Genomic DNA, 461,373 nt, shown 5'->3' with positions numbered 1-461,373 from the left:
TTTCTTCGTTTTCAAGTTGTTCGATCAGATTCATTTGTAACTCCTTGCTTTTCTATTCCTTGGTTTCAGTTGGGTTCAATTGGTTCAATGGTTCAATGGTTCAACTGGTCTCGTAGGCGTGCTGGAATTCTTCCAGCAACTTCTTCTCTTCTCCCGTCAAGCCATGTTCGATTTTCAACGCCAGTAAATCCGGCCGCCTCAGCCATGTCCGACCCAGCGACTGCTGTAAACGCCAGCGTTTGATTCTGGCATGATTGCCCGACATCAAAACTTCAGGCACAACATTCCCGTGGTAGACCTCCGGCCGCGTGTACTGGGGAAAATCCAGCAAACCCGCTACGAATGAATCTTGGGTGGCTGACTCGGGATCGCCCAGCACACCCGGCATCTGCCTCACCAGGCAGTCTATCAGTACCATCGCCGCCAATTCGCCGCCAGAGAGTACATAATCGCCTATGGAAATTTCGTAATCCACCTGGCGCTCTATCAAGCGCTCATCCACACCTTCATAGCGTCCGGCGAGAAGCACCATTGCAGGCAACCCGCATAGTTCCATAACCAGGCCATGATCCAGAGGCCGTCCCTGGGGAGAAAGATAGATTACCTTTGTCCCTTCAACGCCGTTGGCTATCTGCCTGTTCCTGGCGGCAATAATGGCTTTTTCCAGCGGCGCCGCCAGCATCACCATTCCCGGCCCACCGCCGTATGGACGGTCATCTACCGTACGGTAATTGTCCTCGGTAAAGTCGCGTGGATTCCAGGTGTGTAAACGGTAAATCGCGTTTTCGTTCGCCCTGCCGGTTACGCCATGCCTGGTGATGGCGTCAAACATTTCAGGGAAGAGCGTGACGACATCAAATTCACAAGTCATGCTTAATAGTCCACGCCCCAATCCACCGTAATCCGCCGCGCCTTCAAATCTACTTTAGCAATTACCTGGCTGATGAAAGGAATCAATCTTTCCGTTTCATCCCCTTTCAGACTTTTCACCTGAAGCACATCGTTTGCGCCGGTTTCAAGTAACCCAGTCACCTTCCCCAGTTCTTCACCGTGCAAATTAACGACCTCGAGATCGATCAGATCTGACCAGTAATAGCCGTCTTTACCGCTTTTTGGCAAAACCGGCAACTGGGCACGAGGAATCGCAACCTGCAAGCCCTTCAAACGCATAGCGGCCGTACGATCGGAATTTTGCTCAAGTAAAGCGGTCAATATATTTCCATGCACCTCGCTCGCATTGACCTTGAACTTGCGCCATTCCCCGTCGCCTCTACCCAACCACCAGGTCGGATAGTCAAGCAGCCCATCTATATATTCGGTATAAGGAAAAACCTTGATCCAGCCTGACACACCGTAGGGACCAACTACGCGCCCCATTACCGCCATTGGTCCGACTGCTTCGCCTGGTTCAGCTTCCTGCAGCTTCTTGCTTGGCGCCAAACTGCTTGACCAGTCTTGTCACGGTACTTGATAACTGCGCACCATTTGATTTCCAATAAGTGATGCGATCCAGTTGAACACGTAATGCTTCTTCCCCTTCCGCCGCCCTGGGATTATAAAAGCCAATGCGCTCAATGAACTTGCCGTCACGGGCATTGCGGGAATCCGCAACCACCATATTAAAAAAAGGGCGTTTCTTGGCGCCGCCTCGCGCCAGTCGAATAATGACCATGTGTTGTTTGTGCCTATGGAGAAGGTCTAAAACCGAAAAGGGGGTGATTTTACGGTAGTTTTCGCCGCATTAGCAAGCGATACTTACTGTTCGCCAAGTATGGCCAAGCGATGAAGCGGTACCGCCACTATCCGGATGTTCCGGTTACCGGCGTTCCGTCAAGATTCCTCAATAAAAGTCAGTGGGAAGTCAGTGCGCCACCTCCCAATTTGGCCCCACACCCACCTCCACCAGTAGCGGCACATCCAGTCTGGTCACGTTACCCATGAGTCTTGGCAATTCGTGTTTTATCGTTTCGATTTCATCGTCCGGCACTTCCAATACCAGTTCGTCATGAACCTGCATGATAAGTTTGCTGCGGAGGTTCTCCGATGCCAGCCAGCCATGCACGGCGATCATGGCAAGCTTGATGATGTCCGCTGCGGTGCCCTGCATGGGGGCGTTGATTGCGGCACGTTCCGCCCCTTGTCTCCGGTTGCCATTGGCACTGTTGATCTCCGGCAGCCATAGCCTGCGCCCGAGTACGGTTTCGACGTAACCCGTTTCTCTGGCAGTTTCCCTGGTGCGCTGCATATAATTTGCCACCCCTGGATAGCGGGCAAAGTAACGGTCCATGTAGGCCCGCGCGGCGGCACGATCGATGTCGAGCTGCGAGGCAAGTCCAAATTCGGACATCCCATAGATCAGGCCGAAGTTGATGATTTTCGCATAACGGCGCTGCTCGCTGTCAACCGCTTCCAGCGGGACGCCGAATACTTCCGAGGCCGTGGCGCGATGCACATCTTCATTCGCGGCGAAGGCCTTGAGCAGCCCCGCGTCCTGCGAAATGTGCGCCATGATGCGTAGCTCGATCTGCGAATAGTCAGCGGAGACGATGCTGTGCCCTGGTGATGCTATAAATGCCTCGCGAATGCGGCGACCTTCCACCGTGCGTACAGGGATATTTTGCAGATTCGGTTCGTTGCTGGCAAGCCGCCCCGTCACGGCTACTGCCTGTGCATAATTGGTATGCACCCGACCGGTGGCGACGTCCACCATACGAGGAAGCTTGTCCGTGTAAGTGGATTTAAGCTTGGCGAGACCACGGTAATCGAGCAAAACCTTTGCCAGCGGATAATCCAGCGCAAGCCGTTGCAGTACGTCTTCATCGGTGGAGGGCACGCCACCCGGTGTTTTTTTAATGACTGGCAGCTTGAGCCTGTTGAACAGGACTTCCTGAACTTGCTTCGTTGAATTCAAATTGAATGGCTGCCCTGCGATGATGCATGCCCGATCCTCCAGCGCCAGCATTTTCTCGCCGAGTTCACGGCTTTGACTTTCCAGCAACTTCAAGTCCAGTAGTACGCCATTGCGCTCCATTTCGAACAGTATGTCCATTACCGGCATTTCGAGCGATCGGTAAATATGATCGAGCTTTCCATCCCTCGCAATTTCAGGGTACAGCCGGTGATGCAGCTGAAGCGTAATATCCGCATCTTCGGCCGCATAGTGCGCTGCCCGTTCGAGTTCCACCTGATCAAAACCTATCCGGCCGGCCCCCTTGCCGGTGATCTCATCGTAGCTGATGGTTTTGACGCCAAGATGCCGCAACGCAAGATTATCCATATCGTGCGAGCGGTGTGATTCGAGCACATACGATTGCAACAGCGTGTCATGGACAATACCGTTCAGCGCAATGCCATGATTGGCGAAGATATGCTTGTCATACTTGAGATTCTGCCCCAGTTTGGGTTTGGTTGGGTCCGCCAGCCAGAGCTTGAGTTTATCGAGCACGAGGTCTATGGGCAGCTGCTGGGGTGCCCCGGCATACCGGTGCGCCAGCGGTAGATAAGCCGCCTGATGAGGCTCGATGGAAAACGAAATGCCGACGAGTTCAGCCTGCATCGGGTCCAGCCCGGTTGTTTCCGTATCCAGGGAAACGAGTGGCCCGGCATTGATGTGCATGATCCATTCATCGAGTTGGGATAGGGTGAGGATGGTTTGATAGTCCGCCTGCACCAGATCCGAACGCGGCTGCATCGCACCTGACTGTTCATATGCGGTGGCGGAAGGTGCAATGCCGTCTGCGCCTAAGTCCGATTCCTGCTGCAATTCCCGCAACCAGCTTTTGAAGTCCAGTCTTTCGTACAATTCCGCCAGCTTCGCAGTATTCGGCGGCTGCGGCCCAAGGTCGTGCAAGCTTACCGGTAACGGAACATCGCACTTGATGGTGAGAAGTTCGCGGGACCTGCTCAACCAATCGAACGCGTTACGTAAATTGTCTCCGACGACGCCCCCGATTTCATGTGCATGAGTAATGAGGTTATCCAGCGTGCCATATTGAGCGAGCCATTTTACTGCCGTTTTAGGACCAACTTTCGCCACACCGGGAATGTTGTCGGATGTATCGCCAACCAGCGCCAGATAGTCGAGCATGCGTGCGGGGGTTACCCCAAACCGGCCGAGCACGCCAGCTTCATCGAGCGTTATGTTGGTCATGGTATTGACCAGCGTCACGTGTGGATTCACCAGTTGTGCAATGTCCTTGTCACCGGTGGAAATGATGCAGCGCATGTTCTCGCATTCGGCCTGTTTAGCCAGGGTACCGATCACATCATCCGCTTCCACCCCTTCCACGATCAGCATCGGCCACCCCATGGCAATGATGCATTCATGAAGCGGTGATATCTGGGCCGCAAGATCGGCCGGCATCGGCGGACGATGCGACTTGTACTGTGCGTAAAGATCGTCGCGGAAAGTCTTGCCTTTTGCATCAAATACGCACGCGCTATAATCGGCCTGGTAATCCTTGTGCAAACGGCGCAGCATGTTGATCACGCCATAAATCGCGCCCGTCGGCTCGTTGCTGCGGTTTCTAAAATCGGGCAGCGCATGAAAAGCGCGATACAGATAGGATGAGCCGTCAACCAGCAATAGTGTTTTCATTTAACTCCAAAGGTTTTCCAATGAACCCGAAAGATAAATTAGCTCGTACCATGACAAACGATTTTCGGGAAAAAACCTGGTCGGCCAGGGAATCGTGGCGCGTGTTCGGGATTATGGCAGAATTTGTCGAGGCAACGGAGCGCCTCAATTCGATTAAACCCGCAGTAAGTATTTTCGGTAGTGCGCGCACCCTTCCGGATCATCCCTACTACAAGCTCACCGAGCAGATAGCCCGGCAATTGTCCGATGCAGGTTTCTCCGTAATTTCCGGCGGCGGCCCGGGTATTATGGAAGCGGCCAACAAGGGCGCCTACTATGGTGAATCGCCCAGCATCGGCCTGAATATCCAGCTCCCCCACGAACAACATCGGAACGTCTACCAGGACGTCAGCCAGACTTTTCGCCATTTTTTTGCGCGCAAGTACATGTTTGTCAAACTCGCCACTGCATACGTGGTGGTGCCGGGCGGTTTCGGCACGCTCGACGAATTGATGGAGGCGCTCACGCTGGTTCAAACCGGCAAAACCCGACGCATGCCCATTATCCTCGTTTGCTCCGATTTCTGGAGCGGCATGCTCGACTGGCTTCAGAACGTGCTCGTGGCCGAAGGCATGATTGCGCCTGAAGATATGGACTTGATACAGATAATTGACGAACCTACAGAGGTTGTAGATGCAATATTCAAGTATTATGAAACTCGGGGCTTCGAACCTTCCGCAGCGGAACGGGAGGTTCAGCTCAATCTGTAACAGCGGTGTCATTTCGGATAGAATGGCATATTGACCTGCCGGGAGGCGTCATGCGTCGCATAGTTCTTGCATTGTTATTGAGCTCTGCACTACCAGCAGCAGCGCAGTCAAACCAGCCCAAGGATCTGCGGCCTTTGCCGGAAGTCCCTGAACCGCCGGAGCTGGCATTGCCATCGCCAGGCGCCGATGAGGAAGACGAGTCGCTCGAGCCACAAGTTACCATCACCAGGCGCGGAGAGGACAAGATCGAGGAATATCGTCTCAATGGGCGCCTCTACATGATCAAGGTTACGCCCCGCATCGGACTGCCGTATTATCTGATCGACAACCGCGGGGACGGTACGTTTTCCACCCATGACGTCGGTGGTCTTGATCAAGGTGTTCGTCCTCCGATGTGGGTGATCCGCGAGTTCTGACTTCTCCTGAAAGACGGCAATTGGGTTTGTTCCTACGCTTCCGCCTTACCTTTTTTCTCGCTCATGTCTGTCTTCACTACCGTTACCCACGATCAGCTTTCTGTCTGGCTGAGAAGCTACTCCCTCGGCACGCTGATCAATCTGCAGGGCATCTCCTCCGGTATCGAAAATACGAATTATTTCGTTACCACGAGTCATGGGAAATATGTTCTCACGCTGTTCGAAAAACTGACGCCTTCCGATCTGCCCTATTACCTGAACCTTATGGCGTACCTGTCTCGCCATGGTATTCCCTGCCCCAGTCCCATCGCGGATCTTGACAACAAGTTTCTCGGCGAACTCAACGGTAAACCGGCGAGCATCGTTACCTGCCTGCCCGGAAAATCTCAGGAGCGACCAACCGCCGCCCATTGCGCGGAAGTCGGCGAACTCCTGGCAAGTATGCATTTATCGGGCCTTTCTTATCCTGAAAAGATGGAGAACGCCCGGGGACCAAAGTGGTGGAAAGCCGCAGCACTTGATGTCATGCCGTTTCTTACGGCCGATGAAACTGAAGTCCTCAAGGAGGAACTGCGTTTTCAGTCACTATACCGGCTCGAAAACCTTCCGCGTGGCGTAATCCATGCCGACCTGTTTCGTGACAACGTGTTATTCAACAACGGTGCCATGGGCGGTGTGATCGACTTCTATTTCGCCTGCAACGATGTCTTGCTGTACGATCTTGCCATTACCGCCAATGATTGGTGTCTGAATGAGAATGGTGAACTGGACGCGGCACGGACATTGTCTTTACTCCAAGCCTATCATCGGACCCGCCCCCTGAGTGCGAACGAACGCGACGCGTGGCCGGTGATGTTGCGTGCGGCGGCGTTGCGCTTCTGGTTGTCGCGGCTGCAGGATTATCATTTGCCGCGCATAGGAGAACTCACCCATGTCAAAGATCCCACGCATTTCATGCGTATACTCAGGAATCATGCGACATCAAATTCCAAACTGGCGCAAGTTTGGGTTTGAGCAATAAACTGCGAGTCAACAATTGGGTGCGGGCACAGCCCCATCGGAGATAGAGAAAATGGAAGTCAGGCAAGTCGATGCAAAGCAAGGCTGGCAGTGGATAGTAACCGGGTTCCGTCTGTTCCGCAGGATTCCGCTGGTATGGATTATCCTGTGCTTCACTTTGCTGCTTATTGCCGCCACGCTGGCGCTGATTCCAATGGCGGGGCAATTTATTTTTACGCTGCTTTCCCCGGTGTTTTTAGCCGGACTGATGATGGGATGCAAAACGCTGGAACAGGGAGGTGACCTGGAAATTTCTCATTTGTTCGCCGGGTTCCGGAGCAATCCGGCGCCGCTGATCACGATAGGGGGAATTTATCTGGTAGGTCAGGTTTTGATTCTTGGCGTCTTCATGCTGGTGGGTGGTGATGTCCTGATGGATCTATTGGTAGACGGAAAACGGGTCGACGAAAATGAGTTGAAAGATGTATCGGGCCATATGTTGTCCGCTTCTCTCGTTGGGTTGACATTATCCATCCCGCTATTGATGGCTGCCTGGTTCGCACCTCTACTTGTTATCTTCAAAGGCCTGCCTCCGGTGGAAGCGATGCGGCAAAGCTTCTTTGCGTGCCTGAAGAACATTATAGCGTTCCAGATTTATGCGGTGATACTGGTGGTGCTGACGATACTTGCCGCCATACCCTACGGGTTGGGATTGTTTGTATTGATACCGACCGTATTCGCCTCTATTTACACGAGTTACAAGGACATCTTTGAGGAAGGCGCGGAAACTGCATAGGTGGCCGCATCACATCCGGTTTCATGCCGGAGTCAGCTTTGCGTATTCCAGCAACAGCCATTTTGTGCCGGCGCGGCCAAATTTTACTTCGACACGGGCATCCGCTCCGCGACCTTCACAATTGACTATCACACCCGCTCCAAATTTGGCATGCAGGACATTTTGCCCTACCCTCCACTGCCCCGCGGCCGAGTCGCGAATGCCAGACTCCTGAAATTGCCTGGGGCGCAAGGGGGGTTGGGCGGGGTATGCGGATCCTGATTCCTGATTCCTGACCATGGTCTTCTGTACCGGCTGCAACCACTTGAGCAGACTATCCGGAATTTCCTGCAGGAAACGCGAGGGGATGTTGTAGCGAGTCTGACCGTGAAGCATGCGGCTCTGCGTAAAGCTCAGATACAGCCTGCGCCGGGCCCGGGTCAGAGCAACATACATTAACCGCCTCTCCTCTTCCAGACCCCCTGCTTCGTTACGACTGTTATCGTGTGGAAACAGGCCTTCTTCCAGTCCGCTGAGAAACACGCTGTGAAATTCCAGCCCTTTGGAGGAATGCACCGTCATCAACTGCAGCGCATCCTCACCGCCGCCAGCCTGATGCTCGCCCGCTTCCAGCGAGGCATGGTTAAGAAATACCATGAGGCTGTCGTCCTCGGCTTCATGCACGAAACTGGCGGCGGCATTGATCAATTCGTTCAAATTCTCCAGCCGGTCGGCTCCCTCGCGTTCAGCACGATAGTGCGCCGCCAGCCCGCTATGCTCCAGCATGTGTTCCACAACTTCCGGTAGCGGCAGTTTCTCGCAGACCTGACGCATCGATTCGATCAGCACGACAAAGCCTTCGACTCCTTTCTTTAACTTATTCGATCCCCTGTTTTCCTCAATCAAGGCAGGCCATTTGCTCTCTGCCTCCGGCATTGAAGTGCTGCCGCCCCTGCATTTCTTTACCATTGCGTCCCAAAGGCTTCCACCTTGCCGCCTGGCTTCATCCTGCAATTGCTCCAGACTCCTCGCACCGATGCCGCGAGCGGGAAAATTGACAACCCGGAGTAGCGCATTGTCGTCATGGGGGCTGGCTATCAGCCGCAGGTATGCCAATGCATGCTTGATTTCCTGGCGTTCGAAAAAACGCATGCCGCCATAGACGCGATAAGGCAATGACGCGTTGAACAAAGCATGCTCGAGCACGCGCGATTGCGCATTGGAGCGGTAGAGCAAAGACACCTGCGACAGCTTTACGCCTTCCGCACGTAGTGACTTCACTTCGTCCACGATGAACGCAGCCTCATCGAAATCAGTCGGCGCGTTATACACGCGTATGGGTTCGCCATGACCTTCCGAAGTCCAGAGATTCTTGCCGAGCCGCCCACTATTGTTGCGTATCAGCGTATTGGCAGCGTCCAGTATGTTGCCATGCGAGCGGTAGTTCTGTTCCAGCTTGATGATTTTGGAGATACGGAAGTCGCGCTCAAACTCTTTCATATTGCCAGTATTGGCGCCACGAAACGCATAAATGCTCTGGTCGTCATCGCCAACCGCAAATACAGCAGTCTGCTCGCCGGCAAGCAGCCTTAGCCATCTGTATTGCAGGCGGCTGGTGTCCTGAAATTCATCCACCAGAATATGGCGAAAGCGGCCACGATAATGCTCGCGTATGATTTCGTTGCGGGTCAGCAACTCATAACTGCGCAGCAGCAGCTCAGCAAAGTCCACCACGCCTTCCTTATTGCATTGCTGCTCATAAGAAACGTAAAACTCAACCATCTTACGCGCGAAATCATCATATGTTTCGACCTGCGATGCTCTAAGTCCCTCTTCTTTTGCATTGTTGATGAACCATTGCACTTGCCGCGGGGGAAATTTCTCGTCGTCCGCGCCCAGATTTTTCAAAATGCGTTTGATGACCGCCAGTTGATCGGCCGAATCCAGAATCTGAAAAGCCTGCGGCAATCCAGCGTCCTGATGGTGGGCACGAAGCATGCGATTGCACAGGCCGTGGAAAGTACCTACCCACATACCGCGCGTGTTGATTGGGAGCATTGAAGAAATACGGGTGAGCATTTCCTTCGCCGCCTTGTTGGTGAAAGTGACAGCTAATATACCGTGGGGGCTGACCTCGCCGGATTGGATCAGATAAGCAATACGCGTGGTGAGCACGCGGGTTTTCCCGCTGCCCGCACCCGCCAGCACCAATGCCGACTGGTGCGGCAAGGTGACTGCTTCGTGTTGCTCGGGATTTAGTGCGGAAAGTAGAGAAGGCATTGAGAAAACGATTGGAACAGAGACCGAATTATTATCAGCCTTCGTTCAGTTTGAGGGTGATGGGCTGAAAGAAACGCAGGTATGGGCGCCCTATAAATTCAAACTTCCCAAGCAAGCTTTATTTGGCACAACCTGCCAAGCTTACAAACACCGGTAAAAGCGTGGAAATGGAAAGTTCGGATTTATTGGGCACTTCATCGGAAGTTGCGTGATTACCTGCTTCGGCTTTCCCTCACCAGATCCAGAATGAGCGGTGTCAATACCAGTTCTATGGCCAACCCCATTTTTCCACCCGGCACGACAATTGTATTTGGGCGGGACATGAACGAGTTATGAATCATGGCCAACAAGTACGGAAAATCCACGTTCTTGGGGTCGCGGAAGCGGATCACGACAAAGCTTTCATCCAGCGTGGGTATGTCGCGCGCAATGAAAGGATTGGACGTATCCACGGTGGGTACGCGCTGAAAATTGATATGCGTAAGCGAAAACTGCGGGGTAATGTAATGCACGTAATCGTGCATGCGACGAAGGATGGTATGGGTAACCGCCTCCGCCGAATAACCGCGCGCATTCATGTCGCGATGGATTTTCTGGATCCATTCCAGATTGACAATGGGAACGACGCCCACCAGTAAATCAACATATTTTGCTACATCGGCGGTATCGCTCTTTACCCCGCCATGCAAGCCTTCGTAAAACAGCAGATCGGAACCGGGCTTTATCGATGACCACGGGGTAAAGGTGCCAGCCTTCTGCTGGTATGGAGCGGCTTCCTCATCATTGTGCAGATACAGGCGAACCTGGCCGCTTCCGCTCTCGCCATATTCCTTGAATAACGCTTCCAGTTTTTCGAACTCGTTGGCCTCGGGGCCGAAATGACTGATGGCATGACCATCACTTTTCTCGGATTCAGCTACGGCTTTCTTCATTGCCTCACGATCATAACGATGGAAGCTGTCCCCCTCTACCACCGCAGCAGTCAGTTTCTCGCGCCGAAATATATGCTCGAAACTATTCTTGACCGTCGACGTTCCGGCGCCGGACGACCCGGTAACGGCGATGACGGGGTGTTTTTGTGACATACAGACTTTCTCCTCAGGACAATAAGATAATAAGGTGTTGGTTTTCGCGTCAATATTTTCGCTGGTTCAGCAAGTCTTGAGCAGCGCTATGATACCTTTTTTCTCAAGAATTTTGGTGGGAACAGACAAAGATAAAACAACATTCAGGCTTGCAAGAGCAGTGTTCCGGTGCTGGAAGACGCTTTGCCCCGAACACTCGCGGAACGGATTGAAGTTTGACATTCGCAGGGCTCTGGCATAGAATGCGCGGCTTTACTGAAATAAGCAGGGGTGGGTTTTGTGAAAACGTTTTCGGCTAAACCACATGAAGTAGTCCACGAGTGGTTCGTAATTGATGCGGCCGACAAGGTGCTGGGGCGCCTCGCTGCAGAGATTGCTCATCGTCTGCGCGGCAAACACAAGCCCATTTACACTCCTCATGTGGATACCGGCGATTTTATCGTTGTAATCAATGTCGACAAACTGCGTGTCACCGGCAATAAGGCGGAAGACAAGATTTATCACCGGCATACAGGTTATCCGGGCGGCATTTACGAAACCAGTTTTGCCAAAATGCATGCGCGCTTCCCGGGACGCCCGCTGGAAAAAGCAGTGAAGGGTATGCTGCCAAAGGGTCCGTTAGGATATGCAATGCTGAAGAAACTTAAAATCTATGCCGGTGCTGCGCACCCGCACGCGGCACAACAGCCGCGACAACTTGAAGTCAGGGCCTGATTACCATGAGCGCAACCTATAATTACGGCACCGGTCGTCGCAAAAGTGCGGTGGCCCGGGTATTCCTCAAACCCGGTAAGGGTTTGATCACTGTCAACGACAAACCGGTTGACGAGTTTTTCTCCCGCGAAACCGGTCGCATGGTGGTTCGTCAGCCACTTGAGCTGACGGGGAATCTTACAAGTTTTGACATCATGGTTAACATCCACGGTGGCGGAGAATCTGGGCAGGCGGGAGCGGTGCGGCATGGCATCACCCGGGCATTGATTGACTTTGACGCCACGCTGAAACCCGTATTGAGCAATGCCGGGCTTGTGACCCGTGACGCGCGGGAAGTGGAACGAAAAAAGGTGGGCTTCCGCAAAGCACGCCGGCGCAAACAATTTTCGAAGAGATAGGCTTTGTACCTGTCATACCAAAAGCCGCCTCTTTCTGGCGGCTTTTTTATTTGTTGCTTTATAATCGGCGAGGCAGCTCGCGTTTCTCAAGATAAATAACCCGGGCAGGAGACGGCAACGCGCATCTCGGAATATAAGGCTTCGTCGAACTTATCTGATAAATAGTTGCCAACAGAGGGGCTACCAACTGAGCCCCAGGCACTAAAAATATCAAACGGAAGAATGGCGACCGTAGCAAGTAATTTCTGGAGGCAGGAAAAGTTTTGATGAAGCGGCCAAACCCACGATCCGTAAAGCAGAGGGTGGCAGGTATAAATTTCATTTTGCAGGCCTCTTATGAGGAATCTCACTCTTCCTGCAAAACCTGGAGGAGTCATGCTTAAAATTGGTATTGTAGGTGGAACCGGTTATACCGGTGTAGAACTGCTGCGCATTCTGTCTCAACATCCTGAGGCAAGCATACAGACAATTACTTCACGTAAAGAAGCTGGAATAGGTGTAGCCGAATTATTCCCCAGTTTGCGAGGTCGGGTATCACTTAATTTCTCTGATCCCGCAGAAGCTGGCCTGGACAAATGCGATGTCGTGTTCTTTGCCACGCCCAACGGTATTGCCATGCAACAGGCCCGGTCATTGCTGGACGCGGGAGTGCGTGTGATAGACCTGGCTGCCGATTTTCGTATCAAGGATATCGCGGTGTGGGAAAAATGGTATAGCAAGCCCCATGCCTGCCCCGATCTGGTTGAGGAGGCCGTCTATGGCCTACCGGAAATCAATCGCGAAAAAATCAGGAATGCGCGGCTCATAGCGAACCCCGGCTGTTATCCTACCGCGGTGCAACTGGGATTCCTGCCCGTGGTCGAGGCTGGGATTGTTGATCTCGACCATCTGGTTGCAGATGCAAAATCCGGCGTATCGGGCGCTGGACGCAATGCGGAAATACATACGCTGTTTGCGGAAGCCGCCGATAATTTCAAAGCTTATGGTGTGCCGGGACACCGTCATCTACCAGAGATCATGCAAGGTCTCTCTGGCATGGCAACGAGGCCTGTCGGACTGACGTTCGTGCCGCACCTTACACCCATGATCCGCGGCATACATGCCACACTCTATGCCAGACTTGACACCGATGTCGATTTACAGGCTTTATATGAAAAACGATATGCCGAAGAGCCGTTTGTTGACGTGCTTCCCGCCGGCGCCCATCCGGAAACGCGCTCGGTACGAGGCTCGAACCTCTGTCGTATTGCAGTGCATCGGCCGCAGGGCGGCGACACAGCGGTGATACTCTCGGTAACAGACAACCTTGTGAAAGGTGCGGCGGGTCAGGCCGTGCAGAACATGAACATCATGTTCGGCTTGCCGGAAACGCTGGCGATTGATTATGCACCATTGCTTCCCTGAGGAAACACTACGGCTGTGCCTTGGCAGTTGTTTGATGTCATGAGGCATTGCTCAGGTTATGATTAAATCGCTTAAGAGGAAGTTCGGGATATCAGCGCCGCGAGTGGCGATACGTCCGCAAACACCCGCTTACGTGCGATGGCTGGTTGTCGGTACCCTCGCTGTGTTGGCGGTGGTTCTGTCCTGGGGGATGTACGATGCCGGCCGCAAGTTTGCAGGTTTTGACAAGAATGAAACAAGCCATGAATTGGATCGGTTATCACAGGTGAATGCACGGCTTCAGCAGGATAACGACGAACTGCGAATGAAAGTGGCAGGCCTTGATCGCCAGGTACAGATGGACCTCGTCGCGCGGGAAGATATCACCAGGCAGATCAAGGGCCTGGAAGATGAAAATATTCGCCTGAAAGAGAATCTGGCGTTTTTCCAGAGTCTCGGGTCGGCTACCGGAAAAACCGAGCAGCGGCTTTCGATCGGGCGTTTAAAGCTGGAACGGGGCAACTTGCCCGGAGAATATCGTTATAGCATGTTGCTGGTGCAGGGCGGGCAGCGCCCGAAGGATTTTCAGGGCAGCCTGGAATTTTCGGTCAATTTCCAGCAAAATGGGGAAAAAATGATGTTACCTCTTGCCGACAGCACATCAAAGGCGCGTGACGTGACCTTCAAGTTTTACCAGCGAATAGAAAATACCTTCCATCTGCCGCCGGACGCCGTTGTGGACAGCATGCAAGTGAAGGTGTTTGAAAAAGGTGTAGCGCAGGCAAGGCTAACACAGACCGTGAATCTGTCTTTGTGAAGGAGAGAGAATGTTCGGAAAAAAAACAGGCAAACCTCAAAACCAGATTGACTCGCTTATCGGCGCAGGCACCCATATCGAGGGCAATATCAGCTTCAGCGGCGGATTGCGCATAGACGGCCATGTTACCGGAAACATTATCGCACTGGGAGACAGGCCCAGCGCCTTGGTGTTAAGCGATCAGGCCGTCATCGAGGGAAAGATCCAGGTTTCTCACGCGGTTGTTAATGGCTCCATAACAGGCGCCATCTATGCTAGCGAATATGTAGAGTTGCAACCGCAAGCCAGAATCTTCGGCGATGTCCATTACAAAACCATGGAGATACAACTTGGCGCATCGGTTGATGGCAGGCTTCATCATCTGGAGGCGCAACCCGACAACAAGGTGGTGACGCTGATACCCTCTCCTGTCGCCAAGGGTGATTGACCTTTGCGCAATAGCAGGGGATAATTTTTTCTAGTTAATTTATTCGGAAAATTCAATATGAACGCACCAACCGAGGCTAACCTGGTTGCCGAAATGCAGGTTCCGTTGATCTTTACCGATAGCGCGGCAAACAAAGTCGGACAATTGATCGAAGAAGAAGGAAACACCGATCTCAAGTTGCGAGTATTTGTGGCGGGTGGAGGATGCTCCGGCTTCAAATACGGCTTTACATTTGATGAGCTGACGAGTGAAGATGATATCGTGCTGGAAAAGAATGGCGTGAAACTCCTGATAGATGCGATGAGCTTTCAGTACCTCGCGGGGTCGGAAATCGATTATCAGGAAAGCGCCGAAGGCGCGCAATTTGTTATCAAGAATCCAGGGGCTGCCAGTACCTGCGGTTGCGGATCCTCATTTTCCATGTAACCAGGGGTGCGCCAGACGATACAGCGGCGTGTTTTTTACGGCAGCGGGTAGGATTAAAACAAAAACGGAAGCTCAGGCCTCCGTTTTTGTTTGCAGAGAAAAATGGGGACGTGATACGTCTTCATTGTCGGAATCAAACGGGATATATCGCACCGAGCAGCCGGGGACCTTTTGCGCCAGTTACCGCGGGAAGATTGGCAGAAATCCCCCTGATCAGCTGTTTTGCCAACCAGGCAAAAGCAAACGCTTCCAGCCAGTCTGCATCGACGCCGAGACTGTCGGTTAATAACACCTTCTTGTCAGGCAACGCCACACGCAATCGCGTTACCAACGCCGCGTTATGCGCTCCCCCTCCGCATAAATAAACTTCTGCCGCATCCGGGAAATAGGCAAACAGCGGCTCGGCAATTCCCCGAATGGTCAGCTGCAGAAGCGTCGACTGCACATCGGCCGGCTTTTCCTCTCCGGTTAAATAACTATCGAGCCAGGCAAGATTGAACAGCTCTCTGCCAGCACTTTTTGGGGGCGCCATGGAAAAAAATGGAGTTGCCCAGAGGCTTTCAAGCAGCGCGGGGATTATTTTTCCGGATTCGGCCCACGCCCCGTTTTCATCATATACCTCACCCGTATGCCGCCAACTCCATGCGTCCATCACCATATTGCCGGGTCCGCAGTCGAAACCGCTGACTTCTCCACCAGGCGCGAGGTTGGTGAGATTGCAGATCCCACCAATATTGACAATGACACGATGAATTCGAGAATCTCGGAACAAGACCTGATGAAACGCCGGAACCAGAGGAGCGCCTTGACCCCCCGCGGCTATATCGCGGCTTCTGAAATCCGACGCCACGGCAATGCCGGTGAGTTCGACCAACAATGCTGAATTGCACAACTGAATAGTATAACCTGTCGCTGATTGCGGGCAGTGGCGTACGGTCTGGCCGTGACAACCGATGGCTGCCACGTCGCCCGGTTTAAGGCCACTTTTGGCAAGCAGGCCCGCCACCGCCTCGGCATAATGACGGGCAAGCTCATTGCCAAGCACGGCTGCGCGGTGCAGCTCATCCTGACCTGGGTAATGCAGATCCAGCAAGCGGTTGCGTAAATCTGCTTCGTAGGGCAGATAAAAGGTGTGCAGCAGGGATGGAGGCGAGGAACTGAAATCACCCAGCACCGCATCTATCCCATCCAGACTGGTGCCCGACATGATTCCGATATAGTAAGCGGTCTTCAAATTCTTCCGCCTATGGCCCATGTAACTCGCTATTTCGGATTAACGCCGGATTCAAGGCTAATCAAGAAATGCGAGGCTGGTGCCGCGCAGCATGTCCAGCCTGGCCATCGATGATTTCGTATATTCGTAAAATCCAGCCATATGTTTGGATGGGACGGGATTCGCAGTGGGCATCGCCACCTTCAAGGGATCGCGCTGGACATCCTTGAAACGGAATTCATAATGCAGATGTGGACCCGTAGCCATTCCCGTTGCGCCGACACGACCGATAATGTCGCCCTGGCGGACATGCTGCCCCTTGCGCAAGCCTTTGGCGAAAGCTGATAAGTGACCGTAAACCGTGGAGTACGATCCCTGATGCTGCAGGAAAATGACGTTACCATAGCCGCCCTGCCAGCCGGCAAATGCCACAGTCCCATCGGCTGCGGCCTTCACCCCCGTACCTGTGGGCGCAGCATAGTCAATTCCCTTATGCGCGCGCCATGTTTTCAGAACGGGATGGAAGCGACCGGCGGAAAAACCGGAGCTGATGCGCGAAAACTCCAGCGGTGAGCGCAAAAACGCTTTTTTCAGGCTTTTCCCGTCAGGTGTGTAGTAACCGCTTTCTCCGTTGTCCACCTCGAAATATAATCCCCGATAGGGCGTTCCCTGATTGACGAATTCCACCGCGAGTACTCGTCCAGCTCTGGCAGGCTCGCCATTGCCATAAAGGGAATCGTATACCACCGTAAAACGATCGCCCTTGCGCAAATCCCGATGAAAATCGATTTCAGACGCCAGAATATCGACAATTTGAGTAGCAACACTTTCAGGCACACCCGCGTTGTCGATAGCAGCGAACAATGAGGTGTTTATTACACCCGATTTCATCTGGATGTGGGTTTCCAGCTGGGCCGGTTTCTCGCTTACCTTAAATGAGCCATTGGTCTTTTCCACCACCATCTGCTCGCTGCCGCCAGGAAAGTAACGGAGCAGAAGCAACTCACCCGCAGCCGTAGTTTGCACATGGATGGTCTTGCCGGCCACCAGTTGATGTATGGCCTTCATATCCCTGGCATCGCGCATGAAAGTCAGCGCTTCCTGATTATCCACATCGAGGCGGGAAAGCAGAGTTGCCAAAGTGTCGCCGCGCTGAATGCGTTCCTGCCGCCAAAACATCATGTCGGCACTGGAATCAAGTTGGATTTCAGGAAGCTCGAGGCCGAGGACGACCTGCTGGACGGGCACCTCTTCCAATGAAGTATTCGGTGCAATACCAAAAGCCGCCATCATGCCGAATAACGGAAAACTGGATAACAGAATGAGCCAGCGCAATCTTTTTTTTGTCAGCGCCTGCGGCTTTTGCACTGAAACTTTGTCTTTGTTGCCCGGCATGATATCCCTCATTCCCTTCATGGCTTTTGAGGTGCAGAGTCTAACATAAAATCTGCAGAATAAAGGGTGCTAGTTCCCATACACCAATCTCAGGTAAGGTATACTTTCTCGCTTTGTCTGCAGTTCGTCCAAGCCGCTGCTTGGGCAGTAAACCGCGGTGACAACGCCGAAGCGCGAGCAGCTGCAAGCTATCTCAAAATCAGCAGTAACATCCGTCGAAATTATCCAGCATTGAAAACGCGCACAAGGTGCATTTATGTCGACTGACGACTTGACGCTTGACCTCTTGGCGTACCACTCCTTCCCTCTTCTCGCATCGGCTCTGACGTTGCGGAAGGATTCCATTCTTCTGGAATGGGAATCTGCTGTTGCTCTTACACTGCCGGCTGCCGACGCGCTCACACTCAAGAGTCTCCGGGATTCCGTACCCTTGATCCTGCAGGAGATTATCGATGCGTTTGCTTCGGATCAACCCGTCGCCACCCGCGATCTCGTGGAAGGCAGCAAGCTGCATGGAGAATCCCGCTTTCAGGAAAATTATAATATGCGCGAACTGGTCGTCGAGTACCGGCTGCTTCGCCGGGTCATTATCCAGCAAATTTCCGAGGAACTGGATGAGAGACTGGATGTGCGAAATAATATCGCCTTGAACATGGCCGTGGACACGGCCCTTCAAAGTGGAATCGTCATGTTTACCGAGCACCTGCAACAGCAAATCAGTGCTTCTACCGAAGTTCAATCCAAATATCTTTCATTTCTTTCGCATGATCTTCGGAACCACCTCCATCATGCCCTGCTTCACATACAGCTTCTCGCCATGAAACTTGCTAAAATTCCCGAGTATGCGAGCAATGCAATCGACCTGGAGTCCGTCAAGCAAGCAATACTTCAGACCACTATGGGAATGGACCGATTGCTCCAGTGCGAGCAACTCCGCAGAACCGATGTTCAGCATGTGGCGGAGCCTGTCGATTTGAATTCTTTGCTACCTCAAGTTGTCAGTCAGCTAGCCCACGAAGCCAAATCCAAGGGACTGGCGTTGGAGTTGGAAGTGCCGGCCGGCGCGCAGGCGATCAGTGACGAAAGTCTGCTGATACTTGTGTTGCAAAACCTGCTGGGTAACGCAATAAAATACAGTTCAAGGGGCAGAATAAAAGTAACGGCCCGGAATAACTCGAATGGGGAGGGCATCGGTTGGGAGCTGAGCATCAGCGATCAGGGCCCTGGCATTGCGCCAGAAGATCTGACTCATTTATTTGATGCCTTCCGGCGAGGCGATACGTATGGGAAGCCCGGCGTCGGGCTTGGGCTATCCATTGCTACGGAGGCTACCCGACTCCTGGGTGGCAAACTTGAAATCGATTCCGAAGTAGGAGTTGGTTCGACGTTCAGATTAATGCTGCCGAATCAAGCGCCGAAAAACAAAATATGACTGTTTGATTCTTATATCAACTGGTTCGTGCGTTTTTTACGTATTCGTTTCCGAGGAAAAGGTGTTGTCTTGACTTCCATATACGAATTCTTGGAATTGCCTCCTCAATAGGCCGAGAAGCAACTTCAGGATCGTTTCAATATTGCTCTGGCCCGCACGAGCCGTTCGTATCGGGTCCCGGGAATCAACCGCTACTGGAGCTTGATCCTCCGATCCGGCCGGGCAGGGAATATCTGTCCCGCAGCATCAAATCTAGCAAACAAATTTATTGAAGTGTCAAAAAATACAATCCGCACGCAATTAAGCATCTCATTTCTAATCGGCGCACTTACCGTTCTCGGTTTTGCGCCGTTTTATCTTTTTCCGATTCCGCTTTTCACGCTTGCGCTGCTGTGCCATTTCTGGCGCAGGAGTGCAACGCCCTTTAACGCGGCGCTGCTCGGCTTCACTTTTGGCATGGGCATGTTCAGTGCGGGCGTGACGTGGATTTACGTCAGCTTGCACGATTTCGGCGGGATGCCGATGGCGGCTGCGGTGATCGCGCTAATTGTTCTGTGCGCTTATCTCGCGCTATTCCCTGCGGCGGCAGGCTGGATATTGAAGAAACTTCGGATCGCTTCGCCCTCGGTCTGGTTATTGGCTGCGGGCGCACTGTGGGGGCTGTCCGACTGGCTGCGCAGCGTTTTGTTTACCGGGTTTCCATGGCTGACATTAGGGTATTCTCAGGCTCCACAGAGTCCCCTGGCGGGTTTTGCTCCAGTGACAGGCGTCTATGGCGTCTCAATGATACTGGTGAGTAGTTCGGCACTTATATGTCTGTTGTTTGAACGAGAATTTCGCCAAAAAAAATACCTGTTCACTTTGCTTGCAATCTGGGTTACCGGTTTCGGCTTGCAGCATATCCAATGGACCAAACCACAGGGCGAACCGGTAACAGTGAGCCTGTTGCAGGGGAATATCTCGCAGGACCTGAAGTGGCGTGCAGATCAACTCGTCAGCTCCCTGGAAAGGTATGCCGCCCTTACGCTGGAGAGTAAGAGCCGCCTGATTGTCACGCCGGAAATCTCGATACCGCTGGCCCGCGACGAGGTATCGTCAAGTTACCTGGCGCAACTTGCTACCCATGCAAGGCAAAATGACGGAGACATCCTGGTCGGCATGGTCGAGGTGCCGCGTGGGAGCAGTGGCGGCAGTGGCGGCAACGGATACTATAATTCCATGTTCAGCTTCGGCGCCTCGCCCGATCAGAGTTACCGGAAACACCATTTAGTGCCATTCGGCGAATTCATTCCATTGAAATTCCTGTTCGGCTGGGTCACTGAGGTATTCCCATTATCAGATTTTTCGCGCGGCGGGCTTGATCAGAAGCCCTTGAATATCGCCGGGCAGCGGGTGGCAGTGAATATCTGCTATGAAGATGTGTTCGGGGAGGAAATAATTCAGCAACTGCCGCAAGCTACGCTACTCGCCAACGTCAGCAATGATGCCTGGTTTGGCCGGTCCATCGGGCCTCGGCAGCATTTGCAGATTTCACAAATGCGCGCGCTCGAGACCGGCCGTTATATGCTGCGCGCCACCAATACCGGGGTTACCGCCATCATTAACGAGCGCGGCAAGGTGCTGCAGGAAGCGGAAGTGTTTACCACGACCGCATTGCACGGTATCGCACAAGGATTTACCGGGGCGACACCGTATGTCCGGTTCGGCAATAGCCTGATGCTGGGACTTGCAGGAATAATACTTTTGATCGCCGTGCTGCCCGTTTCTCGCGGGAGACGAAAAAACCTGTAAAATCGCGTTGTTAAGCACCCTCATTTTGTCCAGACATTCCCATGCGCACATTCCAGGAAATTATCCTCGCCTTGCAGCAATATTGGGATAAACAGGGTTGTGCGCTACTCCAGCCGTATGACATGGAAGTGGGAGCGGGCACCTCTCATACCGCCACATTTCTTCGCGCGCTTGGCCCCGAACCCTGGAAAGCGGCATATGTGCAGCCTACTCGCCGGCCGAAAGACGGACGCTACGGCCAAAATCCCAACCGCTTGCAGCATTACTATCAGTTCCAGGCAGTGCTGAAACCCGCACCTTCCAATATCCTGGAACTGTATCTCGGCTCACTGGAAGAGCTTGGCTTCGACCTTAAGCAAAACGATATCCGTTTCGTCGAGGATGACTGGGAAAACCCGACCCTCGGCGCGTGGGGCCTTGGCTGGGAAGTGTGGCTGAATGGCATGGAAGTGACGCAGTTTACCTATTTTCAGCAGGTCGGCGGCATGAACTGCAAGCCGATCACGGGCGAAATCACATATGGTCTGGAGCGGCTTGCGATGTACCTGCAAGGCGTGGACAACGTGTTCGATCTAATCTGGACAAAAGGGCTCACTTATCGGGATGTCTATCATCAGAACGAGGTCGAGCAATCCGCCTATAACTTTGAGCACAGCGATGTGAGCTTCCTGCTGAATGCCTTTTCCAGTCACGAGGCGCAAGCCCGGCATCTGGTGGCAGAGGGACTGGCCCTACCCGCATACGAGCAGGTGTTGAAAACAGCGCATACTTTCAACCTTCTTGATGCACGCGGTGCGATTTCCGTTACCGAGCGAGCCACCTACATGGGACGAATCCGCGACCTCGCTCGCAGCGTAGCGCAAGCTTATTATGAGAGCCGCAAACGTTTGGGCTTCCCCATGGCGCCGCCCGAGTGGGCCAGGCAGTTGATGGAGAAAGCCGCTTGACTAATGCAACTCAAAGTCTGACAACCCGGAATCTTCTAGTTGAATTGCTTGTCCAGGAGCTGCCGCCAAAATCGCTGAAGAAGCTCGGCGACAGTTTTGCGGAAACAGTGGCAATAAGCCTCAAGAGACAAGGCCTGGCAGCGAACGATGCTACCGCCACACCTTTTGCTTCCCCGCGTCGCCTCGCAGTACATATCCAACACGTGGCGGCGCAAGCCGCTGATAAGTCCATTTCGCAAAAACTCATGCCGGTAACGGTCGGTCTGGATGCGAACGGGCAAGCCACACCTGCACTGCTCAAGAAATTACGGAGCCTTTGCGGCGATGCCGCCTGTCCGCCGGTGTCCCAGCTAAAGCGAGCACTTGACGGCAAGGTAGAGGCTTTATTCCTGGATAGCATGGTGAAAGGCGTAACGCTGACACAAGGTTTACAGAAAGCAATCGATGAAACGCTTGAGAAGCTGCCGATTGCCACCATGATGACCTACCAGCTTGGCGACGGCTGGAGCACGGTGAATTTCGTGCGGCCAGCGCAGGGTCTGATCGCCCTGCATGACAGGGAGATCGTGCCCATCAGTGTGTTGGGCTTGAACGCGGGACGCGAGACACAAGGCCACCGCTTCGAAGCGAATATGAGCCCGCTGATATTGGAAGACGCTGACAGCTATGCGCAACAGCTTAAAGCGGAGGGCGCGGTAATCCCTGGTTTCTCCGCGCGCCGGGCCGAAATCGAACGCCAGTTGACGGCGATTGGGAGCCGGGAAAACCTCAAATTGATCCAGGATGATGCATTGGTAGACGAAGTTACCGCGTTAGTCGAGCGGCCAAATGTACTGGTTGGTGAATTCGAATCCGAGTTCCTGGATGTACCGCAGGAATGCTTGATCCTGACCATGAAAGTACATCAAAAATACTTCCCGCTACTGGACGCGGACGACAAGCTTTCTCATAAATTTCTAATCGTCTCCAACATCCGCCCGGCTGATGCCAGCCAGATAATTGCCGGCAATGAGCGCGTGCTGCGCTCGCGGCTGGCGGATGCGAAATTCTTTTTCGATCAGGATCGCAAGAAGACATTGGCTTCACGCGTCGCCGGTTTGGATAAGGTGGTCTATCACCATAAGCTGGGTACTCAGGCGGAGCGCGTCGAGCGGATTTGGGCGGTTGCGCAGGCGGTTGGCCTTCGGTTGGGCGGCAACGAACTTGCGGCGCAGGCTGGCGAAGCCGCAATGCTGTCCAAAGCAGACCTTCTCACCGATATGGTGGGCGAATTCCCGGAGTTGCAAGGGGTCATGGGGCGTTATTATGCAAGACACGATGGATTGGCTGACGACGTGGCGGATGCAATTGAAGACCACTACAAGCCACGATTCGCGGGAGATGCGTTGCCGCGTAATATGGTCGGTATTTGCGTGGCACTGGCGGACAAGCTCGAAACGCTGGTGGGTATGTTTGGCATCGGACAAATTCCAACAGGAGACAAAGATCCGTTCGCCTTGCGCCGTCATGCACTGGGCGTAATACGAATATTGATCGAAAAGGAAGTTCCGCTTCCGTTGGATGCTTTACTTGAGCAAACTACAGGTATTTTTGGCCCGAAGATTAACGGAACGTCAGAAGCGCTGAGTGATTTCATTTATGAGCGGCTTCGTTACTATTTCAGTATCGAGTCCTCTGATGAGCAGGCGATTGAGCCAGGTAAACGCATTAATACGGAACCTGCCGAGGATCGCCCACGCTTCTCTCCACAACAAATTGACGCAGTGCTTGCGCTGCGGCCTCAACAGTTGAACGATGTAAAAAAACGGCTGGAAGCGGTACGCGCCTTCGCTGCGTTACCGGAAGCGGAAAGTCTCGCCGCAACCAACAAGCGTGTCGGCAACATTCTCAAGAAGGCTGATGTCGCTATGCGAGAAGAGGTCAGTACCTCGCTACTGCAAGTACCTGCTGAGCAGGCTTTGCACCAGACGCTGAGCCACATTGTACCCAAAGCCGACGTAGCCTTCGCGGCTGGCGACTACAACGCTTCACTGCAAATTCTGGCCGCGTTAAAACAGCCGGTAGACGACTTTTTCGATAATGTAATGGTTAACACTGAAGATGAGGCGTTGCGCCGCAACCGGCTTGCCTTGCTCGCACGGTTACACCATGCCATGAATTGCGTAGCCGATATCTCCAGGTTGGCAACTTAAATCCAGGCTACCTAACATGAAACTGGTCATTCTCGATCGCGACGGCGTCATCAATTACGACAGTGCCGCCTTTATTAAAACGCCCGACGAGTGGAAACCCATTCCCGGCAGTCTGGAAGCCATCGCACATCTTACGCAGGCGGGGTATCGCGTAGTCGTTGCCACCAATCAGTCCGGCATCGGCCGAGGTCTGCTCGATATGGTGGCGCTCAATGCCATTAACGACAAAATGTGCAAGGCAGTGATTCAGGCAGGCGGCCGCATCGATGCGATGTTTTTCTGCCCTCATGCCAATGCGGACAATTGCGATTGCCGCAAGCCGGCAACTGGAATGTTCAAGGAAATCGCCGACCGCTTTGGCGTGGAGTTGAAAGGCGTGCCTGCGATCGGCGACTCGATGCGCGACTTGCAGGCTGCGGCCGCAGTCGCTGCGATCCCGGTCCTGGTACTGACGGGCAAAGGAAAAAAAACCAAAGCAGAGGGTGGGTTGCCGGAAAATACTAAAGTATTTTCCAATCTCTCCGCGGCTGTCGATGCCCTGACCCAATGAATTGGGTTTTGTCGGCGCTGCGTTCGGCGTTATACACGCTCTTGCAGGTCGTTATCACTCCCTTTTATTTCCTGATTGTGTTCGCCGCATTCCCGCTACACCCGCTCAAGCGCTATCGCATCACTTCCGGCTGGGCGCATCTGATGTTGTTTCTGCTCCGTATCATCTGTGGCATCCGTTATCGGGTGATAGGGATGGAAAATATTCCTCAGGCGCCGAGCATCATCCTATCCAAACATCAGTCCGCGTGGGAAACACTCGCGTTTCAGCAGATATTCCCACCCCAGGTGTGGGTGCTGAAAAAAGAGTTGCTGCTTGTTCCATTTTTCGGTTGGGGACTGGCAATGACCAGTCCGATAGCGATCGACCGCAGTTCGAAAAAAGCAGCGCTGAAACAGGTCGTCGAGCAGGGGAAAGACCGGCTTAAGAAAGGGTTCTGCATAGTGGTTTTCCCGGAAGGAACACGCATAGCCCCCGGCAAAAAAGGCAGATATGGCATAGGCGGCGCATGGCTTGCCACGCATACCGGTGCGCCGGTGATACCTGTGGCGCATAACGCGGGACGGTTCTGGGGCAGGAACGCCCTCATCAAACTGCCCGGCACGATAACCGTCAGCATCGGCGTGCCGATAGATCCCGCCGGTATGGAGCCTGCCGATCTCAATGCCAGAGTTGAGTCGTGGATCGAAGCGGAGATGGCGCACATCGACAACCCGAATCCGGATAATGAACATGAAGAGAAACTCACCCCAATCTCCCAGGACGAGTAACCTGGCAGCAAGCGAGCTTCGCCGTATCAGCCTGAACGGCACTGATGTGGCTTACACCCTCATGCGCTGCAGGCGAAAAACCATCGGCATGAGAATAAACAGTGAGGGCTTAACCGTCCGTATTCCATTGAGAGAGTCGTTACGCTGGGTGGAATCGGTATTGCAAAAAAAAGCCGACTGGATCGTACAAAAACTCGATGAATGGAAAAACCGAGAATCCGCCAAGCTCATGTGGCACGAAGGGGCAGTTTTCTCATTGCTGGGAGAGCCCTGGCAGGTGACAGTTACCGCTGCTGGCGCTGTGCAAATGGTTCCGGCCAATTTGAATAGCGAATTTGAGGATAAGCAACTGACATTACCTCTGCCGTCCGCCCTCACAGCCCAGCAAATAGAAAGCGCGGTAATGGAATGGTACCGTCATCAGGCAATGACTTGCTTCAGCGAGCGCATTGCGCTGTATGCGCATAAGCTTGGCGTTGAGCTGCCAAAACTGCGGTTATCGCGTGCCAGGACCCTATGGGGCAGTTGCAACTCCCGCGGCGTCGTCCATCTCAACTGGCGACTAATCCAGAAACCGCTCGATCTGGTGGATTACGTCGTAGCGCACGAGTTGTCGCACCTCATCGAAATGAATCATTCAAAAGCGTTCTGGCGGATAGTGGGGAGCGTATATCCGGGTTATGCGGCGGCTAGGAAGAAATTGAGGGGCGTTGGGTGATGGCAAGGGTTCGATATGTTGGATACTTGATCTGACAGCCTGTATCAGATGACAATTACTTGAAAGTGCCAGAAGCGGGCGTTTACCTGTCAGCACTATTGGCGATGATGTGGGGATGGCAGGCAACTAGAACCATTTCGCATCAGGGCTACTGAAGGAAATCAGCTCAATAATTTCTAAAAATGAGGATGCATTCTGTGTCAGTAGCAAGAATTTTGCCGCCATGGTTGAAGAAGCAATTTTGCACAGCGGCGTAATCCCTGAATTTGTAAAGAGCATGTATGCCTGCAATCCTTCATTGCTCTCGAATGCCTTTAAGGCCATGGGAAAATGCGACAGCGGAACATTACTTGAAAAAATCGACGCCATGATCAATAGACAAAATACCCACAACACATAACCTTACGCTCCGGCGGACCGCGACAGCTGCGCTTTTACCGTCAGTAACATGACTCCGCTGTCTATGCAAACTGGAGCTGTGGATACAAAGAAGCTATATCGGCTCGAAAGCCTACTCGCATCATATGCTTTTGGCAGTTATGCATGAACGACTGCTTTGTATCGGAAGCCAGTCATCGCGATGGCACAATTGCGCCATTTCCAAAAATCGACTCTGACACTACCAGTCGGATCAAACCGAAAATACTATATTTACTGTTCAGAAGAGCCTCTGAATAGATCCTCCATGGAGCGCGTTGCTGGCAAACCTAGGGACGTATTCAGAGGTTCTTAGCCTTTGTGTTAGTATTTCCACCTCATCACTCTTTTACTAATCCATGCGCACGCTCACCACTTCCCTCCTCATAGTCTTGCTGCTTAGTGCCTGCGGTCTCAAGGGGCCTCTCTACCTTCCGCAGAAAGAGACGCCTTCACCGCAGCCACAGCCGCGGCAATCTCAGGATGAAGAGAAAGATAAGTGAGCGGATTTCCTTCATTCAATTATCGCAATGCCAGGCTGTACGGCGAATCAGTATCGCTGGAACATATTGTTCAGGAGTTTGGCACGCCTTGTTATGTTTATTCGCGGGCGGCATTGGTTGCCGCTTACGAGGAATTTGACGCCGCGTTTGCCGGGCGCGATCATCTGGTCTGCTACGCGGTCAAGGCCAATTCCAATCTGGCCATTCTCAACTTATTTGCCCGCCTTGGCAGCGGCTTCGACATTGTCTCCGGCGGAGAACTCCAGCGTGTACTGAAAGCGGGAGGCGATCCGCAAAAAACAGTTTTTTCCGGGGTCGGCAAGCAGCCTGATGAAATGCGGGCGGCACTTGCCGCCGACATATTCTGCTTCAATGTGGAATCGGAAGCGGAGCTGAAAGTATTGAATCAGGTTGCCGGAGAGATGAATAAAATTGCGCCCGTGAGCCTGCGGGTCAACCCCGATGTGGATGCCAAAACCCACCCTTATATTTCTACCGGCCTCAAGGAGAATAAATTCGGCATTCCCTTCGATGAGGCGGAATCGCTGTATTCAGCTTCCAAAGGGCTACATAACATACGCATTACTGGGTTGGATTGCCACATAGGCTCGCAGTTGACCGAACTCGGCCCCTTTGCCGAAGCCAGCGAGAAAATGCTCGGATTACTTGATCGCCTCGAGAATCAGGGGTTGCAAATCGATCATCTGGATTTGGGCGGTGGGTTGGGAATACGTTATGCCAGGGAGAACCCGCCACGGGCCCGGGAATATGTCGAAGCCTTATGCGCTGGTATTGGCCCGCGTAAGCAGCGTATCCTGATCGAACCCGGCCGGGCGCTGGTGGGAAATGCCGGCGTGTTGCTTACGCGTGTTGAGTATCTCAAGCATACGGCGCATCGGAATTTCGCCATCGCGGACGCTGCCATGAACGATCTCATGCGCCCGGCACTGTACGATGCATATCATGAAATCCTTCCGGTCCATGCCAGGGATGACGGTAGCGTTAAAACTTACCAGGTTGTCGGGCCGGTTTGCGAAACGGGCGACTTTCTGGGGCATGACCGGAACCTGGCACTCTCCCAGGGAGACTTCCTTGCGATCATGTCCGCTGGCGCGTATGGCATGAGCATGAGCTCCAATTACAATACCCGCCCCCGCGCTGCCGAAGTGATGGTGGATGGCGATCGTGTTCATCTTATTCGTGAGCGCGAATCGATAGCGCAACTGACTGCTGGCGAGAAAATTCTGCCTTAGCCCGGCGTCCAACGTGTGCAGCCGCCCTTATCGTAGCGCCCTCCGGAGTTTGACTGGACCAGAATGCTACACAAGAAAAATTGTAGCCAACCCCAGGAAAATAAAAAATCCCCCACTATCGGTGACTGCGGTAATCATGACGCTGGAGCCCGCTGCCGGATCGCGGCCCAGCCGGTGAAGCGTGAGCGGAATCAGCACCCCCACTAACGCCGCCAGCAGCAGATTCAACATCATAGCGAGCGTCATCACCAGGCTCAGGGAAATGCTGCGGTAAATCAGGAACGCGAATAACCCTACCACGCTGCCCCACACCAGCCCGTTCACGGCGCTCACACCTATTTCCTTGGCAAACAGCATCCGGGCATTGCCTGCATTAAGCTGTCCCAAAGCAAGTGCCCGTACAATCATCGTGATGGTCTGGTTGCCGGAATTGCCGCCAATCCCGGCTATGATCGGCATCAGCGCTGCCAGCGCAACCAGTTTTTCAATTGAATCTTCAAATACGCCTATTACGCGCGATGCAATAAAAGCGGTTACCAGGTTAATCGCAAGCCAGGTCCAGCGGTTCTTCAGGCTTTTCCAGACTGGCGCGAACAAATCCTCTTCCTGCCGCAGACCCGCCAGACTCAGTGCTTCGCTCGCGGATTCCTCGCGGATAAAATCCATCACCGCATTGACAGTAACGCGTCCCACCAGTTTGTCTTCCACATTTACCACTGCGGCAGAAACAAGATCATAGCGCTCGAATGCCTGTGCCGCTTCGTGTGCCTTCTCATCGGGATGAAAGACCACCATCTCCGTGGTCATCACTGAACCCACCTTGGCATCGGGGTCGCTCACCAGCAGCCGGTTTACCGGTAGTATGCCCTTGACATGCTCCTCCCGATCCACAACGAATAATTGATCAGTATGGTCGGGCAGTTCCTCCAGCCGCCGCAGATAGCGCAGCACCACTTCCAGCGTCACATCCTCCCGAATAGTCACAACCTCGAAATCCATCAGCGCACCGACCGAATCGTCCGAATAGGACATGGCCGCCCGCAACTTCTCGCGTTCCTCCATCGGAAGCGACTGAAACACATCATCAAGAACATAACGCGGAAGGTCAGGAGCGATATCGGCGATTTCGTCGGCGTCGAGTTGCTCTGCGGCGGCGCGCATCTCTCCGCTGTTCATCGTGGCGATCAGCGTTTCGCGCACCGCGTCCGAGACTTCCAGAAGAATTTCGCCGTCGCGCTCCGCCTTGACCAGGTCCCAGATCAAAAGACGGTCTTCCAGCGGCATCGCCTCCAGGATATGGGCGACGTCGGCAGGGTGAAGTTTGTCAAGAAGCGTTCGCAGCTCGGTGAGGCTCTGCCTGTGCATCAGGGCTTCCTCAAACTCCTGATGCGGCATTGTCTGCGTTTGCACGAGCCCTTCCACCAGCTTGTGCTGGTACAACAAATGGATTACCCGCTGCAAATGCTCTTGCAGATTTTCGGTCTCCCTGCGGTTACTTGCTTTTGTCATTTCGGATCGCCCTTGGTGGAATAGGGTGTCTGATTGTAGGGAAATTTTGGCCCGATATTATGACAGGCAGGGTGACGAACGCAAAGTGAGCGCGCCTCCTGCGCATCGTTCGAACTTCAGGGAATCCGCGCCGATTTCATCCGGCTGACTATGATGCCGGTTTTCTTCGACAACCAGGATGTATTACGATGCTTGTCGTAGAAGCGCGGATTGGGAATCATGGCGGCGAGGCGAGCGGCTTGTTCTACAGTAAGAGCAGAGGCCGAGACGCCATAGTAGTGACGGGCCGCCGCTTCAGCACCGAACACTCCATGACCCCATTCGATCACGTTCAGATAAATTTCCAGAATGCGGCGTTTGGACATCACGTTCTCCAGCATCAACGTGATGAGGGCTTCCTGGATTTTCCGCCAAGGGGTTTTTTCGCCGGAAAGAAACAGATTTTTTGCCAGCTGCTGACTGATAGTGGATCCGCCCGCAACCAGCCTGCCCCTTTTCAGGTTTTTCTCATATGCGTTCTGAATGGCCTCGAAATCAAACCCCTCATGCCCCAGAAATTTGCTGTCCTCTGCAGCGATAATTGCCCGCTTGAGACTCGGAGAAATCTTATCGTAGGGTGCCCATTGCGCACGCAATACCGCAGCAGCATCTCTTTTGCGTAATGCGTCCAGGCGATCTTGCATGAAAGCGCTGGAAGATGGATTGTAAAAATTCCAGTAAACCACATGGCTGAAAATCCAGGACTGATAAACAAGTATCGCACCGATGAAAAGCAAAAGAATCCGCCAGAACCAGCGCTTGATGAACATTCCCATGTGTTTGTGGCGCCATTATGCTTTTAACTTATCGAAGATCGGAGTATTTCAATTACCGGCGCCGTTTTTGGCCGTATTCCACGCCACAAAAAGAACGATTCTGCTGCCTGCTCTACCAGCATGCCGATGCCGTCAGCCAGGCGCGTCACGCCCTGTTGCCTGGCATATTTTAGAAAAGGCGTGTATCCACTGCCGTACATCATGTCATAAGCCAGAGACCCGGCGGCAAAAATATCGGGGGGAAGTGCAGGTAACTCGCCCTGCAAGCTGGCTGAGGTGGCATTGATGACGAGGTCAAATTTTTCGCCAGCAAGATCAGCGTAATCTGCGGGAACGATGTTTCCGTAGCCGTGGCGTAAAAATTGCTGCTGCAATTCATAAGCTTTTTGTTTGGTACGGTTGGCGATGACAAGTATGCAAGGCTCATGTTCCAGCAGCGGTAATACAACACCCCGGGCCGCGCCTCCGGCGCCCATCAGCAAAACCCGCTTGGCTTTAAGTGAAAATTCCAGATTGACTACGATATCGCGCACCAACCCGGCCCCATCCGTATTATCACCCGCAATCCCGCAAGCCTCGAACACGAGCGTATTAACCGCCTGGGCTGCTGCTGCCCGCTCAGTCAGGCTGTTCGAAATCTCCCAGGCTTCAAGCTTGAATGGAACCGTCACATTCGCACCCCTGCCACCGCGCTGCCTGAAACCGGTTACCGTCGCGGCGAATGCATCCATCGGCGCCAGTATGGCCTCGTAACGCATATCCTGACCGGTTTGCCGGGAGAACTCGACATGAATCAACGGCGACTTGCTGTGCGCAATGGGGTTGCCAATGACCGCATAGAAATCAGTCATCGGCAGTGCCGACCAGACGACCTGGTCTCAAGAACGGCGACCGTCAGACCGGCGCCGATTATTCACTCGCCAGCTCATCCGAGCGGGTAAAAACCCAGGTACGGGTAATGTGGAGAACGTCGGTATCTCGGCCGATATCGGGTGGGAAAGGAGCAAACCCGTTTTGGCCGGCGAGGTTAACGATTCGTATCGCTGCTTCATCCAGCACTTTTTTTCCCGAGGGCCGATTTATTTCGATCGATTCCAGGCTTCCATCGGATTTGATGCCGACGGTGAGTTGCAAGCTTCCATAAAGCTGCTCGCGTCTCGCTGCTTCCGGGTAATTGAGGTTGCCGACCCGCTCCACCTTAAGGCGCCAGTCTTCGACATAACGCGCAAACCGGTACTCCTGTGTACGGGCGCCGACGAATTTGCGCTTGGGCCGCTTTTGATAAGCTTCGTAATTCCGTGCAGTCTGTGCCTCCAGCCGAGCGATTTCAAAGCCCCGCTGAACCAGATCACCGGCATTAATAGCTCGATTCTCTTCGGATTGCGCAAAAGGGAGATCGGCCTGATAAACGCTTTGATCGGCGTCGTTATTGACCGCTGTCATCAATCGCTCTGCTTCCTGTTCAAGCTGCTCCGTTTTTTGCGTGACCGTGGGCGTGGCAGTGGGGGTGGGGGCGGAGACGGGCGTATCCCCCGCCTGTTTAGGCTTTGGTGTAATCGGAAAAGGAGTTTTGGCCCGACGATCGCTGTCGGTATTGCCTCCGCCATCCAGGTTGGCCTGTGCGAGGGTATCCGCCTTGTTCGGTTTGGATGCGGACTTGCTATTCACCAGCACCACTTCCAACGGCATGCCCGCTTTGCCGTTTTCAGGGAGCGGGAATTTGAAATTGATACCGAACAACACAATTGCGTGGAAAATTACCGAAATCAATATAGCGAGGTTCAGGCGAGAAGATGCGCCTGGCGGCCAACCCGGAGCCGCAGCGGTATTGAAATCAAATATGTTCGGGGAGGCGCTCAATCTGCCAAAAAGTATGAGAATTATGCTGGAGGAGAAATTTCACGACATTTTAAACAATAACGACGCCATTCGTCACTTGAATGGCGATAAAATTTCATGCCTGCACTTTACACAGGAATTTCACGTTGAAAGTCAGTTCCAGCAAGTCGATATTCGAAATCTCAACTTCGATATTCGTTTCCGGCGGCATTTCCGGTAACGAGGCTACTCGTGCCACCAGCGGAAGACAATCCAGCTTCACCAGATTTTCCTTCAATACCTGCGCACCGGTTGTGGTAACGTTTTCCTGCAACAGCCAGCGCAGACACCAGTAACGCTCCATGTTGCGCTGGAAATCCCCGTAGACCTCATAAGCCGCCTCGAAATTTCGCATGAACATGTGCAGGTTCTCGCTCTCTCTGGTATAAGGCGGCGTTTCCCCGCGCAGCAGCGCAACCAGTTGCCGCTGGTTAATAAAATCGACATAGCGGCGCATAGGCGAACTGATCCAGGCATACTGCGAAACGCCCAAGCCCTGATGCGGTGCGGGAGAGGTACTTATCCTGACCTTGCCGCCTCCCTGGCTGCGATAAATACCGGCAACGCCGTTGTCGGCGAGCTGCTTGCCCCATTCGGCATTGACATAAATCATCAGTTCGGACACCACCTTATCGATTGGCGAACCGCGCCGGCGCTGACTAATGGAAATGTGATCATCGACAACGCTGAAACAGTAATCAATTCTGTCATTGTTGCTGTCGTTGGTCTTTCCCCTGAGTGCCTCTGCCTTGCAGGCGAAATTCCACAGCGTCAGCAACTCTTGACCGAAGGGATGATCGATGTTTCCCCTCGCCAGCGTAGATTCGTTAAAGTGCTCCTCCAAGGTGTCATGTCTGAGGTTGGCGGCAATCCTCACCTGTTCGACGCAACTGTGCGTGGCGAAAACCGTGAAATCATCCGCTACGTCGAGATACATCGAGAGGGCTGGCCGCAATCGTTTTTCGCACAAGGTGTAGTGCTGTATCACACGCTCTGGCAGCATGGTGATCTTGCTGCCCGGAAGGTATACAGTCGATAGCCTCTGTGCCGCTACCGTATCCAATAGCGAGTCCGGGGGGATTCCCAAAGTCGGGATCGCAATGTGAATGCCAATGCGGAAGCTGCCCAAGGTCAAGGGAGTAACCGAAAAAGCATCATCGATTTCGGTAGTGGTGACATCATCAATGCTGAAGGCGGTCACATCCGCTATCGGCAAGTCTGCCGGATCGCTCAACTCTCCCTCACTGAATGCATCAAAGCCAGTACCTTCCGGAAAGTGCTCCAGCAAAAAGCGGTTGAGATGATAATCATGGGTAGACGGTATTGCCCCGCATTTTTCCAGCAATCGCGAGACGCTCAGCTTGCTTGCGCTACAAGCCGCCTCCAGTGCTTTCCACTCGATGGTATTCTTGTCCGGCCGGTAGAGCAGACTGGATAGCGACGATTCGAATTCTTCCGGTAGAATGAACTCGCCCAGCAACTGCATATAACGCGCCTGCTGTTCCGCCTGGCGACGCTTTTTTTCCTGGCTCGCAAGCGCTGCCTCGAGCGCTTTCGGTGGGGCAGCCTTGTAGCGCCCGCGACCTTTCTTGTAGAAATACATCGGCGCACTATGCAACCGGATCAGCACTGCCGCCGCTTCCTCAGGGGTGGCTGCGTGGCCGAAATAATCCGCAGCCAACGCATCACTGGCAAACTCTGCTTCACTCTCGCAACATTCCCAAAGAAAGTTCGGGTCCAGATCCTCCGCTGTTTTTTGGGCAAGATCCATGAATTCCGATAAGGAAGGCGCGTTGAACCGCAGCAACACGGAAGCTGCCTTTATTTTCGCGCGCTTGCCGTGAGGAGCCTCCACCTGAAGCGAGGTCGTGTTGTCCGCAAGGACCGCGCCAACTTTGAAAGTGCCTTCCTCTTCGTAAAAAACGTTCATGAAATAGTTGCGGCGTTAAAATTATGAGAAGCGTAAATTAAAAGGTTTAACTCGTGTTTCAGTCGCTAAATCTCGGCTGCTAAATTATAGCGCCCAACATACCCTCTCCAGGGATCGGACTGGGCCGCTCTGGCTGGGTAGACTACTTCGCTATGCGGTGGATACCGGTGGCCCGGCACAAGACTTCCCGACGGCCCCGAATTCAAGAGGGCCGCCGGGGGAGATCAAGATAATCAATACGTGGTGTTTCGATTATATTTCGGGCAGAAAGTTTCTGCCTGCTTCATTTTTTGCGAGAACGGCCATTAATGGCCAACCGAGTTGGAAGATCGGGTTGTCAAGGTACATAACGGCGGCGTAAACGTATCATGCAGGAAGCACCGCGATAAACGCCAGCTTTCACGTCCTGGTGCGGGTTGAAGCGAATGGAGCGGCGCCCTTGGGGCAGTCTGCCTTGCCGCACCTTCGTCAGGCTCTTAGAGGATGCTCACGGGGGAAAGGGAGGAAAGCCCCCTGAAGCGGGGATCGGGCAATAGGGAAGAGCGGAAGATACCGCACCGCGCTTCTCCGGCACATATGCGCTCGCTTGAGGGATGCAACTTCATTCGGAAGCCTTTTCCTCGCTCGGTGCAGCCGCTCCAACCTCGTCTGGCGGGCGACTTTGAAGGCTCTCTTCATAAAGCGTCCACACCTGCGCATATAACCTGTTCGAACGTTCTTGACTCATGTTTCAAGCGGCGAGCGCCTTGCGCAACAAGTAGGTTATTTCCTTCCCTTTTACGTCGTTGTGGTCCTTAATGAAATCGCTGGCTTCGAGATTGAAGAACTTACCCGATTGGAATGCATAACTGGAGCCCACCGGCAGCAACTCCCCAATAACGGTTTCACCGGCTTCCATTTTCTGCGCTCCATTACGACCCATCGCGCCAAACATGTCGTCTTTATCTCCAAACGCCATGGTTTTATCTCCAACGATACGGGACGCAAGCGGATACGCGAAGCCTACCGCTCTGTCGTTAGGGGTATGCGTTACGAGGACAGGGCCCTTGATCCGCTGATTATCGACCACTCCCCGGAAAAATCCCTGCTCGCCCTTGGAAAAGCCGTTCTGCGAGAAAGCCGCCTGTACGAGTGTCATACTTTTTATCTTATCGTTTTTGGAATGGACGGCGGCCGCGGCGACCACGCGGCCGCCGAAGCTATGACCGATCAGATGAATACCCTGCACCTGCGTCGCAAGTTTGTCTATGAGGGGAGCCACACCATTTCGGCCAACCGCCCCGGCGCGAGTCTTCATCTCGTAGTAAGTTGTATAGTTCAGGAGGTTCACGACTGCGGCTTTGAACCCGGAGAAAAACTCCACGAGTCCTGCCGCCCCACCCTCCGGCGGGGCAACGGTCCCCACCCCCAGGGCAAGCGATGCCCCGCCCCCGGTACCTGCGCTCGCGATCTCCTCATCCAGGTCATCTTCATCAGCCTTCAAATTTTTCATTAGCTCATTGCCGTCATCCTTGAAGAAACTGTCTGACGCATCGTCCTTGGTTGCCGCCCCGGGATCGAGCAATGAGCGCATTCTGTTGGCGAATTCAAGCCGTGCGGAGGTTTTTTCCTCGATATCCGGAAGTAATGCTTTCGCTTCCTCCAGAAGTTGTTGTTGCCCGGGCTCGGTGAAAACTTCTTTCATCTGATCGAGCTTCTCCTCGATCGCGTCGATAGAATCCCCATTTGCGCCGCCCAGGCCGGCAGCTCCTTGTCCTGTGCCGGGTGTGCCGGAAACAGCAACGGAAGCATCGTATTCCTTTGAAGGCCAGATTACCCCAACGATGGCGAAGCTGCGTCCAGGCAGATCGTTGGGTTGAGCAACGGCGGCAAAGTTCTCGAAGAATTTACGATAAAGCTCCTCGGCTCTGGTCTTGTTGTTATTCCATCCGTGCGATATGATCAGGACGTCCGTGACCCCCGCTGGCAGTACGACTTGATCGCTGGCCGGACGGCCATTCTTGTCGAATTGCGCTTCAACATAAGGAATTCCCGCGATATCATTCATAATGTGCTCCTCCTTTTATTATGGTATTGACCTGTTTGCGAGATCATACTGACTGAATGGCGCGCATCAGATCAACCAGACCCGCGCCCTGAAAGTAGCGGTCGCGCCGCAGATCCGTGGCGGAGTGGAGAAAGATATCCTTAACGCGTTCCGCCTTGCCGATGAATTCGGTTCGCACGGACAGGAATGCCGCAATCACTCCGCTGACATGGGGAGCCGCCATACTCGTGCCGCTGGTTTCTACGTAGTCGCACTCCATGCCACGCGCACCCTCGCTTTTCAGGTGACCCGCCGCGCAAGAAAGAATCTTCTCGCCCGGAGCGACAAGATCCGGTTTGAGGCGGCCGTCGCCCGTCGGCCCTTTGGAGGAGAAGTACGATACCCCATAAACATGGGGCATGTCGCGGTGCGTCGAGCCAACGGTAATGGCGAGGTCGGCATTGCCGGGGTCATTGATTGTCAGGGCCATGCCCGCGGTCGAGGCGCCGATGGTGGACTTGAGTGTCCCATATCCGGTATTGCCAGCTGCAACAACAACGACAACACCGGTTTTTACCAAGCGGTCCACCTCTACGCAAAGCGGACTCTGCCCGCACGCAAACCACTCGGGCTCGAAAGAATATCCCAGGCTTATGTTTACACCATGAATTAAAAGTCTTCGACCATAACCGTTGATTTCCTGCACGTGACCGATGGCGGCGATAAGGTTGCTAACGCTGCCTTTCCCGTTTTCATCCAGTACGCGCAAGCTCACGAGCTTGCATCGGGGCGCCATGCCGCTCATGCCCTCCACGAGTTTTATCGGCTGGTACTCGACATCCTCGGAATCTTTTTTCAGATAGCGCGAGACCGCAACAGGAATGCGCACTGCCGGCATGGGTGCATCCGGAGGAGCGTTTGGAGCCATGAGCGCATCGATTGGAACGGGCCATTCGCCAGCAATAATCCCGGCGACATGTGTACCATGTCCATTTTCATCTTCGAAAGGACCACCGCCATCCACGGTAAAATCCCTATGCCATTTGGAATCCGGGTCGATATTATTGTATTTGCGAAAGTGCTCATGATCGTGCTTGATTCCCGAATCCATAACCGCCCATGTGATTCCAGTGCCGTGGGCGGAAAAAGAATTTTGCGCAGCATCGGCTTTCACTGTGGCAATGGATTTGTTGATATACGCGGATATCTCGAAATCGGGCCAGATACGAAAGATCGCGCGGAATGTGCTTGGATCGATTTTCGGCACGCGGCTTGAGCCGCCGGTTCGTGCATCATTTCTGGCTGACACCTTGCTGGCTTCCGTTTTAGCTTCCTCTATATCCAGATCGATAAGCGCTTTGATGACCCGCGCTTCCAGTCGTGCGAATACGTAGTTGCTTTCACGCTGATCTTTTTTGAGATGAACATCCTGACCTGCATCCCTTACATTCGCCAGTTCTTTAGCCTTCTCAATGTTCTTGAAAACCCAGCGCCGCGCCGCCATGCGACCGCCAGGGTATTCAAGGTTCAAATCGACGATAAGCTCATATCGGGTCGGATGAATTTGAATGATGGGTTTGGTCTGCATTTCCCCCGGCATCCCCAGTCTGTCATTTGCGGCCAATAAACGCCGGATAATGGTAGCGTGCAGGTTGGCAAAACTGAAACGGTATGCTCCCTCCTCTAGAACCGGTCCAATTTTTTGCGTCCGGATTGCATCTTCGAGCGCGGCATGCCGTTTCTGCTCCATCAAAGGCATGTTTCCGTAAATGGCAGCGCGGTCCTTGGCCGCATCATCCGAAACCTGTGCCCCGGCGGGCGCCATCTCTTCGAGGTCTTCAAGACGTTTTTTCGATGCTGCCAAAGCGCTGTTTGCTGCATGCTGGGCCATCTCGACGATTACCTCTCGTATTTCCTCCACCGTACCCGGATACGCCCCCTCGTACTCGATAACACTGTTGAACTCGAGTGGATCAAAGGGATGCTCATCCTGGAAAACTTTAATCCGCCGAAGCTCCTTCTCCATCTCACGGAGAAGCGGGATAGCAATTACCGAGCGGTCAAGCTGCAGCGGGTCAAAGGATTGCACCCGGGTTTGTTCTTCCGGTGGGCGGTTGGACGGGGGCATCGAATTCCCTTACTTGCTAATTGAAGATAAAAGGTAATGACATTTTATGATAGTTCATTTTCAGGTTTTTCCAACCGGCCGGCCAACACGAATTGCGCGGAATTAAAGGTAACCAAAAGCGCTTTAAGAAATAACGTTGCGCGAACGGAGATTCCGAGAAGGAGACCTTGATATGGCAAAGAGTGCGCGCGCTTTGCAGAATTCACGTCCGTCAGCAGCGAACGATGAGCATGATGTGCGCTAGCGTACTGAAGTTTATTCGCGTGTTCCTATTATTCATGTTTCTTCTTGATCGCACTCTTCTTCCATAATTCAGGAGCCAGAGCCATGACTCGCGCTTCCCATTCGTTCATCTTCTTTTAGTTATAAATTGGCCGCACATACACTAACGTTCTAAACCACAGAAGAATATGCAAGTCATCAATGTTGCCGCATTGAACGAAAAAGGAGTACGAAATTATGGATGAATTCTTTTTTCGGATCGTTTTTTGGATTGCAAACAGGTTCCCGGGGATCGTCAGGATTGCCTCGCGGATAACGTTGTTGCGGCGGTTTATCAGTAACGCTTTTATCAATTGGCAGGCCTATTCCACAAACCCTCGGCCCAGGCCTTTTTCAATGGCTTCGTCGTACACAACATGGCAATCCTTGACTGACAGGTCATTTACCGGACGACATCTGCCAGAGGTGGAAGGAGATCAGAATCTTCCGGGCATAGAGAAAATCGTTGATTTATGGCGAAGAAAAGAGAATAAGGAAATACCTTCGGTCGATACAAGCATACTATTTTCTTTCTTTGCCCAATGGTTTACCGATAGCTTCCTCAGGACAGATTTTCGCGATCGACGAAAAAATACATCGAATCATGAAATTGATCTTTGCCAGATCTATGGTTTACGCGAAGAAATTACCCATTATTTACGATTACAAAAAGATGGAAAGCTGAAGTATCAAATTATCGATGGAGATATTTATCCTCCCTACATTTTTAACGTTGACGAGACGACTACGGGCAATTGGGTGTTCGCTAATAAAGAATTCGAGAAGTTGCACCCCCGATACGCTTTGGATTTCGTTTTTAACAATGTTCCCGAGAAACGGTTAAAACGCATGTTTGCCGTTGGATTGGAGCACGGCAACTCGTCGATTGGCTACACCATAATGAATACGCTCATGTTGCGTGAACACAACCGGATCTGTGACTTGTTAAAAGAAGCCTATTCAAAATGGGATGATGAGCGCCTGTTTCAGACGGCCAGAAACATCATGGTTGTGCTTCTGATTAAAGTGGTTTTGCGGGATTACGTCTCGCGCTTTACACAGTTTGGTTTTACCCTTGACCCATCTCCCGGTTTGGCGGAAAGGCAACGCTGGTACCGTAGCAACTGGATCTCGCTGGAATTTAATCTCCTATACCGCTGGCATTCGATGGTCCCGGAAAACTACGTGGTTGATAACAAGTTATACAAGCTGGATGACTTTCGTAACAATACCCCTTTGGTAACTCAATATGGTATTGGGGCGCTGATAACGGCTGCATCAATACAGAGAGCCGGTCGTATTGGTCTTCACAATACTCATAGTTTCTTTTTCGATCCGCTTCCTATCGGGGACGATAATAGAAGTGTCATGGAGCGCACCGTCGCAATGGGACGCCAGGCTAGGCTGCGCTCATTCAACGACTATCGGGCAGCATTCAGCATGCCTCGCTTGATGAGTTTCGAGGAATTGACAGATGATCATGAACTACAGCGAGAACTGAAGGAACTCTACAGGGACCGGATCGAGGATCTGGAGTGGCAGGTCGGTATATCTGCCGAAGATCATGATGAAGGCTTTAATCTTGGACGCCTTATGGTACGGATGGTTGGTTACGATGCGTTTACCCACGCGCTGACAAACCCGCTTGTATCGATCTACGTACACAACGAGACGACATTTTCAAAGGTTGGACAATCTGTTATTGAAGAAACAAACTCACTTGCAGATATTGTCAACCGTAACGTAAGGGATAGCGATATGGTCGTTGCAAGCTTCAAAACATCTACTCTGTCATCAGGCAGCTAAGGTTGGACTTAAATGTGGAAGCGATCTCGAATATCAAGATGCTTTTTTGTTTGACTGGTCACGTTCAGCCGGAAATTAGCGATCACGTTTTCCGGAATACCCATCGCAGTAAAATTCTTAACATAGTGCATATAGAAAAGCTATAGAAATCAAGCGAAGTTTATTTTCTATAAAGGAGTGCCCCGTGTCGAATAAGCTGCCACAGAATGAAGAAAATATACGGAAAGCAGAAGATCGGAAAAATTATCTTCTTCAAAGGCAAGCCCAGTATCAATACGCATATGAGTATGCCAGTACTATTGCTGTCGTGCGCAAACTGCCGCGGGAGGAGAGACCCGGGCTTGGATATTGGCTCCGTGGGGGGATGAATCTTTTACAGTTGATTCCAAGTTTACCCAGTCTATCGGTTACCTTTTTACGCTACCTGCTCGGCAAGCCGATGGAAAGCTATCGAGACTACGTTTTTTATCCGTCTAGTCCTCCAAACCCCGATCTGGTGGATAATTTTCAGCAAGATCTGATATTCGGCCTGCAACGTGTCATTGGAGTAAATCCCGTCGTATTGCGCGCTGTAACCCGTCAGAATCCTCTATCGGAAAAGCTGCCGGAATCTGAAATCCGAAAGATTTTTGAAGAGCAGATTGATGAGATTGACTATACGGCTGCCACCGAGCAAAAGCGCGTATACATCCTGGACTATGCGGATTTATATATATTGCAGTCAAACCCCGGGTATATCGACGGCGGCCAGAAACAATATGTCACGACTCCGCTCGTCGTGTTGTTTCTGCAGTCGGATGGCATGTTGCGGCCGATTGCCATACAGTTATACCAGGATGCCAGGCCCGATAATGCGATCTATACCTCAAAAGACGGCAATCTTTGGCTGACAGCAAAGATGTTCGCCCAAGTCGCAGATGGCAACCATCACATACTGTATACCCATGCGACCCGTATTCATTACGTCATGGAAGCCATCATCATGGCTTCACGCAGACAGCTTTATAAATCTCACCCGCTCTATATTCTATTAAATCCACATCTTCAATATACACTCAACGTTAATCACCAGCACACTTTCCTGAAAGACCGGAAAGGACGTCCAGGCCGGTACGGCGAGTTATTTGCCGGAGACTATGACGCTATGACTCAGTGCATGGCCAATGGCATGACGAGCTTTAATTTTAAGGAATCGGCCTTTCCCAATGATATTGCGAAGCGGGAAGTCGATAATCCTGATCTTTTTTATCCCTATCGCGATGATGGCATCTTGTTATGGAATGCAATTCAAAGTTTTATCAAAGAATATGTCGATTTATATTACAAATCTGAAGCTGATGTTACTGAAGACCATGAAATTCAGGCATGGGCAAATGATATCAATGCACGAGATCGCGGCAGAATTCCTGGGTTTCCTGCCAGATTCGGTTCCAGGCAAGAGCTGAGCGAGACTCTCGGTCACATCATTTTTCTATGTACTGCTTTTCATTCCTGCATTCACTTCAACCAATACAAATATCCCGGGTTCGTTCCCAATATGCCGCATTCAGCTTATACGCCACCTCCGGCGGGAAAAAACACCAAAATTGATGCAGATGAATTACTGAAGTTTCAGCCTGCTTTTCGAGCTGCTTATTCGCAAACCTGGACCTATTTCGTGACGAATTTTCGTGTCAACTCCATTGGTCAGTACAAACCACAGCAATTCGATCCTGAAGCGCGCGAGGTGATAAAGCGGTTCGGAGACAGGTTGGAAGAAATAGAAGAGGAAATTGATCAGAGAAATAGCAGACGTTCTTTCGCCTATGACCGCATGAATCCAAGATTCATTCCAAACGGTGTAACCATTTAATGAGAGGTGGGTGAAATTACAGGCTTGGTGAAATTACAGCGGTAGATTCTCGACATTCAAGCCAATTTTTATTAGCCCTGTTATGTTGTCCTGAAATAAATAGTGACGCTGTAAAAAATACTAATCGAATTTTTCATCCCCGGTTGGTTCAAGATGGGTGGTTTGATTCATCTCCTGCCGAAAGTTGGATAACTCATAATACATTCTAAAGCGCGCTCGATTCAGATTGCCTAATGGCCTATGTTCAGGAAGGCAATGCCAGGGATTCATTTTCAGTCGCTTGGCAAACTCAAGGTACGCCTCGGTATCAAATTTCTGTTTCGGGATATGAACTGTAGCAGCAGGAATAAACGGGGAAAGCTTTTCCGGCCAACGTACTGAGCCATCTTCAATAGGCATTAAATGAGGATCCGTCTGTATTTGAATCATAAGATCAAACTCAACATCTTTCTCATCCAAAGTCTTGATCATGTTCTCCCGCAGATAATTGAAAGGCGGTGTGCCAAATGGCAGACCAGGAATATGAGTTTCAACTTCTGACGTTTTTGGCACGAATGAGTACATCATGGCCTGTCCTTCACCCAACAGATAGGGAGTGCAACTCCAGTAACGTTGTCCCAACGGGTTATACTGGGTTTCATTCCACAGACTCTGCATGAAGAAGTCAAGCAAGTGTGTATCCTTCGGATTGAGAAAATAATAAAGCGTCATATCTACCAGGCTCCAGTATTGCAGTTTGACATTTTCCCGGGTGTTGGGTGTGACAAACGTCGCGCCGCCACTGGTGGTGATAAAATCCTGGGTAAATTTTTCCTCACTCATAAGTTTTTCGCCCGGAACACCCATGAGTTTCACCGCCATGCTCATAAAACCAACATCGTTAATATCGGCAGGTACATTGGGTCCTGGTCCGGAGTAGCGTATATAAGCCGGGTAACTGCGCGGATTAGCGAAAATACCTTTGCGACAGTGTTCCGGCAAATCATCTCGTATGGTTACCGTACCATGCACGATGCCGTGCGTTTTTGTATTACCGCCCCGCTCATATCCTCCCGGTTTGAACCGCCCGCGCATCTGATCCATCATCAGGTCGACAATTTGATTCAAGCTGTCTTCTTCATCCGGGTCGAATTTTTCTTCAGCCAGTTGCAGACCTTCGTTCTTGCGTCGCCGATTAATCAAAAACTGGATAACCTTTGCGCTGGGTTCGCGAAAGAGATAGTTCCACTGTGGGCGAAACCAGGGTTCTAATCGGCGCTCAATGCGTAGCAGCTGAATCAGAAAATTGTGAATAGCTTTTAGTATCCGGTTCTTGATCTTCGTCATGATGGCTATCACTCCCGTTAGCAGGTAAGGCCGAAATGTACTTTAGCGCTCGCAGCCCAGGCATAAAGAAATATCCGCCACCATGGGTGGTAACAAACTGCGGCAAATGACTGGTTTTCTGCATCGGCCCGGACTGACCGGGACAATTAAAATGATCAGTACCTTCACCGCTCATTAACGGTTCGCGATTCCCCAGCAATGGGTCTCTTTCCTCTTGCACCCCATTAAATTTACTATTCATGGTCCAGGCATTCTGAACAAATTCAAACTGCCGTGATATGTTGGCTACGAGACAAATAAACTGCAGACCACGTTCGCTGGCAGGCGCATCCGGTTTGATGGCATCTTCCGGCGCAAGTGCTGGTCCATAACTGCGACCACGTCGCAGCAAGCGATGAAAACGGGAAGAGGCAACCAGATCCTCGTCCGACCTTTGACCAAAACCTAATATCTTGATCAACCGACTGATAAAGCCATTTACCCCCGGTGGCAGGTCGCCCGTGCGTGGGTTGGATCGACGGATATGAGCACCGAGCGGGCAATGGTTCCCATTTGGGTCCTGGTCGAAGGTAAAATCGTTCCAATGATCTTCGCGCGGGATACCTGGAATGCGTTCCGCAATCAAAGGCGTGCCATTACGTTCTCTACCTAGCATCGCTGCGGCAAGTTGTTCTCGTTTTTGCGGCATGTGATCCGACACCTTGTCAAGAAACTGCCAAAAACCGGCAACATCCTGGCCCAGGTGCCGAAGTACCAGATACGTTCCATTACGACCAAAATCCTTCCATGCGGGGTCATTTTTGGCGTTAGGCAGCAAGGTTGCGAGCTTGTCTTTCCTGGGATCGATGAGCGGTCGCGCAGTGTATTGCCCATATTCATTGGGATAGCCAAGCACCATCTCTCCAACAGCAAGCAAGTTGGAGAAACTATCGCGTTCATGTATATCCGTGCTTTGTCGCTGCATCCAGTCAATTGTTGGTTGGCTGATACCATCGTGGAATCCGAAAGATTCAATGTCGCCTATATAAAGTGTAGGTAATTCTTCCAGCAACAGAAATGCCCTTGAGAAATGTTCACCTTCTACAGTTTTTCGCCAGGCTTCAATATTCCCTTTTCTGGCATAAAGCAGTAATAAAACATGCGGCACTTGTGCCGCATTGCCACCCCACTTCCACCGTTGCGGTGCATTGCGGCCCACATCGCCCAGGCGGCGAGAGCGGCTTTCATCTCCTGCCATACCCACGATGAACTCATCGGAGAAGCCATCGACAACTGATTCCTTTAGTCCCAGTGCACGCAGACCTTCTACAGAAAAGGCAATCTGCACCGCCGTATCCGGCGGAGGATCCTTCGTAATGGCACTGTTGATCGGCACCGTATTCAGCCATTGTTTAGCCAAATCAACATTCGCAATATTCAGCAACATAAAACAGGTATCTGTTAATTTCCCATAGCCAAAGCGCAGCAACCCCTGCAGATCATCAAATTCAAAGTCGCTTGATTTTTTCATGTCCATACTCCCTGCTCAGATCAGGCTGAGCCATTCACGGATTTCCGCATCGTTGGATTGGCGAATTTCCATGCTTTGCCGAATACGACTATTACGCGCCAAATCAACTGCTGTCAGTCCCGGATAAGCCTTATACCAAACCTCTGTGGGTATTTGATGCCGCCTTTGCGTATATTTGAATGCATGCTCCCGATGTGCGCCTTCTTTAATAATCCACCTCGTGGTAGGGTAGCCGACAGCATTGCTAAAGATGAGATTCAAGCCCCAGCCGACCTTATTAATAAAGTCGTCCATATAGCTTTCATGACTACCATCGTAATTACTGGCGAAAAAAACTCTATGGTTATTATCCATGAGCACCCAACGGGCAAAATGGATCGTTTTTATTCGAGCGAGAAATCCACGGTTGTATATGTGCCTGGCAAAATAGTCGGTCAGCAGGAGTATGAATTTGAAAGTCAGTAAGCGGAACAGGCCAGGTTTCACATCACCAAACACACTGTACTGATTAGTGACATCCCAATCTTCCTGCACTGTAAGTTCTGTTAAATGGTTACGGCCAGGCCGGATAAAGAGCTCAGGTTCCGAACGTTCCAGCATTCTCAAACGTAGTGCAAAGAAAGGTGCGATAACCAACAATAGCGGGGATAGGAGAAGTATGACTAACGGCATCCCGATCTTATGCAGAAGATTGCGGACTTTCCATTCAGTGGGTGTGGGTTCTGGTGGGGATAACATAAGCCTGCCTTTATATTTTTCCATTTCGACATGAGACAATAGCTTTTGCCGTAAGGCATGGACATTCTCCCGGCCAACATCATCAACAATTTTCTGTAAATAGGTAGACAAACTTCGATGCAGTTCTGCTTCTTCGTGGATTTGCCTGACCGTTCGGCCAATCCAGTTAACATAATTAGCGTTAGCATTTATATTGTGCGCTTTCATCCATTCCAGCAGATTTTGATCTTCCTCAGTAATACCTTCGCAATGAGAAAAGATTTTTTTTAGACCTGATTCCGCAAGTTCCATGAGTTCCACTAAAAAAGTATGTATATCTCCATCGATGTCGCAAAGAAAGGCAAGTGCAGGCCGCCACGGTCTTGGTGTTACACCAAACTCTTTGATTTCATGTGCGGTTTTTGCTTCTATGATTACAAAACGCGCAAAATGCAAGCGATCAAACTTGTTGAAAGAAATCAGGACATTATCCGGGTCAGCATGACCAGGTATTTTATTCATCGAGGTCAATAAAGCGCGCAGGTTTGTTAACTGCCCAGCGCGTACAGTCGCAGCAATCATGAAGCTGGATTGAGGTGTCATGGTTTCCTGTCTCAGGTAGACATTTATGCGACTTCTTCTTTTATTGGTTCAGCGGTTCTCCTGTGAGTCTGGGTCGCGGGGTATAAGTTGAGGCGGCCGCAGTGGAAATGACAGCGATCCTCGAATGGCTGGGATTCCGATAACCGCAAGCCTGTTTTTGAAGTCTCGACCGTTCAACCTGTATGCCTGAACGAGGTACGGCGGAATCGCTCAGAACTGCAGGAAGAAATGTATTAACTGTTTCTTGCCCCAGTAAACCTTGCCCAAATATTGCTTGTCCGCGACCTTGCGAATTTCGTCGCGTATCCTTTGCGCAACCACCGATGTCTCTGAATAATCGAGGACGATGCACGGCTTCTGGTCGAACCAGCTGTCGCCCTTGTAAACCCTCGCAAGGATGGCGCGAAGGCCAAAGGGGGTAATCTCGTTCTTCAACGTACCGCTCTTGGCATCGAAGATCTTGCCCTGCCAGGCGAAATAGTTGACTATCTGCGCAATGGCGTGGTTGTAACCGGCCCCCGGCGCGATAATGGCCGTACCCTTTGCTTCACCGTCTGGAATCTCCCCGGACTCACTGTCGGAAAACAACCGGTCGAGCTCGTCTTCAGACATTTTGATCACCTGTTCAATATCGTAGGCCATTGCCACCTCCCTATCTGTATTACATATCTACAACACACAGGCCCGGCCACGCCCGCGGCAAGGACCATCCTCCGGTACATCACTAGGCGACTGAAACGCTCGTGAAAAGTCGAATAAACCGCACTTTTTCAGGTCGCCCAACCTATCAGCCCTGTCCACCGTGCCTTGCGTCCCCCTCAAGGACGGTCAGTTCTTCTCCTTCAGCAGATTGATGCCGCGCGAGCATTTTTTTATATCCTGATTTCATCATATATCTGTTCCTCATTTAGTCAATCCGATTTCCGTCGCATTAGCGAAGCGGAAGGAGCCGTCCTTCTGGCCTTTATTATGTTTTATGGCAGGCGCCTCCGGATTTTGCATTCCAATCAAGACAGCTGCTTACCTCCGCAAATAATACGTTGCGTTGCGCGGCCGGAATTTCTTGTATTTTCAGGAATCGCGCCTAGACTGAAATCAGCAGAGCGGAAGACGTTCCCACGATCTGAAGAGGATGCGAGAGCCGAGTGCATACGCCAATATGCAATATGTATTGCTTGACACGGTTTCCCGCAATGTAGCTTAGCGTTTGATTGAGGTACTTCCAACACGTCCAATATAGGCTCCAGCTAAACCAACATCTGATTTATCGCAGGAGGCTGCTATGAAATCCGGAATAGCTGCTATCACTCTCATTGCAACGGGACTGGTTATATCCATTGCCGGTTGCGCTTACAAGCGCCCTCCCTGGATCGCGACCGAGTGTATCGAGGGTGCGTACGCGACGGCAGGCGCCGTCAAAGACGAGGCGCAATGTGTGAAAAGATCGGCGGAAAGCTTTCCTGCGGCGGACGAGGATTACTTCAAAGATATGGACTATGGCATCAGCCAGCAGCCGGATAAGGTTGTCTCCGCGCTGGAACCATTTGTGCCGGGTATCTCCCGCACGCCCGAGGAGGCCGTAAAAGCGGTGGTCAGAGGTCGAAACAACTGGATCGTCTGGACGGGGGGCAACGATAAATTCTGGGATCATCTCAATATCAACAGCGAGGGAAGTTTCGATCTGCTGAAGGTCCTTTCAAACCATCCCAGTCTTATAAAAAATCCGGGATACAGCCGAGATAATCGCTGGTATTGGTTTGGTCTCGTCAATGAACCATGCTTCAAGAAGAACACCGATGCGCAGGGTAAACCGATAGGCCGCAGCGATCGCTTTGGCCTTTACCTGGATGCGCGCGATCCTGACTGTGCGTCGGATCCTTTTGAGAATGAGCAAAAATACCCGGGCGTCAAGATCGGCGCACGTGGCAAGACAGTACCGATCGGTTCCTACTACGGTTACGCAAGTGGCATCGTAGGACTACGATTGTTCCCCAATCCCGATTTTGATGAAACCGCGAAAAAGCGGTGGGACCCCGAACGATTTTATACCGATCCTGCATATTATAACGATGCCAACCTGGTCAAGCCTTATCGGGTAGGCATGTCCTGCGGATTCTGTCATGTGGGTCCGAACCCTTCCAATCCGCCGAGGGATCCCGAGAACCCGGAATGGAGTAATCTCAATTCGAACCCGGGGGCACAATATTTCTGGTTCGATCGGGTGTTCGCCTACGAGGCCGATAAGAACAGCTTTGCCTATCAGTTTCTCAGCACTAATCGACCTGGTGCATTGGATACTTCTCTGATCTCAACCGATTATATGAACAATCCCCGTACCATGAACGCGATTTACAACCTCGGACCCCGCATGAAGAATGCTCTCCGCTGGGGGTATGAAAAACTGACGGGGGGTGAACTGAACAATAAACAGTTTAATGACTACGAGATTCCTCCCGATAGCGTGCTGAGAGAGTTTTTTAAAAGTCCGGATAGAGTGGCTACACCGCTGGTTCTCAAGGATGGTGCAGATTCGGTGGGAGCGTTGGGTGCTTTAAACCGGGTTTTCGTGAACATCGGTCTTTTCAGCGAGGAATGGCTCCAGCACTTCAATCCGCTGATTGGAGGAAAGCCGTTTACTCCTTTCCCGATTGCGACCGCGGGAAAGAATTCCAGCTATTGGAGGGCAACGGAGAATCAGACGCTGGACACATCCTTGTTTTTCCTCGCCGCCAGCAGGCCGGATTATTTGAAGGAAGCGCCGGGAGGCGAGCGCTATTTGACCACTGACGCAAGCACCCTGAAACGCGGCAAGGAAGTGTTTGCAGAGAACTGCGCCGGCTGCCACTCGAGCAAGCTTCCCGAGAAAGCAGTGAAATTCTTCGGCAACGATGGCTGTGTCGGTCCGGGTTATATGAATTGCTGGAACCAGTACTGGAACTGGACCAAAACTGACGAGTTCAGAGAACAAATGAAGGAGATAGTATTAAAAGAAGATTTCCTCGACGACAATTTCCTCTCTACCGACCTGCGGATACCAGTCACGCTACTCGAAACCAACGTCTGTGCTTCCCTCGCCACAAATGCTCTCGAGGGCGATACCTGGGATAATTTCTCATCCACCTCCTATAAGAAGTTGCCTTCGGTTGGCAGCACTACGATTCATCATCCGGTAACGCGGGAGCCTCAGGCATACCCCATGCCCGGTGGCGGCCGCGGCTACATTAGACCGGCTTCCCTGGCAAGCCTCTGGTCAACGGCGCCGTTCCTGCTGAACAACACCCTGGGGAAGTTCTATCCCTCAGGTTCGGTAGAGGACAGGATGAAATCCTTCGACAGCGGTATAGAGCAACTACTCTGGCCAGAGAAGCGCTATTGCGATCAAAAAGATTTGTATGCTGTGACTGATCATTACACTGAGGAATACGGGGATGAGGGGAGAAATAGTTGCCAGGACCGCACTTACCTTACCCGATCCGGCAAGGAGGTACCTGGCATTATCGACCGAACCTGGGCAAGGAGCTGGGTGCTGATACCGGAGGGTTATCTCCCCTGGTATGTCAGGGTACCCATCCGGGACGGCGTACTGAACCTTGGACCGATACCCGCCGGCACTCCTGTCAGTCTGTTATCCAATCTGGACCTGGAAAAGAGGGGCGACGAGGTCAAGCCTCTCCTTAAGAAACTCAAAGGGCATCTTGGGGACCTTATCCTGACCAAAATAAATCCCGACCGGATTACGGACGAGGAACTGCGGAAGGTTTACGCCGATCTTGTCGATCCTCTACTTGGTGTGAGCAAGTGCCCGGACTTTGTTGTGAACCGGGGACATTACTTTGGAACGGATTACCTTCCCGCAGATGAAGGTCGGCCGGCCCTCGGTGAGAGCGACAAACGGGCATTGATCGAGTTCCTCAAGACTATGTAATCATGAGGCTGGTGCGCCCCCGTGCGCGTTGTCGAAGGGAGAAAATGCAAATATATGCATCCGCCGGCGCCACAAGAAGGTTTTCTTTATAATGATTTCAGAACCGTCCTTTGAAGGCCGTTGCTGAAAATACTTCTGGGTTTCATCCTTGATCTCCCGGCGTAGTTTTATCAAGTTCGGCGCCGTACTGCTGTCGGGCGCAAGCACCCTTCTGACGGGATGCACCTCCCTTCTCTGGAAGGGATCATCGCGGCCGTTCGGTCCCCTGGATTGCCCGCCATCTTCCGGCAAGAAATACGATTATATTGTGATTGGCTCCGGTGCGGGGGGGGGACCGCTTGCCTGTAATCTCGCCCTGAAAGGTTTCCGCGTGTTGCTGCTGGAAGCAGGAGGAGAGGAGAACCCTTGCGAATATTATGTTCCCGCCTTTCATGCGCATGCGTCGGAACATGAGGCCCTCCGCTGGGATTTTTTCGTACGCCACTATGCTGACAACGACCGGCAGAAATTGGACGACAAGTTCAGCGCTGAGCAGAACGGCGTCCTCTATCCCCGTTCCGGGACGCTAGGCGGGTGTACCGCGCACAACGCCATGATACTGATTTATCCCCACAATAGTGATTGGGACAACATTGCCGAGTTGACAGGAGACGCATCCTGGCGCAGTGAGAATATGCATAAGTATTTCAAGCGCCTGGAACACTGCGAATACGCGAGCAGGTTCGAAGGACCGGAGAGCCGGCACGGATTCGAGGGCTGGTTGCCGACCAACCTGGCCGAACGCGAAATGCTGCTGAACGACAAAGTCTTGAGGAAGCTTGCGAAAGCCGCGCTGGCAGAATCTCTACGCAGCATTATCAACCCTGTCAAACGGACTCTGCTTAAATTGAGGACTCACGGCGACCCCAACGATTGGCGTTTTATCCGCAGGAAACCCGAGGGCCTGTGCAAGATACCGATCACTACGCAGAACGCGCGGAGGATGGGAACACGGGAGTATATATCGCGAGTTCGTGAGCAATGTCCGGGTTATCTTGAGGTAAGAACCCACGCATTGGCTCAGCGCATCCTGCTTGATGGCCAAAACAGGGCTTACGGAGTGGAGTATCTGGCTGGCGCTCATCAGTATCGCGCCGATCCCAGGCATGAATTGGCGACTCCCGGAATGACGGAAACCGTGCTTGCGGAACGGGAAGTGATTGTCTCGGCAGGCGCATTCAATACGCCGCAGTTGCTCAAGCTCTCGGGGATCGGCCCCCGGGAAGAGTTGGCGGTGCATGAAATTGAAGTCAAAGTGGACCTGCCTGGAGTGGGAGAAAACCTTCAAGACCGGTATGAAGTAGGAGTGGTAACGCGGCTGAAGCAAAACATTCCCTTGATAGAGGGGATGGAACTTCGCTGTCCCGCGCCAGGCGAAACCCCCGATCCGCAGTTCACCCAGTGGCTCCGCCAGGAAGGACCGTACAGTACCAATGGCGCTACGCTAGCGCTCATGAAACGCTCGTTTCCCGAACGCCCGGACCCGGATTTATTTATTTTTGGCCTGATCGGCGATTTTCGGGGCTATTATCCCGGCTACTCCAAGGATATCAGCAAGGCGGAAAACGCCTTTACCTGGGCCATTCTAAAGGGACATACCGCCAACACCGCCGGGCGCGTCACGCTTCGTTCCGGGGATCCCCGGGACGTGCCTGACATCAATTTCCATTATTTCTCCGAAGGCACCAATGCCGGGGAGGATATGGAATCACTTGTTGCCGGGGTGGAAACGGTTCGAAATATCATCAAACGATGCGAGGACGTCGTCGACGAGGAGGTGCTGCCCGGACCAGAAGTCAGAAGCCGCGAAGACATACGCGACTTCATCAGGAATCAGGCCTGGGGGCACCATGCTTCCTGCAGTTGCAAGATGGGACCTGCCAGCGACAAGATGGCGGTTGTGGATAGTCGATTTCGGGTGCACGGAACCCGAAATCTGAGAATCGTGGATGCCTCGGTTTTCCCTAAAATACCGGGGTTCTTCATTGCTTCATCTATCTATATGATTAGCGAAAAAGCAAGCGATGTAATTTTGGAGGACGCGGGCTGGGAACGCTTCATAAGCGGCCCCAAGTTATAATCCCGTAAAGTTATGATTCTGCGTTACCAAACACCAAACCAAACGAACGGCGGCCACTTCTGAGGGACGCGGCACGCGCGTCTGCCATATCTGGCACCCTGAGCACGTACTCAGCGGAGTTTCGGCGAGCGGCAAATCATAAGGTTAAAAAGATCATTGGTTACTCTGTTCTGTCCGTTCCGGTACTCCCGATGGGGCAGTGGCGTCGGCGGGCGGCAGGCAGCGGCGCAGATTCTCGTAACCATACGCGACCATTGCCGCGGCATCGGGCACCTGCCCCGTTTCGGCGCGCAACCACTCCGCAACGGTATTTCGCAGCACGGCGATAGACGGATGAGGCACGGTCTGGACCCAAGGGCTGCCTTTGCGAGACGCGAGCGGCGGCGGCATTGGCACCTTGTCGCGGGAAGCGACTGCAGTTTGCCACATTGAGAGGCGCACGAAGATCCTGGGCGCGCACTGCGCGAGGTTTGTGTTAACCCTGCGCTCATCACCTGCAAGGAAGTTGGGCGGAAAACGCTCGACCGTCAGATGACATGCACCGCATGCCTTCTTGAACGCGGTGCCAGGCTCGAGAACGGGACCCGCCGGTTCAAGGTCGGCCTGTGCCGGCTCAAGTAAAACCGCTGTCTGGCAACATATATCCTGGGTATCGAGACCAAGCGCCAGGCGCAGCGGCATACGGTTGATCGGTACATCAGACCAGTTAAATTTTGCAATTATCGCGCGTATATTGGCAAAGTCTTCGACAACAGCAACGGTGGCTTCTGCCTTGCCGCGTTCTTGAGTCACGGTAATCCGCTCGATCAGGTTGCCGTCCGCCGTGCGGGCTCGTAAGCCACGGCTTGTTGCAATCCCGTTCTTGAGCGAAAAATGAAGCGATGGCTCATCACCGATTGCCAGCGCATCGACAAAGTTCCTGCCCCCGCGCAGCGTGAACTCGCCTGCGCAGTCGTATCGTTCTCCAGAGAGCCTGCAAGGAGCAGTATGTATCCGTCGCGCTGCCTGAGTGGCATGGCGTGCAAGCCATGCATCAAGATCGTGTATATCTCTCTCGGCTATGAGGTCGGCTAATCCCACAACGAAGCGGCGTGCAAGCAGTCGATCGCTCGCTATCCATGTCTCAAGCGGTGCACGGGGCGCTAACGGATCGAACACCGCGATGACATGGGACTGCGCCACGCCTCGGGTGCTGGGCGGAAATGCGAGCGGATCACGGTTAGGAAGATCCGGATTTGGTATCGCGAGGCCGGCCGGCCATCGCGCGGCAAATCCAGGCGAGAGGGTCTGCGCGAGAGCGCTTACATCGAAGATGCGTCCTCCCGACAGACGATACTGCACCGCAGCTGTGATCGCCAAAGCGCGGCAGGCCACATCGCATGCTTCCCGCCAGATGCGCTGAGTCACGCCAATAAGGTTTGCCCGGTCGGTCGCCTTGTCAATAATATCCGGCAGATCAATGCCGCGATGCACAGGGATTCCATAGAACCGCTCTCTCACCTGCGAAAGCTTTTCCGCTACCTTGGGATTCGCGTTGGTCTCATCCCATACTTGCCGCGAGAAAATCGGGGAATGATTCTGATGGCATGCGATGCATATATTCCGGTTCGCGTAAACCAGTCGCGGCGTGTTGTCCTTCCGGTAGTTGCGCACCAGTTGAAATTCAAAGCGCGCGGCTGTCTCGTTGTAGCTGATCACCTCGATCAGGTTCATCTTCTCCTGATAAGCCAGATATAACCGATCCCGGGCAAACATCGGGCCCGCGCCCTCGCCTGTTACCGCGACAACAGCGCGCGGGTATTCGAAGAAGTCAGGCGCTGCAGCGGTCTGCTGCAGCGAACGGCCGAGCGGGATCAGCACGGGAGTCGTGCATGCTCCGTCCGTGCATCCGATGCGCGCTTCGACCTTCCGCACCAGGGCTTCAAATGGAAACGGAATGCCGTCGGCTGCGATAAAATCAAAAAGTGAGCGGCCCGTTGGCGGGAGCAGCGGGCCAGGCTTTGCGGGATCGACAGCCCAGATCGCCTTCTCGCATGCCGGGAAGCAACCATCGCTGGCGGCTGCACCCGAAATGTAGACCAGGGCGATCATTAGAGCCACGCCAATGCAGCGCATGCCTTTACCTTTCCCTTTCTTTACCGGTGAACTGCTGATCTGGCCTGCTCCCCTGGCCAGCAATCCTGCCGGGTTTTACCCGTCTTCGGATACTCCGGTGCGTGGCGTTCGGCCAGTTCCTTATTGTAGAGCGTGAAGTTGAGTAGAAAAATCTTGCCGAGATAAGCGCGGCCGAGATAGAAGCCCGGCCGTATCATACGGATCTCGTCGCGCACCTGCATGCCGCGCCGTCCTGCCAGAGAGTCAGGACGCTCCCGGTAGCCGGGAATCTCCTCGTTATAGGAATAATCGATGATTATCGACTCGCGACGTGAATCGAGCAGGCTTTGCCCGCAATAGAGACGCGCCGGAAACATCAACCATTGTTTCTGCCCGTTCACGGTGATCGTGGGAACTGTCTTCAGGTCTCCGCTGACAAGATGCTCAAGCGACGCCATGTTCTCGACGCGGTTTCGGGCCAGGCGGCTATCACGATAGAAGACCTTCTTACTCCAGAGGTATTTGCGGAGAAGCTCGAATTTTGTCGTTTTAATCCTGGCGGCAATATCCGGTAAGCCATCCGCGAATCCGGCGGCGAGCCTGTTGCCAGAGGTGTCTTTTGGGGAAAACGCGCTGCCATCGAACAATCCATCGGGGATAGCGCCGGCAGCGAGGCGAGCATAGATCTGGTCGATCTGCTCCTGGTCATAGGCGCTGAGAGTTTCGGGGGTGAGCTTCGCAAAATCGGCGAGAGCGAGCGGGAACTCATGCTCCACTCGGGCAAAATCGGGCTTGCTTGCGTGAAGCTCGCCATAACGGCCGAACTTGATCTCGGAAGGCGGCAGACCTTTGCAGGCCGCAAGCATAACGCCCGCACAAACAATGATCATTCCTTTCATCAGGATCTCACCCCTAGAGTGTCGCGAGGAAGGCGATGAGCGCGTTCTTGTCACTATCGGACAAGTCCTCTCCAAAGCGATGGCCATCATTCTCTATACTGGCGGTGCATGAACTGTAGATTGCCACGAGGTCTGGAAAGCCCCGGATGGCCTCGACCATGCGATCCGGCTCCTTTGCGATCTTGCCGGCCAATGAACGCAACTCCGCGGCAATTTTTTTACCCTCCACTTCGCCGAACTGCCTGGCGAGCTTCTCATCAATGACGTCCGGTTTGAGCCTTGAGAGAATCATGTCATTCACGAAAATCTTGTGCTGGAAGCTCGCAACACCCCCGACGCTGACACCGGCCGGCAGTTCCAGGGTAAGGCCGAGCAACCGCCCTTCTTTTCCATCCCAAATCCGCGGCCCTAGCGCCATGCGTACATCATTACTCAGACGGGTGAGCTTCGGCACGCGCTCCCGCGGATTGAGCAGAGCCTGCATTGAAGCAACGTAGAGTTTGAAACGACCCTCGATGCTCGGGTCGTACCCCCAGCAGCCCGGCGCTTTGTCCGCGGGTAGCGCCTGCCTGTTCGCGTCCACATAGGGGGACCGGTAGAAATCGTTTGTCTTGTTGGCCGGATTTCCGCAAAGCTCCGGACCGACGGAATTATTGTGCAGAAACGGAGCATGTGCCCAAAGAGACAGCAGCGAGATGTTGCGGTAGTAGCCCCGGCCACCGTCGTGCGGCTCACGAATGTTCGGATCCGGCGGCCGCGCACGAAGCGTCTCAGAGCCATATTCCTCCCAGATGTTGCCGGTCATATGATTCGAGTGGAGCGAACGACAGCGATGGGTACCAACTTCGGAGGCGAATAGGGCCTGGTCAGAGCCCAACCAGTCGGCGCGCATGCCGTTGAGGTTCAGCGCCCTGAAATCGCGACTCCGGAATGCGCCGCCGGTCAGCTCTGAAATAGACGAATGGCACCGCGCGCACTTGTCGGCAAATACCCTGCGGCCGCGCATCACTGCGTTATTCCCGAACTGCTTGTTCAGGTCACGTTCAAGATCCGCCACCGTGTAGGTGGCCGTGGCATCAGACTCGTGCAACGCGAGTTCGCGGGCTCGCGCAAGATCGGTGGCATCGCCCTCCCTCGATAGGAGAAAGTCATGGATGTTCTCCAGCCGGTCCTCAATGGCGCGGAAATTTGCGCAATCGCGCCGGCACTGTCCAATATCGAACGGTGTCTGGCCAAAGTTGCGGCGTCGTGGGTCGAGCTGGCGCAGGTCCGTCAAGTGATTAGCCCAGCACTGTTCCGAACATCCTCCAATGTTGAAGTAAACCCTTTGAATTGCCTCGAGTGCACCGATCGAGTCCTCGCCGCCTTTCAAGAGGTGGTGTACCGTAGCGGCCTCGGCGCCCCGCTGCCAGCACTTGCTGTCGCGGCCTGGCTCGCACCAACAGTCCGGATCGCCAGCCGAACAGGTTGTAACCTTGCGCCACCGGGTGACCTGCTTGTTTTCGAATTTGGGGCGGGTCTGAGTATGGATAATTGCGTTCGTCGTACCGGGATTGTGTACCTGATCAGTAGCGATCGCCGAGGTGTCCGACGTTCCGGGCCGCGCATGCGAAAATATCTGCACCTCGAGCGTAGTGCCCGGCATGCCGGAGGTAAGCACCTCGGAGATCCGCGAATACTGGTTGCCGACAATGGCCCTGATGTTTTCCTGTTTTGGATTGGCGGTATCTTTGGGAGGTTTTAACGGGTTGAATGAGGCATGACAGGACGCGCAGGTGATGCCAATCAGAAACGGTGGCTCGATTGAACCATCCGCAAGACGACCCAGCTCGCTGTCACTTGAATGGGGTTCTTTCTCGGAGGAATGGCGGTATCCGTCCCAACTCGCGAGACCTCCGTTTACCCTGATCCATTGCGCCTTGTCAAAACGGGGGTTGGGAAACTTGCGGAAACCGATGGCGCCGGTTGAGGTGCCAAAGGCGAGATCGCAGGCAGACTGGCGCTGATCCTTGACCATATGATGCGGGTGGGTCATGCTGGGTGGCGCGTCCTTGTAGTCGCATGCCGGATCCCGGTAGCCCGAATGCCCGACGTACTTGAGTAATTCCTCATCGCCGGGGCACCATTCGAACCCATAGGTGTCTTCAAGATTTTTCGCCGGACAGCCCATGGCGCCGGGTGTACAGCACTCAGGATCATTGATGATGCCCCATGCTGCGAACCGATCATGGTGCTCATTCGCGTTAAGCACGCGATACCAGTCAATCAGCACATTGAGTCGTTGCGGAAATACGTAGGTGTAGAACCGGCTATTCCCGGCGGTGGCCTTATACCAGATCTCGCGGCCCGCTCGCTCCGAGGCATTGAAACCGGATTCGCCTGAATAGAACCCGGCATTATCGAGCACCGGCGATGCTGTCGGAGCAGAAGCAATGGGCGTCTGCGCAAGAGCGGTGGGCAACGAGATAGAGATTGCCACCGCAGCAGCTGCTATTGCCGCGCCGATCCACACGCGTCGGATGACAAATGTCGCTTGTTTCATGTCCTCCTTCCTGGCGGCCTGCCGGACCTAAAGCAAATCGACGGCAAAAACGTCTGGCTGGTCACTTTTTCGCTTCGATTCTTCAAATCCCGCAGGCTGCTAGCTGAAGGAAATAAATTTCAAATGCGCCCTCACATTTTCTCAGCCTCCGCTTGGCAGTGGAAAGAGTAGCTGACCATCAGTTTCATCCAGATTTTGAAGGACAGCGTGCGCTTCCATGAGAAGCCGCCGCTCCACCAGCAAGCTGTATAAACGCTCCAGCTCATCCTTCCGCTTGTCGGCGCTTGCTGGATCGAGCACGGCCTTGACCCTTTTTGTATAGGCCGTTATCCGCTTCTGCAGTTCAGCAATGGCGTCCGCCGAGGTCAGCAGTTTGCGGAACTCGTCAGCGGTTGTGCCCTGTGCCGGATTAGTTTGATTGATGCGAGAGATCACCTCTTTTGTGAGAAAGTCCTTCGCAGCATCTCGCGGTATAGTTGTTGGATCTACCCCGGGAGCTATGGGGATAAACTCGAACTGATCCGGCACGAACTTCAGCAACTCGGCGCGCTTGACCGAAAAAACGGGCGCCTCCAGATCTACGGCCAGTACGGCGGCAAGGAAGTGTGGCGTAATAACGCCGAGTTGAAGCGCCTGATCGATAAGATCGTTCTCTACAAAACTGGCTTCCGGCACAAACCAGCCGAAATGGGTGTCACCTCGCACTCCATCCAAAAGGAGCTTGAACTTCTCAACAAGCTCTTTATTCTCCTGTTGACTCAGTTTGGCGAATGTGGAAAACGCGTTTGCATCGGTCAGTTTGAGCCCGCCCAGTCCTCCCGTGCCGCCCCCCGCAATCAGTTGAGTGTTGAGGAAGAATGACGTTGGGATTTGCATGTCGAGTTCCGGGACAAAGTCGGCTGCACTCCCGAAGGGATGTATTCCTGATGTGCTGCGGGATGAAATCAGGTTGATTTCAGTCGTTTGAAACAAGGGCCTCAGCAGGCGGCTGCCTTCCAGCACCGTCATTCGTCCCGTAGAGGAAACCGAAGGGGCCGCATTTCCATCATCGCGCTTCAGTGCTGCGTTCAGACGCGAGCTGTTAAACCGCTTGAACGTGGGAATGAGAAAGTCGGCCTCAAGCTTGTCTGCCGTGGAAAGTCGCTGGAAGGGACGCGTGTTGGCCGCGGGCCATTTGTTTGGATTGGGCGAGTTCCGGTCGAGATAGTCCGCTACAAAACTTCCCCCTACTCCCGCATGCCAATTATTCCAGGGAAAAAACAGCTCCTTCATGATCGGCGCACCCACCACATGACATCGCAGGCAGGTTCCCGCTCGTTCCGAGGGGGTTTGCAAGTCTGCTTTTTCCGATGACCCCCGAAACTTCCATATCATCGCATCTGTCGACGAGCCGGCGGAATCCAGCTTGTAATAGTTGTATCGCCCTCGTTGATCATCCCAGCCCCACGCTTCAATCTCGCTGTCTTCCGGGAAACCGTTCGGTCCAAACGAGAGTGACAACATCACGTTACCCTTGAGCGACTCGCCGCCATTCGTACCGTCGAACGCTAACACGGCGCGCCGGGATCCCGCCTTTACGGTCTGGACGATGCGTTCGCTAACCACGAATAAATGCCGGTTAGCAGCGTTGGGCTGTATCGCGTTCTGCACGTCCGTGAGCGTCACCTTGTCGGCCTTATCCTTCAGCAGCAGGTTGAAGAATGGATCACCAAGGTCGGCAATTTCCGCAGCCGTCAATAACTTGGGTTGAGATTCATTCCTTGTCTGCTTGAATTGCAGCGTGGATGACTGCGCATACGCGAAACCGGGCGCGACCAATACGAATAATCCGGCAACGACAATGGCGCGTCCTCGTATTATTCCGGTAACCCGTACCCGAAATTGGTCAAGTATCCCAACAAATTTTCGCCAGACACCCATTCCAATCACTCTGGCCCGCGCGAACTGGACTCGACACCGACGCGCGCCCATTCGGGAAGCGCCGCGTTTGGCGCTGCCAGAACGTCGGCTGCAACCTGGAGCTTACGCGCAATTTGCGCTCCGGTTCTAACTGGATTTCCGTCCACGGTCAATCCGGCCGCGATAGTCAGGACCGCTCGCCGTGCGTTCCGGCTCACTACCCAGCTCCCCTGATTTTGGGCAGGATCGTTGATGTCTATCGGACTATTATTGATCCTCCAGACCCCATCCAATTTTACAATCCGCACGCCCGTCGGGTCGCGCAAACTCAATCCCAGATTACCCCGGACGCTTCGCTGTGCTGTAGCACACAATGCGGGATCAGAACTTCGTGCGGGTCCGCACGCCGCTCCCACGAGTGAACAGGTATTTTCGGGAGTACCTTGCGTTCTGCGAACACTGCATGCTGCGAGTAAATTGAACAATGCATTAAGCGTATTAAAGCGCTGGGTCAGGCAGAGTATCCCTTTTTCTCCGTTATTCCATGGGTTTTCCTGCAGATGAGCTCGAAACATCCGTGCCCGCCCGAGAGGCGGACTGGAAGCAGGGTCGAATCCCTGGCCAAACAGTTCTTCCGTCGTCGGGTTTGCGCCGGGCATCACATCCTGAACGGCGTTCACCAAATCGTTGAAACCGAGCCCGGCAAAGGCTTCAAAGTATTCTGGAAATTCCGTGGTAAACGTTACCTGCGCCAACCCGTCCCCATTTGTTCCCGTGCGCCATTCCACGTACTCGTCCTGGTGCTCGAAACGGTCACGATCTATCAACGCATCGGTCGCCTGTGCCGTTATGGGAAATGACGACCAATCTACACTCACCTCCTGGCGCGCCTGACTGCCGGACAGCTGATCGAACGCTTCGAGCCAGGTGAAACCGGAATTGACACGACGCGCAAATGTGTCATAGAACCCCTGCATCTGCTGCTGAAAAACATCGGCTACGGCACTGTTACCAAGGAAATTTCGTCCTGCCGGGTCTGAGTATGGGAACATGTCACCCCCTTGGGAGCTAGGTAAGGAATGTAAGGTTGCGGCTTGATTTAAAAAGTAAACGACAATTTATTATAGACAGGGCATTTCCCTAATGCGTATTTTATTTAGCCAAGTTTTTATTTCTACCTCAAATTTCTACCGGACACTCGGGAATGGCGGGCGTAGGGGGACAGATATGCACAGGGCAGGTAGAGCAGGTAGGTCATGATTCCCGGAATGGTGCGCCGGGTTTGCTGAACTATTATCTGCGCCTTATCATTTGGCACCTGCCTTCTTAAGGAGCTTTACCACCTCCTGGTGGCGATATTTCGATGCCAGCATCAGCGCTGTGACGCCGTTACCTGCTTTTGCATTCACACGGGCCTTGCCGGCGAGCAATGCCTGTACCACGCCGGGATGCCCGACCTGCGACGCCAGCATTAATGCAGTGCCGCCATTGTCCAACCGGGCATTCACATCGGCCCCGGCTTCCAGCAGCATCTTCACTATTTGCTGGTGTCCCTCCTGCGACGCCTGCATCAATACAGTGATGCCATCGCTCCTCCTCGCATTCACATCGGCTTTAGCGGCAAGCAACTCTTGCACTACCTGTTCGTGGCCTTTTTGCGACGCCCGCATCAATGCGGTAGTACAGTTGTCTGTCTTGGCGTTTACGTCTGCCTTGGCTTCGAGCAGCGTTTGTACCACCTCTTCGTAGCCATTTTGCGATGCCGCTATCAACGCGGTTGTGCCGCCATCCACCGTGGCATTCACATTGGCCTTGGCAGCGACCAGTGCGTTGACCCGGACAAGATCCCCCTTGCCGGCTGCAGTGATAAGTTCGCTCTCCCCTACAGCCCACGCGCTCGCTGAAACGCAGAATAAAGTTATCAGCGCGCTCCAAACGTACGTATAGTTCGACAACTTTATTATTTCAGTTCCGCTTTTCATGACATATTCCTGATTTCAGTTCGCAATAAAAACGAGGACCGCTTACCTCCTCCTCCATCCACCCGCCACCCATGCCACCCATACTATCGCACCTTTTCTGCCTTGTTCTCCCGGACCCCTACAGAAGGTGAACCGATCCGGATTATCCCGATCAACTAACGATTCAAACAACAATACTCTAAACTACCTCATTAAATAAACATGAAAGCCATGTGCTACTGTTCTGGAGATCCGATGCGAAAAACCCTTATATCCCTATCGTTGCTATCGATTGTTTCAGCAGCTGGCGCAACGGAGAATACGGAGAGTATGGAGAACAATGTACGTCCCGGATTATGGGAGGTGACAACCACGTCGATGTTGTTGGCTCTGGTGCCGCAGATTCCGGCGGATCAAATGCAGAAATTGACGAGCCTGGCAAAGCAATACGGATTGGACATGCCCCGGATCAAGGATGGGGCGGCAACATCCAAAATCTGCATTACCCGGCAAATGGCGGATCAGAAAATTCCATCCTATTTTCATGCGTATCAATCCGGCTGCAGTATCCAGAATGCAATCAGGACAGAAAACACCTACAAAATGGATCTCGTTTGTACGAATTCTCAATTGAAAGGAAATGGAAGAGCTGAGGGAACATTCACGAGTCCCGAGAGCTTCTCAGGATGGACCATATTCAATGGCACGGTACAGGACAGGCCGATCAATGAGCATGCCGATACGACCGGTCGATGGATTAGTGCGAATTGTGCAACGTCGAAGACGCTGTACTGATTTTTCCCATTCGGCTCACCGCTTTGCACCGGCTTGGCCCATCGTTCCGGCAGCGCCCAATGTATCCATTGCGTCCGTTGCCTCCATTAACCCGAGCAGCTTTTCATGAATGCAGCCGAAGCCGCCATTGCTCATGATGAGTACGTGGTCGCCGGACTGAACAGTGGTTGCGACAGCTTCGATTAACGACTCCAGGTTGTCATAAGTCGCTGCTCTTGTGCCAAGGGAAACCACTGCCTCTTTCACATCCCAGCCCAGGTTGGCGGTATAGCAGAACACCAAGTCCGCTTCTGCCAGACTACTTGCCAAACTGTCTTTCCATATACCCATCTTCATGGTGTTGGAACGAGGTTCCAACACAGCGATGATGCGCGCGTTCTTCACTTTATCGCGCAAGCCGTCCAGAGTTGTCCGGATCGCAGTTGGGTGATGAGCAAAATCGTCATACACTGTAACGTCGCTGACCACACCGCGCACTTCCATGCGACGCTTGACGTTCTTGAATTGTCTCAGCGCGGCAACGGCCGTCATCACCGGCACGCCGGCATGACGGGCGGCAGCCAGGGCAGCGAGGGCGTTCATTCGATTGTGTTTTCCCAGCAATTCCCAGTCAAGGGCGGCCTGAGAATCACCCCTGAAAGAAATTTCGGTTTGTCCGTCCGCCAGCACGCTGGCCTGCCAACCGTTCGCCACTCCTAGCCTTTCCACAGGTGTCCAGCACCCCTTGGTCAACACTCGTTCCAGACTCTCTTCCTGTCCGTTGGAGATGATAAGACCATTACCGGGAATTATGCGTACGAAATAGTGGAACTGCTGCTCAATTGCGGCAAGATCAGCGAAGATATCGGCGTGATCAAATTCCAGGTTGTTCAGTATCGCCGTTCTCGGATGAAAATGGACAAACTTGGAACGCTTGTCAAAAAAAGCCGTGTCATATTCGTCCGCTTCGATGACAAAAAAACCTGAACCGCCCAGTCGGGCTGAGACCCCGAAGTTGCCGGGTATGCCACCAATGAGGAATCCCGGTTCCATTCCTGCGTATTCGAGTATCCATGCCAGCATCGAACTCGTGCTTGTCTTGCCGTGAGTACCTGCGACAGCCAGAACCCATTTGTCGTGCAAGACGTTCTCCGAGAGCCACTGCGGGCCGGATACATAGGAAAGGTTACGGTTGAGAATCTCCTCCATGAGCGGGTTGCCACGCGCCACCACATTACCGATTACAAACAGATCGGGGTTCAGTCTGACTTGTTCCGGGGAAAATCCTTCAATCAACTCAATCCCCTGGGAATTCAGCTGAGTGCTCATGGGTGGATACACGGCGGCGTCGCAGCCGGTAACCTTATGACCGGCTTCTCGCGCGATTGCGGCGATACCGCCCATGAAGGTGCCACAAATACCGAGAATATGGATATGCAAAGCCTGGTACCTGAATTTGAAGTGATATTGCGCGCCGCGATGCATTCTGGCCGTGTACAGTATACGCTCTCGTAGCTGCACGCAGCCCATGCATAGTTTGTCTTCCGTTTTTTGTTACACTTACGGCTTTTGTTCTCAGTTAATTCACCATCAAGGCCAACCGAGCAGCTGGCTCAATGCAAGGTCCTCCTGATTTCCACCAGCCTAGCTCAAATACGCTATGTGCCTCCACGCTTCAACACCTGTGATTCGAGACTGATAAATCTGAAGAAGACAGCTCATCCGTATGCTGATGATGTCCTTTTCGGGCTGAATACCCTTACATGAAATCGCGCTTTTCCCGACCTATCTGCTGGTCTGTTTTTATATTTTGCCTTGCATATAATGCGCGCGCCGACACACCATCACCTGCCTCGAAAAATAAATACGAACGTGTAGCGCCGCCGTCACAGCCGGAAATTGATAGCAATAAACCTGTGCTTATCGACACCGAGCGCATAAAGGGCCACCATGAGTATGAAACGGGAGCCAATGGCGAAACTGAACTGCGGCGTGATCATACTATTTCAGCAGATCAAAAGAAATCTCGCCAGAAAACCGATGACCCGGGAGTCGCAGGCAAGGCTTCCATTGAACGACCGGACCATGCGCCGGAAGCGGCGGAAGCACCGGAGGATCTGCGATCCGGGCAAAACTATACCCGATCGCCAGCGAAAGATGAGCCCGCCTTGGCTACTTCCCCTGTCGAGCCGGAAAACCGGGAAAACCAGCCCAAACTTACCGGAGTTGAGCGCATAACGGGGCATGCCGCGCAAGAAGATGAAGCCAGTCTGCGCCGCGAGCGGACCGTCCCCACCGGCGTAGCAACCTCGCCCGCCACAGCGACAAGCAGAATGGCAGCGCCCAGCGCCGGCGCCGAGGCAGATAGGAGCAGACCCGGATTCGCTGAGGCTGAGCACATTCGTGGACATCTGGCGCAGGAGAGCGAAGAAAGGCTCCGTCTCGGTGGCGAGGCAGAGCCCGAAACTGGAATCAAGGCGGCAATGCCCGACGTAGAGACAGAAACAAAAAAAACCAAACCTGTATTCATTGCAGCCGAGCGCTTGCAAGGGCACCCTGAAAAGGAAATCGAGGCAATAGGCAACGCCGAGTTGTCCACCGGCGAGCAATTTATTTCCGCCGACCGGTTGAAATATTATCAGGATACCGACGAAGCGGAGGCCGAAGGAGGCGTCCGTGTTGAACAACGCGGAGACATACTGGAGGGTTCCAAGCTCAAATTCAATCTGTTAAGCAAAACCGGAGAGCTGACCAGCCCCAACTATCGTTTGAAGGATGCAAGCAGCCGAGGCTATGCCGATACGCTGCTATTCGAAGGTGAGAACCAGTATCGGCTTAAGCAGGCAACTTATACCACATGCCCCGCCGGAGATAACGACTGGTACCTGCAGGTGTCCGACTTGAAACTCGACAACGAGGATAAAGCGGGCACTGCCCGAAAGGTTAAGCTCACATTCAAGGATGTGCCGATCCTGTATACCCCGTGGATGAATTTCTCATACAGTGGAAAACGCAAGTCCGGCTTGCTGGCCCCCACGTATGGCACCAACGCCCGGACCGGGCTCGAATTGACTGTGCCCTTTTACTGGAATATCGCGCCCAATTATGACGCTACATTCTCGGCGCGCATGATGTCGAGGCGAGGCGTCCAGTTTAACAACGAATTTCGCTATATGGGCGAACGCTCGAGCGGGACGTTGCTGGCCGATATATTGCCGAAAGACCTGGATACCGAGCGAAGCCGTTGGCGCACGACGTTTTGGCACAATTATAATTTTGGCAACGGCTTGTCTACCCGTCTTGACTATAACAGGGTTTCCGATGATGCTTATTTCCGCGATCTCGGCAACAGTCTGAATCTTACCTCCAGAACCAACCTGTTGCAGCAGGGTCTGGTGTCCTACAATCGCGCCCTTGGGGACGACGGCACGTTGCATGTAAGTTCGCTCGTGCAGAGCTTCCAGACCATTCAGGATCCGCTTGCCTCCGTTGTCGCCCCTTATAAGCGTCTCCCGCAGGTTTCTTTCAACGCAACCAAACCGGACATTTTGGGTGCAGAACTGAATCTTATCGGGAGTTGGTCGAATTTCTCTCATCCCACTCTTGTGAACGGCCATCGCGCAGTGATCTTTCCCAGCTTGAGCTATCCTCTTCGTAACGCGTTTGGCTATATCACGCCAAAAGTGGGTGTACATCATACCCGTTACAATCTGGACGCCACCACGACCACACCGGATGAAAGCCCTCACCGTACCGTGCCGATGTTCAGCGTGGACAGCGGCGTCGCTTTTGACCGCGATATCTCATTTCGCGGAGAACGATTCACGCAGACCCTTGAGCCACGACTCTTCTATGTTTACGTGCCATTCCGTGAACAGGGGCACCTGCCAAATTTTGACTCTTCCAGGACTGACTTCAGTTTTGCCCAGATGTTGACTGAAAACCGTTTCAGCGGCAGTGACCGCATCAATGACGCGAATCAGGTTACCTTCGCCCTTACTTCGCGCCTCATAGAACCCGGTACCGGAAAAGAACGCTTGCGTGTGGCCGTTGGCCAGCAGTTAAGCCTCATCGATCGGCGTATAACATTGAATGCACCGGGAACCATTGACCGCAGGCCGGACCTTGTCGCCGCAGTGACGGGATTTCTCACGCCGACGATCAGCACTGATTCCAGCGTTCAGTTCGATCAGAGTCGATTCGTCGCCGATGTGGTGCGTTCCGGCTTGAGCTATCGCCCCGAGCCTGGCAGGGTAATAAATTTTGGCTACCGCTTTACCCGTGATGTGCTGCACCAGGTCGATGCCTCAACCCAATGGCGATGGTCGGAAAGGTGGCAAACCGTTGCCCGCCTGAACTACTCGCTACAGGATCAGAGAATTCTGGAAGGGCTGGCAGGACTTGAGTATAATGCCTGCTGCTGGTCGTTGCGGTTCGTACTCCAGCATCTAACCCTTGCCACTCAGAGAACAACGACGGCCGCTTTTTTGCAACTTGAATTGAACGGCTTGATGCAAATCGGCTCAAATCCCCTAACCGCGCTGCAACGCAGCATTCCCGGGTATGTGAGAACCGGCAGCCAGGGAAGCGGCATAATAGAAGGGCCGTAAACGGGAATCGCAAACTGTCACTCTTCGCTTGAATCACATCATTTCGCTCCTCTGCAACTTCTGATAATGCTTATTTACATGGGTACGAAATTTTCGTTACGTTCCCTTGTTTCCCTTATTCTGCCGGCATTGCTGACCGCCGGCATTGCGGTTGCACAGGAACCCGATCATTACGACCGTATTCAGACAATAGATCATATTGTCGCGGTTGTGAATGAGAATGTGGTGACGCGTCACGAGTTGAATGAAGTGCTTAGAGCCACCCTTAAACAATTGGAGAAACAGGGAGTGCAGCCCCCGCCGCCGCCGGTACTGGAAAAACAGTTATTGGAGCGTATTATCGTTAATCGGGTCCAGCTGCAACTCGCGAAAGAAACGGGCTTGACAGTAAGCGATTCAGAGCTCGATCAAACTTTGCGCCGCATCGCTCAGGAAAACAAAATGTCGATGCAGGAGTTTTATAATGCGCTTGAGCAGGATGGGATCAGCTTCAATAAATTCCGGGACGAGATTCGCGATGAAATCATTCTGGTACGGCTGAAAGAACGCGAGGTAAGCAACCGGGTAAGTGTGACGGAGGGAGAGGTCGATAATTATCTCGAGGCACAGGGTTCCTCAGGCGGTAATAACGATGACGAATATCGTATTGCCCACATTCTGGTACAGGTGCCAGAGGGAGCCGATGCTTCGCAAAGCGAAGCCAGACGGCAGCGAGCTGAAACCGCTCTGGCGCAGCTAAAAGAGGGCGCTGAGTTTGCCCAGGTAGCGGCGGAATTTTCCGATTCGCCGGACGCGACAGAAGGCGGCTTGCTTGATTGGCGACCCGCTGCTCAACTAACAAAGAAGTTCGCCGAAGTATTGGTTCCGATGAAAAAGGGCGAGTTGACGCCGGTAATTTCGGGCCCGAACGGTTTTCATATTCTCAAGCTGATCGATCGCCGCAATCAAAACGGTGCTGTAACAATGGTGGATCAAACCCATGCTCGTCATATCCTTATAAAAATCAGTGAGCTTACGTCCGAAGTCGATGCAAAGCGGCGCATAACGGACCTGAAAGAGCGCTTGGAGAACGGCGGCAAGTTTGAAGAGCTGGCGAAAACCCATTCTGAAGATGCCACCGCGCCACAAGGTGGCGACCTCGGCTGGGTCTCGCCTGGCGACACCGTACCTGAGTTCGAGCAGGCAATGAATGCGCTTGAACCCGGCCAAATCAGCCAGCCCGTTCAGTCTCCTTTTGGCTGGCACCTGATTCAGGTTGTCGAGCGCCGTTCCCAGGATGTAAGCCAGGAGCGGCAGCGCCAATCCGCCCGTCAGGCGATACGTGCGCGCAAAGCGGATGCGGCTTTTCAGGAATGGCTCCAACGGCTGCGTGACCGCGCTTACGTCGAATACAGGCTGGAGGAAGGTTAGGATCGGTAAATTGCCGAATGCAATTTCGGACACCGGCCCCGGGCCATTCGAGTTCATAATGTCTGAAAGTTGCAAAAACCCATGCAGCCGCTGATTGCCCTCACCGCGGGAGAGCCTGCGGGAATTGGACCCGACTTATGTGTGCAGATCGCCCAACTGGAGCTGCCATGCAGGCTGATTGTCATCGCCGACCGCGAATTGCTGCGAGAACGGGCGAGTCTATTGCGGCTTCCGCTGAAAATAGCCGACTATTCCCCTCTTGCTACTGTAGTTGAGCACGAAAAGGGCGGCCTGCAAGTGTTGCACCTACCCCTCGCTCAATCTGCCATCCCTGGAAAACTGGATACAGCCAATGCCCCTTATGTCCTGAAGACGTTGGAACGCGCCGTTGAGGGTTGCAGCGATGGCGAATTCGACGCCATGGTTACCGCACCGGTGCATAAAGGCATCATCAACGACGGCGGCATCGCCTTCACCGGCCACACGGAATACCTGGCGCAACTTACAAACAGCGAAGCGGTAATGATGCTCGTGGGCGGCGGCATGCGAGTGACACTTGCCACCACCCACCTGCCACTCAAGGATGTGGCGTCGGCTATTACGCGTGAAACGCTGGAAAGGAAGCTGCGCATCATTCAGCATGACCTGATCACGTACTTTGCCATTCCTGGGCCCCGTATCGTCGTGGCCGGGTTAAACCCCCACGCGGGCGAGTCAGGCCACCTTGGCAGAGAAGAGATCGATACCATCATTCCTTCGCTCGATAAACTGCGCGCCGAAGGCATGGATCTGATTGGCCCACTGCCGGCCGATACCCTGTTTAATCCATCGAAGCTGAAGGACTATGATTGTATATTCGCCATGTACCATGACCAGGGACTGCCGGTATTGAAACATGCCAGCTTTGGCGCGGCTGTCAACGTAACGTTGGGGCTGCCTGTTATTCGTACTTCAGTAGATCACGGCACTGCCCTCGAGTTGGCCGGGACCGGTCGGGCCGATCACGGCAGCTTGATGGCCGCAATTGAGATGGCGGTGATACTGGCCGGAAATCAGCGGTAGATTTTCTATTTCCCGATTTATCCAGCGAGAAATACTATGGATTTCTTCATTCGACCCGGAATCCAGTCCAGACAATGAATATGCTTAGCCATTGGCTACCAGCTTTCGCCGGCATGACATGGTACCGTTTGTTCGCTGAACAAGGTAACAGAGAATCGGTGTAAGCCGCGGAGTACAATCCGGCATTCCGTAGCGGCAATTATCGGCTTTATCGGCTCGCCCATGCCCCACATTCCCCGCAAACGTTTCGGTCAGAATTTTCTGGTTGATCCCCATGTCGTGATGGACATCATCCGCGCTATCCATCCCTGCAAAGGCGACCTTCTGGTGGAAATAGGACCGGGGCTGGGCGCGTTGACGCGGCCCTTGCTGCAGGCGCTTGATCACCTGCACGTGGTGGAAATTGACCGCGACATCGTCGAACGCTTGCGCAGGGAATTTGCTGAAAAAAATCTGACAATACATCAGGGCGACGCGCTGGAATTTGACTTCGCGGCACTAGGACACAATCTTCGGGTGGTTGGCAACCTGCCCTACAATATTTCCACGCCTATCCTGTTTTATTTAAGCCGGTTCGTGGACAGCATCCGCGACATGCATTTCATGCTGCAAAAGGAAGTGGTAGCGCGGATGGTTGCCCCGTCCTCCACACCTGATTACGGGCGGCTTTCAGTCATGCTGCAATATCGGTTCGAAATGGAACAACTCTTCATTGTCCCGCCCGAATGCTTTCAGCCCGCGCCAAAGGTAGAGTCGGCCATTGTCCGTATGAACCCGCGCAGGGAGCGGCTCATGGAAGCCAGCAAGGAAAAGGTATTTGCGAATATCGTTTCCGCAGCGTTCTCGCAGCGGCGTAAAACCCTGCGCAACACGCTACGCAGTTATCTCAAGCCGGAGGATTACACCGCGTTGAAGATTGACCCAAACCAGCGTGCGGAAAATTTATCGGTGGCTCAGTTTGTGGCGGCGGCAAACCGTTTGAGCGGATGATAGCTTTGTATGGTGCAACAAAACCTGGCCGTAGTAGTTCAGCAGGAATAATTTCCACCTCCCATTGAGATATCAGGCACCCAAATAGCCGTTTATTGACTTAATACGCCGCCATAAGCATTAGTATAATGCGACCAAAGCGACTGAAAAACGGAAGAAAGCTTCGTCGGACATGTCATGAAATTCTTAGCGCCGCATGCATTCACATTTATGGCTTTGCTGACATGGGGTCTGGCACAGCCGGCCCGCGCGGAGGTCATCTACTGGTTTACCGACGAAAATGGCGTTGTACATTTTTCCAACGTTCCCACCGATAGCCGTTACGTCCCTTTTACAGCAGCCGGTGGCACCGTTGTAAAGAAAGTGATGACCACTCCACTCGGCGCGCCGCCCCGGCAGCCGGTTAAAGTTCAGTATGGGGCCGTAGTCGAAGAGATTGCCCGGACCTATGGCCTGGAAAGCGCGCTGATACATGCCGTAGTCCTTGTGGAGTCGGCTTATAACCCCAAAGCGGTTTCAAAAAAGGGCGCGGCGGGGCTGATGCAGTTAATGCCTGAAACTGCACAGCGATACGGTGTGACCGACCGGTTCGATCCCGTACAAAATCTTCATGGTGGCGCGAGATATCTGAGTCACCTGTTGAAGATGTTTAATGGCGACATGAGCCTCATGCTGGCTGCTTACAATGCCGGCGAAAATAGCGTCGTCAAATATGGAAACCAGATTCCGCCATTTCAGGAGACCAGAGCTTATGTGCCGCGCGTGCTGGATTTCTATCATAAATACCGATAAAACATGAAGCCTGCGCAACCGGAACGGGAATCTGAGCATACGAGAGGTAGTGGATCAAGTTCTTTACTGACCATTACAAAAACAAAAATGAACAAAAATGGGGTCAGACACGACTATCGTTGACGCGGCTTCCCACTAGAGAGTGGACTATGGTAATCGTGTCTGACCCTATTTTTGCCAAACAGAAGCGCCAAACTCAACCCCTGGTCTTAATTCCGCTCCTCCTTGCCCTTTTCCAAAGCCCCGCTGACGGATGACCCATCCTTTGTCTCGCGCATGTTGATAGGATAACTATCGGCAGGGCCAATGAAAGGCTGAATCAGCATCCGATCAAGCCGCTCCCAAGCCGGGTCACGGAAGAGGTTTATGCCAATTGTCATGCCCTCGTGGCCATCACGCGGCTGATCTTGATAAGTTCCCAGCAGCCGGTCCCACCACGGCAGATTGAATCCGAAATTTGAATTCGTCTCGTTGGGGTACCAGGAATGATGGACGCGGTGCATATCGGGAGTCACCACCAGCCAGCGCAGGAATCTGTCAAGGGGCGGGGGGATGCGAACGTTACCGTGATTGAATAATGAAGTGGCATTTAGCAATATCTCGAATATCAGCACTGCCAGCGCGGGCGCTCCGAGCGCAGCCACAACCATCAGCTTGATGATCATGGATAGCACGATCTCAATCGGATGGAAACGTACACCGGTGGTCACGTCGAAATCGAGGTCTGCATGATGCATCCTGTGCAATCGCCACAGCCAAGGCACCGCATGGAACAATACATGCTGAAGGTAAATGGCCAAGTCAAGAACCAGGACAGCAATCAGGATAGCGATCCATTCCGGAACAGCAAAAGCGTTCAACAGGCCCCAGCCTCGCTCCTCAGCCGATAACGCAACCCCGATGGCGGCTGTCGGGAAAAGTATGCGAACCACCAGCGTATTCAGCGCCACCATGCCGAGATTGGCTGGCCAACGCTTGAGCCGCGACAAGCCCCGCCGCCGCCGGGGCGCCAAGGCTTCCCAAACGCTCATCGCTGCAAGAACCGCCATAAAAAACCCCAAGCGGACAAACGGCTCGGCCTGAAGAACGGTTAGGGCCATCGTCGTTTTCCCGGTAGAGTTATTGGGTAGTTATTGGGGAGAGGCCACGGTTTCGTTTGCGAACGATCCAGAAGACGTAAAAAATTGCTGACTTCTATCGTTTTTAGGGATTTTTTTCCACGGTCTAATAGGTGGAATCAACACGCCTACTTCTTCGGCGCATAAAGATCTGTAATAGATCCTTCCGCGATTTCGGCAGCGAAAAAGATAGTTTCGGATAACGTCGGGTGAGGATGGATGGTAAGACCAATATCTTCCATATCCGCGCCCATTTCAAGCCCCAACACGGTTTCGGAAATCAGTTCGCCCGCATTGACCCCAACAATGCCGGCTCCGAGAATACGACGGGTTTTTTTGTCCAGAAGTAATTTGGTCATGCCTTCGTCGCGCGCCATTGCCAGCGCGCGGCCGCTTGCTGCCCAGGGGAATACCGCTTTCTCGTACTCGACGCCCTGCTTGCCGGCTTCGGTTTCCGTCAGGCCCATCCAGGCAATTTCCGGGTCGGTATAGGCTACGGAGGGAATGGCGCGCGCGTCGAACGCCGCTTTTTTTGCATGTTCTCCGCCCGCTATAATTTCGGCGGCGAGCTTGCCTTCGTGCGTAGCCTTGTGCGCCAACATGGGCTCGCCGGCGATGTCGCCGATAGCGAAAATATGCGCCACATTGGTCCGCAGTTGTTTGTTTACGGGAATGAAGCCGCGTTCGTCCACATTGATACCGGCACTTTCGGCGCCGATATCGCGTCCATTGGGTCGCCGTCCCACTGCCATCAGAATGCGATCGTAGATTTGCGGCTCGGGCACGGCGGTACCGCCGTCGGATCTTCCCTCAAACGTAACTTTCAGACCATTTTCATGGGCCTCAACTGCGGTGACCCTGGTTTTCAGATAGATTGCCTCGTAGCGTTTCTGGATGCGCTTGTGCAATGGCCTGATGAGGTCGCTGTCTGCGCCGGGAATCAATTGATCCATTAATTCCACGACGCTGATCTTGCTACCCAGTGCATAATAAACTGTCGCCATTTCCAGACCGATGATGCCGCCGCCGATGATGAGCATGCGCTGGGGAATATCCTCCAGTTTCAGCGCACCGGTTGAGTCGATGATGCGCGGATCATCATAGGGAAAACCGGGAATACGCGCCGCGCTTGAGCCTGCTGCGATGATGCAGTGGTCGAACGAGACGGTTTTCAGACCGTCAGCTGTTTCCACTTCTATCATATTAGGCGAGGTGAACTTGCCTTTTCCTTGTACCGTCTGCACTTTGCGCTGCTTCGCCAGCCCGGCCAATCCTTTGGTAAGTTTGCCGATAATGGTTTCTTTCCATCCTCGCAGCTTATCCAGCTCTATGCCGGGTTTACCGAAAGTAATGCCCTGATGGGCCGTTTCCTCTGCTTCAGCGACAACCTTTGCCACATGCAGCAGCGCCTTGGATGGAATGCAGCCAACGTTGAGACAAACCCCGCCTAGCGTGGGGTAGCGTTCGATCAATACCACTTTCTTGCCCAGATCGGCGGCGCGAAACGCGGCAGTATAGCCCCCAGGGCCTGCCCCGAGCACAACTACATCGGCATGAATTTCGCCGCGTGGAACAGAAGGGGTGGAAGGCGGAGCGGATTCTTTATGAGCGGGGGTGGCCGAGCCCGGTGTCTTCTCTTCTTTTTCAGGAGCAGGCGCAACGTCACGCGCAGAGACGTCCTTCGGCTCAGCCGGTTCAGCCGCTTTACCAGTTGAAGCCGCTTCACCGGATGGCGCCTCCGCTTCCAGCATGAGTATGAGCGATCCTTCGGAAACCTTGTCGCCGACCTTGACCTTCAGTTCCTTGACTACCCCAGCTTGAGGTGCAGGAATTTCCATCGTCGCCTTATCGGTTTCCAGCGTGATTAGCGACGTTTCCTTTTCCACCGTATCACCCGGTTTCACCAGCACTTCAATAACGGGAACGTCCTTGAAATCACCGATGTCCGGAATTTTTATTTCGGTAAGTTGAGTCATGGCAACCTTTTTGAGCGAAGAAGCAGGTTTTCTATTGGGAAATGCTATTGATCTATTGCCGGATGTGCCCATCACCCAGCACAATGAATTTCTGGCTGGTCAGGCCTTCCAGGGCTACCGGGCCGCGGGCGTGAATTTTATCAGTGGAAATACCGATTTCCGCGCCGAGGCCGTACTCGAACCCGTCTGCGAAGCGGGTGGAGGCGTTCACCATTACCGAGCTGGAGTCCACCTCGCGCAGGAAACGGCGGGCACGGCCATAGTCCTCGGTAATGATCGAATCGGTATGTTGCGAACCGTAAACCGCAATGTGCTCGATAGCCTGATCCAGCCCGCTGACAATCCGCACACTCAGGATCGGGGCCAGATACTCCGTGTGCCAATCCTCTTCTGTCGCTTCGCCCATCTGCTCGATGATGGCTCGGGCAGTCGCGTCGCCGCGCAGCTCCACGCCCTTATCCAGATAAATTTTGCACAGCGGGGGCAACACTTCCCCGGCAATGCCTTCATGCACCAGCAGGGTTTCCATGGTATTGCACGTGCCGTAACGCTGAGTCTTGGCGTTGTCGGCGACGCGAATGGCCTTATCGGGATCGGCTCCATCATCGATATAAACGTGACATACGCCATGCAGATGCTTGATAACCGGGATGCGCGCTTCACTGGAAATACGTTCAATCAGTCCCTTGCCGCCGCGTGGCACGATGACGTCGACAAATTCTTTCATGGTGACGAGTTCACCCACGGCGGCCCGGTCGGTGGTTTCAATAACCTGTATCGCCGTTTCCGGCAGGCCCGCACCTTTCAACCCTTCCTTCACACAAGCCGCGATGGCCTGATTACTGTGAATGGCTTCCGACCCGCCGCGCAATATTGCCGCATTGCCCGCCTTGAGGCACAGCCCGGCGGCATCTGCTGTAACGTTGGGACGCGCCTCGTAAATAATACCGACCACACCCAACGGCACGCGCATTTTTCCAACCTGTATGCCGGCAGGACGGTATTTCAAATCGCTGATTTCACCCACCGGATCAGCCAGCCCAGCGATTTGCAGCAGGCCTTCCGCCATGCTCCCAATACTTCTGGAGGTGAGCGTCAAGCGGTCGATCAAAGCCGGATCCAGTCCGCGTGCTTTCGCGCCTTCCACATCCCTGGCATTCGCGGCCAGCAACTGCTGCTCTTCACGCTTGATGGCCGTGGCCATCAGAGTGAGCGCCAGATTCTTGGCGGCAGTCTCGGCCTTCGCTACGTGCCGTGATGCGGCGCGCGCTTCACGCCCGACTGACTGCATGTAAGTCTTGATGTCGATGATGTCCATGTCACAATTCCAGTTAGACAATAAATTTGATCATGATCAATGCGAGATACCGGTACCGGGATAATCTGCGGATTATGGCTGATGTTTACTGATACGCCGGTAAACAGTACTCATGTTGTATCAGCAAAATATCGGCGAAAGGTTGCATCCGGCGGCAGGCAAAGCTCGTGTTGGAATGGATTCCAATCAAGCCCGGATTCAAGAATTCAATATTCTTGCGAGATAATAATACGGATCCCGCTAACCTTGAGAACCGTCTTATTGTTATCGTTTCGTGATCGCGAAACGCAGCCCCAATTGCAGCAATTCATCCCAGGCGTCCCCCTTCCCGATACCCTTGCTTATCCTGTCTATTTTCGCAGCACGCGATAATGCCGACACCAACTGTTCAAGGCTAAGACGCCTGGCCGCATTTTCCATTGCTTTCTGTTGATCTCCCCATGCTCTGACCTGGTTCATCAGTTGTGCAACAGGCCTGCCGGAATTCAGTCCTTTACGAATAGTTGCCAGCGAGCGGATTTGCCCCGCGAGCGTGTTGACGATCAGTGGCAACGCTGTCCCTTCGCCCCGCAAGCCTTCCAGGATGCGACTGTAACGCACTGTCTCGCCTGCCATCATCGCCCCGGACAATTTGAAAACATCGTAACGGGCGACATCCAGTACCGCATCTTTCACCTGAGTGAAGGACAACATCCCCGGCGGATAAAGCAACCCCAGTTTCTTGAGCTCCTGATAGGCTGCGATCAGGTTGCCCTCCACCTTGTCGGCGAGAAACTGCAAGGTATCTGGGTCGGTATTTTGGCCCTGCATGCCGAGGCGCTGGCCGATCCAGGGGGGTAAACGAGCGCGTTCCACAGGATAGACCTGAACCATTACCCCTGCCTCTTCAAGCGCTTTGAACCATTTTGCCCCCGACCCCTGTCTGTCGATTTTCGGCAGAGTAACAAGCGTAACGGTATCGGGCGGCAACGAACGGCAATATGTCTCCAAAACTGCGCTACCCTGGTTTCCTGGCTTGCCGGATGGAATACGGATATCCATTATACGACGTTCCCCAAACAGCGACAGGCTCGTGCCGCGCTGTTGCAGCTCTGCCCAATTGAAGTGATGGTCGACCGTAAAAATCTCCCGCTCGATATAGCCTGCCTCGCGCGCGCTGGCACGAATCAGGTCGGCCGCCTCCATACTCAGCAGTAACTCGTCGCCGAACACAGTGTAGAGCGGCGCAGGCTGCTTCTGGAGATGCCGGGAAAGGTGATCGGGGGTAATACGCATAATTTTCGGATTACGGTACGGAGAAGGCCTGCCTCAGGAATTCAAAGGGGGGATTCCTTAACTTCCGCTATTTTTACCGCTGCCATCCGCCTTACAATTTGATCTGCGGAGTCGCGATGCATTTCTCTCACGAGCAGCGCCTCCTCTCCCTCTTTCCCCACTACCTGAGCATCGGTGAAAGGAAGAACGCGGTGCAGGACAATTTCATTGACAGGAATGATGTCCATCCCCTTGGCATCCTTGAGCCGAAAGGAAACACGGTAGCGCAACTCAAACTCCCGCACCCTTCCGCCCCCGGATACCGACATGATTTGTCTGTCATTCGTGACACTGATAATTTCCAGTATGGCTTGGGCATCCTTGGCTTTATCAACAATGCGGGTATTGGTTCCAGCCCGGATAAGCCGCTTGAGATCGGTACCCATGGGGTGTCCCGGCGGGCCGGAAATATAAAGGGTTTCAAACGGAAGTATGGCCGTGCCGCGCAACTGAAAGCCGCAGGCAGTGAGCAAGAAGCAGAATACAACCAAAATAATTTTATTCATTAACGAATCCTCACATGAGGTTTATGTCCTTACACAACGATATTCACCAGTCTACCCGGCACCATGACCACTTTCTTCACCACATCCCCGGCGACAAACTTTTGCACCTGATCATTCTCCAGGGCCAGGCGCTCGATAACCGCTGGTTTCGTGTCTCTGGCAACGCGTATCTTGCCGCGCAGCTTGCCATTGACTTGCACTATCAGTTCAATTTCATCCTGCACCAGTGCCGCGCTATCCGCTAGGGGCCAAGACTGATCGAGCAATTCTGTTCCAGGTTTGAGTTCACGCCACAGGGCATGACATATATGCGGAACAATGGGCGACAGCAGCAATATAATTTTTTCCATTGCTTCCTGCATCAGTCTGCGCGAAGCCAGGCTGGAATCCTCTCGTTTTGCCAGAGCATTCATCAACTCCATCACCGCTGCGATCGCGGTATTGAAGGTGTGCCGTCTTCCCAGATCGTCGCCAACCTTGGCAATGGTTTGATGCAATTGAAAACGCAAGGCTTTCAGTTCGGGATCGAGATCATCACCCGGTATTGGACTATCCACCTCCGGCTTTGGTTGCACATGTTCGTAAACCTGTTTCCACAACCGTTTCAGGAAACGGAATGCGCCCTCCACCCCCGCATCCGCCCATTCGAGAGTCTGCTCCGGTGGACTGGCGAACATCATGAATAGTCGTGCGGTATCGGCGCCATATTGCTCCACCAGTTTTTGCGGATCGACCCCATTGTTCCGGGATTTCGACATGGTGCCGATACCACCTGATTCAACCGGCCTGCCATCCGCGCGCAGCAGTGCGCCAACGGGCCTGCCTTGCTCATCGGTTTGCATATCCACGTCAGCGGGATTGAAATAGACAATGCGGCCGGTTTCGGTTTTCCGAAACATGATCTCATTCAGCACCATGCCTTGGGTCAGCAGGTTGGCGAACGGCTCGTCGAAGACTACCAGCCCAAGATCGCGCATGACCTTGCTCCAGAAGCGTGAATAGAGCAGATGCAAAATCGCGTGTTCGATGCCGCCGATATACTGATCGACCGGGAGCCAGTAATCCACACGCGTATCCACCATGGCCCCATCCTGCCCCGCACAAGCGTAGCGGATGTAATACCATGAAGAATCGACGAATGTATCCATCGTATCCGTTTCCCGCCGTGCCGGCTGGCCACAGCGGGGGCAGCGACACTCGTAAAATGACGGAGTCTTTGCCAGCGGGTTGCCCGAACCGTCCGGCACAAGGTCCTCTGGTAGTACTACGGGAAGCTGGTCATCGGGTACCGGCACTACACCGCATGCATCACAATAAATGAGAGGGATGGGGCAGCCCCAGTAACGCTGGCGGGAAATGCCCCAGTCGCGAAGGCGATAGTGAACACGCTTTTCTCCCAATCCCTTCTGCTCCAGCGCTGCGGCGATTGCGTCCACCGCCGCCTGGAATTCAAGGCCGGAAAATTCGCCTGAGTCGAAAGTGATGCCCTGCTCCGCATAAGCCTGAGCAAGTGGCATTATCAGATCCGAATCACGAGGTTTGATCACTGGCTTTATTGGCAGTGAATACTTTGCTGCAAACTCGAAATCGCGCTCATCGTGGGCGGGAACCGCCATCACCGCGCCTTCGCCGTAGCCCATCAGTACATAATTTGCTATCCATACCGGCAGCTTCGCCTTGGTCAGTGGGTGGACTGCAAAGAGCCCGGTGTCCATACCTTTCTTTTCCTGAGTGGCCAGCTCCGCTTCCATCGTGGCGCCCTGCTTGCACGCTTCAATGAATTCGGCCAGATCCCGATTACTGCTTGCGGCGTGCAGCGCGACCGGATGTTCGGCTGCCACCGCGACATAAGTTACGCCCAGTAGTGTATCTGCGCGCGTAGTAAAAACTTTTAACGCCTGGGGCATGCCGGATGCCGTGTCGGCGGGAAACGTCACATCGACGCCAAAACTCTTCCCGATCCAGTTGGCCTGCATGGTTTTTACCCGCTCCGGCCAACCGGGCAGCGTGTTCAGCGTTTCCAGTAATTCATCGGCATACGCGGTGATTTTCATGTAGTACATGGGGATTTCGCGCTTTTCCACCAATGCGCCGGTGCGCCAGCCACGTCCGTCTATTACCTGCTCATTGGCAAGCACCGTCTGATCGATCGGATCCCAATTGACGGTGCCGGTGGTTCGGTAAGCCAATCCTTTTTCCAGCATCCTCAGAAAAAGCCACTGATTCCAGCGGTAGTAATCCGGCTTGCAGGTCGCGAGCTCCCGGCTCCAGTCAATGGCCAGCCCCAGGCTCTGCAGCTGCTTGCGCATATACGCGATGTTATCGTGAGTCCATTTCGCAGGCGGCACGTTGTTTTCCATGGCCGCGTTCTCCGCGGGCAGACCGAAAGCGTCCCAACCCATAGGCTGCAAAACGTTATACCCCTGCATGCGGCGGTAGCGCGACAGCACGTCGCCAATCGTGTAATTGCGCACGTGCCCCATATGCAGCTTGCCTGATGGATATGGAAACATGGACAGGCAATAATATTTCTGCTTTCCAGGCGTTTCCACGGCCTGGAAAGCAGCCGTTCGCTGCCAATGCTGCTGCGCTTCCGCTTCTATTTCCTGGGGATGATATTTTTCCTGCATAAAGACCCGGCTTTCTGGCATAAATCCTTGGATTATACCGCGAACAAAAATCCTCGATGTCGTACATGGCGGACCATAACGAAGATATGCTCCAAATAGCACTAATTAAAATGCTATGACCTGGAAAACTCGTCAATACAGCGCGGGAAAATGGATAAGAATGGACTGAAGATATTGAAAGAATGGGGTGCTGTCCCATAGCCAATTGGCCTGCGGGATGGCGTCACAGCAGGCAGAAAGACAGCCAAGGGCAGACCCGTCCATCCTTATCCCCCGATCTTTTATCTTTTTTGGGAAAAACCGTTTTACCGGATTATGAGAGTCAACCTGAAATCCCCTCGCAACAGATTGAGAACGATGGAATCTTCACTGGTTCGGAGGACCGCAAGAAACTCGCGTACAGAGCGGACCTTTTTGCGATTGGCGCCGATTATGATATCGCCTGGCCGGATGCCATGCCGCCAGGCGGGACTGTTTGCGTCCACCCTGGTCACCAGTACCCCTTCAATTCTGCTACGGGATGTCCCGCCTTTGAGATTGGCAACCGTCGCGCCCGCGAGCTGAGGCACTGTTTCCGCCTCGGTGCCCGGTACATCGAGCGGCGTGGCAATAGTTACTCTTGCAATGACTGGCTTTCCGTCTCTTATCAGCCCAAGATTTATCGTCTCCCCGATCGGCATCAATCCTATCTTGTTGCGTAAATCCATGGAATCTCTTATCGATTTGCCGTTGACGGCCATCACCACATCGCGTGGCTTCATGCCTGCCTTTTCCGCTGGCGAATTAGGCTCGACAGTACTGATGATTGCGCCTTCGGTGGAAGTCAGCCCCAGCGATGCCGCCAGATCGTGAGTAATATCTTCGCTGGTGGCGCCCAGCCTGCCACGGCGCACTTCGCCAAAGCGCACGAGTTGATCCAGAACCGCCTTGACCATGACGCTTGGAACTGCGAAGCCAATACCGACATTGGCGCCGGTGGGCGCAACAATGGCTGAATTAATACCGACCAGTTCTCCCTTGAGATTGACCAAGGCGCCTCCGGAATTGCCCGGATTGATCGATGCGTCCGTCTGTATGAAATCCTCATAGCCCTCAATATCGATTCCGCTTCTTCCCAGCGCGCTGACGATGCCGGAAGTGACGGTCTGCCCCAGGCCAAACGGATTTCCAATGGCAACGACAAAGTCACCCACGTTAAGCAAATCAGAATCTCCAAAATGCAGCGCCTGCAAATTCTTTGCGTCAATCTTCAGCAACGCGATATCGGTGCCGGGATCCGTTCCCACCAGCGTCGCCTGAAACTGGCGCCTATCCTTGAGCGTGACAACCACCTGCTGGGCATCCTTGATCACATGATAGTTGGTAACGACATAGCCGTTGGCCGCATCCATAATCACGCCCGAACCAACACTCCGCTCGGGTCGGGCCGCCTGTTCGGGGAGGTTAAAAAAGTGACGGAAGAAAGGATCGCGAAAGAGCGGATTCTCTTCAATGGCCGCGCGAGTCAGTACGGAAATATTTACTACTGCGGGGGTAACATCTTTAAGCATGGGTGCCAGTGTCGGCAAGCCATTCTTGCCATTGACAAGAGGCACAGCCGAGTGGGCAGATAACGCCACTGCCAGCAAACCAACGAAAAGAGCTGGTAATGAAAACCCAAATGATTTTCTCATTAACGTATTCAAGAGTAATTTCGCCAAAATCAATCTGAATGGTGCTAGGAATCCACCTCGTTATTCAATCCCTCACTCAAACCCGACATCTCATTCACCCCGAGCTCGAAGGTTTCGGGGTCAAACGCCCTGTCGCCATCGGGAACAGGTTCATTTCCCGCTTTGAGCCCTTGAAAATCATAGAGTGCGGGATCGGCCAAATGAGAGGGCTGGACGTTCTGCAATGCCGTAAACATTGTTTCCAGCCTGCCGGGAAATTTTTTATCCCATTGTTGCAGCATTTCCTTCACCGCCTGCCGCTGGAGATTCTTCTGAGACCCGCACAAATTGCAGGGGATGATGGGAAAATCCGCTATCTCGGCATAACCGGCGAGATCTTTCTCCTTGCAATAGGCCAGCGGGCGAATCACGATATGGCGGCCGTTATCACTCACCAGCTTGGGTGGCATGGTTTTTAGCTTGCCGCCGTAAAACAGGTTGAGAAAAAGGGTTTCAAGCATGTCGTCACGATGATGTCCCAGCGCGATTTTAGTCGCGCCCAACTCACCCGCAACACGATAGAGGACGCCGCGGCGCAGGCGCGAACAGAGACTGCAGGTCGTTTTGCCTTCGGGTATGAGGCGCTTTACCACGCTATAAGTATCTTGTTCAACAATACGGAAGGGCATATCGATGGCAGAGAGATACTGCGGTAATACGTGTTCGGGGAAACCCGGCTGTTTCTGATCCAGGTTCACGGCCACCAACTCAAACTGCAGGGGCGCGTGCGCTTGTAAATTACGCAGGATATCGAGCAACGCGTAGCTATCCTTGCCTCCCGAAAGACACACCATCACGCGGTCCCCCGGCTCGATCATATTGAAATCGGCAATAGCGGAGCCCACAAGCCGCCTCAATCGCTTGTGCAGCTTATTGACATTATGCTGTTCTTTTCTCGACACCGCTCCTCCCACTCCTACTCCCACCTCCACTCCCATCGCCAGCCTCGTTCTCGAATATTAATAATGGGAACAGTCAAGCTTCAAAGACCAATAGTACTGATTACGGCAGATTCCCAAGCCATTTTCCCATGTTGGGCGTTGTTTGGACAGTACTACGGATGACCGGGGGCCCCCGCCTGCCATTGAAGTGCGCAGCACAACTCGGGGAGGCCGCAACGGGTGATATATACGTAAAACAGATAAGTAAATGAAATGATATTAGTTTCAATTATAAAGAACGGCTGGTACCTTTCGCCATGTCAGTATTGCTCATTTCAGGGGAAATAGATGGCTGCGAGTCATAAGAAAAAGCTATATCGGCATCGGACGGGAATACCGGAAGGGGCGATACGCACGAGAGAAATGAAACTCTATTGGCGAATCACGCTTGCATCTGCAATTGCGATATTGCCGGTCGATTTGATTCACGCGGATATAAATATCAGGAAATTTGAAGAGTCGCAAATGAGCAAACAGGAAACTCGAATTGTTCAGAGAGATGCAAGCAGCAAAAACGCAGAGTCGAAAGTCGCTGCCCAGAACAATAAAAAGACTGAGGCCAAAACGCCGGCCAAAGAAGCGGAAAAGAAATCGACAGGTTACTTCCAGCCTTCCAGCAGCTATGGCACCCAACCGGAATCCGATCCGCCACGGTACGTGCGAAATCTGAGCAAAACAGGTATCGAAGCATTCAAGGATATAACCTGGCTGGATATAGGTTTCCAGCACCGGACCCGTTACGAGTTTCGTAGTAACGATATACGGCGTACCGACCTGACGCTCGATCAACCCTTTCTGCTGCGCTCGCGTGCATACGCAGGAATAAGGGAAATTCTGGATCCGTTTCGCGGGGCGGTCGAGTTTCAGGATTCCCGGCGCTACAACGGCAATTTTCCACATGATGATCGCGACTTCAACGACTACGAACTGATCCAGGCATATGGCGAGCTCTACTTCAAAGGGGCGCTGGGTGAAGACGATCGGAAACAACAGCGCCCGCTCAGGTTCCGGGTGGGTCGCATGGCCTATGAAGCGCTGGATCGGCGTTTGATCGGCCGCAACGAATGGCGCAACACCACGAACACCTTCGAAGGCTTTCGCATCAATCTGGGCCAGGAGGTCAACGACTGGGAGGTTGATTTATGGGCATATCAGCCCGTTAGACGACTGCTATCGGACTTCGACGAGCGCATCGAGAATCAGTGGTTCTACGGCGCCATCGGCCATTGGCGCAAATGGTCGGACTTCATCACGCTCCAGCCGCATTACATGGCGCTCACGCAGGACGGCAGCAAGACGGGGCAGATCGACCGGCATATTCATTCACCTGCCCTTCGCGGCTACGGCAAGATCGGAGATACCGGGCTGGACTATGACTTCAACCTGATCTATCAGTTCGGTCGAAATGGAACTCAGGACCATGACGCTCATGCTTATACCACTGAGGTGGGATATACCGCCAGGCACAGCTGGAAACCGCGTATCAGCGCCTTTTATGGCTACGCCACTGGAGACCGTGATCCCGATGACAACGTAAACAATCGCTTTGAGCGTTTTTTCGGTTTCTCGCGGCCCTGGTCGGCGGATGACTACATTATTTTTGAAAATATCAAGGCGCCCAAAGTCAAGCTCGAATTTCAGCCGGCCAAGGATTTGCGTATAGACGCTGGATATAACCTTTTCTGGCTGGCTAGTGATAGGGATCGCTTCAATAACCTCTTCGGGGGCAACGGCGCTAATGGAGGCAACGCCAATCGTGACCCTACCGGAAACAGCGGCGACTTCATCGGCCACGCTTTTGATATTCGTGCCCGTTACAAGCTTGGAAAACACATCGATACAACCGTTGGCTACTCGCATTTTACGACCGGTGAGTTCACGCGCAACAGACAAGTAGCGACACTGGGCAGGAGCCCTGGCAGTTCCGACTTTTTTTACGTTGAAGTAATGATCAGTGCCTTTTAATTGAATCCTGAACTCTCCTGACTAACTCTTTGAAGGAAGAATGATGAAAATCAAAACATGGCTAACGGGTCTTGTGGCCGCAACTCTCCTGACCGGCGGCAGCGCGTGGGCCGATAAGACGATACTGAATGTTTCCTATGATCCCACACGTGAGCTTTATCAGGAGTTCAATGCGGCATTCACGAAGCATTGGGAGGAGAAGACCAGGGAAAAGGTAGCCATCAAGCAGTCCCACGGCGGTTCTGGCAAGCAGGCACGGTCCGTCATCGATGGTCTCGAGGCTGATGTCGTGACTCTTGCCTTGGCAAACGATATTGATGCGATTGCAGAGAAGGCCAAACTTCTGCCAGGCAACTGGCAGAAGCGCTTGCCCCACAACAGTACGCCCTACACTTCCACCATCGTGCTACTGGTGCGCAAAGGCAATCCCAAGAACATCAAGGACTGGAACGATCTGGCGAGACCCGGTGTATCGGTGATTACGCCCAACCCGAAAACCTCCGGTGGCGCGCGATGGAATTATCTGGCAGCGTGGGAATACGGAAAACGGACTTATGGCGACGACGCCAGGGCAAAGGAATTTGTAACCAAACTATATAAAAACGTCCCTGTCCTGGATTCCGGCGCACGTGGCTCGACCACGACATTCGTGGAGCGCGGCATCGGTGACGTCTTCATCTCCTGGGAAAATGAAGCTTTCCTGGCAATCAGGGAACTCGGACCGGAAAAATTCGAGATCGTCGCGCCATCAATCAGCGTTCTTGCTGAACCGTCGGTCGCGGTGATAGACAAAGTCGTCGATAAGAAAGGCACCCGCCAAGTCGCCGAAGCCTATCTCCAGCATCTTTATTCGGAGCAGGGTCAGGAGATTGCAGCCAGAAACTTCTACCGTCCAGCCGACGCCAGGGTTGCGGCAAAGTATGCGAGTCAGTTCCCCTCTATCAAATTGTTCCGGATTGATGAGGTGTTCGGCGGCTGGAAGAACGCGCACAAGCTGCACTTTGCCGATGGCGGCACCTTTGATCAAATTTACCAGAAATGACGATGGACGCGGCCACGCCTTCGCGGCCGCGCTCGAATAAAGACCCGGAATGCTGAAGTTTAGTTGATTTTGACAGGAGTACGAATATGAGCGTTTCTGCTGAAAAACAAAAGGATGGATTGGCGCGCTTCCAGAGCGCCACCGACTATAAGGTACAGCGTGCCGAAGACGGCTCCATAGTCGGACATTTTTTCAACTGCTGGCTGTCAAGCATATTCCAACCTGTCTTCGATGCGAACACGCGCAAAGCAGTTGGGCATGCGGCCTACGTTCGCTCCATGCCGGACGAAGGAAATCAACTGTCGCCGTGGAGGGCCTTTGCCCTCACTGAAAGCGATGCGCCGCTGGTGCGCTTCGATCGACTGTGCCGCGCCGTTCACGCTCTCAATTACTTCAGCGGTGTTCCGCAACGCGGCAGCCTTTTTGTCTCCGTGCAGCCGCGCCTGCTGGAGAGTGTCAAGGATGATCATGGCCGCACGTTCAAAAGGACACTCGATATCATCGGAGTGAAGACCTCTCAGGTAACCATTGAAATTCCCATTGAGGTGAACCGCAATTGGAAATTGCTCAAACATGTGATCAGCAATTATCGCTCGCATGGTTACCGGATTGTGATTAATCACAGCGGCATGAGCGAAAACTGGCTGGCCGAACTTGCCAGCCTGTACCCGCTATACCCCGATCTGGTCCGTTTGGAGGCTTCCAATCTGCTGCGGCATAGCGGAACGGAGTCGCTGGTGGACACTATTCATCACTTCGGGGCTGAAGTTCTGGTGCATGAAATCGAAACGAGGCAGCAGTTGACCGCCGCTCTTCATACCGGCGCCGATTTTCTGCAGGGCCGCCTTTTCGGCATGCCGGCACGGGCAATTGAAGCTGAAGCGTTCGCGTTGCTACCTGCTGCGGCGACAGAACAACCGCTGGGAGCGCCGGCGGCCGCGGTTCGGCACAACCGTGATGCCGTAGGTGTGCAAGATGTATACGTTTAAGCAACATAGTGTTCTGCCTGGATTTAATCTGGCGCTTGGATTTACGCTGCTTTATCTGAGCCTGATCGTGTTGATTCCGCTCTCCGCGGCATTCGTTCGGACGGCAGCGCTAACCTGGCCTGAATTCTGGAATGCGGTAACGACGCCAAGAGTCATCGCTTCGTACAGGCTGACATTCGGCGCATCATTCGCCGCCGCCCTGGTCAATGCCGTATTCGGGCTTCTGGTGGCCTGGGTACTGGTCCGTTATCGCTTTCCGGGCAAAAAACTCGTAGACGCACTGGTGGATCTGCCGTTTGCGCTGCCGACCGCAGTCGCCGGCATTGCGCTGACTGCACTTTATGCCGGCAATGGCTGGGTTGGCCAGTATTTCGAACCGCTCGGCATAAAAATCGCTTTCACTCCAATCGGTGTTTTTGTGGCATTGACTTTTATCGGGTTGCCCTTTGTGGTGCGAACAGTGCAACCGGTGCTGGAAGATATCGAGTCTGAGCTGGAAGAGGCGGCGGCGACGCTAGGCGCAAACCGACTGCAAACATTTTTGCGAGTCATCTTCCCCACGCTTCTGCCGGCATTGATGACGGGTTTTGCGCTTGCCTTTGCGCGCGCGATCGGAGAATACGGTTCTGTTATTTTCATCGCGGGCAATATGCCAATGGTTTCCGAGATCACGCCGCTTCTAATCATCACGAAGCTTGAGCAGTATGACTACGCAGGCGCCACAGCGCTGGCTGTCGTAATGCTCGTGATTTCTTTTGTGATGCTCCTCATCATCAACTTGCTGCAATGGTGGAGCCGCCGTCGAAGCGCCTTGGCATGAGGAGATCGCGATGACTGCTATTGCGCTTCCGGTATCTCCCCTCGCACACCGGGCGCGGCCGACAGAGGAGCCGGTCTGGGTGCGCTGGACCTTGATCGGTCTGGCGTTTACCTTTCTGACGCTCTTTCTCTTTGTGCCGCTGATCTCGGTTTTCTATGAGGCGCTCAAGAAGGGCTGGGAAGTTTATATCGCCGCCATCACCGAACCGGACGCGGTGTCCGCAATCCAGCTTACCCTGACTGCTGCGGCGATTGCGGTTCCGCTTAATCTGATATTCGGCATAGCGGCGGCATGGGCTATCGCCAAGTTTGAATTTCTCGGCAAGAATCTGTTGACGACGCTCATCGATTTGCCTTTTTCGGTTTCGCCGGTAGTTTCGGGACTGATCTACGTGCTGATTTTTGGATTGCAGGGCTGGCTGGGCCCATGGCTTGCGGAACACGACATCAAGGTTATTTTTGCCGTACCTGGCATAGTGCTCGCCACTATATTCGTTACGGTTCCCTTTATCGCACGTGAACTGATCCCCCTGATGCAGTCTCAAGGTACGGAAGAGGAAGAGGCAGCCGTGGTACTGGGCGCAAACGGATGGCAGATATTCTTTCGGGTAACGCTTCCCAACGTCAAGTGGGGCCTGTTATACGGCACAATTCTGTGCAATGCGCGAGCAATGGGGGAATTCGGTGCGGTATCCGTGGTATCTGGTCATATTCGCGGTAGTACCAATACGTTACCGCTTCATGTCGAGATTCTTTATAACGAATACAATTTTGCGGCGGCCTTTGCGGTGGCGTCGCTACTGGCGATGCTTGCCCTGGTCACCCTGGCACTGAAAACGATAATTGAATCGAAAAACATACAAAATGATAAGGGAAAAAACCGATGAGCATCGAGGTGCGTAATCTTTCCAAACAGTTTGGCGACTTTGCCGCACTACGCGATATCACCCTGGAAGTTAAATCGGGGGAATTGCTCGCGTTGCTCGGGCCTTCCGGTTCCGGAAAAACAACACTACTGCGTGTAATCGCGGGGCTCGAGGCTGCGGATGCCGGTCAAGTGTTGTTTCAAGGTGAGGACGCGACGGACCAGCACGTGCGCGATCGTCACGTAGGATTCGTATTTCAGCACTATGCGCTGTTCCGGAATATGACCATCTTTGAAAACGTCGCCTTCGGCTTACGTGTACGCCCGAAGAAATTCCGCCCTGCTGATGTGGAGATTCGCCGGCGTGTACAGGAATTGCTGAAGCTGGTGCAGTTGGACTGGCTGGCCGACCGTTACCCGCATCAACTCTCGGGAGGACAGCGTCAGCGCATCGCCCTGGCGCGGGCGCTGGCGGTGGAGCCGAAAGTTTTGCTGTTGGATGAGCCTTTCGGCGCGCTCGACGCCAGGGTGCGGAAGGAACTGCGGTCGTGGTTGCGAAGACTCCATGACGACATGCACATCACCAGCGTGTTCGTTACCCACGATCAGGAAGAGGCGCTGGAAGTGGCGGATCGGATAGTAGTGATGAACGAAGGCCGAATCGAACAAATCGGCACGCCGGACGAAGTGTACGAACGCCCGGCAAGCCCCTTCGTATATGAATTCCTTGGCAAGGTGAACCTATTCCATGGCCGATTGCACCGCGGTCGGGCCTGGATAGGAGGAATTGAAGTCGATGCGCCTGAGCATACCGAAGCCGAAGAGCTCGCAGCCGTAGCCTATGTACGCCCTCATGATATCCATGTGGACAAGGTCGCCAATGCCTTGAATGGGGAGGGAGCAATTGCGGCACATGTGTCCCACATTCTCTCGGTTGGCCCGGTAGTGCGCCTTGGGTTGACGCGTGATGACAGCGAAGACAAGGAATTAATCGAGGTCGAAATCAGCAAGGCGCGCTTTCGCGAACTGCAATTGACGCGGGGCAATCAGGTTTTCATTAAACCTTCCCGCCTGGATCTCTTCCCGGCTCAGATACACTAAGATCTCCTGCCAGCTACTCAACAACTTCCAGAATGCCCTCCATCCCATGCTCTCTGTGACTCTTTAAAAAGAACAGCTTCTTTGGGCAATAGAAAGCATACTTGCCGGGTGCGCTTGGGGTGAAAGTGAATGTTTGGGACTCCCCGCTCAGTTCCTCATCGATCGAGATATTCGCTTCGGGCGCCCTGAGCAACAGGCCGTGAGGAATGATCCCCCGCTCCACGCGAACCACAAACTTTACGGGTACGTTGACTTTGACAATGATGTGGCTGGGTTTGAAAAAATAGTCACCAGCCAGGATGTTCACGTGTTGCATCCCATCAATATTCACTGCTGCCCGAAAGGGTTTATTGCCCGGCTGCGCACCCACCCGCCCCGCTATGCAGCAGACGATCAACGCCAGCACAAAGAGGGATAAAAATCGTACTGATTTCATGATGATTTTCTCGCCATTTGGCGCCTCTGAAATCCGACTAGGCCGCGGTATCGTTTCGGTCGTTTTGGGCGCGGGAATTCGCAGTGGACATAAAGAATGGCTTAGTATAACTCTGGGTCGCCCTCCGTCACACTGCCCCGCGTACAGGTACGCACCACACGCGCATAGCAAAAAAAAAGCCCCGCTTGTTTAGAGCGGGGCTTTTTTCTATAAGGTGCCTGGCAGTGACCTACTTTCGCATGTGAAAACACACTATCATCGGCGCAACTTCGTTTCACGATCCTGTTCGGGATGGGAAGGGGTGGGGCCAAAGCGCTATGACCGCCAAGCGTAACTTTAATGGCAAACGACAGAAGCCACGACTATTAGTCCCGGGCTCCATCGCAAGCCAACAATCTGGAAGAAGTAAAATGGGATGATTGTATCTGGGCAAACAACCTTATGTTTTACTTAAGGTTATAGGATCAAGCCTCACGGTCAATTAGTATCGGTTAGCTTAACACATTACTGCGCTTCCACACCCGACCTATCAACGTCGTGGTCTTCGACGAACCTTTAGGGAGGTTTAACCCCCGGGAAGTCTCATCTTGAGGCGAGTTTCCCGCTTAGATGCTTTCAGCGGTTATCTCTTCCGCACTTAGCTACCCGGCGATACGACTGGCGTCATAACCGGTACACCAGAGGTGCGTCCACTCCGGTCCTCTCGTACTAGGAGCAGGTCCTCTCAAACTTCCAACGCCCACGGCAGATAGGGACCAAACTGTCTCACGACGTTTTAAACCCAGCTCACGTACCACTTTAAATGGCGAACAGCCATACCCTTGGGACCGGCTACAGCCCCAGGATGTGATGAGCCGACATCGAGGTGCCAAACTCCCCCGTCGATATGAACTCTTGGGAGGAATCAGCCTGTTATCCCCGGCGTACCTTTTATCCGTTGAGCGATGGCCCTTCCATACAGAACCACCGGATCACTATGACCTGCTTTCGCATCTGCTCGACTTGTCAGTCTCGCAGTCAAGCACGCTTTTGCCATTGCACTATCAGCACGATTTCCGACCGTACCTAGCGTACCTTCGTACTCCTCCGTTACACTTTGGGAGGAGACCGCCCCAGTCAAACTGCCTACCATACACGGTCCCCGATCCAGATAATGGACCTAGGTTAGAACCTCAACAATACCAGGGTGGTATTTCAACGTCGGCTCCATGAGCTCTAGCGAGCCCACTTCAACGCCTCCCACCTATCCTACACAGGTATTGTCAAAGTCCAATGTAAAGCTACAGTAAAGGTGCACGGGGTCTTTCCGTCTAGCCGCGGGGAGATTGCATCTTCACAAACATTTCAACTTCGCTGAGTCTCAGGAGGAGACAGTGTGGCCATCGTTACGCCATTCGTGCAGGTCGGAACTTACCCGACAAGGAATTTCGCTACCTTAGGACCGTTATAGTTACGGCCGCCGTTTACCGGGGCTTCGATCAAGAGCTTGCACCCCATCACTTAACCTTCCGGCACCGGGCAGGCGTCACACTCTATACGTCCACTTTCGTGTTTGCAGAGTGCTGTGTTTTTATTAAACAGTCGCAGCCACCATTTCTTTGCAACCCCCTTCCGCTTCACGCGCGAGGCGCTACACGTACCGAGGGCACACCTTATCCCGAAGTTACGGTGTCAATTTGCCGAGTTCCTTCTCCTGAGTTCTCTCAAGCGCCTTGGAATTTTCATCCCGCCCACCTGTGTCGGTTTGCGGTACGGTCTTCGTTCAACTGAAGCTTAGTGGCTTTTCCTGGAAGCAGGGTATCACTCACTTGGCGTCCCGAAGGACGTTTCGTTATCACGCCTCAACTAAGCCGCCCGGATTTGCCTAGGCAGCACGTCTACACGCTTCAACCGGGACATCCAACACCCGGCCGAGCTAACCTTCTCCGTCCCCACATCGCATTGAACAAAGGTACTGGAATTTTAACCAGTTTCCCATCAGCTACGCATTTCTGCCTCACCTTAGGGGCCGACTCACCCTGCGCCGATGAACGTTGCGCAGGAAACCTTGGGCTTACGGCGAGGGAGCCTTTCACTCCCTTTATCGCTACTCATGTCAGCATTCGCACTTCCGATACCTCCAGCAGCCTTCTCAAGCCACCTTCGCAGGCCTACGGAACGCTCTCCTACCATCTACACTTGCGTGTAAATCCCTAGCTTCGGTGCACAGTTTGAGCCCCGTTACATCTTCCGCGCAGGACGACTCGATCAGTGAGCTATTACGCTTTCTTTAAAGGGTGGCTGCTTCTAAGCCAACCTCCTGACTGTTTTAGCCTTCCCACTTCGTTTACCACTTAACTGTGTCTTTGGGACCTTAGCTGAGGGTCTGGGTTGTTTCCCTTTCGACACCGGACGTTAGCACCCGATGTCTGTCTCCCACGCTCGCACTCTTCGGTATTCGGAGTTTGCCATGGTTTGGTAGGCCTAAACGGCCCCCTAGCCATAACAGTGCTCTACCCCCGAAGGTGATACGTGAGGCACTACCTAAATAGTTTTCGGAGAGAACCAGCTATTTCCAGATTTGTTTAGCCTTTCACCCCTACCCACAGCTCATCCCCTAATTTTTCAACATTAGTGGGTTCGGACCTCCACGAGGTGTTACCCCCGCTTCATCCTGGCCATGAGTAGATCATCTGGTTTCGGGTCTACACCCAGCAACTAATCGCCCTATTAAGACTCGCTTTCGCTGCGCTTCCCCTATTCGGTTAAGCTCGCTACTGAATGTAAGTCGCTGACCCATTATACAAAAGGTACGCAGTCACGGAACAAGTCCGCTCCCACTGTTTGTATGCATGCGGTTTCAGGATCTATTTCACTCCCCTCCCGGGGTTCTTTTCGCCTTTCCCTCACGGTACTGGTTCACTATCGGTCGATTACGAGTATTTAGCCTTGGAGGATGGTCCCCCCATATTCAGACAGGATTTCTCGTGTCCCGCCCTACTTGTTCCAATCCTAGTTCCACACTCAAACTTTCGCCTACGGGGCTATCACCCACTATGGCCCGACTTTCCAGACGGCTCGGCTAGTTCGAGTGCTAAAAATTGGAGGCTGTTCCCATTTCGCTCGCCACTACTCTGGGAATCTCGGTTGATTTCTGTTCCTCTGGCTACTTAGATGTTTCAGTTCGCCAGGTTCGCCACGCTTGACCTATGTATTCAGCCAAGGTTGACCCTTGCGGGCCGGGTTTCCCCATTCGGACATCTCCGGATCAATGCTCGTTTGCCAGCTCCCCGGAGCTTTTCGCAGGCTACCACGCCCTTCATCGCCTGTAATCGCCAAGGCATCCACCACATGCACTTATTCGCTTGATCCTATAACCTTAAGGGCTTCAGAATCAGGAATAGAAGCCGATGAATAACCGGATTTTCTTCCTTTCTCCAAACCATTTGGTTACAGGTGTTTGCTCACATCGCATCCGACTAAAAATGCGATGTGTCGATACAATCTAACCCATTATTCCGCGCTCTATGAATACGCGACCCAATAAAGGGCAACGTACCCGCTGAATGCGGAATACTTTACTTCTTCCAAATTGTTAAAGAACATCGAGAACAGACCTGGATACTTCCTGTCAGTTCCCGAAATACAGCCGCTGGTTAAAAACCAGAAGTAAACGATTCCGTTTACTTCTATTTTCTAATACGTAATCCGGATTGAGAAATTGGTGGAGGTGAACGGGATCGAACCGATGACCCCCTGCTTGCAAAGCAGGTGCTCTCCCATCTGAGCTACACCCCCGATAGTTGGTGGGTCTGGGTGGATTTGAACCACCGACCCCACGCTTATCAAGCGTGTGCTCTAACCAACTGAGCTACAGACCCTGAACAGAGCCTGGAAACAAAGAAATGGGTTTTTTCCATTCTCTACCCTATTACTCCTTGGTCCCCATAGCTTTGCTTTTAAACAACCGATAGGTTGTGGACACTTGAACAGGAATTTCTCTAGAAAGGAGGTGATCCAGCCGCAGGTTCCCCTACGGCTACCTTGTTACGACTTCACCCCAGTCATGAATCTCACCGTGGCAGGCGCCCTCCTTGCGGTTAGACTACCTGCTTCTGGTGAAACCCACTCCCATGGTGTGACGGGCGGTGTGTACAAGACCCGGGAACGTATTCACCGCGACATGCTGATCCGCGATTACTAGCGATTCCGACTTCACGGAGTCGAGTTGCAGACTCCGATCCGGACTACGACGCGCTTTCTGAGATTGGCTCCCCCTCGCGGGTTGGCAACCCTCTGTACGCGCCATTGTATTACGTGTGAAGCCCTACCCATAAGGGCCATGAGGACTTGACGTCATCCCCACCTTCCTCCGGTTTGTCACCGGCAGTTTCATTAAAGTGCCCAACTGAATGATGGCAATTAATGACAAGGGTTGCGCTCGTTGCGGGACTTAACCCAACATCTCACGACACGAGCTGACGACAGCCATGCAGCACCTGTGTTACCGTTCCCTTTCGGGCACACCCACCTCTCGGCGGGCTTCGGTACATGTCAAGGGTAGGTAAGGTTTTTCGCGTTGCATCGAATTAATCCACATAATCCACCGCTTGTGCGGGTCCCCGTCAATTCCTTTGAGTTTTAATCTTGCGACCGTACTCCCCAGGCGGTCAACTTCACGCGTTAGCTGCGTTACCAAGCCCGTTAAGGCCCGACAACTAGTTGACATAGTTTAGGGCGTGGACTACCAGGGTATCTAATCCTGTTTGCTCCCCACGCTTTCGTGCCTGAGCGTCAGTGTTAACCCAGGGGGCTGCCTTCGCCATCGGTGTTCCTCCACATCTCTACGCATTTCACTGCTACACGTGGAATTCCACCCCCCTCTGCTACACTCTAGCCTTGTAGTTTCAAACGCAGTTCCCAGGTTAAGCCCGGGGATTTCACATCTGACTTACAAAACCGCCTGCGCACGCTTTACGCCCAGTAATTCCGATTAACGCTCGCACCCTACGTATTACCGCGGCTGCTGGCACGTAGTTAGCCGGTGCTTCTTCTTCCGGTACCGTCAGTGATCACAGGTATTAGCCGTGACCGTTTCGTTCCGGCTGAAAGAGCTTTACAACCCGAAGGCCTTCTTCACTCACGCGGCATGGCTGGATCAGGGTTTCCCCCATTGTCCAAAATTCCCCACTGCTGCCTCCCGTAGGAGTCTGGGCCGTGTCTCAGTCCCAGTGTGGCTGGTCGTCCTCTCAGACCAGCTACTGATCGACGCCTTGGTAAGCCTTTACCTCACCAACTAGCTAATCAGACATCGGCCGCTCCAAAAGCGCAAGGTCTTGCGATCCCCTGCTTTTCTCCGTAGAGATTATGCGGTATTAGCACACCTTTCGGTGCGTTATCCCCCACTTGAAGATACGTTCCGATGCATTACTCACCCGTTCGCCACTCGCCACCAGGGTTGCCCCCGTGCTGCCGTTCGACTTGCATGTGTAAAGCATGCCGCCAGCGTTCAATCTGAGCCAGGATCAAACTCTTCAGTTCAATACTGGTAAAACTCTCGCTTGACGTATTATTCAATTCCAGCTTCTATCCTGAGTTATCAGAATAACAACTCGAATTCTTCTTACATTGTGCGAGCACTTCAACACTTAAGTCCCGGCTATTCCCGCTCGAAAGCGAGAATAGCCTGGTGTCCCGGTCAAGTGCCCACACCTATCGGCTGTAAATTTTTAAAGAGCGGTGCTGTCTGATAAACTCAAAGTCAGACAGCGAAGGCGGCATTATACAGATGCCAAACACCCGGTCAAGGGCTTTTTGAAACTTTTATTCTATTTTATTCTTGCTCAGAGGAGACCGTTACCCTGGCGAATTTTCGCTTGCCTACTTGTACTACGGCAGTTTCGCCACGACCTAGCTTGATGGTTTTGTCGCTGACCTTCTCGCCATTCAATTTCACACCACCCTGCTCAATCATGCGTAGTGCTTCTGTCGTGCTGGCGGTTAATCCGGCTTGCTTAAGCAACTGTGTAATAGATAACCCTTCTGACGCAGTATACAAGATTTTTTCAAGCATGTCATCCGGAAGCCCGCCACGCCTGAACCGCGCTTCGAAATCAGCTAGCGCTGTTTCCGCGTCCTGCTTGCTATGAAACCGGGCCACAATCTCCTGTGCGAACATCACCTTGATGTCGCGCGGGTTGCGCCCGTGCCCGACGTCCTGTTGCCACTGGCGAACAACACTGATGGGCTCGAATGACAACAATTCAATGTATCGCCACATCAGGTCGTCGGAAACCGACATCAACTTACCGAATATATCAGCCGGGTTCTCGGTTATCCCGATATAGTTGCCGGAGGATTTGGACATTTTGTTGATACCGTCCAGGCCCTCAAGAAGCGGCATGGTAATAACACACTGCGGCAACTGTCCAAAATGCTTCTGCAATTCGCGTCCCATCAGCAAATTGAACTTCTGATCGGTCCCTCCCAGCTCGACATCCGCCTTGAGGGCAACTGAATCGTAGCCCTGGATTAAAGGATATAAAAATTCATGAATCGCGATAGCCTTGTTGCTTCGATAGCGTTTGCCAAAATCGTCCCGTTCCAGCATGCGTGCGACAGTATGAGTCGCCGCCAGTTTAATCAGGTCTACGGCACCGAGAGTATCCATCCATGTTGAATTGAACACCACCTCGGTCTGTTCGGGCTTCAGTATCCGGAAAACCTGATTCTGGTAGGATTTCGCATTCTCAAGCACCTGCTCACGGGAAAGGGCGGGGCGAGTCGTATTCTTGCCGCTGGGATCACCGATCATCCCCGTGAAATCGCCGATCAGGAACAGGGCGTGATGCCCTAGATCCTGTAAATGGCGCATCTTATTGAGCAGAACAGTGTGACCCAGATGCAAGTCGGGCGCTGTAGGGTCAAATCCAGCCTTGATTCTGAGCGGACGATTCAAGGCAAGCTTTTGCTTCAGCTCGTCTTCCAGCAGAATCTCGCTGCAACCCCGCCTGATTATTTCCAGCTGGTCTGAAATGTGTATCGTCACAGCAGCGCGACGAGCATGCTATCTGTCATTGTCAGCCGCAAAGCCCCAGTTGATCAGCTTGTCGAGTACAGCATTAACATAATCCGGGCGGCGATTCTGGTAATCGAGGTAGTATGCATGTTCCCATACATCAATTGTAAGGAGCGGCTTCATTCCCTTGGTCAACGGCAGATCCGCATTGCCGGTCTTGATCACCTGGAGCTTGTCACCATCCTTCACAAGCCACGCCCATCCGCTGCCGAACTGAGTTGTTGCCGCGGTCACAAGCTCTTTTTTGCACGCTTCGACACTACCAAAAGAGGTCTCGATTTTTTGTTTTAGCGCCGCAGGCGGCTCGCCGCCACCTTTTGGCGACAGGCTATTCCAGTAGAAAGTATGATTCCAGACCTGTGCCGCATTATTGAAGATGCCGCTTTTGTCTGCCTTACCCGCTGTTGAAGTAATGATCTCTTCCAAAGATGAATCCGCGAGTTCCGTACCGGCTATGAGTTTGTTGAGGTTATCGACGTAAGTCTTGTGATGCTTGCCATAATGAAAACCCAGCGTATTTGCCGAAATGACGGGGTCCAGCGCATTTTCCAGGTAGGGCAAAGGTGGCAGAACATGTGGCGCACTTCCAGTCGTTTGATTGCTCATTATTTTCACTCCTGTGTGGTGACAAAAATCTGATTCGTTTCGATTTTTGGAATACAGCGATACAGCCATTACAACCCAGTAAGCAACTTCCGGGGAAATATCAAAAAAACATTGGATGAATTATCAAAGGCAGCAAGACGCCCTGACAAACAACATTCTCCGGTTATTCAACTCCTGTGGGGGAGATACCATGAACCCGTGGCAGATAGCCAGAAAGGCTTGAAAATCGATTTCCATTGCCTACAGGATCAGGTATTTACAACTGTTAAGGCAAGTATATCCGAAAACGGCGGAAAATAAGCGCCTTGCCGCCTCCTGTTCAGAAGGCGCGGAATTGGGTTCAATGCCAGGGATCGTTCCCTGCGCCGTATGCCCTATAATCCCGAATACCCTCCATCTCACGAGGAGCAAGATACGGCCTTTTGATAATTTTCAGGATTGAAACATGACGGAACCTACGATTACGTGTCCACAGTGCAAGACCGAAATCCGCCTCACAGAATCCCTTGCCGCACCGCTCCTGGCCGCCACGCGCAAGCAGTTCGAGCAGCAGCTCTTGCAAAAAGACGAAGATGTCGTTAGGCGCGAACAAGGGATCCGCGAAAAAGAAAAAGAGATTGCAGAGGCTAAACGTACGTTGGATGATCGGGTAGCCGATCAGGTCGCGGCACAGATGAGTATCGAGCGAAGCCGCGTTATTGCCGACGAATCCAGAAAAGCGAGACTTGCCAGCGCCGCCGAGCTGGACAGCAAGATGCGGGAGCTTGCAGAGCTCCAGGAAGTACTCAAAAGCCGCGACGAAAAACTGGCAGCGGCCCAAAAAGTTCAGGCAGAACTTATCAAGAAACAGCGGGAGCTCGACGATGCCAGACGCGAACTCGAACTCACCATAGAAAAGCGTGTGCAGGATGGATTAACTGTGGTACGCATGAGGGCCAGGCAGGAAGCGGAAGAAGGACTCAAACTCAAGGTAATGGAAAAGGACCAGACCATCGCATCCATGCAGCATAAAATCGAAGAGCTGATGCGCAGGGCGGAGCAGGGTTCTCAACAACTGCAAGGGGAAGTGCAGGAACTGGCGCTCGAAAATCTGTTGCGCGCAAAATTCCCTTTCGATGCGATCGAGCCGGTACCTAAAGGCGACTACGGCGGAGATGTGCTGCACCGTGTTATCGGGAGTGGTGGACAATCCGGGGGCACAATTTTATGGGAGACGAAGCGCACAAAAAACTGGAGCGATATGTGGCTCGCCAAATTGCGGGAAGACCAGCGCGCTGCAAAAGCGGAAATTGCAGTGATCGTGAGTCACACGTTGCCGAAGGGCGTTGAAACCTTTGAAATGGTCGATGGCGTCTGGGTAACGCACCCCAGAGCAGCATTGCCGGTAGCGCTTATTCTGCGCCACTCGCTACTCGAACTTGCCCTCGCACGGCAGTCTTCCGATGGTGTGCAAACCAAGACCGAAATGATCTATCAGTATCTCACCGGTCCGCGTTTCCGTCAGCGCGTAGAAGCCATCGTTGAAGCATTTACCACCATGCAGGAGGATCTGGATAAAGAGCGCAAGGTAATAATGAAACAATGGGCCAAGCGCGAGGAGCAAATCATGCGCGTCATGGGCGCAACAGTAGGAATGTATGGAGACCTGCAGGGAATTGCAGGAAAATCATTGCAGGAGATAGAGGGACTGGAGTTGAAGAGCCTGGGCTTGAACGACGAATTGTGACGTTATATGGATGCCGCAGTCCCGGACAAAACGCAATACACGAAGAGACAACGCTTAAGACACATGCGTCTTGCCCCGAACGCTGATCCGGCATTGGTGACGAACATGGGGATGTTCAGTTTGAGGACGGAAGTGTGGCTCGAAACTTAGCGCTATCGAGACCACCACCCGGACCGCTTGCATTCATCTCGTAGCCTATTATCTACATCAAGACCAAACAGGCCAATTATGCTCCGCAGAGTTCGACCAGTTCCCTATCAGGGTAGCGCTCCATTTGATATCTTAGCCATAGCCTGCCGCCGATATGCAATGCCAGCGTATCCGCGTTGAACTGTAAATCCGGGTTTCCCATCTCACTCGTGGTTTGGCGAAAGAGCTGCAGCCATCGTTCAAATAATTCGGAAGTGAGCCCTGGAAGGGCTACATGCTTGGGCATGGGTGCCCCCCGGAAATCGCTTGTTCCGCGTAGTTTCATTGACCAGAAATTGATCATCTGCACAAAATGCGCGTCCCAGTTGGTTACGTGGGCTTCAAAAATCGGACCCAGCAGAGGATCTTTCCGGGCTCTCGCATAGAAGGTATGCACCAGCCGCGATATCTCCTCTTCGGTACACAAGCCAGGATTGGGTGCTAAAAACTCTGGTTGTAGCATAGTCATGATTATCGTCACTCAGAAATAATATTCGCCGCACTCATGCGGATGGTCATCGGGTTAAAACTGCCGTCCAGACTATTCTGCGATTGCCGGCCACCGCCAGGATCTCGCACTGTCACGTATTTTGAATTATGTACGTTAACACACATACTTTCAACATTATTTTATGTGACAAGTCTGTCTGAACAAAGGTTCAAACGCGCGCTCAAGCCGTTTGATGCGGGTTCGATATTGAGTTCATGGCGGGCCTACACGTATTCCTGACAGGCTGCTAGAACACGCCATCCTTTGACACCCCCTCACACCTCAATATTACCCGCAACGTTTGCAGCGCTTCCAATTGAATCTGGCGTACGCGCTCTCGCGTGAGATCAAGGCTGGTCGCTAGTTGTTCCAGCGTTTGGGTTTCATAACCATTCAGGCCGTAGCGCTTTTCAATTATATATCGTTGTTTTTCATTTAGCCGATTAAGCCACTCCTGCACGCGGCATTTAATCTCGGATTGTTCCATCATAAGGTCGGGGCCCGGGTTCTGGTCATCCGCGATGGCATCACCAATGGACAACAACGGATCCACATCGAGGGGGGCGTCCAATGACATCATGCTCATGTTCAGGGACAGCATGCGCTGCACCTCCTTCACCGGGCGTCCCAACAGATGTGCCACATCCTCCGGTTTGGGTTCCTTTCCCGTATGCGCTTCCATGTGGCGGGCCGCGTGCAAAATGACGTTCAAATCTTTGATAACATGCACAGGCAGGCGAATCGTCCGCGACTGATTCATAATGCACCGTTCAATATTCTGGCGTATCCACCACGTGGCATAAGTCGAAAAGCGGAATCCACGCTCCGGGTCAAATTTGTCCAGTGCATGCATCATTCCCATATTTCCTTCTTCGATCAGATCCAGTAACGCAACACCGTGGTTGGTATAATGTTTTGCGATGTTTACCACCAGCCTCAGATTACACTCAATCATTTTTTGGCGGGCATTAAAATCGTCCTGCTTGACCAGGCGGGTCAACGCCGCCTCTTCCTTCGCAGTCAGCAGGGCATTATGACCGATCTCGTTGAAATAGATTTGAGTGACGTCGGTCAGCAGGAAGTCATTGAGAGGCTCGGCGCCAACGCTGGGTGGTGGTTCGGAAACTTCAAGCGCATTGTCCGGATCCAATGGATCGGTCTTGTCAAAGGATTCTTCGTCGTCGGAATATTCGAGCTGATTCATCCTTGGTTCATCCTTGATTTATCCTGATAGTCCAGGTAAATGTTTTAGCGGGTCGACCGGTTTTCCGTTTTTGCGAATTTCGAAATGGAGTTTCACAAGACTGCTATCGGTATTCCCCATCTCAGCGATTTTTTGACCTTTGACTACTGTTTCCCCCTCTTTCACCAGAAGCTTGTCGTTGTGAGCGTAGGCACTAAGATATGTATTGTTATGCTTGATAATTATTAGCTTACCGTAGCCGCGCAGTCCGGCACCGCTATAAACCACCTTGCCCCCCGCGGACGCTGTCACCGCTTGACCCGTCTTGCCGACTATGTCGATGCCTTTGGTACTTTCCGAGAACAGGTCCAATACTTTGCCTTTCGTAGGCCAGGTCCATTCGACACGATCATCATCAGGAGCAGCTTCTGCAGTGGGCGGTATCGGGTCAATTCCGGGGGTGCTGATATTTTTTTCAGGACTCGGATCAGCCTTTACTGTCATTACGGAGGGGGGAATATCCGCCAGGCCTTTCTTCATCTGTGCTACAGCCTGCTCCGAATAGGGAAGTTTGAATGCCTTGGGGCCGGTTTTCAGCTTATCGGTGTTAATCGGATATTTTGTTCCAGTTTGGGAGCCGGCGTCAGCCGCGGCCGGGGCCGCCGGGGCCGCCGGGGCCGCAGATGGCCGCAGAGGCTCCTGGATCGGGAACAGCGATGGCTGCGCCAATGGCGTGGGTGAAGATAAGATGAGCTGCTGACCGATATGTACCGCTCCGGGATCCCGGATATTGTTCCACTCCGCCAAATCCTTCTGGTTAATGCCATGGCTCTGCGCGATGCTGTAGAGCGTATCGCCCTTTTTTACAATATGGACGTTCGAGCGCAGGGCGCCGGTCTCGGAGATTGGGCCGGGTTTCCCCGGCTCAGGCATATAACTATCGACTACCGGCGCATGGTGGTGCGGGGTGGATTCACAACCAGCAACCAGGAAGCATAGAATAAGCGCTGAATAGAATGGCAGAAACTTGCCCGCAGGAGATACGCAGCGACGGCCCGCGATAAATCCGCGGGCTAATGCGCCACTCTTTATGCGCTTCCAACCGATTCCTGTATTCGTCATTCCTGTCTCTTGTTCTGCATCGCCTAACGTTCCTTGCGTTCCTTAGCGTTCCTTGACGTTTCCTGGCATTCCTTAGCGCTTCCAGATGCCAGGCATCATCGGGACAAACCTGACCTCGTCAAGTATTGTCTCAGTGTAGCCTTGCAAGTTACGTTCGATAACGCACAGAACCTGCTCCTGACTCCCTTTGGGAAAAACAATTCTACCGCGAATCGCTAATTGCTCCAGCAGCGGCGGGGGAATGTGCGTGGTTGCAGCGGTGAGAATAATGCCGTCAAACGGTGCGGCCTCGGGCAGACCGAGCAGGCCGTCGGCGTGCTTCAGGCGAATATTGCTGAGGCGCAGCTCCCGTAAGCGAGTACGAGTGCGGGTGAGTAACGGACCGACTCGCTCGATAGAATAAACCTCGCGGGCAAGCTGTGCGAGTATAGCTGTCTGGTAACCGCAGCCTGAGCCGATCTCGAGCACCTTGTCGAGCCCTGTACCCGCGCGCAGCAACTCGCTCATGCGCGCTACCGTAAACGGACTCGAGATTGTCTGGCCGAAATTGATAGGCAGCGCGACATCGTCGTATGCGCGATTCGCCAGCACTTCCTCGACAAAGATATGGCGGGGAATGGCAGTCATCGCCGCAAGCACCACTTCGTCCATGATACCTTGTGCGCGCAGACGCTCGATCATGCGCGCTCGAGTGCGCTGGGAGGTCATGCCGATTCCGGAATGGTGAGCGTTCAAGCCAGACATGCCCCGAGCAGCTGGCTTTTAAGCCAGGTCCGACAACAATAAAGCCTGGCTGCTATTTCAACCACTCTTTTACCGCATCCATCTGTCCATATCGCGTCAGGTCGATTTGCAGTGGCGTCACCGATACGCAGTTACGCTGAACAGCGAGAAAATCGGTCCCTTCTCCGGTATCCTGAGCAGGTCCAGCCGCGCCTACCCAGTAAACTGTATGGCCGCGCGGACTTTTCGACTTGACCACCGGCTCCGCTTTGTGCCGCCTTCCAAGCCGCGTAACTTCAATCCCTTGCAATTCATCGTATGGAATGTCAGGTATATTGACATTAAGCAGTATAGGGCCATGGAGCTTGTCGTCTTCGAAACGCTGCACTATTTCTGTCGCAATGCGTGCGGCGGTTGAAAAATTTCCCGCGGAAAAACTGGCAAGAGAAATGGCAAGCGAGGGTATGCCCAGCAAAAAACCTTCGGTAGCGGCAGCTACGGTGCCGGAATAAATCGTGTCGTCACCCATGTTTGCGCCATCATTTATTCCCGATACCACCATGTCAGGCAATGTGTCGAGCATACCGGTGACAGCCAGATGTACGCAATCCGTAGGTGTTCCATTGACGTAAAAGAATCCATTGTGGGATTCACGCAGACTGAGGGGTCGGTCAAGCGTAAGAGAGTTGCTGGCGCCGCTCCGGTCACGTTCCGGTGCGACCACGACGATATCCGCAATAACGGAAAGCGCTTCAGCAAGGCAGGCAAGACCTGGCGCAAAATACCCATCATCATTGCTGAGCAATATGCGCATTCGGAAAGTACCCCAAGGTGTTTTTTAGCTTATTGGGGCGAAAAAAATTCGCTAAGCATTACGGGCAAGCCCACGATGCATAAAAAATGATCAAATCACCTGTGGGCTCAACTGGTCGGGGCGAGAGGATTTGAACCTCCGACCACTTGCACCCCATGCAAGTACGCTACCAGGCTGCGCTACGCCCCGAAAGTCAAATTATAACAATAAGCCAGGAGATTAGGGCTACTTTGTAACCCGGGGTGGAGAAGGATACGGAATGGGAATGGGAATGGATCAGGATCGAAGCAAAGATACGATACTTTTTATCTCGCTTCGCAATAGCGTCAAATCGACTGATGAGGAAAAGGTTGAGCCCGGAACAGAAGACGCCGCATCGGTCATACCCTGACCCAAACGAGTGCGAGCGCCATGAATGGTAAAACCCTGCTCGTAGAGCAATTCACGGATACGGCGGACCAGCAGCACTTCGTGGCGCTGATAGTAGCGGCGGTTGCCACGGCGCTTGACGGGTCTTAACTGCGTGAATTCCTGCTCCCAGTAACGCAACACATGTGGCTTGACGCCACACAACTCGCTTACTTCCCCAATGGTAAAGTAGCGCTTCGCAGGGATGGGCGGCAATGCGCCGCTAGGTGTTAGGTTTTCCATGCTGATTTTTTTCGACCATTGCCTTCAGTTTCTGGCTCGCGTGAAAAGTGACCACTCTTCGGGCGGTAATAGGAATTTCTTCACCTGTCTTGGGGTTGCGGCCAGGACGCTGCGGCTTGTCGCGCAGCTGAAAATTTCCAAAACCCGAAAGTTTAACGCCGTCGCCATTTTGTAGCGCGACACGCACCTCTTCGTAAAAGGATTCCACCATGTCTTTGGCTTCACGCTTGTTGAACCCGACTTTTTCAAAGAGCAAATCTGCCAACTCCGCCTTTGTTAAGGTCATAGTCTCCCTCACCTGTTTATTTTACTTTCCGACGCCGCCCAATTCTCGTTTTTATCAGTTGCGCAACGTCGCACCAAATCGACTTTCCAAAACGTTTATCAACATTTTTGTAATCCCATCGGCTTCGGCATCGGTTAGCGTTTTTTCAGTATCTTGCAATAACATACGGAAAGCAAGACTTTTTTTTCCATCTTCGACACCTTTTCCATGGTATACATCAAATAAGGAAATTTCCGAAACGACCGGTGATCGGTTTGCGTGCATGCAGTCTAGCATCGCTTGGACGCGGACATTCTCCGGCACCACTACGGCAATATCGCGTCGTATTGGCGGGTACTTTGAAATTTCCATAGCCTTCGGCAGTGTTTGAGTCATCAGTACGTCCATATTCAGCTCAAACAGCACGACGGATTTAGGCAGGTCGAACTTTTGTTGCCAGCGAGGATGGAGCTCTCCCACGAAACCGGCGGCTTTATTATTCAGACTGATCCGGGCCGACTTGCCAGGATGCAAGGCTGGATGGGTTGCCACCGCAATATCTGCTGCTGATGGCCAGAACAGCGCCTCAATATCCGCTTTTACGTCGTAAAAATCTACCCAGCGAGCGGCGGCTCCCCACTGCTCAGCCATTGCGTCTCCATAGCAAAGCCCGGCTATTTTTTCATGTTGAGTATAGGTCCCGCCTGATCTCTCGAAACAGCATCCAATCTCGAACAGACGAACCCTGGGCTGCTTGCGGTTAAGATTGAATTGCAAGTTCGATACAAGACCCCCAAGCAGGCTGCTGCGCATCACTGTCAACAGACTGGACAGCGGATTCTTCAATGCGACTGGCATTTTGTTGCCAGCCAGCTCCGATTCCCATGTGGCATCTACAAAGGTATAATTGATGACTTCCTGATAATCCCGTCCCACAAGGATTTGCCGCAACCGTGACGGCGCTTTCCGGGTTTCAGGCTCAGGAAGCATGCCCAGGCTCACACGAGGCAGTGTTGGAGGTATGTGATCGTAGCCGTGTATGCGCGCCAATTCCTCGATCAGATCTTCCTCTATGGCAAGATCGAAGCGGTAGGTCGGCGGCGTTATCGCGAAAAACCCCCCTGCGATCGAGAAGCTGAATTGCAAGCGTCGCAATAGTTCAGCCACTCTGGCTTCGCCAAGATCGATGCCAAGGACTCGCCGGACCCGTTCCAATCGGAGGCCGATCGGATTGCGTTGCGGCAGCTTACCCCTGGCTTCAGCGACCGGCCCCGCCCTGCCGCCACAAATATCCGTTATCAGACCCGTGGCCCGCTCCATCGCACCGCGGGTTCCGCCAAAATCCACCCCACGTTCAAAGCGGTATGCTGAATCCGAACTGAACCCAAGGGAGAATGACTTGCCCGCCATCACGTCGGAACTGAAAAAAGCGCTCTCCAGAAACACGTCGGTTGTCCCTTGTGTCACTCCACTTTCATTTCCACCCATAATGCCGGCAAGTGCCAGTGGTTTGACCTCATCTGCGATCACCAGCATGCCGGATTGCAGCACAAGGTTTTCACCGTTCAGCAATTGCAGCGTTTCACCAGCCTTGGCATAGCGTACGTGAATCGAGCCCGTAATGCCGCCCGAAATCTTAGCCAGATCGAAAGCATGCAGCGGCTGACCGGTTTCCAGCATTACATAATTGGTCACGTCCACTACCCCGTTGATCGCGCGCAAGCCACTGCGTTCAAGACGGCGAAGCATCCATTGGGGCGTGGGAACGTCAAGGGAGATACCCCGAATTACCCGGCCGCAGTATAGCGGGCAAGCATCCGGCGCATCAATGTGTATTGCGAGAGTCTCATCGATCTGACCCACAACCGGTTTAACTGTGGGCAGCCTGAGACTTTGAGAAGTAATCGCCGCCACCTCTCGCGCAACGCCGGTCAGCCCCAGGCAATCGCCGCGGTTCGGGGTTAGCTTGAGGGTAAGAAGCTTATCCTCAAGCTCGTAATAATGCCGGAAATCGACGCCGGTCGGGGCATCGGCCGGAAGCAGCAATAAACCTGACGTGTCTTCCCCTAGCCCCAGTTCCCTGGCGGAACATAACATACCGGCGGATTCGACCCCGCGTATCCTCGTCGGCTTGATGGCGATGCCCGGCAGTTGGGCGCCGTCCAGCGCGCAGGGCACTTTTACCCCAGCACGAACATTAGCTGCGCCGCAGACAATTTGTAAGGTCTTGCCATCCCCTGCTGAACCTGCGTTCACCTCGCAGACATTAAGGTGGTCCGAGTCCGGATGTTTATGCAATGATACTACTTCGGCCACGACCACCTTGCTGAAGGCCGGGGCAACAGGCTCAATAGCTTCGACCTCCAGGCCTGCCATTGTTAGCGCATGAGCAAGTTCGTTTGTCGACAGCGGCGGATCAACGAAAGTACGGAGCCAGTTTTCTGAGAATTTCATGAGTATCTGTTCTTTCCGGGGACGTGATTTTTGTCGCTCCACGGAAAAACCCCATTCAGGGGCTCCTTTAATTAAACTGCTTCAGGAATCTCAAATCATTTTCGAAAAACAACCGCAAGTCATTCACCCCATACCTCAGCATCGCCAGCCGCTCGACCCCCAAACCAAAAGCGAAGCCGATATATTTCTCACTATCGATGCTGACGTGCTTGAGTACGTTGGGATGCACCATACCGCAACCGAGCACTTCGAGCCAGCCTGTATAACCGCATATACGACAACCGTTCTGGCACATCACGCAGCCGATGTCCATTTCAGCGGAAGGCTCGGTAAACGGGAAGAAAGAAGCGCGGAAGCGGACCGGCAAATCATCGCGCTCGAAAAAGTGTTGCATGAAATCCGCCAACACTCCTTTTAATGCCGAGAAATTGGCATTTTCATCGATCCACAAGCCCTCTACCTGATGAAACATTGGCGTATGTGTCAAATCGGAGTCGCAACGATATACCTTTCCTGGGGCGATTACCTTCAAGGGCGGTGGGTTGTCTTCCATGTGCCGGATTTGGACTGGTGAGGTATGCGTACGCAGCAGATGCCCGCCTTTTCCGTTGTCATTATCGATGTAAAATGTATCATGCATCGCGCGTGCCGGATGATTTTCCGGAATATTGAGCGCAGTAAAGTTGTAGAAATCTGTCTCGATCTCGGGGCCTGAAGCCACTGTAAACCCCATCGAATGAAACAACGACTGTATGCGCTCCAGTGTTCGCGTTATGGGATGCACTCCGCCTGTTCCCAAACCGCGTCCAGGCAGAGTCACATCCAACGCTTCTTCAACTAATCGCCCCTCCAGTTGTTTTTCCTGAATTACATCACGGCGAAGGTTAAGCGCGGCTTCGAGCGCTTCCTTCGCCTGATTAATGCGGCTCCCCATGGCGGGGCGCTCTTCCGGCACGAGTTTGCCCAATCCCTTCAATAATTCGGTCAGCCTGCCGTGCCGGCCAAGATAGCGCGCCTTTGCCTGCTCCAGCTCAGCGGTATTGTCTATACCGTTGAAGAGTTCGATCGCTTCACCGAGAAGTTGATCCAGATTAGTCATGAAAATATGGCACGGATAGATTGCGCGGGCCCAAACAAGAAAAAAGGAGGCAAGGCGCGTGTGCCTTCAGCCTCCTCGCAGCTTTATTGCTATTACCGCTATACGGCCAGACTTGCTTTGGCTTGCTCAACTATTTTCGCAAAGGCCGGCTTGTCAAATACGGCAATATCAGCCAAAACCTTGCGATCAACCTCAATCTCGGCTTTTCTCAGACCGTTCATGAAAACGCTATAGGACAATCCACACTCCCGCGCCGCAGCGTTGATGCGTGCAATCCACAGAGCCCGGAATTGACGCTTCTTTTGACGGCGATCACGGTAAGCATATTGCCCCGCTTTCATCACGGCTTCCTTGGCCACACGATAAACGTTCTTGCGGCGTCCGCGATAACCTTTTGCGAGATCCAGTATTTTTTTGTGACGGGCGTGAGCCGTTACACCACGTTTTACTCTTGGCATATCAGTCTCTCCTTAGGCGTAAGGCATCATGGCGCGCACCGACGCCACGTCGCTGCAATGGACACCCACGGTTCCGCGCAGTTGACGTTTGCTTTTCGTGGTTTTCTTGGTAAGAATATGGCGCTTGAATGCTTGTGAGCGCTTTACGCTACCGCCTGCCCGCACAGTAAAACGCTTTGCTGCTCCACTCTTTGTTTTCATCTTTGGCATACATTACTCCTGCTTTAACATGACGCCGGGTGTTTCCTGACCGGAACGCTTTAAACCCGGAAATCACTTGTTTTTTTCCGATGCCACAAAATTGCTGCATCACCTATATATCTATATATACCCGCTCTATTTTTATTGATATTGGCGGGAACGACTCCAGACCTTGCTATCTTACCTTCCGACTACTCGGCCACCTTACGGTACTGCTGCAGTTGTGCCTGGTAATAACTTAACCGCCACCAGCATCAGTTTCCGTAACTGCCTTTGGTTTGGGCATTTTTACTTCTTTCTTCCGGGGAGACAGCACCATCACCATTTGCCGTCCCTCCATCCTGGGGAACTGCTCGACCACCGCATGCGATTCCAGATCACCCCGCAATCGCTCCAGCAGACGCACGCCGAATTCCTGATGCGCCATTTCACGTCCGCGAAAACGTAATGTGATCTTGGCTTTATCACCCTCTTCAAGAAAACTGATCAAATTCCGCAGCTTGATGTTGTAATCGCCTTCGTCCGTGTTGGGGCGGAATTTGACTTCCTTGATCTGGATTTGTTTTTGCTTGAGCTTGGCCTCGTGTTTTTTCTTGCTTTCCTGATAACGAAACTTGCCATAATCCATCAAACGGCACACCGGGGGTTGAGCGGTAGGCGCGATTTCGACTAAATCCACGCCTGCTTCCTCGGCGAGTGTGTTGGCGGCCGCCAGGGAGACGACGCCTATCTGCTCTCCATCGGCACCAATCAAACGCACTTCGGGTGCATTAATCTCCTGATTGATGCGGGCTGCTTTTTCTTGAACTATAGTAATTCCCCAAATCTGTTAATAAATTAAACCGCGCCAGCTCTTATGGATATCTCTGCTGTAAGCCGTTGAATAAACGCCTGCAACGACATCTGGCCAAGATCGGAACCTGTTCGGGTCCGCACGGCTATGACTTGCGCGGCCACTTCCTTGTCGCCCACAATTATCTGATAAGGCAATTTCTGCAAACTATGTTCTCGTATTTTATAAGTTATTTTCTCATTTCTCAAGTCCGCGCTTGCACGAATGCCGTGACGCCTGAGTTCCTCTGTTACGTGCCTGGCGTAGTCTGCCTGCCCCTCGGAAATATTCAGCACCACTGCCTGTTCCGGGGAAAGCCACAATGGGAGAGCGCCTGCATAATTTTCGATGATGATGCCGATGAAGCGTTCGAGGGACCCCAGAATCGCTCGATGAAGCATCACTGGTACCCGACGGGAATTATCCTCTGCCACATATTCAGCCTTCAGGCGCTCCGGCATGGAAAAATCGAGTTGCAGCGTGCCACACTGCCATAAACGGCCGATGCTATCCTTGAGAGAGAACTCGATTTTAGGTCCGTAGAAGGCGCCTTCGCCGGGCTGCAAATCCCAGACAAGGTTCTTGCGATTCAATGCCGATTGCAATGCGGCTTCCGCCTTGTCCCATTGCTCTTCAGAGCCGACACGCTTTTGGGGACGGGTTGAAAGCTTCACCAGAAGCTCATTAAAGCCGAAATCGGTATAAACCTTCTGCAACAGATCAATAAATTGTACTGCCTCATCCTGTACCTGGGATTCAGCGCAAAAAATGTGCGCGTCGTCCTGAGTGAAGGCTCGTACCCGCATGATACCATGGAGGGCACCGGATGGCTCGTTGCGATGACAAGAACCAAACTCGGCCAACCGCAGCGGCAGATCACGGTAGCTTTTCAAACCCTGTTTGAAAACCTGGACGTGACCGGGGCAGTTCATAGGCTTGACCGCGAATTCGCGCTCCTCCGACTGAGTAATGAACATGTTCTCGTGGAAATTTTCCCAGTGCCCTGACTGCTCCCAAAGCCCTTTGTCCAGCACCGAGGGCGTGCGGATTTCCAGGTAGCCGTTATTGCGGAATATTTCACGCATATACTGCTCTACCTGCTGCCAGATGATCCAGCCCTTGGGATGCCAAAATACCATACCTGGCGCTTCTTCCTGAATGTGAAACAAAGCCAGATGCTTTCCGAGCTTGCGGTGGTCGCGTTTTTCCGCTTCTTCAAGGCGATGCAGGTAGGCTTCCTGGTCTTCCTTCTTAACCCATGCAGTACCATAAATTCGCTGCAGCATTTCATTGTGTGAATCGCCGCGCCAATATGCGCCCGCCAGCTTCATCAGTTTGAAGACCTTGAGCCTGGACGTGGTCGGCACATGCGGTCCGCGGCACAAATCGGTAAAATTTCCCTGAGAATAAAGAGAAACTTCTTCGTCTCCGGGAATGGCCTCAATAATCTGCGCTTTGTAGTGCTCGCCCTGGTTCTTGAAAAAATTGATTGCTGCGGAGCGCTCCAAAACCTTGCGCTCGACTTTCAGGTTTCGCGCGCTGATTTCCGCCATGCGCTTTTCAATTGCCGCAAGGTCTTCTGGCGTGAATGGACGTTTGTAGGAAAAATCGTAATAAAAGCCATCCTCGATCACCGGGCCAATGGTGACTTGTGCTTCCGGAAACAACTCTTTCACCGCATGCGCCAGCAGATGCGCGCTGGAATGGCGGATGATTTCCAGCCCTTCAGTGTCCCTTTCAGTGACGATACTCAAATCGCTATCTGTTTCGATGCGACTGGATATATCCACCAGCTTACCGTTCACTTTACCCGCCAGCGCCGCACGAGCCAGGCCCGCGCCTATCGAGGCCGCGACGTCGCCCACCGTCACCGGCTGCTCATACGTACGCTCCGAACCATCCGGCAATCGAACGACAGTCACAACTTTTCCCCGTTGTAAAAATAGACCAAATCAGCAATTCCTTGACTGTAAAGGAGCCCTAGTTCTCCCCGGTGTTTACGGCCGTAACCGCAGTCCCGCGCAGAATCTCGGCTCAAACCGAGCCTCTGCCATATGGGGCAGAACTATATCAGTCCAACGCGTGATGCGCCAGACAGCGGCCGGATCAGCCTTATCTTACCAAATCCGGATTGATTTGGAACGCAAGGATGCTGTCAGGGAAGGTGGCGGGCACTAGAAAAAGAAATAGCTGCAAAGGAATGAGGCCGGACAATAGCGCTGGAATCAGCAGATCGCTTTTGCCCAGATGATCTGCTGATTCGTTTTCCTTCAGGTCAACCCAATTCAATATTCGGCTTTTCGCGCTTTATAGGCTGGCCTCGCGCTTGAGTAATTCTTCAATCCTCAGACCGACTTCCGATCGACCACCGAATACGGTTCCCACCTTCTTCTTGTCGAGATGTTCAAGGTTGGTTGTATAGGCCTGTACCGGTAGCGGAAAAAATTTGACTTCTTTCACCAATGTCTGGGCGTTTTTCATGTAAAACTCAACGAACTGCCTGATTTCAGGTCTCTCAGCCGATTTAATATTCACGTAAATAAAAATAGGGCGGGACAGCGGCTGGTATGTACCGTCTTCCACTGTTTTTGCAGAGGGGAGAACAGGTCCTTTACCTCCGTCGACCGCGACCGCTTTGACCTTTTTCTGATTTTCGACATAGTAGGCATAACCGAAAAACCCGAGTGCGTTTTTGTCGCTCGCCACCCCTTGTACCAACACGTTGTCATCTTCGGACGCCGTAAAATCGCCACGGCTCGATTTGGCCTTGCCGACGATAGCTTCTGTAAAATAATCGAAGGTACCGGAATCCGCACCCGCACCGTAGAGCTTGAGCGACTCGTCAGGCCATGCCGGATTTACCTGGCTCCATTTGGTGATATTACCTTGCGCGGCCGGTTCCCAGATTTTCTTCAGCTCGGCGACAGTGATGGTTGGGCTCCAGCTATTTCTGGGGTTCACCACTACCGTCAGCGCGTCAAATGCCACTGGCATCTCAACATATTGCACACCGGCCTTTTTGCAATCATCCATTTCCTTTTGAAGAATGGGGCGTGAAGCATTGGCGATATCCGTTTCGCCACGGCAGAATTTTTTGAAGCCCCCGCCTGTGCCTGAGATGCCGACGGTTACCTTAACCGCGCCTTTCTTCGCACTCTGAAAATCTTCCGCCACCGCTTCAGTTATAGGATAAACGGTGCTGGAGCCATCGATTTTTACGAATGCGTCAGCACTCGCAATGTTGGCACTGGCCATCAATGTTCCAAATACGGCTGACATTCCCAGTACGATACTATTTGGCAAACTCAACATTTCATTCCCCCATTTTGATTGATCAGAGACACTGCCCCCTTTGCGGCATGGTCATGCTAGATCATTAATATTACCGTTCCGTGACATTCGCGCTTGCAGCGGAGAGATAACCGCCTCCGTATGTTCGCCAGCTTTGATTATAAAGATCGCGTTCCATTGGCATCGTATCTGACGATAGAAGGCGGATATGCTAACCCGGAGCTTGGGTATGTGTTGTTACAGCAGGAATTACCCCGTTATTGCCCGTTGCGCTTTCATTCCGCCGCGACTGTCCGCACGAGATCAGCTATTTTCTCCGCCCAATGTTCAACCTTCTGCCTGGACTCACCCTCGACCATTACACGTATCAGCGGCTCGGTGCCCGATGGACGCAACAGCACGCGGCCGCTGCCATCGAGGTCGCGTTCCGCTTCTGCCTGGGCCGCCTTGATCGCCGCGTTAACTCGCGAATCAAACCCTTTGGGAACCTTGACATTAATCAACTGCTGCGGATAAAGCGTGACGCCGTGCGCAAGCTCGGCCAGAGTCCTGTCTGAATCGCGTATGGCATATAAAACCTGCAATGCCGAAATGATGCCGTCACCCGTAGTGTGCTTGTCAATGCAGATAATGTGGCCGGAACCCTCGCCGCCCAATTGCCAACCCTTTTTCTGCAGTAGCTCCAGCACATAACGGTCGCCCACGTTAGCGCGGGCAAAGGAGATATTCAGTTTCTTTAAACCGTTTTCTACCGCGAGGTTGGTCATTAATGTTCCTGCCACCCCTCCCTTGAGCAGCCCCTTCTTCTGGCGATGCGTGGCAATAATGTAGATCAGCCGGTCGCCGTCGAAAAGCACGCCGTCTTGATCGGTCATGATGACGCGGTCGCCATCGCCATCGAGCGCAATGCCAATATCGGCCTGATGCCGTCTGACAGCTTCCTGTAGCGTCGCGCTGTGCGTGGCGCCGCATTCGTGATTGATATTGAGACCATCAGGCTGAGCCCCGATAGCAACAACATCGGCGCCCAGCTCATGCAGCACCGGACCGGCAATTTGATATGTCGCTCCATGAGCACAGTCAACCACAATCCGCAAACCGCGTAGGTCAAGATGATTCGGAAACGTGCTTTTGCAAAACTCGATGTAACGTCCTCTTGCATCGTTGATACGTCTTGCCTTACCAAGTTGGGCCGAAGCCATCGACTTGATGGGAGCACCCAGCCCTGCTTCTATCTCATGTTCAGTCGCATCCGGCAATTTTGTGCCCGACGCGGAAAAAAACTTGATACCGTTGTCTTCAAACGGATTGTGCGATGCGGAAATGACGATGCCCGCCTGTAGCCGCAATGCACGAGTGAGGTAAGCTACCGCCGGTGTCGGAATGGGCCCGGACAACAGCACATCCACGCCGGCGGCGGAAAGCCCGGCTTGTAGCGCTGATTCAAGCATATATCCCGATATACGAGTGTCTTTTCCAATCAGAACAGCCGGACGTTCGCCCTTGGACAGATGCCAGTCCGATGAGGTCAATACCTTGCCCGCAGAATAACCGAGATGCATCACGAATTCCGGTGTGATAGGCATGTCCCCTACCCGCCCGCGTATACCATCAGTGCCAAAATATTTTTTTTTCAATTTAGAAACCCGAAAATAGTTAGAACTTAGCGACACCGCAAGCGCCGCCTTGCCATCGTTTGCTTCTGCGACCGTTCTGCACTCATAAGTCAGACGATTGTCTTATAGCCGGTTCAAAACTTACATATGAGCGGGGCATTAAGCAAGGAACAAGCGGTATAGGGCGATCCCGTCCTTTAAAAGCGTAACGCTCTTGACGGCGTTCATCTAGCCGGTTACCGCATTATAAACCGCTAGCGCATCCCTGGTGGCTTTGACATCATGTACCCGCACGATTCCGGCACCCTTGGCCACCGCGAGTAAGGCAGCGGCAACGCTGGCATGAATACGGTCAATGGCTTCGTTGCCAGTGATTTTCCCCAGCATGGCCTTGCGTGACAACCCTACCATGACAGGTACGCCGAGATCGGAGAAGCAATCGAGATGGCGCAGCAACTGGATATTATGCTCCTGCGTTTTACCGAAACCAAAACCGGGATCTATTACCAGCCGTTCGCGCATAATCCCTGCGGCCTGCGCCGCATTCAGGCGCTGCTGCAGGAACTCCTTCACTTCCGCCACCACATCATTGTACTGGGGATTGATTTGCATGTTACGCGGTTCGCCCTGCATATGCATAAGGCATGCTGCCGCCCCTCCGGCCGCGACTGCCTCCAGCGCACCTGGGCTCCTTAGGGCATTTACATCGTTGATCATGGCGGCGCCGGCCTTGATTGCCGCATGCATCACTTCCGGCTTCGTAGTGTCTACCGAAACAGGTACGCCCATGCCGGCCAAGGCCTCCACTACGGGAATAATGCGGCGCAATTCCTCTTCCACATCCACCGGCATACTACCGGGGCGCGTGGATTCGCCCCCGATGTCCAGCCAGTCGGCGCCTTGTTCAATCAGGCGGACGGCGTGACGGAGCGCGCTTTCGGTCGAGGCACACAGGCCACCGTCCGAAAAGGAATCCGGGGTGACATTGACGATCCCCATGATGAGAGGTCGGTGGAGAGCAAGAATGTTAAACCTGGATTCCTCAGCTGACCGCTTATTCCTTAGTTGAGTGCCATGATCGGGGACGGCTTCTCGCGCCACTTGATGTTCCTGTTGGATGAGTTCGATGGAACTGCAGGGCTAGATTAAATACCGACGAGATATAGAAGAGAAAAAACGGAAGATTCAGCGAGCGTAGCGTAACGCGTCAATTAGAAAAAGGCGGGACAAGCCCGCCTAATTGATTTTGGTTCAGCAACACTCCAGGCTCTTAAACTTCCTGGGCCGGCGCCGGTGTTGTTGCTGGCGCAGCCGGAGGCGTATTGTCCTTGGGAGGCGTAGGTGTGGCTTTAGTAGGCTTTGGCGGCCTTGGCGCACGGCCTTCCATGATATCGCCAATCTGCTCCGAGTCTATGGTTTCCCACTCCAGCAGGGCTTTGGCCATGACTTCGATCTTGTCGCGGTTTTCCTCAATCAACCTGCGTGCCAGACTGTACTGGGTATCAATGATCCGGCGAATTTCTATGTCCACTTTCTGCATAGTAGCTTCGCTGACATTCTTATGCGTCGTAACAGAGCGGCCGAGAAATACTTCTCCCTCATTCTCGCCATATACCATCGGCCCAAGGGAATCCGACATCCCCCATTGCGTCACCATGCGTCTCGCCATTTCCGTGGCACGCTCAAAATCGTTTGAGGCGCCAGTTGTCATCTGCCCCATGAAGACTTCCTCAGCGATCCGTCCTCCGAACAGAACCGCGATATTCTCCAGGATTTCCTCTCGATCCATGCTGAAACGGTCTTCTGTCGGCAATTGCATCGTCACGCCCAGCGCACGTCCCCGCGGAATGATGGAAACCTTATGCACGGGGTCTGTTTTCGGCAAGAGCTGCGCCACCACCGCATGTCCGGATTCATGATAGGCAGTATTGCGCCGCTCACGTTCCGGCATTACCACCGACCGACGTTCCGCACCCATGAAAATCTTGTCCTTGGCGTGCTCGAAGTCGTCCATATCCACTAACCGTTTATTGCCGCGCGCCGCGAACAGCGCTGCCTCATTCACAAGATTGGCCAGATCAGCCCCTGACATTCCGGGTGTGCCGCGCGCGATGACATCCGCATGCACGTCGGGCGCGATCGGCACCTTGCGCATATGTACGTGCAGTATCTGTTCGCGGCCTCGAATATCGGGTAGCGGCACTGTGACCTGCCGGTCGAAACGACCGGGACGCAACAGGGCAGGATCAAGTACATCAGGCCGGTTAGTCGCCGCAATGACAATCACGCCGGCGGTTCCTTCAAAACCATCCATTTCCACCAGCAACTGATTCAATGTTTGTTCACGCTCATCGTTGCCGCCGCCCAGGCCAGCACCCCGTTGACGGCCAACCGCATCGATCTCGTCGATGAAGATAATGCAGGGCGCATGTTTCTTCGCCTGCTCGAACATGTCACGCACTCTTGCGGCACCCACGCCGACGAACATTTCCACGAAATCGGAACCGGAAATACTGAAGAACGGAACCTTGGCCTCTCCGGCAATAGCACGAGCCAAAAGGGTTTTACCCGTTCCAGGATTTCCCACCATTAATACGCCGCGGGGAATGCGGCCCCCAAGCTTCTGGAATTTGCTGGGATCACGCAGGAATTCGACCAGTTCGGAAACCTCCTCTTTGGCTTCCTCGCAACCAGCCACATCAGCGAATGTTACCTGATTGGTGGACTCGTCAAGCATGCGCGCCTTGCTCTTTCCGAACGAAAACGCGCCCCCGCCCCGGCCTCCCCCCTGCATCTGACGCATGAAGAAAATCCATACGCCTATCAGTAACAGCATGGGGAACCACGAGACAAAAATGTTCATCAGCAACGACGGCTCTTCTTCCGGCTTGGCATCTATAATGACGCCGGCCTTGAGCAGATCGCTGACCATCCAGGGATCCGAGGGCGTATAGGTGGTGAAACGCCTGCCATCCGATTTAGTGCCCTTCAGCGTGCGGCCCTCAATAGTGACTTTGGCGATCCTGCCCTGTTTCACCTCTTCGATGAACTGCGAATATTCCATCGGCGCCTGTGCTGACTGCCGCGTGCTGAATTGATTGAATACTGTCATCAGCACCAGAGCAATCACCAGCCAGATGGCCATATTTTTAATGAGATTGTTCAAGATAACTCCTTGGCTTGCGCCGTCAAAATCCTTGGGTGTTTCATTCTAAACCCATTTCGAGATTTATAATAGCCGGCCCGTCCACCGCGGCCGCCGTGATTTCCCGAACCCGTCTACCTTTCACCTTTCACCTGTCTGCTGGCTACTACCTTTTAGCTGGAATATCTGAATTCCGCCTCCCCAGCCCCAGCAAATAGATTTCGCTGCTACGGCCACGAGATGCTTCAGGTTTACGTGTTACCACTCGGCCGAATGTAGTGCGCATTGTGCGTAGAAACTCCTCAAAACCGGAACCCTGAAACACTTTGACGAGAAAATTACCGCCATAGTTCAATCGCTCTGCGGAGAATTCCAAAGCCAGCTCCGCAAGATACATGCCGCGCGCCTGATCGGTCACTCCTATGCCCGTTATATTAGGTGACATGTCCGAAATTACAAGGTCAAGAGGATATTTTTCCAAATGTTTTTTCAGTTCCTCCAAAACAGAGGCTTCTGTGAAATCCCCCTGAATGAATGTAACGCCGGGCAAGGCCGTCATTTCCAGCAGGTCCAAGGCAATCACTCTGCCTTTTCCCCCCAGTTTTTCTGCTGCAACCTGCGACCAGCCTCCGGGAGCCGCACCGAGATCCACAATTGTCATGCCCGGCCTAAACAGATGGTCGCGCTCGGCGATTTCGATCAGCTTGTAGGCGGCACGGGAACGGTAGCCCTCTTTTTTTGCCTGCTTTACAAAGAAATCGTTCACATGCTCTTTCATCCAGGTTTTACTGGTCTTGGAACGTTTCATCGCTTAAAATCGCGTATTTTGGGACGTCTTATGTTAGAACTTGCTCTCGCTCGGCGACGTGATCTCAGGTCGCGTGCCCACGGGAAGAAACCAATTGTCTGGATAGGTGCGGCGGGTTTGTCGGAAGGCATTATGCGTGAACTGGACGTGGGACTCAAAAGCCACGAGCTGATCAAAGTCAAGGTATCCAGTGATGAGCGTGAAACAAGAAACGCCTTGCTGGAGGAAATCTGCAGGCGACTTGAAGCTGTCGCCGTTCAGCACATCGGCAAAATACTGGTGATCTACCGGCCCCGATCAGCCGAAACAATCGAGACAACCAAGCCGGATATCACTCCTCTTGGCAACGAGAAGAAGTTACGTCAAACCAAACGCGGTCTTTCCGCCTAGCATGGTCGGATACATTACTGTTTCAGCAGCCAGGTATCCCGGTAATCAAACATATTTTACGTCAAGTATCTCATACTCCCGCAACCCTCCCGGCGCTAGAACTTCGGCCACGTCTCCAGGATATTTGCCTATCAAAGCGCGGGAAATGGGGGAACTTATAGAAATCTTTCCCTCCTTGATATCGGCCTCGTCGTCACCAACGATCTGGTAAGTTACCGTCGTCTCGCTGGCCATATCTTCAAGATCGATGGTTGCGCCAAATACGCAGGCGCCGTCAGCATCCAGCAGCGCTGGGTCGATGATCTGGGCATTGGCGAGCTTGCTCTCCAGCTCGGCAATGCGTCCTTCAATAAAACCTTGCCGTTCCTTGGCAGCATCGTATTCGGCATTTTCGGAAAGATCACCGTGGGAACGGGCTTCCGCAATCGCCGCAATTACGGCGGGACGCTGGACGGTTTTCATTTCCTGCAATTCAGCGCGTAGTTTTGCCGCGCCAACGACTGTTAATGGAATTGTGCTCATAGTCTCTTTACCACACCCTGTTTGCGTTCAACTTCGTTGCGAATTTATTTGCTTGATCACAGCCCGGCTTGCTCATTGCGATTGAAGGGGTGCCATGCCATTTTTCACGAGACGGCGTTCAATGGCGCAGCTTCCAGCAATCCATGCAGCTGCTGCAAGCTATAGACCTGCAGCTCCCGCATGCTTGCCATGCCGATGCAGGCAGCGCGCGCGCCTGCCAAGGTCGTGAAATACGTCACCCTCGCCTGCAACACGGCATGGCGGATCGAATAGGAATCGTGAATTGCACTCCGCTTATCCTCCACGGTATTGATAATCAAGTCTATCTCGCCATTCTTGATCATGTCTACTATATGTGGACGCCCTTCCGCCACCTTGTTGACTGGTGTTACGGCCAACCCCGCCGAGCTCAGCACTGCAGCAGTACCGCGAGTAGCATAAAGTGTGAATCCCAGTTTCGCAAGATTGCGGGCGATTTCCACCACGCGCGGCTTATCTACCTGGCGCACGCTTATGAAGACTTTACCTGCTAGCGGCAATTTTACTCCGGCTGCCAGTTGCGACTTGACAAACGCCTCCGCAAAAGTTTGCCCGACTCCCATGACTTCGCCCGTAGACTTCATTTCAGGCCCGAGTATGGTATCCACACCGGGAAATTTAATAAAAGGAAAGACGGCTTCCTTAACCGAATAATAGTAAGGAATCACTTCTTTGACCAGACCTTGCTGGGCAAGCGTCTTACCCGTCATACAGCGGGCGGAAATTTTGGCCAACTGCAATCCGGTGGCTTTGGATACGAAGGGCACCGTGCGCGACGCTCTGGGATTGACTTCCAGGACGTATACCGTGTTGCCCTGAATGGCGAATTGCACATTCATCAGTCCCACCACTTTGAGTGCATGCGCCATTGCTGACGTTTGGCGACGCAACTCATCCTGCAAGGGGACCGACAGGCTGAAAGGTGGCAGCGAACAGGCCGAATCGCCCGAGTGCACGCCAGCCTGCTCTATGTGTTCCATAATACCCGCGATCAGCACGGCTTTTCCGTCGCAAACCGCATCCACATCCACCTCAACGGCGTCATTCAGAAAATGATCCAATAGCACCGGCGAATCGTGCGAAACCTTTACAGCCTCTCGCATGTAGCGCTCAAGATATGCCTGCTCGTGGATAATTTCCATGGCGCGCCCTCCCAACACATAACTGGGACGCACGACCAGCGGATAACCGATTTCGTTAGCGGCCGTAATTGCGGCGTCCGCGTCGCGGACAGTGCGATTTGACGGCTGTTTCAGCCCAAGTTGTTGCAGCATCTTCTGGAAACGCTCCCGATCTTCGGCGCAGTCGATCATGTCGGGGCTGGTCCCGATAATAGGCACGCCATTCGCCTCGAGATCGCGCGCAAGTTTCAGCGGAGTCTGGCCACCGAATTGAACGATCACCCCCGAAGGCTTCTCCACCGCGACGATTTCGAGCACATCCTCCAGCGTCAATGGCTCGAAATAAAGCCGGTCGGAAATATCGTAATCGGTCGAGACCGTTTCAGGATTGCAGTTGACCATGATGGTCTCGAACCCATCCTCACGCAACGCCAGCGCCGCATGAACACAGCAGTAATCGAACTCGATACCCTGACCGATGCGATTGGGACCACCGCCCAGCACCATGATTTTTTTTCGGGTACTGGGCAGCGCTTCGCACTCCTCCTCATAAGTGGAATACATGTAAGCGGTGCGAGTAGCAAACTCCGCAGCGCAGGTATCGACCCGCTTGTATACCGGACGCAAGCCAAGTTGATGGCGCCTGGAGCGAACCGCCTCCTGCGTTGTATTCATCAGCTTTGCCAGTCGCCGGTCGGAGAAACCGCTACGCTTTAGTTTGCGCAATGCATGCCGGTCCAGTGCATCCAGAGACTTTCCCGCAAGCGATTGCTCCTGCCTTATCAGATCTTCGATCTGCGCCAGGAACCAGGGATCAATGTGTGTATGACCTTGAATTTCATCAAAAGCCATGCCACAGCGAAGCGCGTCGGCCACATACCAGATTCGCTCCGGTCCCGGATCAGCCAATTCGGTTGCGATGGTTTCTATATCTGCCGTTTTCTCATCCAGACCATCGGCACCGATCTCCAGTCCACGCAAGGCTTTTTGGAAAGATTCCTGAAAAGTGCGTCCAATCGCCATCACCTCGCCCACCGACTTCATCTGGGTGGTAAGACGATCATTGGCCTGAGGGAATTTCTCGAAGGCGAAACGCGGTATCTTAGTGACGACATAGTCTATGGACGGCTCGAATGATGCCGGCATTGCGCCGCCAGTAATGTCATTTCTCAGCTCATCCAGTGTATAGCCCACTGCAAGCTTGGCCGCTACCTTGGCGATGGGAAATCCGGTCGCTTTCGAAGCCAATGCAGAGGAGCGCGATACCCGTGGATTCATCTCGATGACAAGCATGCGCCCATCCTGCGGGTTAATGGCAAACTGCACATTGGAACCGCCGGTTTCAACGCCGATTTCGCGCAACACCGCTATCGATGCGTCGCGCATGATCTGATATTCCTTGTCCGTCAGCGTTTGCGATGGCGCAACGGTGATGGAATCCCCCGTATGGACACCCATCGGATCAAGGTTCTCAATGGCACAAACGACAATACAATTGTCTTTATTGTCACGTATTACTTCCATCTCGAATTCTTTCCAACCGATGACCGATTCCTCGATCAATAGCTCCCTGGTGGGCGAAGCTTCCAGTCCACGCTCGCAAATCCCGAGAAATTCTTCGCGGTTATAGGCGATGCCGCCGCCGCTGCCACCCATGGTAAATGACGGACGAATGATGGCGGGGTAGCCGACCATTGCCTGTACCTGCAGCGCTTCCTCCAGGCTATGAGCAATGGCGGAACGCGCAGAACTCAACCCGATACGGGTCATCGCCTGTTTGAATTTCTCCCGATCCTCAGCCTTGTCGATGGCCTCCCGCGAAGCGCCGATCAATTCGACCCCGTATTTTTGCAGAACGCCGTTCTTTGCCAGGTCAAGGGCGCAATTCAACGCGGTCTGTCCACCCATCGTCGGCAGCAACGCGTCCGGGCGCTCCACGGCAATGATTTTCTCCACAATTGACCAGATAATGGGCTCGATATAAGTGACATCTGCCATTTCCGGATCGGTCATGATAGTGGCAGGGTTGGAGTTCACCAGGATGACGCGATATCCTTCCTCCCGCAATGCCTTGCACGCCTGCGTACCGGAATAATCGAACTCGCAGGCCTGCCCGATAACGATAGGTCCCGCGCCGATTATGAGTATACTTTTTATGTCGTTACGTTTAGGCATGGCTGCAGCGAAATGTAAGGGATGAAAGCGGTGCGCCGCCTCTACGTTTCAAGGTGTGATTCGTCCTTTTTTCTTTCCATCAACCCTATGAATTTATCGAATAGATAATCCAGATCGTGGGGACCCGGACTGACTTCAGGATGTCCCTGAAAGCAGAATACAGGCTGACCAATCAGCTCAAACCCCTGGAGACTCCCGTCAAATAATGACAAATGGGTAACTCGTGCATTCTTCGGCAATGTATCGATATCCACTGCAAAGCCGTGGTTCTGACTGGAGATCACTACCCTTCCGCTATCCAGGTCCTGCACGGGATGATTGGCGCCGTGGTGGCCGAACTTCATCTTTATGGTTTTGGCGCCACTCGCCAACCCCAGCAATTGATGCCCCATGCAAACACCAAAGATGGGCACTTCTGTTTTGAGCAACTTTCTGGTTGCGTTGACGGCATAATCGCAAGCCTCGGGATCGCCAGGCCCGTTTGAAAGAAACACGCCGTCGGGTTGTAACGCCAGAATCTCCTCGGCGGTTGTTTGCGCGGGCAATACCGTAATCTCGCAGCGACGCTGCGCCAGCTTACGGAGTATGTTGCTTTTGATTCCAAAATCGACAGCGACAACATGGAAGCGAGGCTTCTTCTCAAGCTGATTGTCATGCTCCAGCCTCCATTCGCCTTCGTTCCATTCATAAGACTGGGTGCAACTCACCACTTTGGCCAGATCCATACCGACCAGCCCCGGAAACTCCCTGGCACGCTTCAGTGCTTCAGCTTCATCTGGATATCCCGCCATGATACAGCCGGCCTGCGCACCTTTTTCCCGCAGAATGCGCGTAAGCTTGCGAGTATCAATATCCGCAATCGCCACCACGCCCTGCTGTTCCAGGTATTCCGGCAAGGTCTGGGTCTGTCTCCAATTACTGGAAACCAGGGGCAAATCCCGGATCACCAGTCCTGCAGCATGTACGCGATTACTATTGCCGGATTCCACATCATCGGGGTTGGTGCCAGTGTTCCCGATGTGCGGATAAGTCAGCGTAACGATCTGCCTGCAATAGGACGGATCGGTGAGGATTTCCTGATAGCCGGTCATGGAAGTGTTGAAGACTACTTCGCCGGTACTGACACCTTCCACACCGATGGATATGCCACGAAAAACTGTGCCGTCAGCGAGCGCGAGAACAGCATACGGGCGTTGTGGCACGGGAAGCTCCTGGCACATGGGAAAGGGGGACAAGGCACGAAAACGGGACAAGTACTACCTGTCCCGTTTCATAAGTAAGAAATTATACTTCCAAAAGCGGCATGCTTCAATGAATCCCCGGCAGTACCGCCAATTCGCGGATGTATGCGGCAAGGTACCAGATGGCGATTACCCGCGTAACCCCAGCACATCCTGCATATCAAACAAGCCGCTTTGTTTGTCGCCAAGAAATCGGGCCGCGCGTAATGCACCCTCGGCAAAAGTTGCACGACTACCGGCCTTGTGTGAAATTTCGATGCGCTCGCCCGTCCCTGCAAACATTACCGTGTGATCGCCAACTATATCTCCGCCACGTACGGTGGCAAAACCAATCGCGCCGGGCGCCCGTTCGCCTGTATTGCCTTCCCGCCGATAAACGGCCACTTCCGAAAGGTCCCTGCCTAGCGCTTTCGCAACCACCTCGCCCATATGCAGCGCGGTGCCGGACGGCGCATCTATCTTGTGTCGATGATGGGCCTCGATGATTTCGATGTCGTAATCCTCGTTCAGTACTTTGGCCGCCATTTCCGCCAGCTTGAACGCAACGTTTACGCCTACGCTCATGTTAGGCGCAAATACGATCGGAATGTCTTTTGACGCGGCCACGAGCTCTTCCTTTTGTTCTGCCGAAAAGCCGGTCGTCCCGATTACCATTTTGACGTTTTTGGCGCGGCAACAGGCAAGATGCACCAACGTTGCTTCGGGACGGGTAAAGTCTATCAGCAGACTGCTTCCGGACAGCGCGGCGGTCACATCGTCGCTGATATCGATACCGCACAACGTCCCGATCAACTCCCCCGCGTCCTTGTTAAGGTAGGGACTTCCAGCGCGCTCCAGCGCCGCCGCCAGGCGCATGTCCGGCGCGCGCTCGACCGCTTCCAGCAGCGCCCGCCCCATGCGCCCCGAACTTCCGGCAATAGCAATATTCAATGTCGCCATTTATATCCTGATAACACCCTTTTCACGCTTTCAAGCTCCTCAGAATCCTGCTCCCGGTGGATCCGGATCCTATTCCTTCAATTGGTCCGCACCTCTATTGCCCGGATCGGTTGCCTGCGACGGCACTTGCCTGGGGCTCATGGGGCTCGCCTTATCCGGCGCCGGCAAACCTGAAGTGTCGTTCTCAGGCGGAGCGGCGCTCGAATCGGGAATACTGCTCAAAACCGGCGTACTGCTCGAGGCCGCAGCGTCACCCTGCGCTGGAGCATCGGCAGGACCCGGGATAGCGTCAGAAACGCGGGCATCATCTGCAACCGGACCACCGCCCTGTTCCCTGACTAGCGGCGCGGATGGCGCAGTTTGATCGGCGGGCCCGGCTGGCTGAGGCTGAGTCTGAGTCTGAGTAAAGGCAAGCGGAGATTTAAAAGTACCGACCATGCGCGCCAGCTTGTCGTCTTCGAAAAAAACTGTCAGGTTTCTTTGTTCAACCAGCTGTCCCTTCTGATCGACGCGATATACATAATCCCAGCGATTCTCATGAAAAGCGTCGCTGATCATGGGCGAACCCAGCGCGAAGCGGACCTGCGAACGGGTCATGCCGGGCTTTAGTTTGTCCACCATTTCCTGGGTAATGACATTGCCCTGCTGGATATCGATTTTGTAGAGCAAAGATGGAACAGACGAACATCCTGCGAGCAATAGCAAAACGACCAACGTCAGTATTCTTGCGCGCATCGGGCGGCGTATGTTTCCAAAGCAAACTCAACGTTATATGATACAGCAAATAACTTAATGGATGGATATAGCTATGAGCAAGCCAAATCTTAAAACCATGGGCTTGAAGGCCACGCTGCCGCGGCTTAGAATACTAAGCCTGTTCGAAAGCAGTCCGGTTCGCCATCTCTCGGCGGAAGATGTTTATCGAACACTGATTAATGAAGGCGAGGACATCGGTCTTGCCACGGTGTATCGGGTACTTACTCAATTCGAACAGGCGGGATTGCTTGAGCGTCACCATTTTGAAAGCGGCAAGGCGGTGTTTGAACTCGCCAGCGGCACTCACCACGACCACCTGGTTTGCCTGCAGTGTGGCAGGGTGGAAGAATTTTACGACGCTGAAATCGAGAAGCGTCAAATCAGAATCGCGAAGGATCGAGGCTTTGCCATACACGAACATTCACTGTCACTGTACGCGGACTGCATCAAGCCGGCTTGCCCCCATCGGAAAACAGAGGAAAAAGACAGTCACGAAAAAAGCTGAGTTTCTCTGATTTTCATCCGGGAGGCGCAGATTCAGCATTATAATGATGGGTTAGAGCCGACGATCGATTATTCAATACGGAAACGCTCGAGGTTTGGCTTGCTCCATCCACGGTTTGCTGAACTTGCCGTTCCTTCACATCTCCCTACAGGCTGCAGTTGCCTGTTTGATGAAACAACTTTTGGATACGCCGGAGCATAACTCCCGTCCCCGTGGACCCCTGATCAAAGCGATTGACCAGAGATCACCTAAACGTTACTGTTCAACGTTCTATTTAATATATTTTTGCTGATACTCAACATTGAACATTGGAATTAAAGATAGCATGAGCACTGAACTGACTGGCGCTGAAATCACGGTGCGTTGTTTGCAGGAGGAAGGGGTGGACCATATCTTTGGCTATCCCGGTGGCGCCGTGCTGTTCATTTATGATGAGTTGTTCAAGCAGGACAAGGTCAAACATGTGCTGGTGCGCCATGAACAAGCGGCAGTGCATGCAGCGGATGGCTATGCACGCTCCAGTAACAGGACAGGAGTGGCCCTGGTGACATCCGGTCCCGGCGTGACTAATGCCGTAACCGGCATCGCCACTGCTTATATGGACTCGATTCCTCTGGTCATCATCAGTGGGCAAGTGCCGACGCACGCCATCGGACTGGATGCATTTCAGGAAGTGGATACCGTTGGTATTACCCGCCCCTGCGTTAAACATAACTTTCTGGTAAAAGATATCGCTGAACTGGCCACTACCATCAAGAAAGCGTTTTATATCGCTTCAACCGGCCGCCCCGGCCCAGTGCTGGTGGATATTCCAAAGGATGTCAGTCAGCAGAAAACGGCATTCGTCTATCCGGAGAGTGTTTCGATGCGCTCGTATAACCCGGTCATCAGGGGACATGCCGGACAAATCAAGAAAGCGGTACAGCTGATACTGGAAGCCAAGCGGCCGATGATCTACACGGGCGGTGGCGTGATCCTGAGTGATGCGTCGCCGCAATTGATTGAGTTGGTACGAATGCTGGGCTTTCCTTGTACCAATACGCTGATGGGATTGGGCGGATATCCCGCGACAGACAATCAGTTTGTAGGGATGCTTGGCATGCATGGCACATACGAAGCCAATATGGCTATGCAGCATTGCGATGTGCTTGTGGCTGTTGGCGCCCGATTTGACGATCGCGTCATCGGCAATCCAAAGCATTTCTTCAACGAAGACCGCAAGATTATTCACATAGACATCGATCCTTCATCCATCTCCAAGCGCGTCAAGGTCGATGTGCCCATTGTTGGCAGTGTTTCCGGCGTGCTGGACGAACTTATAAAATTGCTCAAGGTCCGCAAGGAGAAGCCCGATCAAACCGCCCTTGACGCCTGGTGGACCCAGATCAATCTGTGGCGTGCGCGCGATTGCCTCAAATACGACCGCGCCAGCTCGATCATCAAGCCGCAAATGGTGGTCGAAAAGCTCTATGAGGTAACCAGCGGTAACGCTTTTGTTACGTCGGATGTCGGCCAGCATCAGATGTGGGCCGCCCAATTCTATAAATTCGATTTGCCAAGACGGTGGATAAATTCGGGTGGCCTCGGAACCATGGGCTTTGGTCTTCCCGCAGCCATGGGCGTGCAGTTCGCAAACCCCAAAGGCGCGGTGGCTTGCGTTACGGGCGAGGCCAGCATCCAGATGTGCATACAGGAGCTATCCACCTGCAAGCAATATAATCTTCCGCTCAAGATCATCAATTTGAACAATCGATATATGGGGATGGTGCGGCAGTGGCAACAATTCTTCCATGGCAATCGTTACGCTGAGTCTTACATGGATGCGCTGCCGAATTTTGTCAAATTGGCGGAGAGCTATGGTCATGTCGGTATGAAAATCGAGCAGCCCGGCGATATCCAAAACGCATTGGAAGAGGCATTCAAACTCAAAGACAGGCTGGTATTCATGGATTTCATAACGGACCAGACCGAGAATGTCTTCCCCATGGTGCCAGGTGGAAAAGGTCTTTCTGAAATGATTCTGGTGTAAACATGAGACATATCATTTCTCTCTTGATGGAAAATGAAGCGGGTGCCTTGTCTCGTGTAGCCGGCCTGTTCTCATCGCGCGGCTATAACATCGAATCACTTACGGTTGCCGCCACCGAAGACCCGACCTTGTCTCGCATGACGCTGGTTACCGCCGGTTCGGACGATGTGATCGAACAGATCACCAAGCAGCTGAATAAGCTCATTGAGGTGGTCAAAGTGGTGGATTTGAGCGATGGGGACCATATTGAGCGCGAACTGATGCTGATGAAAGTGCGCGCCGTCGGAAAGGACCGCGAGGAGATAAAGCGCATGGCTGATATTTTCCGCGGCCGCATCATTGATGTCACTGACAAATCGTACACCATCGAACTGACGGGTACCGGTTCCAAACTTGATGCCTTTCTTGAGGGCATGGAACACGGCGCGATTCTTGAGACGGTACGTACCGGCGCTTCTGGCATCGGTCGTGGCGAACGTATATTGAAGGTATAGCAACCCCGCGCGCGATTCGATTATGAAATCCGGCGCGGGCGCAGGCTGGCCTTTGGCGCTTTACTATTTGAACAGAAAGGAAACCATGAACGTTTATTATGATAAAGATGCAGACTTGTCGCTCATCCGGGACAAGAAGGTCACCATCGTGGGCTACGGCTCACAGGGGCACGCTCACGCCAATAATCTGAACGATTCCGGCGTAACCGTCACAGTTGGCCTGCGCAGGGACGGCGCCTCCTGGAGCAAAGCGGAGAAGGCAGGCCTTACTGTCAAGGAAGTGGCGGAAGCCGTGAACGGCGCTGATGTTGTGATGGTGCTGCTACCCGATGAGCAGATTGCCGCCGTTTACGCATCCGAGATCGAGCCCAACCTCAAGAAGGGCGCCACAATCGCGTTTGCTCATGGCTTCAATATTCATTACGGCCAGGTCTCGCCAAGAGAAGATCTCGATGTCATCATGATTGCACCCAAAGGGCCCGGCCATCTGGTTCGCTCAACCTACACGCAGGGCGGCGGCGTCCCTTCACTCATCGCCGTGCATCAGAATAAGTCAGGGCAGGCGCGAGAACTGGCGCTTTCCTATGCCGCAGCCAATGGGGGTACCCGTGGTGGCGTGATAGAAACCAATTTCCGCGAGGAAACCGAAACCGACCTCTTCGGCGAGCAGGTGGTGCTGTGCGGAGGCCTCACCGCTTTGATTCAGGCCGGCTTTGAAACATTGGTTGAAGCAGGATATGCCCCTGAGATGGCTTATTTTGAATGTCTGCACGAGGTGAAGCTGATTGTGGATTTAATCTACGAGGGCGGTATCGCCAACATGCGCTACTCAATCTCGAACAATGCGGAGTACGGAGACGTTTCACGTGGCCCACGCATCGTGACCGACGCCACCCGCGCTGAAATGCGCAAGATTCTGCGCGAAATTCAGATAGGCGAATACGCTCGCGAATTCATTCTTGAAAATCGTGCGGGCGCGCCCATGCTTAAAGCCAGCCGCCGCCTTGCATCCGAACACCAAATTGAAACGGTGGGCGCGAAATTGCGCGACATGATGCCGTGGATCAAAAAGAACAAGCTGGTCGATCAGGCAAAAAATTAGCAAAACTTACAGAGGGCAGATGGCGCATCAGGCATCCACCTGCCCTCTGCCACCCTTCTCAAGCATTACTATTCTATTCTTGCCTACCATCTGACGCTCAGTCAACGTTACCTGTCCCGGCCAGTTATTCCCATTACCGGCGATATTTCTTCAGTTCGTAATTGCCGGGAAACATCCCTGATTTCCCTGCCCGCACTGGCTACTGTTTACCGCCGGTCGATAACCGTTTAACATGCATCGGTCTCCTTTTGGGAATGCACAATGATGCATGATCCTCATCCGCGCTACATGCTCAAATCCAAACTGCGCCGCAGAGGCATTTATTTACTACCCAACCTGTTCACCACCGCCGCGTTGTTCGCCGGGTTTTATGCCATAGTACAGGCGATGAATGGACGTTTTGAACATTCCGCAGTTTCGATTTTCATCGCGATGGTGCTGGATGGACTGGACGGCCGGGTAGCGCGGTTGACTCATACGCAGAGTGAATTTGGCGCGGAATACGATAGCTTGTCGGACATGGTCTCCTTCGGCGCCGCTCCCGCGCTGGTGATATATGAGTGGGCCTTGAAGGGCATGGGCAAGTGGGGCTGGATTGCAGCTTTTATTTATTGTGTCTGTGCTGCGCTGCGTCTCGCACGTTTCAATACGAATATAGAGGTCGCGGATAAGCGGTTTTTTCAGGGGTTGCCCAGCCCCGCCGCCGCTGCATTGATTGCAGGACTGGTCTGGGTGATGCTGGACTTTGAAATAAGTGGCGAGGATATCAGATGGCTCGCATGGGGCATTACCCTGTTCGCAGGCCTTACCATGGTGAGTAATATCCCCTATTACAGCGGCAAGACAATCAATTTACGAAAAAGTGTGCCTTTCATCACTGTCCTGCTATTGGCGCTGTTCTTTTTTGTATTGATTCCGAGTCAGCCGCCCGTTGTGCTGTTCTGTCTTTTTTTTCTTTATGCCTTGTCCGGCTATGTAATGTGGATATTGCGGCGTATCAAGAAAAAGAGAACGAGCGAGGCACAAGAAGCAGGAGAACCTTCATGACACAGGCTCTGACAGAACGCCCGGCATGGAAGGCGCTCGAAAAACACTACCAGACGATCAAAAACGTGCATCTACGTCAGCTTTTCGCTGATGACCCTAACCGCGGCGAGCGTTTCACGGCCGAAGCCGCCGGCCTTTACCTGGACTACTCGAAAAACAGGGTTACCGACGAGACGCTCCACCTGCTTGCGCGGCTTGCCGAAGAGTGTGGCCTGCGTGAACGCATTGACGCCATGTTCAGGGGCGACCTGATCAATTCGACAGAACAGCGTGCCGCGCTTCACATTGCCTTGCGCGCACCCGAGAGTGAACAAATCCTTGTCAAGGGCATCGACGTCTTGCCCGAGGTACATTCGGTGCTTGACAGGATGGCCGGTTTCGCAAACCAGTTACGCAGTGGGCAATGGCAAGGATATACGGGCAAGCGAATTCGCAATATCGTCAATATTGGTATTGGCGGCTCCGATCTGGGGCCGGTGATGGCCTATGAAGCGTTGCGTCATTACAGCTCGCGCGACATGACCTTCCGCTTCGTATCCAACGTGGACGGCACGGATTTCAGGGAAGCCACAAAGGCCGCTGATCCGGAAGAAACGCTATTCATCATCTGTTCAAAAACATTCACCACCACAGAGACCCTGGCCAACGCCCATGCAGCCCGTCAATGGACGCTGGATAAAGTCAACGACGTACGTGCCGTGCGCAGGCACTTCGTTGCTGTCTCGACAAATGCCGAGGAGGTGGCCAGATTCGGCATCGATACAACCAATATGTTCGGGTTCTGGGATTGGGTAGGTGGACGTTATTCGATGAACTCAGCGGTGGGCCTCTCGACCATGATTGCGATCGGATCCGAGAATTTCCGCGCCATGCTGGCAGGTTTTCACGCGATGGATCAACACTTCCGTACTGCTCCGTTCGAGAAAAATCTCCCCATACTCATGGGATTGCACGCAATCTGGTACAACAATTTCTTCGATGCGCCAACGGTAGCTGTGCTGCCGTATGACCAATACCTCAAGCGTTTCCCCGCCTATTTGCAGCAATTGACAATGGAGAGCAACGGCAAGCACGTTACGCTTGATGGCTCCCGTGTCAACTACCCGACGTCACCCGTTATTTGGGGCGAACCCGGCACTAACGGCCAGCACTCGTTTTATCAACTCATACACCAGGGTACCCGGCTGATCCCGTGCGACTTTATCGGCTTCTGCCAAACCTTGAATCCGCTGGGCAGTCATCATGACCTGCTGATGGCGAATCTGTTCGCTCAAACCGAGGCGTTGGCATTCGGAAAAACCGGGGATGAAGTGAAAGCTGAAGGAACACCCGACTGGCTGTGCCCCCATCGGAGCTTTGAAGGGAATCGCCCAACCAACACCATTCTCGCCGAGCGCCTTACACCGCATACACTAGGCGCTTTGATCGCACTCTATGAACATAGTGTTTTTACGCAAGGGGCGATCTGGAATATCGATTCGTTCGATCAATGGGGCGTAGAACTGGGCAAGGCGCTGGCCAAGCGCGTTATGCAGGAATTAGAGGGTACAACAGGCAGCACAGGCGGGCCGCCGTTGCAGCATGATAGTTCAACGAATGCGCTTATAAGACGCTACAACACGTTTAAAGAAGCGTAATCAGCACCCCCGCTTACCTCTATCCGCCTCTTGATCTTGCGGGCAGGGAAAGAAATTCTGTAATATCGGAGGGGCGATGTTTCCGTAACAATGGTAAATGATATGGCAGAGGCGAGCCTGCATGCGGCTCATGCTGGTACGAGGAGGTCAATATTTTCAAGTAGGGAACATTTTTCTCACGCAAGCGCCGCGGCTTGCTCTACCGGGACAACCCAGATGACCGAACAGATGGAGCGCGATCAGGTTTGTATCAACACGCTTCGCAGCCTATCCATGGATGCGGTGGAAAAAGCGCATTCTGGTCATCCTGGCACGCCGATGGGCTCAGCGCCAACGGTATACTGTCTCTGGCAACGTTTCCTGCGCTATGATCCGGACGATCCCGAATGGCTGAACCGCGACCGTTTCGTCCTTTCGGCTGGTCACGCCTCAGCATTGCTCTACAGTCTCCTTTATCTGACTGGTGTCAAGGCAGCGAGTCCAAGCTACGAGAAGGCGGACCGGCTGGCAGTGACGCTCGATGACCTCAAAACCTTTCGGCAGGCGGGCAGCCGCTGCACCGGCCATCCGGAATATGGCTGGACGTCGGGTGTAGAAACCACTACGGGTCCGCTCGGACAGGGTGCTGCTGTCAGCGTCGGGATGGCGATCGCCGCCCGTTGGCTCGGCGCGACTTATAACCGGCCCGATTTTGAGCTGTTTGAACATAATGTCTACGCCTTATGCAGTGACGGCGATATGATGGAAGGAATCAGCAGCGAAGCGGCATCGCTGGCCGGACACCTCAAACTCTCCAATCTGTGCTGGATTTATGACGCCAACCGCATCACCATTGAAGGGTCAACCGATCTCACTTTCACGGAAGACGTCGCCGCCCGGTTTGTCAGTTATGGATGGAATGTCGCAAGAGTTGGCGACGCGAACAATCTGGCCCAGCTGACGAGCGCTTATGAGGCGTTTCTCACTACGAATGATCGCCCGACGTTAATTATCGTGCGTAGCCATATCGGTTACGGAGCGCCCCACAAGCACGACACGAGAGAAGCGCACGGCGAACCGTTGGGTTCTGAAGAGGTCCGACTGGCAAAAGAATTCTTCGGCTGCGACCCCGACAAGCAATTTCACGAGCCCGACGGTGTGCGGGAACATTTTAAAGCCCAGCTTGGCGAGCGCGGCGCAACCGCGCATGCAGCCTGGAAAAAACTGTTTGCTGCTTACAGTACACGATACCCGGAGCTGGCCGAACAAATCGGCTGCATGGAGCGACGCGGGCTACCGGTGGGCTGGGATAGTGCGTTACCCACATTCCCGGCAGATACGAAGGGTATGGCGACGCGCGAGTCATCGGGCAAGGTATTGAACGCCGTCGCCGAAAAAATGCATTGGCTGCTTGGCGGCGCGGCGGATCTTGCTCCTTCGACAAAAACGGAACTGAAGGGCGCGCTTTATGGCGATTTTCAGGCGCCCGGACAAATTGAAAACCTGAATGGGGATTATCGAGGGCGTAATTTCCACTTCGGCTTGCGCGAACACGCGATGTGCGGCATTGCCAACGGGATGAGCCTATCAAAACTGCGCCCTTATGCTGCGAGTTTTCTCATCTTTACCGACTACTGCCGCGCAGCGCTTAGGCTGAGCGCGATGATGGAAATTCCCATCATTTACATCTGGACTCACGATTCCATCAGTCTCGGAGAGGACGGGCCCACGCACCAGCCAATTGCACATCTCGCTTCTCTGCGCGCGAGCCCGGGCATCGTTGTCCTGCGGCCAGCGGACGCGAATGAGGTCGTTGAGGCATGGCGGCTCATCATGCAGTTCACCGACCGTCCAGTTTGCCTGATACTGACGCGGCAGTCCGTACCTACGCTGGATCGCTCTGTATATGCGCCCGCCAGCGGCCTCACGCGCGGCGCCTATGTGCTGGCCGATGCGCAGGATCACAATCCTGAGGTACTGCTTCTGGCCACTGGAAGCGAGGTCTCACTCTGTGTCGCTGCCTATGAACAGCTAAAGTCGGAAGGAATCAAGGCTCGCGTAATCAGCATGCCATCGTGGGAAGTGTTCGAGGATCAGAGTCAGGAATATCGTGACAGTGTTCTACCCCCCGGGATACTGGCGCGCGTGGCGGTCGAGGAGGCATCCCCTTTCGGTTGGGAACGCTATACCGGCTTTGGGGGACGCATCCTCGGCGTAAATAGCTTTGGCCTGTCAGCACCGGCAAAGATCGTCGCACAGTGCTTCGGATTCGAACCGTCGCACGTCGTTACCGCAGCCAAGGATCAAATTGCACGTCACGCTTCGAACGCTTCGAGTTAGCGAATCAGGTTTAGGCGTTGAAGACTCTATTTGTGCGTTCCTGCTTCGTTTGCCGTCCGGTAGAGGTGAGGTAGCATGGTCACGGAGAAGATCATATGAAAATCAGTCCGCTTGCAGGGAAACCAGCTGAACCGGCGATGCTGCTGAATGTGCCCCGGCTTATCACCGCTTATTACGCCCAGATTCCCGATTGCTCGGTACCCGCGCAAAGGGTCGCATTCGGTACGTCGGGGCATCGTGGTTCGGCGCTTGAAGGAAGCTTCAATGAATGGCACGTTCTGGCAATCACCCAGGCTATTTGTCAATATCGCAAACAGCAGGACATCGATGGACCGTTATATCTGGGCATTGACACCCACGCCCTTTCCGAACCGGCATACACCAGCGCACTCGAAGTGCTGGCCGCAAACGGAGTCGATGTCATGCTGGCGAAAAACGGAGAATACACTCCCACTCCCGCGATATCCCACGCCATACTGACTTACAATCGCGACCGCACCCAGGGCCTTTCGGACGGCATAGTCATTACGCCTTCTCACAATCCTCCCGAGAGCGGCGGTTTTAAATACAATCCGCCCCACGGCGGACCAGCGGGCATTGAAGCCACTGCCTCGATCGAAGCCATGTCCAATGCGTTTCTGGAAAAGAATCTTTCAGGCGTAAGAAGAATACGTTTCGAAAACGCGTTACGCGCCACGACAACGCACCAGCATGACTTTCTTAACACTTACGTTGGCGATCTTCGTAGCGTGATCGATATGGATGCAGTCCGCGGCGCCAACATCTGCATGGGAGTTGATCCCCTTGGAGGAGCCGGAGTGCACTACTGGGACGCCATTGCCGAGCATTACGGGTTAAACCTGGTCGTGGTCAACAAGGCAGTCGATCCTGCCTTCCGCTTCATGACTGTCGATTGGGACGGCAGGATTCGCATGGATCCCTCCTCGTCTTATGCCATGCAAGGGTTGATCGAACTGAAAAATCGATTCGACATTGCCTTCGCCTGCGATACCGATCATGACCGGCACGGGATCGTAACCCGAAGCGCGGGCCTGCTGCCTGCGGATCATTATCTTTCCGTTGCTGTTCACTACCTCTTTCAACATCGTCCAGAATGGACCGAGGAGGTGGCCGTGGGCAAAACGGTGGTGAGTAGCCGGATGATCGATCGGGTGACCGCAAGGCTTGGCCGGAAACTCTATGAAGTGCCGGTCGGCTTCAAGTGGTTCGTAGATGGTCTGTGCGACGGCTCGCTGGGCCTTTGTGGAGAAGAAAGCGCGGGCGCCTCTTTCCTCCGCCTCGACGGCACAGCCTGGACGACGGACAAGGATGGAATCGCTCCGGCATTGCTGTCCGCGGAGATCATCGCGCGCACAGGGCGCGATCCCGGCGAGATATACCAAGAGCTTGAACGCGAGTTTGGCGGCTCGGTTTTTGAACGGGTGGATGCGCGAGCCACTCCAGAGCAAAAAGCTATCCTGGCCAAGCTGTCACCGCAGCAAATAGAATCCTCGAAGCTGGCCGGCGAAAAAATCCAGACCATTCTCACGCATGCACCGGGCAATGGCGCATCCATTGGCGGCATTAAGGTGATTACCGAGAATGGATGGTTCGCGGCGCGTCCGTCGGGCACGGAGGACATCTACAAAATTTATGCTGAAAGCTTTCTGGGATCCGATCACCTGCATCGCATTCTTGAGGAAGCGCAAACAATAGTCGGTGATGCGCTTACCGCAGCGCAGGATAGTGAACCCGCACAAGTATAATCAATGGGAATGGTTCCCCTGATTTTCGTGCCTGATCACGGACAGGGGCAATTTTATATTGTCGATGCGACGAAATTCTGGCTGGCCTTTTGCATACGTATCTGCATACGTAGTTTGCATCCGCTGACAACTGGATTCAGTTGAATCGATACCGTTGGGCTGTTTAAACGGCAAGCGATTTGGCGTCATTACAAAAGGGAGGATGCTGAAATGCGCAAGATCAACAATGATGCGGCGCCGTCCGATGCGTTGGTGCTGTTCGGCGTGACGGGTGACCTGGCCTATAAAAAGATTTTCCCGGCACTATACGCCATGGTAAAGAAAGAGGCTCTCAATGTGCCGTTGGTCGGCGTCGCCTCCACACCATGGAGCATCGAGCAACTTCGTGACAGGGTCACCCAGGCCGTAAGCAAGTCGGGAAAAGTCGATGATGAAAACGCGCTTAGCCATCTTCTTTCCCTGTTTCGATATGTTCGCGGCGATTACAATAATCTGGACACATTCAAAGCACTCAAGGAGGTTCTGGAGGATGCACAGCGCCCTGCTTATTACCTTGCCATTCCACCTTTTCTTTTTGGAAATGTCATAAGGGGGCTCGGTGCCATGGATTTGGCAAGCAATGCGCGTGTCATTGTTGAAAAGCCGTTCGGACGTGATCTCGCCTCAGCACGTGAGCTTAACCGGATCGCACAGTCTGTATTTCCGGAGGAATCGATTTTCCGTATCGACCACTTCCTCGGGAAGGAGGCGATCATGAATATTTTATATTTCCGGTTCGCCAATTCGCTTCTTGAACCGATCTGGAACCGAAATTATGTGGCCAGCGTTCAAATCACGCTGGCGGAGGATTTTGGCATAGAGGGACGTGGTGGATTTTACGAATCCGCAGGCTGTCTTCGTGACGTAGTTCAGAACCACCTTTTGCAAGTCGTCGCACTGCTTGCGATGGAACCGCCTGCCTACAAGGGACTAGGCTCCGTTCAAAGCGAAAAAGTCAATATTCTCCAGGCCATGCGTCCCTTGGCGCCAGCTGACCTGGTGCGTGGGCAGTATGTGGGCTACCGCAAGGAGGAGGGTGTGGCGAAAGACTCCGATGTCGAGACGTTCTGCGCTCTGCGCCTTTTTATTGACTCCTGGCGTTGGGAAGGGGTGCCGTGGTATTTACGCTCGGGCAAATCTCTCGCCAGGACAGCAGCGGAAGTTATTGTCCAGTTAAAACCGCCGCCACAACGACTTTTTGACGACTCGCCCGAAGAAGCTTGCCGCGCCAACTATTTGCGCTTCCGGCTGTCCCCGGTCTCAGCCGTTGCTATCGCGGCCCGCGTCAAGCGCGCGGGAAAAGAGTTTGTCGGTGTCCAGCGGGAACTCTGCCTGGTCGAAGAACACTTCGGACGCGAATCGCCCTACGAGCGCCTTTTACATGACGCCATGGTGGGCGACGGAACACTCTTCACGCGAAAAGACGCGATCGAAGCCTCTTGGGCGGCCCTGGATCCTGTCCTCAAGACATATCCCCCCGCCCTACCTTATGAAAGGGGCAGTTGGGGACCTCCCGCAGCGGATTCCCTGATCGGGCCGGATGGCTGCTGGCACAATCCGGAATAGGGAATCCCGCGACTCTCGTAACAACTCCTCTCGCAACAACCCCTCGTGTAAACATTGGTGCCGTTGCCTGCACGCAAGGGTCACAAGACCTCGTGCTGGCACTACCCCTGCTGCTTCAGCGGCGGCGGGTGAAAAAGATTTGGAAAGTATCCCACTTCATCGCGTGGAAAAGACTCGGTGGCGATGTTCACCTGGTCTGTCCTGATGAAGGGACTGCCATTCGCCCCTTCCCGGCCTCCCTCGTCTCTATCAACTCCATGGCGCTTTGGCCCATCACTGCGACGCGGCAGTCTCCATGCGTGATATTTGGGGCGGAGAATCGGCTCTGATACACCATAGCTTGTATGCGGCTTTACTGGCGATACAGTGGCCGGATTCACTGCATATCCGGCAGGGTTGACAAATTCTTGACATTTAGAGGACAGCTTTTTCACACGGCGCATGTTATTTTTTTAACACAACGCCATCTCAAACATTTGTCATAACCTTGTAAGGACTCTCATATGAAAATATCATTGTCGGGATTATTGCAGCGAGCCCTGTTCATTCCAGCCCTTTTCCTGTGCGGCCTGCCCGCACATGCGGAGACGTTGGCCGATAATCTCGCCACGATGGAGTCTCAAAGTCCCATCGACATTCGCTCGGACAATACCTATTTCGGAACATTGCCAGCACTGCAATTCGCTCTAAGCACTGACGCTCCGCTAACGGTAATCAATAACGGCTCGCCTGGCGTGGAAAAAACGGCCGTCAGAGCCAATGTCAATGCCGGTGCGGGATTGCTGACACTTTCTGGGCATGAGTGGGATTTGGCTCAGTTCCATTTCCATACACCTTCGGAGCATTTACTGAATGGTCAGTCGAGTCCCCTGGAAATGCACTTGGTGTTCAACGATGCTGCCGACAATCTCCTCGTAGTCAGCCGGTGGGTCAAGGAAGGCAATTTTAACAGCGCGCTTGACCCGATTTTCTCACATATACCCCAGACTACTACTGAAACACTTCATGTCGATCACTTCGACCTGAATAACCTTGTGCCAAATAATCTTGACTCTTTCCGCTACTCCGGTTCCCTGACAACCCCGCCGTTTTCAGAGGGCGTAAGCTGGGTCGATCTGGCCGAACCGCTTTATATGTCGGAGGAGCAAATTCATGCGTTCAGTTCGCTTTTCCCCGAAGGTGATGCGCGCGAGATTCAGGATCTCAATGGTCGGATTATACTGACCGATGTACCTGGGTTTGTGGCAGCCGTTCCTGAACCTGAGGCCTATGCCATGTTGCTAGCCGGGCTGGTTTTGATAGGTTTCATTTACAGGAAACGTCAGGTGGGAAGAGATGACGTTGTATTCAGTTCTTGACGAGCACCAGGTTTACCCGCGAAGCGCGATAGTGGGCTAACCCTAACCTTTTGCTACGCCATTACAGGTTCCCTTACAGTTTCCACCCCAAGCGTCGCGCGGAATAGCTCCGAGCGCGCCTGGGCTGATTCATTCCATGTCCATCGTTCAATACTACTGCCGGGTTCGCTGCCGGAGATTTGCGGCTCTGCGATTACTCCGGGATTTCGATCAACGATCCGCCAGCTACCCATTAGGCGCTTGCCGAAATGATGACACTGATTTTGTCGCATGAAAAAGGCCTAACAAATTCTTGACATTTAGCAGACATTTTTTTCACACAAAGAGTGTTATGTTCAGATACCTCCAACAAGATCCAATGCAGGTGCTGCAAGCCTGACAATGGACCGCTCCCGCAACGCCTTATCCGCCGCTTGGTTGCAACTTAACTGACAACTCGGTTGGCAATTCAGCTGGCAACTGAATTGCCAACTGAGCTGCAACATTGGATGCTCATGGGTTGCATTCCTCGCATCGCAATGTAGAAGCGGATGGCTGCGGTACTATTTTTTGTCGCGCGTACTGATCACCTCCGATTTTGCCAGCTCGGCTGTTACTGAGCCCAGGAGAGGATATGTATGTGAATTTCTTAAGCCATCGTAATGTAATTACCATCTTCTAAAACATTTTATCTGAGGCCTTTTTCATGAAAATATCATTGCTTGGACTATCGCAGCGAGCCCTGCTCATTTCAACCCTCTTCCTGTGCGGATTGCCCGCTTCTAATGCAAATACCCTGGAGGAGAATCTGGAGTTAATGGAGTCACAAAGCCCCATTGACATTCGCTCGGATAATACATACTACGGAAAGTTGGCGCCGCTGAAATTCGACCTGGACTCTGACACCTCGCTGGCAGTGATCAATAACGGCTCTCCGGATCACGAAAGCACCATCAGAGCCAATGTCAACGCCGGGGCGGGATCTCTGCTACTTTCCGGCCATGAATGGAATCTCGCTCAGTTTCACTTTCATACACCTTCCGAGCACTTGATAAATAGTCGGGGAACGCCCATGGAAATGCACCTCGTATTCGCCGATTCCGCCAACGACCTCCTTGTGGTCAGCCGAGGGATCAGGCAAGGCCTTTTCAATAATAAATCGCTCGATCCCATTTTCTCGGATTTACCGCAGACTACCGACGAAACACTACACATCGATCATTTCAATTTAAACACGCTTCTGCCAGATTATCTGGGCTCTTTCCGCTACTCCGGTTCCCTCACCACCCCTCCATTTTCGGAGAACGTAAGTTGGGTCCAGTTGGCTAGCCCCCTATATCTATCCGGAGGCCAGATTGACGCCTTCGAGTCGTTGTTCCCGGAAGGCAACTCGCGTGAAGTTCAGGAGCTCAATGGACGAATTGTGCTTACTGACGTGCCGGGATTCGTTGACCACAGTGGGGAATCGGGAACGAGTATCCTGAACCCAATCCTGGATCCAATCCTGGGTCCGCTGATTCCTCATAGCGATACGCTCGAACCGGCATTTGCAGCAGCTGTTCCGGAACCCGAAACTTATGCCATGCTGCTAGCGGGACTGATCCTGATAGGCTTTGCCGGAATCCGTCAAAACAAGCGGCGCCCGATCAATCCGGATTTCTCGGGTTCTGCCGCATAAGATCCGCGGAGCAAAACCGCGTATTACCTACGCATTGATTTAATGCCGATGTCAATTTTGACCTGATGAGATGCCGGCCAGCATCTCGACCTGGGGACGTTGTTCAAGCAGAATGGGGCAAAGGCTATTTTGTTGGAGTGAGGAAGAACACGTAATGACGCATAATTTCACTCTGAAAAACCTTGCCGCCACATCCGTTTTTCTTGTCAACGTCATCAATTTTGGCATCACAAGCGTATGCCATGCACAAACCGCCGCGCAGGAACAAGGCCAGGCAACGGTAACTGTACAGACGGGGTTATCAGCCGCGCCGGCCTCGTCTGGACAGGATGGCTCTTCAACGGGCTGGTCCGCAGGAAAACGGTCTGGCTGGTGCCCCCAGTCTATTGCAGACCAGGAGGATTTTCTTTGCAAGGTCATAAGAGTCCTGACGGGTCCCGATTCGTCCGGACCTAACCGGGACGTGGATGAAAATATCTCAGCAGGGGGCGCGGGAGGCTGAGTTTCATAGCCCGGCAATGACCGGTTTTTTGCCATCTGGAGTCTGTGGATTACCGCTTATCGTGAGCTACGTTTCCATTATGAAAAGCGGCATAGTCCGATCTTTGATACTTGCCTGCGCGATATTTTTCGGGACATCAGTAGCGCCCCCCGCACAGGCTGACGCAACCGGAAAGAATACCGGCTCGATGCCTGCGTGCCCAGATTCAACTGCAGAGGCCCAACCCCTGCAAGGAAGCGATACAACAGGCCAAAAAGCGACGGCGTCCGAAGATGACAGTCCTTCCCCAAACAAGGGTGCGCCTGATCAAACCGGCTCGTCCTCCGCAGACCGGGAACCTGGCTCATGCGGGCAATCAATGCCTGATCAGGGAGGTTTCTTCCGCAAGATCATCAGAATGCTATCTGCGCCCGATTCATGCGGACCGAATCGGGATGTGGACACCAACATTTCGGCAGGGGGCGCCGGAGGCGGTTAATGGTTAATGGGTTAATACATAGCTGAGATGTAGCTGAGCGTAGCCGCTAATTGTCTAGTCCCATCTCTCATCATAACTCACTAGCACTGTCTGGCACACGGCCCGCTCACATTGCAATCCCCCCAGGCATTCACGCGGAACTGCGGCAAAATCGACATACCTGTGTTGCGGATTCCACATCGCCGTCAACGCCCCATCCTAGTCCTCGTCGCACTCACCCTCTGACTATTATCTGGTTTCCGAGATAACGCGCGTCGCGCGCAACCTGTTCAGGGCCCCGCTATGGTAGATCTCACCCCTCAGTCCTCAGCCTGCTGTGCGAACGGCAGAGCACGCGTACTCCCAGCACTTTAGCCGGGGCGCTGGTCCATATTTTCCATTTAGAACACGCACTGCTCTCTCAAGACCCTTTTGTCATAGTGGATATGCATATTAAGCTTCACGGATATTTCACTTATTCTTGACATTTTCTTTATGGATTCTTCATTTTTTATAACTTTTTTTTCACATTTTATTTACATACACCGTGCTATTTTTTCCTTGAAGGTATAAGGATTTTTCCCTCTTCCTCCCAATATTCAGAATAACTAATTCTAATAATTCCCTGAATAACCTAATTGCATAGATAGACCTCGAAAAACGGAGCCTTAATGAAACGTGATCTTTCTCTGATATTGCTGTCCGGTTGTTTACTTTCCACTCCTTTGTATGCCGAGGACAAATCCGCGCCTCCAGAGTCCGAGGACGCATCCTCGCAGTCTTATACCATTGACCTTTATGTTGATACTAAAACCAAGCAGATTTATTCAGAACCTGGAGAAGGCAGGGTACGCATGGGTTCCTTCGAAAAAATTCCAGAGGCTGGTACAAAGACAAAGCGCACGGTTAGCACTGGAGCAGGCCAGTCACCCACTGACCAAAGCAAGGATTTGACTTCACCCCAGCTTCCCCGAGGAACATCAGGGACGCCGGTAGCCGCCGGTTCCCCGGATAAAGCAACAGCTGGCCCGGAAAAACCAAAAGGGGGATTTGGCTATGCAAACTGGAAGGAAAAAGACCCGTTCAAATTCAATCTGAATCCCGATGGAAGTCAGTACCTCAAGTTTGGTTTTTTGAATCAGGCCTGGTTACGGTATGAACAAAATAATCCGGGATCAACCGTATTAGGCGAACCTGTGGATGATACGACTGATATCAGCCTGCGCAGAACCCGCTTTGTGCTGCAGGGCCAGCTCACCGATCGGGTATATTTTTATACCCAGTACGGTATGAATAATTTCAATTTTCTGAGTCAGAATGCAGATAACAGAAAACTTCAATCCTTCTTTCATGACGCCTTTGGTGAATTACGGCTGACGCAGGGCCATCAAATGATTGTGGGGGGCGGTCTCGTCATGGCCAATGGCCTTTCCCGCTTCAGCAGCCCGAGCGTTAGCACAATCATGACCATGGATGTCCCATTGTTCGCTCAAGCCACCGCAGACCGCACCGACATATTCAACAGAAAATTAAGCCTCTATCTGAGGGGGCAGATCGGCAACCTCAATTATCGCGTTAGCGCGAGCGATAGTTTTCCCATCAACACTTCCGGACTCCCGCCGGAAGTCATCTCGCCAACGGACGCCCAATTTGCGAGAACCGGTCACAGAAAACAATATCAGGGATTTTTCATGTGGAATTTCTGGGATAAGGAACCGATGACCAACCCTTACATGCAGGGAACCTACCTGGGCAAGAAAAGCATATTGAATCTTGAAGCGGGCTTCATCACGCAAAAAAATGCGACATGGACAGGCGCTTCGGAGGCAACTGCCGACTTTCATGACATGAACTTGTGGTCGGTAGCGGGTTACCTCGATGCCCCAGTGGACAAGGTGAAGGAAACAGCCATTTCCGCTTATCTAGGCTATTTCAATACCAATTATGGGCCAAATTATCTTCGCGCCAATGGCAACGGCGTGAATCCCACTAACGGAAGCTCCGCCGCCTTCATCGGCGGTGGCAACGCTTTTCCGATGTTCGGCACAGGCGATATCTGGTATGGACAAATAGGATATTTGATGGCGAAGCAATTACTCGGCGGAAATAACGGTCAACTGATGCCTTACTTTTCTTTTACGAGCGCAAATTTCGATCGCCTACGTGATCAGATGAACGTATTCAGCGCTGGCGTGAATTGGCTGATAAAAGGGCACAACAGCAAGGTTACTTTCGATTTTCAAAACAGACCGGTGTTCAATTCCGGCGGATTCAAGGTTTCGAATAGAAATCAGTTTGTACTGCAGTATCAGATCGCTTTCTGATAATAACCGTATTCAATTCTCTTATCAGCCCAGGCTGGCCAGGCGGTTTGGCCACCCTGGACTGATCCATTTCTCTTCCTGACAGGTGTTTCTCCTGGCTTGCCGGGAAAATGTACTTTTTTCCCCGTTATTTAGCTCGCGTATTTTCCCAGGCTCCTTATTCTTTATATCTGCACGTCCTTTCATGCAGGTGATTTAATTCTATCTGCCCGCGGCGGTGAACAAACGTCAACCGGGAAAACTGATAACTGATGCTGGCTATCCGCAGAACGAGTCAAACAACCGTTAAGTGCGATGGCGAACAGAGCCTTGGCGCTCAGGGCGTAGAATTTTTCCTGCAATGCCACGAATGGTCGTTTCTCGCCGGTATCGAAATAGATAAGCGGTGGACTTGACCTGTTCATCCACTTATTTTTTCAAGGGCATGACATGGCGAGGGAAAGCGTAATCAAATCCGATATCGCCCTCCCTGTGTTTTCCGCTCCCCGACTCTTGCCAATCCTCACCCACCTTCATGGGTACGATAGTCCGTTTACACCGGGCATCAACCGCGCTGCACCCCTTGGCATTGCCATCGGCGTAGCCATGCAGGCTACGACTTTCGTCGTGTGCCTTGTGATTATCCAGATTTTGCCTGCTGGTTCAACCCAGTTGCCGGCTGAGTTTCCAGCTGAGTGTGCGGCGGAGAGATTATTCAGAAACGCGCCAGAAACGCTTCACGCCGGCAATTGCCGCGTACTTCTTATTGACTCGACCCGAGATGAAAGCTGCTGAATCAAGGTTCTGCTCCGGTACGACCACAACTTATGCAATCGGCTGGACAGCGCTGGCGAATTACTTCTGACGGAACCCCTTAAAAACAGGATAGCCGCAGCATCCAATATCGCTATTGCACGGATTCAGGAAACCCTTTATATTTCCGATATGAAGCAAATAAACTGCCTTCCGCTCCGCTTTCTGCATCGCCCGCAGCTTCTCGCAAGACCGCTGCTGCGCTTCGCGCGCTAAACTACCAAATCCCCTCAAGTTTGTACCCCACGGAATCTGTTCCTGGATTCTGTACTACAGTTCGATTATCCTTTCGGAAACGGAGAAACCATTGAAAGACCATTTGATTATTTTTGACACCACTTTGCGTGATGGCGAGCAGAGTCCCGGCGCGTCGATGACCAGGGAGGAGAAAGTACGTATCGCCCGGCAACTGGAGCGCATGCGGGTGGATGTTATCGAAGCCGGCTTTCCGGCCGCGTCCAACGGCGACTTCGAAGCGGTGAAAGCGGTGGCTGATACCATCAAGGACAGCATTGTGTGCGGCCTTGCGCGCGCGACGGAAGCCGATATCAAGCGTGCCGGTGAAGCTTTGCGAGGAGCAGGTTCCGCACGTATTCACACTTTTATTGCCACTTCACCCATTCATATGGAGAAGAAATTGCGCATGTCCGCAGACCAGGTGGTGGAACAGGCGGTGAAAGCCGTGCAATGGGCGCGCCAATATACGGACGATGTGGAATTTTCACCGGAAGATGCGGGTCGCTCCGACATTACGTTCCTATGCCGAGTGCTGGAGGCTGTCATTAATGCCGGTGCTACAACCCTGAATATTCCCGACACCGTTGGCTATACGATGCCTGAACAATTTGGAAATCTCATTCATACGCTGCGCGAACGCGTACCCAATTCAGACAAGGCGGTGTTTTCAGTGCATTGCCATAACGATCTCGGGCTGGCAGTGGCAAATTCGTTGTCAGCGGTGATGCACGGCGCGCGCCAGGTGGAGTGCACGGTAAACGGTCTGGGGGAGCGTGCAGGTAATGCCGCGCTGGAGGAAATTGTAATGGCAGTGCGCACTCGTCAGGACTTCTTCCCCTGCGATACGCGGATAGACGCCGTTCATATCGTACCGGCGAGCAAGCTCGTGTCGGGTATTACCGGTTTTCCGGTACAGCCGAACAAGGCAATTGTCGGCGCCAACGCGTTCGCTCATGAATCAGGTATACATCAGGACGGAGTGCTCAAGCACCGCGAAACGTACGAAATCATGCGTGCCGAGGATGTCGGCTGGGGTACAAATAAGTTATTGCTCGGCAAGCACTCGGGGCGCAATGCCTTTCGCAGCCGTCTAGCGGAACTCGGCATCGAATTGGAATCAGAAGAAGTGCTTAACGCGACATTCATGCGGTTCAAGGAATTGGCGGACAAGAAGCATGACATCTTCGACGAAGATCTGCATGCATTGGTGTCCGATGACGCCATGACCTTGCACGAACACTACAAGCTTCTGTCACTGACGGCGCATAGCGAAACCGGCGAAACGCCGTATGCCTCCATAGTAATAGGTGAAGAAGGCAAGGAGTCTCGGGCGGAGTCGGATGGCAGCGGACCTGTAGACGCCACTTTCCGCGCAATTGAGAAGATACTGGTCAGCGGTGCCGAATTGCAATTGTTTTCGGTTAACGCCATCACAAGTGGTACCGATTCGCAAGGCGAGGTTACGGTCCGATTGCAAAAATCGGGACGCATAGTCAATGGCAACGGCGCGGATACCGACATCGTGGTAGCCTCTGCAAAAGCGTATCTCAGTGCGCTCAACAAGCTTCACAGTAAGCTGGAACGAGCTCATCCGCAGGTTTAGGAGTCGTTTCAGGGATGCCGGATGCGCTCGTCGAGCAGATAGCGAGATCAGTTGTCCTGTTTGAAAGCATGGGGGTGCGTTGAGTTTTTTTCTCGATCCTGTCAATTGGTCTCACAGCGCATGAAATTCTCGCGGCAGCTGGATTTCATGCGCTATGTCTTTGTCCGCTTCTTTCAGCATAATTGCACCGGTGTCGCTGCCAGCCTTACCTTTACCACGCTGCTTTCATTGGTGCCATTAATCACAATCGGATTATCTGTGGTGGCGGCGTTTCCCGCGTTTACCGAATATTCAGCCCAGATAAAACTGTTTATTCTGAATACAATGGTGCCGGAAGCGGCGAACAAGGTCATCGCCGTATACATGCAGCAGTTTGCCGAAAATGCGGTAAAACTCACCGCCATCGGCACAGCTTTTCTGGGCGTGACCGCACTTGCCCTGATGTTGACTATCGACAAAGCGCTGAATGCGATCTGGCGCGTTTCCAGGTTACGCCCACTCTTGCATCGCCTGTTGATATACTGGGCAGTGCTGACCATCGGTCCGCTATTGATCGGGGCAAGCCTGTCGCTCACTTCCTGGCTGATCGGCGTATCGATGGGCGTGACCCGGGACATTCCAGGGATTGACATCGCGCTCCTGCGACTGGCGCCGCTAATCCTGACGAGCATCGCCTTTTCGATTCCATATCTCATCGTGCCTAATCGACCGGTCTCGTGGCGCCACGCAATTGCCGGCGGTGTGACTGCAGCGGTAGGATTTGAGATAATGAAACAGGGATTCGCGGTTTATATTACCCAATTTCCCACCTATCAGGCGGTATACGGCACGTTTGCCGCTATTCCCATTTTCCTGATGTGGATTTATCTCTCATGGCTGATGGTGTTGCTGGGCGCCGTGATTGCCGCTTCACTTTCGAGTTGGCGTTACGGCGAGTGGCGGCGCGATCCGACAGCGCGGGGAAAGCAGTTCCTTGACGCATTGCGCTTATTGCAGGTGCTGGGAGAAGCGTTGAGGTCGGGCAAGGTTGAAACCTATTCCAGCTTGCGACAGCGGCTCACGCTGAGCCTGGAAGAACTGGAACCGATACTGGAGCTTATGACCCAGGCCAACCTTGTCAGGCAAGTGAAGGCAGGAGGGTGGGTTCTGATACTTGATCCCGATAACATCCTGGTTATCGATATTTACCGCCTGTTTACATTTCGCCCCGAGACAGCGCATGCCGCCGCAGCGGGCGACGAAAAGCTGGAGCGCCTGCTGGACAATATTGCCGCGGGTATGGATGAGAAAATGAATGTGCCGCTGTCGCAACTCTTGGCGTTACCGCAGCCAGATGATGCCTTGGCATAGAATGCACGTAAGGAGTTGTTTGTAAAAAATGATGCGATACTGTTTCGCCGTTTTGTTGTGCCTATTGTTGTCGCTGTCATCCGCTGCGCAGGCCATAGGCTTTACTTTTACGGATCATACGGGAAAGAAACTTACGCTTTCCGATTACAAGGGCAAGTGGGTGCTGATAAATTTCTGGGCCACTTGGTGTCCACCTTGTCTGAAGGAAATTCCGGACCTGGTATCGCTCTATGAGAATCGAAAGGACGTAATGGTGATCGGTGTAGCAATGGATTACAGCGACCCGAAAACCGTGCTGAAATATGTTAACCGCCTGTCCATCCCCTATCCCATTGTTTTTGGCGACAGGAAGATCGCTGCGCAAATCGGCCCGGTATCAATGCTGCCCACTACATATTTGTTCGACCCCGCCGGCAATCCGGCGGTTTATAAGGTAGGGATAATTTCTCGTGAGAGTCTCGAGGAATTCATGCGGGAATATCCAGTAAAACCCGAGAATAAGTCTTCCGGCAAGGGTCAACGAAAAGACCGGTAAATTCCCGCGATAGCAGCTTCTTTCATTACCTCATCGCTGCGGGCATATTGGTGGAAGATTACAATTGAGCCGATACGAAGCGAGTGTGAGGAGTAACAATATCATCACATCAGCCTCCAGATATGCCTTCGGATATTTTTCCTTTTATAAAATCAGGAATATTTCCCGCTGGAAAAGGCACAGTCTGTGATTTCTCGTCCCGTCGTCCCTGATACTCTATTTTTCCTTCCTTCAGGCCTCGATCGCCGATAACAATACGATGAGGAATGCCGATCAGTTCCATGTCGGCAAACATGACCCCAGGACGATCGTCACGGTCATCAAGCAGAACTTCGATACCGGCGTCCACCAACTCTATATAAAGCCTCTCCGCTTCGGTCCTGACCTGTGCATTTTTCTTCATTCCGATAGGAATGATAACGACCTGGAACGGCGCCATCGCCGGGGGAAAAATAATACCCCGCTCGTCATGGTTCTGCTCGATAGCTGCTGCCACGATGCGTGACACGCCGATACCGTAGCACCCCATTTCCATCGGCCGGCTCTGACCGGCTTCATCGAGATAGGTAGCCTTCATCGCCTCTGAATACTTGGTGTGCAACTGGAAAATATGCCCCACCTCTATGCCGCGGCAAATATCCAGCTTTCCCCGGCCGTCCGGCGATGAATCGCCGGGAACCACATCGCGGATATCGAAAATATGATCCGGTTCTTTCACATCGCGGCTAAAGTTGACGTTAACAAGGTGGTAATTTTCTTCATTCGCGCCACAAACGAAATCGCTCATTACCGCTACGGTGCGGTCGGCAATAACGGGAAGAGACAAGCCGACAGGTCCGATATATCCTGGCGGGCAAGCAGTTTTCGCACGTATTTCTTCTTCGTTCGCTAACCGGAAATCCGGAAGGAAAGGAATCTTTCGGACTTTTGTCTCATTGAGATGGTGATCGCCCCGTAACAGCAACAGGTACATTTCGCCATTTGTCATTACCGCCAGGGTTTTCACAGTTTGCTCGATCGGAATATCCAGGACCTCGGCAACCGCTTCGCAGGTCCTTGTGGCTATTGTCTCGACTTTCCGCATTGTACCGCCCGCCTTCGCGCGCGGCCTTACCGGTTGAAGCGATTCGGCCATTTCAACATTGGCCGCATAATCTGAATCCGGGCAGAAAGCGATAGCGTCTTCGCCTGAATCCGCCAGGACGTGAAACTCATGCGAACCGCTGCCTCCCATCGGTCCCGTATCCGCTGCCACTGCGCGAAACTTCAATCCCAGGCGGGCGAATATCCGGCCATAGGCGTCGTGCATTGCCCCATAGATTTTCTCCAGGCTATCCCTGTCGGCGTGGAATGAATAAGCATCTTTCATCACGAATTCGCGAGCTCGCATGACGCCGAAGCGCGGCCGGATCTCGTCGCGGAACTTGGTTTGAATCTGGTAAAAGGTTAACGGCAATTGACGATAACTTTTAATCTCCCGCCGCGCTATGTCGGTGATGACCTCCTCGTGCGTAGGACCAAAGCAGAAATCGCGCTGATGCCTATCCCTGATTTTTAACATCTGCGGACCGAATACGTCCCAGCGCCCGGTTTCCCGCCATAATTCAGCGGGCTGTACAGCGGGCATCAGGAGCTCCGCTGCACCGCATGCGTCCATTTCCTCTCGCACAACACTCTCTACCTTGCGCAAGATTTTCAAACCCAGCGGCATCCACGTATAAAGCCCGCTTCCGAGACGCTTGATGAGACCTGCGCGCAGCATAAGCTTGTGGCTTATCAATTCCGCTTCGGCAGGGGCTTCCTTGAGAGTGGAAATAAAAAAACCTGATACGCGCATGTGCTGCCCATAGTGAGGATCGATTCGTAATTCTACCCTGAAACGGTAGTGCATTTTTATCCGTATCGCATGTACTGCCTTACCCGTCGTTTTATTAAACTCTGACAGCTTTCAATCTGGGATAAAATGTGGAAAAATCTAATCCTATTGTGATGGATCAAACGGGTGAATCACATGATCGACCGTAATGGATATCGCTCAAACGTCGGTATCATTCTACTCAACTCGAAAAACGAGGTGTTCTGGGGCAAACGCATCAAGCAGGATTCCTGGCAATTTCCACAAGGCGGCATCAAGCCGGGCGAGAGCCCGGAACAGGCGATGTACCGGGAATTAACGGAGGAAGTCGGTTTACATCCCTGGCATGTCGAGATTATCGGCCGGACGCGTCACTGGCTGCGTTATGAGGTGCCGGATCAATGGATAAGGCGCGACTGGCGAGGAAACTACAAAGGGCAAAAACAGATATGGTATCTGCTGCGTCTGGTTGGACGTGATTGTGATGTGTCCCTGCGCACAAGTGTTCGTCCTGAATTCGATGCCTGGCGGTGGAATCAGTACTGGGTGGAACTGGAGTCCGTGGTCGAGTTCAAACGCCAGGTTTATCGGCAAGCTCTGACGGAATTGGCGCGCTTGCTCAACCGTCCCCTCCCTCCTTTCGGCAGCAATGGCTATGGTCGCCCCAGCCATGGTGCGCGGGAACAGGTTGGAGCGGTTCCCGCCAAACACGATGAATAAATGGACGAATGGGAACTTGGAGTACGGAAATGGAATTACCCGGGGTATGAGGACTTTATGTCACTCCGAGGAGCCTCCCACCCAGGGGATTGGCTGCTTGTCCCCTTCCGCCGCACACGCTTGCGGCTTTCCGACAATAGGTCCGTTATGCCGCGATATATGAAGTCATGTTTTTGTTCTCGTCCTCAGTCCGCAGTCAAGCTTGCCCATCGCTTCAAATTTTAGGCGTAATCGGCTGCGCCACTACAGCCGCGTTTTTAGGAGATTACCGATGATAATGCGGGCGTTGATCATATCGCTGCTATCTGTTGGCACCATTGCCGCCTCACCTGCCATAGCCGCCGAACCCATCCAGCCGATTGAGGCGGCCAAGCCAAAGAATGAGAACATGGTGGAACTGGGCAAGATGCTTTTTTTTGATCCACGTTTATCGAAATCGGGATTCATCTCCTGTAATTCCTGCCACAATCTGAGCATGGGTGGATCGGATAACCTGCCATCGTCCATTGGCCACAAGTGGCATCAAGGCCCGATCAATTCGCCAACGGTATTGAACTCCAGCTTGAATTTGGCCCAGTTCTGGGACGGCCGCGCCAAGGATCTGAAAGATCAGGCGGGCGGTCCGATTGCAAATCCCGGGGAAATGGCGTTCAGCCATGAATTGGCGGTAGGTGTTCTGCAGTCCATTCCGCAGTACCGGGCTCGCTTCAAGCAGATATTCGGCTCCGATAAAATCGATATCGAAAAGGTAACCGACGCAATTGCCGCTTTTGAAGAAACACTGGTTACTCCCGGTTCGCGTTTCGATAAATGGCTAAAGGGCGACAAGGCAGCGATAAATCAAACCGAACTGGAAGGATACAAGCTGTTCAAGGAAGCAGGCTGCGCAGGCTGCCATAACGGCGCTGCGGTCGGCGGGGCTTCATTCCAGAAGATGGGCGTAGTTGAACCTTATAAAACAGAAAGCAAGGCGGAAGGCCGGTTCGGCGTAACGGGCAAGGATGCTGATCGCATGATGTTCAAGGTGCCCACCTTGCGAAATGTAGAGCTGACTTACCCCTATTTTCACGATGGCGCTGCTGCAAACCTGGAAGATGCGGTCAACACCATGGGTCGGATACAATTGGGCCGCAACTTCACCAAGGACGAAAATACCAAAATCGTAGCGTTCCTGAAGACGCTGACGGGAAAGCAGCCCGAACTCACACTCCCTATTCTGCCGCCCTCAACCAGGGATACGCCCAGACCCCATCCGTTTGACTGATCGGATAAATGCGATCCTATACACCGTCGAGTTAACTCACAAGAATGCTTAAATTTGCCCAGGCTGCCGAAGTCTGGGCTATTTAAGCCCGGTAATTGCGGCAGCGCCGGAATGCGGTCATGGTGTTCTTCGGAGGCATGGCGGTACTTGTCTTTATCCACTGCTGATCCAATCTGCCCGGGGATTGGCGCCCAGCGATTATTGGGGTCTTGCTCCGGCGCGTTTGCGGGTTTTTAAACTCCGCTCGCTTGCCATTCAGAAATATGGATTTACTCTTGAAAATCAAGTAGAGTTACTTCTTGAATAATTAAAATACGGAGTCATCAATGAGCGCTAAAGGGCAATTGTTACAAGACCCGTTTCTAAATACATTACGGAAGGAACATATTCCGGTGTCGATTTATCTGGTAAACGGAATCAAGCTGCAGGGGCATATCGATTCATTCGATCAGTATGTGGTATTGCTGAAGAATACCGTCACACAGATGGTATACAAGCACGCGATCTCTACCGTGGTCCCCGCGAGGGCTGTCAATATTCCATTTGAGGCGCCCGCTATACCTGATGCCTGATCGACCCCCCGGGAATACAATTAACGCTAACAGCGCTGTTGATACCGCTGTACTGGTCAGCCTCGACTTGGGGCGCAGCGATTCAGCTGAAAATCTGGAAGAATTGCGACGGCTTGCGGCAAGCGATCAGCTTGCGATTTCGGCGGTTGTCGAAGGCAAACGCTCCAGGCCCGACTCCGCGACCTTCGCCGGCAGCGGCAAGGTCGATGAAATCACCTCGGCATTAGAACAGACCGGCGCATCCCTGGTTATTTTCAACCATGACCTTTCTCCTGCCCAGCAACGTAACCTGGAGCAGCGCGTCGGACATCGTGTAATAGACCGCACCAGCCTGATTCTGGATATTTTCGCACAACGCGCCAAAAGTCATGAAGGGAAGTTGCAGGTCGAACTTGCGCAACTTGAACATCTCGCCACACGACTGGTGCGCGGGTGGAGTCATCTGGAGCGTCAAAAGGGCGGGATCGGGTTGCGCGGTCCCGGCGAAACGCAATTGGAAACAGACCGGCGCCTGCTCGGAAAACGCGTTAAGCTACTTAAGGAAAAGCTCGCGAAATTCCAACGTCAACGTACACTGCAGCGCCGCTCGAGAAAACGGGCTCAGGTAATGTCCGTTTCCATTGTCGGCTATACGAATGCCGGCAAATCGACCCTGTTTAACAGTCTGACCCGTGCGCACACCTATGTTGCAGATCAATTATTCGCCACCCTGGACGCTACCACCCGCAAGCTGTTTATCCCGAATTACGGTCCGCTCGTGCTCTCCGACACGGTGGGGTTCATCCGGGATTTGCCACATACGCTCGTCGCCGCATTTCGCGCTACACTGGAGGAAACGGTACAGGCCGATTTGTTGCTTCATGTGGTGGACGCGAGCAGTCCGGCCCGCTCTGAGCAGATCGATGAAGTAAACAAGGTGCTGAAGGAAATCGGCGCTGACTCCATTCGGCAAATACTCGTGCTCAACAAAGCGGACCTGATCGATTTATCCCCCGCGGGTACGGGTTACCGGCGTGACGAGTATGGTAGAATTGAACAGATTCGATTGAGCGCAAAAACCGGCGAGGGGCTGGAGTTTATCAAGGTGGCATTGGCCGAAGCAATTGAAGACCGGGCTTTGCAAGGGTGTGAGGACCAGCCCGAAGTCGGAACCGTAACGAATGAATAGTGCGGTTTAGTTATTTACCATATCAGGTAGATAATGTATTTGTTTTTCTCCGGCAAGCTGAAATTCAGGGTTTTCACCATACCGTTTAATGGTTTTTATCGACATTAAACAGAAAATAGGAATCATCATGGGATTAAATGATCCTCAGTGGGGAAGAAAAAAAGGCAATTCCGGTCCACCTGATCTGGATCAACTGTGGCGCAATTTTAACAAAAAGCTCAATAACCTTCTAAAGCGCAAGGGCGGCGGCAACGGATCGAGCGGCGGCGAAGGGCCTGGCGGCGGTCAACCCAAGCGATATGGCGGGGGCATAGGGTTGCTTATCGGGCTGCTCGTAGTGCTTTGGGTAGCGAGTGGGTTTTACATTGTGAACGAAGGCCAGCGAGGCCTGGTGCTGCGCTTCGGTAAATATGTCGAAAGCACCCAGGCCGGCTTGCGCTGGCACCTGCCATATCCGATCGAGGTGGTGGAAGCCGTTAACGTGAGCCAGGTACGGACGGTGGAGATCGGTTATCGGAACAATGTAAGAAGCAAGGTATTGAAGGAATCGCTGATGTTGACCGATGACGAGAATATCATCGACATTCAGTTTGCCGTGCAGTACATCCTGAAGAACCCTGAGGAATTCCTGTTCAACAACCGCGAACCGGAAAACGCCGTGCTACAGGCAGCGGAAACCGCCATACGTGAAATTATCGGTAAAAGCAAAATGGATTTCGTGCTCTACGAGGGGCGCGAACAAGTGGCGGCGAAAGCGACCGATCTGATGCAGCAGATTCTCGATCGTTACAAGATAGGGATTGCGATCAGCAAGGTGACCATGCAGAATGCACAACCGCCGGAGCAGGTACAGGCGGCCTTCGACGATGCGGTCAAAGCCGGCCAGGATAGGGAACGGCAGAAAAATGAAGGCCAGGCCTATGCCAACGATGTGATTCCAAAGGCCAAGGGTAACGCCGCGCGCCTGCTGGAAGAGTCCGAAGGATACAAGCAACGGGTGATTGCAAGTTCCGAGGGTGAAGCAAGCCGGTTTAAACAGGTTCTCGTCGAATACAACAAAGCGCCCGCTGTCACCCGTGACCGGCTTTACCTGGACATGATGGAGCAGGTGCTTTCAAACACGAGCAAGGTCATTGTGGACCAGAAAAGCGGCAGCAATCTGCTCTATCTGCCCTTGGATAAACTGATACAGACGAGTGGACCTTCGTCTCCAACCGCATCCTCCTCTGAGGCGCCGGCTGCCGCCGCTGCACAAGAGGCCATGCCTGACAGCGCTGCTCGAACTCGCGAGGCATTTCGCGGCCGTGAACGGGAGACAAGATAAGTGAAAAACTATACCTCTTTGCTCTTGGGTGCGCTTGTCGCCCTCGTTCTTCTGGCGACTTCTTCACTTTATATCGTGGATCAGCGCCAGCAGGCAATCTTGTTCCAGCTCGGTGAGGTTGTCGATGTAAAGACGGCGCCTGGCCTGTATTTCAAGATTCCTCTGGCGCAGAACGTGCGCTATTTTGACTCGCGTATCCTGACCATGGATACAGCCGAGCCGGAGCGTTTCATCACCTCGGAAAAAAAGAACGTACTGGTGGATCTGTTCGTGAAATGGCGGATTATTGACGTCAAGCAATATTACATCAGTGTACGCGGCGACGAAATGCTCGCACAGACCCGGTTGTCTCAAACGGTGAATTCCAGTCTGCGCGATGAATTCGGTAATCGGACCGTGCACGATGTGGTTTCCGGCGAGCGCGACATGATAATGGAAATCATGCGCCAGAAAGCTGATGCCGATGCGCGCAAGATTGGCGTGGAAGTTGTGGATGTCCGGCTGAAGCGCGTGGATTTGCCACAGGAAGTGAGCGAATCGGTCTACCGCCGCATGGAGGCGGAGCGGAAACGGGTCGCCAATGAGTTGCGTTCTACCGGCTCGGCGGAGTCCGAAAAAATACGTGCTGATGCCGATCGCCAACGTGAGGTCATCCTGGCGGAAGCTTATCGAAGGGCCCAGGAGGTAAAAGGTGAGGGTGACGCCAAGGCCTCCGCAATTTACGCCAGCGCTTTCCAGCCCAACCCGGAATTCTATGCTTTCTATCGCAGTCTTGAAGCCTATAAGCAGAGCTTCAAAAACAAGGGCGATATGATGGTACTGGAGCCTAATTCTGAATTCTTCAAGTATCTGAAGAACTCGGGCCGAAGCGCCAAATAATAGGCATCTTTTATCAGCTGCCGGAGAACAGGTACTTGCGAATTCTGAATTGCCGGTTGACACGGAGTCATAACAGACCATCTAAAACATATGAGCCGTATCCTGGCCCTGCTCTATTTTCTTCGTGTTCCCGGTCGGTAAAATGAGTTCGCGCAGAATTGTAGATCATCGAGTCTACTGAGGGTATGGCGGCATGTGGGATACTTTACTAATGGCGTTTGCCCTGATGTTGGTGTTGGAAGGGCTTCTTCCGTTCCTGATACCCGGCGTTTGGCGCGAAACCTTCAGGAAGCTGACCGAAGCTGGCGACAGCCAGATACGCTTTATCGGTCTTACCTCCATGCTGGCGGGACTTCTGCTACTTTACCTTGTGAAATAGATCTGCGCGTTCGCGCTTCTCTTCAAAGCACTGGAACGTAAACATGCGTGCGTGGGTTCTTCCCGAGTATATTGAGGATATCCTGCCTGCCGAGGCATTTCGCATTGAGATGATGCGCCGGCGTGTGATGGATTGGCTATTCGTGCACGGCTACGAATTGGTGGGCCCCCCTTTACTGGAATATGTGGAATCGTTACTTAAGGGCAGTGGCGGCGATACCAATTTGCGCATGTTCAAAGTAGTGGATCAGCTGAGCGGCCGAATGATGGGACTACGTGCCGATATGACGCCACAGGTTGCGCGTATCGACGCCCACTTGTTGAACCGCAAGGGCATTACTCGCCTTTGTTATGCAGGTACTGTATTGCATACGGTGCCATCGGGCTTGACCCGGACCCGGGAGCCCCTCCAGGTTGGCGCCGAGCTTTACGGTCATATCGGTCTGGAAAGCGATCTGGAGGTTCAGCGGCTTATGCTGCAATGTCTGGCAATTGCCGGTATAGGTAAAATTCACCTTGATCTCGGCCACGTTGCCGTATTTCGAGGCCTGGTCAAAGGCGCGGGAATTCCAGCCGAGCTTGAAACGGAATTATTTGGTGTATTGCAGGCGAAGGATAAGTCTGCGTTGGAAAAGCTTTGCACCCGCCTTGATGTGGATACGCGAGCGCGGCAGGCACTATTGCTGTTACCCGAACTGTATGGCGACAAACAAATACTGACGCTTGCGCGTAAATCCCTTCCGGGCTATCCGGAGATAGTCACAGCGCTGGATGAATTGGAAATGGTGGGAACGGAGTTGAGTCCGCTGGTGGATTCGCTCGCGTTTGACCTGGCTGATCTACGCGGCTATCACTATCACAGCGGCATGGTGTTCGCGGCATATACGTGCAGCAGCCCAAATGCAATTGCACTGGGTGGACGCTATGACGAGGTTGGTAAGGCATTTGGAAGAGCGCGGCCGGCTACCGGCTTTAGCATGGATTTACGGGAGCTGTCGGGATTGGTGCAACCACAACCCTACCCAAAGGGAATTTCGGCACCTTATGTGAAAGGTGACGAAGCGCTTGAAAAAAGAATCGAACAGCTTCGTGATGAAGGTCAGGCAGTAGTGGTTGAATTGCCTGGGCACGAGGATGATCAGGGTATTTTCAACTGTGACAGGAAATTGATACTGGAAGGCGGCGTTTGGTCAATAGTAAAGGTTTAACTCGAATATCAGATGCAGCATGCAAAAAGAGATTGGCAGACATGACAAAAAACGTGGTCGTCATTGGAACCCAGTGGGGCGACGAAGGCAAGGGCAAGATAGTGGATTGGCTTACGGATCACGCACAAGGCGTGGTTCGCTTCCAGGGCGGTCATAACGCCGGGCATACGCTGGTCATCGGTGGCAAGCAAACTGTGCTGCACCTGATTCCTTCCGGAATCTTGCGCGAGAACGTCGCGTGCTATATTGGCAATGGCGTAGTCGTGTCACCCCAGGCGTTGCTGGATGAAGTCGACATGCTGGAGAAAGCAGGGATCGACGTGCAGGGGCGGCTACGCATCAGTGAAGCCTGCCCTCTCATCCTGCCCTGCCACGCTGCACTCGACACAGCCCGGGAAACAGCCAGGGGGTTGGGCAAAATTGGTACGACAGGACGAGGCATTGGGCCGGCGTATGAGGACAAGGTGGCACGCCGCGCGGTCCGGCTGCAGGATTTGTTTCACCGTGACCGCTTTGCCGCGAAGCTGGGCGAAATGCTGGATTATCATAATTTTGTACTGAAAAATTACTTCAATGCACCAGTGGTGGATTTTCAGCAAACCGTGGACGATACGCTATCCCTGGCGGAGCGGATCAAACCCATGATGGCGGATGTGCCACGACTTTTGTTCGAAGCCAACCGGTCCGGCAGCAACCTGTTATTTGAAGGGGCACAGGGCACGTTGCTTGATATTGATCATGGCACGTACCCGTTTGTTACGTCGAGCAACTGCATTGCGGGTGCGGCGACAACCGGAAGCGGGATTGGTCCGCAGATGCTGCACTATGTATTGGGCATCACCAAGGCTTATACAACCCGGGTTGGAGCCGGACCCTTCCCGACCGAACTGGTTGACGACGTCGGCAGGCACCTTGCCAAGCGGGGCAATGAGTTTGGGGCAACCACTGGTCGCCCGCGCCGTTGCGGCTGGTTTGACGCCGCCGCGTTAAAGCGCTCGATTCAGATCAACGGTGTTTCGGGGCTGTGTGTCACCAAACTTGACGTATTGGACGGCGTCGAAACGCTGCGTGTGGGCGTCGGTTACAAATTGATCGGAAATGGTGAGGGCGAAAATTTCAGGGAGATCTTGCCCGTGGGCGCAGAGGAACTCGCCTGCTGCGAGCCGGTGTATGAAGAAATGCCCGGATGGACCGACAGCACGGTAGGAATCAGGAATTTCAGGCAACTCCCCGCAGCAGCACGAAAATACCTGAAGCGGATGGAAGAGGTGTGCGAGGTGCCGATAGATATGATATCAACCGGGCCGGACCGGGAAGAGACGATTGTATTGCGGCATCCCTTCGAGTAACCCTTTTTAATATTCCGGTTCGAGACACTTGCAAAAACCCGGCAACATTCCTGACTCATCGTTGATCGGACATTTGAGCTCTCAAAAGGTATGAGCGGCTACAACATTCGCAAAGCAAGCTGGGAGTGTGATAGGCGCGCATTATGTGCAATACGGGAAACAGTTTTTGTCCGCGAACAAGGCGTTCCTGTCGAACTGGAATGGGACGAATTTGACGCGGGTTGTACTCATGTCCTTGCCTCAGATGCAGCGGGAAATCCTATTGGCACGGCCCGGTTTTTACCAGGTGGAACCATCGGACGCATGGCGGTGCTCAAGGAATGGAGAGGCAAAGGTGTGGGCGGCGCACTCTTGCAATGGCTGCTGCAGGAAGCTGGAGATCGGCAGATTCAGCAGGTCACCTTGAATGCGCAGATATATGCTGCCGGGTTTTATGCCAAATTCGGCTTTCAGATAGCGGGGGAAAAGTTCCTGGATGCTGGGATCCTGCATGTGAAAATGGTTCTGCGATTGTAGCTCGCGGCCAAGTCAAGTAAATCCGGATTGAGATTTTGCCCGGCTATCACGGGCAACATTCACCTCCCCATACCCGACTTACTCCCCCGAGATCAGCCATTATCGATTTCGAAAGCTGCATATTTTACATACACAAGCACCGTCGAAAGATGTGATTAAAAAGGGACCATAAAATCAAGCGATAATACGACCTGGTCTTTTTTCCCTCCGAATGGCCGGTAGGTTGCGCCATGGAGCGCATCCACGTTGTCATATCGTACATTCGGGCGAACATTAAACTGCTGAATCGGCTTCCACTCCAGCTTCAGCGTCTTGGCCGCTTTCCAGTTCATCCCCACTGTGACTGCGTAATAATCGGCCGGTACGCTGGTGCTATTGCCGAACTGGCCACGGCCCAGCGCATAGCTCAATCCGCGGTTGTCTGTAGCGGCCGCTACACGGCCGGGTGAAAATACGCGAAAACCGTCTCGATCGCGGAACCATTCGCCACGAACGCCAACTGATAGTTGAGGCGTAAGATCATAGTACAGGTGCGTGTTGATACCGTACCATTCCGCATTCTTGTTCACACCGTTCAATAATACCCCGCCGGCGTAACCATGATCGTGCTGGAAAACAAAATGTGTCTTGGTGGTGATCTTGTGCTTCAGCACGACGCTGTACATTCCCCAGGGTTCGTTGCTTCGTGTGGAGGTCTCGCTATAGGTGCCGCTGATATTGGCCGAACTCGCCATGTCGTCGCTGGTCCAGGTAATGCCCCCTATCCCTCCCCAGTTACCCAACTGCTTATCGAATGCCCCATCCCATCCGCCAGTGGCGCTCCCGGTAGTAACCCCGCCGATAATCGACCAGTTCCCGCTGATCTTGTAGTTACCCAATGCGCCGGTGTGGGTGAAAGGTTCACCATATTGCATTGTATAAGCATGGGTGTAAAAGAAATTGTCTGGAGCTGGAACCGACTCGTAACCGATGGGTGTATAAAAATGGCCGAGCTTGACATTCAAGCCATTCCCGACCGGTACGTAAGCTTCCGCATATGCCTGCGGAAGCGCAATGCCATAGTATCGGGTCGACGCACAGCACAAATCGAGATCCCAGTTACTTCTGTCCAGGGGTTGGCCAGTATTTACATCGAATGCAGGAACGCCGTATGCCTGAGTAAAAATAGCATCCGTACCAAACATGAAATCGAAACGCCCGCCAAAATCCCACGAGCTGCCCTCGGCCACGACGGGGCGTTGTATAAATATATTGAACTGATTCAGTTGAAATCGATTTGACCGATCCGCAAAAGTCACGGGGCCGTTGAACCCGCTCGCCTGGCCTGGGTTGAAAGTCGCTCCACCATTGATCCAGCCGCCTACCCGTATCCCGCTATCTTTAAACCACTCGACTGCCGCATTCGCATGAACATCCGCTGATCCGGCAACCGCTGCGAACAGGCTGGCCGCAGAAACAAACGCCATCCGGCTTCTGCGTTTGGGCATGCACGACATATAGTGATTCCCCTGGGTAAAAACACTACATCTGAAATTGTTATTCTTCCGGCAACGTAACATGCCATATATAAATAAAATGTTATTTTATTGTGAATAATTTGTTAAGTTCTCAGATTTTTGTGAAGGTTTTCAGCCTCCATTTATCGATAATGATGTGAAAAAGAACGCGGAATGGGACGGTGCCCATCAAGAGGAACGAACTGACAGATTCAGATTGAGGTTCAGATCTTTTTTTGCCATGGTGTGAAATACGCAGTTCTCGGCTTCAATGATCGCCTCGCCGCTCGGCAGCGCTGCATTCCTTGCGTTATACCGAACCAGGAGCAGGCTCAGGGCAATCTCGCCGTGCGATGCCGCTATTAAAAAAACGAGGAGTGAGGGAAGCCGTTAAATACAGACAAGCGGAGTTGACTGAAGGAGCCATCCTCGTGCCCGGCAATTCCCAAAGATAAGCTGGCGATATTTCACTTCCGGTATCTCTAGGTCTAAGGGTTTAAGTTCGATTTACGTCTTATGCGCTACCCGCCCGGAGCCTATGACATCAGAAAGGGATAGTCGCATCGAGAGAAAAAACAATTTGATCTTTTTGGTTATCGAAAGGCCTGTACGATTGATTGATGCCGTCCGCTCTATCGTAACGAATATTGGGGCGAATGTTCAGCTTCTGCATGGACTTCCAGTCCAACTTCAGCCTTTTGGCCGCTTTCCAGTTCATGCCAATAGTGACCGCATAATAATCCGCTGGCGCACTGGTGGGCGCAAAGGCGCCGGCAAAACTGCGTCCTGTGCTATCGGTAGCCGCAAGTACCCGAAAAGGCGAGAAGACGCGAAAACCGTCTCTATCCCGAAACCATTCCCCTCGAATCCCGATGGACAGATCTTCCAGAAGATCATAGTACATATGCGTGTTGATACCATACCATTCGGCATTCCTGTGCTCGCCATTCAACAAGACTCCCCCGGCATAGCCGTGGACGTGGTGTAGAACCAGATGCGTTCTAGGGGTGACTCTATGTTGCAGCACAATGTTGTACATACCCCAGGGTTCATTGCTGCGCGTGGAAGTTTCGCTGTACGTACCCGTGATATTGGCCGACGTTCTCTTATCATCGCTGGTCCATGTAATGCCACCCAGGCCGCCCCAGTTCCCTAACTGCCTATCAAAACCCCCGTCCCATCCACCGGTGGCGCTACCGGTGATTGCGCCACCCATGACGGACCAATTTCCATTGACTGTATAGTTACCCACGACGCCTGTATGGGTAAACGGCTCGCCATTGTTAAACGTATAGGCATGAGTGTAAAAAAAGTTGTCAGGAGCCGGCACTGTCTCATAGCCGGTCGGAGAATAAAAATGGCCAACTTTGACGTTGAGGCCGTTGCCTACCGGAAGATAGGCTTCAACATAAGCCTGGGGAAGCGCAATACCGTAGCTGCGGGTCGAGGAACAGCACAGATCGAGATCCCAGTTTCCCCTGTCAAGCGGCTGACCGGAATTCACGTCAAATGGAGGTACACCGAAAGCCTGGGTATAAATAGAGTCGGTGCCAAACATGAAATCGAAACGGCCACCTAGATCGAACGCATTGCCTTCCGTTACCACGGTGCGCTGTATAAACACATTAAATTGATTTAATTGAAACCGGTTGGCACGGTCCGCGAAAGTAACGGGTCCGTTGTAGCCGTTGGCCGGATTGCCCGGGTTAAAAGTTGCACCGGCATTGATCCAGCCACCAACCCTTATACCACTATCCTTGAATACATCTATTATGCCCGCAGCATGGATACCCGAGTTCATGATGATCGATAACAGGCTGCCTACCGCAAATAGAAGCTGGCGTTTGCCTTTTGGCATGCATTTCATTTTTATTTTTCCTTAGTTCCCCGGACATAAGGATTTGAAGCCGTTCGAAACAATCGATGTTTCGGTTTAACAAGATTCGTGACCTCCAGCGAGAACACGAGCTGATCCTTCCTGTCAAAAAAGGCCAAAATGCCACATCAATATCCTCCACCCCATCGTAACGAATGTTCGACCGAATATTCAGCTCTTACATCGATTCGTGATCGATTTTTCAGTATTTTCGCAAACGTTCAGTTCATATCCCGGAGTGACTGCGTAATCGTTTGCGGATACCTGTACAGCGATGTTAGCCGCATGCTGACTTCCCCAAATCGCCCGAGTTCTTTTCCGGGAGACATACCCTGCGTTCACTAGGAGCCGGGTTAAACCCGCATGGAATATTCAGACCGCACCTATCCCAGAAACAGTTTATAGGCCGGGTTCGCGCTTTCATCCCAGTAACGGTTGTCCAGTTTGCCGAGAAACGCCTTGAACTCCGCCTTCTCTTCGGGCGGCACCTCCAGTCCCACCAGCACGCGACCGTAGTCGGCGCCATGGTTGCGGTAGTGGAACAAGCTGATATTCCAGTGATGGCTCATGCTGTTCAGAAATTTCATGAGCGCACCAGGCCGGTCGGGAAATTCAAAGCGATAGAGCAGTTCATTTTGTATTTCACGCGCACGCCCCCCTACAAGATGGCGTATATGCAGTTTCGCCATTTCATTGTCGCTCAGATCTTCAGTGCGCAAGCCGCTTCTTTCCAGATTTTTAATCAGTTTTGTCGCTTCGTCGCGATTGCGGACGGAGACAGCAACGAACACGTGCGCTTCTCTCGGATCGGCATAGCGGTAGTTGAATTCCGTAATACTTTTCGCTCCCAGCATGGCGCAAAACTTTTTGAAACTGCCAGGCTCTTCGGGAATCGTTACTGCCATCACAGCTTCCCGCTGCTCACCCAGTTCCGCTCGTTCGGAGACATGGCGCAGACGATCGAAATTCATGTTGGCGCCGGAAGCGATTGCAATCAGATTTTTATCGCGAATTCCCTCCCGTCTGGCATAAGCCTTTGCTCCTGCCACAGACAGCGCTCCGGATGGCTCCAGAATTGCGCGGGTATCCTCAAACACATCCTTGATCGCAGCACAAATCGTGTCAGTATCAACCAGTATGATTTCATCCACCAGTTCACGGCACAAGCGGAACGTTTCTCCTCCCACCTGCTTCACCGCCACGCCATCCGCAAAGGATCCCACCTGCGCGAGCCTGACACGGCGGTTTTTTTTCAATGACTGATACATGGAATCGGCGTCAACGGGCTCGACTCCGATAATCTTGATATCAGGATAAAGTCTCTTTACATACGCTGCGACACCGGAAATAAGTCCGCCGCCGCCCACCGGCGCAAATATGGCATGAATGGCGCCAGTATGCTGGCGCAGGATTTCCATACCGATTGTGCCTTGTCCCGCGATGATGTCCGGATCATCGTAGGGGTGCACGAACGTGGCATGCTCCTCTGCCGCATATTTGCGCGCGTAGGCGTAAGCGTCGTCATAAGAATCTCCATGCGATATCACGGTCGCTCCCCGCGCCTCAACGGCCTGTGTTTTGATTTGCGGCGTGGTAACCGGCATCACGATGGTCGCGCGGCAATTCAGCCGTTGTGCCGCAAGCGCCACCCCCTGTGCATGGTTGCCTGCCGACGCTGTCACCACGCCGCGCTTGAGCACGGCCGGAGAAAGCTTGACCATTTTATTGTATGCCCCGCGCACTTTGAATGAAAAAACCTCCTGCATATCCTCGCGCTTGAGAAATAGCTGGTTGTGTATGCGCGCAGATAAATTTGACGCTAGCTCCAACGGAGTTTCCACCGCTACGTCATAGACCTGGGCAGTGAGAATTCTTTCGAGATAGTTATTTTTCATCCAAACCGATACTTGGCGATGTCAGCGATTCAACATTTTAGCATGCCAGGAAACGCTGAATGCCCAGCTTCATTGTTAAAATCGGCGGATAGTATTATCCTCACGAATAATCAGTTTTTTTCTTTCACAAAAATAACATCATGACGCAAGACGAGCAAAAACAGGCGGTCGCCGAGGCCGCTATCCAGCATGTCCCCGCGGGTTGCATAGTCGGGGTGGGTACCGGTTCCACTGCAAATTACTTCATCGACGGACTGGCCAGGATCAAGCACAAAATCGAGGGGGCGGTGGCAAGCTCAGAGGCAACTGCACGCCGCCTCGGCGATCATGGCATCGAGGTCATGGATTTAAACAGTGTCGATGAACTTCCGGTATACGTGGATGGCACAGACGAGATCACAGAACACCTGCATATGATAAAAGGCGGCGGGGGGGCATTGACCCGGGAAAAAATCGTCGCTGCGGTGGCGAAAAAATTCGTCTGTATTGCCGACCAGAGCAAGCTTGTCAAACTGCTCGGCAGGTTTCCACTGCCTGTGGAGGTTATTCCAATGGCGCGCAGCTACGTGGCACGGGAGATAGTGCGCCTGGGCGGGCAGCCCATGCTGCGCCAGGGATTTATCACCGACAACGGCAACGTGATCCTGGACGTCCATGGGCTGCAGATCCTGAATCCGATTGAACTGGAAACCGCACTCAACCAGATCACGGGCGTCGTGACCAACGGCTTGTTTGCGAAGCGCGGAGCGGATGTATTGCTGCTGAGCAGCGACGATGGTATCCGGACAATAGTTATTTGATGCCAGCAGTAATAAAACCGCCATAACCGGTTAGTACCATTCTTTCATTTTGGTTGTACAACAGGAGCGCAATGGCAAGCAGCGAACATATATCCAAACAATTTGACGCCGATCTCGAAGCGGTGCGCACACGCGTGTTGCACATGGGCGGATTTGTGGAAGAGCAGATCGAGAGAGCCATTGAGGCGCTGATCACCGGTAACGAGAGCCTCATAGAAAATGTTATCGCCGATGATCACCGCGTCAATGCGATGGAGGTATCGATAGACGAAATATGCAGCCAGATTATCGCCCGCAGGCAACCAGCCGCCGGGGATTTACGCATGATCATGACGGTCATCAAGACCATCACCGACCTCGAGCGCATCGGCGACGAAGCAGAAAAAATTGCTCGCATGGCCAAGCTGATCTACGAAACCGACCGCATGCATATGCCGCGTTTTGTCGAGATCAGGCATGTTGCCAACGTCGCCCTGGAAATGCTGCGCAAGTCCCTGGATGCATTTGCCCGTCTTGACGTGACCGCAGCGGCTCAGGTCGTGCGCGAGGACGAACAGGTGGATGAGGAATTCCGTTCCATCATGCGTCAGCTCATCACTTTCATGATGGAAGACCCGCGTAAAATTTCCACGGCCCTCGAAATCCTGTTTGTCGCCAAAGCGATCGAGCGGATTGGCGATCATGCCAAAAATATGTCCGAATATGTGGTGTACATGGTCAAGGGCAAGGACGTGCGCCATGTGACTGCCGAAGAGATCGAGCGTGAAATAAGAGATTAGGTCGATTAGCAGCTGTCGGAACTCAACTGGAACGCCATGCTCGAATACTCCACTCTCGCAGCGGTAGACCTCGGCTCCAACAGCTTTCGTCTACAAGTAGCACGGGTGGAAGGCAAACAGCTTTATCCGCTGGACAGTTTACGCGAAATGGTGCGGCTTGCGGCCGGCCTTACGGCGGACCAGCGACTGGACGAGGATTCTCAAGCCCGCGCTCTGGGTTGCCTGGAACGTTTCGGCGAACGTCTGAGAGGTTTTCCACCGCATACGGTACGTGCAGTCGCAACGAATACCCTTAGAGTAGCCAGAAACGCGCCGGTATTTCTCAAAAAAGCCGAGGCCGCTCTCGGGTTTCCGATTGAAGTGATCGCAGGGCACGAGGAAGCGCGGCTTATCTACCTGGGTGTCGCCCATAGTCTCCCAGCCTCTACCAGCCCTCGCCTGGTTATGGACATCGGCGGCGGCTCTACGGAATTTATCATTGGCAGCCGTCTGAAGCCGGTCAAGCTGGAAAGTCTTTATATGGGCTGCGTCAGTTACAGCCTGCGCTTTTTTCCGGACGGCAAGATTACGAAGGGTGCGATGAGACGGGCCGAACTCTCGGCGCGCAGCGAGATACAGACTATCGCCGCACAGTTTTCCAGCACTCATTGGCGGGATGCATTCGGATCATCCGGCACAGCGCGTGCACTGGGTGACATCATCAAGCTGAACAAGCTCGCCACGGAAAGCAGCGAGGGGGACATCACCGCGGATGGGCTGGAAAATTTTCGGGACCGTTTGCTCAAGATTGGCGATATTGAAAAGCTGGAGCTTGCCGGACTACGCGCTGATCGCGCGCCAGTAATCGCCGGAGGTTTTGCCATCATGTCTGCCGCATTTGCCGAACTGGGGATCCAGCGCATGTCGCAGGCAATGGGCGCATTGCGCCAGGGTGTGCTTTATGATTTGCTCGGGCGCTTTCATAAGCATGATATGCGTGAAGTAACGGTTAGACGATTCATGCAACGTTACCGGGTGGATGCTGCTCAGGCAGGACGGGTGGAATCGCTGGCGCTATTGCTGGGAAAACAGTTGCTGAAGGATTTTCCTGATGAAGCGGAAACATTGCTGCAAACCCTGTCATGGGCTGCGCGATTGCATGAGGTGGGCATTTCAATAGCCCATTCCGGCTATCACAAACACTCCGCATATATTCTCGGCAATGCCGATATGCCCGGTTTCTCCAGAAGGGAACAAGAGCGATTGAGTGCGCTTGTGCTCGTCCAGAGGGGTATGCTCGGTAAAGCGAGAGAATTTATCGCGGCCCCGCTGGATTTTGCTCTGCTGTGCGCACTTCGTCTGGCGACATTGTTTCACCGCAGCCATGGTGATATCAAGATACCGCGATTGGAAGTCAGCCTGGATGATAATGAGCTGGAACTCTCCATCGAACGAGGCTGGTTAGAAAAAAATCCGTTGACCGATACCGCACTTTCTGCCGAAATGGAACAATGGGGTGTTCTTGGTTTTAATTTCCGGATAACGAGACCGGACTGAATCAAGGCATATAAGGCGGATAACCAGGGGAAGTGCGCAACCGGCGGATACTTGAACAAACGAGGCCATGGCATCACACTCCAAAAAGAGATCTTTAAAAGCGGGGCTGCCCCCGGGCACGCTGGTGCATATCGGTGCAAGGAAAGGTGTTGCTTCCCGCATTACCCTGTTTGATTATGATGCGAATGGCGTACGCGAATCCGAGGTGGCTATCGGAGGATTGGCTGACAAAATCAAGTCCGCGCGAGGTATTAAATGGGTCAACCTTCACGGATTGGGCGATATCGGCGTGATGGAGCAGATCGGCGCCTGTTTTAACCTTCACCCGCTGGTTCTGGAGGACATATTCAATACGGAGCAACGCTCGAAGCTGGAGGATTACGGCGATTATCTTTATGTGGTATTGAAAACCTTCGGCTACGAAACCAGAGGCAGAGAAGAGAAAATATATTCGGAACAGATCAGTCTCGTACTGGGAAAAGATTTCGTGCTATCGTTCCTTGAAGCGGATGGCGTTCAGTTCCGGTCGGTGCTTGATCGCTTGCGTTCAGGTAAGGGCCAGATCGGAAAGTCAGGTGCCGATTTTCTGATGTATAGCCTGATTGATGCCATTGTGGATAGCTATTTCGTCATTCTTGAACAGCTTGATGAAAGAACCGAAGCGCTGGAAGCGGAATTGATAGCCCGCCCACGACCGAATACCCTGCATTCGATTCACCATCTAAAGCGCGAAGGTGCTTTTCTGCTCAGATTGCTGTGGCCGCTGCGCGAAGTTATCAGCTCCTTGCAGCGCGGCGATTCTCCGCTGTTCACCCGTAACACACTGCTCTATCTGAGGGATGTGTACGATCACACCATACACATCATCGAATCCATAGAGTCCTTGCGAGACTTGACAGCGGGCATGCTCGATATCTATATGTCGAGTGTAAGCTTTCGCATCAGCACGGTAATGAAGGTCCTCACGGTCATTACCACCATATTCATGCCGCTTAGCCTGATCGCCGGTATTTACGGCATGAACTTCAAATATCTGCCAGGGCTTGAATGGGACTGGGGGTTTTTTGTGGTGTTGGGCGCGATGGCAGTAATCAGCGTGGGCATGTTGCTGCTATTTCGATGGAAAAAATGGTTATGAAAGGAGGATAGCAAGGCCGTCTTAAAATTCGAAAACTTGCCCGCGCTTCAATCTCTCCGGTTTGAATTCCCCTGCTGCTACCTGGATCTCCGCCATCGTGGCATCCTCATTGCCGGGTTCCATGTGAGTGACTAAAAGGCGAACTGGTTTGTTGAGCTGCTTTAATCCCTGCCCCAGCAGTTCCGGCCGCATATGGCCGGAGGCCTCGGCGCCTGCCGTGTTGTAATTGAGAAAGGTTGTCTCAATCATCAGATAGCGCAAATTGCTGATCGCGTTCAACGCAGTCCAGAACGGCTCATGGTAAGTGGTATCGCCGCTGAATACAAAGCTCGCCTTGCCGCTATCCAGTTGATAGCCCACGCCGGGAACAGCATGCCGCACCGGTAACGGAGTCACTTTCCTTCCTGATAACTCCACAGTCTCCCCTACCGCAACAGGTTGGAACACGATATAGGGGTTGTCGGGCATAGGTAGCCGAGTGTAATCCGGCCAAAGACGAAAATTGAACATATCCTGCTTCAGTGTGGCAATCGTTTCAGGTAGTGCATAAACCGTCAGCGGCCTGTTGCGGCGCGGCCCCACCATGTCCGCTACCATTGGGAGCAGTCCCGCATGGTCGAGATGCGAGTGGGTAAGAAATACCGTATTGATACATAACATTTCGGCGAGCGTCAAATCTCCGGCCCCGGTACCCACGTCAATCAGAACGTCGTCGTCCAGCATCAGGCACGTGGTTCTCAAGTTCGCCGCCACCCCACCGGTGCATCCAAGTACGGTTACGCGCATTTTATTTCCATCAGTGAATGCAGTGAAGAAATGCTATCAGAAATGGCTGTCGCCCTTGGGGCGATGAAAGACGCAAAAAGAACGACTTAGAACTGAAAAATCCACGCTCCCCTGAATATCCCGGAGGCTCCTCAAAGCAACCTGAGGCTGCAGCCGTGTGCTGCCGCAGACCTTTCCCACATCAATACCTTGATGCCCCATATACGTGCCCAGGGAATGATCAAGGCACGCGACAGGCGTGAAACATCGGGTAGCATCCATATTTCCGAGATACGCTTGTCCTCTCGCCAGCTACGCAGCAGAAGTCTCATCACGGCCCCCGCGCCTATGGAATGGCTGCGCATCTGCAAGCAGAGAAGTTGTCGCGCCGGTTCCGGCGAAAGCCAATGAACATAGCCGCCCTGGTGAAACACGTTCTCGAGCGCATCAAGAAGTATTGAGGGAAAACGCGTCAGCGGATAATTTCCCGAGAGAAGCAGAATGTTACGCCGGGCGTTCGGATAGCGCGAGAAATAAAGGTTGCGGTTGTGCCTCACCAGTGCCCTGAAAGACCGGCCGCGCCCGAATGATCCACCGCCCTTGTGCTGTATACAAGCGTCGGGATGCACACCGAGCCGCCAACCTCGCAGGTCGAGCCGGCGGCCAAGATCTACATCTTCGTAATAACCCCGACCGAATGCCGGGTCAAAGCCACCGGCCTCCTGGAAAACCTTGCGACGAACCAGAAACGCGTGCCCCTGAAGGCGGTAGGTAGCAATGTAACCGCCGGGTCGACGCAGATATTGGTCCAGATCGTGCCTGGCATAGTCATTGCCCCCGGGAATGATGACCGCTAGCTGCGGATCAGTCGCCAGTGCCGCACAGAGCAGCGGCAGGAAATCCTCGCTTGCCTCGGTATCCGAATTGAGGATCAGGACATAAGATGCGTCGGAGCGATCGACTGCCGCATTTACAGACGCGCCAAAGCCGCGATTAGTCCGGGCGTGATGAACGCGAACGCATTCATGCGGCAATTGCTCGAGCATCTGGCGTGTCTCGGTGCCGGACGCGTCATCCTGTACATGAATATATCTGACGGATTCGCCGAGGAACGTAATGACGGAATCGATGCAGCGCCGCGTCAGTACTGGCGCGTTGTAGACCGGGATTATCACATCGATGGATGGCATTACCGGCATACGGCTCAGCAATCTCCTTGAAAAACTAGGCGGAAAACCCGCTAATCATGCGAAAGCCAGTTTAGCGGCGTTATCGTGCGGATGAGCTCGATACTGGCTGGCCTCTGGCCGCACCTGTCCCTCCAGCAATGCCACATAACGGGATAGTACGTCGGGACCCCCTACATCAATCATTTCCCTCAGAAAGCGTTGGCGGTGTTCTTCTATATAAAAAGAATCGCAGCCATGGGAAAGAAACCTTTCGATATTTTTATACACATCATCCCGGCAACGCAGCTCTGTCTCAGGCATGAATTCAGCCAGCGCGGACCGTCCCGCATGCAGATAGTCAGCCGCCAGTACCGGCTTCTTTGTCTTGACTGCTTCAAATACAACCGAAGTGGCAAGATCAATGATGACATCCGCCCAATTCATGAGATAAATGGAATGAACATCACCACCGGCTACGCTGACGTTTGACAAACGCCGCAGGGAAACATCCTTTGTCAAGGATTGTTGCCAGCCTCCGCGGGTATGGGGCTTGATCACCAGCTCCACCCCTGGAAAGCCGGCAACGATACGTACGACCTCGCCCACTTCCTCCCAGAATGTGGAAAAATTGCTCTTTCTCAAAAACATTACCACCTTGAGCTTGCTGTCGGAGCGGGTCAGTGGCGAAGGGGGCATCAATTCGGCCAATTTGGCGAGCCATTCGTCGCAGTAGCGTGGCGAACCTAGTACGGCAAGCTTCTGATTATCCATAAAGGGGCGAAAACGCACCGAGCATAACTCGTTGGGCACCACAACTCTTTCAAAAATGCCCGCGTTGGCAAACGTGGTATCCGGTTCCAGGCGCAATTCCCGGCGCCGAATCAACTGGCTGGCATGGGGACTATCGCCATGCGGCAGCGATACCGTGCCCAGGCCCATATCACGCGCTGTCGACAGCACCACCTTGACCCATTCCACGCAAATGGACGAATTTCTTTCTATCCAGTCGAATACCACTACGCCCTCGTCATTGTCGCCAAAACTACGCGTCAACAAGCGCTTAGCGGTACTTCGCCAGATCGGTTCACGCCGCCTGGCGTCATAAAATGATGCCAGGGCATTCATGATCGGACCGATGAACGGGCGACGCAAACTGCGGATCAGTATCAGCGTCTGGAAAAACCACCTGATAAATTCGATAGGCGGCAACACATCGGCGATGTAGGCCATGCGCACGCCGTTGAGCCCCTGCAGGAACTTGATCCGGTAATCACCGCGAAACCGCGAGTTCCCTATCAGAACAATATCGCAGGTATGCCCCGAATCGATCCACTTGGAGATTACCGGTGTAATATGGTCTATGTCGTTATAATGACGGAGGAAAAAAAGCGCTTTCATCCCCGCATTCTCATCCTTTGCATGTTGGTAACAAGCAGTATACCCATCATTTAATTGAGGATTCCGATATGTTTCTGGTGGCGAAAAGCGCGTAATTGTACACTGGCGAATATTCGTTTACTAGCACGGCCGTCGTTTTAGTCCGTAGCAGTCTGTTAGAATAACCTGTTTCGGATTCGCTCCTGATACTTGCGAATAGCTGATAATCGGCAATCAACAACTAAAGCACCCCGACCGATAAATCCAAGGAATGTGAAACTATTAATGAAAACAATCGCTGTAATACCGGCACGTATGGGTTCGTCCCGGTTTCCCGGTAAACCGGTTGCGAAACTGCTGGGCCGCACGATGCTGGAACATGTCTACAAGCGTGTTGCGCTGAGCCGCGCACTCGATGCCACCTACATCGCCACTTGCGATGAGGAAATCCGCCGGGCGGCGCAGGATTTTGGCGCCCCGGTAATAATGACGGCTGACACCCATGAAAGAGCCAGCGATCGAGTTGCCGAGGCAGCAGCCGGAATTGATGCTGAACTCATTGTCATGGTACAAGGTGACGAACCGATGACCCGTCCGGAGATGATCGATGAGGCGGTAGAGCCGTTTCGGCACGATCCGCAATTGGGCTGCGTTAATCTGGTGCGAAGTATTGACAACAAAACTGACTTTTACGACTTTAACACAATTAAGGTGGTGATGGATCAACGGGGCAATGCCCTGTTTATGTCGCGGCAGCCGATACCAACCTCGCCGGGTTCCTCACAATTGAATTTCCAGCCCACCTTCGCTTATAAGCAAGTCTGTATCATTCCGTTTCGGCGCAGTACCTTGCTTGATTTCGCGGGATTACCACAAACACCGCTGGAAAAACTGGAGTCGGTGGACATGCTACGATTGCTGGAGCATGGCTATCGAGTGAAGATGGTAAGAACGGAGTTCAATACCCAGGCGGTGGATACTCAGGCCGATCTGGAGCGCGTGGCAAAGTTGATGGAAGAAGACCCGCTGCTGGCCTCATACTGAGTCAGCATCCCTCCGCCCAAATCGAGATAGCTGTGTAAAGGTTTTATTGGATTTATTGGATTATTCATGCAATTAAAATCGAAACTTGCCCGGAATGCGTTAACCATCGGCTCGTGGATTACCCTGGGACATCCGGCGATCGCCGAAATCATGGCTGCAGCCGGATTTGATTGGCTCGTGCTGGATACCGAGCACAGTGTTCTGGAGTTGAGCGAAGTTCAAATACTGATTCAGGCGCTCGACGGGCGGGGATGCCCGGCTATCGTTCGGCTGACCTCGAATCACCCCGATCAGATCAAGCGTGTCATGGACGCCGGTGCAACGGGCGTAATGGTGCCGATGGTCAAAACCGCGGCAGATGCCGAGGCTGCGGTCCAGGCCGTCTACTACCCGCCTCGCGGCCATCGTGGAGTCGGTCTGGCGCGCGCACAGGGGTACGGCGCGACATTTCAGCAGTATCGGCGCTGGCTGGAAGACAACGCCGTCGTAGTAGTCATGATTGAGCATATCGACTCCGTCGATGCCATCGATTCCATTCTTTCCGTACCTGGAATTGACGCTTATATCATTGGTCCCTACGATCTGTCCGGGTCGATGGGACATCCAGGCGAACTCGATTATCCGGAGGTTCAGGCAGCGATAACACGGGTGCTGGAAGCTGGGCGCCGCCTCGGCAAGCCCGGAGGCATTCATGTAGTCGAACCCGATCCCGAGCAGTTGCTCCGCAACATCCAGGCCGGCTTCAGCTTTCTTGGCTACGGTTTGGACATTCGCATCCTCGACACGCTTTGCCGAAGCCATATGCAAAAAATAAGGGAAGGTCTATGAGCAAACTTGTCATTTCCACCTCGTCGTTTGATATGGACAATAATCCCCATATCCAGCATTTACTAAGAAAGGGCATGCAGGTTGCCGCCAATAGCTATGGGCGCAAAATCACGGAAGATGAAGCCATCGCATTGCTGGGCAACGATGCTGTAGGAATGATCGCCGGGATAGAACCCCTGACGGAGCGTGTTTTCGCATCCGCCAGAAACTTGAAAGTGATATCGCGCTGCGGGAGCGGTCTGGATAGTGTCGATCTTGCGGCAGCGAAGCGCCACGGTATTACTGTTCTCAATACACCGGAGGCGCCTGCCCAGGCAGTGGCCGAGCTTACCTTGGCCCTGATATTGACCATTTTGAGACGGATATGCGAAACTGATAAATTGGTCCGTGCCGGCCAGTGGCCACGAACACAGGGACGGCTACTGGCCGCCCAGCGCGTGGGTATCATTGGCCTGGGAAGAGTCGGCCGGCGCGTTGCGCGCGTGTGTCAGGCGTTTGGCGCCGACGTGGTGGCGCATGATTCATATGTGACGAACTCGCCTGACGGGGTAGAATTGATACCCTTGGAGAAGCTTCTGGCGGAGGCGGACATCATCACCCTCCATGTCACGTATGATGCTGATACTCACCATCTGCTGAACGAGGGGGCTTTTACGCGTATGAAACGCGGCGCCATAGTGATAAATACCGCTCGCGGCGGCCTCATCGATGAAACCGCTCTGGCAGATGCTTTGAATTCCGGGCAGTTGGGTGCGGCGGCGCTTGATGTTTTCGAGCAGGAACCGTACCACGGTCCCCTGCTAAAATGCGAAAATGCAATTCTCACTTCGCATGTCGGCTCACTTGCCAGGGAATCGCGCCAACGCATGGAGATTGAAGCCGCAGAAAATCTGCTGCAGGGACTGATTGAAGCAGGCGTAATGGAAAACGGATAAACAGGGAATGTCCAACGAAATCGCGATAGTATATGGCGCCAGTGGCTTTCTTGGCAGTCATGTGGCCGACGCACTGTCCACTGTCGGCTATCGGGTACGCTTGTTCGATCGCTCCCCATCCCGCTATCAGCGCCAAGACCAGGAAATGATCATTGGCGACATCATGGATCTTGGTCAGGTGACGGAAGCAGCCAAGGGCGCCGACGTGGTTTATAATTTTGCCGCTATTGCGGATATTGATGAGGCCCACGATAAACCGCTGGCTACCGCCACGGTCAATGTGCTGGGCAATATGCACGCACTGGAAGCCGCCCGCCTTGCTGGAGCGCGCCGCTTTGTCTTCGCCAGTACTATTTATGTCTACTCCGAGTCTGGTTCTTTTTACCGTGCCAGCAAGCAGGCGGCTGAACGCTTTATTGAAACGTATCACGAACGCTACGGCCTGGACTACAGCATTTTGCGTTACGGATCATTGTATGGCCGGCGCGCCGACGCGCGTAACGGTATCTACCGCATGCTGCATGAAGCGGTCGAGCGGCATTCGATTACATATCACGGCAGCGGCGAGGCGATTCGCGAGTACATCCATGTGGAGGACGCTGCGCGAATGAGCGTACAGGTGCTTGCACCGGAATTTGCCAACCGCCACCTGATCCTGACCGGCCAGGAGCGGTTACGTATCAGGGACGTCATGACAATGATCTCTGAAATCATGCCCTGGAAAATTGATCTGCATTTCGACCAGGCGCGCGCGGGACATCACTATGAGGTAACCCCTTACGCATTCCAGCCGCGCATTGGCCGCAAACTGGTGCTGAATGAGCATGTCGATCTGGGGCAAGGATTGCTGGATTGTCTTCGGGATATTCACAAGACCATGCGTCACTCCGGTGAAGATGATGAGGCGACGCCGCTGGCGTCGGACAACCGAGCATGAAGATTACAACCTGGCAAGCCATCATTTTCGATTTTGACGGAGTGGTAGTTGAATCCGGTGAAATAAAAACGCAAGCCTTTGTCAATCTCTATCGTGACTATGGCGAGACGATAATGACCGCGGTAGCGCAGTATCACAGCTCGAATGGCGGCATGTCGCGCTATCAGAAATTTCGTTATTTTCAGGAAACGCTTCTGGAGAAACCTCCCCTGACGCCGGACGAAGAGCAGCAGCTGGATCGACGCTTTTCCGAACTGGTGGTAGAGGCTGTGATTGCGAGCGATGCAGTACCGGGCGCGGCCGAACTGATTCGTAAAGAGGCAAAAAGAATCCCGCTATTTGTCGCATCAGGCACACCGGAAGCAGAACTCAATACCATTGTTGGTCGCCGTGGCCTAGCCTCCTATTTCACCGCAGTACGCGGTTCCCCGACACCCAAACAGAAGCTTATCGCAGATATTTTATCGGCTCATGCCCTATTGCCGGAGCGTGTACTGATGATAGGTGACGCCCTGATAGATTATCAAAGCGCGCAGGTTAACAATGTTTCATTCCTGGGACGGGTGCGCCCCGGGGATAAGAACCCTTTTCCGTCGCATGTGAACATATTACCCGATCTGCACCCATTGATCCGCTGAGCGGGGCCACCTGTATCAGTAACCAGCAATTCGATCGCTGAATATTTGCTGATGTAAACCGGTATCAGCGCATCACGCCACGCCGCAACAACTGCCACGAAACTTTGAAACCCCAAAGCAGGGGATGCCGCCTCAACATGGGGGTGACTTCGACACGAACCCCCGTATGGCGCTCAATCTTCCACGCAGCATAGCTGATGCTGTCCTGGAAGGTAAAAGCCGCCTTTGCCAACCGCAGTACAGACAGGACTTTTCCCTGCCAGCGGCGCAGCCGCCAGCGCCACAGCGACTGTCGATGACTCGCTGCATCGGTCAGGCACCGATAATTTCCATCTGCCAACGCCTCCAGCTTTCCCGCCAATGCCGGTATCGCATATGCGGTCAACGCGGCATACTCATCCAGATTGAACTGCGCCAGCTGACGTGCCCGCCCTGCCCGCTCAGGCCGCAGTTCTGCAGCATAGGTCTGCATCAATCCATTAGTCCAGATCGTCTCGACATCCACAATGGAAGCAGTCAGCGTTGGGAGGGTGGACTTCAGAAACGTTATCACCGCATGTGCCAGCGCGTGGTGAATTCTCCTGCGAATACCTTCGTCACTCGCGTACAACAACCTTGTTGGTTGAGCAAAGCGCGCCCACAAATATGGGTGAAACCAGTGCCGGGTTCCTTGCTCAAAATCCGCCATCGAGACCACCGCATACTTGGCGCGAAATTTTTTTTCCTGCTGGGATACCTCCAGATAAAATACATTTGGAGGCAACCATGCGTTTAGATGACGCAGATAGCGCTCAGGGTAAGCACTACCGTAATTGTTCACCACAGCGTAGAAATCCACGACTCCGTCACCAATGTCGTGGGAGCGCAGGCAGGATCCATAAAGAAGAACAGCCTCAAGCGAGGAGCCGAACCGTAATTTCAGTGCTTCAACCAGGACAAAAAAATCCGCCGATACAGCCTCTGAACTCAGTGACGCCATCTCCGATACCAGTTCGTCCGGGGGCTGTTGATCGAATACTGGCGTGCGGTTCGACATTTATAAGTTTGCGTTGGCGCTATTTGCTACCAGAAAACTGATAGGACCGGCTGCCGAGATACGCAATGGCCCACCTTGACTTGCTGCGCGATAGGATTCGCCATCAACGATATAATCGTCGTCTATCATCAATTCCAATACGCTGGTATTGGAACTGAAATAGCCGTTTTGCTCCTTGAGAGCGCTCCCGTGACCTGAAAGCAACTGCAACAACGAGCGCAGCGGGCGCTTTCGCTGCTGTCGCACAAACGTGACATGCAGCGGTTCCTGTTCCTGACCCCAGTATGGGCGCATGCCGAACAGCAGGCGATCAAGGGTACTGGCGAAAAGAAACGTATAAGTTCCGCGATGCAGTTCGATATTTTGCTCGATAACTGCTAGCTGAACCGGCGCCCAGGGGCCCTGACGACGTCCGATGAGCGCGCCGGCGAGATAGCCCAGCATTATGATAGCCGAATAAATTTCCCCTGTTACGCCGAGCTGCTTGATCCGGCCCTGGGAAAATATGACAGCACGGGCAATAAGGCCGATACCAAAGAACATGCCATAGACCTTGGCGGTCCCTGCCTGTTCAATACATAAAACGTGACGCTGTAGCAACGGAGGCAGGTTCCGGTTCAGCAAACACTTGCTTAACTTCCGCAGGTTATCTTCCGGTCTGCCGTGAATACCCAGATCCAGTGCCGTCATATTGGTCGTCCCGCCGGGGATTACGCTCAAAATCGGCCATTTGGCCGGTGGCTGTATTGTGAACAGATGATTCAATACGGCCTGTACCGTACCGTCCCCGCCAACGATGACCAGCAGATCAGTATCAGCTTCGACAAAAGCATCAACCGATGCGCGAATCTCAGGACCGCTCGTCGCGTCCCGGCAGACGGCATCATGGATCCCGCCCATTTCACGTCTTATTGCATCCCTGCGCTTGCGAATACGCCCGCTCAGTGGATTGAACAGGAATCCGACGGTTGCGGAACCTGTTCTAAGTCTATCGATCCTGAATTGTTCTATCATTCAATCTTTGATACTGGCCCCGCAAGGGGACTTAAAGGGATTTATTCTGAGGTTTGTCAAGGCAAGCCGCGCAGATTACAACATATGTTCCATTCATGCCACAGCAACATCTGTCCGCAGCGACTACAAACTCTTTTATTCAGATAGGAAATAATGAGCGGAGACTAGAAAATCCGCCGCAGCCACAAACCGGCAAGCGCAATTAGCACCAACCCCGGCAGAAGCGCGGTTAATGCCGGGTTCAAGTGCAGCAACAGCCCCGCGTTCGCCACAATCTGGTCAAACAAATAGACGCTGATACCGAGCATGGAAGCAAGTACGAGTCTGTTGCCGAGGCCCGCCCGAACCGATCCGAAAACAAAAGGTATCGAAAGCAATAGCATCGCGACAGTTGTCAATATGCCGCCGCCTTTTCGCCATAAAGCAAGTGCATAGGCATCTACCTCCTGTCCGGTGGAACGTAAAAAACGCACATGAAAGAATAACTCGATCGGGGAAAGACTTTCCGGCGACTTGGTCAGCGTCGAAATATCGTCCGGATTCAGAAATGATTTCCATTGCATCGACGCCGTGCTCACGGACTCTATCCCGTTGCCGGTAAAAGTCTTGGTGGTGACATCGCGCAATTCCCATAGATCCCCATCTATGAAATCCGCATATCCGGCATAGGTATAGGTCAGCAGGAAGCCATTATCATCGAAATGCATCAGTTCGATATCTGCTGCTTTTCCCGCGTGCAGCATTTCGCCAATACGTAATATATTTCGTTCGTCGCGGGTCCAGATACCCAGATGCTTGCCAAGTGCGGCGCTCTTCTCAAGCGCGACGGCTCGGGAAGAGATGGCTTTCTGCTGGAATTGCGGAGCGACGAATTGATCCAGTACAGTAATGAGTGATAAAAGTATCAGCCCAACGGAAAGTGAAGCGAGGCTGATACGAGCGGGAGACACGCCCGCTGCCCGCATCGCGGTCAACTCCGACCCAACAGCCAGCCGTCCCAACGCGACCACATTGCCTAGCAACGCAATGAAAGGCGCAAGCTGGATAAATCGGCGGGGCAGCAGCAAGGCTGTATGCAGGAATGCATCCTTGACGCGATAAGTACCCTTCCCGACGTCATCGAGCTGATCCAGCAAGTCGAGAAAACCGAATAATGGCAAGAGCACCGCGGTAGCGATTCCCAGCCCCATGACAATCTGCAACGCCAGGTAGCGGTTGATTATAGTCATCTGCGCAGAAATAGGTTCTGCCAGAAACGCGGTGACAGCAGACTGAGCACGATCAGGAGCATCACGGCGTAGAGCCACCAGACACCGGGTACGCTGCCGATAGTGCCCTGCTCCACCCATGTCTGGGCTAATCCGTTCAAGATATAATAGATCGCGAAAACCAGGGCGGCGGCATAATATGTCCGTTCGCCTTTTTCCTGGCGAGGGGAAGCCCGGCTGAATGGCACCGCAATAAGCGCCAGCAGAATGGTTGCAACAGGACGTGAAAGTCGCCATTGGAATTCGGCAATATCACGTGGCTGATCGGATTTCATCAATGCCGCGGTTGGGGCAGCCTTGCGTTTGTAATCCAGTACATTACCGCTGTCGGTGAAATAAATCAGTTTATCGAACTGGACAACAGTATCTTCTGTTCCAGAATGCATGAGCCGGTAAATATAACCGTCCAGCAGATGGATTTGCGGGCGCTGGCCAGGTTCGAGTTCAGGCTGATGTGCCGCTTTCGCCAGGATGAGCTCGCTGCTACCGCTCTCATTGATATAATGAAATACATCTTTCACCTGATTACCGGCATCATCCTTGGTTTGAATATAAACCACCCGGCCTCTGCCCTTGCCCTCGGTCCCGTAGAAGCGCCCGGCCTGGAATCGCTCCATATTCAATTCAGCCTCCGCCTGGGCATTCAGCATATAGCTTTCTTCATATGCCCATGGCCGAACGAAGATGGAAAGGACGCCACTGGCAATCCCCACCGGAATCGCGACTATTAGAATGGCATATATTATGCGGCTCTCGCTGACACCGGCAGAACGTAAGACAGCGATTTCCTGATCTCTGTGCAATCGGCCGAGTCCCATGACTACAGCAACATACAGGGAGATCGGCATCAGCACTTCCAGCGCAATCAAGGTTTTCAGCAGCACGAGCTTCAACATTGCCGCAAGACCGAGCGACTCTGTCACTGCCCCAGCCAGAAACCGGGCGCTGCTGAAACTCGCGAACAGTATCGCCAGGATAGTGGCCACCACCGTAAACGGTATCAATAGTTCACGCGTGATATATCGCTCTATTATTTTCACGAGTATTCTCTGCCGCGATGGATGAACGGTCTCTGGAGCCGTCTACGAGATATTTTGCGGATCTGCCTGCTCTTGAGCAACGTGTGCTTCTCCCGCCAGGACCGATTCGACAAGCAGCATATCCTCGACCTTGTCAACGTCGACGCCGGCCTGTGGATAAGGCAAAAACACCGGCTGCACCCTTATGCCGGTTTTGGCCCTGACGGCCTTCAATCCCTTGTCAATTGTCAATAATCCCAGGAGATAGAAAAGAACGGTCGTAACACCAAAGGTTTGCCCGATCAATCGCCAGGGCTGTTTGCGCAGGTCTTCCGCCCGCTGCCAGACCGAAACAAGGCCGCGGCCATTTTGATTGAGAAAGGCATAGAGATTGCAGCCGCAGACGCCTCCATCCCGCAGTCGTATCACAGTGCGCTTTACTCCCGGAAACGCGGTGGCGACATCTTCATGTTTAACCACACCCACCGTTGCATCGCTGTCCGCCTCCTGAGATTTGCTTAAAAAATATCGCACAATGGAAGGTGTCAATAGGGCATGATCCGCAGTGGTCAATAATACGGGAGCCCCTTGATCAATTTGCGCGAGACCGCTATTTGCGCTGCGACTGGGCGAATCCAGGTTCGGCAGCCATGTAATACGTCCGCATTTGATCCGCTCCTCCAGCTCCGGACACTCGGGAAGCACGGACGCCGGCGGCCCGCACACAATAATCATCCGCACCATGCCGCTGGCTTCCAGCGCATCCAGTACGCGTATGATCATCGGCTTTCCGCAAATCGGGGCAATCGCCTTGCAGGCTGCGCCGGTTGCAACAGCAATCGGATCGTTAGCAGTACGATCCGCCGCCAGCACTACGGCGACAAACTGATCCGTTTTATTCATTGTAAACGTTTGCTCCATTTTCCATCGGTCAGTCAGTTAACCGGTCAGCGTCTTGCCGTAAATCCGGTAGCGCTTGTATTCCCTGCAGCCTAAACTAGCGAGGATTGCGCGCATGGCCTTGTTATCCTCAAGTATCCAGGATAATTCAACCGCCTGAACTCCCATGGCCCGACCCAGTTTCCTGGGCGCATCAATTACCATAAAGGCCAGCGCCATGCCGAGCGGAGTATTATGAAATTGCTTGCGTACTCCCATTAACGGTATCCGCCCGGTACGAACCCCACCCCGGGACTTGAGCCTGACCAGCCTGGTCCAGCCAAATGGGAACAGGCTTCCGTCAAGCTCGGCAAAAATTTCATTGAGGTTCGGCAGTGCCACCATGAACGCCGCCGGAACACCATCAACCTCGGCAATTTGAATGCAATCATTGGGGACGAGCAAGCGAAGACTCGTGCCGAGCTCGTCAAACTCAGCCTTGGTAAAAGGAACAAAGCCCCAATTCTCGGACCATGCGTCGTTGAATATATCACGCAGCACTTCCATCTCCTGGTTGAACTTGTCGCGGCGGAGGGTACGCAAATTAACCTGGTCGGAAAATTTCCCGATAAGCGCGCTCATCAAGCGGGGCGCCTTGAAATCGACCTCCACCCAATAGGCAAGCAGATCCTTTACCGGTTCGTAGCCTTGCTCTTCAAGCAACCTGCCATACCATTCACGTGAGTGCGGCATCATTACCACCGGGGGTGTATCGAAACCGTCTACCAGGATGCCGCACTCCTGATTGATCGATAAGTTAAACGGTCCCGTTACACATCTGGTATCCCGGGCAGCCAGCCATTCCTCGGCGGTATGTATCAGCGCTGCGGATACCTCAATATCATCAATGCATTCAAACGAGCCAAAATGCCCGGTGTCGGCACCGTAGCGTTGCCGATGGAGCTGATCAATCTGAGCACTGATCCTTCCTGCCGGCTGATTATTCCGGTATGCGGTCCACGCCTGCCATTCTCCATGCTTGAAAAAGGGGTTAAACCTTGAAAAATGAAGGCGACGCTCCAAACGTAGCGGCGGCACCCACATCGGGTCGTCAGCGTAGATGCGCCATGGGACATCGATAAACACCCCCATCTCGCGGCGATTTGTGACCGGACGTACGGTAACCCCCGAGGATATTGGTTGGGCGGCTTTTTCATTCATGAAGAATAATGGTGTGTGCGGTTAATCAACTATTGTAAAGGTGGCACCCGGTTTAAAAGGCGGACTGATGCTGGTGCGTCCTGACGGGAATATGGGAATATTCTTCAAGGCTGGCTAACCGTGCTTTTAGACCGCCTGCCGAGCCATAGCAAGGCCTTCTTACAATTCCGGATGGGTGAAGTATGTTAACTCGATGACATGTGGACGACGTGATATTATAATTGGTGGTTTACAGTCTGAGGCGCAGATTTCAGCAAATTGCCCGCAATTAAGGAGGGGGCATCAGGCATGAATTGCCGTGGTCGTTTAATTGGGCCATATGGATCAGTCAGATAGACGGTTTTAAAAATTTGCGACGTGCGGTGCAACGTCTGATAACCAGTCTCTGAAGAACCAGGCGGCCCCTTGAGAAGCAAATGCATAAGTGGCCTAAGTGCCTTCTGCATAAAAAGGAAGCCACATAACATGGCAATATGGAAATTTCCTATCGCAATAATTTACGGAAAGGTTGATTAGTAATGGAAACATCTGAATATAATCTCCTGATATCTCTGGCGCTTATTCCGGTTGTCGTCGGGCTGCAGATATGGGTGAAGAAACGCCGCCTGGGCAGGCGTAACGAAGCCGGACAACAGGAATTCGATAGCCTGGCCACGACGCTCCTTTCAGCGGTTATCGAAGGAATGGCCGTGATCTCGAGTTTAATACTTGTAATCTGGATCATGGGAGGCATATTGAGATACCTGTTCCCAATGATGTTTAATGCACAGTAGGGCGCGGATTCATGCTCAGACTGAAAAACAACAGGATGAGCGGAGAAGAGGCGCTAGCCATAGCCTGTTCGCCATTTTTGACAGGATCGATGTTAAGGACTGAAGAAGGCCGGGTGGTTTTCCTGAATTCAACTATGATTCAACCCACAAAATGGTTCGGCTTCAGACGTATGAAAGTCCGCCTTGTATTTCTTATCAAGCTGCCCTGCGGCGTAAATGCGCCGGTTGGCAAACTCCACTTCGCCACCCCATTAAAATTTATGATATTCCACAGATCGTTTATGACTGATTCCGGTTGCGTATGCGTGTAATTGTTACGGGAATGGGGGTTGTATCCCCCATCGGTATAGGCACTGACCAATTCTGGTCAGCGGCTGTCAATGGTATTAGTGGAATCAAAAAAATTACCAGCTTCGACGCATCACATCTACGCTCACAGATAGCAGGAGAAGTTAACGAATTTAATCCCGCAAGCTTTCTGTCGCCCAAGTACATCGAGCAAACAGACAGATTCACACAACTGGCGCTGCTGGCCGCTGATCTCGCTCTCGAGGACGCCGGAGGACTTGGTGCGTATGCACCGCAACGAGTGGCCATAAGCATAGGCTCGGGAATGGGCGGCTTTGCTACGTTCGAGTCTTCTGCACTACGCAAGTTTCGGAATCAACCAGTGCCTCCCTTTACGGTACCTCGAACAATGGCAAATTCCGCAGCTGCCTGGATCGCAATCAAACATCGACTCAAAGGTGTAAATCTGACCTGCAGTACGGCATGCTCTTCCGGCGCCAACGCCATTGGCATGGCTCTTGATCTCTTGCGCTCAGGAAGAGCGGATGCAGTGATAGCCGGGGGTGCGGAAGCATGCGTATTACCGCTGACCATGAATGGTTTCGAGATATTGCATGCTTTGACTACCAGCTCCAATGGTGATCCGGCCCGGGCATCCAGGCCCTTCGCCAAAGGCCGGGATGGTTTCGTTATGGGGGAAGGCGCAGGCATCCTCATCCTGGAGAGGGAAGAACAGGCAACGCGTCGAGGCGCAAAAATATACGCTCAACTTGCGGGCTATGGACAAGCATGTGACGCGTCACATATCGTGATGCCGGACATGGAGGGCCAGGTGGCGGCAATGCGGGGGGCGCTCGATGACGCTGGCATGGATCCAGATTCCATCGATCATATCAATGCGCACGCAACCTCCACGCCGCTTGGAGATATCGTGGAAACCCGGGCCATCAAAAATCTGTTTGGAGACCGTGCGCGCCATATTGCCGTCAACGCCACCAAGTCAATGATTGGACATTCAGTCGGTGCATCGGCTGCCATCGGCAGCATCGCCACTATCATGGCGCTTCATACCGGCACCATACATCCAACCATCAATCTTGAAGAGGCTGATCCGGAGTGTGATCTCGATTACACAGCTAATCACGCACAGCAGAAGCACCCACGTACCGGCTTATGTAATGCTTTCGGATTTGGGGGCAACAATGCGAGTATCCTTTTCACAACCTTGAATGAAGGAAGAGATTAGATATGGACACAGCAGAGATTGAAACGAAGGTGATACAGTTTATCGCTACAAAGGTTGAAAATCTGGATACATCTACAATAAACAGATCTTCAAAGTTTGAAGAACTGGGGCTTGACTCGATGGACACGATTCAGCTTTTGTTTGACGCTGAAGATGCTTTCGGCATTAATTTTGACAGTGAAGAAGCCAAGGGGTTTACCAGCGTCGGCGATATTATCTCCTATATTGAAAATCACCAGGCACAGGCGTCATCGTAAAGGATGAGGCGCTCAAGGCGTGTATCCGTTCATCAAATGAATGGAATTCAATTGTAAAAGCAACCCTTCCGTTGCGCCACCACCGGTCGCGCTATATTTTTCCAGACAGGACTTTCTTTGATGACAAAGTCCTGGTTTTTGGTTTTGTAACCTTTGTTTCATTTGTAGCTGCCGTTGTTTTGGACTTTGTATTTCTTGGTTCAAACTCGAATCCCACTTTTCCGTCCGGGCCTGCGACCAGGTAAGCCGAAAATGGCCTGCCCTTCTTGGAAATAAACTTTGGCAGCAGATCGGTTTTGCCAGCGTGCAACAGCTTGACAACTTGTTCACGTTCAATGGGACGCGCGAGAATTATTTTCCCTATCTTGAAGCTGCACGTGCGCAACGAGCCCACAGCTTTCTCGCATGCGTAGCTCATCCCGTGATCGAATACCCTGCTCCCGCAACGGGGGCATTTTCCCAGCGATTCCTGACCGGAAAAATCAATTTCTTCCGCATCTTCTTCGCTACCGCTACCAAAATCGAATTTCATTTCAAACTCATCGGTGAGTTTGACGTTGGCATTGAACAGGCGCCCCATCTTGCTGCGAAACCCCTGCAGCGGGCCCACCTCGCGCTGGGTGATCAGTTGTTCCATTTCCACCGTTTCAAATTGCCGCCCTGCAAGGATTTTCCATAATGCAAAATCGCATTTCTGGCATTGGAATTTCTTGTAAGTTTCCTGCACCACACCGCCGCATTTCGGGCAGGGAGACTTGAGCGTTGAAAAATCACCGCTGATGGTTTCACCACGATGACTTTTCGCCTGCTCGACGATATGGCTGGTCATGCCAGCGATTTCTGCCATGAATTTGTTGCGTTCGAGTTTTCCCTGCTCGATCTGGCGCAGTTTGAATTCCCAGTCGCCCGTCAGCTCTGGCGAAGTGAGTTCAGGCACCTTCAGTCCGCGCAACAGCGTAATTAGCGAGAAAGCCTTCGCGGTAGGATGCAATTCCCGACCCACACGCTGAACGTAATTTTCCGACACCAACCCTTCTATGATCGAGGCGCGGGTTGCGGGGGTACCCAGTCCCTTTGCACTCATGGCTTCTCGCAGGTCCTCGTCTTCCACAAGTTTACCTGCGCCCTCCATGGCGGACAGCAGCGTGGCCTCATTGAATCGGGCCGGTGGCCGGGTCTGGTTGGCGATGACCTTGAGTTCCTCCCCAAGAACGATCTCTCCTGGCTTTACATGGACTAAAGTCGATTCATCTTCTGCGCCGCCGGCACGCACCTCCTTGCCGTAAACGGCCTGCCAGCCAGGATTTATCATCACCTTGCCTTCAGTTTTGAATGGCTCATCCTCGACGCGAGTAATGCGGGTAGTAACAAGAAATTCAGCGGAAGGATAAAAAATGGCCAGAAAACGCTTGGCGACGAGGTCGTAGAGTTTTGCTTCAGCCTCGTTTAGTGCTTTAGGCTCAAGAGAAGTCGGAATAATTGCAAAATGATCGGAAATTTTTGCGTTGTTGAATATACGCTTGTTGGGCTTAACCCAGCCTGCTTTAAGGATCTGCTTGGCAAAAACACCGTAACGGGTACTCTCCAGCGAACCCATGGTGTCTTTAACCGTTGCGATATAGTCTTCCGGCAATGCACGCGAGTCGGTCCGCGGATAAGTCAGCACCTTATGTTTTTCGTATAACGCCTGAGCCAGCCCAAGCGTTGTTTTGGCGGAAAAACCAAAGCGCCCGTTGGCGTCTCGCTGCAAGCTGGTAAGATCATACAGTAGCGGGCAGATTTCCGAGGCAGGCTTGCTTTCTTCGCTGACGACACCGGGTTTATCCTGACATTTGGTTCGAATAGCTTCGGCACTCGCCTGATCCCATAGCCGCTCGGCTTTTTGTTCGGCATCCTTTTTATCTTTGGAAAACTTCTCGTCGAACCAGCGGCCGTTATACTTCCCCGCATTGGCGGCAAACGTACCATGCACCTCCCAGTAGCTGCGGGCAACAAATTTCTTGATGATATCTTCCCGCTCAATCAGAATTGCCAAGGTGGGTGTTTGTACCCGGCCGACGGTGGTCTTGTGAAAACCGCCTTCCTGCGAATTGAATGCAGTCATGGCGCGGGTGCCGTTTATGCCCACCAGCCAGTCGGCTTCGGAACGGCTTACCGCTGCTTCCCCCAGCGGCTGCACAGCCTCATCGTCAAGTAATTTAGTAAAACCATCTCGAATTGAAGCTGGCGTCATCGATTGCAGCCAAAGTCGTTTGACCGGTTTTTTGGTTCCCACATGGCGTGTAATGTACCGAAAGATCAATTCTCCTTCGCGCCCCGCATCACAAGCGTTGATAAGAGCGTCCACATCCTTGCGTTTGATGAGTTTGGTTAATAGCTTCAGCCGCGACTCGGTTTTCTCGATGGGATTGAGATCAAAGTGGGGTGGAATTACGGGCAGATTGGCAAAACTCCATTTTCCGCGTTTGACCTCATATTGTTCAGGCACTGCCAGCTCAAGCAAATGCCCCACCGCTGACGATAGTACGTATTTATCGCTTTCAAAGTAATCTGCGTGTTTGACAAACCCGCCCAGCACACGCGCAATGTCGGTGGCGACAGAAGGTTTTTCAGCGATGATTAATGTCTTACCCATGAAACTCCAGTGAAGTTCGCAATTTCCCGGTAGCTAGTGTACAGGAGAAGAACTTGACTCCGAACCGCCCCGATGCAGGCGCATGATAATGGAAACTTACAAGACAGGGTCAAGTTGCGCGGCAAATAATACACCTTGCCGCCATCAGTGCCAGCACACTTTTGGCTAGCGTTGCAATTACCAACGCTAAACATCCCACTACGATTCAATTGATTTTATTATAGATAACTGCTTGGCTACTGACGTGACGCTCTACCGAAGCCGCTGGTAGCGCCCGCCGGGCAGGCTCGCAACCACGCCATCCAGTTCGAACGCCAACAGCATCGCCGATACCGTTTCTATCGTCAAGCCGCTGCGAACGCACAGCGTATCGATATCGGTGATGTCATGGCCGAGATGTCGCAGCAGCAACGGCTCGCTGCCCTGTAGCTCATCCACATCATGGGCGGCGCCACCCGCGGCTCGCCCCTGTCCTGATCCTCCCAATCCTCCTGATCTTCCTGATCCTCCCGCCAGCTCATCCAGAATATCGTCGGCGCTTTCGACCAGTTTCGCCCCTTCCTTGATGAGTGCATGGCAGCCTTTGGATAAAGGCGAATGTATGGACCCGGGGATGGCGAACACCTCGCGACCCTGTTCCAATGCCTGCCTGGCAGTAATGAGCGAGCCGCTCCGTAGCGCGGCCTCCACCACAAGACAACCGTGGCTCATCCCGCTGATGATGCGATTTCGACGCGGAAAATTGCTGGCGATGGCAGGCGTGCCTAATGGAAACTCGGAAATAAGCATGCCCTTTTCCGCCAGCTCGTGCGCCAGTTTGCGGTTGCTTGCGGGATAGACGATATCCAAACCAGTTCCCACTACTGCAATGCTGGCTGCGCTACCCCGTAAGCCGCCACGATGAGCCGCGGCATCTACGCCGGATGCCATGCCACTCGCTATACACAGCCCCGCATTGCTTGCGGCTTCGGCAAAGGCCTCAGCATTGGCAATACCTTGAGGTGTGGCATTGCGGCTGCCGACAATGGCAAGTGTCGGCGAATTCAGCAGTTCAGGCTTCCCTTTCAGATAAAGAAGAGGGGGAGGATCCGGAATGTTCAGCAGCAGCGCGGGATAATGGGAATCAGCCAGCGTAACGATCGAATTTACCGGATCTTTCAGCCACTCAAGTGTAGCAGCAATTTTTTTTTCGTCCGCGCCATGGACAATGTTATACGCTACCTTCTTTTTCACCACGCGCTCTAGCGAGGCGATATTAGCGGAAAGAATTTCCGCGGGACTTCCGAAAGCCACCAGCAATCGTCGTATCGATTCATCACCGAGACCGTCAATCATGCCAAGGGAGAGCCAGGATTCAATATCCCGAATGGACTTCATTTAATATTGCCTGGCACCGTTTCCCCATCCTCCTTTACCCGAGCCGATTGTATTCCCTGGATGTTCGCAGAGCCAATGATTTTTGAATCGAGATCTCCCGCTTTTCGCCTGAAGTGATGATGCGTTATCAACTGCTCTCTAACTGCTCTCTTATGGGCAAGGCGGGCGGGCCCAGGGCTGCAGAATGAGCTTCCTGGCGAAATCAGGATATAATGGGCTCTGCACCAAATTCCTGAAAAATACGATGTCAACTATAGAATGCAGTGTGAATATGGTAACAGCACGGGTTGAACTTTGCAGTTGGATTGTTTGATGCCCGAGGCCGCGCATCGCTCACGAATCGTATGGCGCTTCTAAAAATATTGCAGTATCCGGATGAACGACTGCACACTGTAGCGAGCCGAGTATCGGAAGTTAATAGCGAAATTCGCACTCTGGTGCAGAATATGGCGGAAACAATGTATGCCGCCCCTGGCGTCGGCCTTGCGGCGACCCAGGTTGATGTCCACCGGCGCGTGATCGTAATCGATATTTCCGATACGCATGACCAGTTGCATGTGTTGATCAACCCCGAAATCATCACGCGCAGCGGTGAGTCTGACTATGAAGAAGGATGCCTATCGGTACCCGGAATATTTGGAAAGGTACCGCGTTCGGAACGGGTCATGATCGAGGCGCTGGATCAAGACGGAAAACCATACAAGCTTGATGCCGACGGTTTGCTGGCTGTGTGTATTCAACATGAAATGGACCATTTACTGGGGAAGGTATTCGTCGAGTACTGGTCACGGATGAAGCAGTCGCGTATTCAGGCAAAATTTAAAAAGCAGCGGCGAAAGGTAATGTGACATCGATTTCTTTTACTGGCGAACGTGCGATCATTAAGAGTTTATGGATTAATAAGCGAAGTGGTTGCGGCATCTCTTCGAATACCTTCGCATGCTTTCCATGAGAATTATTTTTGCCGGCACGCCGCCATTTGCCGCTCCTGCTCTTGAAGCCCTGGCACATGCCGGACATGAAATCGCATTGGTGTTGACCCAGCCTGACCGTCGTGCCGGGCGGGGAATGAAATCCACCGCAAGCGTAATCAAGTTGCTGGCACAACGATACGGGTTTGCGTTATTACAGCCGCATGCGCTTAAACAGCCCGAGTTGCATGCGCAACTGGACGCCATCGGGGCGGATGTCATGGTTGTCGCGGCTTACGGACTGATCCTGCCCTCCTCCATTTTAAGCATTCCAAAGCTCGGTTGCCTCAATATACATGCTTCATTGCTGCCGCGATGGCGAGGCGCCGCCCCTATCCAGCGCGCAATATTGGCGGGCGACAGAGAAACCGGAATTACGGTCATGCAAATGGATCGAGGTTTGGATACGGGCGCTATTCTATTGCAGCGAAGTATCGCGATCGCACAGGATGACACCGCGCAAACTCTGCACGACAAGCTTGCCGCGCTGGGAGCATATTGCATTGTGGAAGCGCTGGCGCTTTTGCAGCAGGGAAAAATTTTTGCAATTCCCCAGAATGAAATTACGGCGACATACGCGTCCAAACTCGAAAAAGACGAAGCTGAAATCGACTGGCGGTTGAGTGCTGAAAATATCAGCCGCGCGGTGCGGGCTTTTAATCCTCGTCCCGGCGCTTATTCCCGGATAGGCGGAGCCTTCATGAAAATATGGCAGGCAAGCACAGCTGGGGATATCGCCGGCAAACCTGGGGAAATTGTTGCAATAAGACGCGACGGCATTGTTGTTGCATGTGGCACGGGCTCACTCGTACTGGAAGTCGTGCAAAAATCTGGTGGAATAAAATTGAGTGCAGCTGAATTTCTCTCAGGGCATTCATTGCGGCCAGGTGATCGCTTTGAATGCCGGGAATGATCAGAACTCAGCGTTTGGCTGCCGCCACTGTGGAAAAAGTGTTGGCTGGCGCGAGCCTGACCGCGGTGTTGCGGGACACCTGGCACACCTATTCCGATCTCTCTGATCAGCAGCGCGGCGCCATTCAGGATTTAAGCTACGGCGTACTGCGTTTTTATGGCCAGTTCGATGTATTGCTTGGTTTGCTGCTGGACAAGCCGCTGAAGGACCAGAATCTGCGCTGTTTATTATTGGTGGGCTTATATCAACTGGAATACAGCAAAACCGCTCCATACGCGGTTGTGCATAACGCTGTGTCAGCTTCTCGCGGCCTTGGGGGTCTCAGCGGTCTCAGCGGTCTCAGCGGTCGCAAGGGTGGCAAGGGTGGCAAAGGTAAACAGGGGGCAGCGGGGCTGGTCAATGCGGTATTGCGCAACTTCATGCGGAAACGTGCAGCCCTGCTTGAGCGAGTAGCCGAAAGCGACGTAGGAAGGTATTCTCATCCACAATGGTGGATAGATAAACTTCATGTGCAATATCCGCAACGTTACGAGGCAATTCTGGAGGCAGGTAACAAGCGACCGCCCATGACGCTGAGAGTCAACCGACGTAAGCTCAATGTTACGGAATATCAGGAGCTTCTCATTCAAAATGGCATGGAGGCAGTGCCACTGGAAGATGATGCGCTAAATGACGCGCTTGAGCTGAGACAACCGTTGCCGGTGGAAAGACTGCCGGGATTTGCGGAAGGTTGGGTATCGGTCCAGGATGCTGCCGCGCAAATGGCGGCGCCACTATTGGACGCACGGGACGGCATGCGCGTTTTGGACGCGTGTGCCGCCCCCGGTGGCAAAAGCGCTCATTTGCTGGAACTGGCGAGCGTAGAATTAACCGCAGTCGATAATGACGCCGCGCGGGTGGCTCGCATAACCCAGAATTTTACTCGATTGGGCCTTAAAGCCCATCGCATCGTTCATGGGGATGCATCGCAGCCGATAAAGTGGTGGGATGGCAAGCAATTCGACCGCATCCTGGCTGATGTTCCCTGCTCTGCTTCGGGAGTGACGCGCCGTCATCCGGACATTAAATGGCTGAGGCGTGAAAGCGATCTACTCCAATTTTGCGCGAAACAGCGGGAAATTCTCGATGCCCTTTGGCAGATCCTGGCCAGAGGTGGCAAGTTGCTCTACGTCACCTGTTCGGTATTTTCAGAGGAAAACGGACTTCAGGTGAAAGATTTCTTGCGCCATCACGCCGACGCCCGTCTGCTACCGCTTTCCCGGTCTGGGATAATTGACGGGCAACTACTGCCGAACTCCCACCATGACGGTTTCTTTTATGCCCTGCTTCATAAAGCCTGATTTCTTCATGCGGCTGTTGTGGGCGGCCGTAACGACGCTGCTGATCATGGCGCTGTTGCCGGCCGCCACTGCCTATGCGGAGGGCAGCATACAGATAACGTCGGTAAAGCTGGAAACGGCTGAGGAAGGTTATCAGTTTGATGCTGATTTCGAGATTGCGCTCAATCATAAACTCGAATATGTGCTTGAGAAAGGTATCGTCCTTTACTTCGTAACCGAACTCAACCTCATGAATTCCCGCTGGTATTGGCTCGATGAGCGAGTCGGCCATAGCAGGGTTCGGGAAGGGCTGAGCTATTTCGCACTGACTCGTCAATACCGTTTGAGCCGCGGCACGCTGTCTCAGAACTTCGCGACCCTAAAGGAGGCATTGCAGGCGCTGAGCCGTGTGCGTAATCGTCCCATCAGCGTCAGCTCGGAACTGAAGCAGGACACCGAATATACGGTGGAATTACGCATGCGCCTTGACATATCCGCATTGCCGAAGCCATTTCAGGTAGAGACGCTCGGGGGATCAAAGGAATGGGATCTCAGTTCCGGCATACTGCGATGGAGCACAATATTGCCGCCGCAAAAGCATGCGGATAACCACAGGCCGTGAAGTACGTAATTATCATCAGTGCTGGATTAGGTGCGGTCATGCTGTTCCTGCTTGCGACGGCGGGCGCCGACACCGGACTTTTTGACCGGAAATACCGCCTTCTGATCCGGCTTAATGTCGGCTTCGTGTTGTTTCTGATGGCGGTGGTTGGATATCTGCTCTGGAGACTCAGGCGCAGGCTTAACGCCGGGGTATTCGGTTCCAGGCTCGCATTGCGCCTGTTGCTGATTTTCTCGCTAATGGCGGTTCTGCCGGGGGCGCTGGTTTATGGTGTGTCGGTGCAATTCCTGGGAAAAAGCATCGAATCCTGGTTTGATGTCAAAGTGGACCGCGCGCTCGAAGGCGGCTTGAATCTTGGGCGCAATATTCTCGACAATCTCCTGGATGATCTTCGCAACAAGGCCCGGATTGCCGCGCTTTCACTATCCGAGCAATCGGAACCGCCGCTACCGACACTAAACCGTCTCCTGGAGCAAACACAAATACAGGAAGCCACGCTGTTCAATCACGTCGGCGGCGTAACCGTTTTTTCGCGTGCGGGTGGCACGGAGCTTATCCCGGAACCGCTAACTACGGCGGTGATGCACCAGGTAACCACGGACAGATCGTACAGCGCAGTAGAATCCATACCGGGCAAAGGCTTGTATTTAAAGGTACTGGAACTAGTCGAAGTACCAGACGCGGAAGGAGATATCCAGGTCTTGCAACTATTGCAGCCTGTACCGAGACAACTGGCCGAAGATGCAGAAATAGTGCAGGCGGCCTATCGAGACTATCAGGAATTGCTGCTATCGCGCGAGGGGTTGAAAAGCCTTTACGGCGTTACGCTTACACTCGCGCTGCTGCTGTCGCTTTTTTCCGCTCTGGCTGCGGCCTTTCTTATCAGTGAGCGGTTGAGCGCTCCTCTGGGCATGCTGGCGGAAGGGACCCGCGCGGTGGCACAAGGTGACTTCAGCAGACGCCATCCGGTGCAGAGTCGTGATGAATTGGGCGTGCTGACGGAATCATTCAATCTCATGACTCAGCAGTTGGAGGAAGCGCGTACAACGGCCCAGCACCATCAGCAGGAAGTGGAAAGCGCCAGAGCCTACCTGGAAAACGTACTGGCCAATCTTTCCTCCGGCGTTCTCGTATTCGATGAAGGCTTACGCGTGCGTACTGCAAATCTGAGCGCTGAACAAATTCTGAAGGTTCCGCTGTCCGGTCTCGAAGGCCTGACTATTGAAGAATGTGCAGCACGTGAACCTCAACTGGACTCTTTCAAAGCGGAGATTCTCGAAGGATTTCACTCGGGGAAAGAAGGCGAATGGCAGTGTCAGTTGGAGCGCTCAAGAGATGGGGCCAATCAGGTCTTGCTGCTGCGCGGGACACGTCTGCCGGATGTATCAGGCGGCGGGGGTGTGGTGGTCTTTGATGACATTACCAACTTGTTGCAGGCTCAGCGCACGGCCGCATGGGGAGAGGTGGCACGGCGTCTGGCCCATGAAATCAAGAATCCGCTCACACCGATACAGCTTTCCGCTGAGCGTGTGCAACACAAGCTTGCAGGGAAGCTCGGCCAGGATGATGCGCAAATCCTGCGGCGGTCTACTGAGACCATCGTCAACCAGGTGGAAGCGCTTAAAAAAATGGTTAATGAATTCAGCGAATATGCGCGCGCGCCCGAGCTCGAGTTTCATCTGCTTGACTTCAACGGTCTGATTCGGGAAATCCTTGCATTGTATGAGGCCGCAAGCGCAGCGGCGCCGGGAAGTCCCCAGCCACGAATTTATCTTGCGCTGGCTCCCGGCCTGCCGACCGTGAAAGGGGATTCCGCCCGGCTACGCCAGGTGATTCATAATCTCCTGCAGAATGCCCAGGATACACTGATAGGGGTTGCAGAACCGGCAATCATGGTGCGGACCGAACTCGCGCCCGGCGGAATACGGTTCAGCGTAAGTGATAACGGCGGCGGTTTTCCCGAGCAAGTCCGAGCCCGGGTGTTCGAACCTTACGTTACCACCAAATCGAAAGGCACGGGGCTGGGACTGCCCATCGTCAAAAAAATAATCGAAGAACATCGGGGCACCATACAGGTCGAAAATATTCGGCCTTGCGGCGCGCGCATTTCAATTACTCTACCGGCGGCAAAGAAAGCCGGTTTGGCAGCCTACCCCAAGGCGACGTAATGAATCAGTCATCGCGAACTTGCTCCTGAGCATCCAGAGATAATTCGTAATGGGAAACTGGAGAGTAATTCCACCACATTGTGAGCAATTGATCCTGAATTATGAGTAACAACACAATACTTGTTGTTGATGACGAAATCGGCATACGCGAGCTATTGTCCGAAATACTGCGTGATGAAGGTTATCATGTGGCCCTTGCGGAAAATGCGGGACAGGCGCGCAGCTGGCGCAAGCAGGCGAGACCGGATCTGGTACTGCTGGATATCTGGATGCCGGATACCGACGGGATCACCCTGCTGAAAGAATGGGCGAGCGGCGGACTGCTCACCATGCCGGTAGTGATGATGTCAGGGCATGGCACCATCGATACCGCAGTAGAAGCAACACGTATGGGCGCAGCGGGGTATCTCGAGAAACCGGTGCCGCTGCAAAAGCTGTTGAGCACTGTGGGACGCGCTTTGCGGGGAGGACAGATCAAACCGCGCATGACGCTCCCGCTTTCCAGCCTGGGTAGGGGACCGTTGATCGCCGATCTTAAAAAACGGCTGGAACAGGTGGTTAATCTGAGAACGCCGCTGCTGCTCACCAGTGAGCCAGGAACCGGAGTGGATCTCTGCGCACGTTTTTTGCATCGCCCGAATACACCGTGGGTAGAGCCGGATACGCTTGCCGCCCTGGCGAACGCCCCGTTTGATTTACTTGAACAGGCAAAAGGCGGGTTGCTGTTTCTCAAGGAGATCGGGGATCTCAACAGATTGGCGCAGAAGGGGTTGCTGTTGCTGCTGGGTAAACTCGAAAAATACAGCGTTCGGCTTGTATGCGTTACCTCGACACCCCTTGCAGGACTGGCAGCACAAGGCGTGTATGATCCCCGACTCTATGAACTTCTGAGCGGCCTTTGCATAAATGTTCCCGCATTGCGGGAACATCGGGAAGATATTCCTGAACTCGCGGCCCAGATACTCTCGCGCTATATTGAAGCAGGTGAAGTACCTCTGCGGCAATTCAGTACCGCTGCACTCAATTGTTTACGAAACCACGACTGGCCCGGAAATCTTGCACAACTCACCGGGGCAGTGCATTCTCTCGCGTTAACCTGCGCAGGCGATGAAATATCTGTGGACGATGTGAAGCAGATACTGGCATCTTCATCGCCTGTGCCGGCGGTCGCGGGTGTCCCGCTTAACATGCCTTTGCGTGAAGCGCGTGATATGTTCGAAAAAGTATATTTTGAACAGCTTATCGATCAGGAAAATGGCAATATGACCCGGGTGGCCGAGCGAGCCGGACTGGAACGCACCCATCTTTACCGCAAGCTTAAACTGCTGGGCATCAGATTGCGGAATACTTGAGCCTGGACTATTTCCGGATTTGCGGGCGGGACTACGAGGGAAGATAAGGGAAGATGAGGAAAGATTTGTTCAGTATTCCAATACTAAATAAGCGATGACGTTTTGTCGCTTTCGTCGCTGGATCGGTAAAACGGCAAAATCGCCACGGCAATAAGGTCCGCGCCGCTTGCTCCGATTATGGGAGCACGGGCTTCGATTGCTTACCTTGCGATTTGTCATGTTGTCTGACATCGTATCTTAAGCGATAATAACGATTTTGCCGATCCGCACCGCTGCCCGGCGCTTCCCGTGTTGGGAGAGCGGTGTTTTTATGTGCCAAATATATTTCCGTTGAGTAAGGGAGTCCATGTTCATGGGAACATTTAGAGATTTTGAAGCGCCGGTGTTCAAAAACCTGACAAGCGCCATCCGTGCGCTGGCTATGGATGCTGTTCAGAAAGCCAATTCGGGTCACCCGGGTATGCCCATGGGCATGGCGGAGATAGCTGAGGTGTTATGGATTCACCATTTGCGCCACAACCCCGCGAATCCGGCGTGGGCCGACCGGGACCGGTTCGTACTGTCCAATGGGCACGGCTCGATGCTGATTTATGCCTTGCTGCACCTCACCGGCTACGACTTGCCAATGGAGGAAATAAAGCGCTTCCGCCAGCTTCACTCCAAGACTCCCGGCCATCCCGAATATGGTTATACACCTGGCGTGGAAACCACAACCGGTCCCCTGGGGCAAGGTATCACCAATGGTGTCGGCATGGCGCTGGCGGAAAAAATACTTGCCGCAGATTTCAACCGTCCCGGCTTTGATATTGTCAATCATTACACTTACGTGTTTCTCGGCGATGGCTGCCTGATGGAGGGAATCTCCCATGAGTCTTGTGCGCTGGCGGGAACACTGGGATTAGGCAAGCTGATCTGTTTTTACGACGACAATGGCATTTCCATAGACGGCCATGTCGAAGGCTGGTTCACCGATGACACGCCCAAGCGTTTTGAAGCCTATGGCTGGCATGTGGTGCCCAACGTCAACGGCCATGACCCGGTGGCTATTGAAGCAGCGATCGAGGCGGCCAAGCAAGCGGGGGACAAGCCCTCGATGATCTGCTGCAAAACCGTAATCGGTATGGGTTCCCCCAACAAGGCCGACACTCATGAAGTCCATGGCGCCGCATTGGGCGACCTGGAGATAGCCGCTGCCCGCCCCCATATCGGTTGGGATCATCTGCCCTTTGAAATCCCCGAGGACGTCTATGCAATGTGGGATGCCCGCGCGAAAGGCAAAAGATTGGAGGACGCATGGGATCGCAAGTTTGCGGAATACGCGGAGAAATATCCGGCCGAAGCCGCTGAGTTCACCCGGCGTATGTCCGGCGATCTGCCGGATGACTGGCACGAACACGTGGATGGATTGATCGCTCGTGTGCATGCGAAGGAAGAATCGATTGCCAGCCGCAAGGCCTCGCAGAACGCCATTGAAGGTCTGGCGCCAAAATTACCGGAACTGGTCGGCGGTTCCGCGGATCTGGCAGGGTCCAATCTTACCCTCTGGTCGGGCTCAAAAGCCGTCACCGCCGAAAGCGGGGGCAACTATGTTTATTACGGGGTACGTGAATTCGGCATGAGCGCGATGATGAACGGACTATCGTTGCATGGCGGCATCATCCCCTATGGCGCCACTTTCCTCATGTTTTCGGAATACGCCCGCAATGCCTTGCGCATGGCAGCGCTTATGAAAATTCGCAACCTGTTTGTATTCACTCACGATTCGATCGGGTTGGGTGAAGACGGTCCTACACACCAACCGGTAGAACAGACTGCAACGCTGCGTTATATCCCCAACATGGACGTGTGGCGTCCATGCGATACGGTCGAGTCAACCGTTGCCTGGGCGCGGGCGATCGAACGTAAGAACGGACCGTCAACACTGATTTTCAGCCGCCAGAATCTGCCCTTCCAGAAGCGTGACCCCGAGACCATCAAGCGGATCGACAAAGGCGGATATATTCTGTCCGACGCGCCTGACGGCAAGCCGCGGGCCATCATTATTGCTACCGGCTCGGAAGTTGGGCTGGCGATGATGGCTCAAAAGGCCCTGGCCGAAACGGATGTTCACGTGCGGGTGGTTTCCATGCCCTGCACGAATGTGTTTGATCGCCAGAATCCGGATTATAAGGACAGCGTATTGCCGAAGGGTATAGCGCGCGTGGCAGTGGAAGCGGGCGTTACCGATTTCTGGCGCAAATATGTAGGGCTTGAGGGCGCCGTAATCGGCATCGATACATTTGGCGAGTCAGCGCCTGCCGGCGAGCTGTTCAAGCACTTCGGCTTCACCGTAGAGAATGTGGTAAAGGCGGTGAATAGCGTTATCTAATCCCGATCAGTGTGCGCACAATGCGGCGGGACTTATTCCCTCGCCTGGGGATCTTTTTTTAATCCAAGGAGTATTAAAACATGACAATCAAAGTCGGTATCAATGGATTTGGCCGAATTGGACGGATGGTATTCCGTGCGGCAATACAGAATTTTCCGGACATTGAAGTCGTCGCTATCAATGATCTGCTTGAACCTGACTACCTGGCTTATATGCTGCAGCATGATTCAGTGCACGGCCGCTTCAAGGGGGATGTCTCGGTTGAGGGCGATACCCTGGTCGTCAATGGCAAGAAGATCCGTCTGACCGCGGTCAAGGATCCCGCGGAACTGAAATGGGACGAAGTAGGCGCCGAAGTTGTCGTCGAGTCGACCGGACTTTTTCTTACCAAGGAAACTTGCCAGAAACACATAGCCGCGGGCGCCAAAAAAGTCATCATGTCCGCGCCGTCGAAAGACGACACTCCCATGTTTGTGTACGGGGTAAATGATGCAACATATGGCGGAGAATCCATTATTTCCAATGCTTCATGTACTACCAACTGTCTCGCCCCTGTCGCAAAGATATTGAACGATACCTGGGGTATCAAGCGAGGACTGATGACCACAGTGCATGCCGCTACTGCCACACAGAAGACAGTCGATGGTCCTTCCAACAAGGATTGGCGGGGTGGGCGCGGTATTCTCGAAAATATTATTCCTTCCTCCACTGGCGCTGCCAAAGCGGTTGGCAAGGTTATCCCGGAATTGAACACGAAACTTACCGGTATGGCTTTCCGTGTACCGACGTCTGACGTTTCGGTGGTCGATCTTACCGTTGAGCTGAACAAGGATGCTACCTACGAGGAGATCTGTGCAGCAATGAAGAGTGCTTCACAGGGAGCAATGAAAGGTGTACTAGGCTATACCGACGAAAAAGTCGTTTCCACCGATTTCCGCGGTGATAGTTGCACTTCGATATTTGACGCGGAGGCTGGCATGTCTCTTGACGGCAGTTTTGTCAAAGTCGTTTCCTGGTACGACAATGAATGGGGCTACTCCAGCAAGATTCTCGAGATGGTCCGAGTCGTCGCCGGCAAATAACGCATAGCTTGGGGGCGGGATGAATAGTCTGAAATTTCCAGGCTCTTTTCCTCCACATTCCGCTTCCCTTCCCTTTTGATTGGTCATAAGCACAGCACAAGCCACCTTATGCCGTACAACTTTGGAGTTTCCAGTGTCTGTCATTAAAGTCACCGATCTTGACCTTAAAGCTAAGCGTGTATTTATTCGTGCTGATCTAAATGTGCCTGTAAAAGATGGGAAGGTTACATCCGATGCGCGAATAACCGCTTCAATGGCCACCATCAATCATTGCCTGAAACAAGGAGCGAAAGTGATGGTGACCTCACATCTCGGCCGTCCCGAAGAAGGTGTATGGTCCGAAGAGAACTCGCTGAAGCCGGTTGCCGACAATATTGCTGCACGTCTGGGAAAGCCGGTGCGACTGGTCAAGGATTGGGTGGAGGACAGCTTCGAGGTTGCCGAAGGCGAACTGGTCGTTCTGGAAAATTGCCGCATCAATAAGGGAGAGAAGAAAAATCTCGATGAGACGGCGCAAAAATATGCCAGGCTATGCGATGTGTTTGTGATGGACGCTTTCGGCACGGCGCATCGTGCCCAAGCTTCAACTCATGGTATCGCCAAATATGCACCGGTAGCCTGTGCAGGCATTCTGCTGACGGAAGAACTGGACGCACTTACCAAAGCGCTGCTGGATCCGGCCCGTCCCATGGTGGCGATAGTGGGCGGCTCCAAGGTCTCCACAAAGCTTACCGTGCTGGAGTCCCTGTCAGAGAAAGTAGACCAGCTGGTGGTCGGTGGCGGCATTGCCAATACTTTCCTGAAAGCCGCCGGGAAGAACATCGGAAAATCGTTATGTGAAGACGATCTGGTTCCTACCGCGAAAATGCTGATGGATAAAATGGCGAAACGCCGTGCCTCTATCCCTATTGCGGTAGATGTCGTGGTTGGAAAAAAGTTCGACGCAAACGAGCCGGCGGTATCGAAAGATGCCGATTCGGTTGCCGATGACGAGATGATTTTTGATATTGGTCCGAAGAGCGCGCAAGAGTTGGCGAACATCATCATGAAAGCGGGTACTGTCGTGTGGAACGGGCCAGTTGGTGTATTCGAGTTTGATCAATTTGGCGCCGGCACCAAAACCATCGCCATGGCCATCGCCAATACCAAAGCCTTTACCCTGGCAGGTGGCGGAGACACGATCGCGGCGATCCAGAAATATGATATTTATGAAAAGGTGTCCTACATTTCCACCGCTGGAGGTGCTTTTCTTGAGTTTCTGGAAGGCAAGAAACTACCCGCCGTGGAAATACTTGAACAGCGAGCGCGCTGATTTATGGGTTAACGTACTCAGTACGCTATCTTTGTACGACCACTGCCCACCCCCAAAATGATCCGAAGAACGAAAATTGTAGTAACGCTAGGCCCTGCATCCAGAGACCCCAAGGTACTGGAGCGGATGATAAATGCCGGAGTGGACGTCGTACGCATCAACTTTTCCCATGGTACAAGGGAAGAGCATATCGCAGCCGCTGAATTGACTCGCTCGCTGGCGCGTTCTGCGGGTCATGCCGTAGGCGTTCTGGCGGACTTGCAGGGGCCAAAAATTCGCATTGGCAAATTTGAGAAGGGGAATATTCTGCTCAAAACCGGCGACCGATTCGTGCTGGACGCCGAATGTGATCTGGGCGATCAGGAGCGCGTGGGCCTGGATTACAAGGAACTGCCGAATGATGTGGAAACCGGTGCGACGCTTATCCTTGACGATGGCCGCATCGTACTTGGCGTTTCGGAGGTCAAGGGGCGCAAGGTATATTGTGTGGTTGAGCAGGGCGGAATACTTTCCAACAACAAAGGTATAAACCGCAAGGGTGGTGGACTTAGCGCACCCGCGCTGACCAGCAAAGACGTGGAAGACATCAGAACTGCGGCAGCGCTTAAGGCGGACTACCTCGCCGTATCTTTCCCGCGCTCTGGGGACGATATGCGGTGGGCGCGTAACGTGATGCGCGAGGCCGGCGGAAAGAGTTTGCTGATGGCAAAGATCGAGCGATCCGAGGCCATTCTAGCGCTGGACGATATTTTGGAAGCCTCCGATGCCATCATGGTGGCGCGTGGCGACCTTGCGGTAGAAGTGGGCGACGCGGTGGTGCCGGCATTGCAGAAGCGAATGATCCGCACCGCTCGCGCCAACAACAAATTGGTGGTGACCGCTACGCAAATGATGGAATCCATGGTCACCAGCCCGATCCCGACCCGTGCAGAGGTATCCGATGTAGCCAATGCGGTACTGGATGGCACCGATGCGGTAATGCTATCGGCAGAATCCGCTACAGGACAATATCCAGTCGAAGCAGTCGCGGCCATGGCCAGGGTTTGTCTCGAGGCAGAAAAGGAATATTTGGTAGCCAGCGAACTCCGCCGGCTCCAGGGCGGCCTTCCCGACACGATAGAGGAAGCGATTGCACGCGCGACCATGTTCACCGCAGGTGGCCTGAAAATCCGGGCCATCGCCGCGCTCACGCAAAGCGGCAGGACGGTGCTGCTGATGTCGCGCAGAAGTTCCAACGTCCCTATTTTTGCGCTAAGCCCCCAAGAGGACACCCGTCGTAAAATGACTTTATTCCGTGGTGTCTACCCGGTGAAGTTCGGCGGCGGCTCGAACGATCCGGAGATCATCCTGAATCATGCCGAAAACGAACTGCTCAAACGTGGCGCGGTGCGCAACGGCGATCTGATTATCATGACTATCGGCGAGCCGGTAGGCAAGGCTGGCGGCACCAACACCATGAAGATTGTGAAGGTAGGAGAACACAGAAGGCATGATCGGAAGCCGGAATCATAAACCCCACGAGATCTTGTTTTCCGTTTTTCATGCCTTATAGCTAACAATTTATCACTTACGGTTCACGATAACTAATTCTAACTTGGAGGAGGCTCAAATGGCACTCGTATCATTGCGTCAACTTTTGGATCACGCAGCGGAAAACGGCTATGGCCTGCCCGCTTTCAACGTAAACAATCTGGAACAGATTCAGGCCATCATGCAGGCGGCAGATGAATGCGATAGTCCGGTGATCATGCAAGGTTCTGCCGGGGCGCGCAAATACGCCGGCGAACCTTTTTTGCGCCATCTTATCGCGGCCGCGGTAGAGGCGTATCCCCACATTCCCATCGTCATGCATCAGGATCATGGCGCATCTCCTTCCGTATGCATAAATGCCATCCGTAGCGGGTTTTCCAGCGTCATGATGGATGGCTCGCTGGAGGCAGACGCCAAGACGCCGTCATCTTATGAATACAATGTCGAGGTCACCGGCAAGGTGGTGGAAATGGCGCACGCGGTAGGGGTTTCTGTCGAGGGAGAGCTGGGTTGTCTGGGCTCGCTCGAATCAGGCATGGGGGAGGCGGAAGACGGTCACGGAGCGGAAGGCAAGCTCTCCCATGACCAACTATTGACCGATCCGGAGCAGGCTGCGGACTTCGTCAAGCAGACAGGCGTGGATGCCCTGGCAATTGCCATCGGGACCTCCCATGGCGCGTACAAGTTTACGCGCAAGCCAACTGGCGATATTCTCGCTATTGAGCGTGTCAAGGAAATTCACCAGCGCATTCCCAATACACATCTTGTCATGCACGGCTCCAGCTCCGTACCGCAGGATTGGCTCGATATCATCCGTGAATACGGCGGGGATATGAAAGAAACTTACGGCGTCCCGGTGGAAGAAATCCAGGAAGGCATCAAGCATGGGGTGCGCAAGATCAATATCGATACCGACATTCGTCTGGCAATGACGGGTGCAATCCGGCGCCATCTTGCTAAAAACAAGAGCGAGTTCGACCCGCGCAAATTCCTCAAGGATGCGACCGCAGCGGCAAAAGATATTTGCAAGGCGCGCTTCGAGGCATTCGGCTGCGCCGGTCAGGCCGCCAAAATCAAGCCTGTCATGCTGGACAATATGGCGGGTAAATATGCCAAAGGCGAGTTGAAAGCCGTCATCAAGTAAAAACGCCTATCGGTCCCGTTGCGCGTCACTTCATTTTGACCACCGCAAGTTGAACCGGGACTGACAGGACGGATAAAAGGCGATCAACACCGGATCGCCTTTTGTCTATCGGAAGACCGATCCGTCATAAACAGACGGCTTGCCTTTATCTGCTCGACTCAGGACGTATCGAAGAAGCTTTACCAGAATGGATCATTTCTCTTGAAATGCATCCAGGTTTTATTCAATTCCGGCTTTTTCATCAGCACCAGGCTTGCCGCCCAACCCCGGACGATGCCGATTGCTTCATGCATGCCATTCTTATCCTGACCGACAGGCAGTTCGCTTAGCAGTCGTTCGATAACGGCCGTGTCGTTCATCCTGCCCAGAATATCCTGGAATGCCGCCAAAGACTTAATGTAGCGCTTCGCTTTTTTACCGGAGTACAATCGGGCAAAAAACTCAGCGGCATAACGTTGTTTCTTTACGATAATACGTAGCGCGTGTAATTCCGGGACATCCAGGTTCGCGAGTTTCCTGCCGTATTTTTTTATTTGCCTGTGACGATGCGCCAGCAATGTTTCGGCGAATTCTTTCACCGGCGCCCTGGATGCGGTATCGGCGGCGGCATTCAAGGCCGTCGGGTCGGATTGGGCAAGCCAGGATTCTGCGCTTAACCATGCACCGAACTTCAACATCATTTCCGTATAGTGCCGGGATTCGACTGCGTTGCGCGCATTCTCGTTGTGACCGCGCCATATTGCCTCACACTGTTCCCGTAGTGCCAGCATCTCCGGAAGCTCCGGGAAATGGGCGCAAACATCGGCTAATGTTCCCGTTACAAATACATCCCAGTCCCGGGCTGGCCGAAGCTGCCGGGAAAGCCATTTCAGTTCCTGCACCAGGGGAGAAAACGCGGATTTGGAAAATGCTTTCGAAAAAATACTGAAGGTCGAACGTTCTCTGCGCAAAGCAACTCGCATCTGGTGCAGATATTCAACATCCCGGCATTCCAGCATGCCCGTCTCGTTGCTATGCAAATGATTGAGGCAATTCCAGGCGATCGCTTTGAACGCTTCACTTACGTTCATTTCAGCAAAAAGCTGAACCGGCACGGCTTTGAGAGGCGGAGATTTATTGCCGGAAGCAAGTGCATAACCACGCTCAGCCTTGCTTACATTTTCCAGCCTGAGGGGGACAGTGTGCAGCAGATCCAATGCAAGCTGGAATAACGACAGCGGGCCGCCCGATTTCAATTCCAGTTCAACTTCACAAAACGGAACGCTGGCATCGACGGTGCTGACTACCCCCTGGTCCAGACAGAACTCGGCCTCGCTGCCACCGGGAAGACATAGCGTACGGATGCTGCGCTTGAACTCAGTAGTAAATACCGGACGCAATTGCTCGCGAATATCGGCATTTTTGAAAAATTCGATGAGGGAAGGATCTGAAATCCCGGTGAAATCAGGCTGCGCTGTCCGCAACAGGGTCTCCCATTCATACCGCTGATGCAATCCCGCTGTGGCACCGCCTCCACCTTTAATGGACTGTATCCAGCTTTTGCCGGTCCGGCGCAACCGGAAGGCAATATCGTGACGCCTGAGATCAAAATCAGGTGTATCGTAATAAATGGTGTACAGTTTTCGTGTGACGGAGCGGGAAACACTTAAGGATCTTACTAATCGATTGTGCCTCAATCGTGCAACGCTACCCGGCGGCAGTCGCAATTTGAGTTCGATTTCGGTAGCCATGATAGGCATTTTCCTTAATATCGGTACCTCAGCCCTGTTTCGCTGCCGCCAATTCCGTAAGCAGCATCTCCTGGGCACAGAGCGTCTTTCCCCTGCGTCTGGTTTTGAGATGATAATGGCCGTTGCCATCCATTTCCCATGCCTGCCTGTTGTCCCTGAGGTACATGTTCAGACCTTCAGTAAGCACCCGCTTCTTCAATTTCGCCTCCAGTACCGGAAAGCATATTTCAATACGGCGAAAAAAGTTCCGGTCCATCCAGTCCGCACTGGAAAGATAGATTGCGTTGGCGCCGCCACAACGAAAATAAAAAATCCGGGTATGCTCCAGAAAACGTCCGATGATCGAACGCACCCGGATGTTTTCCGATAATCCCTTTATGCCGGGGCGCAACGCGCACACGCCCCGGACAATCAGATCGATTTTTACCCCGGCGCCGGAAGCGTTGTAGAGGGCCTTGATAATTTCCGGCTCAAGCAACGCGTTCATTTTTGCGATAATACGAGCGGGCTTTCCCGCTTTGGCGTTCTGCACTTCATTATCGATAGCCGCCAGCATCTGGCTGTGGAAACTGAACGGAGATTGCCACAGGTATTTCAGTTTTCCCGCCTTGCCGAGACCGGTCAGTTGCATGAATACTTCGTTTACGTCGGCACACACCTCTTCGTTGCAGGTAAATAGGCCGAAATCCGTATAGAGCCGGGCAGTGCCGGCATGATAATTGCCCGTACCCAGGTGCACGTAACGCCGCAGTTTTCCTTCTTCGCGTCGCACTATCATTGCCATTTTGGCATGCGTTTTGTGGCCAACCACACCATATACCACATGCGCACCGACTTCCTCCAATCGGCTCGCCCAGTTGATGTTGGCCTCCTCATCGAAACGCGCCAGCAATTCCACCACTACCGTTACTTCCTTGCCCCTACCAGCGGCAGCAATCAGGGCAGCCATGATCAGGGAATCGGTTCCGGTACGATAAACAGTCTGTTTGATCGAGACAACGTCAGGGTCCACTGCCGCCTGCTGCAGGAAATGGATCACGGGTTGAAACGACTGATATGGATGGTGCAGGAGGATATCGTTCTTGCGTATCATCTGAAAAATATCCGGGGCTTTTTTCTTTTGCAGCGTTAGCGGCAGACCGGGAATGAACGGCGGGTATTTCAGGTTTGGACGCTCAATGCGATCCGGCACCTGCATCAGTCGCACCAGATTCACCGGTCCTTCCACTTGATAAAAATCATCGCGGGAAAGTCCGAGCTGTTCCAGCAAGAAATCCGACATGTGTTTAGGACAACTGTCGGCCACTTCCAGGCGTACCGCGTTGCCGAAATGCCGCTGGGGCAACTCGCCTTGCAGCGCGATTCGCAGGTTTTTGACTTCTTCCTCGTCTACAAACAGATCACTATTGCGAGTTGCGCGGAACTGGTAGCAACCCAGCACGCTCATGCCGGAAAATAGTTCGCCCACATGAGCGTGCAAAATAGAGGACAGGAATACAAAGTTATATTCGCTGCTGCTGATTTCGGCCGGGAGCAGAATTACGCGCGGCAACACGCGGGGCGCTTGCACGATAGCCGTTCCGGAACTGCGACCGAAAGCATCCTTGCCTTCCAGTTCAACCGCAAAATTCAAACTCTTATTAAGCACGCGCGGAAACGGATGCGAAATGTCCAGCCCAATGGGGGTGAGCACCGGCATCAGCTCCCGAAAGAAATAAGCCTTGATCCATTCCCGCTGTGCATCATTCCACGCGACACGGCGCAGGAAACGAACGCCCTCGTTTGCGAGACCGGGCAGAATTTCCTGATTCAATAACTGGTACTGCCGCGCCACAAGCGCATGCGTCTGCTCGGAAACCAGTTTGAATACCTCATGCGGCAACATCCCGTCCGGCCCGAAGCCGGGCGTATCGAGATTAATCTGCTCCTTCAATCCGGCAACGCGAACCTCAAAAAACTCATCCAGGTTACTACTGACGATACACAGGAACTTCAAGCGCTCCAGAAGCGGGATATCCTTGTTTTCAGCTTGCGCAAGAACTCGCCTATTGAACTCGAGCTGCCCAACCTCACGGTTGAGAAATCGGCTACCGGGTTGGGAATTTGTCATGGATAAGCAGTATCTGCCTTATTAAGCCGTGTGGAAATGGAGAATCGAACTTGCACGAAGTATATTTCCGCTTCTTCGCCATATTTACTTCGTCGGGGGCACATAGCCCATAGGCTGCTCGGCCCCGCTTCCAAAGAAATACGCCTCAAGCTGTTCAGCCAGGTACTTGCGTGCCTTGATATCCGAAAGATTCAGGCGGTACTCATTGACCAGCATGGTCTGATGCCGGATCCAGCCAGTCCACGCCTCTTTCGATACGTTATCGAAAATACGCTTTCCTAACTCACCGGGATAAGGTGAGAAATCCAGCCCTTCCATTTCGCGCCCGAGTTTGACGCACTTAACAACTCTTGCCATTTTATCCTCTCCAAATGCGCAGATAATCTACGAGCCTCGCAGCTTCGTCAGCAGATTGATGTTCATGTAACAATCCACGCGGCAATACGACTTCTATCACAACCGCGCGGCTTGACTTTAGCACCGAGCGAGAAAAGGCACAAATGTCATACCGGGCTGCCTCCTACCAGTGGCAGACAAAGTCCCGCTGCTGGCTTGGACTGACTCTGGATCAGGTACGGGAGAAGTCCTCGTGTTTTCCCGCCAGATAAATAGCCCGGCAGTTATCTGCTCTTTTCTATATCTGTTTTACGAATACCTTGGAGCGCCGCTGATAGTTGTATAGTCCTTGCTTGGCTTTTGGTAGTTCGCGTACGTCAGCCTCGAGAAAACCTCGCTCTACAAACCAATGAGCGGTTCGGGTGGTAAGCACAAATAATTTTCTGCTTCCCTGAGATATGGCTCTGGTTTCTATATGCTTGAGCAACGCGTCACCGTATCCTCCACTGCGATAATCAGGGTGCACGGTAAGACATGCAAGCTCGCCTGCTTTATCATGAGGAAATGGATAGAGCGCAGCGCAGCCAACTATCATACGGTCGTGTTCGATCACCACAAAACGGTCGATTTCGATTTCCAGCAACTCGCGATTGCGCCGCACGAGCGTCCCGTCAGCTTCCAGCGGCCCGATCAATTGCAGGATAGCGCCGACATCTTCTATCTTCGCGTCCCTCAAGTTCTGCAACGGGCCTTGGGAGATCATGCTCCCGATGCCGCTGTGAGTGAATAGCTCCTGTAATATTGCACCGTCCACATGCCGGCTGATGAGATGAACACGAGATACGCCACCTTCGCAGGCCCGCATTGCAAAGGGCAGATACAGCTGGGCATCGTCGGAAAGTTTGACGATGTCGTTGGCAAATTTATTCATCAGCGCCCTACCTTCGGCCACCGTCAGTTCACGCGACAGTACCGGTTCCCAGCACCCCGGACGCTCCTCTTCTATGCCCCCGGCGTCCATCAGAAAAATAAGCTTTTCGGCTTTGAGTGCAATCGCTGCTTCAGCCGCAACATTTTCCAACGTCAGATTAAAAATCTCGCCGGTGGGCGAATAACCGAGGGGCGAGAGCAGCGCCAGCTCTCCCTGGTCCAGCCGCGAACGGATGGCTGCGGTATCCACCCTGCGTACCTCGCCCGTATGCATCAGATCAACGCCCTCTATCACGCCGACGGGCCGCGCGGTCACGAAGTTTCCACTGGCAACGCGAATGGCGGCGTTAGCCATCGGTGAATTAGGCAATCCCATCGACAATAGTGCCTCAATCTCAACACGGACGCGCCCTATTGACTCCTTTACGCACTGCAGTGCCGCAGCGTCAGTGACGCGCATCCCTCTTACATATACGGTTTCCAGATTGTGTTCGTTCAGTCGGGATTCGATCTGCGGCCGGGCCCCGTGGACCAGTACCAGGCGTACGCCCAGACTTGCCAGCAGGTTGAGGTCATGGACAAGCTCAATAAATTTACCGTCGGCCACCACTTCGCCCCCGAAAGCGACCACAAAGACTTTATGGCGGAATGCATTGACATAGGGCGCGACCGAGCGGAACCAGGCTACAAAGTCGGTGTCGACCCTCACGGTTCAGGCCAATGCATTGAAAGCTGCATGATATTTACCTACCAAGCCGGATGAAATTAAATTCAGGAAGAAGCTCTACAGTTTACAGCCAAAATTCAAACTTCAAAACCAGGTGTCGCTACGGTCTGAATTTACCAAATCAATAATCGCCCCATAGCGTCTGCATTGCCGCGACTGTCGCCAATGCGGCCGTTTCAGTGCGAAGTATCCTCCCCCCCAATTGCAGTGGAACAAATCCTGCCACCTTGGCGGCGGCCTCCTCATCCGGTGTAAAGCCGCCCTCCGGACCGATGAGCAGCGTTATGGCAGCGTCAGCGGAAGATCGGGGGAAATCGCGCAAGGCATTCTTTGCGACAGGCGAGAGCATAAAACGCGAATCAGGCGAAACGCTATTTTTACGATCACTGGCTTGGGTGCCAAGCCAGTTGTGAAGCGGCTCCAGCGGCAGCACTTGAGGAATATGATTTCTACCGCACTGTTCGCATGCAGAAATAGCAACTTGTTGCCAATGGCTCATACGTCTCTCCGCTCTCTCGCCCGACAGCCTTATCATGCTCAGCTTCGTCGCCAGGGGCTGGATGCGGTTTACGCCCAACTCCACCGCTTTTTGAATGATCCAGTCCATTTTCTCGCTGGCGCAGACCGCCTGAGCCAGGGTAATGGCCAGTTGTGACTCGCGTTCGATATCCAGATGCTTTTCAGGTACGACCGTGGCGCCGTTTCTACCGATCCGCACAATGACCGAGAGGAACTCCCCCCCATTGCCATTAAACAATATCACATTCGCGCCCTGTTCGAGCCTCAATACCCGAAATGCATGATGCGCGGCACCTGCGGGTAGCTCGATGGCCCGGCCAGTGAAAATTTCGCCGGGGCAATAAAAACGGGACAGTGTCATTGATTTCAGGAACGAGAATTAATGGGCTTCTCTCATGATAATATTAACGCCTCGACCAATTTCAAATTCGTCTTGAATAGCACCGTCAACAAATTGGTTATCAATTATATCCGGTACTCGCAATTTTTTTGCGCGAGCTTCGTTCAGGTATTGAGTTGAATAGCGTATAAGTCATTTGTCATTCATTCAGGAGAGAAACATGGCAAGCCTGGAAACCCCTGTTTGTGATTTCGGCTGGAAGGCGGTGGATTTCGATTTACCAGGAGTAGATGGGAGGCGCTACAACATTGCCTCGGCACGGGGCAAGAACGGGCTGCTCGTCATGTTTATCTGCAACCACTGCCCTTATGTAAAAGCGGTTCGAGACCGCATCGTGCGCGACGTGACGGAATTGCGAGAGTACGGTATAGGCGCGGTTGCAATCATGTCGAACGATCCTCTGGATTATCCGGAAGACTCTTTTGACAACATGGTGCGGGTAGCAAGGGAATTTGACTTCTCTTTCCCCTACGTATGGGACGAAACCCAGCAGGTCGCGAAAGCTTATGGGGCTGTGTGCACGCCCGATTTCTTCGGCTTCAATGACCAGCTTGAATTACAGTACCGCGGCCGTCTGGATGCATCTCGGAAGGAAGCCGCACCCGCCGATGCGCGACGCGATCTTTTCGAGGCGATGCGCCAGGTCGCAGAGACTGGCCGCGGGCCTGACGAACAGATTTCGAGCATCGGCTGTTCGATTAAATGGCGGGTGGAGTAACAGGTGCTTGACGCAGTCATTAGTGCGGTCAAAGCCGTCGCACAGCAGGAAATACTGCCGCGCTATCTGAAAGTAGCAAGACAGCGCAAGGTGGATGGCAGCCTGTTCACCGAAGCGGATATTGTCACGCAGGAAACGCTATCGCGCGAATTACAAAAGATTTATCCCGGTCCCATCGTCGGAGAGGAAATGACGGAGCACGAGCAGGTTTCGCATTGGCGTGCAGGGGATGCCGGGCTATGGTGCATGGACCCGATCGACGGCACTTCCAATTTTGTCAACGGCTTGCCCTATTTTGCAGTTTCGGTGGCCCTGATGCGGCAGGGCAGGAGTGTGCTCGGCGCGGTTTATAATCCGGTTGCTGATGAAATGTTCTACGCCGAGCAGGGCAGAGGGGCCTATCTTAACGGTGAAAAACTACCAATCAAGGAACATGTGCCGGCGTTGCGAAGCGCGATGGCAAACATTGATTTGAAACGCCTTAGCAGCGGTCTCGCAGAGGGAATCTGTTCGGCGCGGCCATTTTCTTCTCAGCGGAATTACGGCTCTTGTTCGCTGGAATGGTGCTACACCGCGGCTGGGCGGTTTGACCTGTACCTGCACGGCGGCCAAAAACTGTGGGATTACGCCGCCGGCAGCCTTATTCTGGAAGAGGCCGGAGGGCACATGTGTGGTCTCGACCAGGATGATTTCTGGGCTGAGCCGCTCTGGCAACGCTCGGCCATCGCGGCGCTTGATCTGGGCCTGTTTAATCAGTGGCGTGACTGGGTGCGTGCGCATCGATAATCACATCACTTAGTGTCCCCACCAATTTCCGCCTTGCCCGTTCAGGTGGTCAGCTCCAAGAGTGGATTAGCCTCGGCAGACTACGCGCCACGCATGGTCCTGAGGAATTTTTTAGCGCATGCCTGCTCGTCCAGCTTTCTGTCCATACGCAGCTGCAACAGGCCCTGAAACACGGATATCGCTCGGCCCTGCCCGTATAACTCAACAGAAGGGGACAGTTCTACATTTTTAGCGATCCGTACTTCCTCGGTGCTGAGGGGATCGGCGGGTTTATACTTCCGCTTCTTATCCTCTCATTTGCGTCGGCACGATTTTTCGACGGCTGAGCTTTATTGTCGCTTTTTGGAGACAGGGAAAAATACGCGCAAACAGCGCTTTACCTATTAATAGTGAATCATGGGCGGATTCTGGCGACAACGGCTGAGCTTAGAGAAGCATTAAACGCTGATTCTATGCATGAAATAGTCTGGCATGAATTCTGCTTATCGTACTGGTCCGTTACGAGCAATATGCCGAAATCGCTTGCCACGCGCAACTACCACAACATGTGATACCGCCTTTATCGTTCTTTAGCGCCCCACTTGATCCCATTTCACGCAGCTTTTTTTACAGATCATCCGCTGAGCTGTGTGACTGAAACGTCATCATTCCATGACACCAAGTGCTACAGCTCAGATTTGATAAATCCGATTAATGACTGAATGACGGATATTAGTCCCATGCAATCGCCTGACGATGAATAGCTACTCCAATAAAAACCAGTCTCTTTTCCCCGCCGGGAAAAGTCCCGACTACGACCTGCGGCTCACGAACTCAATTGACCAATCTCTATATGAAACCCGTACAAACTACGTACTGAGACGTAGTGATTACAGCATCCGCCTGGCAGACTCACCCATACAACGCAGTCAGGCAAGCATGCTTATCAAACGCATGTATTCGTGCCGTGGCTATCATGTGGAAAATGATGTTGCAGTTATAGCCCCGCATGATCCTCGCAGGTTGACACTGGAAGCCACCATCGGGGAGCGCCTGGCCGGTACAGTGACATTGGGACTTGATTCAAATGACGGCTTGCTTGCTGACGAACTGTACAAAGAGGAGATCAGTATTTTCAGAACGAAAAACAGGAGCGTGTGCGAGCTCTCAAAATTGGCTGTAGATCCCCGGTACAGTTCTAAAGAGATATTAGGGTCCCTTTTTCACCTGGCCTATATCTATGGACGTAACATCCACAATGCTACAGACTTGTTTATCGAGGTGAACCCGCGTCATGCGGGATTCTATCAGCGTATGCTCGGACTCTGCCAGATCGGCGAAGAACGTATCTGTCGCCGGGTTTACGCACCAGCAGTACTGATGCATTTGGAGCTGGAATATGTGGATGCTAAAATCGCTTCCTTAGCAAATTCTTGCAAATCTAAGGAAAAGTCCCTCTATCGCTACTTTCTTCCTCAACATGAGGAAGAAGGACTGGCCGATACGCTTCGTGGGCATATTAATTAGACAAAAACTCCTTTAGCCTCGTCACCTCTCGAAGGCTATTGATTCAGGCAACCGGCCGTTCCGTCCTACGGTATTCCGACGCCACTTCAATCGTAATCGTGCAAGCTCCGTCGAATAATTTTACACTGGGGAAAAGATAACCGTCTATCTACCTGATATTTCGAGCTTAATATAGCTGGCACGGTTTCTGCTTATACTATGTTGAGGCAAATATTCTTTTCGGAATTGCCGCAGATACGAAAAACTTATAAAACTAAGGAAATTCATGATGAATATATCAAACTTACGCAAATCCCTTTTGGCAACCGCCAGTGGGGCCGTGCTTGCCGTTGGGATCGCCTCAAACGCCTGGGCGGTACCGGTATTTACCGTTAACCCGAGTGGGCTTGGCGAGCCGCAGGGACCCTTCCAGGCAGACTTTATTGCCGGCGTCTCGTCGGAACTCTTGACGTCGACCGCAGGCGGAGTCGGAGTGGGTGGTCACACCGGATCGGGATGGCTGCAGTTTACCAGCTTCAGCCTTGGGTCAAACCCCATATTTGGCATAACGTCTGGGCTGGGGAATACTTATGGCCTCTTCGTAACCTTCCAGCTGGCCGATGTGCTTGCGTCCGGCACTCTTGATGCGCCCAACAGCACCAATACCCTTACCCAACTGGATTACACGATGTTTTTTGATCCAGACGCGGGCAACTCTTTTACGGCAGCAAATGCGCTTACGGCCACGAATGCGACGTATGTCGATGTTGGTGGTAACGATATTATTCTCGGCGGCGGAAGCTTATTGAATCCCGGTAGCGGGCAGTCTGGTTTCAACCAATTTGGCGGAGCGTTCCTGAACTCGATCAATAGCTTAACCCTGACAGCGGAGGGGAGCTCGTTTTTCGTTGATCCGGTTCCGTTCTTTGATATAGCATTCACCGAATTCAATAATACAGGCCAGGGTATTACGAAAAACGGTGACCTTACATCAATAAATCAGGCTACCGGCGGAGTCGACTTTAACCAGGTGCCAGAACCCGCGTCGCTTGTTCTGATCGGTCTTGGCTTGCTGGCCATGGGCGCTAGCCGCCGGCGCCGTTCTTAGATTTCTGACGATCCGATCCAACAGAAGGTCCACCTCCCGATGGGGGTGGGCTTTTTTTTTGAAACAACAGTAGGGAGGATCAACGAAAGAGATGAGTTTTTTGGAAGACCGAACTTCCATCCATAACTGAAACCCTCTCGTGTTATATTCAAGAACTACCTGTTTGCTATTTTGAATTGCTGCTGGCCATCCGTCGTTTATGGACATTGATTGGATAAAGAAACTGGCTGCTGCCGCTGCACGGGCCCCCTCGGCTGACAATTCCCAACCTTGGACGTTGGGCTGGAACGGAACAGAATTAGCCATCAGGTATGCGCTACGCGATAAAACACATAACCTGTTTGCGGCGGAGAGCCACGCGACCTTACTGGCAGTAGGGGCGGTAGTTGAATACATACAAGTTGCGTTGAATGCCAACCCGGTCTCCTTCCAATGGCAGTGGCCTTCCAATCCGGCTCTTGGACAACCCTACGCTTCGGTCGCACTCAGCGGCACTTCCACGAACTTCGCATCTCCCCAGGCTCTCTCATTACGCCACACAAACAGGTTTGCTTTTCGCGCTGACGCCTTGCCTGCCAATCTTTTTCGCGAACTTGGAAATTACAGGGAAAACGATAATCGGGCATCCTGCCTGATCGATCTCGCAGAAAAATCCCGGCTGATTCGGCTTGTTCGAATTTGCTCGGAAGCACGCTTTTGCAACCCAAAACTGCACGAATGGCTGATCAACAGCCTGCGTTTCACGCCGGAAGACATTGCACGGGGCGACGGACTTGATATCGAAAGCTTAGCCCTGCCGCCCGGCGGGAAGTTTTTTTTTAAATTTATCTCGGACTGGAAAAGAATGTCAGCGCTAAATGGTCTGGGTTTATACAAACTGCTGGCGCGCTCGGAAGTTTCCCTGCTTGCCGAGGCGCCGGCGTTGCTCTGCATAATTGGCCGCCGCAGTGATCCGCGGAGCATTATCGATGGCGGGCGCCTTATGACACGCCTCTGGGTGGATCTCAACGAACAAGGCATTGCTGTACATCCCTACTATGTCGTGTCCGACCAGATCAACCGCTTCCGGGAAGGAACGGCAGCCCCGGGTTTTGAAACAAAGATTTCCGAAGTAGAAGAGGAAATACGTGAGCTGCTGGCATTACAGTCCGATGAAATGCTACACATGATCATGCGCGTCGGCTACCCGAAAACCGAGCCGGTACGGTCGAGAAGATTGCCGCTCGAATCCGTATTCATGGATGCCACCTCCATCTAGCCGCTCAGCCTTGGATGAACATCACTGAGGTACTTCCACTAGAACGCCGTTCTCTGTGCTTCCATTTTGCCTGACCCAAAATTCCAAATGGCGAATAGCGATACGATTGCCCGTTATCCGGTTATCAGCTAAACCGTCAGTTTGTTAAGATACGCCCAAAGCAGATAATCTATCGCGGCGTCCGCCAGTAGATCGGCTACCTGTAGTCATGCGAGATGGGAGACTTCACGCGTCGAGCGCCCAAACTTGACACCCCATTTTCGGGCTCGCGCTCTCGCTGTCTATAGCGGAAGTAGCCATATGTTTCCCCCCGCATTCATACCTCTCCAATTGACGTTGTCATGCTTTCGACTCATCTCAATTTGCAATCCTTCATCAACGAACCCCAGCTGCTATCTTGATTTTTGTCTCTTTTTGGCAACACATTAACTCTTTTAAAAAACAAGTAGTTAAGGAAACAGGGGGAGAAACTTGGCTGGTTTGGCGACACTCTGGGAGGTCCGTATTGCCGCGAACGCATGATTATGCGGATAAAAAAGCACTGGCATGCTTTGTGCTTTGGGCTAAGACAAGCGCAAGTTCGCCCAATAAATTATCTTGCTAAACGCAGCAGTTTCTCCCAACAAGTGACTCAATCTCAAGCAAATATGGGCCTACCATTCGTCCCATTTGACCAGTTTTCATACTACGTTTAGCGAAAGTCATTCCATCGCGGAGGGCGCGCCTATATCCCCATATCCGCCAGGGGTATTGCATTCAGAGTTTGAATCAATCCAACTAAACCTCAGGGACATAAATCATGCACTTATACAACGACGAAAATATTCGCTTTGCAAGACCTCATTTCCCCTCCTCCGTCAAAGAAGCTATCCATTCCACTTCACGCCCGCTGCCCCTTAAGAATGAAGGAAGTCTCGCTGGAATTTCCGACACCAAATGCATTTTGAGACAAGGTAACTACAGTATCTGTCTGGCGAACTCACCCCGGCAATGCAGCCTCGTGAACAAGCTGGTCAAGAGCATGTACTCCTGGCGTGGATATCATACCGAGGGTTCAGCCATTTCTTCACATAATCCGAACCAGCTAACGCTTGAGGCATCCATCGGACAGGATCTCGCCGGCACGCTTACGATAGGTGTCGATTCGAAGGAAGGGCTGCTGGTTGATACGCTTTACGAACAGGAGCTCAAAACCCTCCGCGCAAAAGACCGAAAAGTCTGTGAGTTGTCAAAGCTTGCAATAGATCCTGTTCACAGCTCAAAAGAGCTACTTGCTTCTCTATTCAATCTCGCTTATATCTATGGGCGTATCGTTCGCAAGGCCACAGATTTCGTTATCGAAATTAACCCGCGCCACAAGGGATATTATAAACGCATATTGGGATTTCGGCAGATTGGTGAAACACGCACCTGTCAGCGCGTCAATGCACCAGCTGTGCTGTTGCATCTGGAGCTTGATTATGTGGATACCCAGATTTTGTCCCTGGCGGGCTCCCCTGACCCCAGGCAAAGATCCCTCTACGCCTATTTTCTCACTAAGACGGAGGAACATAGGGTAGCCAATAACCTCATGCGCCACTCTCTGGCAACGCATTAGCTGAGTGACTGGCTCTCGGCCGATGTAAACTGATCACAGCCTGATTGCTTGTCAGTTGACTCACTTAATTTTGACTGTTGAGGTGGAATGATTTCCGGAGAACGTATCGGAAAGAAACCGGCCTGGAAATAAAAATAAGTACACATGGCTTTCAACCTGAGCCGTTGTCCTGCGTAACTTCTTTGTCAGAATTCATCCGGAGCAATCCATAAAAAGCCCCCTCATGAGGGGGCTTTTTATACAGTTGACCCGCATGTCTCAGCATATTCTCACACCCTTCTACGCACGGCGCCCATACCCAGCAGGCCCAGACCCAGCAGAGCGAGCGTTGCCGGTTCGGGGATTTCACCAGGAGCTTTCTGGAAGTCAAAATCGCTATGAGCAAAGGCGCCATTTGTCAAGCCGTCACCACCCAAAACAGAGCCGGAACCAAGGACGCCGATCATGTTATCCAGAGGACCGTTGTCGGGATCAAGCGCTGCGTTGGCGCAAAAAGGAGAGAGGCCGGAGCAGTCCTGCAATCCATATGTGTTCGGTCCGCCATCTAGGATACTGAGGCCAAAATTGACTGCCGCAAAATCGGCGCTAGATGACCCCCCGGCGACGATAGGGACACTGGTCTGGGCATTCAAGGCAATCCAGAATTCATCGCCGTCGGCTGCGGAAAAGCCATCAACCTCGAACAGACTGCCGTCAGTCGCCTTCGCAATGCAGTCTGCCTGGCTGGTACAGTCTGTGGCACCCAAGGTACTAAGATTCGGCGTATCGTCCAGCCACAAAGCGGCTACCGCGCCGCCGCCTGCTCCACCTCCTGTCACAACATTGCCGGGAAGAAGCGAGTTCAAGCCGGGGGCATAGGCGCCAAAGACCATATCATTGTTGCCACCCACGCCATCCAGATCATCAAAGCGAAGGAGCGTAACCGCAGCGACGCCAGTCAGCTCTTGAGGAAAAATAAGAGTGCTGTCACTGCCAGTGACATCAAAAGTCTGGGTAATCTCAAAAACGGAGAGCAGGGTGTCACCGACATCAAAGACGTCTGGCGTATTATTGGCGTCCAGGAGAAAGTCTATATTATCATCTTCGAAGCCGGTGAGGGGGCTATAAAGGGTTACGACGGCGGCTGATGGCCCGGAGAGAAGGGCCAGCCCCAGCCCCAGCGCAGCAACAATCGGTTTCAGTTTCGTGTCCATGATCTATCCCTATAAAGATTAAACCGCGTTAGTATTTTTACAATTTTGCAGAAAGAAGCCCAAAGCATCGGCATCCGTCGATTTATTTGAAGCACAAGTCGTGCCATAACTGGAGGGAGCACGTCCTAATTACTTGTATATAAAGATATAAATATTGATATCACAACATGAGCTTCTATTCATGCTGGCTCACAGGTAAAGATATGTAAAATAATTCGACAGAGAGGCTTTCCCCACGCAGGGGGAGAGCCTGCCTGCGTACAGCGCGATATTTTGCCAAGGGTAGTTGGCAACCGGAGAGGCTCGGCTAAAGTCCATCTATGACTGTTTTGGGGCTGAGAGTTCTTCCATAGGCTGAAAACCGCCAATCCGATTACATGGCATACGTATCCAGTTGGGCCGTGTTGAGCTGGGAGTGTAATTTTGACGGAGACGTCAAGAAATGGCCGGTAGAACTGTAAGATTTCTCGACATCCGGTAATAGCACGAGCGTTCGTATTTCCTCCGGAGGAGAAGTTTAGTCTCGGCGCTAGCAGGCGCAGAGAAGGTGATTTTAGCCAGACAAGCGGAAATTTGACTCTGGTATCAGCTCAGGTGGCAAGATGACGTTCTTGAGAGGATGAAATCGGGCTGCTGCTCCCTCGGCGTATCATGTCAGCTCAGGCCGAGCTTATGACAGGCGATGGCAATCGCAAGGCGATTCAGGGGATTGCGGTTTCCCCCCGGTCGCCAGGTAAGTGCCAGTTTGTTGAGATATCCATCGAAATGGTAGCCCTTGGGTGCGACCCGGACAGGGCCGCGCCCAAGGAGAATTTTCATGGCTTCAGTCGCTGCGGCGCCAGCGCAAAACTGACAGGCCATGATCGTGGAGGGACCCTTGCGTCTTGCCAGATCGACCGTGGAAGGATCGGCGAGGTAGCTCATTTGCAACCGGGCCGGCGCCAATCCCATGAGAAAACGGACGGGTTTTTCTGCCTCTGTACCGTCGTCCAGACGAAAATAATCCTTAAAACTCATACCGCCCGGCAAAAAATTGAGCACCGCCGTACCCATACCCAGTGGGGCCGCAGTCACTGCAGGCACACCTTTTGCGGCACAAGCGGCAAATACCTGCTGTCGAGCCTGGAAAGCGAAGAAATCCAGCCCGTCAATGTAAATATCCACTCCATCCAGAAATTCATCCAGATTGTCGGCTGTCACCCCCTCGGGGAATCCCCTGATATCCAGTTCGGGGTTGATGTCCTCCGCCTGCCGAATCATGACGTCCAGCTTATGTTGGCCCAACGTACTAAGGGCCGCCCCAGTCTGACGATTGAAATTGGCCAGATCGTAAGTATCAAAATCAGCCAGATGAAATTTACCTATACCTAGTCTGCAAAGGGTCAGAAGATGAATTCCGCCCACGCCTCCCATACCTGCAATCGCTACCCGTTTGTCGCGTAGTTCGTCCTGCTCCCGCCGGGTCAGCCAGCCGATATTTCGAGAAAAGGCCTCATCATATATAAAGGGTTGCATGCCATTAAACCGAATGTTTCATGACGAATCCTTGCGGTACATTGACGCGGCTGTGAACCTGCGGATTTTCCAATCCGTCCGGTTAAACGCGATCTTCCTTAAAATCCATCGATGGGGTCACACGGGCTTGCGAAGGGAACGGCTTCTCTAAATAATACTGGAGCACTTGAGCTGTCAAAGAAAAGGGGCCATAAGCACGGTGGCCGGCCCGGATATATTCCGCCTATGGGGGCTGCGGAATCGGGTTCCCCTTCGCGCGACGACAACCTTTAAGAACCTTCTCAACTCGAATATACGCCCAACAGGATGGCGGGTCAACGCGACAATGGCTGGTGGGGAAAACGACGCAAAATCTTAATTCGACAACCGGTACAAAACAAGTGAACTCCTGCAATAAAGTCGAGGCAGGCTGAGTCCGTTATCATGGTATGTATTCATTCAATCACTCTTCCGGAAGATGCATTGCGGAAGAACAGCATACAGTCTCGGGGGTGTACAATGACAACAAAAGCAAGAGCGTCGCAAACTTCTTGCCGCGGCACATGGCAGCGTGCCGCGCCCAACCTCTCCATAAGGCACAACTGCAAATAGGGTGTTGCGCAGCACTCGGAAATCAATCCTCCTTCGGGTAAATTCCAGCACGACCGCTAATGCGGGCGATGGGCAAAATGACGTCGTTAGTGAGAATATTCTGGCTCGACCTTAAATTGGCGTTTCGCAATATCGTGCGTCAAAAACGCCGCAGCGTCATCGCGATAGGAGCTGTTGCGTTTGGAATTACGGCACTCATTCTGGCGAACGGTTTTATCGAGTGGATTTTTCTGGACTTTCGAGAATCCACCATCAAATCACATCTGGGTCATCTGCAAATCGTCCGCCCGGGCTATCATGAGGCAGGGAAAGCCGATCCCTATGCATTTCTACTTCCCGATATCATACCTGAACTGAAAACGTCATATGAACCACAGCCAATAAAAACCGTGGCCCCGCGGATCTCCTTCAGTGGTCTGATCAGCCATGACGAATCGACAATCTCATTCATTGGCGACGGGGTCAGCCCCCAAGAACAGGAGGCGTTCGGTAACGCGCTGCAAATCTCGGCGGGCCGAAACCTTTCTGCTGATGATCCCCGGAGTATCATCGTCGGCGAAGGCCTTGCACGCAATCTCGGCGTCAATGTCGGCGACCAGGTCGTGCTATTGGCGACAACCGCATCGAGAGGAACCAATGCGGTAGAGGTTACTATCCGTGGCCTCTTCTCCACGGTAACCAAGGCTTATGACGATGCCGCTATTCGCATGCCTATCGAAACGGCGCGACATTTGCTCCGCACCAAAGGATCTCATGTCTGGGTGATATTGCTGAACGACACCGCACAAACCGACAGCATGCTCGCAAAGTTGCGCGCTAAACTGGAAAAGAACAACTTAGAGATTGTTCCCTGGCATGCGCTTGCGGATTTTTACAACAAGACCGTAACGCTGTTTACCAAACAAGTTTATGGCATCAGACTGATTATCGCCGTTATCATCCTTCTCAGCATCACCAATACGATGACCATGAGTGTAATGGAGCGGATCGGGGAAATCGGCACTGCCATGGCGCTCGGCGTGAAGCGCATGGGTATAATGCGTTTGTTCGTGAGTGAAGGAGTTCTCATCGGCTGTCTTGGCGGCATGATCGGTTTGCTGCTGGGAGTGTTATTCGCCCATATAATCTCCAGTATTGGGGTTCCCATGCCGCCGCCACCGGGCATGGCACGGGGCTACACGGGACAGATTCTCGTTACCTGGAACATAGCACTGGAATCGCTCGCGCTCGCCGTCGGTACAACGCTGGTCGCCAGCATTTACCCGGCCTGGCGCGCGTCAAGGATGCAGATCGTCGATGCCTTACGGCATAACCGCTGATCCTGAATCATGTTCAAACTCGCATTACGCAACGTTTTTCGCCAAAAATCCCATACTGCGACGACGCTGGCGGCCATCGTTGGCGGGGTGGCGGGGCTTATCCTTGCTGGCGGCTGGGTGAACGATGTTTTCGTGCAGCTATCCGAAGCCCTCATTCACTCACAATCGGGACATTTACAGGTCTATAAAAAGGGGTTTTTCGCCGAGGGAACGCGCGCTCCGGAGAAGTATCTGATCGGAACACCTGATGAAATTAAAGACCGCATCGCCGCCGACCCGGATGTTGCCGCTGTGATGGCGCGCCTCAACTTCTCGGGACTGCTCAATAACGGCCGCAGCGATTTGCCCATCATCGGCGAAGGAGTGGAAGCAAAGCAAGAGGCTGTGCTCGGAAGCTCTGTTTCGATCATCGCGGGGCGTCAACTGGATGACAAGGATGCGTTTGGCGTCGTGCTAGGCGAGGGTGTCGCAGGGGTATTGAAATTGAAACCTGGCGATCACGTGACGCTGCTTGCAAATGCCCTTGAGGGCGCGTTGAACAGCATTGACCTGGAAGTAATTGGCGTATTTCAGAGCTTCTCCAACGATTACGATGCGCGGGCGATAAAAATCCCTCTTGCCGCGGCTCAGGAATTGCTCGGCACTGAGGGGGTGAACGCGCTCGTGATTTCCCTGAACAAAACTGAGAACACCGATCGGGCCGCTACCCGCCTGAAGGAACAACTTGGCGCTCTGGGCCTGGAGGTTAAGACCTGGGTTGAACTTAACGATTTCTACGAAAAAACTGTAGAGCTGTATAAAGGCCAGTTCGGCGTTTTGCAACTGATCATTCTTCTCATGGTTCTGCTGAGTGTTGCCAACAGTGTGAACATGAGTATCTTTGAGCGGACCGGAGAGTTTGGCACGATGATGGCGCTTGGGAACCGTCGAAGCCAGATATTTCGGTTGATCGTAGTCGAAAGTGCACTACTCGGTTTGATCGGCAGCAGTCTCGGGCTCGTGCTCGGTGTGGCGCTGGCGCTCGCTATCTCTGCGATCGGCATACCGATGCCCCCGCCCCCGAACGCTAACGTGGGCTATACGGCCCACATCCAGATTATCCCCTCCGTCTTGTTTATGTCGTTTGCCATCGGCATTACGGCGACCACTCTGGCAGCAATGCTTCCGGCAAGGCATGTTTCCCGGACGCAACCCGTCGAGGCGCTCCGGCAGAATTTTTGATTTCCATATGCTGCCACAGGAAAGTAGTGAGCGATACAGGAGAGCGTTATGCCTCTGCCGGACATAGAGAGTCATGCGAGGACGCTCTCGCTGTAATTTCGTCTCCAGGTTTCGATAATCGCCTTGGCCTCTTCCAATGTATCGAACCAGTGCAAGTTCAAGCATTCACCTGCGAAATGTCCCGGTAAATATCGTGACCTGACAGAGCTCAACCCAAAGAAACGGAAATTATCCTGCTCAGCCTACCGACTTTGCCTGCTGCTCAATGATACGTAGAACACGTCTTGCGGATCGAAGCGAACCCTCGATAAAGCCCTGATAGTCCGAAAATGCTTCGCCGCAGACATGGATATTTTTTATTCCTGATGTATCCTGATGCAGGGAAAATGCCTCGAGGAACTCAATATGTTTCCAGGACATTACGCCTGGCAGCCATCCGTGAGCAGCCGCGCCAAAGGGTTTCTTGCCCCAGTCCCGCATGCCGCATGCGAGGAGGCGGTCCTCGGTAAAATCATGGTGCTCATAATCCCTCGCAAACTGTACAAAGCGCTGCCACAATCGAGGATAACCCGGCTCTTTCACGATGAGAGCGTTTTCCTCATTAAAATACGATTCCTGCGGCCCGTCTGACTGGAAAGATTCCTTTTCCAGCTTCAAAAACCAGGTTCTGGCTATTTCCTGGCTTTCAAGCTGAGGAGCTTCCGACGGCTCTTGATTGGGCTGAGCTTGGTTGGAATCCCTTGTTCTCAGGTAATCGGACCAGAATGTGATCGCCGGACGATCTGTATAGACCATGATCAGTCCTTTTGTCCCGTCGCTGCTTTTTACGTATAGCAACTCTCGTGTCGGTATATCCGCAGCATTGCGGTTAAGCGGTCTGTTGTCTTCCCACCAGGGTCTTTCGATAACGAAGAAGCACTTCAATAGCGGAAGGCAAGCGACGGCGTTCAGCGATTCTTTGAGAGTTCCTTGCGGCGGACGTCCATTCCAGGACATTTCTTCGAGTGGTTGCTTGGGCAAAGCAAGAATAACCCGCCGTGCCTTGACGACATTTTTCTCATTCTCGACAATGACATCGATCTCTCCGCCATTCGATTGAAGGCTTAGTACTTTCCTGCCTTTCTGAATGCATAACCCGGGATTATCTTTTCTTTCCTGGTGCAGCCTCTCCAGAAGTTTCCATATGATCCGGCTCATTCCCCCGCGAATGCCGCGCAGCGATCCCGTGCTACGAATCGCCCTAAGCCAGAAAATTATCCACTCCGCTGCATTCAGATTTTCATGTACAAAGTGATAATAACTTCCCCAATCCCTGATTTTGATTACTGCATAGTGACTTAACACATCACTGAGAACGTTCCAGAAGCCTAGATCCCAAAGCGAATGGCCCCGAAAGCGGGCGCACTCGCGAATTTTTTTGAAATCGGCATCAGTAAGGTTCTGAATCCATTCGAGCAACTCCCCTTTCCAGTAGTGACGGTAAAAGAATGCCCCGTTATGCAAGTTGTTCCACTGCTCATTGGCGGCATCGGTACGCCATGGGCCTGAAAGCTTCGGGCCAGCGGCGTTTCCAGCGGAAGTCCTTGATTCTTCCACAGCCTTGGAGTTTTTATCTTCAGGTTCAATGCCTTCAACGAGCTCAAATATGCGCCTGAGAGCCAGTATCATCAAGTCGAAGGGGGTTTTCTGCTGGGCCTCTTCTTCGCGCAGGGTAAACCGCGGCTCCATAGGATCTTCCGACACATACGAAGAGAACGGTACTAAATCATCCAGACTTTCTGCTTCGCCCGGGACGGGTTCTTTGATTCCCAGTTCGTCGAGGAGCCTTTGCAATAAAGGCTGGTCACGTGGCTCAATTCTCATGGGTCCGAATTCAGCGCGGAAATACTCTATTTTCGATAGCTTTTCTACAACATTGCCATTCTCCTCCGTTGACTGCGTTTCCGCAGGACCTCTATAAGGAGATTGCTTATCGCCTTGTGGTTCAAGAGGATCAGGTTTGCCGCTGGCAAAGTCCCAATTGCACGGGTCCCACGTATCCTGGAATCCAATGGTTTCCCCATGTTTTTCGTCAGCTCGCAGCAAGGACCAGGTTTCTATGCGACCTCCAAATCGATTCGAAGCTTCGAGAAGGAGAATACTGTTGATTTTGAGCAATTCACGCTTTTTGATCAGTTCGTGACAACAATACAAACCCGCAATTCCGCCACCTACAATTACGGCATCGTATATTTCGGATCCCTGCGTATGAGTTTCATTGTTCGGCATATCTTCTCCCGAAAATCTGGACGTTCTGTAGATTGAGGAAAACTTTATCTCAATGACTCCGCAATTGCGGCCGTGCAATCCCGCTTTGATGCAACACGCTTGTCCACTGCGGCGCTTGAGGAGCTGCCGAGCTTGGATGGTCGAATTTGTGGGATGAAATGGAGCCCTTGGTCAGGTACGCTGTCACTCGTTGTAGCTCATCCCACGAATAAGGGTTAGCCACCCGTCGCTGCCTTATTTTCCGACAAGCACACCTTGCCTGACAACGCATTTACCAGCTTTATATACTGAGCGATTCTTTGGGACGGAAACGACGGCTTCCGGTATATGTTCCGCGTTGAGCGTCACGAAGTCGGCATTTGCGTTCTTGCGCAATCCGTAATCGGTGAACCCGAGCGCTTTCGCACCCGCTTCTGTCACGATATCGAAGGCGACGCGAAGATCCTCGTCGGTATAGAAGCCTGAGCGATAGCCAACCATCATTGCCCGGCCCAGCATATCGCCATCGCCGTAAGGCCACCAGGAATCCCGAATATTGTCGCTGCCGCTAAAGACCGTAACGCCAGCTCTGCGCAATTCCAGGATGGGTGGAAAGGAACGATCACCCGGCGCATTGGTCATGATTGCAATGCCGGCTTCAGCAAGGAGCCGCGCGGTGCGTCTGGCAACATCGAGTGGAACCTCGCCCAGCGCATAGGCGTGGCTGACAGCAACGTGGCCTTCCATACCCAGCGCGCGGGTGCGGGCAGCAATTTCCTCCAATTCGTATATGCCAAGCATATTGGGATCGTGAAGGTGAATGTCGATATCGACGCCGCGCTTTTGGGCAATACCGAAAATCACGTCGAGGTGCGCTTTGGTGTCTCTGTCGAATGAAGCGGGATCGAGCCCGCCGATAACGTTACAGCCAGTATCAAAGGCCGCGTCCAGCAACTCTGCCGTGCTTGGGCAGGCAATAATGCCGTTCTGCGGGAAGGCGACGAGCTGAATATCGATGAAATCTTGATATTCCTCACGGACGGCAACTATGGTTTCAAGAGATTCGAGACCGACACTTGCATCCACCATGACGTGGCTGCGCATATGCGTCGATCCGTTGGCAATACAGAGCTCAAGCTGGCTCCGGGCCCGCTCCGCCATCGGTGCAGCCTGAGCCATGTTCTGGCGCTGGAATTCGACGCGTTCACGCACATCGAAGCCGTGGGTGCATGATTTGTGGGGCTTCCACGCATCCCCGTAAAAACTGGTGTCAAGATGGATGTGACCCTCGACAAAACCGGAGACAACCAGCGCCCCGCCGAGATCGATGACATTGCGCGCCGCAATCTTTTCATTGCCATCAGGTTCGATGGAAGCAATCTTTCCATCCTTAACCACAATGGACGAAAGCGTTCCATCAGATAGCCTTGCGCTCCGAAACAGTATATCGGCGTTATGCATCAAAAAGCCTTGTTATGGATCAAAGAATCCCTCAGGAGTCAGATTGTGGGAGTCAACGCTGTACTAATCCGAATCCGGGCCCTCCGGCAATCGGAGTGCCGCATCTCATGGAATTTTCTTCTGATTTTGTCCTCATTGGCGGAGAGATGAGGCTCATCGCACTCATTATCAAGCCAATTCGATGCATTCTATCTTATGTGGGCGAGCCAGCGTCACCCCCCATGTTACGCGACGAAAGTCGAATCAAACTCCATCCATGAAACCGCAAGGTTGTAATATTTAAATTTCACGATGCCGGTATGGCAATAAAAAAGAAAAAACAGCTTGATCAAGATGTAGTTTTAACCTACAAAAAGTAAAGAATAGCCTTTAAATTCTGTTCGCGGCGGCAAAACCGCCAGTCTGATGAGAAGCAGCTGTATTCATATATTTGATATTTGCAGTGTGAGCGGTAAGGCTCTACAGGTGTGACTGATGCGTAGGCGCATCGAAACTGTCCTGTAAACCAAGCTGCTCCCTGCCGCGACAATGCCTGGACTTTTCAATCATGCGCAATTCAGTCCATTTGCCGGGAACGCGCCGGAAGAGGCTGCGTCGCCGTGGCTGGTGCGCGTGATTCATGCGTCGGTGAAGGGCCGCGCCAGACTTGAGGTCAAGGGTTTGTATCGCTGCGAGCCGGTCAGGCTCAGGATCGAGTCTGCATTGGCTAGGCATTCTGGGATCAGGCAGGCCTCCGCGAATATTCTTACCGGCCGCTTATTGATCGTTTTCGACCCGGTGCAGGAAGTTGGAGAAATCACGGTCCTGGTGGAGCAGGTGTTGGCGGAGCCCACACTTGCCTCCGAATGGCCGGTTGCTTCTCGTGGCGCCAGCCCGGCTCCGGTACAAGAAGGAGGCAACTGGCATGTGCTGCCTGGCAATGCTGTGCTGGCAGACCTGGAAACTTCCAGCGAGCGGGGCCTTAGTCAGGATTCCGTGCAGCTCAAGCTACGGCGCTTTGGCGCCAACAGCCTGCCGCGGATACCGCCCCGCTCCGGGCTGAATATTTTTCTGGGACAGTTCAAGAGCCTGCCGGTAGCTTTGCTGGGCATGTCCGCCGTGCTTTCTGTAGCTACCGGAGGCCTGGCCGACGCCGTCGTGATTCTTGGAGTAGTTCTAATCAACGCAGGCACTGGGTATGTCGCCGAGTCCCAGGCGGAACGAACGATTAATGCGCTCGGAGAAACGGCTTCCCAGAAAGCTCTGGTGATCCGTGACGCCCAGCTTGGCGAAGTAGGGGCTGAAGTTCTGGTGCCGGGCGACATCCTGGTGCTGGCGCCAGGATGTCGTGTAGCGGCGGACGCCAGGCTGCTGGAGTCGCGCAATCTGATGATAGACGAGTCAGCGCTGACAGGGGAAAGTCTGCCGGTCATCAAGGCAGTTGAGCCGCTAGAGAAGCCTGATGTGTCCCTGGGGGACCGCATCAACATGGTCTACATGGGCACGGTGGTTACCGGAGGCAGCGGACTGGCAGTAGTGGTCGCCACCGGGCGTCAAACCGAGATTGGCACCATCCAGGTGCTGGTGGGTGAAACCAGGCCTCCGGATACACCTATGCAACGCCAGCTCGCTACCTTGGGGAACCAGATGGTGCTGCTATCCGTCGGCATCTGCGGAATGGTGTTCCTGATCGGGCTGGCGCGTGGCTACGGGTGGCTGCAGATGCTGAAGAGCTCAATTTCCCTGGCCGTTGCGGCAGTGCCGGAAGGTCTGCCCACCGTCGCCACCACCACCCTGGCGCTGGGTATCCGCAATATGCGCCGCCACCACGTGCTGGTGCGCCACCTGGACGCCGTGGAAACCTTGGGAGCCATGCAAGTGATCTGCCTCGACAAGACGGGAACGATTACGCTTAACCGCATGTCGGTGCTGACGCTACATAGCGGCGGGCGCCGCATTACACTGGCTAACGATGCGTTTTACGACAGCGGGGTAAGAATGGACCCCTATCAGAGCGATGAATTACTGCGCCTCATGCACGTGGCCGTTCTGTGCAACGAGACGGAGTTGAGCGGCGCCGCAGGCGATTATATGTTCAAGGGGTCCGCAACCGAGACTGCATTGGTGCATCTGGCAATTGCGGCTGGCGTGTCGGTGGACGCGCTGCGGCAGCAATACCCAAGAGTGCAAGTGGAATACCGCACCGAAAAGCACAATTACATGCGCACAACGCACGTAATGGAAGAGGGTAGAAAGTTTATCGCGGTCAAGGGGAGCCCGGCCGAGGTGCTAGAGTTATGTGGCTGGTGGATCAAGGACGGAGTTCGTCTTCCACTCACGGAAACCGAGCGCGCCGCCATACTGATCGAAAATGATCGCATGGCAGGGGAAGCCCTGCGTGTGCTTGGGTTTGCCTATATGGAGCTGGCGCAAGAAGCGGATGAGACCTCAGCACAAGATCTCATCTGGCTCGGGTTGACCGGCATGGCGGACCCCGTGCGGCAGGGGGTGAAGGAACTTATCGCCCTGTTTCATCAGGCGGGGATAGATACGGTGATGATTACCGGTGACCAAAGCGCGACCGCATATGCTATCGGCAAGGAACTTGGCCTATCCGGCAGCAAGGAACTGAACATTCTCGATTCCACCCGGCTTGAGCAACTGGATCCAGAGGTGCTCACCGGGCTCGTCCAGAAAGTCAACATTTTTTCGCGCGTAAGCCCAGCCAACAAGCTGCAAATCATGCAGGCGCTGCAGCGCGCGGGCAAGGTCGCCGCCATGACCGGTGACGGAATCAACGACGGGCCGGCGCTTAAAGTTGCCGACATTGGCGTGGCCATGGGCGGCGTCGGCACGGAGGTGGCACGCGACGTGGCTGACGTCGTGCTGGAGGACGATAACCTGCACACCATGATCGTAGCGGTCTCGGAGGGACGTACGATATATAACAACATCCGCAAATCGGTCCACTTCCTCACTGCCACCAACCTCTCGGAGATCATGATGATGCTGGGTTCCATTGGAACCGGACTGGGTACACCGCTCACCACCATGCAGTTGCTATGGATCAATCTGGTGACCGACATTTTTCCGGCTCTGGCGCTCGCCGTCGAGCCACCCGAGCCGGACATTCTAAGCCGTGCGCCGAGAGACCCCCAGGAACCTATCGTGAGTTCGTCCGATTTCAAGCGCTACGGATTCGAATCCTTTGCTATGACCGCAGGCGCCATGTCCAGTTACGGCTATGCGGTGGCGCGCCATGGGATAGGGCCCCAAGCCAGCACAGTCGCCTTCATGACCCTGACGATGGCGCAACTGCTGCATGCCTACAACTGCCGGTCCGACCAGAGCCGCGTTGTCAGCCATGAACCACTACGTCCCAATTCATACCTCAACCTGGCGCTGGGCACAACGGCTGCACTGCAATTGGCATCGGTCGCTGTACCAGGGCTCAGGAGCCTGCTTGGAAATACCCTGCCGGGCCTGACCGATATGGCGGTGATAAGTGCGGGATCGATACTGCCCTTTATTATGAACGGAGCGACTAAAGGAAAAGAACCCTTCGAAGGCAAGCGACGTCAGGCGCTTTTGCCCTCCGACCTTACAGTGGAAGTCTAGATGATGAAAAAGGATTTCATGTTCACCTCTGAATCCGTTACCGATGGGCATCCGGATAAGCTTTGCGACCAGGTGAGCGATGCACTGATCGACCGGTTCCTTCAACAAGACCCATTTTCAAGGGTGGTGGCGGAATGCGCTGTATCCAAAGGGATACTATTTATCGCGGCGCGCTTCGCTTCGCAGGCTTCGATTGATATTCCCGATGTAGCGCGGCAGGTCATCGGCCAGATCGGCTATGAGCACGGCGCTTTCAACGCAAAGGATTGCACCGTCATGACCAGCCTGATGGAACTGCCGGCGCTGTCTTATCCGCAACCCGATGAGCGGCAGATGGGAGAGGAAGAGCTGGAAGCCATAACCGCCAGGAATCAGGCCAATGTTTTCGGCTTTGCCTGCAACCAGAGCGCAGCCATGATGCCGCTGCCTATCTGGCTTTCTCATAAACTGGCCCGTCGTCTGGCAGCGGCGCGATTCCAAAAGCAACTGCCCTATCTGGCCCCGGATGGAAAAACCCAGGTGGGAGTGGAGTACCGCGACGGCAGGCCGCACCGCATCCACTCCATTACTCTGGTGGCGAGCCAGTGGAGCACTGTTCTACGGGGCCATGACAAGTTGCGGGACGACCTGCATGAGCATGTGATCGAGCCCGCCTTCCTGGCTGAGGAGTTGCGGCCGGATGCTCGTACCCATGTTTTCATCAACCCGGACGGACCGGTTGTCAATGGAGGACCTTCACTGCATTCGGGAATGACTGGCCGCAAGAACGCCGTCGATACTTACGGTGAATATTCCCGGCACTCGGAATCTGCACTATCCGGCAAGGACCCGTCCCGAATCGACCGGGTGGGTGCCTATGCTGCGCGCTACGCTGCCAAGAACGTGGTTGCGGCCGGTCTCGCACAGGCGTGCGAGGTACACCTGGCGTATTCGATCGGGATAACGAGACCGGTAAGCGTCCAGGTGGACAGCTTTGGCACAGGAAGCATACCTGACGCGGAAATCGCGGCCCGCATTCACGCCCATTTCGATTTCCGGCCGGCAGGGATCATCCGTGTGTTCAATCTGCGTTATCAGCCGCAACTGTTCCGGGGAGGGTTTTACCGCAGACTTGCGGTATATGGTCAGGTGGGAAGAATGGATGTCGGGCTACCGTGGGAGGCCACGGACAAGGCAGGATTGCTCCGTTGACGGACATTGCACGGAGCACCGACATGCTGGGAGTGGAAAGATATCGTGCTAGATCAGTGCGGAGACCAAAGCGATAGCTGAGCGTTCCACAGCAGTTTCGACCAGTTTTGCCACGAAAGCATCCGCGACCTTCTGTACCGGATGAAGGTGGTGCGTAAATTGATTGACTGCGGCATGCGCCGCCTGGATATCCTGGATGTATCCATGGTCGCACAACGAGTTGAGGATCGTGGTAGAGCTGATAAGGCACGTGTCGTACTTGATCACAACGCTGCCGGTGACAATGCTGGTTTCAGCCTGAAGAACGCCATGCATCCCTTCCAGGTAAAACTTCAGCTGCCGGGCGCGGGCTTCGTTTTTTTTCAGTGCCGGAGTGTTGACTCGCAACCGACCGGGGACGTGGTGAATATAATTAGCCATGATTTGGCCTCCACTCGGGTTTCTTTCTCATGGCGTGTATTTAATCAGTGCTTTGTTACAGCTTGATGAAACGGCTGCGGTTCAGTGAAGCAATCGGCTGAAGATGAAGACGCAAGCGATGAGGCTGAGAGCATCCACGATGGAATCGCTGCAAAAGGCGGAGTCTGTGCCTGGGCGGGAGAGTATTGAAGGAAACAACGAACAATGATGTGACGGCCGCAGCAGCCAGGAACAGCGCCAGTGAAACGGCCGGCACTGGGCTGATGTCGGATGCTTCCGGTAAGACCGCCAACGGCGGCACTCTGCCCTACCCCGGCGTATCAGGGGGCTGCCGACGCAACTCCCCTGGACCAACGCAACGCCGAGTTACTCTGCGTCAGGGCAGTTAAAATGCTGCATGCAAACAGCATCAGGTCGTCATGCGGCATCCTTGCCATGGCGCGGGTGTGCCGGAGGGTGACCGCCTTCCGCGCGGGACGACTTGGGCAATGCGGCACTCGCCACATCCTTGACGCCGCCGACAACGCTGAGGAGGATGTCGCGCACGCTGGCGACAGCGGTGGTGCCGATGCCACCTGCAGCCTCCGCCGCACCATTTGCCGCTGCCTTGGCAGTTTCCAGGACATTCCCACCCGTTTCGGTGACTGCCTCGACTACGCCGTCCACGGTTCGCTTGGCCACCAGCGTAGTATCGCCGCCTAGGTCACCAGTACCTTTCACGGCGGCTTTCGTAATCTCGGTGGCCGCCGTGATGACGTCGCCGCCTACGTCGGAGACACCCAGTATCACGCCCTTGGCGACGCTCTTGGTGGTGACCAGCAGTCCAGTCCCAAGCTCATCGGTGGCGGAGAGTGCGCCTTTGACCACGTCCCTGGTTACATTGATCGCTTCCGTACCGACCGCGCCGGTAGCTCTCAGCGAGTTGGATACGGTATTGCGCACCAGACTGACGATATCCGATTCGATTTCGTCGATGCCTTTTAGACTGGTGACGATGCCTGTTTTTACGGTATCGCCGGCGGCGCCCATGGTCCGCGCGGTGGTGCGAGAAGCACCCCGCGCTTCTTCACTGCGATAGGTTTCCGCACTGGTGCGCTTTTTTTCATCGGGATGCGTTTCCGCATGGGTATGCGTTCCGCGGGTATGCGGTTCTTTACTGGTGTGCTTCTCTTCACTGGGATGTTTTCCTGTTTTCGATGTCGTCATTTCAAAATCCTCCTGGTTGTAAATTGCAATCCGTCTGTCATGATGTCGGAATGCGTCTTCTGGACGTCTTTACCGCTATGGTGCGGTTGCTCGATTTGACTCCCGCCGCTTTGACGACGGGTTGCGCGTTTTTTTCGCATCGGTTTTGTTCAACCACAGCCATGTCTTGCGTAAAACAAATCTGTGAGTTTGGAAGCGCCTGATCCGGTAGGTTGATGCGGGGAAGAATGATCAAAGCTTGCTTACATTTGTACATTCAGCGTCCTATAGCCCGCCTGGCGGCTCTGCTTCCACGAACCGGCGTTCCATATTATTAATGTGAGTTGACCCAGGGAAAGCATTGAGCGCGTACCAGAATGCCGTTACCGCCGGAACCGCAATATTGCCCTCTATAGCCTGGGCAATGCCCAGTCCGGCCAAGCCCAGGAATATCAGAGATCGCCAATTGAAGTCCCTACTTGAGATTTTCTGGAAATTCCTTTTCTGTGGATTCCGATTCCGGGTGACCGCCTTCGGATCTGAAACGGTCGGCTGGGTCACGGCAGGCGCGCCGGGGTCATCGTTAGTTATACGGAATAATTCCCGCTCCGCCGCATAGCCCCAAACTTGCAGATCATCTGCCGCGTGGCGGACCAGCACACTCCCTGTGAGAACGTTTGCATCCACTGCCAGAATGCCGGGACAGGCGGCTAAGTCGTTTTCAAGAGAGGCGAAATACTTCTCGTCCCCCCGTTTTTCCGCAATCCTGATACGCTTCCTGCCCGGCAGGGCGTGTACCAAGCGTGCAGCCGGGATCATCACGCACCTCGATCCGCAGGTGGAGTTTGGGCAGAATCGCTACCCTTATTACCCTTACCCGACTGCGTATCGGCAGTTCCAGGCGCACCTTGGCCTGCATCACGGGTGTGACCGGCTGGGGTAGCGCCTGCCGAGGCCGAACCTGCGGCTGCGTCGCCAGTCTGGCTGGCCTGAGCAGCAACTGCCGCAACCGGCGCAGCGTCGGGGTTCATTTCCGACTTGGCCTCCGCCACCAGATCATCCATCACTTCACCAAATTCGGCAAAGGATTCGACCCCTTTCTCGTAACAGACAATGCCTGCCTTGATGGCCGCCTTAGTGAGGGGCTTGGCGATATTTGCCAGAATGGGAAGTAACACCGGCGCAAGCAACGTTGCGCCCACGCCCGCCGCCAGTCCCGTGACAACATTGCTTTTGAAAAAATTTTCCGAAGTCATGATCCCACCTTTTTTCCCCGCCAAAAATTATTTATAGCCAATATCTTTCAAGATGCAAGCACTGTCATAAAAATTTAACATTCGCAAAAATTACAGAATTCAAACGAATATCGGTACTCGCATATTTCCATGCCGTTGAAATGGAGAGGATTACCATATCGGGTTGGCGGGTCGGCGGGCCGGCGGACAGCCTAATCAGGCTCAACCGTAGGCTCAGCCTGCAGCCGCCGTTCGCCGGATACGTGATTTTTTAAACGTCTCTCTTCACGCGGATAACAGTTACCGGTAAGTGTCGCGCCCATCAGGCCGACCCTTGAATATCGCCTTCCCGCTAAAAACATCTTGACTATAAGGCTTTGTAAAGGGTACTTTGAATTTACACAGATTGAAAAAAATGCTTTGGAAATAAGTGCTTCTAAATTTGATCCATTCATCGGATGCAGCCATTCGAACCACAAGCCGCGGATCAGGATAAACGCTCCCTTAAGCCATCTCTCGCCGATAACCGGATGCGGCGGCTTGCGACGGGGATGCTGGTTGCGATGCTCGTCGTTCTCGTTCTCGCCAACGTGTTTCTTTCAGCTCATCCGTCGATTGGCTATCTCCGCGCTTTCGCCGAAGCAGCCGTGGTGGGTGCGCTGGCCGACTGGTTCGCAGTGACGGCTCTCTTCCGCCAACCGCTGGGCCTGCCAATTCCCCACACTGCGATCGTTCCGCGCAACAAGGAGCGCATCGGTGCTTCGCTGGGACGTTTTGTGGAGCTTAACTTCGCCTCCCCTGAGGTGGTCTCGGCAAAACTGGCCGGGGTAGACCTGTCCGGTAACCTGGCCCGATGGCTGTCGGCCCCGGAGCGAACCGAAGTCTTCGCCGACCGTGTGATCCGCCTGATTCCGCAATTGCTGGATTCAGTCGAAGACCATCATGTGCGGCGCTTCGTTTCCGACAGCTTATCCAAGCGCGCGCAGCACTTCGACCTCGGCCCACTGCTTGGCGAAGTGATAGCAATGCTCACTGCGGAGAAGCGGCATCAGGTGCTGCTCGACAGGTTATTGCAGGAAGCGGATGAATACGTCACCGCCAACGAACAGCGTATTCGCGAGCGCGTGCGCGAGAACACCGCCTGGTTCTGGCAACGGCTTTCGATGGACGACAAGGTGGCTGACAGCGTGGTGGCAGTGCTGCGCGAGGTCGTCGCCGAGATTGGGCGCGAACCCGAGCATCCGCTGCGCCTCAGGCTCGACGCAGCCATTGAGAAACTGGTTTCCGAGCTGGCATCATCCCCTGAATATCGCCAGCAGATTGCTGTACACACACGCAAGCTGCTGGATCATCCGGCACTACGCGAATTCGCCGCCGGTTTATGGCGCGACATCCGTGGCAGTCTGCGGGAAGACATCGGCAGCGCAGATTCGGCCATAAAGGCGTGGCTGCGGGAAGCAACGCAATCCGCCACCCGCGCTCTGTTGCGCGAAGAGGAGTTGCGCTGGCGCCTCAATGAATGGATACACGATGTGGTAGTAGAGGCAGTGCAATCGCACCAACGCGACGTGGGTTTGCTGATTGCGGACACGGTACGTAACTGGGACACCGAGACCGTTACCCGCCGGATCGAGCAGCAGGTAGGCGAAGACCTTCAATATATCCGCATCAACGGCACTTTAATCGGCGGGCTGGTGGGGTTGACAATTTATATCGTGTCGCGGGCCTTCGGCTAATTTTCTGGAAATACGGGGAATCCCGCCGAGATGGAATCAGTCCCGTGGCTTCCGTCTTATTTCCGCAGTTCCAGGCTAATTTCTGTCCAGCTTCCGGTACTGTACCGCTTCGGCGATATGCAAACTGCTTATACTGGTGCTTTCCGCGAGGTCGGCGATGGTGCGCGCTACTTTCAGGACGCGATGATAAGCCCGGGCGGAAAAATTCAGGCGGCTGATGGCTTGCTTGAGCAGGTTCTCTCCCTGCGCATCCGGTACACAGTGTTTATCCATATCCTTTACCGTCAATCGTGCATTGGCCTTGCCCTGCCGCTCCCATTGCCGGTGATAGGCCATTTCAACGCGTTGCCTGATTCTGCTGCTTGATTCGCCTTGCGCCTGTCGCATCAAGTCTTCCTCGGGTACGGCGGGGACTTCGATCTGGATGTCGATACGATCAAGCAGAGGGCCAGAAATTTTGCCCCGGTAGCGCGTTATCTGATCAGGAGTACAACGGCATCTTCCGCTGTGATGGCCGAGGTAACCGCAAAGGCAGGGGTTCATCGCCGCGATCAGTTGGAACCGGGCGGGAAAATCAGCCTGGCGCGCCGCACGCGAAATAGTTATGCGACCTGATTCCAGCGGTTCGCGCAAGACTTCCAGTACCTTGCGATCGAATTCCGGCAGCTCGTCCAGGAACAACACGCCATTCATCGCCAGCGAAATCTCGCCAGGGCGCGGATTGCTCCCGCCGCCGACCAGCGCCACACCCGATGCGGTATGGTGAGGCGAACGATAAGGGCGGCGTTTCCAGTTGGCGACGTTGAAGCCCCCGCTGCTCAGCGACTGCATCGCCGCGGATTCGAGTGCCTCATCCTCGGTCATGGATGGCAAAATGCCCGGAAGCCGGGCAGCCAGCATGGACTTTCCTGTCCCAGGCGGACCGATCATCAGCATACTGTGACCCCCTGCCGCCGCAATTTCCAGCGCCCGCTTTGCACGGCCCTGTCCTTTCACCTCTTCCATGTCAGGATGTTGAGTGGTGCTCGTTTCGGTGTCTCCGTTCGCGCCTGCTCCACCGTAGGTATAAAATTGCAATGGTTCGCGGTTAGCAAGGTGTGCACAAATCTGAAGCAATGATGAGGCGGGATAAACCACAGCCTCCTTGACCAGCGCAGCTTCAGCCGCGTTTTGTAGAGGCAGCACGAAACTCCGCCCTGAGCGCGACGCGCCGTAAGTCATTGCCAATGCTCCGCGGATTGTGCGCAATTCTCCCGTCAGGGCGAGTTCACCAGCCCATTCATATTTATCGAGTTTGTCCGATGGAATTTGACCGGTGGCGGCTAATATGCCCAATGCGATCGGCAGGTCGAAACGGCCGCTCTCCTTGGGCAAGTCGGCGGGGGCAAGATTGACAGTGATGCGCCTTGCGGGAAATTCGAACTGCGCGTTTTGCAACGCCGCCCGCACCCTGTCTTTGCTCTCCTTCACCTCCGCTTCCGGCAGTCCGACGATGGTAAAGCTGGGCAGGCCATTGGCAATGTGAACTTCCACCGTGACCAGCGGCGCTTCCATGCCCGAAATAGCGCGGCTATAGAGAATAGCTAGGGGCATGCAAAAAAGTTCTCAATCAAGGCTAGATACGAGCAAAACAATTCCGCAGACAGGATCAGCTCTCCCCTGCATTTTTAAAAAAGCGGATGCGATTGGCAGCGGGTTTGGAGCCTGTGCCGCTTTCCGGCTAACTGCGTTACTCCGTCTCCGACAGATCGTCCAGCGTCTCCGGTGGAACATCCAACGTGTTCGATAAATCGGTTTTCGCGGCAGCTTCAAGTGCGGCCACCCGCGTTTCCAGCGCGGTCAATTTCTCACGCGTGCGCTGCAGCACTTCCTGCTGCACCTCGAATTCTTCGCGCGTGACCAGATCCAGGCGGGTGAATAATCCTCCGAGCATAACACGCAGGTTCTTCTCCACATCCTTCACGGGACTCTGCGCCAGCAGTTCGTTGACCTTGGTTACAACTTCGTCCAGTACCTTTTGATTAGCCATGATTCTCTCCCATGAATTTCCGCTCCATCATCCGGGCGGATGAGGAGTGCCGCATGCATGCTAAAATCTCACACTTCTGCCAAATAGGCAATCAGCGAGTATTCAGTGCCATATTATGGAACGTTTCCACCTTCTCGAAAACTGGATCAAGGCACAGCTTTCCGATAAGAGTTTTACGTTGTCGCCCGCTTCTGCAGACGCCAGTTTCCGGCGTTATTTTCGCGTGACTTTCAGCGGGAGTACATTGATCGCGATGGATGCGCCGCCCCAGCATGAAGACAGCGCGCCATTCCTGCAGGTGGCAGACTTGTTCGGCTCAGCCGGCGCGCATGTACCGCGCATACTTGCGCAGGATCTGACACAAGGCTTTCTGCTGCTTTCCGACCTCGGCAGCACAACCTATCTTCAGGCGCTGAACGATTACCTCATCGGCGTCGATAACGTCGGCGGCAGGGATGATAAGGAAGACAAGGCGGACCTTTTATATCGCGAAGCGGTCGCTGTGCTCCTTAAAATTCAAGCTGCGAGCCGCCCAGGTGCGTTACCCGATTACGACGAAGCATTACTGCTCAGGGAGTTAAGCCTTTTTCCGGACTGGTATCTGTCCAGGCATTTGCAGATAACGCCTGGCGCAGCCCAGAAAGCAGAGTTGGATGGAATTTTTCGGCGCATCGTGCAGAACAATCTGGCGCAACCGAAGGTATTTGTGCATCGGGACTATCACTCGCGTAACCTGATGGTCACTACTCCAAATCCAGGCATTATCGATTTTCAGGATGCGGTTTATGGTCCCATTACCTACGATCTGGTCTCGCTGTTCAAGGATGCGTATATACGATGGGATGAAGAACGTGTCCTGGACTGGCTGATTCGTTATTGGGAACAAGCCCGAAAACTCGGGTTGCCGGTAGCCACTGATTTCGGCGATTTTTATCGTGATTTTGAATGGATGGGCGTGCAACGCCATCTCAAGGTGCTGGGGATTTTCGCGCGCCTGAATTATCGCGATGGCAAAAGCGACTACCTAGCAGCCCTGCCGTTGGTGGAGGATTATTTGCGCAAGGCTTGCGGACGCTATGTTGAACTTGGTCCTCTGCTAACGCTGCTGGATGAGTGGCGGATGAATGAGCAGCCGGAAGCAAAAATCGGCTACACCTTCTGAAATGGTTCAGTTCAAGACCATGATTCTTGCTGCTGGACGCGGCGAGCGCATGCGTCCCCTGACCGATGCATTGCCCAAGCCGCTGTTGCGAGCCGGCGCCAAAGCGCTGATCGAATATCACCTGGAAAATCTCGCGCGCGCTGGTTTTAGTGACATTGTCATCAACCATGCTCATCTGGGGTACATGATCGAGGCGGCGCTCGGCAACGGCAAACGTTACGGCGTGAACATCCGCTATTCGCATGAGCCGGTAGCGTTGGAAACCGCTGGGGGTATCGCCCGGGCGCTGCCCATTCTGGGAGGTGAGCCTGGAAATAGCCCGACAGAAAAACCATTTCTGACAGTGAACGCCGATATTTATTGCGAATTGGATTTTTCCACCCTTCTGCCGGTTATGGAACATATGGAGGCCAGTCCCGATAAGGATCTGGCGCATCTCGTGCTGGTGGATAACCCCGGCCATCATCCGGCGGGCGATTTTGCGCTCGATTCCGATAGAGTGGCACTTTCAGGAGAAAACAAGCTTACGTTCAGCGGCATTGGCGTCTATCAGCCAAAACTCTTTAAAAACGTAATGCCCGGTTCCATGGCCCGGCTTGCCCCGCTGCTCCGCGAGGCCATCGCGGCGGGGAAGGTTGGCGGTCAATATTATCGGGGAGCATGGGTGGACGTCGGCACACCGGAGCGCCTTCGCCTGCTCGACCTTCAGCTCGATAGCGCTGGAGCACGTAGCGGCAGCGGCAGCGGCAGCGGATGGAGCGTAGTGCAATCCACGGATTGACTTTGCTTTATCGGCGAAATACTGTAAGAATCTTCCTCATGATATCTGTCAAATCCTTCAGCGAACGGCGACGCTACCTGGCATCCCAAATGCAGAAGGGCGTTGCCATCGTTCCCACCGCGCCGGAGCAGGTGCGAAATCGGGATGCGCACTTCCCCTATCGCTTCGATAGCTATTTTTACTACCTGACAGGCTTCGGCGAGCCTGAGGCGGTATTGGTGATAGTGGCAGAGGCTGATAAAGGGACGTCGAAACACATTCTGTTCTGCCGCGAGAAGAACACCGAGCGCGAAATATGGGATGGTTTCCGCTATGGCCCCGAAGCTGCGCGGGAAGCATTCGAGTTTGATGAAACATATCCCCTTGCCAAGCTCGACGAAATACTGCCGCGGTTGCTGGCCGATCAGTCCGCCGTATATTTCGCGCTGGGCCATGATACGGCATGGGATACGCGCGTGATCGGCTGGGTTAGTCAGGTGCGGCAACAATCGCGTAGCGGCGTTACCGCGCCCGCCGAAATTCATGACATCCGGCTTCTGCTGGATGAGATGCGCCTCTTCAAAAGCGCAGAAGAGCTGCAGGTCATGCGCCGTGCGGCAGAGATTTCATGCGGCGCTCATCGTCGCGCCATGCAGAAAACCCGGCCAGGCATGAATGAGTACGAAGTGGAGGCCGAACTGCTGCACGAGTTCCGGCGTCATGGGGCGCAGGCCCCGGCCTACACCTCTATCGTCGCCGGTGGCGCTAATGCCTGCGTGCTGCACTATATCGAAAATAATGCCGCATTGAAGGCCGGTGATTTATTATTGATCGATGCAGGCTGCGAGCTGGACGGCTATGCTTCTGACATTACTCGAACATTTCCGGTCGATGGTAAATTCAGTCCGGCACAACGGGACCTGTATCAATTGGTACTGGCCGCGCAAGCGGCAGCAATAGCCGAGGTAAGGCCGGGTAATTCCTGGGATGCGCCGCATAACGCGGCATTGCGGGTACTGGCTCAAGGTTTCGTGGATCTTGGGCTGTGCCATGGCAGCGTAGACGAGGTCATCCAATCGGAAGATTACAAGCGTTTCTATATGCACCGCACCGGCCACTGGTTGGGGCTGGACGTGCACGACGCGGGCGAATACAAGCTTGGCGGGGAATGGCGTCCATTGCAGCCGGGAATGACCCTGACAGTGGAACCGGGGTGTTACATCCGCCCCGCCGATAACGTTTCCCCGCATTTCTGGAACATCGGTATAAGGATTGAGGACGATGTAACAGTAACGGAGACTGGCTGTGAAGTATTGACATCGGCTGCTCCCAAAGGCGTTGCCGAAATTGAAGAACTGATGGCGGAGCGGAAGAAACCAGAGTAATGGACGATAACCATAAAATAATCATCAGGCACATATCCCGGGATGGGAAAACGGGCGCCAGTCCGGCCAGCCGCTGGCTGGCTTACCTGCTCCTTGTTCCGTCATTCATCATCATGGCGGTTCTGGGCGTTTTCTTCTTTACCGCATTTCTTGCGCTGTTTGCAGTTATTGCCATTGGCCTGGGATTTCGGTTGTGGTGGCTGCGCCGCAAGTTGCGCCAGTCAGCGGATGCAGCGGATGCAGCGGATGCAGCGGATGCAGCGGATGCAGCGGAAGGACAATACATCGTTATCGAGGATGCCGAAATTATTGAAGAAAGCACTGACAAAGCGCGCAAAACGGATCCACAGGAGCGGCAATAAAGCATAAGCAAGCGGATAAAGCTATAAACGAGGAATGAGGAGTAGGGCAAAACCATTTGGAAATAGTCCGGCTGAAACAAATGAACATCCATCAATACGACTACGACCTGATCATCATTGGCGGCGGCCCCGTGGGCATGGCATTGGCGCTGGCACTGCGCGGCAGTGGCGTGTCCGTACTGTTGCTGGAGGCGCGTGGACTGCCCAGTAAAACCGAGGATCCCCGCCCACTGGCGCTGTCTTACGGCAGCCGGCTCATCCTGCAGCGTCTGGGCGTATGGAAGGGGTTACCGGAAGTCACTCCCATCTATACCATTCATATTTCCAATCAGGGCGGACTGGGCCGAGCCGTATTGACCGCCGCGGAAACCGGTGTGCCGGCATTGGGCTACGTGATAAATTACCACGATGTGTTTCGAGCCATGCACAGGGCGCTGAAAAACTGTGATGCCGACTATCTTACCGGGGCGCAGGTAACCCGGCTGGAAACCCATGCCGGGCTGGGACAGGTTGAATTTCAGCACGATGGAGTCACAAAAAAAGCGACGGCCAGGCTGTTGGTAGTGGCAGACGGGGGCCGTCTCATTGATCAAGTTGAAGGCGTGACGCAACACACGCACGACTATCAACAGTGGGCAGTGGTTGCACGTATTAAAACGGAACACTTCGCGGAGCCCTTCGCAAAGCACTTCGCGAACACGGCATCGGCGCCAGTGGCGAAACTGTCCTCAAAAGCATCGTTCTCCAAGCGCGGATCTGCGGCACGTTCCTCCAATACAACGGAATCCGCGAGCGACGCTGCTGCGCAGGCCCAGCCCGGTGTTGCTTATGAGCGCTTTACGCCCGACGGTCCGGTTGCGCTATTGCCGTCCGGGGAGAACTTCTCCCTCGTGTGGACAGTTTCTCCTTCAGCTGCACAGGAAATTCTTGCATTGGATGACGCGGAATTTCTTGCCCGGTTACACGGCCACTTCGGCGACCGTCTCGGCAAATTTGTCGAGGCCGGCAAGCGGTCCGGTTTTCCCCTTGCGCTTAAATACGCCACTCCTGTCACAGCCTGCCGGGTTGTACTGGTTGGCAACGCGGCACAAACCCTGCATCCGGTTGCGGGACAAGGTTTCAATCTGGGCGTGCGTGATGCCTGGGAGCTGGCTGAAGAAATTATCGCATCTCCCACTCAGACAGGCACACCGGCAATGCTTGCCAGATATCGCGATAAGCGTCAACTGGACAGCGGCGTCGGTCGCATATTCACCGATTCTCTGGTGAAACTCTTTTCCAATAATGATCCCCTATTGGGAACCGTGCGCAGCATGGGGCTAAGCGCACTGGATTGTCTGCCCCAAGCCAAGCGTTTTGTTGCACGCCGCATGATGTTCGGCGCGAGAGGTTAACCGGACTGTAAAACGACAAAAAAGATACTGCCTGGAGTAGAAGGGCATGAGATTTTAACCAAATAGCGTATTTGGACGGACTGTAATTACTTACAGTTAACATGATCCATTGTCTACCTGTAAAATCTTGCATCTATTCATTGATGCGCCAAAGGCGTACGCTAGCATCCTGTTTTACAATAAAAAAAGCGGAACGATCAATTGCTGGATAGCAGCGCTTTGCCGAAATTTAACGAGGCATGAATTGTAGCGGCCATAGGCGGTTTCGAAAGTCGTGGCCATTTCCTGTTAAGATTGCACTATTTTGTCTTCCAGCGGCCTTGCCCGCTGGTATCGCCACTTGAGTTAAATCATGCAGATCGGCTCTCACATTCTCAAAAACAAACTTATCGTCGCCCCCATGGCGGGGGTGACCGATCGCCCCTTCCGGCAGTTGTGCAAGAGCATGGGCGCGGGCATGGCGGTATCGGAAATGGTCTCCAGCAACTCGCTGTTATGGGGTTCCGAAAAAACGCGGCGTCGTGCAAATCATGAAGGCGAAGTGGATCCAATTTCTGTGCAGATCGCAGGTGCCGATCCGGCAATGATGGCTGAAGCTGCACGCTACAATGTAGCGCAAGGGGCGCAAATCATAGACATCAATATGGGCTGCCCGGCCAAGAAAATCTGCAACGTGATGGCAGGCTCCGCATTGCTGCAGGATCAGCCGCTGGTAGCGCGGATACTTGATGCCGTGGTCGGAGCGGTACGTGTTCCCGTCACCCTGAAGATCCGCACCGGCTGGGATAAGCAGCATAAAAACGCACTTGCCGTGGCCCGCATCGCCGAGAGCGCTGGGGTCCAGGCACTGGCTATTCATGGGCGTACCCGTGCTTGCGCCTATACGGGTCATGCGGAATACGACACCATTGCCGCGGTAAAGGCGGCGGTCGGAATTCCAGTCGTCGCCAATGGCGATATCACTACACCCGAAAAAGCAAAAGAGGTGCTCGACTATACCAAGGCGGACGCCATCATGATCGGCCGCGCCGCCCAGGGACGGCCGTGGATATTCCGGGAGATCGATCACTATCTGGCCACGGGTACGCATCTCCAATTACCCGAAGTCGCCGAGATTCACCGTGTACTCATCAAGCATCTGTACGATCTTTATAGCTTCTATGGCGAATATTCGGGTGTGCGCATTGCCCGGAAGCACATCTCCTGGTACACGAAAGGGCTGGTCGGTTCTGCAGGATTCCGTCATGCGATGAACCAGTTGCAAAGCACTGACCAGCAATTGTCGGCAGTTAACGAATTTTTCAGTCAACTCGCCGGCTACGGGCGGCGGTTGACTTACGTTGAAGCTGAGGAGCTGGTTGCATGAGCATTATTAACGAAAACGACATTGCCCGATGTGTGCGCACGGCGGTGAAAGATTACTTCAACGATCTGGATGGTGAAAAGCCTCACGCCATTCACGATATGGTTATACGCAGCGTAGAGAAGCCGCTGATCGAGCTGATGATGGAGCACGCCGGCGGCAATCAGACCCGCGCCGCCGAATTGCTCGGTATTAATCGCAATACCCTCCGTAATAAAATGAAGCAGTATCAGATCAAATAGGCCGATTAGCCTGATTAGCCGATCAGCCAGCGTTCCCAGGTAGTTCAGCTGCCGAGGTGCGGAGCCGCCAGGTTAGATCAGTTAGAATAAGCGGCTGCAAAAGTAGCGCCATATAATCCGTTTTCAATAATCCCGAATGACCATTAAACAAGCCCTGCTCAGTGTTTCCGACAAAACCGGCATTGTCGAATTTGCGCGCGAATTGCGTGAGCTTGGGGTCGCGATCCTGTCTACCGGCGGCACTGCCAGGTTGCTTCAGAAAGCCGGCCTGGCCGTTACCGAAGTTGGCGATTACACCGGGTTTCCTGAAATGCTCGATGGGCGTGTAAAAACCCTGCATCCAAAGATTCATGCGGGTATCCTGGCCCGAACGGACCTGCCCGAGCACATGTCAGCCATGGAAAAGGCGGCAATCCCGACTATCGAACTTGTGGTGGTGAACCTTTACCCTTTCAGCCAGACCATCGCCCGGCCTGAATGCAGTCTGGAAGAGGCTATTGAGAATATCGATATCGGCGGCCCCACGATGGTGCGAGCTGCGGCAAAGAATTATAAAAGCGTGGCAGTTGTCACCGATCCGGATGATTACGCGCCACTATTGGCGGAAATAAAGTCGGGCGGGGGCGCGGTCACACAGGGTTTCCGTTTCCGGCTGGCCTGCAAGGCTTTTTCTCATACCGCCGCTTACGATAGCGCCATCAGCAATTATCTCACCTCGATGGAGGGTGACAGTGGAGAGCGCCAGGCCTTTCCCGGGCGGCTCAATCTCAATTTCAGTATTGCCCAGCATTTGCGCTACGGCGAAAACCCCCATCAGCAGGCAGCCTTCTATCGCGATTTGACACCTGCCCCCGGCAGCCTTGCCAGCTATAACCAGTTGCAGGGCAAGGAGCTGTCATACAACAACATTGCCGATGCGGATGCCGCATGGGAATGCGTCAAGACATTCGATTTGCCTGCCTGCGTCATCCTCAAGCATGCCAATCCCTGCGGTGTAGCAGTGGCCGATACCCCGCTTGCAGCTTACAAGCTTGCGTTTGCTACCGATCCCACTTCCGCTTTCGGTGGAATCATCGCCTTCAATCGCGTGCTGGACGGTGCGGCGGCTGAGTCAGTGATTAAACAGTTTGTTGAAGTGATCATCGCGCCGCAGTTAACTGACGAGGCACAACAGATACTTGCAGGGAAGACCAACGTGCGCGTGCTGACATTGCCGTTTCAGAGCGGAAGCAATGCTTTCGACTTCAGGCGAGTGGGTGGCGGGTTGTTGGTACAAACACCGGATAATCTCAACGTTACCGCCGCTCAACTGAAGATCGTGACGAAAGCGCAGCCGACACCGCAACAATTGCGGGATTTGTTATTTGCCTGGCGCGTAGCGAAGTTCGTCAAATCAAATGCTATTGTATTTTGCGCCAATGGCCAGACACTGGGCGTTGGCGCGGGACAAATGAGCCGGGTGGATAGCGCCCGCATTGCATCGATCAAAGCGCAGAATGCGGGGCTTGATCTCGCTGGTTCTGTAGTGGCCTCTGATGCATTTTTCCCGTTTCGCGATGGGTTGGACGTAGTCGTCAAGGCAGGCGCGAGGGCGGTTATCCAGCCTGGCGGCAGCGTACGCGACGAAGAGGTAATTGCTGCTGCGGATGAGCAGGGGGTGGCGATGGCGTTCACTGGGGCGCGGCATTTCAGGCATTGATTATGTCGAAAAATACCGTTTCCGGACGATATCAATCGACGTTTTGTTCACCTTTCTTCCCCGGTTATCCGAATGGTGCCGTTTTCTGACAGTACGCTATAAATACTTATTTGGTGGCTAAAGCAACAAGTGCGGCAGCCAGTGCGAAAAGCAGCGTCCCGAGACGTGGGCTAACCTGAATTTAGAGAAATGAAACTACTGAAACTGCTTGTAATTGGCGCAGGCGCCAGGGAACACGCTTTAGCGTGGAAACTCCTTCAATCGCCCGGAAACGTAAAAGTCTTCGTCGCGCCCGGCAATGCCGGCACGGCGCTGGAAGACGGCCTGGAGAATCTTCCTGTTACAGCGATTCCCGACCTGGTGGACTTTGCCAAAAAGGAATCCATCGCATTCACCATTGTCGGGCCGGAAGCGCCTCTGGCAGAAGGCATTGTCGATACCTTCAGGGCAGCCGGACAGAAAATTTTTGGCCCCACTAAACAAGCTGCGCGGCTGGAAACGTCCAAGGATTTTGCCAAAGCCTTCATGCAGCGTCATGGCATCCCCACCGCCGGCTATGCCACCTTCGCTTCCGCTGCCGAGGCCCATAGTTATCTGGACGAGAAGGGTGCGCCCATCGTCATCAAGGCCGATGGGTTGGCGGCAGGCAAAGGCGTAGTGGTCGCGATGACGCTGGCTGAAGCCCATGATGCAGTTGACGCAATGATGGTCGCGAACCAGTTGGGCGAAGCCGGGACTCACGTCGTGATCGAGGAATTTCTGGAAGGCGAAGAAGTCAGTTTTATTGTCATGGCCGATGGCCGCCATGTCCTGCCGCTCGCAACCAGCCAGGATCACAAGCGCCTCAAAGACGGTGACCGGGGACCCAATACTGGCGGCATGGGGGCCTATTCTCCCGCACCCGTCATTACACCGGCCCTGCATGCCAGGATAATGCGAGAAGTGATCCATCCTGCCATGAATGGTATGGATCAGGAAGCCGAGCCCTATACTGGTTTTCTCTATGCCGGACTGATGATTATGCCGAACGGCGGCATCAAGGTGCTTGAGTTCAATTGCCGCATGGGCGACCCGGAAACTGAAGCCGTCCTGTTCCGCCTGAAGAGTAACCTGGTGACATTGATGGAGCATGCCGTTAATGGAACCCTCGACAAGGTGGAAGCCGAATGGGACCGGCGCACAGCCTTAAGTGTGGTGATGGCGGCCCACGGTTATCCTGATTCGCCGCGCAAAGGCGATGTGATTCATGGCTTGCCGACCCCCGCGTCAGCAGACGCGTCGGAAACATCAGAAAAAGATTTTTACGTTTTCCACGCAGGCACGGCGCTGGATGGCGAAACTGGCAAGGAAATTGTAACGGCAGGCGGACGCGTGCTGTGCGTCACCGTGTTGGGCGACAGCGTAAAACTTGCCCAGCGCCGGGCCTACGAAGTCACCGAGCAAATTCGCTTCGATGGCTGCCAGATGCGGCGCGACATTGGGCATTGGGCGATCAATCATCATCGAAAATAGACTTATAGCCAAGCCAGTCTGGCAACTTGAACCAGACGGCACTACGGAAAATTGAATGGACACCATTCAGCAAGCTAAAGAATTTTTCACCGGACTTCAAGAAAGTATAGTCGAGCGTTTGGAAGAGGTGGATGGCAAACGCTTTCACCGCGACGGATGGGAACGCCCGGAGGGAGGCGGCGGTTTAAGCTGCGTAATGGAAGAGGGCAACGTGTTCGAGCGGGGCGGAGTGAACTACTCGCATGTATTCGGTGGTGGGCTACCCGCCTCAGCCACTGCCGCACGGCCGGAATTGTCGGGCCGAGGATTCGAGGCAATGGGCGTATCGATTGTATTGCATCCCCGCAACCCCTACGCCCCAACAGTACATCTAAACGTGCGTTATCTGGAAGCGCGAAAAGAGGGCGCCGATCCGGTATGGTGGTTCGGCGGCGGCATGGACCTGACCCCGTATTACGGTTTTGAAGAAGACGCCGTACATTTTCATCAGACCTGCAAAAATGCGCTACAACCGTTCGGGCGCGATTTTCACCCCCGCTTCAAAAAATGGTGCGACGACTATTTTTACCTGAAACACCGCAAAGAGCCGCGCGGCATCGGTGGCATCTTCTTCGATGATCTAGGTAAGCCGGATTTCGATAGCTGCTTCAACCTGACCAAAAGTGTTGGCGATCACTTCCTCCCCGCCTATGTGCCGATCCTGGAGCGCCGCCTAAATACGCCTTATGCCGAGCGTGAGCGCGACTTCCAGGCTTACCGTCGGGGCCGTTATGTGGAATTCAATCTGGTGTGGGACCGCGGAACCCTGTTCGGACTTCAATCGGGTGGGCGCACCGAATCCATCCTGATGTCTCTACCCCCTATTGTGAAATGGCGTTATGACTGGAAGCCCGAGGCTGGTAGCTCTGAGGAGAAGCTCTATACGGATTTCCTGATTGGCAAGGATTGGGTGTGAGGAGTTTCAAATTTTTCCCGCCATCGCACGCGAAATATCTGTAAAACCTTATCCTTTGGCAACTTCATATTAAGCCGCGGGTTTTTGTTATAAAATACGCGCAACAATCGGGGACGTAGCTCAGCTGGGAGAGCGTCGCGTTCGCAATGCGAAGGTCGGGAGTTCGATCCTCCTCGTCTCCACCATTTAGATGTTCCAGCAAGTCCCAAGAAGTCCCAAAAGCCCGCGCCCTGCGGGCTTTTTCATTGGTCTTACGTCCCGTCACATCTCATCAAGTTCTATTGAATCCCGCACCTAAAGGGGGCATAATTCGGCAACAAATGCCCCCAATTCAAATTTGATGCCCCCAATCAGGTTCCCTCATGAAATTAAACGATATGGCAGTGCGCAAGGCGAAGCCTGAAGCCAAGCCTTATAAGATGGCGGATGGCGGGGGCATGTACCTTGAAGTGATGCCCAACGCCTCGAAATACTGGCGATTAAAGTACCGCTTTGGAGGAAAAGAGAAGCGACTTGCCTTTGGTGTGTATCCCGATGTGCCCCTAAGCTTGGCTCGCCAGCGGCGAGACGATGCCCGCAAGCTGTTGGCCAACGGTGTTGATCCTGCCATAGTCAAGCAGCAGTCCAAACACACAAACAGGGAAAATGCGGCGAACAGCTTCGAAGTGATAGCGCGGGAGTGGTTCGCGAAGTTTTCCCCTCAGTGGGCGGCGTCTCATAGTGACAAAATTATCAGGCGTCTCGAAAATGATGTTTTCCCCTGGATGGGGAATAAGCCCATTGCTGAGATAACTCCGCCTCAGCTGCTCGCAGTAATCCGTCGTACGGAAACCCGGGGCGCGCTGGATACGGCACACCGAATCAAACAAAATTGCGGGCAGGTGTTTCGCTATGCCGTGGCGACAGGAAGAGCGGAGCGCGATCCCTCCCAGGACTTAAAGGACGCAATACCCTCCACTAGAAAAAACCATTTCGCTTCGATCACCGATCCTGTTCAGGTTGGTGAGTTGTTGCGCGCAATCCAGGGCTTCAGAGGCACTTTTGTGGTTCAGTGTGCCTTACGCCTTGCCCCTATGTTGTTCGTGCGTCCTGGTGAGCTACGGCGCGCGGAGTGGAAGAATATTGACTTCGATAAACCCGAGTGGCGCTACTTCGTCACCAAGACAAAGACCGAACATTCCGTTCCTCTGGCCACCCAGGCGGTGGCAACTCTCCGCGAGCTCCGGGCGCTGACGGGGGCCGGGCAATATGTCTTTCCTGGGCGCGACTCTAGAAAGCCCATGAGCGATGCTGCGATCAACGCTGCCTTGCGCAGGATGGGATACGACACTAAGACTGAAATAACGGGGCATGGCTTTCGGGCAATGGCGCGAACCATTCTGGCTGAAGAGCTACACCAGAAGCCGGAAGTCATCGAACACCAGCTGGCGCACAAAGTGCCTGATGTCCTGGGCGCTGCATATAACCGCACGAAGTTTCTAAAAGAGCGGCGCGAAATGATGCAGTTGTGGGCGGACTACTTGGACAGTCTTACAACTGGGGCAAAGATTTTGACCTTTAAATTAAACTGACAAAGAGGATTTTCACATATGCCCCTTAATTTTGATGAACTCATACGGAATTCTGCTGTGACCAGCTATCTTAACGAAGGTAACGCTGAACCATTAGCTCAATTACTTAGAAGCGAGAAAAGACTCACGCCTGAATTAAGAATTTTTGTTGCGGATATTATTGAAGGAAAAATTAAAAAAAAAGTGGGAGAAAACGTAGTTTAGACCAAACAGGCGCATCTGTTTTTTACAGAACTGTTGTTTACAGAATGGACCTGAACTTCACCATGATGAAGTTGAAAGCAGTAAACAGTCATAAACCGCAGCAAGGATTTGATGCTTATAGAGAAGCGTTGGAAATTGTAGCTGAACGATATGGAATAACAGCATCACGCCTTGATAAGATAATTTATCCAAGGCGACCGAAAAGCAGCATCGAGAAATCCTCCTAATCTTTCGCCGCTAATTTGCTCTTATTAGCGGCGTTTATCTTTGTTAAGTATCACTCTAGCATGACCTCCTGCAACGTCGCATAAAGCACGTTGATATTCCATAGGAGGTATTGTGCAACTCAAATCCATATTAAAACAGCCCGAAGTCTCACGTGTAACCGGGCTCTCTCGATCTTCAATTTATCGCCTGGAAGCATCAGGGCAATTCCCATCAAGAGTTAAGCTTTCTGAGTGCGCCAGCGGCTGGCATAGTGAAGAGGTGCAAGCCTGGGTAGCCAGTCGTCCACGCGCACTCGCACGGAAAGCGGTAGCGCAATGAGCGCGTCGGAAATCGACTTCGATAAGCTGAACAACGATGGCCTTTTTTACGCTGGCGACCAGCTTCTGTTAGCAGCACAGGTTTTAATCGGCCTTCTTGATTCGCGGGAGTTGCCAGAGGAAATAATCAGAAAGCATCCTACGCTTGTCGTTGGCATAGCTTTGCTCGCGCACCTGGATGAACGCGCAGAGGAGCGTCGCATCATGAAGGAGGCCGAGCTGAATACCCTTGGGAAGATTGCGGATGCAATAGCGAACAGCAAGGCGGGGGATAATGATAAATAAACCGGCTCATGCCTTGACATCCGCATGCCGCCGGGATTATGCTTTCTTTGCCGCTGGGGTTCCAGCGGTCGGGTTTGGAAGCCCGTGTGCTAGGCGGACAACCGCCTTGAGCGGTTATTTTTTTGTCCGTCATTTCTGCCCACCCTTTACGGGCGGCGCAGGTGGGGAGCTGAGAGGCTCGCCGGTCCTAGCCCGGTCTTCCAACCTGCCTGTTGCCGCCCACCCTCATTTGGAAGTGAGGGCGCGGTTAAACCGCTTTGCTAGGAGTCTTGCCATGAAAACCAATTCCCAAGGCGCGTTCGCGCCAGTTACACCGCACAACACTCACAACGGTTTTCCAATTCTGACACGCCTTGAACTGACGTGTCATTGCCACATAGCCATGGATTATGTCGAATCCATGCGCTCACTGTTCTCTGCCATTAAATTGCTGGGCAAGGATTCGCCGGAGATCATGGGTCTAGCCACGCACGGAAAAAACCTGGCCGATCTACTGCATAACGATATTGATGTAGTGCGAGAAGAGGCAGAGAAGGCCGGAATCGAAGGCTATATTGCGCCGGAGGTGCATCATGGCTAATCAAACCAAAGTCGCGCTCGCGCCGGTTATATCCGTCGCCGATAACGAGCTACTAACTGTTCAGAATTCCCTCTGTGAAGCTAGCTTTATAGTTCATTTTTGCCGTGGCATGTTCTTCAGAGCCATGGAGGGAGGTGATGGGATCGAGTTATCCTCGGTAGAGTCCCTTGGATTTATCCACCTTATGGATGACTTATCAAACCGCCTTGAAAATCTGGTAAGCGATCTGGATGAATGTCGGGAGGGTGCGCACCATGGCTAATCAACCCAAAGTCGCACTCGCGCCCGTTACATCCCGTCATCCTATTCATGATTTGAACAACGCAATGGATTTGCTTTCCCAAGCGCGTCATCTTGCCGATTTTGTCCAGAGCATCACGCTTAGCCCGAGACCAGACGAAGGATTGCATCTGCTGCCCGGTCAACTTAGCGGATTGTTCTACGTCATGCAGGATTTGATGGATCGCATCGAAAAAGCCTCTTCCCTTTTGGGAGATGTAAGAGAGGGCACGCTTGATGAGCGTCGATAAGCTGCTTTCGCTCCTGCATGGCGTGAAGCCCACTGGTCGCGGCCGGTGGGTTTCGCGTTGTCCAGCTCATGAAGACAGCCGCCCTTCCCTGGCGATTCGAGAACTGGACGATGGCCGCGTGCTTTTGCATGACTTTGCAGGATGCCCTACCAGCGACGTTCTCGCGGCGGTAGGGCTCACCCTTGAGGATTTGTTTCCAGAGCGTCAGGAAGGCTACAGCGGCGCGAAAGAGCGGCGGCCATGGTCGGCAATCGACGTGCTGCGCTGCGTAGCATTTGAAGCGCTGGTCGTATCGATAGCAGCAAATAACGTGGCCCAAGGCGTGGAGCTTCCGGAGGCGGACAGAAAGCGTCTGCTGCTGGCGGCTTCACGGCTACAGGCCGCGACGGAGGTATGTGATGGGTAACAATATTTCAAGCATAGAGCGCGGCGCGGCCGCGCTGGATAAGGAGAAAAAAACTCTTACTCCGGAACAGCAGCGATACATAGATCGTGGGCATGGGGTGCAGACGTCTACAAAATCTCGATTAAAAGTTACCAGGGCGAGCGAGGTCAAGCCGCAACCCGTACGCTGGCTATGGCCAGGGAAGATCGCCCTGGGCAAGCCCACCCTGATAGCTGGCGATCCTGGCCTGGGCAAGAGCATGCTGACGGTAAGCTTTGCAGCACACGTCTCAACGGGGCGGGACTGGCCAGCTGGGGGCGGGATATGCCCACAAGGTGACGTCCTGTTTGTTTCAGCAGAGGATGATCCTGCCGACACAATCAGGCCGCGTCTGGATGCAGCAGGAGCCGATCCGGCGCGGGTACATATCGTCGGCGGGGTGGAAAGCTTGAACCGTGACGGCGGCCCCGAAACCAGGCTGCTGAGTTTGCGGCGCGACCTGGAGCCTATCCGGGAAGCCGCGCTGACCCTACCGCAATGCCGCCTGATCGTAGTTGACCCCGTATCAGCCTATCTCGACGGCGCGGACTCCCACAACAATGCGGAAGTGCGGGGCGTGATAGCGCCGTTGTCCGAGCTGGCCAGCAGCATTGGTGCTGCCATTATCTTTGTTACCCACTTGAACAAGGGTACAGGTGGCTCAGCACTCTACCGGTCGACCGGTAGCTTGGCATTCGTGGCGGCGGCACGTGCCGCCTTCCTAGTGACCAAAGACAAGAGCGACCAGAACAGGCGTCTATTCCTTCCGTTAAAGAACAACCTGGGGCCGGACGCGACTGGCATGGCCTACCACATCGAGGAGGCAGGCGGTGTGCCTCGGGTAGTATGGGAGAAAGAGATTGTGCTGATATCCGCAGATGATGCCTTGGGGCGCGAGGATGACCAGGGTGATCACGAAAGCACGCTGGCGGAGGATGCCGCCGAGTGGCTCTGTGACGTGCTAGCGAATGGGCCGGTGCCGAGCGATGACGTGAAGAAATACGCCAAGGGCGCGGGGTATTCCTGGGCGACGGTGCGCAGGGCACAGGCGACGCTAGGAATAAAACCTCGTCGCCATAGCGCGGAAGGAGAGACGCCTTGCTGGCGGTGGGCGCTACCTGATGAGCACAAGGGCGCCCAAATGTCGTTGAATGTGACTGATGAATAAGATGCTCACATTACTCAAGGTGCTCACTCAAGATGCTCACTGAACAACTTACCCAACTACTACTACTTATAAGGCTTACAGCTAAGGTGCTCAAGCTGCTCATGAGTCTAAGGATGTTGAGCAACATGCTAACACTACCCCCTTACCTGAGCACCTTGAGCAACTTGGCTGAAATCCGCATGGATAAAGGGTTTGGCAAAGATGCTCAGTTGAGCACCTTTGATGAGCAAGTTGGAAACAGAGGGGGCGGGTTAAAAGTCCAAAGCCTCACCCGCCTAGACCGTCTGCTTAATCGAATTTTTATGTGCGGGAGTTTCGGAGGGGGGTACTCCTCAAGGTAGTGCAGACGTCTGCACTGGAACAGCAGCAATTATCAACCTTAACGATAGGACAACAAAATGACGACTGAAATGGAAAAGGACATCGACCTGGTAGCGCAACACTTCCTGCTTGATGGCGAGAAGCCTTTGGCTGACGTAACGAATGCACTTGCGAGCATAGGCGGGAGCAAGCCCTTTGAAGCCCTCGGCCGCGCCATGTTTACCGCGATGATTAAAACGCATATTGCCCGGCTCCAGGCAGATAAGGCAACGCTAGTTGCTCAAGAACCGAGGGGGAACATTCACTGATGGAAATGCCGGATGACAAGCTGCTGAGAAAGAAGGGTGTTGCGGACATGCTGGGATTCAGCCGCCACACCCTGGGGCGAATCATGAAGAGAGACCCGACCTTCCCGCGTTTTATCGAGCTTTCGCCTGGCATAAAAATGGTACGAGTTCGTGAAGTGCGCGCCTGGTTACTGAGGAAAGAACTCGAAGCACGCGAGAAGAGCACCCACGCGCAAAATGAACCGAATTGATACATTTTGCGCAATTGCCGGGCGGCAGCAAGGCGCGGGAAAATCGATACTCCATAACAGAAGGAGTATCGAAATGAATGTCATCAAGGACTTACGCGAGAAACGCCAACACCTGGCGAAAGAGACCCGCAGGCTGTTTGATCAGAATCCAGGCATCAAATTTACCAGCGAAATCCAAAAGGAAATCGACATGAACTTTGCGGAAATCGACTCGATTGATCGCAGGTTGGACGCTGAGCAGAAAGCCCTGGATTCCAGCTTTGGAGGGTTCTCGCAAGCTGGAGGAGTTGAATGGCGCAACGCCGAAACCGGCGCAAAAATACCCGTAGCTTTCGCCAAAAAGGGAAGCTTTCGTGATCAGCTTCAAGAGGCATTCCCGTCCACGTCAGGCGGGTTAGGTAGCGGATTGCCAATGGCAAGCATGAGTGAATTCATGCGCGGCGTAGCAGGTATGCGCCTTACTGAAACCGTTCGTAATGCCCTGCTTATTGGCACTGACACTGCCGGCGGTTTTACCTTGCCCAGTTACCTGCAGCTGCAAATGCTAGAGGCAATGGTGCCGGTTAGCTCGTTGCTAACGGCCGGAGCAGGTGTGGCGAAGCTTGAGCAAGGCGCGAAGAACTACCGCATTGCGGCTATCTCGACGATCCCGACAGCAGCTTGGCGCGCTGAGCAGGGCGCACTCGCTGTGAGTGATCCAGTATTCAGAGCAGTTGATATTACTCCTCGTTCGTTAAGCTTTATTCTCAAGATCAGTCGCGAGCTGCTGGCCGACTCAGCCAACATTGACCAGGCGCTATTTACTGCAATTGCTCAGGCATTCGCAAAGGAACTCGACCGGGCAGGGTTGAGAGGCAGCGGAACGGCGCCTGAGATCAGTGGTATTCTAAATACCACCGGCATTCAGTCTGTGACAAATGGCGCAGCTGGCGCATCCTTGGCAACCACGGCATACAGCAATTTTATCAGCGGTATTCAGTCTATCCTGGCAGCTGATGGGCCAATGCCTACCGCAGCCATCATGAGCCCGCGATCGCTAACGGGACTGGCAGGTTTGCTCGATACCACGAATCAGCCGCGGCAGCAGCCGAAGATCCTCGACAATACCCAATTTATTGCAACCAGTCAGATCCCGAATAATCTGACCGTCGGCGCATCAACCGATTGCACGGAGATCTACATGGGAGACTTTTCCAGCGTGATCTATTTCATGCGCGAGGGCGTATCGGTGCAACTCCTGAAGGAGCTATTCGCCGAAACGGGAGAAATCGGCTTTGCTTGCCATACCAGGGTGGATGTAGCAGTGACCTATCCTGCTGCCCTGGCGGTAGTGACTGGCGTTAGACCTTAAACGCAGTGCAGGCAGGCGCAGCCGTAATGCGCCCGATTAGTCGGGTAGTGCGAAAACCCCGACAGTCTGCAGCAGCGTCTTTCCTTTAGTTGCGTGGCAGGCAGTACCAGAAGAAACCCCCAGCTCGAAAGGTTGGGGGTTTTTGCTTGTCTGGTGAGATTGCAGACGTCTGCACATAAAGGATAATCCTATGCGTCATGTTTGCGGCGCATCTTATTGTGGTAGAGCTAGGTGTTAAAATGGGATCTCAGAAGCCCTCATTGTTGCCGTAAGTAATAGCTCGAGAATCGATAATAGAACTCAGTATGAGACGGTTTATTACAGCTGGACCAAAGGTGGGCGTGTGCAACATCTGTGGAGAGGAAGGCCCGCTAACTGAAGACCATACCCCACCAAAAGGTGCGGTACGGGTAACACAAGTTGAGATGCGCCACATTAAGAGTCTATTAAGCGCCGAAGAAACTGGAGAGAAAGCCAGAGTGTCCCAGAATGGGGTTAAATTCAGGACGTTATGCAAGAGGTGTAACAATTCGTTACTAGGAGCGAATTATGATATCGCATTCAACGATTTTTGCCAAAAAATCGCGTCCTATTTAAAAAGCCCGCTAGTGCTGCCCGAGATATTGCATATAACAGGTAAACCTCAAAAAATTGTCCGTTCGGTACTGGGCCATTTGTGCGCAATGGGTGTTAATAGGTACAAAAAAGGGCCTAATACTGAGGACCTCAGAAACTATCTTATTGATCAAACAGAGACGTTTCCTGATTACCTGGACGTTTACTACTGGGTATATCCTTACCAAACTCAAGTGTTATTCAGAGACGCAGCGATGACTATTTTGAGTCTCGGCCATCCAGCGTCCGTATGGTTAATGAAGTTTTTTCCAGTTGCTTTTTTTGTTATATGGGACAAACCACATGGATATCAATATCCTCAATTCCCGAATATGGCGACGTGGGGACACTTAGGGATCGACGATGATATAGAGTTGCCGGTTCATCTGAACGTAGTACCCCACGAAAGGTGGCCAGAAGCGCCAGATGATGGAAGAATTCTTGTTTATGGGCAACAAGCAATGGGAGTGCATGAGAAAGCGAAAAAGAACAATAAACTCCCGGGTGCAAAATGAAAAAAACTATTTCTCCTACAGAAGGATATGCAAATTTAATGGGGGAGATCAAATGGCGGGCTGAGGCCATTAAGTTCCTTCGTTCAGGCGGTGGTCAGGCCCTTCCATATAATCCGACAACGACGGAATCAATATGCCTCCAGATTCGGAAAATTTTGGAGTTGATAGCGTTCAGCTCGCTTATTGCAAATCAAGAGGCTTATGCAAGTATTCATAAGCATTTCGCCAAGCATTGGAACGCGAAATTTTTGCTAGCCGATTTGGAGCGTGTAAACCCACATTTTTTTCCTAAGCCCGTTGTCGAAACGCGTCAGGGCGAAATAACGCATTGTCAGGACTTAACAGATGGGTTTCTTACTAAAGCTGATTTCCTCCACGTTTACGAAAAGTGCGGAGGAATGCTACACGCTCGTAACCCTTACGATTCAAGGAATGGATATCACTACGCCGACAAATCGATCAGTGGATGGATGGAAAAGATAGTAAATTTGCTTAGAATCCATAAGATTCAAATCTTGGGACAAGAGGGCCTGTGGCTAATTCACATGCATGAGAAGGCTAACGACCAAGTGTACGTTTATCAGCTTGAGCCCGTCTCGGAAGACACCGCCCAAGCTTTGTTAAACCCTAGTAACTAGTCAGAACTGATAGAGTACTGATCGATTGGGGGCATAAGTGGGGGCATATTTCCGGCCCGAGTTCTAGGACCGTTTGTACGTGCGGGATTCAAGGCGTATTCGATTGTCCTCGTCTCCAGCTCGACGTGGTTGCTCGGTTGCGCGCCAAGCAAACGGGGCGCTGATGCGCTAGAAGGTGCTGCTCGCCGAAGGGACGGAACGCGATCTTGAAGCTATTCATGACTATATCGCAGAGCTCGACTCGGCTACTAGCGCCGACTACGTGCTGGATCAGTTGCTGGAAACGGCTGAAACAGGCTACTTTCCCCGAATGTGGAGTCATTCCCAGGGAATTTCTGGCGCTAGCTAGGATTTCATTATTCCGAGCCTTGTCCCATAACCCATTTCGAATCAACAACTGGCTGCTTGTATCACCGGACATGCCTCTCGGTCGCTCGACGAATCCCTAGCATCAGAATGAATAGCGCAATTCGGTATAAACACGGTCATTATTCTCGAAACGACCAAACAGACCCGTAGGCTCCCCTCCGAAAACGTCTCCCCCCAGTGCCCAGCGCCAGTTCTTCTCGAATTGCCAGGACAACCGGGGGCGGAACATCCAGTCACTGCGATTCAGACTATGAATCAGCAACGCTTGCGCTTCGAGCTTTTGCCAGATCTTGCCGCCAAGCAGAATGCTTGCGCCATTCTCTACACTGTCCGAGAAATTGTCGCGGTCATGCGCGAAAAAGACACGCTGGAAAAATTGCAGATTCAGCCGTGTATCGGCTGGTAAGTTGAAGTCGAGGCCTATTGCGTAATCAAGTGTATTTTGTCCGACAAGCCCATTCAGGGCGGTAGGACGCGCAACATTGAATTTACGCCCATCCGTATAGACCAGCTCTCCTTTAAGCACAATCGAACCAAAATCTTTCGTAATTGTTCCACCAACCTGATCGATCTCGTCATGGCGCGGCTGAAACACCAGTGGCTCGGCCGGACCACTAACACGATAAAACGTGGAGGCAGCATCAAGACTGTGGTAGTAGAAGCCTGAAATATCCCATCCATTCACGAGTTGCGACAAGCGAAGTCCATAATTTGAATTGCCTACGTTGCGCCCCGAGCGATCTTCACCCAGGAAGGAGGCTGTTCCTCGCAGCGGACCGGGGTAATAGTCGGAGCCAGGCTTGCCAATCTCGTCAATAGTCGGCACCGGAATCCACAATACTTCAACATGGGTGTCATTCTTCGAATATTCGGCGCGCATTGCCCACTGCGGTATGCGCATTATGTCGAATGACGGCAGGATGAATTCGCGCTGATCCTTGGCGGATACCACGTCGGCGAAGAACAGGCCGACCATCTCACCCCATATCACGTGCTGCCGGCCAAGGCGGAAGTCGAAGTCTCCAGCAGAAATATCCAGATAATTTTCGCGAAGAAAGAAGTCATAGCGTTGATCCTGGCGCACCGCCGAGGGGTAGAAACTGGATAGATCATAGGCGGCGTCATAGTCGAACCGGCCGCTGATTTTCCATTTTATGTTTTCAGTGAATCGTCCTCTGCGGGACAATTCAGTGCGGAGTTTCGCTTTTGAGAAATGCTCTGGACTGGTATAGTTATCAGCGATTTCCAGCTGGGAAAAACCAGTCCAGCCGGTCACCAATTTCTTCCAGGCCGGCTCCGGCGGTTTCTCCTTGAGCGGTTCATCATCCCCAAATAGCGATTCGCGCGAAGTGGGACCGCTTTCATTGTCGAACCTTTCGCTTGCAGTTACATTATTTTCGCTGTTTTCGACAGCAAGGGCTGAGGGTAGAGATAGGGATAGGGACAAAGGTAAAGACAAGGGTTTACCTTCAACCTCGTCATGCATACGCCTATCATTTTGAATAGTGACACCAGCAGGTATGGCTGCCCGGTTAGTTGCAGGCGAGGACATGGATAAAGATAAAGACAAGGACAAAGGCCCCCCATCAGTCTTATCGGTTGCGGGATTAGTTGCCGGTGTCGCGCTAAGGAGGAAATGAGGTACTTGGGGTTCGGCAAAGCTGTGTAATGGGGAAGCGATAACGATCAATGCCGCAACGAGGCCAAAATGTTGAAGTTTACGTCCGTGTTCCATTCGTTTCGCTTTGATCGATATCCTGTGCCAGAAGATTGTGACTTCTGGAGTCCTGCTCAATCACCGTGCCAGTTGCCGTGTTCCTCTCGACATCCTCTCACACGAGCTGTCCGTCTTCGATACGCACCAACCGGTTTGCCATTTCCATGACACGACGGTCGTGAGTGGAAAAAATAAAGGTTGTCTTGAAACTTCCGTTGATATCCATCATCAACTGAAGGATACCTTCCCCGGTCTTGTGATCGAGATTGGCTGTCGGCTCGTCAGCCAACACGATCTTTGGTTGCGTCGCCAGCGCCCGCGCAATCGCCACTCGCTGCCGCTGACCGCCACTAAGCTGATTTGGCCGGTGGGTGGAGAATTTGGACAAGCCGACGATATCAAGGTATTTCGAAACCCTGTCGCGGCGCTCCCTGGCGCTCAGTTCTTTGAATTGCAGCAGAGGATATTCGACATTCTCCTCAGCCGAAAGGACGGGAAATAAGTTGAATGTCTGGAAAATAAAACCGATGGTCCGGGCCCTGAGATCAGACAGCTCATCTGGCGTTCGGCCGCTGACATCCTGGCCGTTGATAAATATTTTCCCGAGCGATGGAGTATCGATGCATCCGATCAGATTGAGCAGCGTGGACTTGCCACTACCCGATGGGCCCGCGATGGCCATGAAAGCGCCATCTTCGATGTTCAGCGAAACGTCTTTGAGTGCCTGGACTTGCTGTTCACCCAGGGTGTAATCTTTGAAAACGTGCTCAAGTTGTACAATTATGGTCATGAGTATCATCCTGAAATTTATGACCCCAAGGATAAGCGATAACCACAGGAACTAAAATGCGAAACACATTTCTGCAATACTTCTTTACAATGGTTTTCATATTTGTCGCCCCTGTTTCGGCCGTATCGGCTGCTTCCGCCGAAACCGATGACGCGGAACTTGCTCGAAGCATCCTGGTAAAGGCCGACCAGATACGTTTCCCAAGCGAAAGCTTCCAGGTCGATGTCAGCATCACGACTACCTCGCCTGACCAGCCAGCGGATGCGCGTAAATACCGTGTGCTCTCAAAGGGTAATGAAAATAGCGTGGTGATGATCACCGAGCCCGCTTCCGAACGCGGGCAGATGCTGCTTATGAGAGGGCGCGATCTGTGGATATTCATGCCGGATATCTCGCAACCCGTGCGGCTGTCATTGTCCCAACGACTCACCGGTCAAGTCGCAAATGGTGATCTGGCCCGCGCAAACTTTGCTGGCGATTATAATGCAAGAATTTTGCGCACCGATACCATCGACGGCGAAAAGTACTGGGTACTGGAACTCACTGGCATCGACCGGGGGGTCACATATCATAAAGTCTTATACTGGGTACAGCAATCGAATTTCTGGCCGTACCGCGCCGAGTTCTACTCCTTGTCCGATCGGTTACTCAAAACTTGTCGCTATGAGAATTTCCAGACGCTGCTAGACAAGCGGCGGCCAACTCGCCTTGTCATGGAAGACGCATTGCGTAAAGCAGAGCAATCCGTACTCGAATATTCAGAAATGAAATTGCGCGATCTGCCCGACAAGATCTTTACCAAGGATTATTTGAAAAAACTGGAGCAATGAGGAGTTGAAGCGCTGCCAGAGGATGTGTACGAACCGCACTCATGTTCGGTTGTACGTTAGAAAGACACGACTCCTTGAGATCAAACAGCAAGCTATAGCAAAAGCAAAGAGTTGCCCAGCACTTGAGGGCAGATCTAAACCCTGATCAGGAGTCTTGAGTCTGGCATCGGAATCAATCTCCACTATTTCAAGCCGCGTTCCGAGTTATGCAACGAGTGGCTGTGGGCATGTCCAGCCACCCATCCTTCCAGGAATGACAATGCTTGCAGCATGGGGAGGACCCTACTACAATCAAGCATCTATGCAAACAATTTCTAACAAACCCCGATTTCCTTTTTAGATCAACCAGTCGCTATTACATACGAAGTAATCGAAATCCGCTTTAGGAGAGGCATTTCTTCAATTTTTACCCCGCTCGCGCCTGGCAATGGAAATTACCGTCGGAAAAGCAGCTGAACGCTCATTGGTAGTTAGCTCGAGCTTTTACGTGGATTCCGCCCAAGCGATGTAATGTCACAATGACGCAGTATAACTGGATCACACAATGGCAGTTCAGGCTCCTCATTTATGGTAGCTTAAAAGGAATAAATTGGAGATAAACTGGCGATCAAATCTCAAGATGAAGCGCTGGTTATCGGTAATAGTGCGAACCGGACGACAGATTTTCTAGTAAAAAACACTCCGTCAATTACTGTAACAGTCACTCCAGGGAAAATTCATTCCAAATTCCCTCCTTCCGGAACCACTGCTCCATGGGTAAAAACGCCGCAGGAGATCAATATGTTCTTACCTGAAACATTTAATCTGGGCAATGCCTTCAAGCAGTACTTTGAAATCGTACCTGCATTCTCGAATGCACTGAAGAACGAGGTCTATCGCATCCGGCACGAGGTTTATTGCGAGGATCTGAAATTCGAGCCGGCGAGAGCGAACGGGCAGGAAACCGATGAGCACGATGCCAACTCCCTGCATCTTTTGATGCGTAGCGTAAAAACGAGCGAGTTTGTCGGCTGTACGCGGATTATCCGTCCTTCACCGGACAACCCCGACCAGCCTTTGCCTTTCGAAACAACGTGCGCCTCTACACTTGATCGAACGGTTATCGATCCAGCGACACTGCCGCGCGATTGTATCGCCGAAGTGTCCCGTCTTGCTGTGATAGCCGGTTATCGCAGGCGTAAAGGGGAAGCAAATAGCGCGGTGGGCATCTCGAACGAAGATTTTGGCACACCGAAACAGGCACGCTTTCCATTTATTCCTATCGGGTTATATCTCGGCACGACCGAACTGGCGCGACTCGCCGGAATCGAGACTGTATTCGTTCTGACAGAGGAACGGCTCGCAAATCACTTCGGTAAGTTGGGTTTCAGTCTGCAACACATCGGGAGCCCAATTGAACACCATGGCAGACGCATCCCCTCGGTGATGAGCGTCAGCAGTACTATCGATAATATGCGGACCAATTTGCGGCCGCTTTACCAAACCATTGCGGCGGATATAAAGAGAGGCTTCCAGAGCCAGGGTATTCTGGAAGAACAAAGTGATCAGCGAAAAAAGAGCTTATATCTTGCCGGCTTGCAGTCGTAGGTCAAAAGGCTGAATGCTCCGCTGTGGCTTTTCGCTGACTGTCGGTAACGCTTCGAGCATTTGCCAAGCAGCATCCGCAGCACGGGCATAAACAGCCAAAACGTGCGGCAGTCCTTCCTGTGCGAGCCCTGATGTCGCCTGAATAGCGTCGGCATACTCATGCATACCGAACCAGGCTCATAGCACGGTTCCCCTGTCTTTGCAGTGGGATTAAGCCGCCCGCCTCCTTCTTTTTCCGCAGTAAGTCATGTTTCTCAAAGAGCAAATTATTTGATATATCCCTATTGTGTTTAAGGCTATCGGGGTTCACACTCTGCGTGGGTAAACCAATAATCTAAAAGATGGGGGACAAATCAAATGAAAAAAAGTCTCTGCTCGATGCTGCTTGGTGTAACCAACTTGTTTCTCCTGTCTTTCAGTACTTGGGCGAGCGCGAGCAGCGGTGCCCCCGAGCTGAGCGAGGCGAGGCAAGTGGCTCAGTATAACTACGTGATCCACATTCTGGCCATGTTGCTGGTAGGTTTTGGTTTTCTCATGGTGTTTGTCAGAAGATACGGATTTGGCGCCACGACCGGCACCTATCTGGTAGTCGCCGTTGGTCTTCCTCTTTACATGCTGCTGCGTGCGAACGGAATCTTCGCTCACGAAATTGCGCCAAATACGGTCAAGGCATTGCTTTACGCGGAATTCGCCGTGGCTACCGGGTTGATTGCCATGGGCGCGGTGCTGGGACGTCTGCGGGTTTTTCAATACGCGTTGCTGGCGCTCTTCCTGGTTCCCGCATATCTGATGAACGAATGGCTGGTGCTGGATAACGGAATGGGCTTGACGGAAGGCTATCAGGATACTGCGGGTTCGGTCATCATTCACGCCTTTGGCGCCTATTTCGGCCTGGGATTATCGCTGGCGCTGACGACAGCGCAGCAACGAAATCAGCCGATTGAATCAGATGCCACTTCTGATCGTTTCGCAATGCTCGGCTCGATGGTATTGTGGCTTTTCTGGCCGAGTTTCGCCACCGCCATCGTTCCTTTCGAAGAGATGCCGCAGACGGTGGTCAATACCGTGCTCGCACTGTGCGGAGCCACTATCAGCACCTATTTTTTGAGCACTTATTTTCACAAAGGCAAAACATCCATGGTCGACATGGCGAATGCGGCACTGGCTGGAGGGGTTGCCATCGGCTCGACGTGCAATATCGTATCACCGACAGGTGCTTTTGGAATTGGTCTGTTAGCCGGAACTGTCAGCGTCATCGGGTTTGTATTTATTCAGCCGGCGTTGGAGGCACGCTTCAAAATCGTTGATACCTGCGGAGTCCACAATTTACATGGAATGCCAGGACTATTAGGAGCGCTCGTTGCCATCCTGGTAGTGCCGGGGATAGCAGTAGCTCAATTCATCGGCATTGTCTTCAGTGTGACGTTTGCCTTCGTAGCCGGACTCGTTGCGGGCAAGCTGATAAAAGCCACTGGCACGACGCGCCTTGCTTATGAGGACAGCGAGGAATTTACTCATATCGAGGCGCCGGAAGCACCGGAAATAGATGCCATAACAGGTCTCGAAGTCGAGACACGAGCTTGAGAAAAAGGCGATAAGCAAAGCTGGCGAGTTGCAAACCAGTAATACATCTGCACGCGCTACATCAGAATAACGTCATATTGTTCCTGGGTATAGGTCGCCTCCACCTGCAAACTGATGGGTTTGGCGATGAAATCGGCGAGTTGCGCAAGGCTTTGAGACTCTTCATCGAGAAATAGATCAATTACTTGTTGCGAAGCGAGAATGCGAAACTCGCGTGCGGCAAATTGACGCGATTCACGCAATAGTTCGCGCAGGATTTCGTAACACATCGTCTGGGCAGTTCTCACTTTGCTGCGACCCTGGCACGTCGGACACGTCTCGCAAAGGATGTGAGCCAAGCTCTCACGCGTGCGCTTGCGGGTCATTTCCACCAGTCCGAGCGCTGTGAAACCATTCACAGTCATATGAGTCCGATCTCTCATCAGAGATTTCTTGAATTCTGCGAGAACCGCATTTTTGTGTTCGATGTTATCCATATCTATAAAATCGATAATGATAATGCCGCCCAGATTTCGCAGACGCAACTGGCGTGCTATGACTTGGGCCGCCTCGAGATTGGTTTTGAAAATAGTGTCGTCAAAGCTGCGTATGCCGATGAATCCGCCCGTATTGACATCAATGGTGGTGAGCGCCTCGGTCTGATCGATGATGAGATACCCGCCGGATTTCAAATCTACGCGTCTTGCCAGCGATTTTTCTATTTCGTTTTCCACCCCATACAAATCGAATAATGGTCGCTCTCCGACATAGTGATCTATTCGTCCCACCATGTTGGCCATGTAGATTTGAGCAAAACCCACCATTTTCTGAAAAGTTTCGCGAGAATCCACCAGAATACGCACTGTGTCGTCGTTTATGAAATCGCGCAATACGCGATAGCTGAGGGTCAGGTCCTGATACAGCAGCCCCGGCTGAGCTGCTGAGGATTTCCCGCTGATATCGCGCCACAGCTTGTGCAGATATTCGATATCCGTTTGTAGATCCTGCTCGCTGGCGGCCTCCGCCATGGTGCGGATAATGAAGCCGCCTTTTTCGTCAGGCGGCAGCAGATGCTTCAGTTTTTCCCGCAATGACTTTCGCTCGGTTTCATCCTCGATACGCTGGGAGATGCCAATGTGGGACACCTGGGGAAGATAAACCAGCATTCGGCCTGCGATACTCACTTGGGTAGATAGCCGGGCTCCCTTGGCGCCAATGGAATCCTTGATAACCTGGACGAGAATGTTTTGTCCTTCGTGCAGTAGTCTCTCGATGGGTTTGCCGGCATCTTCACTCTGACGCAATCTCCAGATGTCCGCAAGGTGCAGGAAGGCAGCACGGTCCAGGCCGATGTCCACGAAGGCCGACTGCATTCCCGGCAGTACCCTGGTAACGCGGCCATTGTATATATTGCCAACAATTCCGCAGCTGCTGGTACGCTCTATATGAAGCTCTTGCACCGCTCCTTGTTCAACGAAGGCAACACGGGTTTCCTGTGGAGTGACATTGACGAGAATCTCACTGTTCATAAAGGCGTTTGCCAGGATTTATTACAGGTGTGGGGAAATATTTTTATACCGGACTCTTCAAGCAATTGCGCTGTCTCAAATAATGGCAATCCCACTACCCCGCTATAGCTGCCGGAAATCTCCTCAATAAAAACCGCTGCAATCCCTTGAATCGCATATCCCCCCGCTTTGTCGTGTGCTTCGTCACAAGCGAGATAAGCGTCAATTTCGTGTTCGCCGATATTGCGAAAGCGCACTGTCGATCTGGATATGCGTGCCACGATCCCATTTTTGGTAGCCATAGCGACTGCTGTGAATACCTGATGGGTCTGCCCCGAAAGCGCTCGCAGCATCTCTTCCGCGTGGGCAGGGTTTTCAGGTTTGCCGAAAATATGCGACCCCAGCACCACTGTCGTGTCGGCTGCCAGTACGGGAAGATCGGGTAGCCTGCGTTCTGCAAGCCGGTCTCGTCCAACCTCAGCCTTTGTCCGAGCGATGCGCTGTACGTAGTCTGCCGGAGCTTCATCTGGCAGAGCGCTTTCATCCATATCCGCGGCCCGGGGCAAAGCTTCGCGCAGCAACAAGGTTCCAAAGCTCACCCCGATCTGCTTCAATAACTCCCGTCGCCGCGGACTCCGGGAAGCAAGGTAAATGCGATTTTCAGATGAATTCATATGCGAAGTGTCAGTAATGAATGCGTTCACTCACAATCCATATGGAACGATGGCGCATTCGTATGTTGGCAATACCCACTGGCCCTACTCACGCGGCCTCGTAAATTATGCGCGATGGTAAGGATGCCCCTTGATGAGCGACATGGCGCGATACAATTGTTCCGCCAGCAGTATTCGTGCTAAACCATGCGGCAGCGTGAAGGTGGATAACGCCAGAACCTCATCCGCCGAATTCTTGATGCTGGCGTCCAGCCCATCCGCGCCGCCGATGAGGAAAACTGTATCACCGCCATCCTTCATCCAACCCGCAATAGCGTCAGCCAGCTTGGCGGTAGTCCATTGGCTGCCATGCTCATCCATTGCCACGATACGGCATTTTGACGGCAATAACGCCCGCATACGATCGCCCTCGGCCGCTCGCAATTGCTCCGGTTTTTTGCTACCGCCACGTTTTTCAGGTTTGATTTCAAGCAGTTCAATGCCAGCCTCATGAGGCATACGTTTGGCATATTCTTGAAAACCGGTTGTGACCCATTCCGGCATTTTATGACCAACTGCACAAACAAGGAATTTCATGGCAAAAACCTGTGAACAATCCCTTCACGGAACGCATTGTGGCAAAATCGGATGAAGGCCCATCATAAGGATAAAAATTGCGGCCAGGCTGAAAATGCCGGAAGCGCAACATGATGCTGGTCCGATTTTGCCACAATGCGAAGGGACGGAAGTCGCCGGAGTCCTATTCGGATGTTCCTGCCATTGTTCAAGCCTTGTCCGGATCAGACTTTGAAACCTTATTTTTTTTGATTGTGGATGCAGCTCGAGCTGAGGTTTTGCGAGGCTTGGCAGTGGGTGACCGAGGGTCAGCCTTGGCTGTGACTGCAACGGGCGTCGTTCTTTTTATGTTTTTAGCTTCCGCCCACAGTTCCTCCAGGTTGTAATGAGCCCGCACCGCGGTCTGCATGACATGTACCAGTACATCACCAAGGTCTACCAGTATCCATTCGCCGGTTTGCTCCCCTTCTATGCCATAAACGGCGCCTCCGGCGGCTTTGACCTTCTCGGCCACATTGTTCGCAATGGCCCGCGTCTGACGGTTTGATTCCCCGCTGGCAATGATCATGCGGTCAAATAAGGTTGTTATTTTCCGCACATCCAGCACTTCGACATCACGTGCCTTGATTTCTTCCAATGCGGCAACTATCGTTTTTACGAGTTTGGCGAGCGTCATCCTTCTTCCGAATATAAGTGATTTGTAACGATATAATCGAGAGCGGCATCGGGAATCAGATAACGGACGCTTTTCCCGGCTGCGACGCGCGCACGAATGATCGTTGCGGAAATATCCAGCAAAGTTGTCGGAGCAATAAAAATCAATCCGCTGGTTGCGCGTTTGAGACTGCCCACGCTCGAGACCCAGCGTTGGGCACACTCTTCCTTTAATTCCTGCGGCACGGCATCATGGTTCATTGTCAGCCTATGGCCCGGCCGGGCCGCGATGATGAAATGGCATAGGCCGAACATCTCGCGCCAACGATGCCACTCGGCGAGTTTCATGAAAGCGTCTGCTCCTGTAACAAAGCATAGTGTGACGTCCTCCCCAAGTTCCTGCTTGAGTTCGCGCAATGAATCCAGGCTATAACTCAGGCCATCACGGCGGATTTCACGCTCATCCAGTACAAATCCGGAATTGCCCTGGATGGCCAGACGAACCATTTCTGCGCGGTCCTGGAGTGATGCAGCAGGAACGTTGCGTAGAGGGGGACGTGCGGCGGGAACAAAACGCATTTCTCGCAAGCCGGCCATTTCTACAATTTCCTCCGCTATCCGCAAATGGCCATAATGCACGGGATCAAAGGTACCGCCCAAAATACCGACGAGGGAGAATTCGGAACTATCCATTGCCGATCAGGCTGGGAGCACGGAAAAATTACTTAATATTTTTATCCTCATGTCTTCGCAACAGGCAACTTTTTTACAACAGCACCCGGCGCAGATCGGCCAGCACCTCGACCAGATGGGAAGTGAAGCGCGCGGCTGTTGCCCCGTCGATTACGCGGTGGTCATAGGACAGGGATAACGGCAGCATCAATCGTGGAACAAACTGCCCATCTTGATAAACCGGCTTCATGCTGGTCCGGGACACGCCCAGAATGGCGACTTCCGGGGCATTGATGATAGGCGTGAAAGCTGTGCCCCCAATGCCTCCCAGGCTGGATATAGTAAAGCTTGCCCCCTGCATGTCGCCGGGTTTCAGCTTGCCCTCTCGAGCAAGCGTTGCAAGATTGGCCATCTCCCTGCCGATGGCAATCACGCCTTTTTGATCCACGTCACGGATCACAGGTACCACCAGCCCGTTTGGTGTATCCGCTGCAAACCCGAGGTGGTAATAATTCTTGATGACCAGATTCATCTCATCGCCGTCGGTGGCAAGCGAGGCGTTGAATTCCGGAAACTTTTTTAACGCTGATATGGAGGCTCGCATCAGAAAAGCGAGTATCGTGACTTTTACGCCCTCTGCTTTTGTCGCCTCATTGGATTCCTTGCGCAAAGCTTCCAGCTCCGTAATATCGGCCTCATCGAACTGCGTAACATGAGGGATCATTACCCAGTTCCGATGCAAATTCGCTCCGGATATTTTTTTGATACGCGAAAGCGGTTTCACTTCCACCGGCCCGAATTTCGCGAAATCAACCTGTGGCCAGGGCAGCAGATTGAGTTCGGCGCCGGTGCCGCCGCGCGGTCTTGATAATTCAGCTTTTACATAGGCCTGTACATCTTCCTTGAGGATGCGCTGCTTCGGGCCGCTACCCTTCACCAAGCCAAGATTCACGCCCAACTCGCGTGCAAATCGCCTCACTGAAGGACCCGCATGGGCCTTTGCGAAGGCGGCTTCGTCTATTGGAGGGGGCGTAGCTCGTTGGGACGGTTGCGGAGCCGATGTCGGCACGGGTTGGGGAGCCGAAGGCGGCTCTGGTTGTGGCTGCCGCGCAGCATCGGCCTCAGCATCTGCACGCCGCTGATCAGGGGGCTGAGACTCGGATACAACCTGTGGAGCAGGGGCTGGAACTGTCTGAGTAGCAGGGGCCGCTTCCTCGGCTTCAGAAACTTCCATCGATAAAATAGGCGAATCCTCGGAAACCTTATCACCCACCCGTACGGACACATCCTTGACTATGCCCGCAAAGGGAGAGGGGACTTCTATTGTTGCCTTATCCGATTCCAGCACGATCACCGGATCTTCCGCCTTGATCGAATCGCCGGGTTTCACCAGCACTTCTATCACGGGAACGTCTTTAAAGTCGCCTATATCGGGAATCAATACCTGTTTAGTCTCTGCCACGCCCTCTTCCTTCACTCGTGTTTTACATGTGAACCCGATTTGCGATAAAAACGGGGTAATCGGTTTGGCCTTGTTTTTGTCTCTTGACCGCCCGCGCTATTTGCACGATCCTGGCTGCTTCATCCGTGCTGCCTTCTGCCTGCTACTACAGGAACCGGAATAACGGATCAGCAAAGCGCGCCGACTGCCGCAGACCTGTGCGCCTGGTATGCATGAGTCAGTTCGAATGCATCTACCTCTCATATATTCCGCTTCCTTACACGGTCACGGGATTAGGCTTGTCCGGATCAATGCCGAACTTGCCTATCGCTTCCAACACCTTTTCTGCCGTGATCTCGCCTTCTTCGGCCAGCGCTTTAAGTGCCGCTACGGTAATGTAGTAGCGGTCAACTTCAAAGAACTGGCGCAGTCGTTCGCGAGTGTCGGATCGTCCAAAGCCATCTGTACCCAGTACTTTGTACTGTCCCGGGACAAATTCGCGTATCTGATCGGCAAAAATTTTCATGTAGTCGGTGGCGGCTACCACAGGCCCTGCCCGATCTTTGAGACACGTACCCACATAAGACAATCTCGCCGGTTCGGCGGGATGCAACATGTTCCATCGCCCTGCATCCAGGGCCTCGCGCCTCAACTCGTTAAAGCTGGTGACGCTCCAGATGTCCGCAGCAATACCGTATTCCTTTTCCAGTATGTCGGCCGCTGCGATAACTTCGCGCAGAATAGTACCGGAACCGAGCAATTGTACCCGCAGCCCCGAACTCTTTTCTCCTGCCGGGTTGCCTTCACGGAACAGGTACATACCCTTCAATATTCCTTGCTCCGCATTTTCCGGCATTTCCGGATGCGAATAATTTTCGTTCATTACGGTGATATAGTAATAAACATCCTCCTGTACCTCATACATACGGCGCAGGCCCTCGCGAATAATAACAGCGAGTTCGTAGGCGAATGTGGGATCGTAGGATATGCAATTAGGAATAGTCGATGCGGCCAGGTGACTATGGCCATCCTCATGTTGCAGTCCCTCGCCGTTCAGAGTGGTACGTCCGGCGGTGCCTCCCAGCAAAAACCCGCGGCAGCGCATATCCCCCGCAGCCCATGCCAGATCGCCAACGCGCTGAAAGCCGAACATCGAGTAGAAAATGTAAAACGGGATCATTTGCACGCCATGAGTACTATAGGCGGTAGATGCCGCCATCCACGACGACATGGCTCCCGCCTCGTTGATACCCTCTTGCAGGATCTGACCGTTTTTGTCTTCCTTGTAATACATCAACTGATCGGCATCCTGGGGCGTGTAGAGCTGGCCCGTCGATGACCAGATACCCAATTGCCGGAACATGCCTTCCATGCCGAAAGTACGCGACTCATCCGCGACGATGGGCACCACCCGCTTGCCGATGTTCTTGTCTTTTACGAGAACATTGAGTATGCGTACGAAAGCCATGGTGGTGGAAGATTCTCGCCCCTCGCCGCTAGCCTTGAGCAACGTATCAAATGCGGATAGCGGCGGTATCTGCAGCGCTTCCGCTTTGCGCTCACGATGGTGGATAAAGCCCCCCAGCGCCTGCCGCCGCTGATGCATATAAATGGATTCGGGCGAATCATTATCAAATGTCAGATACGGGATATCGTCCATTGTTTCGTCCGCGATCGGCAGCGCAAAGCGGTCACGAAATGCTCTCAGCGACGTGGTGCCCATTTTTTTCTGCTGATGAGTGATATTCTGCGCTTCGCCCGCTTCGCCCATCCCATAGCCTTTGATGGTCTTGGCGAGGATCACGGTAGGTTGGCCCGTATGCCGCACAGCGGCCGCGTAAGCTGCATAGACTTTGTGCGGATCGTGGCCACCGCGATTCAAACGCCAGATATCATCGTCGGACATGCTGGCAACCATTTCCAGCAATTCGGGATATTTGCCGAAGAAGTGTTCGCGAACATACGCCCCATCTCTCGACTTGAACGTCTGATACTCACCATCGACGCACTCCATCATGCGTTGCTGCAGCAGACCTTTGGTATCCTTGGCAAACAATGGATCCCAGTATGAGCCCCAGATCACCTTGATTACATTCCAGCCAGCGCCGCGAAATGCGGCTTCGAGTTCCTGGATGATCTTGCCATTTCCACGTACCGGCCCGTCGAGACGCTGAAGGTTGCAATTAATGACGAAAATCAGGTTGTCCAGATTCTCGCGCGAGGCCAGCGAGATGGCGCCAAGCGATTCGGGTTCGTCCATTTCGCCATCGCCCATGAAGGCCCAGACTTTGCGTCCCTGCGTCTTGACCAACTCGCGGCTGTCCAGATATTTCATGAAGCGAGCCTGGTAAATCGCCATTAATGGACCCAGACCCATCGATACGGTGGGGAATTGCCAGAAATCCGGCATCAGCCAGGGATGCGGATACGAGGATAGTCCCTTTCCCCCAACTTCGCGACGGAAGTTATTGAGCTGTTCCTCCGTCAGCTCTCCCAGCAGAAAGGCATAGGCATACAGGCCAGGGGACGAGTGTCCCTGTGCATATACCAGATCTCCACCATGATTTTCCGACCTGGCGTGCCAGAAATGGTTGTAGCCAACGTCGTAAAGGGTCGCGGCCGATGCAAAGCTGGCAATGTGGCCGCCGACATTGGAATTCTTGTTGGCGCGCAGCACCATTGCCATGGAATTCCAGCGTACATACGAACGGATACGGTGTTCCAGCGCATGATTGCCAGGTGAACGATCTTCCTTCCCTGGTGGAATGGTGTTGATATACGCGGTGGTCGCGCTGTAAGGAAGGTATGCGCCTGAACGGCGGGCTTTTTCCACCAGGCGCTCCAGCAGGTAATGCGCCCGCTCCGTTCCCTCGTGCGTCAGCACGGAATCCAGCGCCTCCAGCCATTCCTGTGTTTCAGATGGGTCTATGTCGGGTATGGGTTCCATATTTCATCTCGAGATTGTTGGGTTTACCGATGCGGCTCGGCAATGCGACTGGGTCATGCTGCGGTTAAACCCGGGCTTGAGCGCGCTCCGCGGCCTCAATGGTATTACATAGCAGCATGGTGATCGTCATTGGACCTACTCCGCCGGGCACAGGTGTGATGTAACCGGCTGTTTTCTCAACCGAGTCGAAATCCACGTCACCCGTGAGCTTACCGTCCGGCATGCGATTGATGCCTACGTCTATCACCACCGCACCAGGCTTCACCATATTGGCGGTAATCATACGCGGTTTTCCGGTAGCGACCACCAGGATATCGGCACGACTCGTGTGCTCGGCCAGTTCACGGGTCTTCGATGTGCAAATTGTGACGGTTGCGCCCTTTTGCAATAGCATCAATGCCATCGGCTTTCCCACGATATTGCTGCGGCCCACCACCACAGCATGCTGTCCTTCTATAAGAAGGTTATATTTTTCCAGCATTTTCATCACGCCATGGGGTGTGCAGGGCGGAAAAACAGTATTGCCGGTGACAAGCGCACCGACATTATAAAGGTGGAAACCGTCCACGTCTTTCTCCACCGCGATCGATGCAATTACCTTGTCGCTGTCAAAGTGCCGTGGTAACGGTAATTGCACCAGAATTCCATGAATCGCGGGATTTCTGTTCAGTTCCTGAATGCGCCGTATCACTTCGTCCTGGCCTGCGCTTTCCGGAAATTCATGTATTTCCGAATAAATGCCAGTATCGCTGCAAGCCTTGGCTTTATTTCGCACATATATGCTTGAAGCCGGATTGTCCCCGACAATGACTACCGCCAATCCGGGCTGCATTCCTTTTTCCGTCAAACGCACGGCGCGAACCTTCCACTCGGCTCGAACTTCTCGAGCCAACGCATTCCCATCCAGGATTTTTGCAGTCATTATCCTAAATCCGGCAGTTGGACGGGGCGGAGTGTGCGGTTTTTGGGGTGCAGGGCAAGGCGCAACGACGCGGAATGGTGCGACCGCGCAGGGCGGAGCAGTGCCTTCCGCAGGAAGGTGCGACCCCGGAGCGGGATGCGGGCGCCGAAAAACGCGCTCGCGGCATCCCCTACGCTGCCCGATCCCCGCTTTGCGGGGGCCCGCGTGCCACGCTCCGGGACGCCCCATTCCAAGGAGTTGCAACGCAGCCATGTGCCGTAAAAACCGTTCAATCCGGCTCGTAGCAAGCTCACCAAAAAGGTGAAGGTCAAGTGATGCGGCAAAGCTTTGTGAATCATACGCCAAACTGAAAAATAAGCGGTCAACTGCTGGATTTAGGATTATCTGCTCGAATCGACAATATAGGTGAGTAGATGGACAAGTACAGTTTGTCCATCCACAGCTTTCACGCGCTGTGGAGACATATTACCGAGCTTGCGGCTTCAAGCGCAATCAGGGCCTAATCCGAGCGCCGACCATGGAGACCAGCGGAATTCCCTTATCCAGAGCGTTCTCCGAATCACGATGGTGGAGGAGTTGGCTGGTTTGGCTTCTTGACCTTCAGTCGATAAATCAATAATCCTATCAAAAAAGTAGGAATAACAACCAAAGCAGCGGCCATCAACCCTGCCGCCAATATATCGATCCCCTCGCTTTTCGGGATGAATATTGTAGTGAGCCAAATTGTCAAAAAAGCGGCTACCGCGCCACCTATGGCCATAATCATCTTGCCCCGCTCGAAAAGCCGCCACAATGCGCCGGAAACACGTGTTTCGTCCCGATACTCATCAAAGAGCCTGGTCAGGCTGTCGTCGTCTACGGCAGCCTCATAACCCATGGCCACGGCAAGCGTGTCGGCGCCGCCTTCGACTCGTGACATGTTTCCCAGAAATTCTATTCGCTGTTGAGCCTGCTTTTTTTTCATGCCATCGCTGATGAGCATTGACTGAAGCGCGGCAAAAGCATGATCGCGAGCATTGGACAAGCCGAGACTCTCGCCCTTGCGCCACATCACACCCACCAGATAAAGCTGGATTGTCAGCTGCCTGAATTGCGGCGCAAAATCGTACCCTTTGTCCTTGATTTGCAAGAGTTGCGACGCCAGCACCTCGCGCGCATGCTGCACGCAACTGTCAATTGCAGACGTTGCCGGCTCAGTGTTCGTGTCAGTCATCGTAGAAATTACGGGCCATGCCCAGCCTTAACTTTGAATTTGTAGAAGAACCCATTATATACTGGCATAAGCCTTATTGAATAAGGATGAATCGGCCGGGTCAACGCGTGGTCTCGCTTGTGAGATTAACAATTCATCCATATTAGGTCTATAAGGTCGAAACCATGCTCCTTTTCGGAAAGGGAGCATGGTTTAGTGGGCGCTCGAATTATTTGATGGAGCTATCTTTACAGAGTTCCACAATAGGTCGCAACCTTTGCCAAACTAATACCGGAGAAGTTTCAGAATATTATAAATCGGTCACTTTTAACGCGCGTCTACATAGGAAACCACTATGAAACATCACAAATACCTTATCGTCGGCGGCGGAATGACCGCCGATTCTGCTATTCATGGTATCCGCAAGGTCGACCCGGACGGCGCCATTGCCATGATAGGCGAGGAGCAGCACCGGCCTTATGATCGGCCTCCCCTTACAAAATCACTATGGAAGGACACGCCATACGAATCCATTTGGCGCAACGAGCACGGCCTGAATGTCGCCGTCCATCTCGGCAAAAAAGTGGTAGCCATTGACCCATCGAAGAAAACTGCTACAGATGACGCCGGGAACATCTACACCTACGAAAAGCTTTTGCTTGCCACGGGAGGTCTGGTACGGCGTTTTCCTGATTTCGGCGGAAACATAATCTATTACAGAACCGCGGACGACTACCGCAAGTTGCGGAAATTGGCTGAACAGGGTTCGGATTTTGTCGTTATCGGCGGGGGCTTCATCGGTTCCGAAATTGCCGCTGCACTTGCAATGAACAACAAGCGGGTCACGATGATCTTTCCTGAGAATGGAATCAGCTCGCGTGTTTACCCGCCCCCTCTTGTTGAGTTCCTGAGTTCATATTACCGGGAAAAGGGTGTCACCGTGCTGGCGTCTGAAACAGTCAAATCCGTGCGGACCGAAGGAGCCAGAGCAGTCGTGACCACGGGGAGCGGTGCGGAAGTTTCCGCCGATGGGGTTGTGGCCGGACTGGGCATTCTTCCCAACACGGAATTGGCCGCACAGGCCGGGCTCAAGATTGACAATGGCATTGTAGTGGACGAATTGCTGCGGACGAGCAATCCCGACATTTACGCGGCGGGCGATGTTGCGAATTTCTACAGCCCCGCATTGGAAAAACGGATGCGTGTGGAACATGAAGATAACGCAAATGTCATGGGAGAAGCAGCGGGCAGGAACATGGCCGGACAATCGGAGCCATATCATCACCAGCCATTCTTTTATTCCGACCTGTTTGATTTGGGCTATGAAGCAGTAGGAGAACTGGATTCCAGTCTTGATATCATCGAAGACTGGGTGGAACCTTTCCGTAAAGGGGTCATTTATTATCTGCGCGAAGGACGCGTACGTGGCGTCCTGCTTTGGAACACCTGGGGACAAGTTGCTGCCGCCACCCAGTTAATTGCGGAAAAGGCTACGCACACCAGTGAAACGCTGCTCGGTCGCATAACGGACTAAGCGGAACAGGCCAGACCGGGCAGGCTGATTAAACTGGATGCGATTTCGTCGCGGTTTTCTTGCAGTACAAAAGAAGGGCGAGCTCGAACTCAGGTATTCCGTTCAATTATGGCGGGAAGTTTTATTGATCCGGATTCCGGTTCGGCCTGGAACGAAATTCATTTTTTTACCAGTAGATAAGGGAAATATTGGCAGACGTTATCTTGAGCACACTCACCCTCACGCGTCCGGACGACTGGCATCTTCATCTTCGCGATGGCGATCAAATGCGCGCGGTCCTGCCTGATACCGCACGGCGCTTTGCTCGGGCAATTATCATGCCCAACCTCAAGCCGCCGGTAATAACAACGGAAATGGCGCTGGCGTATCGCGAGCGCATTCTTGCCGGGCTGCCGCAGGGTATGCACTTTCAGCCGCTGATGACGCTCTACCTTACCGACAACACCACAACCTCGGAAGTTGTCGAGGCGCAGGGAAGCGGCGCCATATATGGGGTGAAATATTATCCTGCGGGCGCGACGACAAACTCCGCTGCGGGCGTTACCAATATCACCAGATGTTACGGAACGCTTGAAAAAATGGAAGATATCGGTATGCCGCTGCTGGTGCATGGCGAGGTTACCGACCCCGACGTAGACGTGTTCGATAAGGAACAGGTTTTTCTGGACCGGGTGCTGATACCCATTACGCAGCGGTTTCCACGCTTGCGCCTGGTGTTCGAGCATATCACTACCCGCGAGGCGGTAGAATTCGTCACAAGCGCGTCGAGTCACGTCGCCGCCACCATTACCGCTCATCATATGCTGCTGAACCGCAACGCTCTGTTCCAGGGCGGAATCCGGCCACACCATTACTGCCTTCCAGTGCTGAAGCGCGAAACGCATCGCCAGAAACTGATCGAAGCCGCCACCAGCGGCAACCCGAAATTTTTTCTGGGCACCGATAGCGCGCCCCATTCCAGATCCACCAAAGAAACTGCTTGCGGCTGCGCGGGTATCTACGCTGCTCATGCCGCGATCGAGCTTTATGCGGAAGTCTTCGAACAGGCGGGCGCGCTGGATAAGCTGGAAGCCTTCGCCAGCTTTCATGGTGCGGATTTCTACCGACTGCCACGCAACCGGGACAGTATTAGACTGAAGAAGGAAAGCTGGAACGTCCCCGCGCAGCTGGAATTTGGAGGGGAAATATTGATCCCGCTGCGCGCGGGAGGAAGCGTGCTCTGGAAATTGATTGGCTAACGTGCAAACGCTGCAAGAACGCAAGCTTTCCGAAGCTTCCCTGGAAATGCTACCCCGTGCTCTCGGTATTCTTAAAGACATTTTCGGCTATCCCGCTTTTCGCGGGCGCCAAGCCGAGGTGATCCCGCACGTTGCCGGAGGGGGAGACTGTCTGGTACTGATGCCCACCGGCGGCGGTAAGTCGTTGTGCTACCAGATTCCCGCTTTATTGCGCGAAGGCGTTGCAATCGTGGTGTCACCGCTGATTGCGCTAATGCAGAATCAGGTAGCCGCGCTGCATGAAGTTGGGGTGCGCGCGGCATTTCTCAATTCTTCCCTGGCGCAGGCGGAAGCCGCGGCAATCGAGCGCGGCATGCTAACCGGGGCGCACGATCTGATATATGTAACACCCGAGCGGTTGTTGACGCCACGCTTCCTCGATCTGCTCGCACGGACGCCACTTTCGCTGTTTGCCATTGATGAGGCGCACTGCGTGTCGCAGTGGGGGCATGACTTCCGCCCGGAGTACATCCAGCTTTCGATTCTGCATGAGCGTTTTCCAAACGTGCCGCAAATCGCGCTGACGGCAACAGCGGATAACGTGACACGCAAGGAAATCGTTGAGCGGCTCGGGCTCGAGGGCGCCCGCATTTTCATTTCCAGCTTCGACCGCCCCAATATTCACTACCAGATCGTGGACAAAGTGAACGGCAAGGTGCAATTGCTTGATTTTATCCGTGCTGAACACGACGGCGACGCGGGCATTGTCTACTGCCTGTCGCGCAGGAAAGTCGAGGAAACGGCGGTATGGCTGGCCGAGAAAGGCATACGCGCACTTGCATATCATGCCGGCATGAGCGCGTCAGAGCGCAGCCGCAATCAAGAACAATTTCTGCGAGAAGATGGCATCGTGATGGTCGCTACGATTGCATTCGGCATGGGCATAGACAAGCCGGACGTGCGCTTCGTCGCTCATCTGGATCTCCCCAAAAGCGTGGAAGGCTACTACCAGGAAACCGGCCGCGCTGGGCGCGATGGTCAAGCGGCCAGCGCATGGATGGCTTACGGTTTGGGCGACGTCGTGCAGCAGCGGCGCATGATCGAGAGTTCCGAGGCGGAAGCGCAGTTTAAACGCATAGCATCAACCAAGCTTGAAGCACTGCTGGCGCTGTGCGAGTCCACCACTTGCCGTCGCGTACGCCTGCTTGATTATTTCGGCGAGACTGCAGCGAGCACTGCTTGCGGCAATTGCGATGTCTGTCTCAATCCGCCACAAGTGTGGGATGGCACGGTAGCGGCACAAAAGGCGCTATCTTGTGCGTTCCGTACCGGCCAGCGCTTTGGCGCCGGCCACCTTATTGATGTGCTGCGCGGCAATGATACCGGGCGGGTAAGGCAATGGGGTCACGACAAGGTCAGCACGTTCGGTATCGGCAGGGACCTGGACGAAAAGACGTGGCGCGCGATATTCCGCCAACTGGCCGCACTCGGCTTGCTCACTGCGGATGCCGAGGGCCACGGTTCGCTGTGTCTCACCGCAGCCAGCCGAGCGGTGCTGAGTGGAAGTCAAACAATATTGCTGCGCCTGCAGCGTGAGCGTAAGAAAGCTGCGGCCAAGAACCGGTCTGTGCGCGAAGAAAAGTTTGCCACGCTTGAACCGGTGGCTCAGGCACTGTGGACGCGTCTACGCGCATGGCGCACTGAGGTGGCAAAGCGGCATGGCGTTCCCGCTTATGTTGTATTTCACGATGCAACGCTGATGGAATTAGTGCGCTTGCGCCCGCAAACAGAAGATGGGCTGAGCCAAATACCCGGTATTGGTACCCGTAAACTGGAGAGTTATGGTGTCGAACTGCTTGAGATTATTCGGTTCGGACTGGATTCCGGGTCAGGCCCGGAATGACGAATTTTTATCGCACTTTATCCCGATAACTAAGCGCGGCCACTACCAATGCCTCTTGGCGAGGTTCCAGCGGTAAAGCAGCCGGGCAAAGATATTATACGCCAATTGCATAAACTGCCTGATGATGGGCAATCGCAACAGTTTCGCAAACCAGCGCTGACCAGGCGTTTGTGACCATAACCGCGTAAAAGCGTCCGCTCCGACATTGAGACGCCCATCCGGGTCTTTGACATACAACCGCTCCCGCACCTGCTCCAATGAAGCGCCTACCTCAGACACGGCCTCTGGATGCTGGTGCACATCCACCCACTCAATGTCTTTGATGCCGCATGCCTCCATACGCTGGCGCTGATCTTTGATACCAGCATTACAAACAGGACATGCGCTGTTGTAGTAAACCTTGCTGGACATGTTCCACTCTCGCCATATTGATTTTGAAATGGAACAAGGGATATTGGAGCACAAGTCGGTTGGTGTTACTCACAATGATAGACAACGCCCAATACCGTGGTGTTTGACGTGCCTTTACTACCCCATGCGTTGGTATTACTTGAGTCTTGCACCCAGACATAGTTTCCACCCATTTCAGCAGCCTTGTTGCGCAAGTCGTTCCTGGCGCCGATGAGGAGATTTTTGTTTGATGTGTAGTCGCCCGTGAACCAGTTGCCCTGTGAGCCCACAACATCGCCGAGCGGTTTGCAACTGCCCGGCGGTTTTTCCGTCACGAGTTCGACGGATTTTCCCTCCGGCGTCGTTGATATCGCTGAACAGCCAGCAAGAAGAAGAATTGATACAGCGGCACCTATTTTCACGACCATCTATTTTTCTCCTGGACAATTTATATTTTATCTTCTTTGAATCATTCCTCATTGAACTACAGAATAGGCACCAGCAGCTTTACCTCGGGATTCCCGCTTCTCGCAGGAAAGACAAGTCGCCTTTGATCGCTGACTCTTCGCCAAATCCGCAAATCCGGAAAGAGATGTTTAAGAGATTGTAAGGTTTCAGGTGGCGAAGTCAACAGAGCGGCAACCGGTCGAGACTAAACAGTTTTAGCGACATCGATCCCCTTATTCGACTATGCATGTCTCGGACCAAACATGATGATGGCCATGCCTGCAAGCGCCACCAGGGAACCGGCCACATCCCAGGCGGTTGGCCTTATACCCTCCACTGCCCATAACCAAAGCACCGCTACGAAAACATAGACGCCTCCGTATGCTGCATAGGTCCGGCCTGCCGCTGTCGGATGGAGCGTGAGGAGCCATGCGAACAATGCAAGGCTCGCGGCAGCGGGCATAAGAAGCCACACGCTCTGGCCCTGCTTGAGCCAAAGGTAAGGCAGATAGCAACCGACGATCTCAGCAATTGCCGTCGCCAGGAAAAGAAAAAAGATTTTCAGCTCAAACATTTGGGTATTTGGGTTGACGAGTAATTGTCACCGCCAGCTCTTCCGTCTTGTCAGGCTGCGCAGTTATTCCTGCACGGAGCTCCTGTTTCTGTTCATTTGTCACGACTCGTCCCTCATAAGCCAATATTGGAAGCATTCAGCCTGAATGTGTAATTTGTACAAGGCCAATCACTGCCTCCAGGTGCACCTATTTACTTTTCTCGAAAGCGTCCGCCTTCTCGACAGAACGTTTTTTCACGGCCTGGAAGAGTTCTGGTATCGCAATGGTATTCGACAGGTTGACGACAAAATCGGGAATGAGGCCGCCGGGATTGGTTAACAACCTATAGGTGAGCCGCGTGCGCTTGCCTCCGCTGAGAGGTTCTGCGAGCCACGAACCTTCATTGAGCCTGACTCGCACCACGCCCTCGACCTCCGGCTGTGCCTCGGGACTTGCCGTCCAGTCAATTCTGAAGACATCGCCATTCAAGGGCATGCCGCGCATCATCCTGACTTTGAGCGGGTAATCGCGCTCGTTTACGAACGGCGGGGCGATACGCGCGTAAGTGACAACCTCGCTATCACCCTCGCGGCTGAGCACTCGCGACTCTTTTACATACGGCATGAATTCCGGATAGCGCTCGAAATCAACAAGAACATTGAAAACGACTTCCGGCGGAGCCTCCACCTCGGAGACCGCCACGATGCTCCGATCCTCTTCCACGTCCTTCGTGAAAATGACAAGCTCGCTGCTGCGGTGGGCCTCGGTCCAATCCGGCCCCGGACTCTTCACATCCAGTGCCTGCGCAGTTGAGGCGGCGAATACAGCGGCGACAGCGAAAGCAGCAATGCGGCGCATGGGATTTCCGGTAAATATCTGGTTGGTTTCGATGCCGGGTAAACCGGATAAGGGATTTTGCTTCTGTTCTGCAACGGGTCAGTCCTTGGCCAGGCGGATACTGCGAAACCAGCCACTTGCCAGCGCCGGCACATCCGCTTCCAGTTTCAATTGCGGAACGCTGGCGAGCACCTCCTCAAATACCACATCCAATCGTGTAACAAGATGCTGCGACAGGAGATTCAAGGTTCGCCTCAGCCACGCAGTTTCGCCCGGTTTGAGAAATTTATCGAGTATCAGCACGCTTCCACCCGGTTTCAGTACGCGCGCGGTTTCTCGCAAGCAGGCGGTTGCATCGGGAACTATCGCTAGAATCAAATGCAGCACGACATGGTCGAAGTACGCGTCTGCAAACGGCAGGGACATGCTGTCACCTTGGACGAGATCCACATGAAGATTTCCAATTCGGGGTTTTACGCGGCTTAGCATGGCGGCGGTAAGGTCCAGCCCGGTATAACGGTGGCATGACGGAAGGTAGGGTAGATCCAACCCGGAACCGATGCCGCTGATGAGGATATTCAGATCACCCTGTTGCGGTAATTGCGCAAGGCTTGTCGCGCGTACGCCAGTCCCGGCGGCTGCAAGCAAGGCATCGTAAATCGGGGCGATAACGGTGTAGGAATGGCGCAAGGACATGAGGGAAAGTCGCTTCTACCTGCGATTGCGATTCCGCTTGCCAGTTGGAACCGGCGCATCTGGCTTGTAAGATGGGGCAGGTCGGCGACGGTAGGCCCAGGCTATCATGATTACTCCCGCTACAATCATTGGCAGCGACAGCCATTGGCCCATGCTGATACCCAACGTTAGCACGCCCATAAAACCATCCTCGGGCTCACGAAAAAATTCCGAGACCGAGCGGAATACGCCGTAGCCGATAAGAAACATGCCTGAAACCGCTCCGACCGGTCTGGGTTTCGCCGAATAAATCCACATCAACGCAAAAAATGCCAGCCCTTCCAGTGCAAATTCATAAAGCTGGGAAGGGTGCCGCGCAAGGCCGTCCACATTGGGAAAGATGATGCCCCAGGACACATCGGTTGGACGGCCCCATAACTCGGCATTGATGAAATTACCGATGCGTCCCGCGCCCAGCCCCAGCGGTACGAGTGGCGCGATAAAGTCTGTTACAGCGAGCCACTGCAATTTGTACTTTCGGGCCAGCAGCGCCATGGCGCTTATCACACCAAGAAAACCGCCGTGGAATGACATTCCGCCCTGCCAGACCGCGAGGATTTCCAGCGGGTGCTGAAGATAGTAGCCGAACTGATAAAATAACACGTGGCCCAGGCGGCCACCCAATATCACTCCCAGCACACCATAAAACAGCATATCGTCGAGCATGCTGATGGTAAACGACCCTTGCGGATTTTGCTTGATGCGATAGCGCCCCATCAGTATGAACAGCGCAAATCCGATGAGATACATGAGCCCATACCATCGGACAGCGAGAGGTCCGAGGTGGATGGCGATGGGATCGAACTGCGGGTGAACGAGCATGGGATTCGGCTTTTTGAGGTAAAATAATTGTTGATCCGGCGAGCAAACGGGACAAACGCCATGCCGGCGAAAAACCGGAAACCTGTGGCGTGCAGAAACGCGCATTCATTGTTGGTTTAGACTGGACTCGGGGTCAAGTCCAAATGACGAATTGAAATATTTTCTCGCCAGACAGTGATTATACATATGGCAACCTCCATTCGCCGCTGAGGGGATGGAAAAGACAGCTGCCAGCCGCTCTTCTTTCTATATGACGGCTCAAGATTAATAGCACTTCCTTCATCTTCTCCGTGATTCAAGTACCTTCCAAAGTTTTTTCCACGTTCTCAAGGAGTATTCATGGCAGATAATCAACGCAGCCAGGCTATCACACAGGGGGCGCAACGTACCCCCAACCGCGCCATGCTGCGGGCGGTAGGTTTCAGCGACAACGATTTCGACAAACCCATCGTCGGCGTGGCAAACGGCTTTTCCACCATTACGCCCTGCAACAAGGGACTGAATGAACTGGCGATAGGCGCCGAGCAGGCGTTGAAAGAAGCCGGCGCAATGCCACAAATGTTTGGCACCATCACTGTGTCCGATGGCATCTCCATGGGGACGGAAGGCATGAAATACTCGCTGGTTTCGCGCGAAGTGATTGCGGACTCGATCGAGACGGCAGTGCAGGCGGAAAGCATGGATGGCGTAATTGCAATTGGCGGGTGCGACAAGAACATGCCGGGGGCAATGATCGCGATGGGCCGGATGAATGTACCCGCCATTTTCGTCTATGGTGGGACCATCAAGCCCGGCCGCTACAAGGGAAGAGACCTCACCATCGTCAGCGCTTTCGAAGCCGTCGGGCAATATACGTCGCACAAAATAGATGAAAAGGAATTGCTCGAAGTGGAGCGCCATTCCTGCCCGGGAGCCGGTTCCTGCGGCGGCATGTTTACCGCCAATACCATGTCTTCGGCATTCGAAGCGATGGGAATGAGCCTGCCTTACTCTTCCACAATGGCAGCGGAGGATGACGAAAAGCGCGAGAGCGCCATCCGCTCTGCGGAAGTCCTGGTTGATGCAATCAGAAAACAGATCCGCCCGCGCGACATCATCACCAGAAAATCGATAGAAAATGCGATTTCGGTCATCATGGCGGTAGGCGGTTCCACCAATGCCGTCCTGCACTTTCTGGCTATCGCCCACGCGGCGGAAGTGACGTTAACCATCGACGATTTTGAACGGATACGGGGCAAGGTGCCCGTGCTGTGCGATCTGAAGCCCTCGGGACGGTATGTGGCCACCGATCTGCATAAAGCAGGCGGTATTCCCCAAGTGATGAAAATGCTGCTCGAACACGGCCTGCTGCATGGCGATTGCATGACCATAAGCGGCGCGACCGTGGCGGAAGTATTAAAGGATATTCCCTCGATGCCGCGTAAGGATCAGGATGTCATCCGACAATGGGAAAATCCCATGTATGCGCAGGGCCATCTTGCCATACTCAAAGGTAATCTTGCCACTGAGGGTTGTGTGGCCAAAATCACCGGGGTAACAACGCCAAGAATTACGGGCCCGGCACGGGTATTTGAATCCGAAGAAACCTGCATGGCTGCTATCCTTGCTCGCGAAATCCAGCCTGGCGACGTGGTTGTAATACGTTATGAAGGTCCCAAAGGGGGTCCCGGAATGCGGGAAATGCTTTCCCCCACGTCCGCCCTTATCGGAGAGGGCCTCGGGGATTCGGTGGGGCTCATCACCGATGGCCGCTTTTCCGGAGGCACTTACGGGATGGTGGTGGGCCATGTCGCACCCGAAGCTTTCGTAGGCGGCACTATTGCACTGGTGCATGAAGGGGATTCGATAACCATCGATGCCGAGCAACGGCTACTGCAGCTTAACGTTCGGGGAGATGAACTGGCGCGCCGCCGCGCTGAATGGAAACCGCCTCACCCGCGCTATACGCGTGGCGTATTGGCAAAATATGCGAAATCAGTATCGAGCGCCAGCCGGGGAGCCATCACGGATTAATCGTCCTGTACAGGTACTATTTCAGTCACCATCGCCCATGCCCAACCATCTCGCCACCGAAACCAGCCCTTACCTGCTTCAGCATGTCGACAACCCCGTGGACTGGTATCCGTGGGGGGAGGAAGCGCTGGCGCTGGCGCGCGCGCAGAACAAGCCGATACTGCTTTCCGTCGGCTATTCGGCCTGTCACTGGTGCCATGTCATGGCGCACGAATGCTTCGAAGACGCGGAAGTCGCTGCTGCGATGAACCAGGATTTCGTCAACATCAAGGTGGATCGCGAGGAGCGCCCTGATATTGATCAGATTTATCAGATAGCCCTTTACATGTTGACTCAACGCAGCGGGGGCTGGCCGTTGACCCTGTTTCTGACGCCCGATCAAAAGCCGTTCTTCGGCGGCACCTATTTTCCCAAAACGCCGCGGCATGGTTTACCCGGTTTTCTCGATTTATTGCCGCGCGTGGCCCAGACTTATCATGTTCGCAGTACAGAGATCGAGCGACAGAGCGCGTCGCTGCTGAAGTCGTTTGCCAACATGCTGCCATCAAAAAGTGCGGCAACGCCGGAATTTTCGGAGCAGCCGTTTGATCAGGCGCTAACGGAGCTGAAGAACCGGTTCGATTCCGAGAATGGCGGTTTTGGTGGTGCACCAAAATTCCTTCACCCCACCGAACTTGAATTTTGCTTGCGCCGTTACTTTGCGACAGGGAATGACGAAGCCTTGCAGATGGCAACTTATACTCTGCAAAAGATGGCGGAGGGGGGCATCTACGACCAGCTGGGCGGCGGTTTCTGCCGCTACAGTACGGATCAGTACTGGCACATTCCACATTTCGAGAAAATGCTTTATGACAATGGCCCGTTGCTGCGGCTTTATGCCGACGCTTGGCTTGCGTCTCACAATCCTTTGTTCAAACGAATCGTGGAGGAAACAGCCGAATGGGTAATGCGCGAAATGCAACCGCACGGCAGGGACGGAACCGGCGGCGGTTACTATTCGACATTGGATGCCGATTCGGAAAACGAGGAAGGCAAGTTCTACGTATGGGATCGCACACAAGTGGCGCAAATTTTGTCGCCGGAAGAGTATGCCGTCATTGCGCCATATTACGGCCTCACGAGCAGTGCAAACTTCGAACACGAGCACTGGAATCTGGTAGTGACCGAACCGCTGGAGGAAATTGCCAAAGGTATTGGTATCAGCCAGAAGGAAGCCCGGGAAAGACTTGCATCGGCGCGCAGAAAACTACTCGCCGAGCGCGAACTGCGCGTGCATCCGGGCCGTGACGAGAAAATTCTGACCAGCTGGAACGGCCTGATGATCAAGGGAATGGCGCGTGCGGGTCGTGTATTCGGACGCGATGACTGGATACGATCGGCTGCTCGGGCGGTGGACTTCATTCGCGCTACGTTATGGCGGAATGACCGCCTGCTTGCAACTTACAAGGATGGCAACGCCCATCTCAATGCGTATCTGGACGATCATGCATTTCTGCTGGACGGTTTACTGGAACTGATGCAGGCAGAGTTCCGCCAGGATGATCTGGATTTTGCCATTGCGCTGGCCGATGTGTTGCTGGAGCAATTCGAAGACAAACCGGCGGGGGGTTTTTTCTTTACCAGCCACGATCACGAAAAACTGATTCATCGCCCCAAGCCGAGCCATGATAACGCCACGCCTTCAGGTAATGGCGTTGCGGCGTACGCCCTGCAGCGGCTGGGGCATCTGCTGGGTGAATCCCGTTATCTGGAAGCGGCGGAGCGTACCCTTGGCTTGTTCTATCCCACCATATCCCGCTACACCAGTTCCTGTTGTGGTTTGCTGGCAGCGCTGGAGCAATCGCTGACACCGCGGCAAGTTATCATCCTTCGTGGAGAAGCACATGCTCTCACGGAATGGGAAAATGCGTTGCGATACAGTTTCCTCCACACGGTTGTGCTTGCGTTGCCCGTGGAACTTGTTGGGCTGCCGCCGAGTCTGAGTAAACCAGCAGCAGTGGATAATGCTGTCAACGCCTGGGTCTGCCACGGCGTTAAATGTTTACCGGAGATCTCCGACTTGCGGGAATTGCTGCGTGTCTGCGAAATTCAAGGTAAGATAAGTCCCCTTTCTATAAATTAATCGGATAAAAGGAGAAAGTATGAAAGCTGTCTGGATAGGAATGGTTGCGGCATCAGCCCTTCTAACCGTGGGTACCGCGCAAGCGAACCCCGATTTGGCAAAAAAAAGCGGGTGCCTGAATTGTCACACCGTTGACAAGAAATTGGTCGGGCCGGCACTCAAGGATATCGCAGCCAAGTATAAGGGCGATCCGAAGGCCGCGGACAGTCTGGCAGTAAAAGTGCAGAAAGGAAGCCAGGGAGTTTGGGGCCCGGTTCCGATGCCGCCAAACGCAAAGGTCAATGAGGCTGATGCCAAGGCTTTGGCACAGTGGATTCTAACGCTCAAATAATTCGGGGTTAAATCTGAAAAAAAGCCGACGCATCCCCGCGCCGGCTTTTTTATTTCCCATTCGCAAACGCTATGCCAGGGGATAACCGTCTCCTCGCTCAAGTTTATGCCGAATAATAAAAATACGTTTTGGTGCCTTACTCGCGAATCAAATCATGAGCTGGTTTGCGACTAACCTGACAAGCGCATTTCTACTCCCTCCGTTCAATCTTATTCTGTTGGGCGCCGCGGGGGTTCTGTTTCTGAAGACCCGGCCGGGGCTAGGCAAGGGGTTGATGGTCATGATGCTGGCGCTGTTTTATCTCCAGTCCACTCCAATTGTGGCTGACGCGCTGTTGCAAAAACTGGAAACACGCCCCAGGCACAGCCCCGCCGATAATGATGTCGAGGCCATCGTCGTGCTGGGCGGAGGTACATACTACAACGCCCCGGAATATGGCAATGATACGGTGGGCCGCTATACACTCGAGCGCGTCCGTTATGCCGCGCGACTGCATCGCCTCACAGGAAAACCTCTGCTGGCGACGGGTGGGGCACCGCTCGGCAATAGCTCTTCTGAAGCGGCTCAAATGAAAACGGTGCTGGAGAGAGAATTTCAGGTGCCGGTTAAATGGATAGAGGGCGCTTCGCGCAACACCCGTGAAAACGCGTACAAGACTTTTGAGATACTCAAAAGGGACGAGGTCAGCCGTATCGCACTGGTCACGCATGCCTGGCATATGCCGAGGGCGGTCAGAGAGTTCGAGCAGGCGGGGTTTAAGGTAATCCCCGCTGCTACCGCATACACTACGCGATATAAAACGGATATATTCGCATTCATTCCGACGGCTGGAGCGCTGCTAAGAAGCAGTTTATTCTTCCATGAGGTCATCGGCCTGTTATGGTATCGGCTGATTCCCGTTTCAGATCAGCTCTGAAAATTCCCTTCTCCACGGCTCCGGAACCTGCTCTCATCTTGTACTTTCACGTACTTTCGAATATTTATTGCTTTGTATAATTTGCGTGCATCATGAGAATTGCCACCACCGTAGTTTGCTTTCGCCTGCAATGCATTGATATCCATCGTTTATTTTTGACTATTTGCCGCCAGGAAAAACGAACTACTCTGCGAACTCTTTTTCGCCAGAACGATATTAAAATAAACGCTTCAAATCCTCGGAAAGGAACAGCATGAAAGCGCGCATTGAATGGAAGGATGGGATGAGTTTTCTGGCTGAGTCCGGCAGCGGTCATGCAGTGCTGATGGATGGGCCGCCGGAAGCCGGCGGTAAAAACTCCGGCCCGCGTCCGATGGAAATATTGTTGATGGGGACCGGCGGTTGCGCGGCCTTTGACGTTGTGCTGATTCTAAAAAAGAGCCGCCAGGACATCAGCAATTGCGAGGTGGAAATCGAGGCGGAGAGGGCTCCGCAAGAACCCAAGGTATTCACCCGAATTCATTTCCATTTTATTCTGACCGGCAAAAAACTTAATCCTCAACAGATAGAGCGGGCGATCACTCTTTCTGCGGAGAAATATTGCTCAGCCTCGATAATGCTGGGAAAAACCGCGAAACTGACGCATGACTTTGAAATCGTGGAAGCGTGAAAACGTTCTTTCGGTCAAATTTTTTCGTTCAAACCCAATATGCGGTTCCCGTCATCACTTTTGATCCAAGGTTCATCATCAGCTTCACAGGCATCGGCAATTCCACGCCACCGTGCGACATGGCTGAGGTAGCATGGCCGGCTTCGTCGATCTGCATCTGTGCAACGATGGCGCGGCTTTTTCCATCGTGATGCGGTAAGCGCTTCAAATGCCCGGCCAGATGGGCCGTAACCTGACGTTCGGTTTCCGCAAGAAAACCAAGGTTCCATTTATCGCCAAGTACGCCCGCCAGGGCGCCAATGGCGAACGATCCGCCGTACCATAACGGATTCAATATACTCTTGCGCCCGCTCAATTCAGCAATACGCCGCTCAGTCCAGGCAAGATGCTCCGTCTCCTCCCGCGCCGCTTGCGCCAGCGTATGTTGCACCTCTACGTTGCGCGCGGTAAGCGCCTGTCCCTGATATAGCGCTTGCGCGCAGATTTCGCCGGTGTGATTGATGCGCATCAGTGCGGCGGATTCGTGTTTCTCCGAATCGTTCAATCCGACTTCCGGCAGTTGAGTACCGGGGACCGGCCGCAGCGTTTGTGCGGGCGTCAGCAGGGTGCGCAATGCATGGTCGAAACTGATGATAAATTTATCCAGATTTGGCATGAAGGTCCTTCGGCAAACAATGAAAGCAATATTGGATGGGAACGATAAAGCGATATCTCAAAATCATATACTCATCTGCCGTGCGATAAGTGCCACCGGATGCACCACTTCAATCTCTGAGCCGGCTTCGCGCAGCGCGCTGGCAATATGCATGGCGCAGCCAACATTGGATGTGGCGAGATAACGCGCACCACTTGCGTTCAACGCACCAATTTTATCACGCAGGAGCATACCTGCCATCTCCGGCTGATCAAGAAAATAGGTTCCAGCCGCTCCGCAGCACTGATCATTCCCGGCAAGCGGTTCAATCAGCGCACCCGGAATACGTGCCAACAACGTGTATGGATGGGCTGCACAGCGAAGCACATTGCGCAGACTGCAGGGCTCGTGCACAGAGATCTTGTGCGGCAAGGGTGCCAGCTTTACGTCATCCCATCCTTCAGCCACTGCAAGAAACGTGCTGATGTCCATGACCTTGGGCCGGGATTTGCCGGCTGCCTTACCCGGCAGTCGGCCTTTCAAGTCGTCCTCTCTTGCTTGCTGTTGTACTGGAGTGGATTTTCTTGACGGTTGCGATGCCGGGAAGAAGGAATACTCCGCCAATTGCACGCCGCACCCTGACGCCGTGCTGATAATCGCATGCAAATTCAATCCATCGAAAGCTTTCGTATTCTCGCGCGCCAGTTGTGCCGCCGCGTGCATATCGCCGCTGTGCTGATGCAGGGCGCCGCAACAGGTTTGCGTGCGCGGCACATGCACCGTATAACCCAGACGATTAAGTACCAGTATTGTCGCGTTAAGCGTTGGGGCGTCCGTCAGTCGCGCTACGCAACCGAGGAATAGACCTACATCTCCGCGTGGCTTGCCGATCGAGGGGTAAATTTCCTGCCAGGACCGGGTATTACTCGTTCCGCCTGACAAGGAGCAAGGCTTGTCGACATGTGGCAACTGCGCCTCCAGCAGGGCGAATTTTGTTTGCCCCAACAGCCTGGATTTTCGCATCAATTTCTGCAAACCACTTCCCTGATAAAAACGTAGGAGCGGGCGCAAAGCGTCGATGCGTGCGGATTTTGCAACTAATTCACGTTCCACCCATCTACGGAACCAGGGTTTCCGCATCCCCGTTTTTTCCCTCAGGAGATCGGGTGGCGAGGATGCTATCATGGCACGAGCCCCATCCATCAATTGCCCAAAACGTACATGATTCGGGCAGACCGCTTCACAGGCGCGACACGTAAGGCAGCGGTCCATATGCAGTTCAAAGCGTTCATTCATCGGAATGCGCCCTCCGGCAACCCCGCTCATCAGGGCGATGCGCCCACGGGGCGAATCGGCTTCCGATTGTGTGATGCGATAGGTGGGGCAATGGGGCAGACAAAGACCGCACGAGACGCACAGGTTCGCTTCCGCGCTTATTTTGGCGCTTATTTCGACGCTCGGCGAATCGGGAGAAAAATTGGGCGGAAGATCAGTAGGCTTCATGATCATGTGTCCGCTGATAAAAGCCGTAGACTGTTTTTCCTACTTCTACTTCTGTTGGAACGCGTGGCATTCGAAAAGTCTACTCGCTAAAGCATTCAAAAGGTAGAGGGGGGTAGAAGGCAATTGGATATCTCCCAGACATCAGGAATCGCTCTATGGGTGCTGACCTGACTCGGGTAACTCGGGCAATTTTAAGTAATACGTGACACTTGTAGAAGGCCAGCGACGCATCGAACTTGCCTGATTCAAGAATATCTCGCTCAGAAAGGGTAGGACAACGAGATCGAGCTACAATTCTCTACGCTTTGTTTTCGCTCTGTTTGGAAGTTTTTTTACCTCCACCGCGCTGTCACGCTAGCTGAATCGGTGATATGACCGAGACGGAACTTCCGAGCACAGCCTCTTGCTTTGCTTCCACTCCTTCGCCGATGATGGCAAATCACTGCGGACGTTATTGAGCAGTCCCGAGAAGTCGAGGCGCGTTATTACAGCGGCAACATCCGGGTCGGCGGCGATGCGGCGGAAGAAAGATCGCAAACGCCGGACACCGGTATTTCAATCAGCGAATTCCGTATATGTAACGTTCGAGCTGATGAATAATGAATTCCTGTCCGGAGATGGCATCCTTGACCAGATCGCCAATGGAGATAATGCCAAACACTTCGTTGTTCTCGAGCACGGGCAAATGGCGCACCCTCATCTCGGTAACCAATGCCATGCAATCCTCGACCGTATAGTCAGGACTTACATATGCTACCTGCGAGGTCATGAGTTCTTTTACCTGAATGTCCTTCGAGGATTTATCCAGCAGATATGCCTTCCGCGAATAATCTCTTTCAGTAAAGATACCGGCCAATTTTCCATTCTGTAGCACCAGCAACGCGCCAATATTTTTGGCAGCCATCAATTTCATGGCGTCGTATACCGACTTGTCCGGCTCGATGCTTGCCACTTCAAATCCCTTGCCTTCCAGTAATTGCCTTACAGTCGCCATAGCATTGCTCTCCCACACCTCAGTTTCTAATTTTTCCAAAACCTCTATTAAGCTCATCTAATAATAGCACGTCGGAGGAAAAACCCGAGCGGGCTGCCGCACAGATCGCGTCAGAACCGTGACAGCGCCCACGATTACGCTCTCGCAATCAACATCGCCTGTCCCGTGACAAGTACCGCTGGATGTTTTACAACATACGGCTTTTATCTCCACTGACGAATCCGGTCAGAGCGTGGCGAACATTCCTGCCGAAGGCAATAACCTTGAATAATTCGCCCATTTCTGCCGGACTCAGCAGCTTTTGCACCTGATTCGCCAGCGGCAAATAGTTCTTTGCATCTTCCGCTGGCGTTTGTGCCAGAATTTCGGTAATTCCACAATTGATGAGAAAATATGCCTGACTGGTGTAGCCCAGCAACTCCAATCCTCCATCCGAGGCAGCGCTGGCAACAGCACTGAAATCGACATGGCTGGTGATATCCTGCAAGCCCGGCAGATAGAAGGGATTGTCATGGGCATGATGGCGATAATGGCACATCAGTGTTCCCATCTTCCGCTGGGGATGGTAATACTCGTCCCGTCCAAAGCCGTAGTCGATCAGGATGATGGCGCCCCGCTGCAAAATATCGGCAAGGCTGAGCATGAAATGCCTGGAGGCAAGATTAATCTCGCTGAGATATTCGCTAATATTATCTCTGCCCGGATCAATCTGCGGATTTAGTCGGCACGCCGCCTCGAAAAGCTGTCCTGCTTTAAGCGGCTGATCGCTCCACCTGAATTCACCGCCGTCGGATATTACGCCCCGCTCGAACAGATCAGCGCCACGCCATACCACAAGATGCACGGGCATGGCGTCAAGTACCTCATTGGCCAGTATCAGTCCATTGAATTCCGCAGGCAAATGCTCCAGCCAGGCAACCCGCGAAGCAAGGTGCGGCGCGAAGCTTTCGAATATTTGCCGCTGCCGCTGTTGCAGCTCTCCACTGACTTCGAGAATAAAATACCGTCTCGGCAAGCTGCCCAGTTTTTCCAGTTCAAGCAGTAAATCGAGCGCAAGTTTACCGGTACCTGCTCCGAATTCCAGAATGTCGCTGTCGCCATCCACGAGTTCAATTATCTGCGCGGCCTGCCGTGCCACCGCCCTGCCAAACAGTGGGGAGATTTCGGGTGCGGTGACAAAATCTCCCGCCTGGCCAAATTTGGCTGCGCCGCCGCTGTAATAACCCAGCCCGGGTGCATATAACGCCAGCCTCATGTAATGTTCGAATGAAATCCAGCCGCCAGCGGCAGCGACTTCAGTTTGAATAAGTTCTCTTACTGCGCGGCTATGCTCGAGGGCGGGTTCGTTTGGTAAGGGTAGTGATGGTAGTGGCTGCATGGGCTCTATGCTACTCTGTACAAGTTACGAAAACCGTTGGGTTCACAAATTTCGAGGAGCAAGTGTAGAGGAGATAGCGATGCGAGGGAAAGTGATACTCATCACCGGGGGGGCTAGACGGGTAGGCGCCGCCACCTGCCGTAGACTGCATGCGCAAGGAGCAAATCTGGCCATACACTATCGATCATCCGAGAGAGAGGCGCGGGCGTTACAGGCCGAGCTGAATCAGGCCCGGCCCGGTTCGGTAGCATTAGTGCAAGCCGACCTGCTCGACATTTCACGACTACCCGATTTAATTGATGAGGCTGTACAGCATTTTGGAAAACTTGATGCACTTATCAATAATGCTTCCAGCTTTTTTCCCACTCCACTAGGGGAGATTACCGAGAAGATGTGGGATGATCTTGTCGGCAGCAACCTGAAGGCTCCCCTGTTTCTGTCGCAGGCCGCGGTGCTACAGCTCAGAGCACAGCACGGCTGCATTGTAAATATCGTGGATATCCATGCAGAGTGGCCGCTGAAAAAATACGTGGTATACAATGCCGCAAAAGGTGGCCTGGCCTCCCTTACCCGATCCCTGGCGCTTGAGCTTGCGCCGGAAATCCGGGTGAATGGCATCTCTCCAGGTCCTATTCTGTGGCCGGAGCAAGGCGAATGGACGGATGAAGCATCGCGCCAGCACATCATCGACAGGACACCGCTGAAAAGAACGGGCGAGCCGGATGATATCGCGAGAACCGTAGCATTCCTCATCGCCGACGCGCCATACATCACGGGTCAGATCATCGCGGTGGACGGGGGACGCAGCGTGAATTTATAGCAAGGTCGCGAAAGCCGATTTGCTCATTCCGCCAGCGTTCTCTTCAATATTTCGTTCACCTGTGCGGGATTCGCCTTGCCCTTGGCGGCCTTCATTACTTGCCCAACGAGGGCGTTGAAGGCTTTCTCCTTGCCGGCCTTGTATTCTTCCACTGATTTCGAATTGGCTGCGATTACCTCGCCAACCAGTTTTTCCAGAGCGCCTGAATCGGAGATCTGCTTCAATCCCTGCGCTTCGATGATTTGATCGGCGAGGTTCTCCTCCAATTCCGAATTCCGGCGCTTCCACGTGGCAGACTGGTCACGAACCTTGGTCCACATTTGCCTGGATACTTCCTTTGCGATTTTTCCGGAGATGGTGCCGTCCTTGATGCGCGTCAAAAGTTGCGCGAGTTGTGTGGGAGACAGTGGGCAGTTATCGAAAAACTTTCCCTCGTCATTGAGATAGCCGGAGATATCGCCCATTACCCAGTTCGCACAAAGCTTGGGATCGGAAGGAAGTTTCTCGACGACCGCTTCGTAGTATTCCGAAATGTCCCGGTCCGCTGTCAACGCTGATGCATCATAAGCGGAAAGCCCATAGTCGCGCTCAAAGCGGGCTCGCATCTGCTGCGGTAGTTCAGGTAGCCCGCTCTCTACCTCAGCGATCCAGCTCTCAGAAATTTCAAGGGGCAACAAATCCGGGTCGGGGAAATAGCGGTAATCCTGTGCATCTTCCTTGCTTCGCATGGCACGCGTTTCATCTTTATCCGGATCATAGAGGCGAGTCTGCTGCTGTATGGTTCCGCCGTCTTCAAGGATCTCGATCTGGCGCCTGGCCTCGTAATCAATAGCCTTCTCAAGAAAGCGAAACGAATTGAGATTTTTTATTTCGCAGCGGGTACCGAGCCGGTCTGCTCCCTGATGGCGCACGGATACATTAGCATCACAACGGAATGAGCCTTCCTGCATGTTGCCGTCGCAGATGCCGATCCAGCGCACCAGCGAATGTAATGTCTTGGCATAGACTACCGCTTCGGCGCTGCTACGCATATCCGGTTCTGAAACGATCTCTAGCAAAGGGGTCCCGGCGCGATTCAGGTCAATGCCAGTCATGCCGTGAAAATCCTCATGCAAGGACTTGCCCGCATCTTCCTCCAGGTGCGCCCGAACAAGACGTATCGTTTTCTCGCGCTCCTCTCCATCCTGACGAACCTGAATCCGGACGCTGCCGCCTTCGACCACCGGCAATTCGTATTGACTGATCTGATAGCCCTTGGGGAGATCAGGATAAAAATAATTTTTCCGCGCAAAAATGGACGGCGAGTTGATTTTTCCCCCCACCGCAAGACCAAGCTTGATTGCTCGGTCAACCGCACCGCGATTCAATACCGGCAGCACGCCCGGCAGTGCGAGATCCACCCCGCAGGCCTCTGCGTTGGGTGCGGCGCCAAATGCAGTCGAAGCGCCCGAGAATATTTTCGATTGGGTCGAAAGCTGAGCATGGACTTCAAGACCGATAACGATTTCCCATTGCATTGCGAAAACCTTTTCAGGGTAGATTTTTATAGCAGACGCGCCCGAAGGCAAAATTTCAGAGCGGATCAGGCATCTTCATATGCCAATCCGTTACCAGTTGGTATTGATGCGCCACGTTCAGGATTTGCGCTTCGGCAAAATAATTGCCGATAATCTGCAATCCCACCGGCCTGTTATTTTTGCCAAAACCAGCGGGAATGGACATTGCGGGCAGTCCTGCGAGATTGACCGCGATGGTATAGGCATCGGACAAGTACATCTGTACCGGATCGCTGCTTTTCTCTCCAAGATTGAATGCAACAGTCGGTGAAGTCGGTCCCATAATGATATCGCACTGCTTGAACGCCTCGGCAAAATCCAGCGCCATCAGACGGCGCAGTTTCTGCGCCTGAATGTAGTAGGCGTCGTAATACCCGTGCGACAGTACGTAAGTGCCAATCAGAATGCGGCGTTTCACCTCCGCCCCAAAACCCTGGGCGCGGCTTTTCCGATACATATCGTTGAGGTCCGCATATTCGGGTGCGCGATAGCCGTAGCGTACGCCATCGAACCGGGAGAGATTACTCGATGCTTCTGCCGGAGCCAATACATAATAAACGGGAACGGACAGCTTCGTATTGGGCAGCGACACCTCGACCGTTTTTGCCCCAAGCTTGCGATATTCCGCGATAGCAGCTTCCACCGTACGCGCAACGTCATCGTTTATTTCCTTGACGAAATATTCCTTCGGCAGGCCAATGCGCAGGCCTTCGAGCGGCTTCTCCAGATTGCGGGTGTAATCTTCCGGTTCGCGCTGCAGACTGGTCGAGTCCCGAACATCGAATCCCACCATGACATTCAGCATCAATGCCACATCTTCCGCTGATTTCGCCATCGGCCCGCCCTGGTCCAGGCTGGAGGCGAACGCGATCATGCCGTAACGCGATACCAGTCCGTACGTGGGCTTGAGGCCGGAAATACCGCATAAGGCAGCAGGTTGACGGATGGAACCCCCAGTATCGGTGCCGGTAGCGGCAGGAGCCATGCGTGCGGCGACTGCGCATGCGGAGCCGCCCGAACTACCGCCCGGCACGGCCGTGCTATCCCATGGATTTTTTACTGGCCCATAAAAGGAAGTCTCATTGCTGGAGCCCATGGCAAATTCATCCATGTTGGTCTTGCCGATGTTTACTGCCCCCGCAATATTGAAACGCTCGACCACGCCAGCGTCGTAAGGCGAGATGAAATTCGACAACATCCTTGATCCGCAGGTAGTGAGCCATCCCTTGGTGCAGAAAATGTCTTTTTGAGCAATCGGGATACCGGTCAGCGGCTGCGCCCTCCCGGACGCGATCATCATATCCGCGGCACGCGCCTGGGCGAGACTCATCTCTTCATTGATGGTAATGAAAGCGTTGTAGGCTGGGTTTAATGCTCGGGAACGCTCAAGAAATGCACCGGTCAATTCAGTACTGGAAATTTTTCTCGCGGCGAGCAGCGCTGAGAGTTGCTTGAGGCTGGAATTCAACATGATGTTTGCAGGGAAAGGCAAATCGTGGAAAAAATAGCAGTGGCGGAGAACACGGCGGGGTCGTCAGGAACACCTCGCCAGGCTTCACTCGATCACTTTCGGCACCAGGTAAAGCCCTGCCTCCACCTGGGGCGCTACGGATTGAAACAAGTCGCGCTGATCAATCTCCGTTACGATGTCCGGGCGCAGCCGCTGCATGACATCCTGGGCGTGCGACATGGGTTTTATCGTCGATGTGTCCACTGCCTGCATCTGCTGGATGAGGCTGAAGATACCCGATAACTGCGCCAGCGCGGTATGCGCCTCATGCTCGCTAACCTCTATTCGTGCCAGGTTCGCGACACGTTTTACATCATCCAGAGACAGAGACATCGGCCACTAAATCCTTTATAACCCTTATATTCAAATAGCTAATAGAGTATCATAGCCCGATTCTTTTCATGCGCTTTTAATCATCGTCATCTGCAACGGATTCCGCAAACCATGCTTAATTTTATAAACAACAACGTATTGAAGGGCTATTTTTCCACCGATATGGCGATAGATCTGGGAACGGCCAATACCCTGATCTATGTTCGCGGTCAGGGCATTGTGCTGAACGAGCCCTCGGTGGTGGCGATACGTCAGGATGGCGGACCCAACGGCAAAAAGGTCATTCAGCAGGTAGGGTTGGCGGCCAAGCAGATGCTGGGGCGTACGCCCGGTAATATCACCGCGATCCGCCCCATGAAGGATGGCGTTATCGCCGACTTTACCGTTACCGAGCAGATGCTGAAGCACTTTATCAAGAAAGTAAATCCCCCGCGACTGTTTTCCGCCAATCCCCGCATTGTCATTTGTGTCCCTTATGGCTCCACTCAAGTGGAGCGCCGTGCGATTCGCGAAGCGGCTTATGGCGCCGGCGCACGCAAGGTGGAATTGATCGAGGAACCGATGGCTGCGGCTATCGGCGCCAATCTGCCAGTGGAAGAAGCCACGGGCTCGATGGTGGTGGATATCGGCGGCGGCACTACGGAGGTAGGTGTAATTTCGCTGGGCGGGATCGTTTATTCGAACTCGGTGCGCGTTGGCGGCGACAAGTTCGACGAAGCCATTATCAACTATATTCGCCGCAACTACGGCATGCTGATCGGCGAAGTCACCGCCGAACTGATCAAAAAGGAAATAGGATCGGCCTTTCCAGGGTCGGAAGTACGGGAAATGGAAGTCAAGGGGCGCAATCTGGCGGAAGGGATTCCGCGCAGCTTCACCATTTCCAGTAACGAAATTCTCGAAGCGCTGACCGATCCCCTCAATAGTATTATCAGCGCAGTCAAATCCGCGCTGGAGCATACGCTGCCTGAACTGGGCGCTGACATCGCTGAAAAAGGAATGGTGCTGACCGGCGGCGGGGCATTGCTGCGCGACATTGATCGATTACTAATGGAAGAAACCGGATTGTCGGTAATCATTGCGGAAGATCCGCTCACCTGCGTCGTGCGCGGATCAGGCATTGCACTGGAAAATATGGACCAATTGGTCGGCGTATTCGCCAGTGATTAACTGCTTTCTTCACACATCCGGGCCTGCCCTGCATAGGGAATCCTGAAACCCGGACAAGATGGAAATGGCCCCGCGGTTTTTCAGGCATGGCCCCAGTCTTCTGACGCGACTGGTGTTTTTTGTAATGCTGTCATTAGTGCTGATGGCAGTTGACGCCCGGCTTAAATATCTCGCCGAAATTCGTCAAACTTTATCTGTCCTGGTCTACCCGCTGCAAAAACTGGCCAACGTACCCAAAACGCTCTATGACGGAGTAAGCGAATTTTTCTTCAGCGGCCACCTGGCCGAGGAAAACGCAAATCTCAAGCAACAGCATCTGCTCGACCGGGGGAAGCTTCAGCAGTTGCGGGCGCTGGAGACGGAAAATGCGCAGTTGCGCAAACTCCTGGAAGCCGCGCAGCGAGTTGAAACCAAAGCGGTGATGGCTGAAATCCTGCGCGTGCCGCATGATCCGTTTAACCGCAAGGTCATGCTTGATAAGGGCAGCCAAAGCGGAATTCAGCCAGGTCAGGTCGTGGTGGACGACATTGGCGTAGTAGGGCAGATTACCCGAGACTATCCATGGGCCTCTGAAGTTACGCTTATCACGGACAAGGATCACTCCGTGCCAGTCCAGGTAGTGCGCAACGGGCTACGCTCCGTGGTTTCGGGCACGGGAAAGGACGGCGCGCTGGAATTACGTTATCTGGCTGTCAACACCGATATTCAGGAGGGCGATACGTTGGTGACTTCCGGAATAGACGGCGTTTACCCACCTGGTCTTCCCGTCGCCGTCGTGTCGAAGATCGAACGTAACTCCACTTATGTCTTTGCCCGCGTTACCTGCATACCCGTTGCGGGAGTGGGCCACAACCGTCAGCTGCTGATACTGTCCATGCAGACGCCTGTTACCGAAATCCCGGTGGAAGCGATCGAGCTGAAACCCGAGAGCAGGAAGCGATAAAAAGTGGCATTCGCCGATCATCCCAGACAGGAAATTCTACTGCCTGTCAAACGCTCGTTCATCGCACTTACTTTCATCGTCGCGCTGGTGCTGAATCTGATTCCGCTGCAGAATGTGGCGCTGGCGGCGTGGCCCGATTTTATCGCACTGGCGTTACTTTACTGGTGTATCAGCCAGCCGCAGCGTATCGGCATCAGTATCGCTTTCGGAATGGGCCTGTTAATGGATATTGGCGACGCCAGTACATTCGGTCAGCATGCCCTGGCGTATAGCATAATTGCTTTTGTAGCGCTGGTGCTTCACCGGCGTTTGAGTAACTTCGGCCCGATGAAACAAGCTCCCCAGATAGGATTGATATTGATTGCGGGACAATTCATCATACTTCTGACAGGGCTGCTGGACGGTTCCCATTTTCCCGGATGGGATTTCTTTCTTGCTAGTGTTAGCGGCACTTTGCTGTGGCCATTTCTCTCTTCCATGTTGAGGATACCGCAGAAGCCAAGGTCTGATACCGATGCCCGATGAACCGTAAAGTAGAGCTTCGCAATCACCCGCGCGAGCAGCACAATTTCCGGTTGCGGCTTGCTGTCAGCGCCGGTTTCGTGCTGTTACTGTTCCTGCTGCTGTTTGCGCGTTTTTTTTACCTGCAGGTATCACAACGCGAGCATTATCACACCCTTGCGGAAGCTAACCGGATATCCATTGCGCCTATTGTGCCGAATCGGGGCCTGATTTTTGACCGCAACGGTCAAGTATTGGCGCATAACTACTCAGCTTACACTCTTGAAATTGTGCCGAGCAAGGTTGGAGATCTCGAGTCTCTCATCAACGAATTATCCACTGTCGTCGAGATAGCCGCGAGAGACCGCAAGCGTTTCAAGAAGCTGATGGAGGAGAGCAAGAGATTTGAAAGCTTGCCCATCCGAACCCGTTTATCGGATGTGGAGGTGGCCCGTTTCGCCGCCAACCGCTATCGCTTTCCCGGAGTGGAAATCAAGGCGCGTTTATTCCGCCAATATCCAAAAGGCTCAAGTGCATCCCACGTGGTGGGCTATATTGGCAGAATTAATGACAAGGATCTGGAACAACTGGAAGCCAACGATGACCTGGCCAATTATCGAGGTTCCCAATACATGGGAAAAATCGGTATCGAGCAGAGTTATGAAAAGGAATTGCACGGTACGACCGGCTTCGAGGAAATGGAAACCGACGCAGCCGGACGGGTGATAAGGGTAATATCCCGTACGCCGCCGATCTCGGGCAATAACCTGACGCTATCGCTCGATTCCAGATTGCAGGAGGTTGCAGAAAAAGCATTCGGGGACCGGCGAGGTGCGCTGGTAGCGATTGAGCCTGCCACCGGTGACATACTCGCCTTTGTCAGCAAACCGGGGTTCGATCCCAATCTGTTTGTCGATGGCATCGACTCCGAAAACTGGGATTTGCTGAACAATTCCATTGACAGGCCCCTGAACAACCGCGCGTTGCGAGGACTGTATCCGCCAGGTTCAACATTTAAACCGTTTATGGCGCTTGCCGGCCTGGAGCTGAAAAAGCGCTGGCCCCAGCATTCAATCAATGACTCGGGGTACTTCAGCCTCCCGGGGAGTACACACCGTTTCCGTGATTGGAAGGCCGGAGGCCACGGTATTGTGGATCTGCACAAATCCCTGGTTGTGTCATGCGACACATACTACTATGGACTTGCCAACGACCTGGGCATCGACAACATCTTCAATTTTGTCAGCAAGTTCGGGATGGGGAAAAAAACGGGAATTGATATCGCGGGCGAAGCATCCGGCCTGCTACCCTCGCAGGAATGGAAAATGAAGCGGCACAAGCAGAAATGGTATGCGGGCGATACCATCTCCGTTGGGATAGGCCAGGGTTATAACCTCGCCACACCGCTGCAACTGGCTTTTGCTACTGCGATATTGGCCGGCAATGGCACAGCGTTTCGTCCGCATGTGGTGAAGCAGGTTCTGAATAACAATAATGAGGTGGTGCGCGAAATTGCCACACATCCCTTGTATACGCTCGATCTCGATCCCGCTAATCTGCGGGCGGTGCGTGATGCGCTCGTAGACGTAACCCGGCCCGGTGGCACCGCAGCGCTCGCCGGCGAGGGCGCCGCCTATTCTTTCGCAGGAAAAACCGGGACGTCGCAAGTGATCGGAATGAGGCAAGGGGAAAAATACGTGGAAAGCAAGGTACGGGAGCGGTTTCGTGATCACGCGCTGTTCATTGCCTATGCCCCGGCCGAGAGCCCGAAAATTGCGCTATCCGTGCTGGTGGAAAATGGTGGGCACGGCGGTGCTACCGCAGCCCCTATCGCAAGGCTGGTGATGGATTATTACCTGCTCGGCAAGCTGCCTGAGGAACCCGCGGCACCGGCCGTCGAGCAGGTGAATGAAGAGGGCGAGCATGATTGAACCTCTGCGTTTATGGAACTACCTTACGCGTTACGTGGATGGTTTTCTGCTATGCGGAATATTGTTACTGATGTTGACCGGCCTGTTGACGCTTTATAGCGCAACCGATGCGAACCTCAATCGCGTTACAAACCAGGCAATCAACATGCTGGTAGCACTTGGCATCATGTGGCTGATTGCCAATATCCCGTTACAGCATATCATGCGTATTGCATTGCCCCTATATGTAACCGGCCTTTTCCTGCTGCTTGGTGTCGCGCTGTTCGGCGAAATCAACAATGGTGCGCGGCGCTGGCTGAACATCGGCGTGACCCGTATTCAACCTTCCGAATTGATGAAAATAGCGGTACCCCTGATGATGGCCTGGTATTTCGATAAACATGAGGCCGCCTTGAGGCTGAGAGATTATGCGATAGCAACATTGCTGCTGCTACTTCCGTTATTGATGATCTTGCGTCAACCGGATTTAGGCACTGCCTTGCTTATCGCATCCAGCGGCTTTTACGTATTGTTTCTAACGGGACTGTCATGGCGCATCATGGCTACATTATTCCTCGCCGGAGCGGGAAGCCTGCCGCTGCTATGGTCGATGATGCACGATTATCAGCGCCGCCGCGTGATGACGCTGTTTGATCCGACTCAGGATGCACTGGGCGCAGGATACCACACCATTCAATCCATCATTGCCATCGGATCGGGGGGCGTTCTGGGCAAGGGGTGGCAGCATGGAACCCAGACTCATCTCGATTTCCTTCCCGAGAGAAGCACCGATTTCATCTTTGCGGTATTTTCGGAGGAATTTGGACTGATCGGCAATTTGTTGCTGTTGCTGTTATATCTGCTGGTTATAGGTCGCGGCATGGTTATCGCTGCCAATGCCTCCACCCAGTTTACTCGTCTCATTGCCGGCTCGATTACGCTGACGTTCTTCACTTATATTTTTGTCAACATGGGCATGGTCATCGGCATCCTTCCCGTGGTCGGGGTACCGCTGCCCCTGATCAGCTATGGCGGCACGTCGATGGTGACAATGCTGCTGGGATTTGGTATTTTGATGAGCATTCAGATGCATCCCAAGCTGGTGAAGACGTGAAGAACGCTGATTCAGAATCAAGAAACGTGCCGAATCGTGCACTCCTTCCAGGGCGATGGATTACGTGGATCATCGCGGCGGGAATTCTCGTTTTTGCCGGGGGCTGCGGCACGATCCTGAAACAGGATAAGAAGGGAAAAACATCCTCCACAACATCGGGGTTATTTGGCATTACGCAAAAAAAAGGCGGCTATTATCTGGACGATGGCCCCGGCGATAATCCGCCGGCAGATCTGGCATCCATTCCCGATGCCGTCCCTCGCGATGAACCCCTGCGGCAAGCCAACATGCGGCCTTACGTTGCGCTAGGGAAATCGTACACACCGATGGCCGGCCTTGGATCATACAAAGCGCGCGGAATCGCTTCATGGTATGGCCGCCGCTACCATGGACAGAAAACCGCCTCGGGCGAAGCTTATGATATGTATGGCATGACTGCCGCGCATACCATCTTGCCAATACCCAGCTACGCCCGCGTCACCAATATCAGGAATGGAAAATCCGTAGTGGTACGCGTCAACGATCGGGGGCCATTCCTGTCCGACCGGCTCATCGATCTTTCGTACACTGCCGCTTACAAGCTTGATGTGCTCGGTGGCGGCAGTGCATGGGTGGAAGTGGAAACCATCCTGCCTGGCCAGAGTCCTGCCTTGCAAATAGGGGAAGCGCCGGCACTTGTCCCGATTTCAGGCTCCGCTCGTAATCCCGCCACTGCCTCCACTTCTTCCTCCATACCTGCCTCTATCCCGGAAAAAATCAGTCCTCCGCAGTCGCTGGGCATAGAAACCCAAAAAGGAGATGCCAAGCTGGATTTGATTGAGACTGCCTACCTTCCCGCGCAATCTGGCACATCGGTATCCACTTCCCTAGACACGCCTGCTATAGAGGAATCTCGCGGAATCTATCTGCAACTAGGCGCGTTCAGCGTCTATGATAACGCCGATAATTTCCTCGCACGCATGCGCAACGAGCTTCCCTCATTGATCAACTCCCTCAGCATTATCGCAAGAGATGGCATGTTCAAAGTTCATGCCGGGCCTTATGCCGATCAGATCAGGGCAAGACAGGCGGCGGATAGGATCGCTCAGACTCTCTACATTAAACCGGTATTGCTGATCCGGTAGTCTGTATGCAGGCGGCCAGTCGGCTTCGCGACCAAAATACTTCGGCACATCCGGAACGCGCAGGACATGACATTGGGCTAGTAATGAAAACAGGAGCAGTTCGGTGGCCGGATAGCAAAATCTCCGTTCACTTGATAGAATTGGCCTGTCCTCTTCAATTAATTCCGTCCACCACTCTTCTCAGGATTATCCATGACCACTAAAAATTTCTATCCAGCCAAAAAGATCAGCACGTTTTATCCGCCACAGCGTACTTTGATGGGACCAGGTCCGTCCGACACGCATCCTCGAGTATTGTCCGCGATGGCCCGCCCCACGCTGGGTCATCTCGATCCAGTATTCACGGATATGATGGAGGAACTGAAAAGCCTGCTGCGTTACGCTTTTCAAACATCCAATCTGCTGACTTTTCCTGTTTCCGGCCCAGGCTCGGTCGGGATGGAAATGTGCTTTGTCAATATGGTCAACCCTGGCGACAAGGTGATCGTCTGCCGCAACGGTGTATTTGGCGGGCGCATGATCGAGAATGTGCAGCGCTGCGGCGGTACCGCAGTGGTCGTGGAAGACAAGTGGGGAGCACCGGTTGACCCGCAGAAGGTGGAAGACGCATTGAAACAGAATCCCGATGCGAAGATCGTCGCTTTTGTCCACGCCGAGACATCCACCGGCGCGCTGTCTGACGCAAAAACACTTTGCGAGATCGCTCATCGCCACAATTGCCTCACTATTGTGGATACGGTCACTTCGCTGGGTGGTTCCCCCCTCAAGGTCGACGAATGGAAAATCGATGCGATTTACTCCGGCAGCCAGAAATGCCTGTCCTGTCCGCCGGGCCTGTCGCCCATCAGTTTTTCGGAGCGTGTCGTGGATCTGGTCAAGAATCGCAAAACAAAAGTACAAAGCTGGTTCATGGATTTGAACCTGCTGTTGGGGTATTGGGGAACCACTCGCACATACCATCATACCGCTCCCACCAATGCGCTTTACGCATTGCACGAATCACTGGTGATGCTGTACGAAGAAGGGTTGGAACATTCCTGGGCGCGTCATCAGCGCAACCACATCGCGCTGAAAGCAGGACTGGAAATTCTCGGCATGAAATATCTGGTAGAAGAAAAATCACGTCTGCCACAGCTCAACTCCGTGCATGTGCCGGAAGGCATAGATGAGAAGGAGGTTCGCCGTCGGCTGATCGCTGACTATGATCTCGAAATCGGCGCCGGCTTGGGCGATTTCGCGGGCAAAATCTGGCGTTTTGGCTTGATGGGTTATTCGAGCAGGATCGAAAATGTAATGCTTTGCCTGGGTGCGCTGGAAACCGTATTTTCCGATATGGGGGTAAAAATCGAATATGGCGCTGCGGAATCCGCAGCGCATTACGCCTATGCCGCCAACCCACTGCCGGTGGAAAGTAAAAGTTCTGCCAAGGTGGCGGCTTGATTAGTTGAGCAGGTAAAAGAACTTCGGAACAAGCCTCCGCTTTTGCCAGCGGGGGCTTGCCGGGGCAATGGTGGTTTATGTAAGCATGGCGTAGCCAAAGGCGGAGACGAGGCGCGGGTGACTGGTCTATATGGTGTAATGCGCCTTGTTTATTACACCCTGCAACTCTCCTGCAGCTCTTACAACTCTTGGGCCATTCAAGTCTTATCCCGTGGTCTTACAATCCCAGCCGCTGCCAGATCGTCGTCGTCAACCCTGCCGAGTTCAAGGTATAAAAATGCAGTCCCGGTGCGCCTGCACTCAGCAATCGATCGCACAGATCGGTTACGATATCCAGCCCGAATGCGCGTATTGATGCACTGTCGTCTCCATAACTTTCCAGCTTTTTTCTGATCCAGCGGGGAATTTCAGCGCCGCAGGCGTCCGAGAATCTTGCGAGCTGGGAAAATTTGTTGATGGGCATGATGCCGGGCACGATGGGGATATTGATGCCCATCGCTTCGCATGCGTCAACAAAACTGAAGTAGGCATCCGCATTGTAGAAATATTGCGTAATAACGGAGTCGGCCCCAGCTTCAACCTTGCGCTTGAAGTTCTGCAAATCTTTCTGCACGGAATCAGCCTGTGGATGGTATTCAGGATATGACGCAACATCGATATGAAATGCGTCGTCAAACTCCTTGCGGATGAATGTGACCAATTCATTGGCGTAGCGAAATTCCCCACCCTGTGCCATGCCTGAGGGTAGATCGCCTCGCAGCGCGATCACGTGGCGAATACCCCCATCGCGATATTTTTGCAACATGGTCCGGATGTTTTCGCTGGTTGCGCCAATACAGGAAAGATGGGGCGCAGCCACATACCCCTCTGACTGGATTTCCAGCACCGTTTCAAGGGTTCGATCGCGCGTCGATCCCCCTGCGCCAAAGGTCACTGAAAAGAACTTTGGATCAAGTTGCGCCAGTTGCCTGCGAGTGGCCCGCAACTTCTCGATTCCCTCCGCCGTTTGCGGTGGAAAAAACTCGAAGCTGAAGGTGGGAGCGAATTTTTTTTGTGATTCCATTTTAGCTAGCCCGAATATTTCACGCGGTCGTGAATGATGGCGGGGCAGAGTCGCCAGTCAATTGGCGGATCCGTCGTCACCCCAGGTCCATAATTGAGTTGGAAGCGAAGCAGGGACGCGAAAACACCGTAAAGCCCAGCATCGGCGAAGGTGGGGTGGATAGACTGGATTTCCGTATTCCAGCCCTGTTGAGCCCGACCCCCTATTCCCCTTATTCATGCCGTTACGGCAATCGTCGAGGCTGATCTGATGAAATACGTGGACCTGCCGCGGCACGCGCGGAGAAGATAAAAGCTTTATCCGCCATTTACCTGCTCCGGCGCCGCCGCAACCTGAAAGCTAGTACCGATACATTGCAGGCTTGTACGGTCCGTTTTTGTCCAGGTTCAGGTAGCTCGCTTGCTCCTCGGTCAATTCGGTGAGTTTTACACCGAGCTTTTTGATGTGTAGCCGCGCTACTTTCTCGTCGAGATGCTTGGGCAGTACATAAACATTCTTCTGATAGCTGGCACCATTTTGCCACAACTCCATTTGTGCCAGCACCTGATTGGTGAACGAACTGGACATGACAAAAGAGGGATGGCCGGTCGCACAGCCCAGATTCACCAGTCGGCCCTGGGCCAGTACAATGATGCGTCGGCCTGTCGGGAAAATGACGTGGTCCACCTGTGGCTTGATATTTTCCCACTGATATTTCTGTACGGACGCAATATCTATCTCGGAATCGAAATGGCCGATATTGCACACGATAGCCTGGTCTTTCATTCTCAGCATGTGGTCATGGGTAATAACGCGCAGATTGCCAGTGGCGGTGACAAAGATATCGACCTGATCGCAGACTTCGTCCATGGTAACTACGCGATAGCCCTCCATTGCCGCTTGCAGTGCACAAATCGGGTCTATCTCTGTTATCCATACGGTTGCGCCGAGACCGCGCAGGGATTGGGCACAACCCTTGCCTACGTCGCCGTAACCGCAGATCAGCGCTATCTTGCCGGCGATCATGACATCGGTGGCCCGTTTGATCCCATCGACCAGCGACTCACGGCAACCATAAAGGTTATCGAACTTGGACTTGGTGACCGAGTCGTTGACGTTGAACGCCGGAAACGGCAGTTCACCTTTTTTCTGCATTTCGTACAAACGGTGAACGCCGGTAGTGGTTTCCTCCGTTACGCCACGAATGCTGGCGCGCTTGCTGGAATACCAGCCAGGACTGGTACTCAGCCGCTTCCGGATGGCCGCAAACAAGGCATGTTCTTCCTCATTGGTGGGATTGGCAATAACTGACGAATCGCTTTCCGCTCTGCTACCGAGAATAATCAGCAATGTTGCGTCGCCGCCATCATCCAGAATCATGTTGGGGGCGCTGCCTCCATCGGACGCGCCATCTTCGGATGGCCACTCGAAAATACGATGGGTATATTCCCAGTAGTCATCCAGCGATTCGCCCTTGTAGGCGAACACTGGAATGCCTTCCGCGGCAATGGCTGCCGCGGCATGGTCCTGGGTAGAAAAAATATTGCAGGAAGCCCAGCGCACTTGTGCACCCAGTTTGATCAGCGTTTCGATCAACACTGCCGTCTGAATGGTCATGTGGAGCGAACCCGCAATGCGCGCGCCCGCCAAAGGCTTTGTGTCAGCGTGTTCTTCGCGTAACGCCATCAAACCGGGCATCTCTGTTTCGGCGATGGCAATTTCCTTGCGTCCCCATCCCGCCAACGACATATCTGCAACTTTATAATCGGAAAATTCGTTACTCGTGGGTGTAGAGGCGGATGCGGATGCGGATATAGAACTGAGCACAGCGTTCATAAAATAATCTCCTAAAAGATGAACGAGCGCCGTTGTTGCGATCCTCCCCTGCCGAGCCTCGCGGGACTGTGCCCGTTGCAGCGCTCCTCGGCCTGGAAGGGATTGAAGCTAACTTTGAAAACTTACGCCTGAAGGCTTATTGTCTGTTCCATTGCGGCTTCGATTCCCGCTTCGGCACGCAGTTGGGCGGCTTTATCTGTGGCCTCCCAGGTGAATTCCGGTTCATCCCGCCCGAAATGGCCATACGCAGCGGTCTTCTGGTAAATCGGGCGCAGAAGATCGAGACCATGAATAATGCCACGCGGACGCAAGTCAAAATGACGCTCGATCAGCCTGACGATTTCCTGGTCGGAAATCTTTCCTGTCCCGAAAGTATCGACCATCAGTGAAACCGGACGCGCCACTCCAATAGCATAGGCCATCTGCACTTCACATCTGCTGGCAATACCAGCCGCAACGATGTTCTTGGCCACGTAACGCCCCGCATAGGCTGCGGAACGATCTACCTTGGATGGATCTTTGCCCGAGAAAGCGCCACCGCCGTGATGCGCCGTCCCGCCGTAGCTGTCCACGATAATCTTGCGCCCGGTCAGGCCGCAATCGCCCATCGGGCCGCCCACAACGAAGCGTCCTGTGGGATTGATGAGGTAACGAGTCGCCCCATTCAGCATTTTTTTTGGAATCACCGGCTTGATAATTTCTTCGATTACCGCTTCGCTCAGTTGCTCGTGGGGAATGTCGGGGTGATGCTGGGTAGATATCACCACTGTGTCGATCCGTTGTGGTTTGCCATTCAGATAGCGCACCGAAACCTGCGACTTTGCATCCGGACGCAACCACGGCAAGCGCCCATCTTTTCTCAGTTCCGCCTGTCGCTCCATCAGGCGATGGGCATAATAGATGGGCATCGGCATCAATTGTGGCGTTTCATCGCAGGCATAGCCGAACATGAGACCCTGATCGCCCGCGCCCTGCTCCATCTCTTCTTCCTTCGTGCGGTTGACCCCCTGGGCGATATCGGGAGATTGTTTATTGAAGGCCGTCAGCACCGCGCAGGTATGATGATCAAAGCCGATATCGGAACTGTTGTATCCGATACGTTTGACCGCCGCACGCGCAACCTGCATATAGTCAACATTGGCCTCCGTGGTGATTTCACCCGACATTACAATCAAACCGGTACTGCACAGCGTCTCGCAGGCAACCCGTGCATTGGGATCCTGTGCCAGGATGGCGTCCAGGATTGAATCGGAAATCTGATCAGCCACCTTGTCGGGATGACCCTCGGACACGGATTCGGAAGTAAAAAGATATTCGTTCATGTTGTCCCAGCCATTTTTAGTCGTAAAGGACTGTAGAATACCAAATTACGCGCGCATTAAGAAGACGAAATAACGGGGTGAATGATATTCCGCTTTTTATGCCTCGCGTCGATCTCCTTTCGGCTATTGTTCATGAAACTCAAATTCACCAAAATGCATGGCCTGGGCAATGATTTCGTTGTCATTGACGGCATACGACAATTGGTTTCCCTCAATGCCAAACAATTGAGCCATCTTGCGGACCGTCATTTGGGCGTTGGCTGTGATCAGATTCTGCTGATAGAAACAGCGGAAGGCGATGCTGATTTTCGCTATCGCATATTTAACGCCGATGGCGGGGAAGTGGAGCAGTGCGGCAATGGCGCGCGCTGTTTTGTTCGCTATGTGCATGACCGCGGCATGACAACCAAGAATGAAATTCGGGTAGAGACACTGAGCGGCATTATTATTCCCAGATTGGAGCCAAATGGGGAAGTTACCGTCAATATGGGTGTACCGAGATTTGAGCCGCGAGAAATTCCTTTCGTTGCCGAGAAGCGTACGCTGACTTATCCACTCGATATCGACGGCAAACAATTGGAAATCAGTACCGTATCCATAGGCAACCCGCATGCAGTGCAATTGGTGCCCGACATAGATCACGCTCCGGTATTGACGGAAGGTGCGCTGATTGAGCGCCATCCGCGTTTTCCTCAACGAGTGAACGCCGGCTATATGCAGGTGGTCGACCGCCATCACATCCGGTTGCGGGTTTATGAGCGGGGCGCTCGTGAAACGCTTGCATGCGGTACCGGCGCGTGTGCCGCCGTGGTGGCGGGAATCCAGCGTGGGCTACTGGAATCATCGGTGAAAGTCAGCTTTCGGAATGGAGATTTATTTATCCGGTGGGAAGGTGAAAATGAACCGGTCTTTATGACCGGCCCCGCAGTCGCCGTGTTTGATGGAGAGATCAACTTATAGGATGCAGACAGGAAGAAACATGAAATTCAGTTCGGAAGAAGTAGCCCAATACCTGCGGCAACATCCCGAATTCTTCGAGGAATATGCAGATATGCTGGCGGAGATTCAGGTGCCCCATCCTCACGGCGGCAGAGCCATTCCTATCAGCGAACGCCAGATTGTCGCGCTTCGGGATAAAAATCGCATCCTGCAGGACAAATTGGGCGAATTGATCAGATTTGGTGAAGAGAACAGCGCTATCACCGAAAAAATGCACCGTCTGGCCGTTGCGCTACTTTCTTTCAGCCATCTGGCTGATTTTCTGCATGGTCTGAACTTTCATCTGCGCGAAGATTTTTCCGTACCTCATACGGCGCTACGATTGTGGAATAGATCGACCGAAGGTCCGGCACTACCGGAATTAGCGCCAGTCAGTCCTGATGTTCACGTCCTGGCCGAGGGCCTGTCGCACCCTTACTGCGGTCCACATATTCTGGACGAGATTAGAAGCTGGTTTGGAGAGGAGGATGCCGCTCGCCTGCGTTCTTTCGCGAAGGTGGCTCTGCGGACTGATCAAGTCGCCGGCCTGCTGGTAATGGGCAGCGAGGATCCTCAACGATTTTATGTAAACATGGGGACAGTTTACCTGACGCAGCTTGGTGAACTGGTAAGCGCCGCATTGGCACGTTTTACGCAGGCTGAAGGTTAGGAAGAAGCGAAGGACAAATATGACATCCGTTAACGGTCATTCCGAACTTGCCTCTGCCTATCTCTTCCATCTTTCCAGGGAACGCCGTTTATCACCGCTTACCTGCGAAAGCTACGCGCGCGATATTGGTGTGCTGTTAAAGCATGTACAAGGAACGAAGAAGGAAGCGGAAACAGGAGCATCGCTCGATCAACTCCAGATTCATCATATCCGCCGTTTTGTCGCCCAACTTCATGCGGCCGGCTTTTCCGGCAGAAGTCTGGCCAGAATGTTATCGGCATGGCGCGGCTTTTACAAATACCTGGCACGGGATCATGGCTATGCATGCAATCCCTGCGCCGGAATACGCGCCCCAAAATCCCCGAAACCCCTACCTCGCACGCTTTCGCCTGACGAGGCGGCGAAGCTGCTGGAGTTCCCTATCGACGACCTTATGGCATTGCGGGACAAGGCCATGTTCGAGCTATGCTATTCGTCAGGTTTGCGGCTGGCAGAGCTCGCCAGCCTGAAACCTGGAGATTTGAGTCTGTCTGAGGGAACGGCGCGTGTTACCGGCAAAGGCGGAAAAACCCGTGTCGTGCCCGTGGGCAGTAAAGCAGTGCTGGTTTTGCGCCAGTGGATGATACAGCGTGAGACGCTGGCGAAACCCGGCGAGGCAGCGCTGTTTCTGTCCCGATACGGCAGAAATATCAGTCACAGATCCATTAGTCAGAGGCTCAAAATTCTGGCGGTACGGCAGGGAGTCAGCGTCAATATCCATCCCCACGTGCTGCGGCATTCATTTGCGTCGCACCTGCTGCAGTCAAGTGGGGATTTACGGGCGGTCCAGGAAATGTTGGGACACGCCAGCATCAGCACCACGCAGATTTATACTCATCTTGATTTTCAACATTTGTCAAAAGTCTACGATGCCGCCCATCCGCGGGCCAGGAAGAACGAAAGGAGCTGACTTCCGGTAACCATTCAGTTTGTATTTTCTCTGCGAATCAGCGTTATAATCCTCGCTTCCAATCATCTCGCGCTAACCATGCCAGAACATCACGGTACAACCATACTTTCGGCGCGACGCGGGAATCAGGTCGCACTCGGAGGCGATGGCCAGGTAACCTTGGGCGCCGTTGTAGCAAAGGCTAGCGCCCGCAAGGTACGCAGGCTTTACCACGACAAGATCCTCGCCGGATTCGCGGGGGGAACAGCTGATGCCTTTACCTTGTTTGAGCGCTTTGAAGGTAAGCTGGAAAGGCATCAGGGCCACCTTATGCGATCGGCCGTGGAACTGGCGAAGGATTGGCGCACCGATCGCATTTTGCGGCGACTGGAAGCGATGCTGATCGTAGCCGATCCATCAACCACCCTCATTATTACTGGCTCCGGGGATGTGATTGAGCCTGAGTTCGGGATTGCTGCGATTGGTAGCGGCGGGTCTTATGCTCACTCTGCCGCTCGCGCGCTTCTGGAGAATACCAGTATGATGCCGTTGGAAATCGTCAAGAAGTCCCTGTCCATCGCGGGCGACCTATGTATCTATACAAATCAGAACCATGTAATCGAGGTGCTTGAAACGTGAAAACCCTGAGCGGTAGATCAGGTATATAAGGTGTAACAAGAGGTGAAGCCCCAGGGAACAAAAGCAACTCCTCTCAAATGAATACCCAGGCAAGACGCGGCGCTTCGCCTATCCGATATTTCTCATTTCTTGCATTTAACATTGACCTGAAATCATGTCTCAACTGACTCCACAGGAAATCGTCCACGAGCTGGACAAGCACATCATAGGGCAGGATGCCGCCAAGCGATCAGTTGCCATTGCCCTCAGAAATCGCTGGCGCCGACAACAGGTAATGGACCCCTTGCGCCAGGAGATTACGCCAAAAAATATTTTGATGATCGGGCCTACCGGCGTAGGCAAGACCGAAATCGCCCGCCGTCTGGCGAAACTGGCCGATGCGCCTTTCATCAAGGTGGAGGCAACCAAATTCACCGAGGTGGGTTATGTCGGGCGCGACGTGGATTCCATTATTCGCGACCTGGCGGAGTCCGCGGTCAAATTGTCGCGTGAACGGGAAACGCATAAAATGCGCGCCCGCGCTGAAGATCACGCCGAAGAGCGCATTCTCGACGTACTGCTGCCCTCAGCAAGGGAAATGGGTTTGCAAGCGGAAGCCGCTGACGGGGAAAATGCCACCCGGCAGAAGTTCCGCAAGAAATTGCGGGAGGGAGAGCTCAATGACAAGGAAATCGAAATCGAGGTGGCGGCGGCGCATAGCCATATGGAAATCTTTGCTCCGCCCGGCATGGAGGAATTGACTACTCAAATTCAAGGGATGTTCCAGAATCTGGGCGGGGAAAGAAAAAAAACACGCAAGCTGAGAATTGGCGAGGCGATGAAACTCATTATCGATGAAGAAGCATCCAAACTCGTCAATGATGAAGAGCTGAAACTGGGCGCCGTGCAGAACGTTGAGCAGAACGGCATCGTCTTCCTTGACGAGATCGATAAGATTACGAGCCGCTCCGAAAGTACGGGAGCCGACGTATCGCGTCAGGGGGTCCAGCGTGACCTGCTGCCATTAGTGGAAGGTACTACGGTTTCCACCAAGTACGGAATGATCAAGACGGATCATATTCTTTTTATCGCAAGTGGCGCATTCCACCTCGCAAAGCCCTCGGATCTGATTCCGGAATTGCAGGGACGCTTTCCCATTCGTGTCGAACTTGCAAGTCTTAGCGCTGACGATTTTGTACAAATCCTCACCAATACGGATGCATGTCTGACACGGCAATACGAGGCGCTCCTGGAAACTGAAGGAATCAAGCTGGAATTTACACCCGATGCGGTAAAGCGCTTGGCGGAGATTGCCTTTGCCGTCAACGAAACGACCGAGAATATCGGCGCAAGGCGCCTTTATACCGCGATGGAGAAGCTTCTGGAAGAGGTTTCCTTCGATGCCGAAAAACATCGCGGTAATACGGTTGTCATTGATGCCGCCTATGTGGATGCCCGGCTCCAAAGCTTGTCCCAAAGCGAGGATTTAGCCCGCTACGTGCTTTAAAGCAAGCCCTGAACAGGTCTTTCTTGTAGCGCGTGGCAACCGGAGGACTGATTCAGTAATTCCTGATTCCGGCCTCGTGTAAAAGAAATGCATCTCAGCCAACCGGCGCACCGGCACGTAATCTGTTACAATCCCAACCTGCGGCGTTCGCTCCACGTCTTCACGCCGTCCTTTCCGTTTTTCAAACTTTACCCGTCTGCCTAAGACTGGCGTCTCGTAACCGGGACGACAGGCCGATGTTACCTTGGAGTTCTATGTCTTTCTCTACCTTCGGCCTGTCCGATGAAATTATCCGTGCCGTGACTGAACGCGGCTATACCAACCCGACTCCCATCCAGTTGCAAGCGATCCCCGCTGTGCTGGTTGGCTGCGACTTGATGGCCGGGGCTCAAACCGGCACTGGCAAGACCGCTGGATTTACCTTGCCCATCCTGCATCGCCTGTCCGACAAAAGCGTCAAGGGGCCATCCAGCGGCCGACCGCCCATACGTGCGTTGATTCTCGTCCCCACACGCGAACTGGCGGCACAGGTGGAGGAAAGCGTACGGGAGTATGGCAAATACCTGAAGCTGAGTTCGATGATTATGATAGGCGGGGTCAACATCAATCCGCAGATCACCCGCCTGAAAAGCCGCGTGGATATTCTGGTCGCCACTCCAGGGCGCTTGCTCGATCATGTGCAGCAAAAAACGCTCGATTTGTCGCAGGTAGAGATCCTTGTGCTGGACGAAGCCGATCGCATGCTCGACATGGGTTTCATTCGCGATATAAAAAAGATACTCGCGCTGTTGCCCAAACAGCGGCAGAATCTGCTGTTCTCGGCCACTTTTTCCGACGAGATCCAGTCGCTGGCCGGCGGCCTGCTAAACAAGCCGGTAAAAATTGAAGTCGCACGTCGCAATGCGACTGCCGACAACGTGACGCATATCGTTCACCCGGTGGATCGTGAACGAAAGCGCGACCTGCTTGCCCATCTTATCACGCAGCACCAGTGGTCGCAGGTGCTGGTATTTACCCGCACCAAGCATGGAGCCAATAAACTGGCTGAGCATCTGGTCGCAAGCGGCATTCCATCGCTCGCCATACACGGCAACAAAAGCCAGTCGGCGCGTACTCGGGCATTGGCGGAATTCAAGACCGGCAGCCTGCAGGTCCTGGTAGCAACCGACATTGCTGCCCGCGGAATCGATATCAGCGAATTACCGCATGTGGTCAACTTTGAATTGCCCAACGTGCCGGAGGATTATGTGCATCGCATCGGACGTACTGGCCGCGCCGGAGCGGAAGGAGATGCCGTCTCGCTAGTGTGCGTGGATGAGCGCAAGCTGCTGACGGATATCGAAAGGTTGATCAAACGGGAGCTATCCAGCAAAGTTATCGCTGGTTTCGAGCCAGACCCCCGCATCAGGGCCGAGCCGATTGTGAATGGTAGCGGCGGGGGACAGCGCCCTATACGAAGCGGGCTGCCCGGGCTATCCGGACATGGTCAACGAAGAGGCCAGCCAGGTAGCAAGGCCCCTGCGGCGCGGATACCTATGGCCGGACCGGTCGGCGGGCGCGCACCTGCGCTGCATCGTTCGGGCGGACGTGGCCGTTAATCCGATTTTTCCCATTCCGACCTAGCAGGAAGCAAGAAGACGAGTCCGAGTCCGGATAACATACCGTTTGAGCAGTACCACCTTTCGACCATTGGAATGCATCCTTTTCGGCGGACATTCCGGCGACTGTACCAACGAGAGGGATAAGGGTCGAATGTACCGCTGACGCTGATGAAATGGAAGCGGAACTACACGAACTGCCCCGCCGCGTAACCGGACGCCCAGGCCCATTGAAAATTGAATCCGCCCAGATGTCCCGTCACGTCAACTACTTCACCGACGAAATAAAGTCCGGGCACTTTCTTCGCTTCCATGGTTTTGGACGATAACTCGCGAGTATCCACCCCGCCCAGCGTCACTTCCGCCTTCTTGTAGCCTGCCGTGCCGTCCGGGATGACCTGCCAGTCATGAAGCTGTGCAGCGATCTGCTTCAATGCCTTGTTACCATACCGGTTTACCGGGACCTCTGCCTGTTCGGGGATGGTGGCTTTGACCCAAGCCTCTGCAAGCCGGCGGGGGAGATGTTGCGTTAACAAATTGGATAACAGCGCACTGCTATGTTTTTGATCAAAAAGCCATGAGGTGACGTCAAGATCCGGTAACAGGTCGATATGAATCGGTGTTCCCGGTTGCCAATATGAAGAAATCTGCAATATCGCCGGGCCGCTCAAACCGCGGTGTGTGATTAACAGGCCGTCGCGGAAACGGGCTCCGTTACAGCTCACTGCCGCATCGACCGCAATTCCGGGAAGTGTCGAAAAACCATCCAATTGCTCGGGTGCGAAGATCAGCGGGACCAGCGCCGGTCGCAGCGGCGTAATGGTGATATTGAACTGCTCTGCGATACGATAGCCGTAAGCACTTGCGCCGATCTGGGGGATGGAAAGGCCTCCGGTTGCGATCACCAATGTGTCGGAGGTCAATGTCCCCCGGTCGGTTTCCAGCATGAACCCAGCGCTGGCCCCGTTGACACGGCTCACATTGTTTACCCGGCATGGCATCTGCCATGCAACGCCTGCGGCGTCGCACTCATGCCGCAGCAGATCGATGATTTGCTGGGAGCTACCGTCGCAAAATAATTGTCCCAGCTTCTTCTCGTGATAAGGGATGTGATGTTTTTCCACCAAAGCGACAAAATCCTGGGGGGTAAAGCGGGCCAGTGCGGATCGGCAGAAATTCGGGTTGTGCGAGAGGAAGTTGTCCGGGCCGGTGTGGCGATTGGTGAAATTACACCGTCCTCCACCGGAGATACGAATTTTTTCGGCCAGCTTGCTCGCATGATCCAGCAGCAATACTGAACGTCCGCGCTTTCCGGCTTCGATGGCGCACATCATCCCCGCCGCGCCAGCGCCTATCACTACTACATCTTTTTTTAATGGCATGTGAGTACACGGCAGCTTGCTGTTATCCAGCCGCTTTACGCCAGACGCTAGCCAGCCACGGCTGCTGTTCGCGGGGCAAACCCTCTGGCCGGTAGTAATGGGTTAGTTCGACGAAATCCGCGTCGGCCATGTAGCGTCTCCAGCTTTCGATATCGTGGTATACGCTGTAACGTCCCTGATTCCAACCCTCCTCGCCGCTGCCGCGCGGGTTGGAACTGAATAATACGCCGCCCGGTTTCAATGTCGCCCAAAGCTCCTTCAGTATACGTGGCAGTTCAGAACCTGGAACATGAAACAGCGAAGCATTGGCGAATACGCCATCGAAGTACTCGTCCGGCAGGTCGAGCCTTAGAAAATCCTGGTGCCAGACTTCACAGCCGCTATGGCTGCGAGCCATGTCGACAAAACGTCCGGCGCCCTCCAGTCCCACTGCGATATGGCCGAGTTGCGAAAAAAGCTTGAGGTCGCGGCCCGGCCCGCAGCCAAAATCCAATATCTTGCAAGGCGGGTCGACTTTGATGTGCTGCAGCAACGCAGCAATATTTTGCCCGACATCGTGGTCTTTCGTGCCCTCCCAGAAGGCCTCCGCACGCTCATTGTAGTGAGCCACTGTAAGATCGGAAATTTTTCCGAGGTTTGCCGGATGGGATTTCATGTGCGCGCGGGGCCCGCGTGCGAAATAAAAACGCTTGGCGCGGCATTTGCAATGCAAGGGCGTAATAGTTCAGCCTGGCAACCGGTGGATTCGCAATGGAACAATAAAGCCACTATTTAGAAACGCCCAGCAATGCACCACGCACTTGCAAATCGCGCATGATTTCCAGCCCTCCCTGAATCACCATTCCGGGCGAGGGATGGCGGCTTTCAGCAGCGACGATTTCAAGCGCCGCTCGACCCGTTTGCTCGGCAGGCGCAAGAAGATCTATCAGACGCGAGGTAAACGCATTGATTTCAGTAAAGCGAACCTGGTCGCTGGAATTACGGAATACCAGCAAGCAGGTTTCTGCTGGGGTGACTCGAACGCGCGGACCAATGCGATGTACAGGCCAGTTATACCGCAGGTTGGCAAGCACCGGATTTAAAACCGGACGCTGTTCCAGCAAGTTGCCTTCCGGATCGATCGCCTCCCAGGCGGGAGTGTCCGCTGAAACAGAAAGCGCGAGCTCTACCCATTCGTAGTGCGCGAGTTCCAGCACGAATTCCGGATAATTCGCAGGTATAGTCCCATCGCTCTGCAGGAATTGGACAAACTCATCCGGAATTTGGCGAAAAAAAGGAGAGCGGCTGTGATGTGTGGCGAGGAACCCGCGCACGAGCCGTTCCCATCGGCGTGCCCCCAGCACCTTTCTTAGTACGGGAAAACAAGCCAGAAGAAAACTCTCAAGGTTATTGTAAACCAGCCTCCTGTATATCCGCATACGCCGCGCTTCAATGCCGCGTGGACAAGGGTTCGCCTTGGCGTCGCGGATATGCGCGGTGAAAGCGTACTGGAAACGCTGAAACTCAGGAAGCGGCGCGGACATGGCTTGCATCGGCATGCCGAGTCTGGACCATGCCAATGCGTTCGACTTCACGCATCAGCTCTTGCAGGGGAGGGATATTGAAGTCACGTTCCAGCAGCGTAGGCGTCACGCCGTGAATGCAATACGTTTGATCGAGCAATGACCATACCGGGTCGATCACGTCCGCACCGTGCGTATCAATGATGATATTATCCGCTTCATTGTGGTGGCCGGCCATATGCATGTAAACAATGCGTTCGGTGGGCATGGCGCGGATGAACTCTATCGGATCATAGTCATGATTTATGCTATTGACGTAGACGTTATTGATGTCGAGATGCAGATCGCAATCCGCCTCGGTCAATACAGCACGGATAAAGTCCGCTTCGCTCATTTCCGTGATGGGTGCACGCAAGTAAAACGAAGCGTTTTCCAGCGCGATGCGGCGCTCCAGAATATCCTGAGCGCGACGAACGCGGGCAGCAACATAGCTCACTGCTTCTTCAGTGAACGGTATTGGAAGGAGATCGTATAGATGTCCGTCGTCCGAGCAGTAGGAAAGATGCTCGGTATAAAAGAGGATGTGATGCTGATCCAGGAATTGTCGAATCTTTTGCAGTAACACCTCATCCAATGGCGCCGGACTACCGATGGATAACGAAAGACCATGGCAGACGAACGGGAAGCGCTCAGTGAAGTTGCGCAAATCACGTCCGGCCACACCGCCGAGATCAATCCAGTTTTCCGGGGCGATTTCGAAGAAATCGATGGCATCGGGAACATGGGCTTTTAACGCTGGAATTAACTCGCGCCGAAAACCCAGTCCCACACTGGCCAAATCCAAGGCTTTCATGGTAAACAGATGTTACTTCTTCATCCCGCCATGTGGCGCTGTAGACGGCGCTGAGCTGGGCCCAGGTTTGGTCCCCCCATAGCTGTCGGCTTCAGGTTGATCGACAGCGCCATCCTTATTGGCGTCTATTCTGTCGAATATCGCTTCGTGATGCTTGAGAAATTCTTCCTTGGTGACCTTGCCATCCTTGTTGACGTCTACCATCGACATGCCGCATCTACCTTCGCCAGATTTCGCTTCGCCGGATTTCGCTCCACCGTATTTATTGGGGTCCACCTTATCCGCATAAGCCAGGACGTATCCCTTATCCAAGGATTGAATTTCAAAAGGGCTAGCCGTCGAGGCGAGGGGTACAGCACTGAGCGTAGCGGCAAAGGCGGAGCCAACCGCCAGGGAAATCATGGTTTTTTTGTTGCGCATAGTATCGTCTCCTAAATTTTGGACGAAATATTATGTCACAATTTGAGAAGAGCAGGCACCGGCTTCCGCAAGGAGACTCCATGCAATGGAAGCTGTTCCCGCTTTCTTGACTTTACTTACAATGGGCGGCAGCTACCAGATGCCTTGCCCACGGCAGGTAATTTTTTAGCTATTTACCATTACCGCACTTGCCTTCGCCGCACTTTCCCTCGCCGCATTTGCCTTCGCCGTCTTTCTTGTCGCTATATTGATGGGCGTCGCTCATCATATAGCCCTTGTCGAGCAGTTGCATGCCAAAAGGGTTGTAATTCGCTGAAGCAACGGGCACGGCGCCGAGCGTGACGGCAAAAGCGGAACCAACTGCTATGGATATGATGGATTTCTTTCTAGACATGGTGTTCTCCTATATGGGATGAGTGGATACTGCGTTATTGCTCATTGGGAAGTCGCGCGTTTAGTTTTATGAAATTTAACATATATTTCGAGAGAAGTGGGGACACAATGTCGTACTTTTCGATGAACAGGACCCATAAGGAAAAGAGAAGCGCCCTATCGCGATAGCTCGGTTTGAACCATATAAGGGGATGCCGTATTTATTTTTTCCAAGGGGGTATCCAAGCAATGTGAATTCTGCAAGAATTCCTGCTGTCGTGTAAGGTGTGTTTCATGCGAACTGGCTGATCGGAGGCATCCACAAGGTTCTAAAATATGAGTCATGCCCTTTTAATTTGCTCTCGGCGGATTTTCCCGGAATTTATCTTTTATGTTCTCCTTCAGGTTCTTATTGGAGTCGAATTGACTTTGGTGCATGACACTTCAAGCCGGACATTAAATCTACTTGCTGTATAATATCATTTTCTGTAAAAGCGTCTTCATACGTAACTGGGAATATAGAGGGAATACTACAAATGCCGCAAGAACTGCGTAAACAAGCCCTTCCTTACAAACCGAAGAAGGGAGAGAGCTACATGAGCTCCCAGCAGCTTATGCATTTCAGAAGCATACTGGAAGGCATTAAAGTTGAGTTGGGGCAAGATATAGACCGCACTGTTCACACCATGCAGGATGAGGCCACAATTTTCGCCGACCCTAATGATCGCGCAAGCCAGGAATCAGACATGGCGCTGGAATTGCGGAATCGTGATCGTGAACGCAAGCTGATCAAGAAAATCGACGAGACCATTGCCAAAATAGATACCGGCGATTACGGTTACTGTGAAAGTTGCGGCGTGGAAATCGGTCTTAAACGTCTTGAAGCGCGTCCCACCGCCACTCTGTGCATCGACTGCAAAACGCTGGACGAGATAAGAGAAAAGCAGGTGGCTAAATAAAATAAAGCCATATCCGCCTGGTTTTTACCGCACCTTGATCATACATTACAAAAAAAGCCCCTATCTCGCGATCGGGGCTTTTTTATGCCATTGAAGAAACCTGACTGTATCTGCGCCTGCCCGCTTAACAGGGGCGGAGCGGAGACAGGAGTGAATCTGTTTTGTTCAAGGAACTACAATCAGGAACCACAATTTCATAATATTTCAGTAACTATACTCATGTTGCCGCAGTGTCGGTAACCTCGGCCGCAATCGCCTTCATACTGAGACGCAGGCGACCCTTATCATCGGCCTCCAGGACCTTCACGCGCACCACCTGACCTTCCTTGAGATGGTCAGCCACGTTATTGACCCGCTCATTGGCAATTTGCGAGATATGCAATAATCCATCCTTGCCTGGCAGAACGCTCACGATTGCGCCAAAATCCAGAAGTTTCAGGACGGTTCCGTCGTATGTTCTTCCGACCTCAACCTCGGCAGTAATATCCTCGATACGCTTTCTCGCCAGTTCGCCGCCTTCCGCATTAATACAGGCGATCATAACGGTGCCATCGTCAGCGATATCGATTGTAGTTCCGGTCTCTTCGGTTAACGCACGGATAACCGCGCCGCCCTTGCCGATCACGTCACGGATTTTCTCGGGATTGATCTTTATCTTGATGATACGCGGGGCATGTTCTGAAATATCCTCACGCGTCGTCGGCAGCGCCTGTTTCATAATCTCGAGGATATGCATGCGCCCTTCTTTGGCTTGTATCAGCGCAGCTTGCAAAATCTCCTTGGTAATTCCCTGGATCTTGATATCCATCTGTAGCGCGGTGATACCCTTTTCCGTGCCGGCTACTTTAAAATCCATATCGCCCAGATGATCTTCGTCCCCAAGGATATCGGTCAGCACGGCAAATCTGTTGCCGTCTTTGATCAACCCCATGGCGATACCCGCCACATGCGCCTTCAGCGGCACGCCAGCGTCCATTAATGCAAGACAACCACCGCATACCGACGCCATGGAACTGGAACCATTCGACTCTGTAATCTCGGATACAACCCGGAGCGAATAACCAAACTCTTCGGGCGAAGGAAGTACAGCAACCAGCGCTCGCTTGGCAAGACGTCCATGACCGATTTCACGACGCTTGGGAGTTCCTACACGGCCAGTCTCGCCAGTGGCGTACGGCGGCATGTTATAGTGAAGCATAAAACGTTCGGAGTAGTCTCCCTGCAGCGCATCAATTTTCTGTTCATCACGTCCCGTGCCCAGTGTTGCAACGACCAGCGCCTGGGTTTCTCCGCGAGTAAACAGAGCAGAGCCGTGCGTTCTCGGTAACAGTCCGTTGCGGATGGTAATGGGACGCACGGTTCGGGTGTCGCGCCCGTCTATGCGAGGCTCACCGTCCAGAATCTGGGAACGCACGATCTTCGATTCCAGAGCAAAGCAGGCTTCCTTCACAGCCTGCGCATCGGGTCCGCCTTCAGCGCCGACGCCGACTTCGGTAAACACCCTTGTCCAGATACTGTCTATGGTTTCGGACCGTGTCTGTTTCTGCTTTAGCTGGAATGCAGCACGCAAATCGTCTTCCGCCAGTTCGGCAATTTGCGCCGCCAGAACAGAATCGCGCGGCGCAGGTGCCCAATCCCATGCGGTCACTCCCGCTTCGTCGGCCAACTCGTTGATGGCGTGGATTGCTGCCTGCATTTGTTGGTGACCGTAGATGACAGCACCAAGCATGACATCTTCGGGCAATTCCATCGCCTCGGACTCCACCATCAGCACAGCTTGCTGTGTGCCTGCCACCACCAGATTCAATTGGGTTTGCTTCAGTTGGCTGGTGGCGGGATTAAGGATATATTCACCGTTAACATAGCCGACGCGAGCAGCACCTATAGGTCCCTGAAAGGGAATACCGGAAAGGACCAGTGCTGCAGATGCGCCTAGCATGGCGGGTATATCGGAGTCCACTTCGTTATCGGACGACAGGACGGTGGCCACGATCTGTACTTCATTGTAAAAATTTTCTGGAAATAGCGGACGAACGGGACGATCAATCAGGCGGGATGTAAGGATTTCTTTCTCGGACGGGCGGCCTTCACGCTTGAAAAAACTACCCGGTATTCTACCGGCGGCGTAGGTTCTTTCCTGATAATCCACGGTCAGCGGGAAAAAATCCTGCCCCTGTTTAGCGTTTTTTGCACCCACCACAGTCACAAGGACTACGGTATCACCCATGGTAACGATTACTGCGCCGTGCGCCTGCCTTGCTATTTCGCCAGTTTCAAATGTTAGTTGATGGGACCCGTATGTAATGCTTTTCTTGATTTTCAATTAACTACCTTTTTCAATAAAATCATCCGTTTCGCTTTTGCGTCAAACCGATATAGCCGAATTGTTGACTCTGCTCCTGGAAATAGCAGTTCAATTGATCCCGCCGCTCTCTCATCAGGGATCGCTACCTATTTACGCAAGCCAAGGCGTTCGATTAGCGCACGATAACTATCTTCGCTGCTGCGCTTCAGGTAATCCAGCAGCTTGCGGCGACGGCTTACCATACGCAATAAACCGCGGCGAGAATGATGGTCCTTGACATGCGCTTTGAAATGATTGGTCAAGTCGTTGATACGAGCGGTCAATAACGCCACTTGCACTTCGGGAGAACCAGTATCTCCAGTTGCTCGTTGATAGTCGCGTACCACCTGTGCTTTTTGATCGGTTGTTACTGCCATGCTGCTCTCCATGATGCCCAATGGGAAAGGGCGATATTTTACTCTTTAACCGGGTTACTTCTCAAGTAATGTGATGACTTTATTTCATGTTCCCCGGTTCTCGGATGATATATTTGTGATATATCTGTTATCTGCTCCGTACAAGATAGGCGGACGCTACACGTAACCCTGAAATCCTGCTTTACCCTCTTACTTTGTCCCCTCATTTCTCTTAGTCTGACACATATCCGTGAGCGGATGGGGGAAGACGTCGGGAAACACCCATTTCCGTGTCGGCATATCGCGCTACAGTGGACAAAGTGGAGCATGCGGCGCGCGAGTCTTTCGCCAGGCGCAGCAACGTGCCGAGAGTCAGGGATCGTCGCATCAGCAGTGGCAAAAGGCGGCGCAGGTCGGCGCTTCCATCCGGACGCACAGCATGGAGCAGAACTGGCGGGGGTGAGAATTCGACCGGATCCGAGATCGCTCGCACTGCCAGGAACGGTAAACCGGCATGAGCCGCAGCCTCTGCCACCGCACCGCTTTCCATATCCACCGCACACGCTCCGGTAGCTTGAGCCAGTTCACGTTTCGCAGTGGCCGAGGTCAGCACCGCCCTGCTCGCAGCCAATATCCCACCGCTAACACGCAAGTGGTCGGGCAGGCGCTGCCGAAAGCGGTCCCGCCAGCCCAGGTCGATTTGCAACGAGTGACCGGCATGGATCGACTCCGGCAATATCAGATGTCCCGGGTGAAGGTTTGCATCCAATGCGCCTGCAAACCCGAAACTGATCAGGGCCGTCGCGCCTCCGGTCCTGAGTCCTTCTGCTGCTTCCCGGGCCGCCGCTTCGCCCATGCCGCAGAGCCATATTGCTGCGTTCTCTCCCAGGCTGATCCTTTGGTTAAAAGGCAGCCGATGCGCCGTTATACAGCGAGCTTCCACTCGCAATGCCGTGACAATGCCAACCGCCCTCACGCAGAAATCTTCCGGCTCAACGCATGGAATCTGGTCAAGGCCCACAGTGGGAAATACTTCGAATAGCCGTAATATTTCAGATAGAAAACCCTCGGGAAACCGGGGGCGGTAAACCAAGGCTCATACCAGAGCCCGTCACCACTTTGCTCGCGCAACAGGTACTCGATCCCCCGATGCACTTCCTGACTATGCTCTTCTCCTACTGCCATCAAACCCAGCAGCGCCCAAGCCGTTTGGAAAGATGTGCTCCTTTCAAACCGGCCGGCCTTCTGAGGTTCGGCATAACTGTCATTGCTTTCGCCCCAACCCCCGTCATCGCGCTGCACCGACTTTAGCCATTGGATCGCCCGCCGAATGGCGAGGTGACCGGTATCTACGCGAGCCAGGCGGAAGGCCTCCAGCACGGACCAGGTGCCGTAAATGTAATTGCTTCCCCAGCGACCGAACCAGGCGCCACTGGATTCCTGCTCGCGGAATAGATAAGTCAGACCTCGCTCCACGACATCCCTATGCCTGGACTCGCCATATAAAGCGAGAAAGCCGGTGCAACGGGCGGTCACGTCGCTGGTAGGCGGATCGAGCAAAGCGCCATGATCGGCAAATGGAATTTCGTTGAGATAGTAATAAGTATTGTTGGTATCGAAAGCTGCAAAACCGCCGTTGCGGGATTGCATGCCGGCCAGCCAGTCCGCAGCGCGGACTATGCTTTCGCGGTAAGCGTGAGGGTCTGCCTGATGCAGGGCCCAGGCCACCGCAGCGGTGTCGTCAAGATCCGGGTAATGGGGATTGGCGTACTGGAAGGCCCAGCCTCCCCCCGGCAAGTCAGGATGTTCTTCCTGCCAGTCCGCCGGCGCGTCGAGTATCTGGCTGGGGATGAGCCAGTCAAGCGCCTTCCGGATGGGCTTCTGATCGGTAGCGACGTCCTCCTGGATGGCGAGACATGTCAGAACGGTATCCCATACCGGCGATACGCAAGGCTGACACCAGACGCGCTCACCTTCGTCTACCAGCAGTCCCCGCAGCGCCTGGCGGCACTGCTCCCGGTAAGGATGCTCATAAGGATAGCCCAGCAACGCCAGTGCCTCACCGGCATTTACAATGGCGGGGAATATACCTCCAAGGCCGGAATCGCCGTTGAGCCGCTCCACTATCCAGCGTTCGGCACGGCGTAGCGCAACGCGGCGCAGCGCGTGTGGAATGAACGACTCGAATAGCGAAGCGGTTCGCTCCAGCACCAGAAACAGGCGGTTGAGACTGGTGCGCACCGGAAAGTAGTTCCGTTCTTCCTCCGGAGACACTGTAAACAGTTCGCGGATGTGAACCTTGCGCGGGTTTGCCGCATGGGCTTTCAAGCTGCATAGAATGGATAGCGGTATCGTGACGGTGCGAGACCAGTATGCCACCTTGCTCAGATGGAAAGGAAACCACCGGGGCAACAGAATGATTTCCACCGGTACAAATGGAACGCCGCGCCACGGAAGCTGCCCATACATCGCGAGCAATATCCGCGTGAAAACATTTGCCCGGGCCGCGCCCCCGTGTTTCAAAACGGCTGCGCGCGCGCGCTTCATGTGCGGCGCATCCGGCGAATCGCCGACGATTTTCAGGGCGTAATAAGCCTTGATCGTACAGCTCAGGTCAAACTCGCCGCCGTAGTACAACGGCCAGCCGCCATGCGCTGGATCCTGCTTTTCACGGATAAACCGGGCAAGCCTGACTTCCAGATCGACATCGATATCATCCATGAAGTGCATCATCAGCACATACTCGGCTGGGATCGTGCAGTCCGCCTCCAGCGGAAAACACCAATGACCATCCTCTTTCTGCTGGGACAGCAGTGCATTACGCGCCGCGGCCAATCCATCTTCCAGGGGTGTTGTTGTTGTAATAGTTGAATTCTGATGTCGATCTCGGGAAGACAATCTGGCGGCACCTCCAAATCTGTTCATATTTTTACCTGAATTGCCTTCCGGCGGGATCGGAATAAACCCAGCTGGTTGGCGTGAAAGTAATTGCAGAAATAGCTTTTTTTTGCATGAGCCGGTTTAAATGCATTTGATGACGCGAGTATTTGTGACCTTCGGATATGAGCGCGCCATTCGCAAATAGAGCGTCAGCGTAGCGGCTCGGCTACGGCCTCATTCCGTACGGTATCGTCGAACAGTGGATCGTCGTAGGTCTCGGGCGGGGGATCCCCGTCATAGATCAAATGCTTGCGCTGTTGCAAAAATCCCTCGCGGACAAACAGATAAGGATCCAGGGCCGCCTGGTCACGAACGCGCATGGGACCTGATAACCTGGCGCGCTTGTCAATAATGCTTAAAACCGTGACCGGACCGACAATTGCTGTGCTGGCAACGGTGCCGGCATAAAACAAAAGATTGCTGAAAACACTTACGGGAATACCTGGCGCATCCCGGTAGGTGCTGGGACCGATCAGAGGGACAAAAAGATAAGACCCCGTGTTAACTCCCCAAACACCCAATGTCTGCCCAAAGTCTTCGTCATGCTGCGGCAAGCCCATGGGCGCGGCCATATCAAATAATCCACCCAGACCAACTGTCGAATTGACGACAAATCGCAAACTATCCTGGAAGCCCTGCCTTACCTTGCCTTGTAAAAAATCGTTCAGAATAACGTTCGGGTATGCAAGGTTGTCATAAAAGTTTCCAATCGAACGCTGCATCGGGTCAGGCACATACTTTATATAAACATCGGCAACCGGCGCCAGAACATTCCGGTCGATTACATCCGTAAAGTTATAGAATTTGCGATTGGTCTCTTCATTGGGATCTACCGGATCTATGCTTGCTTCGTTTGGATGCGTGGTGGCGCAACCGGTAAACAGTAATGCGCATACTAGCGGTAGGGCGGTTGTCCGGCTATGCGTCATGATCAGTAGGAAGCAGCCAATCTTGTTAGTTCTGGAGCACTCCGAGATTTATGGTATTTCTCGATGCGATTAAACCATTAGAAGGTGCGAAGTATAAACAATAATTACCCAACTAGACATAGTTATCGGACGATCACGCCTCTGCACGCTGAGCCGGAGGACGCAGCAATGTGGGCAGTATCACCAGAGTGCAGATGAGCGTAAAAGTGAGCCCCACAGTAAGCATTATTCCCATACTGGCAGTACCCCGGTGCGATGAAAACATGAGACTTGCGAAATCAACCAGGGCAGTCAAAGCGCTGTAAAAAATGGCGCGCGCAGTACTGGTGTGAATCAGAATTTCGCTCACCAGCTCCTTATTCAAACTTCGGTGCACCATGTGCAGGCTGCTGTCGATACCCAGACCCAGCAGAAGCGGCAGGGCGATAATATTGGCAAAGTTGAACGGTACGTTCAATAGGACGGTGAATGTGGCAGTGAACAAACTGGACAGCAAAAGTGGGAGCAGAACCAGCAAGGTATACTTCACGCTACGCAATATTATCAACAACGCTATGATAATCCCGACCAGTGCCAGCAGGAACGCCTGAACGAATGCCTGCACCACTGCCTCGCCTGCCTCAAGGCTCACCATGGGTGCGCCGGTGGCGTTCGGCGCCTCTTGCTGCACTGCCCGCACAAAACGCCTGAGTGCATCGTTGTCGTTGAGATCTTCTGCTGGATAGATGACCAATCGATAGTCACCTGACCGGCTGCGCCACCGGCTGGCTAAAGATGTCGGCAAATCCTGCTGACCAAATGGAGTCGCTTCAGTAGCGGTGCGCAGGCTCTGCAAAGCGGAAGGCAGCGTCGCGAGCAGATCGTTTTCCACCGAATTGAGCAGGCTGCGCCTCTCGTCGAGGCTGGCGCCGTCGAGCCGGGCAAACAGTGCAGCAAGGGACGATTTTAGCTCACGGGCGGTTGCCGAAGCAGGGTGATCGGGACGCTCGGCAATAAATCGGTCTAATGCAACAGCCAGCGCCTCCAATGCGTTACGCTGCTGCACCGGGATTTCATCGCCCTTTCCCGCAGCCTGGCTTGAAAAGGTAATCGGTCCCATCGTAAGCGCCATTTCCTCGATAAGCTGGAGTTTCTCCTCCTGCTCCGCCGGCACGAAATCGAGGATCGTGACTACATTTTTCACTTCAGGGAGCTTGGTCAGCTGCTGAGCCAGACGTTCTGCTTCCTTACGATCGTTGGCCAGTGCGGTTGCGTGCCAGGGGGAATGATCAGCTTCCGCAAGCAGTTCCCGAAAAGTCTTTACTGCTTCTCCCTGTGGATCCTGCATATTCAGCAAATTGTAATCAAACGTTACCTGAGGCAATATTGCAAGTGCGGCAACCGAAGCGACCAAGGTTAGGGCGTAGGTGACCTTGTGCCACTTCAACGATAGCTCGAGCACTCTGCCCACGGAGGCTTTTGCAGTCGATTTCGCTGGCAGCCGTCTTGGCAGGTAGCGCAACAGGGCAGGGCCTACGGTAAGCGTAACAAGCAGACTGATGATCATGCCGGTACCGGAGATGATTCCCAACTCCGCTACCCCGCTATAGTCCGTAGGCATGAATGCGTAGAAGCCGATGGCATTGGTAATTGTGCACGCCGTCAGTGCGGCCCCGGCATCGCCTCCGGATATCTTCATTGCCTCGACTGGCTGAGCGCCATTTTCCAGAATTTCACGGTACCGCAGCAGAAAATGGATAGCAAAGTCCGCACCCAAACCGATGTATAGGACCGCAAAGGCGATGGAAATTATATTCAGGTGACCCACGGCGACAGTGGCAAACGCCGCAGTGAGGATCAGGCCCAATGTCAGGCAGACGAGTACGTTGAGTATTAGTCCGGGGGTCCGCATTGCAAAATAGAGCACCACCACCACCATTACGAACGTGATTATTCCCGCGTACTCCATGCCGCGCAGCGAAGTGTTGAGTTCCTCTTCTGCCAACGCTACTTCCCCGGTAATTCGCAATCGAACCGGGCTTTCCCCCGTCACCCCGACGTCTTTTGCGGCAGCATGCAGGGCTGCTATGGATTGTTCTGCCGGGAATAGTTGACTGTAATCAAGCCTCGGTTTTACTACGATCAGCTCCTGGTACTTGCTTTTCTGTGGCTCGGCATTGAACAGTGATTGCCAGGATAACGCCCTGGGCGATTCGCGGAGCCGTGCGTCCAACGTCGCGCTTATCCCGCTTAACACCGGTCGCAGCTCCATGCTGCGTCCCTTATGCAACTCCTCCACCGCCCGCGTCAGCACATCGGCAAAAGCCGTCAAGGTGGGTTCCTGGGCAATATGCGCGATCAGCGGCTGTGCAGCGGCGAGTCGGTCAGTGATCTGTTCCAGCTCCGGAACACTTTCGTAGAGCAAGCCATTGCGCTCAAAAAAATCGCCGGCATTGGGAGCATAGACATCATGAAAATTCGCGGTATCCTTTTTTAGCCGCGCAGCGAGACGTTCTGTCGCCATGCGAGCCTGCTCTGGTGTGGGAGCATCCAGCACTATCAGCAGCGTTTCCATATCCTGCGGAAACGTTTCATTGTAATGCTTCATATTGACGCGAAACGGCAAGTGCTCCGAGAGCATCTCTGTGGTATCGGTATTCATACCCAGATTGCGCGAAACATATATGCCGCTTGCCACGGCTACCAGCAGCGCTATGAGAAGAACCCAGCCGCCGTAACGATAGGAAATGGTGGACCAGCGCGCGAAGAGGTCGTAGATGCGGCTATGGGAAGCTTTGTTTGATGTGGTCATGCTTCAGGAAGCAATTTGGAGCGATCGATCCCCCGCGCTGCCCAGGTGTTTAATCCTGTTCAGTCAGGAGGATCTTTTTCTTGAGCATGTCGATGAGCGTGGGGAAGCCGTCGCGCTGAAGGATGGCGCGATATTCGACGCGTTTCAGCGCAAGATCGCTGACACCGTCGGCCAGGACATTGACGATGCGCCAGCCATCGTTACCCTTCCGCAGGATGTAGTCGAAACGTACAGGTTCGCCACTCGATTGAACCAGCCTGGTACGGACCATCACCTGATCCCGCGGCATGGATTGTTGCTCCAGAAATTCGAAACGCTCACCCTCGTGACTTTTAAACCAACCCGCGTAAGTGCCAATGCTGAGCTTCCGAAAAACTTCCGTAAAAGTGCGCTGTTGCTTGGCGTCCAGTTGAGACCAGTTGGCTCCTAATGCGGTCCGGGCAATAAAATCAAGGTCGTGGGTTTGATCAACAACAGGAGCCAGCAACTCGTAGCGCCCTTGATACCCGAGTTTCGCGCCCTCGCGCATCGCCTTGATCAAGGCTTCGTGCAGGCGGTTTACAACCTGCTGAGGTTCGGCCGCATCCTGCGTTTCCGCCGAGGAGGGCGACATGATCAGAAGCATGACCACCGCTATCTGAAGTTGCAATACAGATTTGATCGCGCGCAGGACTTTCATATTGACAGCCTTTATAGCAAGTGCGCTAACTGCCATCAAAGCCTGCGGCGAACTACTGTACCGGCGCGCTTTGATGGCATGACTGTTTGCGCTGTTTATCACTCGACCTTGACAGGAATTCCGGCGAGTGTTTTTGGAAGCTTCGGTTTTTCCGCTGCCCATTTGGGCGCCGGCTCGGCTACCATGGGACCCGTTGTTTTCGGGCCCCTGATAGAAGTGAGCAACGCTTTCACGGGGTGCTGTAACATATCTTCAACGGCGGTCGCCTCATAGCCGCAGTGCGCCATGCACTGAGCGCATTTTGGATTACTGCTGTTACCGTACTTATCCCACGGCGTGTCATCCAGCAATTCCTGAAAACTGGACGCATATCCTTCATCCGGTAATAAATAGCAGGGTTTTTGCCATCCAAACACGTTCCGCGTTGGATTACCCCAAGGTGTGCACTGATAATTCTGGTTGCCTGCAAGAAAATCAAGATAAAGCGAGGAATGATTCAATTTCCAATTGCGCGTCTTGCCGATCTTGAAAATACCCCGAAACAAGTTCTTGGTATCTTTCCCCTTGATGAAGATATCCTGCTTCGGAGCCCGTTCATAGCTGAATCCCGGTGCAATGGTTGCGCCCTCGATACCCAACTCCATCGCATAATCCAGAAATTCCGCAACATCCTCCGGAGTCTCACCTTGAAACAGGGTACAGTTTACCGTGACCCTGAACCCTTTAGCTACCGCCAGTTTTATAGCCTCCACCGCCCGGTCAAAAACTCCATCTTGGGCAACGGACGCATCATGCCTCTCTTTCAGGCCATCCAGATGGATGGAAAAGGTCAGATAAGGAGATGGCGTATAGTCGCCAATCTTTTTCTTCAACAGAAGCGCATTCGTACACAGGTAAACATACTTCTTCCGCGCAACGATACCCGCAACGATTTCCGGCATTTCCTTGTGTATCAGCGGTTCGCCGCCGGGAATGGATACCATCGGCGCCCCACACTCATCAACAGCCTCCATGCATTGTTCGACCGAAAGGCGCTGGTCAAGAACGTGATCGGGATAATCAATTTTACCGCAGCCTGCGCAGGCCAGATTACAACGAAACAAAGGCTCCAGCATAAGAACCATAGGATATTTTTTTACCCCTTTCAGCTTTTGCTTGAGCAGATAAGTACCTACAGCTATCTGTTGACGTATAGGAACTCCCATGAACAAACCCTCCAAAAAACTTCAATAGACTGACTGGTTCGCAGACGATAACGGTGCGAATTTTTCCTGTTATTTTTAACCTAGGCTCGATAGGCCCGACACCTTCTTTATTCTCGAAGATGCTTCTTCGAAGATGCCATTCCACTGGGCTCTCGTAAGTGAAAATGGGCGAAACACTGCAGTTCCTTACGCATTCTCAAATTACATAAGCACTGCCGGCAGCCGGAATCTGGATTTTCACCTATCGTGCCGTTCTATCGGTACGGGTCAGGTCGATTCCCTCGTTTTGCGTCAGTATATTAGCACGTATATTTCATAAACTAAACACACAACTTTTTCAAGGTTAAGAACCTCTCTAATCCAAGCCACGCGCGGCCGAGAGCGACATTGTGCATTTCTATTTTTCTGCAAAAAACGTAAAAAAATGGGGCGCCTGAGCGCCCCATTCTCAACTGATTTGACTCAATTAAAAGTTGTGACGGACACCGATCGTGTAGGTGGAACGGTTGCCGGTTGCATAGGCTGGCTGAATGTAGCTAACAGCACCGCCCAGATCATTTGCAGCTGCGCCGTTGGGGTTGGTTATGTAAACATGCTGATAACCACCAAAAATGCTCGTGCGCTTGCTCAGATTGTGGATCGCGCCAACTGTAAAGCTATCAGCTTTGCGCGCTGCCGCCGCGTTGACACCGCCTGCGTGGGCTTTGGTCATGCCGCCTTGCGCCACCAGGGTGGTGTTGCCCCATCTGTACTGGGCGCCAGCGTGCCAAATGTTGCCGTCACCGCCCCAGTTCATCGCGGAGTTGCATTGTCCTGAAGATGCGCCGGCATCAAGTGGGTTGGCCACAAGGGCAGCAGCGGTGGTACATGTCGCGGACCCAATTGCGTTGTTGATATCTTCGTACTGGCCGCTGAGCTTGAAGTTTTCCCAGGCCCATGTAGCGCCAACCCGCCATACTTCTTCTGTTCTCAGGCCTATGCTTTTCTGTATGTTGTTGGCATTGTCCCTGGAGTAACCGCCGAATATGTCAAATCCCATGCCCATGAAATCGGCGTGATACTTTGCAGCGGCCTGACCGTCGAACTCACCGTTTCTACCTCCGGTGTTGCCGTGCCCACCCAGTCCCCCAGGAAGCCAGTTACCGGCGCCAGAAATGCCACCTATCATTCCGGATTGGAGAGGGTCAAGGCTATTCGCATCACCAGGCATAAGCAGCGCGGCAAAGGAGAAGCCTTCTATGCTCGCGGAGTCATAACGGATGGCGCTGTTGACAAAACCGTTTGCACCTGAACCCAGACCGTTTGCGCCACCAGACATCGTACCGCCGGCGCCGTTGGCTTGGAGGGTCGTATAGGCAAACGGATCAATTGTCATACCGCCGGCGAAATCCTTGAACGGCGACTGAACGCGGCCGAATTTGACATCGCCCCAATGATTGCTGGAAAGACCGACCCATTGCTCACGCGGCGTGGTGGCCGAACCGGAACCCGCGTTCAAACCCATTTCCAGGCGGGCGTTTGCCTTGAATCCATTGCCCAGATCCTCGGTGATATGCAGACCCCAACGCGACGAGCGGGAATTGTCCTGAAGCGCTCCCTGACTGGGTTGGCCGGCAAAGTCGACGAGACTGTATTCAGCTTGCACCCGACCAAAAATCGTGACGTTTGTCCCCTGAGCGGATGCAACCACCGGGGCCGCGAGTGCACCAGCAGCAGCCAGTGCAATCAGTTTCTTTTTCATGTGGAAAATCTCCTTTAAAGTTGAAACGGTGGGGCCTCTCACCGACCCTATTTCGGTGGAGTAGTATCCCGCTGCTTGGACCTCTCTAAATGAGAGGGTTGAGAGATTGTGCCTAACGCAACAACGCGTAGCAAGGAAATAAAGAGACTTTCGGTATATCGAAGAGGCATGTGTTGCTTTTTTGCAACAAAATCGTTTTAACCCGGGATTCAGGCAGATGGGGCCTGCGAGTCTATGCAAATTGTACTGCCGAGTCCTGCTGCTGAGGTGTGCTGCCGATAGGCGTTGCTCGCGCAGATTAGCCGAACAATCGGGCCAATTCCGTACCGGGATCCACGGCGCGCATAAAAGCTTCGCCCACCAGGAAGGCATTGACCTGATGATCGCGCATCAGCGCCACATCGGCCTTCGTGTGTATACCGCTTTCGGTAATCACGATGCGTCCCGCCGGAATTCGCTCGAGCAATCGCAGCGTGGTGTCCAGGCGGGTTTCAAAAGTATGAAGGTTGCGATTGTTGATGCCAATCAGCGGGGAATTCAATTGCAACGCCAGCTCCAGTTCCGCGCCATCGTGGATTTCCACCAGTACCCCCATGCCAAAAGCATGGGCAAGGGATTCGAGCTCGAGCATTCGGGCAACCATGTCTTCATTTCGCTGACGCTCTCCAGTCAGAAGAGAAAACTCGCGAAAGGCCGCGACGATGATAAGGATGCAGTCTGCTCCCATTGCCCGGGCCTCGACCACCTGATATTCTTCCAGCATGAAATCCTTGCGCAGTACCGGCAGATTGCAGGCGGCTCTGGCATGCTGCAAATACTGCGTGCTGCCGCTGAAAAATTTCGTATCGGTCAGCACTGACAGGCAGGCAGCGCCATTTTGCGCGTAGCTTGCGGCAATGGCGGCCGGGTCGAACTGCTCGCGCAATACGCCCCTGCTGGGACTGGCTTTCTTGATTTCCGCAATAACCGCAGCTGATCCGATGGTAATTTTATCGTGGAGCGCTTTGGTGAAATTACGAGGTGGCGGCGCAACCTCTGCCTCGTGGCGCAACCCGCGAAGAGGCGTCGCAGCCTTTGCCGCGGCAATCTCCTGCAGTTTGACGGTTAGAATCTCTTGCAGAATATTGGTAGCCATGCCCTAAATCAGGGTAACTTCATCGCGATTTTCCCGATTCGAGAATTCGACCAGTTCCAGTAATTTTGCTTTGGCTGCACCGCATTCAATTGCCACGCGAGCTTTTTCCACGCCTTGCTTCAGCGATTCCGCCACGCCCGCAACATATATCGCCGCGCCTGCGTTGAGCATGACTACATCAAGTGCCGGACCTGGCTGATTATCCAGTACCGACATCAGTATTTCTCTGGATTGGGCGCTATCTTGTACTTGTATTGTTTCGATGGCGGCAGTTCTCATGTCGAAATCTTCCGGTTTAATGACGTATTCAATCACCTCGCCGTGCCTGAGTTCACCGATCCAGGTCTCGCCAGCTATAGTGATCTCGTCCAGCCCACCCTGGCTGTTCCCGCCATGGACAACCATTACATGATGGCTACCCAGACGCTGCAGTACCCGCGTCAGTATCCCGACAAGATCAGGGTGAAATACGCCCAGCAACTGATTTTTTGCCCCGGCAGGATTGGTCAGCGGCCCCAGGATATTAAACAGAGTGCGCACGCCCAGGTCGCGCCGCACCGGCGCGGCATGTTTCATGGCGCTGTGAAAATTGGGCGCGAACATAAATCCCAGCCCAATTTCCCTGATGTCCTCCGCTACCTGGCCAGGCGTCTGGTTGAGATTGACGCCCAGAGCCTCGAGTACATCCGCACTCCCCGATTTACTGGAAACGGAGCGTCCGCCGTGCTTGGCGACCCGTGCGCCGGCGGCGGCCGCGACAAATGCCGCCGCGGTGGAGATATTGAAAGTGTGGGCGGCATCCCCGCCCGTTCCGCATGTATCCACGAGATGAGATTCATCAGCAACTTCCACCCGGGTGGCAAACTCACGCATCACCTGCGCAGCGGCCGTGATCTCGCCGACGGTTTCCTTCTTCACCCGCAATCCGGTTACGATAGCAGCGATCAGCGTCGGCGATAACTCTCCACGCATGATCTGACGCATGAGCGAGAGCATCTCATCGTGAAAGATTTCACGATGTTCGATGATACGGGCCAGCGCTTCCTGCGGTTTCATAATGAATCCTTTTTGGGAATGGCATCACCTACTTCATGCAACTTCTTCACGAGTCATTCATGCGGCTGCCCGCTGCACCAGGAAATTTTCCAGCAACTTGTGCCCGTACTCGGTAAGAATGGATTCCGGATGAAACTGCACACCCTCGATCGCCAGCGTTTTATGGCGCACGCCCATGATCTCACCATCTTCGGTCCATGCAGTGATTTCCAGGCAATCCGGAAGACTCTCGCGCTCAATGACGAGTGAATGATAGCGGGTCGCACAGAACGGATTTGGCAAGCCCCGAAATACACCGGCGCTATTGTGGAAAATGGGTGAAGTCTTGCCATGCATGAGCTGTCTGGCATGAACGATTTTCCCGCCGAAAGCCTGCCCTATGCTCTGATGGCCAAGGCACACGCCCAGTACGGGAATCCGACTGTTGTAGTGCTCGATCAACGGTATCGATATACCCGCTTTACTTGGAGTACAGGGCCCGGGTGAAATCACGATGCAGGCAGGCCCTAACTTCGCCACTTCATCGGGCGTAATTTCATCGTTGCGAAATACCATCACCTCTTCACCCAGCTCGCCAAAATACTGCACCAGGTTGTAGGTAAAGGAATCATAATTATCGATCATCAACAGCATGGACGAAGATTTCTACCCTGAATATCCTAAAAAGCGCCTCTATACCGTCTTTGCACGTTGTATACCTTCGTCGTTGGGCGTAAGGCATAAGTGCGCAGCAGTAAACTTGATATTATCCCTTCTCCGCGGCAGGCAGACAAGAAAATACGCAAGAAGCGCATTCTGCAACGTTTGGGCTTGCGCATAAATCGCGAGAAGCCAGAATTTACCCAGCCTCTTTTAAATCTGTTACTGCCTTGGTACCGCCTCAGACTGCCCGCCCAATAGACGCATAACGGCTACTACTCCTGTATATGCCGCTTGGAGTAGCCCGGCGATTGCGCGCCGGGGTCTGTCCCACCCGCTGGATCAGATGACGGTGAGAATGGATCCCACAACGGTTGCGATTCGGATTGTGTTTGCGGCGGCGGTAGGCGTCGTTCCGATTGTGGCTCTGTTTCGGGCTGGGCCTGGGGTTGGGCCTGGGGCTGGGACGGCCTTGTGTCGGACTGGGATTGTGCTTGCGGAGTTGGCTGCGGCTGCGGCATGGCCCCGCCCACGTCGCCCGGCAGGTAGATGAACTTCCAGTCGCGATAATTCTCCGCCTCGCCAAAGGCGGCATAGCGTTGATGGAAGTTGGCGCGTTTTAGCGGCTCGCGGGCGGACAGGCTGTATACACCAGTAATTCCGGAACCTGACTTCTGGATCAGTCCCCACTCGGGCACCCCCGTCATCGGATCAATAAAAACCTTGCGCAAATGCCGTTTGACTATCGGGAAACGATCGTCCGACAAGAGTTTTTCCAGCGAATCCGGATAGCGCTTGGTCCCGGGCGAACTCTCGTAGTACGAACCAATCGCGAGCCTGAACTGCTCGCCCACAAACATGAGCTCTTTCTCCTTTTCCCGCCGCGCCTCGGTACGCCATAACTGGCCTGCGCCAGCCAGCGCCAAGCCGGTCATTGCCACGATAAACATTACCCAAAGATAGGTAAACCCTTTTTCCTGCAAATGCTTCTTCTGCAGGGCCATGCCACCCGTCTGGCACGCCTCACCAGGCGCCATAGGAGGTTTCATCCTTTGCCTGGTCCGCCGAACCGCTGTGCACATCGTAAACACCGCCTCCCCCATCAGGTGGCGGCACTGCCACCCAGGTCTCCGCGCTTTCGGTCAGGGGATCAATTGGAATGGCGCGCAAATACCGCTTTTCCACCAACTCGGCCAGGTCCTCCGGATACTGTCCGGTATCGCTGTTGAATTTATCGATAGCGTCGCGCATGACATTCAGATCCTGGCGCAGCGCCGTCTCCCTGGACCTGTCCAGCGAATTGAAATACCTGGGCGCCGCAATGCTCAGCAGAACGGCAATGATCGCCATCACCACCAGCAATTCGATCAGGGTAAAGCCGCCAGGACGGAGATTGCTGGGCGATACGACACCGGCGATGCCCCCATTTGCTTCGTGTTTGTACTTCATAATAAATCCGGCATCAGCATTGTCCGGCTCACCATTTATCGTAAGCAATACCATTCAGGCCGATCTGTTGCGAACGCGAATATATATCGAAGACGTCATCGCCTTCCTGCGGACTGTCCGGCGGGCTCTCGTACGCGCGCTTGCCCCAGGTCTCGGCGTCGGGCAACGCGGGATCATCCGCCATGGGATCGCGCGGTAATCGCCGCAAAAAATAGATCTTGCGCTTTTCCGGTTCCTTCATGTCCGGCACACCGTCCACCAGATCTTCCAGTTTGCGTGGATACTCCGACTCTTCGGCCTTCCTGGCCACCCGCCCGTCGTTGACCGCGCGCTTGTATGCATCGATCGCTTCCCGGATCTGCCGCAGTCCGGTCCGCAATTCCTGCTCCTTGGCGCGCTTTACCGTGAGTTCGTACAAGGGCGCCGCCATGGCGGCCAACACCGCCATGATGGCCACAACCATCATCATTTCGATCAGGCTGAAGCCACCCTGCGCTGCCGAACCTGTTACCAAAATCCTGTTCGTCATGTCACTGGATATCAATATTGGCCACTGGCGGCAACGCAATCTGCGCGGCAAGATCACCGCTCTCACCCGGGAAAGTGAGATTTTTGACGGCAATCTGGGTGGTGACCGGCTTTTGCGCGACGATCCTGAACCGCAGTTCCGCAGCACCGCCTCCCTTGCCCAGCTTCAACAGGCGGGTGCCGGAGTTCTCACCCTCATCCAGCGCTTCGACTGCGGTGGTATCGTAATTCAGCTCCAACTCGGCCGCAGGCAGCCCTTCGGCGTCGGCCAGACTCACACTGACCGCAAATTCCTTGCCTGCCCCTACCTGCTCCGGGGCTGCGAGCATCACCACAGGAGAGGCGGTGGGGCGAGCCTTCGCTGCCTGAGACGCATCGGGTAAGGGGGAAGGGGAGGGTACGCCGCTCTTGGCGGCAGCGCCCCCAGGCGTAGAGGATGACATGGCAAGCGCTCGCGGCGCCACCTTGCCAATGGTGACCGGTAACATTCCTATGGTGTTTTCCGTGCCAAAATGAAGTTCGCTCGCCACTCTCGCCGGGCGCGCAATATTGCGCACAATACGCGGGGTTATCAGAAGCGCAATTTCAGTCTTGTTGCGCGTCGTGTTCTGATTGATAAACAGCTTTCCAATCCACGGCAACGCCGAAAGACCGGGAACCTTTGAGAGCGTGGTGCGTTCATCGTCGCTGATCAGTCCTGCCAGAACCTGGGTTTCGCCATCCCGCAATGCAAGCGTGGTCGCAGCGGTTCGCGTGCCCACCTGATAGGCCAGGCCACCCCCAGATACCGGCACTTCCCGCACGATGTTGCTTACTTCGAGGCTGACCTTCATCGATACCTCATCCTGGAGCGAAATGGTAGACTCCACATCCAGCTTGAGCCCGACGTCGAGATAACTCACCGAGGATGCAACCCCCACGTTGGCCGTGGCGGTAGTGGTCACCACCGGCACCTTGTCCCCGATCAGGATTTTTGCCTTCTCACGGTTTTTGACACGGATGCGCGGATTGGCGAGCACGTTGATGACGCCGTCCTGTCGCTTGAGATTGACAATCAATGCGGGGTTGGCGATGAATCCAGTCAACCGGTCGAGGTTGGAGCCGTTGCCGTTGACGCCGGCGCTGCTGATCTCGAAGGGCGGGAATGGAGCGCCAGCCGCAGCGCTGGCTGCGCTGAGCATATTCACATTGATCCGGTCAGGATACTGTAGACCAAGATTGAGCAGGCGGTTGCGTCCGATTTCCAATACTTCGACTTCCAGCATGACTTCAGGATCGGCCAGATCATTCAGTGCAATCAACCGCTCGACCAGGCGGATCGCATCCGGCGTATCTTTCATGACGAAGAGATTCAGTTTCTCGTCGACATGCATGTCCTTGGTTTTGACCAGCCCCTTGACCATCGCCACGATCTGCTTCACGTCGGTATTGGCAACATAAAAACTGCGTACCGTCAATTCCTGGTATTCCTTCTGCTTGGCCGGCGTATTCGGATAGATCAGCACGGAATTCTCGTTGAGGACCTTGTGCGTGAGCTGGTTCGTCAGGAGCAGGAGCTTGAATACGTCATCGATGTGGGTGTCGCGCACGAAAATGGTGGTCTTGGTATCCTGCTTGACGTCTTTATCAAAGACAACGTTGATTCCCGCTGTGCGCGCCATGATTTCAAAGACCGATTTCAGGCCGGTGTCGCGAAACTCGAGGGTGATCGGCTGCTTGAACGCGGTCTTCAGGACGGGACCCATTTTCCCTGACTGCACCTCCAGGTCTGATATCCGCTGCATCAGCCGGCGCGCATCCCGCTGCAGGGGATTTTCCTGAAGAACCGACCGGACTTCCGATTCCGCGGCCGCGTAATCTCCGCGCTCCAATAATGCTTCCGCATGTCTTGTCAGGGCGGTATGCCTGCGCTCCGTGTCGAGCGCGGCCAGGCCCGCCTGCGCGCGTTCGTTGTGCTGATTCAGCTCCAGGACGCGGCGGTACCCCTGCTCCGCGCCAGCCAGGTCGCCGGATACCCTGGCCCTATCGGCGTCCAGCAGCAAACGTCCTGCAACCGCCTCGCGCTGGCGCACAAGCACCGCGCGAATCTCGAGGTTATCCGGCTCCTTGCGCGCCGCCTCTTCCAGGCTGGCCAGACCGGTATCCATCTGACCTTCGGCAATAAGCCGCTTGCCCTCGACAAATGCGTTATTTGTCGCGCATCCGGCAAACGTGGCCAGGATCAAGACAACTACAATGTATTTTCCCATTCCGATCGAGTATTCCCTGCCGTTCCACCCGCGGTGGAAAGCATCTGTTTTGCATTGAGTGGAAGATAAGTGAATGTGATATGTTCATCAGTAACCTCATCCATCCGGTATTGGCTGTTGATGCTCTCGCCCGGCTTGACGATATAGTTACGTTCGGCCAGGGCAAGAAACACCCGCGTCTCGCTCCCGTCCCTGACCCTGCCGAGATATTTGAACTGCAGTGGCGGCGGAGTTGGCTTCGACGGCTTCATCGAAGCCGAAGGCGGGGGCGGCACCCACGATTGACGACTAAAAATGTCGCCTGCCTGCGCGCTGAAGCGCCTGCGTTCCAGACGCTCAAGCTGTAGCTGTTCCGCCTTCTTTTCCTCTACGCCCTCTGTGCCGGTAGCGTCTTTTTGAACAACCCTGTCTTCAACAGCCTGTTCCGGTTGCGGGCCCTCTTCGCCGCTGACCCACTGGGTAGCGAGAAGTGTGGCCAGCAATGCTCCGCCCAGCCATAACGTACGCCCTCTTGCCGCCCGTTTCATGTCCCGCCTCCGCCCAGATAGAGGTTGAATTTCAGATTCACGTCAAGCAACTCGGAGGCCGCGTCCTGACGCTTGAGCGTCACATCGGCCAGTGCCATTGCCGGCACAACTCGCAGCGCATCGGCGATAAAACCGCGCACCTGGGCATATTTGCCGCGCACCGGCAGTATCATTTCATAGCGCGCCAACTTCACATCCCTTTCATATACCATGCGATAATCCATGCGAGTAATCTCCACATCGCGCTGCGCCGCAACCTGTACCAATTCCTTGATCCAGAACGGCGAAGAATCCATTTTTGGGAAAAAAGCGTAGAAAGCCTGCAATCCCTGATCGCCTTGTATTTTGGGGGCCCTGCGGTTTCCCTGCACCGGCTCCGCTTTCAGGCGCTGCTCGATTGCTTCAGCTCTCATCATCAGCACTCTGGACGCCGCCTGTTGCGGTAATACTGCCACCACAAAAAAAACCGCCGAGAACACGAATAATCCGAGGCCGATTTTTCCGGCGGCGCCCAGCCGCTCGGTTTGCCAACGCACCCGCAGCCAGGTATTTGTCAGGAAGTTTCGATCCATTTGTCAGGAAGTTTCGATCCATGACGCCGTAAGAGAAAAAACCACGGGCCGCTGGGGATCTTCCCGTTTGATTTCGTACTTGAGCAGGAAGGTGTCCCGAAGGGCGGGTTCACGCTCTAAAGCGCTTACAAAATCGAGCATCGCCGGAATATTCTTCGCTATAGCACCAATACGAATCGTACGGCCCGCCGCATCCGGCTGAAATGACAGCAGAGCCACGTCGTGACTGGAAGCGTATTCGACCGAATCGAACAGCGCTTGCCACGGCAGGTCGATCTCGCTCATCACCGCATTGGCTCTTTTTATCTCCTGTTTTATTTCACGCCCGCGAGGCCCCGACAATACCTGCGGCGCCGCCTCGCGCTGCACCCGCCGATCCATGCGGGCAATGCGCAAATCCCAATAAGCCGCCTCGTCCATTGCACCCTTGAGCTGATGCAGCACGACGGCAAAGAGAACGATGCCCAGCACCATCAAAATGTACCCCGCCTGTCTTGCCATCCCTCCATCGGAGGGGAATTTCAGCTTGAGACGACGCATCAATTCACGCTGTCTTGCTCATGGGGGCGGACAGGTACTGTGGATAATGCGGCGGCGCAGGCCGGCCATCATCCTGCAACGGCACAACCCGCCAGCCGCAATCATGAGGCAGCGTAAATTCCGGATGCTCAGGAGCAAAAAGATAAACCGGTTCCTCCGCTTCCCCGCGCGCGGAAAAAAGCAGTGCCTCCCGCTCGAGTGTCGCAAGCAGTTCGTCTTCCACGTGATGCCATATTCTCTGGTTGCTGATTCGCCGCCAGGCGCCACCCTCCAGTGAGGCCAGGCAAAGACGGCCGGTCTCGATCAAGGCAAACCAGGCCCGGCACTTGTCGAAGCGCTTGTGCCAGTGATCGAATGCGCCGGTGAGGTAGGGTTCTATTCCTTTCAACCGCATCGCGCGCTGAGCGGCAAGCTCCTGCAATCGTTCGACCAGGCTGTGCTCGATCGCCGCGCACACCGCCCCCGTGACAGGGTCCCAGGAACCCACGCCAAGCGACCATGCAGTGGCCCGCTCTCCGTATACCTCGCGCATTTGAAAGGCAGCGTAGGCGTACAATTCCGCGGGTGTCTCGATCTTCGATTGCGGGGGTATCACCGCATAGCGCACAAAATGATTGGAAATAATGACGGAGATCCCGGCGCCCGTTTCATCGGCAAGCATCTGTTTCAATTGGGCGAGCGCCGCCTCCCATGCCGGCATGCCGGGTGTCTGCTCGCACACCGCCACATGTCGGCCAGTCTGCTTCGGCTTTATCCCGCGATAGGAACGGACCAGGTCGACCCTGTCTGGCGCCAAAAAAATCTGTATCCGGTCACGCCACAATAGTGACACGATTGGCCTCCTGTAAACTCGTTTGCCCATCCCGCACCATGTTCAGGGCCGCTTCGCGCAGGAAGCGGGTTCCGCTTCGCCTGGCTGCCTCTTTTATCCGGCGTATGGGTTCGCGCGCGACGATGAGTTCGCGGATCTCATCGTTCAATACCAGCATCTCCGCGATCGCATTGCGCCCGCGATAACCGCTTCCCCGGCACTGGCCGCAGCCTTTGCCGGTGCGAAAGCGAAACGCGTCGGCCTGCCCGCTATCAATTCCGGACTCCGCAATCAATTGCGCGTCCGGGCGCGCTTCCACTGCGCAATGGGTGCAAAGCAGACGGACCAGCCTTTGCGCAGCGATTCCGTTCAAGGCCGAAACAAAGCTGTAGGGATCCACTCCCATGTGCGAGAAACGGCCGATGACATCGAATACGTTATTGGCGTGCACGGTGGTAAATACAAGGTGTCCCGTCAATGCCGCCTGTATGGCGATCTGCGCCGTTTCCGGGTCGCGGATTTCGCCCACCATGATCTTGTCCGGGTCGTGGCGCAGAATCGAGCGCAAGCCACGGACGAAGGTGAGCCCTTTCTTTTCGTTGACGGGTATCTGCAGCACGCCCGGCAGCTGGTACTCGATCGGGTCCTCGATGGTGATGATCTTGTCGTGGCCTTTGTTGACTTCCGAAATCGCGGCATAAAGCGTGGTGGTCTTGCCGCTACCGGTGGGACCGGTGACCAGCAGCATGCCGTAGGGCTCCGAACTCAGGCGGCGTAAACTCGCCATGGTGACCGGGTCGAAACCGAGATGATTCAGTGTCAAGCCCTCGACGTGGTCGGCGAGCGCCTGCCGGTCGAGAATACGCAACACCGCGTCCTCCCCGAAGGCGCTGGGCATGATCGATACGCGAAAGTCGATCTCCCGCCCCTGGATGGAAATCTTGAAACGGCCGTCCTGCGGTACACGTCGCTCGGCAATATCCAGATCGGACATCACCTTGATGCGGGAAATCACCTGTTCCGCCAAGTCCGCGCCCTGCATTACGCCAATCGTGGTAAGTACGCCATCGATCCGGTATTTGATGGACAATGCGCCCGCTATCATTTCCAGGTGAATGTCGCTTGCCTGTGACTTGTGCGCGTCGTACAGCGTCGAATGCACCAGCCGCACTACCGGACTGGTGCCCTCGTTGATGGTCTTGAGCGAAAGATCTTCTTGGCCCGTTTGTTTGACGCCGTGTCCCCCCGCCGGCAGCACGCTGTCCATCGCACGCATTGTCTGCTCCTGCTGCGCAAAAAAAGCAGACAGATCAGCCGGATGAACCAGATGCCAGGTAGTTGCAACGTCAATGCATTCCTCGGCCCAGGCGCGCAGGTGGGGCGAAAACGGATTGCCTACGGCGAAAATATGGCGCCCATCCCGCCGGAGCACAGCGCATTCCCGCGCAACCGCTTCATTGAAAGGCAATGTCTCGAATGCGGGTGCGGCGGATCGCAGTTCCTCCATCGTCAGGACCGGCATCCGAAGCAGCCGGCCCAGTTCCGCAATCAGCTCGTCCGGCCCATGCTCCCATCTTTCTTCCAGAACGCCGATCATCGAAACACCGCGGATGAATGCTTCTTTGCGCGCCTCGGCAAGCTGGCGAACATCTAGCAAAGGCACCGCGGACGAGGGTTGAGGCACCAGTCTGTCTCCACAGGAATTTTCCTGCTGCAACGGTGACATAGATTTCATTTGTCCCAGATCACTTTCCTTGCTCACTGCTTACCCTGGCAAATGCTTCATAATCGAATCCTTCGCTCACTATTATTGAACGATTCAGAAATAGTCCACCGGAAGAAGAACGTGAAATTCCGCCCGCAATTCTGCTTTTACTGGCGGAGGCTCATGGAGCGCGCCATATCGGGAGCACCGCTTGAAATGCAGAAGCCACATTCTGCCCTCTCGACCCGCTCGAAACCGGCGGCGCGGGACTACGGATATCGGCTAACAGCGCGATTAATGAAGCTTGGCCTTGCAGGACTTGCGAATCCATCCTGGTAGCAGCTTTGTCGGCGATAGTGTGAAGTGCGAGCGTGTAATAAAAAATGGTTCGATCATCTGACTCACCCGACGCTTCCCGCCAACTGGAATATCGGCATATACATGAGGATGATGATTCCGCCGATCACGCCACCGATCAGGGCCATCAGCAATGGCTCGATCAGCTTGGTTATCCACTCCACCCAGCGCGCGATTTCCTCATCGTGAAAGTTGCCGATGCGCTCCATCATTTCCCCCATGAGGCCGGTTCTTTCGCCGACCCGCAGCATACGGCTGCCCACAGCGGTAGTCAGCCCTTCCGTCTCCATTGCACCCGAAATCGTTTTCCCTTCGCGAATGAGAGTAGCGGCAGCCTGCACTCTCGGCCGGAAATGCGGTTGCAGCAGGCCGTTCACCATTTCCAGCGCTTTGACGACGGGGATGCCCCCACGCAGTAACATGCCTAATGTCCGGTAAAAACGCGCAAGCTGATAAACCCGCATACGTTCTCCGACAGCCGGGATGCGCCATAGCTGTTGCATCGCCCACGTCCTGAACAATGGCCGCGTTATGCCATAGAGCATGAGACCCAGCATAGCCGCTACGATCCCCGCCAATTGCCATCCCCGCTCGTGCACGAAATGACCCCATTGAATCAGAAGCTGAGAAAGCCAGGGTAGATCGGTGCCGACGTCCTCATAGATGGCGCTGAACTTCGGCACCACGAAAACCAGGAGAAATACTGCAACCAGCAGTCCGATTACCAGTAGCAGAACCGGATAAATGGATGCACCAATCAGTTTCTTGCGCGCCAGATCCATCTGTGTCTGATAGCTGATGAAACGTGTCAAGGCTTCAGGCAGATCGCCGGTACGTTCACTCGCCCGCGCAGTCGCAACGTAGAGCGGCGGGAACGCTTGAGGGAAATATTCCAGCGCACGGGAAAACGTCACGCCTTCGTAGAGTCGCGCAAGCAATCCATCGATGATCTTGCGCGCTCCGGCATCCTGTTCTTTATCGGCCAGCGTCTCGATGCTCTCCACCAGGCTCAGTCCCGCCACCAGCAGGGAAAGCAACTCCTGACTGAAGTGCGCCAGTGGAAAACGCAGCCTCGGCTTAGGCATCCAGCCGGAAAAGCTGCGCCGGATATTCAATACCATCCCGCCCCGCGCTGCAACCTGGAGACGGGCGTCCTCCTCGCTATCGGCGTCGAGTTCCAGAAGTATCATGCCCTGTCCGGCAAGCACAGCTTTTATTTCATAGCGCATCGCAACCTACCAGTTCGTGATATCCGCTGCTTCGCCCGTACCGCCAGGCTGGCCATCCTTGCCGTAGGAAAATAAGTCATATTCACTGTGCTCGCCGGGATATTTATAGACGTATGGCTTCCCCCAGGGATCAGGCGGCGCTGTCTTTTTAAGGTACGGACCCTGCCATTTGGGCTCATTTGTCGGCCGTGCCGTCAACGATGCCAACCCTTGCTCGGCAGTCGGGTAGTGCCCGGTGTCCAGCCGGTATTGATCCAGCGCCTTTTCAAGAGAATCAATCTGGGCCTGCGCTACTTTCACCTCGGATTTGCCTACCTGAGAAAAATACCGGGGCGCAACATAGCCTGCCAGCAATCCGATAATGACCATCACCACCAGCAATTCCAGCAGCGTGAAGCCACGCGCTACCCGTGCATGCTGCCGGATGCGCCAATGCCTCATTTGGTATCTCCTAATCTACTCATAGGTTTTGCGGAACAAGCTTTGCAGACAACGCGGGGCGCAAGCGTCTTATTGACAAAAATGATTACAGAAAATGGCGAGGCGGCTGAAACGACTGGACTCAACACCAGCAAGGCGGCATTCACGGTGCTTGCAAGCTCTACTGCGGCGGTAGCGCTGACGACCTCATTGCAGAGGTCTGATATAGAAGAAGCAGTAAAAGCAGAACACCCTTTAAAAAATGTGGGCATTATAGCAAAATCAGTGCAAATTGCGCAGAGGAACCGATCAATTGTCCGTGCCATGAACCGGAAAGGTACGTTTCTGGATACATCGGATCGCAATGCACTAAGATGAATTACCCATCCCTTGGCGTATGCATTAACCATTGGCATCTCTTCGGTAACTTTTCCCATGGCGGAATGGCCTACAAATGTGGCGATTGGTGTTCCCGGATACTTTGATTAATAGAGCGGTCCAAGTGCTGAACTTCAAGTTTCTCGCGATAACTTTCTAGCAGATTTTCCATTTCGACACTTTTCATACGCGTGAACGGCTCAGCCTCCAGAATGGCACTCAATGGACCCTTGTCAGCATACCAATCGACCAGTTCGCGGCCTATCCGGTAAAGCTCGCCGTTATTGGCTTCGCAAAGCTTTCTATGCTCGTTCTGCTTTGCCAGCCTGTTTGCCGTATCCTTCAGATCTTGTTCCAGTTGTTGGCGCCGAACGGATAATTCTTCGTTTTGTTTAGCCGCCTCGTCCAGACGCAAGCGTAATTCAGTTTTTTCGTTGTTTGCCGCGTCGATATCTTTCTCGAGCCGAAAGGCTTTAGCTGCAGCACTTGCCGCAGATCGTTTGTGAGATTCCGTTTCGTCGTGGACTTTTTTCAATGCCTCTTCCAACACCGTGTTTTCCTGGTCCACGGCCGATTTCTGCTGCTGAATTTCGTTCAATTGCTGCTGCACACGGCGCAATGCCTGGCGTTCTTTTTTAGCGTCCTTATCACTGGCGCTGGCGGCTAAAGCACCCAGCGGCCCGGAACCCGCGAGAAAAGCTACTGTCGCCACAGAGCACAACAACCGTAGAATCCATTTTTCTCTGTTGCTCATACGGGAACCTTGCACCTGATATCGTGAACAATATGTATTACAAAACTCCCAACCGCGGCCTCTGCCGTTTCGTCAACAACAAAGCGCCGCGGCATCCGCAACTTCCGCTGCCTGGATCGGTATGTCATCAGGTCAGAACCTCGCATTAAGATCCAGGTTGATGGTATCGACGGCCAGGGGCAGACCGCTGATGTGATCGTAGGACATATAGCGCAGGCCCAGCCAGGTGTTGTGCGCCACCCCATATAGACCTTGAATGGTGTAGCCCTTGTGATTGGTGCCTCCCAGGAGGTAATTCGAATCAGTGAAGGCGTCCAGCATCGAATCCCGTTCCGAGCGGCGATAAAAACCCATCACCTGCCACTGATGCCGCTCGGAAATCACGGGGTAACCTATGGTGAGGCGAGCCTGGTAGGCGTTGACTTCCGGCTTGATATTCTGCCCGGTGCGGGCAAGTATTTTATCCTCGTCGTAGCCCACATTTCGGGCGAAGTCCAGGGCGCCGATGACATGGATGGGCTTGAACTTTGAATAATCCGCCACCATGGTTACATTGGCGATACGATAATCCGCCGCCAGCGCCCAGAGATTGGTGGTGGGGTCGCCATCGTTATCGATGTTGAACAGACTGTTGCCCTTTTGCCGGAACAAGGTAGCGGTCTGATTGAACAAGGTATCTCCAAATTCGGGATTGCGGACGCCGCTGATATTGCGGTAGTCATAAAATCCCGCTCCCACCCTGACGGTAGTGTCGGTATTTTCCGGTGTCCATTCCACTCCCGCCTGCGCTCCGTAAAACCATTTATCCCTGGCTTTGACGGTTTCGCTCTGATTGATTTGCTGCAAAGGAAATATCCCGGCGTTAAGGAAAGGTTTAAGGATTCGATCTTCCTTCAGCCATGGGTGGAGATTAACTGCCAGACCTTCAAAATTCAGGTCAACGTCCCATAGCAAATCGGTGTGTACGACCCCGGCCGTGGGTATGGTATGCGGCCCGCTCCTGAGAGTGCCTGTGTAGATATTTCCCACTGTACCCACGAAGAAGGGATTGGGAATACGCCCGCCACTGACAGTGAGCCAGTCCCAGGGAGCAAGCTTGAGGTAAGCCTGATCCAGCACCAGGCTGAATTTACTGTTGAAGGTCCCAAGATTCTGCAGGGTGGAGGTGGGGGATCCCAGAGATATCGGAGACCCCAGCAACTGCCCGGTAGTGATCGGATCATTGATATTACCGGTGGTCAGTCGGAGCCCAAGGTCCACCCCCTTGGTAACGTTGGCGTTGATGCCGAGGCGCATGCGGACCCGCTCCCGATGATAACTGTCGTCAGTGGTATTGCCGATTTGCTGTCCGATTGCCTGAAAATTGGCTGCGGGAGCATTGCTATTGCCGAAGAAATCGGCCTGTTCGCGCAGCCGCATATCCCCCTCCAGCTTGAAGCGGCTAGCCCATTCCGGAACAGCGTTTACATCACCCCAGCGTTCCTGTCTGGCTTGCCCCACCACTTCCGCGCGCAACTGATCGCGGATCTCCTTCTTGATGTGCTCGGGCACATAAGTAACCCGCACCTCGCCCTTTTTCAGTTCGCCGGCTTCGGGCTGCCCATTTTTTTTCTGGGCTTGCTGCTGGGAAGCTTTCGCCTTCTGTTCCGCCTTCCGGATCATTTCATCGGCTACGTCCTGCCTGATCACGCCTTGCTCAACCAAAAGATGGATCAGGTTCAGTGTCGTTTCGTATAAGATTTCGATCTTCTCGCGCTCATTGGTATTGGTATTTGCATGTGCCGCGCTGGCATATACCGCCAACATGACGATGGCGAGCATTAAACGGACATTCATTTGGTTTCGTTTCTCCGAACGATTAGGCGCGCGAAGTCACGCGTATTTTCAGCGGTTGTGGCATATCTTCGGGCGGACCTTCACGCAAGGCTCGCAAGGTCTGCAGCACGCCTTTGAGCAACTCGTCAACCCTTGCATCCCCCGTCTGATCAACCAGCGCAGTTCGCGCGACTTTCCCATCAGCATCAATCCACACTTTCACTACCACCTTGTACGTCTTGTCCTTGAGCGCCTTCTCACGCGCCAGCGCGTCCTGAAAAGCGGAATTCACTGCGTCATTTACGATAGCGTCATACCAGGCCCAGGGATTCCCTTTCGAGCCGCCGATCAGGTCGGCCCCCCCTTTTTTTCCTACAAGCCCGAATCCGTCGCCACTGCCTGTTCCTTCGGCATCAATGCCGAGATCCGGACCAGGCGGCGGCTCGTCGGCTTGATCCATCGGTTCAGGCTCAGGCTCGGATAGCTTTATCTCTTCCTTGACGATCGGTTCCGGTGGTTTTTGCTCCGGAGGCGGAGGTGGTGGAGGTGGCTTGATCAAGGTGATCTGCTGGAGTGAAGGCTTGGGCGGTGGCTTGTCGCTTCCCAAAAATTCCTTCAGCCACAATGCCATCATGATCGCGGCGGCCAAACCAAGTACAACGCCGCACCAACGTATCCATGCCGGCTTATGCTTTTCCAATGGATATTCCACGTCATTACTTGACCAGGCGCTGGGTCACCAGGCCCAACTGCGTAATCTCCAGTTGTCCCAATAATTCGAGCACGTCCATCACCTTGCCGTACTGCACTACCGTATCGCCCTTGACTACGACCGGCAGTTCGGGATTAGCCGCTCTCAACTGGCCCAGGCGGACTCGTAATTCATCCAGCGTCACCGGATAGGCATCCAGAAAAATCTGCCCGCTTTCGTTGATGGTGATCGCCTTGGTCTGCGGTTTGGCGAGACTGGGGGAATTGCTGGCCTTGGGCAGATTGACCTTTATTCCCTGAACTGATGCCGTCGTCATGATAATGAAAATTACCAGCAGGACGTAGGCGAGATCCAGCATGGGCACTACGTTGATTTCGTCGTAAAGCTCGTTTTCTTCCTGAACCTTCATGTCGATATCTGTCAGCGGCTGTAATTTTCGGCAAGCTTCGTAATGAATTCATCGACAAAAATATGCATTCTAGATACGATGGACTTGATGCGCGATGCCAGGTAGTTGTAGCCAAACAGTGAGGGGATCGCTACGCCCATTCCGGCCACTGTTGCTGCCAGTGCCGCTGCAATGCCCGGTGCGATAGCGTTGACGTTGACGTCGCCGGCGGCTGCAATTGCCGCAAATGTGATCATTACCCCCATCACTGTGCCCAGCAGCCCGATGAATGGACCACCTGAGATGGCGATGGTCAGCAGTACCATGAACCTGTTCATGCGCTGAACTTCTTCCACCAGTCCGGCGTCCAGGCTGGCGCGAATCGCGTCGAGTGATTGCGGCGACAGCGATTTATCGATATGTGCTGCATCGGTATCGTCGAAACGATGCGCCAATTCGACTGCGCCAATGTGATATATGCGGTATATCGACGAATGCTTGAAGTCTTCCCCCAGCCCCTTGGCTTTGTCTATCATGGCCAGATCGGTCGACAGCTCGCGGAATTTATTCATGAAGCGGCTGTTGGATTTATCCACCTGGTTGATATAGACAGCCTTGCTGTACATCACCCATATTGCGATCAGCAGCATGACTGCCAAAAAGCCGATCGCAATCCAACCATCCAGCGTCAGTGACTTCAGGATAATGGCCAGGTGTGAGGCTTCCCCAATGCCTTCGGTAGCCTCGTCTTCGCCCAGTGTGACCAGCTTGCCATCCGGCCCCTGCGCAGCCTGGACTGCCATCCATTCCGCGCCGCGGAGCAAACCGGATACCTGCACTTCGTCCATCTCGCCCCTGAACCCGGCGCCAAGTGTCATACTGCCGGCTGGGAATGCCGCAGCCGCTGCTTCCCCTGCCGGCTTGCCGTTTACATATACGCGGAGCACATCCGAAACCGTGAATCCCAGATGCTGCCACTGGTCTGCGCTCAGCGCCGCACTGGAAACCACCTTTGCACTGCCTGACTGTACCGTGACCAGGCCGCCTTCCAGCGATATATTCAAGCCATCCGACTGGAACAGGACGCCACCCAGCGAAGAAGGCTTGATCCATACTGCAAAGCTGTACCCGGTGCTGGCATTCATGGCTGGGAGCGTCATGCTCTGGGAACCATCGAATCGTGCGCCCCCATTCGAGAAAGAAGCGGCAACGTGCTGCGCCGAAGATTGGGCATGCAAACCATTTGGCCCACTGTCCTGAGGATTTCCTTCCGGTTCCGCAAGATGATATACAGCACTGGCGGCGTCGTAGGTCGCCTTGGGGTCCGCCGCGGTTGACGCATTCTCGTTACCGAAATAAAGAAAGATTTCCGTCTGGGGTAAGAGCGAGGGTACTTTCACCCAGATCAGCGCCAGCTCATTCACGACATCCCATTTTTCAAAATGGAATTTCAGCTCAGTCTTGTCATCCGCTGCGACCAGGCGCAAGTCGCTGCCGTTATCATTCGCTGAGAAAAAATCGAAATTTCCTGTATGCAGCCGTATGAGTACCGGCGCATCCGCCACTTGGCTGGCTGGACCAGCCAACGTGATTTTCTTGCGGGCTGTCCATTCTTCGTTCCACCAGGCATGGCTGGAAAGGGAAAACGTACACATTACCAAAGCAAGGAGAGATGCAAAGAGGCGCATGGCTATCGATCTGAATAAATTAGACGCGATTATCCATGCCTCTTATTACAGCCATTAGCTGGGGGCATGATCCGAATGGATCATCGCGTGATGCCTGGAAGATAGGAAATGGTGAAGGTGCCGGGATCCAACGTCAGCGGTATCGCGACTGGGTAATCGGATGAGCGGCCCTGATCGGTAATGCCTATGCCGGTCTGGTCGGTTTGGCGCAGGATATATATGTATCCGAAGCGGGGCTGTAATATCGGATGATGAAAACGGCTTATCAATTTTACGTATCGTTGGCAGGATGCCATGCCGATCTGAAGGTGAAATCTGCGGAAATCAGGCCGGCAAAGCCCGCTACCCACATTCGAGAGCCTCCATTACCTCCCATCCATCGTCTGATTTTCAGGTTTAACAAAACTCTCATCAAAATGAAAAAGAAAGCCGGTAAGGTTTGTGCTTTGATTCTGGATCCGCTTGAAACCTTCCATTTGCAAAATGAGAGGTCCCCATGCTTCCACGAACTTCTTTGCTGCGCACCCTGATACCTTCCGTTCTGGTATCCGCACTTTCCCTGATTGCCATCAGTCCTGCCAGCGAAAACGATGGCGAACCTAGCAGAAACAACCGGCATAACGATTCCGGAAGCCGCAATAACATTGAACTTGGTCCTCGACCTTTCTTCCTCGTCAACGACATGGAACCGGGCGAGCTCAAGAGCAAGCTAGAGAGTTGCGACAACGGTCCATTCAACAAGACTTATTTCTCCATCGGGCACCGCGGCGCCGCACTGCAGTTCCCGGAGCACACGAAAGAATCCTACCAGGCGGCCGCACGCATGGGAGCGGGCATCGTAGAGTGCGACGTCACGTTCACGAACGACAGGGAACTCGTTTGCCGACATTCGCAATGCGATCTTCATACGACAACCAATATTCTTGCTACAGAATTAGCTGGAAAATGCACCAGGCCTTTTGCGCCCGCTCACTTTGATAATGTCGGAAAGCTGATTCAGGAGGCTTCGGCGCAGTGCTGTACCAGCGATCTCACGGTGCAGGAGTTCAAAAGCCTGAGGGGCAGGATGGACGCCGCTAATCCCGCGGCAAGGAGCGTTACCGAATATTTGGGTGGCATCCCGGCATGGCGCCCGGACCTTTATGCCGGCCCCACCAGCGGCACACTGCTCACCCATAAGGAAAGCATTCAACTGTTCAAGGAGCTTGGCGTAAAAATGACGCCCGAGCTCAAGAGCGCCGACGTAACAATGCCTTATGACAGCGACGGCGACGGGGTGGGCGACTACACTCAGCACGCCTACGCCCAACAGATGATCGACGAATACAAAGCTGCGGATGTCTCCCCCAGGGATGTCTACCCGCAATCGTTCGACATCCGCGACGTGCGCTACTGGATTGCCAACGAACCCGATTTCGGCAAGCAGGCCGTATATCTTGATAATGCCAATGTCACTGCCGATCTGCCTCACGCTGCACAACTGGCTGCCTACAGGACCGAGGGCATCAATATCGTCGGTCCCCCTCTGTTTGCACTGCTGGAGACCGATGGCAACGGCAATATCGTAGCCTCCAGGTATGCCAGGGAAGCCCGGTCTGCCGGACTCGACATTATCACCTGGACGCTAGAGCGTTCCGGCATTCTGGCTGACGGCAACAACGGATTTTATTATCAGACTTTCGATTCCGCTATCAGGCGCGAAGGCGACGTGATGAAGGTCCTGAATGTTCTGCACAGGGATATTGGCGTCCTGGGCGTCTTCACCGACTGGCCCGCCACCGTAACCTACTATGCCAACTGTATGGCCCCGAAATAAATCATGAGCACGCCGGGCAGAGTCAATGCCTTGCAGGAGCGCCTCTTCCGGCTTCCGCCCGCACGGGCTCGAAATCAGGCACCAGGACTTTTTGCGCAACCCGACGCCAGGCCTTGCAGAACATCGGCTTGACTCCCATCCGAACATCTCTCAATCACCTCACGATCACCTCAGCCGGAATAACGCCGGGTTCACGTTTTCATTTGCCAGATATCAGCCCAACGCCCACCTGCCCTGATGCCGGTTATCGGGGCAGATATTCCGGTTATGCCGGCTCTCTGTTTGGTCTGTTCGGATCAAGGTTTGCCTGATCGCGAATACAACTCCTGTAGCACAAGCTCATGAAAATAGGCTCGCTCACGCAACCTCATGCGTGAAAGACGCACATTCGACTTTATCGCACCCGCCTGAAAAACCATACACTCGACAAGGAGATATGATGAGCAGCGCTCTGCATCCCGACGGAAAGGCGAACCCCAGTCATGCCAGCAGTAACAAATCCCGCAATCCTGCCCTCAATGACCTGATCGATGCGCACAAGCTGTCGCGCCGAGCCTTCCTTCAGGGCTCCCTGGGCATCACCGTCACTGCCGCATTCGGGGGGTCGTTGTTCGGTAGCCTGGTCAGGCGTGCCTATGCGGCACCCGCTCCCCTTGTCGGCATCGACTTCAATTCCGTGCCTGCCAACTTATATCTTTCGCCCGGAGATGACAGCGTCACGGTGCCCGCGGGTTATACCGCCCGTGTGCTCGTGGCATGGGGTGATTCCCTCACCAATGGTCCGCATTGGGATCCGGCAAGCGCAATGACCGAGGCGGTGCAGTTGCATGCGTTCGGCGCCCATATCGACGGTATGCACCTGTTCCCCTTTCCCGCCACCGGAGCGGCGGGCATTGCCAATGCCCGCGGACTTCTGGTCACTAACCATGAGTATGTCGATCCTCCTCTGGTCAATAATATCTCGCCCGCTTCCGGCTATGCGACCACATCCATCACCGTGGACATGGTACGCGCCCAGCAAGCTGCGCATGGCATCAGTGTGGTCGAGATATGGAAGAAGAGCGGTGTCTGGGAAGTCAAACGCCCCTCTGCCTTTAACCGGCGCATCACCGGTAACTCCGCCTGCGAACTCAGCGGACCGGCTGCCGGCCACGACCTGCTGAAGACCGCCGCCGACCCCAGCGGCCGGAATGTTGTCGGCACACTCAACAACTGTGCGTCCGGCTACACCCCGTGGGGCACCTACCTCACCTGCGAGGAAAACTGGAATGGCTATTTCTCCAACGAGACCGGCGATGCGTCGGGGGTACCCGACCTGAACCGGAAGCAGGAAATCCTTTACGGCCAGGCACGTTACGGTATAGTCAAGGGAGGCTTTGGCTACCGCTGGCACGAGGTCGATCAGCGCTTCCGTGCCGACCTTCACCCGAACGAGCCGCATCGATTCGGCTGGGTGGTGGAAATCGATCCCTGGAATCCGAGAAGCACTCCAGTCAAACGCACTGCGCTGGGGCGCATCAAACACGAAAATGCCTGGTGCGTCGTAGGAACCGACAACACTGTGGCCGTGTACATGGGTGACGATGAGCGCAACGAGTATCTCTACAAGTTTGTCTGCGCCAATAAATACAACCCCGTAAATCGCGCCGCCAACCGTGACCTGCTGGATTCCGGCACCCTTTTTGTAGCCAGATTCGAAGCCGACGGCCGCGGTATCTGGCTGTCCCTGATATGGGGCGAGAATGGCCTGACGCGGGAAAACGGCTTCGCCGATCAGGCAGAAGTGCTGATCAAAACCCGGCAGGCCGCCGACCGTCTGGGAGCCACGATGATGGACCGCCCCGAGTGGATTGCTGCGCATCCCGTGACACTCGAAGCCTATATGACCCTGACCAACAACAACCGCCGCGGCGGCATCCCCGCTTCCAGCAACAATATCGACGGCACCACCTCCGCCGGCAGCGCCCGCCCGGGCGTGGATGCGGCGAACCCGCGGCCGGACAACCGCTACGGCCACATCATCCGCTGGCGTGAAAATATGGGTAAGGTCGACGCCATGGATTTCGCATGGGACATCTTTGCGGAATGTGGCGACAAGCTTGATCCACAGCCTCACCATCGGGGCAACATAAACGGCGATGACTATGGCGCCCCGGACGGCCTCTGGTTCGACCAGGACGGTCGCCTGTGGATCCAGACCGACCAGGTGGGAAACGCCACCGGCGACTGGACCAACATCGGCGGAAACGTCATGTTATGCGCCGACCCCTCCACTGGCGAGACCCGTCGGTTTCTCACCGCGCCAAAGAACTGTGAAGTAACCGGAGTGACCAATACGCCTGACGGCAAGACCATGTTCATAGGCATCCAGCACCCGGGAGAGGACTGGGAAACACATTACACCCAAAACTCGACCTGGCCCGATAGCGGCATCAATGGTCCGACCACGGTCAGCGGATCGGCATCCGCATACAAGCCGCGCTCTGCGGTAGTGGTCATTACCAAAGATGACGGCGGTGTGATCGGTTCCTGACTGGTTTCCGAGTAGCCGTTTAATTCAAATCCGCGCTGTGGTTAAAAACCATCGCATCTCTAAAAACAGGAAGAACATTATGAAACTGAAAACCCTGTTCGTCGCATGCGGCATGAGCCTGATCCTGCCGGCTCATGCCGCGCTTACCTCAAATGTCAACGGTATCTCCAATCCGCACGTCATTGATTTCGAGAATTTTGACGGCTTCATCACCACTGGCCCCGAAACGGTTGCGTCCGGCGTGAGCTTCACCGGTACGTCCGGTTCTGTTCTGGGCGCTTTCATCGCAGACCTGGGAAGTAATGGCCTCTGGGGCGCTGGCAATCATTTTGCCGCCACAGATGTTATTGGCACGCTCCACTTTACCTTTGTTAACGGTCTGACCAGCGCAGCCGGCGCCTTGCTTAACAGCCATAACGGCAACCCCATGTTCATCAGCGCCTTCGCCGACAATCATCAAATAATCGAGTCACATATCATCAATGTCGACACGCTGGACGACAGCCTGAACGCGGGAACCTTCTTTGGCATCATGCGCCCGACCGCCGACATTCGCTCCATCTCATTCACCGGGCTGGGGCTGGTAGCCGATAACGTGACATTCACCACTCCTGTCCCCGAGCCCGAGGCATATGCCATGATGCTAGCCGGACTGGGCCTGATGGGTCTTGTGGCTCGCCGCCGCAGAAAAAACCTGGCAGCTGCCTAGGAGCTTGGAGCTTGATAGTTGGAAGCGTGGCAGCTTCAGTCAGCGTTGAAGCAGTTGAGGACACTGGCATTAAACGGTAAATGACGCAGTTCGACACAAATGACGACGCAGTTCGACACCCTTGCCAGGTTCCTCGGCTTCCAGAAATCAGCTCTACGTTGAATCTTATTCGCCATGCCCGATCACCTCAGCTGATATAAAGGTGGGTTTCAGTTTTTTCATCTCATCGGATGTTCGCGCGGCATCCGACAGATTCTGCGATAACGCAGTCGTGGCCTTGGATACGTCATCTCCCTGGGAAGTAGCGCCGGAGGTGGTAGCGGTCACCGCACTGGCATCTGCTACCGGAGTACCTGTGGATGTCCCTGCCACGGCGATATTGTCCGCGCCCAGCACGACTTGAGCAGCGATATTGAGATTGCCTGCGCGAATGCCGGCATCTCCCGCGTTTACCGTGCCTGTCGGTGCAATCAGATCGATATCACCTGCTGCCACGCCACCGCTCGAAAGTGCGCCAATTCCGCTGCCTGATGCGGCTCCCTGTAATTCCTGAGTCACGTTGCCCTGGGCATCCACTTTAACGATTGGCGGCGGCACTGCGGTTGCGGTCTTCTTGCCTTTACCCGCGTCGATATCCCCTTCGCTCGACCACAACAGGACATCGCCGCCACCCACTGTCAGGATGCGTGACTGGTTGACGAGTATATCGCCACGGGTGAAACCACGGACATTGCCATCGGACACAGCCAGCATGCCAAGGACATCATTGCCGGTATTTACCAATACTTCCGGCGTATTGCCGAGGCCGACAATCAAATCCCCGCCTGGAACCATGAACTCGATATCCCCGCCGCGTTCGGTCTTGATGCGGCTGGCAAACAGGTTAATCTCTCCCTGATAATTTTTGAAACTGCCATCCGCGTTTTTCTCGCGCAATCCGGGGAACACCAGCTCCAGCGCCGCATAGCCGCGTTCATAATCTCCAGCATAGGGGCTGTCCGGATTGTTGAAGTCCCGTCCGGTTGTGCGCAAAGCGGAATAGATCATCTCGCGCACCATGCCCCGCTGGGTCTCCGCATCCAGCTCATGCACTTCCTTTACTGCCTGCAAAGCACTGGCGCCATTCAAGGCATCATTGCCCACCAGCCAGCGCGCCTGCCACAGCAGGGCATCATCCGGATTACCATCCGTTTTTTCCAGATCGGCGATCAGCCGATCGATAGCGCCGGCGTAATCGATTCCCTTCGCGCCCGCTCCTGCCGCAATATCAATATCGACGCCTCCTGCCGGCAATTCAGCATTGTCGAGGTCACCCCGGCTGACGATCCCGGCGGACGTACCGAGATCAACATTTCGGCCTGCTGCCACTTCCAGCCGCCCCAAGCCCCCAATCCACATTTTGGCAAGGCCCGCACGGTCATTTCCTGCGGTAAAGGCGACATCTCTGCCTGCCTCAACGCGGCTGAAATCCGAACGGTTGGCGTGCTGCGCCAGAATGCCCACATCACGTATGTCCTGCCCGGCGCGCACCCAAAGCGCCTTCGATAGGTCCAGGGAGAGTTCGAAGGGGTTGCCCTTGACATCCCCAGCCACGGCATAAATTCGCGCCGGCTGGAGATCACCCGTATGTACAGGAACGGCAGCATGAACAAGATCGAGATCGGCGGAACTCACGGCGGTATTCGGAAACTGACTGGATGTTCTGCCGGGTCTGATCGCATTCGGGATCAGAGCGGGATCCCTATCACTCATGGACACAACTGTCGGTATATTGATCGAATCGGCCGCCAGCAATGTAAGTTGCGCGCGCGCAGCGGGACTCAGTACAATGTCATCCGCACCGTACAGGGAGATATTGCTGCGAAACGACGTAATGGACAGGCTGGGCGGCAGGAGGGAAAGCATGGGCGATTTATAATTGATGGAACTGATGTTGAAGTTGAGCGACGTTCTGTACGCGTTCTGTATGCTCGCGCTTTCCCCTCCTCCATTGTACAGCGCCACGTTGCCATTCAAACTTTGAAGGTCTGCGCCACTATCCGGGCCGTAAGTGGAAAACAGGCTCCAGGTGGGGCTGGTTACATTTCTGATGTTAAACGCCGTGGTGGTGCCGGATGACTGGACCACCAGGTGAGGGTTCAATACCGTCTGGATATTGACATCTCCCTGCGCCTGCACCCGCGCCTGCGCGTCGCCCACTGCCAGAATCGTGTAGAGCGGGCTGCCACTCGCATTCTGCCCACTGTCCACCTTACCGCCCACCTTCAGCGACAGATCGCCACGGTCGGCATAATATTGCCCGCCCAGCAGGTCGCCGCCCGTTTTCACCCGCACATCGCCGCCGCCGGTTTTCACTAACTGGGCGGCATCCGGCATCGTGGCAGCCATGCGTGCCTGGGTCGGCGTGCTGGCTGAAACGTTCTCCACATTGCCGCCGGCAGTTAGCGTAACGTCTCCGCCTCCCAGGGCGCCGATACCTTGCTGGAACTGGTCGAAACGCACCCACCACGCCGGTTGGAGCGTGTACTCGCCTGTTGAATCATTCAATCTGCCCTGGCGGAACAACCAGTTGGAATAGAGCTGCGCGGAGGGCGACCCAACAATATCTCCCTGCGCCGCCAGACTGATATTGCCGCCCCCTTGGCTAAACTGGGCATTTGCCGGGATGGCAAAGCCATCAGCCACATCGGCGACGCGCCCGGCGGTATAAATTGCTGACTTACCGTCAAGGAGCTTGATGTCGTGTCCCGCGGTAATGCGGATATCGCCTGTGCCCGTACGCACGAGCTTGCCGGCAGCCACGGCGACATCGCCAACGCCTGCCTTGACTGCCATGGGATCGGCTGCATCGATATCCGCGCCCGCTACCAATCGATAACCCCAGGAATCTCCCGCCAGCAGCGTGGCGGGCGTTATCCCGCTGCTGAATGGTGTCGCCACATTGAATCCGTCGGACAGATTGTTGTTCAGCTCAAGATTGCCCGCGGCCCTCAAGGTCAGCACGCCGGGTTCCCCTGCGGGCCGGCTGGTGCCAAGATTCCAGTTCTTGTTGAGCGTGAGATCGCCGGCTGAACGTACTTCCACGCCAGCGCGAAGATGAAAATTGCCATCGCCAGTCTTGCCCAGACGTGACGCAATCGCCCCCGCGTGGGATGCAAAGCTTGTATTGTCGGCGTTCACCGTAGCCAGACTCAGCGTCGTACCACTGCTTGCATCCGTATCGGTAAGTGTAGCGATGTTGTCATAAATCTTGACTGCTTCGACGACTACCGATTCAGCTCCACTGATGGTGCTGTTGACGCTATCCACGGCAACGTCATCGCCTGCGCCAACACCGGTGCGAGGTGCGTGGAGCACGATTTTGCCTCCCTCCCCGCCAGTGCCGCCATGCACGTCGACCATACTCCCGCCACTCAGGCTCAGGCTCCCTTCGGTCGTGCCAATTTCAACTTCACCGCCGTGTTTGCCGTTGCCTGTGGAGTAGGCATCGAGCTTCGCGCTTGCCAGTACAGCGACATCCTCCTTTGCATAAAGGCTGATACTGCCCGCGTCGTTACCCGATGCATCGATATGCCCTGCCAGATCGAGTTTGCCGGCGTCCACTGCAATACGGACATCTTTTGCCTTAACCGTATCGGATGCGGCAAGGCTGACATCGCCGGTGCGCACCCTGAGCGTTCTTGCGCCATCGAATACGCCCTGGTTGAGTGTCGTGTTAAGCGTGGAGAAATCCGTCAGCGTTGCCACATCCAGCTCGAAATGTGCGCCGTCGCCCGTGGCGCCGTTCGTATTCACCGGCGCCGAGCCCTGCAGACTCCCAGCGGCGATAGTGGCCGTGCCTTTGGCTGCATTTACAATCACCTTGCCCGCATCGCCGCCCGGCGCAGCGGATACATTCACCTGAGCGCCGGCGTGCACCACCACGTTTCCATTATCGCTAGCCAATTCGACGGCGCCGCCAGGCGATGCGCGCGCCACATCAAAGAAGGCCACCGATCTCCCCGCCGCATTCGCTACCGCATTTGCGCCCAGTTCGAGATTGCCCGTAGTTGCCGCGAGCCTGAACTGCCCCGACGGCAGATTTGCCTCGGTATCGAACATCACGTCGGCGCCCGACAGCGTCCACTTCGCCCCTAGCGTATCCACCGCCGCGAGCATCCGATCAGCCGCTATGTTGAAGGCATTGAGTTTGCCGGCTGCGGCAAGGCTTTGGCTGGCCCCTTGCTCTCCGCTGATTCGTGCAACGTTCAGGTTTGTCTCAACTGCCTCGATATCGGTGCTGCCAGCGCCGCGTCCGGTAATTTCATTCGCCCTGGCATCGACCTGGGAAAACCCGTGGATGGCTTTGGCGCCTTCGCCAAATACCAGTTTATCCGCCCGTATCGCCAGCGTACCGTTGCCTGGTGTGCTGCCGGCACCGGCCGTGAAGGCCGCTGCCGATGGATTAGAGATCAATATATTGGTGGCGCGCAGATTTGCGGTTTTACCGCTGTTATTCAGGCCAGCCAGCCCCGCACCCAGCAGATTCAAAGCTTGCAGTGTCGGCTTGCCCTCGGCATCCACGCCGCCTACGCTCACGTCGCCATGCAGGTCAAACGTCGAATAACTTGTCAGCGTCAACGAACTCAGGCTGTTCAGTCCGTCAAGTTCGCTCTGACTGAGTATCAGCCCTTCGGTACCTGTCGGCGCATTGCCAAAATTCACCCGTTTCGCGCCGATGGTCAAGTTTCCAGCGACGGGATTACCTTGGTCGTCGGTAAAGCTCGGCGTACCCGCAAATGCATTCTGCCTGGTGGCATCGAGCGTGATCGAATTTCCTGAACGGATAACGCTGCCTGCTTCGCCGGTCAAAGTGCCCTGACTGCGGTCCGGACTTCCGGTGCGGGAAAATGCCGCGTAAGTGGATGCTGTCCGCACCAGCGCTCCATTACCGTCTGTGCTGTAGCTACCGCCCGCGCTAGGCGCATTGCCCGTATTATCCTGGGCCTCGACGACACTGCCGGATTTCAGAGTGAGAGTATTCTTTGCCGCCAGAATGATTTCACCAGCTTTCAAGCCGTGATTGGCGTCATTGGCCAACGTCACTTCATCGGCGCCAACCACGAGTGTAGTGCTATCGGTACCTGTGCCGAGGCTGCGAGTGCCGCCCAGGAACAGGCTTGCCGCACCCATGGCATTGAGTGCGGTAGCCGCAATACGCGTGGCAAGCGGATCGATTCCGGACGTTCCGGAAGAGATATCGCTGGTAATGGCGATTTTAGGTGCGCTGATATCTACAGCGGCTCCACGGCCGCCTGCGGCTGCTCCTAATTTGAAGATGGCATCCAGCTTGAGAGCCCCGGTGGTGTCCATGGAGAGCAAGCCTCCATCCTGTGGACGAACTTGGCTGGTTTCAAAAAAATCCGACGCGCGAGTGAGATTGATTTCTGAACGCTGCAAAACCTGCTCGCGGGTTAGCACCTCAAACCCGCTCCACAGTGCATCGCGCGGACCGCCCGCCCTGCCGTCGGTGACATAGCCAGGCACAACCTGGACACCGTCCTGCTTGCTGTAAGCTTGCCCCGGCAGCAGATTATGCACATCCGTGGCCAGCCTTACAGCATATGCTCCCGGCAGCAATGCATAGTGTGCGGGCAGCAGCGTATAAACGCCTGCGGACAGTCCCGGTATGCCGGTGAGATACACCATATCTCCCGCCACGCGGTCGAAACCGGTATTCTCCTGCCTGTCGCCCGGGGCGAATCCACTCGAATAGCCCGGCAGGATGGCATAGGTGCCGGCATCGTTGAGCATATCGCGCGAACCTCCCGGTCCTACGCTGAACTCGTAGGCCTGCAGATCCCCGCCACCGGCGAGATCAATTGTTGCGCCCGCCTGCATGTCGATATTAGCCGCCTTCGTACGAATTGATTTTTCAGTCAACGCAAGCTGCGGGATCTCGAACGAGTCCGGTTTGTATAGCCAACTACGACCATTCACCAGTGTGCCAAACGGAATCAGGCTGCCCGGCGTGGCGGCGGCCGAGGTCAGGCTGCCATCTCCGAACATAAGGCTATCAGTGGCGTTGAAATCCAGTTGTCCGAATGGCGCCCACACATTGCCATTCTGCAAAATATTAGCGGCTGTTACGGTGAGACTGCCCAAGGCGGACAGCGGCTGTGATGGCTGCATGGTATTGCGGCTGAACGCAACCGTCCGTCCCGGCGCCTGAATGCTGACCTGGCTATAGGTCGCCGGGGCTATTACCGCGCCGCTAAAAAGCAGATCTGCCGCGCTTGAGAGCGTACTTGCCGGACGTGGCGATCCGCCGCTGCTTATACCCGACAGCCTGACTTCCTGAGCCCCGGTCAGTTCAGCGCGCGCCATGCCGCTCAGGGTCAGGTTGCCCGCCAGTTCCAGCAACTGTGCGTCAGCCTTGAGTACACCGCTGCCGGCAAGCGGCGTATTGATAACATCGAGACGGTTTATGTCGAAATTACCCAGGCGCAAGGTTTCTGCTTTCAGTGCGGCCTCGCCTCCCGCCATTTCGATACGTGGCGCATCCAGTACCACCTCTTTCAATGCCAACGATCGGTTGGCGCCCAGATTCAAGCCGCCTTCCAGCCGGATCGCGTCGCGGCTTTTAAGCGCGATGCGATCGAAACCTGCGGCTTCAAGCGCAAGGGCGCCAAGCTGGGCTCGCCCGTTCAGCTCGGTGGGAATAGCGGAGCCAGGAGTCAGACCCTCCGCCTGCGGCGCCGCCGTTTGCGCCAGGCTCAGCACGCGCTCTCCAAGTGGAAAGCCTTTATTTAGTGCATCATCCACATCTTGAAGTCCCAGTACGACATCAAGCATCCCAGCACGATTTGATGCGCCGCCTGCCTGCGCCATGATGTCACCCTCAAGCAGGACACCTTCGCGCGCAATGATGCTGAGCGATCCAGCATCACTGCCCACCCATTGTCCAAGACCCCCGGCCTCATTCAGAATATCCAGCCGCAGCGGCGCCACACCCGCAATATTGATGCGAGACCCCGCCTCGGCCACGACATTACCGAACTGCGCATTCAACGTCACTGTGCCGCCATTCAGCACTTCGCCCTGGGTGAGCCGCTGGTTGTCGAGATAAGTGAGAGCCGTGCCTGACACATCGAGCACCGCCTGCTTGCCCAGCCAGAGACTGTTGCTCGCGTCAAAATTAAAGGCGTGCCCGTGATCGAGCGTTGCGGTAATGTGACCGCCGGGTGCGGTGATACCTCCCTGGATGTCCAGCAGCCGCCCTGCTGCAAGGTTTATTCTTGCCTTGGGGTCGGCCTCGATATGCGCACCCGCCCCGATCAACAGGTCGCCCGCCCGATTCTCCGCGTCTTTTGCCGTAAGACTCAGATTTACTGGTTGGCGCACCAGATCATCCAGCTTTGTCTGGCGAGTGAAATCTTCCACCCTGGCGCCGCTTGGCCGCAGAGTGTAGTCGGGCTGCAATTCCAGACTGAGTGTGGTGGGTTTAATCCTCACACCCTCGGATAAGGCCACGCTCTCATTCCCGGCAAGATTGATATTGCCAAATCCCCCGCGCTCGAAAAATCCTGCATCCAGATTGACTGTACCGGCTGAGTTATCAGGTGTGCCGCCAATCTGGATTTTATTGCTGGACACCGTGAGCGTGCCGCCTTTGCCGATGCCGTGACCACGCACATTCTCATCAAGACCTGACATCGCGTTGCCGGACAGGCTGATTTCGCCGCCATTGCCGGCAATGAAGCTGCCTCGACCATCCACCTTGAGCCTGCCGCCGCCGGTGACGTCCAGCAACGTGTTTTGCCCCAGCGCAACATTGTCAACCGCGGTAAGCGTGATTTTGCCGCCATGCACCAGCGCGACCTCGCTCGAACCCACTGACACTCCGCGTAATTCATTCACCCAGGCTCCCCGCGCCGACAGCATTGCCCCACCGGCCAGCACCACATCCAGCGGATTTGATACGATATTAATGTCGTTCCTTAAGGCATTAAGCACAATCGAGCCGCCTGGAGCCTCGATATCGGCGCCGACCATAACCCCTTGGGCGGTGATATGCACGCTCCCGCCTTGCGGGGCACGCAAACCCTCGCGCACTGCCGCCGCCTGGTTACTGAAAATTTCCAGATTGGCGACCTTATCCTTGCCCAGCAATGCAGGATTGAGGGTGACAGTATCAACAAGGTCGGAAGACAATACGTCGCCGAACTTGAACCCCGTCGGCAGCGTAGCGCCAGCGCTGTTCAGCTCGACCAACTGGTTCAGCTTGTAGTCGTTTTCGAGACCGCTGCTAGCCTCTGTCACAACGCCGGTACCGAGGGTCAGGCGCGCGCCGACAGGCATGATGCCAATATCACGCTGCATTGCGCCGATGGCTGTGCGGCCCTGAATATCACCCTGCATCACGCTCGCGCGCAGACCGATCACTTCCAGCGCGCCTGCATTCTTGCCTTCGGTGTAGCCTGGGTCGTAATTGAAACTCTGCCCTAAGTCGATGACTTCCTTCATGTTCCAGCGTCCGAAATCCTGCACGTAACGAGTGGCGATGCCGTCATAACGCACATCGACGCGTGCATTGGCGACATCGGTCAATACTCCGCGGGACATGAGCAGCGTGGTTTTCACGGTGGCCGGGGTGTAGCTCAGGCTGCCGCCCGACAGATCAATCATCGCGCCGGGTGCGATAATGGCCTCCCCCAACGAGCTTACGCGCACGGTACCCCCCTGGGTGGAGCGTTCGGCGACGTTGCGCTCCAAGCGTGCCTGGTAGGATTGCAGACTGTCCTTGGCGATCAGGGTGGGCTTGCCGGCATTGGCATTGGCCAGGGCGCGGTTGATGTCGACAAAAACCTTCTGGCTGCGCAGCGGACCCTCGCGATTGACCGGCGAGTCTTTCAGCTCATCCCCCCGCAACTCCACTTCCACCCCGTTGCGCGCCGTGGAAACCGCCACGTTTTCCAGTCCGGCTACGCTGATGCGCGCACCGTTGGCAATGTGAACGCGTGCCGTGCTGGATGCCGGTACGTTATACTGTTTAAACGGATCATTATTTACTAGCACAGTGGGATTATCGATAGCGAAAAAATTCACTTCGCCGGCAGGCGCATTAATCACAGCGCCGTTTTCCATCCGCACATCCTGCCCCAACACTCTCACCTGAGAGGGAAGCACCAGGCCCGTGCCGGTCAATCCATCCAGCACACCGGTGTTGTCGGACACATCCGGCAGCACCTCTGTCAGGCTGCCATCGGCCAGAATCACACGCCCGCCACGTGTGGAATTGTCCTGGGCAGTCGCCGCATCCTTAGCCAGCAGATACACCGAACCGTTGGCGATCACCGAGGTCGTCGCCCGAGCGATGCCATGCTGGTTAACGGCGTAACCCACCATGGTGACGTTGCCCCGCGGAGTAGTCAGTTCACCGAGATTGGTAACATGGCCGAGCTTGTCCAGCGTGGCATCCTTTAGCGCGACGGTCTTTCCATCCAGCCTGCCGTCCTTGACGCCGGCGTTAGGGGTCTCGAAATCGCTCAGACCGGTCGGACTGTCCACTTCAACCAGCAGCCCGCGCACATTGGCGTCTACCGGCTCAGCCGAGGCCGAACGCAAAAACACCTTGGTGCCGGCTGCTGCAATCACCTGCCCATCCGGCGCTTCCACCGTGCCTTTATTGATCACGGTCGGCGCAATCAGCATTACCCGGCCCTGGCTGCCCGCCGTAATACGCGCACCTTCGAAGACCTTGATGAAGCCGCCAAAGCCTTCGAATTGCGGAGTCGTCTTGTCGGTGGTCAGGAAGGCATTGAGGATGAAGTTGTCGTGGATATCCAGACTGCTCGCGGTGAAGCTGTTGAGGTTGACTTGCGAGGAACCCATGAAGGCGATGCCGTTGGTATTGACCAGAATGATATTGGCATTCTGACCCATAGCCTGGCTGATGATGCCTGCAATCACGCTGGGGTCATTATCCCAGACGCGGTTTAACGTAGTGAAATTCGCGCCCTGCACCAGATTCTGCGCGGCCAGACTTTCCACCTGCTGGAACTGCACTGAGTGGCCGGGGCTGACGTTGAAGCTTTCCCAATTGAGAATGGCTTTGTCGCCTACCTGGTTGACCACGGCTTGATGGCCCTGGACGTGATAGTCCGCCTGACCTGCGGTGACGAAATCAGGAACAACTCCACCGCAACTACCTCCACCGCAGGGGACCGGCAACTCGGCCTGTACGGATGCAGCCAGCAGCAGCCCCGTCAGCAGCAGGACCGTACCGCTTTCCGCCTTGCCACGGCCGCGTGCGGTTTCCGCAACGGGAATCAGCATGCCCAAGGTCGCGTTGAAAATAAGGCGATAGATATTGTGATTCATCTTCTCAATTCCTTTAAGGGCGGTCTCCGGCTGCCGATCGATCGGACGGCCCATATCACGTACATTAATCTTTTTTTTCAGGATAATTACTTGTTGTATCGTATGGACTCGTGATCCAGATTGCACTGACCATCCGTCCGCCAGCAGGCATGCCGAAACGGAAAATGCACCTACCACATCAATCCGAAACCCAATCCGCCTTTAAAGCTCGCCCCCACCACCGTACCTATAAGCCAAATGGAACAATCCCGAAAATGGAACAACCCGAAAGAGCTGTCCCGTACAACCTTACTGGGCAGGCATTGCATCGCCTATTAAAGAAGAGGCCTACTGGCCCGCAGGGAGGCAGGAATTGCCGAAGCGTGCGCCTTTGGAGGCGGAGCCGCTGCCCCCGAACAGTGGCGTAGCAAAAATACCCTTCAGATCGCTTTCCCCCAAGGTGGCGGCGACTGCGGTGATCAATGCAGCAGCGCTTGGGCTGGCGGGACTTATCGAACCACCGGCAGTGAATACCGCCAGTTCATACCAGAAGGTGTAAGCTCCATCCATCGCTTTAGCACGCTGCTGGGTGTCAAAATTTGGGGATACATCATCCAGCTTGACGAAGGCCCAACGGTTATTCGTGGCGGTGGGTGTCGGGATATTTTCCATGGACACCACGCCCAGAGCGAATTGTCCCGCGCCGGTCGCCGTGTTCAGGGTGTCTTTCACGTGCCCAGCGGTGGACTGCTCGGTCACTATCGCTGTAGGTGTGCTGTCGGTGGCACGTGCCGGTTCCAGCGCGCCTTGCGACAATCCCGTGGCACAAGGTTTATTCGAGAAGCGCAAGTTGGAAGCAGACTGCGTGCCAGAAGTCGGGACGCGGCGTACCAGATTGACAATGGAACCTGCCGGACCGCCGAACAGGCCGCCGTCCACCCCACCGATCGAATCCCTATTAGCAATTGTGGTATAGCGTTGAGCCGGCAGGCTGGGCTGACACGCTGGCGTGAGGTTGGGGACGGTTGCAGAACCGTCATCGCAAGTCGCAGCCAGTACACCGGCGGCAACGTCGTTCTTCTGCAATTGAAGGTACAGCGGGTAGCTCACTGCCACGCCAAAGGCTTGGCCGATGTTGATCGCGACTTCATCGCCTATCGAGCTCAGATTCAGCGCGATATCCAGATTCTGCTTGTTGATCAGGTACTCGGTATCGGAAAAGCCGCCATCGGGATAGCTCTGGCCGGGCAGACCAGCGACATCGCCTTTGAGCGTGGTCGTGAAGGTTTTAGTTACAACATCGTCGCAGCCAGTGTAGCGTCCAATGGACCACGGCACCCCGTTAAGGGTGACGAGCGTGCTACCGGCGGGACCAGCGGCACATTTTCCGGTACCGCCCAGCAACGCTAGATTATTGAGACGCTTCAGATTACCAGGCAAATACCCCTGAGGATCCGGCTCTCCCGCCATGCTCAAATGCGGCGCGTGGGCATTGAAGGAACCACCTTCAACCGTATGGTACATCACCACTTTTTTGCCGTTCAGCGAACCTGCGGCGGAACTCATGGTGCAGGCATAAGCGAACCTGGAACCGACCTTGTTAGGCAAGCCATAGACATGACCAGGTTCGATGCCACCGCCCTCCAGGTACATGTGGGCATCATTGATACCCAGGTTGCCGGCCAAGCCGTTGCAAAGCGACATTACGCTGCGAAATACAGCATTGGTGGTGGAAGATGAGCCGGACAACCACACGTAGGTGGTGGGGCCAGCGGCAATCTGGGTGGGGGTCAGGGCGAGTGCAGCAGGGGTCGTGCCAAGTGTTGCCATGGCCAGCGCTATTCTACTCAGTTTCAAAGTCATTTTCATTTTATGTATCCTTATAAGTTTTATCTGATCCGGGCATCCCGAAGTTCTACCTAGTTTCCGTCTTGTACGACTACCTTAATCTTCCAGATTTTCAACATGACGATATTCATCCTGGACCATATGGCACGGTACCCAAGCCTCCCTCACATCAATCATTCCTCCGTTACCACGCATGCCGAAACAGAAAATGCACCCGCTTGTCTCCCGCTTTCGTCCTGCCGGCCTCTTCAAGCGCGACAGCCCAGCTCACGTCCGCCGACACACCCTTCCAGCCCTTGAGACGGAAGCCCATCCCGGTACCCGCCAGATCGAACCGGTCCGTCTGCCCCGGCAGCGGCTGTTGCACACGCACGATTCCTCCGTCAATAAAAGCCAGCAGCCGGAATTCATCAAGCCCGTTGAGCAGATAGTTGGCATAGTTGGGCGTAAAGGCTTCCAGTCCCCCTGTAACGCTGTCGTCACCCAATGCAGCGACTTCAAGATAGCCGCGCACCGTATTTACCCCGCCGATGATTGATTGCTCGTTGGCGATGAGGGGTTGCGCCGCGATCTGCCAGCTCCCCCGGCCGGCCAGCCCCCAGCCTTGACGCCAAGTTTCGGTGTGCGAAAAATTGCCACGCAGATATGCGTAATTGGCCTGGCCCTTGAAGCGCTTGTTGGCGAATTCCTCCTCATCTCCAACCAGTCCGCGTACGTGGAAATTTGCGGATACGCCGAACTTGGTGGTTCGTCCTTCTCCCAGCCAAGTGCCATCCCAGCCTACGGTGAAAGGAAGGTAGCTGATCGGCGTGTTGAAATTGCCCCCATCAAGGAGGTTCACCGTCTGCCTGAAATCTTTGTAATCCACTCCCAGCGTTGCGGTATGGAAGAATTTGTCACTCCCCGGCAGTGGCAGGATGTAACGGACCCCCACCAACAGGCCGTTGCCCAGTACATTGAGCGTACCCAGTGAAGCCACGTCCGATGCGGAATAGACGCTATATAAGGCGAGAAAACCGCCGATCGGTACTGGCAGCGTGTAATTGGCGGAAAATACCTTGCTTTCGTCCGGATTCTCCGGCGCGATGAGCCCCGTCAGGCCAAGGCTGTGCTGTTTGTGCCACAGGTTGTCCCAACTCAGATTCGCACTGAGCCGCGTTAATGTCGTATTTGGAATCTGGCGGCTGTTCAGCTCCACGCTGCCATGGAGCGGCAGTTGATCCTTCACTTTCAGATCCACTTCAACCGTGCCCGGCGTCTTACCAGCCCTTAAAACAGGTGTAATTTTGCGATCAGCCGAGCGATTCAGGTTTCCCAGCTGTTTTTGCATTTCTGGGAAATGCGGCACTTTACCCTCAGCCAGTTCCGGTATCGCCGCCTTGATATCAGCCGGACTGAAATAACGGGATTCAACCACGCGCAGGCGTTTCACCGGCGCTTCGGTCACTGCCAGCCTGACTATCGCGCTATCGACCTTTTGCTGGGGGATGCTTACCAGCACCGTCAGATAGCCCGCATCGTGATAAGCGCGTTCCAGTGCATCGCGCGCGCGTTCCACATCTTCCAAGGTTTTGTTTTCGCCCAGATGGGAATAAACAGCCTGCTCTACCACCGTGACAGGAAGCAATGTCGCACCTTCCACCCGGTATTCGAATACATCGAACCGGGCTTCCTGCGCATGGGACAAACGCATCCAACCTATGAGGCAAAGCAAGCATCCTGCCCACAGCACTTTATTCATCATTCGCAACGTCAAAACCCAGCTGAACCATTTCCTGTAAACACAAATGGGACAGCCCCGAAAAGAGCTGTCCCGAGTAACATTTGGGACGGCGTTGCACCGTCCATTCGCGCAGTGCCTACTGGACCGCAGGCTGGCAGGAGTTGCCGAGGCGCGCGCCTTTGGAGGTGGGACCGCCCGCGCCGGCCACCGGCGTGGCAAAGATACCCTTCAGATCGCTTTCACCCAAAGTGGCGGAGACTGCCGTAATCAAGGCAGCAGCACTCGGGCTGGCAGGACTGACCGAACCGCCGGCAGTGAATGCCGCCAGCTCATACCAGAAGGTATAGGAGCCGTCCATCGCTTCAGCACGCTGCTGGGCGTCGGAGTTGGGAGACACACGATCCAGTTTGACAAAAGCCCAGCGGTCGGTCGTGGCGGTCGGTGCCGGGGTGTTTTCCATGGACACTACACCCAGAGCAAACTGACCCGCCCCAGTTGCTGTATTCAATGCGCTCTTCACACCGCTGGTGCCGGACTGTTCGGTCACTATCGCTGTGGCTGTGCTGTCGGTTGCACGTGCGGGGTCCAACGCCCCCTGGGATAGGCCCGTGGCACAAGGCTTGTTCAGGAAGCGCAGATTGGAAGCAGACTGGGTACCCGAAGTCGGAACGCGACGCACCAGATTGACTACGGAACCGGCAGGTCCGCCGAATAGACTACCGTCCACGCTACCAATCGTACCTAAGCCCGCAATAGCGGCATAGCGCTGGGCCGGCAGGCTGGGCTGACAGGCGGGCGTGAGATTGGGGGCAGTTGGAGAACCGTCATCGCAAGTCGCAGCCAGCACACCGGCGGCAACGTCATTCTTCTGCAACTGAAGATAAAGCGGGTAGCTCGCCACCACGCCAAAGGCTTGGCCGATGTTGGTCGCCACTTCTTCGCCTATCGAGCTCAAACTCAGCGCGATCTCCAGATTCTGCTGGTTAATCGCGTACTCGGTATCAGAAAAGCCGCCGTCGGGATAGCTCTGGCCGGGAAGACCCGAGGCATCACCTTTGAGCGAGGCAGTGAAGGTTTTGGTAACTGTGTCGCTACAGTTATTGTAGCGTCCGATAGGATAGGCCACGCCGTTAAGCGTGACGCTGGTGGTAGCAGCACCCCCTGCGGCGCATTTGCCGCCACCGCCTAGCAATGCCAGGTTGTTGATGCGCTTGATATTGCCCGGCAGATAACCGTTGGGATTAGGCTCGCCCGCCATGCTCAGATGCGGGGCGTAGGCATTGAAAGAACCGCCCTCGACCGTGTGATAAACCACCACCTTCTTGCCCGCCAGCGAACCGGCGGCGGAACTCATGGTGCAAGCGTACGCGACTCTGTCGCCGCTGCTCCTGCCAGGCTCGGTGCCGCTGCTTTCCAGGTACATGTGCGCATCATTGGCGCCGCCATTGCCAGCCAAGCCGTTGCAAAGCGACATCACGCTGCGGAACACGGCATTGGTCGGGGCGGATGCACCCGACAACCATATGTAAGTGGTGGGACCGGCAGCGACTTGAGCGGGGGTCAGCGCGAAAGCCATTGGGGTCGTGCCAAGCGCGGCTACGGCCAGAGCAATTTTACTCAGTTTCATTTTCATCTTGGTATCCTTTTAAACTGGTTGATATTGCGAATTAATACCTGCTTCTGTTCCCGACTCCCTGAAGGGGGCAGCGCAGGGCGATAGCAGTCTCAGACGCCTGCGCGTCGGCGAACCATCATGCCGAGCATGCCCAGCCCGGCCAGCAGCATGGCCCAGGTATCCGCTTCAGGGATGGGCGACACTGATGGATTCGTAAAGGTGAGGATCCCGTTCTCGGATAACTTGAATTTGCTAAATTCGTCTCCACTGATGCTGCCGTCTTGATTCAGGTCAAACCCAAACGGGGTCTTTGTGGCTTGTGCGAGGTTGGAAGTGGAAGACGTAGTCAGAAACCAGAAATTCTGCTCCGTCCCCAACGGCTGGGTAGTATCGACAGTCGTCTTCGTCAACCAGGTATCGCCCTGCCCAAAGCCATTGATGGCGCCGAAAAAGGTATTGCTGGGGTCAGTCGGCGTAGCAACGCTGGCGCCATTAGCGTCGGTGGCATGCGTACCCCGACCGTTGTTGGCATTGATATACGGCTCCATCATGGAAAATAATTTCACGTTGGTATTCCCTTGACTCGGCCAGGCGTCCTTATTCCCCGTGGTCAGATAACGTGCGCCTCCGGCGGCGCTGAGATCGGTGTTATCCAGGGCGACGACATTAAATTCGACGAGGTGCGCATTGGCAGGGGTGACGAAGCTCATCAGTTGATTCCATGAGGCTCCGTAAGCACCGCCAGTAAGGTCCCAGGTTTGGCTAAAGCCAGCCTGTCCGTTCGTAGCGAGCATATCGTTCATTGCCATGCCGAGATCGAACAGACCCGAAATGTCATCACCACCGGTGGTTGCAGAAGTACCACCGTAATAACGTACGTTGAGCAGCAGTTCGCCATTACCGGTGGCGCCGCCATCGATAGCGGCAATGGCCGGGGCCGAGGCTGCCATGATGGCAGCGAGAGCGAGTGCCTTGATTTTAAAATTCATCTTCATTGCGGATACTCCATAGGTAGTTAGTGTTGCACCAAATAAATCAAAATCCGGCTGACTGATCCATGAAACACCGTCTCATCTGATCAACCGTCTTGGAGCAACCCGGCTACCTCCGCTTGCAGTGGAGACCCGCAGCTTTCCGTCCCCGCCTCGCAACGGGTTTGGCTTTGTTCCTGACCGGCTCGAGCGCTTGTACCTGTTGCCGGACGTTTGCCACTATATGCAGGAATCGTTAAGTGCTCGTGAAGCGCGACCGTGGTTTTCGTAGTACTTCTTAACTATTTTTTGTATCGCTACTGCGCCTGATCAATCTCAAACTCTGCTTCATGCGCTCCGACATGCTAAGAACTTTATGTGACGGCAAATCGATAAGCGGACGAGCTTTTCATGAGACGTTCGGACTATGCGGCAATGAGGCGGTATACCGATGGTCCCGATGAATTGCGGGATGGGGGAGCGGGTGGAAGAATTACATCTGACGCGATCGCAGCGGAACGAAACCAGGCTTCCTTTAAAGCGTAATCTTCAATGCCATGGCTTTGGCCACCGCATGGGCCCGGTTGTTAACATTTAGCTTGCGCAGGATTTTTTGGATATGGTTTTTAACAGTAAGCGGACTGATATTCAGCAAACTTGCGATTTCCTGATTATTCTTGCCCGTCTGCACGTGACGTAGAATTTCCGTTTCCCGGTCGGTGACAAGTTTCCTGGTTTTTCCCGCCACAATACCGTGCTTCTGATGGCGTTCATGGAACAGTATGCGCACCAGCGCCATATGCATATGGGGCATCAGCAGCTCAAGGAAATACGCATGACGCTCGGTTAATGCACCTGAAATTTGCGTAAAGGTGAAGAAACTTCTTGTGCGGCCATTGGCATCAAACATGCCGTGCGCTGCAATGCGCTCCAGATCGTCACCCTTGAGGTCGGCCGCAAAATGCTTATACGCATTCGCGCCGGGATTATGTGGGCAAAGCAGCAGTGGCTGATTTCTCCCCAGACTCCACGCGGACATGGCGCGGAATATTATTCCGCCATCCGGCCGGCAAAGCTCGGAAATTTTCAGTTCGTTGATATTTGTCCGGCTGAACTTTTCGATATTGACAGCCTGACCGGACCCTTCATCGAATATGCATATGAGCATGCCATGCGGCAGCAGGCTTTGTACCTCGCCTTGTGCCCATAAAAAAAACTGGTGACGCTGTAAAACAGTGATCGATGAATCGATAATTCGGAATAGATATTCCAGCTCTCGTTCCGTCAGAGTAAAAACTCTCTCCATATTCTCCTACGCCCTGATTATTCGTATCGTATGTGGGCCATGGCCATCGGCACAGTGCTATTGTTCAATTCAGAAGATTGCCTATTTTCACGGCGGTGTATGACAAATTCATTAAGATAACGTGTCAAATTCATGAACAATGAGATAGGTAAAATGGATCACGTCAAACACTTGTGGAAATATTTCATTTGGATAGGACGCCCGCGAACAAGTCCACGTGTTTGCTTCCAGGCAGGCTGGCTCCCATTTGGTTCGTGTTTGCACTTCGGGCGAGCAAGATAAGCAGCGTGCTTCAATTGAATTGAATTGAGAACAATTGTTCTCTATAATAAGGACAATTGTTCTCAATTCATTTTTTATCATGCAGCAACTGGATATCTTTTCCTACCTCGGCAAGCTTCAGGATTACTATGCCCGGGAAAAAATCATTCCCTCGACAACGCAATTGTCTGTGCTGTGGAACGGAAAGGCGCGTTCCTGGACACATCAGATCGTTCAGCGTTTAAAGGAAGAGGACTTTCTGGAAAATGCGCCGGGTGGCCGACTACGTCCGGGACCCCGTTTTTTCGAGCGGACGGTCGGGCATACGGTCCGGGCGGGATTACCCCAGCAGGCTTCGGATGTTCAGCCTGAATTGCTGCGCATAGATGATTATCTTATCGAAAATCCCTCTCAAACCATTCTGTTTCCCGTCAAAGGCGATTCGATGACTGATCTGGGAATACTCGATGGCGATATGGTGATTATTGAGCGCAGCCATTCGGCTTCTTCCGGTCAGATTGTATTGGCAATCGTGGATAACGAGTTCACGCTCAAAGTCCTGTCCAAAGATCAGGAAGGTTATTACCTCGAAGCGCGAAACGAGAGGCGAAGCAAGGACTATCCGCCTATCCGGCCCAAGCAGGAACTGGAAATCTACGGGTTTTACGTCGGCCTGTTTCGAAAAACCCGGGTTGCGGGACACCGCCCCGGTTCCAGCCGGTAATCGATGAAGGTTTCGCCATGTCAATGCTCGCCCCCTCAACCTCGGCGCCCTCGGCATCCTCGGCTCCGCCATCGCTTTTACAGATCGAAGCACGATTCAAAAACAGGATCTGGCGCGGAGATGCATTGGGATCTTCAACTGATCCGATTATTTCCAGCGGCTTCGATAAACTGGACAAGGAATTGCCCGGAGGGGGATGGCCTACTCGCAATCTCATCGAGTTATTGCTGCCGGCAGAAGGGCTGGGGGAAATAAGATTATTGAGTCCATCGCTTGAGCAGACCACCCGGAGCGGGAGGAATATTCTATTGGTGAGTCCGCCTTATATTCCTTATATGCATGCATGGGAACACCTGGACATCGATAGCCGGCGTATTGTGATTGCCAGGGTTTACAAACCTGCCGAGCGATTATGGGTGCTTGAACAAGGCATCAAAAGCACCGCCTTCGGGACTATTATCGGCTGGCTACCCGAGGTAAGCCAGCAAACGACACGCAGGCTGCAAATCATTGCGCGAACCGCCGCCAGCCTCGTTTTCCTGTTCAGGCCGTTAAGCGCGCAATTTGAACCCTCCGCAGCCCCGTTAAGAATACTGCTCGGTTCAGGGCAAAGACATACTCTTTCCTTGTACTTGCTGAAGCGCCGGGGGGTTCCGCTTGCCTTGCCGATTCGCATCTCTCTCCCCTGGACCAGAAGCTTCTCCAGCTCCGTTGCGTCCTTGCCCGCTTCAGCCCGACACCATGCTGTGGATCGCTCTTCATTGCCCGACATTATCGCTTGACTGGATTGAGCGCCGGTTTCCCGCCGTGTTGATTCCTGCAATGGCGGTGACTGTTCGCAAGGGTAACCAGGTATATATCCAGCAGGCCAATAAGCCGGCGCAACAGCAGGGCGTGACGGCTCATCAATCCTTGGCCAGTGCTTTGTCTCTTTTTCCTGATCTGATAGTGGTGGAGCATGATCCGAACGAAGAAATGAAAGCGCTGCAAGAAGCGGCATATGCCGCCTTGCGTTTCACGCCAAATGTCGTGATGCAAGGCAGCGGCCTCATTGCCGAAGTTTCTGCCAGCCTGAAATTGTTTGGCGGTCTGAAAAAGTTATGCCAATTACTCAACCGGGCAGTGGCTGCGCAAGGTTTGCAACTCTGCGCAGGTGTTGCTCCTACCGCCGGGGGAGCATGGCTGCTGGCGCGATCCGCATCGCCGCAAACCGCCATCAACGGGGCAGGTGCCAAGTTTCGTTCAATGCTCGATTCCCTGCCCGTCAGTTTGCTGGAATCGGCCCAGCCTCATCTTGAAGTCATTCACGGCATAGGCTGCAAAACGCTGGCGGAGTTACAGCAGTTGCCGCGCAGTGGAATAGCACGCCGATTTGGTCCGGATTTGCCGGCAGAGCTGGATCGTGCCTACGGCGACTCTCCCGATCCGCAAAAGTGGCTGGAAGTACCGGAATATTTTCAGCAAAAAATGAGATTGATGGCGCAAGTTGAAAGTGTCGAATTATTGCTGGTGCCCGTGCAGCGCATGATCGAGCAGATGTGCGGCTGGCTGTCTGCCCGACACGCGGCGGTTTCAGCATTTTCATTTGTTTTGCACCACGAATATTCCCTCCGCCAGCCGCACAAATCCACTCCCATAAACATAAGACTTTCTGAACAAAGCAGCGACTCCAGGCATTTAATAATTTTGCTCCGTGAACGCATGGAGCGTACAAAAATACCCGCTCCGGTTTGTGAACTGGAATTGGCAGCCGACCAAATCACAGCGGGGGCGAATGCCAATCTGGAACTGTTTCCCACCGTGCAATCGGAATCGACTTCACTGAACCGGTTTATCGAGAAACTTTCCTCCCGCCTGGGGCCGCAAGCCATCACGGGCTTAAAGATTGTCTCCGACCACCGTCCGGAATGCAGCCAGAGATTTGAGCTACTGGAAACGAGTGGAATGAATGGATTGAGGGAAACATATCGGGAAATAATCCCAACGGAATGGCCCCGCCCCGCCTGGCTGATGGAAACTCCACTGGAACTGAAGCTGCAGCGCCGCCAACCGGTCTATGGCTCGTCGTTGAAGCTGATTGAAGGGCCTGAACGGATCGAGGCGGGCTGGTGGGATGATGCGCTGATCGCACGCGATTATTTCATAGCGGAAAATGAGCTTGGCCAATTGTTATGGATCTACCGCGAGCATGATCCGGCAGAAGATAAAAAAGGTGAGGCAGATAGCTGGTATTTGCAGGGACTATTTGGATAATCATGTCTTCCCCTGTTCCCTCTTATCCCTCTTACGCTGAGCTTCATTGCTGTTCCAGCTTCAGCTTCCTGAAGGGAGCCTCCCTGCCTGAAGAACTGGTGGAGCATGCTGTAACCTTGGGCTATACCGCACTGGCCATCACGGATGAATGCTCCATGGCGGGAGTGGTGAGAGCCCATTCGGAAGCCAAAAAAGCCGGTCTGCATCTTCTGATCGGCAGTCAGTTCATTCTGGAGGATGGATTACGTCTGGTCTGCCTGGCCATGAACCGGGAGGGCTACGGCAATCTATGCGAGCTGATAACACTGGCAAGGCAACGTGCCGTGAAAGGGACTTACCGTATAAGCCGCGCAGATTTCGAAAGCTGCCCCGATGCGCCTCATCTTGCTCTACTGCAGGATTGCCTGGTCTTATTGATCCCTCGTTTCAATCAGGCGGACAGTTCTTTAATAGAAGACATGAACTGGGCAATGTCGCTATTCCCGAAACGCTGCTGGGCCGCTGTCGAGCTATTGCTTCATGCCGGCGAAGATCTGCTGTTCGAGAGAATACGGCAGGCATCGGATATCACGGGCATGCCGCTTGTCGCCGCGGGGGACGTGCATATGCATGACAGTTCCCGCAAACCTCTGCAAGATACCATGACGGCCATCCGTCTCGGTAAACCGCTGAGCGAATGCGGTTATGGATTGCAGCCCAATGCGGAACAGCATCTGCGCACAAGATTGCAGCTGGAGCAACTTTATCCGCCGGAACTCTTGCAGGAGACGGCTTCAGTTGCGGTTCGTTGTACTTTTTCGCTGGATGAGTTGCGTTATGAATATCCTGAAGAACTGGTCGAGACTAATGAAACACATGCAGCCTATCTGCGGCGCATGGTTGAAGAGGGCATGGCAAGAAGGTTTCCGGAAGGCGCCTCAGCCAAGGTCAGGAAACAGATTGAGCATGAGTTGCAGCTGATCGCCGATCTTGACTATGAACCCTATTTCCTGACTGTATTCGATATCGTAAAGTTTGCGCGCTCGCGCGGCATTCTCTGCCAAGGGCGCGGATCGGCAGCCAATTCCGCGGTCTGCTATTGCCTGGGTATCACCGAGATTGATCCGGAGCACAGCAGTCTGTTGTTTGAGCGGTTTATTTCGAAAGAACGTAACGAGCCTCCCGATATTGATGTCGATTTCGAGCACCATCGCCGTGAGGAAGTTATTCAGTATATCTATCAGAAATATGGCCGGGACCGTGCCGCCATTGCCGCCACGGTCATTACCTACCGTACGCGTTCGGCGGTTCAAGATATCGGCAAGGCGCTGGGGCTCGATATCGAAAGGATCAAGCGCCTATCTGCTTCTTTTGCCTGGTGGGATAAAACTTCGGATATGCGTCAACGCCTGACTGAGAACGGCTTCGATCCCGACAGTTCGGTCATCCGGAAGCTGATCCAATTGATTCCAGTCTTATATGGATTTCCGCGACATTTATCACAACATGTAGGCGGCTTTGTCATTGCGCGTGACAAGCTGTGCCGTATCGTACCCATCGAAAACGCCGCCATGGCGGATCGCCGAATTATTCAATGGGATAAGGATGATCTCGCAGCAATAGGGTTGATGAAAATTGACGTGCTGGCGCTAGGCATGCTATCGGCCATCCGCCGCACGCTCGATCTGATTTCCGCCCTGCGTGGCGCGCCCTTTCAGGTGCAGGATATTCCGACAAAAGATGAAGCAACATTCGACATGATCTGCAAGGCCGACACTATTGGCGTCTTCCAGATCGAATCCCGCGCGCAGATGTCCATGCTGCCGCGTTTGAAGCCACGGACTTTCTACGATCTGGTGATAGAAGTCGCCATCGTCCGTCCAGGACCGATTCAGGGAGACATGGTGCACCCTTATCTGCGCCGCAGACAGGGATTGGAAGACGTTGATTATCCAGGCGAAGGAGTGAAAGCCGCCTTGGAACGCACCTTGGGTGTACCGATTTTCCAGGAACAAGTGATGCAACTGGCCATGTTTGCCGCCAACTTCACCTCGGGTGAAGCCGACCAGTTGCGCCGATCCATGGCTGCCTGGAAGAGAAAAGGAGGGCTAGGCCCCTTCCATAAGAAGTTAATCGATGGAATGACCAGCCGAGGTTATACCCTCGAATTTGCTGAACGGCTCTTCCGCCAAATCGAGGGTTTCGGCGAATATGGATTTCCGGAATCGCATTCTGCAAGCTTTGCACTGCTGGTTTATGTGTCGGCCTGGCTTAAATGCCACGAACCTGCCGCCTTCCTGTGCGCAATGCTGAACAGTCTGCCCATGGGTTTTTACAGCGCCTCGCAACTGATTCAGGATGCCAGGCGGCATGGTGTTCACATCAGGCCGGGGGACGTGACTCTCAGCGATTGGGATTGCACACTTGAAGAACAGGCCGACAATTCTTCTCAACCTATACAACCCGCCGTCCGGCTAGGCTTGAACAGGGTGAAAGGGATGGGTCTGGAAGCAGCCAAGCGCATTGTCGAAGCAAGGACAAGCTCATCTTTTGAAAACACGACCGATCTGGCAAACCGCGCATCGCTGAATACCGCTGAAATGCGGGCTCTCGCCAGTTCCGACGCGTTATGCACCTTGTCAGGCCATCGGCGACAAACGCTCTGGGCCGTAGCATCCCACATAAAACAACGAGACCTGATGCGAAATGCGCCAGTAAGAGAGACATTACCAGTTATCGCGGCCGCGCCTGAAGGGGAAGAAATTACCGCTGATTACGCCAGCACGGGACTTACCCTGCGCCGGCATCCACTTGCACTGTTGCGTCCCAAACTAGCCAGAATGAATTTGCGTTCTGCAATGGAGCTGGATAATTATCCAACCGGGCGGCTGGTCAGAACAACCGGTATCGTAACCTGCCGGCAGCGCCCAGGAAGCGCCAATGGCGTCATGTTCGTAACGCTTGAAGATGAGACCGGGATAACGAATGTCGTGGTATGGAGCCAGCTTGTCCATAAGCACCGCCGTGAGGCATTGAACTCAAGGCTTTTAACGGTGTATGGCGTATGGCAATGTGAAAGCGATGTCAAACATGTGATCGCCAAGCGGCTGGTTGATCATAGTCATTTGCTAGGTAATCTCATCGTGGGAAGCCGGGATTTTCATTAGTCCCGAATGACCCCCTGCAACCGGAGAAGCAGATGTAAGGGAACAATAAGCGGCGCGCATTGCGCGATATGAAGCTATACGAAGCACTTGTTTTTCCTGTATTGCCATCTATAAATGAAATGCCTGCTGCGACTGCGGTTCGAGTGCAAATAACCAAACTGACTCTTACCCGGCTTCCAAATGATACGAGTTTGTAATTCATTGAGATAAGCGAAGCCGTAACCAAACAAAGCGATGCATCAATGTTGGGCTGCGTGATAAAGCCGCAACCCATTTAAGGGCTAACCGCTAAGAGGAGATGCGAAATGAACATGAAGATGCCAGGTTTTACCGCCGAGTCCTCGGTCTACAGAACGAGAGGACATTACCAGGCGACGCCGGGTTTTAATGCGGATGGTAGCGTTGTACAGCCACAAGCATGTGATCTCGCCTGCCTGGGCGAATGCAGGGAGGGCTGTGTTGGCCTCACTGGCAGGGAGCATGCTCAATGCATAAGGTTTTGCAGGATAGAATGTGGCTGCATTTCACAGCCACCGGTATGTGGCCCGTGTCGATGCGAGGCACAAACGGGTTGGTCGCAGCGATGCTGCCGCCCTGACGGAACGAATTGTTCTGAGCGGCCTTGTACGCCGCCGGGAGAGGGATGCACTGTCCAGGATAATCGTACCTGCCTCCCTTGGCCGTTCGACTCTATCTGCTGGGGTAGTTGCGAGCGGACTTGTTGCCATTGGTCGGGCTGCGATCAGTTGCTCTGCGGCGTGTCGGAGTGCTGACAGCCTGCACAGCAGGCTGTGAATGAAGGGGTACTGCATTGCAGATTAAAACCAGGGAATAAATCGACCAGCCTCATGTGCATCAGCGCTGGGAGTCGTCCTTGTAATTGCGAAATGCCCTGGCTCCGTCACCAAAAAGGAGTCTGCCATGTTACACACTGCCATACTTGCGCTCGGCATAATAATTGCAAGCAATGCTTTTGCAGATCCTCAAGGGGTAAACAGCGAGGCTGGTCAAGTTTGTCCCGACAGTGTTCCGGCCACAAGTTGCGAAATAGATAAGGATAAAGCGACCAGGTTGCAGAACCTACCTGGGGATTCTATCCGCCTGGCTGCGGTAGACACGCAGGATGAACCACGTTGCGCCGCAGATGGCGTTTGTAACCTCGCTGTGTGCAGCGCGGCACAAGACCCGGATTGTCCCAAAGATCTGCCGCTTGGCGCGGGAGCTGATCCCGCAACCACTCCGGCGGTTTCCCTCGAAACCGTCGATTGCACCAGCACCCAGTCTGTGAACATCCTCGCCGTGGCCTGGAACCTGGTGGATGATTGGGCCAACTTCGAACGCACGGTAGAGTCGACTACCGGTTCCAGCCTCGGTAATTGCATTCGCAGCCGATTCAGGGATAACGCCCGCGTGATCTGCGAGCAGCAGACAAACTGCAACAATAGAGGCGCTGCGTTTTGGGACGGTCTTCACCTCTTAACCGGACCACCCGCATTTTCGGCACTTTCTTTAACAATATTGCCGACGCCCCGGCACCCGACCGCCGTGCCTGCTACGCGGCTCTGCTGATGCATGAATTTTCGCATTCCTGCGATCGCGTCTTTGAAAAGCCCCGCGCCGAAGCTCGTGAGGCAGCCGCTTTTACTTATTGGCGGACGCGCTTTCCTGGTACAGCGGGCTGGACCAGGACGGGCACCAATGGAACAGGCTGTGGCCTGGATTGAGCTTTTATTTGAGCGCGGGACAATTGCTGCGGGATGAATTTCATCCCAACCTTTTTACCCTTTAATAAACGCCCCGAGGAAATGGAGCCAGCTCCCTTTCGCAGGCTGATGAAGCTTGAACGCCTGCCCATCGGTACACTGCCATGAAATGCCCCTGAGCTTCGGGCTGATTTATCCATTACCAAGGCGCGCCTCATATGCACTCCTTCGGTTACTTTTTATTGAGGCAATTCGCCTGTGCTTGATAACCTTCTGCTGAACACTACACTACTAATAGAGGTTATCTCTTTGCGCAAATGTGTCGCAATTTGATAAAAATTCGCAACCGATTTTGAATCGTATTGCCCGTCTGCTGCAAAGCTATTGTCGGATCAAGCGAATCTCGCTACAAATTATTGAGCTCGGCCCAATCAACTATGGCAATTAGCCGCAGTTACGCAACTTGGGGAAACTGGACGCTTGCCCATCCTTTTACGGCGCTGTCCATATTGGTTGCGCTCGGGGTTCTCGCCGCCCAATACACAGTCGGTCATTTGACCATCGATACCAATACCGGCAAGCTCATTGCTCCCGATGCGCCTTTTCAGCAATACCGTCGCCTTTATGAACAGGCTTTTTCACAGGATTTGAGCACGCTGGTACTGGTGGTTGAGTCGGATACGCCTGAACTGACCAAGTCCTTCAGTAGAAGACTGCTGGACCTGCTCAGCAAAGATGCTGAGCACTTCAATTCGGCCTACATTCCCAATGACAATGAATTCTTCCGTCAAAACGGCCTGCTTTATCTGGATACTGACGAGTTACAGGCGTTATCAAATAACCTGTCGGCCGCCCAGCCGTTTCTCGGCAGAATTGGCCAGGAACCCAATCTGAAAGGGTTTTTTTCTATTTTTGAGGATGCCCTGAAGGCCACAGCCCCCAAGGCTACGGATAAGGAGGCAACCGACACAGCCCCGGCTATCCCCATCGATCTAGCCGCGCTGACTGACAAGATCGCGCTGGTTTTGCACAAAACGGCCAATGGCAAAAATGCCTTGCTCTCCTGGGAGTCGCTGATTGCTGAAGAGAGAAAACGTTCCAGCAAGGAGTTCATCATTGCTTCGCCCAAGCTCGATCACTCGGAAATCCGTCCCGCCCGAGGCGCGATCGAGGCCATCCGCAAAGCTGCCGCCGATATTCAGGAGCCCGGTCTGCCGGCCGTCAAGGTTTGGGTGACTGGCGAGATCGGCCTTGAAGATGACGAGCTTGCCGGCATCAGCACAGGCACCTTTACCGCCAGTGTTTTCTCCATTGTCCTGGTGTTATTTATTTTGCTGGTTGCCTACCGGTCTATTTTACTTACGGTAGCCACGCTGCTGACCCTGGCCGTGGGCATGCTTTTCTGCGGCGCATTCGCGGCTATTGCCGTGAAGGAATTAAACTTGATTTCACTCGCTTTTGCGGTATCCAATATCGGCCTGGGTGTGGAATATGCCATTCATTTTTGCTTACGCTATCAGGACAAATTAAAGGAGCACGACAATAAAGAGCTGGCACTGCGCGATGCCTTCATGACCGTGGGCCCCTCGCTGTTACTGGCTGCAGGAACCACATCCATCGGACTGTACGCTTTCATACCGACTGATTACAAGGGCGTTGCAGAGCTTGGCCTGCTAGCAGGGACAAGTCTGTTTATTTGCCTGTTAATCACACTGGTTTCCCTGCCAGCCCTGCTAAAAATCCTGCCGGCACTGAGAAGGCCCGGGCTGAAAGAAGGTCAGCATCCCCTCTCGAACCTGTCAAGGAAGCTGGCGGCCTTACCGATCCGATATGCCAAACCGGTTTCCTTTACTACCCTTGTTCTCGCGCTCATCTCCATCGTATTGGCATTTGACGTGAAGACGGATTTTAGCCCGGTCAACCTTCGCGACCCTCATACCGAATCGGTTGTTGCGTTCAAGAGATTGATGGAAGACGAAGACACCTCACCGATGATGTTGAACGTCCTGACCAGGGATGAGAACAGCACCAAAATCCTGCAAAAAGAGCTGTCGGCATTGGCTTCGGTTGGCAAGACCATCAGTCTTTTTGACCTTCAGCCCACGGACCAGGACGAAAAACTGGCCATGGTTGAAGAACTGGGGCTGATACTTGGGCCGCAGGTGCAGCATTTCCCCCAATTGGAAACCAATGTCGATCCGGCCCCCAGCATCACCGGCGTGATAAAAGCCATTGATACCGTCCTGCCACAAAAAGCCAATGCCCGTGATCGCGCGTCATTGACAAAGTTAAAAACGGAATTGCAGGAAATTTTGATCGAACTCGATGCACGGCCGCAATCCAGCCAGAAGATTTTCATTGAAAAAATACATACTGCGCTGCTTGGCACGTTGCCGCACGTCATGGGTGAATTATCAATCAGCCTGGAAGCCAAGCCTATCAGGCTGGACCATCTGCCGCCCCATATCAAGGATCGATGGCTTAGCAAGGACGGTTGGTACCGCATCCAGATTTTTCCAAAAAAAGACCTGAATGATCTGACCAATCTTAAGGAATTTATTATCGAAGTGCAATCGGTTGCACCTGAAATAACCGGTCTGCCGATCATTTATTGGGAATCGATGAAGGAAGTCATCGAAGCCTTTCAGCAGGCCATTGTGGTCGCCCTGGTTGCCATCGCACTGGTTTTGATCGCTATCCGGCGCAGCGTTCTGGATACAACGCTGGTCATGGCAACACTCATACTGGCGGGGCTCTTTACCATGGCTTGTGCGGCTCTCACCAATACTCCCGTCAATTTTGCGAACATCATCGCCCTGCCGCTGTTATTGGGACTGGGAGTCGACAATGGCATCCACATGCTCGTCAAGCTGCGCGAGTCACTTTCCGGCTCCGAAGACTACGATATTTACCAGTCCAGCACCGCCAGAGCCATATTTTTTGGGGCCTTGACCACTTCCACCAGCTTCGGAGGATTGGCTTTCTCCCCGCATGCCGGTATCTCCAGCATGGGCTTGATCATTACCATAGGCATATTCTGGATCATGGTTTGCACATTTATTATTCTTCCGGCCCTGAGTAAACTGATATTAAGCCGCAAGGAGGGTAATCAACGGCGGGCGGGATAAGACAGGCAGATTGTAGTGGTCTAATTTGCACAGACACTTTGATAAATGGATTATTCATTTATGGAGGAGTTTATGATGACGAAACGCAGGGCGCGCAGCGAAATTTGACCCCGGCTTCAAAATGGAATTCGTGCCGCCGTGAAGGACTAGGGATTGCCCGTCAATGACGCTTGCAGCAGCGTGGATCTGGCCGAGATGGTAGTTCGGCGCTGGGTGAAGCAATTTCAGTCTGAACTGAACGGGCAGCCGGGCATTGGCCAACCGCTCACGGTCGAGCAGTAGCGCATCCGGCGACTGAATTTGAGAATCGGCAACTACGAATGGATAACGATCTATTAAAAAAAGTCTCAGCCGTCTTTGCCTCGAGCTGAAATGACCTGTTGACTGGCTCGTGAATTGCAACACAGCAAAAAAGGGATCTGATCTGGGTCAGACCCCTTTTTTATCCATTTGACCCGGCCCACAAGTCCGGTTTTTCTAGGTCTACTAAAAAACGGAGGATACTATTACTGCTTATACGGTTTTTTATCCATTACTTCCTGATCTCTGTATTCGTGTTTCACTCCCGGCGGTAAATCCTTGGGCATCTTTTCGCGCATGATTTCAGAGGTTGAACTCGGCTGATCCCCCTTCTTGCCTCCGTCCCGCTTGCTTGTATCTTGAGGAGGGGTGGGTTTAGCGGTTGTTTCCTTGTTCTTGTCGGAATCATCCGATCCAGCGGCCGCGCCGAAGCTGCAAACAGCCGTGAAGGCAGCCAGAATAACAGTCACTATGAGTTTATTCATTTCAAGCTCCTATGGTGAATTGCGAGGTAGATAAAAATATGGTTTCGGTGACTTATATTGGTGCTGTTTTCAGACATAGGGCCGCCAACAGGCCGACGGACTTTCGCTAATTTCCCATCAACGTACTTGTAGAGACAATACGTATACTCTTCGATAACATCGGTGCGCTAACGCACCATAGGGTTGCATTGCAGCAGACAGCCAAATTTAGGCATTAGAGCTATAAAGTGAAAATAGGGTCGGAGATTGAGGTTTCCCCTGAACGCTGTAGGACTAGGTGATCATAATGCAGGCGCGAAAGCACAGTGTTAAGCTCCCGGGATATTGCTTTAGAATTGAAGGTGCAGTTTCCGTGCTTTGCCCGCCTCGCCGATTACGCATAATACGAACGAGGCAAGACAGGCAATCAGCAGCAGCACGGTCAGGCGGTCTTTCCCAGTGGATCGGTTGGAATTGAATCCCAGGCCGAAAAACTCACTCTTCAGATCGCGGCAGGCCTCCTCAATCTGCTTCGTGGCGCATAGACGGCGATAACCGCGCCGGCACTCAGGTGAGCCAGTTCGGGGTATACGGCCAACAGTCATAGCTCGCGCCGCGAGCGGTATTCTGCGGGCTGTGGCGCGAGCGTGCTCCTTTGCCCAGGCGGCCTTTTTTGCAAGAAAATGGTGTCTGACCCCATTTTTATTGCTCAGGGAGTAGGTTACCTGATTTAGGGCACCTATTTTTCGACCTTTGCGCTAACAGCATTTTTGAAAAACAAAAGGTAGTTCACACAAAACATGGCCGCCGCGAGCAATTGGGCAGCATCGCCTTGATTCAGAGGACTACTCAGCGCTCCTTCATGCGCCATCTGATTGCGCAGAGTCCATAACTTAACGATAAGCTCTATGATTCTCTAGTCCAACGGTTTGATGCCGTATAACCGGCAAGTCACAACCCCAAGTCATCCCACATATTATCCACCCTCGCCTTCACATTCGCATCCATCACAATCGGTGTGCCCCACTCGCGGCTGGTCTCCCCCGGCCATTTATTGGTAGCATCCAAGCCCATTTTCCCGCCCAAGCCGGATACCGGACTGGCAAAGTCCAGATAGTCGATCGGCGTATTTTCCACAATCAGGGTGTCACGCGCGGGATCGACCCGAGTCGTAATGGCCCAAATGACTTCCTTCCAGTCACGGATATTAACGTCATCATCGGTGACAATAATGAATTTGGTGTACATGAATTGCCTGAGGTAGCTCCACACGCCGAACATAACGCGCTTGGCGTGGCCTGCGTACTGCTTTTTCATGCTCACTACCGCCATGCGGTAGGAGCAGCCTTCCGGCGGCAGATAGAAATCAACGATTTCCGTAAACTGCTTTTGCAGCAAGGGTACGAACACTTCATTGAGCGCGACGCCGAGTATGGCAGGCTCGTCCGGCGGCTTGCCGGTATAGGTGGAATGGTAGATGGGGTCGCGTCGCATGGTGATGCGCTCGACCGTGAATACAGGAAACGTTTCCTGCTCGTTGTAGTAACCGGTGTGGTCGCCGAACGGGCCTTCCACAGCTGTTTCGTCAGGATAAATATAACCTTCCAACACGATTTCTGCGCTTGCCGGAACCTGTAGATCATGACTCAGGCATTTGACGATTTCAGTCTTCGCGCCGCGCAGCAATCCAGCGAATTGATATTCGCTCAGGCTATCCGGCACCGGCGTCACCGCGCCGAGTATGGTTGCCGGGTCCGCCCCCAGCGCCACCGCGATGGGATAAGGCTGTCCGGGATTAGCGAGACAAAAATCGCGGAAATCCAACGCCCCGCCGCGATGGGCCAGCCAGCGCATGATCAGCTTATTGGGCCCGATCACCTGTTGCCGGTAGATACCGAGATTCTGCCGCGTCTTGTGCGGACCTCTGGTAACGGTCAATCCCCAGGTGATCAGCGGGCCCACATCTCCCGGCCAGCAGGTCTGGATTGGCAGCCGACCAAGGTCGACGTCTTTGCCTTCCCATACGATTTCCTGGCAGGGGGCTCGTGAAAGCTCTTTCGGCGCCATATTGAGTACCTGCTTCAGCACGGGGAATTTATCCCATGCATCTTTCAAGCCTTTGGGCGGGTCGGGTTCTTTAAGATAAGCAAGGAGTTTTCCGACTTCCCGCAGCGCTCCAACCGAATCCTGCCCCATGCCCATTGCCACGCGCCGGGGGGTGCCGAACAGATTTCCCAGCACCAAGATGGTATGCCCCTTGGGCTTTTCGAACAGAATGGCCGGACCGCCTGCTTTCAATACCCGGTCGCAGATTTCGGTCATTTCCAGATGGGGATCGATTTCGGCGCTTATGCATTTCAGTTCGCCCTGATTTTCCAGTTGGGCGATAAAATCGCGCAGATCCTTGTATTTCATGTGGACCGCTTATGAGGTTGCCGTTAGAAGGTAATCAAGCGCAATGCCGGCAAATATCGTTGCGCCCACCCAGTTGTTGTGAAGAAAAGCCTTGAAGCAGTGCGCCCGGTCGCGGTCGTGAATCAGGCGGTACTGATAAAATATCAGTCCCAGCGCAACCGCTAGACCCGCATAGTAAATAACGCCCAGTTGATGGATAACTCCTATCGCGGTCATCATGCCAAGAAAAATAATATGGCACAGCATCACGCCCGCTACATCGAAACGGCCGAAAGTTATGGCGGAAGTCTTGATGCCAATCTTGAGATCGTCAACCTTGTCCACCATTGCGTACTCTGTGTCGTAAGCGATTACCCAAAGGAGGTTCGCCGCCATCAATAGCCAGGCCATGTAGGGTACTTCCCCGGTCTGTGCGGCAAAAGCCATTGGGATGCCGAAGCTGAAGGCAATGCCTAGGTAAGCTTGTGGCATGGCGAAGAAGCGCTTGGTGAATGGATAGCTCGCGGCGAGAAAAAGTGCGAGCACCGACAGCTCAAGCGTAAGCCGGTTGAGCGGCAATATCAGCAGAAACGCGCACAGACTTAATCCGGCCGCCAGCAGCAAGGCTTCTTTGGAACTCAGCTTGCCGGTGGCCAACGGACGATTTTTGGTGCGCTCAACATGCGCATCGAAATTGCGATCGGCATAGTCGTTGACGACGCAGCCGGCGGAGCGCATCAGCACCGTGCCCAGCACGAATATCACCAGAATATCCGTGCTGGGCGCACCACCTGCGGCCAGCCACAGGCCCCATAAAGTCGGCCACAGCAGCAGCAATATGCCGATGGGCTTATCCAGCCGCATCAGCTTTTCATAATGACCCAGACGCTGTGTTAACGTCACTATGCCAACTCCAGAATGGAAGGAAGAAATACTTCGGTAACCAGTATGGATTGCCCATGCAGGCTGAATAAGGAGCGCCGCGCCCACAGGCCGGGTGGCTTTGCCTGCAAACCCCGGCAGGCACGGCTGAAAAGCGGATGCGCTGAATTCAATCTTTTGAACCGGAGGGCCGTGCGTTTTATCACGGGATTGGTAAACAATACGGTACCCAGTGACTTGTTACCAAGACCGCTCAACCCGCGCCACGCGCCCCGCAGATCTTTCCTCGCTACTACCGAATGTGCAAATACCACCGGCGTGCTGCCACAATACAAATACACTTCCCGTACCAGGGCCAGTTCATTCCGGCGCAGGTTCATCACGGCAAGTTCGTCTCCGCATGCCTTGGCCAGCGACTGGAATACCGGTTTAACGCTAAACTCTCTACAGCAGCGCTGCTGGATCAGCTGAGTAAGCGAACCGCGGTTCTGCAACCAGCCGCGAGCTCGGGTTGAAACGGACGACGGCACGGGATGCCATGACGATAACTGGACAGCGTTCATTACAGCGAAACTGAAAAGGGTGAATTATGCCGCATAATCCGACGTGGCTAAACCTTATCCCCGAAGAACATCCGTTCGAGAACGTTTCGCGCTCCTTAGGGTTTGTTGCCTATCCGGCGGACAAACGCCTGGCTTATCCCAACGGGTAATTGAGGAAGGGTAACGGTATCTCGGCTAAAAGGGTTAATGAATTATCCGGAGTGTTCGATACTCTCAAATATTCCTCAATTCCTGTGACGACGTTAAGGAGTAATGTAAGGCTCACGGAAAAAGCTCCGGCTGCCGGGAAATACCGTCGTGTCTCCAAAATCCCGTACATGAAACCTTTGAAAGTCTACTAATTCATCAAGAGGACAACTGAAAGCTGGAAAGACCGCCTTTCCATGCTCCAGCGGGAATTTCTATTCTCGCGTCCCTCAACAACTCCGCCAATCATCCGTTAATGCCTACTCAGTCGCTGACTTGTACTTTGGTCCAATTGGCATGCGTCTTCAAATCCGTATGATGGACGCTTCGTTAGTTTCTATTGAAGCGATCGACCGTTAATAACCATGGTTTCCGAGTCGTAAAACAGGATCGAAAAAAAATGAATATGATGAATTTCGTTTCAGTATTTGGAAAACTCGGCGCGGTATTTGCCTCGCTAGTTATTTTGGCAGGCGCTTATCCTGCTTACGCAAGCCTGTACTTCGAAGTGGACGACGCGGGGACTACAGCCGAAACCGCTAACTATATTTCCTGGGATACGGCAACCATAATCGGTGCTATTCACAGGAACGATGGAGCGGATGTCTACGGCTTCGATTGGGCAGGCGGCTTCTTCCAGGCAGATACGATAGGTTCCGATTTCGACACCATGCTGTCGCTTTTTAATGAATCAGGCGGCTTACTTTTATTTAACGATGACTTTAACGATAATAGTGGCGTATGGTATAGCCATTCCCTGCTTTCGATGGAACTCGACCCTGGCAACTATTTTCTCGGGGTAACTCACTATGCCAATAACTATATGGGGGAAATGGGGAATTACCTGAAAAAAGGCATTGAAGGTTCCTATCAGATTCAAAAAACCGTAGCAATGCCGCTACCCCCGCAACCGCAAATCATTGCCGAGGTTCCGGAACCGGCGACAATGGCGCTGCTTGCCATCGGTTTTATCGGAATCATGCTCAACCGCCGGCGGAAGATTGGCCTCATGAGCAGGGCCGCTTTCTAATAAAACGTGGGGCAGTATGGATCTGATTCCCTCCCTTTAGCTTTCAGCAAACCCCCTTCCATGCTTGCAGGGGCGGGCTCTCTGTGCTTCGCACACCGGGCCGTTAGTCCCGGCCATCCGGTTACGATCCCTTTTGCAAACATCCTCATAAAGATTTTCGCATCCCAGGCTGTGAAAAAACAGGAAGCACCATGATTCGAAAATGTTAGCGGTCGCTTGAAAAATTTTAATTGATGCTAAACCCCGCCTTCCGCCTTCTTGCGCGCTGCGCAATGAACCCGATCAGGGCCAATCCGGCGAGCATCAGGGCATAGGTTTCTGGTTCTGGAACAGTGGATATCACGAGGTTGTCCAAATACACGTCGGATAGGATCCGCTTGTAGTAGTAGCCAGCACGTAGCAAATCCCAACAATGGCTTGTGCATGCTCCCGGCGAAAGTTGGCTATGGTCTTGCAGGTTGGCTAAACACGGTATACCAGCCACATCACTTCGATGTTTGCGCCTCGTTTCCCGCTCGATCATGCGGCTTGAACGCACCCGGTTCAGGTAACCGTACACGTACAGCTTTAACAAATCCCCCGGTGCGTACGGCGGCCGTCCAGTAGCTTCTGAAATGACCTTCCTGAACCCCAAATTGCCCTAAATCAAGACTGTCCACAATGCATCGATTAATCGCAGTGGATGATCTTGCGCAATTAAATTCATCCAGTGATTCGGGAAACAGCGTTGTCTGATGGCGCGAGGGGCCGGTTATATGAGTCACGATATTCCTTTGGCTTATTGATGTCTCGTTAGTGTAAACCCCAAGAGTTTTTCACAGCATGATGCGCGAAAATCCTTTCATTTTCCCCACAAAAGCAACTCTTTAAAATATCTCTGATATTAAGTTTTATGGCAGGGCTTGTAAAAAGACAAACTCCGTCTAGAAATAACTATAGCCACTGAAACAGGAGAGATCATGGCCTCCGAAAACTTCAAGAGCAACCTAATCATAGGCCTGGTAACTGGCGTTGGCGCATCGCTGCTCGCGCCAGTGCTGCGTCCGTTCCTTGCCAATGTCTCCCGGTCGCTTACCAAAGCGACAATCAAGGGCGGCATCCATCTTTACGAGAAGGGGCGCGAATCATTTGCGGAGTTGGGCGAAACGGTGGATGACCTGGTGGCCGAGGTCAAGTCAGAGATGGAGACCGGTGCGCAGGGAGGGGCGGCAATCACCACGGCGGCTGCGCAAAGACGGGCCGCGCCCCCGTCTGCCCAGCCCAAACCAAGCCCTGATACCAGTCAAAGTCCGGGCACCACGTCCGCAACCCAGCCAAGCGAAGCCGACAAGGTGTCCAGACCTCCTGCGCCACCCGCCGCAGAGGCGAGTCAGGGTAGCCAGCGCAGCGAAGGAGCACAAGGCCAACCACCAACTCAGGGGGAATAATGGCACCGCTTGGGCGGAAGCGGATAAAGATCGACGAAAAACGCGGTGACGCCGCGTACTTTGCAACGCTGGAAAAAGAATTGGCGGGATGTCAAGGCGTTGTAGCGGTGGAGACAAATCCGTTGACAGGCGCGGCGCTGATCAGCCATACGAGGAGGATACAAGTCTTTGGGATTATGCTATCGAGCACGAGCTGTTCCACCTCGGAGAGAATGAAACCGCAGCGCGAACCCCACCGCGCCCTGCAATCACTCGTGGAACCAAGGCCGCCGAACATAAGTCACACACGAAATCCGGAAGGAGATCAGATATCCGGTAGTTGATATTCCTGGGAATGATGGGTATGGGCGTTGTCCAGACCATAGAGGGCCACATAGCCACCCCTGCGATAGGGGCGTTCTAGGTACGCATTCAGCATTTTGCCGGGGGCGAACATTGTTAATCCGGAACACCCTTCTCAAAACGGGATCCTGATCCCCGGGAAATCCTAGATTCGGAAATGATGGAATAGCATTTCCGGAGTTCTCGCAAACAAAAACCTGTTGCAAAAAACAGCGAGCCAAGAGGTTGCGAGAGTCCCGATCAAGGGGCTCCGCATGGAAGCAGTAGAAAGCAGCAGAACGGGAGAAGCATTTTTGCCACAACGTGCAATTTGTAACCATGCCTAGGAGGAATTTGAAATGAATACGCCAAAATCAGACAAGCACCTTGGGGAAAAACCGCACCCCCATGAAAAAAAGCGGACAGAAATAGAAACGCCGATAGATGAAGAGCTGCCGCGCAGCACTGCGGAGGAGGAAAAGTATGCTCGCAGGGAAACACGCCGGGATGAAAGGTACGTTGACACGACGGCTCCTTATCGCTCGGACGCTGACCGTGCGCTGGGGGACGCAGGCGATACCGTAAAGACAGGCATTGCCGGCAGCTTAAGAAACATCGATGAAATGGAATCTGACATCGTCAGCCTGGTGCGCAATACGGTATCAAATACGCTCCGAGCAACAGGGGCGGTCGGTACGGAAGCAGTCGATGTCACGAGGACAACGGTAAACGCGGCAGCTCAAGGGATAGGCGACATTGGCACGACCGCTATTACGAGCGTGCGTGACATTCTTGTCAGCGTCGTGGAGGGCATAAAGGACGTGGCAGGCGCGGCATTGCCGAGGTCATACCATACGGACAACCGCACACCGCCTGAGGATCGCGTCCCACCTGGAGAATATACTCCTCCGCCGGATCGTACCCGGCCACCAAAATATGTTCCCCCCGCGAACAACAAAGAGCCGGTTTAACCCCTTCAAGGGCCAGGGCGCCACAGGCGCCTTGGCCCTGTTCGTATCCATCATTCCAGCCTTGACTGCGCTACAAAAAACAAGTGGCTGCAGAAAGCGCTCATGCCCCAGGTTTCCCTGTTTTGCGCAGTATCTCACTCACTTTCTTGCTCGTTAGTAAGGTCAGGAAGCTCTGGATTCGAGCCCCTGAACGCAGGCGCAAGATCACATCAGCATAAATTCTTTTTACTTTTTCCGTAGGCTGCCTTGTTTTCTGCGCAAGTTGGTCAATCGCGTAAAGATCCTGAGGTTCTAACTGGATGCGGTCAGTGGTTGCTGTGAAATCTTCTTTCATCATCGGCTCCCTGGTTACCCTAAAGCCAGGATGTTCAAATGCGCTTTCGCGTAGCCTATTGAGGTGATCCTGAATTCTTTATAGGCCCGGGTAATTACCGCTGCAAGCTCATGCTAAGAGAATAAAAGATAGCCTTCTGGTGCAGGAACTGGATCGACCTGAGGTGACTAACGTAGTTTTTTCACAGCCTGATATGCGAAAATCCTCCCATTTCCCGCTTATCATTGTCACACTCCACGCCAGCCTTCCAGGACGGTTCGCTTCACAGCATTAATCTCAATGCGGAACCGGCCCTTCTCAGCAGCCACATCCCCAGCCATGCCGGATACATCAAGGTATGCGGAAAGTACTCAAGAACGGCAAACGCGGCATCTTCACGCCGCCAGCAAGTCGGCAAGACGCACCGCCTACTCCTGGATATGGTGAGGGAAAGAGGCGAGCAGAAGGTGGCGTGAATCGAATGGAAGGGACTGCTGAGGTGGCTAGAGGGTATTTTCGCAGATACTAAATACCCTCTCCCCCCTTATCCGCCGTTGACCATGGCCTTGAGTGGACCACTTGGCTTGAATGCCGGAACCCTTGAGGCGGCAATTTTAAGTTCTTCACCTGTCCGAGGATTGCGGCCGGTGCGCGCTGCACGCTCATGCACTGTGCCGGAAGGACCTCGTTTATTGGTCGTCCAACTCAAGCGTAAAGCGCAAGAGCGAAGGTGAATCGCCTTCGCTGGGCGGAATTAAAGTCACTACGTTACTGCCGGGTTTTGGGTTATCCAGATGATGGCACATGCCGTTGACCGTTGCTCCCATCTGAGTTTCCATGTTTTTGTAAGACACTACTCCCGAGACCTTGGCCTGGGCTTGCAGTTCAAGATACTCATCTGAATGGATAGGACCTATCACAGTACCGTTGATAATCGCGTGCGAAACCTGGATCGCACCTTGAACAAACCCTCCCTCACTCATTACCAGGGTGCTGGGCTTGTCGCCTAACGCAGTAACGTTTCCGATTACACGGCCATCTATTCGCAACCCTCCCTGAAAGTTGATATCGCCGTGGATTTGGGTATCTACACCGACGAGTCCGGTTATCTGGTTTTGCGGTTCACTGATCTTTTTTTTTCTGAACACTTTGTCTATCCTTTCACAAGAGGTTTTCATAAGTATTAACAGATACAGGATTTGCCCTCTATCGGCGCAGCCTGCAACGAATGCCACAGCAATAATGATTGAAAACGGTTTTTTTGTTAATTAATTCAAAATGCGCTCCCTGGGTGTAAAGCCATGCAGTGCACGGGGCAAGCTGTTGCGAGATTGTTAAGTCGGAAAACCAGGATCCTTACAGGATCCTTATATGTTTTACGGCCTTGGTGTACAAATCTGAAGGGTGACCGGCTCTGCAAAAATGTAGCCAGCTACGATGTCGGTTTTCGGCGAAATTTACTTTTGAAGAAAGGAATTTTGTATGAAGACGAAATGGCTCAGTGAGGAGCAGATTGTTGCGGTACTGAAGGAAGCGGAAGCTGGCATGCCGGTTGCCAAGCTGATTCGCCGCATCGTCATCACCGAGCAGACATTTACCGGCGGAAGAAGCAGTGCGGGCTTGGACAGCGATCAGGCAAGGCAGCTCAAGCAACTCCAGGAGGAGAACGAACGGCTGAAGAAGATTGTCGCGAAACTGAGCCCGGACAAGGCGATGCTTGTTGACGTCATTAAAAAGTGGTGAGGGCTGGTCCCCGACGCCCAGTTGGACTACTCAAGAATCGCTGCACTACATCTGAATAGCATGTGTGCGGTTTGGCCGGGATAGCCCGGCGGGTCTACAGCTACAAGAGTTGGCAATGGCGCGGATGCGGTATGGCTATCGCAAGATCGGGCGTTGGGTCGATCAATAACCCAAACGCTCATTTTCGAACTGGCGATAAAAACGATAGCAGGTTACGATGGACGTATGTCGCGGTTAACACGGGACCCGCTATCGGCGCCGGTCCAGGATGAATCCATCAACGTTTTCTCGATAGCAGCAGCAACAGCGTCGGTACACCTAGCAAGGCTGTCAATACGCCCACTGGCAATTGCTGAGGCGCCCACAATGTACGGGCCAAAGTATCAGCCAGTGTAAGAAAGCTGCCTCCCAAAAGTATTGACAAGGGTAGTAGCCAGCGAAAATTATTGATGCCCAGCAGGCGGACAGCGTGCGGCACAATCAGACCGACGAAACCGATTGCGCCTGCCAGCATCAGCGCCGCGACGGTCGCCAGTGATGCACAAAAATAGATCCCGACCTGCAACGGCAGTACTGCAACGCCCAACGTTTTTGCCTTCATCTGGCCGAGGCTCAAAACATTGAGACTACCGGAAAAGAGCAAGCTCACGCTCGCTACGAGAATCAGCGTTATCCAGGCAGGCAGCGACTCTTCTGCACGGGAAATATCGCCCATCAACCAGAACAGCATGCCTTTTACATCGCTGGCTGGCGCCAGGGTCAGGATAAGCGTGGTCAACGCGGTACAACCAGCGGACAACACTACGCCTGTCAGGAGCAATCGATAAAGATTCCAGTCGCCAGCGCGATAACTCAAGCCAAATACAATGGCAATTGCCGTCAATGCGCCAGCCAGGGAAGCGACGTTGGTCAGCATGAGCCCCCATCCCAACAGCATCGCGAGGAGCGCACCAACCGCGGCCCCGCCGGATACACCCAGGATATAAGGATCAGCCAGCGGGTTACGTAATAATACCTGTAGCAGCGACCCCGCAAGGGCCAGCAGACCGCCGCAGGCAAACGCAGCCAGCACACGCGGCAAGCGAAGCTGCCAGATAATTTGATGCACAATACTATCGTTCCTGTCCACGGGCGACAGCAGTGCCTGGACAATGCCGGAAACAGGAATGTCAACGCTGCCGAAAAGCAATCCGGTAAACAGACTGCCAAGAGCCAGCAGACTGAAGAGAATCAGCAATAATAAGGGATATCTGGCGGAAGTCACGCCAATGGGCAAACATTCATATTCCCGGGCCGCAGGTCGACACGCGATAGCCTGTTATCGCACTTGCCGTTTTCGCCAACTCTTGTCAATCTGCGTCAGATTGGGCAGAACAGCCGCCAACACTAGCGCAAGCTGATGATCGGCCATTTGTTTTTTTCCGCATGCGCCTTAAGTGTTGGATCAGGATCTACCGCCACCGGACGGGTGACCTTATTGAGCAGCGGCAGATCGTTCAATGAATCGCTGTAGAACCAGCTTTCCAGGAACGACAGCCAGGTTAGATTGTGCTTGTCCAGCCAGCTTTCTAACCGTGCTATCTTGCCCTCTCGAAAACATGGCAGGCCGGACACCTGGCCCGTGAATTCGCCGTCCTTTTGCTCCGGTTCGGTGGCAATGAGATGGTTTATTCCGAGCGCCCTGGCGATCGGCGCGGTCACAAAGCTGTTGGTCGCGGTAATGATGACGCAAAGGTCACGGCTGAGCATATGGCTGTTAATCAATTCCCGCGCGCTTGGCGTAATCAACGGCAGAATCCTTTTTTCCATGAATTCGCGGTGCCAGGCATCCAGCTGTGTCCGGGGATGACGGGAAAGTGGCTTTAACTGAAAATCCAGAAACTCGTGTATATCGAGGGTGCCGGCTTTGTACTGCTCGTAAAATTCCACATTTCGGGCTTCGTAAACTTCACGGTCGAGCACGCGCTGCTCTATCAGGAATTGCGCCCACTGAAAGTCGCTGTCGCCGGCCAAAACCGTATTATCGAGATCGAACAGCGCGAGATTCATGAAGCGGCCTGCAATAGTTCGCGTACCAGGGGAACGGTGACTTTACGCTGATTGGCCAACGAATAGCTGTCAAGGGCATCAAGCGTTCCTATCAAGGAGGGCAAGTCGCGTCGCTCATGCCGCAGCAAGTATTCGCATACCTCCTGCGACAAATCGAGCCCGCGACTTATTGCATGGCTTTTCATGGCTTCCATTTTTTCCTCATCAGTCAGTTCATGAACCTGGTACACCAAACCCCATCCCAGTCGAGTGACGAGGTCTTCGCGTAGCTTCAATTGCACGGGAGCGGCCGGACCGCTCACCAGCAGAAACGCACGACCCTCGTCGCGAATATGATTATAGAGATTAAACATACCGATCTGGGCTTCGGCATCGAGACGATCCACATCATCCACTATCACGCAATCCGCTTCGCTGCCGTCAACAAAATGGGTATTTTCATCACAGGCAAAAAACGCTGTGTTCAATTTGTTGCGCGCGCATGCTCCCGCTACGCCGCGAAGCAAGTGGCTTCTGCCGCATCCCAACCCTCCCCATAGATAAACAAAGCGTTCGTCTTCCCGTCCGACAAGAATGTTACTGACGGTCTGCAACAGTTCGGTATTGCGTCCCGGCACGAAATTAGCGAGAGTGGGTTGTGCCGGGGGGGCGATGTCCAGCAAGAGTTGCTTCATTTATGAATGATTATTGCCCAGGTATCGCTTGCGTTCATGCGCAGCCATACATTTACGGTAAAATTGCCATTTTTGAAAATCGCACTCTAACCGCAACCAGGCGAGAACTCAACTTGACTTCATCCAGAAAGGAAAATCCAAACTCCATCCCTCTCTCTTATCGCGCCGCGGGTGTGGACATTGAAGCGGGCGACCGCCTGGTAGAGAACATCAAAACCTATGCCAAGTTTACCATGCGTCCGGAGGTACTCGCGGGCATAGGTGGCTTCGGGGCGCTTTTCGAAATCTCCAAAAAATACCGCAATCCGGTGCTGGTGTCAGGTACCGACGGCGTGGGTACCAAGTTGAAGCTTGCATTCCAGTCTGGCAAGCATGATGGCGTCGGTATAGACCTGGTGGCGATGAGCGTCAACGACATCCTGGTACAGGGCGCGGAACCGCTATTCTTTCTGGACTATTTCGCATGCGGGAAACTGGACGTGGATACGGCAACCCGGGTAGTGAAGGGTATCGCGGCGGGTTGCGAACAGGCGGGTTGCGCCTTGATCGGTGGCGAAACCGCCGAGATGCCGGGCATGTACCCGGAAGGGGAGTACGACCTTGCAGGTTTCGCGGTAGGCGTGGTCGAGAAAGACAATCTCATCACTGGCTTGACCATTCAGGAAGGTGATGTGGTGTTAGGGCTTGCTTCCAGCGGGGCGCATTCCAACGGCTACTCCCTGATTCGCAAGATCATCGAAAAAAATAACATGGACTTGTCCACCAATTTCCATGGTGAAGCGTTAATCGACGTAATCATGACGCCTACCCGGATTTACGTAAAGCCGTTGCTCGAGCTCATGAAGCGTCTGCCAGTCAAAGGCATGGCGCATATCACCGGCGGCGGTTTAGTGGAAAATGTCCCGCGTGTCCTGCCCGATGGTGTCACCGCGGTACTGAAAAAAGAGACATGGGAGGAGCCGCATCTTTTTCGCTGGCTACGACAGCAAGGCAACGTAGCTGACAGTGAAATGCATCGCGTGTTTAATTGCGGCATCGGCATGGTGCTGATCGTAGCACCGGAAAATGCCGACAGCGCGATGCGGTTTTTGCGGTCTTCGGGGGAAACTGTGCGGCGCATAGGCGCGATTCGGCAGCGCAACGCAGACGAAGCTCAAACAATCATTGAATGATTGGCGGAGCAGGTAAAATAAGTTGCGTCCACGTAACCCTCCCGCTGCTGGTGTCATGAAATCCATCGTCATCCTCATTTCCGGTCGCGGCAGCAATATGCAAGCGCTGATCGAAGCAAAACTGCCTGCCAGGATAGCGGCGGTTATCAGCAACAGGCCCAATGCGCCGGGATTGGAAATCGCAAAAATGCATGGTTGTGAAACCATCGTGCTGGATCAGCGGTCTTACCCCGAACGCGCGGCGTTCGATGCCGCGTTGATGGAAAAAATCGACGCATATAACCCGGATCTGATTGCACTTGCCGGCTTCATGCGCATTCTTGGAGATGATTTTGTTAATCATTACCAGGGGAAAATACTGAACGTTCATCCGTCTCTGCTGCCTGCCTTTCCGGGTTTGAACCCTCATCGGCAGGCTTTGAGGGATGGCGTAAAAATACATGGCTGTACGGTACATTTTGTCACCGCGCAAATGGACTGTGGCCCCATCATTATTCAGGCCGCAGTGCAGATAATGCCGTATGACACCGAAGAAACGGTTGCGGCACGGGTGCTGCAACAGGAACACCGCATTTATCCCGAAGCCGTGCGCTGGTTTATTGAAGACCGGCTCACGCTCTCTGAAAATCATGTAAACGTGAGCGAAGCCGGGTTTGATGACTCGGTTTTGTATTCACCTTCACCTGGATTAAATAGATGAAAAAATCACTTATAGCTTTGGCAGGGGGTTTAGGTCTTGCTGCTTTTTCCGCCTTCTCTGCCTGCGCAGCCGATGTCCCGCCTCGCGTCGACATCAGTTATTCGATAACCTCCGGCGGACTCGAAGGAGAGGTGTATGACACGCTCGAAATCAGGAAGGAAAGCGGCGCGCGCACCTATGCCATTAATAGCGAAGCCCGTGCCAAAGGCTTGTTGGCGTTGACACAACCAGACAGCGTGGTTCGGGATAGTAAAGGGATCATAACCGCACAGGGGTCGTTGCGGCCCGAACGTTTTTCGGATCAGCATGGGGAGAAGATACCGAAAGTAGCAATTTTCGATTGGGATAAGAAATTACTGACCCTCCAGCATAAACGTGGTGAGGAACAAAAACCGTTGCCTGCCGATGCTCTGGATAGGCTGAGCCTGCTCTACAGCTTCATGTTTTCTCCCACCCCCGGCAAAATGGTAAATCTGCATGAAACCGATGGCCGGCGCCTCGAAGTGGCTCGCTACGCCATTGGCAAGGAAACGCTGGATACACCCATGGGCAAACTCGAAACCGTCGTGCTGACCAAGCAATTGGAAAAGGAAGGTGATCGCGACAAAAAGATCTGGCTTGCCGTCGACCACCATATGCTGCCGGTACGTATCATTTCCATGGAAAAACTCGGCATCGTGACCGATCAGATGGTTACGAAAATAAGCTATGGAGACCAGCCGGACGGCTTCAAGCAAGGACGCCTGCACTGATCAAGAAGGCGGCTGTCCTCCTGGTAATCGTCTTTCCACACGCGCTTCTTTAATATAACGATGCGTATTGCGTTTGCGATACGGGTCTACCTTACTTTTTGCCGAATCGATATTAGATGCGTCTCACCCCTGCCCATCTGGACATGGCTACCGCTGCCTTGCGCGCCGTGCTTCCGCTGAAACACCCTGCGGATTCGATACTGCGGTATTTTTTTCGTGAAAATCCGATGCTCGGAGCATACGACCGCGCCTTTATCGCGGAGACCGTCTTTGGCATCCTGCGTCACCGGTTCTTTCTTGAAAGTGCTGTCGAGATCGCAACACCACGTTCGCTACTGCTCGCATACCTGGCTAAATTTCAAGGCTTGAATTTGCGTGAGCTCATACCGCTCGCCAGCGAGGCTGAAGCAAAATGGCTTGCAGGTATTAAAGGAATCTCTCCGGAATCACAGGCGCTTTCAATCCAGGCTGAACTCCCGGAGTGGCTGATGGAAAAGCTGCGTGGTTTTATGGAAGATAGCGAGATCCTTGATCTGGGCCGTTCGCTGCAACACGCTGCACCCCTCGACTTGCGTGTCAATACGATTCTGGCAACTCGGGACGAAGTGCTTGCATCACTGGGCAAAGACGGAATTGTAGGCAGCGCCACGCCCTATTCACCGATCGGCATTCGCGTCGCGGGCAAGCCGGCGATCAACCGCCATGAAGTATTTCTCAGCGGGAAAGTGGAAGTTCAGGATGAAGGCAGCCAATTGCTGGGCTACTTGCTGGCGCCAAAACGGCGGGATATGGTGGTGGATTTTTGTGCGGGAGCGGGTGGCAAGTCGCTGATGCTCGGTGCGCTGATGCATTCGCAAGGACGCCTCTATGCTTTCGATAATTCCGAAAAACGTCTGAACAACCTCAAGCCTCGCCTCAAGCGTTCCGGTTTATCCAACCTGTACCCGCAACTGATCATGAACGAAAATGACATCAAGGTAAAGCGGCTCACGGGAAAGATAGACCGGGTACTGGTGGATGCACCATGCAGCGGTCTCGGGACTTTGCGCCGCAATCCGGATCTGAAATGGCGGCAGTCACCGCAGAGCATAGAAGAACTCAAGCGCAAGCAAGCGGCGATTCTCTCATCTGCGGCAAACCTGCTTAAGCCCGGCGGCAGGCTGATCTATGCTACCTGCAGCTTTTTGCCGGAAGAGAACCAGGAGATCGTAGAGAACTTTCTCACCAGTCATCCCCGATTCATGCTGCTGAATTGCGCCGAACTGATGGTGCAACAGAAAATTCCGCTCGACACGGGCGTATTCCTGCAGCTGTCACCCCGTTTGCACAATACGGATGGATTTTTTGCAGCAGTCTTGGAGCTGCTGAAGAACGAATCGTGATGCCGTCAAATCGTTGCGCTTTCATAACGGGTTGTCTGGCAATACTGTTTGCAGCATCTTCGGCGGCCTTTGAACCATCCTCCGATAACGATCGTAAAGCTCCTCTTGTTCTTCCTGCCTCCGGCACAATACAAGCCGCTTTTACGCCGGGAGATGATGCCGGTGAGCTTATTGCGGAAGCTATTCGTAGCGCACATCGTCAGGTTCTGGTGCAGACATTCAGTTTTACCCACCGCAAAATCGCGGCCGCGTTGATCGCAGCCAAGCACCGGGGAGTGGACGTCAAAGTCATTACCGACAAGGAGCAGGCCCGTAGAATTCCGACGAGCTTGATCTCGAAAATTGCTGCTGAAGGCGTGCCGGTTTTTACTGACGCGAAGCATACCAGCGCCCACAACAAGGTGATGGTGATCGATGCCGGCAATCCGGATGCGATCGTGATTACAGGCAGCTTCAATTTCACTCAGGCCGCGCAGTACAGGAATGCGGAGAATGTGCTGGTAATCCGGGACAACGCTGCGCTCGCCGACCTTTACCTTCAAAACTGGCGTCGCCACTACGAGCACTCGCGGCCGTACCACTAGACGGTGCTGCGGATTGCCATGGAATTTTTATTCCAGCGGAACCAGAAGTCCGTCGAGATGAACCATAACCGGCTTAAACGTCATGTGCCGCGAAGGCGCATCACTGCACACCATATCAACGAAACATCCGAAGCTGGGGCATGATCGCGAGGAGCAGGATTTGGAGCGGTAACCGTACTCTCTACTTATTGCTCTCATTTCCAGGTCAATCGTTGAGAGGCCGGTTACAAGGAAGCATGCATTGACGTGATATGGATTATGGACTTCATCGCTATCCAATTGATCGTACCCATGTCAGTCTGATGGGAAACCCGATGGACGGAAAAAGCACTCTCCACCAGGTTTCCTACGGCGATCACCCCACAAGCTTCCCGGATTTTACCCTCACAAACAAAATTTTCCTGACGCAATCTTAGGGTTTTGGTCAGGTTTATTCTGATTGTTCTTTCTTTTTCCAGTTTTCTGTGGTTAGAAATCTTCCCAAAATCACAAAATGGAAAGTCAATCTACTGCTGATTGATGAAACCTTTTCTCCGCCGAACCATAGTGCCGATCAATCCGAGGCCGGCAAGCAACATGGCATAGGTTTCCGGCTCGGGAACGGGAGAAACTTGCACTCCTGAAAGTCTTAAACGGTACCCCTCATCAAGTACCATACTGTCTACCGGCGCCCATCCCGTTAGGGGTGATGCTCCCCCTGGACCCGTCGCAGTGAGGATCTGGGTATAGGGAGAACTGACATTGGGAAACATATAATGGTCGGGAGTAAAGCCATCACCGCTTACCGGAGGCGTGCCAAGGGGAACTACTGCCAGATGATACCAACCCGGTGCCTGTGGACCATGTACGTTGCCAGCCGGCAAGGCCGCATTGCGCGTGCCAAGCATGGCGTCGTCATTTGCATATAGAGCGAATCCTCCATCGTTAAACAATGCGATCGCGGAGTCAAGGTCGCCACTGGTAGAGTTGACAGACGCGGAGAATGTATCGGGATTGGAAATGTAAAGCCTGTACAAATCTACGTCATTAGTGGTCGAAATGGTTCCGTAGATATTTCTCAATCGACCATCACCTGTCGGCTCTTGTGACGTACCCACCAATTGGCCTGCATCACCAACCTCAGTCCAGTCAACTGCGTGCGCCGGACTAGCGAGAAGAGACATTGCTAACAATGACATGGAAACGCCCATTTTTTGGGCGAGATTCAGCTTCAAGTCCATTTTATTACCTCCAATCAGGTTATTAATTTTTTAAATCGATCTATTCTCCGTGCCAAACAAGATATCTATTTCCAAATATCACCCTCCCCGAGTTGTGTTAAATCTTTCTGTTTCAGTCCCCCTGGCGTTCCTGTCATTAATATCCAGTTCACCTGTTTCGATGGGCAATATCAGCTCTACAATAATGATAACGATTATGATTCGTGTTTTTCTAAGGAATTTTAAAAATTCTCTTTTGCAATATGTTTTTTATTCGTTGTAATAGTCCCCGCGTAAGCTTCCTGGACTAGCCCCCAATTGAGAGAAAGCGAAAAGCGGAACTTCCGGCAGGGTTTTGCCTCGAGGTTCAAATAAAGAAATCGCGATTTACAGAAAGCCGGATTGCTGGGATATTGAAGGAAGCCGATAGCGGAGTTGCGTTCAACGGGATCTGGCGCGAAAGCAGGGGTAAGTTCAGCTACTTCCTATAAAAGGAAAGCAGATATGGCGGTCTGGATGTCTCAGCGCTGCCCATGAAAGAGTTGGAGGGGGAACCCATACTGTTAGAACTTATACCGGCACGCCGCTACCTACTGTCATCATCCTGCGGGAAGTCTTTCGATACCTCAAGCTCGGCCCCATCGGGAAAAAATCTTTGAAGGGAATTTAGTTGCCAGAAAATTGTCCTAACATAAAGATCACAAATAATTCACAAGTACTTCACAATTGATCGTACTTTTGCTACGGGTATCCAACTACCGACAAAGGAGACGATTATGACAACAGGAAGACTTCTCGCCATTTCATATTTTCTTAGCATGACGGCAACCCTGGTAGCCTTTGTTCTTTATTCTTGAATTCCTTTCCGAATTCTTAATTTATTTGCAAAAGGAGCTAATCATAGGATCGGGTCGTTTTGTAAAGCCGCAGCCGACCGGACGAGGCATTACTAGGAGGTTTTCGGACGCTATGCATAATATGCTTGAGGTAGTTAGCTTATTAACGCCTGTTAGCTGTTGAAGTAGCATTTACGTACGTGCAGATCGATTGAGTAAGATGTACTAGGCTGTATTGATTAATAACTATACTGGAGAACGAGTTATGGGTGATCAGAATACAACAAATGAATCGCGCAAATATCCCACGAGCTTTGGTCTGTTTTACCCTATTGGTTATCTTGTGGTTGGATTTAAGAGTAAGGAAGATGCTAAACAAGTACAGCAGGATTTGTTTACAGGTGGATATGTGCCTGAGGACTGTGAATTTTTCACGTGTAAGGAAGTGGCTGAAGCTGCGGAGCGTAATCTTGATACCGGGGGCTTCCTGCCTCGTCTAGGCGGGGCGGACAAGGTCATTGAGATTCACTTGAAAGCCGCCGAGGAGGGCGCCTCTTTCTTGGTAATCTATGCACCTGAAAAAACCTCCGTGGATCGCGCAATGAACGTTATTCGCCGTGTGCCGTTTGAGTTTGCGCACCGCTACCATCGGCTCGCAATCGAAGAACTCGAGTAGACTTACAATCCGGCTCATCCGCAGCCACGTGCTTGCCTGGCGCAAGACCCTGGAAGCACAGCAGTTGGGCGGCGCGAGCATCCGCAGGAAGCTCGCGGCCCTGTCATCCCTTCCCTGTTCGAGTATCTGTGCGAGAACAATGCGTGACCCACCATCCAGTCAAGAAGGAGAAGCGCCCGATAGTGGAATCGCGATAGGAAAAATCCCCCCATTGGTGATACCAGGCGCGTCCTGCTGAATGCTCCCGATGCTGGCACACTCAAGGGCAAGCGCCATCCGGCCATTCTCCCCACGCTGCTCTACCGGGAATCAGACGTCAGGAACTGGCCAGGCCAAGGTGAAGGGTTACAACCAGACGCGCCAGGGGTTCCACATCTCCAGGTGAAGGGAAAAGGTGGCAAGATACACTTTGTTCCGACCGATCCTGGCACATTGACCCTGATAGAAGAATACCTGGAAGCAGCGGGACGTGGACAGAACCAGGATGCGCCCTTATTCAGTCGGCCAGGAACAATTTGTATGGACACGCCATGATCGCACTCATGCCCAATTCCATTTATTTCGAGGTAGTGCTGAAGTATCCGAGTAAGCTGGGTATCTCGGGCGAGAACATGCCGCCGTGATGCCGCCACGGCGGCGACCAATGCCGCTGGATAAGGTTAAGTCTCATCGCGCCGAGACCAGGAAGCCGCCTATAATAGGCTACCTGACATTCTCAGAGCGCTTGCCGTCCAAGTTCGGCATCCATCACCGGAGAAGAATGCTTTGCCCAGGAAGATCGGCGGATACACATTCTCGACGCGCGTCTTGAAGACTGCGCCAGCGCGGGGCAAATGTAAAAACCATGAGTCGACAAGCGCGCGAATGCATTTTAACGTCCTATATCATTCATGAGCCATGACCCATGGACTGGACAGGAATCCCCCTTTTACTGATAAAAAAGCCTGAGGGAAAAATGGATAAGGAACAAGAAGGATAAATGGGGATTGATTCCCCGGTGTCAGGTTCTATTCTAGAGGTGAGTTCATAAGAATCCAGGGACGCTATGGGTGCTTTAATCTTCTATATCGCGATCTACTTCCTCGGTTACTACGGTGCGCATTTACTCAACCAACTGGCTGGTCGCGCCGTGATAAGGAACCGTCGCATGGCAGGCCTTGTCCTGGCGCTTACTGTCGGCACAGTTCACGCCTACAAGATAATAAGCACATCACCGCCTCATGATCACGGCGATGGAGCTGGTTACGCGCTCGGCCTGTATGTGATCCTGCCTCTCACGATAATCACGGTTGCCGTTTTGTTTCTCATGTGGCAGGACAGGCAGGACGAAGACATGCCTTAGTTTAGTTGCGGTCGAGAAGCCACTACTTATACCTATACTACTTTTTCTGTATGAGCTCGACCTTGTAACCGTCCGGATCTTCCACAAATGCAATAACGGTGGCGCCGTGCTTCATAGGCCCGGCCTCGCGTGTAACCCTGCCGCCGCGCTTTTTCACTTCTTCGCAAGCTTCATAAGCATTATCGACTGCTATGGCAATATGTCCGTAGCCCGTGCCCAAGTCATATTTTTGCACGTCCCAGTTGTGGGTCAATTCCAATACCGCGCCTTCTGCCTCATCCTGATAACCGACGAACGCCAGCGTAAATTTTCCCTCGGGGTAGTCCTTCCGCCGCAACAGTTTCATTCCCAGCACATCGGTGTAGAAAGCAATGGATTTTTCCAGGTTGCCAACGCGAAGCATGGTATGAAGAATGCGCATTCAGATCTCCACCATCTCAAAATCCTCCTTCCGTGCGGCACATTCCGGGCAAGTCCAATTCATCGGCACGTCTTCCCACCGAGTACCAGGCGGAATTCCTTCCTGCGGCGACCCTTCGGCTTCGTCGTATATGAAACCACAAATGAGACACATGTAACAACGGTAAACGCGAGTTTCGGTCGTAGGCATGATGAGCGAGAGTAATTTGGGTTAAAATGTCATTTTACGGTATTAGCCCATGTCTCAGCCACCCCCTACAGTACTTTCTTTTGCTGCTAGCGACTCTACCGGTGGCGCGGGTATCCAGGCTGATATCCTTACGCTTGCCAGCATGGGATGTCATCCCCTGACGGTGATCACCGCGGTTACTGTGCAGGATACGGCCGGAGTGGACGACGTGATGGCGCTGGACCCGGAATGGGTGGTGGATCAGGCGCGGGCGGTCCTGGAAGACATGCCGGTACATGTTTTTAAAATCGGGCTATTAGGCAGCGTTGAAATTATCACAGCCATTGCCGAAGTAGTTTCCGATTATCCCAATATTCCGTTAGTGCTGGACCCCGTGCTTGCCTCAGGCCGTGGCGATGAGCTCGCCAGTGAGGAAATGGTGGCAGCGATGCGGGAATTGCTGCTTCCCCAGGCAACCATCATTACCCCCAACAGCATAGAAGCAAGACGGCTCGCGCAGGATGACGAGGATGACGACGATATGCCGCATCTGAACCAATGTGCGGGCCGGCTTTTGCACATGGGTTGCGAATATGTGTTAATCACTGGAACTCATGAAAATACATCCCAGGTGGTTAACCACTTGTACGGGACGGATGGCATTGTTCGCACCGATTCCTGGGATCGACTGGCAGGCTCCTACCACGGGTCGGGCTGCACTCTTGCCTCGGCTATCGCCGCCGCGCTTGCAAACGGGCTGCCGATCGCCGAAGGAGTCTATGAAGCGCAAGAGTATACCTGGCAGTCGCTTAAAGCGGGATTTCGTCCAGGGATGGGGCAGCACCTGCCGGACAGATTATTCTGGGCCCGTGACGATCACGACGGCGGAAACGGAAGCAAGGAAAAATGATGTGGTCGGAAAGATGATGCAGCCGAAGTTTTCCGGCCTGTACGCAATTACACCGGATGTGGCAGACACGTCGCGCCTCATCAGGATGACACAACTCGTGCTGGCAGGAGGCACGGCGCTCGTCCAATACCGCAGCAAGACAACCGATATTGCGCTGCGTTTGGAGCAGGCACATTCACTTGCTCATCTTTGCCGGAAATTCCGCGTACCCTTCATTATCAACGATTACCTTGATCTCGCAATGGAAGTCGGTGCGGATGGCGTACATCTGGGCCGGGACGATGTTGGCATGACCGAAGCGCGACGCGAGTTGGGGGCTGAAAAAATCATCGGCATCTCCTGTTACGACAGACTGGAGTATGCTATTGAGGCCGAGCGTCAAGGGGCGAACTATGTCGCATTCGGCGCCTTCTTTCCATCCACCACAAAACCTGGCGCGGTACCTGCGCCCTCAGATCTGTTGGGTCACGCGAAGCTTGAACTGCATATTCCGATTGTCGCTATCGGGGGCATTACTCTCGATAATGCGGCGGAACCGATACATGCGGGGACCGACATGGTGGCTGTCAGCAATGCGCTGTTTAATACCCGGAACATTCGGTCCACAGCTGAAAGCTTTTCCAGATTATTTAACCTGAACCGTCATTCCATTTCTCATCACCTTGGGTTAGCCAATGTCACGTAATCAACAATTATTCGAACGCTCTCAAGAATTCATACCCGGCGGCGTTAACTCGCCGGTTCGCGCCTTCAAGTCAGTGGGCGGCACACCTGTGTTTTTTCAGCGAGGACAAGGCGCGTATGTGTGGGACGCAGATAATAAAATCTACATCGATTATGTCGGCTCCTGGGGTCCATTGATTCTTGGCCATGCCCATCCTGAAGTGATAGCAGCAGTGCAGGCTGCAGCCCAAAAAGGTTTGACTTTTGGTGCGCCTACCGAGGCGGAGCTGGAAATTGCGGAACTGCTGTGCAAACTTGTTTCTTCAATTGACCAGGTGAGACTGGTGAGCTCAGGAACCGAGGCCACCATGAGCGCCATTCGCCTGGCCCGAGGATATACCGGCAGGAACCGTATCATTAAATTCGAAGGCTGTTACCATGGCCATGACGACGCCTTGCTGGTCAAGGCAGGTTCAGGCGCCCTGACTTTCGGCCATCCGAGTTCCGCCGGCGTTCCAGCAGAGACCGCTTCCAGCACCATGGTGCTGGATTACAATGATCTCGCCGGGGTGGAGCAGGCATTCAGTCAATTCGGTAAGGAAATCGCTGCGGTCATCGTCGAACCCGTCGCAGGCAATATGAACCTGATAGCACCGAAGCCCGGTTTCCTGCAGGGCTTGCGCGAGCGATGTACACAGCACGGCAGCGTACTGATCTTTGATGAGGTGATGACGGGTTTTCGCGTTGGATTGGGATGCGCGCAGGGAATGTATGGCATAACGCCCGATCTCACCACGCTCGGTAAGGTAATCGGCGGCGGCATGCCCATGGCGGCCTTCGGTGGCAGACGGGATATTATGCAGTGCCTGGCCCCATTGGGAGCGGTATACCAGGCGGGTACACTTTCAGGCAATCCTGTCGCGGTAGCTGCCGGGCTCGCCACGCTGAAGCTCGTGCAAATGCCGGGCTTCTACGAAAAACTTGCTGCAAGTACCCGGCAACTTACCGAAGGTCTCGTTGCCGCTGCAAAAAAACACGGCATGGTCTTTAGTGCACAGGCGGTGGGAGGTATGTTCGGTCTATATTTCCGGAAGAATCCGCCGGAAAGCTATGCTGAGGTAATGAGTTGCGACAAGGAAGCTTTCAACCGCTTTTTCCATTCCATGCTTCAGGAAGGCATTTATTTCGCGCCATCGGCGTTTGAGGCTGGATTTGTTTCCGCTGCACATGGCGACGCCGAAATCAGCAAGACGCTGGTTGCGGCTGAACAAATATTTGGTGCAGGAAATTAGAAAGTAAAAAGCGACCCGGGGCCGTTTTCGATGGCTCGGGTCCGCTCTGCAGGTTAGCGGAGGCCTGAAATAAACTCGGCTACCGCTCTCAGTTCCTTCTCGCTCATGCGCGAAGTGATCATTTGCATCACATCGTTTTCATCGTTTGTGCGTTGATCTGTCCGGAACGCCCGCAGCTGTGCCGCGGTGTATTCCGAGTGTTGCCCGGCAAGCCGGGGATAGTGGGGCGGAAGACCAGCGCCATTTGGAGAGTGGCAACCTGTACAGGCGGGAACGTTAGTTTCGAGATTGCCGCCGCGATATATTTGCTCACCCTGTTCAGCGAGTGATTTGTCGTTGGCTACTCCAGGCTTGGGGTTCTGCTGGGCATAATAAGCGCCGAGGTTCTTCATGTCCTCTGGTGAAAGCGGCTCAACCATTGCGGTCATAATCGGGTTTTCCCGCGCCGGAGGCTTGCCATCCTTTGATTTGAAATTATTCAGCTGCTTGATGATATACTCGGCATGCTGGCCAGCCAGGCTCGGATTCGCAGGAATAAGACTGTTGCCATCCGCGTTGTGACAAGCAGCGCAGACTTGGGTCGCAATCTCCTTGCCTTTGGCTGCGTCCCCTTTATTATTACCGGCTTCGGGAGCGGCTTGGGCGAAAACTTGACCGGATAGGGCCAATGCGGCACAGGCCACAATGTTCGAAATTAGCTTCATGCCTTGCATTCCTGGAACTCCGAAAAAAAGGTTTTGCGATTAACATGGCATTTTAACAAGGCAAAGGCTGAATAACAACAATAAGCTATCGGCAGATGAGAACATTATTTTTTTTATTGTTGTTTATCAACCTCGGTTTTGCGGTTTATATTCAACTGGAACCGGCTGCGAGAAGCGGTATACAACCGGGGCCTGAGCTTCAGCCGGAAAAAATCAAACCATTGCCTGCGGTTGCAGCGCCGACAACCTGCCTTGAATGGGGGACCTTTGTTGAAGCGGAACTGGATCGTGTGGAGGCGGCGATTGCCACGCATGAGTTGAATGGCAAGATGAGCCTGCGGGCAATGGGTAAGGCACCTGTCTATTGGATACATATTCCACCGCTCAGGAGCAAAAGGCATGCGGAGAAAAAAATCGGGGAGCTCAGGAGACGGGGAGTCACAACCTATACTCTCGTTCAAGACGAGAGCAAATGGAATAACGCCATCTCCATAGGATTCTTCGAGGATATAAAGGATGCCCAGGCTTCCATGATGGCGCTCAAGAGCAAGGGCGTCAGATCAGCGATTATCGGGGCGCGCAACCTGGAGCAGGTGAAATTCGTGGCAAGCTCGCCGTCGGAGAGCCTGGCAGGAAAGATGAGGGACTTGAAACAGGAATTCCCCGCCAGTGAGCTTAAAACCACCAAATGCAATTAGGAAAAAACAGGTGATTCAACGGCAAGGATACAAATAAGCTATTTGCCTTATTGCAATCGCGAATAGGCGCTGATGTCGTGCGCCGTATTCGTATTCTTTATTCTCGTAAAAAATCGAATCAGCCCAAAATCGGTTTTTTGCTGATCCCATAGTTGACTTCCATGCTTTGATGCGGGGCTTGCAATGCCATTCCCTCGCCCCCATCATACGTTTTTTTGTCCCTAGTAGCTTGCCCACCAATTCGGAATAATTATGACAGTGTCTCTCAAAACCCCTCAAGAGATAGAGAAAATGCGAGTAGCAGGTAAACTCGCATCGGAGGTGCTTGATTACATCACACCCTTCGTTAAGCCCGGGGTTACCACGGACGAGCTTGATACACTTTGCCATGATTATATGGTCAATGTGCAGAACACGATTCCAGCGCCGCTCAATTACGCCCCGCCCGGATATTCACCTTATCCAAAATCCATTTGCACCTCGGTCAATCATCAGGTTTGTCATGGGGTTCCGGGCCAGAAGAAACTTAAATCGGGCGACGTCGTCAATATCGATGTGACAGTCATCAAGGAGGGATACCACGGTGACACCAGCCGCATGTATTACGTCGGTGAACCTGGAAACCCAGCCAGGCGCTTGTGTGAGATTACATATGAGTCAATGTGGCGCGGGATAGAGGAAATCAAGCCGGGAAAACATTTGGGAGATATCGGCCACGCCATCCAGAGCTTTGCCGAAAGTCATGGATATAGCGTCGTGAAAGAATTCTGCGGACATGGAATCGGCGCAAAATTCCATGAGGAGCCGCAGGTGCTCCATTATGGCCGCGCCGGTACCGGACTTGAACTCAAAGCCGGGATGATTTTTACGGTCGAGCCGATGATCAACGCGGGGAAGGCCGGCATACGCCAAATGGCCGATGGCTGGACCATCGTAACCAAGGACCATAGCCTGTCGGCGCAATGGGAACATACCGTTCTCGTCACCGAAACGGGGTACGAAGTGCTGACACTATCCGCCGGTACACCGCCGAAGCCGGCTTATCGTTCCTGATCTGTCACGGAGGCCTGATACGAAGCCGTTGCGGAGTACTTTTAACGTTGAGGCGATCAAGGAGACCCTACTCCAAGGCCGTGAGTTGTTACGTCAGCGTTATTACAGAAACAAGAACGGCGCGGCCTTGTTGCTGGACCACAGCCGACTGGTGGACGATGTTCTGCGCCAGGTCTGGCGTGAAACGGAGATGCCTCGCTCCATCGCCTTACTGGCGGTAGGCGGTTATGGCCGGCGGCAACTTTTCCCTCATTCCGACATAGATCTGCTAGTGCTGGTTTCCAAGGCGGGAGGCGAGGCCGCCGCAATAGATCACGCTATCGAGACGCAACTGGAACGCTGGGTAAGATTGCTATGGGATATTGGGCTGGACGTTGGCCATAGTGTCCGCACGATTCCGGAATGCGCTGATGAGGCAGCGAAAGACATCACCGTGCAAACGAGTCTGCTGGAGGCCCGCCAGCTTGCCGGTCAGCGTCAATTGTTCACGGAATTTTCGCGCGTCATGCAGGCTATGCTTGAGCCGCGTCAATTTCTCAGAGCGAAGCAGCGTGAGCAGCAGCAGCGTCATGGACGGTATCGGGACGTCACCTACAATCTTGAGCCCAATCTTAAGGAGAGCCCCGGCGGCCTTCGGGATTTGCAGAACATCTTGTGGATCAGCCGTGCCGCAGGATTGGGGAAGTCCTGGCCGGATCTCGCGAGGGGCGGATTTATTACTCCCCGGGAAGCCCGCCTGGCGCAGCGTAATCAATCCATTTTGCAGGATCTTCGTATCCGGTTGCATTATCTTGCCGGAAGGCGAGAAGACCGCCTGCTATTCGATTACCAGACGCCCCTCGCTAGTGAACTCAATATAACCGGCAAACGGCCGCGCCGTGCCGGTGAAATGCTGATGCAGCGGTATTACCGTGCCACAAAGGCCGTAACACAGATCAACACCATTCTGCTGCTTACGCTTCGCGCCGAGATTTTTCCCCATGAGGACGCCGCACCGGTCATTATCAATCCCCATTTTCAGAAGCGTGGTGATTTGCTGGAGGTACGCAACGAGGATATCTTCCGCCAATATCCAGGCGCGATTTTTGAAAGCGTTCTGCTGCTGCAACAGCATCCCGATTTGAAGGCCCGCAGTGCTGCTACACTAAGGGCAATGTGGCGGGCCGCGCCGCTAATTAATGGCGCATTCAGGCGCGACCCGCGCCATTGCGCCCTGTTCATGGAAATCCTGCGCCAGCCGCGCGGATTAACGCGTGAGCTGCGATTGATGAACCGCTACGGTATCCTGGGGCGCTACATCCCTGCGTTCGGACGCATTGTCGGCCAGATGCAGCACGATCTGTTTCACGTCTACACAGTGGATGAACATATCCTCATGGTGGTGCGAAATCTGCGGCGATTCATGGCGCCGGAATTCGCCCATGAATACCCTCTTTGCAGCCAGCTCATCCGTGAATTCGAACGACCCGAAGTGCTCTATCTCGGGGGGCTATTCCACGATATTGCCAAAGGACGTCAGGGAAATCACTCGACGCTTGGCAAGGCAGACGCCCGTCGTTTCTGTCACCATCATCAAATGTTGGCGGAAGACGCGGAACTGGTTACATGGCTCGTGGAAAATCACTTGCTCATGTCGAGCACGGCACAAAAAAAAGATATATCCGATGCGGATGTGATTGCCGATTTCGCCAGATGCATGGGAAACGAGCGACGCCTCATCGCGCTTTATCTGCTTACGGTTGCGGATATTCGAGGCACCAGTCCAAAAGTATGGAACGCATGGAAAAGCAAGCTGCTGGAAGACCTGTTCCAGGCAACGCGGCGTCATCTGTGCGGGGATACGCATCATGCCGGCGGAACGTTGAAAAACCGCAGAAACAGGATTCTGGAATTGCTGCAACTCGATAATATTCCCGTCAGCGCTTATGAACAGCTCTGTTCAGCGCTTGACCCCACCTATCTGCTGCTGCACGAACCAGAGGAAATTGTCTGGCACATGCGTCATTTAGGCCATCAAATGAAACCGGCAGCGCCGGTGGTGAAGGCACGCATCTCACCGACGGGAACGGGCATCGAGGTACTGGTCTACACTGCTGATCAAGGGGACTTATTCGCGCGTATTTGCGGTTTTTTCGATCGTATCGATTACAACATAGCGCAGGCAAAAATTCACACCACCCGCCATGGCTATGCTCTCGATAGCTTCCTTGTGCTCGACCCTTTCAATGTTACGCAGCGCCACCGCGATGTATTAGGCTTTATAGAGCGCGAACTGACACAGCAATTAGCACAGCAGGCTCCCCTGGAACCGCCGTTGAAAGGACGTTTGAGCCGCCATCTCCGGCATTTTCCAATCGAGCCCGAAGTGGACATCGAACCAGACGAGAAGGGCGCATATCATGTCCTGTCAATCATTGCGGGCGATCAGCCGGGATTGCTGTCGCGCATCGCGCAAGTGCTGGTGCATTTTGGCGTGAATGTTCACAGCGCAAGAATAAATACGATGGGTGGACGTGCCGAGGATACATTCCTGGTCACCGGGAATATTTTGAACGAATCACGGAGGCTGGTCCATTTGGAGACGGAGCTGATAAAGACGCTGCAGACGAAGGAGTCTCTGGACCAACCCTCCGTTGAGCGCGTATTTAACAACTGAGGGGGCGATGATAGGCAGCGATAACCGGGATATTACAAGGCGCATGATAGTCCCGCGCGCTATCGACAGTTTTTTGGCATACTCTGTTCCCTGTCAACGATATTTTCTGATTTTTTTCATTACGCAGGCACATCTCCCACGCGTACTTCCCGTAATCCTGTCATTCCCGCGAAAGCGGGAATCCATAGCGTTGGCTGGAACAGATCGTCATCCTGCGGTGGGGCGAATTCGGGCAACCGGAAACCCATGGATTCCCGCTTTCGCGCACTGCTGTCCGGAATAAATTTATCCATAAATCTGGAAAGGGTTGCAGGCATTGGTTTAAAGGGTTAAAACCCTGTTTGCCAACTTAAAAACCAAACCTGCAACCATGTTTAGGATAAGCCGATTTCAGGAATTAATGAAGGGGTTATCGCGTGGAGCGTTCGATCGCATTGTCGAGCAGCATCAAGCGGACAAATACAGCAAGAAATTCCGTTGCTGGGACCAACTGCTGACGATGGTATATGGCCAATTAAGCGGAGCAGGCAGCCTGCGGCAAGTGGAGGCGGGTTTTAATAGTCACATTGCTCACCACTATCACCTCGATACCGGCTGCATCAAGCGCTCCACCCTGGCTGATGCCAACGGCAAGCGCAAGGAAGCGGTGTTTGCCGACACCGCGCAGTTACTGATGGGACAGGCATCACGGCAAATGCGCAAGCAGGTCAAACAATTGCTGTATCTGCTGGATTCGACCTCGATCACACTCAAAGGAGCAAAGTTTGATACCTGGACATTGGAGAATCGCACTCGCAATACCCAAGGCATCAAGCTGCACGTGCTGTTGGCTTCAGAGCCGCATGCGCCGGTCTGGCACGACTTCAGTGCTGCCAACGTCAACGATGTAGAAAAAGCTATCGCTGTGCCACTGCGGGAGGGGGCATTGTATGTGTTTGACAAAGGCTACTGCGACTACAACTGGTGGCATCGGATCGATGCGGCAGGGGCAAAATTCGTCACCCGCTTCAAACGCAATGCTGCGTTACGGGTCGAGCAGGAACTGCCTATCCCGCCGGAAGCTGCGCCCATCGTGCTGCAGGACCGGATCGTGCGCTTCAAGCACAAGCATCCACGCGGTGGCTGCGTGAACCTCTACGACAAGCCGCTGCGCTACATCAGTATTGCCAGATGCGACAAGCCAATACCCCTGATATTGGCGACCAACGACCTGCGCAGCACGGCACTGGAAATTGCGCAGCGCTATCAGGGTCGCTGGCAAGTCGAACTGTTCTTCAAATGGATCAAACAGCATTTGAAGATCAAGCAATTTCTCGGATGCAGTGAAAACGCCGTGCGCATCCAGATATTGACCGCGCTCATCAGCTATTTGCTGGTAGTGCTCTATAAACAGGTGCAGGGCTTGAAGCAGAGCCTATGGGAGTGCCTGTGCCTGATTCGCGCCACGCTATTTCAGCGTCCCGATATCGACGTTTCTTTATATCGAAGGCGACGATCCCGGCTTGAACAATTGGCACAGGTACAGATAGGGCTGTTCTCATGAATTTGTCAACAGATTTATTCCGGACAGCAGTGCGCTTTCGCGGGAATGACAGTTGTTGTAGGATTAGGTGGAGCGTAGCGTAACCCATCGAAGTGATTACGATGGGTTACGGTTTTCAGCCCCTACCTATGCCGATCTTCCAGGTAGGACTTGCTTCACGTGCTGGCGTGGCTTGTATCCCGATTTCACGATTGGCTCATGCTGTGGCACCAGCAGATTCGGTTTGCGAAACTTCCAGGCGGGCGCGTAACACGGCCGCAGCTTCGACCATCCGCTTCAAGGCTGTGACGACCTCCGGCCAGCCACGCGTTTTCAAACCGCAATCGGGGTTGACCCACAATTGTTCCGGATTAATCACTCCGCAGGCTTTTTCCAACAGCTCCAGCATTTCCCGGGTTTGAGGAATCCGGGGCGAGTGAATATCGTATACACCTGGGCCTATCTCGTTGGGATACTTGAAATGGCCGAATGCGTCCAGCAATTCCATTCGTGAGCGCGACGTTTCAATCGTAATCACGTCCGCGTCCATGTCCGCGATGGCCGGCAGAATATCGTGGAATTCCGAATAGCACATATGGGTGTGTATCTGGGTCTCATCCCTTACGCCAGAGCTGGCTACGCGGAATGCTTCCACTGCCCATTGGAGATATCCGTTCCAATCGCATTTTTTAAGCGGCAATCCTTCGCGAAAGGCCGGTTCATCAATCTGAATAATGCCTATGCCGGCCTGCTCCAGATCGACAACTTCGTCACGGATGGCAAGTGCGAGTTGAAGGGCGGTGAGAGAACGCGGTTGATCGTCGCGCACGAACGACCACATGAGCATTGTTATCGGACCGGTCAACATGCCTTTCACCGGCTTTTCGGTCTGGCTTTGTGCGTATTGGATCCAATCCACGGTCATCGGCTCGGGACGGTAGATATCACCATAGAGAATCGGCGGCTTTACACAGCGGGAACCATAGCTTTGCACCCACCCGTTTTCGGTAAATGCGTAGCCCCACAACTGCTCGCCGAAATACTCCACCATATCGTTACGCTCGGGCTCTCCGTGCACGAATACGTCCAGGCCGATTTCCTCCTGCTTTCTTATTACAAGCCGTATCTCATCGCGCATCGCTTCCAGATACTGCAAATTGCCGAGCTCGCCTTTTTTGAAAGCCGCGCGAGCCTGACGGATCTCCGGTGTCTGGGGAAATGAGCCGATGGTTGTGGTGGGTAAAAGAGGAAGCTGGAGACGCTCCCGTTGCAGCACTTGGCGCACGGCGAATGGATTTGCACGCCCGATATCATCCTGCGTGAGGCGTTGCAGGCGCTCCTGCATTACCGGACTGTGTATGCGCGGCGATTCCGCACGCGCTTGTCTTGCTCTGACAGACGCATCCAGTGCGTCGCGTATCGCATCTTCTCCCTGGTTCAAACCTTGCCCGAGAGTTGAAATCTCACTCAATTTCTGCGCGGAAAACGCAAGCCAACCCCTGGTTTCATCATCCAGTCGGGTTTCCAGTTCGAGATCGACCGGGCAATGCAAAAGCGAGCAGCTGGGCGCAATCCACAATCTTTCACCCAGGATGGACTGTGCGCGTGACAGAGTCGAGAATGCCTGCACGAGATCGGCGCGCCACACGTTCCGTCCATCGACGACACCCAAAGACAGCACTTTACCCGCCGGGTAGTCATCAAGAAAAGTATCGAGCTGACCCGGTGCGCGACATAAATCGATATGCAAGCCGTCTACCGGCAGCTTCTTCAAGCGGGCAGCATGATTGCCCACCGCTTCGAAATAAGTCGTCAATAACAACTTTGGCAACTTCGTTCCGGACTCTCGCAACGCAGCATACGCCGGCTCCAGGCTGTTCAGCCAGTCAGCGTCCAGATCAAGCGCCAGCAGCGGCTCGTCAATTTGCACCCATTCCACGCCCAGGGAAGCAAGCCGGGCGAGAATATCTCGGTAAACCGGCAGCAAATCCGCTAGCAGGTCGAGGCGGTTGAGTCCAGGAGCGGTTTCTTTGCCCAGGTATAAATAAGTCAGCGGTCCGATCAGTACCACTTTTGGAGAAATGCCAAGAGCGCGGGCTTCAGCCACTTCATTGAAGAGTTGTGATGAACCGATACGAAACGTGGTGTGCGCGTCGAATTCCGGGACGATGTAATGGTAGTTGGTATCGAACCACTTGGTCATCTCCATGGCCGGCTGATTCGCGGTTCCACGCGCCATTGCGAAATATAAATCCAGTCCGACATCACCGCCGCCTGCATTAAATCGTGCAGGTGTCGCGCCGAGCAGCGCTGTCATATTAAGCATTTGGTCATACAGCGCAAAATCTCCGGCTGGGATAAGATCAATGCCGTTGTCCCGCTGCAAAGTCCAGTGCCGCTTCCGCAATTCCGCCGCTGTGGCTTCCAGCCGCTCATTATTAATGTCGCCACGCCAGTATGCCTCAAGCGCCTGCTTCAACTCCCGCCGCGCGCCAATGCGCGGGAAACCCAGGTTATGTGTCAGTGCCATAATGATTGCTCCCACGTTAGTTGCTAATTGCAGTAGGGAACGATTGTGTGGCAGACTGATCTATGAATCAAATGAAAATTTATAAAATATTAATGAATAGAATTCATATCAAAACTCATGACTATGTCACTCGTATCCATTCTTGAATTGCGGCATCTCCGTACACTCGCAGCGCTGCACGAAACAGGCAGCGTTTCACGCGCCGCCAAGCGGGTACATCTTACGCAATCTGCCTTGTCACATCAGATCAAGGCGCTGCAGAGCCATTATGGGCTGTCGATAATACAACGCCGGGGACAAGCCGTTGAGCTGACCGATGCAGGGAAACATCTGGTTGCGCTGGCAGGGAAAGTACTGGAAGAAATTCAGGCAACCGAGCGGGGTCTTGCAAAGATGTCGCAACAGGCAACAGGCAGTTTGCGCATAGCGCTGGAATGCCACACCTGTTTCGATTGGCTGATGCCGCTCATGGATGCATTCCGTCAGCATTGGCCGGACGTGGAACTGGATCTCGTTTCCGGATTCCACAGCGATCCTGTCAAACTGCTGGAGGAAGGTGGAGCAGATGTAGTGATCGGGTCGGAACACAAGCGGCGGCGCGGCATAGTCAACCATCCGCTATTTCGGTTCGAGATTCTCGCAGTGCTGGCCCCGGAGCACCCCCTTCGCAGAAAACGGATATTGCATGCGGCCGACTTCGCCAATGAAACCCTTATTACCTATCCTGTGCCGGAAGACCGCATTGACCTGATTCTAAACGTGTTGAAACCCGCCGACATCCACCCCGAGCGACGCACGGCGGAGCTGACCGTGGCTATTCTGCAATTGGTAGCCAGCCGGCGCGGTGTCGCGGCACTACCCAGTTGGGGTCTCAAAAACTACGTCGATCACGACTATGTGATCGCCCGCCGCATCAGCACACATGGATTATGGAGCGATCTGTATGCGTCAACACTTACCGAGACGGCTTCCCGTCCCTATCTGCGCGACTTTCTGACAACCGCGAGGAATACGTGTTTCGCTACGCTGGATGGAATCATCCCGCTGGAATAGGATTTACCGAGGAGGGCTTTCCCCCTCGGCAAACCAAGGAGATAACGCGGAAAAATCGTCTGGTGAACAAGCGACATACATGGGTACATCGTCTGCTCACCAGAATGCGATTGTTAATGCAGAGTAACTACTTCGTCTTCGCAGACAAAATCCGAACAATAATTCTCATAGACGCCATCAAGAAAACCCCATAGCGCATCACATGCCCGGGTAGTTGCTGCCGCCACCTCAGCCTGTTTCTCCGGGGTATCGGCAAAGCGCTCGATCAATGTCCACTCCGCTTGGGAGTGATGTATGTCGGCTTCCTGGTGTACGGTAAAGAACTCGTAACTCGCCGGGTCGCTCATTCCATAATACCTCTCCAGCCCATCGATTTTTACGGAAGCGATGGACGGCACCTGGGACTCAAAGGCATGCATCGCCGCGAGACCGGCATAAAACGGCTGGTTCAGGCAGATGTCCCGGAATGTTGCCACCAGTCTGGCGGTTCCCGGCAGGGCATTCGCGCTGGCCAGATCGTTGTCGCTGGAACCCAGGGCCAGAGCGAAATTCTTCCACAAGGCAGGATGGTTTTTTTCCCCATGCTCTTCGCTGATCAGATTTTTCAGCACTTCCTGCCGTACGCTGATGTCGCCGCTATTGGATTCAGTGTGAAAATGCGGAGTATTGAAATGTACCGCGCTCAGGTAGGTAGGCTCGGCCAGCACATTATGAAAATATTGTTCCGCATACCCCCGTAATTGTTCCTTGGTGAGCTTGCCTTCCGTCCAGGCCACATAAAAAGGATGCTTGAGCAGATGTCTGGCACTAATGATGGAATCGATCTTTTGTTTGAATGTTACGTCAGTTGTCATAGTTTTTCCTCTTGAACAGAGATGGGTAATCGGCCAACATATCATCGCCGAAATAAGGCCTTTAAGTCAAATTTTGGATTAGCCCGACCGGTATCGTCCAAACATCGGGTCGTAAAGATACCGGCCAGATTGCCATCCGTAGCACATTGCGGAACCCGGGAACAAGCCCTCTGGGCGCGCCCGTTTGCCAGCTGAGCTGATAAAATGAGATGATTCACCAGGCGCCAGCAGCGTGAACACGGCATCCCCGGCGCTGGTCGCACTTTCCTCCGGATCGCTTTGTTCCGCCTTGTGCGCTTACCCAGTTCGCGTCTGTCTTGCTGGTTGGGCATCCCATCCGTCAAAGCTGTCTTCGCGCCCGCGCGGAACTTGCTCTGAGGTTCTTCCGAACGACGGGCAAAACTGCGGGTTTATTTTTCAGAAAAGTCTATGGATGAGCAATCTAGTTTACTGGCGCTATTCACCACCAGTTTCCTCTCTGCCACGCTGTTGCCTGGCGGATCGGAGGCCGTACTATTTGGTGTTTTGACAGCTTACCCTCAGCTTTTCTGGCCTGCTCTGGGGTTTGCCTCATTGGGCAACACCATGGGCGGCATGAGTTCGTATGCTATCGGACTCTTCTTACCCGATGAAAAAGCACTTCTGAAACAATCCGGGGGCAACATGCGAGGCCTGGAGTGGGTGCGCAGTCACGGTAGCCTCGTCCTGTTGCTGGCATGGGTGCCGATAGTCGGTGATCTGTTGTGCGTCGCTGCGGGATGGCTCCGAATAAACTGGATATTGGCGATGCTGTTCATGGCTATCGGAAAGTTCGTGCGGTACTGGGCAATCGCGGCGGCGATGAGCGTGTAAACCAAGACTGCCGCCATCTCTTACGAAACCGCTGAATAAAGCTCAGTCCAGGCGAGATTTTGCATATCCCTTATATCCCTTATTGCAGTTCCTGAACGCAGCAGCAGTTCAACGCCTCAATTGCCCCCTGAATTGGGCATCCGAGGCACGCGATCGGGGTTCGGCTTACATGAATCGGCGCACTTGTATGCTGCAAGTCAGCACACATCACCCCGAGCGCTTAACCTGAATTATTTCTTGAGTAATTTCTGCAGTTCACCGCTCTGGTACATTTCGCTGACGATATCCGAACCTCCGACAAACTCACCGTTGACATAGAGTTGCGGAATGGTCGGCCAGTTTGAGTATTCCTTGATGCCCTGCCGGATTTCAGGTTCGGCAAGCACATCCACCGCGAAAATATCATCCACCCCGCAGGCGTTGAGAACCTTTACCGCATGGGCGGAAAAACCGCATTGAGGGGCTCCCGGCGTGCCTTTCATGTAGAGCACCACGGGATGGGTGGTTACCTGTTGCTTGATGGTTTCCTGGGTATTCATGTCTGCTCCTTTTTCTCTTGAAATTGAATAAACTGCAAATCAGCTTATGGGAAAGTCAGACCCTTTTCAAGGGATTTGATTCCGCTGGTCAATTTTCATTTTAACAGCTTCTTTCAGGAAACAATCAGGCTTCCACCGCTGACCCGCATGATGCCCGCCAGATCTGGATGAGAAAATACGTCTCCGAACCCGGCTTCACCCAGCAATTGCCTGCAAATTTCCGCCTGGTCGTAACCATGTTCAAGCAACAGCACGCCTCCCGCGACCAGGTGAGCCGGAGCGGAAGCGATGATTGATCGAAGGCAGTCAAGACCTTCGCCTCCTGCCGTCAGCGCCATGCGTGGTTCGAAGCGCAAATCGCCTTGAGCGAGGTGAGAGTCGCCAGCCGCGACATAGGGGGGATTGGACACGATGAGGTTGAATTTCTCACCGGCGAGTCCATTGAACCAGTCGGCTTCCAGAATGCACACGTTGCCCACATTCAACTGCTTCGCATTCGTTCTTGCAATCACTACGGCATCGGCGGAAAAATCGACAGCGGTGACGTCCGCCAGCGGACGGTGTTTTGCTATGCACAGCGCGATAGCGCCGCTGCCGGTTCCAAGATCAAGAATTTTGCAGGAAAAGTTCGCCGGAATTTGCGCCAGCGCAAGATCCACCAGCAATTCCGTTTCAGGCCGGGGAATGAGTACTGCGGGGGTGACTGTAAAATCGAGGCTGTAAAACTCGCGGTGGTCCGTGAGATAGGCGACAGGCTCGCCATGAGCACGCCGTCCTGTCAACAGCTGAAAGGATCGCGCCTGATCGGCGGTAAGCACCTGTTCGCATTGAACAATAAGGTGGACGTGGCTCACGTTTAGCACGTGCTGCAACAGCATTCGCGCCTCGATATCGCCAATGTCACGGCCTGCTTGAAGCAGCGCTTCCCGTATCGTGATCTGCTGCATGGAGGGATTGAATTTCATATTACGGATTCAGCCGCGAACCCCGGCTATAACACTGCTGAACGAGGCAAGGGAGAAACAGCGGGGACCCGGAAGCAGAGCACAAACAATGAGTAGAGCCCAGACAATCCGCTATCTACACCCCCATTGCTTTCAACTGCTCCGCCTGATGTTCGGACATGAGCGCAGAACAAAGTTCAGTCAAATCTCCGTCCATGATCTGCTCGATCTTGTAAAGCGTAAGATTGATACGATGATCGGTTATTCGCCCCTGGGGGAAATTATAGGTACGAATACGACCTGATCGGTCGCCGCTGCCAATCAGGGACTTGCGTGTAGCAGCCTGCTTGCTTTGCTGCTCCTGGGTCTGCTTGTCGCGGATTCGTGCAGCCAGCACACTCATCGCCTGCGCCTTGTTTTTGTGCTGCGAACGGCCATCCTGGCACTCGACCACGATGCCGGTCGGCAGGTGAGTCACTCGCACCGCGGAATCAGTCTTGTTGATATGCTGACCGCCTGCGCCGGAAGCACGGTAAGTATCGATCCTTAACTCTGCGGGGTTCAACACCACGTCCATAACCTCGTCTGCCTCAGGCATGACGGCGACAGTACACGCGGAAGTGTGAATGCGTCCCTGGGTCTCCGTGGCAGGTACACGCTGAACCCGATGGCCGCCCGATTCGAACTTGAGTTTGGAGTAGGCGCCATTACCGATGATCTTGGCAATGATTTCCTTATAACCGCCCGCATCGGAGGGGCTTTGCGAAATTATCTCGACCTGCCAGCGTTGGCGTTCGGCAAAACGCGCATACATGCGAAACAGATCGCCGGCAAACAGCGCCGACTCGTCTCCGCCTGTTCCGGCGCGAATTTCCAGAAAAATATTACGCTCATCGTTGGGGTCCTTCGGCAGCAACTGTTTCTGCAATTCTGCTCCGAATCGCACGAGCTTCTCTTTGGCATCGCGTATTTCGGCATCGGCAAACTCGCGCATTTCGGCATCGCCGGTCATCTCCTGCGCGGTATGAATATCACGCTCGCTTTGCAGGTATGCATCGTAAAGCTCGACTACCGGCGCAATCTCCGCACGCTCGCGCGTGAGCTTGCGATAGTTGTCGAGATTGGCGGTAATGCTCTCGCTACTCAACAGACGATTCAACTCCTCCAGGCGCACGCTAAGCTGCGTGAGCTTGACAGCTATGCTCTTATTCATTCCGGACGGTGGAGATGGTACAGGCGGCTGATCAGGTCGACCAAATCGTCACGCTCGTCGGTTGCGGCGTGATTGAGCGCGTAGGAGGGTATATGCAGGAACTTGTTGGTCAGACTATTACTCAAGGATTCGATGATTTTCTGCGGGTCCTCCCCTTTGGCGAGAAGCTTCGTCGCTCGCTCCAGTTCGTGGCGCCGATACCGTTCGGCCTGATCCCGCAGGGCCCGGATGGTTGGAACAACCTGGCGCGACTCCAGCCAGTGCATGAAATTGACCACATTAGTGTCGATAATCGCCTCAGCCTGCGCTACCGCGCCCTGGCGTGAATCGAGCCCTTCCTTGACGATATCGGCAAGATCGTCCACGGAATAGAGAAACACATCATCCAGTTCAGCCACTTCGGGCTCGACATCGCGCGGCACGGCCAGATCCACCATGAAAATCGGCCGATGCTTCCGCGCCTTGATCGCGCGCTCCAGCATGCCTTTGCCGAGTATGGGAAGCGTGCTCGCGGTACAAGTCACCACGATATCGTGCAGCGCCAGCTGCTCAGGGAGCTCGTTCAGCGTAATGACCTGCCCATTGAAACGATGCGCCAGAACCTGCGCACGCTCAGTAGTGCGATTGGCCACGGTGAGGCGCTTCGGATGACGTGCGGCAAAATGACTCGCGCATAATTCGATCATCTCGCCCGCGCCAATGAATAGCACACGCTGCTCGGCTATATCGCCAAAAATCCGCTCAGCGAGCCGCGCTGCGGCCGCAGCCATGGAAACGGAATTCGCACCGATCTCGGTGGAGCTACGAACCTCTTTTGCGACAAAGAAAGTACGCTGGAACAGCTTGTGGAGCAGCATGCCCAATGTACCGGCATGCTCGGCCGACTTCACCGCGCTCTTCAACTGGCCGAGTATCTGCGGCTCGCCCAGTACCATCGAATCCAGTCCGCTGGCCACACGAAAGGCATGCTTCACCGCTTGTTCGCGCGGCAATCTGTAGAGATACGGATCCAGCTCCCGCGCCTGCAAGTGATGAAAGTCCGCCAGCCAGTGGGTCGCTTCCTCTGGCTTCTCGGTACTGCAATAAATTTCCGTACGATTGCAGGTGGAAACAATCGCCGCCTCCCTCACCGGGCGATGACCCACGAGATCGTGCAATGCATGCTCCATCGCATCTTCCGGAAACGACACCTGCTCGCGCACGTCCAGCGGCGCGGTCTGGTGGTTGATCCCAAAGGCAAATAACTGCATTGAAGACAAGGTAGTAACCGGCGAGTCCGGTGAAGAATTGGAAAATTTGCTGATTATAGTATTACAAGCATTTGAATACCATAAGCAAGAAGAGTTTCTGCTTGGAAGAAAAAAATGAGGGAAGTGCGGATATGCGCCGGCAAGGGCGCCAGAGAGAAAAGAGCGTCCGCCTGGGACGCTCCCCAATAACGTATGACAGCTACGCTATCACTTTGTTGAATTGAAATTGCCCAGCAGGATCAGGTCGCCCGGCACTGCGCAACTGCTGAACGTGATGTAATTATTCGCGGGGAACAACAGATTCTTCAATGCGAACACGGAAACCGCCTCAAACTGAATTGACAGCTTTTGCACGATCTGCTGCGGCACCTGGCTCTGGATCTGCTGGTTGACTTGCGCCGCCAGGTCGTCTGAACCGCTGGGCCCGCCTCCAGACAAATGACCGCTGACGACAACGGCCTTGCTGTCGGTCTTGATTTGAATCGTCTGGTTACGCCCCTCGCCGCCCACGCTCAGTGGCAGTGATGCCCTCGCCTCGACGGTCACGTCGGTCGCAAGCATAGAATCGCCGCAACGGGTGCAACTCCAAAAGCAAGGGTAGACCGTAGTGCAGGAATGCTGATTGTATTGCAGCGACTGCCCACGACTACCGCTGTAATACATTTGCCCGTTCGCCTGAGCCGTGATGGTGGTGTCCACCAGAGACCACGACACATCTTTGCCACCGGGAATCGAATAAGTGTATTCAGTGAATGAGCCCCCGCCGTGTCCGCTGCTGATGGATGAGCTATGGTTGAGCTTGCTCAAATCCACTGTGCCAATGACACTGGCGCTAGTGAACTTGCCCGACCAGGCCTTGGCTGCACTGCCCGGATTCACGCCCTGCAGGACCCATCCGTTGTTTCTCAAGCTTTGCGGCAGAACTTCCTTGAATATCAATTCGGAACGCACCATCATGCTGTTGCTCTGGCCTTGCGGCAGGGGTTCCGGAATATTGTTCAGGAACGCCTGCGAGTAATTCAGCACCGCACGGCCCCCGGTCATGATGAAGAGTTGCAGCATCTCGTTGTTGGCTGGCGTTTGCAGCGGTTTGAAAACGAAGTCACTGGGCCTGAGCGCATTCAGCGTCGGAATCTCGGTCAGGTCAAGCTGGTTGATCAGGTAGACGACGGGGTTGCTGACGAAATACTCTTTGACCGCCTTGTTGAATTCCACCTTCGTGGCATCGCTCAAATCGATGTTGCTGATGGAGAATGCGCCTTCCTTCATGTCCAGTTGCACTTTCAGGACGTTATGATTGCTGTTCTCGATCTTGACCGTGCCCGCCACCTTGGCGAGCTGAATCACTGCCGTCAGTGTTTCGCCGCTGATGGACTGCGGCATATCGCATTGTTCCGGCAACGAACCCACCTGGGAACAGCGCTCTACCGAACCACTCAGTATTTCCATTTTCAGTGTGGCTGAATTGTTGTTGTTGACGCTGAAACTCAATAGGGGATAGCCATAGTCGATTGTGAAGCGATTGATGACGGTAACACCCCCAGGATATTTTTCCGAAGTGTTGACGGTAATACGATTCTTGTAGGCGGTATCCTTTTTCAGGGTTTCGTATTGGTCCAGCAGCGCGCTGTTAATTCCTTTCAGATCCATGTTGAACACGACATCCCAGCCATTGGTGCAACTGCCCTGCGCGTTCATCTGGGCCAGCAACGTCTCGGTAGACGGCAAGTGGGTCGCGGCGGCCAAAAGCACGTCGCTTGCTGCCAGAAGCTCCGGCAACCGGCGCGGTGGGGCGAAAGCGAGCAGTCGTTTGGCGGCCCGCTGTTGCATGATCTTCAGCGGATCGGCAATTCTTGCTTCCAGTACGAACGACAGCCGTATCGTCAAACTGTCCCGTTCGAAGCTCAAACCCTTGTTGGTGCTCGTGTTCGGTAGCGAGATTTCCCAAGTCGAGAAAGGCGTCACCCGGCTGACGCCTTCGGACCAGGACTCTCCGCCGTCGGAGAAGTTGGGCGAGTTGTCATGCGCGTTGTAGCTGTAAATCCGCTCGCGCCAGGGAGTGCGGAACGCCAGCGGATCACGGTGCAGGTTGCGGTCGTGAAAGGGGGTGCCGTTATAGGCAAGACGCAGCAGATAGGTGCCGCCGGCGGTGGATTTGACGCCTTCCACTGCCGCAACCACAGAAATGATTCTGGCATTGACGTACTGATAGAACTCGGGCGCATCCAGAAAAATCGTACTGCGGAAAACATTGCCTACGGTCAGTTCCTCCGGCTTCACGCCTTCGATAACGTATTCGATCGGCCTCGTTCTGCTGGCCTGGTAATGAGCCAGCAAGGATTTGGCTTCCAGCGTAGTGGCTTGTTGCCGGACCACTGCGGCGCTGAATTTCAGTAGACTGAAGGCCAGTACCGGCGTGCCCGGCTGGAGGTTGGCGTATTGCAGCGCCAGGTCCTGCATCAGGAACGCCTTGGCCAGGATCGTGAGCATCTGGTTCTGGATGAATGTGAGGTGGCCCGTCAGTGCCACCAGATCGATGGCCGACCGGTCGAGATCCTCGACTCTGGCGGGATGCAGCTTCTGCTGCAACGCCTCCAGCCGCGCCGCCTGACGGCTATTGATCTCTTTCTGCTTCTGGTTGGTATAAATATCTCGCTGAAGCGCGTGCAGCGAGGATTCGGCGCCGGCCACGGCTTTGCCGCGCAGCACCATGGTCGCAAAAGCCGCTTGCAGACTTGCCTTTTCCGGCTTGACATCCGGGCCGGACGCCATGATCTGGTTGAACTGAATCGACATCTCGTCCCAGGATAGCGTCGAGGGATTACCAAACTGCCCGCCGTCCAGATCATCGAGCGCGCGCTGCGCGTTTTCCAATCCTTTGGCGCCGGTACTGATTCCGGTGTACAGCTTGGACATCGCATTGAGGACATTGAAGGTCTTCTGGATTCTTTGCACGGCAAGGCCAAGGTCCTTGACCGCGGAGATGGATGAAGCAGGAATGGCAATGCTGGTGCCGAGGCTGAACAGGTTGGTGGCCACTTCCAGTCCGAACTTGATTGCTTCCATGGTCTCCCACTGCTGCACGGCCGATTTGTATTTCTGGGCAGCCAGATCCACGTCCCCTCGGGCTTCGAACAGCGATGCGTTCAAATTGTTGAGCTTGGCCTGCTGCTGCTCCGCTTCCGCCTTGCCTTGAACAATCAGCGAATCGTAGAATCCTTCCAGGTCTTTTTGCTGCGCGGCATTGGCTTCGATCACTCCGCTGATCAGTTCGCCCGACGCGATGATGTTCTGGTTGAGAGTCTTGGCCACATTGATTACCAGTTCCTGCTGGCGCCGATTGGCCATGCGCTGTTCGTTCTGTGCCACCTGCAGCTGTATCCTGTCCAGATAGCTCAGTATGCTTTGCACATATTGCTCATAATCCCGATATGGCAGAATCGGGACGAAACTGCCATATTCCGGGTTGACCGCGTAGTTGGCCAGATCCATCGCGCGTACGCGCAGCGCGATCAATTCCTCGCTCCCGCCGGCTGGCAGCATTTCGGCCAGCCACGTCAGGTAATTGCGCACAAACTGCTGAATGCCGCTATTTGCAAGGGTAGATTGATCGCTGATCACCGCTTCAGCGAATGTCATCGAAAATTGCAAGCTGTCTGTCAGCAAGGGCACCGTATCCGCCGGCGGTACCGTGCGCACGTCGTCCGCGATGAACGGCATAGCCGCTGATCCGCTTCCGTCCAGGTCAAACCTGAGCCCGTCCACGATCACGCTATAGCGCGAGCCGGAACGGTTCTGAACGGCCAGCGCGCCGAGAAATTCATCGCACCCCAACTGCAACGACTCGAAGGCATCATCGGCCAGGCAGATCGATCTGGGCTGACCTTGTGTGCGCATGTCCAGCACCTGGCCGAACAGCCGCACTTTTTTCCCGGGAACATTGATGGTCGTGGTGGCGCCGGCGGATAGCACATTCGTGAACAGGATAAAATCCTGCACTTCCTCGGCTGCAACGAGCTGCATGTCCGCGAGGTCCAGCCGCGCCTTATAGACGTTGACCGTGGGGCTAGCAATAAAGGAGGTGATTCCGGCAGTATCCTGCGGCAGCATGCGGACGAAATCACGCTGATCGTAAACGGAAAAATTCGGTTGGATCGTGGTGCGGTATTTCTGCGCCATCGCGCCCTTGAAGATTCGCTGCCAGATCAGTCCCCGCTTCTGCTCTATCATCACGCCAAGGCTGGCAAGGTGCACGGCTACCACTGTCTGTTCGGTGAATTCCTGTTGAAGGTTGGCAAGCGATAGCCGGGAATTGACGTTGAATAGCGAGAATACGCTATTCTTGTGCGACCACAGCGTATCCCGCCAGTCGCCGTTTTGCAGAGTCGAATTGAAAACGGCAGTATTGCTCAGGCAGATAACGCCGCCATATTCCTCCACATAGCCGAAGATGCCCGTAGCCCGATCGGTAGTAAATTGCGCGAAATCTTGTGATCCAGGACCGGACAGCGGATTGCTACCATCCGCGTATGCCAGTTTGAGCGTGGCAAACTGTTCCGGCAGATAGGCAAATACCTGCAAGATGGTGTCGCCCAGTTCCACGGCAGAAACATAGTGCGTGCCGAATTCGCGGAAAGAATCCAGCACCTTGTTGGCATCTTCCTTATTCAACTGATCGCCATAATCCTGAAGCCGGCTGCGGCCTGCGTGGCGCAATCTGGTCGAAGTCGAGGTGAATGCCGCACTCAGGCCATATTCCGGATCAGGCTGCCTTGGCCGCGCGTGCACCAGGATGCCACCAACTTCCGAGGCGTGATTATCGGCGCCGTCCACTCTCTCCAGTTTAACCAGCGCATAGCGTAAGTCCGTCCGGGCCAAGTCGACACCTATGGTGTTGGACAGCATCTCCAACGATGGCCGGCTGCCCACGGCACCGGCCAGCAAAGCGCCTGCGCCGAATGATGGGGCGTCAATATCGCTGGAAGGGTTGATAATCTGATAGGGAATCAATTCATCCAGCAGATCCAGCGCGGTTTCATGCAAAGTGATGATGGGATGCGACCAGACGCTACGCTGCGCTATCGGCTCGACCGGCCTTAAAGCCATTGCCTGCTGTTCGGCGGGATAAAGAATATCCAATACGCCGGCCTGGGGCTTCCAGTTGGGGTTGAGGCCGTTGACCAGATTGGTGGAGAAGCCGATGCTGAATTTGGTTTCGATCATGCGCGCATATCCTTGGATGAGTGGAGGGAAAGCCAGCGGGGAGTTTCACTGCCTGAAGCCTGTAATACTGCTGAGCTAGCCAAGGATATACGCGCCGCTCGCGCTTCTATACGGAGAAATACGGGCAAATTTAACCGGTATTCGATGTTTCGCTGACCTGATCTTAGGTGGCCGGTCTTTTCGGAAGCGTTGGATGAGCGGGCTCAATAGACCAAACAGCGGAGCAGTGAGTCGTTTTACTATTGAGTGCGATTGGCGGAAAAAAGAGGTAAGGGAAGATTGCTAAGCAGGATTTGGACGCCTGCCATGAATGATTTGACGCGGTGAATGATTTAACACTGTGAGCAGTATCAGCTCTGGCGGGTGCTGATACATCGCAAGCTAGCACATCAATTTTTCAACCAGTTCATCAATAAAGCCCACTTGCGCCGGGCGAATACGGCGGATAGCTTCGGATATCTCGAACCACTCAGCGCGATCAACTTCCGGAAACTCGCGAACTCGCCCAGAGCCCTTCGGCCACTCGATGCTGAAGGTATTAGAGACTAACCGGGACGTGTCCCAGTCGCTTTCCGTAGCCCATGCGTCCACGAGCTTCCCGCTAGCCAGCTTGCGTTGTGTAAGTGGCAAGAACGGGCCGGTTGGCTGGAAACCTGTTTCTTCAAAGAACTCTCTCAACGCGGCCTTAAAGGGTTCTTCCCCTTCCTCGTATTCACCCTTTGCTATCGACCATGAGCCGAGGTCTTTGTTGGCCCAGAAAGGTCCTCCGGGATGAACGAGCAATACTTCAAGCTGACCGACTCGTGTGCGATAGGGGAGGATGCCGGCGCTGGTTTTGGGCATGTGCATTCCCTCTTTAATAAATTTTGATAAATAGGGAATAAAAAAACATGATCTGACAGTACGTTAGGATGCTCTATAGTCGCGCCGACTTGGTGCTGAGGCTGGATTAAGCGAATTCTACTCATTCAGATGATCGCTGCGACTTATACAAATCTCATCTGAAAATAGTAATCCTTAAAGAGCAATGTCTTAATGGCTAAATAAAGCGTAAGACGTGGCGATGGCTGAAAAGGCCATTCATACGGGTTTTAACGATTTACCGTACTAATCAAAGGGATGTTTCGTTGTTTTTTGGGTGGGAATATGGGAATTCAAGTGTTTTGCCACAATGGGACCGATAGAGCGCTGGCTTCATGTTTGCCAAATTTTCTTCCTGTTCGTACATCCTATGGAATATCAAATCATCGTACGTCAAGTCCCGACCCAAACTCGTGATGACCTCTTTTTATGTCAGACTTTGGATAATAGTATTTTGTGAAGACGCCTGAAAAACCACTTAAGGAGTGTTGAGCAACTACTGTGAAGTAAAGATATTGGCCTTCAGATTCACAAACTGAACACAGATCTTCCGGCGTTCCAACTCTGATAGCATAATGAGCATCTTTATCCTTTCTCGAGTAGCCACCAACTTCAAAAACGTTGCCTTTTGTTAAGGGAATAAGCCTATTTCTTAAGACTACCCCGTTCGGAACTGCTTTCGGTGTTATTAACGTTAGCTGAAACTCGACATGTGTAAGCGGAAAACGGCTTTTATTTATTAATTTGAATCCATACATAGCCTCATCAGCTTTTGACTGGTTTGCGATGTATGGCGAAAATACGATCTTGGGCCGAAGCGAAAACAGAGCAATAAGAAATACCAAAGATGCGACCAAACTTCCTACTATGCCAACAAGTAGATTTTCCAACATACCGCCTTCCCCTTATTTTTATAAGTTCGATAGCCTTTAAAAGAGTGCGCCTCTCCCGGGAGATATGAGGATTGTAATCTAGGGTCTTATACCGGGAAAGCAGTTGCGTTGTGAGGTTACTATGTTGGTAAGCAAAACCTTAACTAAGGAAAAATTATCGCATTTTCCAACTATGCATCCATTTAAGTTAAGCCCCAGCTATTGCTGGAAGCCTCATTTTAGGCTGCCTTCTTATGCATTGATAACATTTATTACTTGCTGATAGGGCAGCAGACGTAATGGTGTGCCGTATTAGAAAAGATAGTTACAACTGACGTAACGCGATGGCATGGTGATTGCGAAAATCAAGGGAATATACGGGAGCAGAAACCCTGAGTGCCGGGTTTTAAATCGATGAAAACAGCCTATGCCACCCTCAAAGGTTTCGCACATGCGGATGTTTAAGAAAAGACAACTGGACATTTGGAAATGGGGCCAAGGTCTCACAGGAGAAATCCGGCTCATTGAAAGTCAACTTGATATCGTAGTGCATTATTCAATTAGATCAACTAGACCAAACGCATAATTCTGGTTTGTCCTTTTTTGCAAAAGAGCCTTGCTCGGCAACTAGTGGAATTTCTTGAAGGTTGTATGGCTAACTGGCAGAAAGGAACATCCTATCGTTGATTCCGCAAGCCGTTCCGTCGCATAGTTTCTGCTGCTGAACTGGGGCAAAATAAGGTTGTGCGTCACACCCTTCGCCGCACACGGCGATCAGCCACTTGGTTCAGACGGGGGTGATTTACCTAGTGAAAAAACTTTGGGGCACAAAACACTGATTATGGTGGAACGCTATGAGCCCCAGAACGGGGCATATCAATGCTGCAATAGATAAGCTTGAAGATCGCTATCAGAAGATTAAGTAGTGGCTTTTGGTCTCAATTACACAAGTATGAAAGCTTACTTGCCCGTTACATGGCTTAAGTAACTGATTAAATGGTGGCCAAGGGCGGAATCGAACCACCGACACAAGGATTTTCAGTCCTCTGCTCTACCGACTGAGCTACTTGGCCTTCTGAAGCTATTGCATACTGCCTCGCAGGAGGAGAATCACTTGACCCACCTCTGGCTTTTTGGAGTGCGCAATTCTAGCACAGCGCAAAACTCATTGGAACACAAGAACAATTAGCGCAAGGCATCTGCCGCAGGCTGTAAGCGTGACCAATCTATAGGCTCGTTAGTGCGAAAAACGGGATGATGGGTTGCGTTTCACTCCACCCATCCTACAAAACCGTGGGGGAGCAGATTTAAAATGTTACCGTTCTAGACCCGTTCGGGCGAAACAAGCTACAATTCAGCATTTTAGCAGTTATACGCATGCGTATTTCCCATGGCATTCCTGTTCAGGCTGAAGCTCCCGTTGCCCTCACCATAGGCAATTTCGACGGGGTCCACTTGGGTCATCAGGCGATGCTCACCCGTTTGAAAGAAGCTGCCAATCGGTTCGGTCTTGCCACTTGTGTCATGATTTTCGAGCCTCATCCGCGCGAGTTTTTCGCACCGGATAAGGCGCCCACGCGGCTCACCAGCCTGCGGGAGAAGCTGGAATTGCTGGCGGCGGCGGGGGTGGACCGGGTGCAGGTATGCCGTTTCAATTTCGATTTCGCCAGAATCAGCGCGGAAGATTTCATTGTCCATATCCTCCAGCAAGGGCTTGCTGTCCGCTGGATTCTGGTAGGGGACGATTTCCGCTTTGGGGCGCGCCGCGCCGGGGATTTTGCCATGCTGAAGGCATTTTCCGCGCAGTGCGGTTTCGAGGTGGAAGAAATGCCGGGTTATATCGTAGACGGCGTGCGGGTTTCAAGCACGGCGGTGCGGAAGGCTCTGGCGGCGGGTGATCTGGATTTTGTCAAACGTTTGCTGGGGCGGCCCTACAGTATCAGCGGACGTGTGGTGAGCGGCGACAAGCTGGGTAAGAAGATCGGTTTCCCAACAGCCAATATTCAATTGAAACACAACCGGGCTCCCCTGTCGGGAATCTTTGCGGTAGAAGTCGGGATAGTAACTCATGGGGCCACGGAACTATCGGCAACGGATACGGTGAGTGCTTTGCAGGGCGTCGCCAGCCTGGGCGTGCGCCCCACCGTGCATGAGGATGGCAACCCCGTGCTGGAAGTCTACCTGTTCGACTTCGACCGTGAGATATACGGCCAGCACTTGCGCGTGCATTTTCTGCGTAAATTGCGGGATGAGGAAAAATATCCCGATCTTGAAACGCTCATAACGCAGATTGGACGGGACGTGGAAGATGCAAAGCGTTATTTTTCGTCGTTATCGTCCATGTCCTCTCCTACGGAAAATAGCCTTCTGCACAAATCGAACTGACGTTCGTTATTTTTTCAATATTCCATGACTGACTATAAAAAAACGCTCAATCTGCCTGATACGCCTTTCCCCATGCGCGGCGATCTCGCCAGGCGCGAACCCGTCATGCTCAAAGCCTGGCAGGAAAAGAATCTCTATCAGAAAATCCGCGAGGTTTGCAAAGGCCGTCCCAAATTCGTGCTGCACGATGGCCCTCCGTATGCCAACGGTGATATACACATTGGCCATGCAGTCAACAAGATTCTCAAGGACATTATCATCAAGTCGAAGACACTCGCCGGCTTCGATGCGCCTTATGTACCGGGCTGGGATTGCCATGGATTGCCGATTGAGCATCAGATTGAAAAAAAACACGGTAAAAACCTGCCGGGTGACAAAGTGCGGGAGCTGTGCCGCGCGTTTGCTTATCAACAGGTAGTGCGGCAAAAAGCCGATTTCATTCGGCTTGGCGTACTGGGCGATTGGGACAATCCTTATCTCACCATGAATTACAAGACCGAGGCGGGAATCATTCGCGCGCTTGGAAAGATCCATGCAAGCGGCTATCTCTACCAGGGACAAAAGCCTGTCAACTGGTGCATAGACTGCGGCTCTGCACTGGCGGAAGCGGAAGTGGAATATGAAGACAAGACTTCATCTGCGATAGATGTGAAGTTCAAGGTGGTCGATTCCGATGCGTTATGGAGGAAAGTTTTAAAGCCAGCGGATGGTTTCATCCCGGCTGATGTGTCCGCCAAACCGGTGTATGTAGTCATCTGGACAACAACGCCATGGACTCTGCCTGCCAATCAGGCGGTGAGCCTGAACCCCAACGAGAACTACGTTGCGGTCGACTTGGGGAGCGAATGCTTGCTTCTCGCTGATGCTCTGATGGATAGCGCGCTGGATCGCTACGGTATTGACAAGGCTGACGCTAGCCCTTTGGGCCAGTGCAGCGGGAGCGCACTGGAAAATGTTCTGCTGGAGCATCCATTCTATCCGCGGCAAGTACCCATTATTCTGGGAGACCACGTCACCATGGACGCAGGAACAGGGGCTGTGCACACCGCCCCTGCGCATGGCGTGGATGACTATGTTGTGGGTCTGAAGTATGGTTTGCCGGTGGAAAACCCGGTTGGCGGCGATGGCCGATTTTTCGATCACGTGCCGCTTGTCGGTGGCCTCTCTGTCTGGAAAGCCAATGATGTGGTGATTCAGGAACTGGAGAAGAACGGCCTCTTGTTGAAGGCGGAAAAACTCCAGCACAGTTATCCGCATTGCTGGCGTCACAGGACACCGATCATCTTCCGCGCGACGCCTCAGTGGTTTATTTCCATGGATAAGAAAATCAGGAGCGTAAATCAGGATGGCGTGGGTGAGACCTTGCGGGAAGCCGCGACAACCGCGGTAGAGGCAACCGCGTTTTTCCCATCCTGGGGTAAGGCCCGGCTGGAGGCGATGGTGAAAAACCGGCCTGACTGGTGCGTTTCGCGTCAGCGCAACTGGGGTGTGCCGATGGCGCTTTTCGTGAATAAGGAAACCCATGAGCTGCATCCCCGTACCGATGAGTTATTGGAGCAGGTGGCGCAGCGCGTGGAACAAGAGGGGATCGAGGCATGGTTTGGTCTCGATCCGGCAGAACTGCTAGGGGATGAAGCGCCAGAATATGTAAAACTCAAGGACACGCTCGACGTGTGGTTCGATTCGGGCACAACCCATGACACAGTGCTTAAACAGGATGTTCAGCTCAGGTATCCGGCTGACCTTTATCTGGAGGGTTCCGACCAGCACCGTGGATGGTTCCAGTCCTCCCTGCTGACTGGCTGCGCGATTGACGGCCGCGCGCCTTACAAGGCATTGCTCACACATGGTTTCGTGGTGGATGGCACCGGCCACAAGATGAGCAAATCCAAGGGTAATGTCATTGCGCCGCAGAAGGTGATGGACACATCCGGGGCCGATATTCTGCGGCTATGGGTGGCGTCTACGGACTATTCAGGAGAGTTGTCGATTTCCGATGAAATCCTGAAACGAGTGGTGGAAAGCTACCGGCGCATACGTAATACACTGCGTTTTTTGCTCGCCAATCTGGCTGATTTCGATCCCGCGAGGGATGCCGTGGCGCTGGAGGAATGGCTGGAGATTGACCGCTATATGCTGGCGTTCACGCGGAAACTGCAGGACGATTTGGCGGAGAATTACCGGCGCTACGATTTTCATGTCATCGTTCACCAGCTGCATAATTTCTGTTCCGAAGATTTGGGCGGTTTCTATCTGGACGTTCTCAAGGACCGCCTCTATACCGCTGCCGCCAAAGGTATCCCGCGCCGTTCGGCGCAAAATGCGCTGTATCACATCGCACATAGCCTGGTGCGCTTGTTTGCACCCATCCTCAGCTTTACCGCTGAAGAGGTATGGGAGCATCTGACAGGAGATACCCAGGATAGCGTGTTGCTGCACACATGGCACGAATTTCCTCCGCAAGCGGATAAGGAAGCATTGATGCAACGCTGGACAAGGATTCGCGAATTGCGCTCGCAAGTCCAAAGGCGGCTGGAAGATTCGCGCAGCCAGGGAAAGATCGGTTCGTCGCTTGCTGCTGAGGTCGAAATTCAGGCTAGCGGAGAGAATTTTTTACTGCTCGATTCGTTGGGTGACGATCTTCGGCTGATAACCGTTACATCGGCCGCGCGTGTGAGGCGGGCAGCGGAGTCCGCGAAGGAAGAAATTTCCGTCGTTCCAAGTACTTATTCAAAATGCGAACGCTGCTGGCATTATCGCAAGGAGGTGGGAACGGATGCCGATCATCCAACGATATGCGGCCGATGCATCGCCAATCTGTACGGTGCGGGTGAAGCGCGGCGATATGCTTAATAAGAAGGAAGCTCACGCCAGGGTACTAGGGGACCTCATACGATGGCGCGCAGGATACGATGAAGCTGCAGTTTAGTCTGGTTGTGGCGCTGGTAGTCCTGGTGCTGGACCTGGTCAGCAAGCGCTGGGTGGAAGCCGAGTTATTCAATGGCGAACAGATCCCGCTGACAAATTTTTTCAATCTGGTGCTGGCCTATAACGCAGGTGCTGCCTTTAGCTTTCTGAGCGACGCCAGCGGATGGCAGCGCTGGTTTTTCAGCTTGATTGCTGCGGGCGCTTCAGTACTGATCGTTTATCTGCTGCGTAAACACGCTGCCGACAGGTTGTTCTGTATTGCGTTAAGCCTGATACTTGGCGGGGCGCTTGGTAATCTGTGGGATCGAATAACCATGGGGCATGTGGTCGATTTTCTGGATTTCCATGCGGGCGGCTATCACTGGCCGGCTTTTAACGTGGCGGATTCCGCAATTTTTCTCGGGGCGATGTTGATGGTGGTCGACAGCTTTCGACGGAAGGAATAACGCGAATTAATCAGGTATGCAAAACAGGAACGGTGAATCCTATGCCGGGTGACGATTTTTTCCAGGTCGCCACATCACGTCTTCTACGCCCTGCTGATGGTTCAGGATGCGGCACAATACGAATAAGAAGTCGGACAAGCGGTTGAGGTACTCGATGTGGGACGGCATTGCCGGTTCAGCTCGGTAAAGCCTTACCAAACACCGTTCGGCACGCCGGCAGGTTGCGCGCGCGACGTGGCACAGAGAAGCCGCGCGGGTTCCGCCGGGGAGTATGAATTCCTTTAGCGCAGCCAGTGAGATGTTGTAGTCATCAAGTTGCTTTTCCAAACGGCTGACTTGTGCTTCGCTCATGCTGGCGCGGCCGGGAATACTCAGATCCCCGCCCAGATCGAACAGGTCATGCTGGATATCTTCCAGTTTGGTGCGCACTTCCTCCTCAGGATTTTCCGCAAGCAAAACACCAATAAAGCTGTTCAGTTCGTCCACGACGCCGATAGCCTCGACACGTAAACTCTCCTTGGTGGTTCGTGTGCCGTCACCCAACCCGGTAGTTCCGTCGTCGCCGGTACGGGTATATATCTTCGTCAGGCGCTTTCCCATGTCAAGCGCTCCATGTCATGCATCAGAGTACTGATACGGGTTGAGGAATCGAGGAACAGTACCGCTGCACTCAGCTATCCTGCTTTGGCTTTGCCGGGGACCGCGGCATGAAGAGTGCAGCCAATGGTTTGGCCGGATGGCGGTGGCGGGAATGATTAGCTCTGGCCTGTGCTGACTCGTTTTCGGAGCTCTCGGCAGAAGGTGTGCCGGGGGTATAGGGCTGGCTAAACAACGGATCCTCCGGGGTCTTGGAGCTTTTCCCGTGTGCGCGCGTATGCTCCTTCCCGGTTTTGGTGCCTTTGAAACCGTTCGCGCCTTTTTGGTATGTGGCGGAATGAGAATCATCGGGTCGTTTGACGCGTGATTCGGGCGATTTCTTATGTTCTGGCTGAAGGGATTTATTACGGGTGGGTCGCCTTTCCCGTGCACCTTCGGATTCAATTGCATGTTTCTGGGATCCTGGTTCGAATCCGGCAACTATTACGGAGTTAAGCTTGAATTTCAGGAGCTGTTCGATTCCTTTGAGCAATTCGTTCTCATCCTCGCCTACCAATGAAATCGCATCGCCTTTGGTACCAGCGCGGCCGGTGCGGCCGATTCGATGAATGTAGTCCTCGGGTGTGGTGGGTAATTCGAAGTTGACCACATGGGGGAGATCTTCTATATCCAGTCCCCGGGCGGCAACATCGGTTGCCACCAATACCCGAACGATTCCTTGTTTGAATTCCGCCAGTGCCTGGGTGCGCTGGGGCTGGCTCTTGTCGCCATGAATGGCGGTCGCAGTGATCCCATCCCGTTCTAACTGCTGCGCCAAACGACTGGCCCCATGCTTGGTACGGACAAAAACCAGAACCTGTTGCAGATCCTGCGATTTGATGAGGTGCGTCAGCAGTTCGCGTTTACGATCCCGCGATACCGGATGGACTACGTGGGTTATCAGTTCGGCAATGGAATTGCGCCTCGCCACTTCGATCAACACAGGGTCTCGCAAGAGCTTGTTTGCAAGTTTCTTGATCTCTTCGGAGAAGGTCGCTGAAAACATCAGGCTTTGCCGTTGCTGCGGTAGCAGGGCGAGAATGCGTTTGATATCGGGAAGAAAACCCATGTCCAGCATACGATCGGCTTCATCCAGTATAAGGATTTCGATCTTCGACAGGTTTACGGTTTTTTGCTGGATGTGATCGAGCAGACGTCCTGGCGTGGCGACGAGAATTTCTACCCCCGCGCGCAAATCCCTGGTCTGCGGCGCCATATCCATTCCTCCATAAACAACAGCGCATCTGAGGGATAGATATTTGCCATAGGTTTTTACGCTTTCATAGACCTGTACCGCCAATTCGCGCGTAGGGGCCAGAATTAATGCGCGAGTTGGGTGCTTGGCGGGAGAAGCGCTGGTATTGGCACCGGGTTGCAAGCGGCTCAGCATTGGCAGCGTAAAGCCTGCCGTCTTGCCGGTGCCGGTCTGTGCGCCGCCCATGATGTCCTTGCCTTCAAGTATAAGCGGAATTGCCTGAGTCTGAATTGGGGTAGGTTCAGTGTAGCCCTGGTCTGCTATGGCGCGCAGAATTTCAGGCGATAGATTGAGTTGGGCGAACGAGATATCCATTACTTCGTAGCCATCCAACAAAAGCTGTTGGGAAAGTCCAGGTAAGGCAATTCATAGAAATGCCAGTTGCTGACGATGGAGGCGTTTGGACGGTAAAGAAAAAAGGAGTAAATAGGAGATTGCAGCGGTAATTTCATCAAAATAAAAAATTAGACTTGCGGTAATTAAAAAAATTCAACTATTCGTTTCGCGCACCCTGATGAACATTTTTGGGTTTCTCCGCCTTAAACCCTTCGGTGCACTTTTTCAGGCCGTTTAATATAGCAGGAGCTGCGCCGATGGCCACCGCGTCGACCAGACAATACCAGGCGGCAACACCGCTGGGCGGATTTCCCTGGGACAGCCCCAGGACAGGTTCTATTGCCGCCCACTTCCATGTTCCCGCGGCTGTGCCGATTAACTCCAGCCACGTCGTGATGAAAAAAGCAGCGAGATAAACCATTGGGGAGCGGCCCTTGAAGAGGTAGACCAGAAAAACGCAAAACAGTAGTGCGCCAACCTGATCACCTTGCGCCGGATATCCGCTGACTCCCCAAATTGACCAGGCGCCGCATGTTACGACAACCAGGGTCGCTATCTTGCGTGCATGTGTCAAAAAGAGACCGGAGCGGGCCAGCGCGACGGCTGTCAGATAAACCATACCATGGCCGGGCGGGACATAAGCGGGCACGTTGCCGAATCGATAGGTATACCCCTCCATATAGATGGATGCGAAATGCTCACCGAGAGTGGCAAAAGCTACCGCAATGATGACTTGCATCCGTACTTCCTTGTTCTCCCCCCATAGTAATGCTGACAAAAATGTCCAGGCAATAAGCCCCATGAAATTTTGCTGCTCCAAGCTGCCGCTGGCATCCATGTTCAAGCTGATACCCACGCACACGAATGTAAGCGCCGCGATGAAATAGTCGCGTATTCGGTGGGAGTAGGTAGTGTTTGGGCTGGGGAAATTACGCAGCATTCGTTTCTGGCTCGGATACCTTGATTTCGCAACTGATCCAGTCAAGGATATGAATTCGTCTTTGGACCGTTTATTAGAATCGGTTTATTTGAGTCGTTTATTTGAGTTGTTTAATTACTAAACACGTACTTGGCGGTCACGCAACGGTAGAGCGAACGAAAAAGTGACAGTTCCAGTGATCCCCAAATAAACTTTCGCGCTTCCCTTATGTAATCAAAGCCGCTGCTCCTCGCGTAAGTGCGGAGAACAGCGGCTTGGATAAAATAAACAGGGAGTCCGCTAATGAGTTCTAAAAACCGTGAAGATCAGGATCACTCCTCTTCCTCATCTTCTTCATCCTCCTCATCCTCATCCTTCGATGCGGTTTTGAGGACCAGCTTGCCCTGCTTGATGCTCTCGTTGAGGTCGGTTTCGGGGGCTTCCTTGTGCACCAGGTTCTGATGGCAGTCGATGCAGGTAGCGCCTTCGGTCTCCATCTTCTTGTGCGCCGCCTTGGCATCGGACCCCGGCGGCTGCGGATTCCTGTGGCATTCGCGGCAGGTGCGGCTATCCCATTTCTTCAGGTTCATGCGCGCATCGTGCGCCATGATCAGCCTGCGCTCGTTGAATTTCTCTACTGTGGAATAGTCCTCGGCAAACTCCATGTACAACTCACGCGCCCCATCCACCACATGGGTCGCCACCGCCAGGTGGAAGTTCTTGAAGCCCTGCGGGATGTGGCAATCCTTGCAGCCCGGGTTTGCCCCCAGGGCGCCATAGTGCGAGGAGCTTCTCAGCTCCTCCGCCGGATAGGTCATGGAATGACAGCTCGTGCAGAATTCGGTGGTGGAGACGGCGGCCTCGCCGCCGAATACCACCGCCACCATGACGATCCCAAGTATTGCACCCGTGAGCAGGGTGCCGCCTGCCTTTATGCCCATTAGTCTTCCGAGCCTTTCTCGCCAACCTTCGCCTTGGACTGGAACTCGTCATGATACTTGAACTTCGGATCCCCCGTGAAGGTGCCGTCCAGCTTGTAGTGCTCGTGCATGGCCTTGGTGTCCTTCACGTATTTGTCAAAGTCGAAGGTGTATTTCTTGTCCACCGCCGGGGTGAAAGGCGTGTAGGGCTTCTTCGCACCCTTCCATGGGCTGCCTTCGTAGTTCAGGTGGCAGGCATTGCAGCTCTCTTCAAAGGCGAAGTCCTGTCCGGCGTCGGCCAGGGTCTGGCGCGGGGCGGTCTTCTTCGATTTCTCGAAGGCGGCTCCTGCCTTGCGGTGAATGCCGCGATACTTGGAACCGGGACCGTGGCAGGATTCGCAGCCCACGCCGGTGGTGAATTTGCTCGGGTCATCAAGCGTGTAGCCGCCTTCCTTGCCCCAGCCGTCAACATGGCAGCCGACGCAATCCTTGTCCTTGGTGTAGTCCTTGGCGGGATCGAGCTTGGCCTTCTTCTTGGCCTCGGCCTTGGTGTTGGGCTTTAACGATTCCATGGCCTTGGCGTGCGCCGTATCACCCCATGATTGCGCCTGGCTCTTGTGACAGGAACTGCATTTCTTGCGGCCTTCAAACGACTGGGCGCTCGCGCTCCCGGATATAACCGCAAACATGGCTGCTGCGGCTAGGGCTAGTGTCATGCGATAGCTCATGGTTTCTCCTTTTTCTTTCGGGCAAGTATATCCGTTGGTTATCCGCGATGTCCGCTGGATCCGTTATATCCGCGGCAGGCGTTGTGATATTACAACAAACTGGTGCAAACTGCTTACGGAAACGTGATTTATAGCCAACCCTTTTGTATTGAAACGTGATGTTACGGCAAACCTGTTATTCCCATACTGTATCTCCGGTTTATATAAACGGGTAGCACCAGTACCATGACTCTTTCTGGTACCACTGGTACCGCACAGGGACGACCGGGGAACGGTCAGGGGATGCTTAGGGGACGCTAGGGAACATTCAGCCGCCGGCGGGAGACGGGGATTCGCTGCTTGCGGGTGGGATCTTGTAGACCCAGTAGCCGCCCTGCTGGTAGATGAGTTGCACGGCGGTCAGGTCAAGCGGCTGGGATTCGGTGAAGGGCAGCATCTGGGCGATCAGCGTGTTGAGGCTTTTGACATCGCGCAGGAAGTAGCCGCGCACCAGTTTGTCGGACAACGATTGCAGGGTGTAGGTCTTGAACTCGTTTTCCAGCATCCAGTTCTTGAGGTAGCCGATCATGCCGTGCATGTTGCCTTCCATGGGGAAGTTCTTGTAGGCCATGTCGAACTGCTCCGGGCGCATGATGCCCAGCTTGTAGAGGTCGGTGACGTGGATGGCGATGTAGGCTTCACGCGCGGTGGTTGCATCGCCTCCGGCTTTATCGGCCTTGTCAGACTTGGCGGATTTAGCGGCTTCGGCGGCAAGTTCGCGCAGGATGGCAGCACCCGCTTGCGGTTCGGCCAGGAGGGCGTCGGCAAAGCGCTGGAATCGGCGCTGCTCGTCCGCACTGGCGGTCGCATCCCAGAATGCCTGTTCGTATTTCTGGATGGCGTCAATGCGGTTGCGCCAGTGGGCGGGTACGATCAGCGGCTCGCCCACGCGCTGGGTGAACAAGGTGTCGCGTCCGGCCAAGAGATTGATCTGGCGGGAGGTGTCCCACCAGGCCAGGATGAGTGCGTCCTTGGCGGCATATTTGTTGATGGCGCCCGCCAGGGCGGTCAGTTCACTGAGTTTGCTGTCAGTGGTCAGGAGCAGTTCGCTGGTGCGGTTTTCCCAGTCGAGCCGCACAGGTGCGCTGTTGCCCTGCCGGGCAATATGGGTCACCGCCAGTGGCTGGTCGACCTCTTCGGCATAGACTTCATATTGGGCGATGGTGAGATCGGGCCAGGCTTCCAGTCCCAGCTGGCTGAATTTGTCGATGCTGCCTTCTTCCACCAGTTGGTAGCGATAAGGGGCGGGACCGGGGTTGAACCAGAGCCAGGCAAACCAGAGGAGCAAAAGAATTCCTCCCGTCACCAGGAGGATGCCCAGTGAGGGGAGGAGTTTACTGTTGCGCCGCGCCGGGTGGGCGCGGCTGGTGGATGAGGCGATCAAACTTGTTATCGAACCTTACTCGCGCTCGTTCTTTTCACGACGGCGCCAGCCTGCCAGGGCGAGCGTGCCGGCTAAGAGCATGCCGCCACCCAGGCCGCCGAGCGAGATCTTGTCATCGGCGCTGTTGAGGTCGAAGAGTCCGGCGCTGCGCTTGGATTCCATCTTGGCCACCCGTGCCTGCAGGGCCGCCATTTCACGGATCTTGGTGTTCTCGTCCATGACTTCGACGTAGTCGCGGTTCATCGGTCCCCAGCCTTCGGTGTAGGTCCAGCCGCCCGGGTTGACGTGCGCCAGTCCTACGTGCAGTTTAGGCAGGTTGTTCTCGCCCATCTCCAGCACTTTGAGTTCGATGGCGGCCGGGTTGTTGTCCTTGGACCAGTAGAGCTGGGTGAAGCCGGCAAACATTTCCTTGTCAGGCGGCAGCGGGGTCGGACGGTTGGTCTTCTGTCCGGTCAGCAGGCCTTCCTTGTAGAGCTTCTCGGTCACAGCGTGCGCTTCCTTGTACTTGGCCAGGCCGTGCAGCGTGCCCTTGTCCATGAATTCCAGGTAGGAGCGGGCAAAGCGCTCGGAGTGACAGGAGGTACAGGTCTTGACCCAGGAGTCCAGCCGCTCTTCGGACCATTCGCTGGTGATGTTCTCGGCAATGCCGGGTACCGCAGGGTAGTTGGCCCAGCGGATCTTGCGCACGACGTTGTGGGCGTATTTGCCTTCATATTCGAAGTGGCAGCCGGCACAGGTCGGGGCGGTCTGGCCGCCCTTGGCGTAGGCGTCCTTCAGCGGTACGTTCCAGTTCCACTTGTTGCCCATGATGGCCACGGTCTTGCCGTGCTTGCTCATGGAGTAGGCTTCCCAGTTGTTGTGGTCTACCCCGCTGTGGCAGGTGGCGCAGGTCTCCGGCTGGCGCGATTCGGCCGCGGAGAATTCATGCCGGGTGTGGCAGGAGTCGCACTTGTTCTGGTTGGTGTGGCACATGCTGCAGCCTTCGGCTATCTCGCGTTGCGGCATGGAGGCAAATACCGCGACTTCTACGTTGGCCTTCCAGTCCAGTGCATGCGAGGGACGTCCCTGCGGCCATTGCTTGTTCGGCCAGATGAGGGTGTCGCGCTCGGATTCGCGTTCGGCAAATTCCTGCAGGTGACACGTGCCGCATACGTCAGCCGTGGGCATGCGCAGGTCTTTCATGTGATCGGCTTTCTTGGTGGTGTTGATGTCGACGTGACAGTCGATGCAGCCCACTTCCTTCAGCTTCTCGTTCGCGCCCAGCCGACCCATGGAGCGCAGGTTCTTCTCCACGTCTTCCAGCTTGGCTTTCTTGTAGTAGATCGGGTCTTCCGGTTTCAAGTTGCGAACCTTGTCCAGGTTGGCGTGCGTGCTCTTCTTCCAGGCGTTCACCCACACCGGGGATTCGTCCGTGTGGCATTTGACGCATTCGTCCCGCGCCGCCACTTCTTTCATCGAGGTCGGCGGTTTGTAAAAAGAGGCAGGGTCAAAGTACATGCTCATGGGAATCGGCTCCCAGTATTTGGCCAGCGTCCCGCGTCCCGCACCTTGCGCCGGGTCCTTGTAGCGCTTCACCAGCGCTTGATGCAGCTCTTTGGGCGAGGCCGATTGCTCCAGCTTCAGCGCTTTGTACGTCTCTTTGGGAACGCTGGGAAAGTCCGCATATGCCGACGCCGCCATTAGCGCGCCGCATGTGAGCGTGACCAGCCTCAGCCAAGGCTTGACTACCATTTTGCTCTCCTTTACTCCGTAATAATTGTTGTGCTTCGGTATCTCTGGCTATAGCCCGTCTGCCCCTTGCTACCCGCAAATACAGGCTATCCCTCGCCACGATACCGTTTTGTCTGTTAAATCCCCAGGGCAATCCCCAGGCCCTCCCTGAAACACCGCGTAGCCTAAACTCATGACTACTTCGTGTCAAGAAAAATGAGGCGCGATGCGGAATAAAATAGATTAACTTGCGGCGATGGAATGGCTTGCAGTCCGGTATAGATGCCGGATAAAAAATGCAAGCTCATTCTAAAATTGAGGGGGATTTCTGAATCGGGCTTTAAACAAGGAACCAGAGATGCGGCCGTAAGCAGTGGGAACCGGCGGATCCCCACCTGCTAATGTGACGCTATAACCGGACTAATTCCAACGACATCCGGTTAGCATCGTATCCGTGCGTTCATAGCTGAACTGACGTTAAAACATGGGAATACTTTTTACGGCACGGTTTGAGTCACGTTATGCACGGGCTTTTCCTCGACAACCGGCGGTGTCGGTTTATAAGAGTAATGCAGCAGCATACCGGTTAATACCGTACCTCCAACAATATTGCCCAATGTCACTGGGATCTGGTTCCAGAAGATCCACTGCCCCACCGTGATATCGGCGCCGAGCAGAATAGCTGTCGGCATGATGAACATGTTTACTATCGAGTGTTCAAAAGCCAGCGCAAAGAAGGTTGATACCGGTAGCCAGATAGCCGCTATTTTGCCAGTGGCCGATGTCGAAATCATTCCCAGAACGGTGCCGAGCGCAACCATCCAATTGCACAGGATCCCTTTGACAAATGCCGTTATCCAACCATTTACTCCTGCGTGCTCATACACGAGCGTTTTGGATATGGCCACCGCGATAATCTTGTCTCCGAGGGGCCCGTGACCTTCGATAAACGCCTCGGTCAGCGCAATGGCTAGCAAGAAACCAACAAAGATGCAGCCAAAAAAATTTCCCAGGTATACCCAGCCCCAATTACGGAACAGCTTATCGAGTGTTACCTTGCCGCGTAGAACACCTACCGGCAGCACTGCAAAGTTACCGGTAGCAAGCTCCATACCCAGCAGTATGATCATCGCAAAGCCTACCGGAAAAACCGCCCCCGCGACCAGAGCGGCAGCGCCATCCGTAAAACCACCCGAAACTTTATAAGCAAGGGCGGTACCATAAGCGAGCAAGGCGCCCGACATGAAGCCTTTAACCAGCATTCTTCCCACATCCAGGCCAGCTTTCTTTTTACTGGCGGCTTCAACTTCTTCCATGAGTTTTAACGGCGGGTGGTAGTCCATACTTTTCTCTATTCTCCTAATGGAAAGTTTTCTAGATTTTAGGCGAGCTTCGTACCCGTGCCATTCCTGTCCGGCTTATCCGGGCCAACCCCGCCGCCCACAAGTAAGGTGCCGAGCCACCATAAGAAAAGCAGCACCGAAGCGATAACCATATACCAGCCGGCGGTCTCCTGGTCATTCACCAGGTAACTGTTGCAAACGCGAACAGGCGCAACAATATACAACCAACCGAGAACCGCCAGCATACTGATAAAATTGGTCCAGACAAAACCTCGGCCGATAAGAGTGAGGCGCCTCCAGGCCAGAACCAGAGGGAAACCTACGAGGAGCGGCAGACTGAGGAATTTCGCCATCTCGGCCAGTGGATCATTCAATGCCGCATCCAGTGCCCGGGGAAGCATCCAGTAGCTTGAAGCAAATAATGCCACCACCACGCATGGTATCGAGCCACCCACACGGGCAAGCACGGAATTTTGCCAGTGCGCCGGCAGCAAGCGGCAGGCTACGATCCCGATTACCACGAGTAATGGCATTTGCACCAGCATATGTCTGCTCATGGATGCTTCCATCCAGTCTCGCACCATTGGCGTCGCGAGGAACAGATACGATATCCCGAGGCCGAAACCCATTCTGACAGCATAAGGAGATGAAGTTCGCTTCATAGCAACGCTACGACTTGTTCAGCAAACGGTACGGCTTTATCAATATCGCTAATCAGCCTTAATTTTCCATCGCGGCCGACGAGATGAAGGGCGGTATTATGCTCATACCCCCCAAATTCGTCAGGGATCACGACGATGCCAAACGACTCAAGCAGGGACTTGAGCTCTGCCTTGTCAGGCACTCGTGCGATACGCCAGATCTTGCCGTCCGCTCCATAAGTCTGACCATATTTCTTCAAACTGGCCGGATCATCATGATCCGGGTCGAAACTGATACTGATCAGCAGAAAATCGCGTCCCAATGATTCCGGCGGTATGAGATCGCGAATCTGCTTGAAAATCATGCCCATACTTCGGCACAACGTGGTACACCGCGTGAAGATGAAATCTACCGCCAGGAGCTTACCCCGATAGTCCCGCAGGTTGAAGACATTTCCATCCTGATCTTCAAGTGTAACGGCAGGCAGTGGGCGGGGGGACCTAAGTATTTCGACACGCCTCGCCGTTTCAGCTGTCAGTGCGGTAAATCCATCTGTACCCCACCAGAAAACCCCGGTGCCCAGCAAAACTACCAGCGATGTTATCACTACGCTGCGTTTAGCTGGGCTCATAGGTTATGTTACGCCTTTCATCATGTCGCTATACTTCGCGCCAGGGAAGCCCGCTGGTAATCGCGGCCCGCCAAGCCCAACCGGGTCAGGAAGCGGAATATGAACACCAGCACGGAGGCAATTAGCAATGCTGCGAAGTACGAACCAAGGCGGTCATACGGTATCCATTCCGGAAGATGCTCTGCGTAGCGACGCGCCGCACCTTCCTTTCCGCCGTAAAGGAAACTCATCGTGAAACCCATGGTGCCTACAACGAATCCCCAGAATGCCGCGATGTCGATGGGGCTGTCTTTAGCATTCTCATCTGGCTTTCCAAGATAGTACATAAACCCGAAAACCATTGCTACCATCCCCAGAATCAGATAGGTATGGAAATGCCCTGGTACCCATAGCGTATTGTGCATTACGTAGTTAACTGTGATTGTACCGTCGATGAACGCAGGCATCGCACCCACCGCCCAACCAAACAGCGATACAAACAACAGCCTCGAACACATATCCCAACGGATACCTGAACGGTACACAATCATCATGGCACCATATCCCGTTACGATCAAAATCGGAAAAGTGTTGAGATAGCCAATGATGTGACCCATGATCAGAAACCACTTGGGAAAAGCGTAATCCATCAGCAGGTGGTGTGGAAAGATGAACATGACCATGATCGTGGAAGCTGTCCACGACGCGAGAAATACCTTGTTCGATTTCCACGGACGCTGCGTGTAGCGCGGCAGAATTTCATAGACAGCGATCACCGCCATATAGATAACCGCGTTGATGAACACATGACCGAAGAAATAAATCATGCCTTTTGCCAGCAGCGCGTCAATTTCAAAAGTCGGAACGTAGAGATTCACCAGCATCATTATCAGAATACTGGCACCAACCACCAAACCGATCAGATTGACAATTGTCACCATCGTGCTGGCGACAACCGCAGGCGGAGGGGCGTTGCCGTCATCGGGGCCGAAAAGCTGCGGCCAGCCGAGCCCGCGGCCAAGACCCCCGTAATTCTTGATAATTGCACGGGCAATATCCAGATGCAGCAGCACGAAGCCGACGCCGATCACCAGCAAGCCACCCATGAACAAGGCAGCAGCTCCCTGACTCCACATGCCCATCGAATTTCCGGGTAGCGGGAACAGAAAAGTCCACGCAGCGTGAAAGTCGCCGAGAAGGACGCTCGCCAGAATCATGACGACGCCAATCAAAAATATGACTAAATTGGCAATGAATATGCTTGTCGTGAGTTCCACATACTGTCGCAGGAAATGCCACATGATAGACGCTCCAGCCAAGGCCACGATACCGACCATTCCCGCGCCATGCAACGTCATCAGTTTATAAAACCAGAGCCCTCCGATAGAGATGAACTGCGCCTGCTCCATCCTCATGAGCAAGCCGAAAAGCATCATCAGCAGCAATACAACAGCTGAGACGACCAGATAGGCCAGCACGCCGGCCTTTGCTCCCTGATCGGGAGTTGCGGTATAGGTATAGCTTGCCATGCTTATTCCTCTCTAAAGATTGCCAACTTTGATTTCGGTCATCATATTGTGGTGTGCAACACCGCAATATTCCATACACAGCACCTTGTACGTGCCTTCCTTATTGAAGGTGTGCCGGATTACATTAGTGTAGCCGGGCATAGCCTGAGCCTGCGCAACCAGACGCATGTCCGTATCGTAAATGCCAAAGCCATGATTCACGTCGGCACTGGTAACGTGGATTTCTACCGGTTGTCCCGCGTTGACCTGGTCCCGGTCCATTTCCCAATACCACATATGCCCGGTTACATTGATAACCTGTGGTGACCCCTTGCCCGCGGCGCGGCTGACATCATATGGCAAGTCCATGAGGTTAAAAATCATTGCCGGCAGGAACACCAGGGCGACCACCCAGAATAACTTGGTACGAAAACCGTATGCACGCTTCACCAACGGTCCGTATTCCTCTTCGCGCTTGTGCGAATTGATTGCGACGAAAATCACTCCGAACGTGATCATCAACATCAATACAAGGGAAACCATCCACGCGGTTTCTTGCATTATATTCTCCTTCTCTCTATATATTTCATCGGTAGTACCCAGTTAAATCACGAGGTATGCGTCGATAATCAAATCTGGCGGAATCTGGACAAGATATTTTGACGCGGTTTGAAATCAGATGCTCGTACAGGTAATTTCAGACCTGAGGAATTTGGACCCGAGGCAGCAAATGCTACGACACAGACAATACAGGAAAAATATTGTTCACACAGATTACAAGTATCTTGCACTACATATCCGGTTACGGCCTGGAATCGAGTTCGAAAGGGAAGCTATGCTTTACCGGAATATCCGGTCCGGGATACCAGAACAAGGATAACGAACATTTATATTAACTGACTGTTTGAAGTAGCAACTCTCTCGCCCCCTCCTTATGCAAAATAAGTATAGTGGCCAAAGAGCATTTTTATCGCGCGCCTTCTCCTCTTTAGTGGTCGTTTTTACCGGTTATTTCGAACTGCTTTTTTCCGCCATGCCGGAAATAATCCTTCCGATTCCACTAGTAATACCCACACTCACCACGCTGGTATGCATATTGATTACTTCGTGAAGGGCAAGAGTATGCTTTATGGTGATCCGGGTGTCAAGCGTGATTATGGACTGATTTTGTTGCTGACAAATAAAACTTTTAGCGAATGGCACAAGAGTTCCCGGCCTGGCTTCAATGAGAGCTCAACCGGAAGAAATGGCGCATGAGATACACAAGGCGAGATTTAAAGAACCCTGCGATGCATCATCTTGGGTGCGGACGGGACGATGTACAAAGGCGAATCGCCCAGCCTGGTTTGCCCCCTTTATACAAACAACGGGCTATCACGCTGGCAGAGCAGGCAATATGGCAAATCAGCCTGGCTTTTTGATTGCAATTATCCTCTCACGCCATTCACATACGCGGCGGTAAGTTCGTGTGCGGGGGATTCAAAGATCTGCCGGCAGTGCCCAAATTCAACCAGGCGTCCAGCATGGCCCCTGACCCAGAAAAAAGCTGCGTAGTTAGCGATGCGGCGCGCCTGCGCCAGATTATGGGTAACAATGACAATTGTATAGCGACCGCGCAATTGCCCGATCAGATCCTCGACTATGCCTGAAGCAATTGGATCGAGCGCACTGCATGGCTCGTCCATCAGTAGAATCTGTGGATTCAACGCCAACGCGCGGGCAATGCAAAGACGCTGCTGCTGGCCGCCCGACAGGCTCAGCGCGGAAGCATGCAGCCGGTCACGCACTTCATCCCATAGTCCGACGTCCCGCAACACCTGTTCGATGATAGCCTCGGTGTCGGCACGCCGCGTAATGCCGTGTTCGTGCAGGGGGAGCTCGATATTACGACTGATTGAGAGCGGGAACGGCGTCGGCTTCTGGAACACCATGCCGATCCGCTGCCGCAGCGCCTGCACATCGCGATTAGATTCGTGGATATCGCAACCATCGACTCGAATGCGGCCGGTGATCCGGCAGCCCGGAATCAGGTCGGTAAGCCGGTTGATCGATGACAGGAAACTGGTTTTTCCGCAGCCGGAAGGGCCGATCAGTGCAGTGATACAGCCACGATAAATATCGAGTGTAACGTTATCGAGCGCGGTCTTGCTCCCATAGCAAAGGGAAAGATTGTCGACCTGGATCAAGGGCTGCGGATCGCAACACACCGGACCTGCCTGCATTGGACCAAGAGTGTAGGTGCGATTCTCCTTGCCTGAGGTTTTCTCAGACGCGGGTTGCCGGAACTGTTCAGGCTCGGCGTGCATTGGAATCGGCTTCCTCATTCCGACACGATCTTCCTGCGCTGCCATCCGGCGGTAAGGCGTATGGCAGCGATATTGATGAGCAACAGCGCTGTTATCAGCACAAGTGCGGAGGCGTGAGCGGACGCATCGCCACCGGAGACATTCATGGATAAATCGAAAATATGTATCGCCAGGGTACGCCCTGAATCCAGCAGGGAACCAGGCATACGGTCGACATAGCCGCTGGTAAACAGTAGCGCTGCGGTTTCGGCAATGGCACGTCCGATTCCAAGCAGCAGACCCGCGGCGAGTGACGGCGCAGCAGCCGGCAACAACAAATGAAGTAACGTTGCCTTGCGGGACATGCCCAACGCGGCGGCAGATAGGCGATACGCGTCAGGTACCGCACGCAATCCCGCCTCACCGGTACTGACGAGAATGGGCAACAGCATACAGGCCAGCGTCAGCCCGCCGGACAGAATGGAAAATCCCATGCCCAGATAGATGCTGAAAAAAGCATTGCCGAACAGGCCAAAAACGATGGATGGCACTGCGGCAAGCATCTGCAGGCTATAGCGCGCTGCGGAGCCGAAAGTGCCATCCGCTGAGACATATTCGGCGAGCAGCGCGGCTGTCATCCATCCTAATGGCAAAGCCACTGTCAGGGCAACCAGAAGGACAAGGACGGTGGAAACCAGAATCGGACCGATGCCACCAGCGCGGCCAGCGTCCCGCGGCGCATCGAACAGGAAGTTCCAGGAAAGATGCGCCATACCACCGCGTACAAGATCACTGAGTATCCACACAAACGCAGCACAGACCAGGAATGCCGCGATGCAGACGGTTAGTTGCGCGAAGCGATCGCGATGGACGCCTGCTGATTTCACGGAAACCGTCTCAGGCATCGCGATTTCTTCCCAGCGGCGCCGCGAGGCTCCAGAGCATCATCACGAGCAGCATGAGGGTCAGGCCGGATACGAACAGCGCAGCGCGATGATCACCCGTTGCGTATGGCATTTCCAGGGCAATATTGGCGGCGAGGGTGCGTATGGGGTCGAACAGGCTCGCAGCATGCTGCACTACGTTACCGGTAACCATCAATACCGCCATCGTTTCGCCGATGGCTCGGCCGGCTGCGAGAATGATACCCGCAGCGATACCCGTTTTTGCGGCCGGTAGCGCAACGCCGCGGATCATCCCCCAACGGGATATGCCCAACGCTGCCGCACTCCGCAAGTAATCGGGCGGCACAGAAAATAGCGCGGCATGCGCAGTGAGCGCGATGGTTGGCAGGATCATCAATGTCAGCACCAGAATCCCGGCCAGCAAACTGGCACCGGGCGGATGCAACTGATTGATCAGCGGCACTAGCGTTGTCAGTCCCCAGAAACCATAGACCACGGAAGGAATTCCCGCCAGCAACTCGACCACGCGGGTGTAAATGCTTGCGCTGCGCGGTGACGCGTAATAAGCGATAAACAGCGCCGAGGCGATGCCTAGTGGTGTTGCCAGCAATAATGCTCCACCTGCGGCATAGAGCGTACCAGACAGCATCGGAGTCAGTTT

Annotated in this window: 388 protein-coding genes, 5 tRNA genes, 3 rRNA genes, 2 pseudogenes and 2 riboswitches (2 of these 400 only partly in view); of the genes and pseudogenes, 187 read left to right on the top strand and 211 right to left on the bottom strand. The window is 53.7% G+C overall.

Annotated features, from left to right (window positions below; all coding sequences use genetic code 11):
• The 5 genes from rplS to polA form a co-directional block, all read right to left on the bottom strand.
• Nucleotides 1–34, bottom strand: the 5' portion of a protein-coding gene (gene rplS / locus CRO05_RS05140) for a 50S ribosomal protein L19 (protein WP_097066090.1). Its footprint begins 383 nt before the window's first position; 34 of the gene's 417 nt are visible here — the first part of the coding sequence; it begins with the start codon at nt 32–34; the stop codon falls past the left edge of the window.
• A 66-nt stretch (nt 35–100) separates the two neighbouring features.
• Complete coding sequence (trmD, locus tag CRO05_RS05135) at nt 101–871, bottom strand: tRNA (guanosine(37)-N1)-methyltransferase TrmD (RefSeq protein ID WP_097066089.1); 771 nt, start codon at nt 869–871, stop codon at nt 101–103.
• A gap of 2 nt (nt 872–873) precedes the next feature.
• Nucleotides 874–1,386, bottom strand: coding sequence for a ribosome maturation factor RimM (gene rimM / locus CRO05_RS05130; RefSeq protein ID WP_097066088.1), 513 nt, complete (start codon nt 1,384–1,386; stop codon nt 874–876).
• A gap of 22 nt (nt 1,387–1,408) precedes the next feature.
• Nucleotides 1,409–1,672, bottom strand: a complete 264-nt coding sequence (rpsP, locus tag CRO05_RS05125; protein ID WP_097066087.1) for a 30S ribosomal protein S16 — start codon at nt 1,670–1,672, stop codon at nt 1,409–1,411.
• Nucleotides 1,673–1,861: 189 nt separating this feature from the next.
• Nucleotides 1,862–4,597: a DNA polymerase I gene (gene polA / locus CRO05_RS05120; RefSeq protein ID WP_097066086.1), complete on the bottom strand. Its 2,736-nt coding sequence runs from the start codon at nt 4,595–4,597 to the stop codon at nt 1,862–1,864.
• Nucleotides 4,598–4,617: 20 nt separating this feature from the next.
• Between polA and CRO05_RS05115 the strand changes: the two genes are divergently transcribed.
• From CRO05_RS05115 to CRO05_RS05100, 4 genes are all read left to right on the top strand, one after another.
• Entirely contained in the window at nt 4,618–5,346 is a 729-nt protein-coding gene (locus CRO05_RS05115; RefSeq protein ID WP_181319736.1) for a TIGR00730 family Rossman fold protein, read from the top strand.
• A gap of 50 nt (nt 5,347–5,396) precedes the next feature.
• Nucleotides 5,397–5,762 (top strand): DUF2782 domain-containing protein, encoded by a 366-nt coding sequence (locus CRO05_RS05110; protein ID WP_090880151.1) that lies wholly within the window; start codon nt 5,397–5,399, stop codon nt 5,760–5,762.
• Nucleotides 5,763–5,825: 63 nt separating this feature from the next.
• Entirely contained in the window at nt 5,826–6,776 is a 951-nt protein-coding gene (locus tag CRO05_RS05105) for a homoserine kinase (protein WP_097066085.1), read from the top strand.
• 58 nt (nt 6,777–6,834) lie between these two features.
• A complete protein-coding gene (locus tag CRO05_RS05100; protein WP_097066084.1) occupies nt 6,835–7,557 on the top strand; it encodes a BPSS1780 family membrane protein in 723 nt (240 codons plus the stop codon).
• Nucleotides 7,558–7,578: 21 nt separating this feature from the next.
• Here CRO05_RS05100 and CRO05_RS05095 read toward each other — a convergent pair whose 3' ends face one another.
• Nucleotides 7,579–9,816, bottom strand: coding sequence for a UvrD-helicase domain-containing protein (locus CRO05_RS05095; protein ID WP_097066083.1), 2,238 nt, complete (start codon nt 9,814–9,816; stop codon nt 7,579–7,581).
• A gap of 212 nt (nt 9,817–10,028) precedes the next feature.
• A complete protein-coding gene (locus tag CRO05_RS05090) occupies nt 10,029–10,901 on the bottom strand; it encodes a phosphoribulokinase (protein ID WP_097066082.1) in 873 nt (290 codons plus the stop codon).
• Nucleotides 10,902–11,180: 279 nt separating this feature from the next.
• On the opposite strand from CRO05_RS05090, the gene rplM reads away from it, so the two are divergent.
• The 6 genes from rplM (at nt 11,181) to erpA (ending at nt 15,066) form a co-directional block, all read left to right on the top strand.
• The gene (gene rplM, locus CRO05_RS05085; RefSeq protein WP_090881005.1) at nt 11,181–11,615 is read left to right on the top strand and encodes a 50S ribosomal protein L13; all 435 of its coding nucleotides are present in this window, start codon (nt 11,181–11,183) and stop codon (nt 11,613–11,615) included.
• A 5-nt stretch (nt 11,616–11,620) separates the two neighbouring features.
• Nucleotides 11,621–12,013 carry a 30S ribosomal protein S9 gene (rpsI, locus tag CRO05_RS05080; RefSeq protein ID WP_097066081.1) on the top strand — a complete coding sequence of 131 codons (393 nt, stop codon included), beginning with the start codon at nt 11,621–11,623 and terminating at the stop codon, nt 12,011–12,013.
• A gap of 375 nt (nt 12,014–12,388) precedes the next feature.
• Entirely contained in the window at nt 12,389–13,417 is a 1,029-nt protein-coding gene (gene argC / locus CRO05_RS05075; protein WP_097066080.1) for an N-acetyl-gamma-glutamyl-phosphate reductase, read from the top strand.
• A gap of 58 nt (nt 13,418–13,475) precedes the next feature.
• Complete coding sequence (locus CRO05_RS05070; protein WP_235001294.1) at nt 13,476–14,213, top strand: DUF6776 family protein; 738 nt, start codon at nt 13,476–13,478, stop codon at nt 14,211–14,213.
• 10 nt (nt 14,214–14,223) lie between these two features.
• Nucleotides 14,224–14,640, top strand: coding sequence for a polymer-forming cytoskeletal protein (locus CRO05_RS05065; RefSeq protein ID WP_097066079.1), 417 nt, complete (start codon nt 14,224–14,226; stop codon nt 14,638–14,640).
• A 57-nt stretch (nt 14,641–14,697) separates the two neighbouring features.
• Nucleotides 14,698–15,066, top strand: coding sequence for an iron-sulfur cluster insertion protein ErpA (erpA, locus tag CRO05_RS05060; RefSeq protein WP_090880176.1), 369 nt, complete (start codon nt 14,698–14,700; stop codon nt 15,064–15,066).
• A 133-nt stretch (nt 15,067–15,199) separates the two neighbouring features.
• On the opposite strand, the gene CRO05_RS05055 is transcribed toward erpA, so the two are convergent.
• Nucleotides 15,200–16,300, bottom strand: coding sequence for an anhydro-N-acetylmuramic acid kinase (locus CRO05_RS05055; protein WP_235001293.1), 1,101 nt, complete (start codon nt 16,298–16,300; stop codon nt 15,200–15,202).
• Nucleotides 16,301–16,357: 57 nt separating this feature from the next.
• Nucleotides 16,358–17,674, bottom strand: coding sequence for a M23 family metallopeptidase (locus CRO05_RS05050; protein ID WP_097066683.1), 1,317 nt, complete (start codon nt 17,672–17,674; stop codon nt 16,358–16,360).
• A gap of 256 nt (nt 17,675–17,930) precedes the next feature.
• Here CRO05_RS05050 and CRO05_RS05045 point away from each other — a divergent pair, with 256 nt between their 5' ends.
• From CRO05_RS05045 to CRO05_RS05015, 7 genes are all read left to right on the top strand, one after another.
• The gene (locus CRO05_RS05045) at nt 17,931–19,106 is read left to right on the top strand and encodes a HAMP domain-containing sensor histidine kinase (protein WP_097066077.1); all 1,176 of its coding nucleotides are present in this window, start codon (nt 17,931–17,933) and stop codon (nt 19,104–19,106) included.
• A gap of 273 nt (nt 19,107–19,379) precedes the next feature.
• On the top strand, nt 19,380–20,897 hold the full coding sequence (lnt, locus tag CRO05_RS05040; protein ID WP_097066682.1) for an apolipoprotein N-acyltransferase: 1,518 nt from the start codon (nt 19,380–19,382) through the stop codon (nt 20,895–20,897).
• Nucleotides 20,898–20,938: 41 nt separating this feature from the next.
• Nucleotides 20,939–21,844, top strand: a complete 906-nt coding sequence (gene glyQ, locus CRO05_RS05035; RefSeq protein ID WP_097066076.1) for a glycine--tRNA ligase subunit alpha — start codon at nt 20,939–20,941, stop codon at nt 21,842–21,844.
• 17 nt (nt 21,845–21,861) lie between these two features.
• The gene (gene glyS, locus CRO05_RS05030; protein WP_097066681.1) at nt 21,862–24,036 is read left to right on the top strand and encodes a glycine--tRNA ligase subunit beta; all 2,175 of its coding nucleotides are present in this window, start codon (nt 21,862–21,864) and stop codon (nt 24,034–24,036) included.
• Between the two features lie 16 nt (nt 24,037–24,052).
• Nucleotides 24,053–24,586, top strand: a complete 534-nt coding sequence (gene gmhB, locus CRO05_RS05025) for a D-glycero-beta-D-manno-heptose 1,7-bisphosphate 7-phosphatase (protein ID WP_097066075.1) — start codon at nt 24,053–24,055, stop codon at nt 24,584–24,586.
• Nucleotides 24,583–25,356, top strand: a complete 774-nt coding sequence (locus tag CRO05_RS05020) for a 1-acyl-sn-glycerol-3-phosphate acyltransferase (RefSeq protein WP_181319735.1) — start codon at nt 24,583–24,585, stop codon at nt 25,354–25,356. The genes gmhB and CRO05_RS05020 overlap by 4 nt, the downstream gene beginning before the upstream one ends.
• Nucleotides 25,319–26,074 (top strand): M48 family metallopeptidase, encoded by a 756-nt coding sequence (locus CRO05_RS05015; protein ID WP_235001292.1) that lies wholly within the window; start codon nt 25,319–25,321, stop codon nt 26,072–26,074. Before CRO05_RS05020 ends, CRO05_RS05015 begins: the two co-directional genes overlap by 38 nt.
• Before the next feature lie 126 nt (nt 26,075–26,200).
• Here CRO05_RS05015 and CRO05_RS05010 read toward each other — a convergent pair whose 3' ends face one another.
• Nucleotides 26,201–26,443 (bottom strand): hypothetical protein, encoded by a 243-nt coding sequence (locus tag CRO05_RS05010; protein ID WP_143860886.1) that lies wholly within the window; start codon nt 26,441–26,443, stop codon nt 26,201–26,203.
• A 407-nt stretch (nt 26,444–26,850) separates the two neighbouring features.
• Here CRO05_RS05010 and CRO05_RS16105 point away from each other — a divergent pair, with 407 nt between their 5' ends.
• Together CRO05_RS16105 and lysA are read left to right on the top strand one after the other, a co-directional pair.
• Nucleotides 26,851–26,994 carry a lipoprotein gene (locus CRO05_RS16105; RefSeq protein WP_097066073.1) on the top strand — a complete coding sequence of 48 codons (144 nt, stop codon included), beginning with the start codon at nt 26,851–26,853 and terminating at the stop codon, nt 26,992–26,994.
• Nucleotides 26,991–28,247 carry a diaminopimelate decarboxylase gene (lysA, locus tag CRO05_RS05000; RefSeq protein WP_097066072.1) on the top strand — a complete coding sequence of 419 codons (1,257 nt, stop codon included), beginning with the start codon at nt 26,991–26,993 and terminating at the stop codon, nt 28,245–28,247. The genes CRO05_RS16105 and lysA overlap by 4 nt, the downstream gene beginning before the upstream one ends.
• Before the next feature lie 66 nt (nt 28,248–28,313).
• Here the strand turns inward: lysA and mgtE are convergent, their stop codons facing one another.
• The 7 genes from mgtE to CRO05_RS04965 all read right to left on the bottom strand — a co-directional run bounded on the left by mgtE (nt 28,314) and on the right by CRO05_RS04965 (nt 38,533).
• Nucleotides 28,314–29,756 carry a magnesium transporter gene (gene mgtE, locus CRO05_RS04995; protein ID WP_097066071.1) on the bottom strand — a complete coding sequence of 481 codons (1,443 nt, stop codon included), beginning with the start codon at nt 29,754–29,756 and terminating at the stop codon, nt 28,314–28,316.
• A gap of 116 nt (nt 29,757–29,872) precedes the next feature.
• Nucleotides 29,873–30,565: a monofunctional biosynthetic peptidoglycan transglycosylase gene (mtgA, locus tag CRO05_RS04990; RefSeq protein ID WP_097066678.1), complete on the bottom strand. Its 693-nt coding sequence runs from the start codon at nt 30,563–30,565 to the stop codon at nt 29,873–29,875.
• Nucleotides 30,566–30,594: 29 nt separating this feature from the next.
• The gene (gene aroE, locus CRO05_RS04985; protein WP_097066070.1) at nt 30,595–31,422 is read right to left on the bottom strand and encodes a shikimate dehydrogenase; all 828 of its coding nucleotides are present in this window, start codon (nt 31,420–31,422) and stop codon (nt 30,595–30,597) included.
• A 58-nt stretch (nt 31,423–31,480) separates the two neighbouring features.
• Nucleotides 31,481–32,431 (bottom strand): energy transducer TonB, encoded by a 951-nt coding sequence (locus CRO05_RS04980; RefSeq protein ID WP_097066069.1) that lies wholly within the window; start codon nt 32,429–32,431, stop codon nt 31,481–31,483.
• Between the two features lie 94 nt (nt 32,432–32,525).
• Complete coding sequence (locus tag CRO05_RS04975; RefSeq protein ID WP_097066068.1) at nt 32,526–34,379, bottom strand: ribonuclease catalytic domain-containing protein; 1,854 nt, start codon at nt 34,377–34,379, stop codon at nt 32,526–32,528.
• A 730-nt stretch (nt 34,380–35,109) separates the two neighbouring features.
• Nucleotides 35,110–36,426, bottom strand: a complete 1,317-nt coding sequence (locus CRO05_RS04970) for a hypothetical protein (protein WP_097066067.1) — start codon at nt 36,424–36,426, stop codon at nt 35,110–35,112.
• Nucleotides 36,427–36,469: 43 nt separating this feature from the next.
• A complete protein-coding gene (locus CRO05_RS04965; RefSeq protein ID WP_097066066.1) occupies nt 36,470–38,533 on the bottom strand; it encodes a S8 family peptidase in 2,064 nt (687 codons plus the stop codon).
• 459 nt (nt 38,534–38,992) lie between these two features.
• On the opposite strand from CRO05_RS04965, the gene CRO05_RS04960 reads away from it, so the two are divergent.
• Together CRO05_RS04960 and CRO05_RS04955 are read left to right on the top strand one after the other, a co-directional pair.
• Nucleotides 38,993–40,600: a peroxidase family protein gene (locus CRO05_RS04960; protein ID WP_097066065.1), complete on the top strand. Its 1,608-nt coding sequence runs from the start codon at nt 38,993–38,995 to the stop codon at nt 40,598–40,600.
• A gap of 184 nt (nt 40,601–40,784) precedes the next feature.
• Nucleotides 40,785–42,452: a lipoxygenase family protein gene (locus CRO05_RS04955; RefSeq protein ID WP_097066064.1), complete on the top strand. Its 1,668-nt coding sequence runs from the start codon at nt 40,785–40,787 to the stop codon at nt 42,450–42,452.
• A gap of 120 nt (nt 42,453–42,572) precedes the next feature.
• On the opposite strand, the gene CRO05_RS04950 is transcribed toward CRO05_RS04955, so the two are convergent.
• From CRO05_RS04950 to CRO05_RS04935, 4 genes are all read right to left on the bottom strand, one after another.
• Entirely contained in the window at nt 42,573–43,778 is a 1,206-nt protein-coding gene (locus CRO05_RS04950) for a catalase family protein (RefSeq protein WP_097066063.1), read from the bottom strand.
• Nucleotides 43,711–45,288 carry a peroxidase gene (locus tag CRO05_RS04945; RefSeq protein ID WP_235001291.1) on the bottom strand — a complete coding sequence of 526 codons (1,578 nt, stop codon included), beginning with the start codon at nt 45,286–45,288 and terminating at the stop codon, nt 43,711–43,713. Before CRO05_RS04945 ends, CRO05_RS04950 begins: the two co-directional genes overlap by 68 nt.
• Nucleotides 45,289–45,303: 15 nt before the next feature.
• Nucleotides 45,304–46,608, bottom strand: coding sequence for a hypothetical protein (locus CRO05_RS04940; protein ID WP_097066062.1), 1,305 nt, complete (start codon nt 46,606–46,608; stop codon nt 45,304–45,306).
• Nucleotides 46,609–46,818: 210 nt separating this feature from the next.
• Nucleotides 46,819–47,250 (bottom strand): hypothetical protein, encoded by a 432-nt coding sequence (locus tag CRO05_RS04935; RefSeq protein WP_097066061.1) that lies wholly within the window; start codon nt 47,248–47,250, stop codon nt 46,819–46,821.
• Between the two features lie 640 nt (nt 47,251–47,890).
• Here CRO05_RS04935 and CRO05_RS04930 point away from each other — a divergent pair.
• Both CRO05_RS04930 and CRO05_RS04925 read left to right on the top strand, forming a co-directional pair.
• A complete protein-coding gene (locus tag CRO05_RS04930) occupies nt 47,891–50,533 on the top strand; it encodes a hypothetical protein (RefSeq protein ID WP_097066060.1) in 2,643 nt (880 codons plus the stop codon).
• 148 nt (nt 50,534–50,681) lie between these two features.
• Entirely contained in the window at nt 50,682–52,652 is a 1,971-nt protein-coding gene (locus CRO05_RS04925; RefSeq protein ID WP_235001290.1) for a GMC oxidoreductase, read from the top strand.
• Nucleotides 52,653–52,805: 153 nt separating this feature from the next.
• Here CRO05_RS04925 and CRO05_RS04920 read toward each other — a convergent pair whose 3' ends face one another.
• The 6 genes from CRO05_RS04920 to CRO05_RS04895 all read right to left on the bottom strand — a co-directional run bounded on the left by CRO05_RS04920 (nt 52,806) and on the right by CRO05_RS04895 (nt 62,068).
• Complete coding sequence (locus CRO05_RS04920; RefSeq protein ID WP_097066059.1) at nt 52,806–54,767, bottom strand: hypothetical protein; 1,962 nt, start codon at nt 54,765–54,767, stop codon at nt 52,806–52,808.
• A gap of 20 nt (nt 54,768–54,787) precedes the next feature.
• Complete coding sequence (locus tag CRO05_RS04915; RefSeq protein WP_097066058.1) at nt 54,788–55,645, bottom strand: hypothetical protein; 858 nt, start codon at nt 55,643–55,645, stop codon at nt 54,788–54,790.
• 13 nt (nt 55,646–55,658) lie between these two features.
• Entirely contained in the window at nt 55,659–58,187 is a 2,529-nt protein-coding gene (locus CRO05_RS04910; RefSeq protein ID WP_200814301.1) for a cytochrome c, read from the bottom strand.
• Between the two features lie 141 nt (nt 58,188–58,328).
• Complete coding sequence (locus CRO05_RS04905) at nt 58,329–60,107, bottom strand: hypothetical protein (RefSeq protein ID WP_097066057.1); 1,779 nt, start codon at nt 60,105–60,107, stop codon at nt 58,329–58,331.
• Between the two features lie 5 nt (nt 60,108–60,112).
• Nucleotides 60,113–61,138, bottom strand: a complete 1,026-nt coding sequence (locus CRO05_RS04900; protein WP_097066056.1) for a hypothetical protein — start codon at nt 61,136–61,138, stop codon at nt 60,113–60,115.
• A gap of 255 nt (nt 61,139–61,393) precedes the next feature.
• A complete protein-coding gene (locus CRO05_RS04895) occupies nt 61,394–62,068 on the bottom strand; it encodes an ankyrin repeat domain-containing protein (RefSeq protein ID WP_097066055.1) in 675 nt (224 codons plus the stop codon).
• Nucleotides 62,069–62,302: 234 nt separating this feature from the next.
• Between CRO05_RS04895 and CRO05_RS04890 the strand changes: the two genes are divergently transcribed.
• Nucleotides 62,303–62,842, top strand: coding sequence for a DUF3617 domain-containing protein (locus CRO05_RS04890; RefSeq protein WP_097066054.1), 540 nt, complete (start codon nt 62,303–62,305; stop codon nt 62,840–62,842).
• 15 nt (nt 62,843–62,857) lie between these two features.
• Here the strand turns inward: CRO05_RS04890 and mpl are convergent, their stop codons facing one another.
• Nucleotides 62,858–64,261 (bottom strand): UDP-N-acetylmuramate:L-alanyl-gamma-D-glutamyl-meso-diaminopimelate ligase, encoded by a 1,404-nt coding sequence (mpl, locus tag CRO05_RS04885; protein WP_097066675.1) that lies wholly within the window; start codon nt 64,259–64,261, stop codon nt 62,858–62,860.
• A 476-nt stretch (nt 64,262–64,737) separates the two neighbouring features.
• Between mpl and lptD the strand changes: the two genes are divergently transcribed.
• The 5 genes from lptD to CRO05_RS04860 all read left to right on the top strand — a co-directional run bounded on the left by lptD (nt 64,738) and on the right by CRO05_RS04860 (nt 71,685).
• Nucleotides 64,738–67,431, top strand: coding sequence for an LPS assembly protein LptD (lptD, locus tag CRO05_RS04880; protein WP_235001289.1), 2,694 nt, complete (start codon nt 64,738–64,740; stop codon nt 67,429–67,431).
• A 78-nt stretch (nt 67,432–67,509) separates the two neighbouring features.
• Nucleotides 67,510–68,841, top strand: a complete 1,332-nt coding sequence (locus tag CRO05_RS04875; protein ID WP_097066674.1) for a peptidylprolyl isomerase — start codon at nt 67,510–67,512, stop codon at nt 68,839–68,841.
• A gap of 81 nt (nt 68,842–68,922) precedes the next feature.
• Nucleotides 68,923–69,903, top strand: a complete 981-nt coding sequence (gene pdxA, locus CRO05_RS04870) for a 4-hydroxythreonine-4-phosphate dehydrogenase PdxA (protein ID WP_097066052.1) — start codon at nt 68,923–68,925, stop codon at nt 69,901–69,903.
• A gap of 222 nt (nt 69,904–70,125) precedes the next feature.
• Nucleotides 70,126–70,893, top strand: a complete 768-nt coding sequence (gene rsmA, locus CRO05_RS04865) for a 16S rRNA (adenine(1518)-N(6)/adenine(1519)-N(6))-dimethyltransferase RsmA (protein WP_097066051.1) — start codon at nt 70,126–70,128, stop codon at nt 70,891–70,893.
• A gap of 177 nt (nt 70,894–71,070) precedes the next feature.
• Nucleotides 71,071–71,685 (top strand): lytic transglycosylase domain-containing protein, encoded by a 615-nt coding sequence (locus tag CRO05_RS04860; protein ID WP_097066050.1) that lies wholly within the window; start codon nt 71,071–71,073, stop codon nt 71,683–71,685.
• A 209-nt stretch (nt 71,686–71,894) separates the two neighbouring features.
• On the opposite strand, the gene CRO05_RS04855 is transcribed toward CRO05_RS04860, so the two are convergent.
• From CRO05_RS04855 to ttcA, 8 genes are all read right to left on the bottom strand, one after another.
• The gene (locus CRO05_RS04855) at nt 71,895–72,785 is read right to left on the bottom strand and encodes a sterol desaturase family protein (RefSeq protein WP_097066049.1); all 891 of its coding nucleotides are present in this window, start codon (nt 72,783–72,785) and stop codon (nt 71,895–71,897) included.
• 146 nt (nt 72,786–72,931) lie between these two features.
• Entirely contained in the window at nt 72,932–74,779 is a 1,848-nt protein-coding gene (gene lpdA, locus CRO05_RS04850) for a dihydrolipoyl dehydrogenase (RefSeq protein ID WP_097066673.1), read from the bottom strand.
• 52 nt (nt 74,780–74,831) lie between these two features.
• Nucleotides 74,832–76,097, bottom strand: a complete 1,266-nt coding sequence (locus CRO05_RS04845; protein WP_097066048.1) for a glutamate-5-semialdehyde dehydrogenase — start codon at nt 76,095–76,097, stop codon at nt 74,832–74,834.
• Nucleotides 76,098–76,361: 264 nt separating this feature from the next.
• Nucleotides 76,362–77,372 carry a DNA polymerase III subunit delta gene (gene holA / locus CRO05_RS04840; RefSeq protein WP_097066047.1) on the bottom strand — a complete coding sequence of 337 codons (1,011 nt, stop codon included), beginning with the start codon at nt 77,370–77,372 and terminating at the stop codon, nt 76,362–76,364.
• Between the two features lie 41 nt (nt 77,373–77,413).
• Nucleotides 77,414–77,917 carry an LPS assembly lipoprotein LptE gene (gene lptE, locus CRO05_RS04835; protein WP_097066046.1) on the bottom strand — a complete coding sequence of 168 codons (504 nt, stop codon included), beginning with the start codon at nt 77,915–77,917 and terminating at the stop codon, nt 77,414–77,416.
• A 29-nt stretch (nt 77,918–77,946) separates the two neighbouring features.
• A complete protein-coding gene (gene leuS / locus CRO05_RS04830; RefSeq protein WP_097066672.1) occupies nt 77,947–80,547 on the bottom strand; it encodes a leucine--tRNA ligase in 2,601 nt (866 codons plus the stop codon).
• 305 nt (nt 80,548–80,852) lie between these two features.
• The gene (locus CRO05_RS04825; RefSeq protein WP_181319734.1) at nt 80,853–82,220 is read right to left on the bottom strand and encodes a DegQ family serine endoprotease; all 1,368 of its coding nucleotides are present in this window, start codon (nt 82,218–82,220) and stop codon (nt 80,853–80,855) included.
• 44 nt (nt 82,221–82,264) lie between these two features.
• Complete coding sequence (gene ttcA, locus CRO05_RS04820; RefSeq protein WP_369831592.1) at nt 82,265–83,161, bottom strand: tRNA 2-thiocytidine(32) synthetase TtcA; 897 nt, start codon at nt 83,159–83,161, stop codon at nt 82,265–82,267.
• A 327-nt stretch (nt 83,162–83,488) separates the two neighbouring features.
• Here ttcA and CRO05_RS04815 point away from each other — a divergent pair, with 327 nt between their 5' ends.
• From CRO05_RS04815 to CRO05_RS04790, 6 genes are all read left to right on the top strand, one after another.
• The gene (locus CRO05_RS04815; RefSeq protein ID WP_235001288.1) at nt 83,489–85,165 is read left to right on the top strand and encodes an alginate export family protein; all 1,677 of its coding nucleotides are present in this window, start codon (nt 83,489–83,491) and stop codon (nt 85,163–85,165) included.
• Nucleotides 85,166–85,208: 43 nt separating this feature from the next.
• A complete protein-coding gene (locus CRO05_RS04810) occupies nt 85,209–86,207 on the top strand; it encodes a sulfate ABC transporter substrate-binding protein (protein WP_097066044.1) in 999 nt (332 codons plus the stop codon).
• A gap of 86 nt (nt 86,208–86,293) precedes the next feature.
• On the top strand, nt 86,294–87,196 hold the full coding sequence (locus CRO05_RS04805; protein ID WP_097066043.1) for an EAL domain-containing protein: 903 nt from the start codon (nt 86,294–86,296) through the stop codon (nt 87,194–87,196).
• Entirely contained in the window at nt 87,183–88,016 is an 834-nt protein-coding gene (gene cysT, locus CRO05_RS04800; RefSeq protein ID WP_097066042.1) for a sulfate ABC transporter permease subunit CysT, read from the top strand. The genes CRO05_RS04805 and cysT overlap by 14 nt, the downstream gene beginning before the upstream one ends.
• A gap of 10 nt (nt 88,017–88,026) precedes the next feature.
• Nucleotides 88,027–88,902, top strand: coding sequence for a sulfate ABC transporter permease subunit CysW (cysW, locus tag CRO05_RS04795; protein WP_097066041.1), 876 nt, complete (start codon nt 88,027–88,029; stop codon nt 88,900–88,902).
• Nucleotides 88,899–89,981: a sulfate/molybdate ABC transporter ATP-binding protein gene (locus CRO05_RS04790; RefSeq protein ID WP_097066040.1), complete on the top strand. Its 1,083-nt coding sequence runs from the start codon at nt 88,899–88,901 to the stop codon at nt 89,979–89,981. Before cysW ends, CRO05_RS04790 begins: the two co-directional genes overlap by 4 nt.
• A 13-nt stretch (nt 89,982–89,994) precedes the next feature.
• Here the strand turns inward: CRO05_RS04790 and CRO05_RS04785 are convergent, their stop codons facing one another.
• From CRO05_RS04785 to CRO05_RS04750, 8 genes are all read right to left on the bottom strand, one after another.
• Nucleotides 89,995–90,417, bottom strand: coding sequence for a cupredoxin domain-containing protein (locus tag CRO05_RS04785; RefSeq protein WP_097066039.1), 423 nt, complete (start codon nt 90,415–90,417; stop codon nt 89,995–89,997).
• A gap of 216 nt (nt 90,418–90,633) precedes the next feature.
• Nucleotides 90,634–90,746, bottom strand: a 5S ribosomal RNA gene (gene rrf / locus CRO05_RS04780).
• 131 nt (nt 90,747–90,877) lie between these two features.
• Nucleotides 90,878–93,767, bottom strand: a 23S ribosomal RNA gene (locus tag CRO05_RS04775).
• Between the two features lie 351 nt (nt 93,768–94,118).
• Nucleotides 94,119–94,194 (bottom strand) — tRNA-Ala (locus tag CRO05_RS04770).
• 6 nt (nt 94,195–94,200) lie between these two features.
• Nucleotides 94,201–94,277, bottom strand: a tRNA-Ile gene (locus CRO05_RS04765).
• 124 nt (nt 94,278–94,401) lie between these two features.
• A 16S ribosomal RNA gene (locus CRO05_RS04760) occupies nt 94,402–95,937 on the bottom strand.
• The 16S, 23S and 5S rRNA genes sit together here with 2 tRNA genes alongside, the layout of an rRNA operon.
• Before the next feature lie 292 nt (nt 95,938–96,229).
• Nucleotides 96,230–97,444 carry a tyrosine--tRNA ligase gene (gene tyrS, locus CRO05_RS04755; RefSeq protein ID WP_097066038.1) on the bottom strand — a complete coding sequence of 405 codons (1,215 nt, stop codon included), beginning with the start codon at nt 97,442–97,444 and terminating at the stop codon, nt 96,230–96,232.
• A gap of 18 nt (nt 97,445–97,462) precedes the next feature.
• Nucleotides 97,463–98,080 carry a superoxide dismutase gene (locus CRO05_RS04750; protein ID WP_097066037.1) on the bottom strand — a complete coding sequence of 206 codons (618 nt, stop codon included), beginning with the start codon at nt 98,078–98,080 and terminating at the stop codon, nt 97,463–97,465.
• 445 nt (nt 98,081–98,525) lie between these two features.
• Here CRO05_RS04750 and CRO05_RS04745 point away from each other — a divergent pair, with 445 nt between their 5' ends.
• Entirely contained in the window at nt 98,526–99,806 is a 1,281-nt protein-coding gene (locus CRO05_RS04745; RefSeq protein ID WP_097066036.1) for a DUF2130 domain-containing protein, read from the top strand.
• A 226-nt stretch (nt 99,807–100,032) separates the two neighbouring features.
• On the opposite strand, the gene CRO05_RS04740 is transcribed toward CRO05_RS04745, so the two are convergent.
• The 19 genes from CRO05_RS04740 to CRO05_RS04650 all read right to left on the bottom strand — a co-directional run bounded on the left by CRO05_RS04740 (nt 100,033) and on the right by CRO05_RS04650 (nt 119,147).
• A complete protein-coding gene (locus CRO05_RS04740) occupies nt 100,033–100,458 on the bottom strand; it encodes a group III truncated hemoglobin (RefSeq protein WP_369826973.1) in 426 nt (141 codons plus the stop codon).
• Between the two features lie 274 nt (nt 100,459–100,732).
• On the bottom strand, nt 100,733–101,689 hold the full coding sequence (gene rpoS, locus CRO05_RS04735) for an RNA polymerase sigma factor RpoS (protein ID WP_097066035.1): 957 nt from the start codon (nt 101,687–101,689) through the stop codon (nt 100,733–100,735).
• 18 nt (nt 101,690–101,707) lie between these two features.
• On the bottom strand, nt 101,708–102,790 hold the full coding sequence (locus CRO05_RS04730; RefSeq protein WP_235001287.1) for a peptidoglycan DD-metalloendopeptidase family protein: 1,083 nt from the start codon (nt 102,788–102,790) through the stop codon (nt 101,708–101,710).
• Between the two features lie 72 nt (nt 102,791–102,862).
• The gene (locus tag CRO05_RS04725; protein WP_097066668.1) at nt 102,863–103,525 is read right to left on the bottom strand and encodes a protein-L-isoaspartate(D-aspartate) O-methyltransferase; all 663 of its coding nucleotides are present in this window, start codon (nt 103,523–103,525) and stop codon (nt 102,863–102,865) included.
• A 61-nt stretch (nt 103,526–103,586) separates the two neighbouring features.
• Entirely contained in the window at nt 103,587–104,327 is a 741-nt protein-coding gene (surE, locus tag CRO05_RS04720; protein ID WP_097066034.1) for a 5'/3'-nucleotidase SurE, read from the bottom strand.
• 112 nt (nt 104,328–104,439) lie between these two features.
• Nucleotides 104,440–104,516, bottom strand: a tRNA-Pro gene (locus CRO05_RS04715).
• Nucleotides 104,517–104,603: 87 nt separating this feature from the next.
• Nucleotides 104,604–104,978 carry a MerR family transcriptional regulator gene (locus CRO05_RS04710; RefSeq protein ID WP_097066033.1) on the bottom strand — a complete coding sequence of 125 codons (375 nt, stop codon included), beginning with the start codon at nt 104,976–104,978 and terminating at the stop codon, nt 104,604–104,606.
• Nucleotides 104,959–105,264: an integration host factor subunit alpha gene (locus CRO05_RS04705; RefSeq protein ID WP_090880334.1), complete on the bottom strand. Its 306-nt coding sequence runs from the start codon at nt 105,262–105,264 to the stop codon at nt 104,959–104,961. Before CRO05_RS04705 ends, CRO05_RS04710 begins: the two co-directional genes overlap by 20 nt.
• 54 nt (nt 105,265–105,318) lie before the next feature.
• The gene (pheT, locus tag CRO05_RS04700) at nt 105,319–107,697 is read right to left on the bottom strand and encodes a phenylalanine--tRNA ligase subunit beta (RefSeq protein WP_097066032.1); all 2,379 of its coding nucleotides are present in this window, start codon (nt 107,695–107,697) and stop codon (nt 105,319–105,321) included.
• 67 nt (nt 107,698–107,764) lie between these two features.
• Nucleotides 107,765–108,796 carry a phenylalanine--tRNA ligase subunit alpha gene (gene pheS, locus CRO05_RS04695; RefSeq protein WP_097066031.1) on the bottom strand — a complete coding sequence of 344 codons (1,032 nt, stop codon included), beginning with the start codon at nt 108,794–108,796 and terminating at the stop codon, nt 107,765–107,767.
• A 98-nt stretch (nt 108,797–108,894) separates the two neighbouring features.
• Nucleotides 108,895–109,254 carry a 50S ribosomal protein L20 gene (gene rplT / locus CRO05_RS04690; RefSeq protein WP_097066030.1) on the bottom strand — a complete coding sequence of 120 codons (360 nt, stop codon included), beginning with the start codon at nt 109,252–109,254 and terminating at the stop codon, nt 108,895–108,897.
• 12 nt (nt 109,255–109,266) lie between these two features.
• Nucleotides 109,267–109,464 (bottom strand): 50S ribosomal protein L35, encoded by a 198-nt coding sequence (rpmI, locus tag CRO05_RS04685; RefSeq protein ID WP_090880347.1) that lies wholly within the window; start codon nt 109,462–109,464, stop codon nt 109,267–109,269.
• Between the two features lie 229 nt (nt 109,465–109,693).
• Complete coding sequence (infC, locus tag CRO05_RS04680; RefSeq protein ID WP_369831612.1) at nt 109,694–110,272, bottom strand: translation initiation factor IF-3; 579 nt, start codon at nt 110,270–110,272, stop codon at nt 109,694–109,696.
• Between the two features lie 20 nt (nt 110,273–110,292).
• Nucleotides 110,293–112,209, bottom strand: coding sequence for a threonine--tRNA ligase (gene thrS / locus CRO05_RS04675; RefSeq protein ID WP_097066028.1), 1,917 nt, complete (start codon nt 112,207–112,209; stop codon nt 110,293–110,295).
• 385 nt (nt 112,210–112,594) lie between these two features.
• Nucleotides 112,595–113,599 (bottom strand): PstS family phosphate ABC transporter substrate-binding protein, encoded by a 1,005-nt coding sequence (locus CRO05_RS04670; RefSeq protein WP_097066027.1) that lies wholly within the window; start codon nt 113,597–113,599, stop codon nt 112,595–112,597.
• 254 nt (nt 113,600–113,853) lie between these two features.
• The gene (gene glmM / locus CRO05_RS04665) at nt 113,854–115,215 is read right to left on the bottom strand and encodes a phosphoglucosamine mutase (RefSeq protein ID WP_097066026.1); all 1,362 of its coding nucleotides are present in this window, start codon (nt 115,213–115,215) and stop codon (nt 113,854–113,856) included.
• A 207-nt stretch (nt 115,216–115,422) separates the two neighbouring features.
• The gene (gene folP / locus CRO05_RS04660; protein WP_097066667.1) at nt 115,423–116,193 is read right to left on the bottom strand and encodes a dihydropteroate synthase; all 771 of its coding nucleotides are present in this window, start codon (nt 116,191–116,193) and stop codon (nt 115,423–115,425) included.
• A gap of 271 nt (nt 116,194–116,464) precedes the next feature.
• The gene (gene ftsH, locus CRO05_RS04655; protein ID WP_097066025.1) at nt 116,465–118,360 is read right to left on the bottom strand and encodes an ATP-dependent zinc metalloprotease FtsH; all 1,896 of its coding nucleotides are present in this window, start codon (nt 118,358–118,360) and stop codon (nt 116,465–116,467) included.
• Nucleotides 118,361–118,505: 145 nt separating this feature from the next.
• Nucleotides 118,506–119,147, bottom strand: a complete 642-nt coding sequence (locus tag CRO05_RS04650) for an RlmE family RNA methyltransferase (RefSeq protein WP_097066024.1) — start codon at nt 119,145–119,147, stop codon at nt 118,506–118,508.
• 30 nt (nt 119,148–119,177) lie between these two features.
• Between CRO05_RS04650 and yhbY the strand changes: the two genes are divergently transcribed.
• Nucleotides 119,178–119,537 carry a ribosome assembly RNA-binding protein YhbY gene (gene yhbY / locus CRO05_RS04645; protein ID WP_097066023.1) on the top strand — a complete coding sequence of 120 codons (360 nt, stop codon included), beginning with the start codon at nt 119,178–119,180 and terminating at the stop codon, nt 119,535–119,537.
• Nucleotides 119,538–119,582: 45 nt separating this feature from the next.
• Here the strand turns inward: yhbY and greA are convergent, their stop codons facing one another.
• From greA to bamE, 5 genes are all read right to left on the bottom strand, one after another.
• Nucleotides 119,583–120,059, bottom strand: coding sequence for a transcription elongation factor GreA (greA, locus tag CRO05_RS04640; protein WP_090880371.1), 477 nt, complete (start codon nt 120,057–120,059; stop codon nt 119,583–119,585).
• Nucleotides 120,060–120,163: 104 nt separating this feature from the next.
• Nucleotides 120,164–123,394 carry a carbamoyl-phosphate synthase large subunit gene (carB, locus tag CRO05_RS04635; RefSeq protein WP_097066022.1) on the bottom strand — a complete coding sequence of 1,077 codons (3,231 nt, stop codon included), beginning with the start codon at nt 123,392–123,394 and terminating at the stop codon, nt 120,164–120,166.
• A 41-nt stretch (nt 123,395–123,435) separates the two neighbouring features.
• Nucleotides 123,436–124,596, bottom strand: coding sequence for a glutamine-hydrolyzing carbamoyl-phosphate synthase small subunit (gene carA / locus CRO05_RS04630; protein ID WP_200814300.1), 1,161 nt, complete (start codon nt 124,594–124,596; stop codon nt 123,436–123,438).
• 168 nt (nt 124,597–124,764) lie between these two features.
• Complete coding sequence (gene dapB, locus CRO05_RS04625) at nt 124,765–125,574, bottom strand: 4-hydroxy-tetrahydrodipicolinate reductase (RefSeq protein WP_097066020.1); 810 nt, start codon at nt 125,572–125,574, stop codon at nt 124,765–124,767.
• 69 nt (nt 125,575–125,643) lie between these two features.
• Nucleotides 125,644–126,309, bottom strand: coding sequence for an outer membrane protein assembly factor BamE (gene bamE, locus CRO05_RS04620; protein WP_097066019.1), 666 nt, complete (start codon nt 126,307–126,309; stop codon nt 125,644–125,646).
• Nucleotides 126,310–126,382: 73 nt separating this feature from the next.
• Here bamE and fur point away from each other — a divergent pair, with 73 nt between their 5' ends.
• The 9 genes from fur to zwf all read left to right on the top strand — a co-directional run bounded on the left by fur (nt 126,383) and on the right by zwf (nt 138,834).
• Nucleotides 126,383–126,835, top strand: a complete 453-nt coding sequence (gene fur, locus CRO05_RS04615) for a ferric iron uptake transcriptional regulator (protein ID WP_097066018.1) — start codon at nt 126,383–126,385, stop codon at nt 126,833–126,835.
• Between the two features lie 325 nt (nt 126,836–127,160).
• Nucleotides 127,161–128,864: an acetolactate synthase 3 catalytic subunit gene (locus tag CRO05_RS04610; protein ID WP_097066017.1), complete on the top strand. Its 1,704-nt coding sequence runs from the start codon at nt 127,161–127,163 to the stop codon at nt 128,862–128,864.
• Between the two features lie 2 nt (nt 128,865–128,866).
• On the top strand, nt 128,867–129,358 hold the full coding sequence (gene ilvN / locus CRO05_RS04605; protein ID WP_097066016.1) for an acetolactate synthase small subunit: 492 nt from the start codon (nt 128,867–128,869) through the stop codon (nt 129,356–129,358).
• Nucleotides 129,359–129,443: 85 nt separating this feature from the next.
• Nucleotides 129,444–130,460 carry a ketol-acid reductoisomerase gene (ilvC, locus tag CRO05_RS04600; RefSeq protein ID WP_097066666.1) on the top strand — a complete coding sequence of 339 codons (1,017 nt, stop codon included), beginning with the start codon at nt 129,444–129,446 and terminating at the stop codon, nt 130,458–130,460.
• Between the two features lie 264 nt (nt 130,461–130,724).
• Nucleotides 130,725–131,507 (top strand): CDP-diacylglycerol--serine O-phosphatidyltransferase, encoded by a 783-nt coding sequence (gene pssA / locus CRO05_RS04595; protein ID WP_097066665.1) that lies wholly within the window; start codon nt 130,725–130,727, stop codon nt 131,505–131,507.
• Complete coding sequence (pgi, locus tag CRO05_RS04590) at nt 131,504–133,144, top strand: glucose-6-phosphate isomerase (protein WP_097066015.1); 1,641 nt, start codon at nt 131,504–131,506, stop codon at nt 133,142–133,144. Before pssA ends, pgi begins: the two co-directional genes overlap by 4 nt.
• A gap of 216 nt (nt 133,145–133,360) precedes the next feature.
• Complete coding sequence (tkt, locus tag CRO05_RS04585) at nt 133,361–135,463, top strand: transketolase (RefSeq protein WP_097066014.1); 2,103 nt, start codon at nt 133,361–133,363, stop codon at nt 135,461–135,463.
• 95 nt (nt 135,464–135,558) lie between these two features.
• Nucleotides 135,559–137,229 carry a phosphoglucomutase (alpha-D-glucose-1,6-bisphosphate-dependent) gene (pgm, locus tag CRO05_RS04580; protein ID WP_097066013.1) on the top strand — a complete coding sequence of 557 codons (1,671 nt, stop codon included), beginning with the start codon at nt 135,559–135,561 and terminating at the stop codon, nt 137,227–137,229.
• A gap of 210 nt (nt 137,230–137,439) precedes the next feature.
• Complete coding sequence (zwf, locus tag CRO05_RS04575) at nt 137,440–138,834, top strand: glucose-6-phosphate dehydrogenase (RefSeq protein WP_097066012.1); 1,395 nt, start codon at nt 137,440–137,442, stop codon at nt 138,832–138,834.
• A 101-nt stretch (nt 138,835–138,935) separates the two neighbouring features.
• Here zwf and CRO05_RS04570 read toward each other — a convergent pair whose 3' ends face one another.
• Nucleotides 138,936–139,214 carry a hypothetical protein gene (locus CRO05_RS04570; RefSeq protein ID WP_143860885.1) on the bottom strand — a complete coding sequence of 93 codons (279 nt, stop codon included), beginning with the start codon at nt 139,212–139,214 and terminating at the stop codon, nt 138,936–138,938.
• Between the two features lie 123 nt (nt 139,215–139,337).
• On the opposite strand from CRO05_RS04570, the gene CRO05_RS04565 reads away from it, so the two are divergent.
• Nucleotides 139,338–140,192 (top strand): carbonic anhydrase family protein, encoded by an 855-nt coding sequence (locus tag CRO05_RS04565; protein WP_097066010.1) that lies wholly within the window; start codon nt 139,338–139,340, stop codon nt 140,190–140,192.
• A 53-nt stretch (nt 140,193–140,245) separates the two neighbouring features.
• Here CRO05_RS04565 and CRO05_RS04560 read toward each other — a convergent pair whose 3' ends face one another.
• Entirely contained in the window at nt 140,246–140,425 is a 180-nt protein-coding gene (locus CRO05_RS04560) for a hypothetical protein (protein ID WP_097066009.1), read from the bottom strand.
• Between the two features lie 452 nt (nt 140,426–140,877).
• Here CRO05_RS04560 and CRO05_RS04555 point away from each other — a divergent pair, with 452 nt between their 5' ends.
• From CRO05_RS04555 to CRO05_RS04515, 8 genes are all read left to right on the top strand, one after another.
• Nucleotides 140,878–141,849, top strand: a complete 972-nt coding sequence (locus CRO05_RS04555) for a carbonic anhydrase family protein (RefSeq protein ID WP_097066008.1) — start codon at nt 140,878–140,880, stop codon at nt 141,847–141,849.
• Between the two features lie 154 nt (nt 141,850–142,003).
• The gene (locus CRO05_RS04550; protein WP_097066007.1) at nt 142,004–142,351 is read left to right on the top strand and encodes a hypothetical protein; all 348 of its coding nucleotides are present in this window, start codon (nt 142,004–142,006) and stop codon (nt 142,349–142,351) included.
• Nucleotides 142,317–142,829, top strand: coding sequence for a hypothetical protein (locus tag CRO05_RS04545; RefSeq protein WP_143860884.1), 513 nt, complete (start codon nt 142,317–142,319; stop codon nt 142,827–142,829). Before CRO05_RS04550 ends, CRO05_RS04545 begins: the two co-directional genes overlap by 35 nt.
• Nucleotides 142,830–143,479: 650 nt before the next feature.
• On the top strand, nt 143,480–145,132 hold the full coding sequence (locus CRO05_RS04540; protein ID WP_097066005.1) for a hypothetical protein: 1,653 nt from the start codon (nt 143,480–143,482) through the stop codon (nt 145,130–145,132).
• A 429-nt stretch (nt 145,133–145,561) separates the two neighbouring features.
• Nucleotides 145,562–145,906: a hypothetical protein gene (locus tag CRO05_RS04535; protein ID WP_097066004.1), complete on the top strand. Its 345-nt coding sequence runs from the start codon at nt 145,562–145,564 to the stop codon at nt 145,904–145,906.
• Between the two features lie 325 nt (nt 145,907–146,231).
• Nucleotides 146,232–147,764, top strand: a complete 1,533-nt coding sequence (locus tag CRO05_RS04525; RefSeq protein ID WP_097066002.1) for a 2-isopropylmalate synthase — start codon at nt 146,232–146,234, stop codon at nt 147,762–147,764.
• A gap of 120 nt (nt 147,765–147,884) precedes the next feature.
• The gene (locus CRO05_RS04520; RefSeq protein WP_097066001.1) at nt 147,885–149,114 is read left to right on the top strand and encodes a YihY family inner membrane protein; all 1,230 of its coding nucleotides are present in this window, start codon (nt 147,885–147,887) and stop codon (nt 149,112–149,114) included.
• 28 nt (nt 149,115–149,142) lie between these two features.
• On the top strand, nt 149,143–149,649 hold the full coding sequence (locus CRO05_RS04515; protein ID WP_235001284.1) for a TlpA disulfide reductase family protein: 507 nt from the start codon (nt 149,143–149,145) through the stop codon (nt 149,647–149,649).
• Between the two features lie 109 nt (nt 149,650–149,758).
• Here CRO05_RS04515 and CRO05_RS04510 read toward each other — a convergent pair whose 3' ends face one another.
• The gene (locus CRO05_RS04510) at nt 149,759–151,486 is read right to left on the bottom strand and encodes a proline--tRNA ligase (RefSeq protein WP_097066663.1); all 1,728 of its coding nucleotides are present in this window, start codon (nt 151,484–151,486) and stop codon (nt 149,759–149,761) included.
• A 174-nt stretch (nt 151,487–151,660) separates the two neighbouring features.
• On the opposite strand from CRO05_RS04510, the gene CRO05_RS04505 reads away from it, so the two are divergent.
• The 10 genes from CRO05_RS04505 (at nt 151,661) to CRO05_RS04460 (ending at nt 160,882) form a co-directional block, all read left to right on the top strand.
• Nucleotides 151,661–152,224 (top strand): RNA pyrophosphohydrolase, encoded by a 564-nt coding sequence (locus CRO05_RS04505; RefSeq protein WP_235001283.1) that lies wholly within the window; start codon nt 151,661–151,663, stop codon nt 152,222–152,224.
• A 271-nt stretch (nt 152,225–152,495) separates the two neighbouring features.
• On the top strand, nt 152,496–153,488 hold the full coding sequence (locus CRO05_RS04500) for a cytochrome-c peroxidase (protein ID WP_097066000.1): 993 nt from the start codon (nt 152,496–152,498) through the stop codon (nt 153,486–153,488).
• Between the two features lie 326 nt (nt 153,489–153,814).
• On the top strand, nt 153,815–154,060 hold the full coding sequence (hfq, locus tag CRO05_RS04495) for an RNA chaperone Hfq (protein ID WP_025040529.1): 246 nt from the start codon (nt 153,815–153,817) through the stop codon (nt 154,058–154,060).
• The gene (gene hflX / locus CRO05_RS04490; protein WP_097065999.1) at nt 154,053–155,228 is read left to right on the top strand and encodes a GTPase HflX; all 1,176 of its coding nucleotides are present in this window, start codon (nt 154,053–154,055) and stop codon (nt 155,226–155,228) included. Before hfq ends, hflX begins: the two co-directional genes overlap by 8 nt.
• A 127-nt stretch (nt 155,229–155,355) precedes the next feature.
• A complete protein-coding gene (gene hflK, locus CRO05_RS04485; protein WP_097066662.1) occupies nt 155,356–156,552 on the top strand; it encodes an FtsH protease activity modulator HflK in 1,197 nt (398 codons plus the stop codon).
• Entirely contained in the window at nt 156,553–157,431 is an 879-nt protein-coding gene (hflC, locus tag CRO05_RS04480) for a protease modulator HflC (protein ID WP_097065998.1), read from the top strand. It begins immediately after the preceding gene.
• Nucleotides 157,432–157,624: 193 nt separating this feature from the next.
• Nucleotides 157,625–157,810 carry a DUF2065 domain-containing protein gene (locus tag CRO05_RS04475; RefSeq protein WP_097065997.1) on the top strand — a complete coding sequence of 62 codons (186 nt, stop codon included), beginning with the start codon at nt 157,625–157,627 and terminating at the stop codon, nt 157,808–157,810.
• A gap of 43 nt (nt 157,811–157,853) precedes the next feature.
• On the top strand, nt 157,854–159,017 hold the full coding sequence (locus CRO05_RS04470; RefSeq protein ID WP_097065996.1) for an ATP phosphoribosyltransferase regulatory subunit: 1,164 nt from the start codon (nt 157,854–157,856) through the stop codon (nt 159,015–159,017).
• Between the two features lie 41 nt (nt 159,018–159,058).
• Nucleotides 159,059–160,366, top strand: coding sequence for an adenylosuccinate synthase (locus CRO05_RS04465; RefSeq protein WP_097065995.1), 1,308 nt, complete (start codon nt 159,059–159,061; stop codon nt 160,364–160,366).
• Nucleotides 160,367–160,456: 90 nt separating this feature from the next.
• A complete protein-coding gene (locus CRO05_RS04460) occupies nt 160,457–160,882 on the top strand; it encodes a GNAT family N-acetyltransferase (RefSeq protein ID WP_097065994.1) in 426 nt (141 codons plus the stop codon).
• Between the two features lie 155 nt (nt 160,883–161,037).
• Here CRO05_RS04460 and CRO05_RS04455 read toward each other — a convergent pair whose 3' ends face one another.
• The 3 genes from CRO05_RS04455 to ilvA all read right to left on the bottom strand — a co-directional run bounded on the left by CRO05_RS04455 (nt 161,038) and on the right by ilvA (nt 166,149).
• The gene (locus tag CRO05_RS04455; RefSeq protein ID WP_097065993.1) at nt 161,038–162,378 is read right to left on the bottom strand and encodes a porin; all 1,341 of its coding nucleotides are present in this window, start codon (nt 162,376–162,378) and stop codon (nt 161,038–161,040) included.
• 544 nt (nt 162,379–162,922) lie between these two features.
• The gene (locus tag CRO05_RS04445) at nt 162,923–164,245 is read right to left on the bottom strand and encodes a porin (RefSeq protein WP_097065992.1); all 1,323 of its coding nucleotides are present in this window, start codon (nt 164,243–164,245) and stop codon (nt 162,923–162,925) included.
• A 392-nt stretch (nt 164,246–164,637) separates the two neighbouring features.
• A complete protein-coding gene (gene ilvA / locus CRO05_RS04440; RefSeq protein ID WP_097065991.1) occupies nt 164,638–166,149 on the bottom strand; it encodes a threonine ammonia-lyase, biosynthetic in 1,512 nt (503 codons plus the stop codon).
• A 140-nt stretch (nt 166,150–166,289) separates the two neighbouring features.
• Between ilvA and rpiA the strand changes: the two genes are divergently transcribed.
• The 4 genes from rpiA (at nt 166,290) to corA (ending at nt 170,402) form a co-directional block, all read left to right on the top strand.
• Complete coding sequence (rpiA, locus tag CRO05_RS04435; protein ID WP_181319733.1) at nt 166,290–166,949, top strand: ribose-5-phosphate isomerase RpiA; 660 nt, start codon at nt 166,290–166,292, stop codon at nt 166,947–166,949.
• A gap of 71 nt (nt 166,950–167,020) precedes the next feature.
• The gene (gene phoU, locus CRO05_RS04430; RefSeq protein WP_097065989.1) at nt 167,021–167,728 is read left to right on the top strand and encodes a phosphate signaling complex protein PhoU; all 708 of its coding nucleotides are present in this window, start codon (nt 167,021–167,023) and stop codon (nt 167,726–167,728) included.
• Nucleotides 167,729–167,764: 36 nt separating this feature from the next.
• Nucleotides 167,765–169,264, top strand: a complete 1,500-nt coding sequence (gene ppx / locus CRO05_RS04425; RefSeq protein ID WP_097065988.1) for an exopolyphosphatase — start codon at nt 167,765–167,767, stop codon at nt 169,262–169,264.
• 67 nt (nt 169,265–169,331) lie between these two features.
• The gene (gene corA, locus CRO05_RS04420; RefSeq protein WP_097065987.1) at nt 169,332–170,402 is read left to right on the top strand and encodes a magnesium/cobalt transporter CorA; all 1,071 of its coding nucleotides are present in this window, start codon (nt 169,332–169,334) and stop codon (nt 170,400–170,402) included.
• Between the two features lie 21 nt (nt 170,403–170,423).
• Here corA and CRO05_RS04415 read toward each other — a convergent pair whose 3' ends face one another.
• The 3 genes from CRO05_RS04415 to CRO05_RS04405 form a co-directional block, all read right to left on the bottom strand.
• The gene (locus tag CRO05_RS04415; protein WP_097065986.1) at nt 170,424–171,188 is read right to left on the bottom strand and encodes a 3',5'-cyclic-nucleotide phosphodiesterase; all 765 of its coding nucleotides are present in this window, start codon (nt 171,186–171,188) and stop codon (nt 170,424–170,426) included.
• Nucleotides 171,189–171,319: 131 nt separating this feature from the next.
• Complete coding sequence (locus CRO05_RS04410) at nt 171,320–172,366, bottom strand: glycosyltransferase family 2 protein (protein ID WP_097065985.1); 1,047 nt, start codon at nt 172,364–172,366, stop codon at nt 171,320–171,322.
• A 45-nt stretch (nt 172,367–172,411) separates the two neighbouring features.
• Entirely contained in the window at nt 172,412–173,734 is a 1,323-nt protein-coding gene (locus CRO05_RS04405) for a hypothetical protein (RefSeq protein WP_097065984.1), read from the bottom strand.
• A 264-nt stretch (nt 173,735–173,998) separates the two neighbouring features.
• On the opposite strand from CRO05_RS04405, the gene CRO05_RS04400 reads away from it, so the two are divergent.
• The 5 genes from CRO05_RS04400 (at nt 173,999) to CRO05_RS04380 (ending at nt 178,095) form a co-directional block, all read left to right on the top strand.
• The gene (locus tag CRO05_RS04400; protein WP_097065983.1) at nt 173,999–174,757 is read left to right on the top strand and encodes a 3-deoxy-manno-octulosonate cytidylyltransferase; all 759 of its coding nucleotides are present in this window, start codon (nt 173,999–174,001) and stop codon (nt 174,755–174,757) included.
• A gap of 66 nt (nt 174,758–174,823) precedes the next feature.
• On the top strand, nt 174,824–175,585 hold the full coding sequence (locus tag CRO05_RS04395) for an HpcH/HpaI aldolase/citrate lyase family protein (protein WP_097065982.1): 762 nt from the start codon (nt 174,824–174,826) through the stop codon (nt 175,583–175,585).
• The gene (locus CRO05_RS04390; RefSeq protein ID WP_097065981.1) at nt 175,582–176,520 is read left to right on the top strand and encodes a phosphoglycerate dehydrogenase; all 939 of its coding nucleotides are present in this window, start codon (nt 175,582–175,584) and stop codon (nt 176,518–176,520) included. The genes CRO05_RS04395 and CRO05_RS04390 overlap by 4 nt, the downstream gene beginning before the upstream one ends.
• A 7-nt stretch (nt 176,521–176,527) precedes the next feature.
• Entirely contained in the window at nt 176,528–177,457 is a 930-nt protein-coding gene (locus CRO05_RS04385; RefSeq protein ID WP_097065980.1) for an NAD(P)-dependent oxidoreductase, read from the top strand.
• Nucleotides 177,454–178,095 carry an HAD family hydrolase gene (locus CRO05_RS04380; RefSeq protein WP_097065979.1) on the top strand — a complete coding sequence of 214 codons (642 nt, stop codon included), beginning with the start codon at nt 177,454–177,456 and terminating at the stop codon, nt 178,093–178,095. Before CRO05_RS04385 ends, CRO05_RS04380 begins: the two co-directional genes overlap by 4 nt.
• A 64-nt stretch (nt 178,096–178,159) precedes the next feature.
• Here CRO05_RS04380 and CRO05_RS15810 read toward each other — a convergent pair whose 3' ends face one another.
• From CRO05_RS15810 to CRO05_RS04355, 6 genes are all read right to left on the bottom strand, one after another.
• Nucleotides 178,160–179,131 (bottom strand): hypothetical protein, encoded by a 972-nt coding sequence (locus tag CRO05_RS15810; RefSeq protein ID WP_235001282.1) that lies wholly within the window; start codon nt 179,129–179,131, stop codon nt 178,160–178,162.
• Complete coding sequence (locus tag CRO05_RS15805) at nt 179,132–180,145, bottom strand: diacylglycerol kinase family protein (protein ID WP_235001281.1); 1,014 nt, start codon at nt 180,143–180,145, stop codon at nt 179,132–179,134. It lies immediately after the preceding gene.
• Between the two features lie 164 nt (nt 180,146–180,309).
• The gene (gene lptG, locus CRO05_RS04370; RefSeq protein WP_097065978.1) at nt 180,310–181,374 is read right to left on the bottom strand and encodes an LPS export ABC transporter permease LptG; all 1,065 of its coding nucleotides are present in this window, start codon (nt 181,372–181,374) and stop codon (nt 180,310–180,312) included.
• Complete coding sequence (gene lptF / locus CRO05_RS04365) at nt 181,371–182,453, bottom strand: LPS export ABC transporter permease LptF (RefSeq protein WP_097065977.1); 1,083 nt, start codon at nt 182,451–182,453, stop codon at nt 181,371–181,373. The genes lptG and lptF overlap by 4 nt, the downstream gene beginning before the upstream one ends.
• 42 nt (nt 182,454–182,495) lie before the next feature.
• Nucleotides 182,496–183,335, bottom strand: coding sequence for a nucleotidyltransferase family protein (locus CRO05_RS04360; protein ID WP_097065976.1), 840 nt, complete (start codon nt 183,333–183,335; stop codon nt 182,496–182,498).
• A 36-nt stretch (nt 183,336–183,371) separates the two neighbouring features.
• Nucleotides 183,372–184,532 carry an N-acetyltransferase gene (locus CRO05_RS04355; RefSeq protein ID WP_097065975.1) on the bottom strand — a complete coding sequence of 387 codons (1,161 nt, stop codon included), beginning with the start codon at nt 184,530–184,532 and terminating at the stop codon, nt 183,372–183,374.
• 518 nt (nt 184,533–185,050) lie between these two features.
• Between CRO05_RS04355 and CRO05_RS04350 the strand changes: the two genes are divergently transcribed.
• The 3 genes from CRO05_RS04350 (at nt 185,051) to CRO05_RS04335 (ending at nt 187,096) form a co-directional block, all read left to right on the top strand.
• The gene (locus tag CRO05_RS04350; RefSeq protein ID WP_097065974.1) at nt 185,051–185,305 is read left to right on the top strand and encodes a hypothetical protein; all 255 of its coding nucleotides are present in this window, start codon (nt 185,051–185,053) and stop codon (nt 185,303–185,305) included.
• 301 nt (nt 185,306–185,606) lie between these two features.
• Nucleotides 185,607–186,839: a beta-ketoacyl-ACP synthase II gene (gene fabF / locus CRO05_RS04340; protein WP_097065972.1), complete on the top strand. Its 1,233-nt coding sequence runs from the start codon at nt 185,607–185,609 to the stop codon at nt 186,837–186,839.
• 2 nt (nt 186,840–186,841) lie between these two features.
• The gene (locus tag CRO05_RS04335; RefSeq protein WP_097065971.1) at nt 186,842–187,096 is read left to right on the top strand and encodes an acyl carrier protein; all 255 of its coding nucleotides are present in this window, start codon (nt 186,842–186,844) and stop codon (nt 187,094–187,096) included.
• A gap of 91 nt (nt 187,097–187,187) precedes the next feature.
• Here the strand turns inward: CRO05_RS04335 and CRO05_RS04330 are convergent, their stop codons facing one another.
• Together CRO05_RS04330 and dprA are read right to left on the bottom strand one after the other, a co-directional pair.
• On the bottom strand, nt 187,188–189,731 hold the full coding sequence (locus tag CRO05_RS04330; RefSeq protein ID WP_097065970.1) for a DNA topoisomerase III: 2,544 nt from the start codon (nt 189,729–189,731) through the stop codon (nt 187,188–187,190).
• Nucleotides 189,732–189,983: 252 nt separating this feature from the next.
• Nucleotides 189,984–191,108 carry a DNA-processing protein DprA gene (dprA, locus tag CRO05_RS04325; protein ID WP_097065969.1) on the bottom strand — a complete coding sequence of 375 codons (1,125 nt, stop codon included), beginning with the start codon at nt 191,106–191,108 and terminating at the stop codon, nt 189,984–189,986.
• A gap of 344 nt (nt 191,109–191,452) precedes the next feature.
• Here dprA and def point away from each other — a divergent pair, with 344 nt between their 5' ends.
• The 11 genes from def to fba all read left to right on the top strand — a co-directional run bounded on the left by def (nt 191,453) and on the right by fba (nt 205,889).
• Nucleotides 191,453–191,956: a peptide deformylase gene (gene def / locus CRO05_RS04320; protein ID WP_097066661.1), complete on the top strand. Its 504-nt coding sequence runs from the start codon at nt 191,453–191,455 to the stop codon at nt 191,954–191,956.
• 100 nt (nt 191,957–192,056) lie between these two features.
• Nucleotides 192,057–192,992 carry a methionyl-tRNA formyltransferase gene (fmt, locus tag CRO05_RS04315; protein WP_097066660.1) on the top strand — a complete coding sequence of 312 codons (936 nt, stop codon included), beginning with the start codon at nt 192,057–192,059 and terminating at the stop codon, nt 192,990–192,992.
• Nucleotides 192,989–194,332 (top strand): 16S rRNA (cytosine(967)-C(5))-methyltransferase RsmB, encoded by a 1,344-nt coding sequence (gene rsmB / locus CRO05_RS04310; protein WP_097065968.1) that lies wholly within the window; start codon nt 192,989–192,991, stop codon nt 194,330–194,332. Before fmt ends, rsmB begins: the two co-directional genes overlap by 4 nt.
• Nucleotides 194,310–194,933 (top strand): DUF4390 domain-containing protein, encoded by a 624-nt coding sequence (locus tag CRO05_RS04305; RefSeq protein WP_235001280.1) that lies wholly within the window; start codon nt 194,310–194,312, stop codon nt 194,931–194,933. Before rsmB ends, CRO05_RS04305 begins: the two co-directional genes overlap by 23 nt.
• Nucleotides 194,930–197,101: an ATP-binding protein gene (locus tag CRO05_RS04300; RefSeq protein WP_097065967.1), complete on the top strand. Its 2,172-nt coding sequence runs from the start codon at nt 194,930–194,932 to the stop codon at nt 197,099–197,101. Before CRO05_RS04305 ends, CRO05_RS04300 begins: the two co-directional genes overlap by 4 nt.
• 101 nt (nt 197,102–197,202) lie before the next feature.
• Nucleotides 197,203–198,453: a sigma-54 dependent transcriptional regulator gene (locus CRO05_RS04295; protein WP_097065966.1), complete on the top strand. Its 1,251-nt coding sequence runs from the start codon at nt 197,203–197,205 to the stop codon at nt 198,451–198,453.
• Between the two features lie 352 nt (nt 198,454–198,805).
• Nucleotides 198,806–200,821: a transketolase gene (gene tkt / locus CRO05_RS04290; RefSeq protein WP_097065965.1), complete on the top strand. Its 2,016-nt coding sequence runs from the start codon at nt 198,806–198,808 to the stop codon at nt 200,819–200,821.
• An 80-nt stretch (nt 200,822–200,901) separates the two neighbouring features.
• Entirely contained in the window at nt 200,902–201,903 is a 1,002-nt protein-coding gene (gap, locus tag CRO05_RS04285; RefSeq protein WP_097065964.1) for a type I glyceraldehyde-3-phosphate dehydrogenase, read from the top strand.
• A 133-nt stretch (nt 201,904–202,036) separates the two neighbouring features.
• Nucleotides 202,037–203,215 carry a phosphoglycerate kinase gene (locus tag CRO05_RS04280; protein WP_097065963.1) on the top strand — a complete coding sequence of 393 codons (1,179 nt, stop codon included), beginning with the start codon at nt 202,037–202,039 and terminating at the stop codon, nt 203,213–203,215.
• 57 nt (nt 203,216–203,272) lie between these two features.
• Nucleotides 203,273–204,727: a pyruvate kinase gene (pyk, locus tag CRO05_RS04275; protein WP_097065962.1), complete on the top strand. Its 1,455-nt coding sequence runs from the start codon at nt 203,273–203,275 to the stop codon at nt 204,725–204,727.
• A gap of 97 nt (nt 204,728–204,824) precedes the next feature.
• Nucleotides 204,825–205,889, top strand: a complete 1,065-nt coding sequence (gene fba, locus CRO05_RS04270) for a class II fructose-bisphosphate aldolase (protein ID WP_090880556.1) — start codon at nt 204,825–204,827, stop codon at nt 205,887–205,889.
• Between the two features lie 179 nt (nt 205,890–206,068).
• Here fba and CRO05_RS04265 read toward each other — a convergent pair whose 3' ends face one another.
• The 5 genes from CRO05_RS04265 to CRO05_RS04245 form a co-directional block, all read right to left on the bottom strand.
• Nucleotides 206,069–207,619: a CYTH and CHAD domain-containing protein gene (locus CRO05_RS04265; RefSeq protein ID WP_159462698.1), complete on the bottom strand. Its 1,551-nt coding sequence runs from the start codon at nt 207,617–207,619 to the stop codon at nt 206,069–206,071.
• Nucleotides 207,620–207,647: 28 nt separating this feature from the next.
• The gene (gene ppk1 / locus CRO05_RS04260; RefSeq protein WP_097065960.1) at nt 207,648–209,729 is read right to left on the bottom strand and encodes a polyphosphate kinase 1; all 2,082 of its coding nucleotides are present in this window, start codon (nt 209,727–209,729) and stop codon (nt 207,648–207,650) included.
• Nucleotides 209,730–209,813: 84 nt separating this feature from the next.
• Nucleotides 209,814–210,086 carry an oxidative damage protection protein gene (locus CRO05_RS04255; RefSeq protein ID WP_097065959.1) on the bottom strand — a complete coding sequence of 91 codons (273 nt, stop codon included), beginning with the start codon at nt 210,084–210,086 and terminating at the stop codon, nt 209,814–209,816.
• A 277-nt stretch (nt 210,087–210,363) separates the two neighbouring features.
• Nucleotides 210,364–211,704, bottom strand: a complete 1,341-nt coding sequence (argA, locus tag CRO05_RS04250) for an amino-acid N-acetyltransferase (protein WP_097065958.1) — start codon at nt 211,702–211,704, stop codon at nt 210,364–210,366.
• A 139-nt stretch (nt 211,705–211,843) separates the two neighbouring features.
• Nucleotides 211,844–212,602, bottom strand: a complete 759-nt coding sequence (locus CRO05_RS04245) for a 16S rRNA (uracil(1498)-N(3))-methyltransferase (RefSeq protein ID WP_097065957.1) — start codon at nt 212,600–212,602, stop codon at nt 211,844–211,846.
• 199 nt (nt 212,603–212,801) lie between these two features.
• On the opposite strand from CRO05_RS04245, the gene CRO05_RS04240 reads away from it, so the two are divergent.
• The 6 genes from CRO05_RS04240 to CRO05_RS04215 all read left to right on the top strand — a co-directional run bounded on the left by CRO05_RS04240 (nt 212,802) and on the right by CRO05_RS04215 (nt 219,593).
• Nucleotides 212,802–213,359, top strand: coding sequence for a thioredoxin family protein (locus tag CRO05_RS04240; RefSeq protein WP_097065956.1), 558 nt, complete (start codon nt 212,802–212,804; stop codon nt 213,357–213,359).
• A 3-nt stretch (nt 213,360–213,362) separates the two neighbouring features.
• On the top strand, nt 213,363–214,145 hold the full coding sequence (locus CRO05_RS04235) for an inositol monophosphatase family protein (protein ID WP_097065955.1): 783 nt from the start codon (nt 213,363–213,365) through the stop codon (nt 214,143–214,145).
• 735 nt (nt 214,146–214,880) lie between these two features.
• Complete coding sequence (locus CRO05_RS04230; RefSeq protein ID WP_200814299.1) at nt 214,881–215,651, top strand: long-chain N-acyl amino acid synthase; 771 nt, start codon at nt 214,881–214,883, stop codon at nt 215,649–215,651.
• A 265-nt stretch (nt 215,652–215,916) separates the two neighbouring features.
• Entirely contained in the window at nt 215,917–216,738 is an 822-nt protein-coding gene (gene pepA, locus CRO05_RS04225) for a flocculation-associated PEP-CTERM protein PepA (RefSeq protein ID WP_097065954.1), read from the top strand.
• 199 nt (nt 216,739–216,937) lie between these two features.
• Nucleotides 216,938–217,996: a hypothetical protein gene (locus CRO05_RS04220; RefSeq protein ID WP_097065953.1), complete on the top strand. Its 1,059-nt coding sequence runs from the start codon at nt 216,938–216,940 to the stop codon at nt 217,994–217,996.
• Between the two features lie 799 nt (nt 217,997–218,795).
• A complete protein-coding gene (locus CRO05_RS04215) occupies nt 218,796–219,593 on the top strand; it encodes a long-chain N-acyl amino acid synthase (protein ID WP_143860883.1) in 798 nt (265 codons plus the stop codon).
• Nucleotides 219,594–219,862: 269 nt separating this feature from the next.
• Here the strand turns inward: CRO05_RS04215 and CRO05_RS15800 are convergent, their stop codons facing one another.
• Nucleotides 219,863–220,786 carry a PEP-CTERM sorting domain-containing protein gene (locus CRO05_RS15800; protein WP_097065951.1) on the bottom strand — a complete coding sequence of 308 codons (924 nt, stop codon included), beginning with the start codon at nt 220,784–220,786 and terminating at the stop codon, nt 219,863–219,865.
• A 654-nt stretch (nt 220,787–221,440) separates the two neighbouring features.
• Nucleotides 221,441–222,301, bottom strand: a complete 861-nt coding sequence (locus tag CRO05_RS04205; protein WP_097065950.1) for a ThiF family adenylyltransferase — start codon at nt 222,299–222,301, stop codon at nt 221,441–221,443.
• 668 nt (nt 222,302–222,969) lie between these two features.
• On the opposite strand from CRO05_RS04205, the gene CRO05_RS04200 reads away from it, so the two are divergent.
• Nucleotides 222,970–224,211, top strand: a complete 1,242-nt coding sequence (locus tag CRO05_RS04200; RefSeq protein WP_097065949.1) for an ABC transporter permease — start codon at nt 222,970–222,972, stop codon at nt 224,209–224,211.
• A 9-nt stretch (nt 224,212–224,220) separates the two neighbouring features.
• Nucleotides 224,221–225,432, top strand: coding sequence for an ABC transporter permease (locus CRO05_RS04195; protein ID WP_097065948.1), 1,212 nt, complete (start codon nt 224,221–224,223; stop codon nt 225,430–225,432).
• Nucleotides 225,433–225,669: 237 nt separating this feature from the next.
• On the opposite strand, the gene CRO05_RS04190 is transcribed toward CRO05_RS04195, so the two are convergent.
• Nucleotides 225,670–227,700, bottom strand: a complete 2,031-nt coding sequence (locus CRO05_RS04190) for an FAD-dependent oxidoreductase (protein WP_097065947.1) — start codon at nt 227,698–227,700, stop codon at nt 225,670–225,672.
• Between the two features lie 234 nt (nt 227,701–227,934).
• Complete coding sequence (locus tag CRO05_RS04185) at nt 227,935–229,140, bottom strand: amidohydrolase family protein (RefSeq protein ID WP_097065946.1); 1,206 nt, start codon at nt 229,138–229,140, stop codon at nt 227,935–227,937.
• 528 nt (nt 229,141–229,668) lie between these two features.
• Between CRO05_RS04185 and CRO05_RS04180 the strand changes: the two genes are divergently transcribed.
• Both CRO05_RS04180 and metK (CRO05_RS04175) read left to right on the top strand, forming a co-directional pair.
• Nucleotides 229,669–232,737: a cation-transporting P-type ATPase gene (locus CRO05_RS04180; protein ID WP_097065945.1), complete on the top strand. Its 3,069-nt coding sequence runs from the start codon at nt 229,669–229,671 to the stop codon at nt 232,735–232,737.
• Complete coding sequence (metK, locus tag CRO05_RS04175; RefSeq protein ID WP_200814298.1) at nt 232,738–233,928, top strand: methionine adenosyltransferase; 1,191 nt, start codon at nt 232,738–232,740, stop codon at nt 233,926–233,928.
• A gap of 48 nt (nt 233,929–233,976) precedes the next feature.
• Here the strand turns inward: metK (CRO05_RS04175) and CRO05_RS04170 are convergent, their stop codons facing one another.
• Nucleotides 233,977–234,348, bottom strand: coding sequence for an HMA2 domain-containing protein (locus CRO05_RS04170; protein ID WP_097065944.1), 372 nt, complete (start codon nt 234,346–234,348; stop codon nt 233,977–233,979).
• A 185-nt stretch (nt 234,349–234,533) separates the two neighbouring features.
• Between CRO05_RS04170 and CRO05_RS04165 the strand changes: the two genes are divergently transcribed.
• A complete protein-coding gene (locus CRO05_RS04165; RefSeq protein WP_097065943.1) occupies nt 234,534–234,737 on the top strand; it encodes a hypothetical protein in 204 nt (67 codons plus the stop codon).
• A 28-nt stretch (nt 234,738–234,765) separates the two neighbouring features.
• Here the strand turns inward: CRO05_RS04165 and CRO05_RS04160 are convergent, their stop codons facing one another.
• The 3 genes from CRO05_RS04160 to CRO05_RS04145 all read right to left on the bottom strand — a co-directional run bounded on the left by CRO05_RS04160 (nt 234,766) and on the right by CRO05_RS04145 (nt 236,789).
• Nucleotides 234,766–235,554 (bottom strand): hypothetical protein, encoded by a 789-nt coding sequence (locus CRO05_RS04160; protein WP_097065942.1) that lies wholly within the window; start codon nt 235,552–235,554, stop codon nt 234,766–234,768.
• Between the two features lie 264 nt (nt 235,555–235,818).
• On the bottom strand, nt 235,819–236,352 hold the full coding sequence (locus tag CRO05_RS04150; protein ID WP_097065940.1) for a hypothetical protein: 534 nt from the start codon (nt 236,350–236,352) through the stop codon (nt 235,819–235,821).
• Nucleotides 236,352–236,789 (bottom strand): DUF5132 domain-containing protein, encoded by a 438-nt coding sequence (locus CRO05_RS04145; RefSeq protein ID WP_097065939.1) that lies wholly within the window; start codon nt 236,787–236,789, stop codon nt 236,352–236,354. Before CRO05_RS04145 ends, CRO05_RS04150 begins: the two co-directional genes overlap by 1 nt.
• Before the next feature lie 437 nt (nt 236,790–237,226).
• Here CRO05_RS04145 and CRO05_RS04140 point away from each other — a divergent pair, with 437 nt between their 5' ends.
• Nucleotides 237,227–238,504 (top strand): DUF445 domain-containing protein, encoded by a 1,278-nt coding sequence (locus CRO05_RS04140; protein ID WP_097065938.1) that lies wholly within the window; start codon nt 237,227–237,229, stop codon nt 238,502–238,504.
• A 75-nt stretch (nt 238,505–238,579) separates the two neighbouring features.
• Here CRO05_RS04140 and CRO05_RS04135 read toward each other — a convergent pair whose 3' ends face one another.
• Together CRO05_RS04135 and CRO05_RS04130 are read right to left on the bottom strand one after the other, a co-directional pair.
• Nucleotides 238,580–240,097, bottom strand: coding sequence for a YifB family Mg chelatase-like AAA ATPase (locus tag CRO05_RS04135; protein ID WP_097065937.1), 1,518 nt, complete (start codon nt 240,095–240,097; stop codon nt 238,580–238,582).
• A gap of 136 nt (nt 240,098–240,233) precedes the next feature.
• Nucleotides 240,234–240,533 (bottom strand): accessory factor UbiK family protein, encoded by a 300-nt coding sequence (locus tag CRO05_RS04130; protein WP_097065936.1) that lies wholly within the window; start codon nt 240,531–240,533, stop codon nt 240,234–240,236.
• A 115-nt stretch (nt 240,534–240,648) separates the two neighbouring features.
• Here CRO05_RS04130 and CRO05_RS04125 point away from each other — a divergent pair, with 115 nt between their 5' ends.
• The 26 genes from CRO05_RS04125 (at nt 240,649) to CRO05_RS15450 (ending at nt 261,001) form a co-directional block, all read left to right on the top strand.
• Nucleotides 240,649–241,695, top strand: a complete 1,047-nt coding sequence (locus CRO05_RS04125) for an aminoglycoside phosphotransferase family protein (protein ID WP_097065935.1) — start codon at nt 240,649–240,651, stop codon at nt 241,693–241,695.
• 19 nt (nt 241,696–241,714) lie between these two features.
• Nucleotides 241,715–242,476 (top strand): N-acetylmuramate alpha-1-phosphate uridylyltransferase MurU, encoded by a 762-nt coding sequence (gene murU / locus CRO05_RS04120; protein WP_097066656.1) that lies wholly within the window; start codon nt 241,715–241,717, stop codon nt 242,474–242,476.
• 38 nt (nt 242,477–242,514) lie between these two features.
• Nucleotides 242,515–243,840, top strand: a complete 1,326-nt coding sequence (pepP, locus tag CRO05_RS04115) for a Xaa-Pro aminopeptidase (RefSeq protein WP_097065934.1) — start codon at nt 242,515–242,517, stop codon at nt 243,838–243,840.
• Nucleotides 243,840–244,202: a hypothetical protein gene (locus CRO05_RS04110; RefSeq protein ID WP_097065933.1), complete on the top strand. Its 363-nt coding sequence runs from the start codon at nt 243,840–243,842 to the stop codon at nt 244,200–244,202. The genes pepP and CRO05_RS04110 overlap by 1 nt, the downstream gene beginning before the upstream one ends.
• 80 nt (nt 244,203–244,282) lie before the next feature.
• Complete coding sequence (locus tag CRO05_RS04105) at nt 244,283–245,596, top strand: FAD-dependent monooxygenase (protein ID WP_097065932.1); 1,314 nt, start codon at nt 244,283–244,285, stop codon at nt 245,594–245,596.
• Between the two features lie 352 nt (nt 245,597–245,948).
• Nucleotides 245,949–246,962: a tRNA dihydrouridine synthase DusB gene (gene dusB, locus CRO05_RS04100; protein WP_090883032.1), complete on the top strand. Its 1,014-nt coding sequence runs from the start codon at nt 245,949–245,951 to the stop codon at nt 246,960–246,962.
• Nucleotides 246,959–247,201, top strand: coding sequence for a helix-turn-helix domain-containing protein (locus CRO05_RS04095; protein ID WP_090883034.1), 243 nt, complete (start codon nt 246,959–246,961; stop codon nt 247,199–247,201). Before dusB ends, CRO05_RS04095 begins: the two co-directional genes overlap by 4 nt.
• 136 nt (nt 247,202–247,337) lie before the next feature.
• On the top strand, nt 247,338–248,900 hold the full coding sequence (gene purH / locus CRO05_RS04090; RefSeq protein WP_097065931.1) for a bifunctional phosphoribosylaminoimidazolecarboxamide formyltransferase/IMP cyclohydrolase: 1,563 nt from the start codon (nt 247,338–247,340) through the stop codon (nt 248,898–248,900).
• A gap of 198 nt (nt 248,901–249,098) precedes the next feature.
• Nucleotides 249,099–250,412, top strand: coding sequence for a phosphoribosylamine--glycine ligase (purD, locus tag CRO05_RS04085; RefSeq protein WP_097066655.1), 1,314 nt, complete (start codon nt 249,099–249,101; stop codon nt 250,410–250,412).
• 55 nt (nt 250,413–250,467) lie between these two features.
• Nucleotides 250,468–251,367, top strand: coding sequence for an oxygen-dependent coproporphyrinogen oxidase (gene hemF, locus CRO05_RS04080; protein WP_097065930.1), 900 nt, complete (start codon nt 250,468–250,470; stop codon nt 251,365–251,367).
• A 109-nt stretch (nt 251,368–251,476) separates the two neighbouring features.
• Nucleotides 251,477–251,552 (top strand) — tRNA-Ala (locus CRO05_RS04075).
• A gap of 177 nt (nt 251,553–251,729) precedes the next feature.
• Nucleotides 251,730–252,938 carry an integrase arm-type DNA-binding domain-containing protein gene (locus CRO05_RS04070; protein ID WP_097065929.1) on the top strand — a complete coding sequence of 403 codons (1,209 nt, stop codon included), beginning with the start codon at nt 251,730–251,732 and terminating at the stop codon, nt 252,936–252,938.
• A gap of 57 nt (nt 252,939–252,995) precedes the next feature.
• Nucleotides 252,996–253,142 (top strand): hypothetical protein, encoded by a 147-nt coding sequence (locus tag CRO05_RS15455; RefSeq protein ID WP_159462696.1) that lies wholly within the window; start codon nt 252,996–252,998, stop codon nt 253,140–253,142.
• Between the two features lie 339 nt (nt 253,143–253,481).
• A complete protein-coding gene (locus CRO05_RS16100) occupies nt 253,482–253,688 on the top strand; it encodes an AlpA family phage regulatory protein (protein WP_235001279.1) in 207 nt (68 codons plus the stop codon).
• Entirely contained in the window at nt 253,685–253,972 is a 288-nt protein-coding gene (locus CRO05_RS04050; RefSeq protein WP_097065926.1) for a hypothetical protein, read from the top strand. The genes CRO05_RS16100 and CRO05_RS04050 overlap by 4 nt, the downstream gene beginning before the upstream one ends.
• A 274-nt stretch (nt 253,973–254,246) precedes the next feature.
• Nucleotides 254,247–254,552, top strand: coding sequence for a hypothetical protein (locus CRO05_RS04045; protein ID WP_097065925.1), 306 nt, complete (start codon nt 254,247–254,249; stop codon nt 254,550–254,552).
• On the top strand, nt 254,545–254,814 hold the full coding sequence (locus tag CRO05_RS04040) for a hypothetical protein (RefSeq protein ID WP_097065924.1): 270 nt from the start codon (nt 254,545–254,547) through the stop codon (nt 254,812–254,814). The genes CRO05_RS04045 and CRO05_RS04040 overlap by 8 nt, the downstream gene beginning before the upstream one ends.
• A complete protein-coding gene (locus CRO05_RS04035; RefSeq protein ID WP_097065923.1) occupies nt 254,807–255,082 on the top strand; it encodes a hypothetical protein in 276 nt (91 codons plus the stop codon). Before CRO05_RS04040 ends, CRO05_RS04035 begins: the two co-directional genes overlap by 8 nt.
• Entirely contained in the window at nt 255,069–255,488 is a 420-nt protein-coding gene (locus tag CRO05_RS04030) for a DNA primase (protein ID WP_097065922.1), read from the top strand. The genes CRO05_RS04035 and CRO05_RS04030 overlap by 14 nt, the downstream gene beginning before the upstream one ends.
• Nucleotides 255,481–256,674: an AAA family ATPase gene (locus CRO05_RS04025; protein WP_097065921.1), complete on the top strand. Its 1,194-nt coding sequence runs from the start codon at nt 255,481–255,483 to the stop codon at nt 256,672–256,674. Before CRO05_RS04030 ends, CRO05_RS04025 begins: the two co-directional genes overlap by 8 nt.
• Nucleotides 256,675–257,072: 398 nt before the next feature.
• Entirely contained in the window at nt 257,073–257,303 is a 231-nt protein-coding gene (locus CRO05_RS04015) for a hypothetical protein (RefSeq protein WP_097065919.1), read from the top strand.
• On the top strand, nt 257,303–257,533 hold the full coding sequence (locus CRO05_RS04010; protein ID WP_097065918.1) for an AlpA family transcriptional regulator: 231 nt from the start codon (nt 257,303–257,305) through the stop codon (nt 257,531–257,533). The genes CRO05_RS04015 and CRO05_RS04010 overlap by 1 nt, the downstream gene beginning before the upstream one ends.
• Nucleotides 257,534–257,606: 73 nt before the next feature.
• Complete coding sequence (locus tag CRO05_RS04005; protein ID WP_159462695.1) at nt 257,607–258,884, top strand: phage major capsid protein; 1,278 nt, start codon at nt 257,607–257,609, stop codon at nt 258,882–258,884.
• Nucleotides 258,885–259,189: 305 nt separating this feature from the next.
• Nucleotides 259,190–260,014, top strand: a complete 825-nt coding sequence (locus CRO05_RS04000) for a hypothetical protein (protein ID WP_097065916.1) — start codon at nt 259,190–259,192, stop codon at nt 260,012–260,014.
• Nucleotides 260,011–260,652, top strand: a complete 642-nt coding sequence (locus CRO05_RS03995; RefSeq protein ID WP_097065915.1) for a hypothetical protein — start codon at nt 260,011–260,013, stop codon at nt 260,650–260,652. The genes CRO05_RS04000 and CRO05_RS03995 overlap by 4 nt, the downstream gene beginning before the upstream one ends.
• A 175-nt stretch (nt 260,653–260,827) precedes the next feature.
• Nucleotides 260,828–261,001 (top strand): hypothetical protein, encoded by a 174-nt coding sequence (locus CRO05_RS15450; RefSeq protein WP_159462694.1) that lies wholly within the window; start codon nt 260,828–260,830, stop codon nt 260,999–261,001.
• Nucleotides 261,002–261,103: 102 nt separating this feature from the next.
• On the opposite strand, the gene CRO05_RS03985 is transcribed toward CRO05_RS15450, so the two are convergent.
• Entirely contained in the window at nt 261,104–262,507 is a 1,404-nt protein-coding gene (locus tag CRO05_RS03985) for a DUF1302 family protein (protein WP_235001278.1), read from the bottom strand.
• A 346-nt stretch (nt 262,508–262,853) separates the two neighbouring features.
• Nucleotides 262,854–263,528 carry an ABC transporter ATP-binding protein gene (locus CRO05_RS03980; protein ID WP_097065913.1) on the bottom strand — a complete coding sequence of 225 codons (675 nt, stop codon included), beginning with the start codon at nt 263,526–263,528 and terminating at the stop codon, nt 262,854–262,856.
• 56 nt (nt 263,529–263,584) lie between these two features.
• On the opposite strand from CRO05_RS03980, the gene CRO05_RS03975 reads away from it, so the two are divergent.
• The 3 genes from CRO05_RS03975 to CRO05_RS03960 all read left to right on the top strand — a co-directional run bounded on the left by CRO05_RS03975 (nt 263,585) and on the right by CRO05_RS03960 (nt 267,529).
• Nucleotides 263,585–264,358 carry an outer membrane lipoprotein-sorting protein gene (locus CRO05_RS03975; protein ID WP_097065912.1) on the top strand — a complete coding sequence of 258 codons (774 nt, stop codon included), beginning with the start codon at nt 263,585–263,587 and terminating at the stop codon, nt 264,356–264,358.
• Nucleotides 264,359–265,138: 780 nt separating this feature from the next.
• On the top strand, nt 265,139–265,945 hold the full coding sequence (locus tag CRO05_RS03970; protein WP_097065911.1) for a PEP-CTERM/exosortase system-associated acyltransferase: 807 nt from the start codon (nt 265,139–265,141) through the stop codon (nt 265,943–265,945).
• Nucleotides 265,946–266,302: 357 nt separating this feature from the next.
• Nucleotides 266,303–267,529: an ammonium transporter gene (locus CRO05_RS03960; RefSeq protein WP_097065909.1), complete on the top strand. Its 1,227-nt coding sequence runs from the start codon at nt 266,303–266,305 to the stop codon at nt 267,527–267,529.
• 56 nt (nt 267,530–267,585) lie between these two features.
• On the opposite strand, the gene rng is transcribed toward CRO05_RS03960, so the two are convergent.
• From rng to CRO05_RS03910, 9 genes are all read right to left on the bottom strand, one after another.
• Nucleotides 267,586–269,037, bottom strand: coding sequence for a ribonuclease G (gene rng, locus CRO05_RS03955; RefSeq protein WP_097065908.1), 1,452 nt, complete (start codon nt 269,035–269,037; stop codon nt 267,586–267,588).
• Nucleotides 269,034–269,690: a nucleoside triphosphate pyrophosphatase gene (locus CRO05_RS03950; protein ID WP_097065907.1), complete on the bottom strand. Its 657-nt coding sequence runs from the start codon at nt 269,688–269,690 to the stop codon at nt 269,034–269,036. The genes rng and CRO05_RS03950 overlap by 4 nt, the downstream gene beginning before the upstream one ends.
• Before the next feature lie 105 nt (nt 269,691–269,795).
• The gene (rlmH, locus tag CRO05_RS03945; RefSeq protein ID WP_097065906.1) at nt 269,796–270,266 is read right to left on the bottom strand and encodes a 23S rRNA (pseudouridine(1915)-N(3))-methyltransferase RlmH; all 471 of its coding nucleotides are present in this window, start codon (nt 270,264–270,266) and stop codon (nt 269,796–269,798) included.
• Between the two features lie 187 nt (nt 270,267–270,453).
• Nucleotides 270,454–270,921: a ribosome silencing factor gene (gene rsfS / locus CRO05_RS03940; RefSeq protein ID WP_097065905.1), complete on the bottom strand. Its 468-nt coding sequence runs from the start codon at nt 270,919–270,921 to the stop codon at nt 270,454–270,456.
• Nucleotides 270,918–271,592: a nicotinate-nucleotide adenylyltransferase gene (gene nadD, locus CRO05_RS03935; protein WP_097065904.1), complete on the bottom strand. Its 675-nt coding sequence runs from the start codon at nt 271,590–271,592 to the stop codon at nt 270,918–270,920. Before nadD ends, rsfS begins: the two co-directional genes overlap by 4 nt.
• A 73-nt stretch (nt 271,593–271,665) precedes the next feature.
• Nucleotides 271,666–273,033 carry a dihydrolipoyllysine-residue acetyltransferase gene (gene aceF / locus CRO05_RS03930; protein ID WP_097065903.1) on the bottom strand — a complete coding sequence of 456 codons (1,368 nt, stop codon included), beginning with the start codon at nt 273,031–273,033 and terminating at the stop codon, nt 271,666–271,668.
• Nucleotides 273,034–273,289: 256 nt separating this feature from the next.
• Nucleotides 273,290–275,959: a pyruvate dehydrogenase (acetyl-transferring), homodimeric type gene (gene aceE, locus CRO05_RS03925; protein ID WP_097065902.1), complete on the bottom strand. Its 2,670-nt coding sequence runs from the start codon at nt 275,957–275,959 to the stop codon at nt 273,290–273,292.
• A 64-nt stretch (nt 275,960–276,023) separates the two neighbouring features.
• Nucleotides 276,024–276,881, bottom strand: a complete 858-nt coding sequence (gene folD, locus CRO05_RS03920; protein ID WP_097065901.1) for a bifunctional methylenetetrahydrofolate dehydrogenase/methenyltetrahydrofolate cyclohydrolase FolD — start codon at nt 276,879–276,881, stop codon at nt 276,024–276,026.
• Between the two features lie 559 nt (nt 276,882–277,440).
• Entirely contained in the window at nt 277,441–278,094 is a 654-nt protein-coding gene (locus CRO05_RS03910) for a hypothetical protein (protein WP_097065899.1), read from the bottom strand.
• 334 nt (nt 278,095–278,428) lie between these two features.
• Between CRO05_RS03910 and CRO05_RS03905 the strand changes: the two genes are divergently transcribed.
• From CRO05_RS03905 to recQ, 3 genes are all read left to right on the top strand, one after another.
• Complete coding sequence (locus CRO05_RS03905; RefSeq protein ID WP_097065898.1) at nt 278,429–279,607, top strand: NAD(P)/FAD-dependent oxidoreductase; 1,179 nt, start codon at nt 278,429–278,431, stop codon at nt 279,605–279,607.
• A gap of 203 nt (nt 279,608–279,810) precedes the next feature.
• On the top strand, nt 279,811–280,845 hold the full coding sequence (pyrC, locus tag CRO05_RS03900) for a dihydroorotase (protein WP_097066653.1): 1,035 nt from the start codon (nt 279,811–279,813) through the stop codon (nt 280,843–280,845).
• A gap of 46 nt (nt 280,846–280,891) precedes the next feature.
• A complete protein-coding gene (gene recQ / locus CRO05_RS03895; RefSeq protein ID WP_097066652.1) occupies nt 280,892–282,727 on the top strand; it encodes a DNA helicase RecQ in 1,836 nt (611 codons plus the stop codon).
• Between the two features lie 42 nt (nt 282,728–282,769).
• Here recQ and CRO05_RS03890 read toward each other — a convergent pair whose 3' ends face one another.
• The 6 genes from CRO05_RS03890 to lgt form a co-directional block, all read right to left on the bottom strand.
• The gene (locus CRO05_RS03890) at nt 282,770–283,138 is read right to left on the bottom strand and encodes a DUF393 domain-containing protein (RefSeq protein ID WP_097065897.1); all 369 of its coding nucleotides are present in this window, start codon (nt 283,136–283,138) and stop codon (nt 282,770–282,772) included.
• Between the two features lie 65 nt (nt 283,139–283,203).
• A complete protein-coding gene (locus tag CRO05_RS03885) occupies nt 283,204–283,545 on the bottom strand; it encodes a DUF4156 domain-containing protein (RefSeq protein ID WP_097065896.1) in 342 nt (113 codons plus the stop codon).
• A gap of 260 nt (nt 283,546–283,805) precedes the next feature.
• Nucleotides 283,806–284,138 carry a YnfA family protein gene (locus CRO05_RS03880; RefSeq protein WP_097065895.1) on the bottom strand — a complete coding sequence of 111 codons (333 nt, stop codon included), beginning with the start codon at nt 284,136–284,138 and terminating at the stop codon, nt 283,806–283,808.
• A 187-nt stretch (nt 284,139–284,325) separates the two neighbouring features.
• Entirely contained in the window at nt 284,326–284,976 is a 651-nt protein-coding gene (locus tag CRO05_RS03875) for an SRPBCC family protein (RefSeq protein ID WP_097065894.1), read from the bottom strand.
• A 78-nt stretch (nt 284,977–285,054) separates the two neighbouring features.
• On the bottom strand, nt 285,055–285,651 hold the full coding sequence (locus CRO05_RS03870) for a class I SAM-dependent methyltransferase (protein ID WP_097065893.1): 597 nt from the start codon (nt 285,649–285,651) through the stop codon (nt 285,055–285,057).
• 15 nt (nt 285,652–285,666) lie between these two features.
• The gene (gene lgt, locus CRO05_RS03865) at nt 285,667–286,512 is read right to left on the bottom strand and encodes a prolipoprotein diacylglyceryl transferase (protein WP_097065892.1); all 846 of its coding nucleotides are present in this window, start codon (nt 286,510–286,512) and stop codon (nt 285,667–285,669) included.
• A gap of 339 nt (nt 286,513–286,851) precedes the next feature.
• On the opposite strand from lgt, the gene ilvD reads away from it, so the two are divergent.
• The 5 genes from ilvD (at nt 286,852) to CRO05_RS03840 (ending at nt 292,564) form a co-directional block, all read left to right on the top strand.
• Nucleotides 286,852–288,525 carry a dihydroxy-acid dehydratase gene (gene ilvD / locus CRO05_RS03860; RefSeq protein WP_097065891.1) on the top strand — a complete coding sequence of 558 codons (1,674 nt, stop codon included), beginning with the start codon at nt 286,852–286,854 and terminating at the stop codon, nt 288,523–288,525.
• A 37-nt stretch (nt 288,526–288,562) separates the two neighbouring features.
• A complete protein-coding gene (locus CRO05_RS03855) occupies nt 288,563–290,647 on the top strand; it encodes a thioredoxin domain-containing protein (RefSeq protein WP_097065890.1) in 2,085 nt (694 codons plus the stop codon).
• A 19-nt stretch (nt 290,648–290,666) separates the two neighbouring features.
• Nucleotides 290,667–290,978 (top strand): c-type cytochrome, encoded by a 312-nt coding sequence (locus tag CRO05_RS03850; RefSeq protein ID WP_097065889.1) that lies wholly within the window; start codon nt 290,667–290,669, stop codon nt 290,976–290,978.
• A 154-nt stretch (nt 290,979–291,132) separates the two neighbouring features.
• The gene (locus CRO05_RS03845; protein ID WP_097065888.1) at nt 291,133–291,894 is read left to right on the top strand and encodes a YdcF family protein; all 762 of its coding nucleotides are present in this window, start codon (nt 291,133–291,135) and stop codon (nt 291,892–291,894) included.
• 253 nt (nt 291,895–292,147) lie between these two features.
• Nucleotides 292,148–292,564: an OsmC family protein gene (locus tag CRO05_RS03840; protein WP_097065887.1), complete on the top strand. Its 417-nt coding sequence runs from the start codon at nt 292,148–292,150 to the stop codon at nt 292,562–292,564.
• A 28-nt stretch (nt 292,565–292,592) separates the two neighbouring features.
• Here the strand turns inward: CRO05_RS03840 and coq7 are convergent, their stop codons facing one another.
• The 4 genes from coq7 to CRO05_RS03820 all read right to left on the bottom strand — a co-directional run bounded on the left by coq7 (nt 292,593) and on the right by CRO05_RS03820 (nt 297,073).
• Nucleotides 292,593–293,219, bottom strand: a complete 627-nt coding sequence (gene coq7, locus CRO05_RS03835; protein ID WP_097065886.1) for a 2-polyprenyl-3-methyl-6-methoxy-1,4-benzoquinone monooxygenase — start codon at nt 293,217–293,219, stop codon at nt 292,593–292,595.
• A gap of 63 nt (nt 293,220–293,282) precedes the next feature.
• Nucleotides 293,283–294,701, bottom strand: coding sequence for a (Fe-S)-binding protein (locus tag CRO05_RS03830; RefSeq protein WP_097066651.1), 1,419 nt, complete (start codon nt 294,699–294,701; stop codon nt 293,283–293,285).
• A 559-nt stretch (nt 294,702–295,260) separates the two neighbouring features.
• On the bottom strand, nt 295,261–295,695 hold the full coding sequence (locus CRO05_RS03825; protein WP_097065885.1) for a CBS domain-containing protein: 435 nt from the start codon (nt 295,693–295,695) through the stop codon (nt 295,261–295,263).
• A gap of 187 nt (nt 295,696–295,882) precedes the next feature.
• On the bottom strand, nt 295,883–297,073 hold the full coding sequence (locus tag CRO05_RS03820; protein ID WP_097065884.1) for a class I SAM-dependent methyltransferase: 1,191 nt from the start codon (nt 297,071–297,073) through the stop codon (nt 295,883–295,885).
• Between the two features lie 79 nt (nt 297,074–297,152).
• Here CRO05_RS03820 and CRO05_RS03815 point away from each other — a divergent pair, with 79 nt between their 5' ends.
• Nucleotides 297,153–297,893, top strand: coding sequence for a pteridine reductase (locus CRO05_RS03815; protein WP_097065883.1), 741 nt, complete (start codon nt 297,153–297,155; stop codon nt 297,891–297,893).
• 23 nt (nt 297,894–297,916) lie between these two features.
• On the opposite strand, the gene gatB is transcribed toward CRO05_RS03815, so the two are convergent.
• The 3 genes from gatB to gatC all read right to left on the bottom strand — a co-directional run bounded on the left by gatB (nt 297,917) and on the right by gatC (nt 301,292).
• Nucleotides 297,917–299,410, bottom strand: coding sequence for an Asp-tRNA(Asn)/Glu-tRNA(Gln) amidotransferase subunit GatB (gene gatB / locus CRO05_RS03810; RefSeq protein ID WP_097065882.1), 1,494 nt, complete (start codon nt 299,408–299,410; stop codon nt 297,917–297,919).
• 55 nt (nt 299,411–299,465) lie between these two features.
• Nucleotides 299,466–300,920, bottom strand: coding sequence for an Asp-tRNA(Asn)/Glu-tRNA(Gln) amidotransferase subunit GatA (gatA, locus tag CRO05_RS03805; RefSeq protein WP_097065881.1), 1,455 nt, complete (start codon nt 300,918–300,920; stop codon nt 299,466–299,468).
• Nucleotides 300,921–301,004: 84 nt separating this feature from the next.
• Nucleotides 301,005–301,292 carry an Asp-tRNA(Asn)/Glu-tRNA(Gln) amidotransferase subunit GatC gene (gene gatC, locus CRO05_RS03800; protein WP_097065880.1) on the bottom strand — a complete coding sequence of 96 codons (288 nt, stop codon included), beginning with the start codon at nt 301,290–301,292 and terminating at the stop codon, nt 301,005–301,007.
• Between the two features lie 111 nt (nt 301,293–301,403).
• On the opposite strand from gatC, the gene CRO05_RS03795 reads away from it, so the two are divergent.
• The 7 genes from CRO05_RS03795 to CRO05_RS03765 all read left to right on the top strand — a co-directional run bounded on the left by CRO05_RS03795 (nt 301,404) and on the right by CRO05_RS03765 (nt 309,494).
• Nucleotides 301,404–302,462 (top strand): rod shape-determining protein, encoded by a 1,059-nt coding sequence (locus CRO05_RS03795; protein WP_074796263.1) that lies wholly within the window; start codon nt 301,404–301,406, stop codon nt 302,460–302,462.
• 64 nt (nt 302,463–302,526) lie between these two features.
• Entirely contained in the window at nt 302,527–303,405 is an 879-nt protein-coding gene (mreC, locus tag CRO05_RS03790) for a rod shape-determining protein MreC (RefSeq protein WP_339389920.1), read from the top strand.
• Between the two features lie 3 nt (nt 303,406–303,408).
• Nucleotides 303,409–303,930 (top strand): rod shape-determining protein MreD, encoded by a 522-nt coding sequence (gene mreD / locus CRO05_RS03785; RefSeq protein ID WP_097065878.1) that lies wholly within the window; start codon nt 303,409–303,411, stop codon nt 303,928–303,930.
• Nucleotides 303,927–305,837, top strand: coding sequence for a penicillin-binding protein 2 (mrdA, locus tag CRO05_RS03780; RefSeq protein WP_097065877.1), 1,911 nt, complete (start codon nt 303,927–303,929; stop codon nt 305,835–305,837). The genes mreD and mrdA overlap by 4 nt, the downstream gene beginning before the upstream one ends.
• The gene (rodA, locus tag CRO05_RS03775; protein WP_097065876.1) at nt 305,830–306,930 is read left to right on the top strand and encodes a rod shape-determining protein RodA; all 1,101 of its coding nucleotides are present in this window, start codon (nt 305,830–305,832) and stop codon (nt 306,928–306,930) included. Before mrdA ends, rodA begins: the two co-directional genes overlap by 8 nt.
• Nucleotides 306,927–308,054: a septal ring lytic transglycosylase RlpA family protein gene (locus tag CRO05_RS03770; protein ID WP_369831585.1), complete on the top strand. Its 1,128-nt coding sequence runs from the start codon at nt 306,927–306,929 to the stop codon at nt 308,052–308,054. Before rodA ends, CRO05_RS03770 begins: the two co-directional genes overlap by 4 nt.
• A gap of 192 nt (nt 308,055–308,246) precedes the next feature.
• Nucleotides 308,247–309,494 (top strand): alanine--glyoxylate aminotransferase family protein, encoded by a 1,248-nt coding sequence (locus tag CRO05_RS03765; protein ID WP_097065875.1) that lies wholly within the window; start codon nt 308,247–308,249, stop codon nt 309,492–309,494.
• A gap of 217 nt (nt 309,495–309,711) precedes the next feature.
• On the opposite strand, the gene metF is transcribed toward CRO05_RS03765, so the two are convergent.
• The 3 genes from metF to metK (CRO05_RS03750) form a co-directional block, all read right to left on the bottom strand.
• Complete coding sequence (gene metF, locus CRO05_RS03760) at nt 309,712–310,557, bottom strand: methylenetetrahydrofolate reductase [NAD(P)H] (protein ID WP_097065874.1); 846 nt, start codon at nt 310,555–310,557, stop codon at nt 309,712–309,714.
• 339 nt (nt 310,558–310,896) lie between these two features.
• Nucleotides 310,897–312,372, bottom strand: a complete 1,476-nt coding sequence (ahcY, locus tag CRO05_RS03755; RefSeq protein ID WP_097065873.1) for an adenosylhomocysteinase — start codon at nt 312,370–312,372, stop codon at nt 310,897–310,899.
• Between the two features lie 17 nt (nt 312,373–312,389).
• Nucleotides 312,390–312,467: riboswitch (S-adenosyl-L-homocysteine riboswitch) on the bottom strand.
• A 27-nt stretch (nt 312,468–312,494) separates the two neighbouring features.
• Nucleotides 312,495–313,694: a methionine adenosyltransferase gene (gene metK / locus CRO05_RS03750; RefSeq protein WP_097065872.1), complete on the bottom strand. Its 1,200-nt coding sequence runs from the start codon at nt 313,692–313,694 to the stop codon at nt 312,495–312,497.
• A gap of 132 nt (nt 313,695–313,826) precedes the next feature.
• Here metK (CRO05_RS03750) and dapF point away from each other — a divergent pair, with 132 nt between their 5' ends.
• The 6 genes from dapF to CRO05_RS03720 all read left to right on the top strand — a co-directional run bounded on the left by dapF (nt 313,827) and on the right by CRO05_RS03720 (nt 319,993).
• Nucleotides 313,827–314,654 (top strand): diaminopimelate epimerase, encoded by an 828-nt coding sequence (dapF, locus tag CRO05_RS03745; protein ID WP_097065871.1) that lies wholly within the window; start codon nt 313,827–313,829, stop codon nt 314,652–314,654.
• 19 nt (nt 314,655–314,673) lie between these two features.
• Nucleotides 314,674–315,342: a DUF484 family protein gene (locus CRO05_RS03740; protein WP_097065870.1), complete on the top strand. Its 669-nt coding sequence runs from the start codon at nt 314,674–314,676 to the stop codon at nt 315,340–315,342.
• A gap of 19 nt (nt 315,343–315,361) precedes the next feature.
• Nucleotides 315,362–316,291: a tyrosine recombinase XerC gene (xerC, locus tag CRO05_RS03735; RefSeq protein WP_097065869.1), complete on the top strand. Its 930-nt coding sequence runs from the start codon at nt 315,362–315,364 to the stop codon at nt 316,289–316,291.
• 78 nt (nt 316,292–316,369) lie between these two features.
• Nucleotides 316,370–316,909, top strand: coding sequence for an ATP-dependent protease subunit HslV (hslV, locus tag CRO05_RS03730; RefSeq protein ID WP_097065868.1), 540 nt, complete (start codon nt 316,370–316,372; stop codon nt 316,907–316,909).
• Between the two features lie 154 nt (nt 316,910–317,063).
• Nucleotides 317,064–318,395, top strand: coding sequence for an ATP-dependent protease ATPase subunit HslU (hslU, locus tag CRO05_RS03725; protein ID WP_097065867.1), 1,332 nt, complete (start codon nt 317,064–317,066; stop codon nt 318,393–318,395).
• Between the two features lie 254 nt (nt 318,396–318,649).
• Entirely contained in the window at nt 318,650–319,993 is a 1,344-nt protein-coding gene (locus CRO05_RS03720) for a DEAD/DEAH box helicase (protein ID WP_097065866.1), read from the top strand.
• 188 nt (nt 319,994–320,181) lie between these two features.
• On the opposite strand, the gene CRO05_RS03715 is transcribed toward CRO05_RS03720, so the two are convergent.
• The 6 genes from CRO05_RS03715 to CRO05_RS03690 all read right to left on the bottom strand — a co-directional run bounded on the left by CRO05_RS03715 (nt 320,182) and on the right by CRO05_RS03690 (nt 324,544).
• A complete protein-coding gene (locus CRO05_RS03715; protein ID WP_097065865.1) occupies nt 320,182–321,375 on the bottom strand; it encodes an NAD(P)/FAD-dependent oxidoreductase in 1,194 nt (397 codons plus the stop codon).
• Nucleotides 321,376–321,397: 22 nt separating this feature from the next.
• Nucleotides 321,398–322,030, bottom strand: coding sequence for a bifunctional 2-polyprenyl-6-hydroxyphenol methylase/3-demethylubiquinol 3-O-methyltransferase UbiG (locus CRO05_RS03710; protein WP_097066649.1), 633 nt, complete (start codon nt 322,028–322,030; stop codon nt 321,398–321,400).
• 112 nt (nt 322,031–322,142) lie between these two features.
• A complete protein-coding gene (locus tag CRO05_RS03705) occupies nt 322,143–322,898 on the bottom strand; it encodes a DUF2063 domain-containing protein (RefSeq protein ID WP_097066648.1) in 756 nt (251 codons plus the stop codon).
• Nucleotides 322,879–323,730 carry a DUF692 domain-containing protein gene (locus tag CRO05_RS03700; RefSeq protein ID WP_097065864.1) on the bottom strand — a complete coding sequence of 284 codons (852 nt, stop codon included), beginning with the start codon at nt 323,728–323,730 and terminating at the stop codon, nt 322,879–322,881. Before CRO05_RS03700 ends, CRO05_RS03705 begins: the two co-directional genes overlap by 20 nt.
• A 12-nt stretch (nt 323,731–323,742) precedes the next feature.
• Nucleotides 323,743–324,150, bottom strand: a complete 408-nt coding sequence (locus tag CRO05_RS03695; RefSeq protein ID WP_097065863.1) for a hypothetical protein — start codon at nt 324,148–324,150, stop codon at nt 323,743–323,745.
• 169 nt (nt 324,151–324,319) lie between these two features.
• Nucleotides 324,320–324,544: a low-complexity protein gene (locus tag CRO05_RS03690; protein ID WP_181319732.1), complete on the bottom strand. Its 225-nt coding sequence runs from the start codon at nt 324,542–324,544 to the stop codon at nt 324,320–324,322.
• Nucleotides 324,545–325,058: 514 nt separating this feature from the next.
• Between CRO05_RS03690 and dksA the strand changes: the two genes are divergently transcribed.
• The gene (gene dksA / locus CRO05_RS03685; protein ID WP_097065862.1) at nt 325,059–325,481 is read left to right on the top strand and encodes an RNA polymerase-binding protein DksA; all 423 of its coding nucleotides are present in this window, start codon (nt 325,059–325,061) and stop codon (nt 325,479–325,481) included.
• A 217-nt stretch (nt 325,482–325,698) separates the two neighbouring features.
• Here the strand turns inward: dksA and pnp are convergent, their stop codons facing one another.
• From pnp to gspG, 23 genes are all read right to left on the bottom strand, one after another.
• A complete protein-coding gene (gene pnp / locus CRO05_RS03680; RefSeq protein WP_097065861.1) occupies nt 325,699–327,804 on the bottom strand; it encodes a polyribonucleotide nucleotidyltransferase in 2,106 nt (701 codons plus the stop codon).
• A 128-nt stretch (nt 327,805–327,932) separates the two neighbouring features.
• On the bottom strand, nt 327,933–328,202 hold the full coding sequence (gene rpsO / locus CRO05_RS03675; RefSeq protein ID WP_097065860.1) for a 30S ribosomal protein S15: 270 nt from the start codon (nt 328,200–328,202) through the stop codon (nt 327,933–327,935).
• 211 nt (nt 328,203–328,413) lie between these two features.
• Nucleotides 328,414–329,157 (bottom strand): phosphorylase, encoded by a 744-nt coding sequence (locus CRO05_RS03670; RefSeq protein WP_097065859.1) that lies wholly within the window; start codon nt 329,155–329,157, stop codon nt 328,414–328,416.
• Entirely contained in the window at nt 329,154–331,106 is a 1,953-nt protein-coding gene (gene shc / locus CRO05_RS03665) for a squalene--hopene cyclase (protein ID WP_097065858.1), read from the bottom strand. The genes CRO05_RS03670 and shc overlap by 4 nt, the downstream gene beginning before the upstream one ends.
• Before the next feature lie 164 nt (nt 331,107–331,270).
• Complete coding sequence (locus tag CRO05_RS03660; RefSeq protein ID WP_097065857.1) at nt 331,271–332,050, bottom strand: VacJ family lipoprotein; 780 nt, start codon at nt 332,048–332,050, stop codon at nt 331,271–331,273.
• 133 nt (nt 332,051–332,183) lie between these two features.
• Complete coding sequence (locus tag CRO05_RS03655; RefSeq protein ID WP_097065856.1) at nt 332,184–334,841, bottom strand: MMPL family transporter; 2,658 nt, start codon at nt 334,839–334,841, stop codon at nt 332,184–332,186.
• A 49-nt stretch (nt 334,842–334,890) separates the two neighbouring features.
• Nucleotides 334,891–335,556 (bottom strand): HpnM family protein, encoded by a 666-nt coding sequence (locus CRO05_RS03650; protein WP_235001277.1) that lies wholly within the window; start codon nt 335,554–335,556, stop codon nt 334,891–334,893.
• A 62-nt stretch (nt 335,557–335,618) separates the two neighbouring features.
• Nucleotides 335,619–336,725, bottom strand: coding sequence for an adenosyl-hopene transferase HpnH (gene hpnH / locus CRO05_RS03645; RefSeq protein ID WP_097065855.1), 1,107 nt, complete (start codon nt 336,723–336,725; stop codon nt 335,619–335,621).
• Nucleotides 336,726–337,191: 466 nt separating this feature from the next.
• Nucleotides 337,192–338,466 (bottom strand): porin, encoded by a 1,275-nt coding sequence (locus tag CRO05_RS03640; RefSeq protein WP_097065854.1) that lies wholly within the window; start codon nt 338,464–338,466, stop codon nt 337,192–337,194.
• 298 nt (nt 338,467–338,764) lie between these two features.
• Nucleotides 338,765–339,601: an indole-3-glycerol phosphate synthase TrpC gene (gene trpC, locus CRO05_RS03635; RefSeq protein WP_097065853.1), complete on the bottom strand. Its 837-nt coding sequence runs from the start codon at nt 339,599–339,601 to the stop codon at nt 338,765–338,767.
• 3 nt (nt 339,602–339,604) lie between these two features.
• Complete coding sequence (trpD, locus tag CRO05_RS03630) at nt 339,605–340,657, bottom strand: anthranilate phosphoribosyltransferase (RefSeq protein ID WP_097065852.1); 1,053 nt, start codon at nt 340,655–340,657, stop codon at nt 339,605–339,607.
• A 57-nt stretch (nt 340,658–340,714) separates the two neighbouring features.
• The gene (locus tag CRO05_RS03625; protein ID WP_097065851.1) at nt 340,715–341,290 is read right to left on the bottom strand and encodes an aminodeoxychorismate/anthranilate synthase component II; all 576 of its coding nucleotides are present in this window, start codon (nt 341,288–341,290) and stop codon (nt 340,715–340,717) included.
• Nucleotides 341,291–341,571: 281 nt separating this feature from the next.
• The gene (locus CRO05_RS15675) at nt 341,572–342,345 is read right to left on the bottom strand and encodes a type II secretion system protein (RefSeq protein ID WP_181319731.1); all 774 of its coding nucleotides are present in this window, start codon (nt 342,343–342,345) and stop codon (nt 341,572–341,574) included.
• Nucleotides 342,320–342,745 (bottom strand): type II secretion system protein, encoded by a 426-nt coding sequence (locus CRO05_RS03615; RefSeq protein WP_097066647.1) that lies wholly within the window; start codon nt 342,743–342,745, stop codon nt 342,320–342,322. The genes CRO05_RS15675 and CRO05_RS03615 overlap by 26 nt, the downstream gene beginning before the upstream one ends.
• 28 nt (nt 342,746–342,773) lie before the next feature.
• Complete coding sequence (locus tag CRO05_RS03610; RefSeq protein WP_097065850.1) at nt 342,774–343,274, bottom strand: type II secretion system protein; 501 nt, start codon at nt 343,272–343,274, stop codon at nt 342,774–342,776.
• Nucleotide 343,275: 1 nt separating this feature from the next.
• On the bottom strand, nt 343,276–345,522 hold the full coding sequence (locus CRO05_RS03605; RefSeq protein WP_235001276.1) for a secretin and TonB N-terminal domain-containing protein: 2,247 nt from the start codon (nt 345,520–345,522) through the stop codon (nt 343,276–343,278).
• On the bottom strand, nt 345,504–346,049 hold the full coding sequence (locus CRO05_RS03600) for a secretion system X translation initiation factor (protein WP_097065848.1): 546 nt from the start codon (nt 346,047–346,049) through the stop codon (nt 345,504–345,506). Before CRO05_RS03600 ends, CRO05_RS03605 begins: the two co-directional genes overlap by 19 nt.
• Nucleotides 346,046–346,621, bottom strand: a complete 576-nt coding sequence (locus CRO05_RS03595; RefSeq protein ID WP_097065847.1) for a hypothetical protein — start codon at nt 346,619–346,621, stop codon at nt 346,046–346,048. Before CRO05_RS03595 ends, CRO05_RS03600 begins: the two co-directional genes overlap by 4 nt.
• A gap of 3 nt (nt 346,622–346,624) precedes the next feature.
• Nucleotides 346,625–347,161: a fimbrial assembly protein gene (locus CRO05_RS03590; RefSeq protein ID WP_097065846.1), complete on the bottom strand. Its 537-nt coding sequence runs from the start codon at nt 347,159–347,161 to the stop codon at nt 346,625–346,627.
• Nucleotides 347,162–347,165: 4 nt separating this feature from the next.
• Nucleotides 347,166–347,993 carry a hypothetical protein gene (locus tag CRO05_RS03585; protein ID WP_097065845.1) on the bottom strand — a complete coding sequence of 276 codons (828 nt, stop codon included), beginning with the start codon at nt 347,991–347,993 and terminating at the stop codon, nt 347,166–347,168.
• The gene (locus CRO05_RS03580; protein ID WP_097065844.1) at nt 347,974–349,698 is read right to left on the bottom strand and encodes a GspE/PulE family protein; all 1,725 of its coding nucleotides are present in this window, start codon (nt 349,696–349,698) and stop codon (nt 347,974–347,976) included. Before CRO05_RS03580 ends, CRO05_RS03585 begins: the two co-directional genes overlap by 20 nt.
• A gap of 380 nt (nt 349,699–350,078) precedes the next feature.
• Complete coding sequence (locus CRO05_RS03575; RefSeq protein ID WP_097065843.1) at nt 350,079–351,263, bottom strand: type II secretion system F family protein; 1,185 nt, start codon at nt 351,261–351,263, stop codon at nt 350,079–350,081.
• Nucleotides 351,264–351,269: 6 nt separating this feature from the next.
• On the bottom strand, nt 351,270–351,704 hold the full coding sequence (gspG, locus tag CRO05_RS03570; RefSeq protein ID WP_097065842.1) for a type II secretion system major pseudopilin GspG: 435 nt from the start codon (nt 351,702–351,704) through the stop codon (nt 351,270–351,272).
• 81 nt (nt 351,705–351,785) lie between these two features.
• On the opposite strand from gspG, the gene CRO05_RS03565 reads away from it, so the two are divergent.
• Nucleotides 351,786–352,061, top strand: a complete 276-nt coding sequence (locus CRO05_RS03565) for a hypothetical protein (protein WP_143860882.1) — start codon at nt 351,786–351,788, stop codon at nt 352,059–352,061.
• A gap of 70 nt (nt 352,062–352,131) precedes the next feature.
• On the opposite strand, the gene CRO05_RS03560 is transcribed toward CRO05_RS03565, so the two are convergent.
• The 5 genes from CRO05_RS03560 to CRO05_RS03540 form a co-directional block, all read right to left on the bottom strand.
• The gene (locus CRO05_RS03560) at nt 352,132–352,671 is read right to left on the bottom strand and encodes a DNA repair protein (protein WP_235001275.1); all 540 of its coding nucleotides are present in this window, start codon (nt 352,669–352,671) and stop codon (nt 352,132–352,134) included.
• Nucleotides 352,672–352,947: 276 nt separating this feature from the next.
• Complete coding sequence (locus CRO05_RS03555; protein WP_097065839.1) at nt 352,948–354,651, bottom strand: putative porin; 1,704 nt, start codon at nt 354,649–354,651, stop codon at nt 352,948–352,950.
• A gap of 22 nt (nt 354,652–354,673) precedes the next feature.
• Nucleotides 354,674–355,330, bottom strand: a complete 657-nt coding sequence (locus CRO05_RS03550) for an energy transducer TonB (RefSeq protein WP_235001274.1) — start codon at nt 355,328–355,330, stop codon at nt 354,674–354,676.
• A gap of 16 nt (nt 355,331–355,346) precedes the next feature.
• Nucleotides 355,347–355,751, bottom strand: a complete 405-nt coding sequence (locus tag CRO05_RS03545) for a biopolymer transporter ExbD (protein WP_097065838.1) — start codon at nt 355,749–355,751, stop codon at nt 355,347–355,349.
• An 11-nt stretch (nt 355,752–355,762) separates the two neighbouring features.
• Nucleotides 355,763–357,385, bottom strand: a complete 1,623-nt coding sequence (locus CRO05_RS03540; protein ID WP_235001273.1) for a DUF2341 domain-containing protein — start codon at nt 357,383–357,385, stop codon at nt 355,763–355,765.
• A 529-nt stretch (nt 357,386–357,914) separates the two neighbouring features.
• On the opposite strand from CRO05_RS03540, the gene CRO05_RS03530 reads away from it, so the two are divergent.
• The 3 genes from CRO05_RS03530 (at nt 357,915) to CRO05_RS03520 (ending at nt 362,476) form a co-directional block, all read left to right on the top strand.
• Nucleotides 357,915–359,234: a glycerophosphodiester phosphodiesterase family protein gene (locus tag CRO05_RS03530; RefSeq protein WP_097065835.1), complete on the top strand. Its 1,320-nt coding sequence runs from the start codon at nt 357,915–357,917 to the stop codon at nt 359,232–359,234.
• A gap of 439 nt (nt 359,235–359,673) precedes the next feature.
• Nucleotides 359,674–361,767 (top strand): PhoX family phosphatase, encoded by a 2,094-nt coding sequence (locus CRO05_RS03525; RefSeq protein WP_097065834.1) that lies wholly within the window; start codon nt 359,674–359,676, stop codon nt 361,765–361,767.
• Between the two features lie 79 nt (nt 361,768–361,846).
• Nucleotides 361,847–362,476, top strand: coding sequence for a PEP-CTERM sorting domain-containing protein (locus CRO05_RS03520; RefSeq protein ID WP_097065833.1), 630 nt, complete (start codon nt 361,847–361,849; stop codon nt 362,474–362,476).
• A gap of 165 nt (nt 362,477–362,641) precedes the next feature.
• On the opposite strand, the gene CRO05_RS03515 is transcribed toward CRO05_RS03520, so the two are convergent.
• The 6 genes from CRO05_RS03515 to epsA all read right to left on the bottom strand — a co-directional run bounded on the left by CRO05_RS03515 (nt 362,642) and on the right by epsA (nt 380,280).
• The gene (locus CRO05_RS03515) at nt 362,642–372,838 is read right to left on the bottom strand and encodes a filamentous haemagglutinin family protein (protein WP_097066645.1); all 10,197 of its coding nucleotides are present in this window, start codon (nt 372,836–372,838) and stop codon (nt 362,642–362,644) included.
• Between the two features lie 327 nt (nt 372,839–373,165).
• Nucleotides 373,166–374,686, bottom strand: coding sequence for a hypothetical protein (locus tag CRO05_RS03510; protein ID WP_235001272.1), 1,521 nt, complete (start codon nt 374,684–374,686; stop codon nt 373,166–373,168).
• Between the two features lie 163 nt (nt 374,687–374,849).
• On the bottom strand, nt 374,850–376,358 hold the full coding sequence (locus CRO05_RS03505; RefSeq protein WP_235001271.1) for a ShlB/FhaC/HecB family hemolysin secretion/activation protein: 1,509 nt from the start codon (nt 376,356–376,358) through the stop codon (nt 374,850–374,852).
• A 166-nt stretch (nt 376,359–376,524) separates the two neighbouring features.
• Nucleotides 376,525–378,021, bottom strand: a complete 1,497-nt coding sequence (locus CRO05_RS03500; RefSeq protein WP_097065831.1) for a hypothetical protein — start codon at nt 378,019–378,021, stop codon at nt 376,525–376,527.
• A gap of 92 nt (nt 378,022–378,113) precedes the next feature.
• Nucleotides 378,114–378,998, bottom strand: coding sequence for a PEP-CTERM sorting domain-containing protein (locus CRO05_RS03495; RefSeq protein ID WP_097065830.1), 885 nt, complete (start codon nt 378,996–378,998; stop codon nt 378,114–378,116).
• Between the two features lie 93 nt (nt 378,999–379,091).
• A riboswitch (cyclic di-GMP riboswitch) is annotated at nt 379,092–379,174 on the bottom strand.
• Nucleotides 379,175–379,509: 335 nt separating this feature from the next.
• Nucleotides 379,510–380,280 carry an XrtB/PEP-CTERM-associated transcriptional regulator EpsA gene (gene epsA / locus CRO05_RS03490; protein WP_097065829.1) on the bottom strand — a complete coding sequence of 257 codons (771 nt, stop codon included), beginning with the start codon at nt 380,278–380,280 and terminating at the stop codon, nt 379,510–379,512.
• Between the two features lie 316 nt (nt 380,281–380,596).
• Here epsA and CRO05_RS03480 point away from each other — a divergent pair, with 316 nt between their 5' ends.
• From CRO05_RS03480 to CRO05_RS15995, 8 genes are all read left to right on the top strand, one after another.
• Complete coding sequence (locus tag CRO05_RS03480; protein ID WP_235001270.1) at nt 380,597–381,265, top strand: LexA family transcriptional regulator; 669 nt, start codon at nt 380,597–380,599, stop codon at nt 381,263–381,265.
• A gap of 17 nt (nt 381,266–381,282) precedes the next feature.
• Nucleotides 381,283–382,047, top strand: coding sequence for a translesion DNA synthesis-associated protein ImuA (imuA, locus tag CRO05_RS03475; protein ID WP_235001269.1), 765 nt, complete (start codon nt 381,283–381,285; stop codon nt 382,045–382,047).
• On the top strand, nt 382,007–383,518 hold the full coding sequence (locus CRO05_RS03470) for a DNA polymerase Y family protein (protein ID WP_097065826.1): 1,512 nt from the start codon (nt 382,007–382,009) through the stop codon (nt 383,516–383,518). Before imuA ends, CRO05_RS03470 begins: the two co-directional genes overlap by 41 nt.
• 2 nt (nt 383,519–383,520) lie before the next feature.
• Complete coding sequence (locus CRO05_RS03465; RefSeq protein ID WP_097065825.1) at nt 383,521–386,664, top strand: error-prone DNA polymerase; 3,144 nt, start codon at nt 383,521–383,523, stop codon at nt 386,662–386,664.
• A gap of 513 nt (nt 386,665–387,177) precedes the next feature.
• Nucleotides 387,178–387,459: a hypothetical protein gene (locus CRO05_RS15290; RefSeq protein ID WP_143860881.1), complete on the top strand. Its 282-nt coding sequence runs from the start codon at nt 387,178–387,180 to the stop codon at nt 387,457–387,459.
• A gap of 126 nt (nt 387,460–387,585) precedes the next feature.
• On the top strand, nt 387,586–388,233 hold the full coding sequence (locus tag CRO05_RS03460; RefSeq protein ID WP_097065824.1) for a hypothetical protein: 648 nt from the start codon (nt 387,586–387,588) through the stop codon (nt 388,231–388,233).
• A gap of 571 nt (nt 388,234–388,804) precedes the next feature.
• Complete coding sequence (locus CRO05_RS03450; RefSeq protein ID WP_097065822.1) at nt 388,805–391,495, top strand: MMPL family transporter; 2,691 nt, start codon at nt 388,805–388,807, stop codon at nt 391,493–391,495.
• A gap of 153 nt (nt 391,496–391,648) precedes the next feature.
• Complete coding sequence (locus tag CRO05_RS15995; RefSeq protein ID WP_255405855.1) at nt 391,649–391,777, top strand: hypothetical protein; 129 nt, start codon at nt 391,649–391,651, stop codon at nt 391,775–391,777.
• Nucleotides 391,778–392,001: 224 nt separating this feature from the next.
• Here CRO05_RS15995 and CRO05_RS03440 read toward each other — a convergent pair whose 3' ends face one another.
• From CRO05_RS03440 to CRO05_RS03420, 5 genes are all read right to left on the bottom strand, one after another.
• A complete protein-coding gene (locus tag CRO05_RS03440) occupies nt 392,002–392,280 on the bottom strand; it encodes a hypothetical protein (protein ID WP_097065821.1) in 279 nt (92 codons plus the stop codon).
• Nucleotides 392,281–392,609: 329 nt separating this feature from the next.
• The gene (locus tag CRO05_RS03435) at nt 392,610–392,864 is read right to left on the bottom strand and encodes a hypothetical protein (protein WP_097065820.1); all 255 of its coding nucleotides are present in this window, start codon (nt 392,862–392,864) and stop codon (nt 392,610–392,612) included.
• A gap of 346 nt (nt 392,865–393,210) precedes the next feature.
• Complete coding sequence (ubiD, locus tag CRO05_RS03430) at nt 393,211–394,674, bottom strand: 4-hydroxy-3-polyprenylbenzoate decarboxylase (RefSeq protein ID WP_097065819.1); 1,464 nt, start codon at nt 394,672–394,674, stop codon at nt 393,211–393,213.
• Nucleotides 394,675–394,683: 9 nt separating this feature from the next.
• Nucleotides 394,684–395,556, bottom strand: coding sequence for a 4-hydroxybenzoate octaprenyltransferase (gene ubiA, locus CRO05_RS03425; RefSeq protein WP_097065818.1), 873 nt, complete (start codon nt 395,554–395,556; stop codon nt 394,684–394,686).
• Entirely contained in the window at nt 395,556–396,098 is a 543-nt protein-coding gene (locus CRO05_RS03420; protein ID WP_097065817.1) for a chorismate lyase, read from the bottom strand. Before CRO05_RS03420 ends, ubiA begins: the two co-directional genes overlap by 1 nt.
• A 586-nt stretch (nt 396,099–396,684) precedes the next feature.
• Here CRO05_RS03420 and CRO05_RS15795 point away from each other — a divergent pair.
• Nucleotides 396,685–397,314, top strand: a complete 630-nt coding sequence (locus CRO05_RS15795; RefSeq protein WP_097065816.1) for a DVUA0089 family protein — start codon at nt 396,685–396,687, stop codon at nt 397,312–397,314.
• 226 nt (nt 397,315–397,540) lie between these two features.
• Here CRO05_RS15795 and CRO05_RS16095 read toward each other — a convergent pair whose 3' ends face one another.
• Entirely contained in the window at nt 397,541–397,873 is a 333-nt protein-coding gene (locus CRO05_RS16095) for a PEP-CTERM sorting domain-containing protein (RefSeq protein ID WP_369831583.1), read from the bottom strand.
• A complete protein-coding gene (locus CRO05_RS15665; RefSeq protein WP_181319748.1) occupies nt 397,800–398,078 on the bottom strand; it encodes a hypothetical protein in 279 nt (92 codons plus the stop codon). Before CRO05_RS15665 ends, CRO05_RS16095 begins: the two co-directional genes overlap by 74 nt.
• Nucleotides 398,079–398,273: 195 nt before the next feature.
• Between CRO05_RS15665 and CRO05_RS03405 the strand changes: the two genes are divergently transcribed.
• A complete protein-coding gene (locus CRO05_RS03405; RefSeq protein WP_097065814.1) occupies nt 398,274–398,741 on the top strand; it encodes a DUF5132 domain-containing protein in 468 nt (155 codons plus the stop codon).
• Nucleotides 398,742–399,045: 304 nt separating this feature from the next.
• Here CRO05_RS03405 and CRO05_RS15990 read toward each other — a convergent pair whose 3' ends face one another.
• A complete protein-coding gene (locus CRO05_RS15990) occupies nt 399,046–399,177 on the bottom strand; it encodes a hypothetical protein (protein ID WP_255405854.1) in 132 nt (43 codons plus the stop codon).
• A gap of 244 nt (nt 399,178–399,421) precedes the next feature.
• Here CRO05_RS15990 and CRO05_RS03395 point away from each other — a divergent pair, with 244 nt between their 5' ends.
• On the top strand, nt 399,422–400,033 hold the full coding sequence (locus CRO05_RS03395) for a hypothetical protein (protein ID WP_097065812.1): 612 nt from the start codon (nt 399,422–399,424) through the stop codon (nt 400,031–400,033).
• Between the two features lie 100 nt (nt 400,034–400,133).
• Here CRO05_RS03395 and CRO05_RS03390 read toward each other — a convergent pair whose 3' ends face one another.
• The 3 genes and pseudogenes from CRO05_RS03390 to CRO05_RS03380 form a co-directional block, all read right to left on the bottom strand.
• Nucleotides 400,134–400,370 (bottom strand): DUF3562 domain-containing protein, encoded by a 237-nt coding sequence (locus CRO05_RS03390; protein ID WP_097065811.1) that lies wholly within the window; start codon nt 400,368–400,370, stop codon nt 400,134–400,136.
• Between the two features lie 520 nt (nt 400,371–400,890).
• Nucleotides 400,891–401,016 (bottom strand): annotated as a pseudogene (locus CRO05_RS03385) (HU family DNA-binding protein); the annotation flags it as partial.
• A gap of 19 nt (nt 401,017–401,035) precedes the next feature.
• Nucleotides 401,036–401,494, bottom strand: a complete 459-nt coding sequence (locus tag CRO05_RS03380; RefSeq protein ID WP_097066642.1) for a polymer-forming cytoskeletal protein — start codon at nt 401,492–401,494, stop codon at nt 401,036–401,038.
• Between the two features lie 334 nt (nt 401,495–401,828).
• Here CRO05_RS03380 and CRO05_RS03375 point away from each other — a divergent pair.
• Nucleotides 401,829–402,083: pseudogene (locus CRO05_RS03375) on the top strand (transposase); the annotation flags it as partial.
• 283 nt (nt 402,084–402,366) lie between these two features.
• Here the strand turns inward: CRO05_RS03375 and CRO05_RS03370 are convergent.
• The 3 genes from CRO05_RS03370 to hda all read right to left on the bottom strand — a co-directional run bounded on the left by CRO05_RS03370 (nt 402,367) and on the right by hda (nt 404,812).
• On the bottom strand, nt 402,367–403,353 hold the full coding sequence (locus CRO05_RS03370) for an iron ABC transporter permease (RefSeq protein WP_097066641.1): 987 nt from the start codon (nt 403,351–403,353) through the stop codon (nt 402,367–402,369).
• Between the two features lie 122 nt (nt 403,354–403,475).
• Nucleotides 403,476–404,138 (bottom strand): HAD family phosphatase, encoded by a 663-nt coding sequence (locus tag CRO05_RS03365; protein ID WP_097065808.1) that lies wholly within the window; start codon nt 404,136–404,138, stop codon nt 403,476–403,478.
• Nucleotides 404,135–404,812, bottom strand: a complete 678-nt coding sequence (gene hda, locus CRO05_RS03360) for a DnaA regulatory inactivator Hda (protein WP_097065807.1) — start codon at nt 404,810–404,812, stop codon at nt 404,135–404,137. Before hda ends, CRO05_RS03365 begins: the two co-directional genes overlap by 4 nt.
• Nucleotides 404,813–404,925: 113 nt before the next feature.
• Between hda and purM the strand changes: the two genes are divergently transcribed.
• The 5 genes from purM (at nt 404,926) to CRO05_RS03335 (ending at nt 409,402) form a co-directional block, all read left to right on the top strand.
• Nucleotides 404,926–405,984, top strand: a complete 1,059-nt coding sequence (gene purM / locus CRO05_RS03355; protein ID WP_304528815.1) for a phosphoribosylformylglycinamidine cyclo-ligase — start codon at nt 404,926–404,928, stop codon at nt 405,982–405,984.
• Nucleotides 405,985–406,039: 55 nt separating this feature from the next.
• The gene (gene purN, locus CRO05_RS03350) at nt 406,040–406,684 is read left to right on the top strand and encodes a phosphoribosylglycinamide formyltransferase (protein ID WP_097065805.1); all 645 of its coding nucleotides are present in this window, start codon (nt 406,040–406,042) and stop codon (nt 406,682–406,684) included.
• Nucleotides 406,681–407,436, top strand: a complete 756-nt coding sequence (locus CRO05_RS03345) for a DUF3108 domain-containing protein (RefSeq protein ID WP_097065804.1) — start codon at nt 406,681–406,683, stop codon at nt 407,434–407,436. The genes purN and CRO05_RS03345 overlap by 4 nt, the downstream gene beginning before the upstream one ends.
• Nucleotides 407,437–407,552: 116 nt before the next feature.
• The gene (locus CRO05_RS03340) at nt 407,553–408,818 is read left to right on the top strand and encodes an RsmB/NOP family class I SAM-dependent RNA methyltransferase (RefSeq protein ID WP_097065803.1); all 1,266 of its coding nucleotides are present in this window, start codon (nt 407,553–407,555) and stop codon (nt 408,816–408,818) included.
• Complete coding sequence (locus CRO05_RS03335; RefSeq protein ID WP_097065802.1) at nt 408,818–409,402, top strand: phospholipase D family protein; 585 nt, start codon at nt 408,818–408,820, stop codon at nt 409,400–409,402. The genes CRO05_RS03340 and CRO05_RS03335 overlap by 1 nt, the downstream gene beginning before the upstream one ends.
• 506 nt (nt 409,403–409,908) lie before the next feature.
• On the opposite strand, the gene CRO05_RS15785 is transcribed toward CRO05_RS03335, so the two are convergent.
• Complete coding sequence (locus CRO05_RS15785; RefSeq protein WP_097065801.1) at nt 409,909–410,622, bottom strand: PEP-CTERM sorting domain-containing protein; 714 nt, start codon at nt 410,620–410,622, stop codon at nt 409,909–409,911.
• A gap of 1,080 nt (nt 410,623–411,702) precedes the next feature.
• Here CRO05_RS15785 and CRO05_RS03325 point away from each other — a divergent pair.
• Together CRO05_RS03325 and CRO05_RS03320 are read left to right on the top strand one after the other, a co-directional pair.
• On the top strand, nt 411,703–412,113 hold the full coding sequence (locus CRO05_RS03325; RefSeq protein ID WP_097065800.1) for a hypothetical protein: 411 nt from the start codon (nt 411,703–411,705) through the stop codon (nt 412,111–412,113).
• A gap of 1,045 nt (nt 412,114–413,158) precedes the next feature.
• Nucleotides 413,159–413,455 (top strand): hypothetical protein, encoded by a 297-nt coding sequence (locus CRO05_RS03320; RefSeq protein ID WP_097065799.1) that lies wholly within the window; start codon nt 413,159–413,161, stop codon nt 413,453–413,455.
• A 37-nt stretch (nt 413,456–413,492) separates the two neighbouring features.
• On the opposite strand, the gene gloA is transcribed toward CRO05_RS03320, so the two are convergent.
• Both gloA and CRO05_RS03310 read right to left on the bottom strand, forming a co-directional pair.
• Nucleotides 413,493–413,876 carry a lactoylglutathione lyase gene (gene gloA / locus CRO05_RS03315; protein WP_097065798.1) on the bottom strand — a complete coding sequence of 128 codons (384 nt, stop codon included), beginning with the start codon at nt 413,874–413,876 and terminating at the stop codon, nt 413,493–413,495.
• Entirely contained in the window at nt 413,877–414,065 is a 189-nt protein-coding gene (locus CRO05_RS03310) for a rubredoxin (protein WP_090880907.1), read from the bottom strand.
• Nucleotides 414,066–414,114: 49 nt separating this feature from the next.
• Here CRO05_RS03310 and thiD point away from each other — a divergent pair, with 49 nt between their 5' ends.
• From thiD to hemL, 3 genes are read left to right on the top strand one after another with little or no spacing between them, the layout of a single operon-like run.
• The gene (gene thiD, locus CRO05_RS03305) at nt 414,115–414,954 is read left to right on the top strand and encodes a bifunctional hydroxymethylpyrimidine kinase/phosphomethylpyrimidine kinase (protein ID WP_097065797.1); all 840 of its coding nucleotides are present in this window, start codon (nt 414,115–414,117) and stop codon (nt 414,952–414,954) included.
• 13 nt (nt 414,955–414,967) lie between these two features.
• Entirely contained in the window at nt 414,968–415,639 is a 672-nt protein-coding gene (gene thiE / locus CRO05_RS03300) for a thiamine phosphate synthase (RefSeq protein WP_097066640.1), read from the top strand.
• Nucleotides 415,629–416,909 carry a glutamate-1-semialdehyde 2,1-aminomutase gene (hemL, locus tag CRO05_RS03295; protein ID WP_097065796.1) on the top strand — a complete coding sequence of 427 codons (1,281 nt, stop codon included), beginning with the start codon at nt 415,629–415,631 and terminating at the stop codon, nt 416,907–416,909. Before thiE ends, hemL begins: the two co-directional genes overlap by 11 nt.
• 53 nt (nt 416,910–416,962) lie before the next feature.
• On the opposite strand, the gene CRO05_RS03290 is transcribed toward hemL, so the two are convergent.
• Nucleotides 416,963–417,613, bottom strand: a complete 651-nt coding sequence (locus CRO05_RS03290; protein ID WP_339389903.1) for a c-type cytochrome — start codon at nt 417,611–417,613, stop codon at nt 416,963–416,965.
• Nucleotides 417,614–417,708: 95 nt separating this feature from the next.
• Between CRO05_RS03290 and CRO05_RS03285 the strand changes: the two genes are divergently transcribed.
• The 3 genes from CRO05_RS03285 to CRO05_RS03275 all read left to right on the top strand — a co-directional run bounded on the left by CRO05_RS03285 (nt 417,709) and on the right by CRO05_RS03275 (nt 422,020).
• Entirely contained in the window at nt 417,709–418,311 is a 603-nt protein-coding gene (locus CRO05_RS03285) for an SPOR domain-containing protein (RefSeq protein ID WP_097065794.1), read from the top strand.
• A gap of 252 nt (nt 418,312–418,563) precedes the next feature.
• Complete coding sequence (gene map / locus CRO05_RS03280; protein ID WP_097065793.1) at nt 418,564–419,364, top strand: type I methionyl aminopeptidase; 801 nt, start codon at nt 418,564–418,566, stop codon at nt 419,362–419,364.
• A gap of 28 nt (nt 419,365–419,392) precedes the next feature.
• Nucleotides 419,393–422,020: a [protein-PII] uridylyltransferase gene (locus CRO05_RS03275; protein ID WP_097065792.1), complete on the top strand. Its 2,628-nt coding sequence runs from the start codon at nt 419,393–419,395 to the stop codon at nt 422,018–422,020.
• A 119-nt stretch (nt 422,021–422,139) separates the two neighbouring features.
• On the opposite strand, the gene CRO05_RS15445 is transcribed toward CRO05_RS03275, so the two are convergent.
• Nucleotides 422,140–422,313: a hypothetical protein gene (locus tag CRO05_RS15445; RefSeq protein ID WP_159462692.1), complete on the bottom strand. Its 174-nt coding sequence runs from the start codon at nt 422,311–422,313 to the stop codon at nt 422,140–422,142.
• Between the two features lie 107 nt (nt 422,314–422,420).
• On the opposite strand from CRO05_RS15445, the gene CRO05_RS03265 reads away from it, so the two are divergent.
• Nucleotides 422,421–423,563 carry an IS4 family transposase gene (locus CRO05_RS03265; protein WP_200814297.1) on the top strand — a complete coding sequence of 381 codons (1,143 nt, stop codon included), beginning with the start codon at nt 422,421–422,423 and terminating at the stop codon, nt 423,561–423,563.
• Nucleotides 423,564–423,759: 196 nt separating this feature from the next.
• Here the strand turns inward: CRO05_RS03265 and metE are convergent, their stop codons facing one another.
• Entirely contained in the window at nt 423,760–426,072 is a 2,313-nt protein-coding gene (metE, locus tag CRO05_RS03260) for a 5-methyltetrahydropteroyltriglutamate--homocysteine S-methyltransferase (RefSeq protein ID WP_097065789.1), read from the bottom strand.
• Nucleotides 426,073–426,189: 117 nt separating this feature from the next.
• Between metE and CRO05_RS03255 the strand changes: the two genes are divergently transcribed.
• Entirely contained in the window at nt 426,190–427,125 is a 936-nt protein-coding gene (locus tag CRO05_RS03255; protein WP_235001268.1) for a LysR family transcriptional regulator, read from the top strand.
• Nucleotides 427,126–427,238: 113 nt separating this feature from the next.
• Here the strand turns inward: CRO05_RS03255 and CRO05_RS03250 are convergent, their stop codons facing one another.
• Nucleotides 427,239–427,979, bottom strand: a complete 741-nt coding sequence (locus CRO05_RS03250) for a CADD family putative folate metabolism protein (RefSeq protein ID WP_097065788.1) — start codon at nt 427,977–427,979, stop codon at nt 427,239–427,241.
• Nucleotides 427,980–428,408: 429 nt separating this feature from the next.
• Here CRO05_RS03250 and CRO05_RS03245 point away from each other — a divergent pair, with 429 nt between their 5' ends.
• The gene (locus tag CRO05_RS03245) at nt 428,409–428,831 is read left to right on the top strand and encodes a YqaA family protein (RefSeq protein WP_097065787.1); all 423 of its coding nucleotides are present in this window, start codon (nt 428,409–428,411) and stop codon (nt 428,829–428,831) included.
• Nucleotides 428,832–429,061: 230 nt separating this feature from the next.
• Here the strand turns inward: CRO05_RS03245 and grxD are convergent, their stop codons facing one another.
• From grxD to CRO05_RS03205, 8 genes are all read right to left on the bottom strand, one after another.
• A complete protein-coding gene (grxD, locus tag CRO05_RS03240) occupies nt 429,062–429,370 on the bottom strand; it encodes a Grx4 family monothiol glutaredoxin (RefSeq protein ID WP_090880938.1) in 309 nt (102 codons plus the stop codon).
• 113 nt (nt 429,371–429,483) lie between these two features.
• Nucleotides 429,484–430,335, bottom strand: coding sequence for a peptide chain release factor N(5)-glutamine methyltransferase (gene prmC / locus CRO05_RS03235; protein WP_235001267.1), 852 nt, complete (start codon nt 430,333–430,335; stop codon nt 429,484–429,486).
• Nucleotides 430,336–430,450: 115 nt separating this feature from the next.
• The gene (gene prfA / locus CRO05_RS03230; protein ID WP_090880941.1) at nt 430,451–431,527 is read right to left on the bottom strand and encodes a peptide chain release factor 1; all 1,077 of its coding nucleotides are present in this window, start codon (nt 431,525–431,527) and stop codon (nt 430,451–430,453) included.
• Nucleotides 431,524–432,777 (bottom strand): glutamyl-tRNA reductase, encoded by a 1,254-nt coding sequence (gene hemA, locus CRO05_RS03225; RefSeq protein ID WP_090880944.1) that lies wholly within the window; start codon nt 432,775–432,777, stop codon nt 431,524–431,526. The genes prfA and hemA overlap by 4 nt, the downstream gene beginning before the upstream one ends.
• A 207-nt stretch (nt 432,778–432,984) precedes the next feature.
• Nucleotides 432,985–438,000, bottom strand: coding sequence for a hypothetical protein (locus CRO05_RS03220; RefSeq protein ID WP_097065786.1), 5,016 nt, complete (start codon nt 437,998–438,000; stop codon nt 432,985–432,987).
• A 381-nt stretch (nt 438,001–438,381) separates the two neighbouring features.
• Nucleotides 438,382–438,843 carry an NUDIX domain-containing protein gene (locus tag CRO05_RS03215; RefSeq protein ID WP_097065785.1) on the bottom strand — a complete coding sequence of 154 codons (462 nt, stop codon included), beginning with the start codon at nt 438,841–438,843 and terminating at the stop codon, nt 438,382–438,384.
• A gap of 401 nt (nt 438,844–439,244) precedes the next feature.
• Nucleotides 439,245–439,754, bottom strand: coding sequence for a hypothetical protein (locus tag CRO05_RS03210; RefSeq protein WP_097065784.1), 510 nt, complete (start codon nt 439,752–439,754; stop codon nt 439,245–439,247).
• A gap of 976 nt (nt 439,755–440,730) precedes the next feature.
• A tRNA-Phe gene (locus tag CRO05_RS03205) sits at nt 440,731–440,806 on the bottom strand.
• Nucleotides 440,807–441,110: 304 nt separating this feature from the next.
• Between CRO05_RS03205 and CRO05_RS03200 the strand changes: the two genes are divergently transcribed.
• The 3 genes from CRO05_RS03200 to lspA are packed head-to-tail and all read left to right on the top strand — an operon-like array spanning nt 441,111 to nt 445,492.
• Nucleotides 441,111–442,118, top strand: a complete 1,008-nt coding sequence (locus tag CRO05_RS03200) for a bifunctional riboflavin kinase/FAD synthetase (RefSeq protein WP_097065783.1) — start codon at nt 441,111–441,113, stop codon at nt 442,116–442,118.
• 24 nt (nt 442,119–442,142) lie between these two features.
• Complete coding sequence (gene ileS, locus CRO05_RS03195; RefSeq protein ID WP_097065782.1) at nt 442,143–444,971, top strand: isoleucine--tRNA ligase; 2,829 nt, start codon at nt 442,143–442,145, stop codon at nt 444,969–444,971.
• Between the two features lie 59 nt (nt 444,972–445,030).
• Nucleotides 445,031–445,492 (top strand): signal peptidase II, encoded by a 462-nt coding sequence (gene lspA, locus CRO05_RS03190; protein ID WP_097065781.1) that lies wholly within the window; start codon nt 445,031–445,033, stop codon nt 445,490–445,492.
• A gap of 39 nt (nt 445,493–445,531) precedes the next feature.
• Here the strand turns inward: lspA and CRO05_RS03185 are convergent, their stop codons facing one another.
• The 15 genes from CRO05_RS03185 to pstC form a co-directional block, all read right to left on the bottom strand.
• Entirely contained in the window at nt 445,532–446,092 is a 561-nt protein-coding gene (locus tag CRO05_RS03185; RefSeq protein WP_097065780.1) for a cob(I)yrinic acid a,c-diamide adenosyltransferase, read from the bottom strand.
• 70 nt (nt 446,093–446,162) lie between these two features.
• Nucleotides 446,163–447,698, bottom strand: coding sequence for a DEAD/DEAH box helicase (locus tag CRO05_RS03180; protein ID WP_235001266.1), 1,536 nt, complete (start codon nt 447,696–447,698; stop codon nt 446,163–446,165).
• A 178-nt stretch (nt 447,699–447,876) separates the two neighbouring features.
• Nucleotides 447,877–448,659 carry a hypothetical protein gene (locus CRO05_RS03175; RefSeq protein WP_097065779.1) on the bottom strand — a complete coding sequence of 261 codons (783 nt, stop codon included), beginning with the start codon at nt 448,657–448,659 and terminating at the stop codon, nt 447,877–447,879.
• A 311-nt stretch (nt 448,660–448,970) separates the two neighbouring features.
• A complete protein-coding gene (locus tag CRO05_RS03170; protein ID WP_097065778.1) occupies nt 448,971–449,579 on the bottom strand; it encodes a NapC/NirT family cytochrome c in 609 nt (202 codons plus the stop codon).
• Nucleotides 449,579–450,286, bottom strand: coding sequence for a cytochrome c-550 CycA (cycA, locus tag CRO05_RS03165; RefSeq protein ID WP_097065777.1), 708 nt, complete (start codon nt 450,284–450,286; stop codon nt 449,579–449,581). The genes CRO05_RS03170 and cycA overlap by 1 nt, the downstream gene beginning before the upstream one ends.
• A 307-nt stretch (nt 450,287–450,593) precedes the next feature.
• Entirely contained in the window at nt 450,594–451,709 is a 1,116-nt protein-coding gene (gene haoB, locus CRO05_RS03160) for a hydroxylamine oxidation protein HaoB (protein ID WP_097065776.1), read from the bottom strand.
• A 15-nt stretch (nt 451,710–451,724) separates the two neighbouring features.
• A complete protein-coding gene (locus CRO05_RS03155; protein WP_097065775.1) occupies nt 451,725–453,440 on the bottom strand; it encodes a multiheme c-type cytochrome in 1,716 nt (571 codons plus the stop codon).
• A 476-nt stretch (nt 453,441–453,916) separates the two neighbouring features.
• Entirely contained in the window at nt 453,917–454,762 is an 846-nt protein-coding gene (locus tag CRO05_RS03150) for a formate/nitrite transporter family protein (protein ID WP_097065774.1), read from the bottom strand.
• 38 nt (nt 454,763–454,800) lie between these two features.
• The gene (locus CRO05_RS03145; protein WP_097065773.1) at nt 454,801–455,424 is read right to left on the bottom strand and encodes a hypothetical protein; all 624 of its coding nucleotides are present in this window, start codon (nt 455,422–455,424) and stop codon (nt 454,801–454,803) included.
• A complete protein-coding gene (locus CRO05_RS03140; protein ID WP_097065772.1) occupies nt 455,421–456,035 on the bottom strand; it encodes an SCO family protein in 615 nt (204 codons plus the stop codon). The genes CRO05_RS03145 and CRO05_RS03140 overlap by 4 nt, the downstream gene beginning before the upstream one ends.
• A 20-nt stretch (nt 456,036–456,055) precedes the next feature.
• Nucleotides 456,056–457,543 (bottom strand): cbb3-type cytochrome c oxidase subunit I, encoded by a 1,488-nt coding sequence (locus tag CRO05_RS03135; RefSeq protein WP_097065771.1) that lies wholly within the window; start codon nt 457,541–457,543, stop codon nt 456,056–456,058.
• Nucleotides 457,544–457,555: 12 nt separating this feature from the next.
• Nucleotides 457,556–458,083, bottom strand: a complete 528-nt coding sequence (locus tag CRO05_RS03130) for a cytochrome C oxidase subunit II (RefSeq protein ID WP_097065770.1) — start codon at nt 458,081–458,083, stop codon at nt 457,556–457,558.
• An 866-nt stretch (nt 458,084–458,949) separates the two neighbouring features.
• The gene (locus CRO05_RS03120) at nt 458,950–459,744 is read right to left on the bottom strand and encodes a phosphate ABC transporter ATP-binding protein (protein WP_097066636.1); all 795 of its coding nucleotides are present in this window, start codon (nt 459,742–459,744) and stop codon (nt 458,950–458,952) included.
• A gap of 98 nt (nt 459,745–459,842) precedes the next feature.
• A complete protein-coding gene (gene pstA / locus CRO05_RS03115) occupies nt 459,843–460,694 on the bottom strand; it encodes a phosphate ABC transporter permease PstA (protein ID WP_235001264.1) in 852 nt (283 codons plus the stop codon).
• A gap of 10 nt (nt 460,695–460,704) precedes the next feature.
• Nucleotides 460,705–461,373 carry the 3' portion of a phosphate ABC transporter permease subunit PstC gene (pstC, locus tag CRO05_RS03110; RefSeq protein WP_097065767.1) on the bottom strand. The gene runs 210 nt beyond the window's last position, so only the last 669 of its 879 coding nucleotides appear in the window; the start codon falls outside the window, past its right edge; it ends in the stop codon at nt 460,705–460,707.

It is taken from the genome of Nitrosovibrio sp. Nv4, assembly GCF_900215485.1.
Classification (GTDB): Bacteria; Pseudomonadota; Gammaproteobacteria; order Burkholderiales; family Nitrosomonadaceae; genus Nitrosospira.
The sequence above is the reverse complement of the archived record's forward strand: the minus strand, read 5'-3'. Positions and strand labels throughout refer to the sequence as shown.

Coding starts and splice junctions, on each gene's coding strand:
- CRO05_RS04395 (WP_097065982.1), top strand. CDS start 174,824: ATGCAATTAAAATCGAAACTTGCCCGGAATGCGTTAACCATCGGCTCG.
- CRO05_RS04215 (WP_143860883.1), top strand. CDS start 218,796: ATGCACTTATACAACGACGAAAATATTCGCTTTGCAAGACCTCATTTC.
- folD (WP_097065901.1), bottom strand. CDS start 276,881: ATGACTGCAAAAATCCTGGATGGGAATGCGTTGGCTCGAGAAGTTCGA.
- rpiA (WP_181319733.1), top strand. CDS start 166,290: ATGACGCAAGACGAGCAAAAACAGGCGGTCGCCGAGGCCGCTATCCAG.
- CRO05_RS04470 (WP_097065996.1), top strand. CDS start 157,854: ATGCGTGCGTGGGTTCTTCCCGAGTATATTGAGGATATCCTGCCTGCC.
- rpsI (WP_097066081.1), top strand. CDS start 11,621: ATGAGCGCAACCTATAATTACGGCACCGGTCGTCGCAAAAGTGCGGTG.
- CRO05_RS03690 (WP_181319732.1), bottom strand. CDS start 324,544: ATGTCTAGAAAGAAATCCATCATATCCATAGCAGTTGGTTCCGCTTTT.
- CRO05_RS04400 (WP_097065983.1), top strand. CDS start 173,999: ATGAAAACAATCGCTGTAATACCGGCACGTATGGGTTCGTCCCGGTTT.
- CRO05_RS05090 (WP_097066082.1), bottom strand. CDS start 10,901: ATGTCACAAAAACACCCCGTCATCGCCGTTACCGGGTCGTCCGGCGCC.
- tkt (WP_097065965.1), top strand. CDS start 198,806: ATGGGAACATTTAGAGATTTTGAAGCGCCGGTGTTCAAAAACCTGACA.
- ilvD (WP_097065891.1), top strand. CDS start 286,852: ATGGCAGATAATCAACGCAGCCAGGCTATCACACAGGGGGCGCAACGT.
- CRO05_RS04860 (WP_097066050.1), top strand. CDS start 71,071: ATGAAATTCTTAGCGCCGCATGCATTCACATTTATGGCTTTGCTGACA.
- CRO05_RS04740 (WP_369826973.1), bottom strand. CDS start 100,458: ATGCTACAACCAGAGTTTTTAGCACCCAATCCTGGCTTGTGTACCGAA.
- pepA (WP_097065954.1), top strand. CDS start 215,917: ATGATGAATATATCAAACTTACGCAAATCCCTTTTGGCAACCGCCAGT.
- CRO05_RS16105 (WP_097066073.1), top strand. CDS start 26,851: ATGCGCACGCTCACCACTTCCCTCCTCATAGTCTTGCTGCTTAGTGCC.
- CRO05_RS04005 (WP_159462695.1), top strand. CDS start 257,607: ATGAATGTCATCAAGGACTTACGCGAGAAACGCCAACACCTGGCGAAA.
- CRO05_RS03515 (WP_097066645.1), bottom strand. CDS start 372,838: ATGAATCACAATATCTATCGCCTTATTTTCAACGCGACCTTGGGCATG.
- CRO05_RS03870 (WP_097065893.1), bottom strand. CDS start 285,651: ATGTCCTTGCGCCATTCCTACACCGTTATCGCCCCGATTTACGATGCC.
- rsmB (WP_097065968.1), top strand. CDS start 192,989: ATGATCAGAACTCAGCGTTTGGCTGCCGCCACTGTGGAAAAAGTGTTG.
- CRO05_RS04185 (WP_097065946.1), bottom strand. CDS start 229,140: ATGCATAACGCCGATATACTGTTTCGGAGCGCAAGGCTATCTGATGGA.
- CRO05_RS03145 (WP_097065773.1), bottom strand. CDS start 455,424: ATGAAGCGAACTTCATCTCCTTATGCTGTCAGAATGGGTTTCGGCCTC.
- murU (WP_097066656.1), top strand. CDS start 241,715: ATGATTCTTGCTGCTGGACGCGGCGAGCGCATGCGTCCCCTGACCGAT.
- CRO05_RS04975 (WP_097066068.1), bottom strand. CDS start 34,379: ATGAACGTTTTTTACGAAGAGGAAGGCACTTTCAAAGTTGGCGCGGTC.
- leuS (WP_097066672.1), bottom strand. CDS start 80,547: ATGCAGGAAAAATATCATCCCCAGGAAATAGAAGCGGAAGCGCAGCAG.
- prfA (WP_090880941.1), bottom strand. CDS start 431,527: ATGAATAAGAGCATAGCTGTCAAGCTCACGCAGCTTAGCGTGCGCCTG.
- CRO05_RS04895 (WP_097066055.1), bottom strand. CDS start 62,068: ATGAAAAGCGGAACTGAAATAATAAAGTTGTCGAACTATACGTACGTT.
- rsmA (WP_097066051.1), top strand. CDS start 70,126: ATGCCCCACATTCCCCGCAAACGTTTCGGTCAGAATTTTCTGGTTGAT.
- CRO05_RS03555 (WP_097065839.1), bottom strand. CDS start 354,651: ATGAATGTCCGTTTAATGCTCGCCATCGTCATGTTGGCGGTATATGCC.
- CRO05_RS04000 (WP_097065916.1), top strand. CDS start 259,190: ATGAGACGGTTTATTACAGCTGGACCAAAGGTGGGCGTGTGCAACATC.
- mreC (WP_339389920.1), top strand. CDS start 302,527: ATGGCCCCGCGGTTTTTCAGGCATGGCCCCAGTCTTCTGACGCGACTG.
- thiE (WP_097066640.1), top strand. CDS start 414,968: ATGATGCAGCCGAAGTTTTCCGGCCTGTACGCAATTACACCGGATGTG.
- CRO05_RS04710 (WP_097066033.1), bottom strand. CDS start 104,978: ATGGAAAACCTAACACCTAGCGGCGCATTGCCGCCCATCCCTGCGAAG.
- tkt (WP_097066014.1), top strand. CDS start 133,361: ATGACCGAACAGATGGAGCGCGATCAGGTTTGTATCAACACGCTTCGC.
- CRO05_RS04785 (WP_097066039.1), bottom strand. CDS start 90,417: ATGAAATCAGTACGATTTTTATCCCTCTTTGTGCTGGCGTTGATCGTC.
- aceE (WP_097065902.1), bottom strand. CDS start 275,959: ATGGAACCCATACCCGACATAGACCCATCTGAAACACAGGAATGGCTG.
- CRO05_RS04385 (WP_097065980.1), top strand. CDS start 176,528: ATGTCCAACGAAATCGCGATAGTATATGGCGCCAGTGGCTTTCTTGGC.
- CRO05_RS03700 (WP_097065864.1), bottom strand. CDS start 323,730: ATGAAAGCCTTGGATTTGGCCAGTGTGGGACTGGGTTTTCGGCGCGAG.
- def (WP_097066661.1), top strand. CDS start 191,453: ATGGCGCTTCTAAAAATATTGCAGTATCCGGATGAACGACTGCACACT.
- nadD (WP_097065904.1), bottom strand. CDS start 271,592: ATGGATAGTTCCGAATTCTCCCTCGTCGGTATTTTGGGCGGTACCTTT.
- CRO05_RS04565 (WP_097066010.1), top strand. CDS start 139,338: ATGAAAATATCATTGTCGGGATTATTGCAGCGAGCCCTGTTCATTCCA.
- CRO05_RS04825 (WP_181319734.1), bottom strand. CDS start 82,220: ATGAGAAAATCATTTGGGTTTTCATTACCAGCTCTTTTCGTTGGTTTG.
- lptG (WP_097065978.1), bottom strand. CDS start 181,374: ATGACTATAATCAACCGCTACCTGGCGTTGCAGATTGTCATGGGGCTG.
- CRO05_RS03520 (WP_097065833.1), top strand. CDS start 361,847: ATGAAACTGAAAACCCTGTTCGTCGCATGCGGCATGAGCCTGATCCTG.
- CRO05_RS04790 (WP_097066040.1), top strand. CDS start 88,899: ATGAGCATCGAGGTGCGTAATCTTTCCAAACAGTTTGGCGACTTTGCC.
- CRO05_RS15785 (WP_097065801.1), bottom strand. CDS start 410,622: ATGGACTTGAAGCTGAATCTCGCCCAAAAAATGGGCGTTTCCATGTCA.
- CRO05_RS04505 (WP_235001283.1), top strand. CDS start 151,661: ATGATCGACCGTAATGGATATCGCTCAAACGTCGGTATCATTCTACTC.
- CRO05_RS04855 (WP_097066049.1), bottom strand. CDS start 72,785: ATGGCCCTAACCGTTCTTCAGGCCGAGCCGTTTGTCCGCTTGGGGTTT.
- pyk (WP_097065962.1), top strand. CDS start 203,273: ATGATCCGAAGAACGAAAATTGTAGTAACGCTAGGCCCTGCATCCAGA.
- CRO05_RS04230 (WP_200814299.1), top strand. CDS start 214,881: ATGAATAGCTACTCCAATAAAAACCAGTCTCTTTTCCCCGCCGGGAAA.
- CRO05_RS04045 (WP_097065925.1), top strand. CDS start 254,247: ATGAAAACCAATTCCCAAGGCGCGTTCGCGCCAGTTACACCGCACAAC.
- gloA (WP_097065798.1), bottom strand. CDS start 413,876: ATGCGCATTCTTCATACCATGCTTCGCGTTGGCAACCTGGAAAAATCC.
- CRO05_RS04970 (WP_097066067.1), bottom strand. CDS start 36,426: ATGAATGATATCGCGGGAATTCCTTATGTTGAAGCGCAATTCGACAAG.
- mrdA (WP_097065877.1), top strand. CDS start 303,927: ATGAACCGTAAAGTAGAGCTTCGCAATCACCCGCGCGAGCAGCACAAT.
- ileS (WP_097065782.1), top strand. CDS start 442,143: ATGACTGACTATAAAAAAACGCTCAATCTGCCTGATACGCCTTTCCCC.
- CRO05_RS04035 (WP_097065923.1), top strand. CDS start 254,807: ATGGCTAATCAACCCAAAGTCGCACTCGCGCCCGTTACATCCCGTCAT.
- CRO05_RS15675 (WP_181319731.1), bottom strand. CDS start 342,345: ATGAAACCTCCTATGGCGCCTGGTGAGGCGTGCCAGACGGGTGGCATG.
- CRO05_RS04025 (WP_097065921.1), top strand. CDS start 255,481: ATGGGTAACAATATTTCAAGCATAGAGCGCGGCGCGGCCGCGCTGGAT.
- CRO05_RS04255 (WP_097065959.1), bottom strand. CDS start 210,086: ATGGCAAGAGTTGTTAAGTGCGTCAAACTCGGGCGCGAAATGGAAGGG.
- CRO05_RS03625 (WP_097065851.1), bottom strand. CDS start 341,290: ATGCTGTTGATGATCGATAATTATGATTCCTTTACCTACAACCTGGTG.
- CRO05_RS15800 (WP_097065951.1), bottom strand. CDS start 220,786: ATGGACACGAAACTGAAACCGATTGTTGCTGCGCTGGGGCTGGGGCTG.
- CRO05_RS03530 (WP_097065835.1), top strand. CDS start 357,915: ATGCTTCCACGAACTTCTTTGCTGCGCACCCTGATACCTTCCGTTCTG.
- gatC (WP_097065880.1), bottom strand. CDS start 301,292: ATGTCTCTGTCTCTGGATGATGTAAAACGTGTCGCGAACCTGGCACGA.
- CRO05_RS03765 (WP_097065875.1), top strand. CDS start 308,247: ATGACCACTAAAAATTTCTATCCAGCCAAAAAGATCAGCACGTTTTAT.
- CRO05_RS04815 (WP_235001288.1), top strand. CDS start 83,489: ATGGCTGCGAGTCATAAGAAAAAGCTATATCGGCATCGGACGGGAATA.
- CRO05_RS05105 (WP_097066085.1), top strand. CDS start 5,826: ATGTCTGTCTTCACTACCGTTACCCACGATCAGCTTTCTGTCTGGCTG.
- recQ (WP_097066652.1), top strand. CDS start 280,892: ATGCTACCCCGTGCTCTCGGTATTCTTAAAGACATTTTCGGCTATCCC.
- CRO05_RS05010 (WP_143860886.1), bottom strand. CDS start 26,443: ATGGCGTCGATTTTTTCAAGTAATGTTCCGCTGTCGCATTTTCCCATG.
- CRO05_RS03545 (WP_097065838.1), bottom strand. CDS start 355,751: ATGAAGGTTCAGGAAGAAAACGAGCTTTACGACGAAATCAACGTAGTG.
- shc (WP_097065858.1), bottom strand. CDS start 331,106: ATGAACAGATTTGGAGGTGCCGCCAGATTGTCTTCCCGAGATCGACAT.
- rlmH (WP_097065906.1), bottom strand. CDS start 270,266: ATGAAATTCCTTGTTTGTGCAGTTGGTCATAAAATGCCGGAATGGGTC.
- CRO05_RS04195 (WP_097065948.1), top strand. CDS start 224,221: ATGTTCAAACTCGCATTACGCAACGTTTTTCGCCAAAAATCCCATACT.
- CRO05_RS04875 (WP_097066674.1), top strand. CDS start 67,510: ATGGGTACGAAATTTTCGTTACGTTCCCTTGTTTCCCTTATTCTGCCG.
- CRO05_RS03345 (WP_097065804.1), top strand. CDS start 406,681: ATGAAAAAATCACTTATAGCTTTGGCAGGGGGTTTAGGTCTTGCTGCT.
- gmhB (WP_097066075.1), top strand. CDS start 24,053: ATGAAACTGGTCATTCTCGATCGCGACGGCGTCATCAATTACGACAGT.
- CRO05_RS03655 (WP_097065856.1), bottom strand. CDS start 334,841: ATGACCACATCAAACAAAGCTTCCCATAGCCGCATCTACGACCTCTTC.
- CRO05_RS03285 (WP_097065794.1), top strand. CDS start 417,709: ATGAGAACATTATTTTTTTTATTGTTGTTTATCAACCTCGGTTTTGCG.
- lptE (WP_097066046.1), bottom strand. CDS start 77,917: ATGAATAAAATTATTTTGGTTGTATTCTGCTTCTTGCTCACTGCCTGC.
- CRO05_RS03180 (WP_235001266.1), bottom strand. CDS start 447,698: ATGGATATCTCGTTCGCCCAACTCAATCTATCGCCTGAAATTCTGCGC.
- CRO05_RS03255 (WP_235001268.1), top strand. CDS start 426,190: ATGACTATGTCACTCGTATCCATTCTTGAATTGCGGCATCTCCGTACA.
- carB (WP_097066022.1), bottom strand. CDS start 123,394: ATGCCTAAACGTAACGACATAAAAAGTATACTCATAATCGGCGCGGGA.
- CRO05_RS04560 (WP_097066009.1), bottom strand. CDS start 140,425: ATGGGTAGCTGGCGGATCGTTGATCGAAATCCCGGAGTAATCGCAGAG.
- CRO05_RS03510 (WP_235001272.1), bottom strand. CDS start 374,686: ATGAAAATGACTTTGAAACTGAGTAGAATAGCGCTGGCCATGGCAACA.
- CRO05_RS05065 (WP_097066079.1), top strand. CDS start 14,224: ATGTTCGGAAAAAAAACAGGCAAACCTCAAAACCAGATTGACTCGCTT.
- hemL (WP_097065796.1), top strand. CDS start 415,629: ATGTCACGTAATCAACAATTATTCGAACGCTCTCAAGAATTCATACCC.
- CRO05_RS03525 (WP_097065834.1), top strand. CDS start 359,674: ATGAGCAGCGCTCTGCATCCCGACGGAAAGGCGAACCCCAGTCATGCC.
- CRO05_RS03540 (WP_235001273.1), bottom strand. CDS start 357,385: ATGTGTACGTTTTCCCTTTCCAGCCATGCCTGGTGGAACGAAGAATGG.
- prmC (WP_235001267.1), bottom strand. CDS start 430,335: ATGAAATTCAATCCCTCCATGCAGCAGATCACGATACGGGAAGCGCTG.
- mgtE (WP_097066071.1), bottom strand. CDS start 29,756: ATGACAAAAGCAAGTAACCGCAGGGAGACCGAAAATCTGCAAGAGCAT.
- CRO05_RS03325 (WP_097065800.1), top strand. CDS start 411,703: ATGGGTGATCAGAATACAACAAATGAATCGCGCAAATATCCCACGAGC.
- CRO05_RS03710 (WP_097066649.1), bottom strand. CDS start 322,030: ATGAAATCCCATCCGGCAAACCTCGGAAAAATTTCCGATCTTACAGTG.
- cycA (WP_097065777.1), bottom strand. CDS start 450,286: ATGAGCTATCGCATGACACTAGCCCTAGCCGCAGCAGCCATGTTTGCG.
- CRO05_RS04950 (WP_097066063.1), bottom strand. CDS start 43,778: ATGACGAAGATCAAGAACCGGATACTAAAAGCTATTCACAATTTTCTG.
- CRO05_RS04180 (WP_097065945.1), top strand. CDS start 229,669: ATGCCTGGACTTTTCAATCATGCGCAATTCAGTCCATTTGCCGGGAAC.
- CRO05_RS04610 (WP_097066017.1), top strand. CDS start 127,161: ATGAGCACTGAACTGACTGGCGCTGAAATCACGGTGCGTTGTTTGCAG.
- pgm (WP_097066013.1), top strand. CDS start 135,559: ATGAAAATCAGTCCGCTTGCAGGGAAACCAGCTGAACCGGCGATGCTG.
- CRO05_RS03505 (WP_235001271.1), bottom strand. CDS start 376,358: ATGCGTTTGTCCCATGCGCAGGAAGCCCGGTTCGATGTATTCGAATAC.
- CRO05_RS03335 (WP_097065802.1), top strand. CDS start 408,818: ATGCCGTCAAATCGTTGCGCTTTCATAACGGGTTGTCTGGCAATACTG.
- CRO05_RS05100 (WP_097066084.1), top strand. CDS start 6,835: ATGGAAGTCAGGCAAGTCGATGCAAAGCAAGGCTGGCAGTGGATAGTA.
- CRO05_RS04810 (WP_097066044.1), top strand. CDS start 85,209: ATGAAAATCAAAACATGGCTAACGGGTCTTGTGGCCGCAACTCTCCTG.
- trmD (WP_097066089.1), bottom strand. CDS start 871: ATGACTTGTGAATTTGATGTCGTCACGCTCTTCCCTGAAATGTTTGAC.
- CRO05_RS03460 (WP_097065824.1), top strand. CDS start 387,586: ATGTTACACACTGCCATACTTGCGCTCGGCATAATAATTGCAAGCAAT.
- CRO05_RS04890 (WP_097066054.1), top strand. CDS start 62,303: ATGCGAAAAACCCTTATATCCCTATCGTTGCTATCGATTGTTTCAGCA.
- CRO05_RS03880 (WP_097065895.1), bottom strand. CDS start 284,138: ATGTTTGAGCTGAAAATCTTTTTTCTTTTCCTGGCGACGGCAATTGCT.
- CRO05_RS03215 (WP_097065785.1), bottom strand. CDS start 438,843: ATGCCCAAAACCAGCGCCGGCATCCTCCCCTATCGCACACGAGTCGGT.
- ubiD (WP_097065819.1), bottom strand. CDS start 394,674: ATGAAATACAAGGATCTGCGCGATTTTATCGCCCAACTGGAAAATCAG.
- CRO05_RS04105 (WP_097065932.1), top strand. CDS start 244,283: ATGAACATCCATCAATACGACTACGACCTGATCATCATTGGCGGCGGC.
- CRO05_RS03220 (WP_097065786.1), bottom strand. CDS start 438,000: ATGATCGAAACCAAATTCAGCATCGGCTTCTCCACCAATCTGGTCAAC.
- CRO05_RS04730 (WP_235001287.1), bottom strand. CDS start 102,790: ATGACGAATACAGGAATCGGTTGGAAGCGCATAAAGAGTGGCGCATTA.
- fabF (WP_097065972.1), top strand. CDS start 185,607: ATGCGTGTAATTGTTACGGGAATGGGGGTTGTATCCCCCATCGGTATA.
- coq7 (WP_097065886.1), bottom strand. CDS start 293,219: ATGCCAAATCTGGATAAATTTATCATCAGTTTCGACCATGCATTGCGC.
- fur (WP_097066018.1), top strand. CDS start 126,383: ATGAGCAAGCCAAATCTTAAAACCATGGGCTTGAAGGCCACGCTGCCG.
- CRO05_RS03830 (WP_097066651.1), bottom strand. CDS start 294,701: ATGAAGCCTACTGATCTTCCGCCCAATTTTTCTCCCGATTCGCCGAGC.
- CRO05_RS03640 (WP_097065854.1), bottom strand. CDS start 338,466: ATGAAAAAGAAACTGATTGCACTGGCTGCTGCTGGTGCACTCGCGGCC.
- CRO05_RS03565 (WP_143860882.1), top strand. CDS start 351,786: ATGATTACAGAAAATGGCGAGGCGGCTGAAACGACTGGACTCAACACC.
- hslU (WP_097065867.1), top strand. CDS start 317,064: ATGTCTCAACTGACTCCACAGGAAATCGTCCACGAGCTGGACAAGCAC.
- metF (WP_097065874.1), bottom strand. CDS start 310,557: ATGGAATCACAAAAAAAATTCGCTCCCACCTTCAGCTTCGAGTTTTTT.
- cysT (WP_097066042.1), top strand. CDS start 87,183: ATGTATACGTTTAAGCAACATAGTGTTCTGCCTGGATTTAATCTGGCG.
- CRO05_RS03495 (WP_097065830.1), bottom strand. CDS start 378,998: ATGAAGATGAATTTTAAAATCAAGGCACTCGCTCTCGCTGCCATCATG.
- purH (WP_097065931.1), top strand. CDS start 247,338: ATGACCATTAAACAAGCCCTGCTCAGTGTTTCCGACAAAACCGGCATT.
- pgi (WP_097066015.1), top strand. CDS start 131,504: ATGACACAGGCTCTGACAGAACGCCCGGCATGGAAGGCGCTCGAAAAA.
- CRO05_RS03320 (WP_097065799.1), top strand. CDS start 413,159: ATGGGTGCTTTAATCTTCTATATCGCGATCTACTTCCTCGGTTACTAC.
- hflX (WP_097065999.1), top strand. CDS start 154,053: ATGCCTGATCGACCCCCCGGGAATACAATTAACGCTAACAGCGCTGTT.
- CRO05_RS03720 (WP_097065866.1), top strand. CDS start 318,650: ATGTCTTTCTCTACCTTCGGCCTGTCCGATGAAATTATCCGTGCCGTG.
- hda (WP_097065807.1), bottom strand. CDS start 404,812: ATGAAGCAACTCTTGCTGGACATCGCCCCCCCGGCACAACCCACTCTC.
- hemF (WP_097065930.1), top strand. CDS start 250,468: ATGGACACCATTCAGCAAGCTAAAGAATTTTTCACCGGACTTCAAGAA.
- CRO05_RS15990 (WP_255405854.1), bottom strand. CDS start 399,177: ATGTTCGCCCCCGGCAAAATGCTGAATGCGTACCTAGAACGCCCCTAT.
- CRO05_RS04110 (WP_097065933.1), top strand. CDS start 243,840: ATGGACGATAACCATAAAATAATCATCAGGCACATATCCCGGGATGGG.
- CRO05_RS04190 (WP_097065947.1), bottom strand. CDS start 227,700: ATGCCGAACAATGAAACTCATACGCAGGGATCCGAAATATACGATGCC.
- CRO05_RS04745 (WP_097066036.1), top strand. CDS start 98,526: ATGACGGAACCTACGATTACGTGTCCACAGTGCAAGACCGAAATCCGC.
- CRO05_RS04355 (WP_097065975.1), bottom strand. CDS start 184,532: ATGAATGAAAAAGCCGCCCAACCAATATCCTCGGGGGTTACCGTACGT.
- CRO05_RS03120 (WP_097066636.1), bottom strand. CDS start 459,744: ATGCAGGCAGGTCCGGTGTGTTGCGATCCGCAGCCCTTGATCCAGGTC.
- CRO05_RS04170 (WP_097065944.1), bottom strand. CDS start 234,348: ATGGCTAATTATATTCACCACGTCCCCGGTCGGTTGCGAGTCAACACT.
- CRO05_RS04940 (WP_097066062.1), bottom strand. CDS start 46,608: ATGACACCTCAATCCAGCTTCATGATTGCTGCGACTGTACGCGCTGGG.
- CRO05_RS04200 (WP_097065949.1), top strand. CDS start 222,970: ATGACGTCGTTAGTGAGAATATTCTGGCTCGACCTTAAATTGGCGTTT.
- CRO05_RS03600 (WP_097065848.1), bottom strand. CDS start 346,049: ATGAAACGGGCGGCAAGAGGGCGTACGTTATGGCTGGGCGGAGCATTG.
- CRO05_RS03890 (WP_097065897.1), bottom strand. CDS start 283,138: ATGTCCAGCAAGGTTTACTACAACAGCGCATGTCCTGTTTGTAATGCT.
- CRO05_RS03500 (WP_097065831.1), bottom strand. CDS start 378,021: ATGAAAATGAAACTGAGTAAAATTGCTCTGGCCGTAGCCGCGCTTGGC.
- surE (WP_097066034.1), bottom strand. CDS start 104,327: ATGCGCATATTGCTCAGCAATGATGATGGGTATTTTGCGCCAGGTCTT.
- hslV (WP_097065868.1), top strand. CDS start 316,370: ATGCCAGAACATCACGGTACAACCATACTTTCGGCGCGACGCGGGAAT.
- CRO05_RS03210 (WP_097065784.1), bottom strand. CDS start 439,754: ATGTTGGAAAATCTACTTGTTGGCATAGTAGGAAGTTTGGTCGCATCT.
- CRO05_RS15810 (WP_235001282.1), bottom strand. CDS start 179,131: ATGTCGAACCGCACGCCAGTATTCGATCAACAGCCCCCGGACGAACTG.
- CRO05_RS04945 (WP_235001291.1), bottom strand. CDS start 45,288: ATGAAAAAATCAAGCGACTTTGAATTTGATGATCTGCAGGGGTTGCTG.
- pheT (WP_097066032.1), bottom strand. CDS start 107,697: ATGAAATTCTCAGAAAACTGGCTCCGTACTTTCGTTGATCCGCCGCTG.
- CRO05_RS04705 (WP_090880334.1), bottom strand. CDS start 105,264: ATGACCTTAACAAAGGCGGAGTTGGCAGATTTGCTCTTTGAAAAAGTC.
- CRO05_RS03440 (WP_097065821.1), bottom strand. CDS start 392,280: ATGAATAAACTCATAGTGACTGTTATTCTGGCTGCCTTCACGGCTGTT.
- CRO05_RS04920 (WP_097066059.1), bottom strand. CDS start 54,767: ATGCGCTGCATTGGCGTGGCTCTAATGATCGCCCTGGTCTACATTTCG.
- CRO05_RS04915 (WP_097066058.1), bottom strand. CDS start 55,645: ATGAAAGGAATGATCATTGTTTGTGCGGGCGTTATGCTTGCGGCCTGC.
- CRO05_RS03140 (WP_097065772.1), bottom strand. CDS start 456,035: ATGAGCCCAGCTAAACGCAGCGTAGTGATAACATCGCTGGTAGTTTTG.
- CRO05_RS03470 (WP_097065826.1), top strand. CDS start 382,007: ATGCTGTGGATCGCTCTTCATTGCCCGACATTATCGCTTGACTGGATT.
- CRO05_RS03815 (WP_097065883.1), top strand. CDS start 297,153: ATGCGAGGGAAAGTGATACTCATCACCGGGGGGGCTAGACGGGTAGGC.
- CRO05_RS03590 (WP_097065846.1), bottom strand. CDS start 347,161: ATGCGTCGTCTCAAGCTGAAATTCCCCTCCGATGGAGGGATGGCAAGA.
- ilvN (WP_097066016.1), top strand. CDS start 128,867: ATGAGACATATCATTTCTCTCTTGATGGAAAATGAAGCGGGTGCCTTG.
- CRO05_RS04540 (WP_097066005.1), top strand. CDS start 143,480: ATGAAACGTGATCTTTCTCTGATATTGCTGTCCGGTTGTTTACTTTCC.
- xerC (WP_097065869.1), top strand. CDS start 315,362: ATGACATCCGTTAACGGTCATTCCGAACTTGCCTCTGCCTATCTCTTC.
- CRO05_RS03405 (WP_097065814.1), top strand. CDS start 398,274: ATGGCCTCCGAAAACTTCAAGAGCAACCTAATCATAGGCCTGGTAACT.
- ahcY (WP_097065873.1), bottom strand. CDS start 312,372: ATGAACGCTGTGCTCAGTTCTATATCCGCATCCGCATCCGCCTCTACA.
- CRO05_RS03175 (WP_097065779.1), bottom strand. CDS start 448,659: ATGCTGCGTAATTTCCCCAGCCCAAACACTACCTACTCCCACCGAATA.
- CRO05_RS04500 (WP_097066000.1), top strand. CDS start 152,496: ATGATAATGCGGGCGTTGATCATATCGCTGCTATCTGTTGGCACCATT.
- CRO05_RS03155 (WP_097065775.1), bottom strand. CDS start 453,440: ATGGTAGTCAAGCCTTGGCTGAGGCTGGTCACGCTCACATGCGGCGCG.
- CRO05_RS04095 (WP_090883034.1), top strand. CDS start 246,959: ATGAGCATTATTAACGAAAACGACATTGCCCGATGTGTGCGCACGGCG.
- hfq (WP_025040529.1), top strand. CDS start 153,815: ATGAGCGCTAAAGGGCAATTGTTACAAGACCCGTTTCTAAATACATTA.
- bamE (WP_097066019.1), bottom strand. CDS start 126,309: ATGCGCGCAAGAATACTGACGTTGGTCGTTTTGCTATTGCTCGCAGGA.
- gatA (WP_097065881.1), bottom strand. CDS start 300,920: ATGTTGAATTCCAGCCTCAAGCAACTCTCAGCGCTGCTCGCCGCGAGA.
- CRO05_RS04265 (WP_159462698.1), bottom strand. CDS start 207,619: ATGGCTACCGAAATCGAACTCAAATTGCGACTGCCGCCGGGTAGCGTT.
- ppx (WP_097065988.1), top strand. CDS start 167,765: ATGCTCGAATACTCCACTCTCGCAGCGGTAGACCTCGGCTCCAACAGC.
- CRO05_RS03970 (WP_097065911.1), top strand. CDS start 265,139: ATGTTCTTACCTGAAACATTTAATCTGGGCAATGCCTTCAAGCAGTAC.
- CRO05_RS03795 (WP_074796263.1), top strand. CDS start 301,404: ATGCTTAATTTTATAAACAACAACGTATTGAAGGGCTATTTTTCCACC.
- thiD (WP_097065797.1), top strand. CDS start 414,115: ATGTCTCAGCCACCCCCTACAGTACTTTCTTTTGCTGCTAGCGACTCT.
- CRO05_RS03465 (WP_097065825.1), top strand. CDS start 383,521: ATGTCTTCCCCTGTTCCCTCTTATCCCTCTTACGCTGAGCTTCATTGC.
- CRO05_RS04555 (WP_097066008.1), top strand. CDS start 140,878: ATGAAAATATCATTGCTTGGACTATCGCAGCGAGCCCTGCTCATTTCA.
- CRO05_RS04550 (WP_097066007.1), top strand. CDS start 142,004: ATGACGCATAATTTCACTCTGAAAAACCTTGCCGCCACATCCGTTTTT.
- CRO05_RS03705 (WP_097066648.1), bottom strand. CDS start 322,898: ATGTCCGCGCCGCTTCCTGAGTTTCAGCGTTTCCAGTACGCTTTCACC.
- CRO05_RS04390 (WP_097065981.1), top strand. CDS start 175,582: ATGAGCAAACTTGTCATTTCCACCTCGTCGTTTGATATGGACAATAAT.
- CRO05_RS03950 (WP_097065907.1), bottom strand. CDS start 269,690: ATGAATTCATCTGAAAATCGCATTTACCTTGCTTCCCGGAGTCCGCGG.
- CRO05_RS04150 (WP_097065940.1), bottom strand. CDS start 236,352: ATGATCCCGGCTGCACGCTTGGTACACGCCCTGCCGGGCAGGAAGCGT.
- pheS (WP_097066031.1), bottom strand. CDS start 108,796: ATGACTAATCTGGATCAACTTCTCGGTGAAGCGATCGAACTCTTCAAC.
- argC (WP_097066080.1), top strand. CDS start 12,389: ATGCTTAAAATTGGTATTGTAGGTGGAACCGGTTATACCGGTGTAGAA.
- CRO05_RS03450 (WP_097065822.1), top strand. CDS start 388,805: ATGGCAATTAGCCGCAGTTACGCAACTTGGGGAAACTGGACGCTTGCC.
- metK (WP_097065872.1), bottom strand. CDS start 313,694: ATGAACGAATATCTTTTTACTTCCGAATCCGTGTCCGAGGGTCATCCC.
- CRO05_RS03615 (WP_097066647.1), bottom strand. CDS start 342,745: ATGAAGTACAAACACGAAGCAAATGGGGGCATCGCCGGTGTCGTATCG.
- CRO05_RS04515 (WP_235001284.1), top strand. CDS start 149,143: ATGATGCGATACTGTTTCGCCGTTTTGTTGTGCCTATTGTTGTCGCTG.
- CRO05_RS03650 (WP_235001277.1), bottom strand. CDS start 335,556: ATGGCAGTTAGCGCACTTGCTATAAAGGCTGTCAATATGAAAGTCCTG.
- CRO05_RS04015 (WP_097065919.1), top strand. CDS start 257,073: ATGACGACTGAAATGGAAAAGGACATCGACCTGGTAGCGCAACACTTC.
- CRO05_RS04910 (WP_200814301.1), bottom strand. CDS start 58,187: ATGAAACAAGCGACATTTGTCATCCGACGCGTGTGGATCGGCGCGGCA.
- CRO05_RS04305 (WP_235001280.1), top strand. CDS start 194,310: ATGCCCTGCTTCATAAAGCCTGATTTCTTCATGCGGCTGTTGTGGGCG.
- hpnH (WP_097065855.1), bottom strand. CDS start 336,725: ATGGGAGTTCCTATACGTCAACAGATAGCTGTAGGTACTTATCTGCTC.
- CRO05_RS03135 (WP_097065771.1), bottom strand. CDS start 457,543: ATGGCAAGCTATACCTATACCGCAACTCCCGATCAGGGAGCAAAGGCC.
- CRO05_RS05020 (WP_181319735.1), top strand. CDS start 24,583: ATGAATTGGGTTTTGTCGGCGCTGCGTTCGGCGTTATACACGCTCTTG.
- CRO05_RS03905 (WP_097065898.1), top strand. CDS start 278,429: ATGAAACATCACAAATACCTTATCGTCGGCGGCGGAATGACCGCCGAT.
- CRO05_RS04445 (WP_097065992.1), bottom strand. CDS start 164,245: ATGAAATGCATGCCAAAAGGCAAACGCCAGCTTCTATTTGCGGTAGGC.
- glyQ (WP_097066076.1), top strand. CDS start 20,939: ATGCGCACATTCCAGGAAATTATCCTCGCCTTGCAGCAATATTGGGAT.
- lspA (WP_097065781.1), top strand. CDS start 445,031: ATGAAGCTGCAGTTTAGTCTGGTTGTGGCGCTGGTAGTCCTGGTGCTG.
- CRO05_RS04650 (WP_097066024.1), bottom strand. CDS start 119,147: ATGAAACGTTCCAAGACCAGTAAAACCTGGATGAAAGAGCATGTGAAC.
- ilvA (WP_097065991.1), bottom strand. CDS start 166,149: ATGAAAAATAACTATCTCGAAAGAATTCTCACTGCCCAGGTCTATGAC.
- CRO05_RS15445 (WP_159462692.1), bottom strand. CDS start 422,313: ATGGATAAATTTATTCCGGACAGCAGTGCGCGAAAGCGGGAATCCATG.
- CRO05_RS03995 (WP_097065915.1), top strand. CDS start 260,011: ATGAAAAAAACTATTTCTCCTACAGAAGGATATGCAAATTTAATGGGG.
- CRO05_RS04040 (WP_097065924.1), top strand. CDS start 254,545: ATGGCTAATCAAACCAAAGTCGCGCTCGCGCCGGTTATATCCGTCGCC.
- CRO05_RS03885 (WP_097065896.1), bottom strand. CDS start 283,545: ATGGTCGTGAAAATAGGTGCCGCTGTATCAATTCTTCTTCTTGCTGGC.
- CRO05_RS03850 (WP_097065889.1), top strand. CDS start 290,667: ATGAAAGCTGTCTGGATAGGAATGGTTGCGGCATCAGCCCTTCTAACC.
- trpD (WP_097065852.1), bottom strand. CDS start 340,657: ATGAAACCGCAGGAAGCGCTGGCCCGTATCATCGAACATCGTGAAATC.
- CRO05_RS04330 (WP_097065970.1), bottom strand. CDS start 189,731: ATGGGTAAGACATTAATCATCGCTGAAAAACCTTCTGTCGCCACCGAC.
- rpmI (WP_090880347.1), bottom strand. CDS start 109,464: ATGCCAAAGATGAAAACAAAGAGTGGAGCAGCAAAGCGTTTTACTGTG.
- CRO05_RS04205 (WP_097065950.1), bottom strand. CDS start 222,301: ATGCAACCCTTTATATATGATGAGGCCTTTTCTCGAAATATCGGCTGG.
- dprA (WP_097065969.1), bottom strand. CDS start 191,108: ATGAAGTCCATTCGGGATATTGAATCCTGGCTCTCCCTTGGCATGATT.
- holA (WP_097066047.1), bottom strand. CDS start 77,372: ATGCGTATTACCCCCGATCACCTTTCCCGGCATCTCCAGAAGCAGCCT.
- CRO05_RS03695 (WP_097065863.1), bottom strand. CDS start 324,150: ATGCGCAACAAAAAAACCATGATTTCCCTGGCGGTTGGCTCCGCCTTT.
- CRO05_RS04465 (WP_097065995.1), top strand. CDS start 159,059: ATGACAAAAAACGTGGTCGTCATTGGAACCCAGTGGGGCGACGAAGGC.
- CRO05_RS04965 (WP_097066066.1), bottom strand. CDS start 38,533: ATGCCCCCGTCCAACCGCCCACCGGAAGAACAAACCCGGGTGCAATCC.
- CRO05_RS04930 (WP_097066060.1), top strand. CDS start 47,891: ATGAAATCCGGAATAGCTGCTATCACTCTCATTGCAACGGGACTGGTT.
- CRO05_RS03975 (WP_097065912.1), top strand. CDS start 263,585: ATGCGAAACACATTTCTGCAATACTTCTTTACAATGGTTTTCATATTT.
- CRO05_RS05015 (WP_235001292.1), top strand. CDS start 25,319: ATGAAGAGAAACTCACCCCAATCTCCCAGGACGAGTAACCTGGCAGCA.
- pssA (WP_097066665.1), top strand. CDS start 130,725: ATGCATGATCCTCATCCGCGCTACATGCTCAAATCCAAACTGCGCCGC.
- dksA (WP_097065862.1), top strand. CDS start 325,059: ATGCCGCAAGAACTGCGTAAACAAGCCCTTCCTTACAAACCGAAGAAG.
- CRO05_RS04010 (WP_097065918.1), top strand. CDS start 257,303: ATGGAAATGCCGGATGACAAGCTGCTGAGAAAGAAGGGTGTTGCGGAC.
- CRO05_RS03855 (WP_097065890.1), top strand. CDS start 288,563: ATGCCCAACCATCTCGCCACCGAAACCAGCCCTTACCTGCTTCAGCAT.
- CRO05_RS05115 (WP_181319736.1), top strand. CDS start 4,618: ATGAACCCGAAAGATAAATTAGCTCGTACCATGACAAACGATTTTCGG.
- rodA (WP_097065876.1), top strand. CDS start 305,830: ATGATTGAACCTCTGCGTTTATGGAACTACCTTACGCGTTACGTGGAT.
- phoU (WP_097065989.1), top strand. CDS start 167,021: ATGGCAAGCAGCGAACATATATCCAAACAATTTGACGCCGATCTCGAA.
- dapF (WP_097065871.1), top strand. CDS start 313,827: ATGAAACTCAAATTCACCAAAATGCATGGCCTGGGCAATGATTTCGTT.
- CRO05_RS03820 (WP_097065884.1), bottom strand. CDS start 297,073: ATGCAGCCACTACCATCACTACCCTTACCAAACGAACCCGCCCTCGAG.
- hflK (WP_097066662.1), top strand. CDS start 155,356: ATGGGATTAAATGATCCTCAGTGGGGAAGAAAAAAAGGCAATTCCGGT.
- CRO05_RS04410 (WP_097065985.1), bottom strand. CDS start 172,366: ATGCCGGTAATGCCATCCATCGATGTGATAATCCCGGTCTACAACGCG.
- CRO05_RS04510 (WP_097066663.1), bottom strand. CDS start 151,486: ATGCGCGTATCAGGTTTTTTTATTTCCACTCTCAAGGAAGCCCCTGCC.
- CRO05_RS04900 (WP_097066056.1), bottom strand. CDS start 61,138: ATGTTCCCATACTCAGACCCGGCAGGACGAAATTTCCTTGGTAACAGT.
- CRO05_RS05070 (WP_235001294.1), top strand. CDS start 13,476: ATGATTAAATCGCTTAAGAGGAAGTTCGGGATATCAGCGCCGCGAGTG.
- gatB (WP_097065882.1), bottom strand. CDS start 299,410: ATGCAATGGGAAATCGTTATCGGTCTTGAAGTCCATGCTCAGCTTTCG.
- greA (WP_090880371.1), bottom strand. CDS start 120,059: ATGAGCACAATTCCATTAACAGTCGTTGGCGCGGCAAAACTACGCGCT.
- CRO05_RS04360 (WP_097065976.1), bottom strand. CDS start 183,335: ATGAATAAAACGGATCAGTTTGTCGCCGTAGTGCTGGCGGCGGATCGT.
- cysW (WP_097066041.1), top strand. CDS start 88,027: ATGACTGCTATTGCGCTTCCGGTATCTCCCCTCGCACACCGGGCGCGG.
- CRO05_RS04805 (WP_097066043.1), top strand. CDS start 86,294: ATGAGCGTTTCTGCTGAAAAACAAAAGGATGGATTGGCGCGCTTCCAG.
- CRO05_RS04455 (WP_097065993.1), bottom strand. CDS start 162,378: ATGTCGTGCATGCCCAAACGCAGAAGCCGGATGGCGTTTGTTTCTGCG.
- CRO05_RS04935 (WP_097066061.1), bottom strand. CDS start 47,250: ATGGCCTACGATATTGAACAGGTGATCAAAATGTCTGAAGACGAGCTC.
- rng (WP_097065908.1), bottom strand. CDS start 269,037: ATGAACAGTGAGATTCTCGTCAATGTCACTCCACAGGAAACCCGTGTT.
- CRO05_RS03595 (WP_097065847.1), bottom strand. CDS start 346,621: ATGGATCGAAACTTCCTGACAAATACCTGGCTGCGGGTGCGTTGGCAA.
- CRO05_RS03910 (WP_097065899.1), bottom strand. CDS start 278,094: ATGACTGACACGAACACTGAGCCGGCAACGTCTGCAATTGACAGTTGC.
- rpoS (WP_097066035.1), bottom strand. CDS start 101,689: ATGAATCAGCTCGAATATTCCGACGACGAAGAATCCTTTGACAAGACC.
- CRO05_RS03245 (WP_097065787.1), top strand. CDS start 428,409: ATGGATGAGCAATCTAGTTTACTGGCGCTATTCACCACCAGTTTCCTC.
- rpsP (WP_097066087.1), bottom strand. CDS start 1,672: ATGGTCATTATTCGACTGGCGCGAGGCGGCGCCAAGAAACGCCCTTTT.
- map (WP_097065793.1), top strand. CDS start 418,564: ATGACAGTGTCTCTCAAAACCCCTCAAGAGATAGAGAAAATGCGAGTA.
- CRO05_RS04415 (WP_097065986.1), bottom strand. CDS start 171,188: ATGCGCGTAACCGTACTTGGATGCACCGGTGGGGTGGCGGCGAACTTG.
- CRO05_RS03605 (WP_235001276.1), bottom strand. CDS start 345,522: ATGGGAAAATACATTGTAGTTGTCTTGATCCTGGCCACGTTTGCCGGA.
- CRO05_RS03840 (WP_097065887.1), top strand. CDS start 292,148: ATGAAAGCGCGCATTGAATGGAAGGATGGGATGAGTTTTCTGGCTGAG.
- dapB (WP_097066020.1), bottom strand. CDS start 125,574: ATGGCGACATTGAATATTGCTATTGCCGGAAGTTCGGGGCGCATGGGG.
- metE (WP_097065789.1), bottom strand. CDS start 426,072: ATGGCACTGACACATAACCTGGGTTTCCCGCGCATTGGCGCGCGGCGG.
- CRO05_RS04845 (WP_097066048.1), bottom strand. CDS start 76,097: ATGGACATCATCGACATCAAGACTTACATGCAGTCAGTCGGGCGTGAA.
- CRO05_RS04245 (WP_097065957.1), bottom strand. CDS start 212,602: ATGACACTGTCCCGTTTTTATTGCCCCGGCGAAATTTTCACTGGCCGG.
- CRO05_RS03420 (WP_097065817.1), bottom strand. CDS start 396,098: ATGAACGCTGTCCAGTTATCGTCATGGCATCCCGTGCCGTCGTCCGTT.
- CRO05_RS03575 (WP_097065843.1), bottom strand. CDS start 351,263: ATGCGCTATGAAATAAAAGCTGTGCTTGCCGGACAGGGCATGATACTT.
- pdxA (WP_097066052.1), top strand. CDS start 68,923: ATGCAGCCGCTGATTGCCCTCACCGCGGGAGAGCCTGCGGGAATTGGA.
- CRO05_RS03715 (WP_097065865.1), bottom strand. CDS start 321,375: ATGCCATTAAAAAAAGATGTAGTAGTGATAGGCGCTGGCGCGGCGGGG.
- CRO05_RS04160 (WP_097065942.1), bottom strand. CDS start 235,554: ATGACGACATCGAAAACAGGAAAACATCCCAGTGAAGAGAAGCACACC.
- CRO05_RS04750 (WP_097066037.1), bottom strand. CDS start 98,080: ATGAGCAATCAAACGACTGGAAGTGCGCCACATGTTCTGCCACCTTTG.
- gap (WP_097065964.1), top strand. CDS start 200,902: ATGACAATCAAAGTCGGTATCAATGGATTTGGCCGAATTGGACGGATG.
- metK (WP_200814298.1), top strand. CDS start 232,738: ATGATGAAAAAGGATTTCATGTTCACCTCTGAATCCGTTACCGATGGG.
- CRO05_RS04520 (WP_097066001.1), top strand. CDS start 147,885: ATGAAATTCTCGCGGCAGCTGGATTTCATGCGCTATGTCTTTGTCCGC.
- gspG (WP_097065842.1), bottom strand. CDS start 351,704: ATGAGGCATTGGCGCATCCGGCAGCATGCACGGGTAGCGCGTGGCTTC.
- CRO05_RS04145 (WP_097065939.1), bottom strand. CDS start 236,789: ATGACTTCGGAAAATTTTTTCAAAAGCAATGTTGTCACGGGACTGGCG.
- CRO05_RS03610 (WP_097065850.1), bottom strand. CDS start 343,274: ATGACGAACAGGATTTTGGTAACAGGTTCGGCAGCGCAGGGTGGCTTC.
- CRO05_RS04350 (WP_097065974.1), top strand. CDS start 185,051: ATGGAAACATCTGAATATAATCTCCTGATATCTCTGGCGCTTATTCCG.
- CRO05_RS04070 (WP_097065929.1), top strand. CDS start 251,730: ATGAAATTAAACGATATGGCAGTGCGCAAGGCGAAGCCTGAAGCCAAG.
- polA (WP_097066086.1), bottom strand. CDS start 4,597: ATGAAAACACTATTGCTGGTTGACGGCTCATCCTATCTGTATCGCGCT.
- CRO05_RS04135 (WP_097065937.1), bottom strand. CDS start 240,097: ATGCCCCTAGCTATTCTCTATAGCCGCGCTATTTCGGGCATGGAAGCG.
- CRO05_RS04670 (WP_097066027.1), bottom strand. CDS start 113,599: ATGTTGAGTTTGCCAAATAGTATCGTACTGGGAATGTCAGCCGTATTT.
- CRO05_RS04220 (WP_097065953.1), top strand. CDS start 216,938: ATGGACATTGATTGGATAAAGAAACTGGCTGCTGCCGCTGCACGGGCC.
- rimM (WP_097066088.1), bottom strand. CDS start 1,386: ATGGCGGTAATGGGGCGCGTAGTTGGTCCCTACGGTGTGTCAGGCTGG.
- CRO05_RS03250 (WP_097065788.1), bottom strand. CDS start 427,979: ATGACAACTGACGTAACATTCAAACAAAAGATCGATTCCATCATTAGT.
- CRO05_RS03340 (WP_097065803.1), top strand. CDS start 407,553: ATGCGTCTCACCCCTGCCCATCTGGACATGGCTACCGCTGCCTTGCGC.
- CRO05_RS03435 (WP_097065820.1), bottom strand. CDS start 392,864: ATGACTGTTGGCCGTATACCCCGAACTGGCTCACCTGAGTGCCGGCGC.
- CRO05_RS03150 (WP_097065774.1), bottom strand. CDS start 454,762: ATGGACTACCACCCGCCGTTAAAACTCATGGAAGAAGTTGAAGCCGCC.
- CRO05_RS04295 (WP_097065966.1), top strand. CDS start 197,203: ATGAGTAACAACACAATACTTGTTGTTGATGACGAAATCGGCATACGC.
- rplT (WP_097066030.1), bottom strand. CDS start 109,254: ATGCCAAGAGTAAAACGTGGTGTAACGGCTCACGCCCGTCACAAAAAA.
- imuA (WP_235001269.1), top strand. CDS start 381,283: ATGTCAATGCTCGCCCCCTCAACCTCGGCGCCCTCGGCATCCTCGGCT.
- CRO05_RS04380 (WP_097065979.1), top strand. CDS start 177,454: ATGAAGATTACAACCTGGCAAGCCATCATTTTCGATTTTGACGGAGTG.
- CRO05_RS15805 (WP_235001281.1), bottom strand. CDS start 180,145: ATGATAGAACAATTCAGGATCGATAGACTTAGAACAGGTTCCGCAACC.
- CRO05_RS03200 (WP_097065783.1), top strand. CDS start 441,111: ATGCGTATTTCCCATGGCATTCCTGTTCAGGCTGAAGCTCCCGTTGCC.
- CRO05_RS04130 (WP_097065936.1), bottom strand. CDS start 240,533: ATGGCTAATCAAAAGGTACTGGACGAAGTTGTAACCAAGGTCAACGAA.
- CRO05_RS04335 (WP_097065971.1), top strand. CDS start 186,842: ATGGACACAGCAGAGATTGAAACGAAGGTGATACAGTTTATCGCTACA.
- CRO05_RS03825 (WP_097065885.1), bottom strand. CDS start 295,695: ATGGCGACTGTAAGGCAATTACTGGAAGGCAAGGGATTTGAAGTGGCA.
- mtgA (WP_097066678.1), bottom strand. CDS start 30,565: ATGTTCATCAAGCGCTGGTTCTGGCGGATTCTTTTGCTTTTCATCGGT.
- CRO05_RS03130 (WP_097065770.1), bottom strand. CDS start 458,083: ATGCAAGAAACCGCGTGGATGGTTTCCCTTGTATTGATGTTGATGATC.
- CRO05_RS04140 (WP_097065938.1), top strand. CDS start 237,227: ATGCAGCCATTCGAACCACAAGCCGCGGATCAGGATAAACGCTCCCTT.
- dusB (WP_090883032.1), top strand. CDS start 245,949: ATGCAGATCGGCTCTCACATTCTCAAAAACAAACTTATCGTCGCCCCC.
- CRO05_RS04535 (WP_097066004.1), top strand. CDS start 145,562: ATGGCGAGGGAAAGCGTAATCAAATCCGATATCGCCCTCCCTGTGTTT.
- CRO05_RS04905 (WP_097066057.1), bottom strand. CDS start 60,107: ATGGGTGTCTGGCGAAAATTTGTTGGGATACTTGACCAATTTCGGGTA.
- CRO05_RS04475 (WP_097065997.1), top strand. CDS start 157,625: ATGTGGGATACTTTACTAATGGCGTTTGCCCTGATGTTGGTGTTGGAA.
- zwf (WP_097066012.1), top strand. CDS start 137,440: ATGCGCAAGATCAACAATGATGCGGCGCCGTCCGATGCGTTGGTGCTG.
- CRO05_RS04960 (WP_097066065.1), top strand. CDS start 38,993: ATGGATGAATTCTTTTTTCGGATCGTTTTTTGGATTGCAAACAGGTTC.
- CRO05_RS04545 (WP_143860884.1), top strand. CDS start 142,317: ATGAAAATATCTCAGCAGGGGGCGCGGGAGGCTGAGTTTCATAGCCCG.
- epsA (WP_097065829.1), bottom strand. CDS start 380,280: ATGGAGAGAGTTTTTACTCTGACGGAACGAGAGCTGGAATATCTATTC.
- CRO05_RS03365 (WP_097065808.1), bottom strand. CDS start 404,138: ATGAATCTCGCGCTGTTCGATCTCGATAATACGGTTTTGGCCGGCGAC.
- CRO05_RS03875 (WP_097065894.1), bottom strand. CDS start 284,976: ATGCGCCGCATTGCTGCTTTCGCTGTCGCCGCTGTATTCGCCGCCTCA.
- CRO05_RS03290 (WP_339389903.1), bottom strand. CDS start 417,613: ATGAAGCTAATTTCGAACATTGTGGCCTGTGCCGCATTGGCCCTATCC.
- CRO05_RS03310 (WP_090880907.1), bottom strand. CDS start 414,065: ATGCCTACGACCGAAACTCGCGTTTACCGTTGTTACATGTGTCTCATT.
- CRO05_RS04030 (WP_097065922.1), top strand. CDS start 255,069: ATGAGCGTCGATAAGCTGCTTTCGCTCCTGCATGGCGTGAAGCCCACT.
- CRO05_RS03185 (WP_097065780.1), bottom strand. CDS start 446,092: ATGGGAAAGCGCCTGACGAAGATATATACCCGTACCGGCGACGACGGA.
- purN (WP_097065805.1), top strand. CDS start 406,040: ATGAAATCCATCGTCATCCTCATTTCCGGTCGCGGCAGCAATATGCAA.
- hemA (WP_090880944.1), bottom strand. CDS start 432,777: ATGCAGTTATTTGCCTTTGGGATCAACCACCAGACCGCGCCGCTGGAC.
- CRO05_RS05110 (WP_090880151.1), top strand. CDS start 5,397: ATGCGTCGCATAGTTCTTGCATTGTTATTGAGCTCTGCACTACCAGCA.
- CRO05_RS03390 (WP_097065811.1), bottom strand. CDS start 400,370: ATGATGAAAGAAGATTTCACAGCAACCACTGACCGCATCCAGTTAGAA.
- folP (WP_097066667.1), bottom strand. CDS start 116,193: ATGGGGATCGTCAATGTCACCCCGGATTCCTTTTCGGACGGTGGCCTG.
- rpsO (WP_097065860.1), bottom strand. CDS start 328,202: ATGGCAGTAACAACCGATCAAAAAGCACAGGTGGTACGCGACTATCAA.
- CRO05_RS05045 (WP_097066077.1), top strand. CDS start 17,931: ATGTCGACTGACGACTTGACGCTTGACCTCTTGGCGTACCACTCCTTC.
- rsfS (WP_097065905.1), bottom strand. CDS start 270,921: ATGACGCTCGCCAAACTCGTAAAAACGATAGTTGCCGCATTGGAAGAA.
- CRO05_RS05095 (WP_097066083.1), bottom strand. CDS start 9,816: ATGCCTTCTCTACTTTCCGCACTAAATCCCGAGCAACACGAAGCAGTC.
- CRO05_RS03580 (WP_097065844.1), bottom strand. CDS start 349,698: ATGTCACCGTTGCAGCAGGAAAATTCCTGTGGAGACAGACTGGTGCCT.
- lgt (WP_097065892.1), bottom strand. CDS start 286,512: ATGCTCGTTCACCCGCAGTTCGATCCCATCGCCATCCACCTCGGACCT.
- CRO05_RS04460 (WP_097065994.1), top strand. CDS start 160,457: ATGAGCGGCTACAACATTCGCAAAGCAAGCTGGGAGTGTGATAGGCGC.
- CRO05_RS04050 (WP_097065926.1), top strand. CDS start 253,685: ATGAGCGCGTCGGAAATCGACTTCGATAAGCTGAACAACGATGGCCTT.
- CRO05_RS04240 (WP_097065956.1), top strand. CDS start 212,802: ATGGCAAGCCTGGAAACCCCTGTTTGTGATTTCGGCTGGAAGGCGGTG.
- CRO05_RS04125 (WP_097065935.1), top strand. CDS start 240,649: ATGGAACGTTTCCACCTTCTCGAAAACTGGATCAAGGCACAGCTTTCC.
- CRO05_RS03660 (WP_097065857.1), bottom strand. CDS start 332,050: ATGACGCATAGCCGGACAACCGCCCTACCGCTAGTATGCGCATTACTG.
- CRO05_RS15795 (WP_097065816.1), top strand. CDS start 396,685: ATGAATATGATGAATTTCGTTTCAGTATTTGGAAAACTCGGCGCGGTA.
- grxD (WP_090880938.1), bottom strand. CDS start 429,370: ATGAATACCCAGGAAACCATCAAGCAACAGGTAACCACCCATCCCGTG.
- ppk1 (WP_097065960.1), bottom strand. CDS start 209,729: ATGACAAATTCCCAACCCGGTAGCCGATTTCTCAACCGTGAGGTTGGG.
- CRO05_RS03265 (WP_200814297.1), top strand. CDS start 422,421: ATGAAGGGGTTATCGCGTGGAGCGTTCGATCGCATTGTCGAGCAGCAT.
- CRO05_RS03985 (WP_235001278.1), bottom strand. CDS start 262,507: ATGCATGACGAGGTTGAAGGTAAACCCTTGTCTTTACCTTTGTCCCTA.
- aroE (WP_097066070.1), bottom strand. CDS start 31,422: ATGACTGATTTCTATGCGGTCATTGGCAACCCCATTGCGCACAGCAAG.
- trpC (WP_097065853.1), bottom strand. CDS start 339,601: ATGGCTACCAATATTCTGCAAGAGATTCTAACCGTCAAACTGCAGGAG.
- CRO05_RS05050 (WP_097066683.1), bottom strand. CDS start 17,674: ATGCCGGGCAACAAAGACAAAGTTTCAGTGCAAAAGCCGCAGGCGCTG.
- ilvC (WP_097066666.1), top strand. CDS start 129,444: ATGAACGTTTATTATGATAAAGATGCAGACTTGTCGCTCATCCGGGAC.
- CRO05_RS03980 (WP_097065913.1), bottom strand. CDS start 263,528: ATGACCATAATTGTACAACTTGAGCACGTTTTCAAAGATTACACCCTG.
- CRO05_RS03740 (WP_097065870.1), top strand. CDS start 314,674: ATGAAATTCAGTTCGGAAGAAGTAGCCCAATACCTGCGGCAACATCCC.
- yhbY (WP_097066023.1), top strand. CDS start 119,178: ATGTTAGAACTTGCTCTCGCTCGGCGACGTGATCTCAGGTCGCGTGCC.
- CRO05_RS03170 (WP_097065778.1), bottom strand. CDS start 449,579: ATGGGCATAAAGGCAGGCGGCACCCTGCTCACGGGTGCAATACTTGGG.
- CRO05_RS03395 (WP_097065812.1), top strand. CDS start 399,422: ATGAATACGCCAAAATCAGACAAGCACCTTGGGGAAAAACCGCACCCC.
- lpdA (WP_097066673.1), bottom strand. CDS start 74,779: ATGACTCAACTTACCGAAATAAAAATTCCGGACATCGGTGATTTCAAG.
- pepP (WP_097065934.1), top strand. CDS start 242,515: ATGATATCTGTCAAATCCTTCAGCGAACGGCGACGCTACCTGGCATCC.
- fba (WP_090880556.1), top strand. CDS start 204,825: ATGGCACTCGTATCATTGCGTCAACTTTTGGATCACGCAGCGGAAAAC.
- CRO05_RS03960 (WP_097065909.1), top strand. CDS start 266,303: ATGAAAAAAAGTCTCTGCTCGATGCTGCTTGGTGTAACCAACTTGTTT.
- erpA (WP_090880176.1), top strand. CDS start 14,698: ATGAACGCACCAACCGAGGCTAACCTGGTTGCCGAAATGCAGGTTCCG.
- corA (WP_097065987.1), top strand. CDS start 169,332: ATGGCATCACACTCCAAAAAGAGATCTTTAAAAGCGGGGCTGCCCCCG.
- CRO05_RS03845 (WP_097065888.1), top strand. CDS start 291,133: ATGAGCTGGTTTGCGACTAACCTGACAAGCGCATTTCTACTCCCTCCG.
- fmt (WP_097066660.1), top strand. CDS start 192,057: ATGAGAATTATTTTTGCCGGCACGCCGCCATTTGCCGCTCCTGCTCTT.
- CRO05_RS04405 (WP_097065984.1), bottom strand. CDS start 173,734: ATGAAAGCGCTTTTTTTCCTCCGTCATTATAACGACATAGACCATATT.